This window comes from Tsuneonella sp. CC-YZS046, from assembly GCF_035581365.1.
Lineage (GTDB): Bacteria > Pseudomonadota > Alphaproteobacteria > Sphingomonadales > Sphingomonadaceae > JAWKXU01.
In genome coordinates this window covers 2,598,221-3,051,414 of record NZ_CP141590.1, presented here as the reverse complement: position 1 = coordinate 3,051,414, position 453,194 = coordinate 2,598,221, and the positions used below count along the sequence as shown (strand labels likewise).

Below are 453,194 nucleotides of genomic sequence, written 5' to 3'. Positions count from 1 at the left end.
CGCGGTAATTCACGGTTATCCAATAGGCATAGAGCTTGGCGGCCGCGTAGGGGCTGCGCGGATAGAAGGGAGTGGTTTCGCTTTGCGGAACTTCCTGGACCAGGCCGTAAAGCTCGGACGTGGAGGCCTGATAGAACCGGGTCTGCCGCTCGAGGCCGAGGATGCGGATGGCCTCGAGCAGGCGCAGCGTGCCGAGGCCATCAGCGTTGGCGGTGTATTCAGGAGTCTCAAACGATACCTGAACATGGCTCTGCGCGGCCAGATTGTAGATTTCGGTGGGTTGAACCTCCTGCACGATCCGGATCAGGTTGGTGGCATCGTTGAGATCGCCGTAATGCAGCGAGAATCTCTTTCCGGACTTGTGCGGATCTTCATAGATGTGCTCGATCCGGCCGGTGTTGAAGGACGAGGACCGGCGCTTGATGCCGTGGACCTCATAGCCCTTCTCCAGCAGCAATTCCGCCAGATATGCGCCATCCTGGCCGGTGACCCCGGTGACCAGCGCACATTTGCGCCCCTTATCCGCCGCCATCTTCTGCCCCTAATGATTGCCGCATGTTCAACTGCTTAGCGGTTTTGCCGCTGGCCACAAGGCGGTGAACAGCCCGGACTGGAGCAAACGCACGGACCGGGCCGCGAGGATTATTGCGGAACGGAAAACGTCCCGCTGACCCGGCCGCCCTTGCCCGCGCTCCCGCCGCCCCGGCCGTCCACGCTCGACACCCCGCTATCGAGGTCTATCACCAGCCGCTGCCCGTTCAGATCGTCCGAGCCGCGGCGCAGAGCGACATCGCCCGCCATGGTGATGATGCGGCGGTTGAAATCATAGATGGCGACATTGCCCCGCGCCGTTTCATTGGCGCGGGTGACCAGCACCCCGCCGGTGGCGGTGATGCGCTGGATCTTCAGGGAATCCGCATTGGTATAATCGACGGTTGTGCGCGCGGCGCGCAGGCGCAGATTGTCCTGCGTGATATCGACATTGCCCGACAGCACCACCCGGTCCTGCCGGTCCTGCAGCTCGATCCGGTCGGCGGCGTAGTTGACCGGCGCCTTGCTGTTGTGATTGCCGATCGCCTGGGCCGAAAGCTGGATGCCGCCCAGCGCGGCCAGAGTCACCACGAAACCGGCCGCGCCATAACGGAGCGGAGCGGCGAAACGGCGAAGATCGATCATTGCGGCATCCTCAGCTTGCCCGGCTCCATGCGCAGCCTTGCGTCGCCGACCAGAGTGATGGTTCGGGCGGAAAGATCGGCCTCTATATGGTTGGCCGAGAAAGTGCCAGCGGGCATCGAGCCTTCCACCCGGCCGCTGCCCCCCAGCCTGCGATTCTTCAGGTCGATCGCGACATTGCGCGTCACCATGCGATAGCCGTCGGCGGCGGTGAACTGCACCGGCCCATCCACATTCACCATTTCCTCGCGGAAATTGTAGCGGCCCTTGCCGGCGCTCAGCGTGGCGGGGCCATCCGACAGCAGTATCCGGGCGACGAGATCGTTCATGACGACCACCGGCTCCCTGACCGAGCGCTGGACAGCCTCGCCAGCCGTCAGGGAAAACGGGCGACCCTGGCTGTCCTCGCCGCGATACATCGCATTATCCACCCGCAGCCGGTCCTGCACCACCTGCACTTCGTTGCGATCCAGCAGGAAGCTGATCTCGCCGCGCGGCGAAAGCGGGCTGAGGATCATCAGCGCCGCCAGCACCCCGATCGCGGCGGGCAAGGCCCGGGAAAGGATGCGAATCAGCCGGTCGTGCGAACCGCCCGGGGCCGCAAAGGCCTGGCGGTGATTGCGGATGGTGTCGGCTTCGGCGCTCATGGTTCTGCTGCTGTCGTTGCCTTGCTTACTCGTGGCTGAAGATATCCTTCTCGGCCCAGCCGGCAAGGTCCAGCCGCGCCCGGGCGGGCAGGAAATCGAAACATGCCTGGGCAATCGCCAGGCGCCCTTCGCGTTCCAGCCGTTCGACGAGAATATCGCGCAGCCGATGCAGATAGCGCACGTCGCTGGCGGCATATTCGCGCTGCGCCTCGTTGATTTCCGGCGCGCCCCAATCGCTCGACTGCTGCTGCTTGGAAATATCCGTGCCCAGCAGCTCGCTGACCAGGTTCTTCAGGCCATGCCGGTCGGTATAGGTGCGGGTCAGCTTGCTGGCGATCTTGGTGCAGAACACCGGGGCCGCGACCACGCCGAGATAATGCTCGATCGCCGCCAGATCGAAGCGCGCGAAATGATAGAGCTTGATACGGGCCGGATCGGCCAGAACCGCCTTCAGGTTCGGCGCGTCGAAGCTGCTTCCGCGCTTGAAGCGGATGAGATGCTCGTCCCCCTGCCCGTCGCTGATCTGGACCAGGCACAGCCGGTCGCGCGGAGTTATCAGCCCCATGGTTTCGGTGTCGACAGCGACCGGGCCGGGGGCAAGCACGCCCGCGGGCAGATCTTCTTCGTGAAAATGAACAGTCATATGCTTCTGCCCTTAAGCCCATCCGTGGAATAGCGAAAGCCCCGGCTGGCGATAGTCGCATCTACGCGCTACCAGTTCCCCATGGCGCAGGACAATCTTCCTCCTTCGTGGAGCCCGGTGCTCCAACCCGTGCTGGCGACACAAGAAGCGCGCCGGCTGGGCGGCTGGCTGCGCGCCGAAGAAGCGGCGGGAAAGCGAATCTATCCGCCCCGGGGCCAGCGTCTGGCCGCGCTGGAGCTTACCCCGCTGGACAAGGTCAAGGTGGTGATCCTGGGGCAGGACCCCTATCACGGGCCGGGGCAGGCGCATGGCCTCTCATTTTCCGTGCCCCAGGGGGTGCCGCCGCCGCCGTCCCTCGTTAATATCTACAAGGAGCTGAAAAGCGATCTGGGAATCGGCCCCCCGGACCATGGCGATTTGTCGCATTGGGCGAAGCAGGGGGTGCTCCTGCTCAACAATGCGCTGACGGTGGAAGCGGGGCAGGCCGGATCGCACCAGAACCGGGGCTGGGAAGCCATTACCGATGCGGCGGTCGCTGCGGTCGCGGCGCGGCCGGAGCCGAGCGTGTTCATCCTGTGGGGCAGCCATGCGCAGGCCAAGGCCGCGCGAATCCCGGAGCTGACCGACAGCGACCGCCATCTGGTGATCCGTTCGCCGCATCCCAGCCCGCTTTCGGCCCATCGCGGCTTCTTCGGATCGAAACCTTTCAGCCGCGCCAATGCCTTCCTGGAAGCCAATGGCCGGGGCGCGATCGACTGGTGACGCCGGATTTGCCAAACCGGCCCGGTGGCGATAGCCCGGAGCTGATCCGGAACAATTTGATGCGTGGGGAGATGGCATGACAGGAAAACTCGGCAAGCTGGGCGTTTGGGCCAGCCTCGACCTGATGACGTCGGCCGAGCTGGCCGGTTTCGCCCAAGCAGTTGAACAGGCTGGATTTTCCGCCCTGTGGCATCCCGAGGCCGTGGGCCGCAATTCGCTGGTTTCATCGAGCTGGCTGCTCGCCAACACCACGCGGCTGATCGTCGCCACCGGCATCGCCAATATCTACGCCCGCGATGCGCAGGCGATGGTGGCCGCGCGCAATGGCCTGAACGAGCAATCCGGCGGCCGGTTCATCCTCGGCATGGGGGTTTCCCACGCGCCGCTGGTGGATGATCTGCGCGGGCACGATTACGGCAAGCCGGTGGCCACCATGCGCGCCTATCTCGAAGCAATGGGCAAGGCGGTCTACGAATTGCCGAAACCCTCGGACAAGCCGCTCACCCTGCTGGCCGCCCTCGGGCCGAAAATGCTGGAGCTTTCGCGCGACCTGGCGGATGGCGCGCATCCCTACAATGTCACGCCGGAATTCACCGCCGAGGCGCGCGCCATTCTCGGGCCGAACAAGCTGCTTTGCGTGGAACAGATGGTCGCGCCCGCGCCGGATGCGGAAACCGGCCGCAAGCTCGGCCGGGCGATCCTGAGCATCTATATCGGCCTGCCGAATTACCGGAATACCTGGCTGCGGCAGGGCTTCGACGAATTGGATTTCGAGAATGGCGGGTCCGACCGGCTGATCGACGCCATGGTCGCCTGGGGCGATGACGAAGCGATACGGGATCGGGTGCGCGCCCATTGGGATGCCGGTGCCGACCATGTCTGCATCCAGCTGCTTGGCCAGCATGGCACGCCCGACATCGCCGCGCTGGAACGGATCGCGCAGGGCCTCTAACGCTGCCTTTATGGCACAGAGGACACCCTGACAAAGGGCATCGCGCCTTCCCGGCGGTGCAGGGTCAGCCTCTCGCGCTCCACTTCGATGGTGGCCCCGGTCAGATCGACCCGGCCGAGATCATTCGGCAGCAGAGTGAACCGCAGCATCCGGGTATGCGGCGGCAAGGCGATCCGCCCGGAGAGGATATTGTTCACCGGCTCCCCCAGCTCGATCCATTGCGGCTCCGCCGCAAGCTGCCCTGCCCCCTGCCAGCCGTCATGCTGGGTATAGCCTTCCAGCACCTGCCCGTCGGCCAGGCCGATCCGGAAATCGATGCCGGCGATCCCCCTGCCGTTGGGCCAGTTCACGTCCAGCCGTAGCACGCTCCCTTCCGGCGAGAGTTCGGCCTGCCGGAATTCCGGCGGGACCGGCCTGGGTTCGGTGACCAGCGAAAGCTGGCCGCCGGCCAGGGTCCAGCGGCCTTCCGAGGCTTCGTCCAGCGCCCCGGCGATCAGCCAATAGGCATAGGTTCCATCCCCGCGCAGGACCAGTTCCGACGCCACATCGGGGCCGCCTTGCAGGCGATAGCTGCCGGCGAAATCCGGCGCCGGGGCTTGCGCCCATGCCGGGGAGGAGAGGGACAGCAGCAGAAGGGCGGATGAAAGGAGACGGCGCGCGAGCATCGGCGGATGATTGCCCGCAATCCCCCGCAAACGCCAGAGGCAGGAGCGGCTGCTTACGCTAACCGCCGCACTCCGGATCAGCGCGGCAGTTCGCTCGCGCCCATCAATGCCTCGTCCACCGCCCGCGCGCATTGGCGGCCTTCGCGGATCGCCCATACCACCAGCGACTGGCCCCGGCGCATGTCGCCGCAGGAGAACACCATGTCCTCGCTCGTCCTGTAGTCGATCAGATTGGCATCGACATTGCCGCGATCCGTCATGGCGACGCCGGACTGGTCCAGCATCCCCTGCTTGCGCGGGCCGAGGAAGCCCATCGCCAGCAGGATGAGGTCGGCCTGCAGCGTGAACTCGCTGCCCGGCACTTCTTCCATCCGGCCGTTGTTCCATTCGACGCGCACGCATTCCAGGCCCGTGACCTTGTTGTCGCCGATCACGCGCTTGGTCAGCACCGCCCAGTCGCGCTCCACGCCCTCGTCGTGGCTGGTGGATGTCCGCAGCTTGAGCGGCCAGTCCGGCCAGGTCAGCGCCTTGTCTTCCTTTTCAGGCGGCCTGGGCATGATTTCCAGCTGGGTCACGCTGGCCGCGCCCTGGCGGTTGGAGGTGCCGACGCAGTCCGACCCGGTATCGCCGCCGCCGATCACGATGACATGCTTGCCGGTGGCGCTGAGCGTGCCGTTGGGCGCGGCGCGCGCCTCGTCATCCCCGGCATTGCGCTTGTTCTGCTGGGTCAGGAAGCTCATCGCATAGTGGACGCCCGGCAGCTCCGCGCCGGGGATCTGCAGCGGACGCGGGTTTTCCGCGCCGCCCGACAGCACCACCGCGTCGAAATTCTCCTTCAAGGCCTTGAAGGAAACCTCCACGCCGATTTCGGTCGACGGGCGGAAGGCCACCCCTTCGGCTTCCATCTGCTTCATGCGGCGGTCGATGAGGTGCTTTTCCATCTTGAAGTCGGGAATGCCGTAACGCATCAGCCCGCCCACCCGGTCGTTCTTCTCGAACAGGGTCACGGAATGGCCGGCCCGCGCAAGCTGCTGGGCGCAGGCCATGCCCGCCGGGCCGGAGCCGACCACCGCCACGGACTTGCCGGTGCGCCGGCCGGGCACCTGCGGCTCGATCCAGCCTTCCTTCCAGCCGCGATCGACGATGGCGCATTCGATCGACTTGATGGTCACCGGCTGGTCGATGATGTTCAGCGTGCAGCTCGCCTCGCACGGGGCGGGGCAGATGCGGCCGGTGAATTCCGGGAAATTGTTGGTCGAATGCAGTATTTCCAGCGCATCGCGCCAGTCGCCCTCATAGACCAGATGGTTCCAGTCCGGGATGATGTTGTTCACCGGACAGCCGTTGTGGCAATAGGGAATGCCGCAATTCATGCAGCGCGACGCCTGCTCGCGCAGCGCCGGCTCCGCATGCGGGATCACGAATTCCTTGTAGTGCTTCAGCCGTTCCTTGGGGTCCGCATAGGTGCGATCCTTGCGGTCGACTTCGAGAAAGCCGGTTTCCTTGCCCATTATTCCGTAACCCTTATTCGACCCGAGTCATTCAGCGGCGACGCTGGCGGCTTCGAGGCGCTCCGCCTCGATCTGCCGCAATGCGCGCGAATAATCGCGCGGCATCACCTTGACGAACTTCCCAAGCGTATTGCCCCAATCATCCAGCAGCGCGGCCGCGCGCGCCGAGCCCGTATGCAGCTTGTGCCTTTCGATCAGTATCCTCAGCCGTTCGGCATCGTGGCGCAGCATGTCGCCCATGCCGTAATCGAGCACGCTGGACCCACGCTGTTGCGGGCGGCCCATGCCGTCTTCATTGTCCGGCTCCGCCGAAATCCGTTCCAGATCGACCTGCGCCGGATTGCACAGCTGCTCGAACATGCCGTCTTCGTCATAGACATAGGCGATGCCGCCCGACATGCCCGCGGCGAAATTGCGGCCGGTCCTGCCCAGCACGCATACCACGCCGCCGGTCATATATTCGCAGCCATGGTCGCCCGTGCCTTCCACGACCGCGATCGCGCCGGAATTGCGGACCGCGAAGCGTTCGCCCGCGACGCCGTTGAAATAGGCCTCGCCCGCGATCGCCCCATACAGCACCGTGTTGCCGACGATGATGTTCTCGGACGGATCGCGGCCCAGGCCGTCCGGCTGGCGGACGATCACGCGGCCGCCCGACAGCCCCTTGCCGACATAGTCGTTGGCATCGCCCACCAGATCGAGCGTGACGCCATGCGCCAGCCATGCGCCGAAGCTCTGCCCGGCGACTCCGGTGAAGTTGATCCGGAGCTGTTCCGGCTTCAGCCCGCCATGGCCGTGCCGCTGCGCGATCCGGCCCGACAGCATCGCGCCCACCGTGCGGTTCACATTGCGGATGGTCCGGTCGAGCACCAGCGTTTCGCCATTCTCGATCGCGGGGCGGGCCGCCTCGATCAGCTCGACATCCAGCGCCGCTTCCAGCCCATGGTCCTGGGTCTGCGTCCAGTAGGGCCGCTTGCCTTCCTCCAGCTCCACCACATGGAGCAGGCGGGACAGGTCGATCCCATGCGCCTTCCAGTGATCGACCGCCTTGCGCGCATCGAGCCGGTCGACCCGGCCGACCATTTCCTGCACCGTGCGGAAGCCCATTTCCGCCATGATCCGGCGCAGTTCCTCGGCCACGAAGAAGAAATAGTTGATTACATGCTCGGGCTGGCCAGTGAAGCGCGCGCGCAGCACCGGGTCCTGGGTGGCGACGCCGACCGGGCATGTGTTGAGGTGGCACTTGCGCATCATGATGCAGCCCGCCGCGATCAGCGGGGCGGTGGCGAAGCCGAACTCATCCGCGCCCAGCAGCGCGGCCACGGCGACGTCGCGCCCCGTGCGGATGCCGCCATCGGCCTGCACCGCGATGCGGCTGCGCAGGTCGTTCAGCAGCAGGGTCTGCTGGGTTTCGGCCAGGCCGATCTCCCAGGGGCTGCCGGCATGGGTCAGGCTGGTCAGCGGCGATGCGCCGGTGCCGCCTTCGTAGCCGGAGATGGTCACATGGTCGGCGCGCGCCTTGGAAACGCCCGCGGCGACCGTGCCGACGCCCACTTCGGACACCAGCTTGACCGAGATCCGCGCCACCGGATTGACGTTCTTCAGATCGTGGATCAGTTGGGCCAGATCCTCGATCGAGTAGATATCATGGTGCGGCGGCGGTGAAATCAGGCCCACGCCGGGGGTGGAATGGCGGACCTTGCCGATCACCTTGTCCACCTTGTGGCCCGGCAGCTGGCCGCCCTCGCCGGGCTTGGCGCCCTGGGCCATTTTGATCTGGATATCGTCCGAATTGACGAGATATTCCGCCGTCACGCCGAAGCGGCCCGATGCGACCTGCTTGATCCGCGAGCGCATCGAATCGCCATTGGGCAGCGGGGTGAAGCGATCCACTTCCTCGCCGCCCTCGCCGGTGTTGGAGCGGCCGCCGATCCGGTTCATCGCGATCGCCAGCGTGGTATGCGCTTCCCGGCTGATCGAGCCGAAGCTCATCGCGCCGGTGGCGAAGCGCTTCACGATCTCGCTGGCCGGCTCGACCTCATCCAGCGGGAGCGGCCTGTCGGCCTTCTTCAGCTCCATCAGCCCGCGAATGGTCAGCAGCCGTTCCGACTGCTCGTTGATCGAACGGGCGAATTCCTCGTAATTCTTCGGATCGTTGCCGCGCACCGCGTGCTGGAGACTGGCGATGCTGGCCGGGGTCCAGGCATGGTCTTCGCCGCGGATGCGGTATTGGTAGATCCCGCCCACGTCGAGCATCTTGCGATAGATCGGATTGTCGCCATAGGCGGCGGCATGGCGGCGCACCGTCTCTTCGGCCACCTCCTTGAGGCCGATGCCCTCGATCGTCGTCGCGGTGCCCGTGAAATACTGAGCGATGAACGAGCTGTTGAGCCCGACCGCATCGAAGATCTGCGCGCCGCAATAGGACTGGTAGGTCGATATGCCCATCTTGGACATGACCTTCAGGATGCCCTTGCCGATCGCCTTGATATAGTTCTGCTGGACCTGCTCGGTGCTGAGCGGGAGTTCCTTCTCGACCCGGATCTGCTCCAGGGTCTGGAATGCGACATAGGGATTGATCGCTTCCGCCCCATAGCCGGCCAGCGCGCAGAAGTGATGCACTTCGCGGGCCTCGCCGGTTTCCACCACCAGGCCGGTCTGCATCCGCAGGCCCTGCCGGACGAGGTGATGATGCACCGCCGCGGTCGCCAGCAGGGCGGGCATCGCGATGCGGTCCGGGCCTTGGGCGCGATCGGACAGGATCAGGATGTTCTTGTCGGCCAGCACCGCTTCGGTCGCGGCCACGCACAGGTCGCGCAGGGCGCGCTCCAGCCCGTCGGCGCCAGTGCTGGCATCCCAGCAGATGTCGAGCGTGCCGGTGCGGAACGCCTTGTCGAGAGACTTCTCGGCGCTGCGGATCTTCAGCAGGTTCTCATTGGTGAGAATGGGCTGCGCCACTTCCAGCCGCTTGTGCGCGCCGGCATCGTGCCCCAGCAGATTGGGGCGCGGGCCGATCATCGACAGCAGGCTCATCACCAGCTCCTCGCGGATCGGGTCGATCGGCGGATTGGTGACCTGGGCGAAGTTCTGCTTGAAGTAATCGTAGAGCAGGCGCGGCCGCTGCGACAGCACCGCGATGGGAGTGTCGGTGCCCATCGACCCGATCGGATCGTCGGCATTCACCGCCATCGGCTCGAGAAACTTGGAAACGTCTTCCTGGGTATAGCCGAAGGCCTGCTGGCGATCGAGCAGGCTGGTCCGGTCCACCGGCAGCTCGGCCTCGTTGGTCTCGACCGTTTCCAGGTCTTCCAGCTTGTATTGCGCCTGCTCCAGCCACTTCGCGTAAGGCTCCGCATTGGCGAGTTCGGCCTTCAGCTCCTCATCCTCGATGATGCGGCCCTGCTCCAGGTCGATCAGCAGCATCTTGCCCGGCTGGAGCCGCCACTTGCGGATGATTTCCTCCTCCTTGAACGGCAATACGCCGCTCTCCGAGGCAAGGCAGACGATATCATCCTTCGTCACGCAATACCGCGCGGGCCGCAGCCCGTTCCGGTCGAGCGTGGCGCCGATCTGGCGTCCGTCGGTGAAGGCGACGGCGGCCGGCCCGTCCCAGGGTTCCATCAGGGCGGCGTGATATTCGTAGAAGGCCCTGCGCGCCGGGTCCATCAGCGGATTGCGCGCCCAGGCTTCCGGAATCAGCATCATCATCGCATGGGTCAGGCTGAATCCGCCGGCCACCAGCAGCTCGAACGCATTGTCGAGGCAGGCGGTGTCCGACTGGCCGTGCGGGATCAGCGGCCACATCTTGTCGAGATCCGCGCCCAGCAGCGGCGATTCCATGGTGCGGCGGCGCGCGTTCATCCAGTTCACATTGCCGCGAACCGTGTTGATCTCGCCATTATGGGCGATGAAGCGATAGGGATGCGCCAGCTTCCAGCTGGGGAAGGTATTGGTCGAGAAGCGCTGATGCACCAGGCCGATCGCGCTGACGCAATCCGGATCGCGCAGATCGTCGTAGAAGCTGTCCACCTGATTGGCGAGCAGCAGCCCCTTGTAGACGATGGTCCGGCTGGAAAAGCTGGGCATGTACAGTTCCGCCAGCCCCGGCATGTTCAGCTCGACCGCCTGCTCCTCCAGCGGGTTCTGGGTCTGCTTGCGGATCGCCAGCAGCTTGCGCTCGAAGGCGTCCTGGTCCGCGCAATTCTGGCCGCGCGCGACGAAGCACTGGCGGATCACCGGCATCGCGGCGATCACCGCCTTGCCCAGCCCGTCCAGCGAGGTCGGCACATCGCGCCAGCCGATCACCCTCTGGCCTTCCTTGGCGATCACCTTCTCGAACAGGCTGACGGCATAATCGCGCGAATGCTGGTCGCGCGGCAGGAAGCACATCGCGATCGCATAATCGCCCGGCTGCGGCAGGGTCAGCCCTTCGCCTTCCGCCCACTTGCGATAGAGGGGATCGGGAATCTGCATGAGGATGCCCGCGCCGTCGCCCAGCAGCGGGTCCGCCCCCACCGCGCCGCGATGGTCGATATTCGCCAGTATCTCCAGTGCCTGTTTAACGATCGCATGACTTTTGGTTCCCTTGATATGGGCGACAAAGCCCACACCACAGGCGTCGTGTTCATTGCGCGGATCGTATAAGCCCTGGGACACCGGGTAACCCATCAAAATTCCTATCCTGTCGTTGGCCTGGCCGCTGCACCCCGATGCAGCGCCCTTTCGGCAAAAATGCGCGAATCGCAAGAGCCCTGTATGCGACAGGGCTGTGCGATCTTCCCCAATGACGTCAGGAAGCGGTTTTTGCAACCGCGAAGCGGATTTCCGTGCAAAAACCACGCTTTTCCGCCATTCTGGCAGGGCGGCGGAGTGGCTTGCGGTTCAGGCGGCGCCGCTGATCCGCTGCAGCCGGGCCAGCGCCTCGCGCAAGGCCTTGTCGGCGGCATCCGGCTCCGCGGGCGCCTCCCCGGCAGCGGTGGGGCTTTCCTGCGTGGGCGGCCTGGTATCGCCCGAGGCTTCCGGCTCCTCGCCCTGCGGCGGGCGGCCTGCGCCCATCTTGAGATTCAGCAGCGAGCTGTAGCTTTCCTCCGCGAGGGTGGCGTCCTCATCCTCGTCCGCTTCGCTCTCATTGGCGAAATCCTCGGCCTGATAGGCGGGCAGATCGCCGAAGCCGGCCGGCTCACCATGGTCGCGGATAGAGTGCCCGGGCAACCCGAGATCCGAAAGGGCGAGATCGGTTTCGACCCCATCCTCGTCATCTTCCTCGTCGAACCCGAACGGGCGAAGCGCCGCGGGCATGGGATGCAGCGCGGGAGAATCATCGCCAGCGCCATCCGGCGCGGGGGCGCGATCCGGAGCCGCGGGCCATTGCCGCGCCGGGGCCTTCCTCGCCAAGAGGCTTTCGTCCACCGCAACGGGGCGCTGCTGGCGGATCTGAATGGCATAGGCCAGCCGCTCCACCAGATCGGTCACGCCCAGTTCGGCCAGCGGAGCTTCGCGGATAGCGGGATTGCGGCCGGCCGGAAGGGCGTCATCCTCATCCAGTTCGAGCGCCGCCTCGGCCATTTCCGGCATGGGGGAAGCGGCGGGCGGCAGGGCGGTGTCAGGCTGTTCGCCCGGCTCTTGCCCGGCCTCGATGAATGCCTCATCGGCATCGCCCCATTCGGACCGCTCGAACGGCATGTCCTCTGCGGCGGGCATCTCTTCGGCAATTTCTTCCGGCAGAGCCTGCTCCACCGGCTCGATTTCGTCGCCAGCCGGTTCGGCCCCCGGCTCGGTCCATTGCCGAGCAGCCCCGTCATGCGGCCCCTCGATTGCAGGCAAGTCGATTACCGGCCCCTCGATTACGGGCTGGGCCAAACTGGCAGGCGTGCGGCGGCGGCCTTCCTTTTCAGAAAGCACGTCTTCCCAGCTGACGCCCAATTCCTCGGCAAGCGTGCCCCGAAGTTCAGGGCGGAATTCAGGCAAGCGATCTTCGCCCAACTCTTCCAGCGCGGAAATCGGACGGCGCGCGGGCGCGTCCGGGTGGCAGTCGGCATTGCGCAGCCTTGGCTCCGCGGCGGTGGCCGACTGGCGATTGCGGCGCTGCGCGGCAACGATCCGCCGGGCGAGGGCAAGCCCCCCGACGCCCCCGACGACCGTGGCGGCCAGGGCGATGAGCGCGCGCGCCTTGAAGCCGAGCGGCGGCGCCATGGCCGGTATCAGCGCATCGGCGCCCGTGAGCGTGACGATGCGTTCCGGCAGGGCGGAAGGCAGGACCAGGCTGCCCAGCCCGAACAGAGCGGCAAACCAGATCGCGACCATTGCGGGAAACGCCGGATGGGCGCTGATCGGCGCGGCCTTTCCGGAACCCGTCTTTCCCGTATTCTGCTTCGAACTGGACACTGTTCGCACAACCCCTGTCGCCTTGCCGGCATTGCCCGTATCGCTCGCTACCCGCTCCCGGCGCGCTTCAGGCAGCCGCGCACAATCCCGATTCGGAACCCTTGCCTAGCAAGGCTTGGTAAACGTCTTGATAACGACGCACATTGCGCGCCCAGTCATGCCGCAGAGCCACATGCGCCTTCGCCGCTTCCCGCATCGCCGCCCAGTCATCCCGGTGCGCCAGCAATCCCGCCAGCGCCTCGCCGCAGGCCGCCGGATCGTCGGGAGCGAACAGCGTCCCCGTCACCCCGTCGCTCATGAGTTCGCGGTGTCCGCCCACGTCGGACGCGGCCACCAGCTTGCCCTGGGCCATGGCCTCCAGCGGCTTGAGCGGAGTGACCAGATCGGTCAGCCGGCTCGCCTTGCGGGGATAGGCCATGATGTCGCACAGGGCATAATAGCGTTCGACCTGATCGTGCGGGACCCGGCCGACGAAACGGATGGCATGGCGGGCCAGCGATGCCCCGGCCTGGCGCTCCAGCGCCTCCGCGCGCGGCCCTCCGCCCACCAGCAGCAGGCGGGCGTCGGGCTGGCTTTCGAGCAGCAGCGGCATCGCCTCGATCAGATCGTCGATGCCTTCGTAGTCGTAGAAGCTGCCGATGAAGCCGATCACCGGGCCGCTGCCCAGACCCAGTTCCCGCGCAAGCGCCGGATCGGCGGCGGGCGGCGTGCCGAACAGCTCGAGATCGACGCCATTGGGCATGATGCCGATGCGCCCCGCCGGAAAGCCGCGCGCGATCAGGTCGTCCCGCAATCCATGGCAGATGGTCATCACGCAATCGGCCCCGGCGACGACATGGTTTTCCAGGCTCCGGGTCAGCCGGTATTTGACCGAGCCTTCGCGGCCGGTGCCGTTGCCGACTGCCGCATCCTCCCAGAAGGCGCGGATTTCATAGACGAATGGGATGCCCAGCCGCCGGGCGGCGCGCATTGCCGCCAAGCCGCACAAGGCGGGGGAATGGGCATGCAGTATATCCGGCCGCCACTGCCCGCACAGTGCTTCGATGGCGCCGGCGAGCTGGCCCGCTTCGCGCCATTCGCGCATTCCGGCCGGGCCGCTGGCTTCGCCCGATGTGCGGTGGAAGATCAGCCCGTCGACTTCCTGCATCTCGGGATCGCCCCCGGCACCGCCATGACGCAGCCCCGTGATCCCGCGCACTTCCAGCCCCATCGCCTGCTGCGCCTTCAGGATGGCGCGCGTGCGGAAGGTATAGCCGCTATGCAGCGGCAACGAGTGGTCGAGGACGTGCAGAATGCGAGTCATGGCCATATTGTGCCATCAATTAGCTTAACGCCACGTCAACCGCCTGCTGCTAGGGCAGAGCGGAGAAGAAGTTTCCGGAAACTTGCCGCTTGATCGATCTGTTCTCCCTTGCCCTGACCCACGGCCTGATGATTATCGCCGCCTGGCGGCTGGTGCAGCGCGAGGATCTGGACCTGCCGGGACGCTTGCGGAGCCGGAAAGCGCCGCGCGCGGCAAAGGGCGAGGACGATCATGCTTGACCTTGCCCTGCTCGCTTTCTTCGGCGTCCTGCTGCTGCTGGGGCTGCGCCACCCCTTCATCTGGGTGCTGGCCTATCTCTATGTCGATATCGTGTCCCCGCAGCGCGTGGGGTGGACCTTCGTGCAGTCCCTGCCGATCTCGCTGATCGCATTCGTGGCGGCCTTCTCGGGCTGGCTGCTGATCGACCGCAAGGACGGCGCCCGCTTCACCCTGCGCCAGGGGCTGATGGTAGCGCTGCTGGCCTATTGCGCGATGACCACGCTGACGGCTGACTTTCCGGAAGCGGCGCTCGAAAAATGGAGCTGGGTGTGGAAGGCGCTGGTCTTCGCCATCTTCCTGCCGCTGACCCTCACCACCCGCCTGCGGATCGAAGGGGCCATCCTGTTCATGGTTCTTTCGATCGCCGCGATCATCATCAACGGCGGGCTCAAGACCGTCCTCGGCGGCGGCGGCTATGAAACCCTGACCCTGCTGGTGCGCGAGAACAGCGGCCTTTACGAAGGCTCGATCATTTCCTGCGTGGCGATCTCGGTCATTCCGCTGATTCTCTGGCTGGCCCGGCACGGCACCATCTTCCCGCCCGACAACCGGGTCCGCCTGTTCGCCGCCGCGCTGATCTTCGCCGCCCTGCTGATGCCGGTCGGAACCGCCGCCCGCACCGGCCTGCTCTGTGTCGGCGCATTGGGCGCGCTGATGATGCGCAGCGTGAAGAACCGCTTCCTCTACATGGGGCTGGCCGGATTTCTGGCGATCGCCGCGATACCCTTCCTGCCGCAGAGCTTCACCGAGCGGATGAGCACGATAGAAAATCACCAGGCGGATCAGTCCGCCTCGACCCGGCTCGCGGTCTGGGCCTGGACGTTCGATTACGCCAAGAAGCATCCCCTGGGCGGCGGCTTCAATGCCTATCTGAGCAACAAGCTGACCTTCGAGACGGTCGATGCCAAAACCGACGGCAGCACCACGACCATCAGCACCACGACCATGACCGACGAGGCGCGCGCCTATCATTCCAGCTATTTCGAGATGCTGGGCGAACAGGGCTGGATCGGGCTGGGCCTGTGGCTGTGGCTGCTGCTGCTGGGCATCTGGCAGATGGAAAAGCTGCAGCGCCGCTGGAAAAGCCGGATCGCGGAGGGAGAAACCTGGCAAGCGCCGCTGGCCCTAGCGCTGCAGCAGGGACTTATCGTCTATATGGTTGGCTCGCTGTTCGTCGGAATCGCGTTCCAGCCCTTCATCTTCATGCTGATCGGCCTGCAATGCGCCCTGTGGAGCTATTGCCGGGACCGGGAGCCTGCCCTGCCATCGAAGCGCGCGCGCAGGGCCGCCTCGAAAGCCGCGCCGACCTCCGCCTGAGCGTCCAACGACGCAGTTTCTTGCAACCGCGCCCGTAAACGCGCATCTTCGCTTCTCCACCGGCCGGAGGAGAAGCTTGGATGGAAACGGGCGGGACCTTGGGTATCATCGAAATCCTGGGCATTGCGGGCAGCGTCAGCCTGCTGGCCGGGTGGCGGCTCTATCTCTGCGTGCTGGCCACCGGCATCGCGATGCGGCTGGGCGTCCTGCCGCTTCCGGAACATCTGGCGGCGCTTCAGGTCCTGGCCAATCCCTGGGTCATGGGGGTGGCGGGAATAGCGGCGTTCTGCGAATTCTTCGCCGACAAGATCCTCTGGCTGGATACGGTCTGGGACACGATTCATACCGCCATCCGCCCGCTTGGCGGCGCGTTGCTGGCACTGGCCGTGGTGGACCCTTCGGACCCCGCGATGCAAGTGATCGCATTCATCCTCGGGGGCAGCGGAGCCTTGCTCGCGCATAGCGGCAAGGCCGGGGCGCGGGCGCTGGTCAACACCAGCCCGGAGCCATTCAGCAATGTGGCGGTGTCCACCACGGAAGATGTGGCGACCGCCGGCCTGCTCTATCTCGCCTATGAATATCCCCTGGCCGCCGGGGTCATCGCGCTTGTGCTGCTGGCCGCCGCCATCGGCCTGCTGCTGCTGGCCCGCACGGTGCTGCGCCGGATATTCGGCAGCGCCCAGGGAGAGGGCAAGCCCGGCCAGCCATGATTCGCGGCAAATCGCTTTAGGGCCTGCCCCTAGGCCACCGCTTCCAGCCTGGCGCGGGGGTTGGCCGCGATCCATTCTTCCACCACGGGCGCGATCCGGTTGCGCCATTTGCTGCCGTTGAAGATGCCGTAATGGCCGACATTCCTGGCCAGCAGATATTTCTTGCGCTGCTCGGGCAGGCCGGTGGCGAGATCCAGCGCGGCGCGGGTCTGGCCGATGCCGGAAATATCGTCGCGCTCGCCCTCGATCGCCATCAGCGCGGTGTCGCTGATCGCCCCCAGGTCGACAGGCTTGCCGCGATGCACCAATTCGCCCTTGGGCAGGGAATGATTCTGGAACACATGCTCCACCGTCTGCAGATAGAATTCGGCGGTCATGTCGCAGACGGAGCGGTATTCGTCATAGAAGGCCTTGGTGGCCGCCGCGCTTTCGCCGTCGCCAGTGACGAGATGCTTGAACATCTCGTAATGGCTCATGATGTGGTTGCCGAGGTTCATCGCCATGAAGCTGGTGAGCTGGAGGAAGCCCGGATAGACCTTCCGCCCGACGCCCGGATACTGGATCGGCACGGTCGCGATCAGATTGTTGCGAAACCAGGCCAGCGGACGCTGCATCGCCATGGAGTTCACGGTGGTCGGCGAGGCGCGGGTGTCGATCGGCCCGCCCATCATCGTCAGGCTTGCCGGACGGCAGCGGTTCCGGTCGGCGCCCATCACAGCCGTGGCGGCCAGCGCTGGCACGGAAGGCTGGCACACGGCCACCATATGAGTGCCCGGGCCGATGAATTCGAGAAACTCGATCAGATAGTCGATATAATCGTCCAGATCGAAGGAGCCGGCCGAAAGAGGCACCATCCGCGCATCGGCCCAATCGGTGATATAGACTTCGCACCGCTCCAGCATCCGTTCCACCGTGCCGCGCAGCAGCGTGGCGTAATGGCCGCTCATCGGCGCGACGATCAGCAGCTTCGGCGCATCCGCCGCCAGCCCGGCATGGGTGAAGCGCAGCAACGAGCCGAACGGACGCGCCAGGACTTGGGTTTCCGTCACCTCATGGGCAGCGCCATCGACCTCGACCTGGACAATGCCGAATTCCGGTTTCCCGCGCGATGCCGCGGCATGGGCGAACACATCCAGCGCGGATGCGGCAACCGGCCCCAGCCCGGTATAGCCCAACGGATTGCTGGGATTGGAAAGCATCTGCGCCCCGATCCCGGCCCAGGCGCTCGCTCCCTGCAGGAAGGCGCGCTGCAGTTCATAGGCATGATAGATCACAGTTCGTTCGTTCCCTGTCCGATCATGCCGGCATTGTGACCCCAAACAGGCAATTGTGCAATGCAGCGTGGCCATTCCGTGGCGGATCGGCGTGGATATGCTGAAAAAACGTCGGGAAAAGGCTGTTCCCGAAAGCGCCGCCCGTGCCGCGCGACAGGAGAAGATTGCGGTTCGGGCCACTCCGGCCTAGGGGCGCGGTATGGAGTCAGCGCCAGAACCAAGCTCGAATCGCCGCGGGTTGTTTGCGCGCCGCAATCGCACGCCGGCAGAGCAAGGTCCCCCGCCCGCCCGCGACCTGGGGCCGCTGCTGATGGTATGGCGCGCGGCCAGCGCCTATCCGGGCAAGCTCGCCTGCGCCTTCCTCGCCTTGCTGGTAACGGCCAGCGCGACGCTCGCCATCCCGTCCGGGTTCAAGCTCATCATAGATCGCGGCTTCGGGTCCGGCGGCGGGGCGGGCGATGTGGCCCGCTGGTTCCAGTATCTGCTGCTGATCGTGGTGGTGCTGGCGATCGCCACCGCCTTCCGCTTCTATTTCGTATCGTGGCTGGGCGAACGGGTGGTCGCCGACATCAGGCTTCGCGTGCAGGACAATCTGCTGCGGCTGGCGCCCGGCTTCTTCGAGGAGAACAGCCCCAAGGAAATCTCCTCGCGGATGACGGCCGACACCGCGCTGATCGAGCAGGTGGTGGGGACCACGGTTTCCGTCGCCCTGCGCAATTTCCTGATGGCGATGGGCGGCACCGTCTATCTGTTCGCCCTTGCGCCCCGGCTGGCCGCGGGCCTGCTGATGGCCATTCCGCTGGTGGTGGTGCCGCTGTCCCTGTTCGGCCGCCGCCTGCGCAATGTTTCGCGCACGAGCCAGGACCGGGTGGCCGATGTCGGCGCCATGGTGTCCGAAGTGCTGGGCGCGATGAAAATCGTCCAGGCCTTCAATCAGGAGCGGCGCGAAGGGCAGCGCTTCGAAGCGGCGGTGGAGCGGACCTTCGCCACGGCGAAGCGCCGCATCCTGATCCGCGCGGTGATGACCGGGGCCGTGATCTTCCTGATCTTCGGCGCCATCACCCTGCTGATCTGGCGCGGCGCGATCGGGGTCGCCAGCGGCGAGATCAGCGGCGGCACCATTGCCGCCTTCGTGCTGACCGGCGGGCTGGTCGCGGGGGCGTTCGGCTCCCTGATGGAGGTCTATGGCGACCTCCTGCGCGGCGCGGGCGCGGCCAGCAGGCTGAACGAGCTGCTCAACGAAAAGCCCGAGATCCTGCCGCCGGCGCGGCCGGTGAACCTGCCCGAGCCGCCCCGGGGCGGCATCGCCTTCCAGAATGTCACCTTCCGCTATCCGACCCGGGTGGAAGTGGCGGCGCTCAAGGATTTCTCACTGGCGGTCGAGCCGGGCGAGACGGTGGCCATCGTGGGGCCTTCCGGCGCGGGCAAATCGACGATCTTCCAGCTGGCCGAGCGGTTCTACGATCCGCAGGCAGGCACCATCCGCATGGATGGGGTGCCGCTGACTTCCGCCGATCCGGCCGAGATCCGCCGGCGGATCGCCTTTGTCCCGCAGGAGGGCATCCTGTTTTCCGCCAATGCGCGCGACAATCTGCGCTACGGCAACTGGAACGCTTCCGACGAGGAGATCTGGCAAGCGGCGGCGGCGGCCAATGCCGAACGCTTCCTGCGCGAATTGCCGCAAGGGCTGGATACCCATCTGGGCGAAGGCGGGGCCCGCCTTTCGGGCGGGCAGCGGCAACGCATCGCCATCGCCCGCGCCCTGCTGCGCGCCGCCCCGATCCTGCTGCTGGACGAGGCCACCAGCGCGCTGGATGCCGAAAGCGAACGGCTGGTCCAGGAAGCGCTGGAACGGCTGATGCGCGATCGCACCACTCTGGTCATCGCCCATCGCCTTGCCACCGTCCGCGCGGCGGACCGCATCGTCGTGATGGAGGATGGCCGCATCGTGGAGCAGGGCACCCACACCGATCTCACGGCTGGCGGCGGGCTCTATGCGCGCCTGGCCCGCTTGCAGTTCGAGGACAATGGCATGCAAGCCGCGGCGGGCATGTGAAGTTTCAAGCCAGGTTCAGTTTCGGGTGACCAGAACGCCGCCCGAAAGCGACCAGAATGGAACCGAAAGCGGGGAAAGACGGCCATGAAGAAGACATTCGCTACACTCACCGCATGCGTCGCGCTGATGGCGGGGCTTCCCGCCCATGCGGACGAGGCCAGGCCGTCCGAACCGGCCGCTGCCCCTGCCCCAGCCACGACCGCGACCACGACCGCCCCGCAGATGAGCTTCGGCAGCTGGGGCATCGACCTCACCCAGCTCGATCCCAAAATCGCTCCCGGGGACGATTTCTTCGACCATGTGAATGCGAAGTGGATTGCCGCCAATCCCATCCCGCCGGAACATTCGCGCTATGGCGCATTCACCATGCTGCGCGAAAAGTCGCAGAAGGACATCCAGGCTCTGATCGACGAATTGCGGGCCGCCCCGCCGGCCCCCGGATCGCTGGATGCCCGCCTCGTCGATGCTTATGAATCCTACCTCGATCAAAAGGCGATAGACGCGGCGGGCCTCGCGCCCGCGCAGCCCTATCTGGACGCGATCGGTTCGGCGAAGACCATCAAGGACCTCGCCTCGCTGTTCGGCCAGCCCGGCTATCCTTCCCCGTTCAGCGCGGGGGTGATGGTCGACGACAAGCAGCCGGACCGCTATATCGTGGGCGTGGGGGTCGCCGGGCTGGGGCTGCCGGATCGGGACTATTATCTCAAGACCGACGAGAAATCCCGCGACATCCAGGCCAGATACCGCGATTACCTCACCTTCCTGCTGGGCAAGGCAGGCTATCCCGATCCGGCCGCGACCGCCGCCGCCGTCTACGATCTGGAATACCGCTTCGCCGAACTCGCCTGGGATCGCACCACCGAACGCAATCGCGACCTGACCTACAACAAGGTCAGCCACAGCGAGCTGCGCAAGCTGGCCGGGCCTTTCCCCCTTGCGCCGATGCTGCAGGCTTCCGGCCTTGGCAAGGTCAAGGAATTCGTCGTCTGGCAATTGCCGCCCGATGCGGACGAAGCGAAGGCGCTGGGCCTGAGCGCGGAGGATGTGGCCAGAATCGGCGGCGGCCTGCCCGCGATGTTCCAGTTGCTGGCGAAAACCCCCGTGGATACCGCCAGGGCATGGATGGCCGCGCAGTTCCTGTCCGGCAATGCGGATGTCCTGCCGTCCGATCTCGATAATGCGCGCTTCGCCTTCTACGGCAAGCTGCTGCGCGGGCAGGAGGAGCAGCGCCCGCGCTGGAAGCGCGCGATCGACACGGTCGAAAGCCAGCTGGGCGAGGCGCTGGGCGAAGCCTATGTCGCGCGGCACTTCCCGCCGGCCAGCAAGGCGGCGATGCTGGACCTGATCGGCAATGTCAGGAAGGCGCTGGCCGCCAGCCTGGCCGAAAATGCCTGGATGAGCGCGCCGACCAAGGCCGAAGCGCAGGCCAAGCTGGACCAGTTCACCGCCAAGATCGGCTATCCCGACAAGTTCAAGCAGTATGAAGGGCTGGCCATCGAACGGGGCAAGCCGCTGGAAAATGCGATCGCCGCCGGGAAATGGGCATGGCAGGACGATCTGCGCAAGCTGGGCGGGCCGATCGACCGCAGCGAATGGTATATGCTGCCGCAGACGGTGAATGCCTATTACGACCCGTCCAAGAACGAGATCGTATTCCCCGCCGCCATCCTGCAACCGCCCTTTTTCGGCCCCGATGCCGATCCGGCCGTCAATTACGGCGCGATCGGGGCCGTGATCGGCCATGAGATCGGCCATGGCTTCGACGATCAGGGGGCCAAGTCCGACGGGACCGGCCTGATGCGCGACTGGTGGACGCAGGCGGATCTGGCCGCCTTCACCGCGCTGGGCGACCGGCTGGCCAGGCAATATGACGCCTTCTGCCCGCTGGATGAGGGCAAGACCTGCGTGAACGGGCGCTTCACGCTCGGCGAGAACATGGGCGACCTGGGCGGCCTCAGCCTGGCCTATCGCGCCTATCGCATGTCGTTGGGCGGCAAGGAGGCCCCGGTCATCGACGGGCTGACCGGCGACCAGCGCTTCTTCCTGGCCTGGGCGCAGGTCTGGCGCTCGGCGGACCGGGAGGATACGCTGCGCCAGCGGCTGCTGACCGATCCGCATTCGCCGGAGCGCTATCGCGTCAATGGGGTCGTGCGCAACATGGACGCCTGGTATCGCGCCTTCGACGTCACGCCCGGCGATGCGCTCTTCCTGCCGCCGGAGGAGCGTGTGCATATCTGGTAGAAATGCTGCATCTGCGAAAAAAATGGCGAGGCACGGCGGCAAGGCCTTGACTTGTCCATGCCTTCCTTCATCACCTGAGGCATATGGATCTGACACTCACCGCCATCCTTCTCGGCATCGTGGAAGGATTGACAGAATTCGTGCCGGTTTCCTCGACTGGTCACCTCATCCTCGCAAGCGAGCTGTTCGGCTATGACGCGCATCAATGGGCGCTGTTCAATGTCGTCATCCAGCTTGGCGCGATCCTGGCGGTGGTGGTGCAATACTGGCCGACCTTCTGGAACGTCGGGATGGGGGTCCTCAGGCTGGAGAAAAGAAGCCTGGCCTTCGTGCGCAATATCCTCCTCGCCTTTCTTCCCTCCGCCGTCCTCGGGCTGGCGCTCAAGGATTACATCGACATCCTGCTCGGCAGCCCCGATGTGGTGGCATGGGCGCTTATCGTCGGCGGCATCGCGATTCTCGGCATCGAGAAGATCGCCAAATCCGGCGAATACCGCGATGTGGCGGACCTGCCCATGAAGCAGGTGTTCGGGGTGGGGCTGGCCCAATGCCTGTCGATGGTTCCGGGGGTGAGCCGTTCCGGGGCGACCATCATGGGCGCCCTCGCCATGGGCATCAACCGCAAGACCGCCGCCGAGTTTTCCTTCTTCCTGGCGGTTCCGACCATGATCGGCGCCTCCACGCTGGAACTGCTCGACAAGGGTCACACCCTGAGCGGCGAGGGCCTGGTCGGATGGGATGAAATCGCGATCGGCTTCGTCGTGTCGTTCATCGTCGCGCTGATCGTGATCCGCGCTTTCGTCGCCTATGTCAGCCGTTCCGGATTCGCGCCCTTCGCGTGGTATCGGATCGTGCTGGGCACGGCCGTGGTCGCCTGGTTCGCCCTGCGCTAGAGCGGTTTCCAGGCAAGTGGAATCACTTGCCGACACGGAAAATCACGGAAAACAGGCAAATTCCAGACGGGTTCCGGTTCAGCCGGAAACATGTCCAGGGCCAGGACCGGACCGCCCCCGCAAGGCGAACTGTCGCAAAATCAGGAACCTAAATCCGCCCGGCGCTTTTCCTTCCGCATAGCAAGGAGGAATTTCGCCATGGGTATCATCTTGTTGATCGTGGTGGGCGGCGTGCTGGGGTGGCTCGCCTCGATTATTATGCGGACGGATGCGCAGCAGGGCATCCTCCTCAATATAGTGGTTGGCATCATCGGGGCGCTGCTTGCGGGCTTCCTGATCAATCCATTGATAGGTGGCGGAAATATCCTCGCCGGCGATTACAGCGCGAGTGCGCTGCTGGTGTCTTTCCTGGGATCGGTCGTATTGCTTGCGATCGTGAATATGCTTCGCCGCGGCGCCATGCGCTGAGCGGGGCAAGGGCTGTCTGGCCCTAGCCGGGGCGGCGCCGCGTGGCCCGCCCCTTTTCCTTAGAGGGGATGAACGATGAAGAAGATTTTCAAACTCGTTATGGTTGGCCCGGTCGCGGCCGCGGGCCTGGCGCTGGCCGCTTGCGACAGCCCGCAGGAAAATGCCGCCGAAGAACAGGCGGAAGCGGTGGACAATGCGGCCGAAGCACAGGCCGATGCCATAGATGCGCAGGCCGACAGCATGACCGGCGCGGCCAAGGAAGCGACGGAAGACAAGGCCGACGCCGTGGAAGCGGCGGGCGATGCCAAGGCCGACGCGATCGAGGATCAGGCGGAGAAGGCCGCGCCCTGATAAGCGGCAGGCGGTATTCCAGATCGAGGGCGGCGTCGGAGCGATCCGGCGCCGTCTGCCGTTGCGCCGCTGGCGCAACCGGCCTTATTCCGCTGGGGGCGGCTCCTGCGTTGGCGCGATCTGCTTCAGCAATTCCGGAGAAGGACGGCCCTGCTCGATCATTTCGGCCGCCTCGTCGAGAGCGCGGGCTTCGCCGATCGTCACTCCGCCCGGCCCGGGATCGTTATCCTGCGCCCCGCAAGACGCCAGCAGCGGGCAAAAGGCGGCTATCGCCAATCGTGTGGCCATCGTTCTCATCGGGAAACCTGCCTCGGCGCCATGAACGGATCGGGGGGCCGATGCACCGTGCCCGCCGATCGAGGCAGGCACGGTGCGAGACGGGTTATTCGGCCTTTGCAGCTTCGCCAGCGGCGGCGGCGGCATCGGCAGCGGCGGCAGCAGCGGCTTCGCCAGCGTCAGCGGTGGTCTGGACGGCTTCCTCCGCCTTCTTTTCGGCGGCGGCGGCGGCATCGCTGGCAGCGGTGGCGGCGGCATCGGCCGCCGTATCGGCGGCAGGCGCCCCGACATCGCCGGCCATGGCTTCGTCTGCCGGCATTTCCACATTGTCGGCCGCAGCATCTTCCGACGCATTGTCGGAGCTGCCGCAGGCGGCCAGCGTCAGCGCGGCTGCGGAAACAAAGGCGGCATAGGCAAATTTCTTCATGTTAGCCCTCTTCCGAATTGGACAGAGCGAGAATGCTTTATGCGTCCTCGCGGAGCGCTGGTTTAGCCAAAGTCGGGGGCAGGAGCAATTGCCATCCCAGGATTTGCAGTTGCAAATATAAAGATGTCTTTATATGAGCAATTGCGATGCAGGTCGAATCCATCATACGCGCCCTGGCGGACCCCACCCGTCTGCGGATGATCCGCCTGCTTGCCCGCATGGAACTCGCGGTCGGCGAACTGGCGCAGGTGCTGGGGCAAAGCCAGCCGCGCGTTTCCCGCCATATCCGCATCCTGTGCGATGCCGGCCTGGCCCAGCGCCGGCGTGAAGGCAGCTGGGTCTTCGTGCATAGCGCCCTGCCCAGCCAGCCGGCCGAAGGGCGCGGCCTGCCCGGCGCGGTGGAGCACCTGCTCACCACCGCCGAGCGCGAGGATATTGCCTTCGCGCGGGAATGCGCGGGCGACCGGCGGCGGCTGGCCGCGATCCGCGCTGATCGCGAAGCGGCGGCGGCGGAATATTTCGCGGCCCATGCGGATCAGTGGGACCGGCTCCGCACCCTGCACAGCGAGGATTCGGTGGTCGAGGCGGCCTTGTCGAAAGCGCTGGGGGAAGGCGGGCTGGGCGACCTGCTCGACATCGGCACCGGCACCGGCCGCATGGCGGAACTCTTCGCGCCGCGCGCCCGCCATGTGACCGGCTTCGACAAGAGCCTCGACATGCTGCGCGTGGCCCGCGCCCGGCTCCAGGGGCTTTCGGCCGAACGGTTCGACCTGGTGCAGGGGGATTTTTCCGTGCTGCCCTTCGCGGACGGCAGCTTCGACACGGTGCTGCTCCATCAGGTGCTGCATTATGCGCAGGCGCCCGAGCGCGTGCTGGCCGAAGCGGCGCGGGTGACGCGCCCCGGCGGGCGCATCGCGATCGTCGATTTCGCTGCGCACGACCGGGAAGAGCTGCGGCAGATCCACGCCCATGCCCGGCTCGGCTTCGGGGAGCAGCAGCTCGCCCAGTGGCTGGCCGATGCGGGATTCGCGCCCGACCCCGTCCACTCCCTGCCAGGAGGCGAATTGACCGTAACGATCTGGACCGGCACACGCAGCGGCGCGCGCCCCGCCCGGATCGCCCCCGAAACCGATAAAGATACCGCGAAAGCAATCAGGCAATGACGACCCAGCACCCATCGAACGAAGCATATGCGGTGGCGGACGCGCCGCTATTTGCCGGCCTGCCGGGCGATATCGGCGTCTCCTTCGAATTCTTCCCGCCCAAGACGGAGAAGATGGAGCATTCGCTGTGGGACGCGATCGAAACGCTCGTCCCGCTCGACCCGCGCTTCGTCTCCGTGACCTATGGCGCCGGCGGCTCGACCCGGGAACGGACCCATGCGACGGTCGCCCGGATCGCGCGGGAGACGAATATTCCGGCGGCGGCGCATCTGACCTGCGTGGAAGCCTCGCGCGAGGAGGTGGATCAGGTCGCCCATGCCTATTGGGAAGCCGGAGTGCGGCATATCGTGGCGCTGCGCGGCGATCCGCCGGCCGGGCCGGGGACCCAGTTCCGGCCCCATCCCCAGGGCTATGCCAATGCGGCGGATCTGGTTGCGGGGCTGCAGCGCATCGCGCCCTTCGACATCTCGGTCGCCGCCTATCCGGAATCCCATCCGGATTCTTCCGATGTCGCGGCCGATCTCGACAATCTGAAGCGCAAGCTGGATGCGGGCGCAAGCCGGGCCATCACCCAGTTCTTCTTCGAGCCGGACACTTTCTTCCGCTTTCGCGACGCGGCGGCGGCGGCGGGCATCGACACCGAAATCGTCCCCGGCATCATGCCGATCACCGGCTTCGCCGCGGTGGAGCGGATGAGCAGGCTGTGCGGCACCGCCATTCCGGCCTGGCTGGCCGATCAGTTCGCCGGGCTGGACGAGCGGCCGCAGGCGCGCCAGCTGGTCGCCGCCACCCTGGCCGCGGAGCTTTCCCGTCGGCTCTATGCGGGCGGGGTGCGCCATCTCCATTTCTACACGCTCAACCGGGCCGAGCTGAGCTATGCCATCTGCCATCTGCTGGGCGTGCGGCCGGGCCGGCACGAGCGGAGCATCGCGGCATGAGCGGCGCCGAAGCGGAGCTGCGCGCGCGCGCGGCTGAAAAGATCCTGGTGTTCGACGGCGGCTACGGCACCGCGATCCAGGGCTATGGCCTGAGCGAGGCGGATTATCGCGGCGATCTCGCTCTCGAGAAGGACCAGAAGGGCCATAACGACCTCCTCTGCCTGACCCGGCCCGACGTGATCCGCGAGATCCACGACGCCTATCTGGCCGCCGGCGCGGACATGATCGAGACCAATACCTTCAGCTCCACCCGGATCGCCCTGGCCGATTACGGCTGCGAGCACATGGTCGCCGAGATCAATCTCGCCGCGGCGAAGCTGGCGCGCGAGGCCTGCGATCTGACCGCTTCGCGCGATGGGGTGCGCCGGTTCGTGGCCGGCTCGATCGGGCCGACCAACAAGACCCTGTCGATCTCCCCCGATGTCAACGATCCCGGCTTTCGCGAAGTCGATTTCGACACGCTGAAGGACGCCTATCGCGAGCAATGCGATGCACTGATCGCGGGCGGGGTGGATTTCCTGCTGGTCGAAACCTGCTTCGACACGCTGAACGCCAAGGTCGCCGGGATGGCCGCGCGGGAAGCGGCCGAGGCCGCCGGGCGCGAGGTTCCGCTGATGCTGAGCTTCACCATCACCGACATGAGCGGGCGCAATCTTTCCGGCCATACCATCACCGCCTTCTGGTATAGCCTGCGCCATCTCAAGCCGCTGACCATCGGCGCCAACTGCGCGTTCGGGGCGGACAAGCTGCGCCCCTATCTGGCGGAGCTGGCCAAGGATTCCGACGCGCTGATCCTGGCCTATCCCAATGCGGGCCTGCCCAACGAGCTGGGCCAGTATGACGAATTGCCGGAACGCACCGCCGAGCTGATCCGCCAGTGGGTGGACGATGGGCTGGTCAACATGGTGGGCGGCTGCTGCGGCACCACGCCCGCCCATATCGCCGCCATTGCGCGCGCCGTGGCGGGCGAGCCGCCCCGCCGCATCCCGCAGGTCGAGGTGAAGACCCGCCTCGCCGGTCTCGAACCCTTCACGATTGCCGCCTGATGACCCAAGCCAGCACCGCCCGTTTCGTCAACATCGGCGAACGCACCAATGTCACCGGATCGGCCCGCTTCAAGAAGCTGGTCATGGCGGGCGATTATGCCGCCGCCGTCGAAGTCGCGCGCCAGCAGGTGGAGAACGGCGCGCAGGTGATCGACGTCAACATGGACGAAGGCCTGCTGGACGCGGTCGAGGCCATGACCACCTTCCTCAAGCTGATCGCCGCCGAGCCCGACATCGCGCGGGTTCCGGTGATGATCGACAGCTCCAAGTGGGACGTGATCGAGGCCGGGCTGAAATGCGTGTCGGGCAAGCCGATCGTCAATTCGATCAGCATGAAGGAAGGGGTGGAGCCGTTCCTCGCCCAGGCGCGCAAATGCATGGCCTATGGCGCGGCGGTGGTGGTCATGGCGTTCGACGAGACGGGCCAGGCCGACACCAAGGAACGCAAGGTCGAGATCTGCTCGCGCGCCTATGGGCTGCTGACGGGGATCGGCTTTCCGCCCGAGGACATCATCTTCGACCCGAACGTGTTCGCCGTGGCCACGGGCATTGAAGAGCATAACAATTACGGCGTGGACTTCATCGAGGCGGTGAAGGAAATTCGGCAACGCTGCCCGCATGTCCATTTCTCCGGCGGCCTCAGCAACCTCTCCTTCAGCTTTCGCGGCAACGAGCCGGTGCGCCGCGCGATGCATTCGGTGTTCCTCTATCATGCCATCCCCGCCGGACTGGACATGGCGATCGTCAATGCCGGGCAGCTGGACATCTACGACCAGATCGACCCGGCCCTGCGCGAGGCCTGCGAGGATGTGATCCTCAATCGCGTGCCCGCGCCCGGATCGCCTGCCGCGAAGAACGGGCAGACCCCGACCGAGCGGCTGATCGAGCTGGCCGAAAGCTACAAGGGGCAGGACAAGGCGGAGGACAAGGCGGCCGAGGAGTGGCGCGGCTGGGATGTCGTGCGCCGGCTGGAACATGCGCTGGTCAAGGGCATCGACGCCTATATCGTCGACGATACCGAGGAAGCCCGTGTTCAGATCGCCAGCGCCGGCGGCCGTCCGATCGAAGTGATCGAAGGCCCGCTGATGGGCGGGATGAACACGGTGGGCGACCTGTTCGGCAGCGGCAAGATGTTCCTGCCGCAAGTCGTGAAATCGGCGCGCGTGATGAAGAAGGCGGTCGCCTATCTCTTCCCGTTCATCGAAGCCGAGAAGGTGGAAGGGCAGAAGGCCAAGGGCCGGATCGTGATGGCCACGGTGAAGGGCGACGTCCACGACATCGGCAAGAACATCGTCGGCGTCGTGCTCCAGTGCAATGGCTACGAAGTGATCGATCTCGGCGTCATGGTGCCCTGGGCCAGCATCCTGCAGGCCGCCAACGAGAACGACGCGGACATCATCGGCCTGTCCGGCCTCATCACCCCCTCGCTGGACGAGATGGTGACGGTGGCCGAGGAAATGCAGCGGGCCGAAATGGATATTCCGCTGCTGATCGGCGGGGCCACCACCAGCAAGGTCCACACCGCGCTGCGGATCGAGCCGGCCTATACCGGCCCGGTGATCCATGTGCTCGACGCGTCGCGCGCGGTGGGCGTCGCCAGCCAGCTCCTGTCCGATACCCAGCGGGACGGTTTCGTGACCGCCACCGCACAGGATTATGCGAAGATCCGCGAAGCGCGCGCAGGCAAGGGGCAATCCGCCCTGCTGACGCTGGAGGAAGCGCGCGAAAACGGCTTCCGGGCCGATCCCGCCGCGAAGCCGCCGCCGCCACTGCAGCCGGGGCAGCATGTGTTCGAATCCTGGGATCTCAAGGATCTCAGCGAGCATTTCGACTGGACCCCGTTCTTCCGGGCCTGGGAACTGGCGGGCACCTTCCCGTCCATCCTCGATGACGAGATCGTCGGGGAAAGCGCGCGCAGCCTCTATGAGGATGCGCAGAAGATGCTGCGGACCATCATCGAGGAGAAATGGCTGACCGCGCGCGGCACCTGCGCCTTCTGGCCATGCCATCGCGACGGCGACGACATCATCCTCGACAATGAAGGCGCGGCAGGCGGAACCCGCATCCCCTTCCTGCGCCAGCAGGTGAAGAAGAGCCGGGACCGCGCCAATTTCTGCCTGGCCGATTTCGTGGACCCGGCCGGGGACTGGATCGGCGGCTTCGCGGTGGGCATCCACGGCAGCGAGCCGCATCTGGAGCGGTTCAAGGCCGCGCATGACGACTATTCCGACATTCTGCTGAAGGCATTGGCGGATCGCTTCGCCGAAGCCTTCGCGGAGCGGCTGCACCTGCATGTGCGCACCACGCTATGGGGCTATGCCCCGGGCGAACAGCTCACCAACGAAGCGCTGATTCGCGAGGAATATCGCGGAATCCGCCCCGCTCCGGGCTATCCGGCCTGCCCCGACCACAGCCTCAAGCCGATCCTGTTCGACCTGCTCAAGGCGCAGGACAACGCGGGGATCGTCCTGACCGAAAGCCAGGCGATGCTGCCCACGGCCGCAGTCAGCGGGTTCTACTTCGCCCATCCCGAATCCTCCTATTTCGGGGTGGCGCGAATCGGGCGCGACCAGCTGGAAGATTATGCCCGGCGGCGCGGGATCGATCTGGCGACGGCGGAGCGCTGGCTGCGGCCCAATCTCGACTAAGCGCCGTTTGCGCGCTAGCCTGCATCCGGAACAGCCCTTGAGGAGACTGGCCATGCAGGGAATGGGTGCCGGCGGCGAGAATTGCCCGTTCGATTTCAACTTCGATCCGGCCACCTTCAAGGTGGGCGATACGGTGAGCTATCGGGTGACGGGCGATCTGGCCGACTGGCCTTTCGTCGGCACCTTGCTCGAAGTGCATGACGATCACGTCATCATTGCGGGCGATGCGCTGGACCCGTCGGTGCGCTATCGCGGCACGCGGGAAGCCCGTCCCATTGTGGAGCAGTCCGAAATCAGCTGAAACGGCCTTCGCCCCTGCTTAACCTTGTCGCGTTATAGGGCGCGCATGAAAAACGCTGAAGTCGCCAAGCCCGCTCGCCCCGTGCCGGCCGCCCTGCTTGCAATCGCAGGGCTTGCGCTCTCGCTCGTTCCCGCTGGAGCCCTGTTTGCACAGGCCAGGTCCGGCCCTTACATCGTCACCGAAACCGGCCGCTCCTACGGCAAGCTGCAGGATGCGGTCGATGCGATCGGCGGGAAACGCGGAACCATCGTGATCGCGCCGGGGCGCTATGTCGATTGCGCCGTCCAGCAGGCGGGCGATATCTCCTATTTCGCGAGCCAGCCGGGCACGGTGATCTTCGACGGCGACATCTGCGAGGACAAGGCGGCGCTGGTGCTGCGGGGATACAACGCCAATGTCTCCGGCATCACCTTCCAGAACATGCATTCGAAATATTCCGGCAATGCCGCCGGCATCCGTCAGGAGAAAGGCAACCTGACCGTCACGCAGAGCTGGTTCAGGGACAGCCAGCAGGGCATCCTCGCGGGCGATGACCCGACCAGCCGCATCGTGATCGACAAATCGACCTTCACCAATCTCGGCACCTGCGCCTATTCCGGCGGCTGCGCCCATTCGATCTATATCGGCAATTACGGGCTGCTGCGCGTCACGCGCAGCCGATTCGAGAAGGGCGCGGGCGGGCATTACGCCAAGTCGCGCGCGATCAGGACCGAGATCGCATCCTGCAGCTTCGACGATTCGGAAGGCTCATGGTCCAATTACATGATCGACCTGCCCAACGGTTCGACCGGCCAGATCACCAACAACTGGTTCGTCCAGGGGCCGGATCACGAGAACCATTCCGCCCTGATCGCGGTCGCGGCGGAGAAGCGCGCCAATCCGTCCACCGGCCTCCGGATCGAAGGCAATGACGCGCGGCTGGCCCCGACGGTCGAATGGACCACCACCTTCGTGGCGGACTGGTCCGGCGAGCCTCTGGCGATCGGGCAGAACAGCCTGGGCAAGGGCATCCAGAAATTCGAGCGGCGATAGGATTAGGATATTTCAATGCCAGTTTTTCTGATCGCCGCCGAAATAGGTCTGGAATATCTCGCTCGCGCGTAAGCTGCTCTGGTCTATCCCTGCTTCATCCAATTGCCCAGCCAATCTTTGGAGATGTTGCTTGGCTGTTTCATTATTGAGCGCCGCAGCGACAGCGAACCAAGCAGTTGCTTCCACCATATCGATTGGCCGGCCTTCTCCGACGGCAAACATCACACCAATCTCATTAAATGCGTGTGAATTTCCCATCTTGGCAGCAGTTTCAAAACTGCGGAATGCCGCAGCATAATCCTTGTTCGTTCCCCTACCGCCTGCTTGCATCACTCCTAAGCTGACCCATGCATCGCTGAAATTTTGGGCTGCGGCGCGCAAGAACAGTGCGACTGCTTCTTCTGAGGTTCCCTCCACTCCATCGGACGTGTCGATCATCACACCGAGACGCCATTGGGCATACTGCTCCCCCAATCCGGCAGCTTTTCTATAAAGTGAGGCGGCTGTCGCAGCATCACTGGGAACGTGCACCCCCTTATCATAAAACCAAGCAAGGACATTGATCGCTTTGGGATCATTCTGGTTCGCGGCAGTCAGAACAAGCTGAATGCTTCGGCTTCCCTGCCTTGCTCGATCAGCGCGTTTGCATCATCTTCGATTGTCGCAGCGATCAGAAAAGGCTTGATACAAGAAGCAGTATCTTATTGAGCATACCCGCCCCCATTTTCGGCGAACTTCGCCCTACGGCCTCTTCAAAGTTTATCTATAATAAATGCCCCGCGCGGTCGCGCTTGGTGTCCAGATAGCGCGCATTGTGCGGATTGGGCGGAAGCTGGTGCGGCACTCTTTCCGCGATCTCGACCCCTTCGGCCTGGAGCGCCGCGACCTTGGCCGGGTTGTTGGTCATCAGCCGGATCGAGCGCACCCCCAGCAATTCGAGCATCCGCGCCGCCACCGGGAAATCCCGCGCCTCGTCCGGCAGGCCGAGCCGGCGATTGGCGTCCACCGTGTCGAAGCCCTGGTCCTGCAGGCGATAGGCGCGCAGCTTGTTGATAAGGCCGATGCCGCGCCCTTCCTGCCTGAGATAGAGCAGCACCCCCCAGCCGCCCCGCGCCGCCTCTTCGGCCATGGCCCGCAACGCGGCATCGAGCTGCGGCCCGCAATCGCATTTGAGGCTGCCCAGGATGTCTCCGGTGAGACATTCGGAATGCAGGCGGACCAGCGGCGGACGTTCCGCGATCTGCCGCCCGATCACCAGGGCGACATGCTCGCGCAAGTCATCGGCGCTGCGGAAGGCCACGATCTCCGCGTCTTCCGACGCGGCAATCGGCAGATGAGCGCGGGTGGCGATGGCGAGGCGCGTGCTGTCCTGCCATTCCGCCACATCGGCTGCGGACAGCTGCTGCGCTTCCCCGGTATCGGCCGGGTCGACCATGAAAGCGGGCAGCACCCCCGCGATCCGGGCGATTTCCAGCGCGGCCTCCGCCTGCGCCCGCCAGGGCAGCTCGTCAGCGCGAAACGGCCCCTTCATCGGCGCGGCCAGATCGAGCGCAGGATCGGCGATGGGGCGCGCCGTCTCCAGCGAGAAAGGCTCGGCCCCATGGATCAGGACGGGAGCATGCGGCTCGGCGGCTTCCCGCTGATTGGCCAGCTTGAGCGTGGCGGCGCGCGCCGCCGAAATCAGCATCCGGCTGGACCGCGCCGCGCGGGCGATGGCGGTTTCCACCGGCAGCAGCACCGGCGCGCCGGCGATGGCGAGCGGCCAGCCGTGGCGCAGCGCATCGATGGCCTGCGCCGCACGCCTGGCCGGACTGCTCAAAGATCGAACTCCGTCACCAGCGGAACATGGTCCGACGGCTGCTGCCAGTCGCGGCATGGCTCCAGCACCCGGTGCGCAGTCGCCTGCGCGGCCAGTTCGGGCGAAGCCCACATGTGGTCGAGCCGCCGCCCCCGGTCGCCCACCTTCCAGTCCTTCGCGCGATAGCTCCACCAGCTGTAGTAGCGGCCGGGCGCGGCGATGTGCTCGCGTCCGATGTCAACCCAGCCATGCGCATCCTTGAAGCGCTGCAGCGTGTCCACCTCGACCGGCGTGTGGCTGACGACCTTGAGCAATTGCTTGTGGTTCCACACGTCGCATTCCAGCGGGGCGATGTTGAAATCGCCCACGATCAGGGTGGGCCGGTCGAGCCGGTCGGCCCAGCGGGTCATGCGTTCCAGAAAATCCAGCTTCTGGCCGAATTTGGGATTCTCGGCGCGATCCGGAATGTCTCCCCCGGCCGGGACATAGACATTCTCGAGAATCATGCCCTGGCCCGGGCCGAGCAGTTCCACCCCGACATGGCGCGCTTCGCCATTGTCCTGCCAGTCATGACGGGAGAATTCGCGAATCGGGAGCCGGCTGATCGTGGCGACGCCGTGATAGCCCTTCTGCCCGTGAACGATCTGATGGGTATAGCCCAGATCCTTCAACGCCTCGAACGGGAAGGTCTGCTCGATGGTCTTGATTTCCTGCAGGCACAGCACGTCCGGCTGCTCCTCCTGCAGGAAGCGCGCGACGCTCGGCAGGCGGAGCCGAACCGAATTGATGTTCCAGGATGCGATAGAAACCATGGCGGGGGCTTTAGAGCGATTTCGAAGCAAGTGGAATCACTTGCTGACTCGGAAATCGCGGAAAACAGGCAATTCCAGACTCGCTCCGGCTCGACCTGAACCGGGACGAGTCCAGGTGGCCGGGGCAAGCGCAGCAAGGGCCGCCGCACCCGGCATGGCCGGAAACAAAAAAACCCCCGTCCCGGGGGCAACTGGGACGGGAGTTCATTCGAGCGTTCGTCACGCTTGGCAAGGCGCTCTTGGGGAGAGGCTGGGGCAACAGGGGGGAAACCCGCCTCGTTTCGCCTTGTGGGACTATTTTTAGCGGGCGCTGGCTTTCTATCAAATGAACGGCCGCAAGAGTTTCATCGCAACGGCGCCACGGGCCGTAGGCGGACCGTTTCTCCTCAGCGACGACCGGTTGGGCGAGGGTCCCGATACCTGAATGCCGAGTCGGCCACGGGCACGCCATATTGCTGGTTGGAGAGGCGGATGGTGGTGCGGTTGTTCTGCGAATTGAGCGCCACCCAGCTGGAGAGTTCCCATCCTCCGGGCGCCCCGGCATCCCTGATGAAGATGAGCGTGATCATCCCATATTCCGGCTTCTTCGGATCGCGCACTTCCACGCTGATCACATTGGGATTGCCGGTGGGCTTCAGCGTGCCGAAGCGGGCCACGTCGCGCTTGGGATCGAGCAGCGCGCCCAGCGGGCTGTTCTTGATCGGCCAGCGCTGCACCTGATTGACCTCGTAATCGATCATGGTCAGCGCATTGCCGTCCGCCACGATCAGCAGCGGCACGCCCTTTTCATACTGGAAGCGGATCTTGCCCGGCTGCTTGAGCGTGACCACGCCGGACATCCGCTGGCCCGAACGGTCGGTCTGGATGAAATCGGCCTTGAGAGTGGAAATCGAGCGCAAGGCCGCGACCGCGCTGTCCAGCTCGGTCGCAGCGGCGGCGACAGGCGCGGCAGCCATGAAGGACGCCGCAGGCACGCCGGCCGCAAGTGCGGCTGCAGCAACGGCGCGGATCGGGAGTTTGATCGAAGAAAAGCGTGTGTTCATGCCCAGTCCCTTAATATCGGGGCTTGAACTCACGCTGAACCTGTCCGGTTCCTTACTTGATCTTGGCTTCCTTGAACTCGACATGCTTACGCGCGACCGGGTCGTATTTGCGGAAGCTCATCTTTTCCGTGATGTTGCGCGGGTTCTTCTTCGTCACATAGAAGAAGCCGGTATCGGCGGTGGAGACCAGCTTGATCTTGACGGTTGCGGGCTTCGCCATGACGCTTTCCTAAAATCTCGATGCGGGCTGCGCGGGCCGGAACCGCGCGCGGGCCGAAAATGCGAAAGCGGCGCATGGCTGCGCCGCCCTTTCAGCGGCCGCCATTGGGCCAGGCGACGGGAAAAGTCAAGCGCCGCTACCACTCCACCTTGCCGCGCCCGGCCTTGATCGCGCCCCGCTTCTTCTTGGATTGAAGCCGCGATTCCTTGCCCACCCGGTTGAGGCGGGACTTCTTGCGCAAGGCCGGCTCCTGCCGCGCGGCTTCGAGCATTTCCGCCAGCCGGGCGCGGGCATCCAGCCGATTCGCTTCCTGCGTGCGGTGGCGGCGCGCGGTGATGACGATCTCGCCCTTCGCGCTCATCCTGCTCCCGGCCAGCGCCTTGAGCCGGTGAAACACCGATTGCTCCAGCCGCAGGGCGAAGACATCCAGCCGCAATTGCACGGTGGTGGCCACCTTGTTGACATTCTGGCCGCCCGGACCAGCCCCGGTGATGAACCGTTCCTCCACCAGCGCCATTGCGCGCTCGATCAGGCCGGGGTCGGGATCGGCCATGGCTCAAGCTGCTCTACGCCGAAGGCGAGGAAATCCGCTGGCAGTGGCGCGGTCGCAGCCACCGGCGGCTTGCTGCCGCGATCGAGGGACAGACCGGCGGCGTGGAGCATGGTGCGCCGCGCGCGCGAATCGGGCTGGCCATAGACCGGATCGCCGAGCAGCGGAAAGCCCAGCCCGGCAAGGGCATGAATCCTGATCTGGTGCGTCCGCCCGGTGACGGGCAGGAAGCGCACCACGGAAAAACCATCGCCTGCCGCCAGCCTTGTCCAGTGAGTGATCGCGGGTTTGCCCTTCCTCGCGGCGATCATCCGCCAGCCGCCGCTGGCCGAGCTGATCTTGCTCAGCGCCAGTTCGATGGTGCCTTCAGGCTCCGCTACCTCGCCCGCGACAAGGCCGATATAGCTCTTGGCCACCCTGCGTTCCTCGAAGGCGGCAGCGAAGCGCTTGAGCGCCTTAGGATTGCGCGCGAGCAGCAGGCAGCCCGAAGTATCCGTATCCAGCCGGTGGACCGGCGCGGGGGCGCGCTGGAAGCCGAGCCTGAGCGCATCGAGATGATCGCCCAGCGATGCGCCGCCACTGCGCGGGCGGTCGACCGGCAGGCCTGCGGGCTTGTCGATAATCAGCGCTTCCGCGTCCTCGAACAGAATCGGGATGCCGCTCATGCTACGGCCCCGGCAATCCGGCGCAGCGCCTCGCGCAGTCTGTCCTCGCTCGCGGCGAAGCTGATGCGGAACCCGTTGGCGCCGCCGAAGGCGGAAGCGGCCACGATGGCCACGCCATGCTCGAGCAGATGCATGGCCAGTGCTTCGTCATCACCGAATCGTTCCATCAGGGGGGTGGCGTCGACGAAGCAGTAGAATGCGCCATCCGGCACCGGGCAGGACAGGCCCGGAATGGCATTGACCGCCTCCACCACCAGATCGCGGCGCGCGCGGAAGATTTCCCGCCATTCGGCAAGGAAATCCTGCGGGCCTTCGAACGCGGCCACGGCCGCCGCCTGGCTGATCGAGCAGGGATTGCCGGAGCTGTGCGACTGCAGCCGCTCCATCGCCTTGATGAGCCATTCCGGCCCCGCCGCCACCCCGATACGAAAGCCGGTCATGGCATGGCTTTTCGATACCCCGGAGACGGTGAGGATGCGGTCGGCCAGATCCGGGCACAGCGCGGCCAGCGAGGCATGGCGCGCGCCGGTATAATCGAGCGGCGCGTATATATCGTCGGACAGCACCATCACGCGCGGATGGCGGCGTAGCACCTCCGCCAGCGCCAGCAGCATTTCCGGCGGGTAAACCGCGCCGGTCGGATTGCCGGGGGAGTTCAGCATCAGCCATTGCGTGTGCGGGCCGATGGCGGATTCGAGCTGCCCCGCGCTGAAGCGGAAGCGGTTCGCGGCGCCGGTCCTGATCGGAACCACCTTGCCGCCCGCGAAGCGGACGATCTCGGGATAGCTGACCCACCAGGGGGCGGGCACCAGCACTTCCTCGCCCTGACTGACGGTGGCCAGCAAGGCGTGGAAGATCGCCTGCTTGCCCCCCGCGCTGACCGTGACCTGCGAGGCGGGCACCGCGATCCCCAGATCACGCCTGAAATGCAGCGAAGCGGCTTCCTTCAGGCGGAGCGTGCCGCCCACCGGCGTGTATTTCGTCTGCCCGGCGTCGAGCGCGGCCTTCGCCGCATCCAGCACATGCCGCGGGGTGGCGAAGTCCGGCTCGCCCACGGAAAGGGAAATGATGTCGCGGCCTTCCGCCCGCAGCCGGGCGGCGCGGTCGGTCATGGCGGTGGTGCGCGAGGGCGCGATCCGCTGGAGCGCTTCGCTGATCATGGCTGGACGAGTTCCGCACGGATCAAACCGCGCAGCGCGTTGCCCACCAGGAAACCGCCCGCGAGATCGTCTATCGCCAGAGGCTCCTCGCGCGCCTTGCCGCTGGCGAGCAGCGAACAGCGCAGCACCCCCGGCAGCAGGCCCAGCGAAACCGGCGGGGTCAGCAGCTCGCCGTCCCGTTCCACGAAAATGTTGGTGAAGCTGCCTTCGGTGACCTGCCCGTCATCGCGCGCCAGCAATGCTTCCTGCGCCCCGGTGCTGCGGGCGACTTTCAGCGCCGCCTCGTAGAAGGAGCGGTCGCTCGTCTTGTGGCGCAGCCGCCAGTCCCCGCTGTCGACCGGCAGCGGCAGGATCACGCAGCGCAGCGGCTCGCCCGGCGTGCCGGGCTGCGGGCTTGCCTCCAGCGCGGTGGTCCCGCTGCGCCCCAGCACCAGCCGCACCTTGGCCGGCGAATCGAGCTCGAAGCACAGCGCCTGGATCTGGTTGCGCGTGGCATGGCGATCGAAGGAGAAGCCCAGCTCCGCCGCGCTGGCCTTCATCCGTTCGAGATGCAGCTCGAGCAGAGCGATCCCGCTGTCCGGTTCGAAGAGCATGGTTTCGATCAGATCGAAATCCGCTGCCCTGATTGCCGGCAATGACTGGCGCACGAAACCTCCCTTTATCAGGCACTCGCGCCATTCGGGCATGATCTGGGAATCCGCCACGATCGCCGAACCCACGCCGAGCACCGCGCGCCCGCGCCCATTATCCCCGGGCGCGAGCCGCAGGGTGCGGATTGCCACATTGAAGGCGGCGCGACTAGTTCCCGATGCGCAATCCCGCTCGATCCGTCCGATCGCGCCGCAATAGGGGCCGCGCGCATCGCGCTCCAGGTCGCCGATCAGTTCCATCGCCCTGATCTTGGGCGCCCCGGTGATGGAGCCGCACGGAAACAGCGCGCGCAGCATGTCCGCCGCGCCCTGGCCGGGCCGCAGCCGGGCCTGCACCGTGGACACCATCTGGTGGACCGTCGGATAAGTCTCGACCGTGAAGGGGCGCGTCACCCGCACGCTTCCCGCCTCTGCCACGCGGGAGAGATCGTTGCGCATCAGATCGACGATCATCAGGTTTTCGGCGCGATCCTTTTCGGAACCGGCGAGATCCTCCGCCAGGGCACGATCCTCCGCTTCGCCGCGGCCGCGCGGGCGAGTGCCCTTCATCGGCTTGACCTTGGCCTCGCCATCGGAAAGGGCGAAGAACAATTCGGGCGAAAAGCTCAACAGCCAGTGCGATCCGTCGAAGATCGCCCCGCCATAGCCCGCGGCGGCGGCCGGCCGAAGCGCGGCGTAAAGCGCCAGCGGATCGCCGCGCCACGATCCGGCCAGCGGGAAGGTGAGATTCGCCTGATAGATATCGCCCGCATGGATCGCGTCCTGCAGCCGGGCGAAAGCGCGGCCATAGCCGCCGGGGGAAACCTGCGGCTCCAGCGGCCCGATCCCGCATGGCGCGCCCACTTGCCCCGCCAGCCAGGCCGCGACTTCGCCGGCCGGGATGATCTCGCAGCTTTCGAAATGGCCGAGCCAGACCAGCGGGCCATGGGCGCCCCAGCGCGATTCGGCCAGGGGAGCAAGGCGCGGCTCCAGCGCCAGACCGGCTTCATAGGCGATATAGCCCGCCAGCACGCCGCCATCCCGCGCCACCACGGCATCTGCCCGCTCAAGCGCGCCGCGAACCTCGTCCGGGCGCCGCGCCACGAATATTTCACGAGGGCTGCGATACAGCCGCGCATCGCTGGCACCGTCCGATCGTGCATCGTCGAGCAGGACAAAGGGTTCTCGCGCCACCATTCCAATCGCTCTAACGTCTCGCGCGGCCAAGTCGAGCGCTTGACCGGACGGGTGCGCCTGTTCCACACATCGAAGCGACCGAACGGCTTGGAGGTAGGTGGATGGGTGAGATCTTCATCGGGCTTGGCGCGAATGGCGAAAGGCAGGTTCTCAATCTTGGCCGGGCCAACCGGCATGGGCTGATCGCGGGGGCCACGGGCACCGGCAAGACGGTTACCCTGCAAGGTATTGCGGAAAGCTTTTCGGCCAATGGCGTGCCTGTGTTCCTGGCCGATGTGAAGGGCGATCTTTCCGGCATATCGATGGCCGGCTCTCCCGCGTTCAAGAACGCCGACAAGCTGGAGGCGCGGGCGAAGGAGCTGGGCATGACCGATTATGCCTATGCCGACAATCCCGCGATCTTCTGGGATCTCTACGGCGCGCAGGGCCACCCGATCCGCACCACGATCAGCGAGATGGGGCCGCTGCTGCTGGCGCGCCTGCTCGATCTCAACGATACGCAGGAAGGCGTGCTCAACATCGTCTTCCGCTTTGCGGACGAACAGGGCCTGCTGCTGCTGGACCTGCCCGACCTGCAGGCGATGCTGGCCTATACCGCAGAACATGCATCGGCGCTGACCACCAAATACGGCAATGTCACGAAGCAGAGCATCGGCGCGATCCAGCGCCAGCTGCTGTCGTTCGAAAGCCAGGGCGCGGACAAGTTCTTCGGCGAACCGGCGCTGGAGATCGCGGACTTCCTCAAGGTGGACGAAAAGGGCCGGGGCTACATCAACATCCTCGCCGCCGACCGGCTGATGCAAAGCCCCAAGCTCTACGCCACTTTCCTGCTGTGGCTGCTGGCCGAACTGTTCGAGGTGCTGCCCGAGGTGGGCGATCCGGACAAGCCGAAGCTGGTGTTCTTCTTCGATGAGGCGCACCTGCTGTTCGACGATGCACCCAAGGCGCTGCTGGACAAGGTGGAGCAGGTAGTCCGTCTGATCCGCTCCAAGGGCGTGGGCGTCTATTTCGTCACCCAGAATCCCATCGACATCCCGGAAAATGTCGCCGGGCAGCTCGGCAACCGGGTGCAGCACGCGCTGCGCGCCTTCACCCCGCGCGACAAGAAGGCGATCAAGGCGGCGGCGGACACATTCCGCATCAATCCGGACCTGAATGTCGAAACGGCGATTACCGAGCTGAAAGTGGGCGAGGCGCTGGTTTCCACGCTGATGGAAGACGGGGCGCCCTCTATCGTGCAGCGCGCATTGATCAAGCCGCCGCGTTCCCGCCTCGGCCCGGTCGAGCCGAAGGAGCGGGCGATCATCCAGTCGATCAGCCCGGTCGAAGGGAAATACGACCAGCTCGTCAATCGCGAATTGGCCGAGGAAGTGCTGGCGCAGAAGGCGGCCGATGCCGCCGCGACCGCCGAGGAAGTGGCCGAGAAAGGCTCCGAGGAAGTCGCCCGGCAGGAGCGCAAGAACACCAGCATCTGGGACGGGCTGGGCGGCAAGGTGGCCAAGGCGGCGGCGGGCGCGGCGGCAGCCAGCGCCGGCTCGATCCTGGCCAGCACGCTGCAGGGCAAGAAGAGCCGCGCCAACCCCAAGGCGTCCGCTGCCAGCGCGGCGGCGGGCACGGTGGCCACCGAGGTCGGGAAGGCATTCGGCTTTCCGGGGCTGGGCCGCTTCGCCCGCAACCTCATGGGCGGCCTGATGCGCTAGGGCCGGGGCGCTCTTCTTTCGGGGATCGGTGCGGACGAGGCGGTGATGCGGCTCAGGCCGGCCGGAATGCTCCGGTCAGGCGAGCGAGGTTTGCGCGCCCGTCGCGCTGACGGGCGGCGCCAGATGCGGCGCCTGCAGCCGCGCGACGAGCAGGGCGAGCTGGTCCATGCTGAAGGTCTGATGGAAGGAAAGGCCGTATTGATCGCCCTTGCGCCAGCGGACCTTGGCATCGAGATCGGGCAGCAGACGCGCCGACAGGATGAGCTGCTGCTCGATCGCCAGGCGCTCCCGGCACTCCACATTGGCGCCATATTGCGAAAGATTCAGGATCGTCGCGTCGCTGGTTTCCCCGCCGGCCCTGAGCCGGGCCGGTAGCTGGAGCATGATCCGCAGCGAGCGCTTCGGATAAGGCCCTTCTTCGCGAATGAGGCAGGCGACGTCCTGCTGCTCGAGGAACCGCAGGCCCATCTGGCCATCCTCGGCCCACACCACGGAAACCCCGTAACGCTCGCCGGTCGCCATCTCCAGATATTCCGGCTGTTCGTCAGGAAGCGCGTGAAAGACCTTTATGCGCAGGCCGGTGGCGGAGACATCGCGGATCACGCACAGGAATTCGCCGCAGGGGAATACGATCTTCGCATTGCGGATCAGAAGCGTGAACCGCTGCGCAGCGCGCTGATCGCTGTGGTCTGGCCCGGCCTGCCCGCTTTCGGGCAGCTGTGCAGGACTTCGTTCAGACATACTCGCCTTGCTCCACAACCGGCGCACGGGGGCGCTCACCCCCGCCAACGATTTCGCTTCGGTTCTGCCAATCTGCCGGATTACGGTTAAATTCAGGTTATCGACGCATCCGGGACGGGAATCCTGCATGGCTCTGGCCATCCGGCGCGGGGTCCATTAGGCGGGCGGCAGGAAGGAACGCTCGATGTGCGGCATTGCCGGATGGTACAGGAGAAGCGGGAGGCCGGTGCCGCCCCATATCCTCGAACAGCAGTGCGACCGGATCGTTCATCGCGGCCCGGACGACAGCGGCATCCTGACCGATGGCGATTTCGGCTTCGGCATGCGGCGGCTCAGCATCATCGACATCGCGGGCGGGCACCAGCCGATCCACTCCGCCGACGGGCGCTATGCGATCGTCTTCAATGGCGAGATTTACAACCACCCCGAATTGCGCCGCGAACTGGAGCAGGCGGGTTTCCCCTTCTCCACCCATAGCGATACGGAAACCCTGCTCGCCAGCTTCGTCCATTGGGGCGACGATGCCTGGCTGCGCCTGCAGGGCATGTATGCCGCGGCGATCTGGGACAAGGCGGAACGGAGCCTGACCCTCGCCCGCGATCCGCTGGGCATCAAGCCGCTCTATATCACCGAGCAGCGGGGCGGCCTCGCCTTCGCGTCCGAGATCCGTTCGCTGCTGGTCCTGCCGGAGCATGAATTCGACGTGGACGAACGGGCCGCCCATGATTTCTTCATGTTCGGCCATGTCCAGCGGCCCCGCTCGATCTACCGGCAGGTGCGCACGCTGGAGCCGGGCCAGGTACTGCGCATCGGTCCCGCCGGGGAAGCGCGCATCCGCACGTTCTGGGAACCCCGCTTCCATGCCCACCACGATCTCTCGGAAGCGGAATGGATCGAGGAAACCCGCAGCCGCCTGCAGGACACCGTCCGCAAGCATATGCTGTCGGACGTGCCGGTCGGCGCCTTCCTCTCGGGCGGCGTCGATTCCAGCGCGATCCTGGCGGCGATGGTCCGGGAGACGAGCCAGCCGATCAAGGCCTTCACAGTGGGCTTTCCGGGCACCTCGATCGACGAGACCGCCGCCGCCGGGCGGATCGCGGCGCATCTGGGATGCGAGCATATCGTCCTGCCGCTGGAACCCGCCATGGCAGGCGACCTGCTGCCGGCCGTCCAGTCCGCCTTTGACGAGCCATGCGCGGCCACCGCAGCCGTGCCGATCTGGCATTTGTCGAAGCTGGCCGCGCAGCACGTCAAGGTGGTGCTGGCGGGCGAAGGATCGGACGAGATCTTCGCGGGATACAAGCGGCAGCGCACGGCCCTGCTCGCGGCACGATGGAAGCCCGCGCTCAAGGCGCTCGGCCCGCTGCTGGCGCTGGCCGAAAAGCTGCCGGCCGGTTCGACCCGCTGGAACTACCTGAAACAGAACGCCCGGCGCTTTTCCGATGCCGCCACGCTCGACAACGGCTTCCAGCGCTTCTTCGCCGCCACCCAGATTTCCACGCCGGATGTGCGCGCGCGCCTGTATGAACCGGGCTTCCTCGCCCGGCAGGACGCGCCGGGCCGGTTCAGGCGGCTCGAGCAGGAGTATTTCGGGTCGGCGGATGCGCGCAAGCTCAGCCCGCTGGAGCAATTCATGCTGGCCGATATCGCCGTGCATATGCCCGGCTCCCTGCTGCATCGCTCGGATCGCGGCAGCATGGCCCATTCGCTGGAAGCGCGGGTGCCTTTCCTCTCGCATGATTTCGTGGACTGGACCCTGACCATGCCGACACGGATGAAGCTGCGCGGCAACGTGGGCAAATATGCCCTGCGCAAGGCCATCGAGCCGTGGTTTCCCGAAGGCACCTTCGCCAAGCGCAAGATCGGCTTCCAGCTTCCCTTCGGGGAATGGTTCAGGGGCGACTTCAGCAGCTTCGCCGAAGAAGCGTGGCACGAGAGCGGCGCGGTGCACAGCGGCTATCTGCGGCCGGAAGCGGTGGACGCCCTGTTCGCCGAGCATCGGGCCGGCCTCCGCAATCATGGCCGGATACTCTACGCCATCGCGATGTTCAGCTGCTGGTGGCAGCAGGCGCGAGCCCAGCAGGCGGATACGCCGGACCGGAGGCGGGAAGCTCCCGCGAATTGATCGCCGCTCGCGATGGGCGGTTGGAAGAGGCCAGTGCTTTTGCCCTGGCTACAGCGTAGTATAGATGGATCATGAGCGAGGCGAGCTATCTAGCCGGCCGGTTGCTGCTGGCCATGCCGGGAATGGGCGATCCCCGTTTCCACCATGCGGTGATCGCGATGTGCCTGCACGATGCTCAGGGCGCGCTCGGCATCGGCATAGGCCATACACGCAACGATATCGGTTTCCACGGCCTGCTCGAGCACCTCGGGATAGACCGGGGCAAGGCGCCGGATTGCGCCGTCCATCATGGCGGGCCGGTCGAGCCGGGGCGCGGCTTCATCCTGCATTCGCAGGACTGGGACAGCGAGGAAACGATCAAGGTCGGTTCGCTCTGCTCCTTTTCCGCATCGGTGGAAATCCTGGAGGCGATCACGGCGGGCGAAGGGCCGGCGCAATGGCTGATCGCGCTCGGCTATACCGGCTGGGGTCCGGGCCAGCTCGACGGGGAAATGCAGCGCCATGGCTGGTTCGCCGCCGAAGGGCGGCAGGAAATCCTGTTCCATACGAGGGCGCAAAAGCGCTGGACGCAGACCTGGAAGGCGGAAGGGATCGAGCCGGCCCTGCTCGCAAGCACGACCGGCAGCGCGTGAGCCGCGCCGCCGGCGCCCTCATTCAGGCAATCATGATTCTCTCAGGCAGGATTCTCCCAGGCGGAATCATTTCGGGCAAAGTCATCGCGGGCCAAGCGCATCCACGATGGCCTGCCAGGGGACCAGCTTGAAGTTCTGGGCCTGCGATCCGTTGAACCCGTCCTGCGCGATGAACAGCCCGCCCGGATAATCCGGGCCGAAATCGCCGGCCCTCAAGGCGATGCCGTCCGTCTCCTCGGTCGAGCCGAAGCGCCCCGCCGCCACGCGGAAGCGGCCGGCGGGGGCCATGTCCGGCAGGCGATAGCGGGCGAAGGCATTGTCGCCCTGGCTGGACGCAACCAGCCAGCCGCCGCCATCCCCATCGGTCACGAGCGCCAGGCCTTCGACATCGGCGACCAGCTGGCGGTTGTCGACCGGGGCCACCAGCTCGCCCTTGGCGTCCCCCTCGCGGAACCGCCAGATGCCGACATCCTCTTCGCCGACATAGAGCGTGCCGTCGCGCGGATCGGCGACGCAGCCTTCCGCCTGGGTCGCCAGCTTGCGGGCCAGCACCAGGGTGGAACGCGGCTCGGCGCCGAGATCCAGCGCATATTCGTTGACCGTGCCGTCCTTCAGCACGGAAAAGGCGTGCAGCCGGTCGCCCTTGCGCCACAGGCAGATGCCGTAGCCTTCACCGACGCCCCCATCGACGGTGCCCAGCGGCTGCAGGGCGGGCGTCGCCGGATCGAGCCGGTAGAGCCGCAATTGCGCATGGGCCGGATCGTTGCGGTCGCTGGCGACGACGATGATGCCCGCCGCCACCATATCGACCAGATCGACATTGTTGAGCAGCCCGGCCGGATCGAAGAACCGGCTCTTGCCCGACAGGTCGTAGACATGGAGGCCGGCCTTCTTGTCCGTCGCCACGATCAGGCTCGCCGCCGGGTTTTCCGGATTGCGCCAGATCGCCGGGTCGTCCGCCGCATCCGCGTTGCCGGTTCCGACAGGCTCGGTTTCGCCCGTGGCGAAGACCTCGACCGCCGGATCGCCGGTAATCGGGACGGTGGCGCAGCCCCCGGCCGCAAGCGCGGCAAGCACGGCCGGGGCGAGAAGAGGACTCCGCCGCAGGCGCATCAGAAGTTCGCCATTACGCCGAACTTGGCCGTCCAGCTATATTCTTCGTATTGCAGCAGGCGACGGCTGCCGGCGAAGTTCTGGTAGGCGAAGTAGGGTGCGTCCGTGACGTTGATCCATTCGGCGAACAGGCGCACGCCGTCGGTGATCCGATATTTGGCGCTGAGGTCGAGCTGGAAATGATCGGCGACATAGCGATCTTCTTCCGCCTCGCCGCCCAGCTCGTCCAGATATTTGCTGCGATAGGTTCCGGCCGCGCGCAGCGAGATCGGACCCTTTTCATAGCCCACCACAATGTTGAAGGTGTGCTTGGATGACGCCGCCAGCGGAATCCGCCGCGGATCGGTGACGTCGCCATCGTTCAGCACCGTGCCCTTGGCGTCGGTATAGGTGTAGTTGGCATTGAACAGCAGCCCATCCAGCGGCGCGGGCAGGAAGCTGAAGACCTGATTGTAGGACAGTTCGAAGCCCTTGATCTTGGCCTTGTCGCCATTGATGTAGGTGGTCAGCTCCTCATAATCGACGCCGTAGATCGTCCCCGGCTCCGAGATGTGCTGCTCGACCACGAAATCCTTGATCGACTTCCAGAAGAACCCGCCGGTCAGCGCCGAATTCTGGCCGAAATACCATTCCACCGATGCGTCGAAGTTCCAGGCACTGTAAGGCTTGAGGTTCGGATTGCCGACCACCGCTTCGAGATCCTCGTCCAGCTCGAAACGCGGAGCGAGGTTGGAAAGCTTGGGGCGGACGAGGCTCTTGTATCCCGCCGCGCGCAGAACCAGATTGCGCTGCGGCTCATAACGCAGGGTCAGGCTTGGCAGCCAGTCGGTATAGGAACGGGTGAAGCGATTGGGCGATACGAACACCGTATCCTCATCCAGCTCCACGCCTTCATATTCCTCGCCTTCCTCGACGAATTGGGTCAGTTTCGCGCGGATGTCGTTCTTGGTGCGCTCCATCCGGACACCGCCGATTATCCGCAACTGCGCGCTGTCCCAGCGGCCAAGCAGATAGCCCGCGACGATGTCTTCCTTCACCGCATAGTCGGAAGAATTCGAATTGATCGCGGTGTCGATCGGATTGAGGACGAAATTGCCCTGATTGGCATAGAAGAAGTCGGTCGGGGCATGATGGCTCGGCAACGGCAGAATATCCGTGATACGATAGGTCTGCTTGCCCAGCACGTCGGCCAGGGAATAATCCCCGTCGTAATCGTCATATACGTCCGCCTGGAGATCGTATGACTTCTTGCGCCAGCGAGCCTTGCCGCCCGCCTGAATGGTGAAGCTGCCGCCCGCGGTGGCGAATTCGCGCGAAAGGTCGCCCTTCGCTACATATTCGCGGTCCTTCGAGTTGGAAAGCGTGGTGCGTTCCAGCTCGTTGAAGCCGTATTCCGACGGATCGAGGAACAGGTCCGCGCCGCTGGTGATGGAATAGAGCGGCTTGCGAGAGTTCGAATAATCGAAATCGAGGCCGACGCCATCGTCATTGAACCGGGCGCGAAAACGGGTCGGGTCGATCGATCCGTTCTCGCGTTCGCTCGATTCCGACCACGAGCCGGAATAGGTCGCCTTCCAGGGGCCTGCCTCGGTTTCGCCGCCAACGGTCACCGATTTGATCCGCTGGCGTTCGAAGCGATCCTTCATCCGGCGGCGGACTTCGATCCGGCCGTCCTCATCCACGAAGGATGCGGAAGTGGCGTTGCCCGCTCGCGGATCGATCTCGTCCTCGTCCAGGATGAAGATCACGTCGCCGCGGAATTCCTGATCCTCGAACTGGCTGTAAAGGCCGCGGGCATAGAGCTTGGTGGTGTCGGAAGGGCGCCAGTCGAAGCTCAGCGAGCCGCCGATGCGCTCGCGCGCCACGTCGTAATCGCGATACTGCAACTCGCGGGCGAAGACCGCGCCGTCCACCTCGTCCCAGTCCGCCGCCTCGATATTGTCGCTTTCGAACTTGCGCTTGTAGTAGCTGAAGCCGCCCGCAATGCCGAAATTGTCGCTCAGCTTCTTCGAGAAATCCAGGCTGCCCTTGGGGGTCAGCTCTTCGGAATAATCATTGTAGCTGCCTTCGAGCTTGATCGAGAGCAGATCCTTCTTGCGATCGAAAGCGCTGGTGGTGTTGATCTCGATCGACGCGCCGATGGTGTCTCCATCCATATCCGGGGTCAGCGATTTCTTGACCTCGATCGATTCGATCAACTCGGCCGGGATCACGTCGAGCGCCACGGACCGGACATCGCTTTCCGGTGCGGGAATGCGCGTGCCGTTGATCGAAGCCGCGTTGAGTTCCGGGTCGAGGCCGCGAACCGAAACGAAGCGGCCTTCGCCCTGGTCGTTGAGGATATTGAGGCCAGGCAGGCGGCGCAGCGATTCGGCCACGTTCTGATCGGGAAACTGGCCTACGCCATCGCGCGTCAGCACGCTTTCGACGCCATCGGCCGAGCGCTGGCGCGAGAGGGAACTGGCGAGGTTGGCTTGCTGGCCCAGCACCAGGATCTGGCTGGCGGTTTCGCCGCCCAGCGCGAGATTCGCGGTGACTACGCCACTGACCGGCACCTCGATCGTCTGCTGCACCGTGTCCGCGCTGATATACTGCGCTTCCAGCGTATAGCTGCCGGCTGGAACATCCACGAAGCGAAAGCTGCCGTCGCGAGCGGCGACCGTCACGCGGTTGAGTTCGACGATCCGCAATTGCGCGGAATTGAGCGCCATGGTGCCGGACGAATCCATGACCGAACCGGCGACTTCTCCGGCCAGGGCTGGGGTCGCCAGCATGGAGCCGCCGGCAAGTGCGGCGGCAAGCAGAATGCGGCGGCGGCAGGCACGCGAATAGGTCATGTCGATTTCCCTCGTTTGGCGATTTTACGCGTCTTCGAGGGCGCCCCTGCAGCAAGCATGTGATGGGTTGATGAAAGAGCCGTGACAATTCGGTTACACTGGCAGCGCCGGAAGATCGGGGCTGGAAGATTGGCGGCCAGCCCGGGATTCGCTCGCCCGGCACAGATGGCTGCATCGGTCGCATTCCTGTGGTAAGCTGGCGACAGCTTTCAGAGGTTTGTCATGACTCGTGCCTCTATTTTCCTCGTCGCATTGCTGGTGCTGCTCGGTTCCTGCTCGGACAAAAAGGCCGACGAAGCCGGGGCGGGTGCGAACAGCCCCAGCGTGACTCTGAGCGCGGTCCGCCAGGCCGAGCAGGAGCAACTTGCCGCCATGAGCGCGCGGAACGTGGACGAGGCGATCAGCCGGTATGCGCCGGATGCGACGCTGGTCGTGCCAGGCTCCGACCCGCTGGTCGGCCTTGACGCGATAGGCAAGGCCTTCAAAATCATGCTGAACGATAGCGCATTCGCTTATGACATGACCTCAAGCCAGGCATGGATTTCCGAAAGTGGCGACCTTGCGGTCACAACCGGCGATTTCGCCAACACCTACACCCAGGCCAACGGCCAACCGGCCACGATCGTCGGGAAGAACCAGACCGTCTGGCAGAAAATTGGAACGGCGGATTGGAAAATAGTTTCCGACTTCAACATCCGCGCCACCGGCCCCGATAGCCCCTGACAGCACTGGCCCGCCTGTTGAGCAGGCGCGGCGAAGCCGGCCGGATGCGTCTGAAATCGTCCAGCGCTGGCGAGAGATGGATGCATTGCAATGAAGGATTGGCTTCCTTTTGAATTTGGCTTATGTGCGCCTGCGAAGGCGGGCTTGCCCGCTTTCATGATCGCGCCGGTGCCCGAGAGGGCTTAATTCGGGAACGCGGTGAGGAAAGGCTTTTCGGCCGATCCGAATCCGAGGCTGTCCCTGCAACTGTAAGCGGCGAGCGCGATGCACATCGTTTCCCCCCAACGATAAGGGGCGGGGAAACAGCCACTGGGCCGGTTGCTGAAACATGCGGGCTTGGGAAGGCCGTGCATCAAGCTATGACCCGCGAGCCAGGAGACCTGCCGGCGCATGGTCGCTCTTGCCGCGGTCCAGGGGATGGCCATGGCACGGTAAACCTCCGTCTGAGCGACGAACCAATGCGGCTGGGGCCGCACGGTCATGCGCTGCGTGGGCGATATGCGCCCGCCCGCCTGCGCTGGCCGGCCGTTCGTTCGCCTGGCTGGTGCCCGCACCGGCCTGATCGCGAACGCGCCGGTTCGCCCCCGCCGCCAGTTGCTCTGGCGCCAGGGGGGTTAACCCATGAAGAAAATAATCTATCTCGTCTCATTGTCGGCCATGGCGACCGCCACGCCCGCGCTGGCGGACACGGCCACAGACAGCGCCGCCTCCGCCGGCAATGCCGAACCGGATGGCAGCGACATAGTGGTCACCGCGACCCGTGTTCCGACGGACATCGGCAAGATCGGTTCCTCCATCACGGTGATCACCGCGAAGGAGCTTGAAAACCGGCAGACTCGTTTCGTGCTGGACGCCTTGCAAACGACGCCCGGCCTTTCCGTTGCCCAGTTCGGTGCGCGCGGAACCGATTCCAGCCTGAAATTGCGCGGCCAGAATCCTGAAGGCACATTCGTCCTGATCGATGGCGTCGAGGTTTCCGATCCCAGCCGCAGCCAGACGGCCTTCGATTTCTCCCAGCTTCTCGCCACCAACATCGAACGCATCGAAGTGCTGCGCGGCTCTCAGAGCGTGCTGTACGGCAGCGAAGCGATCGGGGGCGTCATCAATATCGTCTCGAAGCGCGGCTCAGGCCCCCTGACAGGTTCGATATTCGGCGAAGGCGGCAGCTACGGCACCTATCTGCTGGGCGGTCAGATCCGGGGCGGCCTGGCGAATGATCGCTTCGGTTACTCGGTCGACTTGCAATATCTGCACACCGACGGCTTCTCCGCCGCCGACGAAAACCTTCCCGGCAATTCCGAAGGCGAAAAATACAAGAATTTCTCCAGCAGCGGCCGTTTCGACTATCAATTTTCGGACGATTGGTATGCAAAGGCGGTCTATCGCTACGCCGAAGGCACGTTGAATTATGACGCCTGCGGCGGCCCATACTGCGACGACCCCGACGTCGGCGATGACTTCCTCCAATATTCGGGGCGTCTTTCCACCGGCTTCAGCCTGCTGGATGGGGCGCTGCGGGGCGAGTTCGGTGCTTCCTATGCCCGTAACGAGCGGGAAGGCTTCGATAACGGGGCCGATTCCTATTTCTACTACGGCGACCGAACCAAGTTCGACTTCCAGGGCTCCTATGCCATCGACGCCGACAACGTGCTCGTCTTCGGCGCTGAAACCAAGAACGATCGCATGCGGAGCGACGCGGTTTCCGATCGCATTTCCGTGAGGAACAACGGGTTCTACGCGCTTTATCAGCTGGGCCTGTTCGAATCGCTGTATCTGTCGGCGGGTGTTCGCATCGACGACCATGAGACATTCGGGACATTCGATACCTATCGCGGCACGGCTGCCTACAATATCGCCGCCACCGGAACGAAGCTGAAGGGCAGCTATTCGACAGGTTTCAGGGCGCCCAGCCTGTTCGAGCTATATGGCCGCTGCTGCGGCGATCCGCTGTTCGGCAACATCAACCTCAAACCCGAGACCAGCAAGAGCTGGGATCTCGGCATCGAGCAGAAGCTCGCCGACGATACGCTGCAGCTCGAAGTCGTCTATTTCCAGATCGACACCAGGAACAAGATCAACTTCATCGGCTTCGGCGACCCGGAACCCAATTATTTCAACGTTCCAGGAAGGACGCGATCGAAGGGCGTCGAAGCCTCGCTCGCCTGGAATCCGAACGAAGCGCTCAGCGTTCGGGTGGCCTACACCAACAACCAGGTGAGGGCCGCGACAGGTGAACGGCTGCAAAATCGCCCCCGGCACTACATCTCGGGCAATATGAATTACACCTTCCTCAACGAGCGCGCCAATCTGAACCTCACGGCCAGCTATTGGAGCGACACGCTCGACACCGACTTCAGCACATTCCCTTCGCAGATAGTGAAGCTGGACAATCCTGTCGTGATAACGCTCGCCGGGCGGTTGAATCTTTTCGAGAAAACCGAACTTACGGGCCGCATCGAAAATCTCCTCGATGAAAAATACCAAACCGAAGCCGGTTACGGCACGGCGGGGCTGAGTTTCTACGCAGGAATCCGGCAGAGCTTCTGAATGTCTTCGGCAGGGCGGCGCTGAAACTGGCGCCGCCCTGTTTTTTCCAAGGAGAAACATGATGGCCAAGATCGCGAAGATCGAGGAACGGCACGAGGACGGCAGGCTGAAGACCGAAATCTGGGCGCTCCCGCTGGACGAGGATTTCCTCGAAACCCTGTTCCGCGACCTGTTCGAAAACCACTGGGCCGAACTGACCTTCGGCCCGATGATCCAGGGCGGAGCCTATGAGCTGCGTTGCCCGGGACCGCCGAAATCCATCAATGTCGGCGACGGCTATTTCACGGTCCATTGGGGCCGGGGCGGCCATTTCCACCTCTGCATCGGGGAATCCAGGGCGGAGCCGGAAATCGTGGCCCACCGCCGCCCCGGCAAATGCGAGCTGGTGCGCGGAATGGACAAGCATGGCGATCCCGTCACCTGGTCGCTGCGGGTGGAGAACGGCAAGGGGGAATCCACCCTCAGCATCTATTTCCCCAACCCGTTCCTGACCGATGAGGACGGGCTGGCCGATACGCCCGACTGGAGCCGCCTCGCGCTGTGGCACCACACCTTGAAGACCTATGCCGGGCACGATCCCGACGGGCGCGATACGTTGGGCAAGGGCTTCCGGTGATGCGCCGGGCGCTGGCCTTCATGACGGCGGCGGCTTTCGCCGCCGTGCCCGCCTCGGCCGCGCGCCCGCTGCCCCGTGCTGCGTCCTTCGGCCTGTGCGCCGACCAGATGCTGCTGATGCTGGGCGACCGGGCGCAGATCGCGTCCGTGTCCGCCCAGGCCACCGGCCCGCTTTCCTTCTATGCCGGGCGAGCGCGCGGCTTTCCCGCCAATCGCGGAGCGGCCGAGGAGATCATCGCCTCCGGCGCGAAGCTGCTGCTGGTCAGCGATGCGATGGACCAGCGCAGCGCCGAAGCCCTTGCCCGCTTTGGCGTGAAGGTGGTGCAGGTTCCGCTCGCCAATGAATGGGCAGAGGTCGAGCAGATGACGCGCGAGATCGCCCAGGCGCTCGGCCAACGGCCCCGTGGCGAAGCGGTGATCGCCGACATGCGCGCCCGGCTTACCCGCGCGCGCGCGGCCGCGCCCCGCTCCGACTGGCCGACCGTGATCTATTACCGCCCCGACGGCGGCGGGGCCGGGGCGGGCACCTTCGTCGATATTTCGCTCACCGCGGCCGGGTTCCGCAATCTCCAGCGCGAATGGGGACCGCCGCTGTGGGAAGGCGTGCCGGTCGAACGCGTGGTGCTCGATCCGCCCGACATGTTCGCCGTAAGCTATTTCGACACCAGCACGCGCGCGTCGGCGACCCTGCGCCGCAATCCGGTGCTCTGGGGCAAGGCGCGCACGCGGCCGGTGCTCAACGTCCACGGCAAATACTGGAACTGCGGCAGCCCGCTGCTGGTGGAGGCGGTGGAACAGCTCGCCGCCGAACGCCGCCGGCTTCCCGGAAAGAACCGCAAATGACCCAGGGCCCCGGATCAGCCGTTCCCCGCATCGGAACCGCCGCCTTGTGCGGTATCCTCTCGCTTGTTCTCGTCCTGCTGATGCTTGGCTCACTGACGATCGGCTATGTCCCCATCCCGCTGCCGCGCCTCGTCAAGGCCGCTTTCGGGCTGGCCGATCCGGCGAGCGGGATCATCGTGCAGGAACTGCGTATGCCCCGCATGCTGCTCGCCGTGCTGCTGGGCGCCTCGCTGGGCGGCGCGGGCGCGGTGCTGCAGGGGCTGCTGCACAATCCGCTGGCCGAGCCGACCACGCTCGGCATTTCCGGCGCGGCGAGCCTCGGCGCGGTGATCGCGATCTATTTCGGCCTCGCCGGCATCGTGCCGCTGTGGCTGCCGGCCTGCGCGATGATCGGCGCCGGGCTCGCCACCGTGATCCTGCTCTATGTGGCGAAGGACAGCGGCAGCACGCTGACGCTGATCCTCGTCGGCTCGGGGATCAGTGGCATATCGATCGCGCTCACTTCGCTGGCGATGAACCTTTCCACCAATCCCTGGGCAGTCAGCGAGATCGCGATGTGGCTGCTGGGATCGGTGAAGGACCGCACTTTCGCCGAAGTGCGGCTGGCCGCTCCGTTCATCCTGATCGGCCTTGTCATCCTGCTCGCCGCCGCGCCTTCGCTCGACCTGCTGGCGCTGGGCGAGGATGCGGCGCGCAGCCTCGGCCTCAATACGCCAAGGCTGCGGGCGATGGCGATCACCGGCACCAGCCTGGCCGTGGGCGCGGGCGTGGCGGTGACCGGCTCGGTCGGCTTCGTGGGGCTGATGATGCCGCATCTGATCCGCCCGCTGGTGGGCCAGGTGCCCAGCCGGATCGTCCTGCCCAGCATCATCGGCGGCGGCGCGCTGGTGCTGGCGGCGGATATCGTCGTGCGGCTGATCGCGGTCGGCCCCGAACTCCAGCTCGGCGTACTGACCTCGCTGCTCGGCACGCCGTTCTTCCTCTATCTCGTCCTCCATCTGCGGCGGCAATTGGCATGACCCGCCTTTCGCTCGACCATCTCTCGGTTCCGATCGGGCGCCGTCCGGTGCTGCGGGACATCGGCTTCACGGCCGATGGCGGCACGCTGCTGGGGCTGGTCGGCCCCAATGGCGCGGGAAAATCGACCCTGGGGCGGGCCATCGCGGGCCTGCTGCCGCCAAGCGCAGGGATAGTCGCGGTGGACGGCGTGCCGCTCTCCGCCATGGCCCGCCGCGATGCCGCGCGGCTGATCGCCTATCTGCCGCAGGGCGACGCGGTGCATTGGCCGCTTGCCGCGCGTGCGACCGTGGCGCTGGGCCGAGGGCCTTATCTCGGCCGTTTCGGTACCCTCTCCCCGGCGGATGAAGCGGCGATCGAGCGCGCGCTTGCCCGGGCGGACCTGACCTCCATGGCGGACCGGGACGTGCAATCGCTCTCCGGCGGCGAACGCGCCCGCGTGCTGCTGGCTCGCGCGCTGGCGGTCGAAGCGCCGATCCTGATCGCGGACGAGCCGGTCGGCGCGCTCGATCCGCGCCATGCGCTGCGGATCATGGGCCTGCTGCGCGAAGAGGCAGAGCGTGGCGCGCTGGTGATCGCGGTGCTGCACGATCTCGCGCTCGCCTCCCGCTTCTGCGACCGGCTCATTATGCTGCACGAAGGGCGGCTGGTGGCGGACGGACCGCCGCATGACGTGCTCTCGCCGCCGGGCCTCGCGCGGCATTATCGCGTGTCCGGCCATCACGGCGCGCATGAATTGGAGCGTTTCGTGATCCCCTGGCAGGCCCTGCGGGACCACGCATCCCATCCCTCACACAAAGGAGAAGAGGCATGAGCAAAGTCCCGGCAACCGTCATCACCGGCTTCCTCGGCGCGGGCAAGACCACGCTGATCCGCCACCTGCTGCGCAATGCCAAAGGGCGCAGGCTGGCGCTGGTCATCAACGAGTTCGGCGATGTCGGGGTGGACGGCGAGCTGGTGAAAGGCTGCAACGACGAAGCCTGCCCGGAAGGGGACATCGTGGAACTGGCCAATGGCTGCATCTGCTGCACCGTGGCGGACGATTTCCTGCCGACCATGCAGAAGCTGCTCGACCGGCCGAACCCGCCCGAGCACATCATCATCGAGACATCGGGCCTCGCGCTGCCCAAGCCGCTGGTGAAGGCGTTCCAGTGGCCCGACATCCGCACCCGCGCCACGGTGGATGGGGTGGTCGCGCTGATCGACGCCGATGCCGTGGCCGCCGGACGCTTTGCGGCCGACGAGGCGGCGCTGGCGGCGGCGCGGGCGGCCGATCCCAATCTCGATCATGACAGCCCGCTGGAGGAACTGTTCGAGGACCAGCTTGCCTGCGCCGACATGGTCATCCTCAACAAGACCGATCTGGTGGACGAGGGCACGCTGGCCCGGCTCGAAGCCGATCTGGCGAAGGAAACCCGCGAGGGCGTGAAGCTGGTCCGGGCCGATCATGGCGCGATCGATCCCGCCGCGCTGCTGGGCCTGCTCGCCGGGGCGGAAGACGATCTGGAAGCCCGCCCTTCCCACCATGACGCGGAAGACGACGATCACGATCATGACGATTTCGACAGCTTCGTGGTGCGCGGCGGGGAAGTGGGCGAACTCGACGCCTTGCTCGGGCGGCTGGGCGAGTTGATCGCCTCTCACGACATCCTGCGGGTGAAGGGCATGGTCGCGCTGTCGGGCAAGCCCGGCCGCCTCGTCCTGCAAGGGGTAGGGCCGCGCATCCAGCATCATTTCGACCGGGCGTGGAGCGCGCAAGAGCCGCGCCGCACGCAGCTCGTCGTCATCGGCCAGAAAGGGCTGGACCGCGGGGCGATCGAAACGGGGCTGGCGGAAATGCTGGGCTGACATGCACCTGCTGTCGGCTACGCCGGGAACGATATCCAACGGGGACGAGGCGGTGGATCTCGCCCAGTCGCCGGGCGAGATCGTGATCCTGACCGTGGCCGACAGCGAGCTTGCCTGTTTCGCGCGCGCCGCGGCGCAGATGGGCGATGGCGCACCAAGCGTCCGCCTCGCCAATCTCCTCCACCTCCGCCACCCCTATTCGGTCGATCTCTACGTCGAGAAGGTGATTACGCACGCGAAGTTCGTCTGCGTGGTGCTGCTGGGGGGAAAATCCTACTGGCCTTACGGGATAGACGAGATCGCCGCGACCGCGCGGGAACGGGGGATCGCCTTCGCCGCGCTGGAGAACGGGCGGGAGGAAGACCCGGCCCTCGCCCGCGCTTCCACCCTGCCCACGGATATTCTCGCCCGCCTGCGGGATTATGTCAGGCAGGGCGGCGTGCCCAACGCGGTCAGCTTCCTGCGCACCGCCGCCAGCCTGATCGGGCGGGATTGCGGGCGGGCGGACGATCCCCTGCCGGTTGCCGACGCCGGGCTGTATCTGCCCGGCAGGGAACGGCCCACCCTGGCCGATATCCGTGCCGGCTGGCGGCCCCGGCAGCCTGTCGCCCTGCTGGTATTCTACCGCGCATTGCTGGTCGCCGGCACGCTGGACGCGGTGGATGCCATGATGACGGCACTGCAAGCGCGGGGATTCAACGTGGCGGCCGTCCATGTCCGCGCCTTGCGGGAACCCTTCGCGATCGACTGGCTGGGCAGTTCGCTGCGCGAAATCGGGCCGGATATCATCGTCAACGCCACCTCCTTCGCCGCATCGTCCTCCGGCGAGGCGCGCATCCCTTCCGTGCTGGAGCAGGCGGACTGCCCGATCCTGCAGACCGTCTTCGCCGGGATCGAGGAAAGCGCATGGAGCCAGAGCCCGCGCGGCCTTGGCGCGCGCGATCTCGCCATGAACATCGCCCTGCCGGAAGTGGATGGCCGCCTGTTCACGCGCGCGGTTGCCTTCAAGGCCGCCGAGCGGTTCGACCCCCTCACCGAATGCGGCATCGTGGTGCCGCGCGTCCTGGCGGATCGCCTCGCCTTCGTTGCCGACCTCGCCGCGAACTGGGCGCGGCTGCGCCGCACACCTGCCTCCCAACGCCGGATCGCGCTGGTGCTGGCCAATTATCCCAATCGCGACGGGCGGATCGGCAATGGCGTGGGGCTGGATACGCCCGCCAGCGCCGCTGCGATCATCACGGCGCTGCGGGAGGCAGGCTATGACGTGGGCAATGCGCCGCAGGATGGCCCGGCGCTGATGCGGATCATGACCAGCGGAGTTACGAACGATCTGTCCTCGCTGGACCGGCCCCAGGGAGGAGAGGCTTTACTGCCCCTGAGGGAATATCACGCCGCCTTCGCCGAAATCCCCGCAGCCGCCCGTTCCGCGATGCTCGGACGCTGGGGCCAGCCCGAAGACGATCCCTTCGCGCGCGATGGTGCTTTCCGCCTTGCCGTTCATCGCTTCGGCAAGCTCGCCGTCGCGGTCCAGCCCGCGCGAGGCTACAACATCGATCCCAAGGAAAGTTATCACGACCCGGCCCTGCCGCCGCCGCATGGCTACCTGGCCTTCCATATCTGGCTCAACCGGGCTTTCGGCGCGCATGCGGTGGTCCATGTCGGCAAGCACGGCAATCTCGAATGGCTGCCGGGCAAGGCGGTTTCCCTCTCGCGCGAATGCTTTCCCGAGATCTGCGCGGGGCCGGTTCCGCAGCTCTACCCCTTCATCGTCAACGATCCGGGCGAAGGGACCCAGGCCAAGCGCCGCATCGGCGCCTGCATCATCGATCACCTGACCCCGCCGCTGACCCGCGCCGAAAGCTACGGTCCGCTCAAGCAGCTCGAAGCGCTGGTGGACGAATATTACCTCGCCGCCGGGATGGACCCGAGGCGGCTGGAGCATCTGCGCCGCGAGATCCTCGATCTGGCGCGATCGCAGGGGCTGGACCGGGACGCGGGCGCACAAGGCGATGGCGATGATGCTTTGGCGGCGATCGACAATTACCTGTGCGAGCTGAAGGAAATGCAGATCCGCGATGGATTGCATGTCTTCACCCGTTCGCCCGAAGGACGGCTGCGGCGCGACCTGATCGTGGCGCTCGCCCGCGTGCCGCGCGGTTACGATCGACCCGGCGAGGCCTCGCTGCTCCGCGCATTGGCCGGCGATCTCGCCCTCGATTTCGATCCGCTCGACTGCCGCCTGGGCGACCCTTGGGATGGTCCGCGCCCGGCGATGCTGGAAGAGGTCGCGGCCGATTCATGGCGCACCCATGGCGATACGGTGGAGCGGCTGGAATTGCTGGCCGCCAGACTGGTCGAGCGCCACTCGCCGGAAGCGGAAGCGCTTGTCGGGCCGCGCTCCGCCGCGGTCCTTCAGGCCATCGCCGGCGAACTCGCCCCGCGTGTCGACGCCTGCGGCCCGGCCGAGCAAGCCGCGCTGCTGGCCGGCCTCGACGGGCGCTTCGTAATGCCGGGGCCATCCGGCGCTCCCACGCGCGGGCGGCCTGACGTGCTGCCGACCGGGCGCAATTTCTATTCGGTGGACACGCGTTCCGTCCCCACCGCCGTGGCCTGGGATCTGGGCTTCCGCTCTGCGCAGATGCTGGTGGAGGACTATCTCCAGCGCGAAGGCGAATATCCGAAAGCCATGGCGCTGTCCGCCTGGGGCACGGCCAATATGCGCACCGGCGGGGACGACATCGCGCAGGCGCTGGCGCTGATGGGCGTGCGCCCGCGCTGGGAATGGACGTCCGGCCGCGTCACCGGCTTCGAGATCATGCCGCTGGCCGAACTCGGCCGCCCGCGCGTGGACGTGATCTTCCGGGTATCCGGCTTCTTCCGCGACGCCTTTCCCGAACAGATGGACCTGATCGACAGCGCCGCGCGGGCCGTGATGGCGCTGGACGAACCGGCGGAGGACAATCCGGCGGCCGCCCGGCACCGCGCCGAGGTCGAGGAACTGGTCGAGGCAGGAGAGAATGCCGACGTGGCGCGCCGCCGCGCCGGGGCGCGTGTGTTCGGATCGAAGCCCGGCGCCTATGGAGCGGGGCTGCAGGCCATGATCGACGAGCGCCTCTGGCACAGCCGCGCGGACCTGGCCGAGGTCTATCTCGACTGGGGCAGCTACGCCTATGGCGGCGGCACGGAAGGGGATGAGGAACGCGCGCTCTTCACCGCGCGCCTCGCCCGCGCCGACGCCGTGGTCCAGAACCAGGACAATCGCGAGCACGACCTGCTCGACAGCGACGACTACTATCAGTTCGAGGGCGGTATCGCGGCTGCCGTGGAGCATCTCTCCGGCAAGGCTCCGCTATCCTACCACAATGATCACAGCAGGCCGGAGAAGCCGGTCGTCCGCAAGCTGGACGACGAGATCGGCCGGGTCGTCCGCGCCCGCCTCACCAACCCCAAATGGATCGCGGGGGTGATGCGGCACGGATACAAGGGCGCGTTCGAGATTGCCGCCAGTGTCGATTATCTTTTCGCCTTCGCGGCCACCACCCACGCGGTGAAGGACCACCATTTCGACGCTGTCCATGCCGCCTTCATCGAGGACGAGGAGGTGCGCGCCTTCATGGCGCAGGCCAATCCGGCGGCCTTGCGCGAAACCGCCGCGCGGCTGGCCGAGGCGCTGGAACGCGAACTGTGGAAACCGAAGTCGAACAGCGCCGCGTTGCTGCTGGCGCAGATCATGGAGGAGCGATGATGGCCGAACGGACCGACGAGCAGCACAATGCGAAGATGAAGAAGAAGCAGGCCGCCCATGAGAAGATCATGGCGAACAAGACAGTCGAGAAAGGCCTGCTGATCGTCCACACCGGCAAGGGCAAGGGTAAGACCACCGCCGCGCTCGGCATGGTGCTGCGGGCCATCGGCCACGGCCGGAAGGTGGGCGTAGTTCAGTTCGTGAAGGGGGCGATGAGCACGGGCGAGAAGGTGGTGTTCGACGCCTTTCCCAACAATGTCGAGTTCAAACCGATGGGCGAGGGCTTCACCTGGGACACGCAGGATCGCGCGCGCGACATCGCGGTGGCGCAAGCTGCGTGGGAGGAAGTGAAGCGGATGATCGCCGATCCGTCCTACGACATGGTGCTGGCGGATGAACTGAATATCGTGCTGCGCTATGACTACCTGCCGCTGGACGAAGTGCTGGAAGCGGTGAGATCGCGCCCCGGGATGAAGCATGTCATCATCACCGGCCGCAACGCGCCCGAAGCGCTGATCGAGGCGGCCGATCTCGTGACCGAGATGACGCTGGTGAAGCATCCCTTCCGCGCGGGCATCAAGGCGCAGGCCGGGATCGAGTTCTGATCTTGGCCGAAGCCGCCTCAGGATGTCTCGATCTGCTCCGCAAGGCTGCGCGCGGCCTGCACATAGGCGGGGCCGCCGCACACCGTCCACGCCTGCGGCAGGCGAAGGCGCGGAATGTCGCGCAAAGCGGGATGATGCAGCATTTCCGTGCCCTGGTCTGTCACCCGATCGGTCGCGCTCTCCACGATGATGAAATCGGGCCGCGCGGCCACCATCTCCTCCAGCGACATTCGGGAAAGCGCCGGTTTGCCGAGCTTGCCGGCCAGATTGACCAGGCCCGCGCGCCGCATCAGATCATCCACCAGCGTGCCGGTTCCCGTCAGGAAACCGCGCCGTTGGTAATAGGCCGCCACCCGGCCTTGACCCGGCCGCGGCAAGGCGGCCAGCTCCCTTTCCATCCGCGCGACCAGCGCCTCGCCCCGGGCCTGGTGGCCGGTGGCCCCGGCAACCAGACGGACCTGCCGCGCAATGTCCGGGAAATCTTCCGCGCTTTTCATGTCGAGCGTTCTGTAGTTTCGGCCCTTCAGCACCGCCATCACCGCGCTGCGGCGCGCGGGCATGCCCACCAGCAGGTCCGGCTCGATCGCGAGGATCTCCTCCGCCGACTGGTCGAGCACTCGCAATCCGCGCACCTGCCCGGCCGCGGCCGAGATTTCGGGATTTGCCGCATTGTGGGTGAGACCCGCGATCTGCCCGCGATCCGCCACCGCCAGAAGATATTGGTCCGAGCAGAGGTTGAGCGAAACGATACGGCGCGGGCCGCTGCTTTCCCCGCCGGAGCCGCCTGCGCCGCGCGCAAGGGCCGCGAGCAGCAACGCGCCGCAGGCGAGAACGGCCAAGGCCAGCGCGGCGCGGGCAGACAGCAAGGATTTCATCCGTGGCATCGGGCCGCGATCCTTAACAGCACGACCCCGGGACACAAGCGTGACGGGGCAACCGATCCATTGCGAGGTTATCGTGAACAGCACTCCACTCCCTGATGCGCGGCACCCGCTGCTAGTGCCCCTGCTGCTTGTCCTGCTGGCCGTCGCCGCCTGCTCGTCGCTGGCACTGGGGCCGGTGGGGCTGTCGCCCGGCTGCATCCTCGGCGCCCTTGCCGGGCAGGGGGACCGGATAGCGGAAGCGATAGTCATCGACCTGCGCCTGCCCCGCATGGCGATCGGCATTCTGGTCGGAGCGATGCTGGGCCTCGCCGGCGCGGTCCTGCAGGGCTATCTGCGCAATCCGCTGGCCGAGCCATCCGTGCTGGGCGCATCGAATGCAGCGGCGCTGGGCGCGGTCATGGCGCTCTATTTCGGGCTGGCCGAATGGCATGTCGCCATATTGCCGATCCTGTCGATCATCGCCGGGCTGGTGGCGCTGGGCCTGCTGTTCGGCCTTGCCGGACGATCGGAAAGCCCGCTCACCTTGATCCTTGCGGGAATCGCAGTGTCCACCCTGGCCGGCGCGGGCATCAGCCTCGCCCTGAACCTTTCCGCCAACCCCTTCGCCGCCATGGAAATCATGACCTGGCTGCTCGGTTCGATCGAGAACAGGTCGGTCGAGCATATCTGGATCGCCTTGCCCTGCATCGCCGTGGGTTGCGCCTTGCTGCTCACCGGCGGCCATACGCTCGACGCATTGAGCCTGGGAGAAGACGGCGCCAGATCGCTGGGCATCGACCTGGGCAGATCGCGGCTTCGCATCCTCTTCGGCGTCGCCATCGGGGTGGGCGGCGCAGTGGCCGTATCGGGCGCGATCGGCTTCGTCGGCCTGATCGTGCCCCATCTGATACGCCCCTTCACCGACCGCAGCCCCTCCGCCCTGCTGCTGCCTTCCATGCTGGCAGGCGCCGTGCTGCTGACGCTGGCCGATATCGCCGTGCGCATCATTCCTTCCGTGAACGAGCTGAAGCTGGGCGTCGTCACGGCCTTCCTGGGGGTTCCGGTCTTCCTCCTCCACCTGATGCGGGAGCGGCGGCTATGGTGACGATCACCCTGGACGCGGTGGATGTGGCGCTGGGCGGGCGCGGCGTGGTCAAGGGCGCGAGCGCGAGGCTCGATCCGGGCCAGATGATCGGGATCATCGGCCCCAACGGTGCCGGGAAATCCACGCTGGTGCGCGCGATGCTGGGCCTCACGCCCCTGGCGGGCGGCGCGATCCTGATCGACGGCCAGCCGATCGAACGGATCGCCCGGCGCGACATCGCCGCGAAGCTCGCCTATCTGCCGCAGGGCCAGACCCTGCACTGGCCGCTCTCGGTGGAACGGCTGGTGGCGCTGGGCCGCCTTCCCCATCTCGGCCCGCTCTCGCGCATCACCGCGCGGGACATGGCCATCGTGGAACAGGCGATGCTGCGCGCCGACGTGCTGGAGCTGCGCCGCCGCTCCGCAATCGAGCTGTCGGGCGGGGAGCGGGCACGGGTGATGCTGGCCCGGGCGCTGGCCGTCGGGGCGCCCGGCCTGGTGGCGGACGAACCGCTCGCCTCGCTCGATCCCGGCCATCAGATCGACGTGATGGAAATGCTCGCGCGCGAAGCGGCCCACGGCGCGCTGGTGATCGCCGTGCTGCACGACCTGACCATGGCGGCCCGCCATTGCGACAGGCTGCTGCTGATCGACAAGGGAAGGCTGGTGGCGGACGGCGCGCCTGCCCACGTCCTCACGCCCGAACGGCTGGATGCGGTCTATGGCATCAGGGCCCTTGTCCAGGCGGCGGGAAGCGCCCCGGTGATCGTGCCGCTCGAACGGATCGAAAAGAGGGAACCCGCATCATGAGCAAGGCGCTGTTCGAACGCGATGGCTATGCGGTGGTGCCCCTGTTCGACCCCCCCTGATCCGCGAGGCGGAGACCGACATTGCCGAACATGTCGACCGGATGGCGCGGGCGCTCTACCTGCCGTTCGGCAAGAGCTGCCCGGAGGAACCGCTTGCCACCCGGCTCGACCGTATCTGGCAGGAGGATCGCAGCCTGGCCAATCTGCTGCGGATCGCGATCTGCACCGATGCCCATCGCGGGCCGCGCCTGCGAGCGGTCGCCGATGCGCCCGAACTGGCACTAGCCGCCGCGCGACTTGCCGGGAGGCCGCTGGATGGCCGGGTGGTGCGGGTGCGGGCCGGCATCCGCGCCTTTCCCGAACATCTGCACGATTGGCATTCCGACGTGGCGCGCGACGATGGCACGCGTTGCGGCGGCGTGCGGATCACCGCCTGGATACCGCTGAAGGACACCGGGCCCGGGGAAGGCGGGCTGGAGCTTGTCCCGGGCCGGCGCAACGCGCCCTTGCCGCATCGGGAGGACCGGGCCTTCTCGATCGCGGAAGACTCCCTGGCCGGCATGCCGCGCATCCGCCCGGATTGCCCCGCGGGTTCCGTCCTGTTCCTGGATCGCTTCACCCCGCATCGCAGCCTGCCGGTCGAGGGTTCCGCCCGTTTTGCGCTCGTGATCTGGATGAAGGGCGCGCCGACCGCTTGATTGACGCAATCGAGCCCGTGGTCTAACCCTGCGGCTGCGACAGGTTCCCCGGAAACGGGGATTAAAACGGGAACGGGATGAAGAACCCCGGCTGCCCCTGCAACTGTGAGCGGAGAGCCTCGTGCCATACGCCATTGGGATCCTTGCGATCCTGAGAAGGCGGCACGAACCGGCGACGACCCGCGAGCCAGGAGACCTGCCTATCGCCGTCGTCTTTCGCGCGGACAGGGTGTGCCGGGCGGACGGGGGTGAACCCGAATGACGACAAAACCGGACCGCATCGCGCGGGGCTGGTCGCATGCCTTGCACGGCGTCGACCGCTCGGGGCGGAGGCGGTCCTTTGTCGAAGGGTTCTGCGATGTATGCAAGATATGACGGATCATCGAAGCCGGGCGCATCCGCCCTCTGGATCGCGCTGCTGACGGCAGCCAGCACGGCGACCACCTATGTGCTGGCCTGCGCCACGCCATTCCCAGCTTTGGCGGCGCTCGCCGCCTTGCATATGCGGGAACGGGACGGGCTGGCCCTGATGGCGCTCGCCTGGATCGCCAGCCAGATCGTCGGCTTCGGCCTGCTCGGCTATCCCCACAGTTCCACGACCGTCGCCTGGGGGCTGGCGCTGGCGGTCGCGGCGCTCGTTTCAGCGGGCGCGGCCTATCTGCTGCTTCCCCGCCTGCGCCTGCGCTCCATGTGGTCCCGGCTGGCTGCGGCCTATGTCGTGGCGTTTCTCGCGTTCAAGGCCGCGATTGCCCTGTGCGGCCTCGCCCTGGGGGATCTGGCGTCCGCGCTCGATCCGGCCATCGTGCTGGCTCAATTCATGCGCAACGGCGCGATCCTGCTCGGATTGTTCCTGCTCTATCATGGTCTGGTCGCCCTGGGCGTGCCGGCCGCGCGGGGCGGATTGGCCACCGCATGACCTGGCCATCGGACAGCGAAATGGCGCAACTTCGCCACCGGATCGGCGAATTGGAAGCGGAGAACCGGAGATTGCGCGATCTGGTCGCCGCCATGCGCCATGACCGGGCGGAATATCAGGAACTGCTGCGCCGGGAGATCAGGCAATGCTCCGCCGTGTAGACGACCGCCCCGCGATAGTGGCCTGCAGCACCTGCCGCCTTTCGGAAAATGCGCGGGAGGACGGACGGGGGCAGCGTGGCGGGGCGCTGCTCGCGCAGGCTCTGCGCGCCGTGCAGGCTTCCGACGAGCGCTATGCCGGGATCGCCATCCAGGACATGCCATGCCTCTTCGCCTGCGGGGATTTCTGCACCGTGCATCTGCGCGCGCCCGGCAAGATCAGCTATGTACTGGGCCGCTTCGCCCCGGACGAGGAAGCCGCCCGTGCTATCCTCGACTATGCCGCGCATTATGCGGCCAGCGAGTTCGGGCAAGTCCGCTTTGCGGATTGGCCGGAGGGCGTGAAAGGCCATTTCATCACGCGTTCTCCGCCGGAAGGCTTCGTCTCCGAATGAGCTTCGCATCCATCGGCGCGTTCGAAGCCGCCCTTGCAGATCTGACCCTGCCGGACGATGCGGCCATCGCGGTGGCGCGGCATCGCCAAGCGCAGTTGACCAAGCCCGCCGGGTCGCTCGGCCGGCTCGAGCGGATCGCATTGTTCTTCGCGGGCTGGCAGGGGCGCGAACGGCCCGGCATTCGGCACGCCCAGGCCGTGGTCTTCGCCGGCAATCATGGCGTCACACAGCGGGGGGTCAGCGCCTTTCCGGCCTCGGTGACAGCGCAGATGGTGGCGAATTTCCGGGCCGGAGGCGCGGCCATCAACGCCCTTTCCCGCAGCGCGGGCCTCGATCTGAAGGTCGTGGCGCTCGACCTCGACCGCCCGACCGCCGATTTCACCGAACGACCCGCCATGACCGAGGCGGAATGCCTTGCCGCCCTTTCCGCCGGGGCGGATGCCGTCGAGCCGGGGTTGGACCTTCTGGTGCTGGGCGAAATGGGCATCGGCAATTCCACCGCCGCCGCAGCCGTGGCCGCGCGCAGTTTCGGCGGGGACCCCTCGGAATGGGTGGGGCCCGGCACCGGCGTCGACGCGGAGGGGATCGCGCGCAAGGCCGGGGCAGTCACTGCGGCCCTCGCCCTGCATGCAGGCGCTCCGCGCAACCCGTTCGAAACGCTGCGTCGGGTCGGCGGCCGGGAAATCGCCGCCATCTCCGGCGCGATCCTGCGCGCGCGGCAATTACGCATTCCGGTGATGCTGGATGGCTTCATCTGCTGCTCCGGCATCGCGCCGCTGGCCGCCGAAGTTCCGGCGATCACCGATCACTGCCTTGCCGGCCACTGCTCGGCCGAGCCGGGCCACGCCCGGCTGCTCGACCGGCTCGATCTCGAACCGCTGCTCAAGCTCGAGATGCGCCTTGGCGAAGGCAGCGGCGCGGCGCTGGCGGTTCCTGTCGTCCGCGCGGCGCTGGCCGCCCATGGCGAGATGGCCACTTTCGCGGAAGCGGGCGTGTCGGCTTCGCCATGAGCGGCTTCCTTCTCCACCTGATGCGGCATGGCCCGCCGGAAACCCCCGGCCGGTTGATGGGCCGAACCGATGGCGAGCCGACGGCGGAAGGCATCGCGGCCTGTGTCGAGCAGGTCAGCGAGCTTGCCTTCGATGCGATCATCGCATCCGATCTGCGCCGGGCCGCGCTGGCCGCACAGGCAATCGCCGCTGCCCGCAATCTCCCGGTGCGGACCGATCCGCGCTGGCGCGAACTGGATTTCGGCGCGTGGGACGGCTTGCCCACCTCGCAGGTGGAACCCTCCGCCATCGGGCGCTTCTGGGAAGACCCGGATCGGTTCCCTCCTCCCGGGGGCGAGCGCTGGTCGTCGCTCGTCGCGCGGGTTTCCTCCGCGCTGGAGGAAATGCCTGCCTGCCAGACGCTGGTCGTCACCCATGGCGGGGCGATCCGCGCGGCGCTTGCATCCCTGCTGGGCTTCGATCAGCGCCAGCTCTGGGCCTTCGACCTGCCCTGCGGCGCGGTCCTGTCGCTGCGCATCCGGCAGGGCACGCCGCCTTCCGCCCAGATCATGGGCCTGTGGCAATGAAGGGCCTGATCGTCGCCATCCAGTTCCTGACCCGGCTGCCGACGCCGCGTCTCACCGTGTCCGGCGCCGAGTTTGCCGCCTCGATGCGCTGGTTTCCCGCGGTCGGCCTGATCCTGGGCGGATTGATCGCGGGCGCGGCATGGCTGGGAATGCGCATCGATCCATGGGTGGGCGCGCTGATGGCCCTGACGGTCTGGACCGGCGTTACCGGGGCGCTTCACCTCGATGGGCTGGGCGATATCGCCGATGCCGGCGGCGCGGCGCACAAGGATCGCGAAAGGCTGCTGGCGGTGCTGGCCGATCCCCATGTCGGCAGCTTCGGCACGGTGGCCATCACCCTGCAATTGCTGGCCAAGCTGGTGCTGCTCCATGCCCTGCTGGATCGGGGCCTGCTGCCAACCTTGGTGCTGGTGCCCTTCGCGGCCCGCGTCGCACCACTGATCTGGACGATCTCGCTGCCGCCGCTCCATCAGGGGCTGGGCGCTCGTTTTCGCGGCGCGATCCGCCCGTTCGACCTTGCGCCATGGGCCATCGCGCTGGCAATCGCCGCATGGTTCGCGCCCGCAGTGCTGGCGATCCTGCCGTTCATCCTCGCCTGGGGGTGCTGGCTCCGCCACCGCATCGGCGGCATTTCCGGCGACGGCCATGGGGCCGGGATCGAACTGGCCGAAACCGCGCTGCTGTTCGCCCTGATCGCCTGGCATCGCCTGGCATGAGCAGCCCCTGGACATGGCATGGCGGGGGCCTCTCCGCCGCCCGCGCCCATTTCGGCGATGGCCCCCACCCGTGGCTGGACCTCTCCACCGGCATCAATCCCCATGCCTGGCCGGGCGCGAGCGACATGGCCATCGAGTGGCGGCGCTTGCCCGAGGAAGCCGATCTGCGCGCGCTGGAAGAAGCCGCCGCAGCCCATTTCGGAACCGATCCCGACCATGTCTGCGCCTTGCCCGGCACAGAAATCGGGCTGCGCCTGACAGGCGGAATACTGCCCGGGCCGGCGCGCTATATCGCCCCTTCCTATCGCACCCATGGGGAGATATTCGACGAGGCGACGCCGGTTGCGCGCGACAAGCTGGCAATAGCCGGCGATGCAACGGTGATCCTTGCCAATCCGAACAATCCGGACGGCCGCATCACGGAGCGTTCCACATTGATCGCTATGCTGGAACGGCAGGACCGCGCGGCATGGCTGATCCTCGACGAAGCCTTCGCCGATGCCGACCCCGCCCACAGCATGGCGCCTTATATCGCGGATGATCGCCGGATGATCGTCTTTCGATCCTTCGGCAAGTTCTTCGGCCTTGCCGGATTGCGGCTCGGCTTCCTGCTCGGCCCTCGCCCGGTCATCGCGAAAATGCGGCGAAAGCTCGGGGCCTGGCCGGTGTCCGCAGCCACCATCGCCATCGGGACCGCCGCCTACCGTGACCGGGGCTGGATAGACGGGATGCGCGCGCGCCTTTTCGTCGAAGCGCAGGCGCTGGACGCGGCGCTGGCCAACAGCGGCCATGATCCGATCGGGGACTGCCCCCTGTTCCGGCTGATCGAAACCGAGGATGCGCAGGCGCTGTTCGAGCGCCTGGCCCGACAGGCGATCCTGGCCCGCCCCTTCGACTACGAACCGCGTTGGCTGCGCTTCGGCCTGCCGGGCAGCGAGGCGGGGCTGGCGCGGCTTGCCTCCGCGCTCCGGCATGGCTGAGCCGGTCGCCCTCGCCGCGTTGGCGCTGGATGCCGTGCTGGGCTGGCCAGACGCGGTCTATCGCCGCATCGGCCACCCGGTCGGCCTGTTCGCAAGGCTTATCCAGGCCTGCGAGCGAGGCTGGAACCGCAGCCGCTTCAGCAATGCCGCGCGCCGGGGGCTTGGCATTCTGACGGTCGCCCTGCTGATCGCATTCGCGGGCGGGGCCGGATGGGCGCTGACCTGCCTCTTTCACCGCGCGTTCGGCGCATTCGGATGGGTTGCGGTCGCAATGGCGGCATGGCCGGCGCTCGCCCAGCGGAGCCTGTTCGATCACGTCCGGCCAGTCGCCCGGCACCTCGGCCGGGGAAATCCGGAGGAGGCCAGACATGCCGTAGCGATGATCGTGGGTCGCGATACGCGGCATCTGGACGAAGCCAGCATTGCCCGCGCCGCCATCGAAAGCCTGGCCGAAAGCTTCTGCGACGGAGTGGCCGCGCCGCTGTTCTGGCTGCTGGTGGGCGGATTGCCGGGCATCTGGATCTACAAGGCCATCAATACGGCGGACAGCCTGATCGGCCACAAGGAGGAACGCTGGCGCTGCTTCGGCTGGGCCGCCGCGCGCGCGGACGACCTGCTGAATCTCGCTCCGGCGCGGATCGGCGGCGTGCTGATCTGCCTGGCCGGCGGTGGGGGATGGCGCATCATGCTGCGCGATGCCCGCAAGCACGCCTCGCCCAATGCGGGCTGGACGGAAGCAGCGATGGCGGGAGCTTTGCATGTTCGCCTGGCCGGGCCGGTGGCCTATGATGGAATCATGCATGACAAGGAATGGATCGGCGGCGGGGAAGCGGGCGCCACAGCCAGTCATATCGACGGCGCCTTACGCATCTATCTGCGCGCCTGCCTGCTTCTGTGGATCATCGCGGGAGGCATGGCGTGGGCGCTCTGATGCTGCAGGGCACGGGCTCGGACGTCGGCAAGTCCGTGCTGGTGGCGGGCTTGTGCCGCGCCCTCGCCAATCGCGGGCTTTCCGTCCGTCCGTTCAAGCCGCAGAACATGTCGAACAATGCCGCCGTCACCGTCGACGGCGGCGAGATCGGGCGCGCGCAGGCGCTGCAGGCGCTCGCCTGCCGGGCGGAGCTTCATACGGACATGAATCCGGTCCTGCTGAAGCCTCAGGCGGACCGGACATCGCAGCTTGTCGTGCATGGGCAAGTGCGCGGAACGCTGGGCGCCAGCAATTTCCGCGAGGCCCGCCGCGCGCTGCTGCCCGAAGTGCTGGCAAGCTATCGGCGCCTGCAGCGGCAATGCGATATCGTGGTGGTGGAAGGGGCCGGGTCCCCGGCGGAGATCAACCTGCGCGCGGGCGACATCGCCAATATGGGCTTTGCCCGGGCGGCGGCAGTGCCGGTCGTGCTGGTCGGCGATATAGATCGCGGGGGCGTGATCGCCGCGGTGGTCGGCACCCGGGCCGTGCTCGACCCGGCCGATGCGGCCATGATCCGGGGCTTCATCGTCAACAAGTTCAGGGGCGATCCCGCCCTGTTCGAGGATGGCTATCGCCAGATCGAAACCCTGTCGGGGTGGCGCGGCTTCGGCGTGGTTCCGTGGCTGGCCACCGCCGCGCGCCTGCCGAGCGAGGATGCCGTGGTGCTGGAACGCAGGCGCACCTCATCGCCCGGTTCGGTCCGGATCGCCTGCCCGATCCTGCCGCGCATCGCCAATTTCGACGATCTCGATCCGCTCAAGGCGGAAACCCGTGTCGAACTGCTCATGGTGCCGCCGGGGCAACCCATTCCGGCCGATGCCGATCTGATTGTCCTGCCCGGCTCCAAGGCCACCATCGCGGACATGAATGCGGTGCGCGCGCAAGGCTGGGACGTCGACATCCTGGCCCATCACCGCCGGGGCGGAATGATATTGGGCATATGCGGGGGCTACCAGATGCTCGGCAGGCGCATCGCCGATCCGCACGGCATCGAAGGGCCGGCCGGGGCGGTGGACGGGTTTGGCCTGCTCGACGTCGAAACCATCCTCACCGGATCGAAGGCCTTGCGCGAAGTGCATGGAACCGCGCTGCGCGCGCGCTTCGCCGGCTATGAAATGCATCTGGGCGAAACCCACGGCCCGGATCGCGCCCGCCCCCTCGCGGCGCTGGCCGACGGGCGGACGGACGGCGCGACGAGCATGGATGGGCAGGTGATGGGGTTCTATATCCATGGCGCATTGGCCAGCACCGGCCTGCGCGCCGCGCTGCTGCAAAGGCTGGGCAGCGCATCGGATGGCGCCGATCATGCCGCCGCAGTGGACGGCGCGCTAGACCTCATAGCCAACGAACTGGAAAGCCATCTCGACATCGAGGGCCTGCTGAAACTGGCAAGGGAAGGAATTGGCGGATGACGTCGCTTCTGGTGATCGGCGGCGCGCGCTCCGGCAAGAGCCGCTACGCGCAGCGGCGCGCCGAGGAAAGCGGGCTGGCGCCGATATTCATCGCCACCGCCCAGGCCTTCGACGAGGAGATGGAAGCCCGCATCGCCTGTCATCGCTCCGATCGCGGCACGGCATGGCAAACCGTCGAAGCGCCGCTGGACCTGCCCCAAGCCATCGCCGCCCATGCCGCCCCGGACCGCGTGCTGCTGGTCGATTGCCTGACTCTGTGGGTGACCAATCTGCTGCTGGGCGAGCATGACATCGCCGCGGCTGCGGACCGGCTGCTCGATGCGATCAAAGCTGCCCGCGGCCCCACGATATTCGTGAGCAACGAAGTCGGCTGGGGGATCGTGCCGGAGAACGCGCTGGCGCGGCGCTTCCGGGATGAAGCCGGGATCGTCAATCAGCGCGTTGCCCAGGCGGTGCAGGAAGTTCAGCTAGTGGTTGCCGGGCTGGCCGTCACGATGAAATGAAAGGGCCGGAAGCAGCGCTGGTGCGGGCGGCGGGACTCGAACCCGCACGAGCAAGGCTCAGGGGATTTTAAGTCCCCGGCGTCTACCATTCCGCCACGCCCGCATTGTCCGGCGCCGGATGACAGCCGATCCCGCGCAGCTAGCGGGTCCACGGGCGCATCGCAATGGCGCTTCCGGCGCCCGATCCAGGGGGGCGGAAGCCGGAACGGAAAATCATGCCCTCCGGCAAGACTGCCCCAAAGATGCTTCCAACCGGCGCCCGGCCAGTCGCCCGACCTCAATCGGAGTTGAGCCGTTCCCGCATTTCCTTGCCGGCCTTGAAATAAGGCGCGAGCTTTCTCGGAACGTCCACCGCTTCCCCGGTGCGCGGGTTGCGGCCCTTCCGGGCATCGCGCTGGCGGGTGGAGAAGGCGCCGAATCCGCGCAGTTCCACGCGCCCGCCCTCGGCGAGCCGGGCCGATATCTCCTCGAAGAAGATATCGACGACCTGTTCCACTTCTTCCGCGCGCAGTTCGGGATTTTCCCGCGCCAGCGCCTGTACAAGTTCGGACCGTATCATTTTTCTTGCACTCCTGGATGCTTCCGGCCGGCGCGACCCGTTGGATAGCGCATCCCACGCCCCTCATCGACAACTGGCTGCTTATGGCAGCATAGCCTCCGATCTCGAAGCGCAGAGTGCCAGACTGGCGCGCGACTCGCAACGATATGTGCAGAAGAATGCATTTTTCCTGTTGCGCACCTCCTTCGGAAAAGGCTTCACAGGCGAATCCCAGTCGCTACTCTCACCGCGACATGGAGTTTCCCCGGGCGCGGGCCGCGCCTGGCAGCGCCGCGAAAGGAGCCGAATGACCGCAGATCTTGCGCAAGGCGGGGACGCCCGCGGCACCATACTGGGCCACCCCAAGGGGCTGTTCGTCCTCTTCTTCGCGGAAATGTGGGAGCGCTTCTCCTATTACGGGATGCGCGCGCTGCTGATCTTCTACCTGACGCAGCACTGGCTTTTCTCCGACAGCGAATCCGGCGTGATCTACGGCGCTTACACCGCGCTGGTCTATATCACCCCGGTGCTCGGCGGCTATCTGGCCGACCGCTGGCTGGGGCAGCGCAAGGCGGTGCTGTTCGGCGCGGTCCTGCTGACCTTCGGCCATTTCCTGATGGGGTTCGAGGGAGACGGCGGGCAGGGCGCCGCCGCGCTCAACATCTTCTGGCTGGCGCTGGCCTTCATCATCGTCGGCTCGGGCTTCCTCAAGGCCAATATCTCGGTGATCGTCGGCCAGCTCTATCCGCGCACCGATGTGCGGCGCGACGGCGCCTACACGATCTTCTACATGGGCATAAACCTGGGCGCCGCGCTCGGCTCGCTGCTGTGCGGCTATCTCGGGCAGACCTACGGCTGGAGCTACGGCTTCGGCGCGGCGGGCTTCGGCATGCTGCTGGGGCTGATCGTGTTCGTGGCGTTCAAGCCGCTGCTGATGGGGCGCGGCGAACCGCCCGCGCCGCTCTCCCGGGGCAGGGAGTTCTCGCTTTACGCCATCGGCACGCTGGCGGTGGGCGTCATCTGGCTGCTGATCCAGTATCAGGACGTGGTGGGCTGGATATTGCTGGTGGCCGGGGTGATCCTCGTCGGCCATGTCCTGTTCACGGCGGTGGTGCGGCTGCAGCCGGACGAGCGCGACCGCATCTTCGCCGCGATGTTCCTGATCGTCGGCTCCATCCTGTTCTGGGCGCTGTTCGAGCAGGCCGGATCGAGCCTCAACCTCTATACCGACCGCTATGTGGAGCGCGCGGGCGTGCCGGCCAGCATGTTCCAGTCGATCAACGCGATCTACATCGTACTGCTGGGCCCGGTCTTCGCCGGGCTGTGGACCTGGCTCGGCCGCCATGGGCTGGAGCCTTCGACCCCGGCGAAGTTCGGGCTGGCGATGATCCAGCTCGGCGCGGGCTTCCTGGTGCTGGTGGCCGGGGCCGCGCTGGGCGGGGACGGGGCGAAGACGGCCGTCATCTTCATCTTCCTGATCTATCTCCTCCACACCACCGGCGAGCTGTGCCTCTCCCCGGTCGGCCTGTCCGCCATGAACCGGCTGGCTCCGGCCCATATGGCCAGCCTTATCATGGGGACGTGGTTCTTCGCTTCCGCCACCGGCAATTTCGTCGCCGGGCTGATCGCCGCCGCCACCGGCTCGGACAAGGCGAGCAGCGCGGGGGCCGGGCGGCAGGTGGTGCTCGACGTCTACAGCCAGGTCGGCTGGATCGCGCTGGCCGCCGGTATCGGAGTCCTCGCCATTTCGCCACTCATCAAGCGGCTGATGCATCTCGATACGCTGGCCGAGGAGGACGCGGCCCACGGCCTGTTCGGCGAGGAGGAAACCGGCGAACCGCAAGCCGCGGGTGTGCATCCGCCGATAAAGGAGTAGGATAGGCGCCCGGCCGCCGGGAATCTCCGGGAGGAGGATGTGATGGAACCTGCGCTTGCCTCTCTGCTGGCGGCCAGTGCCGCCTTTGTCGGAACGCATTTCCTAATGTCGCACCCGCTGCGCCGGCCGATGGTGGGCCTGCTGGGCGAGAAAGGCTTCCTCGGCCTCTATTCGCTGGTCAGCCTGGCCTGCTTCGCCTGGATGGTGCTGGCCTTCCGCGCCGCGCCCGCCAGCGGCGGCACGGGCAGCGGCACCGCCGGATGGATCGCGGCCAGCGTGCTGACGCTGCTTGCGCTGGTGCTGTTCCTCGGCTCGCTGAAAGGCAATCCGGCCCTGCCCGACCCCACCGGCGCGATCAGCATTCCGCGCGAGCCGGCGGGCGTATTCCGCGTCACCCGGCACCCGATGATGTGGGGCTTCGCGCTGTGGGCGATCGCCCATATCATCCTGTTCTGGAGCGCGCGCACCCATGTGCTGGCCGGGGCGATCCTGATCCTGGCCCTGATCGGCGCCCGGCTGCAGGATCGCAAGAAGCTGAAGCTGCTGGGCGAGCGCTGGGCCTATTGGGAAAGCGAGGGCGATTATAGCGTTTACAAACCACGCAGCGTTGTGACCGCGGCGACGACCAAAACCAAAGCCGCCATGGCAATCAGACCCAGAACCACATTGCCCAATGTGCGGGATGTGCGACGTGAAAATCTGAAAAATCGTGGGTCATCCGCGACGGCGATCAGGAAGGCGGCAGATAGCAGTGTGCCGACAAGCCCACTTGCCATAGGCCAAGTCATTCCGGCTTTTTGACCGGCTTCTGCTTCACCAGCTTCTTCATCCGCTCGTCAAAGTGCTTCTCGTCGTCGTCGCACTCCAGGTCGCGCGCCGCTTCCTTGAACTTGTCGAGCTGGGGTTTCCGGTCGTTCAATTTCCCTCTCCTTCTCGGTTGAAGAGGTTTTCTCCGTCAATCATGGACGGCTTACAGATTTCCAATGGAAGCCCGTCTGCACGGTTGCAAACAATACCGAGCAGATCGCTAGAATCCCAAGTGTGGAGTTGATCGACGTTCCACTGAATCGCAGTCGCAAGATGGATGCCGTCGCTTGGCTTGCTCAATTTGGATTGGGACCGAAGCAGTGTCTTCGCGAGCCGAGCAATGACCAAATCGACTTGTGCAATGTAGACCCAATCTTGATTAAACAGGTCGTCGATTTTGTCGTCATTCTCCGGGGATAGGCCAGTTTTTCCACCCTCGCATTTTACCTTGTAGACTTCGGCAATGCAGAAAGCGCTTGTCCAGATCTCAATCTCACCGTGCTTGGCCTTCTCCCAAACAACTTCGAGTTCTTGCGCCTTGTCCGTTTCCCCGTTCAAGAGACCGAGCCACGCGCAGGCGTCCCAATACACCTTTTTGCGGTCAGTCATCGGAATACCCCCACAACTTATCGAGATGCTCGACTGGGGATTTTCCGCTTAACAGGTCGATTTCGCGTAGCTCTTTCAAATTTACATCTCGCGGCGACACATCTTCCATGTCTACCGCACTGACCCGCGAAATTTGGCCATCCCGGTCGTAATATATTCGACCCTTAACGCGGATACGCTTGTTCGTCCAAGCGTCAGCCCAACTATGCGCGGGCCCCACCTTAGCGGCCAGGTCGTCACTCAAGACGCAAGGAACAAGCGACCCGCTCAATCTATCCTTGATGTAGAGCGCAGGTTTGCCGTGGTAGGTGTCGGTTCGGCCGACATGGGCGTCAATCACCCCAAATTCAGAATGGCTCTTATCTTCAGTTTCAGCAGCGGCCTCGGCGCGTTCAAGAGACTTCAAACTAGCCCTGGCCGAACGTTCAACCAAGATGGTTTGGGGGGCGTCTTCCTCAAGAACAATTGCCGTCTTCCCAACCCCATTGAGGTTGCGACGCAGAAATTGCTTAGCGACGGAGGACTTCTGGCGAAGCCATGGCGACACTGAGCCCCCCTCCCGGAGCGCAGCCATATCGCGCGAGAATCGCTGCTTACCGCGATGAACTAGCGGGCCTGCTACGACTTCGGGGTCATCAGTGTATGCGACAGCAGTCACGGTGGCGGGAGAATTCTTGGATAGGTGTTCTAGCCGCCAGCGAATCTTCTCGCCTCCCGGCTCTTGCGAAATCGCAGCAGTCAGTAGCTCAAACGCATCCTTGAACTGGTCGAGCGTGTCGAACACCGTGAGAGGTCCATCCTCTCCGATGTTGGATTCTACCTGAATCGTGACACGTTCGGTGGTCATGCAGCACTCCGGTTATCAGAAGGGTAGCATGGCCAAAAAGCGTTGTGAATCGACTAATTTTTGGCGGTTTTCCGTGGTTTTCGCGATTTAGTCCGCCACCGGCTGCGATACCTCTTCTCAAGCTTCGATGCGGACACCTTCTGCGCTGTTAGTTGCTGTATAGGTCAACCGCTTGCCGACAATCCCGGTCAGCGCCGCAGTGGCGCGGTCGCTGTCGTTGCAGCCAAGGGCTTCCCGGTTGCTGTAGCGGAAGTCGAACTCCGCAAGGTAGCGATGCAGGTGCTGCTCGCCACAGTGCTGGTAGATGCCGCGCATGCCGCGCTTGAAGATTGAGAAGTAGCCTTCGACCGTGTTGGTATGGATTTCGGGCTGGCCCTTGCGGACATACTCGAAACCGGCATGCAGGACGCGGTTGTGCTCGGCAAACTCCTTGCCGACATTCCAGTAGAGCCGGGCTTCGTCCGTCATCAGGCGCGCTTCCTTGGCGATGTTGGCGCGCAGGATCGGGTGAATGTCCTTGGCGGTCAGGTTGGGGTCGGTGAACGAACGAACCTTGCCGGTCTCACGATCCACCAGCGCCAGCACCTTCATCTTGTGGCCGCCACCCTTCTTGACCGGCTTGCCCTTCTGGTGGCCGATGTAGGTTTCATCGACTTCGACCATGGTACCGTTGCCGCCGAACGGGGCAAGATCGCCAGAGCGCATGGCTTCACGAATACGGTGGGCGAGGAACCACGCCGCCTTGTAGCTGATTTCCAGAACGCGGTGGAGCTGGTGGGCGCTGATGCCCTTCTTGCTCGACATGATAAGGTGAACGGCCTGGAGCATGATATGCAGGGGCAGGCGGGCATGTTCGAACACAGTGCCCACCTTCACGGTGAACTGCTTGCGGCACTCGCCACACTTCTTGAGGCCGTAGCGGACATTGCCAGCGCGCTCGCCCTTACGGGTGTTATGAACAACGCCTTCCAGCTTGTAGACCCGACCGCCGACTACACCGCAATGCGGGCAGACGACGCCATTGGCCCAGACGATGCTTTCCAGATATTCGAAGGCGGCGGCTTCGTCGTGAAAGCGGGGATGAGAGAGAACGGACATGGAATTGCTCCTTGCCCATTTCTCTACCGGAATCGTGTGGGTTTGTAAACGCTATAATCGCCTATTAATGTCAAGATGAGGAACCGATTTAGGCCATCCTGCCAGAACGGCCCATCAGATCGAGAGCAATCCTTCCATCGAATCCAGCTGCTTATGCACTTGTTCCCGCAATTCCGTTCGGGCTGAGCTTGTCGAAGCCCGGCTTTCCTGTTTCCTATTTCAGAAGAAAGAGCGGTCCTTCGACAAGCCTGTCCTGAGCTTGGTCGAAGGGCTCAGGACGAACGGGGGCGGACTGCTACCCGAACACCTCTTCCAGCAGCGCCGCCATCTGCTTCCACGACCGCGCATCGGCCACCGCGTCGTAGCGGAGGAATTCCGGCATCCCGCGCGAATCGGCTTCGGGCGCGGTGAAGCTGTGCAGCACCCCACCGTAGAGATGCATCTGCCAGTCCACCCCGCCTTCGCGCATGAAGGATTCGAAGGCCGCGCGCTGCTCCGGCGGGATGCCCGGATCGTCGGCGCCGAGCAGGGCGAGGACCTTGCCCTTGATCGCCTTGGCATCCTGCGGCGACGTCACTTCCAGCCCGCTGTGGAAACCGATCGCCGCCTTGATGTCAGCGCCGCTCAAGGCAAGCTCGAAGGCCATGGTGCCGCCGAAGCAGAAGCCGATCGCTGCGATCCGGCTGGCGTCCACTTCCGGCCGGGCCGCCAGCGCGGCGAGTGGCTGGCGCACCCGGTCGCGCACCTTGGCCGCTTCGGTGCGCAGCGGCTGCAGCAGCGGCAGGACCTCTTCCAGCGCATCGATCACGGCGCCATTGCCGTGCAGGTCGCAGGCCAAGGCGACATAGCCGAACTCGCTGGCCAGGCGCTCCGCCCGGCCCTTGGCATGATCGCCCAGGCCGAAGGCTTCGGGGAACACCAGCACGCCCGGCCGCGGCCCCGCGCCTTCATTCCAGGCCAGATGCCCGACCATCGAAAGACCGTCCGCTTCGTAATGCAGCTGCTCCGTGCGTACCGCCATATTCATTCTCCCGCTGATGCCTGATGCGATGTGCGGTCGATTAACAAGGCGGGCGCGGATTGAACAGCGGGGAGTGGGAAGCCCGTTAGCGGATTACCCTTGATAGGCTGAAACGCTCGTCCTGAGCCTGTCGAAGGGCGAGCGGGTCTTGGTATCTGTATGCTGCAGTCCCGCCCCTAAGCCCGGGCTTCTTCCACCCCGGCGCTGTTGTGGCGCAGCGCCTTCAGCACCGTATCGACGATCTGCGGCGCGTTGAGCCCGGCCTCGTCATACTGCTTGTCCGGCGCGTCGTGATCCTGGAACAGGTCGGGCAGGCGCATGGTACGGATCTTCAGCCCGGCATCGGTCAGGCCCAGATCGCTCGCCATGGTCAGCACATGCGCGCCCATCCCGCCGATCGCCCCTTCCTCCATCGTCACCACCACTTCATGGCTGGCCAACAGGGCGCGGATCAGATCCTCGTCCAGCGGCTTGGCGAAGCGCAGGTCCGCCACCGTGGTGGCCAGCCCCCGGGCCTCGAGCTGGTCCGCCGCCTTCAAGGCTTCGGCCAGCCGGGTGCCGAGCGACAGCAGCGCGACCTTGCCGCCGCCCTTTTCGTTGCCGCGCACGATCCGGCCCCTGCCGATCTCGAGCCGCTGCGGAACCTCGGGCAGCGGCAGCCCGAGGCCATTGCCGCGCGGATAGCGGAAGGCGATCGGGCCATCGTCATAAAGGGCGGCGGTGTGCGTCATATGCACCAGTTCCGCCTCGTCCGCGGCGGCCATCACCACCATGTTGGGCAGGGTCGCCAGATAGGCGATGTCGAAGCTGCCGGCATGGGTCGCGCCATCCGCGCCGACCAGCCCCGCCCGGTCGATGGCGAAGCGGACCGGCAGGTTCTGGATCGCGACGTCGTGCACGACCTGGTCATAGGCGCGCTGGAGGAAGGTCGAATAGATCGCGCAGAACGGCCGCATGCCCTGCGCCGCGAGGCCGGCGGCGAAGGTGACGGCGTGCTGCTCCGCGATGCCCACGTCGAAGGCACGGTCGGGGAAGGCCTGCTCGAACTTGTCCAGCCCGGTGCCCGAGGGCATCGCCGCGGTGATGGCGCAGATGGTTTCGTCCCGCTCCGCCTCCGCGATCAGGGCCTTGGCGAAGACGCTGGTGTAGCTGGGCGGGCCGGCCGCGCCCTTCACCTGCTCCCCGGTGATGACGTCGAACTTCTGGACGCCGTGATATTTGTCCGCGCTCGCCTCGGCCGGGGCATAACCCTTGCCCTTCTGGGTCACGACATGGACCAGGCAAGGCCCTTCCTCCGCGTCGCGCACATTCTCCAGCACCGGGATCAGCTGGTCGAGATTGTGGCCGTCGATCGGGCCGACATAATAGAAGCCCAGCTCCTCGAACAGGGTGCCGCCCATCGCCATGCCGCGCGCGAATTCGTCCGTCTTCCTGGCGGCGCGATGCAGCGGTTCCGGCAGCTTGCGCGACAGGCGCCGCGCGAGGCCGCGCAGGCCGAGGAACTGGCGCGAGGACACCAGCCGGGCCAGATAGGCCGAAAGCCCGCCCACCGGCGGCGCGATCGACATATCGTTGTCGTTCAGGATCACCGCCAGCCGGTTGCCCGCCTGCTTGGCGTTGTTCATCGCCTCATAGGCCATTCCCGCGCTCATCGCGCCGTCGCCGATCACGGCAATGGCCTTGCCCGGCGCCCCCGCCAGCTTGTTCGCCACCGCGAACCCCAGCGCGGCGGAAATCGAGGTGCTGGAATGGGCCGCGCCGAACGGATCATATTCGCTTTCGCTGCGCTTGGTGAAGCCCGACAGCCCGCCGCCCTGGCGCAGGGTGCGAATCCGGTCGCGCCGGCCGGTGATGATCTTGTGCGGATAGGCCTGATGGCCGACATCCCAGATCAGCCGGTCATGCGGCGTATCGAACACGTAATGGATTGCCACGGTCAGCTCGACCACGCCCAGCCCGGAGCCGAGATGACCCCCGGTCTGGCCCACGGCGGCGATCATCTCGCTGCGCAATTCATCGGCGAGCTGGCGCAGCTGGGCAGGCTCCAATCGCCGGAGATCGGCCGGAGTCTTTACCTTGTCGAGCAGGGGAGTGGCCGGATTGGCAGTCATCAGCGGCGCTTACACGGCAATGGGTTTGCTGTCATCAATTGTGGAACGGCAGGTCAAAGCCCGGCGGATGCGGGCAGCGGCCCGCAGGAATTGCAGATTCCGCGCAGCTCCACCACCGGCCTGACATCGGCGAATCCCACTTTCTGCCCGGCCAGCCGCAAGGCTCCGGTCAGCTGATCGTCGTCCAGATGCACGGCCCGCCCGCAGCTGTCGCAGATCAGGTAGATGCAATCGTGCCGGCAGCCCGGATGGGTGTTGGCGAGATAGGCGTTGGAGCTTTCGATGCGATTGGCCAGATTCGTGCGCACGAACAGGTCGAGAATGCGGTAGACGCTGTTGGCGGCCACGCGCTTGCCGCGCCGCGCGGTCAGCGTTTCGGCGATGTCGTAGGCGGAAGCGGGGCGGGCGCGCTCGGCCAGCGCCTCGAAGATGTCCGCGCGCATGTCCGTCCACTGCTCGCCCGACGCCTCCAGCGCGCTGCGCGCTTCGGAAATCAGCTTCTTTCCGGAATGCTCGTGATGATGGTGATGGCCATTCATGCCGCCAACATAGTGGCAGGGCCGCTCCGGGGCAATCAGCCCGCCCGTAAATTGCGCGCGCCGATACCGGGGCGCTCCCCCGGCAAGCGCGCCCGCATCAGCCGAGCAACCCGCTGGCCTGGCCGACGATCTGCGCGCCGACCATCAACGCACCGGCGAAGAAGCCGATGGCGAAGGGGCGATAAAGGGCGGGTTCGAAAATGCCCATCGGTTCTCTCCGATCTGTCTCTGCTGGTGGCCATCTCTTGCAAGGGAGTCGCTGACGGTTCGCTGAACGGCGAGTGGCGCCCGCGTTCAGGCGCGCACCCCGGCAGCCCACGCAGGCGGATCAATGGCGGAAGTGGCGCATTCCCGTGAACACCATCGCCAGGCCCGCCTCGTCCGCGGCCTGGATCACTTCCTCGTCGCGGATCGAGCCGCCGGGCTGGATCACCGCCGTCGCCCCGGCTTCCACCGCCGCCAGCAAGCCATCGGCAAAGGGGAAGAATGCGTCGGACGCCACCGCGCTGCCCACGGTGCGCGGCTGCGCCCAATCGTATTTCTCCGCCGCTTCGGCCGCCTTGATCGCTGCGATCCGCGCGCTGTCGCGCCGGTTCATCTGGCCCGCGCCGATCCCCGCCGTGATCCCGTCCCTGGCATAGACGATGGCGTTGGATTTCACATGCCTGGCCACCGTCCAGGCGAACAGGCAGTCCTTCAGCTCCTGCTCGGTCGGCGCGCGCTTCGTCACCACCTTCAGCATGTCGCGCGTGACGTGGCCATTGTCGCGATCCTGCACCAGCAGCCCGCCCGCGATCACGACCTGGCTGACGCCGGCGCGGCGCGGATCGGGCAGGCCGTCGGTCAGCAGCAGGCGCAGGTTCTTCTTGCGGGCGAAGGCCGCGCGGGCCGCCTCGTCCGCGCCGGGGGCGACCACCACTTCGGTGAAGATCTCGCAGATCGCCTCGGCGGTGGGGCCATCCAGCGGGACATTGGTGGCGACGATGCCGCCGAAGGCCGACACCGAATCGCAGGCCAGCGCGTCGCTCCACGCTTGGAGCAAGCTGCCGCCCTGGGCCACGCCGCAGGGATTGGCGTGCTTGACGATCACCACCGCCGGGTCGCCGCCAGCGAATTCCGCAGCCAGCTCCAGCGCCGCGTTGGCGTCGTTGTAATTGTTGTAGGACAGCTCCTTGCCCTGCACCTGCTCCGCCTGGGCGACGCCGCTGCCGAACGGCGTTTCCGGCACATAGAGCGCGGCCTGCTGATGCGGGTTCTCGCCATAGCGCAGGGTCGAGACGAGGCGGCTGGCCATGGCGCGGCGGGCCGGGAACTTCTCGCCCTGATCCACCCGGGCGAACCACTGGCTGATCGCCGCGTCATAGGCGGCGGTGGCGGCGAAGGCGCGGGCCGCCATCTTCCTGCGGAAATCGAGGCCGGTCGCCCCGCCGCCGCGCTCCAGCTCCGCCAGCAGCTCGGGATAATCCGCCGGATCGGTCACGATGGTGACGAAGCCGTGGTTCTTGGCGGCGGAGCGAACCATAGAAGGCCCGCCGATATCGATATTCTCGATGATCTCCTCGCGCCCGGCGCCCTTGGCCACGGTCTGCTGGAACGGGTAGAGATTGACCACCACCAGATCGATCGCGCCGATGCCGTGCCGCTCCATCGCCGCGGCATGATCGGGATTGTCGCGCACCGCCAGCAGCCCGCCATGCACCATCGGGTGCAGCGTCTTGACCCGGCCGTCCATCATCTCGGGAAAGCCGGTGAGGTCGGACACGTCCTTCACCTGCAGCCCCGCGTCGCGCAGCGCATTGGCGGTGCCGCCGGTGGAAACCAGCTCCACCCCGCGCGCAGCCAGCGCCTGCCCGAGTTCGACCAAGCCGGTCTTGTCGGACACCGAAAGCAGCGCCCGCCCGATTTTCACATCTGACACCGAAAACTACCCCATTCTTTTCAGCAGCCAGGAGAAATTCCCCCCGCCGCGGGAAACCATCCCGGAAATCACCAATTGCTGGGTCGGATGCGGCCGCCCCTCGCCATCGACCCACAGGCTTTCCTCGATCGAAAGCTCCGCGCTGTCCATGGCGTTCGCCCCGCAGACGAATTGCCAATAGCTGCCGTCCGGCAGGGCCAGCCCGGCGCCCTTGCCGCTTTCGGCCAGGCCCAGCTCCACCCCGGGGGCGACATGGAAGCGAATCGCGAAACCCACCTTGCCCCGCTTGCCCCGGCGGCCCGCCGGGATCAATACATCCTCGCCGCGAAGTTCGGAGCCATCGTCGCGCAGGATCAGGATGCGGCGATGGACCAGGCCATAACGGGCGGCATAGCCGTCATGGCTCGCTTCCAGCCGCGTCGCCCCGCCGCCGTCCAGCTGGAGCAGACGCCGGTCCACCTCGACCTCGCCCACCCCGGTGCCCAGCTTGCCCTTGATCAGCACGGCGGTGGAATTGGCATCGTCCAGCACCAGGGTGGAATGCGCGGCGCTGGCCCGCAGCCCCTGCTCGATCCGCACCGGCACCTGCCCGCCGGCAAAGGACGCGCCCCCGCAATTGACGATCAGCCGATGCGGGCCTTGCGATAGCTCGAACGCCAGGGTCGATGCGCAGCCGGTTTTCGCATGGCGCGCCAGCGGCGGCGGCGCGGCATCGAATTGCAGCAGGCACTTGCCCGCCGAGACGCGCTGATAGCCCCATTGCCGGACCTCGCGCAGCGGGCGGGTGCGCACCCCGCTGGCTTCGATCACCGCGGCGATCCGGCCCTCCGCGACCGCGCCAGCGCCCTGCCAGGAACCCAGGCCGCCATCGCCATGCAGCAGGGCCAGCAGCGGCGGGACGAGGAAGGCTTCCATCGCGGCCAGCGCCTGCGGCGGATCGCGCCGGGTCGCGCGGTAGCAGGCGGCGAGATCGACCAGTAGGGTTATCGCCTCGATCTGGTCGAGCGGGCTGCGCGAGAGCACGCCGCCATCGTCGCCCACCAGTTCGCCCAGCGCGCGCACCAGCCCGGCCTCGCCGAACAGGCGGCGCGCCCGGCCATCGGGCAGCAGCAGCCCGGCGGCCGTGATCGCGCACCAGCCCGCCACTTCCTCGAGGCGGTTGCCCGCGCGGGTGACATTGCGGTCGAGCCAGCGGGCGGTTGTGGCCATGGCCGCCAGCGCCTGCTTGCGCAAATCGCGATCCTTCCCGGAAAGCAGCAGCGGCGCGTGAACCAGCCAGCTCAGCAGCCGGTGGCCGGCATGGCCGATATTCCAGGCTTCCCCCTTGCCGGGCGCGGGGTTGGCGTGAAGCCAGGCCGACAGGACCCGCTCCGCCGTGGGCGCGCATTGTTCGCGCGGACCGCTTGCCGCCAGATCGGCCAGCCAGGTGAAGCCATGCACGGCCCGCGCAAAGGGCGGGGTCAGATGCGCGGCGGGGGAAAAATCCATCTGCGCGATGGGCGCCTTCAACCCGTAGATCAGGAAATGCCCGGCCCGGAGCGCCACCCCGGCCACGCGATCGCCGTGAAGCGGGCCTTCCACCGTTGCCAGCAGCCTGGTCCTGGCGGGCTTGCGGAACGGAGCGGCAAGCGCCGGGCCGGGCACGCCGAGGCGATAGGCGAAGCGCAGCAAGCGTTCGCCCGCCCCGATCGCCGGAGGGGCGAAATCGGCCAGCGCCAAGGCCCGCCCCGGCTCGATCACGCGCTGCGCGGCCGCATCCTCGGCAGGTTCGGGCGCAATCACCAGCGGTTCTTCCTTGGGCGCGTCCAGCGGGATCGCCATGGCGCCTTCCCCGGCCGCGATGCCGGCGCGGCCCCGTTCATCGCCGCGCAGCGCCAGATGGCCCTGGGACGCGGCATCATTCATCCCCCGGCCCCCTTGAGAGCGGCGATATTGGCGGCATATCGTTCAGGCCCGCCCTTGAAGGTCGCCGATCCGGCAACCAGCACATCCGCCCCGGCATCGACGCATTGCCGCGCCGTTTCCGGGTTTATCCCCCCGTCCACTTCCAGGTGGATGGGCTTGCCGAGCCTGTCGATCATTCCCCGGATCGCCTCGATCTTGCGAAGCTGGCTGGCAATGAAGCTCTGCCCGCCGAAGCCGGGATTGACGCTCATCACCAGCACGAGGTCCACATCTTCGAGCAGGTAATCGAGCGCCGTTTCCGGCGTGGCGGGATTGAGCACCACCCCGGCCTTCTTGCCCAGTGCCTTGATCGCCTGGATGGTGCGATGGGAATGCGGCCCGGCTTCGGGATGGATGGTGATGATATCGGCCCCGGCCTGCGCGAATTCCTCCAGATAGAGGTCCACCGGGGCGATCATCAGATGCACGTCGAACGGCTTGCCGGAATGGGGCCGCAGCGCCTTGATAACGGCCGGGCCGATGGTGATGTTGGGCACGAAATGGCCATCCATCACGTCGATATGAATCCAGTCCGCGCCCGCCGCGTCCACAGCGCGCACTTCCTCCCCAAGCCGGGCGAAATCGGCGGAAAGGATCGAGGGCGAGATCAGGGGAAGGGCTGGCATTGCCGATATGGCCTATCCACCAGTGCTTGTAGCCACAAGCACGGAATCTCGCTTTTTCCACACAAGATATCGCAAACCCGCGCGCCAGGGCGCAACTGCGAAACGCTTTGGCGAAGCCGCCCCGATTCGGGGCATCGACGGCGCCGCCAGCCCCTGCCGTTCCGGGCAATCCGGCGGGATCGGAAAGGGGCAGGCCGCGCGCGATGCCGGAACGCCGCCGTCCGGCCGGCGTTCCTTAAGCCTTGCCCACGAATCAATTCAGGGCTTATTCAGCGCTTTACCGGCATCAGGGCAGTGAAGCAGGGACGAATTCCTGTCATGAAAGGGCAGAAAAGCGGAGCTATTTTCCCGGCGCCACGCGCTGCCGAAGGATGAAGATGAAAAAGGGGACCGCAATGCAGTCCAGATCGATAGCCGCCATCGCGATCGCCACCCTCGGCGCCGTGGGAGCCATGCTGGCGCCCGTCACCGCGCCCGCCATGGCGCAGAGCCAGTATCGCCAGCATATCGCCAACGATCTGAGCAAGTGCAGCCCCGGGCAAGGGCCGGCCGTGCGCGTGACGGTGAACGGCATCCGTTCGTCCAGCGGCATGATCCGGGTCCAGAGCTATCGCGGCACGGCGGCGGACTGGCTGCAGAAGGGCCGCTGGATCAACCGGATAGAAACGCCCGCGCGCAGCGGCAGCATGACCTTTTGCGTGCCCGTGCCGGACGCGGGGGTTTACGGCATCGCCGTGCGCCATGACACGGACGGGGACGGAAAGACCAGCATCTCCAGGGATGGCGGCGGCATGTCCAACAATCCGAGCCTCAACATCTTCAATCTCGGCAAGCCGAGCCACACCAAGACCGCCTTCAATGTCGGCAATGGGGTGAAGGCAATCCAGATCGACATGAAATACCGCTAGGGCCTGGCCCCGGCTGAGGGCGTGGGCCGTGGCGGCGCTTGCGGGGACTGGCCCCACGCCACGCCCTACAATCCCGCGCCGGCCCGCCGCTCCGCCACCAGCGCGCGGATGTCGGCGAGGTCCTTCATGCTATCCACATCGACGGCGGCAAGCCCGTCGGCCGCGCTGACCACCGCCGCCGAGATCCCGATCTGCCGCCCGAGCCGGGCGACCGCGCCCTGCATGGTCAGGCGCCCGCGCCAGTAATTCCACAACGTGCCGTAGCCGAGCCGGGCGGCGATCCGCCAGGGCCGCTTGCGGTCCGCCTCCACCCCGGCCCAGCTCTCGATCGCCGCTTCGGCCCGGCTGGTGGCGAGGTGGAACAGGTTGCATCCCGACCATTCGCCATCGGCGAAGCGCAGCCATGTGCGCCGGCTGCCGGGCATCGCCGCTTCCACCGCGGCCCGGCGCGCAAGCAGGATCGCGACATCGGCATCGGGCGGCGTCTTCTCGATGAACTGGCGGACCCAGCGCGGCCGCAGCAAGGCATGATCCGCCGTTGTCACCACCATCGGCGCGCCGAGGCGGGCAAAGGCGCGGGCCACGCTTCCGCTCGGCCCGTCGGCCGGTTCGGTCACGACCGCCCCCAGCCGCTCGGCCAGCGCGATCACCTCCGGGTCGCTCGCGCATACCGCGATCCGCTCCATCCCCGCCGCGGTCAGGGCCGCATGGACCCGGGCGAGCAGCGGCAGCCCTTCCAGCTCGATCAGCGCCTTGTGCGACACGCCTTCCGAGGCGGCGAGCGCATCCGCCTCACCGGCGCGGGAACCGGCGAGAATGAGCGCGCTGCAGGTCATGACGCATTGCGCCGGGCGCGCCACACCCGCCACAACACGCCGGGCGCGGCCAGGACCGGATGGCGTTCGCGCCACGGCGTGAGCTTGACCGGAACGCCAGTGTGCCGCTCCACCTTCCAGGCGGCATAGCGGGCGGCCCCTTCGAACGTGGCCGAGGCGCGCAGCAGGCGGACGAGGTTGTAGGGCTTGCCGAGCCGGCGGCGGCGGCGCCACCAATGCCTGATCGTCCACCGCTCCGCCCCGTCCAGCCGGGGCGCGAGCACGCCGTCCCTCTCCTCGAAGGGGATCGCCGCCGCGACCAGCGCCAGCGGCAGCAGGCCATCGAAATGCGCGCGATTGGCGGCCAGGATGGAATCCTCGCGGCCGGGCTTCTCCACCCGGAACTCCGCCTTGTAAGTGGCCCGGAACAGGGCGCGCCAATAATCCTCCGCCCGGCCCCGCTCCGGCCCGAGGGCGACGGCCAGCCGCGCCGCCGTGACCGCCGCGCAGGCAATCGCCCCCGCGACCTGCCCGCCGGTTTCCGCATCCCGCGACCAGACCAGCGCGCCGGGTTGCACGAAGCGCGCCCAGATCGTCGTATCGAGCAATTCGCCAGCGGCAGCCGCGCGAAAGGTGGCAAGCGTCATGGTCGCGACCTTGGCGCGCAGGACAAGCCCCTCATGCGGCCATTCATGATAGCTGACCCTCGGCCAGATTCCCGTTTCGACGCCGCCCGGCAGCAGCAGGTAGAAATCCAGCACGCCATCGAGCGAACGGGTCCGCAGGTTGGAGCCGTAGAACAGCGCGGCCAGCGCCCCGGCCTCCTGCGCCAGCCGCTCCGCGAACAGGCGGACCGGCTCGGCCACCGCTTGGGCCAGGCCTGCCGCAACCCGGCTCTGCAGGGTCTGGTTCACGGCGCCACGAAGTTGAGCTTGGGGCCAAGCGTCAGGCGATAGCGGCCGGCGGGAAATGCCTCGCCATCGAGGATGAACTTGTCGCCCACATCGAAGATCGCTTCCTGCGCATGGCCGCGATGGACGCCAAGCCTGCCGAGAAGGGCCCCTTCCCAACCCGCCAGCAGCGCTGGCGCGAGGGCGATGACACGCCGCAACGGATAATCGACCAGCAGATATTTCAGGCCATCGGGCTGCTTGCCGAACGGCTTTATGCCCAGCGGAAAATCATTCAGCGTCGAAACAAGGATGGCATAGCGGGTTTCCGGCGGCCCATATTGGCTACGCCGCACTTCGCGCGCTTCTTCATCAAGAAACAGCTTGATCGGGGTGATCCCGCGCCACCCTCTGCTGCCGGTTCCGAACAGGCCCTGGAGTATTCCAGAAACCGCCGTCAATCCCACTGCAAAGCTGTTGAATGCACCGTAACGATGCGCGACCTGGCCTTCGTTGGTCGCCGTGGTGAAGATGCCGGCACCCAGGAAGAATCCGACAAGACTGCCACCATTCACGCCAGCACCGTTCACCACCACCGGGCGGCGATCGACGCCCGGCCCCCGGCGCGCGGCGTCCAGCGCCTCGGCCAGCGACCAGTGGTTGGGCAGGCCGAGATCGACGGCCAAGGCATTGGTCTTGCCCTTGGGCAACACGATCATGCGCGGCCAGTTCTCGCCGAAGCAGGATGCGCCGCAGGTCAGCACATCGCGCACCGTCCCGTCGCCGCCGTCGACCGCCAGCATCGCGATGCCCATGCCCGCCATTTCGACGAGATCCCTGGCCAGCTCCTCCCGCGTGCGCGGGGTGCGGGTGATGACATCGGGCCGTTCCGCCATTTCCGGAGCGTGGCCCTTGTTGCGATGGCTGCGCGGATTGCGGATGACCCCGACAAGGGCGCCCGAGGGGCCGCCGCCCGCGCGCCGCGCCGCCGCCGGAACCGGCCGTTGCGTAGCCATGGGCAACCTCTCGAACTCATAGACCGTGCCATCCATCCCGAACGCCTTATCCCCGCATGGGGTGGAAACATATCCTTTTCTTGCATGGCGTCCCGCCCCGGAACCCTTGCCGGACGAACGGCCATTGCGGTTTCCCGCGCTAGACCCTAGTCCACGCCTTCATGACCGTCAGCCAAGCGAAGCCCGGCAGCGAAAGCGTGGGCAGCAATCCCACCAGGCTCTGGGGCCTTTCCATGGCCGAACGCACCCGCCGCCTGGCCGAAGCGGCGGGATTGCGCGCGGATCGGGCCGCGCCCGTGGTGCTGAGCAATGCCGCCGTGGCGTTCGATCCCGCCTGGTTCCGCCATGTCGCGGCCGAGCCGGGCCTCGTGCTGACCCTGGGCGGCGTTCCGGCCCTGGCCCATGCGCCGGACGAAGCCGATGCCGCCGCGATCCGCGCGGCCATGGCCGAAAGCCGGCCGTTGGCCGCATCCGGTCCGCTCCGGGTGGTCGCTTTCGAAAGCGGGCCGACCATCGAGAACAAGCAACTCAGGAAACGCGAAACCCCGTTCCTGCTGGAATTGACCCCGCAAACCGTGCGGCAGGCCGAGCGGGCCAGCTATTTCGGCGCCTACAAGGGCGTGACCGACGTCCTCACCAAATATCTCTGGCCGGAATGGGCGCTGGTGCTGACCCGGATCGCCGCCAGCGCGGGCATCACTCCCAACATGGTGACGGCGCTCGGCGCGATCCTGTGCGTCGCGGCCACCTTCGCCTTCGCCTGGGGCCATTACTGGCTGGGCATGGCGATGGGCCTCGTCTTCATGGTGCTGGACACGGTGGACGGCAAGCTGGCCCGCTGCACCATCACCTCGAGCTGGTGGGGCAATGTCTTCGACCATGGCATAGATCTCGTCCATCCGCCGTTCTGGTGGTGGTTCTGGGCGACCGGCCTGGCCGCCTGGGGCCTGGCCTATGACAGCCAGACCTTCTGGCTGGTGCAGGCCGCGATCCAGGGCGGCTATGTCGTCCAGCGCCTGATAGAAGGCGCGTTCATGCGGCTTTATGGGGGCATCCATATCCATGTCTGGCGCAGGTTCGACAGCCGGTTCCGCCTGATCACCGCGCGCCGCAACCCCAATATGGTGATATTGTTCGCCTCCATGCTGTTCGCCCGGCCCGACCTGGGCCTGATCGCGGTGGCCTGGTGGACCGCGATCAGCTGCGCCATCCACGCCATCCGGCTGGTTCAGGCGATGATCCTGTCGTCTTCCGGGCGTCCCATCACATCCTGGCTGGCGGAGGGCTGACGCCATGAATGCGACGATCGAGAAATTCGGCTGGCCGGCTTCGCTGGTTCATGAGTTCGAGCACTGGGTGGTGCTGGCCCGCCCCGCGCAGCCGACGCTGGGCAGCCTGGTGCTGGCGGCGAAATCGGACGCGACCGCATTCGGCGACCTGCCGGAAGCGGCCCATGCGGAACTGAAGCGGGCCAGCGCGGCGATCGAGCGCGCGCTAGGCAAGCTGATCGGCTATGAGAAGCTCAATTACCTGATGCTGATGATGGTCGACCCGCATGTCCATTTCCACATCATCCCCCGCTACGAAGGGGTGCGGGAATGGCCCAAAGGCGAGGCAGGCGCGCGGGAATTCGTCGACGTGGGCTGGCCCCGGACACCCGACCTCGGCCATGCCGTCGCGCTCGAACCGGCGGAGCTGGAACGGCTCGCCGCCTGGCTCAAGGGCGGCTTCGCTTAGGTCGTGACCCTAGAACGCCGCCCTAGGCCCAACTGTCGGTAAGCCGGGTCGCAACCTCGATATCGTTGAGGAAGTCGACCTCGGCCCAGCCCAGCCCTTCGATCGACACGGTTCCGACCTTGCCGGTTGCAGCGAGCGTGTCGATCACCTTGAGATACCAGTGCTGCACCCCTTCCGGCGTGCGCATCGCCTTGCGCACCGCCTCGCGGAACATTTCCGCGCCTTCGCCGCGAAAGGCCAGGAAGCCGATGGATTCGGCATTGCTCTGCTCGGCGGTCAGGGTCTTGCCGATGTGCAGCAGCCGGCCTTCGTCCTGGCCGACCCCGCGCGAGACTTTCATATCGTCGCTGTCGTAGCTGTCCTTGACATCCACCGTCACCGCGATCGGCCATTCGCTCCCGGCCTGCACCTTGCGCACGATGTCTTCCGAAACCAGCGTATCGCCGTTGAGGATCAGGAAATCCCCTCGCATCGCCTCGCGCGCGATCCAGCAGGAACCGAGATTGTCGGCCACCTTGTAGAACGGATTGAACCGGGTCGCGATTTCGACCCTGGGGTCGCGGATGGAGGCGATTTCCTCGTCCACCATGTCGGTCATGAAGCCGGTGACGACGTCGATCCGCTTCACCCCGCCCCGGGCCAGCATCTCGATCTGCCAGGCCAGCAGCGAGCGGCCCGAAAATTCGATGAGGCACTTGGGCCGCTCGGCAGTCAGCGGCAGCATGCGCGAGCCCTGGCCCGCGCTCAGCAATATGGCGTGTTCGATCATGGCCTGCGCATTAGGCGCTGTTCCGCCGGGCTGCAATGGCGCGCAAGACACCGCACGGCTTGCAGAAACCCCCCGCCTCGTCCAAATGCGTCGCGATGGCAGCCAAGGCCCGCACGCGACTCATGCCCGAATCCATGCTGGGCCGAATGTTCGCCAACACCGTGTGGCTGTTGGGCGGCAAGGGTTTCGGCGCGGTCTGCAGCCTCGTCTATCTCGCCATCGTCACGCGTTCGCTGGGGCTGAAGGACTTCGGCCACTTCTCGCTGATCTTCGGCACCGCGCAGGCGCTGATCGCCATCGCCGGTTTCCAGACCTGGCGGGTGGTGGTCCGCTACGGGGCGGAGCATGTCCATCAAGGCAACTGGAACGCATTCGGCCGGCTGGGGATGCTGGCCGGCGCGCTCGACGCGATCGGCGCGGTGATCGGCTGCCTTATCGCCTATGTGGTGTTCTTCCATTTCGCCGATACGCTGGACCTCAATCCCGAGCTGATCGACATCGCCTTCTGGTTCAATTGCGCCATGCTGTGGGCGCTGGTCTCCGCCCCGACCGGGGTGGTGCGCGCGCTCGACCGCTTCGACATCGCGGTCTATGTGGAAGCCTGGGTTCCGCTGGGCCGCCTGCTGTCGGCGGTGGCGATCTGGCTGACCGGGCCGACCCTGCTCAAGTTCCTCATCGCCTGGGCGATCATCGATATATTCGAAGCGGTCATGTACTGGGTCGCCGCGCGCTATCTCTGCCCCCAGGCGGTGCGCCTGCGCCATCTGAAGGAGATCGGGCACGCGCTGCGGGACAATCCGGGGATCATCCGCTTCTTCCTGATAACCTATGCGACCGCCACGGTCGAAGCGGTCAAGCGCTATGGCCCGCTCCTCGCGGTCGGCTATTTCGCCGGAACCCGGGCGGCCGGCCTTTATCGCCTCGCCCAGCAATTGAGCCAGGGGCTGAGCAAGCTCTCCACCCTGCTCACCCGCTCGGTCTATGCGGAAATGTCCCGCGCCCGGGTGGCGGCGGCGGCCGACGAGTTCCGCAAGCTGGCGGTGCAGACCAGCCTGATCGCGGGCGGCGGCGGCGCGCTGGTGGTGGTGCTGGCCGTGGCCTGCGGCGCCCAGCTGATGAGCTTCATCGGCGGCGACGCCTTCCGCGCGGGCTATATCGTGATGATCCCCCTGACCATCGAGGCATCCTTCGAGCTGGCCAGCGTGGCCTTCGAGCCGGTGCTGCATGCCACCGGGCGGGCGCGCCTGGCGCTGATCGCGCGGCTCACCGCGCTGGGCGCGCTCGGCATCGCGATGCTCGCGCTGGTGCAGGAAGACGACGCCATCGGCATTGCCTGGGCGGTGGCCATCGGCGGCGCGGTCTATTACGCCATCATGGGCTTGATGGCCTGGCGCACGCTCAACGGGCTGGAGCGCGAACAGGCGGAAGCGGCGGCGCGGGAAGGCCCGGGGCAGGGTCCAGACCCAGCCTGAAACGATCATGGCCTGGGCGCGTCCGCGCCTTACTCCCCGCGAAAACGCGGTTCCCGCTTTTCGAGGAAGGCGTTGACCGCCTCCTCGTGATCCCGGGTGGCATGGCAGGCGGACTGGAACCCGGCCGACATCTCCAGCGTGGCAGGCAGGCTGGCCCGCCATGCCTCCCGCAGCAGGCGCTTGGTCATCCGCACCGCATGGGGCGGGTTGGCGGCGATCATGCTTGCGACCGACAGCGCCTCATCCATCAGGCGCTCCGCGGGCACGACCCGGGAAACCAGCCCGCAGGCCAAAGCCGCCCGCGCATCCAGCCGCTCTCCGGTCAGCGCCATTTCGCTGGCCTTGGCGAAGCCGACCACGCGCGGCAGCAGCCAGGCCCCGCCATCCCCCGGCACCAGCCCGAGCTTGACGAAACTTTCCGCGAACACCGCACGTTCGCTGGCGATGCGCACGTCGCACATGCAGGCAAGATCGCAGCCAGCACCGATCGCCGCGCCGTTCACCGCCGCGATGACCGGAACCTCCAGCGCTTCGAACAGCAGCGGCAGGCGCTGGATGCCCTTCTTGTAGCCGCGCCGTGTCATGGCCGGCGAGCCGGGGTTGAGCGAGCCGCCCGGCTTCATTTCCTCCACATTGCCGCCGGACGAGAAGGATTTGCCCGCCCCGGTCAGGACGATCACCCGCGCCGCCAGTCCGGCGTCGGCCTGCTCCACCGCGGCGACCACCGCGTCCAGCATGGGCGGATCGGAAATCGGATTATGCCGCGCGGGCGCGTTCAGCGTCAGGACGAGGATGCCGTCGTCCGTCAGCTCGCTGAGAACCAGATCCGTCACTTCGCCTCTCCCTGCGGAACCGTGCAGCGCATGACCTGCCGGTCAGCCCTTGAAATTGTCCTTGGCGGCGCGGATCTCGGCGAAGGCTTCGGCCGGGTCCGCCCGATCCGACAGCAGGGGCGCGCGCAGGAAGGGATTGGTGCGCCGCTCCTCCCCGATGGTGGTCGGCACGGTCGGCTCTCCGCGCTCCCTTGCGGCTTCCACGCGCTTCATCCGCTCCGCCAGCGCGGCCGAGGAATCGACCGTCACCGCGAAGCGGCCGTTGGAGAGCGTGTACTCATGCGCGCTGTAGGCCATGGTTTCCTCCGGCAAGGCAGCGAGGCGGGACAGGCTGGCCCACATCTGCCGGGGCGTGCCTTCGAACAGCCGCCCGCAACCGAGCGGGAACAGCGTGTCGCCCACGAAGACCGTCGCCTCGCCGGGCGCATAATAGCAGACGTGGCCCGTGGTATGGCCGCCGGTATCCAGCACCTCGAAGCGGGTTTCGCCCAGCTCCACCGTGTCGCCATCCGCCACGATCCGGTCGACCGGGAAATGGGCGCGCACTTCCTCCGGCCCCACCAGTTCGCAGCCGAAGCGCGCCTTCACCGCTTCATTGCCGCCCGCGTGATCCGGGTGCCAATGGGTGTTGAACACATAGTCGATAGGCCAGCCCAGGCTTTCCGCCTCGCGGATGATCGCCTCCGCCTCCGGCGTGTCGATCGCGGCGACCTTGCCGCTCGCCTCGTCGCGGATCAGATAGCCGTAATTGTCGGACAGGCACGGAAACTGGTGGACTGTCAGCGCCATGGGGCTTCTCCTCGGGCAGGTTGCCGCCATTATCGGCCGCGCGGCCGGAAAAGCCAAGGCCGGCGATTGCGAAAGCGCAACTGAAACCCGGCAAACTTTTGGTGTGATTGACGCTTGCCCGCCCCCTGCCTAGGGGCGTGCAGCATGTCGCTCACCCATCTTCAGAGGCTCGAGGCCGAAAGCATCCATATCATGCGCGAAGTCGTCGCGGAGACGGAGCATCCGGTGATGCTCTATTCCGTGGGCAAGGATTCGGCGGTGATGCTGCATCTGGCGAAGAAGGCGTTCCACCCCGCGCCGCCGCCCTTCCCCCTGCTGCATGTCGACACCACCTGGAAATTCCGCGACATGTATGCCCTGCGCGACAAGGCGGCGAGGGAGGCGGGGATGGATCTGCTGGTCCATCACAACCCCGAAGCGCTGGAGAAGGGGATCAACCCGTTCGACCATGGCCCGCTCCACACCGACATGTGGAAGACGGAAGGGTTGAAGCAGGCGCTGGACAAATACGGTTTCGACGCGGCCTTCGGCGGCGCGCGGCGCGACGAGGAAAAGAGCCGGGCGAAGGAGCGCATCTTCTCCTTTCGCAGCGCCAATCACGGCTGGGACCCGAAGAACCAGCGCCCCGAGCTGTGGAAGCTCTACAATGCGCGCAAGAACAAGGGCGAAAGCATCCGGGTGTTCCCGATCTCCAACTGGACCGAGCTGGACATCTGGCAATATATCCACCTCGAAGGGATCGAGATCGTGCCGCTCTATTTCGCGGCGCCGCGCCCCACGGTGGAGCGGGACGGGCTGCTGCTGATGGTGGACGACGACCGCTTCCCGCTCGAGCCGGGCGAGGAGCCGGTGATGCGCTCCATCCGCTTCCGCACGCTGGGCTGCTATCCCCTGACCGGCGCGGTGGAGAGCGAGGCCGCGACCCTGCCCGAAGTGATCCAGGAAACCCTGCTCACCACCACCTCGGAGCGGCAGGGCCGCGCGATCGACAAGGACGCAGGCGGCGCGGGCATGGAGAAGAAGAAGCAGGAGGGCTATTTCTGATGGCCGACCAGGACATCATCTACCGGCCCGAAGCCCTGATCGCCGAGGATATCGACGCCTATCTGGAAACCCACCAGCACAAGACCATGCTGCGCTTCATCACCTGCGGCAGCGTCGATGACGGCAAATCCACCCTGATCGGGCGGCTGCTCTACGATTCCAAGATGATCTTCGAGGATCAGCTGGCCGCGCTGGAAGTGGACAGCAGGAAGGTGGGCACGCAGGGGCAGGGAATCGACTTCGCCCTGCTGGTGGACGGCCTCGCCGCGGAGCGCGAGCAGGGCATCACCATCGACGTGGCCTATCGCTTCTTCTCGACCGAGAAGCGCAAGTTCATCGTCGCCGATACGCCGGGCCACGAGCAATACACCCGCAACATGGTGACAGGCGCGTCCACCGCCGATCTCGCCGTGATCCTGATCGACGCGCGCAAGGGCGTGCTGACCCAGACCCGCCGCCATTCCTATCTCGCCCATCTGGTGGGCATCCGGCATGTGGTGCTGGCGGTGAACAAGATGGATCTGGTCGGCTACGACCGGCGGATTTTCGACGAGATCGTCGCCGATTACCGCGCCTTCGCGCAGAGGATCGGGATCACCGCCTTCACCGCGATCCCGATTTCCGGCCTGGCCGGCGACAATATCGCCAGCCGGAGCGAGAAAACGCCCTGGCATGACGGGCCGACCCTGATCGAGCATCTCGAAACGGTCGATCTGGGGCTGGACGAGCGCACCGCCGCGCCGTTCCGCCTGCCGGTGCAGTGGGTCAATCGCCCCAATCTCGATTTCCGGGGCTTTGCCGGGCAGATCGCCGCCGGCACGATCCGGCCGGGCGACGCGGTGCGGGTGATCCCTTCAGGCAAGACCAGCACGGTGGCCCGGATCGTGACCCTGGATGGCGATCTGGATCAGGCCGTGGCCGGGCAGTCGATCACCCTGACGCTGGCCGACGAGATCGACTGTTCGCGCGGCGACGTGATCTGCGCGGCGGACGATCCGGCCGAGGCGGCCGACCAGTTCGAGGCGACCGTGGTGTGGATGGCCGAGGAGGAGATGATCCCCGGCCGCAATTACCTGATGAAGATCGGGACGCAGACCGTTTCCGCCACCGTCCATCAGCCGAAATACCGGGTGGACGTGAACACGCTGGAGCATCTGGCCGCCAAGACGCTGGGCCTCAACGACATCGGCATCTGCGAGCTGGCCACCGACAAGCGGATCACCTTCGAGCCTTACATCACCAACAAGGACATGGGCGGCTTCATCCTGATCGACCGGATGACCAATGCCACCGTGGCCGCCGGAACGCTGCATTTCGCGCTGCGCCGCGCGCAGAACGTGCATTGGCAGGCGCTCGACGTCACGCGACAGGCCCATGCCAAGCTCAAGCACCAGACGCCGCATGTCCTGTGGTTCACCGGCCTGTCCGGCTCCGGCAAGTCGACCATCGCCAATCTGGTCGAGAAGAAGCTGCATGCGCTGGGCAAGCACACCTTCCTGCTCGATGGCGACAATGTCCGGCACGGGCTGAACAAGGACCTCGGTTTCACCGAGGCCGACCGGATCGAGAATATCCGCCGGGTGGGCGAAGTGGCCCGGCTGATGACCGATGCCGGGTTGATCGTGCTGACCGCCTTCATCAGCCCGTTCCGGGCCGAACGCGAGATGGTGCGCAACCTGCTGCCGGAAGGCGAATTCGTGGAGATCTTCATCGACACACCGCTGGAAGTGGCGGAAAGCCGGGACGTGAAGGGCCTCTACAGGAAGGCGCGGGCCGGGGAGCTGAAGAACTTTACCGGCATCGACAGCCCCTATGAACGGCCCGAAGCGCCCGAAATCCATATCGATACGACCCGCATCTCGCCCGAGGATGCGGCGGAACTGGTGGTGGATCATATCGTCGGCGCCTGGATGCCGGAGATATGACGGATGCCGAACTGGCGGCGCGGGTGGCCTATGCCGCCGGACGCATCCTGGTGGATGTCCGCCAGAGCGGGCTGCTGGACGACAAGGCGCTGGGCCGGACCGGGGACGAGACGGCCAACCGCTTCATCGTGGACGCGCTGCGCCGGCAGCGGCCGGACGACGGGCTGCTGTCCGAGGAATGCAGGGACACGCCGGAGCGGCTCGGCAAGTCCCGGGTGTGGATCGTCGATCCGCTCGACGGCACCCGCGAATATGGCGAAAAGCGCGCGGACTGGGCGGTCCATGTCGCCCTGGCGATAGACGGCGTGGCGGTGGAAGGCGCGGTCGCCCTGCCGGGGCTGGGCGAAGTGCTGCGGACCGACGTGCCACGCGCCCTGCCGCCCGCAGGCCAGCCGCTGCGCATGGTGGTGAGCCGCACGCGCCCCGCCCGCGAAGCGCTGGCGGTGGCGAAGGCGCTGGGCGCCGGGCTGGTGCCGATGGGCTCGGCCGGAGCCAAGGCCATGGCGATCATTCGCGGCGAAGCCGACGTCTATCTCCATTCCGGCGGCCAGTATGAATGGGATTCGGCCGCGCCGGTCGCCGTGGCCGCCGCGCATGGCCTGCATTGCTCGCGCATCGACGGCAGCCCGCTGGTCTATAATCGGCCCGATGTTTCCATGCCGGACCTGCTGATCTGCCGGAAGGAGCACGCCGCGCAGGTGCTGGAAGAAGTTACCAAGGCGCACGCCGGCCCGGATTGAAGCCCGCCCGTGGCTTTTGCCGGCCCGTCACGCGTGAATGCGCCGGGCTGCCGCAAAATTGTCATAGCCCGCGCGCATGGGGGCGCCATGAAGCACAGCCCCATGACCGCGACCGCCTTGCCACCCGCCACGCGGCGTCATTTCCTGCAGGCCACGGGCACCGCCTTTGCCGCGCTGCTGGCCAGTGGATGCACCGCCGGAGCGGGGCTGGCCACGACGCCCGCGCCATCCTCGCCATACAGCCCGCTGCGAACGGACCCAGCCGGCCTGCTCGACCTGCCGGAAGGGTTTTCCTATCGGGTTCTGTCCCGCCTGGGCGACGCCATGGACGATGGCGGCACCGTGCCCGACAATGCCGACGGCATGGGTTGCCTGGCACTGCCCGGCGGAGAGATCGCGCTGGTGCGCAATCACGAGCTGAAGCCGCACCACGACACGGGCGGCCCCCTGGCCGGCGGCTATGACCGCAAGCCCGATGGCGCCGTCCTGCCCGGCGGCACCACCACCCTCGTGCTCGATCCCGGCACGCTGGAGATCAAGCGCCAGTTCCGTTCGCTGGCCGGCACGATCCGCAATTGCGCCGGGGGCACGACCCCCTGGGGAAGCTGGCTCACCTGCGAGGAAGACCTGACCTTGCCGGGAGCCGCCGCTACGCGCGACCATGGCTGGGTGTTCGAGGTTCCAGCCGATGCGGCGGGGCTGGTGGAAGCGCTGCCCCTGAAGGCGATGGGGCGCTTCAACCACGAAGCGGCGGCGGTCGATCCGGCCACCGGCATCGTCTATATGACCGAGGATCGCGACGAGGGCCTGCTCTATCGCTTCATCCCCGATGCGCCCGGCAGGCTGGCCCGGGGCGGGCGGCTGCAAGCGCTCGCCCTGCCGGGCAAGGGGCTTCCCGACAGCCGCAACTGGTCCGGCAGCCGGATGACGGTGGGCGAATGGCTCGAAGTGGGCTGGATCGATCTCGACGAGGTGGAAAGCCCGCAGGACGATCTGCGCATCCGGGGCGCGGCCAGCGGGGCGACCCTGTTCGCGCGCGGCGAAGGCATCCATATGGGCGAGGGCGAGCTTTATTTCTGCTGCACGTCCGGCGGAGCGAAGAAGCTGGGGCAGGTCTTCCGCCTCAGGCTGCCGCAAGCCGGCCCCGCCAGCCTGCAGCTGTTCTTCGAATCGACCCGGCCCGACCAGTTCAATTTCGGCGACAACCTGACCGTCGCGCCGAGCGGGCACCTGATCGTCTGCGAGGACCAATATACCGATGTCGTCGACAATTACCTTCGCGGCATCACCCCGGCCGGGGCGGCCTATCCGTTCGCCCGCCTGCGCCGCCAGACCGAACTGGCGGGGGTCTGCTTCTCGCCGGACGGGCTGACGCTGTTCGTAAACCTCTACAGCCCGGCGATGACCCTGGCCATTCGCGGACCCTGGGCCGCCTGACTTGCCGGAGCGGGGAGCGCTCGCGATAGTCCGATCCGGTGCTTACCGGCATTGCGCCGCCGCCATAAGAGTTTATGCTTGGGCATCCTGCGGCAATCGGGATTGAGGGCCGGAAACGCCAGCCTATGGGCAGCTTGCCGGAACGATAGCAAGAGCAAGCCATACCAAAAAAGGACGGCCGGGTGTGAGCCAAGCGGCGGAAACAAGCGTGAGAGTTGTCCAGCGCGTGGGCAATGCCATCGGTGTCATGGGATATACGCGCGGTCTGCGGCAGCCATCCCTGCTCGCCCGGTTGCAAAAAAGCGCAGCCGTGCCCGCAAGCATCGTGGAATTGGTGGAGGATTTCGTCACCCGGCGCTTCGGGCCGGTCAAGCCGGTGCCCGACGTGGCCGATGCGGATTTCCGGATCGTCCATGTCGTGCAATGGGTTCGGGCGATATTGGAGGCAAGCGGCCACGTCATCCTCGAAGACAGCCTGATCTTCAAGGACGATGCAGACGATTCCGATATCTGGACGGTGATCCAGCCTTGCGGGAATTTCAACGCCTGCGTCGCCTCCATCGATCTCGCGATGCAACTGCTGTGCGCGGCCGCGCAATCCGGCGAGGCGGAACCGGAGAATCTGGCCGCTTCCCTGGAAAGCCTGGCGGAGAAATACGCCAAGGCGGTCAGGCACGGCGTGCTCCAGGGTTTCAACGCATTCCATTTCCTGGCCGCGGCCCATTCGCTCAATATCCCATGGTTCCGGCTTGCCCCGAACCATATCCAGTTCGGTCATGGCGCCGCGTCGCGCCTGCTCGACAGTTCCTTTACCGATCGCACATCGCAGATCGGGACCAGCATAGCCCGCGAGAAGCAATTGGGTTCGCAGGTTCTGCGCTCGGCCGCCCTTCCGGTCGCCAGCCATAAATTGGCCAGGTCCGCGGACGAGGCGGCGCAGATCGCCAGCCAGCTGGGATACCCGGTGGTGGTCAAGCCGGGCGATCTCGACGGCGGGGTGGGCGTCGCGGCCTACCTGCTCGACGAAAACGCCGTGCGCAAGGCATTCGACCGCGCCAAGGCCCATTCCGGCCTGATCCTGGTCGAAAAGCATTTCATCGGGCGCGATTACCGCATCCAGCTCGTCAATGGCGAAGTCCATGGCATTCTGGAACGCGAGCCGGGCGGCGTGACCGGCGATGGGAAGCACACGATCCGCCAATTGGTGGAGCGCCAGAACCGGGAACGCGCCACCGCGACGGACGACCGCCGCCACCTTCACCCCATCGAATGGGACGAGGATGCGGAGGCGATGCTGGCCCATGCCGGGCTGGAATCGTCCTCGGTTCCGGCAAAGGGCGCGTTCGTCCGGCTCCGGGGCGCAGCGAACGTCGCCAGCGGCGGCATTCCCAGGCCGGTTCCGGTGGAGGCGGCCCATCCGGACAACATCGATCTCGCCAAGCGGGCGGTGCGGACCTTGCGGCTCGATGTGGCGGGAGTGGATCTTCTGATTCCCGACATCGGCGCAAGCTGGCTGTCCTCCGGGGCCATCATCTGCGAGGTGAATGCCCAGCCGCAAATGTTCACGACGATGCACGAGCCGATGCTGCGGAGCCTGTTCAACGGAACCGATGGGCGCATTCCCATTGCCCTCGTGCTCTCGCCCGGCCCGGGCGAAACGGTGAGCACCGCCCTGCATGAACGGATGCGCACCGCTTGGCCGGGCGCCGGGCTGTCCAATTGGGAACAGGCAAGGATCGGCGGAACGGCGATAAGCGGCGAACCGCTCACCCTCTTCCAGGGCGGCCGCGCCCTGATGCAGGACCCCGAGGTGGACGCCATCGTCCTTTCGACCAGTTCCGACGCCGCCGGGAACAGCTGGCCGTTCGACAGGGTGGACCTGATCGTCCTGGCCGGGAATGGAGAAGCGGAAACCGCGGCTACCGAAGAAACCATGCTCCAGCTCGCCCGGTCGGCGCGATGGCTGCAACCCCGGCAGGTCATGGCCGACGGAAGCTCTCCGGCCTGCCTCGCCGCCGCGCGCTACCTCAAGGATCATGCGCCCTGCCGGACGATCGACGGGAAGGGCGCGGCCGGGCCGGCGCGGCGGCTGGCCGAAGCGGCATTCGCCTATCTGACCACCGGCTCTCTTCCGGCCGCATCCGGCCCATCGAAAGCCCGCAAGGCCCGTTCGGCCGCGGAGGCAGCGTGACGGGCGCGCCGCCTGCGCGACGCAACATATTGATAACCGCCGCTCCGATCGGCTTCGGACCTGCCTCCAAGGCATGGCTGATAGCCGAGGAGCTGAGGCGGACGCATTCCGTCACGATCAATATCTCGGGCGACGCCGCCGAGTTTCTGCAAGCCAATGCCCAGCCGGATGTGCCCTTGGTGAACGGCGCCTTCGGCGACGTATTCCATGATCGCGCGTCTCTGGCCGGATTCGATGCATTCATCGCGGTCAACCAGATGGTCGCCATGGCGCGGCTGGCGAGAATCGGCCTGGCCGGCCGCTCCATCCTTGTCGACAGCCTGACCCACTGGCGCAGCAAGGTGGACGAGATTCAGGCCTCCGCCGGGCTGCTCGCGCATCTGGTGCAGGACTATCCCGCCCTTGAAGGCGCGCTGTCGCAAACATTGCCGCCAGAGGTCACGGCGGTGGCGCCGATCATCCATCGCGGCGCGAGGCAGGGCGAAAAGCGCGGCATCGTCATCCACACCGGCGGCATGGCGGTGCCGACCGATGTCGGGGTTCCCTTCCGGGAAGCGGTCATCCTGCTTTTTGGCCTTACGCTCGAGGCGGCCATGGAGAAGCGCGGCGAGGTTTCGTTCCTGGGCAATCCCTATGCCATTCGCCATATCCCCGGAGTGGAGCGGGCCACAATCCTCGGTTCGGTCAGCCCGGTCCAGGCGGCCGAGGCGATCGGCAAGGCGGAACTGCTGATAAGCACGCCCGGAATAGGCGCGGTGTATGAGGCGATCAGCCAGGACACGCCGGTCATCCTGCTTCCGCCCACCAACAGCACCCAGATTTCCCATTACCGGGTCCTGACCGGCCAGGGCATGGCGGGCACGCTGCCCGCTTCCATCCGCGACAAGCTGGCGCAGGTGATGGAACATCTCTCGTGGGAGAAGCACAAGCCCTATCTCATCGAACAGCTCGCCAGGAATGCCCCCGCGGCGCTGGCGGGCCTGAAGCCGCTGCTCGGCGCCTTCCTCGACACGGCGCATGAAGCCCGACGCACCCAGGCGATCCTGGCTGGGCGCAGGATGTTCTCCGCGCTGGCGACCCTGCCCGCGACGCAGGCCATCGAGACAGCGCTGGCGAGCCTGCCCAACGCCGCCCCGCCCGCGCCTGCAACCCCGCGCGCGGTTCCCGATAGCGTGGCGGAGCCGCCGCAATCGCTGGCCCATTTCGTCGCGAGCCTGCCGAAAGTCGAGCTGCATCTCCATCTGGAAGGCGCGCTGTCGCCCGATTTCACCCAGGGCCTTGCCCAGAGGCACAGGATTCCCTTGCCGTTCAAGGACCCGGCCAGCTTCTTCAAGCCGGCCTCCTACGCGGATTTCGCCGCTTTCGCGAACCGCATCCTGTTCAATGCCCATTGCCTGCGCAATCCGCGCGATTTCGAGGATGCGGCCTTCGCGCTGGGCGAGCTGATCCATGCGTCGTGTGTCCGCTATGCCGAAGTGATGTGGACCCCCCAGCTCTATCTCAACCGCGCGATCGGGCTGGACGGAATCCTCGCCGCGCTCGATCGCGGACGGGCGCGGGTGCGCGAAGCATTCGGCATCGAGCTGCGCTGGATCGCCGACCTGGTGCGCAGCTATCCCGGCCCGGCCCCGCAAATCGCGCAATGGGCCTGCCTGCCGCAATCGCGCGCGCGCGGCATGGTGGCGCTGGGCCTGGGCGGCCCGGAGGCGAACCACCCGGCCCGGCCCTTCGCCGCCTGCTTCGAACATGCCGCCCGCAACGGGCTTGGCCGCAATCCCCATGCCGGGGAGAACGATGGGCCGGCCAGCATCGTGGAGACGCTCGATCTGCTCAAGCCGGATCGGATCGCCCACGGCATCAGGGCGGTGGACGATCCATCGCTGATGGCGCGGATAGCGGACCAGGGCGTGGTGCTGGATATCTGCCCAAGCAGCAATATCCGGCTGGGGGTGCGGCCCGATTATGCGCAGCTTCGCCTGGACCGGCTGCGCGCGGCGGGCTGCAGGATCACGCTCAACACCGACGATCCGGCCCTGTTCGACACCGACCTCAACCGGGAATACCGGATCGCGATGCAGCATTGCGGGCTGGATGCCGCCGCCATCGGGGAATGCATCGCGACCGCGGTGGAAGCGGCCCGGCTGGACGGCGAGGCCAAGGACCGGCTGCGCGCGGAGATTCTTCCCGAGGTCGCGCGGCTGGTGCGGGCCTATGCCGGGTCCGCCGGGGAATCCACGCTTCGTCCGGTGTAAGGCAGGGGCCGTCCCGGATATCGCCAAATCCGATGAAATGGCCCGTATCCACTAACAAAGGCTTTACCATAAGCCGCTAGTGTCGGGCCATGTCCCCGAAGCCTGGCAACGTCGCACGGCTGCAGGAAGCAGCATTGGAACTTCTGGCGATCCAGAAGGCGATCGCGTCCGTCAGCGATGATCGCGACCAGGTTCTGCAAGCGGTCGTGGACGGCGCCCTGCGCCTTTTTCCCTTTGCCTGCGGGGCGATCATCGAGATGCGCAGAGACGACCAGCTGGTCTACACCGCGATGAGCGGGCGGGTCGATCATCTGCTGGGCGCATCGATTCCGATAGAGGGCAGCCTGTCGGGCAAATGCATCCGCACTGGCAAGGGATTCATCTGCGAGGACAGCGAAGCCGATCCCCGCATCAATCGCGCGATATGCCGCCGCGTCGGGCTGCGATCCGCCGTGATGGTGCCATTGCCGCTGCAGAACGAGCAGGTGGGGGTGCTGAAGATCTATTCCGATCAGGTCGGCGCGTTCGACCACGCCGACCTGCTGCTGAGCGAACTGCTGGTTTCGCCCATCGCATTCGGATTGGCCAGCGCGGCCCAGGCCGCCTCCGCGCGGGCGCATGACGAAATATCCCGTCGCTTCGAAGCGACGTTCCACCAGGCCGCCGTGGGCATCGCGCACGTCGCGGTCGACGGCCGCTTCATGATGGTGAACGACCGCTTCTGCGAGATTGCCGGCCATCCCCGGGAAACCCTCATTGCCGGGGGCTTCCAGCAGATCACCCATCCGGAGGACCTCGACAGCGATCTGGCGAAGGTGGCCTTGCTTATCAATGGCGCGATCGACCACTATTCCATGGAAAAGCGCTATGTCCGCAAGGACGGCGCGACTAGCTGGGTCAATCTGACGGTGTCCGCGGTGCGGAACGATTGCGGCGAGGCGAGTTTCTTCGTCGCCGTGGTCGAGGATATCTCGCGGCGCAAGCGGGCCGAACTGGTGGCCTCGCGGGACATGCTGACCGGCCTTCCCAATCGCCTGGCCATGCTCGAAGAACTGAAGCTGATGCTGGCGGACCGGCCCGACGGGAAGATGGCGAGCGTGGCGTTCCTCGATCTCGATGCGTTCAAGCAGGTCAACGACCGTCTGGGCCACACCGCCGGCGACCGCTGCCTCGTCACCATATCGCGAACGCTGCAAGCCTCGCTCAGAAGCTCGGATACTCTCTACCGGATCGCCGGAGACGAATTCGTCCTGCTCTCGCCGGATATAGGCGGCGAGGAATTGCGCCTGCTCCTGTCGGGGCTGGAACAGGCGATCGACCGGATATCCGATGCGAACGGGTGGGGCGTCGGCATCAGCATCGGCGCGGTCCTGGTTCCGCCGGGCGGCTCGACCAGCCCGGAAGCCCTGCTGGAAGCGGCCGATCAGCTGATGTATCGCGTCAAGCGCAAGGAATTTCCCGCGCCGGCCATCGCCGTCTTCCCCCGGAAGGAAACCGCCCGGCCCAGCAAGGCGCAGGCGGCCTGAATCGAACGAAATCTGCGGTGCTTCGAGTCAGGCGAACGATGGTTTCGCCCCGCCCTTCGGCCTGCCGCCCGATCGCTAAGCGGTGCGGCGCCGGTTGGCGGATGCGCGCGAACGCGTTAGGGGCCGATGATGCTGCGCCTTTCCGGACTGACCCTGCCGCTCGACCATGACGCGCAAGCCCTGCCCGTGGCCATCTGCGCCCGGCTCGGCATAGAGCCGGACCGGCTGCGCGGCCACGAGATCGTCCGGCGCGGCAATGACGCCCGGCGCAGGAACGCGATCCTGCTGGTCTATACCGTGGATGTCGATCTGGCGGACGAGGCGGAAGTCCTGGCCCGGTTTGCAGGCGATCACGAGGTCAGGCCACGGCCGGACACCGATTACCGTTTCGTGGCGCAAGCCCCGGAAGGCTGGCCTGGCCTGCGCCCGGTGGTGATCGGGGCCGGGCCATGCGGCCTGTTTGCCGGGCTGATCCTGGCCCAGATGGGCTTTCGCCCGATCATCCTCGACCGGGGTAAAGTCGTACGCGAGCGCACTAGGGACACCTGGGGGTTGTGGCGGCGTTCGCAGCTCAATCCGGATTCCAACGTGCAGTTCGGGGAAGGCGGGGCGGGTACATTTTCCGACGGCAAGCTCTATTGCCGGGTCAAGGACCCGCGCTTCCTCGGCCGCAAGGTGCTGGAGGAATTCGTCAAGGCGGGCGCGCCCGATGACATATTGTTCGAGGCGCACCCCCATATCGGCACCTTCCGCCTCGTCACCATGGTCGAAAGCATGCGCCGCACGATCGAGGGACTGGGCGGCGAATATCGCTGGCAGACCCGGGTGGACGAGCTGGAGCTGGAACGCGGGCCGGATGGCCGCCAGCGGCTGCGCGGCCTGCATCTGCACGACGGCAGCTTCCTGGAAGCCGATCACGTCGTCCTCGCGGTGGGGCATAGTGCCCGGCCCACTTTCGAGATGCTGCACCGGCGCGGCGTCCACATCGAAGCCAAGCCCTTCTCCATCGGGGTACGGATCGAACATCCGCAATCATGGATCGACGAGGCGCGCTACGGCAAGTTCGCCGGGCATCCCATCCTCGGCGCAGCGGCCTACAGCCTGACGCACCATGCCTCGAACGGCCGCGCCGTCTACAGCTTCTGCATGTGCCCGGGCGGGCGGGTGGTGGCCGCGACCTCCGAGGAAGGGCATGTGGTGACCAATGGCATGAGCCAGTATTCGCGGGCGGAATTCAACGCCAATTCCGGGCTGGTCGTGGCGATCGATCCGGTGCGGGACTATCCGGGCGGGCCATTGGCCGGGATCGCCTTCCAGCGGCATTGGGAATCGCTGGCCTATCGCGCGGGCGGATCGTCCTATGCGGCCCCGGCCCAGAAGGTCGGGGATTTCCTGGCGGGCCGTCCCTCCACCGGGCTGGGCGCGGTCACTCCGTCCTACAAGCCGGGCGTGACGATGACCGATCTGTCGCAATGCCTGCCGGGCTTCGCCATCGAGGCCATGCGCGAGGCACTGCCGGTGTTCGGGCGGCAGATCGCGCGCTACGATGATCCCGACGTGGTGATGACCGGGGTGGAAACTCGCACCTCCTCGCCGGTGCGGATCACGCGCGGCAAGGATTTCCAGAGCCTCAATGTCGCGCGACTGTTCCCGGCGGGCGAAGGCGCGGGATATGCCGGCGGCATCCTTTCCGCCGCGATCGACGGGATCAAGGTGGCGGAAGCCGTCGCCAAGAGCATCCTGGCCGAGTGACCCGCGACATGACGCAGCGCCATTATGACGCCATCGTCCTTGGCGCGGGCGCCGCCGGAATGATGTGCGCGATGACGGCGGGGGCCGGGGGCAAGCGCGTGCTGCTGGCCGACCATGCCGATGCGCCGGGCAGGAAGATCCTGATCTCCGGCGGCGGGCGCTGCAACTTCACCAACATCCACACCGCCGCCGACCGCTATATCTCGGGCAATCCGCATTTCGCCAAATCCGCGCTGGGCCGCTACAGCCCGCAGGATTTCATCGCGCTGGTCGACCGCCACGGCATCGCCTGGCACGAAAAGACGCTGGGCCAGCTGTTCTGCGACGGGTCCGCCCGCCAGATCGTGGAGATGCTGGCGGGCGAATGCACCGCCGCCGGGGTCACGCTCATGCTCGGCCGGCCGGTGACCGCCATCGGCCACGGCGACGGGCTGTTCCGCGTGACCATCGGCGGCACGGAATGGAGCGCGCCCGGGCTGGTCCTCGCCACGGGCGGGCCTTCCATCCCCAAGCTGGGCGCGACCGGCTTCGCCTATGACACCGCGCGCCGCTTCGGCCTGTCCGTGGTGCAGCCCCGCCCCGCGCTGGTGCCGCTCACGCTGGGCGCGGAGGAAGCGCTGTTCCATTCGCTGTCCGGGGTTTCGGCCGAGGTCGAGGTGCGCTGGAACAAGACCCGCTTTCGCGAGGCCGCGCTGTTCACCCATCGCGGCCTGTCAGGCCCGGCCATCCTCCAGATCTCGTCCTACTGGCAGCACCGCACCGGGATCGGCGTGGATTTCCTGCCCGATGCCGCGCTGGACTGGCTGCTCACGCAGAAGCGGGAGCGCCCGCGCATGCCGCTGCGGCGCGCCCTCGCGGCAAGCCTGCCCGAGCGACTGGCCGAAGCGCTGCTCGAAAAGCTGGATATGCAGGGCGAACTGGGCAACCTGCCGGACAAGGCGCTGCGCGCGATCCAGGCCCGCCTCGCCGACTGGCGCTTCGCCCCCACCGGAACGGAAGGTTTCGCCAAGGCGGAAGTGACGGCGGGCGGCATATCCGTCGCCGGGCTGTCCTCCCGCAGCATGATGGCCGATCATCTGCCCGGCCTCTACGCCATCGGCGAGGCGGTGGACGTCACCGGCTGGCTGGGGGGATATAATTTCCAATGGGCCTGGGCGAGCGGGTGGGCCGCCGGGCAGGCGATTGCCGAGAGCGCTTGAACCGCCGCGACCGCCGATCAGAAATCCAGCTCGAACCGCGATCCGAACACATGCACGCCGTAATCGGTGCGTCCGTCGATCAGCGGAACCGCGCCCTGATAATCGAGATAGCCGTAATTCAGGTTGAACCGCAGATACTGGATCGGGGTCCAGATCAGCGAGGCGAGATAGCCGTTCTGGATACCGCCCCTGATGTCCTTACTGTCGAGATCGAGGTGATCGTAGCGCAGATTGACCTGCAGCGCCCCGATCCCGCCCTTGCCGAGAGGATTGCCCGGGCGGGTATTGCCGAAGAACCCGTTCCCATAGGCCCGGCTGTCGGCGGTCAGGAAATAGCCGATCTCCGCATAGCCGCCCCGGAAGTCCGGCGTCGCGCCGTCGAGCCGGTCGGGCCGGAGCCAGTGCATTTCGGCAGCGGCATGCCAGCGTCCGCTGATCGCCGCCAATTCGACGCCATAGGAAAGCTCCTCCCTGACGGACAGCGCAGCCGTTCCGATCAGCCGGCTGTTGGCAGAATGGACAAAAGGCCGCTGCCGATAGCGCAGCGGCGCATCGCTCAGCCGCCCGAGCTTGCGCCAATGCGCCGAGGCCCCGAAATGGAGCTGGGTGGAACCGAGCCGGGGGGCATAGACCACGCGGCCATCGGTGCTGAAGCTGTTGTTCTCGTCGCCGCCCTCCGGCCCGTCGTTCTGGTTGGAGAGCGCTTCGACATCGTCGGTGAATATCCCGAACTGCCCGAGGAACGGCCCGTTCTGGTATTGGGCGGAAAAACCGAGCCGCCGTTCGAAGTTGAACGCATCGGTGAAGGCGGCGCGCTCCATGAAGCTGCCGGTGGTGTCGCCGGTCAGCTCGTCGAGCGACTGGAACTGGTTGTGGTTGCCCAGCGTCAGCAGCCAGCCGCCGGTCCTGTAAGTGAGGAAGGTATCGACCAGATCGACGCCGTTGTCGGAAAATTCCGCCTCCAGCTTGTATCCGAACCCGCTGCCCAATTCGCCTTCGCCGCCCAGCCGGACTCTCCGGAACTCGCTGGAAAAGCCCAGCCCCTTGTCGTCCAGGCCCGACGGCACGGAGACATAGTTGGCATCGGCCTGGATGCGGCCCTTCACCTTGAAGGACCGATCCCCCTCGGCGATGCGCGGCGATCCCTTCCATTCGATCCGGGGTTCTTCGCGCGGCCGCCCGGCCGCTTGCGGTTCCGCCTGCTCCGTGCTTTCGACCAGGCGCTTTTCCAGATCCTCAACCCGCGATTTCAGGCGCGTGATCTCCTCGCGCAGGGCAATCGCCTCTTCTTCCGTGATCGGGCGCGCCTCCGCCTGCGATGTCACCGCCAGACCGATTGCAAGCGCGCTGGCGATGCCGGCGGAATATGTCTTCATGCGCTCTCCGACAAATCTCGCGCGGTGCGATCACCTCGCCTGCGCGACGCGGATCGGCATCCGGCAACATATATGTCACGAGTTTGTCACTAGAACGCCCGAACCGCGGCGTGCAACAATGTTTTATTACAAATCCGTAGAGTAGCAGCAACGCCAGGCTGTTACCGGCGCCTCCCCGACAGCAGGAGGCACCATGATCCGCCGGAAGTTTCGCGTGAAAGCCGTGTTCATATCCACCGCTCTGGGCCTGCTGGCCACACCCGCCAGCGCCGAGGTGATCCATCGGGCTTCGGTGGTGCATGAAGGACGAACCATTAATCTGAGCTATGAGCCGAAGGTCGAAACCAGCCTGCGGCAGGCCGGGATCGGCCCGCGCACCCCGGCGATCTGCCTGTGGAAGAGCCGGATTGCGATCCACCGCGCCGCCGCCACGCCCGAGGGCGAACCCATTGCCGCGCTGAGCCGCGTCGTGGAAGAGATGCCGCTGCGCAACGGCTCCCGGCGCGGACACTGCAGCACTCTGCAAGCCGGCCAGTCAGCGGAATTTCAAGGCAGCCCGGAAGAGCTGAGAAAGCATCTGACGCAGGCGGCAGGCAGCGATGCCCTTGCCTTGCGGCGCGAACTCCGCGATCTGGCCCTGCTATCGGCAGAAGAGGTGCAGAAACAGTGAGACGTATCCTGGCGATCGCCCTTCCGGCCGCGCTGGCACCGGCACCGGCAATCGCGCAGGAGATGATCGGGCTGGAGGCTTCCGTCCTGACCGACTACCGGGAGCGGGGGCTGAGCTGGAGCGACGGCAAGGCAGCGGCACGCGTGCGAGTGGACGTGCCGCTGCCCGGAACCGGGTTCACGGCGGCGGCCCAAGCGGCCTCCACGCGCGGCAGCGAGCGCCATGGCGGCGCGGAGGCAGCGGTCGATCTGTCGGTCGCCTTCCGGCACGAGGCGGGGCTGACCCGGCTGCACGGCGGCGCCATCGCCCGGCTGTTCCCGGGCGGGGCGGGCAAGCAGAATTATGTCGAGTTCGATCTGGGCGCAGGCCTGGCCCTCGGCCCGGTCGATCTGGCCGTGCTCGGCAGCTATGCGCCGCCCCAGCGGGCGATCGGCGGAAGCAATCTCTACGGCAAGGCCAGCGCGCGCCTCGCCCTGATCGGCACGCCGGTGACGCTGACGGGGCATCTCGGCCACGCCTCCGGCCATGTCGACGACGCGATGCGCGCCGGGCGGCTCCGGCCAGCAGGCGACTATGTCGACTGGAGCCTGGGCGCGGACTATGCGATGGGCAGGCTGGTGTTCAGCCTGACCTATTCCGACACCGACATCAGGCGGAGGGACATCCGCTTTCCCGGCAACGCGGGGCATCACGGGGCCCGGGTGGTGCTGGGCGCTCACCTGGTCCTGTGAAGCGCCTGGCGCGCTTCGCCAGCAACATTTCGTCACAGGCAGGAGCGGATCGGGAAACGCAAGGGTGTCTAGGGCGATGGCGCAGGCCATCGGCAAGCACCGGATGAAAGGGAAGGTATTTGGACAGGAACGGGCTGCTGGCACCAGGCATGATCGCGCCGCGTGTTCCTGCGGCTGCGGCGATACCCCGGATAGCCGCCCGGAATGATTGAATCGAGGAGCATCCTGCCTATCTTATTCCCGTTGACTGGCCCGACCCGCCCATGACCTCGCCTTCCATCCTGCTTGTCGAGGACGATGTCCCGTTGCGCACTCTCACCGCGCGCGCCTTGCGCGAGCATGGCTACCACGTTCGCGCGGTCGCCACCGGCGCGGAAATGTGGGTGGTGCTGGAGAATGAGCCGGTCGATCTCATCGTCCTCGACATCATGCTGCCGGGCACCAGCGGCATCGATCTGCTGCGGCGGATGCGGCGGACGCAGGACACTCCGGTCATCTTCATCAGCGCGCGCGGCAGCGAGGAAGACCGCGTCGTTGGGCTGGAGCTGGGCGCCGACGATTATCTCGGCAAGCCGTTCAGCACGCGCGAACTGATCGCCCGCATCGGGGCCGTGCTGCGGCGCCATGGCGGACAAGGCATCGGAGAAGCCAGGCGGGAAACCGGCGAGCTGCGATTCCAAGGCTGGAAGTTCTCCACGGCCAGGCGGGAGCTGCACTCGCCCAGCGGCGCGATCGTGGATCTGACTGGGGCCGAGTTCGACTTGCTCAACGTTTTCCTCGGCCAGCCGCAGAGAGTAATCGGGCGCGAACGGCTGATCGAGCTGTCCCGGACCAGGCTGGCCGACAGCTCCGACCGCAGCGTGGACGTGCTCGTGAGCCGGCTGAGGCGAAAACTGTCCACGGCGGGAGGCAAAGCGCCGATCAAGACCGTGCGCGGCATCGGATACATGTTTTCGGCCGAGGTGAGCCGCCATTGAGGCTGCTGCGCGGCATCGGGCTGGGGGGGCGGCTTCTCGCCATCGTCCTGGTCGTTGTCGTGATCGACTTCATGGTGAACACCATCCTGTTCGAACGTGTCAGCAGCTTCGCGCTGCGGGAAGACGATGTCGAACGCATTGCCGAACATCTCGTCATCGCCCAGCGCGTGATCGAGGGAACGCCCCCGGCCGACCGCCGCGCCGTCGCCCAGGAACTGAGCACCGAGCGGATCCAGCTCGCTTGGTCGCCCTCCCCCCTGCGCGAGGTCAATCGCGTAGAGCTTGCCACCCTGCGCCAGCAGATGCTCGCGTTCGAGCCGGAACTGAGCGGCTCCGACCTGCGCCTGAATCTCATTCCGCTGTCCAATACCGGCGATATCGGCGGGTCGATCCTGCTCACCGATGCGTCGGTGATAAACTTCCGCATGTCCAGCCGGGGCGCATGGTCGCTCAACCTAGGCAATCTGCTCGCCTTGACACTGCCGTCCCTGCTGTTGCTGCTGCTCGCCTGGCTGCTGTTCAGGGCCACGCTGACGCCGTTGCGAACCCTGGTGCGCGCGACGTCGGAAGTAGGCGCGGGGGACCCGCAACCGCTGGAGGAGGCCGGCCAGGCCGAGGTCCGCCATCTGATCAGGGCGTTCAATGCGATGCAGGAGCGCATCCACCAATTGCTGGCAAGCAGCTCGCAAACGCTGCTGGCGATCGGCCACGACCTGCGCACGCCGCTGGCGCGGCTGCAATTGCGGGTGGAGAATGCCGCTATCGAGCCAGCCGCGCTACACGAGATCATGCGTGACATCGACGAGATGCGCGATCTGCTGCAATCGCTGCAAACCTTCGTGGAATCGGGTGAAGACCGCACCCCGGCGGCGCTGATCGACATTGCCGCCACCGCCCAGACCCTGGTGGACAATGCCCGCGACCAGGGCGGGAACGCAAGCTATGCCGGGCCGCAGAGCCTGGAAATCCTGGCCCGGCCGGTATGGATCCGGCGCGCCTTGTCCAATCTGGTCGAGAACGCGCTGCTTTATGCCGGAAACGCGCGGGTCGAAGTGCGCAAGGATGGCAAGGCCGTGGAAATCGCCGTGGAGGACGACGGGCCGGGCATTCCCGAGGACCGGCTGGTCGAAGTGCTGCGCCCCTTCATCCGGCTCGACAATGCGCGGGCGCGCAATACCGCCGGCATGGGGCTGGGTCTGCCGATCGTCGACCGCGCGGTGAAGACCGAGGGCGGCATTCTCACTCTCGCGAATATTCCCAGCGGCGGGCTGCGCGTGACGATGCGCCTTCCGCGCGCGCTGAGCTAAATCTTTTCGCAACTGCGAGAAACAATTTCTTACAGTCCTGCCGAATTCAGGAAAAGCGCCCGCACTAGAATATCCTCGCGCTGTCCGGCGTCCACGCCGGGCTTTCCCTTGATCTAATGAAAGGTGAGGATCGTGAACGAGTTGATCGGGCGCGTATTCAGTTTCGAAAAGTTCGTCTTCCCCAATAGCGGCGAGCTTTTTGCCAAGCTGTCGAGCCAGGGGCAGGCCCCCAAGGCTCTCATGATATCCTGCGCGGATTCCCGCATCGTGCCGGAGCAAATACTCCAGGCCCAGCCGGGCGAGCTGTTCGTCTGCCGCAATGCGGGGAACATCGTCCCGCCCTTCGCAACGATGAATGGCGGGGTGTCGTCCACGGTCGAATATGCGGTGGTCGCGCTGGGCGTGCGCGACATCATCGTCTGCGGCCATTCCGATTGCGGCGCGATGAAGGCGCTCAGTGATCCTTCCATGCTGGACGGGATGCCGAATGTCGCGGCGTGGCTGCGGCATGGCGCCGCGGCGGCCCATGTCGTCAGCCGGTGCTGCCCTGAACTGTCGGGGCAGGATCGGGTCCGCGCCCTGAGCCTCGAAAACGTGATCGCCCAGCTCGCCCATCTGCGGACCCATCCATCCGTGGCCGCAGCGATCGCGCAGGGCGAGATGGCCCTGCATGGCTGGTTCGTGGACATCAATGCCGGGCAAGTGCTGGGGCTGGACGGAGATTGCGGCCAGTTCGTGCCGATGCGGGACGACCGGCCGCTGCCGGTGGCCCTGTCGGCCCGGCGCCGGTTCGGATCGGATTACGGCGCGGAGGCCGCCGAGTGAATCCCATGGCCGTGCCCAGCAAGCCTTTCGCGCATTTCGCGCGCGATTTCACAGCGTCGATCGTCGTGTTCCTGGTCGCCATGCCGTTGTGCATGGGGATCGCCATCGCTTCCGGCGTTCCCCCGGAAATGGGCCTGGTCACAGGGATCCTCGGCGGTATCGTGGTGGGGTTTCTGGCCGGTTCGCCCCTGCAGGTGAGCGGCCCGGCCGCTGGCCTCGCCGTGATCGTCTTCGAGTTCGTGCGGGATCATGGCCTGTCCGCGCTCGGCCCGATGCTGATCCTTGCCGGGCTGCTCCAGGTCGTCGCGGGCGTCCTGCGGCTCGGCGGCCTGTTCCGCTCGATCTCCCCGGCGGTGGTCCACGGGATGCTGGCCGGGATCGGCGCGCTGATCGTGATCGGCCAGTTCCACATCCTGTTCGACGCCAAGCCACTATCGAACGGCCTGGAAAACATCGCGGCGATGCCCGCACGCATCCTCGGCCTCTCGCCATTCGATCTGCGCGCCACCGAACTGGCGCTGATTATCGGCCTGCTGACCATCGGCGTCATGCTGGCATGGGAAAAGCTGCGCCCATCCTCGCTTTCGCTGGTGCCAGGCGCCCTGATCGGCGTCAGCGCCGCTACGCTGGCCGCCTATGCCTTCGGCTTCGAGATCGCGCGCGTGACAGTGCCGGACTCCATCTCGAGCGCTTTCGCCCTGCCCGGCGACGGCTTCTTCACGCCGCTGCTGGAACCCGGCATATTGCTGGCCGCAGTGGCCGTCGCCTTCATCGCCAGCGCCGAAACTCTGCTTTCGGCAGCGGCGGTGGACCGGATGCACGATGGCGTGCGCACCGATTACAACAAGGAACTGCGCGCGCAGGGCGTCGGCAACCTGCTATGCGGCGCGGCAGGCGGCTTGCCGATGACCGGCGTGATCGTGCGCAGCTCCGCCAATGTGCAGGCCGGTGCGCGCACCAGGCTGTCCACCATATTCCATGGCATATGGATCCTGGGCTTCGTGGCGCTGCTGCCCGGGCTGCTGCGCGAAATACCGATGACCGCATTAGGCGGGGTGCTGGTCGTGACCGGATGGCGGCTTGTGAGCATCGACCATGTGCGCCACCTGCTGCATGTCCATGGGCGGCTTCCCGCCTTGCTTTGGCTGGTCACTTTCGCGCTCGTGATCGCGACCGACCTGTTGACCGGCGTGCTGGCCGGGCTGGCGCTGTCGCTGCTCGAACTGCTCCCCTATCGCCGCAGCCTGAAGCTGGGCGTAGCGGAACAGCACGAGGAAGATGTCACGCATGTCGCGCTGAAAGGCACCGCGACCTTCCTCAGCCTCACGCGCCTCAATTCCGTGCTGGAAAGCCTTCCCCACGACCGTTCGGTCCGGCTGGACCTGGGCGCGCTCAAGGGGATGGATCACACCACCGCCCAGACGCTGAGCGAATGGCTGGCCCGCCGCAAGAAGGGCGGCGCGCATATCGAAATCTCAGGCCCGGACGACATCGTTCGACCCCTAGCGGCCGCGGCCTGAGCGGCATGCAGGCGCGGTGTCCATCCGTCGCGCCTGCTGCCATCCTTTCACAATTTGAAACCGCCCTGAAACCTTTGCCGCTTGAAGCCTGTCCCGGTTTTTCGGCTATAGGGTCGGGATGGAATCCCCCGACTTTTCCCCGAGCCGACGCCGCCTGCTGCAATCCGGAGGCGCGCTGGCCGCCTCGCTGGCATGCGCGCGGGCGTTCCCGGCCTGGGCGCGCAGCGGAACCGCCGGGGCGGGGACGGGGGAAACCCTCTCCGGCGACCGGATAGGACTGACCATCGCCGACAGTCATTTTTCCACCGGGGGGCGCTCGGCCCACGCCGTCACCGTCAACGGAACGCTGCCTGCCCCGCTCATCCGCCTCAGGGAAGGGCGCAATGTGCGGATTGCGGTGACCAACCGGCTGAAGGAGCAAAGCTCGATCCACTGGCATGGGCTGCTGGTGCCGTTCCAGATGGACGGGGTGCCGGGGGTGAGCTTCCCCGGGATCGATCCGGGCGAAACCTTCATCTACGAATTCCCGGTGACCCATGCGGGCACATATTGGTATCACAGCCATTCCGGCATGCAGGAGGCGATCGGCCTTTATGGCCCCATCGTGATCGATCCGGCCGGGGCGGACCCGGTGGCCTATGACCGCGAGCATATTCTGGTGCTCTCGGACTGGAGCCCGATCCATCCGCATGAGCAGCTTCGCAAGCTCAAGCTGATGGGCGGCTATTTCAATTACCGGAAGCAGACCCTGGCCGGGCTGCTGGCGGGGCGGGACCAGTCCCTGAAGGAACGACTGGAATGGGGCGCCATGCGCATGGACGCCACCGATATTTCGGACGTGACCGGCGCGGCCTACAGTTTTCTGGTCAATGGCCATGGCACCGCCGAGAACTGGACCGGGCTGTTCGCGCCGGGCGAGCGGGTCAGGCTGCGGATCATCAATGCGGCGGCGATGACCAATTTCAACTTCCGCATTCCCGGGCTGGCCATGATCGTGGTGGCCGCCGACGGGCTGGAGGTGAAGCCGGTCGAGATCGACGAATTGCAGATCGCCATCGCCGAAACCTACGACGTCATCGTCCGGCCGCAGGCGGCGGATGCCTATGGTGTCATCGCGGAAGCGCTCGACCGCTCCGGGCTGGTGCGCGCGACGCTCGCTCCACGGCTGGGAATGGCCGGGCCGGTGCCGCCCCTGCGCGAGCGGCCGCTGCTGACCATGCGCGACATGGGCATGGATATGTCGCCCGCCGGAGGGGAGCACGACCATGCCGGGCATGGGGCGCAGGCCAGCGCCACCGCCTCACAGGGCCATTCCATGACAATGCGCGACCCGTCTGTCGCCCCGCAAGTGAAGCTCGGCCCCGGGGTCGCCTCCCTCTCCCCCATGCCCGCCGACCGGCTGGGCGACCGGCCGACCGGGCTGGAGCAGGCCGGGCATCGGGTGCTGACCTATGCCGATCTGCAATCGCTTCGGCCCAATCCCGATCCGAGGCCGCCCAGCCGCACGATCGACGTCCATCTGACCGCCAATATGGAACGCTATATGTGGTCCATCGACGGGGAAACGCTTTCCGATGGCGCGCGGCCGATCCCGTTCCGCCTGAACGAGCGCGTGCGGGTGAACCTCATCAACCACACGATGATGCCCCATCCGATCCACCTGCACGGCCATTTCTTCGAGCTGGTGCATGGCGCGCCGGGCCACAGGCCGCGCAAGCATACGGTCAATGTGCTGCCCGGCGGGCGGGTGTCGTTCGACCTGACAGCGGACGGGGAAGGGGACTGGGCCTTCCACTGCCACATGCTGCTGCACATGCATGCGGGCATGATGCGGATCGTCACCGTGCGCCGCCCCGCGGGTGACGCATGAGGCTGGCGGCCCTGCTGGCTGTCGCGATGCTCTCCGCGCCCGCCATGGCGCAGGAGATGGACGGGCGGATGGACCACGGTGCGCATGGCGATCATGGGGCGCAAGGCGGGCAAGCGATGCCGGATATGCCCGCCATGGAAGACGAGGCCGGCGGCGACCCGCATCAGGGCCACGACGCTCACGGCGCTCCCGCTGCCGCCCTGCCCCTACCCGTGCCCGATCACTCCGCTCACCGGGCACCCCAGATCCTGCCCGCCACCCCTGACCTGCCGGGCGACGCCCTGCCGCCGCCGATCCCCGAAGACCACGCGGCGGATCGGTATTTCCCGCGGGAAAGGATGGAGCGGACGCGCGCCGCGCTGCGCGGGGAAGGGCGGTTCGCCACGGCATCGGTGATGATCGACGAGCTGGAATATCGCCCGCGCGGCGGGAAGGACGGCTACGCCTGGGACGGCCGGTTCTGGTATGGCGGGGACATCGACCGGCTGGCGCTGTCGACCGAGGGGGAAGGGCGCTTCGGCGCCGCGCCGGAAAGCGCCGAGCTGCGGGCGGTGTGGCGCCATGCGCTGGACCCCTGGTTCAACCTCGAGCTGGGGGTACGGCATGATTTCCGGCCCGATCCCGAGCGGAGCTATGCCGTGATCGGGATCGAGGGCCTCGCCCCCTACTGGCTCGAGGTGAGCGGGCATGTGTTCGTTTCGGACAAGGGCGATGTCCACCTTCGCGCGGAAGCCGAATACGACCAGCGCATCACCCAGCGGCTGATTTTCCAGCCCAGGGCGGAGATCGACGCCGCCTTGCAGGACGTGCCCGAGCTGGGGATCGGCGCGGGCTTCGAATCCGTCGAGCTGGGCGCGCGGCTGCGCTATGAATTCGCGCGGCAATTCGCGCCCTATGCGGGCATCCACTGGGAGCGCAAGCTGGGCGAAACGGCCCGCCTCGCCCGCGCGCGGGGAGAAGGCGCGTCCAGCCTCGCGGCGGTGGTCGGAATCCGCGCCTGGTTCTGATCCTTGCCGCGCCGGGCAGGCGCGCGCGGTTCGCGAACGGCGCGGCCCCGGCAGGGCAGCGCCCGCCGCCGCCCGCGACGACGACGTCCACGACAATGACGCCCGCGATCAGTCCGCCGCCGCCTGCCGGATGCTCTCGCGGATGATGTCGCGCAGCTCGAACTTCTTGATCTTGGTGCCGGACATCGGCCATTCCCGCACGAAACGGACGTATTTCGGTATCTTGAAATTGGCGATCGCGCCCTTGCAGAAGTCGATCACGTCCTGCTCCGACAATCGCGCGCCGGGCACGGTTTCGATGAAGGCGGCCGGCACCTCGCCATAATAATCGTCCGGGGCCGAGACCACCGCCACCAGATGGACCTCGGGATGGGTCAGGATATGGCCCTCGATCTCCGCCGCCGCGACATTCTCCCCGCCCACCTTCAGCATGTCCTTGATCCGGCTAACGAAGACGAATTCGTTGTCGTCGGTTCGGCTCAGCAGGTCGCCGGTATGGAACCAGCCGTCCTCCTCGATGGCGCTGCGGGTCGCCTCGGGATCGCGGTAATATTCCGACAGGCAGGCAGGCCCGCGCACCAGCAGTTCCCCCGCCCGGCCGTTGGGCAGTTCCTCGCCCGTTGCGGGATCGACGATCTTCGCTTCCATCCCGCTCAGCGGCGGGCCGGCGGTGTGGCAGCGCGATTCCAGCGAATCCTCCGCCCGCCCGATGCAGAGGAAGCCGCCGACCTCGGTGCAGCCGGTGTTGGAGACCTGCGGCACATGCGGCAGCATGGCCTGCATCAGCGCCAGCCGTTCCGGCACCCCGACATTCAGCACCAGCCGCGCGCGGTCGAAATCCTCCGCCCTGAAATCGGGATGGGTCAGCACCTGCATCCAGATCGTCTCGAAGCTGGGGAACAGGATGGTGCATTTCTCGTCCACCATCTGCCGCAGGCTCTCCCCCGCCTCGAAGAACCCGGCGTGATGCAGCGCCGCTCCGGCCGCCTGCGCGGCGAGGAAGGGCGTCCACCCGCCGGTGTGGAACAGCGGCAGCGGGGTCCAGAAGCGGTCGTCCTCGCGCAGTTCCAGCCGCTCGGCCACGGAAAATCCCTGATGCAGCATCGCCCCATGCGTGTGCAGGCAGGCCTTGGGCATGGCGGTGGTGCCGGAGGTGTAGATGATCCGCGCGGGCGCATCCGGCCCGACCGGCCCGAACGGCGCAGCGGCGGGTTCCCGGCCCGAGCGGACGGCGCCCCCCGCCCGCCACTCCTCGCGCGCATCCTCCAGCCGCAGCGCCACCGTCCGTTCATGGGCGGTGCTGGCGTCCACCACCTCTTGCAGCATGGCGCCGTAGAACAGCAGCCTGCAGGCGGAATTGTCGATGGCGTGGTTCAGCTCGCGGGTCTTGAAACGCGCGTTGAGGCAGGCGGCGATGGCGCCAAGCCGCATCGCGCCCAGCGCCAGGGCGAGGTAATCGGCCGAGGCCACCGGCACGAAGATGGCGATCCGATCCCCCGCCCCGACCCCCAGCGAATGGAGATAATCCGCCGCATCCCTGCTCAGCCGCGCCAGCCCGGCATGGGTCACGACCTCGCCCTTGCAGGACACCGCCACGCCGGAGGGCCGCAATCGGGCATTCCAGTCGATCAGCTCGTTGACGGTTCGGGGGCGATCTGCGGGATTGCTCATCGGAAGACTCCAGCGGCTCAGAAGGAACGCGGCAGGCCGAACCGCTCGGCCACCAGGTTGCGCGCCATTTCGTTGTTGATCGGGCTGAACCGCATCAGCCGCGCATCGCGCCAGTAGCGCTGCATGTCGTTGTCGGCCGAATAGCCCATCCCGCCGAAGATCTGGATGCCGAGATCGGCCGCGTTCACCGCATGCTCCGACGCGATGACCTTGCCCATCGTCACCTCCAGGAAAGTGTCCGCCCCCGCATCGGCCAAGCGCGCTGCATTATAGGCGACCAGCTCGGTCTGGTGCAGGGCCATCCGGATATTGGCGAAATGATGCTGGACCGCCTGGAACGCGCCGATCGGCTTGCCGAAGGCTTCGCGCGCCTTCATGTAGGCCAGCGTTTCCTCGGCCACGCCGTCCATGATGCCCAGGCAGGTGCCCATCAGCAACATCCGCTCGTTGGCGAGGGTGGGCAGCAGCATGTACCAGGCGTTGTTCGGCTCGCCCAGCACCAGCTCGTCCGGCACGAAGACGTTCTCCATCGTCATGTCGAAGGTGCCGAGGCCACGCATGCCCAGCGTCTCGAGCGGCTCGAGCGTGACCCCCTCGGACCGGGGCGGCAGCAGGAACAGGCTCACCCCGTGATGCTTGCGCGCGACCTTGTCGTCGGTGCGGACCAGCAGCAGGACATAGTCCGAGACATGGGCCGAGGTGCACCACTTCTTGACGCCATTGACGATCCAGCCGCCGTCGGTTCTGGTGGCGGTGGTCCTGAGCGCGCCCAGCACGTCGGTGCCGCCGCCCGGCTCGGTGAAGCCTATGGTGACCTTCAACTGCCCTTTGGCGATCTTCGGCAGCAATTCCCGCTTCTGGGCGTCCGAGCCGTAGAGGCCGATGGAATTGGCCCCGGCGAAGGAGGTGGAGCCCCAGATCCAGATCATCCCCGCCAGCGAGCGCGACAGCTCCCGCGACTGGATCAGCTGGGTAGTGAGATCGGCGCCCATGCCGCCATATTCCCTGGGCACGCCGGTGGCGTGATAGCCGCCCTCGGCCAGCCGGTCGAACAGATGGTGGGGATAGTTCCCGTCGACCCGCTCCGCCTCGCGCGCGGCTTCCTTGGGAATATTCTCATCCACCCAGGCCCGCAGCCTGTCGCGAAACTCAATCTGCGCGGGGGTGAGCATCCAGTCCATGTCGTTCCCTTCTCCCATCTTCGATCCGGCGCGAGCCGGGCTTATTGCGGCGGCAGGCGCCTGAGCAACGTCTCCTGCGCGGCGCTGGCGACCAGCGCGCCATCCTGCGCGAAGAACAACCCGCGCGTGAGCGCCCGGGCGCCGGCATAAACCGTGCTTTCCTGGACGAAGAGCAGCCAGCGATCCGCCCGCGGCGGGCGGTGGAACCACAGCGTATGGTCCAGCGTCGCGCCAACCCGCCTGCCGTGGCTTTCATCATAGGCCAGGTCCGTGGTCCACGGCATGCTGAGATCGGCGAACCATGTCAGGGCCGCGCAATGCAGCGCCGGATCGGCACCCAGCTCGCCGCGATGGCGCAGCCAGTACGTCTGGCGCGGATAGCTGCCAGCGGAGGTGGAAGCGATGCTTTCCACGCTCCGGATGTCGAAGCAGCGGCGCACAGCGGGATCGGTATTGGGCGGAATGAAATCGCAGGCCGGATAATCCTCGGGCGAGCCGGCGGGCGGCATCGGCGCCTGATGCTCCGGCGCGCTTTCCCCGCCGTGGAAGGAGATCACCGAGCTGAGGCAATGGCGGCCTTCCTGCCGGGTTTCGACCCGCAGCAGCGAGAAGGAGCGCCCGGAGCGCAGGACCCGGACCTCGTGGTCGATCAGGCGGTCGGGCTTAGCCGGGGCAAGAAAGAAGGAATGGATCGATTCCGGCGGGCGGCCCGGCTCCACCGCCCGCGCGGCCATCAGCGCCTGCGCCGCCATCTGCCCGCCGAAGGCCACTCCGTCGCCGCCCAGTATCGCGGTTCCGGTCCAGACCGAATCCGGGCCGGGCGCGACCCGGAGAGCATCCAGCAAGTTCACACCGTAAAGCTGACCGGCCATCAGAAAATCGTTCTCACCCATATTATCCGGTATCGAGGCCGCAACAGGCGCGGGCAGCCGGCCAGGGCTATCCCGCCCCAGCCGCGCGTTTTCGCTTGCGCTGCGAACCAGGCGACCCTAACTTTGCTGGAAGATCAAGTCAAATGGACTAACCATTTTACATTTTATTGGAATAATTGGTTGCAATGCTTGAAAGAATTCACACCGAAAAAGGATGCGAGGCTCTTGCCGGGGCCATCCGCGAACAGATCCTGAGCGGCAAGCTGCAATCGGGCGACATGCTGCCGAACGAGCGGGAACTGGTCGACCAGTCCGGCCTGAGCCGCGGATCGGTTCGCGAGGCGATGCGCATTCTCGAAACCCAGGGCCTGATCGCCACTTCGGTGGGCCGCAACCAGGGGCGCCGGGCGATTTCCCCGAGCCAGAGCGTGGTCCGCAATTCGATCGACCTGTTCATTCGCGGCAGGCGCGTTCCCTTCGCATCGCTGATGGAAACCTTCGAGACGCTGGCGCCCAGCATCTGCGCGCTCGCCGCCGCCAACCGCACCGATGCGGATATTGCGATGCTGCGGCAATGCCAGGAAAATCTCAGGATCACGCTGGGCGCGAAGCGCTTCGTCCAGGCCAATCTGGAATGGCACCTCGCTGTGGGCAGGGCCAGCCACAATCCGCTGCTCAGCGCCATTTACGAGGGTCTCGGCCCCAACCTGACCGACCCGCATGTCGCCGGCTTCACCTCCAAGGAAGTCCGGATCGCGGCGCGGGGCGCGGTGGACCATATCCAGGAATCCATCCTGGCGGGCGATGCCGATGCCGCCCGCCGCCAGATGCTCTCACATGTGCAGGCCTATCGCCGGATGGTGGAGCCGGTCGCGCCGAGGACGGTGGTGCTCAAGCCGGTCGATCCGGCCTGAGCGGGCGCTTCCCGGCGGGGCAGGCGCGCGCCGATGCCGCGCCGCGCCCTGCGCAAATGCCGCCATTCATTGTTTGGGATTTAATTTTCCTGTAAAAACAATGGTTATTACTGCCGATTGGTAAAAACATCAAACCATTTGACTCACCCCGGAAGCCTATTTAAGGCTTGAGGCCGCGCGGGGCGCTCGATCCGGCGGGCCGAACGCGGATGCGCGGGATCGGTATGGATTTGGCCGTATCGGCTGGCCGGATCAAACCGGCCGGATGATCGCCCGGATAATCACTGCGTCCACGGCTGGGAGAATTGCCGCATGACTCGACCTAGACTTCGCTTCGGGGCCTTCGTGCCGCCGCATCACATTCCCGAGGAGCATCCCGCAATCGCTCTCGAGAACGACATGGAGCTGGTCGAATGGCTCGACCGCCTCCATTACGACGAGGTCTGGGTGGGGGAGCATCATTCCGGCGGCTGGGAAATCACCGGCAGCCCGGAATTGTTCATCGCCGCTGTGGCGCACCGGACCCGGACGATCAAATTCGGCACCGGCGTCTCCTCCTTGCCCTATCACAACATCTACACGCTGGCGGATCGCATCCGGCAGCTGGAATATCACACGCGCGGGCGGATCATGTTCGGCGTGGGGCCTGGCTCGCTGCCGTCCGACGCCTATATGCAGGGCATTCCCACGGCGCGGGCGCGCGACCGGATGGAAGAGGCGATCGGCCCGCTCGTGCAGCTGCTGGCCAGCCAGAACGTCACCGAGAAGTCGGACTGGTTCAATCTCCAGAACGCGCATCTCCAACTCCTGCCCTACAAGGAAGCGGGCGTGGAAATCGCCGTCGCCAGCCAGGTTTCGCCCACCGGCGCGCTTGCCGCCGGGCGGTTCGGCCTCAGCATGCTCTCAATCGGGGCGACCTCGACCGGCGGCTTCAACGCGCTGGCCTCTAACTGGGCGATCGCCGAGGAAGCCGCGCAGGAGAACGGCCATGTCCTCGACCGCTCGGGGTGGAGATTGATCGGCCCGGTCCATGTCGCGGAAACGCGGGAAAAGGCGCGCGAAAACGTCCGCTTCGGGCTGCACCGCTGGCTGGAATACATGAACGAGGCGGCCGCCCTGCCGCTCGCGCCGCCGCCGGGGGTGGACCCGGTCGATCACATGATAAGCACCGGCTTCGCGGTGATCGGGACGCCGGACGATTTCGTGGCCCAGATCGAGCGGCTGGAAGCGCAGTCCGGCGGGTTCGGCTGCTTCCTGGTGATGGACCATCACTGGGCGGATCGGCTGGAAACCATGCGCTCCTACGAGCTGATCGCGCGCTATGCCATTCCGAAGATCAACCGGCTCAACGACAACCGCTTCTCCTCGGAGAAGTGGCTCAAGGAAAACCACGCGCTGTTCCGTGGGGAAATGGCGGCCGCCGTGCGGGACAAGATGTCGCAATATGCCGCCAGCAAGAGCGACAGGCATCTCTCGCCCGAGATGGTGGCCCATTTCAACGCGCGGGACAAATCCTGACCCGCGCCATCCCCGGAGCCGGTTTTGCCCGGATCGCATCCACTTCCATCCTCCCGGATGCGGCAGGCGGAGCAAGCGACGGGGGCCATGCTCCGCGCCCGGCAGGTCCTTCCCGCTTTCGCGGAGATGTGCCGGGCCGGAGATGCGCCCAGATGCGCAAGGCAATCCCGCCTTTCACAACCTGCTGAATCGATTATGGGATGCGGAAGTTCAATGGCGTTGTTGAGGCCCGATTATCCATGAAGGCATGGCTGTGTGAACGGTTCGCCGATCCGTTCGAACTGGTGCAGAAAGAGGTTCCGCTTCCTCAGCCCGGCCCGGGGGAAGTCCGGGTCCGCGTGCGCGCGGCGGGCCTCGCCTTCGGGGAAACGCTGGTGCTGGAAGGCGGCTATCAGAAGCTGCCGCCCCTGCCCTACATTCCCAGCAGCGAGCTGTCGGGGATCGTCGACGCCTGCGGCCCCGGCGTCACGCGCCTGCGGGTCGGCGATCGAGTGGCGGCCTTTTCCGTGTCGCTCGCCGGCGGCGGGCTGGCGGAATATTGCGTGCTGCCGGAACGGTTCGTGCATCCGGTCGGTGACGGGATCGACCTGGTGGATGCCGCCGGTTTCCTGATGAACCACTGGACCGCATTCAACGCGCTCGTCCGCCGCGCGCAGCTGCTGGAGGGTGAAACGCTGGTGGTGTTCGGCGCCACCGGCGGGGTCGGCTGCGCGGCGATGGATGTCGGCCGGGCGCTGGGCGCGCGGGTGATCGCGGTGGGCAGCGACACCGGCTATCTCAAGGCCATGGGGGCGGATCTCGCGATCGACTATCGCCAGGCCAGCGTGTCCGAACAGGTGCGCGAATTTACCGGCGGGCGCGGGGCGGACGTCTATTTCGACCCGGTGGGCGGCGACCTGTTCGATCAGGCGATGAAGGCAATCGCGCCGGGCGGGCGGATTCTGGTCGTCGGGTTCACCTCGGGCCGGCCGGCCACGCTGCGCACCAATGTCGCGCTGGTCAAGATGATCTCGGTCATCGGGGTCGAGGCGCGCCTCGCCATCGAGCAGACCGGGGAGCAGGGCTGGGCCGACTTCAATACAATGCTCACATGGGCGAAAATAGGAAAAATCCGCCCGCAAAAAGCCAACCGCTTCCCCTTCGACGATGCGCTGCAGGCCTTCAGGGATCTGCGCAACCGCAAGGTTCGCGGCAAATGCGTGGTGGTGATCGACACCGACTGATCCATTGACGAAGGCATCCTGCGGCTGCGAGGTCCGCGCCGGCCAGCGATCGGTTCGATCGAAAGCAGTCGGGCAGCGACAGCGGCGTCCAGCGCCGGCTTGTCCACCTGGCGCGAAGGGCGAGGCGATCACTGGTGCTGGCGCTGAATACGTCATTGATGGCAGCACTGTTTCCGCGGCTTGAAGAGAGCTTCTATCACTGGGCAGCGTTGAAAGGCAGAAGAAGACCTTGCCGTTCCCGTTCGATAATCTGCGCGCAAAGTCGTATATCGGACGGACACTGGCATGGGAGTGCCCGATTATCCGTAAAGGTTTAACAGCCCCCCGTTGATTCGGATGGCGGGAAGAAAGGGTAAACGTGGTTGAGCACAGCAGGGCGAGACGCGCGGAAATTGGGGCTGCGCGCAGCCAGCGAACCAGGCTCCGGCTGATTGAAGCGGCTGCGCGCGTTATCGGCCTTCAGGGCGAGCACATGCCGGCGATCGAGGACTTCATCAGAGAAGCCGGCGTTTCCAGAGGAACATTCTACAAGCATTTCGCAACTCGCCACGATCTCATGGTCGCGCTTTGGGAAAAGGTCGGTCGCGATCCTTACCGACAGACCTGGATTGCCTATGCCGGGGTCCCTGACCGCGCTGAACGCGTAATGATTGGGGTCAAGCACCAACTCCTTCGGGCAACTCGCAATCCAGCCTGGGGGTGGCTGGTTTTACGCATATGGCTCGAGGAAGGAGAGATGTACGAGGACATCCTGAGACTTGCGCGCGCCGATATCGATGCCGGAAAGAAAGAGGGGCGGTTCACATTCCTGGATTCGGGTTACGCAGCCAATCTCGTATTTGGCGCGCTAATGGGAGCCACCAAAACCATACTCACATCGAATCCTGAAGAGGATTTCATTGTTGAGGCAACTACAATGATCCTGCGCCTGCTTGGCTTGACCATAGAAGAATCGCGGCGGGTCGCGCTGCTTCCATTGCCCGAACTGGTGGCCGGCTCCTTGTCGAACGGTTGAAATTACCATCCCGATTGACCTCTCCTAAAATATACAATAATTGTCACTTTGAGGTTGAGCCGAAAAAATTGGCCAGCCTCCAAGCGGGCATGTCCCGGAAAACATATATGGAGAGGATCATGAAACGGCTGTTCTGCTGTGGTGTTTCATTGTGCGCGCTAACATCGGCTTTTCCTGCGATTGCCCAATCCGGAGATGGTGTTGAAGAAATAATCGTCACCGCCCAAAAGCGTGCCGAGAATGTGCAGGATGTGCCCATTGCCATTGCCGCAATAAGCGGAGAGGCGATGCAGTCACGAGGTGTGACGGAAGTGGCCCAATTGGCCAACTACACCCCAAGCGTGCAGCTTTCCAACTCTTCGCAGATCGTCGGATCGCCCTCATCCTTGTCGGGCTTCATCCGCGGAATCGGACAGGATGACTTTTCCGCCGCGTTCGAGCCGGGTGTGGGGACCTATGTCGATGGCGTCTATCTTGCGCGAACGATAGGCGCGAATGCCAGTCTGCTGGACGTCGAGCGGATAGAGATACTCAAGGACCACAAGGCACCCTGTTCGGCCGCAATACCATCGGTGGAGCGATCAGCGTGGTTACGCGCGAACCCGCATCCACGTTCGGCGCGAGAGGGCAGTTCACTGTCGGCCGCTTCAATCGCGTGGATGCCGCCGTTGCGGTCGACATTCCGCTAATCAAAGACAGGTTGCTGAGCACATTCGCGGTGTCGCGCACCAAACGCGACGGCTGGCAGCGGCGCGCAGCCTTTCCGGGCGTGACGTCATCCGAAACCGAAGCAAATTTCGTGCCCGGAGGTATCGTCCAAGGACTGGGCGCCAAGGATCGACTGGGCGGAGGCCATGAATTCAACGCACGCGGAAAGCTGCTGTGGAAGGGCGACGACATCCGCCTGACCCTGACCGGCGACTATTCGAGGGCGCGCCAAGGAGCCTCCCCCTATCATCTCATCCGAACGGCACAACTCGATCCGAGCGGCAATCCCACGCTGGCGGGATTATACAATATATGTATCGGCACCCCGGCAGCCGCGCTCGATACCATCGGGCTGGGCGCCGTGTGCGGCCCCCGTGTCGGCCCCGGCACGGCCCTTGCCGGGGTCAATGTGGATGCCGATCCGACAAATGATGTGGCGCCCTATGATGATCGCTATGTTTCGGACAGGCTGAACGTGACCTATGGCGCAGGGAACAACTATTCGCGTTTGCGCAATTACGGCTTCGCCGGGACGGTGGATATCGACATCAGTGACGGCATCGCGCTGAAATCGATAACTGCCTATCGCAATCAGAAGTGGGCAATCGGCCTCGACATCGACGGATCGCCCGCAATCATCTTTCAGCCCACGATTACCCAGTCGCAGCATCAATTCTCGCAGGAATTTCAACTCAGCGGATCATCGATCGACGATCGGCTGAAGTGGGTGGTCGGGGCCTATTACTTTGATGAGAGCGCGGATGAGGAGCAGAATCCGATATTCGCGGGCGGCATATTTTCCGTCTACAATCCCATTCGGTTCAAGACGAAATCCTATGCCGCTTTCGCGCATATGAATTTCGCGATCACCGATCAACTGGGGATCACGCTGGGCGGGCGCTATACCAAGGAAAAGAAGCGGTTCTGGCCCAGCCAGATTGACGCGAACCTGTTTCTGCAGAAGCTTCTGGGCCTGCCATCGGTGCTCTACCCCGATCCGGCGGATCTGTCCCAGCTTCAGCCCACCGCGCTGCAAAAGCAGAAGTTCGATGACTTCTCGCCACGGTTGGGATTGGAATTCAAGCCGAACGACGACATCATGATCTACGGCTCCTATTCTCGGGGCTACAAATCCGGCGGCTGGACTACACGCGTGACAGCACCGGTTCTCAGCGCGCCGACTTTCAAGGAAGAGACGGCGGAAACCTTCGAACTGGGCGTTAAGAGTATTCTGTGGAATCGCCGCCTGCAGATTAACGCGGCCGCGTTCACAACGAAATACAAGGATATGCAACTGCTCATCCAGCGCGGCGTTTCACCGACCTTTGAGAACGCCGGGGATGCCCGCATCAAGGGGTTTGAACTGGAAGTGCAGGCGCGCCTCGTCGACGGGCTGAGGCTCAATGGCAGCCTGGGGTATATCGATGCGCATTACACCAGCGTGGACGACCCGACCGGAGTCATCCTCAAAGATAGCGACCTGCCCAAGGTCGCGAAGTGGACGGCCCATGCCGGACCCGAATACCGCCTGGCTTTCGCCAATGATTCTTCCCTCACACTGCGGGCAGACTACTTTTACCGCTCGCGCATGGCCAGTGATTCAGAAAATACTCCTGAACTTTATGGCAAATCCCATAGTACAGTAGACCTGTCCGCGACCTATGCCCTGCCTGATAATAAGTTATCGTTCACGGCAGGCGGCAGGAATGTCTTCAACGAGCGCTTCATCGTAAATGGAACAAATCAGCTGGCCGGGGCAGGCACCTTGTTTGCCACATATAATCGCCCTGCTGAATGGTATGTTTCGGCTCGTTTCGATTTCTGACAGGAGATCGCAATGTCATTTCTACGTGATGCTTGGTATGTGGCTGCCTGGAGCGAGGAAGTCGGCGACAAGGCCAGTTACCAGAAGATCATAGGAGAGCATGTCGTCCTTTTCAGGGACGAGAGCGGCGAGATTATCGCTCTGGGCGATACCTGCCCCCATCGCTTCGCTCCCCTGCATATGGGTAAGGTTGTGGGCAGTCATATCCAATGCCCTTATCACGGCTTGCGGTTTGATCGCGAAGGGCGTTGCGCCCACAATCCTTTTGATCCCAGCGTCAAGCCATCGGCGGCGAAGGTGCCGGCCTATCCCACTGCCGAACGGGACCGCATCGTTTGGATATGGATGGGAGACGCGGACAAGGCTGATGAAAACCAGATTCCAAGCTACGACTGGATCGGTGATACGGAAGGATATTCGTTCACGGCCTTTTCACAGATGACTCAAGCCATCGACTATGAGCTTGTGCTCGATAATCTGATGGACCTGAGCCATGGACAATTCCTGCATCCGACCACGCTTGGCAATGAAGCGTTTGCCGCAGGAACTACGGAAACTACGGCAACAGAACGTCAGGTGCAGTTCAATCGCTGGAATCCGGGTGGCACGGCACCCAAGTTGTTTGTCGTGAGTGGTGTCGCGAAAGAAGGTGACCTTGTCGATTTCTGGAACGATGTTCGCTGGGATGCTCCTGGAAGTTATTATCTGCAGGTCGGCATCACCCCGGTAGGCCAGTCGCGCGAAAATGGCAGATACATGCATAGCGCGCATCTGCTTACGCCCATCGACAACCAGCAGCTGGTTTATCGATATGTCCTCGCCCGCAATTTCGCGATGGACAATCAGGAGATTACAAAAGGCATCGAAGACCTTGTCCGCTACGCTTTCACGCAAGAAGACGAGCCTGTCCTGCGAGCTGTGCAGGAACGTATGGCAGGCAGGGATTTCTGGGACTTAAGACCGGTCGTGCTTAAAACCGACAAGGCCGCCGTGCTGGTACGGCGCACCTTGGAGAGGCTCATAAACGAGGAATGTAAAGCGCCTGAATATATGTGATGAAAGTGGCCAAGTTCCAAGGCAAGGTCCGTTGTTTCATTGTGCCATCAGCCAGCTGAAACATACGGGGAGTTTGGCAAACAGCGCACAGGCCCTTCGATCAATGCGAACTGCTCAATGGGGACCGGCTATATGGCTTGCCCTGAAATCTCTTGGATTCTTGCCATGGCGCTTTGTGAACAGCCGGGAGAAATGGGCGGAATCGCAAAAGCCGAAGCGGTATGCGATCTGGGTTATCGATTCATCGGCCAATAGCGGATTTACCAGGGCTTCGGTTGCGCGGGACAATCGCTCTTCGGTCACGAATGCGGTGAAACTCGTGCCAGCATTTTTCATTATCCTGCGCATGTATCGGGAACTGATCCCGAAAGCCTCGGCGCAGGCTTCCGCACCGAAATCGGCATCGAGCAGATTTTCGCGAATGTGCTTCTCGATCCTGGCCACCAGCTTCTTCTGATAAAGCGTCGTCTGCGAATGCCCTGACGCAGGCTGGAAACACGCGCCGGCCAGATGCAGCGTTGCGCGCAACAGATTGGGCCGCGCATTTTCAGGGGCACTGTCGATAGTATCGTGGATCACTGAAATATGATTGCCCAGGATCGCCCCGAGTTTATCATCGCCCGACAGCCGCCTGCCGGATAGGTTCTGGAGATGGGGGGCGATCTGGTTCACCATCCAGGTGGGGAAAAACGTGCTCAGGCACCGCGTCACCTCGATAGATTCGAAGCTCAGCGGCCTGGACGTGTCCCAAAGGAATATGTCGCCCGACCGCGTCAGCGTGACATCCTCATCCTGAGAGATGTATTCGCCGCCTTCCAGGAAAAACAGCAGAACATAAAAGGCGTCCCGGGAATTCACGATCTGGTTGTCTGAACGATACCCCCGCATCTTTTCGAAGCGCAGGTCGGTAAACACCACTCCATAGTGATCGTGCGCGCGCATTCTGGCCTGATATTCCCCGGGATTCGCGGCCTCGAGTTCCCAATCGAGATGGCGGGCGCACATTGCGTTCCGGAAGGATGTGAAGTCGGAGAAATTCTTGTCGTTTAGCGCCTCCACTCCTTCCGCAGCGGTTGCGTGGACTGTCGAGCAAGCGAAATCCGAACTCTTGATTGCCATCGCAGTATCCCGCCTCTCACGGTGTGGCCCCTTTATCGGCCTTGCCGGTGAGTTTACCGGCTTCTTCCCCAACATCAACCGGCCGGGCGCTGCCCGATCCCAATGAGCAACGGAAATCACTGGGTCCGCTTCATCCAAAGCTTTGTTCCTCTGCATACAAGAATTCGGAACGATTAATCGGGATCTCACTTCCGGGATGCCGGGAACCGCCGTTCGGCCCACCGCGCCGGACCCGAAAGCGAGAGGAACAGGTCAATGTCAGCACTTGCCCAGGGCAAGCAAAAGGCCGTGAAATCGGAGCACATCCACGCATTCGAGCGCGATGGATTGGCGCTGGTGAAACAGGCGCTTTCGCCGCGCGAAATGGACAGGATCGAGCAGGTGTTCGCCGAACGTCTTGCAAACCCGGAAAAATCCGGCGGGACTTTCGAGAGAATGTACACGACCGAAGAGGGCACGGTGATCAATTCGATCGGCAACTCCGTAGACAATCCGCTCTTCACCGGCCTGATCCGAGAAACAGCCATTGCCGACATCGCCAGCGACGTGCTGGGCGGGAAGGACATCTGGTATCAGGGAGAGCAGATTTGGCTGAAGGAAGGCGGCCGCACTCATCGCACCGGATGGCATCAGGACACCTCCTATCTGCCGGTGACGGGCAGCGGCATGGTGGTCCTGTGGATTCCGCTTGATCCCTTGCCCGCCGAGAATGTCCTCGAGATCGTACGCGGATCGCACAAGGGCATCCTCTACAACGGGTCGATCTTCGATCCCAATGACGACACCGTGCCCCTCTACGACGAGGCGGACTTGCCGCGCATGCCGGACATCGAAGCCAATCGCGGCGCATGGGACATCGTGTCATACGACATGCAGCCGGGCGACGTATTGGCCTTTCACCCTCATTGCCTGCATGGTGGAGCGCCCACCATTCCAGGGCAGCGCAGGCGGACCATCAGCTTCCGCTTCTTCGACGGTGATGCCGAATACCGCCCGCTTCCGAAGATCCGGAAGGGCCATGCCAACTCGGAAGACCGGGAAAAGATCAACGAGCAGAACAACACCAGGGGCTTTGGCGGCCTTGAAGCAGGGGAGCCTGCATCGAACAGCCCACTGTTCCGGCAGGTCAGGCCCTGGACGGCCAGGGAAAGCGATCAAAGCTAGGATCGCGTCAAGCACGCGCTCCTTCCCGGGCTCGTCTCAAGTCAATCGCTCTTTGCGGGCTCGATGAAATCGGAAGGAGCCGCCTCAATGGTCATACCAAAAAACTGTTTGCAGATCATTTCATTTAATGATCTACCTTATGCGAAACCATAAAAACGATCTTTCCGTTCGGCGCGTCCGTTCGGATAACCTTGGGAGGGACGTGATGAAGAAAAGCACATCAAATGTGTGTTGGTTGCTGCTTGGAGTTTCGGCAATCCCGACAATAGCGCTTGCGCAGGAGCAGCCTGCCGCAAGCCCCGCAGGCGTTGGCGAAATCATTGTTACGGCCCAGAAACGCGCTGAATCGATCAACAAGGTCGGCATGTCGATCACCGCGCTCAAAGGCGACGATCTGGTCAAGCGCGGGATTACGAGTCCGGATCAACTCATCAAGGTGGTGCCCGGCTTCACCTTCACGGAAGCTGCCCGCGGCACGCCCATATACGCAATTCGCGGCGTCGGCTTTGACGATTCCACTCTGGGATCAAGCTCCACGGTTGCCCTTTATGTCGATGAAGTGCCGCTGTCCTTCCCGGTCGAGGCCCGTTTCGCCACTCTCGATCTCGAGCGGGTGGAAGTGCTGAAGGGACCGCAGGGCATTCTGTTCGGTCAAAACTCGACTGCCGGGGCGATCAACTTCATCGCGGCAAAGCCGACGGATGAAGTGAAAGCGGGCCTTGACGCCAGCTTCGGCCGCTTCAACACGATCGATGTGAGGGGCTTCATTTCCGCCCCTGTGACTGAAACCCTCGGGGTGCGCGTCAGTGCGATGGGGGTGCATTCTTCCGGATGGCAGAAAAGCTATACGCGGGATGACCGCCTTGGCTCGAAGCGCCAGTTCGCAGCGAGGGCGCTGGTCCACTGGGACCCTACGGAAAACCTCTCGATCAAACTCAATCTGAACGGCTGGACCGATAAATCGGATACGCAGGCCGCACAGCTGCTCGAAGTATTCCCGTTGATCCCCGCAACCGTAAATCCCGACTATGACGCCTATCCCCGCTCTCCGCGCAACGCGCGAGCGGCGGACTGGGACGCCGGGCGTTCGCTGCGACGGGATGACAACTTCCTGCAAGGCTCCGCGCGCATTGATTACAGCATCATGCCCGAACTGGTATTCACCTCGATCTCGGCTTTTTCCAGGCTGAACCAGAAATTCGCGCAGGATGTCGATGGCTCTTCGATGCCGGTCTACGCATTTGCGCCCAACGAGGGCCGCGTGCGGTCCTTCAATCAGGAAGTGCGCCTGGCCTATACCGGAGATTCCCTGAAGGTTCTGGTCGGAGCGAATTATTCAAAGGACAAGACCTACGATCAGACCACTTACAACAGTCCCAATGCCTCCGTGTTCTATGCGTTGTTCGGCAACACGGACACGATCTCATTTGCCGACCAGAAGATCAGGACCTACGCGGCATTCGCCAACACGGATTTCACGCTAGGCCAAGTCACTCTCCATGCGGGCATTCGCTACACCAATGACCGGCGGGATTTTCAGGGATGCATCCGCGACGGCGGCAATGGCTCGGGCGCGGACACATTCAATTTCCTGCTTGGACTTACCGGCACTCCCCTCGAGATACAGCCCGGCGAGTGCTTCACCTCGCGCGATCGCGTTCCCCTGCTGGTGGTCGATCGCCTGGCGGAAGACAATATAAGCTGGCGTCTTGGGCTGGACTGGGCGCCGACCGACACCGCGCTCCTCTATGCGAACGTCAGCCGGGGGTACAAATCGGGCAGCTTCCCGAATGTCAATGCGGCCGATGCCAGCCAGATGCTCCCCGCCAAGCAGGAATCCGTGCTGTCCTATGAGGCAGGGTTCAAGGCCGGCCTTCTGGATCGCAAGGTTCAGCTGAATGGGGCGGTCTTCTACTATGATTATTCCGACAAGCAGTTGCGCGGCCGCCAGCCGGATGTTCTGGGAATATTCGGCATTCTCGAATTTCTTCTCAATGTGCCCAAATCGCGGGCATATGGCGCGGAATTTCAGATCCAGGCGGCACCGGTCGAGGGCCTGAACCTGAGCCTCGCCGGGACATATGTGAAGACAAAGGTGAGGAGCGACTTCATCGCGGTCGATCCGGTGGGGAATCCGCTCAATTACAAAGGCCTAGCCTTTCCGCACACGCCGAAATGGAACCTTACCGGGACAGTGGATTACGAACGGCCATTTTCAGACAAACTCAAGGGCTTCGCTGGGTTTGACGTTGCCTACCAGAGCAAGACGATGGCTCTCTTCAACGACCCCGATCTGGTGGATGACGTCCGGCCATCGCCGGAATTGCGCCCCGACGATTTCTTCGATCGCGACTCCTTCAAGGTGAAAGCGTTCACCACGGTCGATGCGCGTTTGGGCATCGCGGATATCGACGATCGCTGGCGAGCGTGGATCTGGGGCAAGAACATTTTCAACACCTATTACTGGTCGAACAGCACCACCAATCTTGAATCGGTCTACAGGCTGGCCGCCATGCCCGCTACATATGGCGCCAGCGTCGCCTTGAGATTCTGAAACGTGAATGATTGTGCTGATCTATATGCGTGAAAGCTGATCGGCCGATAGGAAGGCAGCAAGGTTGGCAGGGCATATCGTCAGATTTGCCCACGGCTCATGAAATAGGGGATTGCATGTTCAAGGCAGTCGTTCTCATCAAGAGAAAAAAGGGCATGTCGATGAAGGATTTCATCGAATATTATGAAAACAACCATGCCCCACTCGCCATAAGCAAAGTCCCTAACCTGAGGCGCTATGTGCGGCACTTCATTCGGCCATATGGGAATGAGGTTTATGCCACGGAAGCCGAAGCCCCCTACGATGTTATCACGGAAATATGGTTCGATAATGAGGAAGAGTTTCACAAGGGAATGTCTTATCTATCCGAACCTGAAACAGCATCTTTGATAGCAGCCGACGAAGAAAACTTGTTCGATCGCTCATCAATTCGCTTCATGACCATGGAAGATCATGAAACGCCGGCGGAGCTTCTCGGGATGAACTGAAATGGCTTTCGGATACGCCGCGCCCTCGTCACTACCGCCATTGGCCAGGCCGGCGGCATGGAAGGCGTCGATTTCCTGAGTGCTGGCCGCGGCAAAGCCGATGGTCACGCCGTTGCTCGACGGCGCTTCGCCATTGCCAGGACGCGCGATGATGAACGCGGGCTTGTCCTTGCCATAGAGTATCCAGCCATTGCCGAATGGCCCCAAATTATTGATGCCGAGCGCGCCAAGTGCATTGTCGTAGAATTTGGCTGATGCTTCAACGTCGTTGGCACCGATGAAAACATGCGAAAACACCCCGTCCCCGGAAATGACTGCCATTGGTAACTCTCCTTCAGTTGGATTCTTCAAAGTCGCGGAAACGATCGAGCAACCGATCTGTCACGCTGGCCGGATAGGCTGGCCGGCGAGTAGCTTGTCCCAGGTATTCAGGCTGATCCCGAGTTGCGTCATCACATGGTCGGGCTTGCGGCAAGCCAAGCGCCCTTCCAGCCGTTTGATGAACCGAGGATCGATCCGACGCATTCCACCTCGCTGACGCCGGCCTGATCCAGCCTGTGCCTTTAGCGGCTCATGCTGGGCCACCATCAGAACACTACGACCGAACGGATGCTCGTCCCCGCGTGCATGAGGTCGAAGCCCTTATTGATCTCCTCGAGACTGAGGACGTGAGTAATCATCGGTTCGATCTCGATCTTGCCGTTCATATACCAGTCGACGATCCTGGGCACGTCGGTACGGCCCTTTGCGCCACCGAAGGCCGACCCCTGCCACACGCGGCCGGTCACAAGCTGGAAGGGGCGCGCGGATATCTCCTTGCCTGCCTCGGCCACGCCGATCACGGTCGAGACGCCCCAACCGCGGTGGCAGACTTCCAGCGCCTGGCGCATGACCTCGGTATTGCCGGTGCAGTCGAACGTATAATCCGCTCCGCCATCGGTGAGCGCCGTAAGGTCGGCGACGACTTCGGCCGTGCTCTTGCCTTCGGGATTATAGAAATGGGTCATGCCGAAGCGGGCGCCCCATTCGGCCTTGCCGTCATTGAGGTCGACGCCGATGATCCGGTCCGCGCCGACCATACGCCGCTTGACGAGGCAAGCGCAGAAATCGCCTATAGCGCCGCTTTCATCCGGCAAATGGCCGGCCATGACCTGCCTGTCGAACTCCTTGAGGACAGTGACAACCGGCGCGTCGAGGTCCATCGGCGCCCGCTCGGCGTCGTAGGCGCGATCATCCCCTGGAATTTCCCGGTCCTGCTCATCGCCTTCAAGCTGCCCTTCGCGCTGCTGGCCGGCAATACGCTGGTGGTGAAGCCCGCGCCCACGACGCCGCTATCCACCCTGCGCCTGGGTGAATTGATGGCCGGGATATTTCCAGCAGGGGTGGTCAACATCGTCACCGACCAGAATGATCTCGGCGGCCGGCTCACGGCGCATCCCGGCATCGCGAAGATCAGCTTTACCGGCTCCACCGAGACGGGCCGCAAGGTGATGGCCAGCGCGGCCGCCTCGATCAAGCGCCTCACGCTGGAACTGGGCGGCAATGACGCCGCGATTGTGCTTCCGGACGCGGATCCGGCCAAGGTGGCGCCGGGCATCTTCGGCAGTGCATTCCTCAACGCGGGGCAGGTGTGCGTTGCAATCAAGCGAGTCTATGCCCATGCCGACATCTATGACGCGCTCTGCGCGGAACTTGCGCGTCTGGCCGAAGAGGCGGTGGTCGATGACGGCCTGAAGCAAGGCGCCCAGATCGGGCCGCTGCAGAACAAGGCGCAATATGAGAAGGTGAGAGCGCTGATCGAAGAGGCGCGCACGAATGGGACCATTATCGCCGGCGGAGAGATACCCGGCCGGCCGGGTTATTTCATTCGGCCGACCATCGTGCGCGATATCGAGGATGGCACGCGGCTGGTCGACGAAGAGCAGTTCGGCCCTGTCCTGCCGGTGATCCGCTATGACGACCCAGAGGATGCGCTGGCGCGCGCCAACTCCTCGGACATGGGGCTGGGCGGCTCCATCTGGTCGACCGACCGCGAGGCGGCGCATGACCTCGCGACGCGCATGGAGGCGGGCACGGTATGGATCAACAAGCATCTCGATTTCGGACCGACCATGCCGTTCGGCGGCGCCAAGCAATCTGGTCTCGGCGTTGAGTTCGCCCAAGAGGGCCTACACGAATTCATGCGGGTCCATGTGATTAATGAGGCGAAAGTGTGATCGACCAGGGTTGAGGAAATGGTAGCCAACATGTTCTAATCATCGGTATCACCCCGGCTTGCACGCAAAAATCTTGAAAGAGAGGTAACGGTCATCCACGGCCAGCAGATATTATAGCCCAGCACTTGAAGGATCTGTTGGGCGATTATCTCCGCACGGTACTCGAACGCGAGGACCGCAATCGCGACTGACATCCGCCGGATGCGCCCGACCATAAGGAGGCCGAGGCGGGAAATCTCCCGGCTGCTTATCTGTTAGGTCCGCGCCTGCCTCATGAAATCCGCATTTTAGCGGCTCCAAAAGGCAGCTTGAATCAATCGTGCGTTATCGCGTCAAGCTTTATCCACAGGGCCCAGTTAAGACAGACCTACAATCTGACTCTAAGCCGGTTGCCATTCCGTCGATGGCTGGGCGTTTTCCAAGCCGCGATCATCGTGCGGTGAACGCCGTGCTGCGTTGCCATCCGGCCAATGTCAGATCACCCTGATCGTCTAAGGCACTTCTGTTTACTGCCAAGCAGACTCTTTGTGTATTATGTGTGCAGTATTCAACAAACATGGTGGCATCGCTCGACATGAAGCGAAACTTTTTGAAGATGGCTAGTCTGAGTGAGGTGGCTTGGTGTGTACTCTCCAAGCATCTGCGAACATGGCAGTGATCTCATCATCCGACATGCCATGTATCGGATGCTCATCACCAGCGAGGCTCGCTCTATATATCTCACTTTCCAAATTCATGATTTTGTCAGCCATCGCCAGCGTTTCATCAAGCTCGCGCTGAGGGATCACCACGACACCGTCATCATCGGCGACAACATAATCTCCCGGAAACACGACCGTACCGCCGATAAGAATCGGGATGTCTACAGCACCGGCATTCAACGGCCGCTTACCCAATGCTGTCAAGGAACGCGCGTAAACTGGCAGACCAACCTTGGTCATCCCCGATAGGTCACGCACCTGACCATCAATAACGACGCCAGCGCCCCCTCGACGCGCAATCTCCGCCGCAAGGTTCTCCCCTAAGGCCGCTCCTTCGCCCGGAGTGGCCGCAAGTAGCACTCCCCCTTCCTCGATCAGACGAGCCGCTGCCCGTACCGCAGCAGATGAGCCATAGTCTTCGATCGCGGTCACTGCCCATCCACAGAATCCGGCATCGCCACAAACACGCTTGATGCCTCGCCCAATACCTCGTTTCCCTAACGCATCCGACAAGGGCGCTACGGGGTAAGACCGGAGGCGTTCAATTGATTTTAGACGATTGGATTGACTCATTTTCGGTTCCACTTCTGGCTTGGCGCCCGGCATCGCGCAGCGGCGGAGCTTCAGAGCGCCCGATTTCCTAAAATTCTTCATTATATCACGATGTTATCATGTGATGTTTCCCTACGGAATATAGGGCAGGACTGGGACTGCTCGGTGACTATCTACGCACAGCAATCGAACGCGAAGATCGCAATCGCGATCGGCTGCGGCAGATGCGCCAGGATCATAAGGAGTCCGAAGCAGGCATCGCCCGGCTGCTGGAATTGGTCGAGAAGGGCCTGATGGACGCCGAAGACGCTTCTATGCGCGAACGGCTGGTCAATCTGCGGTTTCGCCGGGACGAACTTGCGGATCAGATTGTCGAGCTCACCCGCCGTCTCGCCATGGCTGAGCCCGTGATCACACCGGACAAGATCGAGAAGCTGGCGCTGCTCCTGCGCGACAAGCTGCATCACGGCTCGCCCGATCTGCGCCAAGCCTATGCCCGACTGCTGCTCAGCGAGGTTCGCGTGAACGATCGAGAAATCCGTATCAGCGGCTCGAAAGCCGTGCTGGCCCGGAGTGCTGCAGGGGGCGTGGCCAAAACCACGCCCGCAGTTCTCTCTTTTGTTCGAGAATGGCGCACCCGACAGGATTCGAACCTGTGACCTCTGCCTTCGGAGCTAGAATTACAACGCTACGCTAGGCTTTTCAACCCGACACTAGAGCACGCTAAACAACTGTAAATACAGTGTTTTATTGACTCTTGAGGTTCGCTGAGCTACGCTAACGACACCCACAGTTTTCGATCCCGTGGTGAGTTTTTGGTGAGTTTTTCGAGCCCGCTCTAGCGAGGTGCTTATGTCGAAACTTACGAAAACCGTCGTGGACAAGGCCGAGCCACGCGACCGTCAATACACCGTTTGGTGCGGTGAGCTGAAGGGCTTCGGCGTCTTCGTGCTGCCCTCCGGCACTCGGACCTACTTTGTCGATTACCGGAACGCCAACAATGTGCGGCGCCGGATGAAGCTGGGCCGGCACGGTCAGATCACCGCCGAGCAGGCTCGCACGCTGGCGATCCAGGCCCTCGCCGAAGTGGCAAAGGGGAACGATCCGCTCGAAGAACGGAACACCACCCGCAAGGCCATCTCGGTCAAGGAGCTGTGCGAGCTATACATCAAGGAACTCGAAGAGGGCCGCATTCTGGGCAAGGGTGGCCGACCCAAAAAGGCCAGCACCAAGATCACTGATCTCGGCCGGATCAACCGCCACATCATTCCGCTACTGGGGAAGAAGCAAGTCACCCATGTCACCAAGGCGGACGTGACGGCGATGATGAAGGACATCATGGCCGGCAAGACCCGCGTTAGCGAGAAGACGAAGAAGCTGCGTGGCCGCTCGGTCGTTCGTGGGGGCATCGGCGCTGCGAGCCGCACGGTCGGTCTGCTGGGCGGCATCTTCACCTATGCGCGGGACGAGCTGGGCATCATCGAGGTCAATCCCGCGCATGGTGTCCGTAAGCCGAAGGACGCGGTGCGGAAGCGTCGGCTGAACGAGGACGAGTATCGAACCCTCGGCCGCATCCTCGCCAAAGCGGCCGAGGACGAACGCTATACCCGCACTGTCGACATCATCCGGCTGATCGCCATGTCGGGCTGCCGTCGTGGCGAGATCATCGCGGTTCAGAAATCAGAGATCGACACGGTGGGAAGCGCCTTCCGGTTCGAGGACACGAAGGAAGGCCAGTCCGTTCGTCCGATGGGCCTGCCCATCGTCGAGTATTTCGACGAGTGGGACATGGATGGCGACAGCCCCTATGTGTTTCCCGGCGAGAGGAACGCAGATGGGCCGTTTGGCAGCTTCCCGCGTCATTGGGAGAAAATCTTCGCCGGGACGGAGTTGGCGGACATGACCGCCCATGTGCTACGTCATAGCTTCGCCAGTCTGGCGAACGATCTCGGCTTCACCGAAATCACCATCGCGGCGCTTCTCGGCCATGCTACAGGCACGGTCACAAGCCGCTATGTCCATACGCTCGATGCGGCGCTCGTCATGGCTGCGGATACCGTATCGGGATACATCCATGCACTGCTAAGTGGGGCCGAGTTGTCGCACACGCATTATGCGCTTGACCGCAGTTCCCGTAAGGCTGCGTTGGAGCGGTTCCTGACGCCTCGACAGAATGCGTCGACGCCAGCGGAGGAATTGGACCGTCTAGCGGCTTAATCTATAGGAGGTATCCGATTGGAGAAATCATGGCAGATACAAGGACGCTGACCAATCTTACAGTCGATGCTACACCAGACAGCGACGTGGAGAGGCGCCTGGAGATCGCACTGGGTCTCGCGGCTCAATTCGGCAGTTCGCTCACCGCTGTCTGTTCGGCTTGGCCCGATGGCGTTTCCTTTGCCGACGCGATTGCTCATAGCCCCTTCAGTTCGCTCGCCCAGGAGCGCGAACTGCGAAGTGGGATTGCGCGCGTCTCCTCTGCTTTCGACCGCCTTGCGCGGGGAAAGACGGTCGATACTCAATGGTGCGATAGCATCGCCCATCCAAGCGCTGCGATTCTGGACCATGCGTTGCTTGCGGACCTGGTGGTCATGAGCACGGCGCCCACGTCGGACTTCGCACATGCCGATGCGCTGGAAGTGGCGGCCCGTTCCGGCTCCCCGGTTTTAAGGCTCGGGCCGGAAGCACCGACGACATCCTTCAAGAACATATTGATCTGCTGGAGGGATAGCCGGGAGTCTCGATGTGCGCTTCGCGCAGCCGTTCCGATGCTTCAACACGCCACCAGGATCGTTCTTGCGGGGGTCGGAGAAGATGTGTCGTCCGACCGCCTTGCGGAGGTTGGAGACTATCTCTCGCTTTATGGTGTTGAGGCTCAAATCTTGCACTTGTCGGGCAACGAGGCCACTCCTGGCACACTATTGGCCGACCTTTCCCGCCGCGAAGATTTCCATCTGGTCGTTGCGGGCGCCCGAGCCCATGGCCTCTGGAAGGAGAGAATATTTGGCGGAGTGACCCGAGACTTTCTCGCAGTTACTGACATCAATTGGCTGCTGGCCAACTAAGATTAAGTATTGGGCGGGCGGATCGGGCCGCTATCAGGCAACCTATGACGCAACCATGTTTGGACAGGCGCGCTGTTCTGCGCGGCGCAACCCTCGTGGGCTCCGGCCTCGCCCTGGCAGGCTGGTTCCCGGCGTGGGCGCAGCCGGTCTCAGCCGGCATCACATCCGACATGCCCATGCTGAGCGGCGAAGAGATCGCCATCCGCATCGCGCATCAGCCGATCACGATCGACGGCCGCGCCAGCCACGGCATAGCGATGAACGGCACGATTCCTGCGCCGCTCATCCGCCTGCGCGAGGGCCAGAATGTGCGCATCGCCGTCGCCAACGCGCTCGATGAGGACAGTTCGGTTCACTGGCATGGCCTCATCCTGCCGGCTGAGATGGACGGCGTGCCCGGAATCAGCTTCCCCGGTATCCGGCCCGGTGAAACCTTCGTCTATGAGTTCCCGATCGTCCAGTCGGGCACCTATTGGTATCACAGCCATTCGGGGTTGCAGGAGCAACTCGGCCACTATGGGCCGATCATCATCGACCCGGCCCGCGAAGATCCCGTCCGCTATGATCGTGAGCATGTGCTCGTGCTCTCGGACTATAGCGCAACCCATCCGCATGTAATCTTCCGCAAGCTCAAGCAGCAGGAAGGCTATTTCAATCGCCAGCGGCAGACACTCGCCGGTCTCCTCGCCGGGCGCGATCAGACAATGCGCGAGCGCCTCCAATGGGGCGCGATGCGGATGGACCCGACCGACATCGCGGATGTGACTGGCTCGGCCTACACCTATCTCGTCAACGGTCACGGCCCTGCCGACAACTGGACGGGTCTCTTCCGTCCCGGAGAGCGGGTGCGTCTGCGCGTGATCAACGCGGCCGCCATGACGATCTTCAATTTCCGCATTCCCGGTCTCAAGCTGACCATCGTGCAGGCCGACGGGCAGAATGTGCGCCCGGTCACGACCGACGAATTGCAGATCACCGTGGCTGAGACTTACGACATCATCGTCGAGCCGGCGGAGGATCGCGCCTATACGATCGTCGCGGAGGGAAGCGACCGCTCCGGCGTGGCGCGCGCCACGCTGGCCCCCCGCGCTGGCATGAGCGCTGAAATCCCGCCGCTGCGCGAGCGCCCCATCCTCACCATGACCGATATGGGCATGGGCGGCATGGAGCATAGCGCGGCCGGCAACGATCCGCATGTGGGGCATGGCGCACCAAGCCCGGCGGCAGCCCCATCATCGCACGGCTCGCATTCCATGCGCGATTTCTCGAACGCGCCCAATGTCGCGCGCACGCCAGCGGTGCAGTCGATCGCACCAATGCCGATCGACCGGACCGGCGAGCCGGGGATCGGGCTCGACGACGTTGGCCACGACGTCCTGACCTATCGCCACCTGATGGCTCTCGACCGCAACCCCGATGTCAGGGCACCGGGCCGCAGCCTCCAGATTCACCTTACCGGCAATATGGAACGCTATATGTGGGCGTTTGACGGTGTGACATTTAGCGCGCTCACCGCGCCGATCCCGTTCCGCCAGGATGAGCGCGTGCGCATCACCCTGATTAACGACACGATGATGGCGCATCCGATCCACCTGCACGGCCATTTCTTCGAGCTGGTGACGGGACACGGCTCGTATGCGCCGCGCAAGCACACGGTGAACGTCCTACCCGGTGGATCGGCGACGTTCGATGTGACAACCGACGCGCTCGGCGATTGGGCGTTCCATTGCCACCTGCTCTACCACATGCACGCAGGCATGATGCACGTCGTCGCGGTGCGCCCGGAAGGAGCCGGCTGATGCGCGCGCCGATCATCGCGCTAACCGCACTGGGCGCGGCAGTCTCCATACCGGCGGCGGCGCAGACTCACGCAGGTCATGGCGCTACCCAAACCCGCCCGCCGGCCGAGACGCCCGATCGCGTGGTATCTCCGCTTGAAGGGCACGCAAGTCATGAAGCCAGCGATCCGTCACCCGGTGATGATCCGCACGCTGGCCATGCCGACCACCGAGAGGTTGCCACACCGTCCGACCCCCATGCCGATCATCGTGCGCAGGCGGCGGACCCACACGGAGGACACGGCATCAAGCAGGAAGATCATAGCGCACATGGCGGCCAGCCTGCGGATGGAAGCGATGCCCATGCGGGTGGCACGGCGCTACCGGCGGGCAACGCACCGCCGCCGCCCGTTCCAGCCGATTGGTATGCCGATCGCAGCTTCGATCCGGCTGAGATGGCACAGGTTCGCGCGGCGCAGCGGCGCGCGCATGGCGGCGGCACATACAGCCAAGTTATTGTCGACATCGCCGAGTATCGCGCGATGGGGGAAGGCGGTGGTTATGCGTGGAAAGCCGAAGCCTGGTATGGCGGCGACATAAACCGGCTGGTGCTGAAGACGGAAGGCGCCGGTCGCTTTCGCGGCGATCTCGATCATGCTGAGGTCGAAGCGCTCTACAGCCGCGCCATCGACCCTTACTGGAATCTGCAAGCCGGGCTGCGCTACGATTTCGAGCCATCGCGCGCCTATGCAGCGGTCGGTGTCGAAGGTCTCGCGCCTTACTGGTTTGAGCTGGAAGGCGCGGTCTTCCTCTCTGATCGGGGCGACGTGTTCGCGCGCGCGAGCGGCTACCATGATGTGCGCCTTACTCAGCGGCTGATCCTTCAGCCGCGCGCTGAGATCAATCTGTCCGCGCAGGGCGTCCCACGCGATCGCATCGGAGCGGGCCTGTCGAGTGTAGAGCTTGGCGTGCGGCTGCGCTATGAGTTTGCGCGAGAGTTCGCACCCTATGTCGGGGTTCATTGGGAGCGCAGCTTCGGCGACACCGCTGACTTTGCGCGTGCCGACGGCCGGGACGTCAGCAACGCCAGCTTCGTCGCGGGCGTGCGGCTCTGGTTCTGATCCGCTCGATGCCTGGAGAGGTCTGATGGTTGAAGGTCCGCATCCCCCATCGCTGAACCTGCCACCTGACCTCAAGCAGGAGCAAACGCGCATCCTTCGCAACAGCTCGGCCGGCCTGCTCTTCTGCGTGCTGGTTCTGGCGGGCGCCTACTGGCTGCTGCCGTTCTACTTCCGCCTGCCCGGCGACGACATCGGCGACCTCATCACGTTCTGGTCAGGCTCGGCGCTGCTCACCATGTTCTGGGTCCTGGTCGGCTTTTCGATGGTGTCGCGCGGGCGGCGGCATTCGCTCGACGACATTCGCGGCAGCGCCTTCGCGCTGCCAAGCCCCCGCATCGCCATCTACGTCGCCTTCCTTCAGAACACGGTCGAGCAGGCGCTGATGGCGGTGATCGTCCAGATCGCTGTGTTGTTGCTTGCGGGCGCGTGGACCGTTCCGCTCGTCGCCGGCCAAGTGCTGCTCTTCGCCATAGGGCGGGTGACGTTTCTCGCGGGCTACCCGAAAGGAGCCGGCGCACGCGCGTTCGGCCTGGCGGTCACGGCGCTTCCGACGCTGGCCGGGTTCATCGTCGCCCTTGGAGCGTTGGTAGCGAGCGCCATCCCTTGACCCATATAGGCCGTCAGATCGACCGCATCGAGGCGACAGACATGGCAAGTAGATACAGCGGCTTTGGCAAAGCCGCCCCGCAGACGCGAAATGAGATTGGGCGACCAGCCTTCTGGATCGCGCTCTCACTGCGTGAGAGCATGTCGTGAGTGGCACGACAGCCCTTTCGGACGCCATTGCGGTCGAGCGGAAGCGCTATGTCATGGCAGCCCGGCAAAGCGACACCGAGACCGCATGGCGAGCCTTGGAGCGCGCCCATATCCTGTCCCAGCCCATGTTGGGCCAGCATATGCACGTCCATTGGCTGATGCTTTGCTACGCCGTCCGCCTCCGCGACATCCGCGAAATGCTCGGACAGATCGCGCGCTTGGCGCTGGCTCCGATCGGAGCGCTGGCGGGGCGTGTCCCCATGGGCAACACGGGGCGCTCCAACGTCAGTGCCTTTGCCCCGATGCCGATACCTGAAGATTTGCGGCCGCTACTGGCGAAGAAACATGACAATTCGAGCTTTCGTCGCTAGGGTATTGGAATGTTGCGTCGGAGCCTGCTCCTTTTTTGCCTCCTGATGACGTCGCTGATTGCGTCGACGACGGTGCATGCAAGCGAGCTTTCCGTCGCCGCGACGCTCGAATGTTCGGGCGAAATCCATACCGACGGCGATTCGGATCAGTCACCGAGCGACTCCGATAGAGGGATGCCGCACCATCATGGCAGTTGCCATGGGCACGGCCTCTTTGCCCCGGTTTCCGGCCCATCCCACGCCTTGACGGACATGACTTCTTCCAGGTTCTACTTTCCGGCCAGCGACGTGTTCGCGCGGTGGTCCGCCGGGCCTGCGCTACGGCCTCCTATCGCCTGATTGATTCGTAAGCGGCTCGCCGATGCCTCGCCTTGCGAGGCGGCGGGCCTGATTCGTTTCAATCAGGAAAATCAGCATGCACAGAATGTTCGCAGCCTTGCTGGCTGCCGTGTCTTGCGTCTCCGTGGCGCAAGCACAGGATATTGCCACCACGGCTCCCCCTGCGGCCCCGCCGCTTACCCTTGATCAGGCGGTCGCCGCAGCCGGCGGCAGCGCTCCGGCTGCAGATGCGGCTCGCGCCGACATCGCGGCCGCCGAAGCGGGCCGGACGATCGCGGGCCTGCGCCCCAATCCGACCGTCACGACCGAAGTCGAGAATATCGTCGGCACCGGCCCTTACCGCGATTTTCGCGGAGCCGAGACGACAGTCGGGCTTTCGATCCCGATCGAGCTTGGCGGCAAGCGATCGGCACGAATTGCCGTTGCCGATGCCCGGACAATGCGAGCCCTGCTTGCTGCCGCGATCACTGAAGCGGACATTCGCCTTCAAGTCACCGAGCTGTATGTGAACGCCGTGGCCGCCGAACGCCGGCTGGCGACGGCCGTCGACCAGGCACGCATCGCGAACGAAGCGCTGAATGCCGCGCGCGTGCGTGTTCGGGCCGGACGCGCTTCGCCGATCGAGGAGCAGCGCGCGGACGTCACCCGGCTCAATGCCGAGGCTACGGTGGAGAATGCGCGGCGCCTGCTCGACGCCGCCCGTCTCAATCTCGGTCGAAGGATCGGGCAGCCGGTGACGGGAACGCTCGATCTGGCCGCTCTCGACAGCCTGCCCGCCGCTTATGGCCCGCAATTGGCGCCCACTGCGGAAGGCACGTTGGCGCTCGCCGCTGCCGACGCGGACCTCGCGGTTGCCGATGCAGGCGTTCGGCTGGCCAGATCGCAGCGCGTGCCCGATGTCACGGTCGGACCAGGCGTGCGGCGGTTCTCGGAATCGCACGATACCGCCGCCCTGTTCAGCATCTCGGTGCCGATTCCGCTGTTCAACAGCGGCAGGGCCGCCGTGGGACAGGCCAGCGCCGAACGCACCCGCGCCGAGGCACAGCGCCGGATGACCGCGCTCGATGTCGAGCAGGCGATTCTCGATGCGCGGACGGAAGCGGACAACGCCGCGACCAACGCGCGGACTGCCAATGGTCCCGCACTGGCGGCCGCCCAGGAAGCCGCCCGCATCGCACGCATCGGCTATCGCGAAGGCAAGTTCGGACAGCTCGACCTGCTCGATGCCGAACGGACGCTGGCCGAGACCCGGCTGGCCGCGATCGACGCGCTCGTCGCCTATCAGAACGCCAGGGCACGGCTTGAGCGCCTGACCGCTCCCGCGCCCGAACAGGGGAATTGAACATGAAATCCTATCTGAAAGCGGCCCTGCCGCTGACCCTCGCAGCCTTGCTCATGGCAGGCTGCTCCGGCGGCGATGCGCCCCCGGAAGAGACAGAAAATGCCGCTGCCGGTGAAGAAGCTGGCCATGCCGAGGAAGAAGGCGAGATCGACCTTACCGCCGAGCAGATACGCAAGGCCGGGATCGAGCTTGTCCGGGTCGTCCGCAGCGGCGGTGGCGCGCTGACGTTGCCGGCGACGATCGAGGGCGATCCGCAAGGGATGCAGGTCGTCTCCGCCGCGATCGGCGGCCGCGTCGTCTCGCTCACCCGCAACCTCGGCCAATCGGTCGGACGCGGGCAGACGCTGGCGATCATCGAGAGCCGCGAAGCCGCGACGCTCAATGCCGAGATCGAAGCGGCGCGCGCACGGCTGTCGCTTGCGGAATCGAACCTCGCCCGCGAGCAGCGCCTGTTCAACGAGCGCGTCTCGCCCGAGCAGGATCTGATCGCGGCACGCACGGCCGCGACCGAGGCTCGCATTGCCTTGCGCCTTGCCCAGCAGCAGGTCGCGGCGGCCGGCGGCGGCGGGGGTGCGCTCAACCGGATCGCTGTCACCTCGCCTCTGTCGGGGCAGGTCGTGGCGCGTAGCGTGACACTCGGTCAGACAGTCGCGGCGGATGCCGAACTGTTCCGCGTCGCCAACCTCGGGCGGGTCGCGGTCACGCTCGCGCTATCGCCGGCCGATGCCGGCAAGGTGCGACCAGGCTCGCAGATCGAGATTGTCGCGGGCGATCGGCGATCGGTGGCGCGGGTCGATTTCGTCTCGCCGATCCTCGACGAAACGACGCGCCTCGCAACCGTGATCGCCGTCATCGACAATCGCTCGGGCCAGTGGCGCGTGGGTGAGCCGGTGACGGCTTCGATACAATTGCCGGACGGAGGCGCCGGATCGGTGCTGGTTCCGCAAAGCGCGATCCAGACCGTCGAAGGACGCCCGACCGTATTCGTTCGCACCGACCATGGCTTCCAGGCCACGCCGGTCACGCTCGGCGCTCCGAGCGGCGACAATGTGGTCGTGACCTCGGGCCTCACCGGCAATGAACGGATCGCCGGACCGGGCAGCTTCACCCTCAAGGCTGAGCTTGGAAAAGGCGAAGCGGAGCACGGACACTGATCATGATAGACCGCATCGTCACATTCTCCGTCGAGCGTCGCTGGTTCATCCTGCTCATGACGGTCATCGCCATGGTGATCGGAGGCTGGGCAATCTCTCGCCTGCCCATCGACGCCGTTCCCGACATCACCAACAACCAGGTGCAGGTGAACATCACCGCGCCCGCGCTCTCGCCCGAACTGGTCGAGGCGCAGGTCTCTTTTCCCATCGAGACCGCGTTGGCGGGCGTTCCTGGGCTGGAATACACACGCTCGCTGAGCCGCAACGGCTTTGCCCAGGTCACGGCCGTCTTCTCGGAATCGACCGATATCTATTTTGCACGCCAGCAGGTCGCCGAGCGGCTGCGGGTCGCCGAGGAAAGCCTGCCCGATGGTGCGGTTCCCACAATGGGTCCGATCGCGACGGGACTTGGCGAAGTCTTTATGTGGACTGTCCATCTCGAACATCGCGACGAGGACACCCATAAGCCCGGCGAACCCGGCATCCAGCCGGACGGCAGCTACATCACGCCGGAAGGCGAACGGCTCGTTACCGAGGCCGATAAGGCAACCTATCTGCGCACTGCGCAGGACTGGATCGTCGCGCCGCTGCTCAAGAACACACCCGGTCTGGCCGGCGTCGACTCGATCGGCGGCTATGTGAAGCAGTTCCAGGTGATCCCCGATGTGCAGCGGCTGGCGGCGATCGGCATGGATTTGACGGCCCTCGCGCAGGCGCTCGAACAGAACAATGTCGGCGTCGGCGCCGGAGTGGTTGATCGCGGCGGCGAAGGGCTCGCCGTCCGCTCGGACGCGCGCATCCGTAATATCGGGGAACTGGCCAGCACCGTCATCGCCACGCGCGAGGGCGTGCCGATCCGGCTCGATCAGGTGGCGCAGGTCCGCCTCGGCCAAGCCATCCGCTACGGCTCGGCCTCCGAGAATGGCCAGGAGGTCGTTGTCGGCACTGCGATCATGCGGATCGGTGAGAACAGCCGCACCGTGGCCTCGGCTGTCGCGGAGCGGCTGACCGAGATCAACGCCTCGCTGCCGACCGACGTAGTGGTGCAGCCGGTCCTCGACCGCACCGCGCTGGTGAACTCCACGATCAAGACGGTTGCGAAGAACCTCACCGAAGGCGCGCTGCTCGTCATCGTGGTGCTGTTCCTGCTGCTCGGCAATTTCCGGGCGGCGCTGATCGCGGCGCTGGTAATCCCGATCACCATGCTGATGACCAGCTTCGGGATGCTGAGAGGCGGAGTCTCGGCAAACCTCATGAGCCTCGGGGCGCTCGACTTCGGCCTCATCGTCGATGGCGCGGTCATCATCGTCGAAAACGCGCTGCGGCGCATCGCCGAACGGCAGCATCATTACGGCCGCACCCTGGCACTCGAGGAGCGGCTGTCGGTGGTTGCCCAAGCCGCGCGCGAGATGATCCGTCCGACCGTATTCGGCCAGGCGATCATCATCCTCGTATATGTGCCGCTGCTCACGCTCACCGGCGTCGAGGGCAAGACGTTCACGCCCATGGCGCTGACCGTCATCATGGCGCTGGTTTCGGCGTTTGTCCTCTCCCTGACCTTCGTGCCGGCGATGCTGGCTATCTGGCTGTCGAAGCCGGTGGAGGAGAAGGAAGGACGGATCATGTCCTGGCTCAAGCGCAAGTATGAGCCGGGCCTCGACAAGGCGATGAAGCGGCCCTCGCTCACCATGGGCGTTGGTGTCGGCGCCTTTCTGGCGGCGATCCTGACCTTTTCGTTCCTGGGGCAGGAGTTCCTTCCCCAACTCGACGAGGGCGACCTGACCGCGCAGGTTCTGCGCGTTCCGGGAACGTCGGTCGATCAAAGCCAGGCGATGCAATCGCGGATCGAGCGGGAGATCGCCAGGCTGCCGGAAGTGCGCTTCGTTTTCTCGAAGACGGGCACGGCCGAACTCGCAGCAGATCCCATGCCGCCCAACATCTCCGACACCTTCATCATCATGAAGCCAAGGGACGAGTGGCCAAACAGCAGTCTGTCCAAAGCAGAACTGGTCGCGAAGGTTGAGCAGGTTCTGGAAGGATTGCCGGGTGGTGCATTCGAGATCACGCAACCAATCCAGATGCGGTTCAACGAGCTGATCGCCGGCGTGCGCGGCGATGTGGCGGTCAAGGTGTTCGGCGACGACTTCGACGCAATGAATGCCACCGCCAACCAGATCGCGGCGATCCTGCGTCAGACCGAAGGCGCGGTCGACGTTCGAGTAGAGCAGACGGAGGGATTGCCGATGCTCGACATCCGGCCGCGGCGCGACATCATGTCGCGGCTCGGCATCACCGCGCAGGCCGTGCAAGACACGATCTCGGCGGCGATCGGCGGGCGCGATGCCGGCATGATCTTCGAAGGCGACCGGCGGTTTGCCGTCACCATCCGCCTGTCGGATGCGGCCAGGGCCGATCTCCAGACTCTGGCGCAGGTTCCTGTTCCTCTGCCGAATGGCGGGTTCGTGCCGCTCCAGAGCGTTGCAGACATCGGTGTGACCGATGGCCCCAACCAGATCAGCCGCGAGAACGGCAAGCGGCGCGTCGTCGTCCAGGCCAATGTGCGCGGACGCGACGTTGCAGGCGTCGTCGCCGATGCCCAGGAAGTGATCGACAGGGACGTGCGCCTTGCTGCCGGCCAATATCTGGATTGGGGCGGGCAGTTCGAGAATCTCCAGTCAGCCAGCGAAAGGCTGATGCTGGTGGTTCCCGCCTGCTTCGCGCTGATCATGCTGCTGCTCTACGGCGCATTGGGAAGCGTTCGCGACGCCGCGATCGTGTTCACGGGCGTCCCGCTGGCGCTGGTCGGCGGCGTCCTCTCGCTGTTCCTGCGAGGTATGCCGTTCTCGATCTCGGCGGCGGTAGGCTTCATCGCGCTGTCCGGCATCGCGGTCCTCAACGGGCTCGTGATGGTGACGTCTATTCAGGGGCTGATGGAGAGAGGCATGGAGCGGGCAAAGGCCGCCCGTGAAGGCGCCATGATGCGATTGCGGCCGGTGGTGATGACGGCGCTGGTCGCGAGTCTCGGGTTTGTCCCCATGGCCATCGCCACGGGCGCGGGCGCAGAAGTGCAAAAGCCGCTCGCAACGGTGGTGATCGGCGGCCTGATCTCCGCGACACTGCTCACCCTGTTCGTGCTGCCGACGCTTTATGCCCGCTATGGCCGGCGAGAGACGGATGTGCCGCCGAAGGCGGATGCCGCAACGGGTTCAGAGGCGCCCATCTCCGGCCCAACGGACGCCCACACATGAATAAAGGCAATTCGCGCGCAGCCATGGGGCTGCGCGCGTTGCCGAGAAAACCAAGTTGAGGATGTCGCCGCGCTGAATTGAAAGGTCACACAAGCGATGAAGGAAGAAACCACCTTCACCTTGAACATTTCGCCGCTGAGAGTCTGGACCTGCCTTTCGGACTTGCATGCTTTCGCAATCTGGCATCCGAGCTATCGTTTCGAGGATAGCGCCGCGCTTCACAGGGGCATGGGGCTCTCGTTTGCGCTGTTCAAAGGCGAGTATCGGATCAACACCACAGCCACGATCACCCGACACGAAAAGCCACGGGTGATAGGCTGGTCGATCGCCGTCCGCGGCCTTGAGGTGCTGGATGAGCAATATGAATTGGAGGCGTCCGGGCTCGGCACGCAAATTCGCCACACGCTGGAGTTCAACGGATTTCTAGGCCGCCTGCTTGGAAGGTTGCTGCGTAGAGGGTTGCGCCAGACCTTACACCTACAAGACCGGGCGTTTGTGAAGTTCCTCAAGAAGGAAGCGCAGGGCGGCCTTTCCGGCATCAATCGGCATCGTCGCAGAGCACAAAGCGCACGCGCTGCCCGGAAGGCAACCCATGGCTGATACAGCTCAGCCTAGCCCTTCAAAGCGGCGGACGCTTTGGATCGTGCTGATCCTCAACGCCGGTATTTCCGCCGCCTTTTTCATGGTCGGCTTTACCGCCGATTCGAGTGCCCTGATCGCAAACGGCGTCGACAATCTTTCCGATGCCGGCGTTTATCTGCTGAGCCTCATCGCGTTGAGCCAGCGCAAGATCTGGAAAACCCGCGCCGCCATGGTGTCAGGCACGATGCTGCTTGTCTTTGCGGTCGGTATTCTTGTCGATGTCGGCCGCCGCTACATCTATGGCAGCGAGCCGGTGGGCTCGGCCATGATGCTGATGTCTGCCGTTGCCGCCGCCATCAACTATCTGTGCCTGAGGCTGCTTCAGAGGCTTGAACGGCCTGATGTTGCCCTGCGCGCGGCGACCACCTTCAGCTTCAACGATTTCATCTCCAATGGCGGCATCCTTGTCGCTGGAGCCCTCGTGCTCTGGCTGGGAACCAACTGGCCGGACCTCGTGGTCGGGCTCGCCACGGCGCTGATCGCCATCAAGGGTGGGGTCGAAATCCTCAAGGATGCCCGACGGGAAGCTCGCTTGGCGAGTGGATGCTGAACCATGAAAGGACCGGCCCTGCTCCATCCACGAAATCCGCAACTCGATGCGGCGATGTTCCGAGCCGCATATTCCAGGCTCCAGGAAGGAGGACTTTTCCCATGGTAGAACGTCCGTCGAAGCAAGGGCTCCCCTGTCCCATCTGCCAGGTCGATCTCGTCATGAGCGACAGGCAGGGCATCGAAATTGACTACTGCCCGCAATGCCGGGGCGTGTGGCTCGACCGGGGCGAACTCGACAAGATCATTGAACGCAGCGCAGCCAAAACGGCCTCCTATTCGCCGCGCGACGGAGACTTCGAGCGCGGACGGGAAGGCCACAGAGGCGGCTATGGTCACGGCGACCATAAGCGACGCCGCCGGAAGAGCTTTTTTGAAGAGCTTTTCGACTGACATGACATTGATCGACCCCCCACAAGGCAATGCCCCCTTTGCTTGCTTGTGCGAGAAGGGTCCGCGCCGTGAGCGTCTTTCCAAGGCGTTCACGGCGACAGATTGCAGCCGCCCGTATCTGTGCGAGACACCTTATTCGAGGCCGCACAATCGGGGATGCCCGACGCGCGTGTTCCTCTCGGGCATCTTTCTGCTGGCCGTCAGCTCGGGTTGCTCACCTGAGACTGAGGCTGAAAAGACCAGTCGCGCGTCGCGCTTGGTCGGAACGCACATCTTTACGTGCGAGGGCGGGAGGAAAGTAAGCGTTGAGTTTGTCGGGGACGGCCTGACGATCAATCTCGCTACCTTGCCGGATGGCAAAGCCGAGCGCCTGACCGCCCCGGCCGCCGGAGTCACGTATTTCGGCGACTACGCGAACCTCGCGATCTCGGATAACGCGATCGTGATCCTTCGCGCCGAGGCTCCATCGCAAATCTGCCGCCGGGACAGCTCGGAACGGGTCGGGCAACCGCCTCCCTAAAGGCCCGCCGTCGCCCTTCGTGGCGCAAGCGCTGCCATGTCCCGAATCCATCAGAGGAAATCCCATGTCGCAAAAGCTACAGCTCGATATACCGCTCATCCTTCCCGAAATCCCGGACGCCAACGACGCCTGTGTCGAGCGGCTGACAGCCAATCTTGCGGCGCGGCCAGGGATCGAAAAGGCGCATATCGTTCCGGCTGAAGGGGACAAGCCGGCCCTGCTCTGCATCCACTATGATCGCGAAACCCTTACCCTGGGCCGCATCCGCGACATCGCGCAAGCCGCAGGCGCTGCCATCGCCGAGCGATATGGCCATGTGCTGTGGCCGGTCAAAGGAATCCGCCACCAGAGAAAGGCGCGAACCGTCAGCGCGCGATTGCAAGCCCTGCCGGGCGTGCTCGAAGCCGATACCAATGCCGCTGGAATGGTGCGCGTGGAGTTCGATCGGGAACAGGTTTCGGAACGGGAAATCCTCCACGCGCTCGCAAAGCTGGGGGTCAGTCAGACGAGACGGACGCTGGTGTATTCTCCCGAAGATACGCATGCAGGACACGACCATGGCGCCGATGACGCGAAGGCCGCGCATACGAAAGGCGACGGTCACGACCATGATCATGGCGCCTTTCTTGGCCCCAACACTGAGCTGATCTTTGCGCTTACCTGCGGCGCTCTGCTCGGCATCGGCTTCGCCGTCGAGAAGCTCGTCGCGGCGGCGCCGGGCTGGCTCCCGACTGCGCTCTATATCGTCGCCTATTTCTTCGGCGGCTTCTTCACCCTGCGTGAGGCGATCGACAATCTCAGGCTGCGCAAATTCGAGATCGACACGCTCATGCTCGTCGCGGCGGCCGGCGCGGCGGCGCTCGGCGCTTTCGCCGAAGGCGCGCTGTTGTTGTTCCTGTTCAGCCTCGGCCACGCGCTGGAGCACTATGCCATGGGCCGCGCCAAGCGGGCGATCGAGGCGCTGGCCGAACTCGCGCCGCGCACTGCCACCGTCCGGCGGCCGGACGGCACCATGGAGGAAATCTCGGTCGATGACCTGAAGGTCGGCGATACCGTGATCGTGAAACCGGATGCGCGCGTGGCGGCCGACGGCTTTGTGATCAAGGGCACATCCAGCATCAACCAGGCGCCAGTGACCGGCGAGAGCATTCCCGTCGACAAGCAGCCTGTGATGGACGACGCGGCAGCGCGCGCCAATCCCGATCGGGTCGATGCGGCGAACCGGGTCTTTGCCGGCACGATCAACGGCAGCGGGCTCATCGAGATCGAGGTGACGCGCCTGTCGAGCGAAAGCACGCTTGCCAAGGTGGTCAAGATGGTAAGCGAAGCGGAGACGCAGAAGTCACCGACGCAGCGTTTCACCGACCGCTTCGAGCGGATTTTCGTGCCGCTCGTTCTCGTGCTGGCGGTCGTGCTGCTGTTCGCCTGGGTGGTGGTCGACGAACCGTTCCGCGACAGCTTCTACCGCGCCATGGCAGTGCTGGTCGCCGCCAGCCCCTGTGCGCTCGCCATCGCCACCCCGAGCGCGGTCCTCTCTGGCGTCGCGCGCGCTGCGCGGGGCGGCGTCCTCGTCAAGGGAGGTGCGCCGCTCGAACTGCTTGGCTCGCTCGATGCGATCGCTTTCGACAAGACTGGCACGCTCACCAAGGGAGAGCCGCGCATCCAGCAGATCATCCCAGCACCGGGAGTAGCGAAGGAAGAATTGCTGGCGATCGCGGTCGCCGTCGAAAGCCTGAGCGACCACCCTCTGGCGCAGGCTATTGCCCGAGACGGCCGGGACCATAGCGGCGAACACCCCATCCCGCAGGCCGAAAACCTGAAGAGCCTGACGGGTCGCGGCGTCTCGGCTCTTGTCGGTGAGGACGAGGTTCTCATCGGCAAGGCCGAGATGTTCGGCGCCGATGGTATTGCGCCGCTGTCCCCGGCGATGGCCGAGGCAATCGCGCAATTGCGCGAGGGCGGGCAGACCAGCATGGTCGTGCGGCGGGATGATCGCGACCTAGGTGCGATCGGCCTGCTCGACACGCCTCGGGAGACGGCCAAGGCAGCGCTCAAGCGGCTGCACGAGATCGGCATCAAACGCATGATCATGATCTCAGGCGACCATCAGAAGGCAGCCGAGGCGATTGCGCGGGAAGTAGGGCTCGACGAGGCATGGGGCGATCTCATGCCGGAGGACAAGGTCGAGGCGATCAAAAAGCTCCGCGCCGAAACCAAGGTCGCCATGGTCGGCGATGGCGTCAATGATGCACCGGCCATGGCGAGCGCGACGGTGGGGATCGCCATGGGCGCCGCAGGTTCCGACGTTGCCCTTGAGACGGCCGATGTTGCACTCATGGCCGACGATCTCTCGCATTTGCCTTTCGCGGTGGGACTCAGCCGAACCACCCGTTCCGTAATCCGGCAGAATGTGTTCGTCAGCCTCGGCATCGTCGCTTTCCTGGTGCCGGCAACGATCCTCGGACTTGGCATTGGGCCGGCAGTGGCGGTGCATGAAGGATCGACGTTGCTCGTCGTGTTTAATGCCCTGCGATTGTTGGCCTATCGGGATCGAACCCTGAGTGTCGAAGTGATCTCACTCCATTCAACGGCTGAACCGGCGTGATGATAGAGCTGCGCCAGCTTCGATACCTGATTGCTGCGGCACATGCGGGCAGCTTTAGCCGCGCGGCACGCAACCTGAACATTAAACAAGCCACTCTCAGCCGACATATTCTCACCGTTGAGAAAAGGCTTGGTATGGCGCTGTTCGATCGCAGGACACGAGGCGCCACGCTGACGCCGAACGGAAAAACTTACTTGCGCACCGCACAGCGAATAGTCGGAGAGTTCGAGGAACTAAACGCCTGGGTGCGAGCGACGCAGAGCGGCCACGCTGGCAAGCTAGGTATTGGCTTCTATACCTCGTTCTCAGCCGGCAATCTGCGGGCGACTCTAAGCGAGTTTCACGAGCGCTATCCTGACGTGCGTGTGCGCGGCTTTGAACGCGACCGCGACATGCTCCTAGCCGGGATCGAAAGTGGGCTCCTCGACATCGCTATAATGACCGGAGAAACGATCTATTCGGGAATGGCCAGGTGTCCATTTTGGAGCGAGCGCTTGTTAGTTGCGATGCCGGAAGGTCATCCGCTGGCTGTGTATGAGCGCATCCATTGGTCCGATCTTGAAGGTGAGCAGTTTCTACTGACCGAGCGAGATCCCGGCCCGGAAACGCGAAACATGCTCTTGGGGAAGCTCGGGTTGCCCGGCAACTCGTTGGCGATCGACATGGACGACATCGGGCGAGATACAGTGCTGAGCGCCATTGCGCTCGGCGGGCATATCTCGATCGTCGCGGAATCGGCGCTTGGTATCCAAGTGCCAGGAGTGATCTTCCGCGAGATCCACGACGCTAACGGCCATGCCCGCGTGGGATTCTCCGGCTACTGGCGTGAGGATAATGAGAACGCCGTCCTGCGCCGCTTCCTCGATTTCGTGGCGATCCGCTATTCGCTGCCATCCGTGCCTGGACCGCAGCCGCCGTTTCAGCAACCGGGAAAGGAGCCATCATGACGCAAGGAAAGACACTCATCATCGTGCTGGTCACGCTCATCATCGGGTTCGGGGCCGGTTTCGTCCTCCGTCCGGTGATCGTGCCCGTCGAGCGGACGGCGATCGTCACCGGCCCGCGTGCCGCCGCTCCGGCGTCGGCTGAGCCGCGCGGGAAGCAGTATTTCGCGGCGCATCTCGATGAAGCGCGGCAGGTCGTGGCGCAATGCGCGGAAGGAATGGCGCGCGGCGACGAGTGCGCCAACGCCGAGCAGGCCGTGATCGAGGCGGAAGGCCGGGAGCGTTTCAAGAAGTTCATGGGCAACTGACGGCGCGCGGCGCGCGCTCACCTCCCCTGCGCGCGGTGCCGGCGAAAGGCCCTGTCGGTTTCCATGAACCGGGTGAGCATCGGCGCGACCAGCTTGTCAGGCGGGACCGGCGATCCTCCGGTCTCGGCCGCGAGCGCGGCGGCATAGGCGACAAGATCGCGATGCACGACTGCGGGCAGCTCCACGCTGATCTTGACCGGGCGGTCGTCGGCCAGCGGCCCCAACTTCAATTTCGTCATCGTGTCGTTCCGATCGGTTCAAGCACCAGGTCGCGCGTGATGACCACGCGCAACGGATGCCCCGGCCGGACGGTGAGCGTCGGCTGCACGTTGAGCTGTCGCCGAACGATCTGCTGGCCGGTCTGGTTGATGGTGTCCTGGCTTCCCCGCCGCAGCGCGCGAGTGAGGTCGTCCTCGCTATCCGCGCTCAGTTCCACGCCGACGCCGAGCAGCGTCGAGACGGCCGCGGCCTTAAGCAGGTTTCCCCAATGCTGGTTCACGCGATCCTGCAGGCCGGCATATCCGGCCGCATCGGCGCCGGGCTGGCGCTCGAGAACGATCGAGCGGCCGTCCGGCAGGATAAGCCGATCCCAGGCGAGCAGCACGCGGGTCTGTCCGGCGGCGATCTCGCTGTCATATTCGCCGATCAGCCGGGCGCCTTGCGGAATGAGCAGGATGCGGCCCGTGGGGCTGTCATAGACGTTGGCCGTCACCTGGGCAGTTATCTGACCGGGAAGGTCCGAACGGATGCCGGTGATGAGCGCGGCCGGGATGATGCTGCCGGCCTGCACAATGTTGGGCGAGGCCGGCGCGGTCAGGCGCTCGACGCTCACCGTGCGCTGACTCGACGCCTGCGCCATGAAGGCCCGCTTGGCAGCCTGGTCGCCCTGCGCGGCCGAGCCATCTGATTGTCCTGGGGGCTGCGGAGCGACATCATCGGGCGCTGTCATTGCGAGGTTCGGCAGAGACGGCATCGCAGCGGCCCCGGCGCTGCTGCCACCCAAGAACACGCCGCTCATGCGGGCGGCGTCGCGTTCCTGCTGGGCGCGCTGGCGAGCGGCTTCCTCGGCCTGGGCGCGCGGATCGGGCTGGGCGCCGACCGGCGGGACCGGGACATTCTCGCCGCGCTGCTGGGCCGAGACGATCGGGCCGCCGAGGTCGCCGGGAAGTGGCGGGCCGAGTTTCGGCGCCTGACCATAATCCTTCGGCCCCGACGTGATCGTCTCGGACGTGGCGCGGCTGTCGGTGCTGTAGAGTTCCTTGGCCTCCTTCTCGCCGGGCGGCTTGAGCGCGTAGATCAGCGAACCGCCGATGCCGAGGCCGGCGGCGACGCCCATGACGGCCAGCGCCTTGCGCGAGAGCCGCATGACGCGGGGCGGGTCGCCGCGAAGCTGGAAGGCTTGCGGGTCGGAACGCGACGCTTGCGGTGTGGCCGCCTCGGGCGGGGAATTGCCGGCGGGATCGGTCACGGCCGCCCCCTGCGCCCATCGTCACGCACGATGCGGACGCGCTGCTCGCTGCGCCGGTCGCCCAGGCGCAGCTCGGCGGCGGCGAACATCCGGTCCACGACCATGTAGCGGCCCTGCACGCGGTAATTGACCAGCTCGGCATCGCCGGCCGCGCCGGTCACGAACAGGGGCGGCATCTCGCCCTGCGAGATCCCGGCCGGAAACTCGATGAACACCTGCGCGGAATCGTCAAAGGCGCGAACGGGTTTCCACGGCACGCGGTCGCCTTCGATGCGGTAGCGGAAATTGAGCGCGGACACGTTCACGCCGGTCGCCGCCGGCGCGGCGGCTGCGGCCGCCGCGTTGCGGCCTGCCAGCGCGATCAGCGCGTCCTGCGGATAGGCCCACGAGACCGACGCCATGTAGGTCGAAGCCGTGGCGCGCAGTTCGATGTGATAGGTGCGCCGGTCGGTGTTGATGACCAGATTCGTGCTGATGTCGGGCCGGGTCGGCTTCGCGAGGATATGCACGCGCGCCGTCGCCCCGCTGCCGCTCACCGTATCGCCGATGATCCAGCGCACGGTATCGCCGGCCGCGACCGGCCCCGGACCCACGAGCTGCTCGCCTTCCTGCAAGGCGATGTCCGTCACCTGGCCGGGCGCGGCATAGACCTGATAGAGCGCGCCCTGCGTCCAGGGATATTGCTGGATGGCGTTCACATAGCCGTCGCGGGTGGGCTGCACGCGGGCGGCGGCATTGGCCGCGCCGACACGGCGACGCGGATCGGTAGGCTCGGAAGTTGGCGCGCTGTCCGTCACCGGCTTCAATTGGCCGGGGAGCGGCAGCGGCTCAGGAATCGTCACCACCTCGACCGCGCGCGGCGGTTCCGGTGCGGGCGTCGCCGCGATCTCGCGCGGCGGATCGTCATAGGTAATGGCCGGCGGCTTCGCCGATGTGGTGGCGCAGCCGGCAAGCGCGGCGCCGGAGACGAGCAAGGCCGCCGAAGCGGCGCGACGGAAAGGCGTAGGCATCATTGCGACAGCTCCTTTGACCAGTTGAGGGCATTGACGAAGACGCCAAGCGGGTTCTTGCGCAGCGCGTCGGGCGTGCGCGGCGGTTGCACGACGATGGTGAGAATGGCCGACCAGCGTTCGGTGGCGGCGAGGCTCCCGTCCTGATAGCGGCGCTCCGTCCAGGCCACGCGAAAGCTGTCGGGCGACGCGCGGATCACGCTCGACACGTCCACCGCCACCTGCACCCGCCCGACATTGGCGAACGGATCATTGGCGCGGGCGTAGTCGTTGAGCGCCAACGCCCCCTTGTCGGTCGTGAAATCATAGGCGCGCAGCCAGTTCTGGCGAACGATCACCGGATCGGCCGGGATCGCGCGGACCTGCTCGATGAAGCGGGCGAGGTGGAACGCGATCTGCGGATCGGTGGGACGGTAGCCGGCTTCGGCGGGAGCGACGGCCTGGGCCTCGCCCAGCCGATCGACCTGCACCACCCAGGGCACGATATGCCCGCGCGCCGATTGCCACACGATACCGGCGGCAAGACCGCCGGAGAGCGCCAGCGCGCCAAAGAAGGCGAGGCGCCAGTTCCTTGCCTGAACACGCGCGGCGCCAATGCGGTCGTCCCATAGCTGGGCTGCACGCTGATAAGGTGTCGTGGGTTCGGGCGTCTGGCCGTAGCGGATAGTGGGGCGTCGGAACATGGAGGATCAGTCCTTCTCTTTGATGTCGGGACCGCCGCCGCCGCCGTGGCTGTCGCCGGCCTTCATGGTGTGGGCGAGCACGGTCGCGCCGTGGCTGACGGACTGGCGGCGTTTCATCGCGGCGGCCCATGCGGGTTGGGCCGACGTGCCGGCCGGTGCGGAACCGCCAGCGGTTGCGGCCGCCGGGGCGGCGGATGCGGGTCCGCCGGTGATCGTGCCGCCGGTGGCGGTGAACCCGGCGCGAGCGCCCGAGCGGAAATTGGCCTTCATCGCCGCGCCGCCCTTGGCGGCCGCCTTGCGCAAGGGCGAGAGGGCAGCGTTCGCCGCGCTTCCCGCCGCCGCCTGGCCGATCGCGGCCATGCCGCCCGCGACAGCGCCCGCGCCGCTCTTGCCAAACGAACCGAGGCTGTAGGCGCTGGTCGCGCCGCCTGCCATCTGAGCGCCGCCACGCGCAGCGGCGCCGGTCATCCGACCGGCTGCGCCGAGGGCGGACCCGGCCGCCCCGACGCCAAGCCGTGCCGCGGCCGCGCCGCCGACCAGCGCGCCGCCTGCGGCCAGCGCGGTCCCGGCCGCCGCACCCGCGCCGAGCTGCGGGCCGCCCGAGACGATGCCGTTGGCGATGCCGGGACCGAAGATCGATAGGCCCAGGAGCGACAGCGCGGCGAGCGCGATGGCCATGACCTGATTGATGTCGGGCGCAGGGCCGAGGGCTGCGCCGGTGAACTGGCTGAACAGCGTGGTGCCGATGCCGGTGATGACCGCCAGCACCAGCACCTTGATGCCGGTCGAGACGACATGGCCCAGCACACGCTCGGCCATGAAGGCAGTCTTGTTGAAGAACGCGAACGGCAGCAGGACGAAGCCGGCGAGCGTCACCAGCTTGAACTCGATCAGCGTGATGAAGACCTGCACGGCGATGATGAAGAAGGCGAGCACCACGATCACCCAGGCGAGCAGCAGCACGAGGATCAGCGCGAGGTTCGAGAACACGGCCCAAAGGCTGGAGAACTGCCCCGCCGCATCGAGCAGCGGTTTGGCGGCTTCGAGCCCCTTCGCCGCGATCGTGCCGGGCTTCATGAACTCGTCGATCGTCATGGCGCCGCCGCTGGCCTGGAGGCCGAGCCCGGCGAAGCTCTCGAACACGATGGTCGCGAGCAGCGAGAAATTGCCGATGATGAAGGCGAAGGTGCCGATGTAGAGCGTCTTCTTGACGAGGCGTTGCAACACGTCCTCATCCGCGCCCCAGGCCCAGAACAGACCGGCGAGCGTCACGTCGATGGCGATCAGCGTGGTCGAGAGGAACGCGACCTCGCCGCCGAGCAGCCCGAATCCGCTGTCGATGTAGCCGGTGAAGACACCCAGGAAATTGTCGATAACGCCGGTGTCGTTCATGGCCGGACGCCTTCGTCCGGCGCCATGTCGCCGCCCCGCTCCGTCGCGGGCGCGGACTCGTCCTGGCGGAAGAAGCGACGACGATTGGCGGCCCAGGCCGCTTCGCAGGCGCTGTCCGGCATGGTCAGCGAGGCGCAGCGGTCCAGCTCGCGGGCGAGCCTGGCCTGGCCTTCATCCGCCGGCAGGATGAGCGGCGGCGCGGGCACAGGGTCATCGGGCTGGACGGCGGCGACGATCGCTACCGTCATCATCAGCCCGGCCAGCGCCGCCACCCCTGCGATCTTCGCCGTGCGCGACATCGGGCGTCTCAGTTGCCCATGAAGCGGCGGAACCGCTCGCGGCCCTCGGCTTCTTCGGCCGCCTGGCGGGCGGATTGCAGCGCCTGCGCCCGGCCCTGCGCCGCAACGGCGGCGGTGAGGTCCGCGAGCTGCTGCGATTGCAGGGCGAGAAGCTGGTTGCCCGCCTGTGCCGCCTGGAGCGCGCCCGTTGCGGACTGGCTGGCCGAGACCAGGCTGTCCATCGTCGTGCGCGTGCCTTCGATGTTGCCGACGACGCCGGCCTGCACCTGCAGGGCGTCTTGGAACGCGCCGACGCTATCCTCCCAGCGGGCATTGGCGTTGGCGACCATCTGCGCGTGATCGCCGGTCAGCGCCGCGCCCTTGTAGCGGCCGTTGAACGCCTGCTGGATGTCCTGCACGTCGTAGGCGATGCGCTGGGCCTCGGAGAGAAGCTGCTGGGTGCGCTGCACCTGTTGCTGGAGCTGCTGAAGCGAGGAGAACGGCAGCGAGGTGAGGTTGCGGGCCTCGTTGATGAGGCTCGTGGCTCCTTGCTGGATTTGCTGGATCTGATTGTTGATCTGCTGGAGCGACCGCGCGGCCGTCAGCACGTTCTGCGCGTAATTGGTCGGGTCATAGACGATGCCGCCGAACTGCGCGTAGGCTGGCATGGGCGCGATCATCGGCACGACGGCCGCGCTGGCGAGGACGCCGGCCAGGATGGCGCGGCGCAGGGGGAATCCCGTCATAGAGGTAACTCCTGCTGGCTGGGGGGAAGAAGCTCGACGGCCCAGGCGCAGCCGCGATGGCGCAGCCATTCGGCTGCGAACGCGGGTGCCCCGTGGGTTTCGATGATGTCGGCGATGGCGAGCTGGTCGGTCTTCGACGACGCGGCGGTAAAGGTCAGCGCGACCTCACCCAGCCCCAGCTCGAACAGGCGATTGCCGCGCCTGCTTTGACAGTAATAATCCCGCTTGGGCGTTGCCCGGCTGAGGATTTCGATCTGCCGGGCGTTCAAGCCGAACCGCTCGTAGATCGCCGCGATCTGCGGCTCGGCCGCGCGCTCGTTCGGTAGGAAGATGCGCGTCGGGCAGGACTCGATGATGGCCGGCGCGATGCTCGACGTCTCGATGTCGGCGAGGCTCTGCGTCGCGAAGACGACGCTGGCATTGCGCTTGCGCAAGGTCTTCAGCCACTCGCGGAGCTGCGCGGCGAAGTCCGGGCTGTCGAGGACCAGCCAGCCCTCGTCGATGATGATGAGCGTCGGCGAGCCGTCCAGCCGCCCTTCGATCCGGTGGAACAGATAGGAGAGCACCGCGGCGGCCGAGCCGGCGCCGACCAGCCCCTCGGTCTCGAAGGCTTGCATGTCGGCTTCGCCCAGCCGCTCGGCCTCGGCGTCGAGCAGCCGGCCCCACGGCCCGCCGATGCAATAGGGCGCGAGCGCCTGCTTGAGCTGCTGGCTCTGCAACAGGACCGCGAGCCCTGTCAGCGTGCGTTCGGCGGGCGGTGCGCTGGCGAGCGATCCGAGCGCCGACCAGATATGCTCCTTGGCCTGGGGATCGACCGCAACGCCTTCGCTGGCAAGGATCGCCGCCAGCCATTCGGCCGCCCAGGCGCGTTCGGCCGGATCGTCGATATGGGCGAGCGGCTGCAACTGGACGCCACCGTCGCTGTCATCAGACAGCCCGCCGCCGAGATCCTGCCAGTCCCCGCCACAGGCGATGGCGGCGGCGCGGATCGAGCCGCCGAAGTCGAACGCAAAGACCTGGGCGTTCTCGTAGCGGCGGAATTGCATCGCCATCAGTGCGAGCAGCACCGACTTTCCGGCGCCGGTCGGGCCGACGATCAGCGTGTGCCCGACATCGCTGCCATCGGGGTGAAGGGAAAACCGGAACGGGGTCGAGCCTTCGGTCCTGCCGTAGAGCAAGGGGGGTTGTCCGAAGTGCTCGTCCCGTTCCGGCCCCGCCCATACTGCTGATAGGGGGATCAGGTGGGCGAGATTGATGGTGGAGATCGGCGGTTGCCGGACGTTGGCGTAAGTGTGGCCGGGGAGCGAGCCGAGCCACGCTTCCACGGCGTTCATCCCCTCGGGAATGACGGTGAAGTCGCGGCCCTGGATGACCTTCTCGACCAGCCGCAGCTTCTCTGCGGCAACGGCGGGATCGCGGTCCCACACCGTCACCGTGGCGGTGACGTAGGCCATGCCGGCATAATCGGCGCCCAGCTCCTGCAAGGCGGTGTCTGCGTCGGCGGCCTTGTTGGAGGCGTCGCTGTCGAGCAGCGTGGACGCCTCGTTGGTCATCACTTCCTTGAGGATCGCGGCAACCGACTTGCGCTTGGCGAACCATTGCCGTCTGATCCGCGTGAGCAGCTTGGTCGCGTCGGTCTTGTCGAGCATGATCGCGCGGGTCGCCCAGCGATACTCGAAGGCGAGCCGGTTCAGCTCGTCGAGCAGGCCAGGGAACGTGACGCTCGGGAATCCCGTGATCGTCAGCGTGCGGAGATGATGGTCGCCCAGGCGCGGTTCGAGCCCGCCGGTCAGCGGCTCGTCGGCGAGCAGCGCGTCGAGGTGCATCGGCGTCTCGGGGACGCGCACGCGCTGGCGGCGGGTCGAGATCGTGCTGTGCAGGTAGGTCAGCGTCTCGCCGTCATCGAGCCAGCGGACCTCGGGCACGAAGCCTTCGACAAGATTGAGAACGCGGTCGCTGCGATCGGTGAAACCCTTGAGCAACTCCCACGGATCGACGCCGGTGGTGGACCGGCCTTCGTAGAGCCAGCCTTCGGCGCGCGCGGCTTCCTCGGCCGGCGGCATCCAGAGCAGCGTCAGATAATAGGCGCTCTCGAAATGCGCGCCTTCCTCGCGGAACTGTTCGCGCCGCTCCATATCGACCAGCGCCGAGACGGGATCGGGAAAATCGGACTCGGGATAGTCGAGCGCGGGCGTGCGCTGCGCCTCGACAAAGATCGCCCAGCCCGATCCCAGCCGGCGGAGCGCGTTGTTGAGCCGCGCCGTGGTGGCGACCAGCTCGGCCGGCGTGGCGCTGTCGAGATCGGGGCCACGGAACCGCGCGGTCCTCTGAAAGCTGCCGTCCTTGTTGAGAACGACGCCTTCGCCGACCAGCGCGGCCCAAGGCAGGAAGTCGGCCAGGTGGGCGGCGCGATTCCGGTATTCGCGCAGGCTCATCATGGCCGCATCCACGCCGGATAGCGGAGGTGCCGGCGAGCCACGTCCACGAACTGCGGATCGCGGCGCGCGGCCCATACCGAGAGCGCGTGGCCGATGGCCCAGATGGCGAGGCCGGCGATCCAGAGGCGCAGGCCGAGGCCGATCGCGCCTGCCAGCGTGCCGTTGACGATGGCGAGCGCGCGCGGGGCGCCGCCGAGCAGGATCGGCTCGGTCAGCGCCCGATGGACCGGAGCATAGAAGCCGGCGATCGGCTCGACGGGATCGGCCGCGCCCGTCATGCGATCAGCGCCCCGCCGCCGAACGAGAAGAACGACAGGAAGAAGCTCGACGCGGCGAAGGCGATCGACAGGCCGAACACGATCTGGATGAGGCGGCGAAAGCCTCCCGACGTGTCGCCGAAGGCGAGCGTGAGGCCGGTGATAATGATGATGATGACGGCGATGATTTTCGCCACCGGCCCCTCGATGCTTTCGAGGATGCTTTGCAGCGGGGCTTCCCACGGCATAGACGAGCCGCCAGCGTGGGCCGGAACGGCGAAGGTCAGCGCGATCACGCTGGCGGTGGCGGTGAGCATGGCGCGACGCGCGCCATGCCGAAGGGCATGGATCATGGCAGGTCTCCGGGGTGGGGGGTGGTGAGCGGTGCGAGGCGGTAGTCGCCGGTCGCGGGGTCGAGCCCGGCGACGCGGGCCAGCTCGGTCAGCCGGCGCCCGTGCCCGTCGCGGACCAGCACGGCGATCAGGTCGATGGTCTCGGCCAGCAGCGCGCGCGGGACCGTGACGACGGCCTCCTGGATGAGCTGCTCCATGCGGCGCAGCGCGCCGAGCGCGGTCCCGGCGTGAATGGTGCCGATGCCGCCGGGGTGGCCGGTGCCCCAGGCTTTGAGAAGGTCGAGCGCCTCGGCGCCGCGCACCTCGCCGATGGGAATGCGGTCGGGGCGGAGCCGCAGCGAGGATCGGACGAGATCGGACAGCGAGACGACGCCATCCTTGGTCCGCATGGCGACGAGGTTGGGCGCGGCGCATTGCAGCTCGCGCGTGTCTTCGATCAGGACGATGCGGTCGGTGGTCTTCGCCACCTCGGCGAGCAGCGCGTTGACCAGCGTGGTCTTGCCGCTGCCGGTCCCGCCCGCGACGAGGATGTTGGCGCGTGTCTGCACGCCATCGCGCAGCGCCGCCGCCTCGGCCGCCGACATGATCCCGGCGGCCGCATAGTCGTCGAGCGTGAACACCGCGACGGCGGGCTTGCGGATCGCGAAGGCCGGCGCGGCGACGACGGGCGGCAGCAACCCCTCGAACCGCTCGCCGCCTTCCGGCAGCTCGGCCGAGACGCGCGGGGACCGGGCATGGACCTCGACGCCGACATGGTGCGCGACCAGGCGGACGATGCGCTCGCCATCGACGGCGCTCAGCGTCATGCCGGTGTCGCTGATGCCTTCGCCAAGCCGATCGACCCACAGCCGCCCGTCCGGGTTCAGCATCACCTCGATGACAGCGGCATCGTCGAGCCAGGCGGCGATCGACGGGCCGAGCGCCGTGCGCAGCATCCGCGCGCCGCGTGTCTTCGCCTCGGAACGGATGGGATGGACGGTCAAGAAAAAGCCCCTGATGAGGGCCGGGCGAACCGCCGCCCGGCGTCAGGGACACATCAAGAGAGACAGAAAAGACCGTCCTTCAACAAGTAAATGCGGTCGTCGTAGTCTGGCGTAGAGAGACAAGAACTGGCGTAGTCAGCTCATTCTTCTTGGGGTGGAAAGTCCTCGCCGATTTCTTGTCTGACCTTCGGACCCTTCGCGAGTCGGCCGCCGAGCGCCTCCATGAAGGCGTCGTAGCGGTCGCCGCCCTGACGGCGCATCGCGGCCCGCTCGCTCTCGGGCGGCGGCGGGGTGTTCGACAGCCAGAAGCGCACGAACAGCGCGATCATCTCGACGCCGATCCCCGTGTCGCGCTCCAGCCGGGTCATGCGCCGGTCCAGCTTGTCGAGCCGCTTGGCGATGGCGGCCTCGCGCTGCTCATCGGCGTCGGGCGACAGGAAGGACGCGATGGCGGCCTCGGCGATCAGCGAGCGGGATTTGTCCCGCCGGTCGGCATAGGCGGCAAGCGCGCGCATCAGCTCCGGGTCGAGATAGACCGACAGTGGCGTCTTGGTCGTCATAGCTCGATGCCATCCTCGGGATCGAGCGACGCCTGCCGAGCCACGCGCTGCATCTGGCGGCGCACCGTCGCCTGCCGCGCCGCGTCGCTATCGGGGTCTGGCTCGTCCAGCTCGAACTCGTTGGCGGGCGCAGGCCGGGGCGTCGGCGCGATGTCTATATGGCGCTCCAACGCCGGCTCGCGGCGCAGGTCCGCATTGTCGGCATCGTCCTCAGCATCCGCCTTCTTGGTGGCCTTTTTCTTCTTCGGCTTCTTCGGCGCATCATGCTCGATCGGTTCGGGCATCGGCGGCGCCTCGATCGGCGCCAGGCCGCTCCAGTCGTCGGGGCGCGACGGGCCGCCTCCGACATTGCTATCGGGCGGCGACAGCACCCGCTGCGTGAACCGCCGGTCCTTGAAGTAGCGGACCTTCTTCGCCCGGATCGGCGGGATGCCCGCGACCATGACGATCTCGTCGTCGGGCGGAAGCTGCATGATCTCGCCGGGGGTGAGAAGCTGGCGGGCGGTTTCGGAGCGCGATACCATCAGATGGCCGAGCCAGGGCGAGAGGCGGTGCCCGGCGTAATTCTTCATCGCCCGCATCTCGGTCGCGGTGCCGAGCGCGTCCGATATGCGCTTGGCGGTGCGCTCGTCGTTGGTGGCGAACGACACGCGCACATGGCAGTTGTCGAGGATCGCGTTGTTCGGCCCGTAAGCCTTCTCGATCTGATTGAGGCTCTGCGCGATCAGGAAGCTCTGGATGCCGTAGCCGGCCATGAACGCCAGCGCGCTCTCGAAGAAGTCGAGCCGCCCCAGCGCGGGAAACTCGTCGAGCATCAAGAGCAGCCGGTGGCGCGACTGCCGCGCCTTCAAGTCTTCGGTCAGCCGGCGCCCGATCTGGTTGAGGATGAGGCGGATGAGGGGCTTGGTGCGCGAGATGTCGCTGGGCGGCACGACGAGGTAGAGCGTCACCGGCAGCTCGCCCTCGACCAAATCCTTTATGCGCCACTCGCAGGTGCGCGTGACCTGCGCCACGACGGGATCGCGATAGAGCCCAAGGAACGACATCGCGGTCGAGAGCACGCCCGATCGCTCGTTGGCCGATTTGTTGAGCAGCTCGCGCGCGGCCGAGGCAACGACGGGATGGACGCCCGCCTCGCCCAGATGCGGCGTCGTCATCATCGCCCATAGCGTGCTCTCGATCGGGCGGCGGGGGTCGGACAGGAAGGCGGCGACGCCAGCCAGCGTCTTGTCGGCCTCGGCGTAGAGCACATGGAGGATCGTGCCGACCAGCAAGGCATGGGAGGTCTTTTCCCAATGGTTGCGCTTCTCCAGCGAACCCTCCGGGTCCACCAGCACGTCGGCGACGTTCTGCACGTCGCGGACTTCCCAGGCACCCTTGCGGATTTCGAGCAGCGGATTGTAGGCGGCCGATGCGCCGTTGGTCGGATCGAACAGCAGCACCCGCGCGTGCTGCGCGCGAAAGCCGGCGGTGAGCTGCCAGTTCTCGCCCTTGATGTCATGGACGATCGCCGAGCCCGGCCAGGTCAGAAGCGTTGGCACCACCAACCCCACGCCCTTGCCCGATCGCGTCGGCGCGAAGCACAGCACATGCTCGGGACCGTCGTGCCGCAGATAGTCGCGGCCGAGCCGACCGAGCATGACGCCATTCGGCCCGAGCAGCCCGGCGGCGGCGATCTCGCTGCGCGTCGCCCAGCGCGCCGAGCCATAGGTCTCGGCGTTCTTCAGTTCGCGCGCGCGCCAGACCGACATGCCGATGGCAACGACGATCGCGGCGAACCCGCCCGACACGGCGATGAACGCGCCGATCTGGAATATCTCCGGTGCATAGGCGTCGAAGGAGAACCACCACCAGAAGAAAGCCGGCGGCGGATAGACCGGCCAATCGCCGAGCATGAACCACGGCGACCCAAGCTCGGGCTGATAGGCGAGCGCCGCGGCCGTCCATTGCGTCGCGGTCCACAGGGCGGCGAGGACGATCAGGAAGACCGCGAAGACCTGACCCCAAAGGATTTTGGTTGCCGACATGGCATCGAAGTCGATGCGTGCCGAACACCAAATCAAGTGACTGTTATTATGAAGGAAAGTCTAGCGTAGAAAGACAGGGAGTAGCGTATTTTCGGTATCAACTGCCTGAGCGGCTGAAGGTGAGCTGGCCGGCGAAGATGATGATGTTATATCGAAGGCAATGCCAACGAAGTGAGGGGGAACACCGAGCAGTTTGATAGCTTAGATCGCCGGAAGTAGCTCGACTTCCGCAATCGCCTCTATGACGCTGCAGTCAGCCGCACGGCCGCCCGCACAGGATTTCGCGACGCGCGAAAGCTCGTTGCGCAGCCGCGTGAGACGCGCGATGCGTTCGTCGATGCCGTCGAGGTGGCGACGGGCGATCGCGGCGGCTTCGGAGCAATCCTGATCGGGCTGCTCCGAGAGCGCGATCAGCGAGCGGATCTCGTCGATCGAAAATCCCAGGCCGCGGCCATGACGGATGAATGACAGCCGGCGTAAATCGCTCTCGCCATAGGTGCGTCGGCCGCCATCGGTGCGCGCCGCGCGGGGCATGAGCCCGATCTCTTCGTAGAAGCGGATCGTGTTGACCTTGGTGCTGGTCCGGCGGGCAAGGTCGCCAATCATCAGGCGTGAGGCAGCGGTCACGGAAACTCCCAGTTGCTAATGGTTCGCAATTTGCTTGCTCCTACAGTAACTGGAGGTTCTATGCACGCATGATGAGCGAGAGCGAATCAGACGGGTGCGGCTGCACCGGTGACGCCAAACGGGCGGAGCGTGACCCGGCTTATGCCCGCGCCTTGTGGATCGTCGTCATTCTCAACCTCGGCTTCGGACTGCTGGAGATCGTCGGCGGGTTCGTCGCCGACAGCCAGGCTCTGAAAGCCGACGCGCTTGACTTCATCGGCGACGGGTCGATCACTCTGGTCGGGCTTTTAGCCCTCGGCTGGACCGCACATGCACGCGCCCGGATTGCGTTGACGCAAGGACTGTTCCTCGGCGCCCTCGGGGTCGGCGTGATCGCCTTCGCGGCGTGGCGGGCGATGAATGCGGTTGCGCCCGAGGCCGAGCTAATGGGCGGCATCGGCGTCGTGGCCTTGCTGGTCAATGTCGGCGCGGCGTTCGTGCTCGCCCGTTTCCGCGAGGGCGACGCCAATGTCCGCGCCATCTGGCTGTTCAGCCGCAACGATGCGCTTGCCAATGTCGCGGTGATCGTCGCGGCCGGGCTGGTAGCCTGGGCGCAAAGCGCTTGGCCAGATCTCATCGTCGCTGGCGTGATCGCTCTGCTGTTCCTTCACTCAGCATATGAGATTGTGCGCAGCGCGCTGGCCGAACGCCGCACGCAACCGCGTCTCGCTTAAGGTCGCAATGTCTCCTGTCCGTCCCCTTCGCTCCGCGCTCCTGCTCGCCCTGATGCTGTTCGGGCTGGGCGTCCCCGCGCTCGCGCGCGCCGATACCGCCGATACCGGTGCCGTTCAGACGGTATGGCGCCTGCTCGACTATGTCGCGGTCGACTATGCAGGTGCTGTTTCGCATGGCCGGATCGTCAGCGCTGGCGAATATGCCGAGATGACCGAGTTCTCCGCCTCGGTGCGCAGCCGCCTCGCTGCGCTCCCCGCGGACGCTGCCCGCGTGGATCTGGTCCGGCAAGCCGAGGCGCTCCAGCGGCTTGTGGCGGCCAGGGCCGAGCCGGAGGCCGTTGCCAGGGCGGCGCGCGGGCTGGCCGGCGATCTGCTGGCAGCCTATCCGGTGCCGCTCGCGCCGGCCACCGCGCCCGACCCGGCGCGCGGCGCCCAACTCTACGCCAAGAATTGCGCGAGCTGCCATGGGCTGACCGGCGATGCTCATGGCCCGGATGCGGCCAAGCTCGATCCGCCGCCGGTTGCGTTCGCCGATCCGGGCCGCGCGCGTGAACGCAGCCTGTTCGCGCTCTATCAGGTGATCGGGCAGGGTCTTGACGGCACCGCGATGCAGAGCTTCGCCGACCTGCCGGCCCAAGACCGCTGGGCGCTGGCGCTCCACGCCGGCAGCCTCGCGTTCCGCGACGTCAGCGCCGGCGAGCGGCTGTGGAAGAGTGATGCGTCGATTCGCAAGCGCATCCCCGACCTGACCACGCTTGCGACAATGACCCCGGCGACGCTGAGCGCCGCCATCGGCCCGAACAAGGCGGACGCAGTGATCGCCTATCTGCGCGCCAACCCCAAGGCCGTCGTTGCGGTGCCCGCAGGCTCCCTGTCGCTGGCCCGCGAAAAGCTCCACCAGAGCCTTGCGGCCTACCAGGCGGGGGATCGCCGCGCCGCCGAGGAGTTGGCGCTGTCCGCCTATCTCGACGGGTTCGAGCCGCTGGAACCCATGCTGACCGCGCGCGACGCCACCCTGATGGGCCGGATTGAGAGCGCGATGGGCGAACTGCGCGGCGCGATCGGCCGCGGCGCTCCTGCATCCGACCTCGCGACCAAGGTCGATGTGCTCGACAGCCTGTTCACCGATGCCGAGGCTGCCCTGTCGCCCGATGCGGTCAGCGATGTCTCGACGTTCCTCGGTGCGCTCACCATCCTTCTGCGCGAAGGACTTGAAGCCCTGCTCATCGTGGTCGCGATGATCGCATTTCTACGCAAGGCTGAGCGCAGCGATGTCCTGCCCTATGTCCATGCCGGCTGGATCGCGGCGCTGGTCGCGGGCGCGGCAACCTGGGCCGCGGCGACGTTTGTAATCGGCATCAGCGGCGCCAGCCGTGAACTGACCGAAGGGTTCGGTTCGCTGTTTGCTGCGATTGTCCTCTTGTCGGTCGGTATCTGGATGCACGGCAAGTCCCAGGCCGACGAATGGCAGCGCTATATCAAGGCGACGCTGGGCAAAGCGCTGTCGCGTGGCTCAGCTTGGTTCCTGTTCGGACTCGCTTTCATCGTCGTCTATCGCGAGGTGTTCGAGACGATTCTTTTCTATGCTGCGCTCTGGACTCAAGGCAATGGCGGCGTCGTCCTTGCGGGCGCGGCTACTGCGATTGGCCTGCTTGCCGTCATTGGATGGGCGATGCTGCGATACAGCCGCCGCCTCCCGGTTGCGAAATTCTTCGCCTACAGTTCCGCGCTGATGGCCGTGTTGGCCGTTGTGCTGGTCGGTAAGGGCGTGGCCGCTTTGCAGGAAGCTGGGCTAATCGACATTCGCCCGCTTCATGGCTTCCCTCGAATCTCCTTGCTCGGCATCTTCCCCGCGCTCCAGCCTGTCGTCGCCCAGCTTACCATGGGTGCGGTGTTAATCCTCGGTTTTTGGCACAATAGCCGACAGAAGCGCACGCCAGCCGCCGCCGAATAAATGGACGCGCCTTGAGCTTCGCCTGCTGCGCTAGTGTCTGCGGGAGCAGCCCAAACGTCTTGCGATTCAGACTTTGTAGGAACGTTCGAGGCGGCTGTGGGCCGACGGTCGGTGGGCGTGATTTTGAGCGCGGTCGGAAGCTTCCGATCATGATCCGGCGGAATAGGTCTGCTAGCTTGCGAACGGCTGATTTCTTGGCACCAGGCTTGGAAGCGGCTGGCAAGCTTGGTCAATCCTTCCACTAGGGCCGATCGACATTCAGCGTAACCAGATCATGGCGGCGGCGAGGTGTATGAAGCCGGCGAAATGGATGGTGCGCCGATCGTAGCGTGTCGCAAAGCGGCGGAAATGCTTGAGGCGGTTGAAACATCGCTCGATCCGGTTGCGCTGTTTGTAGAGTTGGGTGTCGTGCGGGATGAAGACCTTGCGATGACGCTTGGACGGGATCACGGCTTGCGCCTCCATCTGCGCGATCGTCTCTCGTAAGCCATTGCTGTCATAGGCTTTATCGGCGAGAATGGCCCCGGCTTTCTGACCTTCGAGCAAGGCTGGAGCAGCGGTGATGTCATGAGCCTGCCCAGCCGTTATGGAGAAGCGCAGCGGCCGCCCCAGCGCGTCGGCCAGCATGTGGATTTTGGTCGTCAGCCCTCCTCGGGAACGCCCCAGCGCCTGGTCTTGCGCCCCCCTTTTCCGGTCGCTGCCTGCTGGTGGGCGCGAACGATGGTGCTGTCGATCATCAGATACTGATTGTCGCGATCCCTGGTGAGCGCGGCGAACACCCGCTCCCATACTCCCTTGTCACACCAGCGACTGAAGCGCCGGTGCACGGTCTTCCAGCGGCCATAGCGCTCAGGCAGGTCGCACCAGTGAGCGCCAGAGCGCAAAACCCACAAACATCCGTTCACAAACAACCGGTTATCCGATCCCGTCCGTCCAGGATCACCTGCCTTGCCCGGCAGCAGCAGTGCAATCTTCGCCCACTGCCCATCGCTCAACTCGTATCGCTTGATCCCCATCGTCCGCTCCGCGGTCCAACACAGAGCCCTATGAATCAGCGATCAAACCTTTTAGGAATCCTGAATGTCGATCCGGCCTAAATTCCCAACTCAATTCCCCTTCCAAGCGACCAATCGACACCACCATCACCGCGCATGACGCCGGAGATGTGCTTGCCGATCTGGCGGTCGAGCGAGGGAGACCAGGGCACGAGCTGGAAGCTCAGGCCGTTGTCGATCATGGCAAAGCGGCCCGAGGCGAGCGTGATGCGCTGGCGCACCGTGCCCGCGACATACTCCCCGGCCTTGGACGGCGCGTGCGGCAGGTTGACCTCGGCCGACAGTTCCTTGGCGGCTTCGTCCAGCTCGCGGTGGCTGAGCGTGTCGAGCAGGTTGCGCGCGAAGATGATGCGCTGGCTCTGCCGCCGCGCCAGCCCCTCGTCGGCGAGATGCTCGGCGCGCGCTTCCATCGCGGCCCGCACCTCGGTCCCGAAGCCGCCGCCAAGATCATGGCCGTCGCTCGACAGGTTGCGCCGGTCAAGCCAGGTCGCCCCCGGCGCGCGAACCTGCGCCTCGATGTCCATGTCGGAACGCACGGCCAGCGCCACCCGCTGCCGGCCTTTCCGATCCTCGAAGCGGCGCAGCTCGACGATCGCGCCGGGCCGGCAATCGCCGGTCGCCTCGATGTCGGGAAGCTGGACATGGTGGGTGCGGCCGTCGATCCCGTCCACGATCGCATAGGCTTTGCCGGTCAGCTCGTCATGCAGGCCGCGATCGACGAGCCTGCCGACAACGGGCTGAGCCGGATCGGCGTCGAGGACGTAGCTGCCGGCGCCCCGGTCGATGCCGCGGTCGCTCATCGCCTTGTGCATCCGCTTGATGATGTCGTCGCGCTCGCCCAGCTCGCGCAAGGCGGCCTGGGCGTTATCCGCCAGCGTCCATTGGCCGGGTGCGATCTCGCTGGCGAGGCTGAGCCGCTCCAGCCTGCGCAGCCGTCCCATCCTCAGCACATGGTCGCCGTCGGGCCGGACGCCGGGCTCGGGCGCCATGTCGATCAGCCCGTTGCGCTGCATGGTCCGCGAAAGGTCGCGGTCGATCTCGGTCCAGCGTTCGGCCTCGACCTGCCGCTCCAGCGATTGCCGGATTTCAAGGTCGCTGCGCGGGCCGAGTTCCTGGGTGACGATCTCGCGCGCCTGCGCCCGCATCCCCTCGCGGATATAGTCGCGCGAGATGACGAGGTTCTGCCCGTCCTCGGCGACGCCGCGCACGATGATGTGGACGTGCGGGTTGTCGGTGTTCCAATGCTCGACCGCGCGCCAGTCCAGGTGGGTGCCGAGATCCTTTTCCATCCGCGTCATCAGCTCGCGGGTGAAGCCCTTAAGGTCGCGCATCTGCTCGGCGTCCTCGGGCGAGACGATGAACCGGAAATGGTGGCGGTCGTCCTCGCAACGCGCCGCAAACTCGTTGCGGTCGAGGCCGTCCGCCTCCGCGCCGAACAGCACGCCCTTTTCGCCGTCGCGGGTGACGCCATCGCGTTGCAGGTAATTGAGGTGAGCAGCGAGCGAGGCGCGGCCGCCGTGCCGGACGACGCGCGCCTTTACGACGACCTGGCGCGATCGGTGCCCGAGCCGGTGGGTCGCGCGCACGCTCGCCACGCGGCCCCGGCCGAAGGTCGAGCGGCCCGGCGCGATGATCCGGCCCTGCCGCGAGACATGGCCGCCCGCCCTCTGCGCAGCGGCGAGCGCCTGGTTGATGATCGGCAGCGCCCGCTGGCTGCCCCGCGAGCGGATGCGGCCAGGCCGGATGCGGAAATCGTCGTCGCGGCTCATGGCGCGACAGGCCGCAATGTGCGGCAAACCCTGATGGCGGCAGGCTTTGGCCCTACGCCGCACAGTGCGGGATTTCCGCACACATTGCGCAGCAATGCCCGAAAGCCTTGAGAATCAAGGCCACAACCGAGGCGCAGGGGCTCCGCACATTGCCGCCCTTTATCTTGCCCTCGACCTTCCCCCTTCAGAAAGACAGCACTGCTCCCTTCCGGCGTTGCGAAAGCCTGCGCCGAAACCCGCCAGAGCGCGCGAGAGCCGCTCATGGCGGTGAGCGGCCGGAAAGCGGGACGAACAGGCTGTTGGAAGGCGGGGCAGCATCGGCCATGACAAGCCCGGCGCGGGCGTCGGCCGGTCGTTCCGGCTGCACCTCGGATGCCGTGCGATCGGCGGATAGCGGCGCAGGCGAAACCGCGCCCGGCCGCACCGCGAATAGCGCGGCGCGGCGCCATGCGAACGGATCGGATGGCGGCGCGGTGGCAAGCTGAGTGTCGTCCGAACCACCCGTGATCGACGCCAGCTTTGCGAGATAGGCGCGCGTCTCGGCGGGCAGCGGCCGACCACGCGACAGGTGTTCGTCGTAGCGGCCCGGCCCCGCATTGTAGGAGGCCAGCATCGCCGTCACGTTGCCGTAGCGGTCGTGCATCTCGCGCAGATAGGCCGCGCCCGCCATGATGTTGTCGCGCGGATCGAACGGATCGGACCCGAGGCGATGGCGCGCGCGCAGCCTCGCCCAGGTGCCGGGCATGATCTGCATGAGGCCCATCGCCCCGGCCGTCGAGACAGCGCGAACATCGCCGTTGCTCTCGACGCGCATGACGGCCCATATCCAGCGTTCGGGGATGCCGAAGCGCCGGGCCGCGTCGGTGACATGGGCGGCATAGGGATGGCGCGCGGCCGATCGCTCGGGGGGCGCGTCCTGCGCCAGCGCGGCGACGGGCGCAGCGCCCGGCGTGAGCAGCAGCAGGACCGCGAGCATGGCGGCCGACCCGCCCCCGCTCCGCCGCCAGCCTGCCAGCGTGCTCGCTGCTGTAAAGGGTGCGCGCGATGCGCCGGCCGGGGGCCGCCCTTGACCTTCGCTGCGCGCGTCGGCCGGCCTGCGACCGAGCGGGACGGAGGGATGATGCGGCCTTTCCGCGAACAGAGGGATGATCGGGAAAGGCACCGATCAGCTCCGATCGTCGCGCGGCCGGGGGCGTTTCCACGACAGCCGGAACGTCCGCCCATTGTCATCGGCGCGGAACAGCACCGGCCGGAACGCCGCCGGGAAAAGCGGGCTGTCGATCTCCAGCGCGATATAGTCGCCCGCGCGTTCGCCGACCCGTTTCCACGCGCCGCCGACTTCGGGACCGTCCTCGTCGTCGAGGTGGACACGGTAGTCGGGCGCGTTCTCGGCATCGCTCGGATCGAGCGCGACAAGCACGATCGCCTCGGTGATGCCGAAGTAGCGAGCGCGTCCGGCATAGCCGTTGGCAGTGGATTCAAAGATGTTCACTTGCATGGCCGATCTCCTTGGCTTGGGGGGGGTGAAGGCGATGGGGACGGCGCGCGCAGCCACAGCGGCGTTGCCCGTCCGATGACGGCGGAGGCCGGCAGCGGGCCGAAATAGCGGCCGTCCAGACTGTCGGGATGGGCAGGATTGAGCAGCAGCAGCTCGCCCGGTCGCAGGGTGCGACACCCCTGCCAGACCGGCAGCGGACGGCCCCTGCCGTCACGCGCGCGGGCGATGGCGACGCGCCGGGCATCGACGCTCACGACGGCGCCGGCACGGCAAACCCGCTGCCCGGCCTTCGCCGCGACATGCTTCAGCAGCGGCACGCCCTCGGGCAGATAGCCGCGCACTGAAAGCCAATGCGCCAGCCGTTCGGGCGGCGCGACGGCGACTAGCGCGCCGGGCGGCGGATCGCTGTCGGGATGGATGCGGTAGAGCCCGATCGGCGCGCTGGCGCTCGCGTTCCAGATGACGCGCGGGAGCGGATCGGCGACGGCGACGGCGACGAAGGCCGCGACGAAACCGGAAGCGGCGATGGCTGTCGCCATGACATAGCGGCGGCGCTTCATCCCTCGATCTCCCGGCGCTTGAGCCAGGCGTGATGGCGCTCGATCGTGTAGAGGCGCGGCTGATGGCCGGCGGCGATGCGGTTGTGGACGTGCCGCCAATGGTCGGCCGCCGCATCGCAGGGATCGACGCCGGCCGCCTCCACCGCGTCGATCGCGGCGAGCACCTGTTGGACTTTCAGCCAGCCCTCGATCTTGAGCAGGATGTCGCCACCCGGCCGCACGAACGGCAGCGTCGTGTAGGCTTCGTTGGCGGCGACCGCGCGCACCACGTCGATACGCGAAACGATCGTGCCGAAGTCGTTGGCCGCCCAGCGCACGAACGCGAAGACGGCGCCCGGACGGAAGCTGACGACGCGGGTGCGCCGCGTCAGGATGCGGTCTTGGGCGATGCGGCCGAAGCGTATCCAGTGCTCCAGCTTCTTCTCGATCCAGGTCAGCTCGACATGGGTGAGGCCGTCGCGGGCGAGCGCGCTGAACGCGCCGCCGCCGCGCACGGCGGGGGGCCGGTCGTCGATCATGGGAGGTCTCCGGGGATGGGGGTCGCGATGGGCGCGGGGCGAGGCCGGCGGCTTGTCCGCCGACCGAACGCCAAGCCCGCGAACGGCGCTGCGCTGTCCACAGCCGCGCGCGCCGTTAGCAAGAATCCGAAGGATTCTTTTCTATTAGCACTGTTAGAAGGGAGCCGATTCCGCGAGGATTTCTGCGGGCTTGCGAGGATCGCGCGTTCCCGGAAGTCCGAGTCTCGCGTTCCCGATCGTCCGAATCCGGCTGTTCCCGATAGTCCGAACCTCATGGCCAGTTCTCCACAGGCTTGAGGCCGACGCGGCGCATGGCAGCGTCGAACGGATCGACGGGGACGGGCGTGAAATTCAGCCGGTCGCGGCCGAGCGCATGTTCGAGCGTGAGGACGTAACCGGGGAGCGGTTGGCGCGCGGCGATGGCGCGCAGCTCGAACGCGAACCGGCGCAGCGGCGAGAGCACGCCGGATTTGAAGTAGAGGTGCGGAACGTCAAAGCTCCAGCCGCCCTGCTGGCGCCCGCCATGCTTGCGCACGATGCGGTAGAGCCAGCGTTCGAGGCCGCCGGTCAGGTCGAAATAGGCGCGGTCGATGGTCAGCACGAGCGCGCGGTCGAGCACGCCGGCATAGAACCAGTCGGGCAGGATCAGCTCGATGCCGAGCGCGCGGCCGTTGCCGTCCGCCAACTCGCGCCATTCGTTGATCCATGAGAAGCGATGGCGGCGGCGCTGGTGCTGCTGCCGGATCGACGTGGCGACGGTGGTGGATTGCAGGCGGTCGAGCGCGGCCTTCAGCCGTTCGTAGCTCGCCTTGCCGGTGCCGCGCCGGGTGAACGCCAGTATCTCGTGCGGCGTCGTCACCATCAGGCGCGAGGTCGGCCGTCCGGCGTCGCGCGCCTCGATGAGCTGGCTCGCCGCCCAGATCAGCACGTCGGCGTCCCAAATAGTCGCCATGCCATGCTCGGGCACGGCCTCGACTGAGATCCATGTCGCGCCCATGCGGAAGTCGATGGGCGCGGTGCGGCGGGCCTTGGCGAGCGAGAAGAACGGCCAGGCCATCAAGTCCTGCGCGTCGCGGGCCGCAAGGTCGCCGGGGACCGAGCGGAACAGCTCAAGCTGCGTGCGCTCGGCGCTCGACCGGCCGGAAAGGGAGCGTGCGGTGGGCATCGGCGCTCAGCGGCGCACGCAATCGGTGGGGAGGCGCTTGGCGGGATGGACGACGCCATTGCCCGGATCGGACGTGGACCGGCGCGTGCCGAGCGCGGCCCAGGCGTCGAGGTCGTCGATCGCATAGACGATGCGGCCGCCGAGGCGGCGGAACACCGGGCCGGTGCCGAAGCAGCGATGCTTTTCCAAGGTGCGGGCCGAGAGGCCGAGATGGATCGCCGCATCGGGCGTCTTGAGATAGCGTGGCGTTGTGGCGGCGACAGGCTCGGCCATGATGATCCTCCTGATGATGGCCGGCCCCGGAAAAGAGGGCCGGCGGACAGGAGGGAATGGTGGCGAAATGCCCCCTATGCGGAGAAGGGGACGCGGGAGACCGGGTCGCCAATGTCCCCCTCAGCCGCCGCGCAGCAACCGGATGTAACCGCCATCGCGCAGCTCGACGGCTTCCTTGAGCCAGCGCCTGATGCACTTGCGCTCTGCGCTGTCCGTCCATTCGGTGGGCGTGTAGTGGCGGACCTTGGGGTGGATCAGCGAGGCGGCCAACTCGCGCTGGGTGGCGCCCGCGCGGCGGCCGTCGAGCACTTGCAGCAGGGTGAGGAGATGTTCGCGCCGGAAGGGCGGCGGACGCAGCGCCGGCGGCCCGGCTGCCATGCCGCTGAGGCGGCGGCACAGGCGCTCGGCCGATGCGAGGCGCGCGAAGGGGGCGGGTTCGATCGGCACTATCAAGGCCATCGGGCGGTGACATGATCCGCACACGCACAGATACTCGTCGCCATCTGGATCGGCGAGGATGACATGTAGGAAGTCGCCCATCCTGATCCGGGCGCGAATGTCGCCAAGCGCCGCCAAGTCGAGCGGGCCGGCGCCGATGCCGGCGACCGCGGGCGCGAGGATGATGCTGGCCGGCGAGAGGTCGGGGCGCGCGACCGCCAGCTTGCGGTCGAAGGCCGCGCCGGGGGCGGCGTGGTAGCTGATCCCCCAGTGATCGACCAGGGCCGCGGTCGCGTCGTCGGCGGAGATCGCGCCGCGTTTCACGCGGCCGAGCGCGCGGCGGTAGTCGGAGCGATAGCGGGCATTGCGGCCGAGATAGCCGATGGCGATGTCCGAATATTGCAGCGCGTCGTCCCCGGCCTCGTCCGGGGGCGCGCGCCAGTCCTTCTCAGGCGGCATCGAAACCCTCCCAAGCATGGCCCTCTGCGGAACGCGTTGGAAGATGTTCGCAAGTCCGCCGCCCCGGAGAAGACCTGCCGGGCAGGCGGCCGCATAGCGGATTCAAGTCAGCATTTTGAAGGGATTATACGCACCGCCGCGCGTGTTTCCGGGGCCGCTCTCAGTTCGGCGGCGGGCGCAGATAGTGCCGATAGCCGGTCTCGGTCATCCAGCGCGCGCGGGCGAGATGCGAGTCATAGACGGAGCGGGCGCGATCCGGTTCAGCGGCGGGGTCGATCCCGAAGATGATGCGGACGGCTTCGCGCCAATCGGCATTTTCGTCCGCCGCATCGAGCAGCCGCCAGTAGGTCCGATGATGGCGCTCATCATAGTCGGTCACATGGGACGCATCCGGGGCGCGATCCTCGAAAGCGGCTATCGCCATCGCCTCGTTCCGCTTTCAGCCATAGCCCCCTGCGCCTGCTGATTCATGGAATATACACCATAATGAAGCGAAGTAATTACACCGCATTTGCTATGGTCGTCCGATGCGGCGAGCATAACCGAGCGGGCGTCAACGCCCGTTACTTTCGCGATCCGCTCGTTGAACCACGCACAATCATCACGCCTTCACCGCGATCCGAATCGAGAAACACGATTCCCGCTGCCTCTAGCGACTTGACTACCTGGTGCCGCGTATCGTCGCGCACAGGCAGATCGTTCTCTGATTCCAGACGCTTGAGCGCGGTCAGAGCAACGAGGGCCTTGTCTGCAAGCATCTCTTGCGTCCAACCGAGAAGTGCGCGAGCGGCCCGCACCTGGCGGGAAGTGATCATGCACGATCACCTCCACAACCTTCGGGTCATTCGCTATGAAAACGACTATTATAGTCGTCTTGGGATAATCGCAACGCAGGCCGAAACGCCAACGAAAGAAGGCCCGGCGGCTTGCGCCGCCGGGCCTCTCGCGCCTCGGATCAGAACGGGATGTCGTCGTCGAGGTCGTCGTAGGCGCCGCCGCCCGTCTGAGCGGACTTGCCCCGGCTGAGGAAGTCCACCGTCTCGGCGATGATCTCACAGCCGTAGCGATCGACGCCCTGCTGGTCGGTCCACTTGGTGTAGTGGATGCGGCCGCGAACCAGCACCTTCATCCCCTTCACGCAATGGTCCCGAATGGTCTTGCCGAGGCCGTTGAAGGCGGTGATGCGGTGCCATTCGGTGTCCTGGACGCGGTAGCCGTTGTCGTCCCGAACGACCTTGCCCTCAGAGTAACGGGGGCGCGAGGTGGCGAGGGTGAAGTGGGTGATGAGGGTGCCGCCTGGTGTGGTGCGGGCTTCCGGGTCCTGGCCGATGTTGCCGGCGAGAATGACGATGTTCTGCATTTCAAGTCTCCGTTGCTTCAAGTCCGAGGGACCGTCCCTCCGACAAGACCCGGCCAAGACCGTCGGGAGGCGCTGGCATCGACGCGCAGCGGAGACCTGACCCCCAAGGTCCGAAGTGGTGCGGGCAGGCGCTTCAGCGCCAACACGGTTCGGACGCCGCGGGGGTTGCTTGCGAAAACCGAACGGGCTTAGGGGATCAGTCAGTCGGAGGGGCAGTCCGCTCGGCGAAGCGGCGCGGAGCGCTGTGCGAGAACAGAGGATCTCGCGGCGATGAGGGCGCGATCGACCCGGTAGCCGCACTTGGGCGCTCCCGTTCCCCTTCATCCTCGCCTTCGTCCTGCCGTGCCGGCAGGATCGTTCGACAGGACAGACCGCCGCGTCCGGATTCACCGATCCCGCGTTTCCGCCGAGGACGAGGCAATCCAGTGAGGTGCTGCGAAGGGATTGGGCTGGTCGCCCGCGTCCACGCCCAAGGGACCGGCCGGGACGTCGAAAGCGGCGATGGGACTATCGGCGAGTGGACGCCCAGCGGGGTGTGCGGAAGGGCGGCGGCGATGGCGGGGATCGTCGTCATATCCGATCCGGGGCGCGGGGGGCTGGCGAAGCCGGCCGCCTGGTCTTCGCTGGCTTCGCGACGGGTGATGCGCAAACCTTCCTCGGCTAAGGGAGTCGGGCATGATCCCCATCCGCAGCACCACGACCGAGAAGGGCGAGCGAAAGCGCAAGGTAGGCACGCGCAAGCCAGCGGCCTTTGCCTTGCCGCTGGACGAGCCCGATGCTGTTGCGCAGTATATGGAGAAGACGCGAGGCACGCTCGGCGCGGGCTACCGGCTCGACTGCTGACCGCGCGACGCCTTCGGCGCGCGGTCCAGCGCCGAAGGCGGGTCAAGCGCGTCGATCAACGCGCGAAGGGATCATATTCGTGAATGATGCTGGCGGCGTCTCCGTCGAACTCGCGGGATTCAACGACGCCGAACAGGTGATCGGCGATCCTGACGACGACGATGCAGGTCATCAGCGTCCGGGCGAGGTTCCAGGCATGGGACTGAGCGATTTCCAGGGACATTGATCCGGCTCCTGTCTTGCGGAGCGGGGACCATCCCCGCTCGACAGGCGCCCGAAGTGTCGGGCGGATGGCTGCAATCACCGCACAGGCGCAGCCTGACGGCCGCACGCTCGCGTAGCGGACCCTTTACGGGTTGATGGCGACAGGCCATCCGTCAGACCAAGGATTGCGCCTCAAAGAGCGGGGATGGTGCGCGCAGAGACCGGAGCTGGATGTCCCTGTCACGAAATCGCTCAGTCCCAAGCGCAACGAGAGGGATGCTGGCTGCATTGGCGGTCAGGAACGGCGCAGGGTGGACTCGTGCCGAACAGTGTCAGCGCCGCCGCCGTCCGCTGTTGCCGCGCGCCTCAATCCGGGCCTGCGACCAGCACAGCGCGGAACGCCTCGGGCAGCTTGGGCAATCGCGATCAACCTAGCCGGGGGCCATAGCGAAATCATGCCGAGCAAATCAGGAATGGGAAGGGATGTGGGAAGCCCTCTTCGCTTCGCGCACAGGATCACCGGCAACGGGCGATATACTAGAAGGGTCGGGCTTGCCTACGTCCATGTCGGGCAATCGCCGGCGGCAGGGCTTCCATCGGGTGACAGGTTTGGCGGCGCTTACGCGCCGCCACGCTGCCGGAAGTCCCAGACCTTGATGCCCATCGCCTTGGCCTTGTCGCGGATGTTGTCCTGGATGCCGGTGCCGGGAAAGACGACGAGACCCTTCGGCATCGTTTCAAGCACTTCGTCATTGCGCTTGAACGGCGCGGCCCGCTTGTGCTTGTCCCAATCGGGCTCGAAGGGGACGCTCGGGACGCCGCGATTGTCGGCCCAGAGGACGGAGATGTGCTCACCGCCGGTGCCGGTCGCGCCATGCAGCAACACCATGCCGGGGAACTTCGCCTTGATCCGGTCCAGCGTCGCGAAGATGAAATTGACGTCGTTGAACGCCGGACCCGAGGAGACCGCGATGCGGGTGCCGGGCGGCACGAGCACCTGCTTGTCGGCCCATTTGCGCGCATTGATGAAGTCGCGGCTGGAGATCACCGCCGAGGTGAGCGCCTTGCGGTTGACCTTCGAGCCGGAGCGCGGCGTCCAGGCTTTGCGGATATGGATGCGATAGTGATCGGCACAGGCGTCGCGGAAGAACTCCATCGCGTCGCGGCGCTCGATCATGGTCGCGCCCTCGCGCAGCAGCCGCTCCAGCTCGACCGACTTCACCTCGGAGCCATCCTGTTCGCGCTGGCTGCGCTTCTGGGCGAACTCGTTGTCATCAAGCTCGCGCTCGATCCGTTCACCGGCGCGCTGGAAGACGTTGGTGATGTTCCAGAGCAGGTCTTCAAGGTCGGGTTCGAGCCGCGTGTCGATCAGGCACGAGACCATCGCGTCGAAGATGTCGGCGACTGCGCCCTCGGCTGAGCGGGAGTCGGGGAGCGGGCGCTGGTCGGGCTCGTCCTCGAAGGGCCTGTATCCGTATAGGGCCATCTCCTGAAGCAGGTAGGCGGTGGGGGATTCCTCGTGCCCGGGTTCATGTTCGGGAAGCGGATTGTCGGTTGTCATGGTGACGCCTCTCATCGGTTGACCGCGCCCTTCGCGGCCTTCGCAGGCGTCGAAAGACGGCGGGCGAACCGGGCCTGCACCGCCAACCCCGCCCCTCGCGGGGTGGCGGCCAAGCGCAGCGCTGGACGGCAGGGCGGCGGCTAATTTGTTTCGCGATGCAAAGCGGCCGCTCGTGGCCGCGGCGGAAATTAGCTGCCGAACGCCGTTGCCGGGCCGGGGCGGCTGTCGTCCCGAACGCCTCTCAAGAAGGCAGCAAGGGCGCGGGCCTCTCCGATGATCGCCAGCGTCGCCGCAACCGGCAGGCCGGACCTTTCCGAACCCCGAGCCGAAGCCCCCGCCGCCTTTCCGGCCTCAGCCGGGCATGGCCAGGAAACGGCCCGCATCCTCGGGGATGAGCTGCCCGCCCAGCGCCGCCGCCATCCGCTCGGCTCCGACTAGGCGCAGATCCTCGTTGAAATCGCCGAGCATGGGCGAGAGCGGCACGACCTCGATCCCGGCCCCGGAAGCCCGCTCGGTCAGCCTCGCCAACGCAGCGTCGCCGGCCGGATCGTCGTCGCGGCCGACATAGAGGCGTCGGAGCGCGGGCGGGAACAGGACGGCTCCAAGGTGGGGCGAGGACAGAGCGGCGATCATGGGCATGGCGGGCATGACCTGACGCAGCGACAGGATGGTCTCGATGCCTTCGCCCGCCGCCATCACCGCATCCGGTCTGCCGAAGCGGACGCCGTGCCCGAGAAGGAAACCCATCGCGCGCCGAGGCGTGACCACCGGCGCCTTGGTCGATGCGTCCGGGTCGAGCCAGGTGCGATGAACGCCGGTGATCGCGCCGTCGAGATCGGTGACGGCGGCGATCATGGCAGGCCATACGCGACGTGTTCCGGCCAAGTCCTTCCGCGACGGGGTGTAGTAGCAGCGCGGGTGGAAGCGGAGCGGATCGTCCACCCGCAGGGCCGTGATCGCGCGTCCCCGCAGATAGGCTTGAACGACCGATCCCCGGACAGGCCCGGACGCGGCGAACAGGCGCTTGGCGGCTTGCGGCGAGCCGGTGGGCGCTTGCGGCTCACGCGCATGGCGTGGACCATCGGTGCAAGGCTCGGGATTCGGTAGGCTGAGGAAGCTCCGGGCCTCGTCCAGCGTGTCGCGGAGCTGCGAATGGCCGCGGGCGAGCGCGATGATGTCGAGCAGGTCGCCATGCTCGCCGGTCGCGGCGTCAGTCCATTTGCCGGCAGCGCCCCGGCCATCCTCCGAGCCGGACAATCGCACATAGAGGCTGCGGCCCGGCGTGTTGTGGGCATCGCCAACCAGCCAATAGCGGCCTTCGCGATGCCCCTTCGACAGGTAATGACGGCAAACCGCCTCGGCCCGATCGCCGAGACGGTTCGCCAGTTCGCCTGCCTGATCCGACAGCCGGCCCATCACGCGGCCGCCCGGTCGGCGATGCGCGTCAGCGGCCACCGTTTCATCAGGCGCTCCAGCACCGCGACGCCCGCCGCATCGACGGGGACGAACATGCGCAGCGTCCACGAGATGATCTCGTGGAACAGGCCATAGGCGGTCAGCCGCTCGCGCATGGCGTCGGTGAAGCCGGTCAGCTCGATCCGGTAGGCGTTCATCACGCGCACACGGCGGAGCTGGAGACCTTCAGCCAGGTCGAGCACGGTGCGCCCGTCCATCAGCGCAGCGAAGGCCGCCTGCGGATCGAGACGCGGGCCGTCGTCGTTGGCGGTTGCCGTCGCGACCCAGGCCGGCGAGACCCGGCGGCCGATGATCCGCTCGCCATCATCGGTCTGGAGCCGATAGACGCGGGTGGACTCGTTCGGCAGCCGCTTCCAGATGGGCAGCAAGAGGCCGGTGACGATGTGCATGGTGCTGGTGGCGAACTCCGGCACCTCGGCCAACTCCGCCTCCCACGCGCGGGCGAAGTCCGCCCGGCTCGCTTCGTGCCATTGCGTCTGCGCCATTGCCTCCAGCGGCATCGGCGTCGATTCCATCGGCCGGACCAGCCGCACGCGGCGCTCGACGCTGCCGTCGTCGAGCAACATCCCCTTCGTCGGTATCTGCACGGCGGCGCGGCCGGATTGGGCGTTGACCAGCAGGACCGCACGCGGGTCCGAAAGATGGTCGAGCGCCTTCGCCAGCGTGAGCGGCCGATTGCGGTCCTTGCGTTCGATCGTCAGCAACCTCGTCTCCGCCGTGGTGCCGGGATGAGCATAGATGGTGCTGCGCTCGGCAATCGTGAAGCTTTCGGCCTGGAGCGTCTCCAGCCCCAGCTCGTAGGTTCCCGAAGCGACGGCCCCCTCGATGCGGGCGGTCAGCAAGTCCTCGAACGCCGTGAACAGGACGTTCTGCAAGTCGATGGCGAGCGCCAGCATCCGGTTGAGGAAGGTCGTGATCGGCGGCAACTCGTCCTTGAGGCCGGTGTCGTCGCGCAAGCTGAGACCCGTCGCCTCCTCGAAGGCGAGCAGCGAGCAGCCCTCGACCTTGCCCGCGTAGAGCAGCCGGTAGAGCTGGCGCAGCGCGTCGCGCGCATATTGCGATTCCAGATTGTCTTCCGGCCGGAACAGTCCCTGGCCGCCGGTCTGGCGCTGGCCGCGCGTGATCGCGCCCAGCGTGTCGAGCCGGCGCGCGATGGTCGAGATGAACCGCTTCTGCGCCTTCACATCGGTCGTCACCGGCCGGAACAGCGGCGGCTGCTTCTGATTGGTCCGGTTGGTGCGGCCGAAGCCCTGGATGGCATTGTCGGCCTTCCAGCCCGCCTCCAGCAGATAATGGACGCGCAGCCGTTGGTTCCTCGCGCCGAGGTCGGCGTGATAGCTGCGGCCGGTCCCGCCCGCATCGGAGAAGATGAGGATGCGCTTGGCGTCGCTCTGGAAGGCGTCGGTTTCGCCGACATTGGCCGAGCCCGGCCGGCTCTCGACCACATAGCGGTCGATGCCGTCCGAGCCGCGCCGCCTGACGATCCGGCGCGAACGCCCCGTCACCTCGGCGACCACATCGGTCCCGAAGTGATGGATGATCTGGTCGAGCGCGGCCGGCACCGGCGCCAGCGAGGCCAGGCGCTCGATCAGCCGGTCGCGGCGCTCGGCGGCTTCGCGGGATTCGACGGGATTGCCGTCCGCGTCGGTGACGGGCCGCGAGGACAGGTTGCCCTCGCTGTCCGTGAACGGCTCGTAGAGCTGCACCGGGAAGCTATGTTCGAGATACGATAGGACGTATTCGCGGGGCGTCACGTCCACGCGCACGTCGTCCCATTCCTCGGTCGGGATGTCTGCGAGACGGCGTTCCATCAGCGCCTCGCCGGTCGAGACGATCTGGACGACGGCGCTATGGCCGGCCGCCAGGTCGCGCTCGATGCTGGCGATCATCGAAGGCGTCTGCATCGCCGTGATGAGGTGATTGAAGAACCGCTGCTTGGCGGACTCGAAGGCGCTGCGCGCCGCCGACTTGGCCTGGGCGTTGAGCGTGCCGGTCGCGCCGGTGATGTTCGCGGCCTTCATCGCCGCATCCAGATTGTTGTGAATGATCTGGAAGGCGCCCGCGTAGGCGTCGTAGATGCCGATCTGCGCGGGGGTCAGCGCATGTTCGAGCATCTCGTATTCCACGCCGTCGAAGGACAGCGAGCGGGCCGAATAGAGGCCGAGCGCCTTCAAGTCGCGCGCCAGCACCTCCATCGCCGCAACGCCGCCGTCCTCGATCGCCGCGATGAACTCGCTGCGCGTGGTGAACGGAAAGTCCTCGCCGCCCCACAGGCCGAGCCGTTGGGCGTAGGCGAGATTTTGCACGGTGGTCGCGCCGGTCGCGGAGACATAGACGATGCGCGCATCGGGCAGCGCGTGCTGGAGCCGAAGCCCCGCGCGGCCCTGCTGCGAGGGCGCCTGCTCGCCGCGCTCGCTGGTGCTGCCGGCCGCGTTCGCCATCGCGTGCGCCTCGTCGAACACGATCACGCCGTCGAAGTCGGCGCCGAGCCACTCGACGATCTGCTGCACGCGGCTCGCCTTTTCACCGCGCTCCTGCGACCGCAGCGTGGCGTAGGTGGTGAACAGCACGCCCTCGTCCAGCGTGATCGCCGTGCCCTGCCGGAAGCGGGAAAGCGGCGTCACCAAGAGGCGCTCCTGGCCGAGCGCTTCCCAATCGCGCATGGCGTCCTGGTGCAGGGTCTCGGAACGGCTGATCCAGACCGCGCGGCGGCGGCCTTTCAGCCAGTTGTCGAGGATGATGCCCGCGACCTGGCGGCCCTTGCCCGCGCCGGTGCCGTCACCGAGGAACCAGCCGCGGCGGAAGCGCACGGCCTTCTCAGCGTCATCCGGCGCGGCGGTGACGACATCCCAGGTGTCATCGACGGTCCATGCCCCGGCGAGCTGGCCGCTATGGGCCTCGCCCGCGAGGATCACGGATTCGAGCTGGGCGTCCGACAGGATGCTGTCGGCGACGAGGCTGGCCGGCAGCATCGGCCGATAGCTCGGCTTGGGCGGCGAGACCGAGGCCATCGCCGCCGACTGGACCAGCGGCGTCGGATGCGGCTTCGCGCCGTCGATGCGCAGTGACTGGAGCGCATAGGGCTCGTAGATCGCATCGGTCAGGCGGCCCGCTTCGGCCGGCATCCAGTCGATCGCCTCATAGGCCAGCTCCGCCGCCTCGGGTAGATCGACGCGCGCAGGCGCTGGTGCGGGTGCGGCGCGACGACGGGGCGCGGGCGCAGCGGCCATCGCCCGCATGGCGACCGGCATGGCGGGCGGCGGCATGTCGGGGCCGGACCCGCGCGGCGGCACATGGCCCTGCACCCAGCCGAGCAAGGTCGCGGTGTCGGGCGCGACGCCCGGTGAGGCCGGGAAGCGGCGAGGATCGTCGGCGGGAACGCGCTCGAGAACGGTCAGGCGCGTATCGATGGTCGTGCCGTGCTTGGCATAGACCCGGCCGTCGATCGCCGCCGAGAACAGGATGCGGCCGCGCTCCTGAAGCTGGGCGAAGGCGTCGGCCCAGGCGGGATTGTCGGGCGTGCAGCTCGCGCCGGTGATCGCGACCAGGCGGCCGCCCTCGGCGAGCCGGGCCAGCGCCGAGCCGATATGGCGCAGCGCCGCGTCCTTCATCGTCCGATCGACATGGGCGACGGCCGAGAAAGGCGGGTTCATCACCACCACGCTCGGCGCGATGTCCGGGCGCAGATAGTCGTGGATGTGCGCGGCGTCGTGGCGCGTGATCGCGCAATCGCCGAACAGGCCGCCGAGCATCTCGGCGCGGATCTCGGCCAGTTCGTTGAGAACCAGGCTGGCCCCTCGCGTCTCAGCCTGGACCGCGAGCAGCCCGGTGCCGGCGGAGGGTTCGAGCACCAGCTCGCCCGGCCGGATCGCGGCCGCGACGGTGGCGACGAAGCCCAGCCCGGCCGGCGTCGAGAATTGCTGGAACGCCTGAGAAGTCTCCGACCGGCGCGTATGGGTGGGGAGCAGCGCCGCCACCTTCTCGATCATCGCCAGCGCGGCGACCGGCGAAGCGGATTTGCGGAGGATCGTGCCGCCGTATTTGCGCAGGAACAGAACCTGCGCCGCTTCGCAGGCGTCGTAGGCGGTTTTCCAGTCCCATGCGCCATCGGCGTCAGAACCGCCAAACGCGGTCTCCATCGCGGAGCGCAGGGCGCGTGCGTCGATCGCGCGGCCCCGTTCAAGATCGGGCAGGATCAGCGCGGCGGCGGCAAGGATGGACCGGGCGGTCGCGGCGAAACCGGGCGCGACGGGAAACGGCGCCGCCGAACGGGCAGCGGGTGCAGCAAGAGTCATGGCGAATGTCCTGAGGAGAGCCGGGAAGGAACGGGCCGCCGGACGCTCTCTCTCGATCCGGCCGACCCGCCCGCTTCCGGCCCGCCTCTCACTCTCTCATGATGCGGCGTGTCCGTTCAGACGCTGGAATCCCATGGCATTGCCCGAAATATCTGTTATTCTGGATATATGGAATCTGATTCGACCATTCTTGCCTTGGGCGCGCTCGCGCAGACGACGCGCCTTGATACTTTCCGCCTGCTGGTGCGGCACGAGCCGGATGGGCTGCCGGCCGGCGAGATCGCGCGCCGGCTCGACGTGCCGCAGAACACCATGTCCGCGCATCTCGGCATCCTGTCGCGCGCTGGGCTGGTGAAGTCCGAACGGCAAAGCCGGTCGATCATCTACCGCGCCGACCTCGATACGCTGCGCGCGCTCACTCTCTATCTCGTCAAGGACTGCTGCGCAGGGAAGCCGGAACTGTGCGCGCCGCTCGTCGCCGAACTTCTCCCCTGCTGCTGAAGGAGACCGTTATGTCCACCGATCGCGTGTTCAATGTCCTGTTCCTCTGCACCGGCAATTCGGCGCGCTCGATCCTCGCCGAAAGCGCGCTTAACAAGCTGGGCGAAGGTCGCCTCCGCGGCTTCTCGGCCGGCAGTTTCCCCAAGGGCCAGGTCAATCCGGTCGCACTGCGGCTACTGGAGCGGATCGGCTATCCGACTGAAGGGCTGCGCTCGAAAAGCTGGGAGGAGTTTTCCCGTCTCGATGCGCCGCACATGGATTTCGTGTTCACCGTCTGCGACGACGCAGCCGGTGAGACATGCCCCGTATGGCCCGGTCATCCGATGACCGCCCATTGGGGCATCGAAGATCCAAGCCATGCCGAAGGAACGGAGATCGAGCGCGAGCGCGCCTTCGTGACGGCGCTGCGTTATCTGGAAAACCGGATCAAGCTGTTCCTCGCGCTGCCCATCGAAACCCTCGAAGCCAAGGCGCTCGGCGTGAACCTGCGCGAGATCGGCCATGCCGAAGGCTCGACTGCAAAGCGCGGAGACGCCGCGTGACCGACATCATCATCTATCACAACCCCGAGTGCGGCACCTCGCGCAACGTGCTGGGCCTGATCCGCAACGCCGGCATCGAGCCCACGATCATCGAATATCTGCAAACGCCGCCCTCGCGCGACAAGCTGGTCGCGTTGATGGCGGCCGCCGGCCTTTCTCCGCGCGATGTGCTGCGCATCAAAGGCACGATCTATGAAGGGCTGCGCGACGATGACCCGGTGCTGGGCGACGAAGCCCTGCTCGACGCGATGATGAAGCATCCGATCCTCATCAACCGGCCGCTGGTCGAAACGCCGCTGGGCGTGCGCCTTTGCCGCCCGTCCGAAGTCGTGCTCGATATCCTGCCGAAGCCCCAGCTAGGCGCTTTCGCCAAGGAGGACGGGCACCAAGTCGTCGATGAAACCGGCGTGCGGCTGGTCTGAGGCATGGCGACCGGTCCCGCCAGCACCGCACCGGCCCGTCCCGGCATCTCCTTCTTCGAGCGTTATCTGAGCCTGTGGGTGGCACTCTGCATCGTCGTCGGCATCGCGCTCGGCCATGCGCTGCCCGGCCTGTTCAGCGCGATCGCGTCGGCCGAAGTCGCGCGGGTCAATCTCGTGGTCGCGGTGCTGATCTGGCTGATGATCGTGCCGATGCTGCTCAAGATCGACTTGGGTGCCTTGGGATCGGTGCGCCAGCACTGGAAAGGCGTCGGCGTTACCCTATTCATCAATTGGGCGGTCAAGCCTTTCTCGATGGCGCTGCTGGGCACATTCTTCCTCGGCTGGCTGTTTGCGCCGCTGCTCCCCGAAGGCGAAGGCCCGTCCTATATCGCCGGGCTGATCCTGCTTGCCGCCGCGCCCTGCACGGCGATGGTGTTCGTCTGGTCGAATCTGTGCGACGGCGAGCCCAATTTCACGCTGAGCCAGGTGGCGCTGAACGACCTCATCATGGTGTTCGCCTTCGCGCCGCTGGTCGGCCTGCTGCTCGGCGTCGCTGTGGTGACGGTGCCGTGGGATACGCTGCTGCTGTCAGTTGGCCTCTATATCGTCGTGCCGGTGATCGTCGCGCAAATCCTCCGGCGCGCTGTGCTGGCATCGGGCGGACAGGCTTCACTCGACCGGCTGCTCGCCCATCTCGGTCCGATCTCGCTGGTCGCTTTGCTGTCAACGCTGGTGCTCCTGTTCGGCTTCCAGGGCGAGGCGATCATAGCGCAGCCGCTGGTGATCGCGCTGATCGCCGTGCCGATACTGGTGCAGGTCTATTTCAACGCGGGGCTGGCCTATTGGCTGAGCCGCCGGTTCGGCGTCGCCTGGTGCGTCGCGGCACCGGCCGCGCTGATAGGCGCATCCAATTTTTTCGAGCTGGCCGTGGCGGCGGCAATCAGCCTGTTCGGCCTCAAGTCCGGTGCGGCGCTCGCCACGGTGGTCGGTGTGCTGGTCGAGGTGCCGGTGATGCTCTCGGTCGTGGCGATCGTGAAGCGCACGCGCGGCTGGTATGAGAAGGGGGCGGCCGCTTGACTCGTATCCGAGATCTTCCCGAGCCGGGCCATCTGCCCGCGCTCGATCGTCGCTATGTGCATGAGCAGCCCGCGCTCGGCCTTGGCGCGGGCGATTCGCCGCCGCGCATCCTGCTGCTCTATGGGTCGTTGCGCGAGCGGTCCTTCTCGCGCTTCGCGGTCGAGGAAGCTGCGCGGCTGCTCCAGTTCTTCGGCGCTGAGACGCGCATCTTCGATCCGTTTGATCTGCCGTTGCCCGATCAGGTGAAGGACGACGATCATTCCGCCATCCATGAGTTGCGCAACCATGCTCTGTGGTCCGAAGGCATGGTGTGGTGCAGCCCGGAGCGCCACGGCCAGATCAGCAGCATCATGAAAGCGCAGATCGACCATCTGCCGCTGGAGATGAGGGGGCTGCGCCCGACCCAGGGCCGCACGCTGGCGGTGATGCAGGTGTCAGGCGGTTCGCAGTCGTTCAATGCGGTCAACACCCTGCGCCTGCTCGGGCGCTGGATGCGTATGTTCACCATTCCCAACCAGTCGAGCGTGGCGATGGCCTATAAGGAGTTCGATGAGATGGGGCGTATGAAGCCGTCGAGCTACTATGACCGCATCGTCGATGTAATGGAGGAGTTGGTCCGGTTCACAGTGCTGCTGCGCCCGCACGCCGCGCAGCTTGTCAATCGCTATTCCGAGCGCAAAGCGGCGGGCGTCGTGGTCGATTCGGCCAACGATCTTTCGGCCATCGCTATCCGGCAGAGTCGAAGTTGACGATTGCGAACGGGGTGCGCCTCTACATGCCAGCACAATAAGAACCCGTCCCTGGCCGAGGCGCAGGGACGGGCTATGTGAAGATCAGGCGTCAGGAGCGGTTGGCAGCTCCCAGGTTTCGTGCCGGGTCTCGTCGATCATGAAGCCATGCGGGCCGGAGCGATACTCGGCCTTGGGGACGAGAAACCCGCGATATGGCCGCCAGTCACGTTTCCCGCCGAGCGTCGCGACGCACTTCACGAAACCCGGCGCACTCCCCGACATGCTGGCGGATATGACGATCCAATCCTGCGCATGGGCCTCCTCGAACAGGCGGCGATCGTTCGAGAAGGATTCGCCCGGTGCGAGGGACCGGCCGTGGACGGCTTCCCAGCGGTCGGGGAAGGTGTCGCGCAGCGTCTTCTCGGCGATGCGCCGCTCATAGGCCGTGAACAGCTCGGGAAAGCCGAACGCGACCATCGCCCAATCGCAGTCCTCCTCATACCAGCCAGGTTCGATGCGTAGCGCGGCGGGCATGGCCGCGTTACGGGCTTCATCGAGGTTGAAGCCGCCGTGTCCGGCGGTGTGGTGGAAGACGACGCCCTCGGCATAGACCACGCCGCCCTGCGATCCGCCCCAAGGTGTCCAGAGGTCGGAAGGTTGGTGCTGTCGATCGAGCGCGGTCTTCTCACGCTGATGGTGGGCCTGCTCCTCGACGTGAACCCGGAACTCCGTCTCGCCGTCGATGGCGGAACCGAACCCGTAGAAGTCGTCCCGACGCCACTCGGCGATTGGGCGATTGATGCGCCAAGCCGTTGCGAGGCGGAAACCGTCCCCGACTGGAAGGGCGAGATAGGCATTGTCACCGACCAGCGCCGCCAGATGCTCATCGGCGGTGCGGCCATAGACGGCCTGGATGGGAGCGGCCGCGTTCATACCGCCCTCCCGATCGGTGCGGCGCTGGCTTCATCTTCGCCGACGATCTCGGCGATGGGATCGCAATAGCGGTTCTTCGCCATCCATGCCTCCGCCTCGGCCATGTCGGACGTGAGGCGATGCAGCTCGACCCGGCCGTCACGTCGCGAGAGCGCGCGCACCATGCCGGGTGCAGGACGTTCGACAATCTCGAAGCGTAGATCGGTCGTGGCCGGAAAGCCCCGGTTCACGACCATGACGATCGTTCCGGCCGAGCCATAGTTGGCAAGGTGAAGGGTGAAGGTCGCTGGGAACGGGGAGCCGCCCAGCGTTCGAGCTTCCGTCGTCTGGACGAGGCGGCCGGTATCGTTGCGGTTCTTCCACGCCGACAGCTTGCGCCGAAAGCGTTCGGGCGGTCGCAGCGTGCCGTCGAAAAAGCGCAGCAACGTGCCGAGCGGGACGGCAGCGACGACGGCATGGCCATCGAGAACGGCCGAAGCGGCTGCGGACGGATTGAGAATTGCGGTCATGGGGTATCTCCGGGAGAGCGGGGAAGGAGCGAGCCGTCCGACGCTCTCTCTCAATCCGGCCGGCTCACCCGGCCCCGGCCTTCCTCGGGCTCTGGCCGCCGGCCCCGTCATGGGACCGACGGCGCGCGGTTCAGTCGGTGAGCTTACCGGCAGCGATGTCGGCGATCCATTCGGCGGCCTCGTCGAAATCGGCGTCGCCGTCTTTGACCTGCCGCGCCAGCGCGACGGCGCCCGAGCGGCCGAGCTGCCCGAGGCGCTGAATGGCGGCGAGCAGGACGGGCGCGAGCGTCTCGGCGTCCGCCAGTGCGATGTCGTCGATCTTCATGGGGATTCTCCTATGTCGAGGGTGGAAGCTGCCCGGCCGGAAGTGGCCCGGCGGCCATACGAAAAGGCCCGGCGCTCGGCCGGGCCGTTGGGCGGCATCGTGAAGAAAAAGGGGGCGGAGCGGCCGAAACCACCCCGCCCCGAGCGCGACTATTCCGCCGCGATGGCGTAGGCCGAGTCCTCGCCTTCGCCGTCCTCCCCGAGGAACGCCGGGAGCGCCTCGGCCTCCTCGCCGTCAACCGACGTGTCGGCGATCGGCAGGACGGGTTCGACGTCCGGCATCCGCAGCGGCTCGGGAAGCCAGCCGGAATCGGCCAGCAGCCGCTCGGCTTCGCGGGCCATGTCGCCCTTCTTGAGATGGTCGATCAGCCCGGCCTTCTGCGGCTCCGTGCCCTCGGCGACGGCTTCGAGGATGCGGGGCTTGGTGACGCGGCCGAGATAATTCTCGTAGGTCGGCCGCCAGCCGGTCGCCGCCATGTCGAACCCGATGGCTCGGGCCAGGACATTGGCGTGCTCGATCCGGCGCGCGACGCCATGCGCCGAGACGCGGCCGCCGCCATGCTTGGCGACCGGCTCCCATTGCGCGTTCACCGCATAGGCCGCGCAATGGGCGAACAGCGCCGCCTGGTCGGCGCCGTCGAGCTGTTGGATCGCATCCCAGGCATCCTTGTCGGACTTGGGAAGCCGCGCCTTCCAACCGGCGTGACGCTCCTCCATCGCCTTCACCGCCGCGCTTTCCCGAAGGCCCGGCGCCTGGAACGGGAAAGAGACGCGGCTGACCGACAGCTCCAGGCAGGTCTCCGTGCGCACCTGATAGAAGGTGGTGAGCACCATCGCGTGCAGCACGGCGGCGAAGGCCACCGAGGGGTTCTGCGCGAAGGCGTCCTGCAGGGCGACCGTCCGGGATGCGGTCAGCTCGGCCACCAGCCTGTCCGGCAGCGGCTTGATGACCTCATCGTCGTCATCGTCGCTGTCGGCGGCGACCGGCGTGGAAACGGCCGCGCCATCGGGGTTCGCCACGTCCGTCCGAGCCGCGAGGTCCGCGGGTTCATCGCCGAACGGCTCGACCATCGCGTCGGCCTCGTCGTCGGAGGCTTCGACGATTTCGTCCTCGGGCTCATCCTCCGGCCGCACATAGCCGCGGTCGATATAGAGCGTGCCGTCGGCTTCGAGACCGACGAACACGCCGGCGCGGGCCTGCTCCTCGGGATCGTAGGTGAAGCGGCCGCGCGACAACGTGGCCAGTTCGACGTCGATGGCGGTGACGCGGGCATCGACCTCGGCCGGGACATCGCCTTTGCCAGCCCATTGGTCTTCAAGGGCGTCCGCTTCGGCGCGAAGCTCGGCGATGCGGGCTTCGTCCGCTTCGGTCGGCGGCTCGCGGATGGCGTCGATCTCGCGGCAGTCCCCGCCGTAGCCATAGGGCAGGTCGATCAGCGCCTCGACCCACTTCCAGCCCTCGGCCTTGATCGCCTCCGCGTCGGTGTCGAGCTTTTCGGCGACCAGGCGGTCGAGCAAGGCGGGATCGGACACCCAGCCGCCATCATCGGGCTCGAACAGGTCGCGCGTCGGCGCGGTGCCACCGGCCGCGAGATAGGCGTCGAGCCCGACGAACAGGACACGCCTGTCGGACACCGGCACCATGTCCTCGGTCAGCTTGTCGCGGATGAAGCCGGGCGACTTATTGACGCTGTGGTCGAGCTGCTTCCAGAGCTGCTCCTGGCGCTTGTGGTCCTCGCTGACCGTGAAGGCCATGAGGTGATCGAGCGTCATGTCGCCGGCCGCATAGACATCGTGCAGCTTGGGCGAGACCGAGGCGAGCTTCAGGCGTTGGCTGACGACGGCCGGCGTAACGCGGAAATGTGCGGCGATGGCCTGCTCGCGCTCGCCCTTGTCGTGAAGAAGCTTCATGCCCCGGAACTCGTCGAGAGGGTGAAGCGGTTCGCGATGGCTGTTCTCGGCGAGCGAGTCTTCTTCGGCCAGGATCGGATCGGTGGCGGACTTGACGACGCAAGGCACCGGGACAGTCTTGTCCATGCGCTTGCGCTTCACGAGGATCGCCAGCGCGCAATAACGGCGGCCGCCAGCAGGGATGCCGAACCGGCCGGTCTCCTCGCCGTCGTCGTCGATTTCGGGTCGGACGTTGAGGCCATGCAGCAGGCCGCGCCGTTCGATGTCGTCAGCGAGGTCTTCGATCGTCACGCCGTTCTTCACGCGGCGGACATTGGATTGGGACAGAAACAGCTTGTCGAAGGGAATGTCCCGCGACGGGCTGAGGACGATCTTGGGGGTGGCGGCTTTCGCCATGTCGGTTACTCCATGACGGACCGCCGTGAGACACTCTCTCGGCTATCGAGCCCGTCACGAAACCGAAGGCCACCCTCTCACTCTCTTCAGCCTGTGGCCGCTACACACCGCACATGCCCTCACACTCATTGCCCCACAGATCGAGCTGGCCCCGATCGGCCGGCGTGCTGAGATCGGCCTGGTCGAGCGGCACGGCCGAGCGGTGCAGATAGACCTTGCCCCGGATGCCGCGCAGGCCGGTGCGGATTGCGCGGTCCACCGCGACGGCCTCGTCCCAGGCTTCGGGATCGCGGTCGCGGATCTCGCGCCAGCGCATGTCGGAGTGGAAGGGACAGCCGACGCACGCGCTCTTGGGCGGGATGGGATAGTCGTGCCGTTCGAGCCAGCGCAGGCAGTCATGCCGCGACATGCGCTGCTCGATCAGCGGCCAGCGGTTGACCTGCCACGCCTCGAAGGACGGCTTCATCCGCATCAGCTCGTCGAGCGAGATGCCGATCCATTGCTCGACGACGGGATGGTCGGGCGAGCGGCGGCGGGTCAGGCCGACCAGTTCGCGGACCTTCCGGCGGATGGGGACGATCTTGTAATCCTTGGTGCATTGGCGCCGGATCATGCCGATCTCGACGCGGCGACGTTTCACCGTGCGCGTGAAGGCGGGGATCGAGGCCCAGCGTTCGCCGGTGCCGGCGCGCAGGAGATCGGCGCGAATATCGCCGGCCGAGACGATATGGACCGGGAACGGCAGCACGTTCGGCGACATGAGCCAGGCGAGATGCTCGCGCACGGCGCGCGGCTCCCAGCCGGTGTCCGCAAATATAGCGCAATCGGGCATCGGCCCGATCTCGCCATGCGCGGCCATCAGGGCGAGGGTGGTCGATTGGACGCCCGCGCCGAGGCTGAGGACGCGCAGCCGGACCCAATCGCGGGATGGGTTCTGGCCGAGGGTGATAAGGCCCGCCGGGTCGTAACCGGCGCGGGCGGCGGTCGTGGTGAGTGCCATCGCGTTTCTCCGCGACGGGTCGGCAGGGGCCACTCCCTCTGCCTCGTGAGCCCGTCACGGCGAGCGGGCCAGGCTCTCACTCTCAGCGGGGCGTTGCGGGGGCGGCAGCCGCCCGCTCGAAGGGGTAGCGGGCGACCGCAAGGGCGCCCGCTCAGGGGAAGGCTTTCCCCCCAAACCTTCTCGGCTCTTGAATTATGTTCGCTATTTGTTCCAAATGCGGCTTTGCGAATCAAGGAACGACTGATGAGCGTGATGATCTGCGGCGAGGACCGCACGCGACTGAAGGTGATGGGCGACATCGAGGCCGAGCTGCCGGTTCCGGCCGAGAGCGCGGGACGCTGCTGGATCAGTGTTTCGGACGGCACCTTGATTGAGGCGGCCTATGGCGAAGACGATGCCTGCCGCTTCAAGGTCAGCGAGGAAGGCGCCGGGATCACGCGGATTCAGCGCGATGGCGCAGGCGATGTGCTGCGCCTCGACTGGCGGGTGGAATGGGTGACGGTGGCCGCCGTGGCCGGACGTGTGGGGAGCCGCGAGCCGCTGCCTGAGCTACCGGGCCTGTTCGCATGACGAAGGGATGCGGCCGCGCGGCAAGCGCGTTGCGAAGGCTCTCGGCTGTGGCTAGAAATAAAGTGCCCCGGCGGTATGCGAAGCAGGGACCACCGGGGGATACGGGCTCCATGTAGTCGATCGGGGCGGAAAAATCAAGGGATAAGCCGCCGCGTGCCTACACTGATCGCCGCCCTCTCCGCCGAACGATTCGACACTTACCTCAACTGGACGGGTGGGGATCAGGCGCTTGCCGAGCGGCTCTACACTTACAATGTTCAGCTTTCCGCCGCGCTCTACGGGCCGTTGCACATGCAGGAAATCGCTCTGCGCAACATGGCGGACGGCGCGCTGATCCAGCGCTACGGCCAGACCTGGTTCGACAATCCCGTCGTGCTGACAACGCCCTATCAGACCGGGTGCATCGCCAAGGTGCGTCAGACGCTCCAGCAGGCCAACAAGCCGGCCGTGCGCTCCCAAATCATCGCGGAACTCAATTTCGGCTTCTGGTCGTCGCTGTTCGGCCGCCAAGCGCACCATCTCTGGCAGACGCTGCGGCCGATCTTCCAGGCCAAAGGCGTCCAGCGTGGGATGATCGCGCATGAGCTGCGTGAGCTGCGGCTGCTGCGCAACCGGATCGCTCACTATGAGCCGATCGTCGCTCTGCCGCTCGCGCAGCGCTATGCCAGCATCACGACGCTGACCGGCTGGCTATCGCCGAGCGCGGCGGCGTGGATCGCCAACTATTCGACCTGGCCCGCGCTCTATCCGGCGGTGCCCATCCTCGTGCCCGATCCGACAAACGGTAAGCTGACGGTCGCGCCTGCGGTCGTCCCGTTCCTCCCAAATTGAGCGCCCCGCCCGCACGGGTCGGGCTTGACCCATACGCGCCGCCGGTCAGGCGTCCGTAACCGCCCTATCGGAATGCCGAAGGGAGCCGCGATCCTCGCGCCACACCAGCCGGCGAGGTCTGATGCCGCTGGTGAGTTTCGCCCAGGGCGTTTTCGGCTGAAATCCAAGGGATTGCCGTGGCGTCGCGATCAGAGCTGGTGAGTTTTGCGATCAGCGAGGCTGCGAACGGTAGAGGTCGATTTCCTCTCAATAGTCTGATTTCGTTGGAGATTTTTGGCGCACCCGACAGGATTCGAACCTGTGGCCTTCGCCTTCGGAGAATTAAAACAGGGGCCACGCCACGGCTCCCTAATCTACCTTGATCTACGCTGATACGCGCTAATGCTCTATATTCATTAGCTTTTTCTACAGTTAGGATACGCCGTGGGTACGCTATTCTAACCGGGAGTTCGCTCCCACCTGCTTCCGTGGTGCTTCCGCGGAAGCAGGACCAGATGCCGGAGATTCGTCGCAATGGCAAAGATCAACAAGCGCAATGTGGATGCCGCACCGACCCAGGAAAAGGACTATTTTCTTTGGGACGATGAACTGCCCGGCTTTGGGCTGAGGGTCTTCGCATCAGGAAAGCGCAGCTATCTCGTCCAGTATCGCGCCCTCGGGCGGACGCGCCGGTTCACGATTGGATTGCATGGCGTGTGGACGCCCGAGCTTGCTCGCAAGGAAGCGAAGGTGCTTCTGGGGCGCATCGCGCAGGGCGAGAATCCCGCCGAGGAACGGCAGCTCGACCATAAGGCAATCACGGTCAAGGAGCTTTGCGACCTCTATCTCAAGGATCTGGAGTCCGGTCTGATCCTTGGCAAAGGCGGTCGGCCCAAGCGCCCAGGAACCATCGTTTCCGACAAGGGGCGCATCCTCCGCCATATCGTACCGTTGATCGGGACGCGCCGGGTAAAGGATCTGACCAAGGCCGACGTCACCAAGGTTCTGAAAGATGTGATGGCGGGTAAGACCCGGCGAAACGTGAAGACCAAGAATTTGCGTGGCCGTTCTATCGTCAAGGGCGGGGCCGGTACGGCGAACCGCACGGTCGGTCTGCTCGGTGGTATCCTGACCTATGCGAAGGACGCGGGGATCATCGACGTCAACCCTGCCGCCGGTGTGAAGAAACCGAAAGACCAGGTCCGAACCCGGCGCCTGACCGAAGCCGAATATCGAATCTTCGGCGAGATACTCGAAGAAGCTGGGCGGAATCCCAACTACGCCATGACGGTAGAGATCGCTCGCAATATCGCCCTGACCGGAGCGCGGCGCAGCGAGATCATCGGTCTGGAATGGAGCGAGTTCGATGCGGATAGTAGCTGCCTGCGGCTCAACGACAGCAAGGAGGGCGCGTCGGTTCGCCCGATTGGCCTGTGCGTCGTGGAAAGGCTTGAGAGCCTGCGCCCGGTTGAAGAACAGACTTTCGTGTTCCCAGGAATTCGAAAGCACGATCAGGCATTCGGCGGTTTTCCGCGCCAGTGGAAGGCGATCTTCAAGGGCACCGAGCTGGAATGGATGACGCCCCATGTCCTGCGCCACAGCTTCGCCAGCCTTGGCAATGATCTCGGTTTCACCGAGGCGACAATCTCCGCGATCGTTGGGCACTCGCGCCACAGCGTGACGAGTAAATACATCCACACGCTCGACACCGCGCTCATCATGGCGGCCGATACGATCTCGGGCTACATTCAGGGCTTGCTGCACGGCATGGCGTTCAAGCACACGTCCTACGCGCTCGATCGCCAGTCGCGGCAAGCTGCGCTGTCGCGATTCCTCGGGTTTGACGATGGGGAGAATGCGTTCGGTGCGAATGATGCGGCAGCGGCGCAGATGGCGGCCTGAGGCTCGATTTCTGCAGGCGCAGTATGGACGGCGACACATAGCCAGTCTGGTCGACTGCAATTCGAATTGATCGACCGCGCCGTGGACGGCTATGGCGGTGACGGGGGGATGTTTTGGATAACACGCAACGCTTTGGGTACGGGCTGAAGTTTGAGAATGCCTTCTTGCGGGAGCGGGGTAAGGCGTTTGAAACGCTGTTCGCCCGTATCATGGCCCACGCCCACCCCGGCGATTTCCAGCCAGTTCGCCCCTACGGTCCGCGCGGCGATTTGAAATGTGACGGCTATCGGGCCAGCGATGGAACGGTTTTCCAATGCTACGCGCCGGATGCCATGAGAGTCGATCCACTCCTCGCGAAGATTGACGAAGACTTCAATGGCGCCATTCAGCACTGGGCTGCGAGGATGCAGCGGTGGGAGTTCGTCCACAACGATCAGCGGGGCCTTGCTGCTCAAGCGGTCCAGAAACTGGCCGATTTAGGGACGGCGAACCCGAACGTGGTCCTCGCGGTCTGCGGCGAAGCGGAATTGCGTGCCATCGTGATGAGCTTGGCCCTTCACCAGCTCGAAGATCTTTTCGGAGCTGTCCCGTCAGATCGGACGTTGGAACGACTAGACTTTGCTGCTTTGCGGCCGGTCCTGCTCGCAATTCAACGCAAGGAGCCAGACACCCATCCACCGCTGGCCGCTCCGTCGGCTGCCAAACTCGATTACAATGCGTTGTCGCAGGATGCTGCCGGGCTGCTCCGGCAGGGCCGGCGGCGGGAACAACTGGTCGAGGCGTTCTTCGCGGCATGGCCCGACCCTGATTTTGGAGAAGAGATCGCGCAGGGCTTCCGACTGCGCTATCAGGCGCTCAAGGGTGCCGGCTTGCCGGCAGACGAAATCTTCGGCGAGCTTCAAGCGTTTGCCGGCGGGATGACGGGAGAACCGGCCCGGCAAGGCGCGGTTCTTGCCGTGCTGTCCTATTTTTTTGAGCGTTGCGACATTTTCGAGGATGTGATTCGAGTCGATGTGACATGATACTGCCGACCAAACATATCCGTCCGGATCGGGCGCTTCTCGCGGTTGGCGCCGACGTACTTGGCTGTCTGCGCGAGCCGATGACAGTGTCGCGGTTGTGGGATGAGATCAGGTCGGCGCGGGCCGATCGGGCGGTGTCCGCACCGATCAGCTATGACTGGTTCGTGCTGGCTCTCGATCTGCTGTTCATGGTGAAAGCCGTGCATTTCGATCGCGGCCTGCTCCAGAAGACCGCGTCATGATCCACGGCCTCAGCAGTGATCTTCCGACGTTCAAGAGCCTAACCTTCCGTCCCGGCCTTAATATCCTGCTCGCGGACAAGAGCGCCGGGGCGACTGATCGGCAATCGCGCAACGGAGCGGGCAAGACCAGTCTCGTCGAGCTGATCCACTTTCTGTTCGGGGCGAATGCCGGGAAGGACAGCATCTTTCGATCCAGTGCTTTGGTGGGGCACACATTCGAGGCGAGGGTCGACGTTGGCACCACCCTCGTCGACGTGGCCCGCTCCGGAGCCAAGCCATCGCGCGTCGTGATCCAGGGCGACGCTGCAAGCTGGCCCATCCCGCCGTCGCTGGACGTGAAAACTGGCGACCAGATCATCAGCAACGAGAACTGGCGGAGTGTCCTCGGGGCGTTGATGTTCGGCCTAAACGCCGATTCCGATGGAGACGAGAACGTCCGTTACCGGCCCTCGTTTCGTTCCCTGTTTTCCTATTTCGTGCGCCGACAGAACAGCGATGGTTTCCTGTCGCCAACCCAGCAATCATCCAAGCAGCAAGGATGGGACCAGCAGGTCGCCATCAGCTTCCTGCTGGGCCTGGATGCGGCCGTCCCGCAGCAATTTCAGGAAGTTCGGACGCGCGAGCGCGCGATGGGCGAGTTGCGGAAGGCAGCGAAGGACGGCGGGCTGGGCCGTTATTTTGGTACCGCTGCCGACTTGCGGACGAAAATGACCGTTGCGGAGGCACGCGCCCGGCGTCTGCGGGATCAGGTCAGCACTTTCACCGTCGTTCCCGAGTATACCGAGATGGAAAAGGAGGCCTCGCGGATAACACGCGAGATTTCCACTCTGAACGATGACAATACCGCCGACCGAGAGCTAATCCTTCAGTTGCAGGCTGCGATCGACAGCGAGGCTCCGCCGGCTTCTACCAGCCTCGATCGGCTTTATCGTGAGGCAGGCGTGGTTCTGCCGGGTTCGGTCGGAAAGCGGTTCGAAGAGGTGGAAGAATTCCATCAGGCGATCGTGCAGAACCGCCGCTCACATCTGACTTCGGAAGTACAGGCTGCCGAAGATCGCATCAGCAAGCGGGATCGGACCCGCGAGAGCTTGGACCAGCGACGCCGCGAACTGATGGGCATTTTGCAATCTGGCGGTGCGCTGGAGCACTATGCACTCCTCCAGCAGGAAGCTGGCCGAGCCGAAGCGGATGCCGAGGGTCTGCGGCAGCGGCTGAAGACTGCGGAGGAGATCGAGAGCACCAAGGCCGAACTCGACATCGAGCGCGCCCGGCTGCTCAAGACGCTCCAGGACGATCACCATGAGCGCGAAAGCCTGATTGAAGAGGCCATCCTCGTTTTCGAGGACCTCTCGAACGCTCTCTACGAGAAAGCAGGAAGCCTCACGATCAGCGCAACCACCAACGGCCCCCAAGTCGATGTTCGTATCGACGGGCAGCGCAGTAAGGGCATCACGAACATGCAGATATTCTGCTTTGATCTGATGATTGCCGAACTCGCCGCGCGTCGAGGTATCGGTCCTGGCTTCCTAGTGCATGACAGCCATCTTTTCGACGGTGTTGATGAACGCCAGGTGGCGAAGGCGCTGCAATTGGGCGCGGATCACGCAGCGAGTGTCGGTTTTCAATACATCGTGACGATGAACTCGGACGCGTTGCCAAGGGACGGCTTCCGGGAAGGCTTCGATGTCAGCGCGCATGTCATTGACGTGAAGCTCACCGATGCGACCGATTCCGGCGGATTGTTCGGGATGCGCTTTAATTGAGTTGTTCAGGGTCAAGAGACGCCCACCGCAACACTCGGAAGGGCTATCTTGAGGGTGAGGCATTGAGCTGATCGAACGGCGATCCAACCGCTTTCGGCACTCAGAGATTACGAAACGGCAATCCCCAGCTTCCGCCGGGTGCGGCGCGGTGTTTTTTCCTCGCTGCTTGCTGAAATCAGAGCCTGGTCTTTCGCGATCTGGTTGTGGGCAGGCGCAGCGCCCTTCCGTCTTCCGAGGCCGCCCGCCTTGGCGAGTTCGCTGCGCCTAGCTGAGTAAGCCGGCGCCACCATTGGGTAGTCCGCAGGCAGGTTCCACTTTGCGCGATACTGGTCCGGCGTCATGCCATAGGCGGTCATGAGGTGACGCCGGAGCGTCTTCAGCTTCCTGCCATCCTCCAGGCAGACCAGATGGTCAGACTTGACCGACGCGCGCACCGAGACAGCGGGTTGCGGCGCAGGCTCCGTGGTATCGGGCGCGCCCAGGCCAGCGAGGGCGCCATGAACGGATGCGATCAGCTGCGGAACGTCGGCGGCCGTGACCTGGTTGGCGCCGAGGTGGGCGGCCACGATCTCTGCGGTGAGCGACAGCAATGTGGACTCATCGACGTTGTGGTTGTCGGTCATTGCTGCCTGCCCGTTCATCCGTTGACCTTGTCCTTCAGGGCCTTCGCGGCGGTGAAGCCAACGCGCTTGGAAGCGCGGATCACGATCGTCTCGCCGGTCTGAGGATTGCGGCCTTCACGGGCGGCGCTGTCCTTTGCGCGGAACTTGCCAAAGCCGTTCAAGGAGACCTCGTCGCCCTTCACCAGCGCATCGCCGATAAGGCTGAGGACGGTATCGAGAGATTTCTTCGCATCAGCCTTCGAAATGCCCTGCGATGCTGCAAGGGCGTCAACGATGTCAGCAGCGTCTTATCGTAGCCTGACATATGGAAGTGACTGTAGTGTGCGGCCGAAATCTCGCAAATCCCTACTGTAGCACCATACGTAAATAACCGAACAGGCGATCATCATCGCTCATCGCCACGTTGAAGCGCATATGATCGCGCCAGCCGCCACTGGCGCTGAACACCGCACCCGGTGCAAGGACGATCTGCTTGGCCAACGCAGAGCGGGCGAGAGCGACCGCATCGACGCCATCCGGTAATCGTGCCCACAGAAAAATGCCCGCACCCGGTTCAGCCCAAGGCTCAATACCGAGGTCGCGCAGCCGCTTCGCCACGCGCGGCATGGCGCGGGCAAGGCGGGAGCGGACGGATTCAAGGTGCCTGCGATAACTTCCATCCGTCAGGACCGTGTGGAGCAAGCCTGCCGACAAGGGGCTACCAGCCATGGAGGTCGCGATGCGCAGATCGGCCAGTGCCTCGATCCAGTCGCCGCGCGCGGCAATGTTGCCGCATCTCACGGCTGCGGACAGGGACTTGGAAAAGCTGCCGATCCGGATCACTCTTTCCAGCCCGTCGAAGGCGGCGAGGCGCGGAGCCGGGACATGCTCGAAATCGGCGAAAATATCGTCCTCGACGATGACCATGTCATGGGCTTCGGCGATGCGGAGCAGCCGATGCGCCGCAGGTGCGGAAAGCATCGCACCCGTCGGATTATGGACGGCCGAATTGGTCAGATACAGGCGCGGCCTGTGCGTGACGGCCACCTCCGCGAACGCGGCGAGATCGGGGCCGCTGGGCGTCATCGGCACACCGATTACCTTGGCCCGATGCGCTCGCAGCAAGGCAAGGAAATTGAAGTAGCATGGATCATCGACCAGCACCGTGTCACCGGGCTGGAGAAGGAAGCGGCAGACCAGATCGAGCGCGTGGGTGCCGCTGTCGGTGAGAAGAATTTGGTCGGGCGAGGCCGCCACGCCCTGTTCGGCGAGGCGGCGAGCGAGCAGCGAGCGCAGCGCAGGTGAACCGAACGGCGAGGCATAGCTCGCGAGAGCGCCCGCATCCTTTGTACGCGCCATTGCGCGCATGGCCTTGCGCAGCGCCTCGCCTGCGAGCCAGTCATCCGGCAACCAGCCGCACCCCGGCATCCGTTCCGCGCGCCGTTCCCCCAGCGACTGACGGAGCATCCATAACGGATCGACCTCCCGCTCGGCGGTTTGCGTCAACCGTTCAAGCGTCAGCGGAGCCAGCGGAGCCGCGACATAAAAGCCCGATCCGGGCCGCGAGCGGATCATACCCTCGCTTGCAAGACGCTCATAAGCTTCGACCACGGTCGAGCGCGCGACGCTCATCGTGTCCGCCATCGCGCGGATGGATGGCAGCCGCGCGCCGGGCGTCAGCGTGCGGGCTTCGATCCGGTCGCGAATATGGCGGACGATACGTCCTGTCCGCGTTTCATTGGGGTTTGCCGCCACCGTCCTGCTTTCATGACCAGTACAGTTTGACGATATCGTATCGATCCGTGCCTGTCGATGCCGGTGCCGCCAGTTAGAAAAGCCGTCTGCGCAACAGGAGTTACAGCGTGAACAATCCCTTCCACCTCGTCGACGTGTTCGGCGTCGACCCTTTTACCGGCAACCCAGTCGCCGTGCTGTCCGATGCCGAAGCTCTCTCGACCGAGGAGATGCAGGCCATCACCCGCTGGCTGAACCTGTCGGAGACTACCTTCCTTCTGCCGCCGACCGACCCTGGAGCGGACTACAGGGTGCGCATCTTCACGCTTGCGCATGAACTGACCTTCGCCGGACATCCGACGCTGGGCAGCGCTCATGCTTGGATGGAGGCGGGCGGACAACCGAGGGATCGGAACATGATCGTGCAGGAATGCGGCGCAGGTCTGGTGAAGATCCGGAACGACGGCGAACGCCTTGCCTTCGCTGCGCCGCCCCTGCTGCGCGGCGGCACTCCCACGGAAGCAGACATCGCCCGGGTGGCGGAGGTTTTGCGTATCGAGCGTGGCGCAATCATGGGTGCGACGTGGGCGGATAATGGTCCCGGCTGGATCGCGGTGATGCTGGAATCGGCCGATGCCGTGCTGGCGGTGGAACCGAAAAGGAATCAGAGCCAGCGAATCGATATCGGCATTCTCGGCCCCTATGCGGCAGGCGGTGACGCAGCATTCGAGGTCCGCGCCTTTTTCAGCGACGCCCATGGCGCGCTGATCGAGGACCCGGTGACGGGCAGCCTCAACGCCGCGCTCGGCCAATGGCTGTTCGCGAGCGGCCGCGTGAACGATGCCTACATTGCAGCACAAGGCACGCGGCTGGGAAGGAGCGGTCGCATCCACGTCGAACAGGATGATGCCGGACAGATATGGGTTGCCGGTGCCACCCGTACGCTCTTTAGCGGCCGGAGTGCCAGTTGATGCAAATCGCGGTCCTGACCTTCGACGGCTTCAATGAACTCGATTCCTTCATTGGCGCTGCCATCCTCAACCGTCTCCGGCCGCGAGGCTGGCAGGCCCATATCACTGCCCCGTCAAAACAGGTCACGTCCATGAATGGCGTGACCGTGCAGCGCCAGCGCCCGCTGGAATTTGCCTGTGAGGCGGATGCAGTGTTGATCGGCAGCGGTATTCGGACGCGCGAGATTGCCGAGGACACCGCCTTGCTGGCTCGCCTGCAGCTCTATCCCACCCGTCAGCTGATCGCCGCGCAATGTTCCGGCACGTTGCTGTTGGCCAGGCTCGGTCTGATCGGCGACCTGCCGGCCTGCACCGACCTGACGACGAAGCCGTGTGTCGTGGAGGCGGGCGTCAACGTTATCGACGCGCCGTTCGCCGCTCATGGCAATGTCGCGACAGCGGGCGGCTGCCTTGCCGCGCCTTATCTCGCCGCGTGGATCATCGCGCGCGGCGCGTCGATCGACATCACGCACGAAGCGATGCATTATGTCGCTCCGGTGGGCGAGAAGAGCTTCTATGTCGATCATGCGCTGCGGGTGATCGAACCGGCCATATTGGCGGCAGCGCAGCACGAGACGGCCGGCGTCGGTTCAGGCGCTAGGATGCTCGACCCATTCGGCGCGGAAGAAGCGAGCCGATGGTAAGCCGTCATCCCGGTTCCTGCCACTGCGGCGGGGTCCGCTTCACCCTAGACAGCGATCCGATCGAATTGACGACATGCGATTGCTCATTATGCGTGAAGCGCAACGCATTGATGGTGAAAGTGCCCGAAGTAGCGCTGCATATCGAACAGGGAGAGCAACTGCTCTCGCTCTACGTATGGAACAGCGGCCGCGCGAAACATTATTTCTGCCGGCGTTGCGGCATCTACGTCTTCCACCGCAAGCGCGCGGCGCCCGATCACTTCGGGGTCAACATCTTCTGCCTCGACGGATTCGACGCGACCGCACTTCCCGTCCGGGCCACCGAGGGCGCGGGGATGAACCTTGTCTGTGACGATCCGCGACCTGAATGGCCTGGCCCGCGAGTTCCGGCCATGCGATCAGAAAAGCCCGCTGTATCCCGTCGGTGCTAGACGCGATCATCCTTGCTTCCTTGCATCTACAGGAGCTTCCATGTCCCCGACCGATCTTCTCGTGCCGACATATACGCATATGTTGCAAACGCTCGCAGGATTGCTGGAAAAGGCGCGCCAGCAATCGTCGGAGTCAGAAGCCGAAGCGCTCCTTGCCCAACGCCTCGCGCCCGACATGCTCCCCCTGTCAGCGCAGGTGCGGTTCGCCTGTCTGCAGGCGCAGGAAGCCGTATTCCGCCTCAAAGGTCAACTATTGCCGCAAGCTCTGGAGCAACTCGGACAGGAAGGGCATGCGGCCGGTGAAGAACCAGGATCGATGGTCGAAGCGCAAACCCGCATCGGTGACGCCCTATCGTTTCTCGGCAGCCTTGAGCCAGACGCTTTTGACGGAACCGAGGATAGGCGAGTGATCCTTGAACTGCCGGGCGGTCCAACGTTCGATATGACCGGCCAGGACTATGTCAGGGACTGGGCGCTGCCCCAATTCTACTTCCACGCCGTAACCGCTTATGCGATCCTCAGAAGCCGGGGTATCCAGATCGGCAAGGCCGACTATGTGCCGCATATGTTCAACCATCTTCGTTCCCCGACCGCAGCGTGAGGATTCCGGTTCCCCGGCCGACAATCGGCAAGAGCTTCGATCGATCCCCGGAACATGCGGATCACCTGTTCATCATTACCGGAGGACCGGGATCGGGAAAGACCTCTCTCATCAAAGCTCTTGCTCTGGAGGGTTTCCGGCACACGCCGGAAGCAGGCCGCTCGATCATTCAGGATCAGGTCGCTACTGGCGGCAACGCGCTTCCATGGATCGATCGGCAGGCGTTCGCCGAACTGATGCTGGCCTGGGATCTGAGATCCTATCGCGAAGCAAGCAGGTTTGCCGGGCGCGTGCTGTGTGATCGGGGCATTCCCGATGTGTTAGGATATTTATCCCTGTGCGGACTCGAGGCGCCGCCCCACATTCGCCGGGCTGCTGAGCTTTTCCGGTATAACCGTACCGTATTCATCGCCCCCCATTGGCCGGAGATTTTCATCCATGATGCTGAACGAAAGCAAAGCATGGAGGAAGCGAGAGCAACGCATCAGGTGATGACAGAGACATATGCCGCCCTGGGATATGATCTCGTGCCGCTGCCACTTGCCAGCGTTTCCGAGCGTGTATCGTTCGTTCGCGGGCACATCTCCGCGCGTTGACCTTGCCGGCAGAAGCTTCGGCTGTCGTTGAGTGCATATTGCAATTAATTCGCAATAGTATACATGGAGGCGTTGCAAGGGGTTTCATAACGCTGTGCAAGCGGGCGCACTCAAACCAACATTCTGGTCATGCCATGCGGCGCGAGGGCTGTCGGTGGGTGCGGGTTATCGCGACTTCGCGGAAGAAGCCGAGGCGATCGAGAATTTGCGCCCGGGAATCAAGCTGGCAATATTGCTCAAAGGGTCGATCGAAGTGGGAATCGCGGGTCAGACACAAGCCCGCGAGTCCGGTCCGAGCGTGAACTTGTTTGTCAGCCGTCACGACTGGCAGCTTCACCATCGCTTCGCCAGCCTCAGCTCGCTGCAATATCTGACCCTGCATCTGGACGCAGAGGCTGCCGACGAGTTGCTCGGTGATGCCAATGCTCTTCTGCCGGAGGGCATGGCCCATCATCGAGCGACGTGCCCCGTCGCGATGCAGGCTATTGCGGAGCAAATTCTGAACGCGCCCTATGTGGGCGTGGCCCGGAGGCTACACCTGGCCGGCAAGGCGCTCGAACTGGCAGCGCTGGCGCTCGACACGCTGGCGCGGCCATCCACCAACAGTTCGGTAAGTCTGGCAACGCCGCTCGAAGTCAGGCGGCTGCACGAATTACGCGATCGCCTGAACCGCGACCCCGCCAACATGCCGGGGCTGGATCGCCTGGCCCGCGACTGTGGCATGAACGTACGTCGGATGACGGCCGGGTTCCGGCGCCTCTTCGGTCAAAGCATCGGGGAATATTTGCGTGAGACGCGACTGCGCGAGGCATGGCGGCTGCTCGAATCCGGGCTCAGCGTCACGCTGACGGCGGACCGAGTCGGCTATACGCTGCCGCATTTCACCACGGCCTTCCGCCATCGTTTCGGCATCTTGCCGAGCACCCTTAACCGTTCCGGTCTCGAGGCGCCCGGAATCTGAAATTTCCGTCCGGCGATCGGAAAGACAGATCGCTGCTCTTCTCCTATTCGCTTCGCTATTGCGAGTGATTAGCGAAGATGGGGCAAAGAGTGGATCGGAAGACTATCGTGCGATTGACCGCGGGCGTGGCTTGCCTCGCCATTGGCTGGGCCACCGCCGGAACCGCGCGGGCGGAAGAAACGGACTCGAAAACCGACGAGATCATAGTCACGGCCGCGTTCGCCGAAGGTGCGGGCGTGGGCACCAAGCTGCCTTTGACACTTTCCGAGACCCCGCAGACGATAAGCATCATCGATCGCGACCGGCTCGACGAGCAGCGGCTCATCACGCTCGACGACGTGATGACCAATGCGCCCGGCGTCACCGTTCAGCCGGGCACGCGGCTGCGGACGGCATATTATTCGCGCGGCTTCGTCATCGATACGCTGAACTTCGACGGCATTCCGACCTCGGGCTGGAACGAGGCCGTCAACACCGAGGACATGGCGATTTATGACCGCGTGGAGATTCTGCGCGGCGCGAGCGGCCTTCTTCAGGGGACCGGCAACCCTTCGGGTACGATCAACCTGGTCCGCAAGCGCCCGGGCAGCGATTTCGCGGCGGAAGCGACGCTGAGCGCCGGAAGCTGGAACAATTATCGGGCGGAGGGCGACATCAGCGTTCCGCTGATCGCATCCGGCGATCTGCGCGCTCGCGTTGTCGGCATCTTCGAGGATCGGGACTATTTCTACGATGAAGGCCATCGGCGCAAATATCTCGCCTATGGCACAATCGAATGGAATCTCGCGCCGCGCACGGTGCTGGCCGCGACGATAAAATGGCAGGACGTCGCCGATGACGGCACGCTGATGGGTGTGCCGCGCTATGCGGATGGCGGCGAACTGCCCATCCCCCGCTCGCGCTATCCCGGCGCGCCCTGGTCGAGCCGCAACTGGGACAATATGCAGATGTTCGCCGAGCTACGCCATGAGTTCGGCAGCGACTGGGAAGCCAAGGTCGCCGTGAGCCGCATCTCCGGCGACAGCGACATGACCTATGCCAGCGCCATGGGCGCGGTGGATCGTGCGACCGGCATGGGACCGATCCTTTATGGCGGGGCCTATGATTTCAGGAACCGCGAGACCGATCTTGACGGCTATGTTTCGGGCGGCTTCGACCTGCTCGGACGTCGGCACCAGATTTTGGTCGGGGCCAATTACTGGGACGGCCACACCAGGCAGATTTCCTACAACCTGCCGGGGCTGATGCAGCCCGTCGACCTTTTCTCCGACACGCCCGTCACGACACCGGAGCCGACGACGCAAAGTTGGGGGGGCGAGCAGACGACAGATACCACCCAATATGGCGGCTATGCGGTGCTTCGCCTGAGACTCGCCGATCCCCTGACGCTGATCGCGGGCGGAAGGCTCAGTTGGTGGCGTACGGAGACGGTTCGCCGCGCCACGATCGGCGGACCGCAGACGCCCACCGGCAAATATCGGATCAACCGCGAGTTCACGCCTTATGGCGGTCTCGTCTGGAAGGTGGGCGGCCCCTTTTCGCTCTATGCGAGCTATGCCTCGATCTTCACGCCCCAGAACAACCTGACTTATGAGGGCGAAGTTCTCGATCCGATGACCGGCAGCAATATCGAGGCCGGCATCAAGGGCGAATGGTTCGGCGGAAAGCTCAACGCATCGCTGGCCGCCTTCCGTATCCGGCAGAACAACCGGGCGCAGCTCGATCCCGATCATCCCTGCATGCCCGGATCGGTTTGTGCCTATATCGCCGACGGCAAGGTGGAGAGCAAAGGCTTCGATGCCGAGATCCAGGGTGATCTGGCGGAGGGTTGGTCCATCCAGGCTGGCTATACCTGGGTCGACACCGAATATCTGCGGGACCGTACCGCGTCCGGGAGCCCAAGCGGCAATGAGGGCCTGCCGTTCTCCAGCTTCACGCCAAAGCATATGGTAAAGCTGTGGACGCATTATCGACCGCCCGTGCTCGACGGAAAGCTGGGGCTGGGGGCGGGCGTCAATTGGCAGAGCAGCTTCTACAGCCAGCAGGGCGCCGTCCGCATGACGCAGGGCGGCTATGCCGTGGTCAACCTGCGCGCCGATTATGCCGTCACGCCGCGCATCGACATTGGGCTCAACGCGAACAACCTGTTCGACAAGCGTTATTTCGCGTCGATCGGCGGCACCAGCTGGAACAACTGGTATGGTGAGCCGCGCAGCGTCATGGCCACGCTGCGCGCGCGCTACTGACATGGGCGTCACCCTGTTCGATCCGCTGGGCACGCTCGTCCAGCTCGATGCCGACGGCCGTGCCGATGCCTTGCCGCGTTCGCCGGACGCTTGGCGGCAGGTCAATCGGGCGAAAGCCTCGCGCGTTCTGGGCATGAGCGAACCGAAACGGCCCGAGGACCTTCATCCCGACAACTGGGAAATGCACCCCGACGGCGACGAGATCCTGCATCTCGTCGAAGGCGATATCGATCTGGTCGTCGAGGATGAAAGCGGCGAAATACTGCTGCCGCTCGCGCGCGGACAGAGCTGCGTGGTCGAGCGTGGGACCTGGCACCGCCTCCTGCTGCGCGCCCCCTCGCGGCTGATGTTCCTGACCCCGGCCGGCGGCACGCGCGTGCGTCCGCATGAAGCATGAAAACGCGCATCCTGCTCTGGAAGCTGCACCGATGGATCGGGCTCGCCTGCGCAGTGCCGTTTGCGGTTCTGGCCGTCACGGGACTTGGCCTGCTCATCTGTCATGCGACCGAAACGGCCGCGGGACCACGCCTTGATCGTCCCGTTACCACACTGGCCGGAGTCGACGTGGCGATTTCATCACTGCGGGCGCGCTACGGCGATACCACACTGGGCCTGATCCTCCCCGCGCCCGATCCCCGCCATGCTTGGCAGGCATCGGTGCGCGAGCGGGATGGCGAGAACCTCACCGTCGCCTTCGATCCGCAATCGGGACAGATATTTGCGCCGATGCCTGCCGGAGCGGCGGCGCGGGACATCCTGCTCACCATCCATAACGGCCTTCTGCTGGGGCTGGGCGGAAAGGTTATCGCGCTTCTAACGGCGATCGCGCTCATCATGCTTACCATCAGCGGGTTTGCGATCATGCGCCGCCGCTGGCGGACACTGACGAGTGTGCCCTGGCATAGCGCCTCGCCCCTGGCCGGGCTGCACAAATGGACAGGCTTGGTCGTGATGATCTTCCTGTTTCTCTCCGCGAGCAGCGGCTTCCTGTTGCTCGGGTTCAAGACACTCGGCGAGTTCGGCCGGCCCGGCCGACCAAACGCGGCAATGGCGCGACCGATATCCGACGCCGCCCGGGCGCCGCTACGGCCTATGCTGGAATCCGCGCTGAACGCACATCCGGGTGCCGAGCTTCAGGGCATCATGCCGGGACACGGCGCCGGGCCGGTGGCAGTGATGCTCCTCGTTCGCGATGCCGCTCCCTGGGACAAGTCCGTGACCGTGAGTTTCGACGGCCAGTCCGGCGCGATGGCTCCGGCTCGGCCCGTGCCAGCCTTCATGAAGCTGATGATCGCCGCAAAATCCCTGCACACGGGCCTGTGGGACAGGTCCGTGATGCTTGGCCTCTATCTGCTCGCCGCCACGCTGTGCGTGATCCTTCTCGTAACCGGTCCATGGCTCTGGTGGAGGCGACGCCCAATGAAAAGGCATGCCCGATGAACGCCGCCTCCTATTTCCACAATTATCGGCTTCTCGCGACGGTCGGCGCGCTCTATGTCGCGCAGGGCATCCCGCTGGGGCTCGCCATGGAAACGTTGCCGACGCTGCTGCGGCGGGATGGCGTGTCGTTGACAGGGATAGCCTTCCTGCCGTTGGTCGGCCTGCCCTGGATCGTGAAATTCCTGTGGGCGCCCTTCGTCGACAATCACTGGTCCAGACGGATCGGCAAGCGGCGCAGCTGGATCATTCCGATGCAGGCGACCGTGTTCCTCTGCCTCGCGGCGGTGGCGATACTGGGTATCGGCGAAGCGACCACGCCCATTGCGATCGCACTGTTCGCGCTGGCCTCGCTGGCGTCGGCGACGCAGGACACGGCAACCGACGGTCTTGGCGCCGAGAATTTCGAGGGCGCGATGTTGGTTCGCGCCAATGCGGTGCAGGTCGGCGGCACCATGATCGGGTTCTTCATCGGCGGCGCCGGGTGCCTGATCCTCGCCGGAATGCTGGGCAGGCAAGCGGCATTGGCGGCCATGGCACTGATCGTCCTTTCGGGCCTTGTGCTGATACTCCTGTGGCGGGAGCCGGCACCAGCGGCGCAATCAACCACCAGGCCGGAACACGCCAGTCTGTCACGCTTCGTCCGGCGGCCGGGAGCAGTTTCCGTGCTGGCTATTGCCTTGCTGACGGCCGTAACAGCGAGCTCCGTCTTTGGTTTGTCCAAGCTCTTCCTGATCGATAGAGGCTGGGCGCTGGAAGCCATCGGCCAAATCGGCATGATCGGCGGGGTCGTGACAGTGGTCGTTGGATGCGGCGGAGGGGCGTGGCTCGTGCGCCGGATGGGCATCGCGCGCGTCCTGCTGCTCAGTCTTGGGCTGTCCTGCGCAGGCGCATGCCTCTGGATCATGCAGGCATCAGCCATTCTGCCGGTCGAAAGGCATATCGCTCTTGTCGCCATCCTGCTGGGTTCGGCTGGCAGCGGGGGCGCATCGGTCGCCGCAATGACCCTCGCAATGCGCTTCGCCGCAAGGGCAAGGCAAGCCGGGACCGACATGACAGTCGTACAAAGCAGCCGCGATCTGGGTGAGATCGGAACCTCCGCCACTGTCACCGCCATTGCCGGGGTGGCGGGATATTCCAGCGGGTTTGCTTTCAGCATTGTCGCCGCGATCGCCGCCGTTTTCGTTATATTGTCCTTCAGGCGTAACGACGCGCTTCGGCAGCTTGCCGATGAAGCATCAGATGGGGAAGAGTGGTCACCCCGGCTTAACCCGGATTGACGACGGCAGTGTGATGACCGCAGCCTCGCCGCTCATCTGCTTCTATTCCGCCTCAAAGCGAGGGAAAGGCCGAGAACGGCGAGCGACACTGCGAACACCACGGCAGGCGCGACAGCATGGCCGTAATCCGCATTCACCAAGGTCGTGAGCGTCGCGGCCGCCATGACCACGGCTCCGAGCGCGGCGCCGAACGCGCGGGTGGCGGACCGTATCAGCAATATGCCGGCGGTCAGTTCCAGCGCGGCCGTGACGTAATGGAACCAGTCCGGATAGCCCCAGGCCGCATAGGCGGCGGCATATTCTTCGGAGATGAAGGCGTTGCCATAGGCCCCGAACAGGAAAAACGCCGCCAGCGGCCACGCCAATATCGTCGATAACAGGGGAAGAGCCTTGTTCACTTTGCCGACCTTTCGGAAAGATGTGCGCCGTCGATTGACCAGCCGCCGCCGAGCGCCTTGAACAAATCGACCCGCGCCAGGGACAATTGCCGCAGGGACGCTGCGTGGGAGGCTCGCGCGGCCAGCAGGTCGGACTGGGCAACCAGCACGTCCAGCCAGCCGATCGAACCGGCGCGATAGCGCCTGTCGGCAAGCTCGTAAGCCCGCGCCGATCGGTCCTGCGCCTCGCGCAGCGCGGCCAGCCGACGCTGTTCGGTCGCGACGATGGCGAGGGCCTGTTCGACCTCCTTGAGCGCCGTGATGACCTTCCCGTCGAACGCGGCCAGCGATGCCGCGCCCCGCGCCTCCGCCTGAAGCAGCCGCGCGCGGGCGACCGACATGTTGGGGAACCGCCACGACAGCAGCGGGCCGAGCGAGAAGCTGAAGGAATCGCTTCCCCGCACCACGTCGTTGCGGAAGAAGGTGCCGGAACCGCCAAGGCTGATGACGGGATAGAGGTCGGCGGTCGCCACGCCGATCCTCGCCGTATCGGCCGCAAGCTGGCGCTCGGCCTGCCTGAGATCGGGCCTTCGCCGCAGCAATGCCGCGCCGTCTCCGATGGGAACGGCGGCAGCGGGTTCAGGCGGCACCGCGCAGAGCCGCGCCGTTTCCGGCACATCGTCCGGAGTGGTGCCGAGCAAGGCCGCCAGTTCGAACAAGGCGACCTGCCGCTGTCCTTCGAACGCCGGAAGCGCTGCCTTGGCGGTCGCCTCGGCCGCCGTAGCCCGTTCCACGTCGAGCCGGCTGGCTGATCCGGCGTGCTCCTGCGCCGTCACGAGGCGCAGGCTGTCGGTGCTGGTCTGCAAGGATTGTTGCGCCACGGACAGGGCATAAGCCGCCGCGCAGGCATCCAGATAGGCGCGGGTCGTTTCCGCAGCGACGGCCACGCGCACGGCATCGCGGGCGGCTTGGACCGCTTCGGCATCGGCGCGGGCCGCCTCGATGGCGCGCCCGATCCGGCCGAACAGATCGGCTTCCCACGCCAGCGCGACTCCGGCGTTCTGCGACCATTGCGCGTCGTTGCCGACCGGCGCGCCGACCTGCGTGGAATCGCCATAGCTGACGCCGCCCGATACCTCGGTGGATGGCAGCCGTCCGGCGCGTGCCTCCTGCAGGATCGCGCGCGCTCGGGCGAGATTGGCCGATGCGACGCGCAGGTCCGTGTTGGCCGCGAGGGCCTGCTCGATCAGGCTGTCGAGCGCCGGATCGCGGTAGAGCCGCCACCAATCGTCGGGCAGGTCGCCAGCCCGATCGATGCCGTCGGCCGTCGTGATGAACGGCCCTGCCGACGCAGCGGGGGTCTGCGGGGGGGCATAGGCAGGGCCGGCCGCGCAAGCCGAAGCGAGCAGCGGCAAGAGGATAAGAGAGAGCCGGGACTTACGCATGGGCCAGACCCCCTTCAGCCGGGTATTCGCCGGTTTCGGTCGGCTCCTTCGGGCGGTGATCGCCCGCCAGCAGGGAATAGACTGTGGGCAGCACGAACAGCGTGAACAGCGTTCCCACCAGCAGGCCCATGACGACGACGATGCCGATGGCAAAGCGGCTGTTCGCCCCGGCGCCCCCGGCGAACAGCAGCGGCACGAGGCCGGCGGCCATCGCCGCGGTGGTCATCAGGATCGGCCGCATCCGCACCGCTGCGGCATGGCGGATCGCCTCGACCCGGCTCCAGCCTTCATGCCGCTGCATCTCGTTGGCGAAGGACACCATCAGGATGCCGTGCTTGGAAATCAGCCCGATCAGCGTGACGAGCCCAATCTGGGTGTAGATGTTGAGCGTGGCATAGCCGAGATAGAGCGGCGCCAGCGCCCCGCATATCGCCAGCGGCACAGTGACGAGGATCACCAGCGGATCGCGGAAGCTCTCGAACTGCGCCGCCAGCACGAGGAAGATTACCACCAGCGCGAAGCCGAAGGAGACGGTCAGCCGGTTGCCTTCCTGCACATATTGCCGGCTGTTCGACAGCCAGTCGACGCTCGTGCCCTCGGGCAGCGTCTGGCTTTGCAGGAAGTCCACCGCCTGTCCCATGGTCACGCCCGGCAGCAGCACGGCCGACAGCGTGGCGCTGTTCATCTGGTTGAACTGCGGCAGCCGGTTAGGCTGTGGGCGTATTTCGACGCTGGCGATGGTGGCGAGCGGAACGAGGCTGCCCGACGCCGTTCTCACCTGGAACCGGCCGAGATCGTCGGGCGCGAGCCGGTGGCTCTGCGGAACCTGCGCGATCACGTCATACGAGCGGTCGTGCCAGTTGAACCGGTTCACATAATTCTCGCCGACGAGGATCGCCAGCGTGTCGGCGACTTCGGACATGCTGACGCCCATTTCGCCCGCTTTCGCGCGGTCGATGATGATGTGCGCTTCGGGGCTGTCGAAGGCGAGGTCGCTGTCCACGAAGGCGAACAGTCCGCTGCCCCAGGCGGCGCCCTTGATGGTTTCGAGCGTCTGGTAGATTTGCGGAAAATCGTCCGCCGAGCGGATCACCATCTGCACCGGCAGGCCGCCGCTGCCCGCAGGCAAGGGACTGTCCTGAAAGGCGGTCGCATAGACGCCGGTCACCGCCGCCGTGCGCGCGGTCAGCTCCGCCTGAATGTCGTCGGCCGAACGGTCCCGTTCCGCCCAGTCCTTGAGCACGACGCCGCCGAACCCGCCATTGGCGTTGTTATCGCCGCCCGAGCCGAACCAGCTGCTCCTGAACTCGGGTAGGGTCTGGAAGATGCGCTCGACTTCATCGCTATAGCGCCGCGTGTAATCGAGGTTGGCATATTGCGGCGCCTTGGTCTGCACGAAGACATATCCCATGTCCTCCGGCGGGGCGAGTTCGCGCTGGGCGCCGGTGAACAGCAACACAATCGCGCCGAGCATGGCGACGCCCACGATCAGGACGGCCGCCCGCGCCGCCAGCGTCCGGTCCAGCAGGCGGGAATAGCCGGTAGTGAGGCGGTGCATGCTGCGCTCGATGGCCTGGCTCAGCCTGCCTTCGCCCAGTTTCGAATGGAGCAGTTTGCCGCTCATCATGGGCGACAAAGTCAGCGCGACCACGCCGGAGACGATGACGGAGCCTGCCAGCGTGAAGGCGAATTCGCGGAACAGCGCCCCTGTCAGGCCGCCCATCAGTCCGATCGGGGCATAGACGGCGGCGAGCGTGATCGTCATCGCGATCACCGGCCCGACGATTTCCCGCGCGCCGACCAGGGCGGCGTCGAACGGCTTCAGCCCTTCCTCGATATGCCGGTGGATATTCTCGACGACGACGATCGCGTCATCGACCACCAGCCCGATGGCAAGGACCATCGCCAGCAGCGTCAGCAAGTTGAAGGAGAAACCGAACGCCAGCATCAGCGCCGCCGTGCCCAGCAGCGAAAGCGGAATGGTGACGATGGGGATGATGACGGCGCGCAGAGAGCCGAGGAACAGGAAGATCACGACAACCACGATCAGGACTGCCTCGATCAACGTGCGCTCGACCTCATCGATGGAGGCGTTGACGAAATGGGCGACGTCGAAATCATTGGCAACCTCCACCCCCGGCGGGGCGACGCGCTGGATTTCCGGCAGCAGCGCCTTTACCGCTGCGACGATTTCCAGCGGGTTTCCGTCCGGCGTCGGCGAAATGGCGATGGACACGCCGGGGCGGCCGGAGGCCTGCGCGGCAGCGTCATAATTCTGGCCGCCAAGCTCCACGGTGGCGATATCCCCCAGCCGCACGACGCCGCTGTTGCCGGTCTTCACGACCATGCGGCGAAAGGATTCCACATCCCGCAAGTCGGTGCCGGCGGTGATGTTGATCGCGGTATTCTCGCCCTTCAGCTTTCCGGGGGACGCCTGCACATTGTTGGCGCGCAAGGCGGCCGCGATATCGCCCGCCGTCAGGCCGCGCGCGGCGAGCTTCACCGGATCGACCCACACGCGCATTGCCAGCGGCGCGCCGCCGCTGATCTGGGCGGATGCCACACCGCGGACCGAGGTCAGAAGCGGCTGGGCGACGCGCGTCGCGAAATCCACCAGCTGCGGCGGCGGCAGATCGTCGCTGATGAAGGAGATATACTGGATCGCCGAAGCGCCGTCGGTGATCTTGGTGATGACGGGATCGGTAACGCCCGTGGGCAGGCGGAACTTGACCTGCTGCACCTTGGCGAGGATTTCCGTCATCGCCCGGTCCGCGTCGGCATTGAGCACCAGCTTCGCGCTGATCCGGCTGCTGCCTTGCAGCGATGTCGAGGTTATATACTCGATGCCGCTGGCGGTCGCGATGGCTTGGGCGATGGGCGTGGTGACGAAACCCTGCATCACATCCTGCGTCGCGCCGGGAAACGCCGTGTCGATCGTGATCGTCGCGCTTTCCATCCGGGGATATTGCCGGACCGGAAGGCTGAACGTCGCACTGACGCCCACCAGCAGGATCAGCAGGCTGACCACGATCGCGAGGATGGGGCGACGGATAAAGATGTCGGTGAACGCCATATCAGCGGCCTCCAGCTCGTGCGGGGGCGGTCACGGTCACGTCCGCGCCGGGCTGGATGCGAAGCTGCCCTGCCGTCACCACGACATCGCCGGGCTTCAGGCCCCGTTCGATCACTATGTCATTGCCGATTCGTCGTCCGGTGCGGACCGGAACGAACTCCGCCTTGCCGCCTTTCCGGGCATCCTTGCCGCGAATGACGATCACGCTGTCGCCCTGCGCCGATGTCTGGATAGCCGTCGCCGGAACGACGAGCGCACCTGTTTGGGGCGGCAGCACCAGCGAGGCGGTGACATACATGCCGGGGCGAAGCACCCGGTCGGGGTTGGGCAGGATCGCCTGTACGGCAATATTGCGCGTGTCCTCGCCGATCCGGGGTTCGACCGCGTTCACGCGCGCGGTGAATGTCCGCTGCGGATAGGCATCGCTCGCGACCGTGACCGTGGCGCCCGGCTTGATCATCCCGAGGTTCTGCTGCGGCAGCGCGAATTCCACATAAAGGCGCGACAGGTCGGTCAGCGTGGCGATCGGATCGCCGGGATTGAGATACTGGCCGGGATTGACGCGGCGGATGCCGATCTGTCCGGCAAAGGGCGCGCGCACCTGCTTCTGGATCAGCCGGGCGTCGAGCTGGCGCACCGCCGCAAGCGCCTGATCCCGTTCCGCGCGGCGCTCTTCAAGCTGTTCGCGCGGTTCCGCGCCGCTCGGTGCAAGCTCTTCCGAGCGCACAACCTGCATGCGCGCGAAGGCAGCCCTTGCCCGCGCCGCGTCCCGGTCCGCCCGTTCCGGCCCGTCGAAAAGCTGAACAAGCAAGGCCCCGGCACCGACCTCTGCGCCCGAATCAAACCGGATTACCGAAACGCGACCGGCAACTTCGGCTGACAATTCGACTTCGCGCACGGCCCTGAGAGTGCCGATCGCTTCCAGGGACAGGGGAACGTTCCTTGGCTCCAGTTGCACGGCGGCCACGGGCAGCGGTGCTTGATGCCACTCCTGCGCCTGTCCCGCCTTGAGCATGCGCCAGACGAACAAGCCTCCCAGCACAAGGGCAAGGGCGAAGACCGTTGCAAGGATGGTGCGAATGTGTGGGAGGCGCGCTTTCGTGCGCTCGATCAAGCTCATGTCGGCTCCGGTTTATGTCCGCGAGTTCGGACGGAATGGATGCTTGCGGAACAAGCCGACCTGCCTCATACAACCTCAACATTTGTTGAGGTCAAGGACTATTTATGTCTCCCGCGATGCCGCAGGCGCTGTCCGTTGGCGAAGTGGCGCGCCGCAGCGGCGTTCCCGTTTCGACGGTTCATTTCTACGAGAAGCAGGGTCTGATCGCGGGCTGGCGCACGGAAGGAAACCAGCGCCGTTATCACCGCTCCGTCCTGCGCCGGATCGCCATCATCCGCATTGCCCAGCGTGCCGGCATCCCGCTGGCGATCATCAAGGACGCGCTGGCCGATATGCCGCACGACCATGTTCCAACCGCGCGGGACTGGCGGAATTTCACCGATGCCTGGACCGGCATGCTCAACGAGCGGATCATGTCGCTGACTCAGCTTCGCGACCAGATCGTGAGCTGCATCGGCTGCGGCTGCCTGTCGCTTGAGGAATGTCCGCTACGCAATCCGATGGATGAACTGGGGCGGTCGGGACCGGGGCCGCGGCGACTGAATAATCGCTAGCCTGCGCTACCCTCGAGAGGGTGGGTAAATATTAATGGACAATTTGTGCTTAGAATTTTGCGCCCATCATCATTTCGTCAACGTCAGGCCGCCTCTCAGGTCCCTCTCGGCGGGTGGGCTGGTCGCGCGGACGTGCCTTGCGGCGGGCCTGATCCAACGCTGCGTCGCCATGTTCAAGCAGAAGCTCTTCGACTGCGAGCGACACCGCGTTCTCGAACCGGCGGGAGCGCTGCCAGCGAAGGCCGTGGAGCCACCGCTTCATCATGATCGGATCGAGCCGGAAAGGGGAAGAGTAAGGGTCATGTCCGCGGAAGCGACGTCTCGCTTGCGGCAGGCGCTGGAGCTGATGCCGGCGCATCCAGCTGGACGGCGATGCGGAGCGGCAGCAGCATGTCGCGCGGCGGCGCGGCCGCGAGCTGCTGGCCGACGATCAGCGCCTGCATATCGGCATTGGCCTCCGCATGGGTGAAGGCAGGATAGTCGATGCGTGAGATTTTGCCGTCGCGCTCGATCCAGACCTTGATGACCAGGGGCGCGGTTGCCGCGTCTGGTGCGGGTCGGGTCGCATCGAGATAGGCGCGCAGACCTGTCACCGGCTCGTTGTGCGCCTCGAGCCAACCGGTGATGGAGGTTGTCGCGAACTCGGCGTAGCGCACCCATTCGACCGGCGCGGCCGAAGGCGCGACACTCTGCGCCGCAACAGGCGTGGTCGAGGCGATCCCGGCGCCGACAAGGGCCGCAATCCAGCGTGTGACGCGGGACAAAGGTGAGGATTTGGAGGTAGACCGCATCAGCGCGCTCCCAGAAACATGAGGCCGACAAGCACTGCGGCTGCGACACTCACCATGCGATAGAAATGAAGCTCGAAAGCGCCGACCGGGCGGCTCCGCTTGACCGCCCGGACCCGCGCCCGGCGCTTTTGTTCGGCAACGCAATCAGCACGGATCGCCTGGACCCAGCCCGCTAACCCGCGAACGCCGGCGACCGGACCCTCAGACACCGGCGCCTCCGCCGGCGATGATGCGCGGCCGCCAGTCCCGGCTACCCCGAGGGATGCAGGCGCCGGGGATGGCGTTCATGTAGGAATCGACCATGGCCTCCGCCTCGCGGTAGAGGATTGCGATCGCGCCAAGGGCCAACAGGCTGGTGATGAGAACCCCCAGCATGAAGGCCGCAAGGGCAATCAGGATCGTCCCCATGGTCGCTTCCCTCTTTCCGGCCTATCGCTGCGCTGGCGCCTGGACGGCTGGCTGTTGCTGCGGCAGGCGCTCGCGTTCGAAGCTGATGGTCTGGATGCGGGCATCCAGCGCGCGCACGACGTCCGCTGTCAGATCGTTGGCGAAATTGCCGCCGAGCGCCGCGCCGCGATCGAACAGCAGGCCGCAATTCTTGGCTTGATAGACCTGGGCAATGACCGGCTGCGCTTCGGTCGCGATGCGCTCCAGCGCCTTGGCGCGGGTCGCGTCGATCTCACGGCTGGAATGGGCGGCCTGCGTTTGCAGCGCCTGCCAGTTGCGCGCCAAGGTTTCGCGGCGCTGACGGTTGGCCGCATTGTCGGGCTGACCTTCGAGTGCGCGTGCTTCGGTTTCCAGAGCCGGGCGCTGCCCGTCGATTTCGGCCTGAGCGGCGCGGGTCAGCTCGGCCAGACGCGCAGACGCGGCCTTGCCGACAGCGGCATTGGCGAAGATGGCTTCGCGCGAGAGCAGGCAGACACCGGGCACGACTGGGCCGCCAAGGGGCTGCGCGGCTGGGGCAGCGGCAGGTGCCTGTCCGCCACCGACCGTCTGCGCCCAGGCAGAGGCGCCTGTGAAGGCGGAAGCGAGAATAAGGGCGGAGAGGAGAAGAGGACGGCTGTTCATGATACGACTTTCCTGGACTTGTTGGACTTTGCCGGGGCGTCGGCCTCGGCAGTAGCGGGTTCGTTCGAAGCACCTGACGATGACGGTTCCGCGACGAGACGCAGCGCCTGCCGATCGACCAGCGCGCGGAAGCGGTCGAGCGAGGCCAGGTGATGATGCACGAGCGCAAGCAGGCCTTGCTTGTGCCAGGCAACGACCGTCTCATCATCGAGGCCTGCAAATTTCTGAGCGTCGACGATCAGGAAGTTATTGAGACCCAGCTTGCGGCCATCGGGCAGGGTCGCATCCGCCCGCCGGTCGACCAGCAGATCCTTTTCCTTCAGCGCATCCGTGAACAGCTTGGTCAGTTCCGCTTCCCGGCCGAACGCTGTGCAGAACTCCAGCGCCTGCTGCGTCAACGCGGAGGGCTTGCCGTCCTCGAACAGCGCCGTACCTTCAGTCCCGCCCTGGACGACCCGATCCGAACCGCTGTCGATCGACAGGGCAAAGCCGTCGGGCTCCTCGGTCCTGACGAAGGTGAAGGGATATCGGCGGACATAAGCGGGGATGTAGCAATCGCTCGCCCAGCGGCCGTCCTCGACGAAGAGATTGGTCGGCTCCAGGCCCAGCACGACGATCGGCTGCGCGGTGTCGCCGGCGAATAGGACCGGATAGCTACGTGCCGCCGCAACGATTTCGCTCGCCACGATCGGCAGGAATGGCGTTTCGGCCGCGAAGGACACATCGCCGGCCTTCAGGCGCCAGTCAGCGTGAACGGTCGAATGGAGCGGCTGCAAGGCCTTGTAGAAGAGCGGAAGCATGGGGGCAGCGGTCGAGGCCGCAGCATTGGCGTTGTCTGCCATGATTAAACAATCTCCGAATGAGGTAGTCCGGGACGGCGGCAGTGGACTGCCGCCGTCCCGGTGGGAGCGGGCCGACCATTCGGCCCAAACTGTTCGGCTTACTCGCCGAAGCCGAGGAAGCGGACGTTCAGGATCGTCGGGATCTCGGTCCGAACCTGCGGCCGCGCCCGCTCGGCCAGCTCCGCCGCCTGATTGGCGACGGCGCTGGAGGCCGAGGAGGCCGAGGTGAGCGCGCCGGTATTGACCGCCGCGACCACCGGGATGCCGGCGGCTTCGCCCTGCACCTTGATGTTGGCGGCGTTGAGCACCTGGAGCGCGGCGAGGTTGATGTTCCCCGACACGCGGATGCCCGCTTCGCCCGCATCGATCGTGCCCAAAGGCGCGATCAGGTCGATGTCACCGGCCGGCACCTCGGGAATCGGGTTCAGCGTGGCGATGCCCGCGCCGGACGAGGGCACCTGCGGGGCGAGGCGAACATTGCCATAGGCGTCATATGTGCGAAGTGGCGGGGTATACAGCACCGTGGTGTTCGCCCCGCGTCCGGCGTTGATGTCGCCCTCCTCGGACCAGCCGAGGATGCTGCCGCCATAGGTGGTCATGATGCGTGAGAGACCGAGCAGGAGCGATTGTTCGCTGAAGATGCGGATATCGCCACTGCCCTGCGTCATGACGCCGGCGGTCTTCTGGTCCTCGTCGGTCATCACATTCTGAACGCCGACGACGATCTGGCCGCCGGGCGCCATCATTTCGATGTCGCCGCCGAAGTTGGTGCGAACGCCCGAGCCGCGATACATGATGATATCGCCGCTGCGGTCGATGACATTGCCGTCTGCATCCTTGTCCGGGAACAAGGTAGCGACCGCGAGACGCCCGCGAAGATAGGAACCGAGGCGCGGGCCATCGGCGTCGTTATATTCGCGTCCGCCTTCACGCAGTTCCGAGAAATAGACCTGCCGCAGGAAGATGCGCTGTTGCTCCGGTGAGAGACCGTCGAACCGCTCCTGCACCTGTGTCAGTAAGCCGGACTGCGCTTCATTCAGCGACGCTGCGCCATCGGCATAGCCATAGTCGAACATATCGGTCGAGCGCAGCAGGGCCGAGAGATTGCCCTGGTTGGTCGCCGCATCCTTGAAGCCCAGGGCCGAAAGGCGCTCCCCGAGCTGTGCGGCGGGAAGCTTCACGCCATTCGCGTCGACCAGCCCATTAGCGGAGACGAATTCGGCAAATGAACCCTCAGCGACGTAGCCGTAACGGTCGAACAGCCAGGCGGCGAGTTCGGCGTCATAGACCTTCACCAACTTGCCGACGCTCTCGACAATGCCCTCGTCGGTCACGCCATTCTGTTCGCCCAGAGGACGCGCCGGATCGGCCAGCCGAGACGGATCGAGATAGAAGTCCCGCACCGCATCCCAGTTCACGCCGGTCATGCCCGCTATCAACGCGATCGAGGCGCCATCGGACGTATCATCGGCCCGGATCGGCCCGATCGAGGTGAAGGAACCCCGATCCTCCTGGAGGATGTTGCGCCCCGCTGTGACCTCAAGCGTCCCCGGACCGGCAATGTCGAAGTTGCTGTAGATGATGTCCCGACCGGCCGAAATCACCGAAACATCAGTATCGTTGCTGTGGACGATGAGATTGGATGCGCCCACGGTGCCGCTTGCAACGATGTCACGCCCAGCAGTCATGCGCAGCGGGCCTCCGCCGACATACCAGTCCAACAAGGTGCGCCCACTTCCCGAATTAAAGCTGAGCATTTCACCACTGCCCAGGCCGACGATATCGCCCCCGACAGCATAGATTCGCACAGGAAGTCGATCAGCCCAGTTCGACGACGAGACGGCAGCTGAGTTGGGTCCGAAGGCGAAGAGCGAATATGTATCGTTCCACGTCTTGAGTTCGCCATTGTTGGTTGCGTCGATTGCCGAACCATCGAGCGAGAGGTTCATGGCGCGTTCGCTGTACCGGCCATCTTCGCGTCCGACAAATGCCGGGTTAAATGGTGTCGGCAGGAGCGTGTCGGTGAAAGACACGCTGATTACATGGCGCGACGCGAGGTTTGAGGAACGTGTCAGATCGCCACCATAAATGGACCCTGCTGCCAACAATGAGAGTTCGCCGGAAGGCGAGGGCGAGAGGCGGTCGCGGGTCACGAGATCATTCGTCATGCCTGCCGATGCGCCGAAATAGAGATCTCCGCCCATCGCCGTGACCCGCAGAATCGCCGGCCAGGTGTCGGCAATGTCGGCCGCGGCGATCAGTGTCTGGCTCGTTTCGATCCCATGCTTGCCCGGCGCGATGTCTCCGCCTGCCGACTGTAGATTGATGGCAGTGTGATCGGTCCAGAGGCTGAACCAGCTGTTGCCGCCGCCCCCATAGTTGACCCCATTCACCGTGAAGGGCTGCGTATTGAGACCGATGCTGCGTGTGGCGTCGCCTGCGCCGGCAATCACCTGGTCGCCAAGGGTCCGCACCGTAAAGACTGAATCGCCCGGCACCAGTGTGACACCCGATAGCGCCTCCGCCTTCGTGGTCTCGAACGGATCGGTGCCGCGCGGATCGAGCGGATTAGGAAGAGACATTGAGCGATAGCCGGCCTGTACGGCGCCGATCGAATCGGCATCAACACTGGTCGATCCCCGCAGGTTGACAATGCTGCCACCGAGGCTGGCTTTGGCATTGGCGGCATCACCTTCGACATAAGGATTGAGCGCCCCGCCGATCCTTATGACCATGTCACCGCCCCCGGTGAGCCTCAGCGTGCCGTCCGCTGCCACACGACCGGTCGAACCAACAGCCAGAACAAGGCCTTCGCTACGACTATCACCATAGTTAAATGAAGTGTTTTCACCGCCACGCTTGGCCGTGCGGCCCGCATCTCCGCCAATACGAACTGTCAGATTGCCTCCGCCAAGCGTGCCGAAGCCGGTAAAGCCGGTTATTGCCGGGTTCGCAATGCTGCTGCCATTTGCCGAGGAAACATAGGTGCCGAAGTTGATCCACCATGCCGTCGGGATCTTTTCATCCGTGACGGCGCCACCCGAACCCTGCCGCCACAACCAGTTGCCGGCGACCGCACTCGATTGATAGCTCTGCCCGTTCTCCAGCATGCGGAAACCCAGGATATCACCGACTAGATCGCCGCCGGCCGTGATCGCCAGATTGCCCCCACCGTCAGGATACCAGGCATGATAACTGGCAAGGGTGGCCGAATAATCTGTATCGCCGCCAAGCACCACGCCAGTTGGCAAGGTTCCACGCCGAAGGTCGTAGCCATCGCCCGGATCGGTCGCCGTGCCGGCAGTATAGATTCCATAGAGCGAGGACATGCGGATGTCCCCCGCCGCCGTCAGCGACAGATCGCCCGTACCCGTTCGGATCACGCTGATACCCGGCGCGACATAATCATATCCCGTCCAAACCTTCGGCCCACCGCCTTCCTGAACGAGGCACAAATCAGGGAAGGGAGCGCACCAGGCTGCTTGTTCATCTTCTGACACGGGCTCGCCCGCAGGCATTCCCAGCCAGTTGTCAGGCGCCCAGACAATCTGGTCGCCGCCTGTCTGTTTCACGGCGCACAATGTCGAATCATATTCGCACCATGACGCTTCCTCTTCCGAAACCGGCGTGCCGGGCTCATAGCCTAGCCAGTTGCCGTCCGCCCAGACGAGTATCTCGCCACCGACTTCCTGCATGGCGCACAATGTCGAGTCATACTCGCACCATGATGCCTCCTCTTCCGAAACCGGCGTGCCCGGTTCGTAGCCCAGCCAGTTACCTTCTGCCCATACGAGTATCTCGCTGCCCGTGCTACTGAACGTCGGCGTACCACTATAGTGGGTGTCTGCCAGCCGAATCGTCCCGACCGAGGCCGGATCGAGCGCCTTGCGATCAGCCGAGGCGACATCTGCCCCAGCAACGAGTTGGAAGCTCCAGCTGCTGGTGCCCGAAGCCAGCATCGGGGCCACGGCCCAATTGCGATTGATGAATCCCTGATCGGATGGACGGAGGTTGATACCAAGATCATCGACAAGTTGAACGTCCGTCATTGACGGGATGAGGGCCCCACGTGGCAAAGTGATCCGTTCGTTCGTCACCATTTCGACCGGCAAGGGCGCGCCCTTGGGCCAGATCAAGGCATCCACCGCTGCGCTGCTGGAGAGCGCAGTGCCCGCGCCCAGCTTCATCCCCGGCGTCAACGTCACCATATTGTCGAGCACCATCCCCGCAGAATAAGCCACCGATCCATCGGCATTATAGATGTTGGCGGATAGGGCAGATCCGGCGCCGAGCGTGAGCTGTCCAGTCAGCGCCACGTCGACCGGCAGCACCGTGCCGGCGGGAAGAGTGAGAGCGCCAACGGGCACGTCATAATTCAGCGTCGCTTCCCGCGGGAAAGTCGTTCCCGTATCCAGCACGACACCGTCGATCGGAATGATGATATCCCCACCAAAGGGAGTGAGGCCGCCGACGAGTCCGTTAGGACCTTTGGTTTCCGTGAGCACCCATCCATCGTCATCAGCCGTGGCGGCGGGTGGCGCGAAACCGTCAGTGATGCTGCCTAGGATGTTGAGGTCGCCGGCGGCCCGCAGCACCAGTACGCCCGGCTCGCCGAAACCGCGCAGCGCCGGATCGATCCGGTTGGCTTCCGGTCCGTAACGATAGCCCGACATATCGAGGTCGCCGAGCACCGTCAGCGTTCCTGAAGGATTGACCGCTGCATTGCTCACGATCTCAACACCAGGGCGCAGATGATATTGTCCCAGCCCCGCCAGGCGAGCGGAAAGCGCTGCATTGCCCAACGCCAAATTGATGAAGGTGGTGCTGTCGAGGTCAATCCGGTCGAGATAAGCCTGGGTGACAAGCTGGGGCCGTTCGCCGGAAACGTCCGGCAGATCGGCCAGCGGCGCATCGTCATAAGTGCGGAAGGCATTGACGGCGATCGACTTGGCGCCTTGGATGTCTACCATGCCGCCCACGTCTATTGCGACGTCGTCCGTTGCCGTGCGCTGCGCGTTCAAGTCGAGCGAGCCCCGTGCTGCGCCATCGTTCTGGCCAGGCACATCGGTACCGGCACGCAGGTCAATCCGCGCGCTGTCGCCGAGGACCAGCGTACCCGCCGTGCTGGAGAGATCGACAACCGCGCGGTTGGGGCTATCGATAATCTGACCATAGCTATCTACGCGAAGACCCGTGCCATGGGCATCGAGCGCGCCGTTGACGACGAGATCGCCAATGGCCGCAAGACGGATTGCGCCGACCCCCTGACCGCTGGCATCAATCGTCCCCTCGATGGTAAGGCTGCCACCATCGAGCACAATCTGAACATCTTGCGCCTTCACGCCGTCACCCACGGTGAGGTCACCTTGTCGGATGCGAAAGCGCCTTGCTCCGAAAACCTCGCCTGCGTTAAGCTGGGTGTTTAGCTCTCCGAAATCCGCAAGGGACTGCGCCTGGACCGCCAACTCCGCTCCGTTGTAGGCGATTTCGGAGCCTCCGGCATCGGCCCTGCCCGTAGCGGAACCGAGAATCGTACTCGCCAGATCGACATGTCCGGCACCTGTGCCAAGTGCGGTGACACTTATCGTGCCCGCGCGATTGTTGACGGCGGACAGGTCAATGATCGAACCGGCGCTGGCAGAGATATTGCCGCCCGTGCTTTCCATCAGAAGATCGCCGCCCCAACTATACTGCGTGACGTCAACCATCTCGACCGCTCGACCCGAAAGATCGATGCGAGCCAGGTCGCCGAGCACGAGGTCGCCGCTTGCCGACAGCGTGAGCTTTCCCGATGGCAGGATCACCGCGCTGTCAATCGAAAGGTTGCGACCGTAAATCGCCAGCTGCGCCCCCAGCGCATCGCTGGCGACCTCACCCGCCACGCCCTCCGGCGCCATCACGCTCACGTCGCCGCCTGCCCTCACGGTGAGCATCGATCCGGCTTCCCCGGTCAGCACAGGAGCAGTGACGACAAGGTTGCCGCCCTGATAATCCCAGCCCTTACCGGTCACATAGTCGCCGCGTGTTTCATAGACCGAAAGCATGCTTTTGCCGCTGCTGACAATACGCTCGGCTGCTGTGAGGTTGACTTGCCCGAAGCCGAGCACAAGCCGCTCATCGATACCCGTGGAAGATTGGGTGTTCGCCCCATGACCGAAGAGGATCGAGTTCGCCCGGATATCAAGCATGCCCTTACCCAGCAGACCGGCGACCGGAGCGCCTGCCTCACCGTCCGTGCCGGTCCAGATGAATTCGCCCGCGTGGATCGTCGCGACATCGCTATCGGCGCCATAACCAAAGATAGCAGGCGTGCCGAACACGAGTTGATCGAGCGACGAGGCATCAAGGTCAACCGCGCCATAGACATTGACCGCTCTTGTTGCATTGAGCTCCAGCATCTCGACCGCCGGCGCGTGCGTCGCGTTATTCCCCGCCAGGATCTCGGCAAGGCGGGTCTGGTTGAGTTCCAGCCCATCCGGCAACTGTCCGCTTGCCTCGGCTGCCGCCAGCGCCGCACTCTCTCCCAGATTTACCGAGGATACGCCCAGTACCAGCCTGCGCGTACCATATGCCACCTTCTTCTCGATGGTGAGCACGCGATTGGTCGCAAGAGCGATGGTCCCTTCGGACAGGAGTTGCGTCGTCCGGTCGCAAGCATCGGTCACGCATGCTCCAACATTAACGTAGAGGCCATCGGGAGAATTGGGATTTTCTTCCTGAAGGAACAGATTGAACCACCCGTTGGAGAGGGCCAGCACGCCGAGGCCGCCGAAAATATAGCCGTCGTCGGAATCATAGCTGGATTCACCCATGCCAATGGTGCTGAGAGTGGCCCCTTCCTCGATCGTCAACGTGCCCCCGTCATTACCCATGGACTTTGAACCGGCCATAATAATGTCGGCGGCGGAGATCGCCGCGCCGCTGCGGATGGTTAGCGAACCCTCGCCATTCACAGTGACGTAGCGGCCGCTCTTGCCATACAGGCTGGACAGCGTGGCATTGAGGATGAGGCGCGGCGCTTCGAGCGCACTTAGCGCGCCCGCATCAACCGACGCGGAATCCAGCCCCGCCGATGCTTGCGCGCCGGTCGCCACGACCTCGCCGATGCCACGCACCTGCACCGCGCCAGCGTAGCCTTCGCTATCCTTCGCAGCCGCAAGATTCACGTCGCCCAGCACTCGCAGCGCCAAGCCGTCCGCGCTGTCGGTGCCGCGGGTGAACGCAAGATCCAATGTCCCGCCATCGGAAGTCATCATCGCGCGCGGCATGCCCAGTCGGGCGGCATCGGCCGCGACGAAGGCGTTGTAGCCCATCTCGTTGTAGCCGGAATGCGCGCGTACAGCGTCCGCGGAAGTCAATGTCACCCGTCTAGGCAGGGTATCCCGTATCGCGGTATTGGCGATGCCGAGTGTACCCTGCGTCAGATAAGAGCCGTTGCCGATCGCATTGACACCCGAATAGCCGCTGGTCATTCCCGCACCGATCTCAACACGGAAGGCGCCTGGCAGCAGCGCGTAACTGGATGGCATCAGCGTGTATGTGCCGGCAGCGAGACCGGGTACGCTCTCAAGGATTGTGATCTGTTGCCCAACCACCGGATTCCCATACCCAGCATCGGGCGCGACGGGAGCGTAGGAAGACCTGCTTGAAGGAACTATCGCGTAAACGGCATTGCCACTCGCGCTCGCGCCATAGCCTGGGTTGGCATTGATCAGCGCGGTCTTGAGGATATCCACCGATCCGCCCCGTCCGCTCATGAAGCCGGCGCCGGCAAGATCCCCACCGCCCGAAAGATCGAGCAGCGCTCCGCTTTGCACATCGAGACGAGCGGACTTCACTTCGAGGCCATGACCCCAGTCCGTACCGCTGATGGCGGTGAGTGCAACGGGCGAACCATTGTAGTCATATTCGATGCCGTCGACAGTTCCGCCATAAGGCATCGTCAGTCCGGCGGCACTGATCGAGGTCTCACTGCCTGGAAGCAGGTTGACCAAGGACGTGACTTGTCTGTTGAAGGTCGAACCGATCGTAATCAATCCGAAGGGCGCGCGCACCACGCCGCCCTGATTGATGGTTTCGGCACCCAAGGCTAGCATGCCAAAAGCGGAATAGGGCATTTCGGCAATACTGTCGTCGTAGCGGAGGATCGTTAAACTGCTACCTGCCCGAAAAGCCTCACCCTCTCCCTGATAGCCACTCATGATTCTGCCGCCGACACCCGTTGCCGGATATATTTGCGCTGCTGTGAGGGTAATGTCGCCCGAGGAAGACAGTTCCGTAGTGGCATTGGTCGGCAATCCGCGCCCCGGCGTGCCTGCAAGCATCCGCAGGTCGCCGCGGCTGGTGAGATCGATCTGCGCGAAGCCGCGCCGATCCAATATCTCACCGGTCGATTGATCGGCAGTGCGGGCGCCGAAGCCTACCCGATCGCGCACATCGATCAAATCGGCTACGACCGAGAACAGCGCGTTCGTTGGCGCCTGCGATATGCCGTCGCCCCAGTGAAGCGAAGGCATCTCATAATGCTCAGGACCTATGCGCGTCGTGCCGGCCAGGCGCAGGTAAGGAGTCGCAATGGATACCCGGCTATCCTCTGCGGCGGCGACCGTCAGCGCATATGTGCCCGCATAAAAACGAGCGCTCTGGCCCAACGAGAGTGTGACGCTACCGTCAAACGACAGCGCGCCGTTCACCAACAGCGAGACGTTGTCGAAACCGCCAGCCTCGATCCTGTCGGCTCCGAAATATCCGGTCCCCGCGACAAGGTCACCATGAACTCCATTGACGCCGAAACCTTCAGGAAGCAGGCTTTCGCCCTGCTCCTGCGACAGTATGAATTCACGCGGTCGGAGCAGGTCCGCATACGCTTCCCCCACACGATAGGCCGCCGATTCCAGCGCAAGGCCAAGCGTTCCGCCCGCAGCGCCTTTACCGCCGGCCTCGGCCTTCACAGTGCCGTCCAGATAGAGCCCGACATTGGATTTGGCGACAATCGTACCGCCGTCACTGACAACCTGCGTCGTAATAGAGGGCATACCCATCGTAGAAGGAAGGTCGAGTGTCGCCTGCGTACCGGAGGCATCGAGTAGCGCACCAGTTTCGATGACGATGAACGCATCCGCAGCCTTGGCCGAGCCGGTGTCCTCCCAATCAAGGCCGCCACCGAGGGCGATCGTTCCCCCATCCGCAACAATGCCGTAACGGCGCCCCAGCCTGTCCACGGCGGTAGCAGAGCGGGCGGCGACATCGATCACAGCTTCGCTGCCGATACGAATCAGGCCCGGTTCGGGAGAACCGTAGCCATCAGAAACGGCTGTCGCCAGGCGAGGAACATCCAGCGTAACATTGCCTCCCCAAGCGTAAAGGCCGCCATCGACCGCAATATTTTTGCCTAGCAACGTGATGGATTGGCCAGGATCGACATTTATCGCAGCTTGGCGTCCAATGAGAATTCCGCCAATAGCCTCATCGCTTCCAGCCGGCGCTCCCAGCGTGGCGGAGATAGTCAGGCTTGCTCCCCCCCGCCGGGTCAAAACGCCATCTACCGGATTTTCCAAATAGGTGGGTGGCGTCCAAAGGTCGAGCGCTTCGGACAGCGGCGCGCCGGTAGCCGCATCCGGCGCGAATTCGCCAAAAAGCAACACCGGCATGACTACGGACAGATCCGTGCCATCGGCCACTGTCACGCCCTTGCGTCCGACTAACTCGTAACTAGCGAAACCGGTCTGAAAGATCGCAGTATCGACTTGTGTGCCGCCCTGTTCATCGGCCGCGCCAACAGTGAACGTCTTGCCGGTTTCGAGATGTAGCGTGCCGCCGCCCAGCACGCCGACGCCACGTATTTCCCCGTCGAGCAGGAGCGTGCCATCCGGCGCAACAATAGCATTATAGCCATCCGCAACGAGCGAAACGTCACCGCCGGCTCCGCCCCTTGTATCATTCTGGGCGAGGATCGCTCCACCAGATGAAACATCTATCAGGCTGCCTTCCGCCAGAGCCAGATCATGGGTAGAGGCCAGGGTGACTTTGCCGCCATCGAGATAACCCAGCTTTCCAGTGTCGGAAGCATTGAGGGCGGTATTGACCCACAGGCCGGTGAGATCGAGCGTTACGCCTTCACCGACCGCGATAAGCGAGCCCCCATTCCCATCCAGGAGAACCTGTGCGCTGCTTCCATAGTGATTGCTTGCCCGGTTGGTCGCATTGATCGAGCCACTATGGGCGGTGACGTCCGCATTGAAGTCAATCGTTGGCGCAACCAGCTTTAGCGCCCCGCCATCGGCCAGTGTCAGGGGATTGTCGATGGCGATCACGCCGGTTGTTTCGATGTTGAGACCGCCGAGACCAGCCTGATTGAGCAGGCCTGCGTCGAGCCAGGCGGTGCCGTTCCGCTCTTCAGGCAGTGCGTCCCCCGTCGCGAGATGCTTAGCGATGCTCGCAACATCCGCGATCTTCACCTCCACTGAATAGGGGTTGGTGTTACTCACCAACAGGTCATAGCGCCCTAAAGCCAGCGACCCCGGCTGCGCGCGGGTATGCTGCGCCACATCATAGCCATCGGTGATGCCATCGGCGCGCGCATTGACCTGCCGCTCGCCCTCGATCACCTCGGCGATGATATCGCCTTCCATGATGGCGGTCGGCGTCGAGAGAATGAGCTGGCCCGCGTCGCGCCCGACCGTATAGCCATCACTCCAGCGCCGCACGCTGCGCGCGCCCGATATCGGGTGGGACCAGACCTGGGTGTATTGTTCGCCCCAGCGCGAATGCTCGCGCACGAAGGCATCGCCCCAGGCGACCATCTTCATGCCGGCCGGCGCATTGGCGAGATCATAGAGCTTGCCGTCTGCGCCCAGCACACGGGTCGAAAGCACCCAACCGGCCTGGTAGTCGAGGCTGCCGCCGGATATGTCGAAGGTCGCGCCGCGCTGCGCCACCACCTCATTGGCAGCGAGCGTGATCGTGCCGCCGATCGCCGCCCATTCACCGATGCCATGGGCCATATTGTTCAGATGACCACCCACCTCGAGCAGGCCGCCCTTAGTGTACCAGCGATCGCCTTCATAGCCGCCGGTGCCGTCCGGAAGCAGAACCAGGTCGCGCACATCGATCCAGACGTCGGTGCTACGCAGATTGGCGTTCTCGCGGTTCTCCGGCGAATCCCGCAGCTCATTACCCTGAATGTTCACAAGGATGGAGTTGGACTCCATGTCGAGGGCGATGCCCTGAACGCCCGAGACGTCGATCAGCGCCCCGTCCTCGGCGGTGATGCGTCCAGCCGCCTGCACCGCGACCTGACCACCCTGGGCGCTGGTCTGCGATCGGCCTTCGAACACGACGTCACCGCCGGTGACAATTTCGATGCGCGACTGGTCCAGGCGATCGGCGAGCAGCGAGCGATCGTCAAACCCGCCATTGGTGGTTGTATAGCGATTGGTATTGGCGGTCTCGCTCTGTTCGATCAGCGAGTCCCGCTGGCCGTTGAGCGCGGTATCCTCACTATCCAGCTCCGGCAGGATGATCGTGAGACCTTCGCCGGACCCCACCACCTTGCCGTCGACATCGCTCAGTTCCCAGCCGCTGGCGAGCGTCACCGAGCCCTCGGCGTCGCTCACGCTGTTCAGCAGATGGATCGTGCCGCGCTGGTTGACGCCGGTGGTCGCAACGAGAACGCCTTCCTGCCGGATCGTGCGGCCAGCCAGCGTGATGTCGCCCTGGGCAGCTTCGATCAGGCCGCGGTTGATGACTGTCCCGCTGGTGGACTCGGCATCGATCAGCCCGCGCACCTCATTGCCGCGTGTCGTCGAATATTGGTTCTCCTCGGTGCCGTAGCCCCGACGGATGATGAAATCATCGCCGGCCGACAGCAGGGTCTGGCCCTTTGCCGTGACGATGCTGCCTTCGTTGGTGACCTCGGTTCCCATGAGCATGACATAGCCGCCGCCCTGGGTGGCGCTGGCAGGCGCATGGGTGGTGATCTGCGCTCCGGCCTCGATCGTGATCGCGCCGCCCGCATCGCGGAAGGAGGGCAGATAGTTGGCGCCGGAGAGCTGCGAATAGATGCCGCGATTGGTGTCGAGGAAATCGCTGTCGAGAATATTGGCCGATGAGGCGATCAGATTGCGAACATTGACCACGGACGTGCCGCCGAACAGCACGCCGTTCTGGTTGAGGATCAGCACCGTGCCGGGCGCGGTGAGCGTGCCGTGGATCTGCGAGGGGCTGGCGTCGCGCACGCGGTTGAGCACGACGGCGTCGGCGCCATAGGCCTGGTTGAACACCAGATCGGTTTCACGGCCGATATTGAAGCTGTCCCAGGTGAGGATGGCGCGCTGCTGGTCCTGATCGACCGTGACCGTGGTGCGCCCGTCCTGGCCAGCGCTCTCAACCGGATCATTGGCGCCTTGCCACAGATTGGGATCGATCTCGATGCCGGGCGCCTGCCGAAGCCCGCCCTGGCCGATGCCGTTGGGGATAGTGTTGATGGCGTTCTGCGCGGCGATACGTGCCTGCACCTGCGCGTCGTTCATCTGGGCGCGGGTCTGCGCCGCGCGGCGCATCGCCTCGACTGCCCGCTGGGTGGCGCTGTTGCGCTCGGTCACGCGCTGCGCTTCGGCCTGCGCGACGCGGGCGGCCGCTGCCGCCGGATTGCCGCCGCCACGGCCCTGGCCGATGCGGTTCGATTGCGCCTCGGCGGCGCCGGCGAGCAGAAGGGAGCCGATCGAAGCGCCGATGAGCAGACGCGTGCGAAGCGAGTGGTTGGTGTTCGTCATTGTTTTGGCTCCAGCATCGTTGCGGCAGGCGTGGCGGCCGCATGTTCTTGAATGTCGCGAGAGGTCGGGATGGCCGCGCCGGGCGGGCCGTCACCGAGCAGGAAGGCGGCGAGAAAGAAGGCCAGCACCCATGGGACGGTGCGGCCAAGCTCCTCAGCAAGAATTGCGCGGGTCATCAGCGCGGTCCCCGTGTCGTGGGCGGACGGCTGTTCGGCCGCTCCGGATGGACCGACCGGCCCAGCGCATCACCCATGCGCAGCCGGGTTGCGGCCTGATGGGCGACGCCGACCTGAACATCGGGCGAGCCGGCGCCCGGCGTCGGCGCTTCAAGCCCGGCGCGGCTTTCAGCCTGGGCGGCGCGCGCCGCCTCCTGAAGACGGCCCGTCGCGCAATCGAGATGCCCGGCGCGTGTGCCGGCGATATCGACGATCACACAGGGCTGCGGGCCGGAGCCGCTGATACGCTGCGGCGCGGGCGCGCGCACTTCGGCCGGATCGAGTTCGATCGCCAGCGGGGGCGCCTCGGCGCTCGTCTCGGCCGTCTGGGCAAGCGCGCTGCCGGCGAGAAACAGGGTGGCGAAAGACGCCAGCGCAAGCGAGGCTCGCCCGATGAAGAGCGTGTCGGGCGAGCCCGCCGTCACTGCGCGGCGCAGGAACTGGCGTGAACCAGTGCGCGGGTTCGGGAAAAGGGTGAGCGGGCGCTGACCGATGGCCAGCGCCGCTCCCGCCGCACGGGCCGGCCGTTGGCATAGCCGGTCCATGACGGCCTCCTGCACCGCAACCTGGTCCTGTCCGTCTTTGGGGGAACCGGACCGGATCAGGCGAGTAGCGGCGCCGGAGATCTGGAAAAGGTGCGTCAACGCCCGGTCCCGCCCGTTGAGGGGGCCGGACGGAACCGGACGATTGCGATGGCCGGCGCCGTGGGAGCGGAGCGCAGTCGAGACAATCAGGAGCGTTGACGTGGACATGTCGGCCTCAGAACCGCGTCATGAGGTCGATGAAGCCGCGATCGACGCTGAACGGCGCAGACGCGATTTCTTCAGCCGACAGCCAGCGGAAGCCGAGGATGGTGTTCCTGGCGATCGCGTAATTGCCGCCGATCTGCCAGCCGCGATTGTTGGTGCCGCCGATGTGGAAGTCGCTGTCGGCAAACGCGTCGACCACCGCGTCGCTTTCGAGGCGGCGATAGGCGACCCAGGCGTTCCAGTCGCCGCGCTTCGCCTGCCAGTCGCCGGCGAGATTGAGGTTCATCACCGAACCCACGGTCAGGCGGGCCTGCCAGCCGGTATCGCCGCCGTCGTAGCCACCGTTATAGGTGTCACCATTGGGGCCGAGATTGTTCCAGGCGACGGCGGAGATCACATCACGGTCCCAGCCGAGATTCTTGACGAAATCGCCTTCGAGCCGGACGCCGAAGCGTTCATTGGCGCGGTATTCGGCCTGGGCGCGGATGTGGAGCAGCTCGAACTTGGACGCGAGCCCGAAATACTGATTATCCGGTTCCAGTTCGGGATTGGGCGAGCCGGTATAAAGCGGATCGCGCAGCGCCATCATCGTATTGCCATGCTGCTGGAAGGCCGGACGCAGGGCGTCGGTCGAACAGACCAGCTCGGTCCAGTAGCAGGGCTCGGACAGACGCCCGGCGATATTGTCGAAATGATAATAGCCGCCGGCGAGCTTCACATTGAGCTGTTCGGTCGGGTTGAACTCGACCCCGGCCTGCGCCGCGAACAGATAGCGATCCTCGCTCTTGAACGGCCGCCCGGTGCCGATCTCGCCGCCCGTTTCCGGATCGATGATCGTGGGCGCATTGCGGGTCCCGAAGTTAAGATCGGTGTTGAACACGGGGAAGGCGCCGAGCGTGCCGAACAGACGCACGCCATTCGCAACAGCGCCCTGGCCGGAGATCGCGACGCCGTCGAAGTTCATGTCGTTGTCGAAGACGAGATCCGACGTCCACAGCGGATTGGCGAAGCGGCCGAACTCGAGCGCGACATTCTCGGTCGGCGCGAGGCGGATCGAGGCACGGTCGAGCCAGAGATGATATTTGCCGCTGCCGTCGGCGCCCATCGTCTGGTTGGTCGAGACTGGCGAGCTGCTCGCACCCGTCGCGAGGCGGATATCGGCGGTGATCCAGTCGGTGATCTGGGCCTTGACGCCGAGACGCGCGCGCAGGCGGAAGCGCTGGCGATCCTCCAGCGTGTTCAGGAACGGCGCATCGATATAGCCGGTCGAGCTGGCGTTGACGTTCTGCGGCTGTCCGCCGTTGATCGCGCCATAGTCCCAGAAGATGTCGCCATTGGCGTCGTCATAGCGGCGCGCTTCGCCGCGCACCCGCACATCGCCATAAAGCTGGATGCGGCGCGTCCATTCCGGCGTCTCACCGGGACGTGCCCAGCCTTCGGCCTGCGCCTGGGTGCCAAGCTCGGCGCGGACATGCTGGGCGATCTGCTCGCGCACCACCGGCGAGACATAGGTCACGGTCTGGGTGCCGTCAGCGGCGACACCGGGCTGCGGGAGCGGCGCCGGCGCCTGGGCCCGCGCCTGGACGGTTGCGGCCCGAGCATTGCTGATCATCCGATCGGCCTGTTCGCGGGTGATGATATTCTCGGCCACCATCTGCTCGATGAGCTGACGCGGATCGATGCCCGCATCGTCCTGCGCGAACGCCGGCGAGCCGAGAAGCGCAGCGCCAGCGGACGCCGCCAAAAGCAGAGATTTAAGGCGGCCTGTCTGGCCGGGAACCTTCGTCATTATGTCTATCCCCTTCGAGAGAGTGGTCACTGGGTGCTGCGCGGACATGCGATCAGCCTCCCGAGCGGCTGTTGATTTCGAGGCGCATGACCGGGAGCCCTGCCGGCGGCGGCGGGCAGGTCGTTCCCGAAAGCACCTCACGGATGCGCGCGGCGCGGCGGTCATCAACCCCGCTGACGCGGGCGTCGGCGATCCGCCCATTGGCGGCCATGGTGACGGCAAGCTCGGCCCTATAGCGGCCGCGTGTCAGTTCACGGTCAGCCTGGGCGGCCCGCTGGATGCAGCTCTGCGCCTGCGCGGCATAGGCCCCGAACGGATTGCCGCCGCCGGGGCGGCCACCGATGCGGGTGCCTGATCCGTCTCCGCGCGCCAGCCCGTAATTGCTCGGGCCCGCGCCTTCGCGCGCCGTCAGCGCATTGTCGCCGGGCGCTGGATCATTGCTGGCGTCGGGCGGCGGCGGCGTATCGAGCGGCTGCTCGATCGGCGGCGCGATGGTCGGCTCCGGCGGCTGCTCGACCTGCTGCGGTTCGGGCGGCGGCGGAGGGGGCGGTGGCGGCGGCAGGATCACCTGCGTCGTCCGCATTTCATTGGGACGATCGGAGACGGTCTGCTTGCCCAGGAAATTATAGCCGATCACAAGCGCCAGACCGACGCCGACCACCACCAGCACGCGTCCGAAGGTGATGGGCGATGTCTTGCGGCGGCCCCGGGGCCCATTGGGGCTTCCGGGGGCGATCAATGCGCCTGCGGCCATGATCGCCTCCCTAGGTCGTCAGCCGGACGATCGAGATCGCCGCAAGCGTCAAGAGGATCGCCAGCGCCAGCAGAAACCAGGGCCGCCGATTGCGACGACGAAAGTGGCTTCGGGAGCGTTTGACACGCATGGTCCATCATTCCCTCCGCCTCAGTTCGCGCTCGGCGGGCGCGTGGACGCCATGCCAAGGCTGGGGACGCCGACCTTCGAGCAAAGGTCGAGGACCTGCATGACCTTGTCGTACTGGACGGCGCGGTCACCGCGCAGGATCACCGCCAAGTCCGGCGTCGTGGCGATCGAGGAGCGCAACTGGCTCTCCAGTTCGGCCATCGAGACGGGGATGGCGTCGATCGACACGGTCCCGTCGTTCGATACCGCGATGACCCGGCTCTTCTGCGCCTCGAGCGTCTTGGCCGAGGAGGCGGATGGGAGGTCCACCTTGATCCCCTGGACTGCCGCCGTCGTCATCAGGATGAAGATGATCAGCAGCACCAGCACCACGTCGACGAACGGGGTGATGTTGATTTCATTATACGGCTTCTTGCCGCCACCGACCTGCATACCCATGGCCTGATCTCCTTAAGTTGGGGTCAGGCCGCTTTGGCGGGGACGGGTGCGGGAGCCGGCGTGTCCTGCCAGGTCTCGGCGATGCGCTTCTCCAGCTCGTCCACGAAGATGTCGTGGTCGGCGGTGAGTTCTTCGATCCGGCTGAGCAGATAGTTGTAGCCGAACAGCGCCGGGATCGCGACGGCAAGGCCCGCCACGGTGGCGAGCAGCGCGGCGGCGATACCCGGCGCGATGGCGTTGATGTTGACCTCACCGGCAGCGGCAACGCTCGCGAAGGTGATCATGACGCCCAGCACCGTGCCGAGCAGGCCGATGAAGGGGCCGCCCGAGATGGCGATGGTCAGCAGCACCAGCTTCGAGTTGAGCTTTTGGCTTTCGCGGACGCGTCCGGCGTCGAGGGCCGAGCGGATCGCCGCGATCGACTGGGCGCGGATCGCAAAGCGAGAGCCGGTGGCCTTGCCTTCACGCAGGCGCTCGGTGAGCTCGCGGCGCCCGATATTGTAGAGACGACCGAGCGTGGACTCCGCGGCGGCATTGCCCGGATCGAACGCCGGGAGGCCATCATGATCGCCTGCGCGCCGCGAAAGCTGGCTATAGGCGTCGATAAAGGCCTCGTTCGCGCTGCGGACGCGGCTGATCAGCAAGCCCTTGGTGATCATGATCGCAATGGCGATCGCGAGCATGAAGGCGCAGATGATGATGACGATCCAGGCGTCGAGCGTCAGCGCCGAGAAGAGAATGCCGAAATGGTTGTGGCCGCCGCCGGTCTCGACCTGCTGGGGCGTATCGGTCGTCACCAGACGCGAGGCCTGGCCTTCACTGGCGGCGGCGAGCTGGAACAGGCTCTGCGGCAGAGCCGCGCCGGCCACGCGGAATTCGTCGATCTCGCCGGTGAAGCCCTGACCGATGACGGCGGCGCCGGTCGCAGCCGCGAGCGCGCCCGCCACTTCGCCCGCAGGCTGGCCATTGATGTAGAGGGTCGATTTGGCGCCGTCGTTCACCAGCGCGACATTGGCCCAGCTATCGGCCGCCAGAGCGCCGCCATTGCTGCGCGTCCCATTGGCGTCGATGAACAGCTGGCCGCCTTCCGCGACGAGGCTCACCGCACCCGGCAGGCTGAAGATCGCGCCATCGCCCGAGGGTTTTACCCAGAAGCTGATGGAAAGCGGGCCGGAAGCGAAGGCGGACGCGGGCAGCGTCACCGGGTTCGCGCCATCGAGAATGAGGCTCGATCCGATCAGGCCGCCCGCGTTCCGCGCTTCTCCGCCAGTGGCGTGGGCGCCATTGGCGGTGGCGTCCCGAGGAGCTCCCTCGTTGTCGAAGTGATAGACAAGGCGATAGTCGGCGCTGAAGGTGCCGGCTGCATCCTGCGCAGCCGCCGCGCTTTCATTGCCATAATAGGCATAGATCGCGGACGCCTGACCCGGCTGAAGTCCCTGGACATCAACCCAGACCAGCGCCTGCTCGTCCTGCGGCGACCAGCGCTCGATGTGGAACTTGAGCGGCGTGCGATCGTCGCCAGCGACAAAGCGCAGGTCGGAACCGTCCGCCTTCACATCCTTGAAGCTGAAATTGCCCGAGTGCAGGCGAACCAGCACCGGCGCGCGCGTGACTTCGCCGGTGATGCCGGCGGCGTCGACGTTGAGATTGATCCTGGTGCGATAGCTGTAATCGGCCTCCCACCAGGCATGAGCCGGAGCGGCGAATGCGACAGTCGCGGCCAGCGCGACGCCACCGGCAACCGCACCCTTTTTGAGACGTGCAATAACGGACATGATTAGAATTCCCCCTGGATGCGGAAGCGAACGAAGATGTCGCCGGACTCGGATTCCGAACCCGACCTGAGCGGAACACCGGCGTTGATCGCGCCGGTCAGATGGTTGAAGAGCTTGAGCCGTGCGCCGAGGCCGGCGCTGGAAAGCCAGGTGTTGCGGGTCGCAAGCTGGCTTTCGAGCGGCTGGTGGATGCCGACATAGCCACTGTCGATAAAGGCGTGGAACCGCAGCTCATTGATGAGCTCGCTGCCGAGCATCCGGCCTAAATCCGGCGAGCGCAGTTCGGTCTGATAGGCAAAGCCATAATCACCGATCGCCTCGGACTCATAATAGCCGCGCACGCTCGACATGCCGCCGAGCGAGAAGCCTTCGTTCGAGATCAGCGGATCGGGCGACCATTGGCCGGAGAACCGCGCGTTGAGCTGAAGATCGGGTCCGAACGTCCGCGTGGTCTCCGCGTCGAGCTTCAAGGCGATGAAGCTCTGGCGGGCCATGTAACGCTTGGCGTCGAAGCGCTCCCAGGGATCGCCGAGACCGCGGATGCCGAAGGTGCCCGAAACGGTGATATTGCTGTTCGAGCGATCGCCCGCCCAGTCGCCGCGCCAGCTCGCCATGACCGGGAAATATTCGATCGGGGCGGACGCACGGTCGGAACCGAGGATCACATCCTCCTTAAAGTCCTTCCAGTCGAAACCGAGCGTCAGCGAATGATAAAAGCCCTCGCTGGACCCGAGCGACTGGATCAGCCGGGCGCCGATCATGTTGCCCTTGCCGACGACATTGGTCCCGCCGACCACCGCGATGTCGCTGTCGGAATGGACCCCATAGAGCAGGAGCTGCGTGCCTTGCCCCAACCGCATCAGATAATTGCCGGACAAGACGGTGCCGTCGTCGGTGCGCTCGGGGGCGGTCTGAGCGGACAGACTTAGGGAATCCCCGCGTCCCCACATATTGTCGTAGCGGATTGTCGCGGACGCCCGCAGATCGGTCGTGGCCGATGAACTGAAATTGTTGAGCTCCGCAGAGGCATGGAACGGCGAGCTTTCCTCGACCTTGAGGACGACATCGAGCGTTCCGGGCGCTTCGCCGGCACGTAGTTCCGGCGTGACGCGGCGATTGGGATTGCTGTTGAGCGCGACGACATCGCGCTGGAAGGCGGTCAGGTTGGGCGTCTGGCCCGGCGCGACCGAGGGCGCCATCGCGCGCAGAGCATCGGCGCGTCCCGTGTCGCCTTCGACGAGCAGCTGGCCGATGGCCTGTTGCTGAACAGCCAGTTGCAGAACCCCGCCGTCGACGGATTGTTCAGGCACATAGACAGAGACCGCCACATAGCCGGCATCCTCATAGGCTTTCTGCAAAGCCGCCCGTGCGGCCTCCACATCGGCCTCACTTCGTCCCGGCCCCATGAAGGGCAGGATCGCCCGCTCGACATCGTCAGGCGCAAGGACGGTGTTGCCCTTCACCTGAAACGCCATGATGTCGAACTGAGCGCCTGCATCGGCGGGCGCGCCCGTGGCGTCGCCGGCCACACCGTCCTGGGCGAATGCCGGGGCTGCGATCAGGCCTATGGCGACGGCAAGCGCGACATGGCTCACAGCGCGACGCCGGTGATCTTTTTCAAACCTCAAAACCTGTACCCCCTGCCGGAAGCGCCGCCACGGCTTGGAGCCGAACGGCGATCGGTCGCTGTCGTCCCATGGCTGGCGCACGCAAAGATTCGTGCTGCATTGCAGCGCCAGTTGTCGATGCGCTCTTAAGAAGGGATGCGGGAGAGTCTCAAGACATAACGCATGAACAAATGCGTTTCGTCTCGCCTAGGTCGTTTAGTATGTAAGTTGTGTTACAGGGATCGCTGGTATACGTATTATCGTAATGCCACAGGCGAATCACTTGATAGTAATTTATGTCGAATAATATTGTATTTTTACTTCATTGCAGCAGAAATTGCGCCCTGACTATTCGTCGGGACGCTGAAGAGAATATTGTCTCCCAGGGGCGGGAGGAAGGTTCAGTCGCGCATGGCGCGAAAGGCCCGCGCGCGGGTCTTGCTCGGCGTTTCTCCAAAGTGACGTTGATAGGTCCGGCTCATCACGCCTGGCGCGCCGAAGCCGGCGGCGAGCGCGATGTCGCTGATAGATCGGCTTTCGGTCACGCTTTCGAGGCGGGCTCTCACCCACTCGATGCGGATTTGCTGAACGAGCTGGGTAACGGTGTTTCCAAGGCAGGTTCGGAAGTTCCGGCGCAAGGTGCCAGGCGTCACGCCCACCATCGGCGCCAAATCGTTGATCGTCCAACTGTGCTGCGGGTTGGCGCGGATATGCTCGACGGCCCGCTGCACCGAGCGCGCGACGGGAAAGAGCGTGTCAGCAGCCGCATCCTCGCGCAACCGCTTCACCAGTCCATCAAGCGTGCGCTGCTCGAGCACGCGATCGTCCTGGCCGGGCTCCGCCGCAACCGAAGCGCGCGGCAGTTGGGCGCCCAGATCGTCGAGAGACCAGCCGAACAGATGATCGATCGCCGCGAGACGGCGCGGACTGCCAAGCACGCGCGAGGCGGCCGACTGGATGGCGGCGCGCGGAATATGCAGGAAGAGCGCGCTCGAACCGGCGGCGCAGACAACGGCCGTCCGTGTAATGGCGCCAAGGAGCAGCGCCGAACCAGCGCTGAGCGTCTGCGCTTTCCCCTCCGTCACCACCACGGCCGTCCCGGTGATCGGCATGACGATGTGGACGGTCGCGTCGGTGGAGGAGAGCGCAACAACGCGCTGGCGCGGAAAAGCCCGATAATCGAAGTCGAGCGGACCGAGCTTGAAGCGTTGCCGCAAGACCGCCGGGCGTGCCGCTTCACGGACGGCAACCGCGTGACGATGGGGCGCGACTGCACGCACGGATGGCAAGGCGATCGCCCTGTTATCCGCGTCATGCGTCTCCAATCTGATGGCCATATTCGGGTTCATGGTCATGGTCCTCGACTGGAAGACCAATCTCGCGACATCGAACGAAAGACTTTTTTCGCTTCGAGGCATTTTTCTTCAGCCCGGCATCGCGAAAGAATTCTGCGGCCCGGCCAGCTGTCACGAAGACGCGATAATTTCTGCCTACGGGCTGAGCATTTGAATGACAGTGGGATGACAGACGCACGATGAGTCGGGAGGTCTCGACACGACTGATAGGCTGGCTCGCCTCGCTCTCCATGCACGCTGCCATGGGGGCTGCTCTCTTATGGGCCTGGGATAAGGGCACGCCTGTTCGCGACGTCGCCGGCGGCGATCGCGGTTCGGTACTGATCGTCGAACTCATCCCCCTTGATCCCGCGGACGGACGCGCTCGCGACGACAGGCCCCAGCGCGGCGAGATGGCGGAGGCTCTGTCGCAACCACGCCCCCCGGAGGCGTCCGGCCTGACCGGAGATCCTGACCCGTTGCCGCGCGCTGCCGGGCCTGAGTCAGATGGGATGCGCGCCAGTGCCGAGGCGCAGGGCGACGCACAGGATCTGGCCAATCTCCCGACCGCCGATGTCCTCGCTTATCGCCGGCGACTAGAGGCTCATCTGGCGCGTTACCGCCTCTATCCCGCCGGTGCGCGCGATGCAGGCCGCGAGGGCGTGGTCATGCTGCACTTCACCATGTCGCGTGAGGGGCGAGTGATCGAGGCCTGGGTTGGAGAAAGCTCCGGCGCCACCGACATCGACCGGGAAGCGGTGGCCGCGGTCATGCGCGCGCAGCCCCTCCCGGCTTTCCCGGAAGGCTGGCCCGGCCAGCTCAGCGTCGTCCTCCCGGTGACCTTCAGGCTCGGATGACAAGGGTTGCGCGCATCCCTTTCATTGCAGTCAGGCGAAGCGGACGAGGGCTTCTGCTCGTTGCCGCCATCGTCTTCACGATCTGCATGGCCGGGGCGGCGGCAGCCCAGACAGCGCCGGCGATGCAAGAGCGGCGCTACGATATTCCCGCCCAACCCGTGGCGCAGGCGATTGCCGAGTTTGCGACCGTGAGCGGCGTCAACATCATCTATCGCCAAAGCCTCGCCGGTGCGCGGCAGTCCACACCGCTCAGCGGCGTCTATGCCGCGCCTGCCGCGCTCCGGCATCTGCTGCAAGGCACCGGCCTCTCGGCGCGCTTCACCGGCCCCAACTCCGCGGTGATTTTCGTCGCGGGCCAGCCGCCACCGACCGACCGGGCCGGAAATGCGGTGACGGCCAGCCCGTCCGCGCTCCATCTCGACATGGCGGAAGTTCGCGCGCCGCGCCTGGTCGGTCGCCGCGATCCGAGCGCCTACAACCATTATGCCCAGCGCGTTCAGACGGAAATCTTCGAGCGCCTGAAGCGCGACGGCGCCTATGAGGGGCGTAGTTTTCGCATCGAGATCGCCGTCTCCGTCGATCCGACCGGCCGCATCGATGAGGTGCGCCTGATGCGCGGCAGTTCCGAACCTGATTGGGACGCCCGCGTCCGCCAGATCCTGTTCGGCACGCTTATCAGCAGCCCGCCGCCCGAGGGGCTAAGCCGGTCGATGCGCTTCGAAGTGGAAACCGACCGTTTTGCGGGACGTGAAGCGCGGCCTGGCGGGAGGCGGCGTCAATGAGCGCGACGCGGGCCAGTCTCAAAACAACGCTGGCGCTCCGCTACACCCAAATTCGCGATCGCCTGGCCGCGCGTCTTGGCTCGCAGGACCTGGCCGGCGAAGCGCTGCACGAGACCTGGATCAAGTTCAGCGATCTCAAAGATGACGCGCCCGTCAACGACCCCGACGCCTATATCTATCGCGCGGCGATCAACATGGCCGCGACCCTGTCGGCGAAACAGCGCCGCGTATTGGGCAGCCAGGATATCGAAGACATATTGTCGATCCCCGATGACGCGCCCGGCCCGGAACGGATCGCCCTGGCGCGCAGCGAACTCGCCCATGTCTGGAAAGTGCTGGGTGAACTGACGCCCCGCCAGCGCCACGTCTTCATTGAGAGTTTCACCGGCACGATGAGCCATGAGCAACTCGCCGAGCACTATGGCGTGACGGTGCGGCTGATCCAGATGGACCTGCGCGGCGCCATTTTGCACTGCGCGCGTCGTACCCGGCGAAAAAACCCTTTCGCTGAGCGGGCCGCTCGCGTGTCTACCCGATAGGAGGAGAAAGAATTGAGGATGCAGACCGCGCAATGGCCGCGCCCGTTGGATTCGGATTGCCGATGACGGATCGGGAGATCCGTGAAGATGACGCCGACGACCTGCTCGTCGAAGCGGCCGATTGGCTCGTCTGCCTGACCTCCGGCGCAGCGACGGACGACGATGCCGCCCGGCTTGCGGCATGGCGCGCCACCAGCCCGGCGCACGAGGCCGCCTTTCGTGAGATTGCCGGCGTGCGCAATTACGCCGTCGCGGCGAAGCACAACAAGAAGCCCGCCATGGTGAGCCGCCGCGCTGTTCTGGCCGGCGGCGGCACGGCAGCGCTCGCCGCACTGACGCTGGGCGTCGCCCGACCGCCGCTCGGCCTCTGGCCTTCCTTTGCCGAGCTCACCGCGGACCACCGGACCGCAATCGGGCAGCGATACGCCTTTGCGCCCGTAAACGGCGTCAAGGTGGAGATGAATTCCCGCACCGCCATATCCCTGCTCGACACGACCCGCGACGGTGCAAACGGCATCAGTCTCGTGGTCGGCGAGGCCTTCATCACCGCCGGGGAACGCAGTGCGCCGTTCCGGGTGAAGGCAGGCGCAGTGGAGGCCTCGACACGGCGCGCCAGCTTCAACGTCCAGCGCCTCGATGGCGGCGTTCGCATCGCCTGTGTCGATGGAGAGGTAACATGCCGTGGAGGCGATCAGCCCATCATGCTGCGCGCCAATCAACAGGTGTTCGTCGCAGCCGATGGCGGAACACGTCGCAGCGAGATCGACGGCGCCAAGGCGACGGCCTGGCGGCGCGGCCTGCTGATCTTCGAAGGCGCTTCGCTGGCCGAAGTGGTCGACCAGATCAATCTCTACCGCTCGGGCAAGATCGTGCTCGCCAATACGGCGCTGGGCAGGCTTGAGGTCAATGCGATCTTCCACACCAACCGGATCGAGGAAGCCGTCCCGCAGATCGAGCAACTGCTGAACTTGCGCGCACGCCACCTTGCCGGCGGCGTGGTGGTGATGAGCTGACACATTACCGGCCATCCACGCCTCGACTGGACATGATGATCTGAAAACGAACCATTCGACACAGCAATGATATGTTTTAGTATCTTTGGTTGATTGTCATTCGTCTATATGATACCTATTCGGATCAATTATGAGTCGATCGATCCGCAAAGGCATCAAATGGAAGACGACCTGTTAAAAGAGATCGGCGATCAGCTTCGGCGGGCGCGGCAGGCCGCGCGGCTGACCCAGGAACAAGTCGCTGATCTCGCCGGCATATCACGCCCGCGCTATCGCGACATTGAGACAGGGGCAGCGGCGGCGCGCGCCACGACATTGATCAACATCGCCCGGGCGGTCGGCCTTGAGATGATGCTGGTGCCCCAGGCGGTGGCGCCGGCCGTGGCGGCGCTCTTGCATCCGGAGACAGACGATGATCGCCCAGCCTTCAGCCCGCAACCGGAAGAGCGGTGATGACAGCCTTGCCAACCGCTGAGGCGATAACCTCCCTGGATGTGTTGCTGAAGGACGTGAAGGTCGGCACGATCGTCAGAACGCCCGGTGATTTCAGCGCCTTCAGCCTTGATCCGGCCTATCGCGCGACGGGCGGCGTTCCGGTTCTGAGCCTGTCCCTTCGCTCGGCATCAGGGGATTTGCGTAAAGACCCGCGTCCTGTCTCTGGCGCCTTGCCGGCCTTTTTCGCCAATCTCCTGCCCGAAGACCGTTTGCGCGCAGCGATGGAGAAGCACCACGCCGGCACTGTGCGGGCGGGCAATGATTTTGATCTCCTGGCGGCGCTCGGCGCTGACTTGCCCGGCGCTGTGCGTGTATTGCCCTCTGACGGACAAGCCAGCGTCACCACAACAGCCTCACATGGACCACGCAAGGCTCGTTTCTCATTGGCGGGCGTGCAAATGAAGCTCTCGGTGATGAAAAACGCCGGCAAGGGCGGCGGTCTGACGCTGCCGCTTGGTGATGGCGAAGGACAATATATCGCCAAGTTCCCGTCCACCGCCTTTCCTGGCGTATCGGAAAACGAATTTGCCAATCTCGCGCTTGCCGAAGCAATCGGGATGGACGTACCGGAGCGAGACCTCCTTAGCCGCGACCAGTTCGAGGGGATACCCGAAGAGTTTGATACGCTGGCCGAGGGACAAGTTCTCCTCGTTCGGCGTTTCGATCGCGAAGCCGGTGGGCAGCGTGTCCATATCGAGGATTTTGCGCAGGTTTTCGGTCTCTATCCTGCACGTAAATATGACGGTGCAGCCTTCCACGACATCGCATCGGTGCTGAACGTCGCGATCTCACCCTTCCCCGCGCTGGAATTCGTCCGGAGACTGACTCTCTCGGTTGTGATGGGCAACGGCGACATGCATCTCAAGAACTGGTCGTTAATCTATCCAGGTGCGGGGGACACCCCGGCACTGGCGCCGATCTACGACATGCTTTCAACGGTTCCCTATATTCCCTCAGATAGTCTGGCGCTGTCGCTTGGCAGTGAACGATCGTTCAAGGCACTGGGACCGGCCCGATGGAAGGCCTTCGCCAATCGGGCGAGGCTTCCAGAGCCTGCCGTGCTCAAAGCCGTTGCAGAGACAGTACAGCGCATCGACGCGCATTGGTGGACCTTGCCAGAACGCGACGCCGTTCCCGCAGCGGTGCTGGAGCGGATTGATGCGCATGTAAAAACCATGCTGCCGATCCTCACGGATTGAGCGCCCTTGCGAGCTGACAAGGTTAATTATTTCGTTTCGATGACAGAATCCGTTTCGTTTGCAGCCGCCTCCGCTGGTCTTTCAGTCAGGAGGAAGTGATGTGAGCAACGGATTTCAGGGCCGGACTGACAGACCGCGCCGGACATCCCTCCCTTCCTCCGTCGGGGAGGTCGGTCGTGCCACTGGAAACGAAACAATTGCGCTACGCAGTGCTCGCTGCGGAAACCAGGAGCTTTTCACGGGCGGCGGCGCTGCTGCGGATCAAACAGGCGACGCTCAGCCGCAACGTCCTGCTTCTCGAACACCGCCTGGGCGTAAAATTGTTCGAGCGCCGGACGCGCGGCGCGATCGTGACACCAGAGGGCTTGCCGATCATCGCCACCGCTAGGCGTATATTGACCGACGTCGAGTGTCTCCAAACGCGAGCGCGCGCCATGCGGAATGGCGATGCGGGTGAACTGACCATCGGCTTTTGCAGTTCACTGACCGCAGGCGATCTGCGTTTCGCAATCGTCGAGTTTCAACGCCGGTTTCCCGATGTGCGGCTAAATGGCGTCGAACGGGATCGCGGTTTTCTGCACCATGCGCTTCACGCCGGGATGATCGATCTTGCCGTCGTCACCGGCGACCTTGGCGATCCTGGCGTCAAACGCCGTCCACTCTGGTCCGAGCGGGTGCTCGTCGCCCTGCCTGACGAACATCCGCTAATCGATGCCGAGAGAATCTACTGGCATGATCTGCGTCGCCAGACCTTCGTCCTCGGCACGCAGGATCCTGGCCCTGACCTGATGCGGTTGCTTCAGGCCCGTCTCGCGGAACCGGGCTATCAGCCCGACGTGGAGATCCAGGATGTCAGCCGTGAGAATGTTCTGGCGATGGTGTCCGCAGGCTGGTTTCTGACATTGGTTTCGGAATCGGCGCTGGGCGTCAATCATCCGGGCATCATCTTCCGCGAGGTTCATGAGCCGACTGGCCAGGCCCGGATCGACTATGGCTGTTATTGGCGCACCGACGACACGAGCCCTGCGCTGCGTCGGTTTCTCGGACTCATCCGTGAGCGCTACCCGGATGCCTGATCCGGCGCCCTTCGTCCCACAGACCATGCAAAGGAGTTACCAGATGCACGCAAAGCCATGGGTGATCGCGCTCGTCGCGCTCGTGATCGGTTTCGGTTCGGGGTTCGTCCTGCGCCCGGTGCTGGTGCCGGGCGCCGACACGCCACCGGCAGCAACCGCACCCTTCGCGGTCAGTTCATCAGAACCGAGGGGAACGCAATATTTCGAGGTCAATCTGGACGAGGCCCGCCAGATCATCGCGCAATGCCGCGACGGCATGGTGCGCGGGACAGAATGTGCGAATGCCGACATCGCGGTGGCTCAGGCGGACGGCAAGGCCAATTTCGACGCCTTCATGGGGCGATAACGCGAAGCGGTGATCCGCCGCATCCACCGAAGCGCCTCGGCCAATGCAGAGATCCTCCTGTCGAGAGTAACCAAATTAGCTATATTCTTGGCTAAGGGAGATTCTGATGGCTCCGTTCTCTGTCCACGATGCAAAGACCAACCTATCCAAACTCATCGCCGCCGCGCTCGATGGCCGTGACGTCGTGATCGCACGCGGGGGCCGGCCTGTCGTGCGCCTCGTTCCCGTTGCTCCAATAGGCAAACGTCGATTTGGAGCGCTAAAGGGCAAGATCGCATTGGATCACCGTTTCAACGACCCTTTGCCTGACGACGAGTAGAAGGGGTGGGGTCTGGGGTGAAACGTCTCCTCTATACCCATGCTCTAATCTGGTGGCTTGCGGGGGACGAAGCTCTCAGCCCGGCGGCGCGGGAGGCCATTGCCGATGATGTGAACAGCGTTGCCGTGAGCGCGACTTCGGCAATGGAAGTCGCAACGAAGTTTCGGATCGGGAAGTTGGCCGACGCGGCGCTTCTGGCGCAAGAGTTCGAGACGATCATCGCATCGCAGGGATTTACCGAACTGCCGATTTCCGTTCACCATGCCAGGCTTGCGGGTGAGATGAAGATTGCCCACAAAGATCTTTTTGATCGGTTTCTGATCGCCCAGGCTCAATCGGAGGACATGATCCTCGCGTCGAACGAAGCGTTGTTCGACAGCTTCGCTGCAAAGCGACTCTGGTAGAATTGCGCGTAGTGCGGCGCCGGAGCGCCTTGTCTGTGCTCACTGGCGCTGTCGCGGGTGACTATATGGGGGGTGTTCTTGAGCGGTAGGTCCACGCCTCGAACCTTCGTCATCGACGGAAGCAATATCCACGACATCCCGTCCTTCTATGACGAGATCAACCGCGTGTTCATGGGCGGTGAGGATTGGAAGCTGGGGCCGAGCCTCGATGCGCTCGATGACATGCTCTATGGCGGTTACGGCGCCTTGCAGGGGAGCGGCCCGGTCGTCCTGATCTGGCGGGGCATGGAGAGAAACCGGACCGATCTTGGGGTGGAAGCGACGCGCGCTTATTACCGCGCAAAAATGGACGCCCCTGATCGGTACAACGTCGCCCGCATCAATGACGATCTCGCTGCCTTGGAACGGGGCGAAGGCGCAACATATTTCGAGATCATCTGCGAGATCCTGGCCGGTCATCCCCGCATCGAGGTTCGAGCAGAAAGTTAGACGCGATCAGATCGGGTCAGCGGTCACGATGGCCTAGTTATCTCACGACGCGCTTTCGAAAACCCGCGATCCGTCGCCATGAACCGTTCGAGCATGGGTGCGACCAGCCGCACCGGGCTGACCGGCTGCGCTGCACCCGTCGATTTCGCCAGCACCCGCCCGTAATCCACAAGATCACGGTGGACGGAGGCCGGCAACTCAATGGTGAGCCGGACCGGCTTGTCCTCCGCCAGATCTCCGAGCTTGAGTTTGGTCATCGTGTCTGTCTCCACGGCGCCAGCACGAGGTCACGGCTCACAAGGACCCGGACCGGATAGCCGGGCCGCACTGTGAGTGTGGGCTGGATGTTGAGCTGACGGCGGACAATGTCCTGACCCGCCTGATTGATCGTGTTCTGCCCGCCGTCACGGATGGCGCGGGCGATATCATCATCGGAGTCCGTTCCCAGTTCAGCGCCGATGCTGAGAAGTGTGGAGAGGCCTGCCGCACGCAATATGCCGCCCCAATGCTCGTTGACCTTATCCTCAAGGCCGGCATAGCCGGAAGGATCGCCGGTGGGCTGGCGATCAAGGATGATCGAGCGCCCATCGGGCAGGATGAGACGATTCCAGACTAGCAGGACACGGCGCTGGCCGAAGGCGACCTCGGCATCATAATCGCCGATCAACCGTGATCCCTGCGGAATGAGTAAGGTACGACCTGTCGGACTGTCATAGACACTTTGCGTCACCTGGGCGGTGACTTGCCCCGGAAGATCGGAACGGATGCCGGTGATAAGCGCCGCGGCGATGACGCTGCCAGCCTGGACGATATGGGGAGAGACCGGGTCGACAAGACGGCCGCTATTGAGCGTTCTGCCTTCCGGGCCGCGCTCTACGAAGTCACGTTTCGCGCGCTGCATATTCGGGCCGTCTGCGGGTTCGGGAACGGTAGGCGTCGCCGCTCCGAGGTCGGCCAGATCGAGGCCAGGCATCGATGCAGGCGCTCCGGCCGCCTGAGCTGAGGCGCCGGCCTGGCCACCCAGAAACAGCCGGCTTGCGATGGCGGCTTCCTGCTCCTGCGCGGCGCGCTGGGCCGCCAGTTCCTCTGGCGTCAGTCCCTGCGGGCCGGCGGCGGAGGGATCGCCCGGAATGCCAGTCGGATCGCCCTGCTGGGCGGCGAGTATGGGGCCGCCGAGATCGCCCGGAAGCGGATCACCAAGCTGCGGCACGCCAGGCGGCAATTGGCTGTAATCGCGCGGTCCGGTCGCGACCTGCTCGGTCACGGCGCGGCTATCGGTATTGTAAAGCTCTTCCGGGCCGCTGCGATCACGGCTCTGCAACGCGAAGGTGAGCGCGCCGCCGACGGCAAGCGCCCCGGCGCCGCCCAAGATCGCCATGGCCTTGCGCGAAAGGCGCATGACGCGAGGCGGTTCACCGCGCAGCCTGAACCCCGCGGGATCAGCCAGAGGCGGCCCTTGCAGGGGGCGGTCCTCCTCGGTCGCCTGCTGCGGTGCGTCATCCGATGCGCCATCGACCGGCGCCGCGACGCCAGCCTCATCTTCGCTTTCCGGCCCTTCACCCTTGGCGCGGGGATCATGCTCGCCGGTCATCGCCGGCTCCTGCGCTGGCGAGGAACGTCATCGCGCATAATGCGGACGACCTGCTGGCGCTCGCCGCCCAGCCGCAGTTCGGCCGCGGCGAACAGACGATCGACGACGATATGGCGATCCGCGACCCGATAGTTGACCAGTTCGCCGCCGCCTTCGGGACCGATGACGAACAGAGGCGGCATTTCCCCCTGGGCGACGCCGGCGGGGAATTCGATAAAGACCTGTCGTCCGTCATCGAAGGCGCGAACGGGGCGCCAGGGCGCGTTGTCGCCGTCGATCCGGTAACGGAAGTTCAGCCGGGCAATCTCGACACCCGATGCAATCGGCGCCGATGCCGCCGCGACGCTATTCTGTGTGCGCAGCGCGATCAGACGGTCCTGCGGATAGGTCCAGGAGACCGACGCCATATAGGTCGATGGCGTGGCGCGCAGTTCAAGATGATAGGTCCGCCGGTTCGTATTGATGACGAGATTGGTGGAAAGATCGGACCGTGTCGGTTTTACGAGAATGTGGACGCGTGCCGACGCGCCGGACCCGCTCACTGTGTCGCCGATGATCCATCGGACCGTGTCGCCCGCTGCGACGGGACCGGGCCCGACGAGCTGCTCGCCTTCCTGCAAGGCGATGTCGGTCACCTGTCCGGGCGCGGCATAGACCTGATAAAGCGCGCCGTCGGACCAGGGGTAGACCTGAATGGCGTTGATGAAACCATCGCGCACCGGTTGCATCCGTGCGGCGGCATTGGCCTGATTGACGCGCGCCGAAGGGTCGGACGGCTCCGGCCGAACTACGCCCTCTTCCGCAGGCTTCAACTGACCCGGTAAGGGGAGCGGTTCGGGGACGGTGACGATCTCAACCGGCATGAGCGGTGCGGCCATTTCAACGGCGGCAATGGCGGGCGCGTCGTCATAGCGTATCGCGGGGATCTTTGCCGACGTGCTGGCGCAGGCGGACAGCGTGGATACGGAAATCAGCAAGGCCGAAAGCACGGTGATACGCGATGACCGCTGACGCGGAGGGAATGCGGACATGGTCATTGGCCTAGCTCCTTCGACCAGTTGATGGCGTTGACGTAGACACCGAGCGGATTCTTCCGCAGGCGCTCGGGATCGCGCGGCGGCTGCACGGTGATGGTGAGAATGGCGGACCACCGCTCGGTCGCGGCGAGGCTGCCGTCAGAATAGCGGCGCTCGATCCAGGCGACCCGGAAGCTGTCGGGCGATGCCCGGATGACGCTGGAGATTTCGGTAGCGACCTGAACCCGGCCGATATTGGCGAACGGATCATTCGTGCGCGCATAATCATTGAGCGCCATGGCGCCGCGATCGGTCGTGAAGTCATAGGCGCGCAGCCAGTTCTCGCGCACGATCACCGGATCGGCGGGCACGCCGCGAACCTGCTCGATGAAACGCGCCAGATGGAAGGCGATCTGGGGATCGCTCGGCCGATAGTCGGCGTTGGCGGGCGCGACGGTCTGGGCTTGCCCCAGCTTGTCGACCTCGACGATCCAGGGCGTGATCGTGCCGCGTGCGCCCTGCCAGACAAGGCCGCCGGCGAGACCGGCGGACAACGCCAGGCAGCCGAAGGCGGCGAGCCGCCAGTTGCGGGCCTGGACACGGGCGGAGCCGATCCGCTCATCCCAGACCTGCGCCGCGCGCTGGTACGGCGTTTCCGGCTCCGCAGCTTTGCCGTATCGAATGGAGGGTCGCTTGAACATGAGCGGTCAATCCTTTTGCTTGATGTCGGGCGACATGCCGCCGCCGCCGCGATCCCCGGAGCGCACCGCATGGGTGACGGAGGTGACGCCGCGTTGCAGCGCCTGCTGGCGCTTCATTGACTGCGCCCAGGCGGGCGGTGATCCTCCGCCAGAGGAAGAAGCGGCGGGCGCCGCAGTGGCGGACGCGCCGCTCGAAGCTCCAGCGCCGCCCGAGATCGTGCCGCCTGTTGCGCCGAAGCCGGCACGCGCGCCGGAACGGAAGCTGGATTTGACGCTGTCCCCGGCTTTGGAAGCCGCGCTCTTGATCGGGGCCATCGCCGCCTTCGCCGCTCCGCTTGCGGCAGCTTGCCCTACGGCGGAGAGACCGCCTGCAACCGCGCTTGCCCCGGTTTTGCCAATCGAGCCGACGCTATAGCTGCTGGCGGCCGCGCCAGCCGCGAAGGAACCGCCGCGCGCGGCGGCTGCTCCCGCCTTCATCCCGCCGCCGATCGCGGACGCCGCGCCGGAGGCCGCCATTCGGGCGCCCATGGCGCCGCCCACCGCCATGCCGCCTGCGGCCAGCGCCGTTCCGACGGCAGCGCCAGCGCCCAGCTGGGGTGCGCCTGAGACAAGGCCGGTCGCGATGCCCGGACCGAAGATGGAAAGACCGAGCAGCGCCAGCGCCGCAAGCGCGACCGACATGGCCTGTTCGGCGGTCGGCATCTCCCCGAAGGCGCTCTCGAACTGGGCGAAAAGGCCCGTCCCGATTCCGACGATGACGGCGAGGACCAGCACCTTGATGCCGGAGGCAACGACATTGCCGAGCACCTTTTCAGCGAGGAACGCCGTCTTGTTGAACAGGGCGAACGGCAGCAGCACGAAGCCCGCCAGAGTGGTCAGCTTGAACTCGATCAGCGTGACGAAGAGCTGCACGCTGATGATGAAAAACGCGATGAGGATGATAACCCAGGCGATCAGCAGGATCGCGATCTGGACGAAATTGGTGAAGAGCCCGACCGGGCCAGTCAGTTCTCCCGCCGCTTCGAGCAATGGCTCGCCGGCGTTGAACCCAGCGGCCGCGACGCTTCCCGGCTTCATGAAATCGGCAAGGCTGATCGCAGAGCCGCTGGCTTTGAGGCCAAGCCCGGCGAAACTGTCGAAGACGATGCCGGCAAGCGCGGAGAAATTACCGATGACGAAGGCGAAGAAGCCGACATAAAGCACCTTCTTCACCAGCCGGTGCATTACGTCCTCATCGGCGCCCCAGGCCCAGAACAAACCGGCGAGCGTGATGTCGATGACGATCAGCGTGGTCGAGAGGAACGCGACCTCGCCGCCGAGCAGCCCGAAGCCGCTGTCGATGTAATTGTTGAAGGTGTCGAGGAAGGTGTTGATGACGCCGGTATCATTCATGGCGGTCACCCTCGCGTCCGAGGAAACGGCGGCGGTGCTCCTCCCAGGCCGCGTCACAGCCGGAATCCGGCATGGTGAGCGTGCGGCAACGGGCAAGCTCGTCGCGCAAGGGATCGTACGGCGCGAGATCTGTGGGCGATGGCAGAGGCGCGGCAGGTTTGCGCTCGTCCACCGCTATGGCGATAGCGGTCGCCATCAACAGGCCTCCGGCAAGCGCGACTCCGGCGATCCTGGCGCTGCGGCTCATGTGCGTTTCCCCTTCTCGATTATCGCCCGGTCACTGGCCGCTGCGGCGCATGAAACGGCGAAAATGCTCGCGGCCCTGCTCTTCGGTGGCGGCGTTGCGCGCGGATTCGAGCGCCTGGGCGCGGCCCTGCGCGGCGAGAAGCGCGGTGAGATCGGCGATCTGACGCGATTGCAGGGCAAGAAGCTGGTTGCCGGCCTGGGCCGCCTGAAGCGCGCCGGTCGCCGACTGGCTGGCGCCGACGATGTCCGCCATCGCCGTCTGCGAGCCTTCGATATTGCCGACGACGCCGGCCTGGACGCGGAGCGCATCCTCGAAGCTGCCGACACTGTCCCGCCAGCGCTCGCGGGCATTGGCGATCAGGGTCGCGTCGGACGCGCTCATATCGACATTACGATAGCGCGCGGTAAAGGCGTCCTCGATCGTCTTCACATCATAGGCGATGCGCTGCGCCTCGCTCAGCAACTGGCGGGTCTGCTGAATCTGCGCCTGAAGCTCGCCCAGGCTGCTGAACGGCAGCGAAGCGAGGTTGCGGGCCTCGTTGATGAGCGACGTCGCCTGCTGCTGGATCTGCTGTATCTGATTGTTGATCTGCTGGAGCGAGCGCGCCGCGGTCAGCACATTCTGCGCATAGTTGGTCGGGTCATAGACGATCCCGCCGAAGCCGAGCTGCGCGCTGGCAGGCTCTGGGACGGCTGTTAGACCCAGCATCGCGATGCCGACGATGATGCTGCGGCGCAGTTTATGACGTGTCATAGCGGATTCTCCTCTGTGAAAGCGGGCAGAAGGTCGGCCGCCCAGTTCAGACCGCGATGGCGCAGCCAGGCGTCGGCGAAGCCCTGCTGCCCATGGGCGTCCATCAGTTCGCCGATGGTGATCTGGTCGGTCTTGGAAGAGGCGGCCGCGAAAGCGAGCGCGACATCGCCGAGACCCAGCTCGAACAGCCGGTTGCCGCGTGGGGACTGGCAGTAATAATCCCGCTTGGGCGTCGAACGGGCCAGGATTTCGATCTGCCGGTCATTGAGACCGAAGGCGCGGTAGATGCGGGCGATCTGCGGCTCGAGCGCGCGTTCGTTGGGGAGCAGGATACGCGTCTTGCAGCTTTCGATGATCGCGGGCGCGACGCTGCTGTTCTCGATCTGGGCAAGCGACTGGGTGGCGAAGATGACGCTGGCGTTCTTCTTGCGCAGCGTCACCAGCCATGTGGAGAGCTGGCGGGCGAAGGCGGGCGAGTTCAGCGCCAGCCAGCCTTCGTCGATGATGATGAGCGTGGGGCTCCCATCGAGCCGCCCGGCGATGCGGTGGAAGAGATAGGACAAAACGGCGGGCGCCGCGCCACTGTCCATCAGCCCTTCGGTCTCGAACGCCTGCACCGAGGCGGTGCCGAGCCGTTCCTGTTCGGCATCCAGCAGCCGCCCCCAGGCGCCGCCCACGCACCATGGCGCAAGCGCCTGCTTCAGCTCCTGCGACTGGAGTAGCACGGCGAGCCCGGTGAGCGTTCGCTCGCCGGGCAGAGCGCTGGCGAGGGAGGTCAGGGCCGACCAGATATGGTCCTTGGCCTGCGGATCGACTGTCGCGCCTTCGGATTCGAATATGCCTGCGAGCCATTCGGCGGCCCAGGCGCGCTCGGCCGCATCGTCGATCCGCGCCAGCGGCTGCAACAGGACACTGCTGTCCTCTTCCTTCCCGGCCTCGCTCGCAAAGAGGCTGCCGCCCAGATCCTGCCAGTCGCCGCCCATGCCGAGCGCGGCGGCGCGTATGCTGCCACCGAAGTCAAAGGCGAAGATCTGGCTGCCGGCATAGCGCCGGAACTGGAGCGCCATGGTGGCCAGCAGCACGGATTTGCCCGCGCCGGTCGGGCCGACGACAAGCGTGTGCCCGACGTCGCCGACATGCAGCGACAGGCGGAACGGCGTGCTGCCCTCGGTCCTGGCGAACAGCAGCGGCGGCGCCTTGAAATGCTCGTCGCACGATTGGCCCGCCCAGATCGCCGAGAGCGGGATCATATGGGCGAGGTTCATCGTCGAGAGCGGCGGCTGCCGGACATTGGCATAGACATGGCCGGGCAGCGATCCGAGCCAGGCCTCGATCGCGTTCATGCCTTCGGGGATGCAGGTGAAGTCGCGGCTCTGGACGATCTTCTCGACCAGACGCAATTTCTCGGCGGCGATGCCGGGATCTTCGTCCCATACGGTGACGGTCGCGGTCACATAAGCCTGACCGACATCGTCGGCGCCGAGTTCCTGAAGCGCCGCATCGGCGTCGGCCGCCTTGTTCGACGCATCGCTGTCCATCAGGACCGACGCCTCGTTGGTCATCACTTCCTTGACGATTGCCGCGATGGATTTGCGCTTGGCGAACCATTGCCGCCTGATTTTCGACAGCAGCTTCGTCGCGTCGCCCTTGTCGAGCATGATGGCGCGGGTGGACCAGCGATAGGGAAAAGCGAGCCGGTTCAGCTCATCGAGAATCCCCGGCCAGGTCATTGTCGGAAATCCGATCACGGTGAGGACGCGCAGATGATGCCGGCCCAGCCGGGGCTCGAGACCGCCGGTCAGCGGCTCATCGGCCAGCAGCGTATCGAGATACATCGGGGTTTCGGGCACGCGGACCCGCTGGCGCCGGGTCGAGATCGTCGAGTGGAGATAGGTCAGAGTCTCCGCATCATCGAGCCAGGCGGATTCGGGCACGAACCCGTCGATCAGATTGAGAAGCTGGGCGCAGCGATCCGTGAAGCTCTTGACCAGTTCCCAGGGATCGACCCCGTCTTTGGCCTTGCCTTCGTAGAGCCAGCTTTCGGCGCGGGCCGCGTCCTCGGCGGGCGGCATCCAGAGCAGCGTGAGATAATAGCGGCTCTCGAAATGCGCGCCCGCGTCGACGAACTGGGCGCGGCGTTCCTCGTCGACCAGCGACGAGACCGGGTCGGGGAAGTCCGAAACGGGATAGTCGTCGGACGGGATGCGCTGGGCTTCGACGAAGATCGACCACCCCGATCCCAGGCGCCGGAGTGCATTGTTGAGCCGGTGGGTAACGCCCACCAGTTCAGACGGTGTGGCGGAATCAAGATCGGGGCCACGAAAACGCGCGGTGCGCTGGAATGAGCCGTCCTTGTTGAGGACGACGCCCTCGGCAATCAGAGCGGCCCAGGGCAGGAAGTCGCTGAGCCAGGCAGCGCGTTGGCGATATTCGGCGAGGTTCATCATGGTGTTGCTCCGCCTCAGACACGCAAATGCGCGGGGTATCGGAGATGACGGCGGGCGACGTCGGCGAACTGCGCATCGCGGCGCGCGGCCCAGACGGCGGCAAGATGGCCGACCAGCCAGAACACGCCGCCGGCAATCCACAACTGGAGGCCGAGACCGATCGCGGCCGCCAGCGTGCCATTGGCGATGGCGAGCGTGCGCGGGGCGCCGCCGAGCAGGATGGGCTCGGTCAGCGCCCGGTGGACGGGGGCGTAGAAGCCCGCGACCTCATCTCCGCCGCCCAACATCAGATGACGGCCCCGCCGCCGAAGCTGAAGAAGGAGAGGAAGAAGGAACTGGCGGCGAAGGCTATCGAAAGACCGAACACGATCTGGATCAGCCGCCGAAACCCGCCATTGGTGTCGCCGAACGCCAGGGTCAGGCCGGTCACGATAATGATGATGACCGCCACGATCTTGGCGACCGGCCCTTCGATCGACTGAAGAATCGACTGAAGCGGCGCTTCCCAGGGCATCGAGGAGCCTGACGCCCTGGCCGCGCTCGACATGGCGAGCGCGACCACGAGGCCGATCATCGCCGTGTTGGCGGTGCTGCGGAAACGGGAAAGTGCGTTGGTCATCCGAGTTCTCCTGTCTGATGGATGGGGACGTCTTCCGCCCGGCGGACGGGCTCGAGCGGGCCGGGGAGCTGGCGCAGCGCATATTCACCGGCGGCATTGAGCCCATCGACGCGGGCGAGTTCGGACAGCCGACGACCATGGCCATCGCGCACAAGGACCGCGACGAGATCGATGGTCTCCGCGATCAGCGCCCGCGGCACCGTCACCACCGCTTCCTGGATGAGCTGTTCCATGCGGCGTAGCGCGCCGATCGCGCTGCCGGCGTGGATCGTGCCGACGCCGCCGGGATGGCCCGTGCCCCAGGCCTTGAGGAGATCGAGGGCCTCGGCGCCGCGCACCTCGCCGATCGGAATCCGGTCCGGGCGGAGGCGCAAAGAGGAACGAACGAGATCCGACAGGCTGGCGACGCCGTCCTTGGTCCGCATCGCCACCAGATTGGGGGCGCTGCACTGAAGCTCGCGGGTGTCTTCGATCAGAACGACCCGGTCGCCGGTTTTGGCGATCTCGGCCAGCAGCGCGTTCGTCAGCGTGGTCTTGCCGGTGCCGGTGCCGCCGGCGACCAGGATATTGGCCTTGTCGGCGACTGCGATTTGCAGCGCCGACGCCTGCAACCGCGTCATGATCCCGTCGGCGACATAATCATCGAGGGTGAAGACAGCCACGGCGGGCTTGCGGATCGCGAAGGCCGGCGCTGCGACGACAGGCGGCAACAGCCCCTCGAACCGCTCCCCGCTATCCGGCAGCTCGGCCGAGACGCGCGGGCTCCCTGCATGAACCTCGGCGCCGACATGATGGGCGACCAGCCGAATGATCCGCTCACCGTCAGCCGGTGAAAGCCGTTCGCCGGTATCGGACAGGCCTTCGCCCAGCCGGTCGAGCCATAACCGGCCATCGGGGTTCAGCATGACCTCGACGGTCTTCGGGTCCGCCAGCCAGCCCGCGATCGAAGCGCCCAGCGCCGTGCGAAGCATCCGCGCACCGCGTGCCGAACTCTCCGGTTTAAGGCTGTAGCTTGCCAATGACCGTCCCCTGATTGCGCCTTGGCGCGAGCCGCGCGTGGGCATGGGGACAGTTAGAAGAGACAGAAAAAACGCTATCGCAACAACTATTTGCGTTTAGCGTAGGGCGTCGAAGGAATAGAAAGCCGGGCGTAGGACTTATTCAGTCCTCAAACCCGGTAACGGGACGGCTCGCCTGTGAATCAACGTCCTGCGTGATCTCACGAGCGAGACTCGACCCCGTCTCGACCCGACGGCCAAGCGCTTCGATGAAGGCCTTATAGCGTTCATTGCCGCTGGCCTTCGCGGCCGCCTGCCCGGTGTCGGGCAAGGGCGGGGTTGTGGTGAGCCAGAAGCGAACGAACAGGGCGATCGCCTCATTGGAGATGGTGATGTTCTGCTCGGCTCGCTCCAGTTGCCGCGACAGGCGATCGAGGCGCCGCGCCAGCGCCGCCTCCAGGCGCTCAGGCCCGTCTGGCGACAGGAACGAGAGAAGTGCGGCCTCGATGATGTGCGTCTGCGGCACGCGCTTGCGGGCGGCATAGTCCTCGATCTGATCGACGAGATCGGGCGGCAGACGATAAGTGCGTTTGACGCGCATGGTCTGGGTTCTCCCTGTCAAAGCTCGATGCCGTCGCCGGGATCGAGGCTCGCGATGCGGGCGATGCGGTGCATCCGGCGCTGGGTGGTCGCCTCGTCGCTGGCTGTATCCGGTTCGTCGAAATCGAACTCGTTGACGGGCGCCGGCGCCTCACGCACCACCTCCTCATGGTCGGGAAGCCCCGGCTCACGGCGGATATTGGCATTGGCGTCATCGCTGTCGGCATTCTCAGGCGTGGCGGCCGCACCGCCGGATTGACTTGGAGGCGGACTGTCCGGCTGCGGCGGCGGTTCGATACCCGTCCAGTCGTCTGGACGTGGCGGCCGCTGGTTGCGCCGGGGTTTTGGCGCCGGCAGCAAGCGGCGGGTGAGACGGGGATCGGTAAAATATCGCGCCTTCTTCGCCCGCACCGGCGGCGTGCCCGCCACCATGACGATCTCATCGTCGGGTGGAAGCTGCATGATCTCTCCAGGCGTGAGAAGCTGGCGGGCGGTCTCGGATCGCGACACCATCAGATGACCGAGCCAGGGGCTGAGCCTGTGGCCCGCATAGTTTTTCATCGCCCGCATTTCGGTCGCGGTGCCGAGGGCGTCGGAGACCCGTTTGGCCGTCCGCTCGTCGTTGGTCGCGAACGAAACCCGGACGTGGCAGTTATCCAGGATCGAGTGATTGACGCCATAGGCCTTCTCGATCTGATTGAGCGACTGGGCGATCAGGAAGGATTTCATTCCGTACCCGGCCATGAAGGCGAGCGCGGATTCGAAGAAGTCCAGCCTGCCCAAAGCCGGAAACTCGTCGAGCATCAGCAGCAGGCGCTGCCGCTTGGCAGTGGAGTTCAACTCCTCGGTCAGCCGGCGGCCGATCTGGTTGAGGATGAGGCGGACCAGCGGCTTGGTGCGGTTGATGTCGGACGGCGGCACGACGAGGTAGAGCGAGACTGGATGCGGCCCGTTCACGAGGTCGGCGATGCGCCAGTCGCATTGCCGTGTGACGGCCGCGACGACGGGATCGCGATACAAGCCCAGGAACGACATGGCGGTCGAGAGCACCCCCGACCGTTCATTCTCGCTCTTGTTGAGGAGTTCCCGCGCCGCCGAGGCGACGACCGGGTGGACGCCCGCGTCTCCCAGATGCGGGGTTAGCATCATGGCCCGCAGCGTGGTCTCGATCGGGCGGCCCGGATCGCTGAGGAAGTTGGCGACGCCGGCCAGCGTCTTGTCGGACTCGGCATAGAGCACATGGAGAATGGCGCCCACCAACAGCGCGTGGCTGGTCTTTTCCCAGTGGTTGCGCTTCTCGAGCGACCCTTCGGGATCGACCAATATGTCGGCGATATTCTGAACATCGCGGACTTCCCATTCGCCGCGGCGCACTTCGAGCAAGGGGTTATAGGCCGCGCTCGCGGCATTGGTCGGGTCGAACAGCAGCACCTTGCCGAAACGGCTGCGGAAGCCTGCGGTCAGTCCCCAGTTCTCGCCCTTGATGTCGTGGACGATGCAGCTGCCCGGCCAGGTCAGCAAACTGGGAACAACGAGGCCGACGCCCTTGCCCGAGCGGGTTGGCGCGAAGCACAGCACATGCTCCGGGCCATCGTGGCGAAGATAGTTCGTGCCGAGCTTGCCGAGAATGACGCCATCATCACCCAGCAATCCGGCGGCGCGCGCCTCCGTCTCGGTCGCCCAGCGCGCCGAGCCATAGGTTTCTGCATTCTTCAGTTCACGGGCGCGCCAGACCGACATGCCTATGGCGACGGCAATCGATACGAATCCACCTGAGACGGCGATATAGGCGCCGTGCAGAAATATGTCGGGTGCATAGGCGTCGAACGAAAACCACCACCAGAAGAAAGCGGGCGGCGGATAGATCTGCCAGTCGCCTATGGTGAACCAGGGTGATCCGAGCTGGGGTTGATGGGCGAGCGCGGCGGCCGTCCACTGGGTCGCGCTCCAGACTGATGTGAGAACGATCGCGAAGACTGCGAGGATCTGGCCCCACAATATCTTGGTAGCCGACATAACCCTTCCTTTCCGGCAAATTGCCTAAAGGTCGGGATCCAATGATTGCGATTACAATATCTTAGCGAGAGCGATCGAAGAAATAGAAACGCTATCGTGCAAATACAAATGATAGCGTAGGCGAATTACGCGCGTCTCAGACTCTATTTGCATCGAATTTCGCCATACGGCTGGACCGATCGTCCGCTGAACCTCGGGAATGACGCAGCATCCAACAGCCTCCCGCATGGACCGATGACCCGGTCACCGAACCAATCCAATCTCGGTGAGAAAGACGGCGAGGTCTTGCTCAACAGCCGCGGCGCGATGAACGGCGTCGAGGTCCAGACGTTCGGCAAGTCGGTTGGCTGACATCCCTTTCTGATAGTCATTCCATCGCCGTCGTAACTCGCGAAGCGCCCCTGCGGTGCTTTGCGGATCAAGGCGTTCACATCCGTCGATGTGATGCAGCAACGTGGCTTCATGGCAGGGCCGTTGCCATACAAGATGAATATTCTCGCGGCGGCTTAGCTGGAAGAGACGCTGATCACGTTCCGGGACGGCGCCGAGCCGGTCGGCATCGAGCAGCACAATCTTGCGATCATAGGGTTCGCCACGACTTTTCTGCTTCTGCGCGATCCTGCGAGCAGCCAGTTCAACGATGCCACATGGATCGCCGCCGCCAGGTTGCAGCACAACCAGATCGAGATGGACCGCAAGTTGCTGATCTTCGATCAGACGGGTGAGGAATGCTCCATAGCCGCGTTCGCTCTCTCCCTCGCAGCCGACAAACAATCGCCTGCGCTGCGGGATGCGGCGGCGTTGTGGCCGCCTCATCCGATTTGGGGAACGGCGCCGTAGGTGCCGCCCAGATATTTGCGATAATAATTGTCGTCGCGCCGGACCGACTGGACGTCGCGCAGCGTGTAGACCTCGGTGCGACCGCGCCGGTCCTTGGTGCAGAACAGCACTTCCTCCTTGATGAGTTCCTCCAGCAGGGAGGCGTTATGGCAGGTCATCCAAAGTTGGGCATCATGCGGATTACGTTCCGGATCGTGGAACCAGCGCAGAATCTCAGGCAACACCAGAGGGTGGATAGCGGTGTCCAGTTCGTCGATTACCGCGAGGCCGCCGGTTTCTAACGCTTGAAGAATGATTGGATAGATACGCAGGAACATCCGCGTGCCGTGGCTTTCCAGTACGAGCGGCATCGGACCATCATGGCCTTCATGAGTGAACAGCGCGATTGGACCGTTGGGACCGGATTCGAGTCGCATCGCCTTGATGCCGAGGTCGATCCGCTCGATCTCACGGTTGAGCGCATCGACCAGCGCCGGATTGCTAGCATAGTGGCGCACCATCTGATCCTCCAGTCCATCCTGCTTCTCGATCAGGATATTGGAGATGACGAGTGAAGCCGCCTGCCAGATGGATGTGGCGAAGGGATGCTTGAGCTGGGCAAGCGTCGAGATGACGCTTGCGTTCGGCCGCAGCACCTTCTCCAGTGCCTGCCGGTAGCCGGAAAGGCCAAAGGCGCTCGCCGCCGTCACCTTGCCGTAACGATCGCGCTCGAACAGGCGAACCTTACGCCCGGTGTCCGGCGGCCAATAATACATCGCTTCAGCCAGCACCTCCTGCGCCTGACCTGCCGCGCCGCCCAGCGTCACCTCATACGCGTACCGGCATTGTGGTCCATTCGGATCATCACTCTCGGGATCAGCAAGGCCGGCCAGCGAGACCGACAGGCGCGTCGGCGCAGCCAAGGATGCTTCGTCATTGAAACGTTCGTAAGGCAGACGCGCACCGGGCGCGATGCTGAAGCTGTCGCGTACGAACCAGGCCACAAAAGACAGTGCGCGCAGCACCGTTGATTTGCCCGAAGCGTTTGGACCGAAGATAGCGACCACCTTGGGCGCCCGCTCCTTGGAACCCGCCCAGATTGGTGCCAACCGTTCGGGAGTGTCGGGCGCGTTTCCAGCCGCGCGCAGGTCGATGACCTGCCGCTCGCGGATGGAATAGAAGTTCTCAATGTCCAAGCTGTATAGCATCTGCGCCGCTCCTCGACCCACAAATAGGGCATTTGTCGCCACATTCAACGAAAATTTGTTAAACTAGGCGCCAAATATCCTTTTTCGATCCTGTTTGACGTCAGGAAAGCAGGCCAAGATTTGCTACAGACCCAGGCCCCGCTGTCGGCCAAAGGTCCAATCAACCCCGCCGCCCGGCGTCATTGTCCCGGACACATGCTGCCCCAGATTCTGCTCCAGCGCGGGGCGCCACGGTACGAGTTGGAACCCGAGACCATTGTCGATCATGGCATAGCGGCCGGATGCGAGCGTGACGCGCTCCCGGTAGACTCCGGCGACATGCTCCCCAGGCGCCGACGGCTGCGGCGCGAGGCCCGTCCGGCCCGCAATTTCCGTCTGCGCCCGTTGCAGCTCACGCTCTTTCAGCGTCTTCAACAACGACCGTGCGAATACTACTCGTTGCCCGCGACGTTGGGCGAAACCCTCCCCCTCGAGATAATCGCAGCGCGCTTCCAGCGCCGAGGCCACCTCAGCGCCGAATCCGCCGCCCAGCACAGGTTGTTCGCGGGCGATCAGATTGCGATCGAGCCAGGTGACGCCATCAGCGCTGATCTGTTGGCTCAAGGTCAGATCCGAGCGCGTCGCGAGCGAATGGCGCCGCTGTCCCCTAACGTCATCCCAGGAGCGCAGCTCGACAATTGCGCCTGGCTTCGCGTCCCCGGTCATTTCGAGATCCTCGAACCGGAGATGATGGGTGCGACCATCGATGCCGTCGACCACGGCAAAGGCGCTCCCTTTGAGTTCATCATAAAGCCCGCGATCAACCAGACGGCCCACGATCGGATCGACCGGCGGAGCGAGGTGGATCGCGAAACGCGATACGTCCGGATTCGGCGTGTCCTTACCCATCGCCTTATGCATAGTCTTGATGATATCGCCGCGAACGCCGAGATCGCGCAGCTTGTCTTCCAGACCCGGCTTGATGGTCCAGGCTGCGGGACCGAGCGGATCGACCAGACCCAGGGCTTCGAGCTTCTGCGCGCGGCCTATCAGGAGATGCCGGTTTTGAGCTCCATGACCATTGGCGTCCGGGCGCAGATCGACAATGCCGCCATGACGATCGGCGATATCTCTCAGCGAGCGATCGAGGCTGGTCCAGCGATCGGCCTGAACCTCGCGACCGAGTGCGGCCTGGATCTCGCGCTGTGTGCGCGGCCCCATTTCAAGGGTCACGCGGTCCTCGGCGCGATGGCGGAAGCCCTCGCGGATATAGTCCCGGCTTATGACGAGGTCGCGGCCATCGTCACCGCGACCACGAACCAGCACATGAATATGGGGGTCGTCGGTGTTCCAGTGATCGATCGCCACCCAGTCGAGCGAGGTGCCAAGGTCGCGCTGTGCATCTGCCATCAACTCGCGGGTAAAGGCACGCAGGTCCTCCATCTCTCTGGCGTCCTCCGGTGAGATGATGATCCGAAAATGGTGGCGGTCGTCCTCGCAGCGATCAGCAAAGGCGTTCCCGTCCGCCTGGTCGCCAGTCGCGTCGAACAGTCGGCCCGGCGCCCCGTCGCGAGTGACACCTTCGCGTTCGAGATAGCTGGCGTGCCGGGCAAGCGGCGCTGCACGATATTTGCCCCCTTGGTGCCGGACAATCCGCATCTTGACGACGACGCGTCGATCCGATGACCTGCGCGCGCGACGAGGGGCTGTCACTCGGCCGCGCCCGAAGCGGGAAGCGCCGCCCCCTTTCCGGCGAGGACTGTATGTGCGACCGCCGCGCCCGCCTTTGTTCGCCGCCCGCAGCACCTGGCCGACGAAGGACTTCGCTTGCCGGCCTTTTGTCCCTCCGTCGCGGGGCCGTCCAGGCCTGACCTGGAACTCGTCGTCGGGGCCGCTCATCGGAGGCTGGAACCATCGGCGCAAAAGCCCGCCAGACGCGGATTGACGAGAATTTCGGCAGTTTCACGAAAACATGCTGGCAGGCCGCTCACGGAGCCATACGAAAAACCCCCGACCAACCAACCATCTGGACCGAGCCTGCTGGCGGTCCTTTTATCTTGCGATGCTCCCCTTATTTCCCTGCCTTCCCGGCCTCGTATGCGATAGCGAACGCCGTTGCGCCCCAGACTACGCCTGCCTGCGAGCGGGCGCCTCATGACGGCTGGTGACCGGAAAGAGGGACGAACAGGCTATCCTCGACTTCGGAAGGGGCTGGATCTGGTATCTCTCCGGCATCGCCCCGTGGCGCTACGGATGGCGTCGAAACTGTGCCGGACGTGACGCTGACCGGACGGGAAAAGAGCGGCGCGTGGGTCCAGGCCAGCGCATCGGCGGGCGCGCTGGCGAGCGCGCGAGCGGGCGCTCCGCCGACCATCGGCGCGAGCATGGCGAGATAGGCGCGCGTCTCTCGCGGTAGCGGGCGGCCGGTCGCCAGATGCTCATCATAGCGTCCCGGGCCAGCGTTATAGGCTGCCAGCATTGCAGTCGGATTGCCGTAACGATCGTGCAATTCACGAAGATAGGCGGCGCCCGCGATGATGTTGTCGCGGGGGTCGTAGGGATTGCGGCCGAGACGATAACGCGCGCGAAGTTCCGCCCAGGTGCCGGGCATGATCTGCATCAGCCCCATGGCTCCAGCGTGCGAGAGCGCGGTCACATCGCCCGCGCTCTCGACACGCATGACCGCCCATATCCAGCGCTCCGGGATACCGAAACGACGCGATGCCTCGGCCACATGAGCGGCGATCGGCGTCACCGCGGACGACGACTGCGCCGTGGCGGTTTCGCCGCGCGCGATGGCCGTCGCCGGCGCACTCGCAAGACTTGCGAGCAACGCCAGCGACAGCGCCCGGCGGCGCGATGTGCAGCAGCGCGGGCGCACCGGATCAGCTCCGATCTTCGCGGACACGCGGACGGCTTACCGACAGGCGGAAAGCCGAACCCTCGTCGTCGGTGCGGAAGAGATGCGCGCGCAGAGTCTGGCCCGCGAACAACGGGCTTTCGATCTCCAGCGAGACATAGTCGCCCGCGCGTTCGCCGACATCCTTCCACGCAGCGCCGACTCTGGGGCCATGTTCGTCGTCGAGCAGGACGCGGAAATCCGGCGCTTTTTCTGCATCGCTCGGTTCGGCGGGAACGAGGGCGATAACCTCATCGATGCCGAACAACCGGATGCGGCCCGTATAGCCATCATCGGTGGGTTTGAAGATATTGGGTTGCATTGCCAGTCTCCTTTGCTTGGCGGGGTGGAAGAGATTTCGCGGCACGGCGAACGCTCACATCGGCGTCGCCCGACCGATCACGGTTGCTGCGGGAAGCAGTCCGAAATAGCGGCCGTCGAGGCTGTCCTCGCGGTCGGCGTTGAGGAAGAAAAGCTGGTCGGCTGCGAGCGTTCGGCAGCCCGTCCAGACCGGCAGCGCGCGGCCAAGCCGGTCGGTCGCCTTGGCGACGGCGACGGTCCGGCCATCGATGCTGATGGTGTCGCCAGTCCGGCAAACCGTCTGTCCGGGCAGCGCCGCGACACGCTTGAGGAGCGGCAGGCCGAGCGGCAGATAACCGCCCTCGGCGAGGAACCGCGCGATGTCCGGCGGCGGCTTCACCACGGCAAGCGCGCCGCGCGGGACGGAGTCGCCCGTCCGCACGCGGTAGAACCCGATAGGGACGCTGGGACTGGCGTTCCAGATCAGTCGCGGCGGTGGATCGATCCACATGGAGATCGCGATGAGATTGACCGCGACGACGGCCGCCGCGAGCGTTTTCCACGGATAGGTCATTGCAGGGAGCCTTTGCGGGCGAGCCAGGCGCGGTGGCGCTCCAGCGTGTAGGGACGCGGCGTTTCGCGGGCGGCGAGACGATTGTGGACGTGGCGCCAATGGTCCGGCGCGACGTCGGCGGGATCGATGTCGAGGGCGTCCACCGCGTCGATCGCTTCGAACACGCGCTGGACCTTCGGCCAGCCGGAAACCCGCAGCAGAATGTCGCCGCCGGGATCGACGCCGGGCACGGTCTGATAGGGTTCCCCCGGAAGGACCGCGCGCAGTATGTCGATGCGGGAAACGACCGTGCCGAAGTCGTTGGACGCCCAGCGCACGAAGGCGAATATGCTGCCAGGAGCGAAACCGAGGCGGCGACGGCGCCGGTCGAGCATCTGATCCTCGACAGGGCGTCCGAAGCGTATCCAGCGCTCGATCTTCTTCTCGATCCACAGCAGGTCGACGCGGGTGCGATCATCGCGGGCGGCGATCATGGGGCGCGCTCCTGATCCTCGTCCGGGAAGGCTTCGACCAGCATGGCGCGCAACAGATCGGCCAGCGTCAGCCCGCGCTGGAGCGCCGCCAGCTTGATCCGCTTCCGCAATTCCGGCGTCACGTCGATGGTGAGCCGCGCGGTGTTTGCGCTGCGTGTTGGCGGCGTGGTTCGTTCCCGATCGCCGTCGGACACCCAGGATTCAACACCGCGCGGCCGGGCAATGAAATGCCGAGACGATTTGCCCGGACCGCTCATGGCAGCAAGCTCTCGACCTGCTGCGCTAATTCGGAGATTTCGCGCGCGGCGATGCTGCCCGAGTCCATTTCGGATGCGAGCCGCCCGGTTCGCAGCGCATCTGCGAAGATCACCCGCTGGCCGACATGGGCCGGCAGCAGAGGCGGATCATGGTCAGCAAGATTGTCGGCAGTGGCGCGTCCGATCAGCGTGCGCGCAGGATAGCGGTTGAGAATGAACCGCGCCGCGATCGCGGGTTTGAAGATGCGGGCCTGATCGAGCAGCGTCAGCATCTCGGCCGAAGCCCATCCGTCAAGCGGCGATGGCTGCACCGGCAGGAGGACGAGATCGGCGGCGAGCAGAGCCGAGCGGAGCAATCCCGCGACACGGGGCGGCCCGTCGATCACCACATGGTCGACGCTGCGCGCCAGCTCCGGCGCCTCGTGGTGCAGCGTGTCGCGTGCGAGACCGACGACGCTGAACAGTCGCGGCAAGCCTTGCGACGCGCGCTCCTGGGCCCAGTCCAGCGCCGAACCCTGCGGATCGGCATCGATCAGGAGCACGCGCTTGCCGGTGATGGCCCACTGGCCAGCCAGGTGGAGCGCGAGGGTCGTCTTGCCGACGCCGCCCTTCTGATTGAGGAACGCGACGATCATCGCGCTTCGTCCACAGGGGCGCAGCCCGTTAGCATGAATCCGAAGGATTCAGAGTTAGCAATGTTAAGGGGCGGAATCGTGTAATGATTCCATTGCGTTATAGGTGGTTTTGGTTCCTGATAGTCCGAGGATCGGGTTCCCGATCGTCCGATAGTCGCGGTTCCTGATAGTCCGTGTCTCATGGCAACTTATCCACAGGCGGGTAGCCCATCCGCCGCATGGCGGCGTCGAGCGGATCGATGGGGAGCGGAGTGATGTTCAGCCGGTGACGGCCGAGTTCGAAGGTGAGGGTCAGCCGGTATCCGGGCAGGGGTTGGCGGCGGACGATATCGCGCAGTTCGAAGCTGAACCGCTTGAGCGGCGAGAGGACGCCCGACTTCAGGTGGAGGTGAGCGACGTCGAAGCTCCACCCATGTTCCTGCCGTCCGCCATGCTTGCGGCAGATGCGATAGAGCCAGCGCTCCAGCCCGCCGGTCAGGCTGAAATAGGCGCGGTCGATGGTAAGGACGAGCGCGTGATCCAGCACCCCGGCATAGAACCAGTCGGGAACGATCATCTCGATGCCGAGCGCGCGGCCCTTCCCGTCGAGACGCTCGCGCCATTCGTTGATCCAGGAGAAGCGATGGCGCCGCCGCTGGGTGGTTTGACGGATGCTGGTGGCAATCGTGGTCGACTGAAGCCGGTCGAGCCCGGCGCGCAGCCGCTCATAGCTGGCTTTGCCGGTTCCGCGCCGTGTAAAGGTCAGGATGTCATAGGGCGTGGCGGCGATCAGGCGAGAGGTCGGCAGGCCGGCGTCGTGCGCCTCGACGATCTGGCTCGCGGCCCAGATGAGAATATCAGCATCCCATATGGTGGCCATGCCATGTTCGGGCGTCGCCTCGACCTGAATCGTGACCTCGCCCATGCGAAACTCGATCGGTGCGACCCGCTTGCTCTTGGCGAGCGAGAAGAAGGGCCAGCTCATCAGATCCTGGGCATCGCGCGGTGCGACATCACCGCCGGCCGGGCGGAACAGGTCGAGCTGCCGGGCGGGAGCTTTGCTTAGCGACATGGATTATCGCCCGCGCGTCCCGCTGGCGTGCCGCCTTGTCGTGGCCAGGCCAGGTCCCGGATCGGATGTCGAGCGCCGCATCCCGGCCGCCGCCCAATCGTCGATGTCGGCAACCGTGTAGACGATGCGTCCGCCGAGCTTGTGGTAGATGGGGCCGGTTCCGAAGCAGCGATGCTTTTCCAGGGTGCGCGGCGACAGCCCGAGACGCTTCGCAGCATCGGGGGTTCGCAGAAAGCGCGGCGCAGTGTCTGGGGCGTCAGGCTGCATGATCGGTCTCCGTCGAAGCGCGGGCCACGAGGGCAAGGCGCGTGGTACTGGAGACAAGGCTGGCGTATGCCGCCTATGCCGGGAGAGAGGGCAAAATCAGCCTGCGGGAAATGTCGCACCGGCGTAGAGCGTCACCGGCTCCGGAGCAGATCGAGATATCCGGTCTCGCTGAGCCGAATGGCCTCGTCGCGCAGTCGTTGAACCTGCCGGCGTTCATTGGCCGCGCGCCAGTTGGAACCATGCAGTTCCAGGCCGGGATAAACCGCGGCGTCGGCCAGCTCGCGGGTGCTCAGACCAGCCGCGAGGAGACCCAACAGGTGCAGCAGGAAACTCAGGCGCAGGCGCTGAAATTCCGTTGGCCGGAAAGCGGCGGATTGTTTGCCGCGCGGCGCGCCCTGAAGTCGGCGCCGGAAGCGGTCGGCGACGGCCCGGCGCAATGGATAGTCCCGGTCGGGAGTGAGAGCGATGACCGTGCCTGCGCGCATAGCGGGATCAGACAGCCACAGGCGCAGGCGTCCACCGGGATCGTCGATAACGAGATGGCGACCGCTCTGGTCCGTGTGATCGGCGAGGATCGGGCCGAGATCGGCCGGATCAAACGCAGGCGCGGCGGCACAACCCTGGGGCGGAGGCGCCAGCACGACTGTGCCTGGCGCGACGTCGGGTCGCCATAGCGCGGGCGCGGCTGCGGCCGACACATAAGGGTCGATGGGGAAACACCAACCCCCAGCGCCGGACGAAGTCCGCGCTGAGGGTCTCCTCCCGATGTGCACCGTCCGCGCTCGTCGATGTCATCCGATCATAGTCACGGCGGTAATTCTTGTTGTGCCGCAGGAACTCCTGCGCAAAGTCCGCGTAATCGAAATTGGCGGTTGCCCCGGCGATCGCTTGCGACCGCCAATCGCTGGCAGTTGGCATCGCACCTCTCCCTGTATCCCGCATTCGGGGTCAGGAGAGCGAGCTTGCCTGCGCTCACCCACGCCAGAAGAACCGCCCGAGCGCATGAATTCAACGCCTTGCGGGCGAACCTGCGCGCACGGCGCAGCGAACCCCGGTCGGCGGTCGCGACGGCTCTACCGGGGGCGCCCTTCGAGCAAATGACGATATCCGACTTCGGTCATCCACCTGGCGCGAGCGAGGTGAGTTTCGTAGATGCCCCAGGCGCGCTCGGGATCTGTTGCCGGATCAAGGCCAAATATGACGCGGACAATCTCATGCCAGTGCGCGCCCTCGGCATCCGCTTCGAGCAGGCGCAGATAGGTAACGAAATGCCGTTCGTCATAGGGGTTCACCCGTCTTGTCTGCGGAGGCGCGTCGTCAAATGCAGGAATGGTCATTGCGCGACACCTGGCGCCCAGGAGGCGTTGCGATTGTCCCGAACACGGAGCCCGGTTATGCGACCGATGGGATAAGCGCCTCGCGCGCGGCCCGCAAATCGCGCCCACTGCCAGAACCTTCCGCAAAGGAGACGCGGGTCGTGGAACACCCTGCGCACCGGTCGTCCCGACAATAACGGATGAAGATCAGCTCGACTTGCGGAAGAATTCCATCGGGTCAATGTCGAGGATCGTCGCGATCCGTTCGAGCATATCGACGGTCGCCGCGTGTTCTTCGCGCTCCAGCATTCCAACATAGTTGCGGTTGATCCCTGCACGATCCGCAAGTTCCTCCTGCGACAAGCCTTTGGCATGACGCATGTGACGCAAGTTGGTGGCGACGATCTCCCGCAAGCTCATGCGGGGGACGTCGCCGCTCTGCCTAACCCATGGCCACCTAATATACTAGGGAATCGTATCTACGTAACGGCGTATCTGCGGAAATCCGCCACTACGCATTCAAGGAACGCGGGGCCGACGAGCGGCCCCGCGTCCGTCTCACCGGGCAAAGGGATCGAACTCAAGAACGATGCTTGCCGAATCGCCGTCCCATTCGCTGGCCGGCATCGCGCTGAACAGGCCGCCTTCGGTTCGGAATACGATGATATTGACCATGAGGCTGCGCGCGAGGCTCCAGGCATAGGCGGATACGGTGTTGAGCGACTTGGACATTGCGGGCTCCTGTCTTTCGTCGCGGGGACCATCCCCGCTCGACAGGCTCCCGAAGTGTCGGGCGCATGGCTGCAATCACCGCACGGGCGCAGCCCGAAGGCCGCACGCTGCGCGTAGCGGACCCTTTATGGGTTGATGGCGAAGCCATGGGTCTGACCAAGGATCAGAGCCAATGAGAGCGGCGGTGGCACCTGCGAGGAATTGGAACCGCCGGAGGTTCGTTCAAACCGGGTCCGGCTGGGTGGACACTGCCTCATCCTTCCCGGTCTCGCTTCGGTCCAGGCAGCGATGGTCAGGGTATGGCGGACGTGTCATGCATCTGGACGCAGACCGACACGCAAGGTCGGTTTTCCGCGGGGGCGATCCGGGGCGGCTGGTTCCGGGCGTCGGCAAATAAAGAGGCCCGGCGGATTGCTCCGCCGGGCCGCTCCGTCCCGATCAGAACGGAATGTCGTCATCGAGGTCGTTGTAGTTCCCGGTGTAACCTTCATCCTTCTGCGCGGGCTTGCCGCGGCTCAGGAAGTCAACCGTTTCGGCGATGATCTCGCAGCCATAGCGGTCGTTGCCCTGCTGGTCGGTCCACTGGGTGTAATGGATGCGGCCCCGGACCAGAAGCTTCATCCCCGACGTGCAATGCTCCTGTACCGTCTTGCCGAGGCCGTTGAAGCAGGTGATGCGATGCCACTCGGTGTCCTGGACCCGGCGACCCTGTTCATCGCGGACGATCTTTCCGTCTTTGTAGCGGGGACGCGAGGTGGCGAGGCGAATGGTGGTGATGTTGGTGCCGCCCTGGGTGGTGCGGCTTTCCGGGTCTGCGCCGAGATTGCCGGCGAGAATGACGATGTTCTGCATGATATTGCTCCGTTGCTTCAAGTCCGAGGGACCGTCCCTCCGACGAAGCCCGATCAAAGGCCGTCCGGTGCCGTCCGCATCGCCGCCTTCAGGCGGCGGCCTGACCCCATAGGCGCGGGAGTGGTGCGGGCAGCCGCGCAGCGGCAACTCGGTCCGGCGCCGCCGGGGTTGCTGGCGGAAACGGAACGGACTTAGGGATTCGCCAGTCGGAAGGGACCGCCCCCTCGGTCGAGGCAGGACGGAGATCGATGCGAATAGAACAGCGACAAGGCTGGCTCGCGAACGGGAGCGAACCGGCTTGCAGCCCTACAGGAAACAAACACACCTGCTTTCGGCACTGGCCAAAGGCCCCGGATATCCGGCGAGCGACTTCGCGCTGACCTGGTTCACCGTCAAACCACCGACTTGCGATCAAATCCGTTCAATGGCTGGTAGTCGTTCCGGCGCGCCACGGGAAAGCCGACGCTTCCGGCAGCTTCCGGAGCAAGGTGGGACTAACGAGCCAGCCGGCGCGCGCGCCGCCTGCGATAAGGCGCCGAGCGCATCGATCGAACGGGGTAAGCTGCCCTGGAGCGAACGGGAATGGCCGAGAAGCTATGACAGACCATATCCATTTCTGAATGGAACAGAGGCGGCCCAAGCGGCGCGATCGGCCTTGTCTGCAATTTGGCCGCGCTCAAGGGATCGGTCAGCGACCTGTGGATGAAGGTCGCGTTGCCTTGGGCTTGGGCTGGTGAAGACGCCGCTTCACATTCGGCTTCAAAGCGCCGCGAACATCTTTGTCGGCAATCGCAATATCGAACCACTCAGGGTCGAAATATCCGCCGCACCACCGCTTGGTTTCTCTGTATTCGGGGTCTTTCGGGTCTGCCAGCACCTCTAGAAATTGCTCATATCCTGAAATGCCGCCGACATCCTCGGGCGGCCGAGCGCGTGCGCCATCGATGCAGGTTGCGTGGGTTGGGGGCGTATCGAGAAAGACCATTTCCTCGATTTCGACCTGATGCCGCCAATTGTCGCCGAAGTCGTACAGATAGCTGAAGACAATCCCGGCGCCCTGGAAATCCCTTATCCGCACCGCGCGTTCGTCGAAGACTCGCGCATCCCCCTCGACCGAGCCATCCTCGGCAAGAGCGGCATCGCCATAGCGCAGTCCGCCTATCTCAAACTCGTGGAGATGATAGTTCCACCAATTGAACGCGGCCTGGATCGCCAGGTGAAGCTGTTCGAGGTTCCACGCGCCCGGCACGATGATGCGGCGCCAGATTTCGGGTTCAATCCCGTTGATGGATATCTTGAGCCGCGCGGCATTGGGAGCTTCGAACATCGCGTTTCAAGCCGCCTTCGATAATGCTGACACCTTGATCTCGTCCTCATGGCCCCGTGCCTGGGCGAGATCATAGGCGCCCTGCATCCGCATGAGCGTATCGGCTTTCAGGCCAAATGCCTTCTCGAAGCGGATCGCCATATCGGCAGTCAGGCCGGTGTGCCCGTTCAGGACATTACTCAGATTCTGCCGCGAGACACCGAAGTGCTGCGCCAGCTCCTTCACATTGATACCATGCGGCTCGACCATCTGGCGCTTGAGCCAGGGGCCGGGATGAACATGGATCGAAGGATGAACTTTGATAGCCATCAGTGATAATCCTCCAAATCAAGATCCGCGATCGTGGAGTCGTCCACCATCGTAAATGTCAGCCGCCAATTCTTCGTCACCGTCATGGCGTAGCTGCCTTTGCGGTCCCCTGTCAGGGGATGGAAACCGAAGTTTGGTGGAACAGAGAGTTCATCCAGGCTGGATGACGAAACCAGGAAGGCGATCATATCAATGACGCGTTCCGCCTCGATCACGCCCCTGGCGCTGCCTTTTTCGACCAGTCGTCGCAGCGCCTTGTGCCTGATGCTATCAATTTCCACGTGTCAACAGATAGGCGACACGAAAGTCCGTGTCAATGATTGGTTGACACGGATTGCTGTCGAACGTGGCCGATGGGCGGCGCTTACGCGCCGCCCAGATGACGGAAATCCCAGACCTTGATGCCGAGCGTTTTGGCCTTGTCACGGATGTTCGACTGGATGCCGGTGCCCGGAAACACCACCAGCCCCTTGGGCATGGCGGCCAGCATCTCGTCATTACGCTTGAACGGCGCGGCCTTGCCGAGTTTCCAGTCGGGCTTGATGGGGACGCTCGGCACGCCGCGTTGGTCGGCCCAGAGGACCGAGATATGCTCGCCGCCGCTTTCGGTAGCGCCATGGATCAGAACCATGTCGGGGAACCTGGCCCGGATCTTGTCGAGCGTCGACCAGATCAGCCGCGTATCGTTGAACGCCGGACCGGATGAGACCGCGATACGGACGCCTTTCGGCATAAGCACCTGCTTGTCGGACCATTTGCGGTCGTTGATGAAGTCCTTGCTGGCAATGACCGCCGAGGTCAGCGCCTTGCGATTGACCTTCGAGCCGGACCGGGGAAGCCAGGGCTTCTTGGTGAAGGTGCGGTACTGGTCGGCGGCGGCGTCGCGCAGATATTCGAAGGTGTCACGGCGCTCGATCATCGTCACGCCTTCGGCGATCGTCCGCTCCAGCTCGACCGACTTGACCTCCGAGCCGTCCTGTTCGCGCTGCATCCGCTTCTGCGCGACCTCATTGTCGTCCAGTTCGCGTTCGACCCGCTGGATGCCGTTGTGAAAGACGTTGACCAGTCCCCAGAGGATATCCTCGAGGTCGGGTTCGATGCGCGTGTCAATCAGGGCCGAAACGATGCCATCGAACATATCGGCCACTGCGCCGTCGACGAGGCGGGTTTCGGGTAGCGGCCGCTGATCCGGCTCATCCTCGAAGGGGCGGTAGCCATAGAGCTGCATCTCCTGGAGCAGATAGGCCGTCTGGGATTCGGCGTGTTCGGGTTCGTCAGCGGGAATGTCGTTGCTGTCGTTCATGGGGTGTCGCCTTCGTCTGGGAGCCGCGACCTTCGCGGCCTTCATGGCGACGGAAGGCAGCGGGCCGGGCAGCGCGCACACCGCCAAGCGCCAAGCGTGCGCGCGCCCCTTTCGGGCGCGCGATGGCGGCCGAAGCAAAGCGGAGGACGGACAGACGGGGCTATTTTGCTTCGCGATGCAAAGCGGCCGCTCGCGGCCGCGGCGGAAAATAGCCCCGTCGTCCGTTGTGCTCGCTGGACGCCTGCTGCTCCTGTCGCCCTCTATGAAGGCGTGGGGGCGGCCTCTTCAGCGAAAATGGCGCCTATGGTGCGACACAGCTTCGCCGGTGACGACAATGCCGAACTCCCGCTTCCCGGCCTTCAGCCGGACAGGAGAAGGTGATGCTCGGCATCTTCGTCCCGCAGTTGAGGGGCCAGATGCGCCCGCAGCCGATCCGCCCCCAGGCCGTGCAGGTCCGAATTGAAATCGTCGAGCATCGGCGCCAGCGGGATAGCCTCGATCCCGGCCTCGACAGCCCTGCGGGTCAACAGGCTTTCGGCGGCTGCTCCGGTGGAATCCTCGTCGCGGGCGATATAGAGGCGCCGAAGATCCGGCGGGAACCGGATGGCTGCAAGGTGGGCGCCCGACAATCCGGCGATTGCCGGCAATGCGGGCATGATCGTGCGGAGCGACAGGATCGTCTCGATGCCTTCGCCAGCGACCATCACCGGACCAGCGCGCCCGAAGCGAACGCCGTGGCCGAGCAGATGGCCCATGGCGCGGCGTGGATAGGCGACCGGCGCTTTATCGATCGTCGTGGGATCGAGCCAGGTGCGATGCACGCCCGTGATCGCGCCAGCCAGATTGGTGACGACAGCGATCATCGCCGGCCAGGCCCGACGCGTGCCCGGGCGATCTTTCCGGGATGGTCGATAGTAGCAGCGCGGATGGAAGCGGAGCGGATCACCCGCTTGGAGCGGTCCGATGCTTCGCCCGGCGAGATAGTCCGCGGCAAGAGTGCCGTGAACGGGGAGCGACGCTGCGGCCAGACGCTGCGCCGCCTCCGGCGTGCCGGACGGCGCTTTGGGTTCCCGCCGCGATCCGGCGCCCTCATGCCGAGGCGATGGCTGCGGCAGGCTGAGGAAGCGCCGGGCCTCTTCCAGCGTATCGCGCAGCCGCGCATGGCCTCCCGCGATGGTGATGATGTCGAGCAGATCACCATGGTCGCCGGTCGCCGCATCGGTCCATTTTCCGGCCGCCCCTCCGTCAGGAGAGGCGACCAGGCGGACATAGAGGCTGCGGCCGGGCGTGTTGCGGGCATCGCCCACGAGCCAGTAGCGGCCTTCGCGATGCCCTTTCGACAGGTAGCGGCGACAGACGCTCTCGGCATTGTCGGCGAGACGCAGCGCGATGTCGGTGGCGGAGTTTTTCATCTCACAGTCCTCCGTCACGCCGCATGGCGCTCGCCGACCCGCTGAAGCGGATACCGTTCCAGCAGCCGGGCGAGCACGGTCGGGCCATCGCTTCCGGTCGGGACGAACAGCCGCAGCTTCCAGGAGATGATCTCCGAGATCAGCCCCATCGCCTTCAACCTGTCGCGCATCGTGTCGGTGAAGCCGTCCAGTTCGATGCGGTTCACGCCCATGACGCGCGCCCGGCGAAGCTGAAGCCCTTCCGTCAGCTCGAGGATGGCCTGACCATCCATCAGCGCCGTGAACGCGGCGTCGGCTGCGAGCACCGGGCCATTGTCGTTCGCGGTGGCGGTCGCCGCCCAGGCAGGCGACACGCGGCGCCCGACGATCCGCTCGCCATCATCGGTCTGGAGCCGATAGACGCGGGTGGACTCTTGCGGCAGTCGCTTCCAGATCGGCAGCAGAAGCCCGGCGACGATGTGCATGGTGCTGGTCGCAAACTCCGGCACATCGGCAAGCTCCGCCTGCCATGCCCGCTCGAACTCGCCTCGCTCGGCTTCGCGCCACTGGGTTTCCGCCATGGCGGCAAGCGGCATCGGCGTCGATTCCATCGGCCGGACGAGCCGGATGCGCGCTTCCACGCTCCCGTCGTCCAGTTGCAGCCCGCGCGTCGGAATCTGCACGGCGGCGCGGCCCGACTGCGCGTTGACCAGCAGCCTGGCGCGCCGATCGCGCAGATGGTCGAACGCTTCGTCCAGCGTCACCGGCCGGTTGCGGTCCTTGCGTTCGATGGTCAGCAATCGCGTCTCCGCTCTCGTGCCCGGATGGGTGTAGATGGTGACGCGATCGACGATCTTGAAGCTCTCGGCCTGGAGCGTCTCCAGTCCCAGCTCATATGTGCCCGATGCGATTGCGCCCTCGATGCGGGCGGTCAGCAGATCCTCGAACCGGGTGAACAGGATGTTCTGGAGGTCGATGGTGAGCGCCAGCATCCGGTTGAGGAAGGTGGTGATCGGGGGCAATTCGTCCCGCAGCCCACCCTCGTCGCCGAGCGTCAGGCCGGTCGCGGCTTCGAACTCGGCGAGCGAACAGCCCTCGACCTTTCCGCTGAAAATCAGCCGGTAGAGCTGGCGCAGCGCGTCGCGCGCATACCAGGATTCCAGATTGTCCTCGGGCCGGAACAGCCCCTGGCCCCCGGTCTGGCGCTGCCCGCGGGTGATGGCGCCGAGAGAATCGAGCCGCCGCGCGATGGTCGAGATGAACCGCTTCTGCGCCTTCACATTGGTCGTCACCGGCCTGAACAGGGGCGGCTGTTTCTGGTTGGTGCGGTTCGACCGGCCGAAGCCCTGGATCGCATTGTCGGCCTTCCAGCCCGCTTCGAGCAGATAATGGACGCGCAGACGCTGATTCCGCGCGCCGAGATCGGCATGATAGCTGCGCCCGGTGCCGCCCGCGTCCGAGAAGATCAACACGCGCTTTGCATCGGCCTGGAAGGCGTCGGTCTCGCCGATATTGGCCGACCCCGGCCGGCTTTCGACGACGAAACGGTCGATCCCGTCCGATCCGCGCCGCTTGACGATGCGCCGCGACCGGCCCGTCACCTCGGCGACGACATCCGTCCCGAAATGGTGGAGCACCTGATCCAGCGCGGCCGGCACCGGCGCCAGAGAGGCGAGCCGCTCGATCATCCTATCCCGCCGTTCGATGGCCTCGCGCGATTCGACCGGATTGCCGTCCTTGTCGGTGACGGGCCGGGACGACAGATTGCCCTCGCTGTCGCTGAACGGCTCATAGAGCTGTACCGGGAAGCTGTGTTCGAGGTACGAGAGAACATATTCGCGGGGTGTCACATCCACGCGCACATCATCCCATTCCTCGGTCGGGATATCGGCAAGGCGGCGTTCCTGCAGGGCCTCGCCGGTCGAGACGATCTGGATGATCGCCGCGTGCCCGGCTTCCAGATCGCGCTCGATGCTGGCGATCATCGCCGGAGTCTGCATCGCTGTGATCAGATGATTGAAGAACCTCTGTTTTGCTGACTCAAAGGCGCTGCGCGCGGCCGACTTCGCCTGGCTGTTGAGGTTGCTGCCCGCCGCCCGCATCGCGGCGTCGAGATTGTTATGGATGATCTGGAATGCCCCGGCATAGGCGTCGTAGATCTCGATCTGGGCCGGGGTCAGCGCGTGCTCGAGCATCTCATACTCGACTCCGTCGAAGGAGAGCGACCGCGCCGAATAGAGCCCCAGTGCCTTCATATCGCGGGCCAGAACCTCCATTGCAGCGACCCCACCATTTTCGACCGCGCCGATGAACTCGCCGCGCGTGGCGAACGGGAAATCCTCGCCGCCCCAGAGACCCAGGCGCTGGGCATAGGCGAGGTTCTGCACAGTGGTCGCGCCGGTCGCCGAGACATAGACGATGCGTGCATCGGGCAGCGCGTGCTGGAGCCGCAGCCCCGCACGGCCCTGCTGCGACGGGGCCTGATCGCCGCGGTCGCTCTTGCCCCCGGCGGCATTGGCCATCGCGTGGGATTCGTCGAACACGATCACGCCGTCGAAGTCCGTCCCGAGCCAGTCGACGATTTGCTGAACGCGGCTCGCCTTCTCACCGCGATCCTGCGAGCGTAGCGTGGCGTAGGTCGTAAACAGCACGCCCTCGTCGAGCGTGATCGGCTTGCCCTGACGGAACCGGGACAGCGGCGTCACCAGAAGACGCTCCTGACCGAGCGCCTCCCAGTCACGCATCGCATCCTGGTGCAGGGTCTCAGAGCGACTCACCCAGACTGCGCGGCGGCGTCCTTTCAGCCAGTTGTCGAGGATGATGCCCGCGACCTGACGGCCCTTGCCCGCGCCGGTGCCGTCGCCAAGCATCCAGCCGCGCCGGAAGCGCACGGCGGCTTCGGCATTGTCCGGTGCGGCGGAAATGACGTCCCATGTCTTGTCGACCGTCCAGGCGCCCGCGAGATGCTCGCCATGCGCTTCGCCCGCGAGGATGATGGATTCGAGCTGGGCGTCGGAGAGGATGCCGTCATCGACCAGATGCGCCGGCAGCGAGGGCCGATAGCTCGGCGCTGGCGGCGGCACCGAGGCCATCGACGCCGACTGGACAAGCGGGGTCGGATGCGGCCTGGCGCCGGGGATGCGGATCGACTGGAGCGCATAGGGCTCGTAGATTGCATCGGTCAGATGGCCGTGACCCGGCACAGCTTCGGCGCAGGGCGTATAGGCCAGCTCGACGCCCTCGGTTACGGGCGTCGGCGCGACAGGCCGGGCGGCAGCTGCGCGGCGCACCGGACGGGCGGCGATAGCCTGCACGGCAAGCGGCGTACTTGGCGGCGGCGCATCGGGCGCGGGCGTGCGCGGTGGCACTTGGGCAAGCACCCAGCCGAGCAGCGTCGCCGTGTCGGGCGCAACGCCGGGCGCATCGGGGAACCGGAGCGGGTCGTCGGCGGGCGTCCGGTCGATCACGGTGAGCCGCGTGTCGATCGTGGTGCCGTGCTTGCGATAGACCCGTCCATCGATCGCCGCCGAGAACAGGACGCGGCCGCGTTCCTGGAGCGCGACAAACGCATCGGTGAAGGCGGGATTGTCAGGCGCGCAGGAAGCGCCGGTAATCACCACGAGACGACCGCCGGGCCGCAAGCGCGCCAGCGCCGAGCCGATATGACGTAGCGCCGCATCCTTCATGCGCGCCTCGACATGGGCGATCGCCGAGAAGGGCGGGTTCATCACCACCACGTCCGGCACGGCGGCCGGATCGAGATAGTCGTGAATATGGGCGGCGTCGTGCGCGGTGACGCTGACCTGCGGGAATAGCAGGTCAAGCAGCGCGGCGCGGGTTTCGGCCAGCTCGTTCAGCATCAGGCGCGCGCCTGAGATCTCGGCCTGGATCGCGAGCAGGCCGGTGCCCGCCGAGGGTTCGAGCATCCGCTCGCCGGGCTGGAAGCCAGCGGCGACGCCGGCGACATAGGCGAGGCCCGCGGGTGTCGAGAATTGCTGGAGCGCCTGCGAGGTTTCCGAGCGCCGGGTGTGGGTCGGCATCAGCCCCGCGATCTTCTCGATCAGCGCAAGCCGGGCGTGCGGATCGGCGTATTTGCGGAACAGCGTATTGGCGTATTTACGCAGAAACAGGATCTGCGCGGCCTCGCAGGCGTCATAGGCCATCTTCCAATCCCACAGCCCTTCGGCGTCGGACCCGCCGAACGCTGTTTCCATCGCGCAGCGCAACGCGGGCGCATCGACGGGACGGCCGTTTTCGAGGTGGGGCAGGATGAGCTGCGCGGCGGCAAGCAGCTTCTCGGCGGTGTCGGCGAATTGACGCGCGGCGCCGGACGGCACGGCGGCGAGCGCCGTGGAACGGTTGAAGGTCATCGAGGATGCTCCGGGAGAGGCGGAAGGGTCGAAGCCGGCGGACCCTCTCTCTCAAACCGCCAGGCTCACCCCGTCCCGGCCATCCTCTTCCTCTCCGGTGGTCCGGTGTGGATGCTTGCCGCATCCACCAGCCCCCAGACTGCGGCGTTGCCGTTCTCGCCGAAAAAACCTATAAGTGACCAACTACATGGTCAGGAGCGAGTCATGGATGGAATCAATCTGGCGGACGCCAAAGCTCATTTGAGCGAACTGGTCGATCGCGCTGCTGCTGGCGACACGATCGATATCCTGCGCCGTGGGAAGCCTGTGGCCCGCCTTGAGGCTGCCAAACGGCCGCGCAAGGCGATCGATGCCACCCGGCTGCGCCAACTGACCGATTCCCTGCCGGTCCAAAGCGAAAGCGCGGACAGGTTCACGCGCGCCATGCGCGATGGTGATCGTTACTGATGCTGTATCTCGATACGTCTTTGCTGATCGCGGCGCTGACGAACGAGGCCCGCACGGCGGAGATTCAGGAATGGCTGGCCGGGCAAGACCCGGAGGAACTGATCATCAGCGACTGGGTCGTGACGGAGATGTCATCCGCCTTGTCGATCAAGGTGCGGACAGGCCAGCTCGATTCGGCTCAACGCGCCGAGGTGCTGAGCCAGTTTCAACGGCTTTGCAGCGAAAGCCTGACGATCGTGCCGGTGGCTTCTGCCAATTTTCGGACCGCGGCTTTGTTCTCCGATCAGTTTTCGCTGAATCTGCGTGCCGGTGACGCGCTGCATCTGGCGATCGCGGCGGAGCGGGGTGCAAGGCTTTGCACGCTGGATCGCCGTTTGGCCGAAGGAGGGACCGCGCTCGGCGCGGTGACGTCGCTTCTGTAGAACCTGCCATATGGTCCAACTCTGGACGGCGGACGAAAAAATGGGCGACCCCATGACGGAGCCGCCCAGATAAATCAGACTTCCAGGTGCCGGGCCTCGTCGATTACAAACCCGAAGCGCTCAGCGACATATTCATCGGATGGAACGCGGAAGCGCCGTTCATGACCCTGATCGCGTCGCCCGCCGAGCCGGGCGATGCAATCCGTCATGCCAGGTTTTTCCCTGGATCGGATCGCCGATACGACCACCCAATCGTGCCGGTGCTTCTCGCCAAAGAGTCGCCGGTCATTTTCGACGGATTCACCGGGCGCCAGGAAACGGTCGTGGATCGCCTCCCAACAATTTGGGTAATAGTCGCGCAGGGTCTTCTCAGCGTGACGCCGTTCATAGGCCGTGAAGAGATCGGGAAAGCCAGTCGCGACCTTCGCCCATTCCGCATCTTCCTCATACCAGCCCCCGGCAACCCGTAGGGCCGCGGGCATTCTCGCGTTGCGCGCGCGATCGAGCTTGAAGCCGCCATGGCTCGCCGTGGAATGGAAGACCACCCCATCGGCATAGATCTCACTCGATTGAGATTGGCCCCACGGTGTCGACAGCTTGCCATCGCCACGCTTCCGTTCGAGCCGCAGCAATTCCTCCCGGTGCTGGACCAGCTCGGCGATATGGTCATGAAACCCCACTGCATCCGCGACGACGGCGATTGCGCCATAGAAATCATCGCGCCGCCATTGGCTCATAGGCTTGCTGAGCCGCCAGCGGTTCGCGATCCGCAGGCCGCTCCGACCTGGAATGGCGGCATAGGCGGTGTCGTCGACTAGCGCGGCGAGATCGCCGTCGGCGGTGCGGCCATAGGTGGCCGGAACCGAAGGCGCCGGGTTCATGCCGCCCTCCTGATGGTCGAGACGACGGGCTCGTCCTCGACAAGCTGAAGGACGAGATTGGAATAGCGGTTCCGGGACGCCCAGCTTTCGGCATCCGCCATATTGGCGGCAAGATGCCGTAGCTCGTCCTTGCCGTTCCAACGGGTGAGAACCCGCACCATGCCCGGCTGCGGCAATTCGAGGACTTCAAAGCGAAGGTCGGTCGTAACCATATAGTGACGACGCACGACAAGGACCGGCGTGATGCCGGACATAAAGGTGCCCTCGTGGAGCACGAAGCTTGCCGAGCAGGTCCTGCCGCCCATAACCGCCGACGGCGATTTTTCCACGAGACGGCCGGTACTGTTGCGCGTCTGCCAGTCCCGCAGCTTGCGCGTGTGGCGGGCCGGCGGCCGCGGGGCTCCATCGAAGTAGCGCAGGACGGCCCCGAGTGGCGCTACGGCGTGAACAGCATCGCCATCGAGAATGATGGACGTCGCGCCCGCGACAGAGGCGTTGCCAGTTCTTTCGGTCATGTGAGGTCTCCGGGAGAGCAGCGAGGGAGCGAGCCGCCGACCGCTCTCTCTCAAGCCGGCCGGCTCACCCGCTTCCCCGCCATCCTCTCACTCTGGCTGCCGGCCCGGAGACGGAGTCGACGGCAGACCGAACACTCCCGCAGCGACCCGGCGGCTATGTCAGCCAGCCACTCCACGGCTTCTTCCACGTCTGCGTCATCCTCTTCGACAAGCCGCGCGAGAGCGACAGCGCCGTTGCGGCCCAATTGGCCGAGGCGCTGAAGAGTAGCGAGCAACAAGGGCGCAAGCGCCTCCGGACTGGCGTTTTCGATGTCGGAAATCTTCACGGGTCAATCTCCATTCTATGAGGGGAAACCCGAGCGCAGAGCGCCCAGGCGATGTTCGCCGGCAGCAACCCGCCGGACTGCACCGTTCAGCGGGCAGCGCGGTTGCGCTTGGCGGCGAGCGAGATCGCTCGCGTTGCGGCCTTGAAGGCGGCTTCTCCCTCTTCATGGGAGAGATCGCTGGCCGCCTTCACATCGAGGGATGCCTGACGGATATCGGCGTTGCTCACATCGGCGATCTGGAGACCATCCGGCGCTTCCGTCTCGAAGACCACTTCCACGGTCGCGCGGACATGCTCCTCGCAGAGGCGGAGCAGGACATGCGAGCCGAGACCCGGCTCAACGCCGAGCGGCCCATATTCGGCGATACCGAGCATTTCATCGAGCATGGACTCGGTACTGCGCGCCATGATGTCGTCGGCCGTGATCAGCACGGCCATGCCGCCGAAACCGTCTGGCCGCATTTTCGTGCAGGTCCAGGCCGAAACGATCGATACATAGGGGAGCGCGGGCGTCCGTCGGACGATGCTCTGGAAAAACATCTCCCAACCGGACACCGAGAGGTCGAGTTGAAGATAGGCGTCGTCTTCGCCGAGTTCGGCAAGCTCCGCGCGGACCGCGTTGGCCGCGGCGCTTTCAACGTCTCCGGACAAGGCGAGCGCTGCGCGGACCTCGTCGACGGGATAGGCGGGCATATCGTTGGCGCCCTGTTCGGCATAGAAATAGATGCCGTCTCCTTCGGTGTCGCTGCTGAAGATGCTTGAGAGGATCAGTCGCTCAAGCGGGGTCATCGCGCTCAGCGGAATGGTGGGCTGGACCACCGTGGAGCAGAAATAATCAGCCATATCGGATCTCCAAAAACGCGAAAGCCCGGCGCGTGGCCGGGCTTTCGGGGAAGAAGCATGAGGGTTGGATCAGGAGGCTGGCGGGCCTTCGATCGCGAAAGGGTCCACCAGCTTGTGGATCGGCTGCGCGCGGCCCATCCAGGGCTGCGGGCGGATGCAGCGCACCCAGTCCGCGAAGCTCGGAACGAAGCCGAGATCTTCGAGGACATGTTGTTCGCCGATCAAGCGGACCGGAACGACCCGCCCGCTTGAGACCGTGATGGTCGCGCCGAAAAAGCGTTCGAGCATGAAAATGCCCTCGGCATGATGGCGCAGCGCGCGATGGCGGAAATCAGCCGTGATCGCCTTGGACTCGTCGAACCACTGATGCAGCGGCAGATAATCCTCGGCCGAGCCGCCCCATTTCCGCACGGACGAGAGCGCGTGATGATAGCAATGGCCCATCTCCGCCTCCCTACAGCTCGTAGTAATGGTTTTCAGACCGTTCGATCCGATAGTTGAAATCGAAAACGATGGTCCCGGCGGCGACGTCGAAGGTGAACTCGCCATAACCGCCTTCATTGTTCTCCCAGCCGCCATGCTTGCTTTCGAGGAGGTCGTAGCACATGGCCTCGATCGCATCCGGGAGCGGGACCGACACATGGCGGACCTCCTCGTCGTGAAATTCACAGCGGGCGATCTCGACAGATGTGTCGGGTAGGTCGGCACTGCTTTCACCGGAACGCGCGTCAATCTCTTCGATTTGACCGCTGTCCCCACTGCCATCGAACCGCACGGTGACAAGGGTGATGCCAGATCCTGCCAGAACAGACAGGACGGCAGCCTTATTGGCGGGAAAAATCTCGCTCGCTCGTTTCTCATATTCCGCCTGGCGCGCCAGGAAGGCGGTCATGTCGAACGTGGGAACAAAAGGCGTATTGCTCATTGTCGATCTCCGAAAATGAAAAAAGCCCGGCGCGTGGCCGGGCTGTGAATGGGATTGAGGTGAGACGTCGGTGCGGGACGGGGCAGCGACTGGTCGACCCGTCCCGCACCAGCATTCAGGCGGCGATAGCGTATTCGTCGTCGCCCTCCTGGTCGTTGGCTGCTTCCTGGTCGGCGTAGGTGTCATCCTCATCAAGGAACGCCGGCAGCGCGTCAGCCTCATCCGTCAGCGGCAGCGGTTCCTCGATCACCGGCGTCCGAAGCGGTTCGGGCAGCCAATTCGCATCGGCGAGCAAGCGTTCGGCCTCGCGCGCCATGTCGCCCTTCTTCAGATGGTCGATCAGCCCGGCGGTCTGCTGTCCTTTCGCCTCGGCGACTGCCTCGAGGATACGCGGCTTCGCGACCCGGTTGAGATAGTTCTCGAAAGTCGGACGCCAGCCGGCGCCGATCATGTCGAGCCCCACTGCGCGGGCCAGCACATTGGCATGGTCGATGCGGCGCGCGACGCCATGCGCCGAGACACGGCCGCCGCCATGCTTCGGGACCGGCTCCCATTGCGCATTCACAGAATAGGCCGCGCAATGGGCGAACAGACTGGCCTGTTCGCTGCCGTCGAGTTGCTGGAGCGCGTCCCAGACATCCTTATCGGATTGGGGAAGGCGCTCCTTCCAGCGGGCGTGCCGCTCCTGGATGGATGCAGCCGACGGGCTATTCCGCAGGTCCGCGCCCTGGAACGGCATGGAGACGCGGTGGACAGCCAGCTCCATGCAGCTTTCGGTGCGACCCATGTAGAACACCGACAGCACCATCGCGTGCAGCACGGCGGCGAAGGCCACCGAAGGCGACTGCGCGAAGGCATCCTGAAGCGCCAGCGTGCGGGCCGCGGTCAGTTCGGCGACGAGCCGGTCCGGGAGCGGCTTGATGACCTCGCCGTCATCATCGTCATCGTTCCGGGCCGGCGCGGACGGGGTCGTGCGGGACTCGGTATCGGTCGCTTCCCCGCCGATCTCATCGGATGCGTCATCCGATCCGGCATGGGACGCTTCATCGCCACCTTCGCCGGTTTCGTCAGGCTCCAGCTCATCCTCGGCGCGGACATAGCCACGGTCGATATAGAGCGTGCCGTCTTCCTCCAGACCGATGAACACGCCGGCATTGGCGATCTCGGCAGGATCGAACACCCGGTTGCCCTGGGCGAGAACGCCAAGCTCGGCGTCGATGGCGGAGATACGCAGTTCCACGTCCTCCGGAACATCGGGTTTGCCGTCCCATTCGGCCTCGAGCGCATCGGCTTCGGCCCGCAGGGCGACGATCCGTGCTTCCTGCGCCTCGGTCAGCGGCTGCACCTGGCTGGTGATCGCGCGGCAGTCCTCGTCATAGCCATAGGGCAGATCGACCAGTGCCTCGACCCACTTCCAGCCTTCGGTCATGACCGTGTCGGCTTCCACGTGCAGTTTCTCGTCGACCAAACGATCGAGCAGGGCGGGATCGGAGAGCCAGCCGCCATCGTCGGCTTCGAACAGGTCGCGGATCGGACCCGCGCCGCCGGCGGCGATATAGGCGTCCAGCCCGATGAAGCGGACGCGCTTGTCCGAGACTTCGACCTTGTCCTCAAGCAGCTTGGACTTGATGAACCAGGACGACTTGTTGCTGCTATGCGCGAGTTGCCCCCACAGATCCTCCTGGCGCTGGTGATCGTCGCTGACCGTGAACGCCATGAGCTGATCGAGGGTCATGTCGCCTTCGGCATAGCATTCGTGCAGGTTGGGCGAGACCGACGCGAGCTTGAGGCGCTGGCGCACGACGGCGGGCGTCACGCGGAAGTGGGCGGCGATCGCCTCCTCCTGCTCGCCCTTGTCGAACAGGGTCTTCATCGCCCGGAACTCATCGAGCGGGTGCAGCGGCTCGCGCTCGCTGTTCTCGGCCAGCGAATCCTCTTCGGCCAGGACCGGATCGTTCGCGGCCTTGACCACGCACGGAACCGGCGCGTCTTTCGCGAGCCGCTTGCGCTTCACCAGGATCGCCAGCGCACTGTAGCGGCGGCCACCGGCCGGAATCTCGAACATGCCGGTGTCTTCGCCAGCCTCGTCGAGCACAGGCCGGACGTTGAGGCCGGTGAGCAGGCCGCGGCGTTCGATATCATTGGCCAGATGCTCGATGGTCACGCCATGCTTCACGCGGCGGACGTTCGATTGCGAGAGGACCAGCCTGTCGAACGGAATGTTCCGGGACTGGTTGAGGGTGATCTTCGATGGGGCTTTCGCCATGACACGTCTCCATGACGGGCGGCCGGAAGACCCTCTCCCGACCTCCAACCCGTCGCAAAAACCAAAGCCTTCCTCTCACTCTCTGAGACCTTGCCGTCGGCGCGATAACGCGCGCTGCGCGCACCGCCGAACCCGTCACGGGACCATGCGGACTTACAGAAATCCGTATCGGCGGATTTGATGGTCGAGCATCGTCGCGAGCCACAGCCGCCGGTGCAGCCCGCGCCATCGCATGTCTCCGCGACGGATCGGCCCCGAGCCTCTCTCGCGACGCTCAACCCGTCACGAAGACCCGGCTCTCCTCTCACTCTCGCGGGCGGCGTTGCGGGGGCGGCTGGCCCCGCTCGAAGGGGTAGCGCAAGACCGCCTGTCGGGCTTGCGGTCAGGGGAAGCCTTTCCCCGAAATCCTTCCCGGCCAAACCACGCCAGGAGTAACGATTGCCCTGTACGGAAACGGCGGCATGATGCCGGAGATGTGCAACCTCTACTCTCTGGTCAAAGGTCAGGCGGCGATTCGCGAACTTGCCGAGGTCATGGCCGATCACACGGGCAACCTGCCGGAGATGGCCGGGATCTATCCTGATTACCCGGCGCCCATTGTCCGCAACCAGGAAGGTGGCCGGGAAATGGCAATGGCGCGTTGGGGTATGCCATCTCCGGCCTTCGCGCTCGAAGGCAAATCGGTCGACAAGGGTGTCACCAACATCCGTAATACGAAAAGTCCGCACTGGCGCCGCTGGCTCGGCCCCCAATCACGCTGTCTGGTGCCGTTCACCTCTTTCAGCGAGCCGGACCAGTCACCCGGCGGCGACCGCAAGCCAGTCTGGTTCGCGCTGAACGAGGATCGGCCGCTCGCATTCTTCGCAGGGATCTGGACCCATTGGACCTGTGTACGGAAAAAGGCCGAAGGCGAAATAAGCTGCGACCTGTTCGGCTTCCTGACCACGGAGGCCAAAGCCGAGGTGGGGCGCTATCACCCCAAGGCGATGCCTGTGATCCTGACCCGGAAAGAGGAATGGGATCGCTGGCTTGCCGCCCCCTGGGATGAGGTGGCCAATCTTCAGCGATCCCTACCGGATCAGGCTTTAGCTATCGTCGCGATGGGCGGAAAAGCCGACGGAGCCACCTGTTGAGAAAGGCGCGATTCGGCTAAGACTATCATCCGGTGCGCAGTAGGTCTGCGATGGCTTCGGGCTGCTCGGTTGGTACATGATGCGCGGCGCCTTTCACAATGACATGACGTCCATCGCCAACGGAATTGGCAATCTCCTGACCCAGTTCAAAGGGAGTCGCATTGTCCAGCTCACCGGAGATCACCGCCACGGGCACTTTGATTCCGGTGAGGTGCGGCCTCATATCACCCCGGTCTAAAACAGCCGCATCGAGCGCCAACGCGAGAGATGCGGGATCATGCGAAGCCATCGCCTCGCGTTCAGATGCAGCCTCGACCGGGTGCGCCTCAAGCCAACCGGGGGAGGTCGTCATGCGCTGAACGTCTTTCAGCACTTCGTTTCGTGCTGTCGCATCCAGCAAGGCCAAGCGGCGGGTGCGCCACGCATCGATCCTGTCAGGATATTCGGGACGCGCGCTGCTGTTCACCACAACAAGACGTTCGACGGCATCTGGATATCGAGCCGCTATGCGCAAGGCTATCATGCCGCCTTGGCTGTGGCCGACGATGGTGGCTGGCGCGGCTCCGTTTTCCATGATCCAAAGCACCAGATCATCGGCAATGCCGTCCAGATCGAGCCCTTCGCGCCAGGTGCTGATGCCGTGACCCGGCATATCGAAAGTGACGAACCTGCCGTTCCCGCCCAATCTGTCGATCAGCGGGGTCCAGAACTGGCGGTTCAGGAAAAGCCCGTGCAGGAAAATGATGGTGCGCCCGCTGCCGCTGTCATCCCAACCATAAAGCGATCCATTGATAAGAGCCTGCCGCGCAGGTTTGGCACTGTGGCGCGCCGCCGCGATCAACAGGGAATCCTCGAATATCTGGTAACGTGCGATCAGGCCGTCACGGACCGTAAAGCGGATGGCATAGTCGCTGTCCACGATGGCATCGGTCGGTTGGACGCGGTGCCGGAACCGGCCCAGCGCGATCACATCGGCGTCTTCTGCGATCAGGCGGTCGACGGAAAAAGACAAGGGCCTGAAGCCGGTCGGAAACCGTTCCAGCCAGCAGCGCACCGCATCACGCCCGCGGATGATTCCGACGGTGACGACGGCCGGGTCGCCATCGACGTGCCAGATCGCATCTGGGTGGATGCACTCGAGCGCAGCCTCAATATCACCTGCGCCGAAAGCGGCGAAGTATCGTTCGATCAGGGTGACGTTCTCATCGCTGGCGGCCTGGCCCCGTTCAAGGCGTGATTGATTCATGAGCGATCTCCTTCGTCGCTCATTATCGAGGCGATAGCTCATTTCAGGAATGGAAGTAGATGGAAGACAGTTTTCCAATTATGGATGAGCGATGGATTGGAACGATGTACGCTATTTCGTAGCGACCTATCGCGCCGGCAGCCTGACCGGAGCCGCCAGAATACTTGGCGTCAGCGTCCAGACTGTAGGTCGTCGCATTGATGCGCTTGAGGCCGCCATCGGCTCAACGCTCTTCGTACGGCACTCCGGCGGCTACACGGCGACGCCCGATGCAGAGGCGCTCATGCTGGAAGCCGAGCGGGTGGAGGAAGCAGTTGCCGGCTTTCGTGCACGCGCGAGCGGGAGAGCCGAGACAATCGAGGGGGCCGTGCGTCTGGCGGCTCCGGAGACGATCACGACCCATCTGCTGCTACCAGCCCTGCGACCCATGCTCTCGCAATATCCGGCGCTGCAACTCGAGATCATCACCGGCATCGCTCGGGTAGGCATTGCGCGAGGCGAAGCGGACCTCGCCCTGCGCCTTGTGCCTCCCGATCATGGCGCACTGACGGTTCGCAGGGTTGGAACGATGACGCATGGCCTCTACGCTCGTGCGGGCTCGGTTACGGATCTCGCATCTGCGCGGCTTGTCGGATGGACAAGCGATCATGACCTTCCAGCCTCCCGTTGGCTTCATCGTCTCACCGGACGATCGGCAGACATCCGCTTCAACCATCTTGAATCTCACCGCGCCGCCATTGCTGCCGGGATTGGTGTCGGTATTTTGCCCTGCTTCCTGAATTCAGGTCTTTCTCGTTTACCCTGCTCAATGGTGATGGAGGAACCGCTTTGGCTGGTGGGCCATGCCGCCGCCGAGATGTCGAAGCGGGTGCGTGTCGTTTACGACGAGATTGCCACCATCATTACAGCGCACGCTGCCCACCTCACAGGCCGCGACGAAAACCCCTGATCGCTTCAGGTCCAACCAGAGAGTCAGATTGACTCTCTGAGGCGACGGGAACATTTAGAGAACATTTGGACCATTTCAGATGTTTTCGACTCGACGCCTATGCCCGCCAATTCCCAGCTTTCCGCGCTCCGCGACCAGATCGCCCGCATCGAATCGGGCGGGAAGCGGGCGTGCGGGGTTCTGCCGTTCGGGATCGAGGCGGTGGACCGCAAGGTGCCGGGCGGCGGTCTGGCGCTCGGCGCGCTACACGAGGTGGCCGGCGGCGGTAATGGCGCGGTCCATGGTTCGGCCGCGGCGCTGTTCGCCGCCGGCATTGCTGCACGCACGTCGGGCCAGGTGCTCTGGTGCGTGACCCGGCGCGATCTCTTCGCCCCGTCGCTGGCGCAGGCGGGCCTGCATCCCGACCGGGTGATCTTCGCCGAGGTCGGCGAGGAAAAAGCGGTGCTCGCCTGCATGGAGGAAGGACTACGCCATGGCGGCCTGTCGGCCGTGGTGGGCGAGCTTGCCCGCCTGCCGATGGTCGCCTCGCGCCGCTTGCAGCTCTGCGCGGAAGAATCCGGCACGATCGCGCTCGCGATCCGGCGCTGGCGGCGCATGACAGAGGCAGCCGACTTCGGGCAGCCGACCGCGAGCGTCACCCGCTGGCGTGTTTCCGCGCTCCCTTCCGCGCCTTTGCCGGTGCCCGGCGTCAGCCGGGCACGCTGGCTGGTCGAACTGATCCGCGCGCGCGCGGGCGACTGCGCGGATTTCGAGCTGGAGGCTTGCGATGACGCGGGCCGTCTCGCTCTTCCTGCCGAGTTGGCCCACGGATCGGCTGACACGGACACTCGGCGCATCGGCGCCGTCGCCTGAGACCGCGCTGGCGCTGGTCGGCCGCGAGGGCCGCAAGCGCCTGATCCTCGCCGTCAACGCCGCCGCACGGGCTGAAGGGATTGCGCCGGGCATGGCGGTCGCCAAGGCGCAGGCGCTGGTGGCGGGCCTCGATGTGCGCGATGCCGATCCGGCGGGCGATGATGCCGCGCTGGAACGCCTCGCGATCTGGGCGCTCAAGCGATACTCGCCGATCGTCGCGGCCGACCCGCCTGACGGGCTGCGGCTCGATATGGCCGGCGCTTCGCATTTGCTTGGCGGCGAAGCGGGGTTCGTCGCCGATCTGGCGAAGCGGCTTGCCGAGACCGGCATTGCCGCGCGTATCGCGATCGCGCCCACCTATGGTGCGGCACATGGTCTCGCGCGCTTCGGTCGATCGCTCTCCATCATCGTCGATCCGGGGGATCTCGACGCGCAGCTTGCATCGCTGCCGATCGCGGCCCTGCGGCTCGATACGGCCACGATCGATGCCCTGCGCCGTCTCGGCGTCGATAACATCGGCGAACTCACGGCCATGCCCCGTGCGCCGCTGACCCTGCGCTTTGGCCCCGAGGTCGGCCGCCGCCTTGATCAGGCCTATGGCCGCACTGGCGAACCATTTGAACTGGTCGAAGCGCCCGAGCTGATCCGCGTGCGCCGTGCCTTTGCCGAACCGATCGGCGCGCCCGAGACGCTGGCGCGCTACACCGGCAAGCTCGTGGTCCATCTCTGCGAAGAACTGGAACGGCAGGGTCTCGGCGCGCGGCGGCTCGATCTGCTGTTCACCCGCGTCGATAATCGCATCGAGGCGATCCGCGCCGGCACCGCCAAGCCGCTGCGCGACGTCAAGCGAATGACCCGCCTGCTCTGCGACAAGATCGAGACCGTAGCGCCGGGGTTCGGGATCGAGCTGATGACGCTCACCGCCAGCATCGCCGAGCCGCTCGACTATCGCAGCACGGCGACCAGTCTCATCGATCCAGCGGCGCCCGATCTCTCCGATCTGGTCGATACGCTCGCCAACCGTATGGCGCATGGAAGGCTCTACCGCTGCGCGCCGACCCAGAGCGAGGTGCCCGAACGCAGCGTCGCCCGAATCGAGCCGCTGGCGCCGCCGATCGGCGTCTCCTGGCCGAACGACTGGCCGCGCCCGTCACGTCTGCTCGATCCTCCGGTGCCGGTGGAAGCGATGGCGCTGCTGCCCGATCATCCGCCCGCCAGCTTTACCTGGGGCGGCGTGCGCCGCCGCGTGAAGCGCGCCGACGGTCCTGAACGCATCTTCGGCGAATGGTGGGTGCGCGATGGCGAGCTGTCGGCGGTTCGGGATTATTTCCAGGTCGAGGATGAAGCGGGCGAACGCTTCTGGCTGTTCCGCCGGGGCGACGGCGAAGATCCGCACACCGGCGACCATCGCTGGTATCTGCACGGCATCTTCGCATGAGTGGCTATGCCGAACTGCAATGCGCCTCGCATTTCTCGTTCCTGCGTGGGGCGTCCTCGGCCGAGGAACTGTTCGCCACGGCCGCGTTGCTGGGGATCGAGGCGCTGGCGATCACCGACCGCAACAGCCTCGCCGGGATCGTGCGCGCCCATATTGCCGCGAAAGAGACCGGCGTGCGGCTCATCGTCGGCTGCCGTCTGATCCTCGCCGACGGCACGGACATTCTCGTCTATCCGACCGATCGACCGGCCTATGCGCGGCTCTGCCGGATGCTGTCGGTCGGCAAGGCCCGGGCCGGCAAGGCGAAGTGCGAGTTGCACTGGAACGACCTAGCCGATTGGGGCGAAGGCCTGATCGCCATGCTGGTGCCCGATGCTGCGGACGATATGACCGCCATGCGCCAGCGCCGCCTTGCATCCCTCTTTCCGGGGCGCTGCTACATGGCGCTGACCTTGCGCCGCCGCCCGCGCGATTTCCTGCGGCTGCACGATCTGGTCAATATGGCGGCGCAGGCGGGCGTGCCAACCGTCGCGACCAACGACGTGCTGTTTCACCATCCCGAACGCCGGATACTCCAGGATGTGATGACCTGCATCCGCGAAGGCTGCACCATCGACGATGTCGGGTTCGCGAAGAACCGCCATGCCGATCGCTATCTCAAGCCGCCCGAAGAGATGGCCAGGCTGCTGCGCCTCTGGCCCGAAGCGGTCGCGCGCTCGACCGAACTGGCTAAGCGCTGCCGGTTCAGCCTCGACGAACTCGCCTATCAATATCCGCATGAAGTGGTCGACGACGGACTGACCGCGCAAACAACATTGGCGAAGCGGACCTGGGCTGGCGCGAAGGAGCGCTTTCCCGAAGGTCTGCCCGAAGAGGTCGCCGCAACGCTCCGGCATGAGTTGGGCCTGATCGAGAGCCTCGATTATGCGCCCTATTTTCTGACGGTGGATTCGATCGTCCGCTTCGCGCGGTTGCGGGGCATCCTCTGCCAGGGGCGCGGCAGCGCGGCCAATAGTGCTGTCTGCTATGTGCTCGGCATCACCTCGATCGACCCGTCGCGCAACAACCTGTTGTTCGAGCGGTTCGTCAGCCAGGAGCGGCGCGAGCCACCCGACATCGATGTCGATTTCGAACACCAGCGCCGCGAGGAAGTGATCCAGTGGGTCTATGAGACCTATGGCCGGCACCGCGCCGCCCTCTGCTCGACCGTGATCCGCTACCGCGCCAAGGGCGCGCTGCGCGACGTCGGCAAGGCGATGGGCATGCCCGAGGACATGATCGCGCTGCTGTCCTCGCAGATCTGGGGTTGGTCGACCGAGGGCGCCGAGCCGAAGCACGCCGAGGAACTGAACCTCAACCTGGGCGATCGCCGCCTCCGGCTGACCCTCGATCTCGCCCGCCAGCTCATCGGCACCCCGCGCCATCTCAGCCAGCATCCCGGCGGGTTCGTGCTGACCGAGGACCGGCTTGACGAACTGGTCCCGATCGAGCCGGCTGCGATGGAGGATCGCCAGGTCATCGAATGGGACAAGGATGATGTCGACGCCTTGAAGATGATGAAGGTCGATGTGCTGGCGCTGGGGATGCTCTCGGCCATGCGGCGCGGGTTCGACCTGCTACGCGAGCATAAGGGCATCGATCTCGATCTGGCGTCGATCCCGGCGGAAGACCCGCGTACCTATGCGATGATCCGCAAGGCCGACACGCTCGGCACCTTCCAGATCGAGAGCCGGGCGCAGATGGCCATGCTGCCCCGCATCAAGCCGCGCACCTATTATGATCTGGTCATCCAGGTGGCGATCGTCCGTCCCGGCCCGATCCAGGGCGACATGGTTCATCCCTATCTGCGGCGACGCGAGGGCCAGGAGAAGGTCGATTTTCCGACGCCGGAACTGGAGAAGGTGCTGGGCAAGACGCTCGGCGTTCCGCTATTTCAGGAGCAAGCCATGCAGGTCGCGATGGTCTGCGCGGGGTTCAGCGCGGCCGAGGCCGACCAGCTCCGCCGCGCCATGGCGACGTTCAAGCATACCGGCGGCGTCGTCAATTTTCGCGAGCGGCTGATGAGCGGCATGATCGAGCGCGGCTATACCGAAGAGTTCGCCGAAAAGATCATCGGCCAGCTCGAAGGGTTCGGCAGCTACGGGTTCCCGGAATCCCATGCCGCCAGCTTCGCGCTGATCGCTTATGCCAGCGCCTGGCTCAAATGCTGGCATCCCGACGTCTTCTGCGCCGCGCTACTGAACAGCCAGCCGATGGGCTTCTACGCGCCGGCGCAGATCGTGCGCGACGCGCAGAGCCACGGGGTCGAAGTACGGCCGGTCTGCATCAACGCCTCGCGCTGGGACTGCACACTCGAGCCAACCCGCGATCATCGCTTTGCCGTCCGGCTCGGGTTCAACCGGGTCTCCGGTCTCGCCAATACCCATGCCGCCGCCATTGTCGCGGCCCGTGCCGGGCAGCCGTTCGGCGATATTGACGATCTCTGGCGCCGTGCAGGTGTGCCTGCGGCCGCGCTGGTGAAACTGGCGGAAGCCGATGCGTTCCGCTCGGAGTTCGGTCAGGCGCGGCGCGAGGCGCTGTGGACCATCAAGGCGCTGCGCGATGAGCCGCTGCCGCTGTTCGCCGCGAGCGCGAATGACGATGGCCGCCCGCCGCCGGAGATCTCCGAAGAGGCCGTGAGGCTGAAAGCGATGACGGCGGGGCGCGAGGTGGTGGAGGACTATGCCCATGTCGGCCTGACCCTGCGCCAGCACCCGGTGTCGTTCCTGCGCGCCGATCTGGCGCAGCAGCGGTTTCTCTCCTGCGCAGAGGCCAACAGTCTGCGTGATGGTCGCTCGGTTCGCACCGCCGGGCTGGTGCTGGTCCGTCAGCGCCCGGGCAGCGCGAAGAATGTCACCTTCATCACGATTGAAGATGACACCGGCATCGCCAATCTCGTGGTCTGGCCGGATCTCTATGAAAAGCAGCGCCGGATCGTGTTGACCGCGACGATGCTCGGCATCCAGGGGCTTGTTCAGCGCGAGGGGGACGTGATCCATCTCATCTGCGCCCGCCTGTGTGACCTAACCCAACTGCTTTCGGGGCTGGGTGATCGGGGACGAGAGGGCGTCGCAGCGGATGCAGGCTCAGGGCTTGGCGATCAGCACACGCTGCGGCAAAGATCTCGGAACTTCCACTAATCGCTTCGCAAAATGAATGCTTAGGATCTTGTGGGACTAGATAAATGGGCGTCCGCCGGTCACTGGGACGGTCGCGCCGGTGATGTAGCTCGCCTCGTCGCTCGCCAGCATAACATAAGGCGGAGCCAGTTCGCGGGGCTGTGCCGCACGGCCGAGCGGCGTATTCTCGCCAAAACTCTTCACCGCCTCTGGCGGCATGGTCGACGGGATCAGGGGTGTCCAAACCGGGCCGGGGGCGACGCAGTTCACGCGGATGCCCTTGTCCGCAAGCATTTGCGCCAAGCCCATCGTGAAATTCTGGATCGCGCTCTTGGTGGTTGCATAGGCGAGCAGGCTGGCATTGGGCTGATCGGCGTTGATCGACGTGGTGTTGATGATCACGCCACCCTTCTTCAAATGCGGGACCGCAGCCTTGGAAAGATAGAACATCGCATGGATGTTGACGGCGAAGGTCAACGCCCACTCGTCGTCGGAAATGTCGCCGATATCCTCAAAGCTCGCCTGATAGGCGGCGTTGTTGACGAGGATATCGACACCACCCAACTCCGCGAGCGCCTTTTCGACAATCGCCCCGCAATGCGCGGCGTCGCTGATATCGCCGGGTACCAGAACTGCCTTCCGACCCGTCTCCTCAACCCATTTCTGGGTCTCGCAGGCATCTTCATACTCATTGAGGTAGGAAATGAGGAGATCAGCGCCTTCGCGCGCATAGGCGATCGCAACCGCCCGCCCAATGCCGCTGTCGCCGCCGGTGATGATCGCCCGTTTCCCCGCCAGCCGGCCGGACCCAACATAGCTCTCCTCGCCATGATCGGGCCGTGGGTCCATCGCATCGGTGCTCCCCGGCATCGGCTGCTGCTGCTCTGGATAAGGCGGACGGGGATCGTCGGTCATTGGTCACATCCTTCGTGGTCCAACCTCAGGCGGCGATCAGATGCACGGCGGTTGGCTGGGCCAGCGGCAATCCGGCTGACTGCGCTTGCGCCGTCAACTCCTCCTTGCGTGCAAGCATCTGGTCGCGCAGCGCGACGAGATCGACATCGGTCTTGCGACATTGGGCGAACATGCCTTCGGACGGCATTTCCTCCTCATGGACGTGGTGCTTGATCTCCTCGGAGAGCACCTTGACTTTGGCGTCGTAGAAATCATCCTCGGGGGTGCCGGCTTCGATGTCGTTCACCAGTACCTTGGCGCCGTCATGCTCGACATAGGCTTCGTCGAGCGTGTCGCTCTCGATCTTGCCGCGAAAGGCGGGATAGAAGATTTCCTCTTCGATCAGCGTGTGAATTTTGAGCTCGGTACATATCTCGTGGGCGAGCGTCTGCTTCCTGCTCGATGACGTGGCTTTCTCGAACTGCTCGAACAGGTCCTCGACCTTACGGTGATCGGCCTTGAGCAGGGCAATAGCGTCGGTGAAGGCTTCGCTGGGCATAATATCCTCCTGTGGAGTGCTGCCCGGAAAATGAGCGGATCATGCCATCTGTTCCCTGCAAGCGACTCGCAGTACGACGAAGCGTGAAGAAGCTGATGCGAACATCTTCACACCGTCTTGTCGTCATCTTCCTGTTTAGATGTCTCGTCTTCTTTTTTCGCGATGAAGCTGATCTTGCCGTTGGGCTCGAGAATGGCCCACGCAACCTCGGAGATCCTGGCGATGCCGGCCAGTCGCATCTCGATTTCCACCTCGGCGCGCGTGATGCGATCGCGGCGCATATTGGCCATGATCAGATCACCGTCCTTGACCAGCACGCGGGGCACGCCTTCCAGCAGGCGCTCGGCGCGGGGCGAGAGATAGGTGATCCAGCTTAGCGAAAGTGCCCAGAAGGCGATGGTGCCAATGGCGAGCGCAGCGCCCGTCATGCTGAGATCATTATGGGTAATGCCCTGCTGGACCAGGTCGCCCATGACGACGAGCAGCACCAGTTCGAACGGCGTGACCTGGCTTAGCTCCCGCTTGCCCAGCAGCCGGAGCAACAGATACATGACGAAGAACATCACGCTGGCGCGCAGGATGATATCCATCAGGGCAGCACCTTGATCGTGACCGGCACGGCGGCCAGCCGGCGCTCCCCGTCAAGCGCCACGACCTCGCCGCTCGTGCCCGCGAACAGTGGTGGATTGATCTGGCCGTCGACCTTGAAGCGGAACGTCTCGCCTGGCTTGGCCTCACCGAAGGAAAAGCGATGAAAGCCGCTCCTGTGGCTTTCATCACCTGCGGCCGGGATCATCGTGTTGATGGTCATTTCCCGCCACAGTCCATCCGAGACGGCGATGACGAGATCACCGATCGGGCGGTGCGGCGTGACTTCGACGACTGTCTCGAACGCCATGCCGTTGCGCAGCGTTTCCGGCGATCGTACGCTCAGGGCTAACATGTCGTTTGACGTCTGTCGAACGACGGCCGGTTGGCCGCCAAATAGGCCGGTCAATCCCGCGCCCAGCAACACGGCGAGAAGGAGGAGCGGCCAGGGGTTGGCGCGCCGACTGTTGCTTTCATGCTTCTGTCTGATGCCGTCTGGCGGCTGCGCTGCCATGACCATAGCTCAGGCCGCTCGCTGCGGGCGACCCGCCACAGTCGATAGCATGTCGGCCAGCATCTCGAGCGCGACGCGCAGGCTCTCAATCCGTGTCGCACCGCGCCCGATGTTACCGAAATGGTGGACGAGATGGCGTGTCTCCACCCTATGCGCGGCGCAGGCGAAGTGCACCAGCCCAGGTTCGTCACCGGGTTCGCCGGGGCCGGCAAAGCCGGTGATCGCAATCGCCAGCCCGGCGTCCGACCGGCGCAAGGCGCCTTCGGCCATCGCTCGGGCGATCGGCTCGCTGACCGCGCCGCAATCGTCGATCATCTGACGGCTGAGGCCGAGCAGGTCACATTTCGCCTCCTTGCTGTAGACGACGAACCCGCGGTCGAAGGCATTGCTGGCGCCCTCGATATCGGTAAGCAGCGAAGCGAGCAGCCCGCCGGTGCAGCTTTCCGCGGTCGCGATCCCGATCTTCGCCTTGCTGGCGGTTTCGAGCAGGGACATCGCCGCCTCGATGATGTCGTCAGGTAAAGCCGGTGACAGCGTCTCGGCGTCCGGCGCCGGGGTGGTCTTGTTCTGCGAGGACATCTTCCTTCTCTTTGTTGGCACCATCGTCTGGCGAGAAACCTCTATCCTACCACCACCGTTCCCTTTGGGATGCGGCAGTGGCCTTTCCTCAGCGCGCCAGGGCGTCCCGCGGCAGCTTCAGGACAGTCTCGAAAGCGCCATCGCGCCATTCCTGGACGATCGTCCCCTGAAGTCCCCTGAGCGTCGCATCGAGCAGGCTCGTACCGAAACCCGCCTGAGGACTTTCCGATCGCTGGCCGCCAGCTTCCCGCCAGAATATGGAGACCGTTACGGCATCGGTGGCGATGCTGACGTTGAGCGATCCTTCTGGATTGGAGAGCGCACCATATTTGACCGCATTGGTGGCGAGTTCGTGGAACAGCAGCGCAAGCGACGTCATCGCATGCTGGCCGACTACTGCGTCGCAATCAGTCAGGGCAATGCCGGCATCTCTATAGGGCGCCATCACCGCCGTTAGGATTTCGCCCAGGGTCGTGCAGGCGCCCTCGGCCCTGTCCTCGCTGTGCAGCACCAGCGCCTGCGCGGCAGCGAGCGACGTGATGCGGGCGTTCAATTGCTCTATGAACGTCTGGATATCATCGGCGCGGCGGCTGCCGATGCTGACCAGACCCTGGACGATCGACAACAGGTTCTTGACCCGATGCCGCATCTCGCTCAGCAGCAGCGCCTGCTCATCCGCATGGCGCAGCCGGTCGCTTATATCGCGCGCGATCGTGGAGGCGCCGATGATCGTCCCGTTGGGGTCGCGAAGCGGCGAGATCGTCACTTCGACATGAACAGGTACGGCCTCGCGGGTACACCGGACTGTTTCGAACCGGCCGATGCGTTCGCCCAGCCGCAGACGAGCCACGATATCGGCCTCCTCATGCAGACGTTCCTCAGGGATGATCAGGCTTATCGGCCGTCCGACCGCCTCCTCGCGCGAATAGCCGAACAGCCGCTCGGCACCTGCATTCCAGCTGGTGATGGTGCCGTCCAGCGTCTTGCTGAGGATCGCATCAGTCGTATCCTCGACGATCGCCGCAAGCCAGGCCGCCATATCGGCGGAAAAGTGCGGGTCGGACAGGGAATGCAGACTTGCCGGTGACATGTTCGATCCTTCCTTGCGGCAGCGCATTGAAGGAATAGCAATGGCGTCCGCGAGATGTCCGCGGCTTAGCTCCGACTGTGCGTCGGCCTCGGCCAGTCTGCACGATAGCAGACCCCACCGCCGGCAACAAATCACGTGCCCCACAGTTCGACACTTAGACTCACCGGCTCGCCGGATTTGATGCGGACCGAGCCGTGGCCGTGACAGGCTGTGCGTCCAGCTGGAACGACGCAGCCATGATGCCCGTTTTGCAATTGAGCCCCGCGCACCGAAGAACCCTTTCCGCAGGAGAAGTGCAATGGCCGATTTGCGTGACGATGCACCGATCACGACATCGAAGCGCAGCGACAAGATTGTCGATGCGACCGAGAATCTGCTTGAGGCCAAGGGCGATAGCCTTGTCGGCCGCTCCGTGACGATCAACCGCACACGCGCCGAACTCTACGCCTATTGGCGCGATTTCAGCCGGCTTTCGACTTTCATGGACAGTGTCGAGCGCGTCGATGTCATCGACGATGCGAGAAGCCACTGGGTGGTCAAGGCACCCGGCGGCAAGACGGTTGAGTGGGATGCCGTCATCACCGAGGAGCGGCCTGACGAACTAATCGCCTGGGCATCGGCGGAAGGCGCGGATGTCCCCAACAGCGGACGCATCGACTTCCGGGACGCGGGTGATCGCGGGACGGTGGTCACCGCCACCATCCTTTACGACCCGCCCGCTGGATTCATTGGCAAGGTCATCGCCAAGATGTTCCAGCGCGAGCCGGCGATTCAGGCTCGGCGCGATCTCAGGCGGTTCAAGCAACTCATGGAAACCGGCGAGATCGCTACGGCGGCACGCACACACAAGCAATTGCAAGAGGAGGCCGCCTGATGCGCGCCCTGACATGGCACGGAAAGCACGATGTCCGCGTGGATACCGTGGACGATCCCGAAATCCTGAACCCGCGCGACGCAATCATCAAGGTCACCTCGACTGCGATCTGCGGCTCGGACCTGCATCTCTACGACGGTTATATTCCGACGATGCAGGCGGGCGATATCCTCGGCCACGAGTTCATGGGCGAAGTAGTCGAGACCGGCCCTAGGTCGACGCTCAAGAAAGGCCAGCGCGTGGTTGTGCCATTCACCATCGCCTGCGGCGGCTGTTATCATTGCGGCAAGCATCAATATTCCGCCTGCGACAACGCCAATCCGGCCGACAATCAGGACATCGCCCAGTCGCTCTACGGCCAGCCGATGAGCGGCCTTTTCGGCTACAGCCACATGACCGGCGGTTATGCGGGCGGACAGGCCGAATATGTCCGCGTACCATTCAGCGATGTTGGCCCGATCGTCATCCCCGACGGAATCGAGGACGACAAGGTGCTGTTCCTGTCCGACATCCTGCCCACCGGCTGGCAGGCGGCGGAATTCGCACAGATCGAGCCGGGCGATACGGTTGCGGTCTGGGGCTGCGGCCCGGTCGGCCTGTTCTGCGTCCAGTCCGCCTTCCTGATGGGTGCCGAACGCGTGATCGCCATCGATCACTTCCCGCGCCGGCTCGAACTGGCGGCCAAGTTCGGCGCCGAGACGCTCAACTTCGAAGAGAGCAAAACCTATGAGGCCCTGATGGAGATGACAGGCGGCATCGGCCCGGATGCCTGCATCGATGCCGTCGGGCTGGAGGCACACGGCCTGTTCGTCGACAATGTCTGGGACCAGATCAAGGTCTCGACCTTCACCGGAACCGACCGGACCCACTCGATCCGCCAGGCGATCATCGCCTGCCGCAAGGGCGGCCGCGTCTCGATGCCGGCGGTCTATGGCGGCTTTGTCGACAAGTTCCCGCTGGGCGCCTTCATGGAGAAGGGTTTGACCCTGAAGACCGGCCAGACTCATGTGCAGCATTATCTGCCCGGGCTGCTCACTGCGATCATGGAAGGGAAGATCGATACGACCTTCCTGATCAGCCATCGCATGCCGCTGAGCGAGGCGCCTGAGGGCTATAAGATCTTCCACGATCATCAGAACGACGTGACCAAGGTGGTGCTCAAGCCCGGCCTCGACCGGGTGGCTGCGTAAGGAGAAACTGATATGGCCGACAAATTCGCGATCATCACCGGCGCCTCGACCGGCATCGGCGCCGAGCTTGCGAGGCTGGCGGCTGCGGACGGATATGACCTGCTGCTGGTCGCCGACACGCCCTTTGTCGATCCTCCCATCGGGATCGCCAATGCCCAGACGCTCGAAGTCGATCTCGCGACGCTCGAAGGGGTCGACCGACTGCTCGACGCCGCTGGTGGCCGGCATATCGATCTGCTGTGCGCGAACGCCGGACATGGCCTGGGCGGACCGTTTCTCGACCACGCAGTCAGCGACTGGCGCCATGTCATCGACACCAATGTGACGGGCACCGTTTACCTGTTGCAGAAGATACTCGCGAAGATGGTGGCGCAGGGTGAAGGCAAGGTCCTCGTGACCGGATCGATCGCGGGCTGGATGCCGGGCAGCTTCTCAGCGGTCTATAACGGCACCAAGGCGTTCATCGACAATTTCACCGCCGCGATGCGCAACGAGCTCAAGGAGCATGCCGGGATCACGATCACCACCCTGGAACCTGGCCCGGTCGAGACCGAGTTCTTCCACCGTGCCGGCATGGACGACACCAAGGTTGGTCAGGCGGACAACAAATCAGATCCGGCCGTTGTCGCCAAGGATGGCTGGGATGCCCTGTTGGCTGGCAAGGACAGCGTAATTTCGGGGTGGAAGAACAAGTTGCAGGTGATGGCAGCGGGCGTGCTCCCGCAATCGGTGCCGGCGGAACAGCACCGCAAGATGGCCGAGCCAGGAAGCGGAACCAGTTGAATGGCGCTCGCCGACACCAGAAGCGATCGTCATATCCTGGTTCTCGGCGCAACCGGGCTGATCGGTTCTGCGATCAACGATCGTCTCCTGGAATGCGGTTGGCCAGTGACGGCCGCTGTGCGGAAGGATGGGCCTACGCTTCGTCGACGAAGCTAAGTCGCCGTCGTTCAACCGGCCAATGATCTGAGAAAACAACATCACGTTCCAACCCATCGGCCAATCATAACTCTTCTACGTTATCTTGCGGAACATACCTGGCTGATCTGAAACCATCAGGCGATCTGCTCGTTTTCTGATGGAGAAAGCAGACAGGTTGAGAGGATAGACAATTGGGGGCGATGATCAGCGCCACAAATCCTGATGCACTTGAGCGAGGCGTCCGAGACAGAATAGCTGATGCCGCCTTTCCATGTGTTGGCGCCAAATCGGCATTAGCGAAAGGGACATTGAAAATCCTGCCCTGCTATAGCCTGATCAGTAACTGGGACGACCTACGTATACATCAGATTCTTTTGAAATGGGCAGCCGATTACCGCGCTTCACCGGAGGGACTGAGAAGTCTTGCGGTCGTATTTGAAGGCCCCGTCACTCTCAATGAGGCGGATTTCGAACTGGCGATGTGGGACCGCATTCAATCCTTTGCGGATAAGGACCATTGGTTGGGTCAACCCTATGACCATCGGGTCAGCCCCGACCCGAACGATCCGCATTTTTCTCTGAGCTTTGGCGGAGAGGCATTTTTCGTCGTAGGTCTTCACCCCAATGCATCCCGGCCAGCGCGCAGATTTCCATCGCCAACTCTTATCTTCAACCTGCATGATCAGTTCGAACAATTGCGCGAAGAGGGCAAATATGAGCGGATGCGGGAGAAAATCCTCCAGCGTGACCGTCAGATTGCCGGCGACATCAACCCGATGCTTGCCCGCCATGGAGAGGCGAGCGAAGCACGGCAATATAGTGGCCGGCAGGTTCCGCCCGACTGGCGCTGTCCGTTTCGGGACCCACGGGCATGAGCGCGATTATGGAAATCCCGCCACGCAGCGGAGCCGCCTTCGTACTGCGGACTGGCGAAACGCTGGAAGTCATCGATCCGCAAGGTGAGCAGGTCAGCGACATGCTGGCATTCAGCCATGATGACGTCCGCGAACTCATCTCCAACGGCCGAACCTTCGACTATGAGGAGACGATCAGCCTGACGACCGGAAACCGTCTCTGGTCCAACCGTTCGCGCCCCATGCTTGAAATCGTCGACGACACAGTGGGGCGGCATGATTTCCTGCTGACGCCGTGCAGTGAGGCGACCTTTCGCCATTTCTATCCTGAGAAGCCTGTCCATCGCGGATGCCAAGGCAATCTGGGCGAAGCATTGCAGCCCTATGGTATCAGCGAATGGTCGATCTCGACAGCCTTCAACATCTTCATGAACGTGCCGGTGGATAGCGCGTCCGGGCGGCTCCAGGTTCTGCCGCCAACGAGCAAGCCGGGCGATTACATCCGGTTTAAAGCCCTGATGGACCTGGTTGTCGGGCTCACGGCCTGTTCGGCCTATGCGTCAAACGGCGGCACCTTCAAGCCGATCCACTATCGCATAATGTGAGGCAGCTCACGCTATCCCACGACGCGGCGGGTCAATTCCCGCATCGGGGTGGCGGCGCGTTTAAGCCGCTTGTCGCGATATTTGACGCCGCCGAACAGAAGACGCGTCGAGAGGGCGGCCCATGAGGTTAGTGCCCGTTCCGCAAGCCAGGCGGGTGCCCATAATGCGCTTGAGGAGGGAAAGGCCAATTGCCCGCCCGCCTTCCGGCGACCGGCTTCCGCCGCAGTGATGCCGAGGGCGGCGATCACAACCAAGGCGAAAGGCCCAATTCTTCGCGTCAGCCAGACGCTCAGTGGCAATAACGATAGCTGGGCAGCCAGACGCCCCGGCCTGGCCCACTCATCATAGGCTTGCCGGGTACGTTGCGAGAGAAAATGCTGCGCGGTGGGAGGCCGCCGGTCTACGATCAGATCAAGTGCCAACGCTTCCCGGCCTCCCGCAGCCTTGACGGTGCGGACCATCTCCAGATTCTCGAAAAGAGCGTCCCCGCTATAGCCGCCTGCTTTCAGGAGCGCGGATTTGCGTACGCCCAATGTGCCAGGCCAGTCGCCACCGGTGAGCCGATTGAGAAGACTGCGCGCCGTGTCCCAGCGCGCATGCCAGGGCAAGGGCACAAATCTGTTCTGCGGACGGACCACCTCATAGCCCGTCAGCAGACCGGCCATTTGTCTCAGTTCGGCTGCCCGATATCGAACGTCGTCGTCGGCGATGACGACAGCCTCATGCCTGGCCGCCTGCACCCCGGTGACGACGCCTGCCACTTTGCCGTTGGTCGTCCGGATTGCTGGCCGGATGTGTCGCACATAGTCGCCCCATGCGCGGGCATGACGATCGAAAACCTCTGGCGCCGATCCATCCACGACGACGACATCGTCGAGGATTCGAGACAATTTCCGGAGATACCCGCTAAGTGCGCGAATCTGAGGGCTGCGTGCTGCGATCGGGAGCACGTAACTTGCCGCTATGCGCCGGTTTGTGTTGTCTTTCGTTTGCTTCGACAGGTTGGGCATGAAGCAGGGGATCGCGGCGAGCATGGGCGTCTAGCCCTTCGCGTCCAGATCGACTTCCGCCTCTCGCGTCCAGAAACGCAGCGCACGGCACGCCTCGATAAATGACGTGGCATCCGCCTTCTTGCCCAGCTCGATGCAGGCATCGTCGAGATCTTCGGCCAGGCCGGCTTTCTCGAGCAGCGCCATGACCTCCGCCGAATAGCCGATGAACTTACAATGCGCGAAGGCATCGGTGACGAAGTCCTTGGCCGTCGCATCGCCGGCCAGCAGAGCCGCTCCGTATTCCGACGCGAGTACAGCCACTGCATCATATAGTACCGATGGACCGCCATCGATCTTTTGATCAGCCGCGACCTTCGTCCCGTCAGAAAGCGTTGCCCCGCCGATTTTCGGCGCGACGATCTCATAGACCGCCTTTTCCTTGTTCACCGCGGCAACGAGAGCACTGAACATCTCGGCGTCCGCCCCGTCGGTGATGAGGATGCCAAGCTTGCGCCCTTCGAATCTGTCCGGCCCATTTTTGATGATGCTGAGGGCATTCGAGGGTGGAAGCGTATCGACCACGGCGCTGGCTGCCTTGGCCGGCTTGGGAAGGTCGAGGCCCAGCCCATCGGCGACCGTGGCGGCGAGGTCCTTGTCGATGTGGATCAGATGCGAGACCACACGCGAACGAATATCCTCGCGCTCGCATTTGCTCAGTTCGAACACCAGCGCATCGCCGATATGCTTCTGTTCGATCGGCGTCTGGCTGATGTAGAATTGCCGGGCCTGGCTGTAATGATCGGCAAAACTCTCTGGCCGGATCCGGGCCTTTGGGCCGGTTTCCTCGCCCGCGAAGCTGCGGAACCCACGAACCGGATCCTCGCGCGGGCCGCCTTCAGCGCCCCAGCTGTTGGGCTCGTAATTGGCGCGCCCTTTGGGATTGTGCATCGCCATGTGCCCGTCCTGTTGGAAGTGGGCGAAGGGGCATTTCGGCGCATTGATCGGGATATGCGTGAAATTGGGGCTGCCCAACCGCTTCAACTGCGTATCGAGATAGGAGAAGTTGCGCCCCTGCAGCAGTGGATCGTTTGAGAAATCGATCCCCGGCGGCACATTCTGGGTCATGAAGGCGACCTGCTCGGTCTCGGCGAAGAAATTGTCGACGACGCGGTCAAGTACGAGCCGGCCGATCACCCGGACAGGGATTTCCTCTTCGGGGATGATCTTGGTCGGATCGAGGACGTCGAAGGCGAACTTCTCGGCGAACTCCTCATCGAAGAGCTGAACGCCAAGCTCCCATTCCGGAAAATCCCCGCTCGTGATCGCATCCCACAGGTCGCGGCGATGAAAATCGGGATCAGCCCCGTTGATCTTGACCGCCTCGTTCCAGGCCACCGATTGCAGGCCGAGCTTCGGCTTCCAATGGAATTTGACGAAGGTCGAGTGGTCGTCCTTGTCCAGCAGCCGGAAGGTATGAACTCCAAATCCTTCCATGAAGCGGAACGAGCGCGGGATCGCCCGGTCGGACATGGTCCACATGATCATGTGGAAGCTTTCAGGGGTCAGCGAGATGAAGTCCCAGAAATTGTCATGGGCAGATTGCGCCTGCGGAAACGCCCGGTCGGGCGCGGGCTTCACCGAATGGACAAGGTCAGGAAACTTGATCGCGTCCTGGATGAAGAAGACCGGGATGTTGTTCCCGACGAGGTCCCAATTGCCCTCCCGCGTATAGATCTTGACCGCGAACCCGCGAACGTCGCGTGCCAGATCGAACGAGCCCTTGCTCCCCGCCACTGTCGAGAAGCGCACGAAAGCCGGCGTTTTTTCGCCAACCCGGCTCAAAACATCGGCGCGCGTAACATCGGCGAGGCTGTCGGTGAGTTCAAAGTACCCATGCGCCGCATAGCCGCGCGCGTGAACGACGCGTTCCGGAATGCGCTCATGGTCGAAGTGGAAGATTTTCTCGCGAAAGTGAAAGTCTTCCAGAAGCGCGGGTCCGCGGGCACCGTAACGCAGCGTGTTCTGGTCATCGGCAACAGGACCACCTTGCGCTGTAGTGAGGGTCGCGACATCGCCGCCGGCGATTTGATGGGTTTCGCCGCCGGGGCCTTGATCCTCGCTATAGCTGGGCTTGAAGTCGGCTCCGGCAGGATCCGGTGCACTTGCTTGTGATTCGCCAAGCTTGTTCTTACTCGCGGCCATGACGATCCTCTCCATGTCTAACATGGCCGGAGCTGTCACATCTTTATGTATCAGGAATGCCTTGTTCGCTCCCCGGCCTTATAGGAGCGTTACGCCCTATCAAAGTAATGGTTCCGAAATCAGCACTCCTGCGAGTCGTTCGCGCTCGAATTGGCACGCGGAAGGACGTTTGCAAAATGATGCTTCGCTGCAATTATGTTGGCAATCTGGTTGCTTTGGCGATTTGGTGATCATCCACGCGACGGGCCGCTATTGACGGCCGAACTTCCATTGGGTGGGCGATCGGACTGAAGTCAGGCTGGAGCGAAGCCTGTCGCCTCGCTCCAGCCAGGATTCCGCCACGGGCTCAGGCGGCCGCCAGCTTGCGGTCCTGTGTCTCAAACAGTGCGATCTGATCCTTGATGGCGAGCTTCAGCTTCTTGAGCCGGATGATGCGCGCCTGATCGGGAAGCGGTCTGCGGCTCTCTTCACCGATCTCCTGTTCGAGACGTGCGTGCCTTTGCATCAGTTGCTGCAAGCGGTTTTGCGACATTGCCTACTCCTTCCAAAGTTGACCATGTGAAAGGCGCGAGCGACACTGTTTTCGCGCCCCTAACCAACCTTGGCCCAGGCAGCGAAAAATCAATAGGTAGCGCATTGAAAAAGCGGACTTTGCGAGGAAAGGTATAAGCATGGCCATGAACGCAATCTTGAGGGCGACAGCATTCCTGGCGATCCTGGGGGCTGTCGCGGTGCCGGCGGCTATAGCTTCGGCAGAACCTGCCTTTACCGACTATCCGGCTGCGGAAACATTACAGGGCACGCCTGTTCATCCCGATTATACCGGGGATGCCGCCACCTACCGCACCAGGATCAGGCAGGCCGTCGCGGCAGGCCCCAATGCTGGCGGGCATTACGCGATCGTCCCCATCGGGTGCGGCGGATCATGCACCATCGTCGAAATGGTCGATCTGCGGAATGGTGCGATGCTGGCCTTCCCGATTGGCGGTGAGGACTATTACCAGCTTGCACTCGACTTCAGGCTCGAGAGCCGTCTGATTATGGCAGACTGGAAAGACACCTCGGACGGCGCGTTCAATCAGTGCATCAGGCGCTTCTATGAGATCCGGGACGGCGATTTCGTGGCTTTAGGAGAGACGCGCCGCACCGTAGACGATCACGCCCCTTGTTCGGAATGACTAAGAGGATTCCAGCCATCATTGCCCCGGATGCTTAGCGCGCGTGTGGATATTGCGCCTGGAACCGGACGCGCGATTGGGGCGAGCCTACAACCATGATTTCCGCCGGACCGCAGGCCTCCAGCAGAGCCCGCTTACGATCATCGTCCATCGTTGCGCTGGCTGGTCCGGCCCAGTTCATCTCTTCGCCCAACCGGGCGAGTGTGGCGCCATCGACGCGGTCGCGTAGGACATAATATCCTTCCGTATCGATATCGAGGCCGATCTCGGCATGAAACCAGGCCAGCTTATCGGCTGGCTGCCCTGCCGCGCCCGTAAAGAAACAGCCGTCCCGCAACTCGATCCGACCGCCATGCAATGCCTGTAGCTGCATCCCGGTTCGAGCAGTCGAGGCAGGCCAGACACGCACCTTTCCTTCGGCTGCGGCGCTCACCTCCGGGAGATTGAGCACGGATACGAAGCCCCAGCGGATATGTGGGGGGACTGACCAGCCATTTTCGCGAGTCCAACTGTCGAATTCCTCGGCCGTCAGCCCCGTATCGATGGCATCAACGGGCGCGTCTTGTCCTTGACGCGAGCGCCCATAGCCAAGAAGCGCCTTGCGGCCTTGCAATCGTTCGAGCCAAACCTCGCCTACTGCCTTTGAGTTCGCAGGGGGAGAACGGGACGCCTCGCGGATCAGAGAACTGCCGGGCGCCTTCGTCTCCCGACCGAGCATAGTCCTATAATCAGGGGACGGAGCGCTGGTCTGTGTCGCATAAATGCGCTCGGGAGCACCAGTATCGAGCGGCAGAACGTGGGGCGCCGAGCAGCCGGCACATGCGAAGAGGATGGCGAGGAAAGGGCGCATCACGCAGTGGTAGCATGATCGGCTTGCGTGCGAATGAACCAATTCAGAGCGCAGATCGCAATGTCACATCCCGACGCATTTCCGTCGACTCGGCTCCATCATGTAATGATGGGAGGAACGAGCCGAAGAATTGGGAATTTAAGGAGTCTGTTCGGAGGAGTCGAGAAATGGCGGCGCGCCCTTATTGGAAAGGCCAGATCCGTCTGGCGCTGGTATCGATCCCGGTCGAGATTTACTCAGCGACGAAGAGCGGCGCGAAGATCGCCTTCAACCAGATTCACGAGCCGTCCGGAAAACGCATCAAATATGAGAAGGTCGTGCCCGGCATCGGGCCGGTAGACCTCGACGAGATCGTCAAGGGTTTCGAATATGCCAAGGGCGAATATGTCCTGCTCGACGATGAGGAGATCGAAGGCGTCAAGCTGGAAAGCAAAAAGACTCTTGAGCTGACCCAGTTCGTCGAAGCGCACGACATCGACATGATCTATTTCGAGAAGCCCTATTATATCGTTCCCGCCGACGATCTGGCCGAAGAAGCCTTCATCGTGCTGCGTGAGGCGCTCCGACGGACCCGCAAGGTCGGCCTTGGCCAGCTTGCGATGCGCGGCCGGGAATATGTCGTCAGCATTAAGGCGTGCGGGCGCGGCTTGGTGATGGAGACACTGCGCTATGCCGACGAAGTCAATCGCGCATCGAGCTATTTCCGGGAGATCAGCGACGCCGACCCGGACGAGGAACTGCTCGATCTCGCCACCACACTGATCGACAAGAAGACCGGCAAGTTCGACGCCACCGATTTCCATGATCGCTATGCCGACGCGCTGCGCGAGCTGATCGATCGCAAGAAGAAGGGCAAGACGCTCAACATCGAGGAGGATGACAAGGGCGCCGATCCGCGCGGCTCGAACGTCGTCGATCTGATGGCGGCGCTCAAGAAATCGATCGGCAGCGGCGGCACGGGCAAGAAGGCGCCCGCTACAGCGGCAAGCAAGTCTAGCGGCAAGGCGCCCGCGAAAAAGACAGCCAGCAAGTCGGCGACGAAGCCCGCCCGCAAGCGGGCCTGACCGATGGTTCGTGACGACGGCATGGTCAGTCCGCAAGGGCAAGACGACGATGAAGCCTTTGCCGAAGGCACGATCACCCTGTGGGCCAATCTCCTAACCCTGATCGGCGAGCATCTGTGCGAGACGGGCACGCCGCGCCGCGAGGTTCTGGAGATGCTCACCATGCTCCATGACACCAATGAGGCGACGATCCGCTCGCCTCGTGCCCGCACCAGCGCCTCCCGGCATCTCATGTCGGTCTATCGCGCGCTGGGCGAAGCCTGACTGCGAGGCGGCGCATCATGGCCGTCAGAGACGACGCGTTGCGGGACATGGCGCAGCACCGGGGCTTCAAGCTCCTGAAATCCCGTCGCCGTAAACCCGGTGTGGGCGACTACGGTAAGTTCGGCCTGACCGATGCAACGGGAAAACCTTTGCTCGGGATGGGTGACGAAGGCCTCACGGCCAGCGCCGCAGACGTAGAAGCCTATCTTCGCAAGAGCGCGCTCGGCACATGGAAGCAGTCGGCCGAGACGACGCCCGATCGCCCGCTACAAGCCAAAAAAGCTCGCGCGGCGGAACCGGACGACGAGGAGAGCCCCATCCGCCGCAAGTCAGCCGGGCGCGGCGAAGCCGGCGCAGGCCCGCAACGCCGGAAGGCCGCGCGCCCCCCTCAGGGCAGGCCTGACCTGCGGCTGGTGCCGAAAACGGAATCGCCGCCGAACAAGCCGGAAGCTGTGCCAGAGCCCGAACCGGAGCTGGCGATCCGGCAGGCGAAACCGGGTGACGCCGATGCACTGTCGGCTTTGCTCGGCGGACTTAGCGACGGGTCCGTGAATGCGGAGGACATCGCCGGCAATCTTGCCGCGATCCGCAAGGCGAAGGGCGGCATGGTTGTCGCTGAGAAGGGCGCGATCATCGGATGCTGCGCCTGGGCGGTGGTGCCGACCGTCCAGCGGGGCGAAACGGGCCGGATAACATTGCTGCTGGTCGACAAGGCGCATCGCAGGCGCGGCATTGGGTCATCCCTGTTGGCCGCCGCCGAGGCCGCGCTGAAAAAGGCCGGATGCCGCGAGGTGGAGGTGATGAGCCATATCGCCATCGCCAACAGCCATAATTTCTTCCGGTCACTGAAGTTCGAGCAGGCTAGCTACCGCTTTGTTCGCGCCATCGGAAGCGCGCAGGTGGGGGAACGCGTTCCACGGGGGAAGGATTAGACAAGACGAGAGGACGGGCCTGCGAATGGCGAAAGCTGCGACAGCGAAGGACAAGGCGACTGACCAGAAGCTCGCCCGCTATCATGCAAAGCGGGATTTCGGGCGGACGGCCGAACCTTCCGGCGCCACGGCGTCAACCAGCGGCAATGGATTTGTCGTCCAGAAGCACGCCGCATCGCGACTGCATTTCGATTTCCGCCTCGAACTCGATGGCGTGCTGGTGAGCTGGGCGGTCACGCGTGGTCCAAGCGCCAATCCCGATGACAAGCGGCTCGCGGTCCGAACCGAGGACCATCCGCTCGATTACGCCAGGTTCGAAGGCTCTATCCCCAAAGGCGAATATGGCGGCGGCACGGTGATGCTGTGGGATAACGGCACATGGGATTCGATCCCGGGCAAAGACCCACGCAAGACCCTCGCCGAAGGCCATCTCCATTTCATCCTGCACGGCCGCCGGATGAAGGGTGAATGGGTGATGTTCCGACTGAAGCCGCGCGGCAAGGAAAAGGCCGAGAACTGGATACTCCGCAAGGTCGACGACATCCACGCCGGCGGGTCGGACGATCTGGTCGGCACGCACCTGACCAGCATAGACAGTGGGCGCACGATGGAGGAGATCGCTGCCGGCAAGGCGGCGAAGGGAAAGTCGAGCGGCTCACGCTCCACATCCCGGAAAGCATCGTCTCGCGGTAACAAGCCCCCTTCCGCACCTCCGGCCTTCCGCCCGGTGCAGCTTGCGACGCTGGTCGACCATGTGCCCAGCGGCACCAACTGGCTGCACGAACTCAAATATGACGGCTATCGGACGCTGATCGCTATCGGGGGCGAGGGCGACCGCGCCTATACGCGATCGGGGCTGGACTGGTCGGATCGCTTCGCCGGCCTGATTGCCGACGCCGCCTCTCTCAATGCCGGCAGTGCGCTGATCGACGGCGAGGCCGTGGTGCGGCTTCCCGATGGTCGCACGAGCTTCCAGGCCTTGCAGGGGGCGCTCAAGGATAACCCCGACATCATCGAATATTTCGCCTTCGACCTCCTCGAACTCGACGGCGAAGATCTGACCGGCCTCCCGCTGACGGCGCGCAAGGAGCGGCTGGCAGCGCTGATCGGCGCGGGGACCGAGCGCATTCATTATTCCGATCACATCGTGGGCAGCGGCGAGAAGCTGCTCGACAGTTTCTGCGGCGCGGGCCTCGAAGGCGTGATCTCCAAGCGGGCCGACGCCCGCTATTCCGGCACGCGCAGCGGCACCTGGACGAAGACCAAGTGCATACGCCGCCAGGAATTCGTGATCGTCGGCTGGCTTCCGTCCGACAAGCGGAGAGGATTTCGCTCGCTGCTCCTTGGCGTCAACGAGGACGGCCAGCTGCGGTACGCGGGTAAGGTGGGGACCGGATACACCGACGACGAGATCGAACGCCTGAGCGCAGTCATGGCGCCGCTCGAGCGCAAGACCCCGACGGTCGAGGCGCCGCGCGCCGCTGTGCGAGGCGCCCAGTGGATCGAGCCCAGGCTGGTGGCCGAGGTGGCATACACGGAGGTTACCGGCGACGGGGTGTTGCGCCACCCAAGCTATCTCGGCCTGCGCGAGGATAAGAAGCCAGAGGCCGTGGTGTTGGAAAGCGAGGCTCCGGTCGAGAAGGCGACTGCGCCCGTAGGCAGCGGCGTCAGGATCAGCAACCGCGACCGGGTGATCTTTCCCGAAGGCAAGCTCACCAAAGGTCAGCTCGCCGACTATTATGAAACGGTGGCAGCTATCATGCTGCCCTGGGCGGGCAGCCGCCCGATCAGTCTCGTTCGCTGTCCGCAGGGCCGGGCGAAGAAGTGTTTCTTCCAGAAGCATGACGCGGGCAGCTTCGGGGACGCGGTGAAACAGGTCGCCATTCGCGAGAAGGATGGTCACGACGAACCCTATCTGTTCGTCGACACGCCCGCAGGTCTGCTGACCTGTGTTCAGATGGGGACGATCGAATTCCACGGCTGGGGTGCCCGCATCGAGGACGTCGAGCAGCCCGACAGGCTCGTCTTCGATCTCGATCCCGATGAAGGGCTTGCGTTCAAAGATGTGGTCTCGGCCGCTTTCCACGTTCGCGACGTGCTTGCGGAGATGGGCCTCGCGACCTTCCCGATGGTGACTGGCGGCAAGGGCGTACACATCATCGCGCCGCTCACGCCATCAGCCGAATGGCCTCAGGTGAAGGATTTCGCGCACCGCTTCGCGACTGCACTAGCCCAGGCCGAGCCCGCCCGGTTCACATCGGCGCTTGCCAAGGCGCGGCGTAAGGATCGCATATTTATCGACTATCTGCGCAACCAGCGCGGGGCCACAGCGGTCATGCCCTATAGCGCGAGAACCCGTGAGTTTGCGCCCCTTGCAGTTCCGCTGACATGGGAAGAGCTGCGGGACATCGACGCGCCGTCGCATTGGCATATCGGCGATGGTGAGGAGATGCTGAAACGCGCCGCGTCGAAGAACCTCGCGCGATGGGGCCGTGCCGACCAGGTCCTTCCTGACCTCTGATGAAGATCGCCACCTATAACGTGAACGGGATCAATGGGCGGCTGCCGGTCCTGCTGCGTTGGCTCGACCTGGCCCAACCCGATGTCGTGGTGCTGCAGGAACTGAAGGCTGCTCAGGACCGCTTTCCGGAAGCGGCCATTCGCGACGCCGGTTATGACGCGATCTGGCATGGCCAGAGCCAATGGAACGGAGTGGCGTTGCTGAGCCGCGTCGGCGAAATCCACGAGACGCGGCGCGACTTACCGGGCGATCCGGGTGACACACAGAGCCGGTATATCGAGGCTGCCGTGAACGGCGTCCTTATCGCAGGCCTTTACGCCCCCAACGGCAACCCGCGTCCCGGCCCGAAGTTCGAGTACAAGCTGCGCTGGTTCGAGAGGCTGGAAGCGCATCTGTCGTCGCTTATCAATCTGGATGCGCCCGTGATCGTCGCTGGTGACTTCAACGTGATGCCCACCGAACTCGACGTCTATGCGCCAGAGCGCTGGCGAGAAGACGCGCTCTTCGCGCCTGAAGTCCGGGAGGCCTGGCAGCGGTTGCCGGACCAGGGCTGGGTAGATGCGATCCGCCACCTGCATCCCGACGCGGCAATCTACACTTTCTGGAAGTACTGGCGGCGGTCATTCGAGCGGAACGCAGGACTGAGGATCGATCACTTCCTCCTCAACCCACAAGCTCTGAAGCGCCTTGAACGCGCCGAGGTTGATACCCGTCCACGTAGTTGGGAAAAGACAAGCGACCACGCGCCGGTCGTAATCGACCTCTCGGTTTGACGATCGTCGAAAGCAAGGTCGAGTCGGCCACCAACTTAGAGGGTGCGGGAGGCTAGGCATCGACTGCTTCCGCGAATCCTCCCGCAAATCGGCAGAAAGCCAAGGATTTGGGCTGCAACTTGACGCTGCGTGCTTCCGCGACCCTCTAAGGCCGACTGGGCGATCGCCCTCGTAGAGAGTTTAAGGCGATGATAAATAAGGAAAATTTGGCGCACTCGACAGGATTCGAACCTGTGGCCTCCGCCTTCGGAGGGCGGCGCTCTATCCAGCTGAGCTACGAGTGCATCCGGTCCCCCGTAGTCGGGGCCTAGAAAATCGTCAATCTGTCGACTGCTTCCGTGGTGCTTCCGTGGTGCTTTTGCCTAGAAAATCCGCTTCCGCTAAAATCGACCTAAAACCTTGTTATTACACACTTATTCTTATCGCCCACCACCCTAAAAACAGCTTGACTTCCGCCTTCGGAGGGCGACGCTCTATCCAGCTGAGCTACGGGTGCGGATGGCATGAAGCCGTATGAGTTGGGCCGAGGAAGGTCAATCCGCGATCAGAATCGGCTGTCCGAGCGCGGTGAGTTTTTGGTGAGTTTTTTCGTCCGTCCTTTCTTTGGCCTTCCTAAGTGCCCGTATTTGCTGTATAAAAACCCTACTCTCGCGTTGGACGTGAGCCTTCGGAGGGCAGCGCTCTATCCAGCTGAGCTACGGGTGCGTGAAGCGGCCAGTTAGCAACCTCTTCGGCATCGCGCCAGCGCTTTTCCAAGCATCCCGCTGGATGCGGGCGCACCGCCTCGCGGATTAGCAATTTGGCAATCCGGCGGAGCTAGGATTGCGCAATGAGTTCGATCCCCAGCCGCGATGATTCCTCAACCGCCGCCTTGGGCGGTTTATCAGCGAATCAGGGCCGCGATAGCCGGGTTCGCATCATTCAGCTGAAATGGGTCGCGCTCCAGGATGCAGCGGAAGCGGTCCGTGCATTGGCTGGCCTGGAAGCGAGACATTTGCCCGATGAGATCCGGGATTTTCCGGAATTCATCCAGAGCGCCGGCGGCTGGTGGCTGGACCATGCCGCAAGAGCGGTGGGCGATTTGGCGGCAGTGATGGAGCAAGGACTTGCCGCGCTGCTTTCCGCCAGGACGAAGGGCGCCAATGCATCCATAGCGGCATTGGCCTTATGGCGAGAATTCGAGGCCGCGACAGCCGCAATAGTGCTCCTTGCTCCCCCGCCCGCCGACACGACGGATCGGCCCGCAGGCGACATAGACAATATTGAAGCGGCTTGACCGAGTTCCCTTTATGTTCCATCCGGGGGCATGGCCAGCATGCTGATTCCCCTCGCCTTCGATGCGCAAGCGGTAGCCCGGGGCATTTCCCGGCTGTTCGCCCGTAACGACATCTGGTGCCTCCAGGAAATGCCTTTGCGCAATGGCAGGCGGGCGGACCTGATGGGGATCGACCCCAAAGGCCATATCGTGATCGTGGAAATCAAGGTCAGCCGGGCCGATTTGCTGGGCGACGGAAAATGGCCGGACTATCTCGATTATTGCGATCGCTTCTTCTGGGGCCTTCCTCCGGTACTGGATCACACCTGCCTGGAGGGGGAAGCATTCCGTCCGGATTGCTGCGGCGTGATCGTGGCGGATGGCTATGATGGAGAAATCGTGAGGCCCGCCCCCACCCATCCGCTGGCTTCGGCGCGGCGCAAGGTGGAGGTGGAGCGGCTCGCCCGGACCGCGTTGCGCCGGCAACTGGCGGCGATGGACCCCCAATGCACGGCATGGGCGAGCAGCGAATAAGCCTGCTTGCCGGGCATAATTCGGGCATAAGGCATCTATGCCGCCGATCCAGCCCGGTCCCATCCTGCTTTCCGCCCTGGCAATGAGCTTGATCGTGGCAGCGCGTTACGCACTGACGAGCGGCGCCTTTGCCTGGATAACCGGGAAGGTCCGGCCAGGGCTCTATTCCGGGCTCGAACGCCAGATGCATTCGGAAATAGCATGGTCGCTCCTGTCCGCGGCGATCTACGGCATACCCGCGGGAATCGTCGCCTGGGGCTGGAAGGAGCGAGGCTGGACGTTGATCTACACGCACTGGAGCGATTATCCGCTGTGGTATCTGCCGGTTTCGCTGTTCGCCTATCTCTTCCTTCACGACAGCTGGTTCTACTGGACCCATCGCTGGCTGCATCGCCCCGCCCCGTTTCGGATCGCGCATGCCGTCCACCATGCCAGCCGTCCGCCCACCGCCTGGGCGGCCATGAATTTCCATCCGATCGAGGCTTTGACCGGCGCAGTGGCGATTCCCGCCCTGGTGTTCCTGATTCCCATCCACATCGCCATGCTCGGCGCCGTATTGGCGATCATGACCGTGATGGGCGTCACCAATCACATGGGCTGGGAGATTTTTCCCAGACGGGTGGTTCACTCCCGCCTGGGAGGCTGGATCATCACGGCCAGCCACCATCAACGCCATCATGAGTTGTATCGCTGCAATTACGGCCTTTATTTCCGCTTCTGGGACAGGCTCTGCGGAACCGACCAGGGAATTGCCCGGCCATGATCCTTGTTCTGGCCGCGGCGCTGTGTGCGGCGCTCCATGCCTTGCTGGTCCCACCGGGCGCTGGCGCGCGCCTGCACGCCGCCGGCATGGCAGGCACCGAAGTGACCGTGGCCGTGACCGGATTGAGATCCGCGAAAGGCGTGGTGCGCGCCTGCCTGACCCGGGATTCCCGGGAATTTCCGAAATGCAAGAGCGAACAGGATTATCGCCTCGTCGCGCCAGCATCCCCGAACCCCACGTTCACTTTCTCCGATGTGATGCCGGGCCGCTACGCCATCGCCCTGCTGCATGACGAGAACCGCAACGGCAAGATCGACCGCGCCTTGTTCCTGATGCCGAAGGAAGGTTTCGGCTTTTCGCGGGATGCTCCTGTCAGGATGGGCCCGCCCAAATTCGAGGCGGCCGCCTTCACCGTGGAGCACGAGCCTGTGCATCAGACCATCCATATGCGCTACATGCTCTGAAACCGGCTGAACCTTATATAGCGCGACTTAACGGGATATTTACCACGTCGCGCCAGAAAGCCCTTGAAAGACTAGGAATTGAGGGCTTTCCCGAATGGACACGCTCAGGGGGAATTTCGCGAACGGCGTCGATGATTTCGGCGAGCCGGACTATTACGATCCGGCCGATGACGAGGCCGGGCGCGAGATGCCGCCTTCACCGATCGGGCAGGACGAACGACGCATGCAGGTGCGCGCCTATAATTACTGGGCCAATCTGCTGGAGGATCGCCACTTCCCGTCGGTAGAGGACATCGATCCGCAAAACCTGCCGGATTTCGGCCCCTATAGCGTATTGCTGGATTTCAGCGTCGGCATCGAAAACCCGAACATCGTCTTCCTCGGCGCAAAGCTGGCGAAGGAATGCGGAGCCGAAGGCGATATTGCATCGCTGTCCGACGTTCCCAGCCGGTCGCTACTGTCCCGCATCACCGATCACTACATGCAAATTCTCGCCAACCAGGCCCCGATCGGGTTCGAGGCGGAATTCGTGAACCAGGACGGCCGCACGATTCTTTATCGGGGCATCCTGCTGCCCTTTTCCAGCGACGACGACACCATCGACTTCATCTACGGCGTGATCAACTGGAAGGAACTGGCCGACCAGTTCACCACGGATGAGCTGATGCTGGAAATCGATCAGGCCCTGAACCCGGAGAATGCGATCGCCGGGCGGACCCAGCAGGGAATCGAGCCGCTTACCAGCTGGGCCGACAGCCCGCTGGCAAGCAAGCCGGCGCGCCATCTGCCCGAAGACGCTATCCTGGATCTTTCGCCGGAAATGGAAGCGGACGAAAGCGAGATCGAGGCAACCCTGCCCAAGCCTGGCTTCGGATGGAATCTTTCGACGGCCACCGCCGCTGATCCGTCTCTGGAAGGCGAACTGCCCTCGCTCTGCCTGGATGAAAGCGAGATGGAACTGGGCGACTGGCTCGCTTCCGCGCGGGAAATGGCCCGGGCCGCCCATGGCAATGAGGAACGAACCCGCCAGGCGCTGTATGCCGCGATCGGCCGGGCCTATGATTTTTCGATTGCCGCCGCGCACGCGCCGGAGGAATTCGATGAATTGCTCGCCGATTACGGCCTGACGCGGCAGGCCCGGGCGCCCATGACGCCGGTCGTCAAGCTGGTGTTCGGCGCGGATTACGACAAGACCCGCCTCACCGAATATGCGGCCGCGCTGAATCATGGCCATCGCCTGGGGCTGGCGCAGGGCGAATTGACGGCCTTCCTTTCCGCTTTCGACGGCGGGCTCAAGGGAGTGGTCAAGGCGGAGCGCCTGCTGCGCCGCGAGGAAAGCGGCAAGCCGGCCAGGGACGCAGCGCCCGCGCGGGAAAAGCTGGCCCGCAAGTTGCGCGGAATGGAACCGCGCGGCTTCGACATGCTTCCGCCGCAGGGCCATGAATTCGGCCTCGTCATGATCCGGCGCCTGCCCGAAGGCCATATCGCGATGCTGGGTGAGCTGCCGCAGGATGACGCCATGCTGGCCCGTGCCGCGCGCCAGCTAATCGGCTGACGAAAAAATCCCGTTCGCTTTTCCCGCTGCCGGGAACAGGCTATGGCTTCAGCGCCGGTTAAGGCGAAGGAACGATAGCAATTTGCGAATGTCGATATTGGCCCGCCTGCTTGCGATTTGCGCGATCCTTGCCCTGGCGGTGCAACCGGTCGCCGCCCAATCCATCTTGCGCGATGCGGAAACCGAAGCACTGCTGAAGGATATGGCCGCCCCCCTGGTCAAGGCGGCGGGGCTGGAGCCCGGCAATGTGGACATCGTCCTGATCAACGACCCCTCCATCAATGCCTTCGTGGCGGGCGGGCAGGCGATCTACATCCACAGCGGGCTGATCAATGCCGCCGACAGCGCCGACGAAGTGCAGGGCGTCATCGCCCACGAATTGGGGCATATCACCGGCGGGCATATCATCCGGTTCGACGAAGGCGCGAAGGCGGCAACCAACATCACCATCCTGTCCCTCCTGCTCGGCGTCGCCGCCGCGGCGGCGGGAGGGGGCGAGGCGGCCATGGGTGTGCTGGCGGCAGGGCAGCAGGCCGCGATGGGCAAGTTCCTGGCCTTTACCCGGGTGCAGGAATCCAGCGCGGACGCGGCAGGCGCCCAGTTTCTCTCCACCGCGGGGATTTCCGGGCGCGGTTCGCTGGAATTCTTCAGGAAGCTGCAGAATCTGGAATTCCGCCACGGCTACAGCCAGAGCGACGAGGCCGGTTTCAGCCGCACCCACCCCCTGACCGGGGACCGCATCGTCACCTTGCGCGAAACCTATGAGAAGGACCCGGCCTGGACCCGGCCGGTGGATTCGGACCTCCAGGCCCGGTTCGAACGCGCCAAGGCCAAGCTCTATGGCTATCTGGCGGAACCGGCGCAGACTCTTCAGGCATATCCGCCCACCCGGGCGGACGTATCGGCCCATTATGCGCGGGCTTATGCCTATCACAAGGATGCCCAGGTCGGTAAGGCGCTTGCGGAAAGCGACGCCCTGCTGATGTCGGACCCGAACAATCCCTATTTCCTGGAATTGAAGGGCCAGATTCTGCTCGAATCCGGCCGCCCGGACGAAGCGCTCGCTTCGCTGCGCCGGGCCAACAGCCTGACCGGCAATTCGCCTCTGATCGCTCTCACCTTTGGCCATGCGCTGATCGCCACCGAGGATGCCGATCACTATCCCGAAGCCGAGCGCGTGCTGAAAGCGGCGGTTTCGCGCGACCGGGATAATCCCTTCGCCTGGCACCAGCTCGGCGTGGTATATGCGGCGCGAGGGGACATGGCCCGGGCGAAGCTGGCCAGCGCCGAGCAGCAGATTCTGTACCGGCGATACAACGAGGCCCTGCAAAGCGCGCAGGCCGCCTTTGCCGGGCTGCCGGAGAATTCGCCGGACTGGCTGCGCGCGCAGGATATCACCTTGCAGGCGCGGGAAGCGCTTGAACGGGAGAAAAAGAGCGGTAAGCGCAAATAATGGCCGATGAAAAAACCGCCGCGCTCCGCATCCTGTCCACTGCCGGGATCGCGCTTCTTGCCGCCGCACTGGGCTTTGCCGGGGGCTGGGCCGCATCCTTCACGGGCATGAACCGGGATGCCACCGAGAAGGTGGTTCGGGACTATATCCTCGACAATCCGGAAATCCTGCCCGAAGCCATCGAGCGGTTGCAGGCCCGCGAAAGCGCAAGCCAGCTCGGCGAAATCCGCCAGGCTGTGCTCACGCCGTTTCCGGGCGCGGTGCTGGGCAACCCCGCCGGCAAGGTCGTGCTGGTCGAGTTCAGCGATTATGCCTGCGGATATTGCCGGCACAGCGTGGCGGATATCGATGCGCTGATCGCGGCCAACCCGGATCTGAAAGTGGTCCTGCGCGAACTGCCGATCCTGTCTCCGCAAAGCGCCGATGCCGCGCGCATGGCATTGGCCGCGGCCGAGCAGGGCCGCTTCGAAGCGTTCCACAAGGCGATATTCCAGATCGGCCGGCCCAGCCCCGAAGCGATCGAACAGGCTGCGAAACAGGCCGGACTGGATCTGGAGCGAGCGCGGAAGGTGGCGGCTTCGAAGGAAGTCGAAGCGGAATTGCAGCGCACCCAGGCGATGGCGGCGCGGATGGGCTTCAATGGCACCCCGAGCTGGGTGATCGGCGATCAGGCGTTCTCGGGGGCGGTGGGGCGCGAGGCGCTGGCCAAAGCGATTGCCGCCGCGCGCAAATAGCGTGGTGCGGCTACGTGGCATGATGGTGCCTAACGTTGCCGCCCGGTCGCTCCGCCTGGCGCAATGGCCTTTCTGGCTGCTGATCCTGGCTGCGGCCCCGGCTCATGCCACGCCGGCCGCGGACAGGCTTGAAGTGGGCCTGGCAATGGAAGCGCTGCAGCTCGACGACACCCGCCTGCAGACGGTGGGATGGCGGCTTGCCACCGCCAATGCCGCTTTTTGCGGCGCGGCGTGGCCGGCCGTGGGGCTGCTCCTGCAGGATGTGATGAATTACAACGATCCCGGCTCGATCCGGGCCGCGCTGGGAATTTCGAGCGATATCGCAGTTCAGGCCGTCGCTCCGGATTCGCCCGCCGCCCGCGCCGGCCTCAGGCCCAACGACGAAGTGCTGGCGATCGGTTCATGGTCGATGGCGGATCTGCCATCCGTTCCGGCCGGAGATTATACGCGGCTCAAGACCTTGCACGACCGCATCGATACCTTGCTGGCGGATGGCGGCAAGATCCGGCTGCGCGTGAAGCGGGGGAGCGACGAGGAGCGTGAAGTGGAACTGGCGGGCGTTCCCGCTTGCCCGGGGCGGTTCGAATTGCGGACACAGGGGGGAAAAGCGCAGGCGGATGGCTCGCGCGTTCTCATCGGGCGGCGCTTCGGCGCGGCGAAACGCCCCAGCGATGTGCTGGAAGAAAGCGAATTCGCGGCGGTTGTCGCGCATGAATTCGCCCACAATCTGCTGGGCCACGGCGATTGGCTGGAACGCGAAGGAAGAGGATGGGGCAATATCCGCAGGACCGAACGCGAGGCGGACAGGCTCAGTGTCTGGCTGCTGGCCAATGCCGGCTACGATCCGGCGGGAGCCGTCCGGCTGATGAGAGGGTGGGGCCGCCGCAACGATCTGGGCATCCTGCGCCTGCCGACCCATGAAGGCTGGGACGAGCGGGCCGCCTCGATGGAAAGCGAGATTGCGCCGATGCGGGCCGCGATGGAGCGGAGAGGCGCGGCGGACTGGTCGCGGGATTTCCTCCGGGAATGAAACGCGAAGCTGCGATCCATGCCCGCAAAATATCTGACTTGGTCTGGAAAATCCGCTAGGATATTTGCCCATGGCCGTGTTGCCCTTTAGCCCGACACCATTTTTCGCCAACAAAAACCGCGCCTTCTGGCAATTGCAGATCGCGGGCTGGGGCGGGGCGATGGTGCTGCGCGCGATGACCAGCCTCGCCAATGAAAAGCCGCTTTCCTTTCTGATCCTGGTGTTCATCGCCACCGTCACCGGCTTTTCGATCAGCCTGATCCTTTCCGTGATCTATCGCCAGTTGATCCATCGCAGGCCGCTGGTGACATGGGGGGTGACGGCGATCGCCCTGGCGCTGGCGGTCAGCATGTCCGCATTCATCAACGGCTGGGTTATCAGCCTCTATCAGGCCGGCAGCCAGTCCAACTTTGCCCAGCTGTTCCTAGGCGTGTTCTACATGGACCTTACCTTGCTGGGCGCCTGGTCGGCGCTCTATTACGCGATCAACTTCTTCCTGCGGGTGGAAGAGCAGGCCGACCAGCTGATGAAGCTGGAAGCGCAGGCCACCAGCGCGCAGCTGGCCATGCTGCGTTATCAGCTCAATCCGCACTTCCTGTTCAACACACTGAACTCGATCTCCACCTTGGTGCTGCTGAAGCAGACCGAGCCGGCCAACGCCATGCTTACCCGGCTGTCTTCCTTCCTGCGCCATACCCTGGCCAACCAGGCCGGCACCAAGGTGACGGTGGATGAAGAGGTGGAGACGCTGAAGCTCTATCTGGGGATCGAGCGGATGCGTTTCGAAGACCGCTTGCGGACCGATTTCCGCATCGAGCCGGGGGCGGGACGGGGGTTGCTGCCGTCCCTGCTGCTTCAGCCGCTGGTGGAGAACGCCATCAAATATGCGGTTTCGGCGCAGGAGGAGGGCGCGCAAATTCGCCTCAGCGCTCGGCTCATCGGCCAGAAACTTCGCGTTACCGTCTCCGACACAGGTCCGGGATTGCAAAATGCCGGGGACCGGGCAAGCCTGCCCACCGTCATCGCCGATGACGACACCGCTTCCACCGGGGTGGGATTGGCAAATATCCGCGATCGCCTCGCCCAAGCCTATGGCGACGATCATCGCTTCGAAATCCTTACCCCGCCCGAAGGAGGGTTCACGGTTATTATCGAAATACCCTACGAGCCCGCGAAGGGAGAGGCGGTGGTGGACACCGACGGGAAACTTCCCGCGCCCCAACCCGTTACCATTCTGCCCGAAAAGCATCCCCTGGATTCAAACGCATGACCATCCGCACCATACTTGTCGATGACGAGAAACTAGCAATTCAGGGCCTGGAACTTCGACTCCAGGCCTTTCCCGATGTCGAGATCATCGACACCTGCGCCAATGGCCGGGAAGCGATCCGCAAGATCAAGACCGAAAAACCCGATCTCGTGTTTCTGGATATCCAGATGCCCGGATTCGACGGCTTCTCCGTAGTGAAGGGGGTGATGGAGATCGAACCGCCCCTGTTCGTGTTCGTGACCGCCTATCAGGAACACGCCGTCCGCGCGTTCGAGGCCAACGCCGTGAATTACCTGATGAAGCCGGTGGACGGGGACAGACTGGCCGATACGCTGGACCGGGTCCGCACGCGTCTGGCGGAGAAACGTTCCGCCGAAGAAGCCGAAAAGCTCAAGACCGTGCTGGCCGAAGTCGCACCGGACGCGATCGACCAGATGCCGGAGGACGAGGAAAGCTCCTCCCGCTACGAAAAGCTCATCAATGTGAAAGACCGCGGGCAGATTTTCCGCGTGGACGTCGATTCGATCGAGCATATTGAGGCCGCCGGCGATTACATGTGCATCTACACCGGCGACAATTCGCTGATCCTGCGCGAAACGATGAAGGATCTGGAACGCAGGCTCGATCCGCGCGTGTTCCAGCGCGTGCATCGCTCGACCATCGTCAATCTGGACAAGGTCCGGCAGGTCAAGCCGCACACCAATGGCGAATGCTTCCTGCTGCTGGAAAGCGGAGCGCAGGTGAAGGTTTCACGCAGCTACCGCGATGTTGTTGCGCGTTTCGTGCATTGACGGGGCCTATCGAATTTCGTCATTGCGGGCAGGCGTAGCCAACGCGGCAACAGAGCCTGGCTCTGGCTTGCTTCGCCATGCTCGCAACGACGAGAGGGGAACTTGTGAGCAATTGGCACATCGAAGGTTTCGACCTCGACCGCTTCGTGCGCGCCACATTGGATGAAGATCTGGGTGTCGGCGCCCCGGGCGGGGGGCGGGACGTGACGGCGCAAAGCGTCATTCCGGCAGAAGCGCGCTTTTCCGGGGTAATGGATAGCCGCGACCCCATCGTCGTGGCGGGGCTGCCGGTCGCCGCCGCCTTCTTCCACATGCTCGATCCCGACATGACAATCGAAATTCTGGTTGGCGAGGGCGAGGAAGTATCCGGCGGGACGGACCTGATGCGCCTGTCCGGCAATGCCCGCGCCATGCTCACGGCGGAACGCAGCGCGCTCAACACCGTGCAGCACCTTTCCGGCATTGCCACCACGACCCGCCAGTATGTCGCCGCCATGGGCGATGCCGGGGCCGTGCTGCTGGATACGCGCAAGACCATTCCGGGCCTGCGCCGCCTGGAAAAATACGCCACCCGGATGGGCGGCGCCCGCAATCACCGCATGGGGCTGTGGGACGCCGCGATGATAAAGGACAACCATATCCTGGTGGCGGGCAATGTGGGCGAGGCTGTCCGCCGCGCCCGCGACGCCGGCGTGAAGGACATCATCTGCGAGGTGGACCGGATCGACCAGATCGAACCGGCATTGGAGGCCGGGGCAAGCCACCTGCTGCTGGACAATATGGCGCCGCAAACCCTGCGCGAGGCGGTCGCGCTGGTGGCGGGCCGGGTCCCCTGCGAGGCTTCGGGCGGCGTGAATCTCCAGACCATCGGCGCGATTGCCGCAACCGGGGTGGACTTCGTCTCGGTCGGGCGGCTGACCCAAAGCGCGCCCGCAGCCGATATCGGGCTGGATTTCACGCCTCTGTGAAACGCGCCGCACTGACCCTGCTTGTCTCCGCGCTGTTGCTCGCCTCCGGCACGCACGCATTCGCGCAGGCCTATCAATGCCGTGTTCCGCAAGGGCAGCTATCGGTCCCCAGGATCGCGCCTGACGGCCCTGCGCGCCGCACGCCCGTCACCGGCTATACGCTGGCCCTGAGCTGGTCGCCGGAATTCTGCCGGGGCAGGGAGGCCAGCGGGGCGCACAAGCGGCAATGCAGCGGCAGGGATGGGCGGTTCGGCCTGATAGTGCATGGGTTATGGCCGGAAGGCACGGGCGGGAACTGGCCGCAATGGTGCTCCGCCAGCAGCCCATCGCCCGACACGTTGCGGCCGCACCTCTGCATGATGCCGTCCGAGCGGATGATGGCCCATGAATGGGCCAAGCATGGCAGCTGCATGGTGCGCCGCCCGGAAAACTACTTCAAGGTTTCGGCCATCCTGTGGCGTTCCCTGCGCCTGCCCGATCTCGACCGGCTTTCCCGGCGCAAGGATCTGGATGCCGGCACGCTTCGCAAGAGCTTCACCGCCGCCAATCCCGGCTGGAAGCAGGAACAGGTGGGCCTGCAACTCAATCATAATGGCTGGCTGGAGGAAATCCGGCTTTGCTACGGCAAGGATTTCATGCCCGCGCGCTGCGATGCCCGGCGCTACGGGCCGAAAGACAAAACGCCCGTAAAGATCTGGCGAGGGTTGTGACCGTTCCCGGACCGGCCCCAGGCCCGCTCAGCGCCTTGCGCGAAAGAAATCGCGCAACAGCGCGGCCGCCTCGGCCTCCCCGATGCCTGAATAGACTTCCGGCCGGTGCAGACATTGCGGCTGGGCGAAGATGCGGGCGCCATGCTCCACCGCGCCGCCCTTGGGATCGGCCGCGCCATAATAGAGGCGCGCGATTCGAGCATGGGCGATGGCCCCGGCGCACATCGCGCAGGGTTCCAGCGTAACCCATAGCTCGCAGCCTTCCAGCTTCTCCTGCCCCAGCGCCTCGGCGGCGCGGCGGATGGCCAGCAATTCCGCATGGGCCGTGGGATCGGCCAGCCCGCGCGGCATGTTGTAGGCGCGCGCCAGAATGGCACCGTCACGCACCACAACGGCGCCCACCGGCACTTCACCGGCGCGCACGGCCGCCCGCGCCTCTTCCAGCGCGGCGGCCATCGGTTCCGGAAGCGGCCAGCGAGTCATGCCTGTTCGCTAGTCCCGCAAGGGCCGAGCCGCAATGCCGCCGATTTGCTTGACGATTCGGCCTGCCGCCGCTATGCGCGCCGCTTTCCACGGATAACCGTATCTTCGAGTGAGAATGTAGCATGTCGCGTATCTGCGAACTGACCGGCAAGGGCCGCCAGATCGGCCACAATGTGAGCCACGCCAACAACAAGACCAAGCGGGTCTTCCTGCCCAACCTGCAGAATGTGACGCTGCTTTCCGAAAAGCTCGACCGCAGCTTCCGCTTCCGCGTCTCAACCCAGGGCCTGCGCTCGGTCGAACACAATGGCGGGCTGGACAACTGGCTGCTGAAGACCGCTGACATCAAGCTTTCCCCGCGCGCCCGCAAGGTGAAGCGCGAACTGGTGAAGGCTCAGGCCGCGGCCTGACGGCCACGGGCGGGGCAGAACGGCCCTCCCTCTCCTGCCTGATTCAAGATCGGGCCTGATTCAAGATCGGGGGCGTGCGGCATCGTCGCGCGCCCTTTTCGCGTCTTCCGGTTCCGGGGGCGGCGGGGTCCAGCGCAGCTTCAGCAGCAGGGTGCGTTGCGTCACCGCCGTGTTGTCGTCGGAAATGATCCAGACGATGACCGCCCCAGCCTCATCCGGCACGATCTCCAGGCCTTCGTAATTGTCGACCGGCAACGGCGGCGCGAATCGTGCCACGATCTTTCCCGTCCAGACCCGGCCCGGGCGAATCTCCGCCGGATCGGCCAGCAGCAGGGCGCCCGCAAAACGCGGCGGGATCGGGAACACCACCTTGCGCAGCAGGATCAGCACGCGCCCATCGGGCAGTTGCGCGATGTCGGTGGGGGAGAAGCCCTCAGGCGCGGCGAAACGGAATCGCTCGGGCCGCGAGCCTTCCACCGGATCGCCGGGGAACAGCAACCCCGCCCCGGGCCGCCGGCTCCACCATTCCCCCTGCGCCTCTTCCAGCACGAGGAAACGCCCGTCGGCCAGATGCAGGATCGCCTCCGGCCCGCTATTGGAGGGCCAATGCCGCATCGCCGGGGGCGCAATGGCTTGAAGCGCTCCGGCATCGGGGCCGATCCTCACGATCCGGTTGGTCTGCTCATAGCTCGCCCAGATCGTCCCGCTCGCCGGATCGCGGGTCAGGCCCTCGACATCCACATCGAGCTTGTCCGCCCCTCCACGCGCCACGAAATAGCCCATGCGGGCCTGCGGGTCGCCCAGCGACGGATCGCGGAAGCGCAATTCCCGGCCACGGTCGCTCGCGCTCAGGAAATGCGCGCCGCCATCCAGCGCGACGAGGGTGGAATAGCCGCCGAAGGCATCGCCTGCGCTGCGGAGCTGCCACGCGTCGAGCAGCTTCATCCCCGCGCCGGGCGGCGGCAGGCCGGCGATGGACAGCCGGGCGAAGCTGACATGGCCGTCATTGTCGGGCGGGGGGACCGGGCTGCGCCACCAGCTCAGAGCCAGCAGGACCGCGCAGAACAGGACAAGTGCGATTCGGCGCATGGGCGGCGGCATAGGCGGACGGCGGAAAGGTGGGAACGGAATTTTCCCGATCCCCATGCGAAAAGGGGGCACGGCCAATTGACCGCGCCCCCTTCCGTGCGACCCTCGAAGGGTTCGTTATCGGCTATCAGAAGTCCGCGGTGATGCCCGCGAAGAAGGTCGTGCCCAGTGAATCATACACGGTGGGGAAGGTGTTGGCGGCCGCATAGGCCGTGCCGCCCGCATCCGCGCCCACGATCGGCGGATTCTTGTCGAAGATGTTCTGCACCCCGAGGCGCAGGGTGAACTTGTCGTAGAACTCCATCGACCCGCTCATGTCGAAATAGCTCTTCGCGCCGATCTTCGAGTTGAGGATATCCGTTCCCGCATCCTGCTTGACCGCGCCGATGAAGCGCCACCGGCCGGTGATGGAGAACCTGTCGCCTCCGAAGGTGAGCGAAGCGGTATGCTTCCACTTGGGCATCGGCGCCATGTTGCAGGCGAAGCCGAACTTGCCGGCGCATTCGGTTGCCGGAATAAAGCTGACGCCCTGCTTCTTGAAGCTGTCGACATAGGTGCCGGACAGGTTGAAGCCGATCCTGTTCTCCCCCACCGGGCGGACATAATCGAGCACCACGTCGACCCCGCTGGTCTTGAGGATCGCGGAGTTGAACTGGAACTGCTCGACGCCATAGTCGATGCCGCCGCTGAGCGCGCCGGTCAGCGAATTGCGGACCACCGCCTGGCAATAATCGCTGCTGGCGTCCTTGAGAAACAGGAAGCAGCCGTCGACCACATTCTGCGGCGAAACGCCGAGAACGTCGATCGCGTTCTTGATCTTGATATTGTAGTAATCGACCGAAAGCGACAAGCCCGGAATGCCGCGCGGCGTGGCGACGAAACCAATCGTGATGGTGTCGGATTTTTCCGCGTCCAGATCGGGATTGCCGCCATAGAAAGCGTTGATCTGGCCGGAAACCGGCTGCGCGATGCGGCCGATCTGGCTTGCCGGAGCGCCTGTCGCGATGCACAGGGCAGTCAGCTCGGCATCGCCGACCGGAGTGCTGCCCGCGCAGGGATCGTTGTCCAGATTGTCGATGCCGGACATGATCGGCGCCGATACCTCATAGAGGTTGGGCGCACGCACCGCACGCTGATACATGCCGCGCAGGCGCAGGCCGTCCACCGGGGTCCAGTTGGCGCCGCCCTTCCAGCTGAAGACGCTGCCCACCGTCGAATAATCGGCGTAGCGCGCGCCAAGCTCGATATTCAGCTCCTGGAAGAAGCCCTTGTCCGAGACCAGCGGGATGATCGCTTCCCCGAACACTTCCTTCACATTGTAGGAGAAGCTGGGGAACACCTGGCCCTGGCCGTAACCGATCAGTTCGCCCGAGGCATAAAGGTCGTCGATGGTCGAAGCCGCCTTTTCCTTGCGGTATTCCGCGCCCACGGCGAAGCCCACGGCCTTGTCGGACCAGGGCGAGAAGGCGCCGAGATCGCCACTGAGCGAAGCGCCGGCGATCCATTGCTGGGTCTTGTCCTTCTGCCGCCCGGTGGCGGAGATGAAGCCAAGCGCATCCTCCGAAATCGGATCGGTGGTGAACAGGTTGATCGGAACGCAGCCATTGCCCGGATCGCGGCAGACGATGTTGCCGGAACCGTCGTCCACGGCGTCCAGGGCCTGGGCGACGAGGCCATAGGTGACGTCGTTCAGATAGGCGATGTTGCGCTTGGTCTTGGCGTATTGGCCGAAGACTTCCCAGTTCAGATTGTCGCCAATGTCTCCGCGCAGGCCCATCACCGCCTGCCACGCCTTGTTGTGGTAGGTGGTGGTGCGGCCGCCGCTCTCGACGAGGCGCCGGCGAATGCCGACGGTGGTGGAACCGTCGGGGTTGATCGTGCCGATGCCGTTGAAGAAGAGATCGCGCTGCTGATCCGTCAGATAGGGATTATCGGGATATATATCGAAGGTGTAGCCGAAGGTGCCGCTCGGCGCGCTCTGGCTGTTCACCTTCGAATCGATCAGGCTGGCGCGGCCGAACCATTCGACCCCGTCCACTATCTCGTATTTCGCCAGCACCGTGCCGATCCAGCGTTCCTGCGGGGTAATCAGGTAATTCGGCGGCGCGTAATTATAGGGTTCGTAGAAGGGAACGAGATCGTTGCCCTGCCCGATCTGGTAGTAGGCGTTGTCATTATCCGCGAAGGTGTTGTCGAACACCGTGGGATAGGCGGTGGAACTGCCGCCGGGCGACACGAGATCGTCGGAACTCAACGCGAAGCGCGAATATTTGCGCGCGTCCTGATAGACCACCGAGCGCTCCATATAGCCGACCGAGGCGACGATATTGCCGCGATCGCCCAGCCTGGTGCCCAGCGTGAGGTCGCTGTTATAGACCTCGCCATCGCCCCGGCTGGTCATTTCGAGGGAGCCATCGAAGCGGACCCCTTCATATTCGTCGTCCAGGATGAAGTTGACGACGCCGGTGATGGCGTCCGAGCCATAGACGGCGGAAGCGCCGCCGGTCAGCACGTCCACCCGCTTTATCAGCGCGGTCGGGATGGTGTTGACATCGACCACGCCGTCATAATCGTAGGAAACCATGCGCTTGCCGTTGACCAGCACCAGCGTCCGCAGGTCGCCCAGGCCGCGCAGGTTGAGCGTGGCCGCGCCCGGGCTGCCATTGTTCACCGCCGGGCCGCTTTCCGGAAGGAACTGCGGATTCTGCGCCAGCAGCTTTTCCGCGCTGGGCGAATTGAAGGTCTTGAACGAATCGCCGCTGATCACCGCAACCGGGCTGCTCGCCTCGAGATCGGGCCGCGCGACGCGCGAGCCGGTGACGATGATGAGCTGGCTTGAGCCGGTGCATTCGGCGCTGCCGGGATCGATCGAGCAATCCACGGTAGGGACAGGTTCTTCCTGCGCATGGGCGGGGGAATAAAGAAGGCTGGTTCCGAGAGCCATGGTGGCGGCGGCGGAACAAAAACGTGCAAATGGTGTCATCGCGTGGTCCCATTCCTTGGGAACGAAATCCGGAGTTCTGAGGAGAGAACTCGACGCAACCAAATACCGGACCCAAATACCGGGCCAGGGGGCTTGGCCTACTGACATTAGTGTTTGTTAAACCACGAAAGGAAAGCGCCAAAGCGCTATTACTGACATTTTTGTCAGCACTGTAGCAACTGTGCAACATTGCCGTGATAGGCTAGTTATCCCGCATTTCTGAGGGTTTTTGGAATATGCTTGCCCGTTGCCGGACCCGGCAGGATAAAGATTTCCCGGAAATGTGCAGTCGCAAAATAAAATTGCGAAACGGTGCCGTTACATCGGGTCGGGCAGGAACAGCAGCGGGTCCAGCCGCGCGTCCCGCCATTTGATTCCCCAGTGGAGATGCGGCCCGGTGGCCCGGCCGGTCGCGCCGATCCGGCCGATCGTCTGGCCCTGCTTCACGCGCTCGCCCTCGCGCACCAATATGGCCGAGCAATGGAGAAAGGCGCTGTTCAACCCCGCGCCGTGGTCGACGATCAGCAGATAGCCTTCCAGCGTGAACGGCGTCTGCGCGGCGAGAACCACCACGCCGTCGGCCGGCGCCACGAAGGGCGTGCCGCTGGCGCCGGTGCTGATGTCGAGTCCGCCGTGATAGGCCCCGGGCTCGCCCCGATAGATGCGCTGCAAGCCGAACCGCCCGGAAATCCGCCCTTTGACCGGCCAGATGAAGCGCTGGCGCCAGCCGTCGCTGGCGGCATTCACCGCCCGCCCCGCCTCGATCCGAGCCAGCTCCGGCCTGCGCTTCGCCAGGAAAGCCTCGGTCGGCCCATCGGGACGGCGCGCGGCGTTGATATGTTCGATATTCCAGGAGCGCGGCGCGATGGACAGGGGCTTTTCCATGCGCTGCCCATTGGCGAACTCGGCGGCGAGCATGGCGCTACGCCCCGCGTCCCGATCGAACGCGGCAAAGAAGCTGCGGTCGGGGGCCAGCGGCAGGGGCGCTCCATCCAGCGTCACTCTTGTCGTGCCGGCTGGAGCGATGCCCCGCACCCAGCCGCCTTGCGTAAGCTCTCCGGACAGGCTGAACACCGCGGCGGCCGGCGCGGGCGAAGCCGGGGGAACGGCGGCGCTTTCCGGCGGGCGCGGGGCGGTGCCGGCCGCCGGCGCATCGTCGCCATAGCCCGCGCTGCAGGCACCAAGGATGAGGCTGGCCCCGCCAACGGCAAGACCGCGCATCACGGAACGGGCCTTCACGCCTGGCCCAGCAACCGCCGCGTCGCTATTTCAGGGCTGGCGTAAGCCTCCTGCAGCTCGACGCTCCAATAGCGCAATTCCTCCAGCGGGATGACCTTGCCGCTCACGGCACAGATCACGTGGCTTCCGGTTTTGCGGATACGATACCCGTTGGGTCCGTATTCAAGGCTGGCTACAGCATCGCGCGATGACATCAACATGGCCAAGACCCTAGCAAAGCGTCCGTTTCAAAGCAATTTCGGCTGATCGCCGGTTTCGCCACGGCGCGGCGCGGCGCGGGCGGGCCGCGCGCCGCCGGGCGAAACCTCCAGCGTTCCATCGCGGAACTTCAGCGACAGGATCGGCTCCCTGGCCGCTTCCGCCTTGTCGGTCAGGGTCTGGCCCGATGTATTCATGACCCGCACATAGCCGCGCGCGAGCGGCCGGTCGGGATGCAGCGAGGCCGCCATGCGCGCCAGATTGTCGAGCCGTTCCCGCTGGGTGGCGATCCGGCGCGTCACCAGCTCCGGGGCGAGCCGCACCGCCCCCAGGCGGTCCCGCGCGCGGTCGACCCGTGCCATCAGCAGCGGGGTCGAAAGGCGGGCGCTGTCCGCCATCAGCGCATTGCGCGAAATCTGGGCACGGGCAGCCAGCCCGCGCCGCAGCCGCTCCGTAAGATCGTCAAGTTTCTGAGCCTGAGCGGCCAGCAGCGCCTCGGGCCGGGGCAGGCGCTGGGCCCGCGCCTCCAGCCGTTCCCGCCCCAACTGGACCGGGCGCAGCGCGCAGCGCTGCTTGCGCAGGCCCAGCTCCGCCAGCAACGATTGAAGATCCGCCCGCACCGGCACGGCCATTTCAGCGGCGGCGGTGGGGGTGGGTGCGCGCCGGTCGGCAGCGTGGTCCGCCAGCGTGGTGTCCGTCTCATGCCCGACCGCGGAAATCACCGGAATCGCGCAGTCGGCGATCGCCCGGACCACGATTTCCTCGTTGAAGCTCCACAGATCCTCGATCGAGCCGCCGCCGCGCGCGACGATCACCAGATCCGGGCGCGGCACCGGCCCGCCGGGAGCGAGCGCCGAGAAGCCGCGAATCGCGGCCGCGACCTGCTCCGCCGAGCCCTGCCCCTGCACCAGCACCGGCCAGACCAGCACATGGCTGGGGAAGCGATCCGCCAGCCGGTGGAGAATATCGCGGATCACCGCTCCGGTGGGCGACGTCACCACCCCGATCACGCGCGGCAGATAAGGCAGGGGCCGCTTGCGCTCTGCCGCGAACAGCCCTTCCGCCGCGAGCCGCGCCCGCGTCTTCTCCAGCAGCGCCAGCAGCGCGCCTTCCCCGGCGATCTCCATCCGCTCGATCACGATCTGGTAATTCGAGCGGCCCGGGTAGGTGGTGAGCTTGCCGCTGGCGATCACCTCCAGCCCATCCTCGGGCGCGAAACCCAGCCGCTGGGCATTGCCGCGCCACATCACCCCGTCGATGCGCGCATTCTCGTCCTTGAGACTGCAATAGAGATGGCCGGAGGCGGCGCGTTTCACGCCGGAAAGCTCCCCGCGCAGGCGGACGAAGCCGAAGCGCTCCTCCACCGTCCGCTTCAGCAGCGCGGAAATTTCGCTGATGGAGAGCGGCGCGGCGTTGTCCCCGGCCACGCCCTTCGCTACCAGCCCGCCAGCGCCTTCCGGATCGGGGGCATCGTCATCGAAGGTATCGGGCATGAATATCCTCTTGCTGGGCTCGGGCGGACGCGAACATGCGCTGGCATGGAAGCTGGCGCAATCCCGCCTTTTGCGAAACGGGGCAGGCAGGCTGTATGCTTCGCCCGGCAATCCGGGAATCGCGGCCCATGCCGACCTCGTCGCGCTCGACCTGAGCGACCATGCCGCAGTCGCCGCTTTCTGCGAAAGCCACGCCATCGGGCTGGTGGTGATCGGGCCGGAAGCCCCGCTGGTGGATGGCCTGGCCGATTCGCTGCGGGAAGCGGGCACGCCGGTGTTCGGCCCCTCCAGGGCGGCGGCGCGGCTGGAAGGCAGCAAGGGCTATACCAAGGATCTGTGCGAACGCGCCGGCATCCCGACCGCAGGCTATGTCCGCACCCGCTCGCTCGAGGAAGCGAATGCGGCGCTGGAGCGCTTCGCCGCGCCCTATGTGCTGAAGGCGGACGGCCTCGCGGCGGGCAAGGGCGTGGTCATCGCCGAAAACCGGGCCGAAGCCGGGGAAGCCCTGGCCGACATGTTCGGCGGCCGGTTCGGCGCGGCGGGCGCGGAAGTGGTGATCGAGGAATTCATGGAAGGGGAGGAGGCCAGCTTCTTCGCCCTGACCGACGGGGCAACCATCGTGCCGTTCGGCTCCGCGCAGGACCACAAGCGGGTGGGCGAGGGCGATACCGGACCCAATACCGGCGGCATGGGCGCCTACAGCCCGGCCCCGGTCCTCACTCCGCTGCTGGAAGGCGAGGTGCTGGAACGGATCATCGCCCCCACCGTCAGGACCATGGCCGATGAAGGCACGCCTTACTCGGGCGTGCTCTATGCCGGGCTGATGCTGACCGCGCAGGGTCCGAAGCTGATCGAATATAATTGCCGGTTCGGCGATCCGGAATGCCAGGTGCTGATGATGCGGCTGGATTGCGACCTGGGCGAACTGCTGCTCGCCTGCGCGGAAAACCGCCTGTCCACCTGCCAGCCGCCCCGCTTTTCCGACGATGCGGCGCTGACCGTGGTGATGGCGGCGCAAGGCTATCCCGATACCCCGAAGAAGGGTGGACGGATCGAGGCGCTGGACGCCGCCGAGGCGACCGGCGCGCGGGTGTTCCATGCCGGCACCGCGCTGGACGCGGCCGGCGCCCTTGCCTCGAGCGGGGGGCGGGTGCTGAATGTCACCGCGCGCGGTGCCAGCGTGACCGAGGCGCAGGCCGCCGCCTATCGCGCGGTCGACCTCATCGACTTTCCGGACGGTTTCTGCCGCCGCGACATCGGCTGGCGCGAAGTGGCCCGGGAGAAGGAGCAGGGCTGATTGAGGCAGGCCTTAGACTCGTTCCGGTTCTGGTTGAACCGGAACGAGTCTGGAATTTGCCTGTTTTCCGTGATTTCCGAGTCAGCAAGTGATTCCACTTGCTTCGAAATCACTCTAGCGCGCCGGTCAGGCGATCCGGTAGAAGCGATGCGCATTGTCGCGGAACAGGGCTGACTTCTCAGCGGCGCTGGCCCCCGACACGATCAGCTTGAAGGCGTTCCAGATGGCGGAATAGCCGCAACTTTCCCGGTCCGCCGGATAATTGCTTTCGAACATGCAACGCTCCGGGCCGAATGCCTCGATGCAGGTTTCGATATAGGGCCGCCATGCCTCGGCCAGTTCGGCGGGGGTCGGCGGCGCGTCCCGATGCTCGAAGCCGAAGCCGCATTTCGTCATGCCCAGCCCGCCCAGCTTCACGATGACGTTCCGCCGTTCGGCCAGCCGCCGGATCTGCTCGCGCCAGTCGGCGAACACCTCTTCCCTGCGTCCGGCATAGGGGCCGATCCCCAGCGGACCGCCCAGATGATCGAGCACGATCCCGGTGCCGGGAAAGGCCGTCGCCAGCTCGACCAGATCCGGCAGCTGCGGATGATAAAGCCATGCCTCGAAGGCGAGGCCGAACCCCTCGAGCAGGGCGAAGCCTTCGCGGAACCGGGAGTTCCCCAGCAGATGCGGCGGCGGATTGACGATGCTGTTGCCCACTTCGGGCGAGGCATCCCACGCCACCGAATGACGGATCGAGCGGAGCCGGCCTTCCCCGGCCTCGACCAGCTTCTCCAGCGTTTCCCGGGCATCCGCGCCGAGCAGCAGATCCGCATGGCCCACGATCGCCTGCATCGGGCGGAAGCCGTCGGCACGCGCCTGCGCGGCCAGCGCCGCCACCTCGCGCACCTCGCCCACCGGCATCAGCCGGGCGGGCGCATCCGCATCGTAGAAGGCGCGGCATTCCACGAATACCGACGTCTCGACCCGGTGGCCCCGCCCCGGATCGACATCCGCGACATAATCTTCGAGCAGATAGGGCATTCCCGCCCAGTCCCAGATATGATGATGGGCATCGCAGATCGGCAGGTCCGGCTCGATGATGTCCTCGGCCGGAAATCGCTTGCGGATATCGTACATGCGGCGCTGTTATCACAGCATGGCTATCCGACAATGCGGTTGCGGCGGAAAACCGCCGCAGGGGCGCGGGCGAGCAGAGGGGTTGAACAATGAAAGCGGTATTGGCGGACGATCTCGAGGCGATTGAAAGCTACCGGCTTCGCGATGCCGACCGCCCGCGCATCGGCCCGGACGAAGTGCTCATCCGGGTGGAAGGCTGCGGCGTCGGCTATGTCGACGCGCTGGAAGCGCTCGGGCGCTATCAGGTGAAACCGGCGCTGCCCTTCTCGCCCGGGCATGAAATCGCGGGCGTGGTGGAAGAGGTGGGCCGGGAGGTGTCCGGCCTCTCCGCCGGCACGAGAGTGATCGCCCTCGCCCGCCACGGCTTTGCCGAATATGTCGCCGCGCCCGCTTCCATGGCCTTCCCGATGCCCGCCGCCATGAGCTTTGCCCAAGGGGCGGGCTTCCCGCTGAATTTCCTGACCGTGCTGCACGGCCTGCGCGATCGCGGGCAATTGGCGGCGGGGGAAACCGTCCTCGTCTTCGGCGCGGCGGGCGGTGTCGGCTCGGCCGCGATCCAGGTCGCCCGGGCCATGGGTGCGCGGGTGATCGCCGCCGCCTCCACCGGGGAAAAGCGCGACTATGCACTGGCGAACGGGGCGGATGCCGCGATCGACACCCATCCCGAAGGCTGGCGCGACCGGCTGAAAGCGGCCTGTGGCGGCGCCGGGCCGAATGTCATCTTCGATCCGGTGTGCGGGCCTCTGTTCGAGCCTGCCTTCCGCTCGCTCGCCTGGGGCGGCCGGCATCTGGTCGTCGGTTTCGTGGGCGGGCCGATCCCGGCCCTGCCGGCCCATCTGTCCTTGCTGAAAGGGGCCGCCCTGTGCGGAGTGGACGTGCGGCAATATATGCTGTTCGAGCAGCACCGGCTGCGGGACGATTTCCGCCAATTGCTGGGATGGGCCGCCCATGGCGGGATCGAGCCGCCGGTGGGCGAAATCTTCAAGCTGGAGGAATTTGCCGACGCCTTGAATCTTGCCCTGTCCGGCAAGGCCCGGGGCAAGATCGTGCTGCAGGTGGCCGCCAGCCCGGCCACGGCATAGATCAGCCCAGCCGCACCTTCATCAGCGCCCGCAGATCCGCCTCCGGGCGCGCGCCGAAATGGGAAATCACTTCCCCGGCCGCCACCGCGCCCATCTTCAGGCAGCGGCCCAGTTCCTCGCCCCGCACCAGACCGGCCAGAAATCCGGCGGCGAACAGGTCGCCCGCGCCGGTGGTGTCGACGACATGCTCGACCGGCTCGGCCGCGATCTCGGCCCGCTCCCCGCCGCTGATCGCCACTGCGCCTTCCTCGCTGCGGGTGACGACCAGCACCGGCAGTTTCGGCGCCAGCGCGGCCAGCCCGGCTTCCAGATCGGCTTCGCCGGTCAGCGCGGCCAGTTCCGCCTTGTTGGCGAACAGGATGTCGATCTCCCCCGCATCGATCAGCGCGCGGAAATCGTCGCCATGCCGGTCGATCACGAAGGCGTCGGACAGGGTGAAGGCCACCCTGCGCCCAGCCGCGCGGGCGGCGGCAATCGCTTTGCGCATCGCGGCGCGCGGCTGTTCCGGGTCCCACAGATAACCTTCGAGATAGAGGATGGCGGCGCTGGCGATCAGCCCTTCGTCCAGCGCTTCGGCCGGCAGGAACTGGGACGCACCGAGATAGGTGTTCATGGTCCGCTGGCCGTCAGGGGTGACGAAGATCAGGCAACGCGCGGTGGATGGCGGGCCGGGGCGGGCGGGGGAATCGAAATCGATGCCAACCGCCCGGATGTCGTGAGCGAAAACCTCGCCGAGCTGATCGTCCGCGACCTGGCCGATGAAGGCGCATTGCGCCCCCAGCGCGGACAGGCCGGCCAGCGTATTGGCCGCCGAGCCACCGGAAATCTCCCGGGCCGGGCCCATCGCCTCATACAGCTCATGCGCCCTGTCGGTATCGACCAGCATCATGCCCCCCCGGGCAAGGCCGAGTTCCTCGATCAATTCATCCTCGCAGGGAGACATCACATCGACGATTGCATTGCCGATGGCGAGAACGTCGTATCGAGGAGCGGACATGCGGTTTCCCTTGCAGAGAGCATCTGTTGCGCCCCTTACCCGCTCGATGCCGGAAGGCCAAGGCGGCGGATCGCGGCACGATGCGTTGACTTGGCGGCGCTTGCCCGCCACTTGCGTTCAGGCCATCCCAACGATCGCAGGAAAGGAGCGGGCGATGCGGCGCAAGATCAATCTGTCCCTTTGCCTGCTGCCCCTGCTCGCGGCCTGCGGCGGAAGCGGCGGGCAAGCCCCGGTCAAGAGCGTGAGCGCCCAGCCTGCGCCCGCCCGGGGCGTTCCCGCCACCAAGCCCGCGCCGCCGCCCGCGCCCAGCTGGCGCGCCGCCCGGGTGATGGAAGCGCCCGGCCTGGAAGGGGTGATCGGCGCCGATGTTTCCTCGCTCACCCGGCAATTCGGCCAGGCGCGGCTCGATGTATGGGAAGGCGACGCGCGCAAGCTGCAGTTCAGCGGCCAGGCCTGCGTCCTCGACATCTATCTCTATCCGCCTGCGCCGAAGTCCGAACCCAAGGCCGCCTATGTGGACGCGCGCCGGGCCAGCGACGGGCAGGACGTGGACCGCGCCGCCTGCGTCGCCGCGTTAAAGAAATAAAGGCAGTCCTGCGCTGCCAGCGCAGGCAGGGTTTCAGGCGAGCGCGGACTCGGTTCTCGTCCGCCGGTTGAATATCCGGTCCACTCGCTGGCCATCCCAATGCAGTTCGTAGTGATCCGTCTGTTGCGGGATGCCCACCGCATCGGGCCAGAACGCCCCTATGCACAACCCGCCCGGGCAGCGCACCGAATTGTAGTGAACCCCGTCTGCCCCATCGCCGCGCAATCGGGCGGCAAGGCGCTGCGGCACGCTCCAGTCCGCAGGGTCGTGACAATCGGCGCGGCCTCGCAGATCCACGAACAGGCGGTCCACCGCGCCCACCATCATGCGGAACTGCGAATGCCAGCCCGGCCCTTCGCCCGTGCTGCGCATCAGCCGGGCCTGATGGAAGGCCACTTCGCGCAGCGCCACTTCCTCGCTGTCGCCCGCGCTGTAGACACCATATCCGCCCGCCGTGAAGCGGCCGGGCCGGTCGGCGCTGACATGCACGAAAGGCGCCATCACCAGGCTGGCGCCGGGGCCGGCCACGCGCCGCTCCGCAGGCACCAGATCCAGCCGGCCGATGCTTTCGACCAGCCGGGGATTGGTTTTGCTCTCCACCGAGGCCAGCGCCTCCCAATCCCTCGGGTCGGCAATATCCTCGAACAGGTCGACGGGCGGATGAATGGTGCGGATCAGGCGGAAGGCCCGGTCCCATCGCACATGCACCTCGGGCAGGGCATCGCGGGCGGCATTCACCAGCCGCCCCGCTCCGCATCGAGATAGGCGCGCACCCGTTGCAAGGCGAAGATCGAGCCGCCGAGCATCACGTCGAGCGCGCGCTGCCCGGCGAAGACCGCATTCGGCTTCCTCACCCAGCGATAGGCCTGTTCGACATCGCGATAGAGGTAGCGCAACCCCTTGTGGATGCCGAGCAGCAGCGAAAGCCGGGTGGCAAGGTCGCGGTCGATCCGGCCGATCTCCCCCTTCTTCCAGCGGGCATAGGTGCGCAGCGAAAGCCCGCCCAGGATTTCGCAGGCTTCCTCATCCGTCAGCTCCCAGCGGGCGAACAGGTTCACCACCGCCCGGGCTGCGGCCCGCGCTTCCTCCGGAGTGATCCGGGGATTGTGCGGCTCCGCCTGGGTACGAGGGATTTCCTGCAGCACACGCTTTCTCCTATTGGCAGGATATAGGCGATAAGATGCCATTTGGCAAGACCGCAGCCGTTCTACGCGGATGCCGCCCATGCACACGACATCGAGGCCCGCCGATCAGGACCGGCGGGAGGGGGCGGGGGAAGCTATTTGAACAGCCGAAGGCTGTCGCTCAGACGGTGAAGCTCTCGCCGCAGCCGCAGGTGCCTGTCGCGTTGGGGTTCTGGAACACGAAGCCGGCGCTGAAATCGTCTTCCTGCCAGTCCATGGTCGAGCCGATCAGGTAAAGCACGCTGGCCCCGTCGATGAAGAAGGCGCCGCCCGGCGTCTCGATCCGCTCGTCCATCGGATCGGCTTCGGTCACGTAATCGACCGAATAGGCGAGGCCCGAACAGCCCCGGCGCGGGGTCGACAGCTTGACCCCGATGGCATCGGCGGGGGCCTTCGCCATCAGCTCGGCAATACGCGCTTCGGCCGACGGCGTGAGCAATACGGCGGCCGGCCGCGCACGAGTCTTGGTTTCCGTCGTCATCACAACATCCCCAGTTCGAGCCGCGCCTCGTCGCTCATCTTGGCCGGGTCCCATGGCGGGTCCCACACCAGATTGACCTCGGCCCCGCGCACGCCCGGCACGCTGCCGACGCGCAGTTCCACTTCGCTCGGCATGCTTTCGGCCACCGGGCAATGCGGCGTGGTCAAGGTCATGGTCACCGCGACATCGGCTTCGGAGGTGACCTCCACATTATAGATAAGGCCGAGATCATAGATATTCACGGGAATTTCGGGATCGTAGATCTCGCGCAGCGCAGCGACCACCGCTTCGTAGAGATCGCCGCCCGGTTCGCCCGCAGAAATCCCGGCCGGTTGTTCCTTAAGGAAGCCCTCGAGATAGTCCCGCTTGCGCTCCAGCTTCTCGGCCGGGCTCTCCGCCTCGTCCACCCGCGCGCGAGGGGGCGGCGCGACGCCGTCCACTTCCTCGATCGCGAATGTCTTTCCGGTGTTCTCGCTCATGCTCATCATCCTCTGGCGAAAATCCGCCTGGTGCGTTCGATGCCGCGCAGCAGGGCGTCTATATCGCCTTCATCGCTGTAAATGCCGAAGCTCGCGCGCGCCGTCGCCGGCACGCCCAGATGGTCCATCAGCGGCTGCGCGCAATGGTGGCCGGCGCGGATCGCGACGCCTTCCTCGTCCAATATGGTGCCGAGATCGTGCGGATGCACCCCTTCCATCGCGAAACTGACGATCCCCGCCGAATCCTCCGGGCCGAACAGCCGGATGTCGTTCATCCCGCGCATCGCATCGCGCATCCGCGACACCAGCGCCAGCTCGTGCGCATGAATGGCCGGCAGGCCGATCGCCTCCACGTAGTCGATCGCGGCGTGGAGCGCGATCGCCTCCACGATGGCGGGGGTTCCCGCCTCGAACCGCTGGGGCGGAGGCGCATAGGTCGTTCGCTCGAACGTCACCCGGTCGATCATCGAGCCGCCGCCATGCCAGGGCGGCATCGCTTCCAGGATTTCCCGGCGCGCCCACAAGGCCCCGATCCCGGTCGGGCCATAGAGCTTGTGCGCCGAGAACACGTAGAAATCGCAATCCAGCGCCGCGACATCCACCGCCAGCCGCGGCACGGCCTGACAGCCGTCGATCAGGATCTTCGCGCCGGCCGCATGGGCAAGATCGGCTGCGCGGCGCACATCCAGCGTGGAGCCGAGCACGTTGGACACATGCGCGAGGGCAACCAGCCGGTGCTGCGGCGTCAGCATCCGTTCCGCCGCATCGAGATCGATCCTGCCGTCATCGGTCAGCGGGCAGACGTCGATCGCCACCCCGGTCCGGTCGCGCAGCAATTGCCACGGCACAATGTTGGAATGATGTTCCAGCACCGAAAGCAGGATTCGGTCCCCGGCCTTGAGGTTCGCCTGCCCCCAACTCTGCGCGACCAGATTGATCGCCTCGGTCGCGCCGCGAGTGAACACCACCTCGTCTTCCGCGCCGCCAAGGAATTGCGCGACCCGCCGCCGCGCCGCCTCGAACGCCAGCGTCATATCCGCCGAACGCGCATAGACCCCGCGATGCACGGTTGCATAATCGCGCCCCATCGCCCGCGCCGCCGCATCCAGCACCGTCTGCGGCTTCTGCGCGGTCGCCGCGGAATCGAGATAATGCCAGGCCCCGCCCTCCGGAACGGCCAGCCCCGGGAAATCGGCCTTGCGGCTGAGGGTCGCGGTGTCGTTCACACCGCATCTCCCAATACGGAAAGCGCCTGATCCAGCATGGCTTCGCGGGTCGCTTCGTCGGCAATGCCGGCGAAGGCATCCGCGACGAAGGCGCGGACCAGCAGCTTGCGCGCGATCTCGGGCGGAAGCCCACGCGCCGCCATGTAGAAGCCCGCCGTCTCATCCAGCGCGCCGATCGCCGCGCCATGTGCGCATTTCACGTCGTCGGCGAAGATTTCCAGTTCCGGTTTGGTATTGGCGGTCGCGCCCTTTTCCAGCAGGATCGCCCTGAAATTCTGCGCGGCATCGGTCTGCTGCGCATCGCGCGCAACTTCGATCCGGCCCAGGAAATTGCCGGTCGAACGCCCCCATTGCACCGCCCGCACCGTCTGGTTCGAGGTGGCGCCCGGCGCGGCATGGATCGTGCGGGTAACGAATTCCTGGATATTGTCCCCGCCGCCGATGGTCACGCCGCCGAATTCGAAATGTGCGCCTTCCTCCAGCGTCACCTCGACCTCGACCCGGGAATAGGCAGCCCCGGCATTGGTCACGAACATGGCGAACCGGCCATCCTTGCCGACATGGACGCGCAGCCGGTCCACCCGGCCGCCGGCGGCATTGCCCGGCAGCACGGCGCGGACTTCCTGCGCGGTTTCACCGGCCGGCACCTCGAGCGCGCGCCACTGGGCAAGCGCCACCCCATCCGCCTGCGCCAGGAAAGCGGGGTCGGCATAGCGCCACTCCTCATCCCGGGTGGAGGGGCGGGCCAGGGGAATGATGGCCGCGTCGGTCACGCCGCTACCGCCTCGTAGCCTTCCTGCTCGAGCCGGAGCGCAAGTTCCGGCCCGCCGGACGTGACGATCCGGCCCTTGGCGAGGACATGCACCCGGTCCGGCTTCACATAGTCGAGCAGGCGCTGGTAATGCGTAATCAGCAGCACGCCCCGGTCGGGCTTGCGCATGATCGCATTGATGCCCTCGCCCACCACGCGCAAGGCGTCAATGTCGAGGCCGCTGTCGGTCTCGTCCAGCACCGCGAGTTTGGGATCGAGAATGCCCATCTGGACCATTTCGGCCCGCTTTTTCTCGCCGCCGGAGAAGCCGACGTTCACCGGGCGCTTGAGCATCTCCATGTCGAGCCTGAGCAGCCCGGCCTTCTCGCGCGCGAGCTTGAGGAAATCGCCGCCCGAGAGCGGCTCTTCCCCCCGCGCCTTGCGCTGCGCATTGAGCGCCTCGCGCAGGAACTGGACATTGGAGACGCCCGGGATCTCGACCGGATACTGGAAGCCCAGGAACAGCCCGGCGGCCGCGCGCTCATGCGGCTCCAGCGCCAGCAGGTCCTGCCCGTCGAACGTCACCGAGCCTTCGGTCACCTCATAACCGGGCCGCCCGCCCAGCACATAGGACAGCGTCGACTTGCCCGCGCCGTTGGGCCCCATGATGGCATGGACCTCGCCCGCATTGATGGTGAGCGAAAGGCCCTTGAGGATTTCGGTGCCACCGACCGTGGCGTGGAGATTGTCAATCTTGAGCATCGGAATCCTTCGTGCGCTTGGGGCCAAAGAAAAAGGCCAGCGCAAAAATCATGGGGAAGAAGGTTGCGGCAGCAATCGCGATCCAGCTTGCGGCGTTCATGCTGCACTCCCGCGTCCAGAGGTGGGGCGCTGGAACGGCTTCTCCAGCTCGGCCAGAATGGCCTGCAGCACGCCCTCCGCATCGCCCAGCACCGCTTCATCGGAGAAACGCAGCACGCGAATGCCCACGTCGCCAAGCTTGCGATCCTTCAGCGCATCCAGTTCCGCATTGGCGCCCGGCCCGCTGATCTCAACCACCAGCCAGCGCGCGGGGCAGGCGAAATCGACAATGGCGGAACCCACGATCTGATGCCGCTTGAACTTGAAGCCGCCCAGCTTCTGGTCCTTCAGCCCGGACCACAGCAGCTTTTCCGCTTCGCTCGGATCGCGGCGGCGGGCGCGGGCCATGTCCTTCAGGCGGTCCAGCCGCTTGCCAGTGACGCCCCAATTCGCGCGCGGATCGGATGATCCCGTATTCTCGCCGCTGCGGATGGAAAGGGTCTTGCTCATCCTACCGATCCTTCCAGCGAGATGCCCAGCAGCTTCTGCGCTTCCACCGCGAATTCCATCGGCAATTGCTGCAGCACTTCGCGCGCGAAGCCATTGACGATCAGCGCCACCGCTTCCTCCTGATCCAGCCCGCGCTGCATCGCGTAGAACAGCTGGTCGTCGCTGATCTTGCTGGTGGTGGCCTCATGCTCGATCTGGGCTGAGGGATTCTTCACCTCGATATAGGGCACGGTATGCGCCCCGCAGCTGGAGCCGAGCAGCAGGGAATCGCACTGCGTGAAATTGCGCGCCCCTTCCGCATTCGCGGCGACGCGCACCAACCCGCGATAGGTATTGTTGCTGCGGCCCGCGCTGATCCCCTTGGAAATGATCGTGGAGCGCGAGCGCTTGCCATTGTGGATCATCTTGGTGCCGGTGTCGGCCTGCTGGAAATTGTTGGTGACGGCGACCGAGTAGAACTCGCCCACCGAATCCTCGCCGTTCAGCACGCAGCTGGGATATTTCCAGGTGATCGCGCTGCCGGTCTCGACCTGGGTCCAGCTGATCTTGGAGCGGGCGCCCTGGCACAGCCCGCGCTTGGTCACGAAGTTGTAGATGCCGCCCTTGCCCTGCGCATCCCCCGGATACCAGTTCTGGACGGTCGAATATTTGATTTCCGCATCGTCCAGCGCCACCAGCTCCACCACGGCCGCGTGCAGCTGGTTCTCGTCGCGCTGCGGCGCGGTGCAGCCTTCCAGATAGGAAACATAGCTGCCCTTGTCGGCCACGATCAGCGTGCGTTCGAACTGTCCGGTGTTCTCCGCATTGATGCGGAAATAGGTGGAAAGCTCCATCGGGCAGCGCACCCCTTCGGGGATATAGACGAAGGTGCCGTCGGAAAAGACCGCGCAATTGAGCGCGGCGAAATAATTGTCATGCTGCGGCACGACCTTGCCGAGCCACTTCCTCACCAGCTCCGGATATTCGCGGATCGCCTCGCTGATCGAAAGGAAGATGACGCCGGCCTTCTTCAGCTCCTCGCGGAAGGTGGTCGCCACGCTGACGGAATCGAACACCGCGTCGACCGCGACCTTGCGCGCGCCCTCGACACCGGCCAGCACCTTCTGCTCCTCGATCGGGATGCCGAGCTTTTCGTAAACCTTGAGGATTTCCGGATCGACCTCGTCCAGGCTGCCCAGCTTGGGCTTGGGTTTGGGCGCCGCGTAATAATAGGCGTCCTGATAGTCGATCGGCGGAATATCCAGCTTCGCCCATTCCGGCTCGGCCATGGTCAGCCAGTGGCGATAGGCCTTCAGGCGCCATTCCAGCATCCATTCCGGCTCGCCCTTCTTGGCGCTGATGAAGCGGACCGTATCCTCGCTCAATCCCTTGGGCGCGAATTCCTGCTCGATATTCGAATGGAAGCCCCATTCGTAGGTTTCCAGCCTGCGGGCTGCCTCGCGCGCTTCGCGATCCTTGATTTCTTCCGTCATGCGTGAGCCCCCACGGGCGTTTCCGAAAACCGGGTGAGCGGCACCTGGGCGAGCGCGCCCCGTAGCGCCTCATTCACCAAAGGCCAATGCGGACGAAGGCTGCAGGATTTCTCCAGCCCGCAATCGTGGCGTCCGGCTTCGATACAGGCGGTCAGGGCGATCGGCCCTTCCACCGCTTCGACGATATCGGCAAGGGAAATCGCGGCAGCCGGCCGGGCCAGCTGGAGCCCGCCGCCCGCGCCGCGGACGGAACGCAGCAGGCCAGCCGCGCTCAGCAGGCTGACCAGCTTCTGCACCGTGGGCGCGGGCAGCCCGGTTTCCTCCGCCAATTGCGCGGCGGACACGCGCGTGCCGCCGCAGTGGCGCGCGGCGGCGCTCATCGTTACCACTGCATAATCGGCCATGCTGGAAAGCCGCATGAATCCTGCACTCCGCCTAAATAAGATCGAATCACTCCGATTTCATCTAGGGATGAGGCAGCGGGATTGCAATCGTGACGCTCGCAATGGGAGAAAAGCGCGAAAAAAAAGGCAGCCCCGCCACGCGGACGGGACTGCCTTGAAGGTGAGGAACTCTCTGCGGCACGCCTGCGGCGGCGCGTTGAGCCCTTCGGGTCGCACCTCCCCACTAGCGGAAAACGCAGGCGGCAAATTGTAAGAAGGCGACACGCAACCGGAAGAATCGTCCGATTTCGACGAAACACGCGCATTCCGTCTGTTCCATCGACAGAGCGCGGCGGCTTTGCCATAGATTCAACATGATCTACCGCCTGCTGCGCCCGTTTCTTTTCACGCTCGATGCGGAGCGGGCCCACGGCCTCGCGATCCGCGCCCTGCAGGCCATGCCAGGGGAGGCGCCGGCATCCTTCGGCCACGGGCTCGCCACGCAGGTGGCGGGCATTTCCTTCCCCAATCCGCTGGGCATGGCCGCCGGCTTCGACAAGGACGGCAAGATACCGGACGCGCTGCTCGGCCTCGGCTTCGGTTTCGCCGAGGTGGGTTCCATCACGCCGCTGCCGCAGGCGGGCAATCCCAGGCCGCGCCTGTTCCGCCTGACGAAAGATCGCGCGGTGATAAACCGCATGGGCTTCAACAATGACGGGGCGGAGGCAGCCGCCGCAAGGCTGGCCGCGCGCAATGGCCAAGGCAAGGACAGGGGCGGCGTGCTGGGCATCAACATCGGCGCAAACAAGGATTCGCAGGACCGGATCGCCGATTATGCCACGATGGCGCGAGCGATGGCGCCCTACGCATCCTATCTCGCCGTCAATGTCAGCAGCCCGAACACGCCTGGCCTGCGCGCGCTGCAGGATGAAGCGGCGCTGGCCGCCCTGCTCGATGCCGTGCTGGAAGCGCGCGGCCCCGCCGGGCCGCCGATCTTCCTCAAGGTCGCGCCCGATCTAGAAACCGCCGATATCGACGCAATCGCGCGGATCGCGCTCGACAGGCGGCTGGGCGCGCTGATCGTTTCCAACACCACCATTTCCCGCCCGCCGCTGCGCTCCCACCATGCCGGGGAAGCGGGCGGGCTTTCGGGGGAGCCGTTGCGCGATCTCGCGCAGCGGCGCTTGTCCGATTTCCGCAAGGCCACCGGCGGCGCGATCCCGCTGGTCGGCGTGGGCGGCATCGCCAGCGCCGAACATGCCTGGGCGCGCATCCGCGCCGGGGCCAGCCTGGTGCAGCTCTACAGCGCCATGGTCTATGAAGGCCCGAACCTCGCGAAGCGGATAGTGGCCGGCCTGGAGCGGCTGATGGCGCGCGAAGGCTTTGTATCGATTGCCGAAGCGGTAGGAAGCGAATAGGCCTGCCCCATGCTGAAACGCTTTTTCTCCAGCCTCAGCGCCCTTCTCCTCATCACGGCCTGCGCGACGGCGCCCCAAGCCGCCGAGCCGCAAACCGCCAGCGGCTCCGGCCTCGTCAGCGCGGCCGATCCGCGCGCGGCGGACGCGGGGGCGAGGATGCTGCGCCTTGGCGGCAATGCGACGGACGCGGCAATCGCGACGATGCTGGCGCTGACCGTGGTGGAGCCGCAAAGCTCGGGCATCGGCGGGGGCGGCTTCTTCGTCCGGGGCACGCCGCAGGGCGATGTCGCGACTCTGGACGGGCGCGAGACGGCGCCCGCCGCCGCCAAGCCGGACTGGTTCATGAAGGATGGCAAGCCGCTGCCTTTCGACGCGGCGGTGCTCTCCGGGCTGAGCGTGGGCGTGCCCGGGAACATCGCCCTTGCGGCGGAGGCGCATCGCCGCTTCGGCAAGCTGGGCTGGGCGCAATTGTTCGAGCCGGCCATCGCCCTGGCCGAAGAAGGTTTCCGGATCAGCCCGCGCCTGCATGATTTCCTCATCCGCAACCCGGAGCGGGCGGCGCATGGCGAAAGCGGCAAGCGCCTGTTCTACGACGAGCAGGGCCAGCCGCTGCCGATCGGCACCCTGGTGCTGAACCCGCAGCTTGCCGACAGCCTGCGCGAAATCGCGGTGGACGGGCCACGAGGATTTTACGAGGGCCGCCAGGCGAAGGCATTGGCCAGCGCAGTCGCGGCGGCCACGCCCCATCCGGGCAAGATGCAGCCGTCCGATCTCGCGGCCTATGCCGCCAAAGAGCGCCCCGCCCTGTGCGGCCTCTATCGCGGCTGGCGGATCTGCGGCATGGGGCCGCCCTCTTCCGGCGCCACCACCGTCTTCGCGATCCTCAAGCAGCTGGAAGGATTCGATCTGGCCGGGCTGGGATCGGCTTCCCCCATCGCCTGGCACCTGATCGCGGAATCCCAGCGCCTCGCCTATGCCGATCGCGAACGCTATCTCGCCGATCCGGATTTCGTCCGGGTTCCCGTGGAAGGACTGGCCAAGCCGGACTATCTGGCCGCGCGGGGCGGGCTGATCGACCCGGTCGACGCCATGGCCTCGGTCGAGCCGGGCCGCCCGGACGGCGCCCCGCCGCCAGCGGCCGACGGCGTTGCGCCCGAAGAAGGCGGGACATCCCATTTCGTGGCGGTGGATGGCGGCGGGACCGCCGTCAGCTATACCTCCACCATCGAAGGGGCCTTCGGATCGGGCATCGTGGTGGGCGGCTATTACCTCAACAACGAGCTGACCGATTTCAGCTTCATCCCGGATCGCGGCGGCCAGCCGGTGGCGAATCGCGTGGAAGGGGGCAAGCGGCCGCGCAGCTCCATGGCGCCGACCGTTGCCTATGCCCCCGACGGCAGGCTGGCGGTCGCTGTCGGCGCGGCCGGGGGCGCGACCATTCCGGCCCAGGTCGCGCGCGTGCTGATCGGCCTGATCGACTGGGGGCTGACGGTGGAGCAGGCCCTGGCCCTGCCCGTCATCTTCGCCCCGGGCGACACGGTGTATGTGGAGGCGGGCAGCACGCTGGAGGACATGATGCCGAGCCTGCGGGAGCTGGGGCACAAGGAAGTGCTTGCGCGCGATCTCCCGCTCAAGGCCAATGCCGCCGCATGGACCGCCAGCGGCTGGCAGGGCGCGGCGGACCCGCGCAGCGAGGGTGCTATTGCGAACGAGTAATGCTTGCGGCCTTCATCCGGCCATCTTAAGCCGCCTGATGGGGAGTTAGTGGGGAGACGGGAGTGAGGCTTTCGGATTTTGACGCGGCCACGAACCTCGTCAGCCTGTTTTTTCTGCGCGCGGACAAACTTGGCGACAAACCCTTCCTCTGGGCCAAGCGCGAGGGCCGGTGGCATTCGATTTCGTGGCGGGTGGCGGCAAGCCAGGTCTGCCTCATCGCCGAGAACCTGCGCGCCCTTGGCCTGCGCGACGGGGACCGGATCGCGCTGATATCCGAGAACCGGCCGGAGTGGTGCATCGCCGATCTCGCGATCATGGCGGCCGGCTGCATATCCGTCCCCACCTACACCACCAATACCGAACGCGATCACGTCCATATTCTCGACAATTCGGGCGCGCGCTGTGTGATCGTTTCCAGCGACAAGCTGGCCCGGCCGATCGTTCCGGCCATGATCCGCACCGGCATCGCGGAGCATCTGATCGGAATGGAGCCGCTGCGCCGCTCCCAGGCGGCCTTCGGCTATCACGACTGGGAGGAAATGCTGCGGGGCGATGCCGAGGCGGCGCGCCGGGCGGTGGAAGAGCGCATTTCCCATATCGCCCGGGCCGACAGCGCCTGCATCATCTATACCAGCGGGACCGGCGGCGCCCCGCGCGGCGTGCCGCAGCATCATGGCGCGATCCTGGCCAATGTGGCCGGATGCGCGCATATCTTCGAGGAGGATTTCTCGTGGGAAGAGGATGAGACTTTCCTCTCCTTCCTGCCGCTTTCCCATTCCTACGAGCATACCGGCGGGCAGTTCCTGGCCATCGGCCTGGGCGCGCAGACCTATTACGCGGAAGGCCTGGAAAAGCTCGCCAGCAATATCGAAGAGGCGAAGCCGACCATCATGGTGGTGGTGCCGCGCCTGTTCGAAGTGCTGCGCAGCCGGATCATGAAGCAGATGGAAAAGCAGGGCCGCACGGCGGTCTGGCTGATGGATCAGGCGCTGGCCGTCAATGCCCGCTCCCGCAACGGGCGGCCGCGCCTGCGCGACTGGCCGCTGGACCGGCTGGTGGACCGCCTGCTGCGGCCGAAGATCCGCCAGCGGTTCGGCGGGCGGATCAAGGCGCTGGTTTCCGGCGGCGCGCCGCTCAATCCCGATGTGGGCAATTTCTTCACGGCGATGGGGCTGACCCTGCTGCAGGGCTATGGCCAGACCGAGGCCGCGCCGGTAATCAGCTGCGGGCGGCCCGGCGTCGGGCTGAAGATGGACACGGTCGGCCCGCCCCTGCGCGGGGTGGAAGTGCGGATCGCGGAGGATGGCGAGATCCTGACCCGCGGCGAATGCGTGATGCATGGCTATTGGCAGAATCCCGAACAGACCGCGCTCACCCTTCAGGACGGCTGGCTGCACACCGGCGATATCGGCCATTTCGACGAGAAGGGCCGGCTGGTCATCACCGACCGCAAGAAGGACATGATCGTCAACGACAAGGGCGACAATATCGCCCCGCAGAAGATCGAAGGGATGCTCACCCTGCAGCCGGAAATCGCGCAGGCGATGGTGTCGGGCGACCGGCGGCCCTATGTGGTCGGCCTGCTCGTTCCCGATGCGGAATGGGCGCTGCAATGGGCGCAGGCCAATGACGAGAAGTTCGATCTGGCCGCGCTCCAGCAGCTTCCCGCGTTCCGCAGCGCGATCCGCGCGGCGGTCGACCGGGTGAACCAGGACCTCTCGGTGATCGAAAAGGTGCGGCAGTTCGCCTTCGCGGACGAAGCCTTCTCGATCGAGAACGAGCAGATGACGCCCAGCCTCAAGATCCGCAGGCACAAGCTGCGCGAGAAATATGGCGAGCGGCTGGACGGGCTTTACAAGAGCTGATCGCGGCTAGCGGGGTCCTGATTCAGGCCGCTTCCTTCTCCACATATTCGGGATAGAAGCTGGGCGGCCGATCCGACCAGCCGGATGCGGTGGCGGCGGCTTCGCTCAGCGATTGCAGCAGCATCTTGCGGCGGCAGGGTGGGATATGCGGCAGCGCGGCTGCGCCGCAGAAGGCCGACGGCAGCCAGGGCCGCGCCCAGGCGCCCAGCAGGCGCTCATACAGGAAGCGATAGGCCGAGAAGCTGGACAGCCGCTGCTGCGACAAGTCGAACGCACTCACCCGCAGAAGCTGGCCCATGAAACGGTCCACCCCGTCCAGCGAGCTTTCGTCCGGCTGATGGGCGCGCAGGCCCTTGAGATCCTGATAGGCGACATACTGGCTGCGGATCGAGGCGCTTTCCGCCGAATCGCGCGCCCAGAGCTTGAAGGCATCCTGCCGGCCCAGCCCGACATCGAGGCTGCGCTTGATGTAACGCTGCTCGGCCGCGTCGAAACTGGCGAATTCGCGCAGTTCGGCAATGGTCATCGTGGCGGTGCCGGTCTCACTCATCATCTTGCCCCCTTGCGCCGAACATCGACGGCGCGTCTGGGCAGACCTTCACTGAATATGGTTATCATCCGGTAAAGAGCGGGATCAAATCATTCCGGAGAGGGGGCTGGACGGATCGGCATATTTGCGGGCGGCCATGCGGCCCGCGCGATAGGCATGGCGGCCCGCCTCCACCGCCAGCCTCATGGCCCGCGCCATCCGGATCGGGTCCTTCGCCTCGGCAATGGCGGTGTTCATCAGCACCCCGGTGCAGCCAAGCTCCATCGCCACGGCGGCGTCGCTCGCCGTGCCGACGCCGGCATCGACCAGCACCGGCAGGCGCGTTCCTTCCACGATCAGGCGGATCGTCACCTTGTTCTGGATGCCCAGCCCCGATCCGATCGGCGCGCCCAGCGGCATGATCGCGGCTGCCCCGGCTTCTTCCAGCTGCTTCGCCGCCACCGGATCGTCGACGCAATAGACCATCGGGTGGAAGCCTTCGCGTGCCAGCACTTCGGTGGCGCGCAGCGTCTCGCGCATGTCGGGATAGAGCGTGCGCGCCTCGCCCAGCACTTCCAGCTTGACCAGATCCCAGCCGCCCGCCTCGCGCGCAAGGCGCAGGGTGCGGATCGCCTCGTCCGCGGTGTGGCAGCCGGCGGTGTTGGGCAGATAGGTGATTCGTTGGGGATCTATGAAATCGGTCAGCATCGGCGCGGACGGATCGGACAGATTGACCCGCCGCACCGCGACCGTGACGATCTCCGCCCCGCTGGCCGCAAGCGCTGCGGCGTTCTGCTGGAAGTCGCGATATTTGCCGGTGCCGACGATCAGGCGGGAGCGGAAGCGGCGCCCGGCCACTTCCCAGCTATCGTCCTCGAGGCCGGCATCGTCGCCCCCGCCCACGAAATGCACGATCTCCAGCGCATCCCCGTCGGCCAGCGCGACATCGCCCAGGGTCGACCGGGCGACTATCTCGCCATTGCGCTCCACCGCGACCTTGGCGGGATCGAGGCCCAGTTCGCGCACCAGCGCGGCCAGGGTCTGCCCCGGCTCGGCGCGGCGGGATTCGCCATTGACGGTCAGCTTGAGTGTAGCGGTCATCCCCGCCAGATAGCGCTCAACACGCGTGGCGCAAGTTCAGGAAATGCGCAAAGGCAACCAGGGCAACGCCGCCGATGGTCAGGATCGCCTCGCCGAACCCGTGGCCGACGCCGAGCGCGCCCGCCATCAGCGCGAAGCCGCAAGCGGCGATCAGGAGGGGAATCCGTCGCCCGTGCCGCAAGGCGCCCAGCCCGATAGCGATCACCCCGACCGCGATCGCCAGCGCCAGCCCATAGCGATGGATTTCCGGCGCCAGCAGCCATTCGCCGCCCAGGCCGAGCGCCGCCACCAGCACCAGCCCCGCCACGCAATGCAGCAGGCAAAGGCCCGAAAGGGCGATGCCGAACCGATCCATCCGGCTTCGAATCAAATGCAGGGCGGCGCGCATGGCATCGCCAATATGTGACATTATATCATCATGCAATCGGAAAAACCGCGCACCCTTGCGCTTTGCGTGCGCCCGACGCAGAAGGGCGCCATGGTCGCATCCTCAATCCAGGGCGAGAGCTGGCCCGCAGCCGTCGATGGTCCGGCACAGCCGCGCCCGCTGATCCGCTGGCTGCTGATCGTCGCCGTTCTCGTCACCATCATAGTCGCCGTCGGCGGAATCACCCGGCTCACCGAATCAGGGCTGTCCATCACCGAATGGAAGCCGGTGACGGGCACCATTCCCCCGCTGACCGATGCGCAATGGCAGGCCGAGTTCGAAGCCTACAAGAAGATTCCCGAATATATCGAGATCAACGGGCCGGCGGGAATGACCCTGGCGGATTACAAGTTCATCTATTTCTGGGAATGGTTCCACCGCCTGCTCGGGCGGGTGATCGGGCTGGCCTTCGCGCTGCCGCTGGCATGGTTCTGGGTCAAGGGCCGAATACCCGCAGGATACAAGCCGCGGCTGCTGGCTCTGCTCGCGCTCGGTGCCCTTCAGGGCGTGTTCGGGTGGCTTATGGTCCGCTCAGGCCTGTCCGTGCGCACCGATGTCAGCCATTTCTGGCTCTCGATCCATCTGCTGACCGCGCTGTTCACCCTGGCGGGGCTGGTCTGGACCGCGCTCGACCTCCGCTCGCTCGAGCGGAACCCCACCGCCCGGCCCGCGAGATTGACCTTCACCGGCGCGCTGGTCGGCGTCATCCTGTTCCTGCAACTGCTGCTGGGCGCCTGGGTGGCCGGGCTGAACGCGGGCCTCGCATCGGACACCTGGCCGCTGATGCAGGGCCGCTTCATTCCGGAGATCGACTGGAGCAAGGGCTTCTGGTGGAGCGCCACCCACGATCCCTTCCTGATCCATTTCCTCCATCGCTGGTGGGCCTGGGTGGCGGTCGCGGGGCTGATCGTCCTGGCGCGCATGGCCAGGAAACAAGGCGTCAGGCCGGCTTCCATAGCGATCCACACCGCCTTCGGCACGCAGATCCTGCTCGGCATCGCCACGGTGCTGACCGGCGTCTCGCTATGGCTGGCGGTGCTGCATCAACTGGTCGGAGCCATGCTGGTCTGGGCCACGGCGTGGGGCATCCATGTGATCGGACGCAGGGCATGAGCGAGCCGCAAGGGGCGCTGATCTGGTGCCCCTTCGGCGACCGGGACAGCGCGAGCCAGGTGGTCGGACAATTGCTGGACGAAAGGCTGATCGCCTGCGCCAACATCCTGCCGGACATGCAATCGCTCTATCTCTGGAAGGGCGAGCGCGGCGACAGCCGCGAATGCGGAGTGCTGCTGAAAACCGAAGCCTCCACCCTGGACCGGGCGGTCGAGCGGCTGGCCGAGCTTCATCCCTACGAAGACCCCGCGATCATCGGCTGGCACTGCGATGCGGCCAGCCCGGCGACTCTCGCCTGGCTGGCGCAAGAGACGGGCAACGCCGGATAAACCAACGGAGCGGTATTATTTTACCTCTCTGCGAGCGCCCGGATTCGCTTGACTTTCGAGCGATTCGCGAACAAATGCGCCCACTTCGCGGCCTGTATGCGACGCCCCGCGGCGCCATGGCCCTTCGCAGATACGAGGAATTGACAGCCCATGAAGGCGCTCAGCAAGACCACCCGGTCGATCAAGCCGGCCGAGGTGGAAAAGAAGTGGCACCTGATCGATGCCGACGGCCTGGTGGTAGGCCGCCTCGCGGTGATCGTCGCCAATATCCTGCGCGGCAAGCACAAGCCGAGCTTCACCCCGCATGTCGATTGCGGTGACCATGTCGTGGTCGTCAATGCCGACAAGGTCCGCCTGACCGGCAACAAGCTGAAGCAGAAGACCTATTACAAGCACACCGGCTATGCCGGCGGGATCAAGGCCGTGACAGCCGACAAGGTGCTGGATGGCCGCTTTCCCGAGCGCGTCCTGGAAAAGGCCGTGGAACGCATGATTCCGCGCGGCCCGCTTGGCCGCCAGCAGATGAAGGCGCTGCATCTCTATGCCGGCACCGAGCATCCGCACGCTGGCAACCAGCCCGAAACGCTCGACGTCGCTTCGTTGAACCGCAAGAACAAGGTGGGCGCATAATGGCCGACAACAACACCATTTCCGATCTCGCCGACCTCAAGGACATCACCGGCAACGCGGCGGAAAGCGAAACCGCCGCAATCGCCAGCGCGCCGGTCGCTCCGCGCGTTTCCACCGCTCCACTGCGCGAGCAGGAGCTGGACGCACAGGGCCGCGCCTATGCCACCGGCCGCCGCAAGGATGCGGTCGCCCGCGTCTGGATCAAGCCCGGCACCGGCAAGATCACGGTCAACGGCCGCGATCAGGAAACCTATTTTGCCCGTCCGACCCTGCGGCTCGTCATCAACCAGCCGTTCCAGATCGCGGATCGCGCCGGCCAGTATGACGTTGTCGCCACGGTCAAGGGCGGCGGTCTGTCCGGCCAGGCCGGCGCCGTGAAGCACGGCATCAGCCAGGCTCTCAGCAAGTTCGAGCCCGCGCTGCGCAGCACCGTGAAGGCCGCCGGCTTCCTCACCCGCGACAGCCGCGTGGTCGAGCGCAAGAAGTATGGCCGGGCCAAGGCTCGCCGCAGCTTCCAGTTCTCGAAGCGCTAAGCGGCTTCAATCATACGAGACAAGGGAGGGGTCAGCCAGGCTGGCCCCTTTTTTGCGCCAAACGCCTTCGGAAAGCCGAACCATGCCCTATCGCTTTCTGGCCAGCGCTGCGAGCCGCGCAACGGGTCGGCTCGGCTGGGCGCGCGGCGCGGCGGGCGCGCTGATCGGCATCGGTTTCGCGGCCGCGCTCACCCACCTTCTGCTGCCCGGACACAATTTCGAGGCCCAATGGATGATCGCGTCGGTGGGCGCATCTTCCGTATTGGTGTTCGCCCTGCCCGCCAGTCCGCTTGCCCAGCCCTGGCCGGTCCTGGGCGGCAGCATGTTCTCGGCGCTGGTGGGACTGGGTGTGGGGCAATGGGTTCCGATCCCGGAACTGGCCTGTGCGCTGGCGGTCGGCTTGGCGATAGCGGGCATGAGCGCGACCCGCTGCCTGCATCCGCCCGGCGGAGCCTGCGCCTTGCTGGGCACCCTGGCCGCCCACGGCTGGATCGCCCTGCTGCTTCCGCTCGGCCTCAATCTCCTGGGAATTCTGGCGATCGGCTGGCTCTACAACAATCTGACCGGGCATTCCTGGCCTCACCGGATGCCCAGCGCGCCACCGAAGCCATTGCAAGGCTGGATTCCGAATTACGAAACGGGGGACCTCGACGCGGTGCTGGAAGAATGGGACGAAGTGCTCGACGTCAGCCGCGACGATCTGGACGCCCTGTTCCGTGCGGTGGAGCGCCGCGCGCAGCGGCGCTGGCAGCAGGGACCGCCGATCTGATCAGTGGACCGGCGGGTCGACCGCCGGAACCTGCCCGATCGGGGCGACCGGCTCGCCCGGTTCGCGCGGCGGCATGGCGTCTTCGGGCACCTCGTCGATCTGCATGGCCGGGGTCGGAACATGCTGCAGATTGCGCACTTCGACGGAAAGCGTCTCCCCATCCCAGCGCAGCTCGTTGAAGCTGGGCGGCGTGGAGCGGATGCGCCGGGAAAGAGTGCCGGCGCCGATCATCCTGACCGGGCCTTTCGCAGTTTCCGTGACGATATCGAACGCATCGTGGATATGGCCGCTGAGCACGGCCAGCACATTCCGGCCCGCCAGTGCTTCCAGGGCGCGGGTTCCGCCGATGGTCAGCCGCTTGCCACGCTCGTTGAATTCCGTCAGCGGATGGTGCGCCGTCACCAGAACCTGCTTGCCAGGGGGCAGCGCGTCTATCGCATCCAGCGTATGGCGCAGGGCCTTGTCCGTTACCCAGCCGTTGGACCATGGGAAACGCCATTGCGCGCGCGTGGACGTCTTGAGCGGAACCAGCGCAAGCCCGGGCAGGTCGATTTCCCGTTCGACCAGATTCTGGATCTCGCGGAATCGCTGATAGGGCGTGGTGAAACGCTCGATCAGGTTGAAATAGGGCATGTCGTGATTGCCCACCTCGACCGTCACCGGAGCTTCCAGAGCGCCGATCCATTGGCGGGCGGCCGCGAATTCGCGATGCCGCGCCCGCATGGTGAGATCGCCGGTTATCGCCACCGCGCTGGGCCGCCGCGCCGCCAGCTCGCCGACGACCCAGTCCAGCGCGCGCCGGTCTTCCAGCCCGAAATGAATGTCGCTCAGATGGAACAGGGTGGTCGTTTCAGCCATCGGGCTTGCAAAGCAGGTCGAGTTGGAGCTGGGCAAGAGAAAATTGCTCTTCGCGCCGCCCCGTCCGCCTTTCTCCATCTATCATCAAGGCAATCGGCTCTTCCTTGCCGGATCGGCATGTCACCGCGTCATGCAGCCCGAGATCGTCATGAGGCCCCTCGCGAAAGTCCCGCCGCAGCAGGGCGATGCCCTGTTTCAGATAATCGCCGATATCCTCCGCGCCATAGCCCTGGACCATCATCCCGCCCCGGGCGATGGACAGCCGCACGCCGGCATAGCCCTGCTCGCGCCCCAGCATCGGCTGGCGGATGACCACCATCGGGCCGGCCGCGCTCTGGCTGGCGGCATCGACGGCCGTGGCGAGCGTTTCGACGATATTGCCCTCGCGCAATTCCTCGCGCACATCCGCCCAGGCGGCGCCTGGCCCGGCCAGGATCTCGGCCAGTCCGGTCCCTGTCGAGCAGCGAATGCAATTCGGGCGGCGGGCAACCAGCCCGCCACGGCCGAACAGGGCGATGATCTCGCCCGGCCCGGCATCGCCATACAGCATGCCGCACAGCAGATTGGCGGTGCCGCCCGGCAGCGGCAGCACCGACCCACCCCAGCCTTCAAGCGCGGTGATCGACGCATTCAGCGTGCCGTCCCCGCCATGCACCGCGAGGATACCGACACCCGCATGCTCCAGCGCGCGCCGGTCCGGCATATTCTCATTCCGGCAATCGACTATCCTGCCGGGCTGGGCGCCAGCCTTCTCCAGTTCCGCGACGACTTCCTGAAGGCGAGTCTCGTCATGGCTGCCGCTCGCGCCATTGATCAGGAGCCACAGGCAGGGCTTGCCGTTCATGGCCGGATAGCGCCCGGGCGGCGATCCGGTTCCCCCGCCATGCGGCGGATCACAGCCTTCGGGTGATAATCAGCCACGCCGCAAGGGCATTGAACAGGCTGTAGGCAAGATAGGCGATGCCCCATCCCGAATGTTCGTTGGCCACCAGCAGCAGGGCCGCGAGCAGCACCAGAAACTCGCTCACGAGGCCTATCCGGCCCCCGAGAAGATGCACAAACCACGGCAATTGCCCCAGCAATGGATGACGGCTTTCCAGCACCGCCTTGTGCATCGCGAAATTGCCGACGCCGAGGAGAAAGATGAGCAGGATCGCCATGTGCCGCTCACTCTATGCCCATAAGGCGATTCGCCCCGAATGTTTTGTCACATATCGCCGAAATCGGACACGACTCGCCGCACCGCCAGGGCAGGCGGCGAGTCGGGACTCCTGCCGGCGCCGGTCGAGGATCAGCCGGCGGGAAGCAGATGTTCCCGCGCGATCTTTTCCTGCCACTCCAGCGGAGCGAGGGTGTGGACGTTCCGGCCCTGCGAATCGACCGCCACGGTGACGGGCATGTCCTCGACCGTGAATTCGTAGATGGCTTCCATCCCCAAATCCTCGAAGGCGATCACTTCGGCCTTCTTGATCGCCCGGGCGACCAGATAGGCCGCGCCGCCGACGGCCATCAAATAAGCGGACTGGTGCTTCGCGATGGATTCCGTGGCCGCCGGGCCGCGTTCGGACTTGCCGACGCTAGCCAGCAGCCCCTGGCCCAGCATCATGTCCATGAACTTGTCCATGCGGGTGGCGGTGGTGGGGCCGGCCGGGCCGACCACTTCGTCGCGCACCGGATCGACCGGGCCGACATAATAGATCACGCGGCCGGTGAAATCGACCGGCAGCGGCTCGCCCTTGGCCAGCATGTCCTGGATGCGCTTGTGCGCGGCGTCGCGGCCGGTCAGCATCTTGCCGTTGAGCAGCAGGCGGTCGCCCTTCTGCCAGCCCTGCACTTCTTCGGCGGTCAGCGTATCGAGATTGACGCGCTTGGCCGCCTGGTCAGGCGCCCAGTGGACCTTCGGCCATTCGTCGAGCCTGGGCGTTTCCAGATAGCTCGGGCCGGAGCCATCGAGAGTGAAATGGGCATGGCGGGTCGCCGCGCAATTGGGAATCATCGCCACCGGCTTGCCCGCGGCATGGCAGGGCCAGTCCCTGATCTTGACGTCCAGGATGGTGGAAAGCCCGCCCAGCCCCTGCGCGCCGATGCCCAGCGCATTGACCTTGTCGAAGATCTCGATTCGCAGCGCCTCGATATCGTTTTGCGGGCCGCGCTGCTTCAGCTGACCCATGTCGATCGGGTCCATCAGCGCTTCCTTGGCCAGCTTCACGCAATGTTCGGCCGTGCCGCCGATGCCGATGCCCAGCATGCCGGGCGGGCACCAGCCCGCGCCCATCTGGGGCAGCATCTCCAGCACCCAGTCGACGATATTGTCACTGGGGTTCATCATCCTGAACTTGGACTTGTTCTCGCTGCCGCCGCCCTTGGCCGCGACATCGACCGAGACCTTGCCGCCCGGCACCATCTCCACCGACAGCACGCAGGGCGTATTGTCGCGCGTGTTGCGGCGGGTGAACGCCGGGTCGGCGAGCACCGAAGCGCGCAGCTTGTTCTCGGGGTGGTTGTAGGCCCTGCGCACCCCCTCATCGACCACTTCCTGCAGGCCGAGTTTCGATTCCAGCCGGCAATCCTGGCCCCATTTGACGAAGACATTGACGATGCCGGTGTCCTGGCAAAGCGGGCGATGCCCTTCCGCGCACATCCGGCTGTTGGTGAGGATCTGGGCGATCGCGTCCTTCGCCGCCGGGCCCTGTTCCGCCTCATAGGCCTCGCCCAGCGCGCGGATGTAATCCATCGGATGGTAGTAGGAGATATATTGCAGCGCATCTGCAACGCTTTCGATCAGGTCGTCTTCGCGGATCGTCACCATCTCGGCCATGGACTCGAGGCTCCTTCACTTGGTATTGCCGCCCCATAGTCGCCGCAGGGCTCGGTCGTCAAAGCGCTTGGCGCGAGCGGCCGTCTTGCCTAAAGCGTCGTGCGACATGGCCCCGTTCCCGCATGGAACGCCCCGCGCATGAGGAATTGAAGATGAATGTGGCAGCCGCGCGCGCCGAAATCGACTTCACCGCCGCCCGCAAGGCAATGATCGACAGCCAGCTGCGAGTCAGCGGCGTCAATGAAGAACCCGTGCTGGCCGCGATGGCCAGTGTGCCGCGCGAAGAGCATGTGCCCGAGGCCGCGCGGGATTTCGCCTATATCGACCGCGCGGTGGCGCTGGGCGACGGCCGCTTCCTGGCCGCTCCGCTGTTCTACGGCCGGCTCCTCGGCGAAGCACAGATGGCGCGGGATGACCGGGTGCTGGTGGTGGATGCGGGCAGCGGCTATCTGACCGCCCTGGCCCGGACCCTCGCCGATACGGTCGAATCGGTCGATCCCGCCGAAGCCGTCGCCAAGAGCCGCAAGCGCGGCGATTTCTCCGTCCTGCTGATCGACGGCGCGGTGGAACAGGTGCCCGCATCGCTGGCGGCCAGGCTGGCCGATGGCGCGCGAGTGGTGACCGGCCTGGTCAGCCGCGGCGTGACCCGGTTCGCCTACGGGCGCAAGGCCGGTGGCGAAGTGGCGCTGCTGCCGCTGGCCGAAATGGGCATCCCAATCCTGGCTGAATTCGCCGTTCCAAAAGGCTGGTCCTTCTGATCATGCGCAATCGGGCGACTGCCGCCCAATTGCTGGGCGCCTGCGCACTCGTCTGGGCCGGCCTGGCGCCAGCGCGGGCCGATACCCTGCGCGAGGCGCTGGCAAGCGCCTATAACACCAATCCCACCCTGCAGGGCGCGCGGGCGGACCAGCGCGCGGTGGACGAGAATGTCGTGATCGAACGGGCCGACGGCCTGCCTTCGGCCAGCGGCGGCGGCACCTTTACGGAATATCTCTACAACAGCACGGACAGCCCGCTCAATCCGAAGCGGCAATACAACGCCACCCTGTCCCTCGGCGTGCCGATCTATTCCGGCGGGGCGGTGAAGAACGCGGTTCGCGCCGCGAAGACCCGGGTGAAGGCCGGGCAGGCCGATCTGCGCGCCACCGAATCCGCCATCTTCAGCCAGGTCGTCGCCACCTACATGGATGTCATCCAGAACGAGGCGATCGTCCGGCTCAACGCCAACCAGGTCGATGTGCTGGGCGTCAACCTGCAGGCCACCAGCGACCGTTTCGAGATCGGCGACCTCACCCGCACCGATGTCGCGCAATCCTCCGCGCGGCTGGAACTGGCGAAGGGCGATCTGCGCGGCGCCAGCGCCGATCTGGTGTCGGCGCGGGAACGCTACATCCAGCTGATCGGCCATGCGCCGGGCGAGCTGGCGCCGCCGCCGCCGCTGCCCGGCCTGCCGGAAAGCGCGGAGCAGGCAGTCGCGATCGCACTGGAAAGCAATCCCGACCTTGTCGCGGCGCATGAGCGGTCGCAGGCATCGGCATATGACATCGAGGTGGCCGGATCGACCCGCCTGCCGCAGATCGAAGTCTTTGCCGGCGGCGACTATACCAGGCAGGAGCGGGCGGAGGACATCGCCCTAGGCGATGCATTCCCCAAATCCAGCACCGGGGCGACGGCCGGGGTGCGCGCGACGATTCCGATCTTCCAGGGCGGACGGCCCGCCGCGCTGGAACGCCAGGCGCAAGCGCGCGCCGCTTCGGCGCTGGAGCAGGAAATCGCCACCGAGCGCGACATCATCGCCCAGGTCCGGGCCGCATTCTCGAGCTGGCAGGCGGCCAATGCAATCATCGATTCCACCCAGAGCGCGATCGAGGCGGCCGAACTGAGCCTCGAAGGGGTGCGCGCCGAGAGCACGGTCGGCAACCGGACCATCCTCGATATCCTGAATGCCGAGCAGGAGCTGCTCAATTCGCGGGTCCAGCTCGTGATCGCCCGGCGCAACGCCTATGTGGCGGGATTCACGCTGCTGGCGGCCATGGGCAAGGCCGAGGCGAGGGATCTCAACCTCGATGTCGGCGGGCCGCTCTACGATCCCCAGGACAATTATGAGCGGGTGAAAGGCAATATCTTCGACTGGTCGTTCGACCCCGATCCGGAGGCGCAATCCACGCGAACCGTTGACACGCCGGCGCAGGACGGCTCAATTTCTTCGCAATAATTCCGTTCTATTGTGATATGGCCCGCACGGGGCAAAGCAAGATGGGGCACGCAGCTCATGCGTCAGGAAGGTGAACCGTCGGTCGAGGAGATCCTCGAATCGATCAAGAAGGTTATCGCGCGCGACAACCGCGAAAGCGCGGTCGAGCAGCGCCGCCAGCGGGAGCAGGCCGGGATTCAGCCGGAAGTGATCGAGCAGTCGGGAGAGGATCTGGACGAGATTCTGGACCTGGGCGAAGAAGCCGAGATGATCGAGGACGAACCGTTCGAGCAGCCGGGCGTGACCGAATCGCCGCTGGTGAACGAGGCTGTCGGCAGCTCGATGCGCGAATCGCTCGCCGCGCTGGCCATGCTTTCGGAGCCGAGCGCCCGCCCGCAGATCGTCCGTTCCGGCGAAACCTCGCTGGAAGGGCTGGTGCGCGACATGCTCCGCCCGATGCTGGCGGATTGGCTGGAGCGCAACCTGCCGGGCATGGTCGAGAAGATGGTTGCGGCCGAAATCGCGCGGATCGCCGGAAAGCGGGCCTGAAACGCCCCGGTTTCAGGCAAGGCGCGGCCGGGCCGGCCTCATTCCAGTTCCGGTTCAACCGGAACGAGCTTGGAATTTACCTGTTTTCCGTGATTTCCGGGCGGCAAATGATTCCACTGGCTTCGAAATCACCCTAGACAGCACTGATGACGGATGAAGCGGCGCCCGAGCGCGAAACGCCAGACATCAGGCAGGCCCGCAAGGCCCTCAGGCATATCGGGGGCGAGGCGATCTCGCGGCACATCTTCCTCTGCGCGGAATCCGAGAAGGGAAAATGCTGTTCCCGCAAGGAAGGCGCCGAGGCCTGGAAATATCTCAAGAAGCGGCTCAGCCAGTTGCGGCTGGCCGACAAGGGCGGCGTGGCGCGCACCAAGGCCGATTGCCTGCGTATTTGCGAGGCCGGGCCGATTGCCGTCGTCTGGCCGGACGGCGTCTGGTATCACAGCTGCACGCCCGATGTGCTCGAGCGCATCATCCAGGAACATCTGATCGGTGGATCGCCGGTGGAGGAATACCGGCTGCGCCCGTCCGACTAGGGTGAGGACCTAAAGCGCTCCGGCGAACCGGGCCGTTTCGGCTCAATCCTTCTTGTCGTCCTGCTCGTCTTCAAGCGGATCGATGATCGCATCGTCATGGCCGGTTCCGCTGGAAAGGAACACCAGCCCCATCAGCGCCGACATCAGCAGCATCGCAAAGCCGATGCCCAGCGCGGTCGCGATGTAGAAGTGGATCGAGACAAAGCCATTGTTGCGATAGAGCAAGGCCATCGCGACGATAATCACCGCCACGGTTACGCCCAGCATGAAACGCATCAGCCGCTTGTAGCGCGCCCAGGCGTAAGCGGCATTGCCGGGATCGTCGAGGGGAGAGCGCGGTATCATCGGAAGGTGGTCTGCACCCCTTCCGCCCCTGATGCAAACCCAATTCGCCTTGCTGGCCAATCTGACAGCTTCATGGCATTATCTGTCATCATAAGATGGGAGAATGAGCGTGAAAGTCTCGCATTTGATCGAGCAGCGTGGCGGCGAGGTTCACACTTGCGGTGTCAATACAGGAGTGGCCAAGGCCGCCGGCCTGCTTGCCGAACGCCGCATCGGCGCCTTGCCGGTGATGGAGGCGACCAGGGTCGTCGGCGTCTTTTCGGAACGCGACCTGCTTTACTGCATCGCCAGCGAAGGCGCCGCCGCGCTGGACCGGACCGTGGGAGAAGTGATGACGGCCCCGGCCGTCACCATCGACCCGGAAACGAACGTGCTGGAAGCCCTGAGCCTGATGACTCGCCGCCGTATTCGCCATCTGCCGGTGGTGCGCAATGGCGGCATGGTCGGCCTGGTGTCGATCGGCGATCTCGTCAAGCAAAGGGTGGAACTGGCCGAAGCGGAAGCCCAGGCCATGCGGAACTATATCCAGACCGCCTGAGGGTCCGCCAGCGGCAGCCTTGCGCAAGCAGCATGGCTTGCGGTGAGCGGATGCGCGTCCTACATCCATCCCATGTCTCTATCCCCAGTCACTCTCACCCCTGCCGCCGCGGCGCGCGTCGCCGCCATCGCGGCGAAGCAGGCAAAGCCCGCGATGCTGCGCCTTTCGGTGGAAGGCGGGGGCTGCTCCGGCTTTCAGTACCGGTTCGGCCTGGCCGAAGCGGTGGAAGGCGACGATTCCATCAGCGAAACGGACGGGGTCAAGCTGGTGATCGATCCGATGAGCCTGGAACTGGTGGCCGGCAGCATGGTCGATTTCGTCGAATCCCTTGGCGGCACCTCTTTCCAGGTGACCAATCCCAATGCCGCCGCTGGCTGCGGATGCGGGTCCAGCTTTGCAATCTGAGCATTCGTTCCAGCCTGAGCTTGCGGCTGTTTCGATGGGAGCAGGGCAAGAGCACGCATGAAGGTCGCCAGTTTCAACATCAACGGTATCCGCGCCCGCCTGCCGCGCCTGTTGGAATGGCTGGAGGAAACCCGCCCGGCCATCGCCTGCCTGCAGGAAATCAAATGCCAGGATGACAGTTTCCCCGCCGCCGACCTCGAAAGGATCGGCTATCGCGCGATCTGGCATGGGCAGAAGGGCTTCAACGGCGTGGCCATCCTGGCCGATGGGGAAACCCCGGCGGAAGTGCTGCGCGGCCTGCCGGGCGAGCCGGAGGACGACCATTCCCGCTATCTCGAAGCAGATGTCAAAGGCGTGCGGATCGTATGCATCTACCTGCCGAACGGCAATCCGCAGCCGGGGCCGAAATTCGAATACAAGCTCAGGTGGATGAACCGCCTGCGGGCGCGGATGCGGGAAATCTGGGCGGAAGAAATCCCGGCCATCGTGACCGGCGACTTCAACGTGATCCCGCAGGACAAGGATGTCTGGTCACCGCCCGCCATGGCCAGCGATGCGCTGATGCAGCCCGAAGCCCGCGATGCCTATGCGCAATTGCTCAACGATGGATGGACCGACGCCATCGACACATTCTATCCGATGGGCGGGGCCTGGACCTTCTGGGATTACCAGGCGGGCGCCTGGCAGCATGACCATGGCTTCCGGATCGACCACGCGCTGCTTTCGCCGGAATGCGCTGACCGGCTCACCGCCGCGGGAGTCGACAAGAGCTACCGGGGCCGGGAAAAGGCCAGCGACCACGCGCCGGTGTGGGTCACCTTGCGCAATTGATTGCGCTGCCCGCGATGGCAGGCGGGTTGCGGACCATTGCCCGCGACCCGCCCGTCGATCTCAGCGATAGAATACGTGGTTTTCGACCTGGGCCACGCGCGTCAGGCGCCAGCCCGGCGACACATGCCGCGCATGGAAGAACAGCGCGCCCTTGGCGGGGCTTTCCCAGCTGCCGTCATGCGCGATCTGGGCGATGGCGCGCGCTTCGCGCCAGGCGATCGAGCCGGTCTTGATGGCCGGCATCTGCCCGCCACGGACGAAGGAGAATTGCGAAGGCTGATAGACCACGCCGCAATAGGTGGCCGGAAAACGCCCGGATTTGGCGCGATTCACGATCACGCGGCCCACAGCGAGCTGACCTGCCAGCGGTTCGCCCTTCGATTCGAAATAGATGGCGCCCGCCAGGCAGCGCATGTCCTTGGACATTTCGCCATCCGTGGGGGTCCCGGAAACGAGTTCGGCCAGGGAACCGGCTTCGGAGAGCGGCGGCTCCGCCTTTTCGTCGGCCGGGAGCGGCTGCACCACGGCGCGCGCTTCCATCCTGATGGTTTCCGCCGGGGATTGGGAAACGGCCTCCTCATCGAGAGTCGCTGCCTGAGTCTCCAGCGACTGGTCGATCAGGGTCTGGATCGTTTCCTGTGCGAAAGCACCGGAACCTTCGGTGCTCAAAAGAGTAGCAACAAATGTAGCGGCCACGGCAATAGCACTGGCCTGGTTGGTCTTACGGCTCATCCGGTCCGTCGTTCAAGGCGGTGAACGTGCCCGACACAGGCTGGAAATCCGGCATGCCCTCGCGTGCCTTGGTATGGATTTTCCAACAGCCTGCCGGCCGCCCCCCGTCTGCGTGCTAGCCGCGCCGGCCGAAATGCCGCCGCCGCCGCCTGCGCGGAAGTAGTGGGCGGCCTTTATTCCGCAGTGCAGCAGAGTCAATAACGTTAAGATGTTTATCGGATGAACCGTTCCCCATCAGCGATATCCAACTCCAAAATCCACAGGTCGCTGTCCTGACGCCGCCGCCTTTGCAGATAATCCTGAAAATTTTCTTTATTTTCAATATCTTCTGATTTTACCAGGGACCAGGGCCGTGTGCCGTCCGGATGCGGCATCCGCTCGAACGCCCGGGAACCACGGTCATTCTCGTGGCAAACGACGAGTATCGTTCCGGAATCCCGCTCCCCCTTTGCCAGCACGGTCGCGAACCCGCCGGCATTCTCGACCGCCCGGATCAGGCCGCTAATCTCGATATGAGTGGGAAGCCGGCCCGCCACACGCATTATCCGGGCGTGCTGTATCCGGGCAGGCCCGACAAGGCGATGCGCGAGCGCATGAAAGTGCCGGTGCCGCGGCCGATCTCCTCCCCTTCCTGATCGAGCAGGCGCCCTTCCGCCACCAGCACCCGCCGGCGACCGCTGATCCAGCGCCCTTCGGCCACGAGCGGGCCTTGCTTGATCGGCCGGGAAAAATGGAGATTGAAGCTGGTCGTCAGCAGAAAGCGGTCCGTCACCATGGTGTTGGCCGCATAGAAGGCCGCATCGTCCAGCATCTTGAAATAGATGGTGCCATGCGCGGCCCCGGCAGCATGGAAATGGCGCTCGTCGACCATGAAGCGAATGCGGGCCGACCCTTCGCCAAGGATCTCCAGCCGGGAATCGAACAGATGGTTTATCGGAGCGGAGGCATAGAGATTTTCCAGCGCCCGCCAGTGGAGGGACGCGCCCTCCACCGCGCGATCATGCGGCGTCGCGATCTGTGACATTGTTCAACAGCGCGTAAATGGCTTCTGCGTCATTGGCATGGATTAGCACATCCCGGACGGATTCGTTACGGAACAGGCGGGAAACGGCGGCCAGCGCCTGCAGGTGGACTGCGCCCGCGTTTTCCGGAGACAGCAGGCCGAACACCATTTCAACCGGCATTCCATCGGCGGAATCGAACTCGACCGGGTGATCCAGGCGGAGAAACGCGGCAACGGGCCGGGCGAGGCCCGGAACCCGCGCATGCGGGATGGCGACCCCGCGCCCGAAACCCGTGCTGCCGAGCTTCTCGCGTTCCTCTATCCGCTCGAGCACATCGGCCTGATCTAGCTCATAGACCTGCGCGAAACGGCTCGAAAGTTGCTCGAGAATCGCCTGCTTGCTGTCCGCATGAATGACTGCGACCGCCTTGGGATGAAGCGAATAGATGAAATCCATTGTCCTACCGGGTTGAAAGCTCCGACCAGGGCAAGCCGGAAGATCATTACGTGCAAAGGAGTAAATTGCCGCCGCCCATGCCAAAAGGCAGCGATCAAGCCCGTTACGCGAATGATCGCGGAAGGCCTCAGGAAGGCTCGACCCAGCCGATCGACCCATCGTTGCGGCGGTAGACCATATTATGGCGCCCGGTTCCAGCATTTTTGAAGAACAGCGCATTGGTATTGCGCAAATCCATCATCATCACCGCATCCGAAACGCTCGCTTCGGGAATATCCACCCGGGTTTCGGCAATGATCGGCGGGGCATCGGCGGCTTCCTCGGCTTCCGGCTCGTCGGCGAAGATGCGATATGCCGCGTCTTCCTCCCGCAAGGCGTAAGCGGTCTGTTCATGCCGGCCCTTGAGGCGCCGCTTGTAGCGCCGCAACTGCTTTTCGATCTTCTCGGCCGCCTGATCGAGCGCCGCATGGGCATCGTGCGCAACGGCGTGCCCCTTGAGGATCAGGCCCTGCATGACATGCGTGACGATGTCGCAGCTGAATGCATGGGCCGGCGCCTTGCCGAAAGTGATATTCGAGGAAAGCGCCTGGCTGAAATATTTTCCGATGATCGCATTCAGCCGTTCCGAGGCATGCTCCTGCAGAGCGGCGCCAGTATCCATCTGATGGCCGGACACACGGATATCCATTTTGATGCAATCTCCTGCTTTTTGGCCCGGGACGGAATCAACCCGTCCAGAGCGGGGACTTCAAACTTTCGACGAAGGCGGCATGGCGCGCCAGCTCCTCCGCATCCGCCGCATGGGGACGCGCCGGCCGGAACACCCTTTCGCGGTGAACGGCGGCCGCCGCGGCCACAATCGTGGTTTCCTGAACCGCCGCCAGTTCCAGCCCGATCTGCCGGCCGCCGTTCAGCTCCACATAAAGCTGCGCCAGCAATTCGGCGTCGAGCAGCGCGCCATGCCTGGTGCGGTGGCTCCGATCGATACCATAGCGGGTGCACAACGCATCCAGAGAGAGCTTTGCACCGGGGTGGCGGACCTTGGCGATGGCTATGGTGTCCACCATCCTGCTTCCGCAGACCGGCTCCAACCCGCAAATGCGCAACTCGGCATTGAGGAAGGTGAAATCGAATCCGGCATTGTGCGCCACCAGCGGCGCCTCGCCCAGAAATTCGAGCAGCTCGCCCGCCTTCTCGTGAAAACGCGGCTTGTCGGCCAGGAAGCTGTCGGAAAGCCCGTGCACCGCCTCGGCTTCCGCCGGCATCGGAATATCGGGATTGAAATAGGCGTGGAAGGTTCGGCCCGTCGCCACACGGTTGACCATTTCAATGCACCCTATCTCCACCATCCTGTCACCCTTGGCGGGATCGAGGCCGGTCGTTTCGGTGTCGAAGATGATCTCTCGCATCGTTTGACCTATATTGGTCCGGCACGGCGGCGTGGCAAGTGAAATACGACCTTGAGAGATGCGCTTTACGCGCTCGCCAACCGCTTGCGGACGTCCTCCAGCAGCCGGACCACATCCGCCCTGGTTTCTTCCAGGGATTGCCCGGTATCTATCACGTAATCGGCCCGCGCCCGCTTTTCGGCATCGGGTGTCTGGATTTCCAGTATTTCGGCAAATTTTTCAGGTGTCATGCCCGGCCGGGCCAGCACGCGGCGGCGCTGGATCTCGGATGAGGCGGAAACCACGGCGATCGCGTCGACCCGTTCCCAGCCGCCCTTTTCGAACAGCAGGGGAATATCGAACACCACGATGTCCTGCCCGGCATGTTCCAGCAGGAATTCCTTGCGCAGCGTCTCGACCGCCGGATGCACGATCGACTCGAGCCGCGCGAGCGCATCCTTGTCCCCGAACACCCGCACGCCGAGGGCGGGGCGGTTCACTCCGTCCGGCCCGGTGGTGCCAGGAAACGCCGCCTCGATCGCGGGCAGCAGGCGCCCTCCCGGCCCTTGCAGGCGATGGACGGCCGCATCCGCATCGAACACCGGCACGCCCAGCTCGGCGAACATCAGGGCGACGGTGGACTTGCCCATGCCGATCGACCCGGTGAGGCCCAGGATGAAGGGATGGCTCATGCGCCCAGAATCCCGCGCAGGCGCGCGTCCCCGTCATCGCGCGGCGGCGCTTCTCCGAAAAAGCGGATGAACGCCTCCGCGGCCTGGCCGATCAGCATGTTGAGCCCGTCAAGCGTCCGGAACCCGGCTTCCCTCGCCCGGCGCAGCAAGTCGGTTTCGAGGGGATGGGTGACAATATCATAGACGATGCTTCCCGGCGGCGCATGGCTGAGATCGAAGGAAAGCGGCGGCTGCCCCGCCATGCCCAACGCGCTGGCATTGACGATCAGATCGAAGCATCCTTCCCGGTCGTCGAAGGAGAAATCGGTCGGCTCCCCGAAAAGGGCCAGATCGACGGAGTGATGTTCACCGCCGGGATCAAGCTCTTCCAGCAGGCCCCGCGCCTTGTCGGGATTGCGCCCGGCAAGGACGATCACCACGTTTTCGGCGGCCAGCGCTGTGACTATTGCCCGCGCGGCGCCGCCGGTGCCGATCACCCGCGCCATGCGGAACAGATGGCTCTGCGCCAGCAGGGGGCGCAGCGGCTCGAGAAAGCCCCCCGCATCGGTATTGTAGCCGGACAGCGTCCCGTCGCTTTCCCGGATAATCGTGTTCACCGCGCCGATCTTCCGCGCCAGCGGATCGAGCCGGTCGAGATAGGGGATGACCGCCTGCTTATGCGGCATGGTCACATTGCAGCCCCGCCAGTCGGGATCTTCGCGGCGGGCGGCAAGATAATCGGCGAGGCCTGCGCCGGTGACATGGCAGGCGCGATATTCCGCATCCAGTCCGAGCCGGCCGATCCAATAGCCATGGATCGCGGGCGACTTGGACTGCGCGATCGGATCGCCGATCACTTCGGCATAGGGCCGGCTCATGCCCCGATCTCCCCGAATTCGCGCAATGCCGACAGGACCGGCAGCAACGGCATTCCCAGCACGGTGAAATGATCTCCCTCGATGGTCTCGAACAGCTGGACCCCGCGCGCCTCGATCCGGAACACGCCCACGCAGCCGGCAACCTCGGGCCATTCCACATCGAGGTAATCCCGGATGAAACCTTCCGAAAGCGGCCGCACACGCAGCAGAGCGGTAGCAGAACGGCACCAGAGGATCGCACCATCCCTCGCCAGCGCGGCGGCGCTGTGCAGCTCCATCGTCCGGCCCGAGAAAAAGCGCAGGTGCTCCGCCGCATCTTCCCGCGAGGCCGGCTTGTCGAACCGGCGCCCCTCCACCACGACCAGCGAATCGCTTCCCAGAACGAGCTGGCCCGCCTCGGCAGAGGGGACGGCCAGAGCCTTGGCTTCGGCAAGGGCGCGCGCCACCGCCGGGGGCGGGGCGCCGTTCAATCCCTGCTCCAGCGCGCGCTCATCGATCGAAGCGGCTTCGGCGCGGAACGAAACCCCCGCCGCCTCCAGCATCGCGCGGCGCGACTGGCTTCTGGAAGCAAGCAGGATCATAGCAGGCTGGCGCCTTGCGGATCCTTGCCGGGCGATGCCTGCCTTTCGCTGTAAAGGCGCAGGATCGCCGCAGCCGTTTCCTCGATCGAGCGGCGGGTGACGTCGATCACCGGCCAGCCGTTGTCGGCGAACATGCGGCGGGCCAGCTGCAGTTCCTTGCGGACCCGTTCCTCGTCGACATAATCGGTCTCGGTCGCCTCGTTCAGCGAAAGCAGGCGGTTCCGGCGAACCTGGACCAGCCGGTCGGGCGCGGTGGTGAGGCCCACCACCAGCGGATGCCGCAAGCCGAACAGGCTGGGCGGGGCCGGACTTTCGACCACCAGCGGGATATTCGCCACCTTGAAGCCGCGATTGGCCAGATAGATGCTGGTCGGGGTCTTGGATGTGCGCGAAACGCCCGCCAGCAGAATATCGGCCTCTTCCCAGTCCTCCCAGCCGACTCCGTCGTCATGGGCGATGGTGTAATGGATCGCCGCGACCCGGTCGAAATAGGCTTCGTCCATCATGTGCTGGCGGCCCGGGCGGGTCTGCGCCTTCTGGCCCAGCTGCGCCGCCAGCGCCGCGGTGACGGCGTCCAGCGCCGGAACCATGGGCAGGCCCAGCACCCGGCATTTCTCTTCCAGCCGGGCGCGGATCTCCGGATTGACCAGAGTGAACAGCACAAGCCCCGGATTGTTCGCCAATTCGCCCAGAATCCGGTCGAGATGCTGCTGGGATCGCACCATCGGCCAGAAATGGCGGATGACATCGGCATTCTCGAACTGGGCAAGCGCCGCCTTCGCCACCATCTCGAGCGTTTCTCCGGTGGAATCCGACAGGAGATGAAGATGAAGCCGGGTCATCGGGAAAGCGCACCGCGAGGCTGTGGACAATGGGCGGCATAAACCACGGGATGAACGAGGGGACAAGGGCGGCCGCGGTTTCCATGCCCGTTTCCGGCCGATCGACCGGGAGCTTCTAGACAGGGGGAAAGCTTTCTCTACAGGCTGTGAGTAACGGGCATATCCCCGGCTTGACGCGCATGGCCCGGGATTCGCCCTGCATGGGAACCCTGTTCAGTTGGGGAGAAATCAGGCAGAGGCCCGTTCTACCCGCTATCCACAGGCCAACAGACTCCTTCATCCTCTTTTAAATATAATATTATTTTGATTGGACTACCCGATGCCCGGCATTCTCCTCGATACGCTGCGTGGTGGGAATTTGTTCCCCAGGCCCCTCTGGCTCATGCGCCAGGCAGGCCGCTACCTGCCGGAATACCGCGCCTTGCGGGCGGAAAAGGGCGGTTTCCTCGAGCTGGTCTATGACAGCGAGGCGGCGGCGGAGATCACGCTCCAGCCGATCCGGCGCTTCGGCTTCGACGGGGCGATCCTGTTCTCGGACATCCTGATCGTTCCCTATGCCATGGGGCAGGATCTGGAATTCCTCGCGGGGGAAGGGCCGCGCCTGTCGCCGCGCCTAGTCGATCATGCGCTGGGCGGCCTGCAGGCCGTGCCGGAAAGGCTGCGGCCGATCTATGAGACCGTCGCGAAGGTCAAAGTGGCGCTGGAACCGGGCAGGACCTTGCTGGGCTTCGCGGGAAGCCCGTGGACGGTGGCGACCTACATGGTGGCGGGCGAGGGCAGCCGCGACCAGCACGCCACCCGGCTGATGGCCTATCGCGATCCGGCCGCGTTCGCCGCGATCATCGATGCGGTCATCGAAGTCACGGTCGATTATCTCTCGGGCCAGATCGAAGCCGGGGCGGAAGCGGTGCAGCTGTTCGACAGCTGGGCCGGCAGCCTGGCCCCGGCCGAATTCGAACGCTGGGTGATCGCGCCCAATGCGCGGATCATTGCCGCGCTCAAGGCCCGCCATCCCGATGTCCCGGTGATCGGCTTTCCCAAGGGAGCGGGGGAAAAGCTGGCCGCCTATGCGCGGGAAACGGGCGCGGATGCGATCGGGCTGGACGAGACGATCGATCCTGTCTGGGCTTCCGCCGCCTTGCCCGATGGCTTGCCGGTGCAGGGCAATTTCGATCCGCTGCTGCTGGAATCCGGCAATGCCGGGCTGGAAAAGCGGGCGATCGCGGTGCTGGAGGCTTTCGCCAGCCGGCCGCATGTCTTCAATCTGGGCCACGGGATCGGGCAATATACGCCGATCGCGCATGTCGAGCGGCTGTTGCGCGCAATCAGGGAATGGAAGGGATGACGCGGGCCTCGAAAGCGCCTAAATCGCGCCCATGCAAGAGATCCTGGGCATGATCTATTACTGGCTCAAGGCGGGCCATATCCTGTTCGTGATATTCTGGATGGCGGGGCTGTTCATGCTCCCCCGCTTCTTCATCTACCATCAGGAAAGCGAGCCGGGCAGCCGGGAAGATCTGGCCTGGGCCGAGCGCGAGAAGCGCCTGCTGAAGATCATCCTCAATCCCTCGCTGATCGTGGTCTGGGCACTGGGGCTGGCCCTGGCCTTCTCGATCGGCGCCTTCGCGCAGGGGTGGTTCTACGCCAAGCTGGCGCTGGTTCTCGGCCTGTCCGCCTATCACGGATGGATGGCCGGCTATGCCCGCAAGCTGGCGCGGGGCGAGCGGGCGCTTTCGGACAGGAACCTGCGCCTGCTCAACGAAGTGCCGGGAGTGACCGCGGCCCTGATCGTCATCCTGGTTATCATCAAGCCCTTCTGACTCTTCCGACCCGGGTCCGTTCGAACCTGCCGCGCGATGAATCGCAAGGCGCCTTCGCTTTGCGAATTGACGAGGGGCGGGCCGAAGATTATCTGAAGTCATCCTTTCGGCACGATCGCGCCTCCCTTGCGATCAGGTCCGCTTTCCCCAAGCCCGACAGACCTGCCGGATACCCACTTTCATTCGGAAAAACCGACCGATGCATCTCAAGGAATTGAAAAAGAAAACGCCCGCCGAACTGGTCGAAATGGCCGAGGAGCTGGGTGTCGAGGGCGCGTCCACGATGCGCCGGCAGGATTTGATGTTCGCCATCCTCAAGGAAGTGGCCGAAGATGGCGAGGAAATCCTCGGCATCGGCACGATCGAGGTGTTGCAGGACGGCTTCGGATTCCTCCGCTCGCCCGAGGCGAACTATCTGGCCGGGCCGGACGACATCTATGTTTCGCCCAACCAGGTCCGCAAATGGGGCCTGCGCACGGGCGACACGGTGGAGGGCGAGATTCGCGCCCCGCGCGACGGGGAGCGCTATTTTGCCCTCACGAAGCTCACCAGCGTCAATTTCGACGATCCCGATGCCGTGCGCCACCGCACCAATTTCGACAATCTGACGCCGCTCTATCCGGACGAGAAGCTGGTTCTCGATACGGTCGACCCCACGGTGAAGGACAAGTCGGCCCGGGTGATCGACATCATCGCTCCGCAGGGCAAGGGCCAGCGCGCCCTGATCGTCGCCCCGCCGCGCACCGGCAAGACCGTGCTGCTGCAGAACATCGCCAAGGCGATCACCGACAATCACCCCGAAGTGTTCCTGATCGTGCTGCTGGTGGACGAGCGGCCCGAGGAAGTCACCGACATGCAGCGCAGCGTGAAGGGGGAAGTGATCTCCTCCACCTTCGACGAGCCGGCCAGCCGCCACGTGCAGGTGGCGGAAATGGTGATCGAGAAGGCCAAGCGCCTGGTCGAGCACAAGAAGGACGTGGTCATCCTGCTCGATTCGATCACCCGCCTGGGCCGCGCCTACAACACGGTGGTGCCCAGCTCCGGCAAGGTGCTGACCGGCGGTGTCGACGCCAACGCGCTGCAGCGGCCCAAGCGCTTCTTCGGCGCGGCCCGCAATATCGAGGAAGGCGGCTCGCTCTCCATCATCGCCACCGCCCTGATCGATACCGGCAGCCGCATGGACGAAGTGATCTTCGAGGAATTCAAGGGCACCGGCAATTCGGAAATCGTGCTGGACCGCAAGGTCGCGGACAAGCGCATCTTCCCCGCGCTGGATGTCGGCAAGTCCGGCACCCGCAAGGAGGAATTGCTGGTGGAGAAGGACAAGCTCAGCAAGATGTGGGTGTTGCGCCGCATCCTGATGCAGATGGGCACGATCGATTCGATGGAATTCCTGCTCGACAAGATGAAGGATTCCAAGACGAACGAGGATTTCTTCGCCACGATGAATCAGTAAGGCGCCACGCTTTACTGATTTATATCAAGGGCTTGCGGCTGGATCCCTGCCGCCGGTCGCATTTGTCTTGCCCCACGCTCGCGCTTTGCGACCGACGCAAGCGGTGCGGGGCAAGGCGCTTGCCGCTGCCGCTCAGCCGAGATGTTCTGCGAAGAACGCTTCGGTCCGGCTGTCGGCCAGCTGCGCGCCGGCCTCGTCGCGGCGATTGCCGGAGGCGGCCGCAAAGCCGTGATCCAGCCCTTCGTAATCATGCAATGTGATCCGGGGATGATCGTCCAGCCCGTCATGCATGGCTTTCTGCGCCTCGGCCGGGACGAAGCCGTCGGCCGTCGGGATATGCAGCAGCAGCGGATTGGCGATGGCCTTGGATTCATTCAGCATCTGGTCGATCATCACGCCGTAATAGCCGACGCTGGCGTCGATGTCGGTGCGCGCCGCCGCCATATAGGCCATCTTGCCGCCGAGGCAGAAGCCGACCAGCCCGACCTTTGCGACGCCTGCCTCGCGCCTGATCCAGTGGATCAGCGCCTCGATATCCTTCACGCCCAGATCGGGATCGTATTGGCCGAAATAACCGAGGGCTTCCTGCATTTCCGCTTCGATGTCCGGATTGAGCTCGATGCCCGGAGCAAACCGCCAGAAGATGTCGGGCGCGGCGGCGAGATAGCCCTTCGCCGACCAGTCCTCGCATTTCTTCCGGATACCCTCGTTCACGCCGAATATCTCCGGAATGACGATGATCGCGGCCCTGGGCGGGCCTTGCGGGCGTGTGACATAGGTCGGGATCGCGCCTTGACCGTCTAGTTCGGGAACCTGGACTGTTTCGGGCATTTCGATGTCTCCTCGGATATTCCCCGAGATTAGGCGGGTAAGATAGACTTTGCCAAGGCCGTGTGACAGATTCGTGCCGCGGTTTTGTGCAGGGCCAGGCAGGAGGCGAGTGATGAAGGTGAATATCGAGATCGATTGCACCCCGGACGAGGCGCGTCGCTTCCTGGGCCTGCCGGATGTGACGCCGCTCAACGAACTTTATATCGAGAATGTCAGGAATGCGATGAGCGGGGCGACCAGCCTCGAGCAGTTGCAGGAACTGTCGAAGCAATTCGCGCCGATGGGGCAGATGGGCCTCAAGCTGTTCCAGAATTTCATGGAAGGGGGCGCGGCCTTCGCCGAAGGGGCGGGTGGCAAGCGCGGCGGATAAGCTGGCGGCAATTCCATCGCATAGCAAATGGATACGATCTTCGCCTTGTCGAGCGGCCCGCCGCCGGCCGCCATCGCGGTGGTGCGGATAAGCGGACCTGACGCGAGCGCTGCGCTGTGCAGCCTGACCGGGCGCTTGCCGCCGCCTCGCCGCGCGCAATTGGCGCGGTTGGCGGATCGGGAAGGCATGGTGCTGGATGAGGCGCTGGTGCTGTGGCTGCCCGGGCCGGCGACGGCGACCGGAGAGGACAGCGCGGAGCTGCATCTTCATGGCGGCCGGGCGGTCGTCGCGGCGGTGGAGCGCGCGCTTGCCGCCATTCCGGGCTTGCGGCAGGCAAGGGCCGGGGAATTTACCCGCCGCGCCTTTGCCAATGGGCGGATCGACCTCGCCCAGGCGGAAGGGCTTGCCGATCTCCTTTCCGCCGAAACCGAATTGCAGCGCCGATCCGCCATCAGCATGGCGGGTGGGGCGTTTTCCGGGACGGTGGAGGATTGGCGCCAGCGCCTGCTGGAGCTGGCCGCGCTGGTCGAGGCCGCGCTGGATTTCTCCGACGAGGACGACGTGGCCCCGCTGCCCGCTTCGTTTCCAGGCAAGCTCGGGCAATTGACCGGCGACTTGCGCGACTGGCTCGACCGGCCGGGCGCGGAAAAGCTGAGGGAAGGTTTCAGGGTGGTTCTGGCTGGCCCACCCAACAGTGGAAAGTCCACACTTTTCAATGCTTTGGTGGAAAGCGAGGCGGCAATCACCTCGCCCTTGGCAGGCACGACCCGCGATGTGATCGTGCGGCCCGTGGCACTGGATGGAATACCGTTCTCCTTCGTGGATACCGCCGGGTTGCATGCCGATCCGTCCGACATGGTCGAAGCAATCGGGATCGGCCGGGCGCAGGAGGAATTGGCCGAGGCGGATCTGGTTCTGTGGCTCGGGCCGGAAGGGGAAGGGCCTGACGGCGCATGGGAGATCGAGGCGCAATGCGATCGGGATCACGCGTCCAAGCGCCATCCCCGGCATCGGGTTTCGGCCGTCACGGGAGAAGGGATCGGGGCCTTGCGCGCCGATCTGGTCGCCATCGCCAGCAAGGCCATGCCCAGGCCCGGCGTGGCCGCGCTCAGCGCGCATCAGCGCCATCTGCTGGCCGAGGCATGGGCGATGCTCTCGGGCGCGGCTGGGGAGGGCGATCTCCTGCTGGTAGCTGAATCGCTGCGCTCAGCGCGCCTCGCGTTTGACCGCCTGACTGGCCGGGCGGGGACCGAGGATATGCTGGACACGCTGTTCGGGCGCTTCTGCATCGGCAAATAGGCGCGCCGAGCTTTATGGAATGTTTCACGTGAAACACCGGCGGTAGGGAGGCTTTGACCCGAGTCCCGCCCTCCTATATTGGCGGCCATCATGCATGCGTTCGATATCGTGGTTGTGGGCGGCGGCCATGCCGGCTGCGAGGCCGCGGCGGTAGCCGCGCGCATGGGCGCGCGCGTCGCTCTGGTGAGCTTCGATCTCGCAGCGATCGGGGCGATGAGCTGCAACCCGGCGATCGGCGGCCTGGGCAAGGGCCATCTGGTGCGGGAAGTGGATGCCTTCGACGGGTTGATCGCCCACGCCGCGGATGCCGCCGCGATCCATTACCGCATGCTCAATCGCTCTAAGGGCAGCGCCGTGTGGGGGCCGCGCGTACAGGCCGACCGCGCGCTGTTCAAGGCGGCGATCCAGCGATTGCTGAAGGAGCAGGGCGATCTCGCGCTGGTCGAGGGCGAAGCGGCTGGGCTGCGCATCGCCAACGGCTGCGTGACCGGCCTCGATCTGGCCGATGGCACCGCGCTTGCTTCGCAGGCCGTGGTGCTATGCACCGGCACTTTCCTGGGTGGCACACTGTTTCGCGGGGAGGAAAGGCTGTCCGGCGGGCGGATCGGGGAAGCCTCGGCGCAGAGGCTCGCGGCGCAATTGCGTGAAGCGGAGCTGCCGATGGCCCGGCTCAAGACCGGCACGCCGCCCCGCCTCGACGGGCGCAGCATCGACTGGGCGCGGCTGGTGGAGCAGATTTCCGACCCCGAGCCATGGGTGATGTCGCCGCTGAGCGAAGGGCGGGTGAATCCCCAGCTGTTCTGTGCGATCACGCGCACCAATGCGCGCAGTCACGATGTCATTCGGGCCAATCTCCATCGCTCGCCGTTGTTCACCGGGGCGATCGACGCGCGCGGCCCGCGCTATTGCCCCTCGATCGAGGACAAGATTCATCGCTTCGCCGATCGCGATAGCCATCAGATATTCCTGGAGCCGGAAGGGCTGGGCACGCATCTGGTCTATCCGAATGGAATCAGCACCTCCTTGCCCACCGAGGTCCAGCTCGAAATGCTGCGGACCATGGAAGGTCTGGAGCGCGTGGAGATGGCGGTTCCGGGCTATGCGGTGGAATATGATCACATCGATCCGCGCGCTCTGCGCCCGTCGCTGGAATTGCGCGATATGCCGGGCCTCTATTGCGCGGGCCAGATCAACGGGACGACCGGCTATGAGGAAGCGGCCGCGCAGGGGCTGATCGCCGGGCTGCATGCCGCCGCGAGCGTACTGGGCAAGGCGCCGGCGCCGCTCGACCGCGCCAATGCCTATATGGCGGTGATGATCGACGATCTCACTCTGCATGGGGTGAGTGAGCCTTATCGGATGCTCACCGCGCGCGCGGAATATCGTCTGCGCCTGCGCGCCAACAATGCGACCACCCGGCTGACCGGGCTGGCGATAGGGGCGGGCTGCGTCGGCGCGCGTCGGCAGGAATGGTTTCTGCGCAGGGAAGAGGAACGTGCCCGGTTGGAGGTCGCGTTCGACCGCGAGCTGACCAGCGCCCAACTGTCCGGGGCGGGCCTGCCGGTCCGCCCGGATGCGGGGCGGCTGCCGATCAGGGAATGGCTGCGTTTCGGGGGAGTGGACCTTGCCGGTCTGGCGCCCTGGCTCGATCCGGGCGTGGATAGCGCCAGCGAGATGGCGCTCGAACTGGCCGAGGATGCCGCTTACGCGCCCTATCTGGCGCGGCAGGATGCCGAATTGCGCGATCTCCGGTCGAGCGAGGCGGTGGTGTTGGAGGATGGTTTTCCCTTTGCGGAAGTGCCGGGGCTGTCGCGCGAGATGGTGGAGCGGCTTGTCGCGGCAAAGCCGCAGACGCTGGCCGCCGCCGGTCGCATCCCGGGAATCACGCCTGCCGCCCTGGCTGTGCTGCTGGTCCATGCCCGCCGCCGCTCGGCGGTGGCTGCATGATCGGGGACGAGGAATCCGCGCGTCAATTTGTCGCAAAGCTGTGCGATCAGACGGCGATGGATCGGCTCGATCGGTTGGTGGACATGCTTGCCACGGAAAATGAACGCCAGAACCTGATCGGGCGCGACAGTATTCCGCATATGTGGCGACGGCATATCGCTGACAGCGCGCAGTTGCTGACCCATGTTCCACGTGAAACAACCGGCATCTGGCTGGATCTCGGGACGGGAGCGGGCTTTCCCGGAATGGTGATCGCGGCGATGCGCCCGCAATGGCCAGTGAAACTGGTCGAATCGCGCAAGCGGCGAATCGAATGGCTGAATGAAGTGGCGATGCGGCTCGGGCTTGGATCTTGCGAGGTGGCCGGAATGAGACTGGAGCAGGTGGAGAGCTTCCCTGCATCGGTCATTTCGGCACGCGCTTTCGCGCCGATGCAGCGGCTGATAGATCTTTCCGCGCGTTTTTCCACAAGCGACACGCTTTGGCTGTTGCCCAAGGGACGATCCGCCGCGCATGATCTGGAAACACTGCCGCGTCGATTGCGCGCCATGTTCCACGTGGAACAATCCGTGACGGATGGCGAAGCCGGCATCGTCATCGGACATCTGAGGCAGAAAAACGGAGCAAGGGCATGATCCGGATTGCAATCGCGAACCAGAAAGGCGGGGTGGGGAAGACCACGACTGCGATCAATATCGCTACTGCAATGGCTGCAACGGGGTGGAAAACCTTGCTTATTGATCTCGATCCGCAGGGCAATGCCTCTACGGGGATCGGAATCGAAGCCGCCAGCCGGGTCCGTTCAAGCTACGATCTACTGGTCGATCAGCTCCCCCTTACGGATTGCATCGTGCCCACGGCGATCCCGGGGCTGGATATTGTGCCGGCGACGGTCGATCTGAGCGGGGCGGAGGTGGAGCTGGTTTCTGTCGAGCAGCGCAGCGACCGATTGCGCGATGCGCTGGCAGGTCACAAACTGCACGATATCTGCTTTATCGATTGCCCGCCCTCGCTCGGCCTTCTCACCCTGAATGCTTTGGTGGCTGCTGATACGCTGCTGGTGCCGCTGCAATGCGAATTCTTCGCCCTGGAAGGGTTGAGCCAGCTTCTGCAGACGGTGGAGCGCGTTCAGCAGCGTTTCAACGCCGATCTGGGCATTGTCGGTGTCGCTCTGACCATGTTCGACCGGCGCAATCGGCTTACCGACCAGGTGGCGGAAGATGTCCGTGCGTGCCTGGGCGGTCTGGTGTTCGAATCCGTCATTCCGCGCAACGTCCGCTTGTCGGAAGCGCCCAGCCACGGCCTTCCGGCGCTGGTATACGACCATAATTGCGCGGGCAGCCGCGCTTACATGGCGCTGGCGCGCGAATTGATCGGCAGACTTCCGGAAGAAAGGAAAGCCGCATGAGCGAAAAGAGCGATTCGTCCGCAGGCCTTTCCCCGTCGGCTCCGATCAAGCGCAAGCCTTCCGGGCTTGGCCGGGGGCTGGGCGCCCTGCTTGGCGATATCAAGCGCGAGGAGCCGCTTGTCGCCAGGGGCGGTTCGGACGGTTCCGGCGCGCTTGTCGGGGAAGGTGCCCGGGGCCTTGCGATGCTCTCGATCTCCTCGGTCGAGCCGCATCCGGAGCAGCCACGCCGCCGTTTCGACGAGGATGCGCTCGAGGAGCTGGCCGCTTCCATCACCGCGCGCGGTGTGATCCAGCCTATCATCGTGCGTCCGCTGGGCAATGGCCGCTATCAGCTGGTGGCGGGCGAACGGCGCTGGCGGGCCGCGCAAAAGGCGCGTCTGCATGAGATTCCGGCGCTGGTTCGCGAGTTGGGCGACCGCGATGTGATGGCGCTGGCGCTGATCGAGAATCTCCAGCGGGAGGATCTCAACCCTATCGAAGAAGCGCGGGCTTATCACAGGCTTGCCGAGAATGAAGGGATGAGCCAGGCGGAAATCGCGCAGCTGGTCGACAAGTCCCGCAGCCATGTCGCCAATCTCCAGCGCTTGCTGTCGCTGCCCGATGCGGTGATCGAGCATATCGAAACCGGCCGCTTGTCTATGGGCCATGCCCGGGCGCTGATCGGGCATGAGGACGCGGAAGCGATTGCGCTGGAAGCGATCGCGAAGAATCTGTCGGTGCGCGAGGTCGAGAAAAAGGCGCGCAAGCCGCGCGGGGAAGGGGCGGGGCCACGCCATGCCCGGCCCGCCCGCGCTACCGCCGACAATGCGGATATCGCGGCCGTTCAGAACCATCTGGAGGAATTTCTGGGGCTGGCCGTGCGGATCAATGCCGATGCGGACCCGCGATCAGGCGCGGTGGTGATTCGCTACCGCACACTGGACCAGCTCGATCTCATCTGCCAGCGCCTGACCGGCGGCGGAATCTGATCTTTCGCCCGAGCCGGGCATTGGATGGGGCAAGCGGGAATATGCGAAGGTGCGCCGGCTGATTGGCCCAATGCCGCATATAAATTCAACAATATCAATCAGATATGGCGGAATCCCACCCTTACTGGGTTTTGGAATATTCGATCCGCTTGGTCTTGGTCGGAGCCAGCTTGATCCGCTTGTCCGGGACGGGGCGGGGAATCGCGCGGCGAATGACGGGCGCGGGCTCGACAATCTCCTCCACTACTTGTTCCGGGCATTTCCTGCCCTTGGGGACCATGACCGGAACCATCATAACCGGGCCATAACCGTATCCGTAGCCTTGGGGCTGGCCATAGCCATAGCCCGGCGCGGAACTGCGGCTTGCGAGGTAATCCTCGCACCAATCGAGCGCTTCATTGTCGAGCTTGCTGCGGGACGACCTGTTGGCGACCGTTCCGATCACCGCGCCTGCCACGCCGCCGACTCCGGCCCCGATCAGGGTGCCGGCCCAGCGGTCGCCCTTGTCGTCGATCCGGTTGCCGGCGACGCCGCCGATCAAGGCCCCCAGCAGGCCGCCGATCAGCCCGCCCTTGCCGTCGCGTCTGTCACGCCGATAGCGATCGGCGCACTCGCTTATCCAGTCAGCGCGCGCGCGGTCATAGGCCACCGGATCGGCTCCGCCCGGCGGATAGGGAACCGCGCCATGCGCATAGGGCGCAACGCCGCCCGCCACCGGCCCGCCGGGGTAGGGGGCCGCCGGGGCGGGATATACCGGCACCGGATAGGCCGGGCCGGCAGCACCATAGGGTGCGGGATAGACAGGTCCGCCGGGATAGGCGGGAGCCGGATAGACAGGTCCAGGGTAGGCTTGCGGCAGGACGGGCGCGGGTGCCGCCGGAATCGCGGGCGCCTCTGCCGGAGCTTGCGCTTCGGGGGTCGATTGCGCGAGAGCGGTGCCGGAGCCTGCTGCGAGCAGTGCGCTGGCGATGGCGCTGAGCGAAAGCTGGCGGGCGTTCATCGTGGTCCCCTGTTCCTTAGTCCGGTCGATTCCGGGAATTAACGGAAAATTTAGCATCAGCCGGATCGGCAAACCAAGGACTGCGCGGGAAAATCTCTCCTACTGTCCCGTTTCGGGTCGAGCGGTGCGCCATTGCCTGACGTTCCTCTCGCCCCTAAATGGAAGCCCATGAAAAAGAGCTCCAAGATCGCCATCGGTGCCGCGCTGTCCGTCCTCGTCCTCGCTGGCGCGGGCTGGTGGCTGTTGAGCGGGGACGAGGCGAACGTGCCCTTCGCGGAGGTCACCGGAACCGATCCCAAGCTCGAAGAGGAGTTCGATGCGGAGACCATTCCGACCGTGTCGATCGCCAAGCCGGTGGGGTGGCCGGACGGCGCCGCGCCGAAAGCGGCCTCGGGCCTCGCAGTAACCCGCTTCGCGGAAGGGCTGGAGCATCCGCGCACTCTGCTCACCCTGCCAAATGGCGATGTGGTGGCGGCCCTGACGGGTGCGCCGGCGCAGAGCAATCCCGGCGGAATTGTCGGCTGGGTGATGGGGCGCCTGATGACACGGGCTGGAGCGGGCGCTCCTTCGCCCGACAAGCTGGTGCTGCTGCGCGATGGCGACGGCGATGGAAAGGCGGAGCAGCGGTTCGTCCTGCGCGAGGATCTCCGCTCGCCGTCCGGACTGGCCTATGGCGGCGGGCGGCTGTTCGTCGCCAATCACGATGCGCTGCTGTCCTTCGCGTTCGAGCCGGGCCAGACCGCGATCCAGGGCGAGCCGGAGAAGCTGATGGATCTTCCCGCCGCCGGCAATCACTGGATGCGCAACATCCTGCTCAGCCCCGATGGGAACAATATCTACATTGCCGTGGGCTCGGCTTCCAATATCGGCGAGAACGGCATGGAGGCGGAGCAGGGCCGCGCGGTGATCTGGGAATATGATCTCAAGGGGAAGAGCCGCAGGCAATATGCAGCGGGGCTGCGCAATCCCAACGGCCTTGGCTGGAACCCGGCGACCGGCGAATTGTGGACCACGGTGAACGAGCGCGACATGCTCGGCTCGGATCTCGTGCCCGATTACCTCACCAATGTCCCGGTCGGCGCGCAATATGGCTGGCCCTGGGTCTATTGGCGCAACAAGGTCGACCGGCGGGTCAAGGACCCGATGCCGCTCTACCTCACCGAATATGCCCGCCGCCCGGAATATGCCCTGGGCCCGCATGTCGCAGCGCTGGGGTTGGCGTTCACGCAGGAAGGGCATCGCATGGGCGATGCATTCGCCAATGGCGCGTTCATCGCGCAGCATGGCTCCTGGAACCGCAAGCCGAAATCCGGCTATGACGTCGTGTTCGTGAAGTTCGATGAACGGGGCAACCCCGTCGGCAAGCCGGTGCCGGTGCTGACTGGCTTCCTGACCGGGGAGGGCACCACGCGCGGCCGCCCGACCTGGCTGAGCTGGGACAGGCAGGGGGCCTTGCTGGTCAGCGACGATACCGCCGGGATCATCTGGCGGGTCATGGCCCCCGGGGCGAAGCCGGCGGCCAAGCCGCAGGTCGTGAAGTCGACACCGCTTCCGTCGCAGCGCGAATTGCGCGGCGACCGGGCTGTCGCAACCTTCAAGGACGATTACGTCGAGGAAAATTGAGGGAGCAGCCCGGCACTCGGCAGAGTTTCGCGATTGTCGGGGTGCGTGACGTCACGTACCCCGGTCACAGCGCCTTGCCGGCCCGGCCCGCCAGTTCCGTGATATATTGCCACGCGGTGCGGCCCGATCGCGCCCCGCGCCGCCTTGCCCATTCCAGGGCTTCCGCTTCTTCCCATTCCAGGCCGAATTCCTCGGCATAGCCGGCAATGATCGCGAGATAGGCGGGCTGGTCGCAATTGTGGAAGCCGATGGAAAGGCCGAAGCGGTCCGCCAGCGCCAGCCGGTCGTCCACCACGTCGCGGGGATTGAGCGGATCGTTCTGCTCGCTCGCATCGCGCGCGACGATGGCCCGGCGATTGGACGTGACGGCAAGGCGGATATTGGCCGGGCGCGCTTCGACCCCGCCCTGCAGCCAGCTGCGCAGGTGCCGCGGCGAAAGCGTGTCCTGCTCCTCGAAGCCGAGATCGTCGATGAAGACGAGGAACGACCGCTCTTGCCGGGCCAGATCGGCGAACAGCGCAGACAGCGCGGCCAAGGCTTCGGTGTCCGCCTGCACCAGCGCGATGCTGCCGGGCCTGGCCGCCTGCGCCGCAAGCACCGCCCCCCGGATCAGGGCGGATTTGCCCATCCCGCGCGCGCCCCACAGCAGCATGTCATGCGCCGCATAGCCGCATGCCAGGCGAGTGATATTGCCGGTCACCAGCTCCTTCTGCCGGTCGATCCCGCGCAGCAGCGGCAAGGGTGGCGCATCCAGCCGGTCTATGCCCCGCCCCCCATGCCGATCCCAGACATAGGCCGGGAACGCGGTCCAGTCGGTGGGGGCGGCGGGCGGCGCGAGCCTTTCCAGCGCATCGGCGATGCGGGCGAGAGGGTCGCCCTGATCGGTCATGGCAAGCTCCTTCATGCGGTCAATTGGTCTGTGGAGAGGGAATAGAGCAGTTCCGCGCCGGCGGTGGCGGCGGCTTCCAGCCCGGCGGCTTCCGGCACCACATGCTCGAGGAAATAGCGGGCCGTAACGGGCTTGAGCGCGGCCAGCGCCGGGGCCGCGCCCGCTGCAACGGCGCGGCTCTGCCGCAGCAGCTGCGATCCGGCGACCGCGACCGCGCACATCGTGCAGAACGGCACGCTTCCGGCAAGCCGATCGTCCAGGCTGGCCTCTTCCACCATCCAGCGCCCGATGCGGGCACAGCCGCGCGCCAGTCCGGCCAGGGCAGTGACGTCACCGGCTTCGCGCGCGATCTCGTCCATCAGGCCGGCGAGGACGCCGCCCTGCTCCATGCCGAGCTTGCGGGTGACGAGATCCGCCGCCTGGATGCCGTTGGTGCCTTCGTAGATCGGCGGGATACGCGCATCGCGGTATAGCTGCGCCGCGCCGGTTTCCTCGATATATCCCATGCCGCCATGGATCTGGATGTTGAGGCTGGCGACCTCGATCCCGGTATCGGTGCACCATGCCTTGGCGAGCGGCACCAGCAATTCCGCGCGCTGTGCGGCTGCCGTGTCTGCCAGCCTACCCCGGTCGACCTGGCCTGTTGTGTAATAGAGCAGGGCGCGCGCCCCTTCGGTCAGCGCCCGCATGCGCAACAGCATCCGGCGCACATCGGGATGCTCGACGATTGCCACCGGATGCTTGTCGGCGGAGCCGGCCCGGGGCGACTGGATGCGTTCGCGCGCATAGGCCAGCGCCTGCTGGGCCGCCCGTTCGGCGATCTGCACGCCCTGGCTGGCGACATTGATCCGCGCATTGTTCATCATGGTGAACATCGCGCGCAGCCCTTCGTTCTCGCGGCCGACCAGTTCGCCGATGCACTGGCCGTTGTCGCCATAGCTCATCACGCAGGTGGGCGAGGCGTGGATGCCCAGCTTGTGCTCGATACTGGCGCAAACCAGATCGTTGCGCTCCCCGAGCGATCCGTCTTCCGACACCAGATATTTGGGCACGATGAACAGGGAAATGCCGCGCGAGCCTTCGGGCGCGCCGGGGGTTCGGGCCAGCACGAGATGGACGATGTTCTCCGCCAGCTCATGCTCGCCCCAGGTGATGAAGATCTTCTGTCCGGAAATCCGGTATTTCCCGGCATGTCTTCCCTCGAACTCGTCCGGGCCGACCGGCGTGGCCGTGGTGCGCAAGGCGCCGACATCGCTGCCCGCCTGCGGTTCGGTCAGGTTCATGGTGCCGGACCATTCGCCCGAAATCAGCCTGGGCAGATACAGCGCCTTCTGTTCCTCGCTGCCATGATGCTGCAACGCCTCGATCGCGCCGGTGGTGAGGATCGGCAGCAGCGTGAACGCCAGATTGGCCGCGCCGAGGCTTTCGAGAACCTGGGTGGCGAGGGTGAAGGGCAGGCCCTGCCCGCCGAACTCGGCCGGCGCGGCAATCCCGTTCCAGCCCTGCTCGACATAGGCGGCATAGGCTTGCGCGAACCCGTCCGGCAAGGTCACGACGCCATTGGCAAGCCGCGCCCCTTCGATGTCGCCGATCCGGTTGAGCGGTGCCCATTCGCCTGCCGCGAAGGCGGCGATCCCTTCGGCTATCGCTTCGACCAGATCCGGCGTAGCGGCGGAAAAGCGGTCGTTCCGCGCCAGTTCCCCGATTCCGGCGCAGACCTGCATGGCCAGCAATTGATCCTGGGTCGGTGCCGTGAAATCAGCCATGGGTCCCTCTTGGCGCTTTTGCTTGGCTTTGGCCACGCTCACCTATAGCGGGGGCACCATGTCCGGCAAGGCACCACGGATTCTGGCTGCTGACGCAACAGCCCTTGCACGGGCCGTGCGTCATCTGCGCATGGGCGGGCTGGTCGCGGTTCCCACCGAGACGGTCTATGGGCTTGCCGCGCGCGCGGACGACGATGCTGCGGTGGCGGGTATCTATCGGGCCAAGGGGCGGCCCGATTTCAATCCGCTGATCGTGCATGTCGGCGATCTGGCGCAGGCGGAGCGCCTTGCCGTTTTCGATGCGCGGGCGCGCCTGCTGGCGGAGCGCTTCTGGCCCGGCCCGCTCACTCTGGTGCTGCCGCTGCGAGAGGAGGCTCCGGTTGCCGCGGCGGTCACGGCGGGCTTGCCCACGATAGCGATCAGGATGCCGGCCCATCCGGTGATGCGCGCCCTGCTGGCTGAAACCGGGCTGCCGCTGGCCGCTCCCTCGGCCAATCGCAGCGGTGGGGTCAGCCCGACCAGCGCCGCGCATGTCGCCGCCTCGCTGGGAGAGAGTATCCCTCTGCTTCTGGACGGCGGTCCATGCGAGGCTGGGCTGGAGTCCACCATTGTCGCCCTGCGCGAAGGCGGGTGCTGGCAGATCCTGCGCCCCGGGCCGATTGTGGCGGAGGAACTCGCCGCGATCCTCGGGCCGCCCGAGGAGGTGGGCGATGCCCGGATCGAGGCGCCAGGGCAATTGGCGAGCCATTATGCGCCGGGCAAGCCGGTCCGGCTCGATGCGCAAGAAGCTGCTCCCGACGAATTCATGATCGGGTTCGGGCCGGTTCGCGGGGACATATCCTTGTCCGAAACAGGCGATCTGGGCGAAGCCGCTGCCCGGCTCTATGCCTGCCTGCATAGCGCGGCGGCGTCGGACAAGCCGCACATCGCCATTGCACCGATCCCGGCGGGGGGGATCGGCGACGCCATCAATGATCGGTTGAAACGCGCGGCGGCCTAGCGATTTCGGGAACGCTTGCTGACTTGGAAATCCTTAGTAGCCGCTTCGGCGCAGCGCTTCCATTTCGTCTTCCAGCTGGGCCATCTCGCGGCAAGCCGCATCGTTGCCCCCATGGCAGGCCTGTTCCGCCTTGCGGTGCTGGCGCTCCAGCTTGCCCAGCCGCTCCTCCTGCTTGCGCAGGGCGCGGCCGCGTTTCTCGTCGGCTTCGGACTGGCTGGTCGTGGTCGCATCCACCGCGCCGCCCACGGCCTTTACCGGCAGCGTAACGACGTCAACCGCGGTGCGGGCTATGCAGCCGGTCAGTAAAAGTGAGGCGCCCATCGCGAAGGGGATGCAGGAAACAATGCGCATGATGCGGCAGAATGAAGCATTCTTTCCGCACTGTCACGGAAACTGTTGAGGCGAACGGACAGGCCGAAACGAAAAAGGGCCACCCCGCAGGCGGCCCTTTCTCATTGCAGGAGATGCGCGAGGCTCAGGCGGTCTCGGCATTCTCGTAATATTTCGGAGCATGCTCGTTCAGGATCGCGAGGATCTTCTTGAGCGCGGCCGGCTCGTCGGTCTTCTCCATCGCGGCAAGCTCGCGCGCAAGGCGCGATGAAGCCGCTTCGAAGATCTGACGCTCGGAATAGCTCTGCTCCGGCTGATCGTCGGCGCGGAACAGGTCACGGGTCACTTCTGCGATCGAAACCAGATCGCCCGAATTGATCTTCGCTTCATATTCCTGGGCGCGGCGCGACCACATGGTGCGCTTGACCTTGGGCTTGCCCTTCAGCGTATCGAGCGCTTCGCGCAGGGTCTTGTCAGACGAAAGCTTGCGCATCCCGATCGCTTCGACCTTGTTGACGGGCACCCGCAGGGTCATCCGCTCTTTCTCGAAGCGCAGGACATAGAGTTCGAGCTGCATGCCAGCGATCTCCTGCTGCAGCAGTTCGATCACACGGCCCACGCCGTGCTTGGGGTAAACGACATAATCTCCGACATCGAAAGCGGGAGCCTTGGCTGCCATGTATGGTCCTTTCCTAGGGCAGGTTCTCCACCAGGAGAAGATCGCGATGCGGGGGGCCGTGCCAGCTATCGACGCGACCCTGTCATGCATCAGCGATGTGGCGGAAACCCTTGCCTTGCCAGATGCCAATCCTGCCCGGGGACCGAACGTCCCCGGCACTGAAGTGGTTTATAGCGGATTTCCGTGGAAAAAGCCAGCGCCATGATTCATGCCGCAAATTCGCCAGGGTGCGCTAGGGTCGGCAGGTTTCGTATTTGTGACAGCGGTTTTCCCCGGCCTGGGCCGGGGAAGCCGGGTGCCGTCAATCGCCTTCGCCAGGCTCGGCCGAGAAATATTTCTCGAACTTGCCTTCTTCGCCCTTGTGGTCGTCGGCGTCCGGCGGGCAATCCTTCTTGCTCGTCAGATTGGGCCATTCGGACGAATATTTGGCATTGAGCTCCAGCCATTGTTCCAAGCCGCTTTCCGTGTCGGGCAGGATCGCTTCCGCCGGACATTCGGGTTCGCAAACACCGCAGTCGATGCATTCGCTGGGATTGATCACCAGCATGTTCTCGCCTTCGTAGAAGCAATCGACAGGACAGACTTCGACGCAATCCATATACTTGCAACGGATGCATGCGTCGGTGACTACGTAGGTCATGGCCAGTCTTCCCTTTCAGGCGATGATATTCGAGCCGGTGCTATGGCGAAGTCTCGTCCGCCGTCAAGCACGCGATAGCAATCGCGCGCTTCCTGGGGCGGCCCGCGCCGGGCCGGTATCGCGGTCAGCTGGATGACGAGCACGCCGCTGCGCAGCGGCAGGGTGAGCACGTCGCCGACGGCGATCGGCTGCCCCGTCCGGTCGATCCGCTTGCCGTTGCGCCTGATATGCCCTTCCTCGACCCATTTCTGCGCAAGGCTCCGGGTCTTTGCAAACCGCAGAAACCAGAGCAGCCGGTCGATTCGCATGAGGCCGTGCGCCTTACCGCACCAGATCCGCCAGGGCGGCGAAGGCATTGCCCTGCGGCGGGGCGGGACCGTTCCCGCCCTCGATCTGCTGCTTGCGGCGGCGTGGGCGCCAGCTCCAGCTCTCGGGCGCGGCAGGCCCGTGCGCTCCTTCGGGCAGGGTTTGCGCCCGCCGTTCCAGCCTGAATCCGGCATCGCGCATCAGCGCGTCGAAGCCCGGCTGCGCCAGCCCCATGGAAGTCGCCATCACGCGATCCGGAGCGAAGCGCCCGCCGCGCGTATTGGCGCGGCGCTCATGCGCGGCGCGCAGGATGCGCTCGGCCAGATCGACCCTGATCGCCTGCTTGCCCGCTCTGCGATAGCCGGCGGGAAGATGGTGCGCGGATGCAAGGACCGGCTCCATGTTGCCGGCCAGCGGCCGCCTGTCCAGTCCGAGGCCGGCCAGCAGGCGGCGCGGCGCCGGCTTGAGCAGGGCCGGGACGAAGATGTCCAATGCGCCGATCGTGACGCCAAGCCGCCGCAGCAGCTTGCGTCCTTCCGGGGCAATGTGTTCCAGACCGGCCGCATCGCGGGGCACCGTCCCATGACCGGCGATCACTGCCAGCAGCAGCGCGCGGACCTCGCTTCCGCTGGCCGGAGCCCTGGCGGCCCTTTCCAGTTCCCGCAGAGGAAGCAGGGGCCTGAGCTGCGCTTCCAGCCATAGTTCCAGCGCTTCGACCAGTTCCTTGCGCTGGCCCGGTGGCAGGGCGGCGAGTTCGCGCGACAAATCGAGGGTGGCCTGGCCGCCGTTCCTCCCGGGAAGCACCGCTGCAATCGCCTTGCCGTCCCGCACGATATTCCCGCCTGAAAGCTCCAATGTGCCGAGATCGCGCGCGACGAGCAGGTCCGCCTTTCGCGCCAGCAGATCCGGCAAATGCTTCTCGGCGGCGGCCAGCAGCAGCTTGCGGTCCGCATGATTGGCGGTGGCGTCGACGACGAAGCGGAAGCCTTCGAGATGGCCGATGGCTTCCCCTTCGACGAGCACCTTGTCGCCTTCCGCCAGTTCCACCTTCAGCAGGCGCGGGTCCTTGCCCACGGCCTTCATCAATATCGCGGTCCGCCGGTTGACGAAGCGTTCCGTAAGGCGGGCGTGCAGCGCATCGGACAGGCGGGCTTCGGCGCCCTTGGCGCGGGCCGCCAGCTCTTCCTTCGCCTGCAGCCAGTCCGGCCGCTGCGCGATATAGCTCCAGCTCCGGATCGCGGCGATCCGCCCCTGCAGCGTATCGATATCGCCCTGGCTATTGTCGAGTTCGGCGATCCTGGCCGCGGCGTAATCGGCGCCCAGATAGCCGTTGCGCAGGTCCTGCCACAGCCGGGCGATGAAGCGGGCGTGGGTTTCCGCCCCCTGCTGGCGGAAATCCGGCAGGCAGCAGGTGTCCCAGAAACGCGCGATCAGGGAAGGGCTGTGCAGGCTGCCTGCTATAGCGGGATCTTCGGCGAGGCGCTTGAGCACCGCCAGGTCGATCGCCTCGGGCGCGGGGGCCAGCGCGCCATGCCCGGGGCGGGATTCCAGATCGTCGATCAGCATGTCCAGCCGGTCGAACCGCGGTTCCGCCTCGCGCCAGAACAGCCTGGTGAGCGGCGCGAAGCGATGTTCCTCGATCGCGTGGATCTCTTCCTCGGCGAACTCGATCGGCGGTCCATCGCCTCCGGCCAGCGTTCCGAAGGTGCCGTCCTTCTGGTGGCGGCCGGCCCGGCCTGCGATCTGGGCCATCTCGGCGGGGGTCAGGCGCCGCCTTCTGGTGCCGTCGAACTTGCTGAGCCCGGCGAAGGCGACATGCCCCACGTCGAGGTTCAATCCCATGCCGATGGCGTCGGTGGCGACGATGTAGTCGACCTCGCCCGACTGGAACAGCGCGACCTGCCGGTTGCGCGTCTCCGGGCTGAGCGCGCCCATCACCACCGCCGCGCCGCCCCTGAAGCGGCGCAGCATCTCCGCCGCCGCATAGACCTGCTCCGCCGAGAAGGCGACGATGGCGCTGCGCGGCGGCAGGCGCGAAAGCTTGCAGGGTCCGGCATGGGTGAGCGAGGAAAAGCGCGGGCGGGAAATGATCTCCGCTGTCGGGGTCAGGGCCTTGATCATCGGTTCCAGCGTGGCGGAACCCAGAATCATGGTTTCCTCGCGGCCGCGCGCGTTCAGCAGCCGGTCGGTGAAGATGTGGCCGCGTTCAGGGTCGGCGGCAAGCTGCGCCTCGTCCAGCGCCACGAAGGCATGGCCCCCGCCGTCGCGCGGCATGGCTTCGGCGGTGCAGAGCAGCCAGCGGGCTTGCGGCGGCTCGATCCGTTCCTCGCCGGTGATCAGGGCCACCTGATGATCGCCCTTGATGGCGCGCACCCGGTCATACACCTCGCGGGCCAGCAGCCGCAGGGGAAAGCCGATCGCACCGCTCGAATGCGCGCACAGGCGTTCGATCGCAAGATGCGTCTTGCCGGTATTGGTCGGCCCGAGCACAGCCTTCAAATGGCCATCGCCGGGTCGCGAAGGAGAAAGACCACTCACAGGTGGAATGTGGCAAGCGCGGCCATGCGCCGCAAGCTCTGCCTGACGGCTATCCCCGCTCATCAGGGATTCTTCACATCGCAATTGGACGCAACAACGGCCCGATTGGTCGAAATTAGCGAAAGATTAACTTTGGAATGGCACGGGTTTCTACCAATAGGGCTGCCGGGATCGCAGGCCCCGCCGACGGGATCTGGCGGGCGCCGGAATTGGAGGGCGCGTTGTTCAAGCCGCGCGATATTTCACTGCCCGGGCATGGAACCGGAGACCCGGGCGGGCCGCCTGCGGCCACCGCCCAATTGAGCATCGCGCAGATCGTCCGGGAGCCGCAAAGCTTCAAGCTCAGCCGCAAGCATGGTCTGCGGGACCGGCTGATCGCGGCCAGGCACCGCCTTTATGCACACATTGCCGCGCTGGATTGGGCACCTGACCTGGCCGAGAACATCGGCAGCGCGCGCTGGTTCCGGGGCTTTGGCACCATGCTTGGGCTGGGCGCGGCGGCTGTGGCCTTCTGGCCGGATTTCGCCCCGCTGGAAGCGGCCCCCGCCATGCGGATCGATGCCGGAGCGCGCGATGAATTCCGCAGCCAGATGATCCTTCCGCTTGCGCTGGGGAGCGACAGCGGCCGCCATATGGGTTGGACGAAATCGGTCGTTCCGCTGCAATCGGCGCCCGAACGCCCGCAGATAGAACTGGCGGCGACGCTGGTTCAGGGCGACAGTTTCGGCCGGATGCTGCAACGGGCGGGCGTGGGCGGCGCAGAGGCCGCGCGGGTGACGCAGATGGTGGCCAATGCCGTTCCGTTGCAGGATATCCGCGCGGGCACCAAGGTGGACATCGTGCTGGGCCGCCGTGCCGATGCCGATCAGCCGCGCCCGCTCGATTCCCTCTCGTTCCGCGCCCGCTTCGACCTCGATCTCGCGCTGCAGCGCCGTGATGGGCAATTGGTGTTGGAGCGCCGGCCGATCAGGGTGGATGGCACCCCTCTGCGGGTGCGGGGAACGGTCGGACCGAGCCTTTACCGATCCGCGCGGGCAGCGGGCGTTCCGGCCAGGGCAGTCCAGCAATATCTGCGCGCGCTGACCGACCAGCTCGATAGCGACAGCGGCATGCGCCCCACCGATACCTTCGACATCATCCTTGCCTACAAGCGGGCCGAGACGGGCGAGGCGGAAGCGGGCGATCTGCTGTATGCGGGGCTGGAGCGCAACGGGAAGCCTACCGCGCAGCTCCTGCGCTGGGGCAGCGACGGCCGTTTCTTCGAAGCGTCCGGCGTCGGGGAAACCCGGACCGGCCTGGTGCGCCCGGTCAACGGTTCGGTAAGCTCGAACTATGGAATGCGGCGGCATCCCATATTGGGCTATACCCGGATGCATGCCGGCATGGATTTCAAGGCGAGCTATGGCACGCCGGTTCATGCGGTGGCGGATGGCGTGGTGCAGTTCGCCGGGCGGCATGGCGGGCACGGCAATTTCGTGCGGCTGGGGCATGGCGGCGGGCTTGGCACCGGCTATGCGCATCTCAGCCGCATAGCGGTTGCGCCGGGCGGCAGGGTCCGGCGGGGGCAGGTGATCGGCTATGTCGGCTCCACCGGCCTTTCCACCGGGCCGCATCTCCATTACGAAATGTATCGCAACGGTCGCACCGTGAACCCGGCCAGCGTGAACTTCACCGTCCGGGCGCAGCTAGAGGGCGCCGAGTTGCAGGCCTTTCGGGCAAGATTGGCGGCGCTGAAGCAAGTCGGCCCGGGCGCGGCTCTCGCCAGCCTTGCCCCGAAGGTGGCAGAACCCAGCGAACCCGCCCGCGAAATCGACCGGCTGGCGCAGCCCAAGCCCTGATCCTTGCTGCTTGCAGCCGGGATGATTGCAGGTGCAATCATTTTGCGGCACTTAGCCCCGCATCATGACACCTTCCTTTCCCTCCCTTCGCTTGCGGCGCACCCGGGTCACGGCCTGGAGCCGCGCGCTCCATCGCGAGAACATTCTGACCCCGGCCGATCTGATCTGGCCGGTTTTCGTTACCGGCGGGACGGGGGTGGAGGAACCGATCGGTTCCTTGCCCGGCGTGTCCCGCTGGTCGCTGGACCTGATCGCGAAGCGGGCGAAGGAAGCGGTGGGGCTTGGCATTCCATGTCTTGCGCTGTTCCCCAATACACCGGCCGACAAGCGCAGCGATGATGGCAGGGAAGCGCTTTCGCGCGATAATCTGATGTGCCGCGCGATCCGCGCGATCCGCGATGCTTGCGGCAGCGATATCGGCATTCTGACGGATGTGGCGCTCGATCCCTACACCTCCCACGGTCAGGACGGGCTGGTGGATGGCGCAGGCTATGTCCTGAACGACGCCACGGTGGAGGTGCTGGTCGGCCAGGCGCTCAACCAGGCGGCGGCCGGCGCCGATATCGTCGCGCCCTCCGACATGATGGACGGGCGGATTGGCGCGATCCGGCAGGCGCTCGAAGCGGACGGGCATCACAATGTCCAGATCATGAGCTATGCCGCCAAATATGCCTCCGCCTTCTACGGCCCGTTCCGCGATGCCGTGGGATCGCGCGGGCTGCTGAAGGGCGACAAGAAAGGCTACCAGATGGACCCCGCGAATGGCGAGGAGGCCCTGCGTGAAGTGGCCCTCGACCTGGCCGAAGGGGCGGACAGCGTGATGGTCAAGCCGGGCCTGCCCTATCTCGACATCGTGCGGCGGGTGAAGGAACGCTTCGAGGTGCCCGTGTTCGCCTATCAGGTCAGCGGCGAATACGCGATGATAGAGGCTGCGGCGGCAGTCGGCGCGGGCGAACGCGATGCGCTGGTGATGGAAACGCTGATGGCGTTCAAGCGCGCCGGCTGTTCCGGAGTGCTGACCTATCACGCGCTGCTGGCCGCGCGTCTGCTTGGCAGATGAGCACTGCCGCAGCGCCATCGGCGCGGCGTTATCTGTTCGTCGCCACCATCCTGACCGGCAGTTTCCTGCTTTTCCTGGTCCAGCCGATGGTCGCGCGCATGGCGTTGCCGCGATTGGGTGGCGCGCCGAATGTCTGGAACAGCGCAATGCTGGTCTATCAGGCCTTGCTGCTGGGCGGCTATGCCTATGCCCATGTGCTGGGCAAGCTGCCGCTCCGGCGTCAGGCCGGGATTCATCTCTCCCTGCTGATCCTCGCCATGCTCACCCTGCCGGTCCGCTTGGTGGATCTGCCGCCATCCGCCGCAGGCTGGGAAGTGGTGTGGGTGCCGGCGCTTCTGGCGCTTTCGATCGGGCCGGTATTCTTCCTCGTATCCGCGCAAGCGCCGCTGATGCAGCGCTGGTATACGGCCAGCCCTGCGGCCGGGGAGCCATGGGCGCTTTACGCAGCTTCCAATCTGGGCAGCTTCGCGGGGTTGATCGCCTATCCCCTTCTGGCCGAGCCGCTGCTGCGGCTGGAGGCGCAAAGCCTGGCCTGGAGTCTGGGCTACGGCCTGCTGATCGTACTGGTTGCACTGGCTGCGTGGGCGCGGTGGCGATCGCCGGTGGCGGACGAGCCGGCCACGGAGGAAGCCGTGCCTCCGGTTCCCGTCAGGCGCATTCTGCTGTGGCTGATCCTGGCGGCGGTTCCTTCGGGGCTGATGCTTTCGACGACGACCCATCTCACCACCGATATTTTCGCGATGCCGCTGCTGTGGGTGATCCCGCTCGGCGTCTATCTGCTGAGTTTCGTGGTCGCCTTTTCGGATCGGCGCCAGTTCGCCCGGACCGTGCAACTTACGGCGCCTTCCGTCATGCTGCTGGCGGGTGGCATGGCGATGGTTTCGCACAATTCGGCCACGATGATGCTCGTCATAGCCAGCATCGGACTGCTCTTCGTAGTCGCTGTGGCTCTCCATGCGCGGCTCTACGATCTGCGCCCGCATCCATCGCAGCTGACCCTGTTCTATCTCGCTCTGTCCGGCGGTGGAGCCTTGGGCGGGCTGTTCACCGCGCTGATCGCGCCGACGATCTTCGACTGGGTGTGGGAACATCCCTTGCTGGTGATCGCCGCGGCCTTGCTGATGCCGCTGGTGCCGTTGCTCGATTGGCGAAACATGCATGGGCTCGATCCGGGCATGGCGCGGATTGCATCATATGTGCTGCTCGCGGCCGCCTTGTTGCTGGGCTGGTTTCTGGTCGATTTCACCCCCGAGGAGATGCCCGGCCCGATCCGGCTCTATCTCACGCTTGCCATGGCCTTTGCCGGATTGCTGCTCGTCCCCTCGCGCGTAATGTTCATGGCGGTTCTGCTGGTGCTGATGCTGGCGCAGGGCGGCCTGGAAATTCTGCGGACGACATGGGACGGCGCCCGCATCCGCAGCTATTTCGGCATCTATACGATCCAGGATTATCCGGACACCAGGCTGCGCACGCTGGCGCATGGCACCACCCTGCATGGCCAGCAATCGACCGATCCGGCAAGGGCGCTGACGCCGACCACCTATTACGGCCCTGGCTCGGGCGTGGGGATGGCGCTGGGCCAGGCGCAGGCGATGTATGGTCCCGGCGCCAGGATCGGCGTGGTCGGCCTCGGCACTGGCACCCTCGCCTGCTACCATCGTCCGGGCGAGCATTGGCGCTTCTATGAGATCGATCCCGCCGTGCTGCGGCTTTCCCGTGATCGCATCTTTACCTATCTGGCCGATTGCGCGCCCGATGCGCAGGTCGTGCTGGGCGATGCCAGGCTGGAACTGGGGAAGTCCGCGCCCGGCTCGCTGGACATTATCGCGATCGATGCCTTTTCGTCGGATGCCATCCCGCTGCATTTGCTCACCGATGAAGCATTCCGCGTCTATCTGCGCGCCTTGTCTCCGAAAGGCATGTTGGCCGTGCATATTTCCAACCGCTATATCGAGCTGGAGCCGGTGCTGGGCGCGATTGCCCGGCAGCACCGGCTCGCCGCATTGATCCGCGAGGACCATCCCCATGACCGGACGGTGCTGTCGTCTTCCTCCTGGGTCTTGCTGACGCGAGATCCGGCGCAGTTGAAGCGGCTTGCCATCGCCCGGCCGGATGCGCCATTGGAAAAGCTGGATGCGCCCGCGCCTCGGGCCTGGACCGATGACCATGCATCTATCCTGCCCTATGTCCGCTGGACGCAAATCTGGGGGAAGCCATGAGCTTGCACCGAACCGACATCACCATCCTGCCGATCCACGGGAAAACCCCGCGCATCCATGACAGCGCCTTCATCGCCCCCGGCTGCCGGATCATCGGCGATGTGGAGATCGGGCCGGATGCCAGCATCTGGTACAATTGCGTGATCCGGGCCGATGTGAACCGCATCGTGATCGGCGCGCGCAGCAATATCCAGGACGGCACGGTCGTCCATTGCGACAGCCCCAAGGAAGGAAGGCCGGAAGGGCATCCCACCCTGATCGGGGAAGATGTGCTGATCGGCCATATGGCCATGGTGCATGGCTGCGTGTTGGCCGATCGCGCCTTCGTCGGCCTCGGCTCCATCGTGATGGATGGCTGCACCATCGAAAGCGACGGAATGCTGGCGGCGGGCGCCTTGCTGACGCCCGGCAAGGTGATCGGATCGCGCCAGCTGTGGACCGGGCGGCCCGCCAAATATCTGCGCGATCTGCCGGACAAGGCGCTGGCCGAAATGCAGAAGGGCGTGGCGAGCTATGTGGAGAACGGGCGGTTCCACCGCGCCGCCCTCGAGGCTGCGGGGTGAATGGCGCGGCCCAGGCTCACCCATCCGCCGGCCCATGCCATCCGCGAACTCGCCGATGGGGATGGGCGGCTTGCGGTGCGGGTGACGCCGGGCGCGCGGGTCGAGCAGATCGGGATCGAACAGGGCAGGGTGGAGGTCAAGGTGCGCACCAAGCCCGAAGGCGGAAAGGCGAATGAGGCTGTGCTGGCCCTGCTCGCCGATGCCTTGGGAGTGGCGACGTCACGGCTTCGCTTGTTGCGCGGCGCGACATCGCGCGAAAAGCTGATCCAGCTTCCGCCGGATTAGAGCGATTTCGGAGCAAGTGAGATCACTTGCTGACTCGGAAATCACGGAAAACAGGCGGATTAGCGGTCGGAATCGGACCAGTCGGTGGTTTTCTGATTGCTGTCCCGCAGCCGCAGCGCAAGGCCGATGCCCACGCCGACCCCGATGGCGATGGTGAGATCCGCCAGGACAGTCAGGATCAGGGTGAGCAGCAGCAGGATCCGGTCGGAGACGGGGGCGGACCAGTAGCTGCGCCACTTGTGCGGCTCGCTCATGTTCCACGCCGTTGTCAGCAGCAGCGCGGCGAGCGCGGGAAGCGACAGATAGCCTGCGAGCGGCCCCGCCGCCATCATGATGGCGAGGATGGCAAGGGCATGGATGATTCCCGCGACCGGGGTTTTCCCGCCGGCGCGAACATTGGTGGCGGTCCGCGCGATGGCGCCCGTGGCGGGAAGGCCGCCGAACAGCGCGGAGCCGATATTGGCCCAGCCCTGGGCAAGGACTTCCGCGTTCGGGCGATGGCGCCCCTCGATCAGGCGATCCGCAACGACCGCCGAAAGCAGGGATTCGATTGCCGCCAGGAATGCGATCACCAGCGCGGACGGCAGCAGCTCGGTCAGGCGCGCAAGCGTGATCTTGGGCACGGCTGGCATCGGAAGGCTCCGGGGAAGCTCGCCGTAGCGTGAATCGATATTGTCCACCGGCAGGCCGAAGATGACGACCAGGGCCGAAACCGCGGAGACGGCCACGATCAGCCCCGGCAGCCGGGGAAACATCCGGCGCAGCAAAACGATGAGCGCGAGAGCGACCAGCCCGGCGCCGAGGGCATGGACGTTGAAGGATGCGCGGGCATCCCACAAGGCCGCCAGCTTCGGCAGGAACTCGGCGGGAACGGATGCCACGTTGAGCCCCAGGAAATCCTTGAGCTGGCTGGAGGCGATGATGATGGCGATGCCTATCGTGAAGCCGTTGACTACTGCCTCCGGCACATAGGCGATCAGATTGCCCGCCCGCAGCAGGCCGGCCAGCAGCAGGATCGCGCCCGCCATCAGCGTGGCGAGGACCAGCCCGTCATAGCCATGGGTGGCGATCACGCCATAAACCACTACGATGAAGGCGCCGGTCGGCCCGCCGATCTGGACGCGGCTGCCGCCCAGCACGGATATTATCAAGCCGCCGACGATCGCCGTCAGCAGGCCTTTCTCCGGGCTGGCCCCGGATGCGATGGCGATCGCTATGCTGAGCGGGATCGCAACCAGGGCGACAGTGATGCCCGCGACCAGATCGGCCCGGAACAGGGCCGGGGTATAGGTCGGCAGTATCGTCAGCAGCTTCGGTTTCATGCCTGCTCGCCAATGGAAGAATGCAGCCGTGGCAAGCGTGGCTCGGCTTGCCCCCTCTGCGATGGGATCGCAGTTCGCCGGCAGGACCGGCGCGGCTTCATTCTCAGGTGATGATGTTCAGTCTCGTGCCATGCCCAGAGCGATATCGTCAAGCACCTGGGCCATGGCTTGCCCGACGCGCGGATCTTCGGGCGGGCAATCTTCTATCGCGCGGCGCATGGCGTCGGCCCATTGCCGGGCCGTCCGGGCGTCGACCGGAATGCCGCGATGCGCGCTCATCATGCATTTGCTGGGGTTGGCCTCGAACCAGTCGCGCGGGCCGCCGCTCCAGCCGGTCAGGAATCCGGCCAGGGATTCCCGCATCGGCGCCAGGTCGGCCGCGTGCAGGGCGCGCAATTCGGCATAGGCGGGGTTCTGGTCCATCAAATCGTAGAAGCGATTGACGATGCGTTCGATCGCGCTTCGTCCGCCGAGTGCCTGATATGCGGTTCTTTGGGATGCTGGCTGGCTGGCCATGGCGGGCGGTCTCTCCGGGTCAAGATTTTGCAGCCTGTTCCTGCCCCCGGCATGGGCGCCAGTCCTTGATCCAGCGCAATTTCAATCGCGAATCAGGGCCTTCAGGCTTTCGATGCGGTCCGCCTCGTAGGCTGGCTTGTCCTTGCGGATGCGATGGATGCGGGGAAAGCGCATGGCGAGCCCGGATTTGTGGCGCTTGCTGGGATGGATGGAATCGAACGCGACTTCGAACACCAGGCTCTTGTCGGTTTCCCGCACGGGGCCGAAGCGATTGACGGTATGGGTGCGGACATGCCGGTCGAGCCATTTCAGCTCCTCATCGGTGAAGCCGGAATAGGCCTTGCCCACGGGCAGCAGTTCCGCTCCCTGATCGGGATCGCCATCCCAGCAGCCGAACGTATAGTCGGAATAGAAGCTGGAGCGCTTGCCCGATCCGCGCTGGGCATACATCAGCACGCAATCGACCAGCAGCGGGTCGCGCTTCCATTTATACCACAGCCCGGTCCGGCGCCCCGCCACATAGGGGCTGTCGCGCCGCTTGAGCATCAGCCCTTCGATGGAATCGTCTCGCGCCGCCGCGCGGATCGCCGCCAGCTGTTCGAAGCTGTCCGCCGGTAGCATCTGCGACAGGTCGAAATGGCTGGCGGGCAGGCGTTCGATCAGCCGTTCCAGCAGTATCCGCCGTTCGCTCCAGGGCAGGGGACGCAGATCCTCGCCTTCGAGGATCAGCACGTCGTAGAGCCGGACGAAGGCGGGCGCCTGCTCCAGCATCCTCCTGCTCACCAGCTTGCGGCCCAGCCGCTGCTGCAAGGCGTTGAAGCTGGCCGCGCCGCCTTCCTCGCCGCCCTGATGCGAGCCGCGCACCAGCAGTTCGCCATCGAGCACGGCGGGAATGCGCAAAGCCTCCGCGATTTCCGGGAAGCTGTGCGAAATATCGTCGCCCGAACGCGAGAACACACGGGTTTCGCCGGCGGCATGGACTGTCTGCACGCGAATGCCGTCCCATTTCCACTCCGCGACATAGTCCGTCACGTCGATCGTCGCGCCTTCCAGCGGATGGGCCAGCATGAAGGGCCGGAACAGCGGCAGGTTTTCCGTATCCGGCGGGGGCTGCCCATGCGCCGCCCAGTCGAACAAGGGGGCGTAGGGCGGCTCCAGCCCGTGCCAATATTCCTCCACCTCGTCCAATGGCACTCCAAAGGCCTGGGCGAAGGCCGTCTTGGCGAGGCGGGCGGAAATGCCGATCCGCATCCCGCCGGTCGCGAGCTTGAGCAGGGCATAGCGGCCCGAGGCGTCGAGCCGGTCCAGCAGCGCCGCCAATTCGGCGGCCGCGGTGGAGCGGGTCATGCCCCGCAGATGCTTCACCACTTCCGAAACGCCGGGCGGGTCGGCCCTTGCGCCATCCGGCTCCGGCCACAGCAGGCTGGCGGTCTCGGCCGTGTCGCCGACATAGTCGCGCGACAGGGTCCACAGCACCGGGTCGATCCGGTTCTGCAGCAGCGCGCGGATAGTGGAGGATTTGACCGCGGGAAAATCGAGGCTTCCGGTCAGCGCCGCCAAGGCCCAGCCCCGGTCGGGATCGAGCGTCTGCCGCAGATAGTCGGCGATGAGTTCCAGCTTGGCGTTGCGCGACCGGGTGTAGACCAGAGCGTCGAGCAGGGCGGCGAAGCGCTCCATCAATCGTCCTCGTCCTCATAGCCGACCATGGCCAGCGCCCGGGCGCGGCGCTGGTGCAGCTGGTGCCAGCGCAGCAGCGCTTCCTCGCGGCCATGGGTTATCCAGCTCTCCCGAGGGTCTATCTGCTCGATCGTCCGGGTAAGCTCGTTCCAGTCCGCATGGTCCGAGATAATCAGCGGCAGCTCCACATTGCGCTGCCGGGCGCGCTGGCGCACCCGCATCCAGCCTGACGCCATGGCGGTGACCGGATCGGGCAGGCGGCGGTTCCAGCGGTCATTCAGCGCGCCGGGCGGGCAGATCACGATCTGGCCGCGCAGATCGTCGGCTTTCCCGGCTTCCGCCACCAGCCGCAACGGGCCGAGTTCGATGCCGAAGTCCTCATACAACCGGCACATGCGCTCCATCGCGCCATGCAGCCAGATCGGCTCGGCATAGCCCGCCAGGCGCAATTGCGCGATGACGCGCTGGGCCTTGCCCAGCGCATAGGCCCCGACCAGAACGCAGCGGCCGGGATGGGCGTTGCGGGCAGCCAGCAGCTTGGCGATTTCATCTTCGACCGGCGGGTGGATGAACACCGGCAGGCCGAAGGTCGCTTCGGTGATCAGCAAGTCGCACGGCGCAACTTCGAAGGGCGCGCAAGTCGGGTCCGGACACCGCTTGTAGTCGCCTGTCACGATCACCCGCTCTCCGGCATGTTCGAGCAATATCTGCGCGGAGCCGAGAACATGGCCCGCCGGGATGAACCGCGCGGTGACACCCTTCGCCAACGTGATTTCTTCCCCATATTCCACCGGCACCGCGCCTGCGTCGGTGCCATAGCGCAAGGCCATGATCGCAAGGGTTTCCGGCGTTGCTATGGTTTGCGCATGGCCGCCGCGGGCATGGTCGGCGTGACCGTGGGTAATGAGCGCGCGATCCACCGGGCGCGCCGGATCGATCCAGCAGCCGGCCGGTTCGATCCGGATGCCCCAGGGCTCCGGCCTGATCCATGAAAAAGGCGGACGCATCATGGCAACATAGCGGCGATTGCGCGAAATCGTTCCGCTTCGATCCTGTCTGTTGCGTAGCGCGCAACAGGCGCTAGAGATAGTCGGGCAAGCGTTTTGAGAGGATTGCACCCATGCACGCACGGATCATTCTGGGTGCGGCCATGGCCGCCGCTTTGCTCGCGGGATGCGGGAAGAAGGAAACCGGGCCTGACGAGCAGGCGCGCGCGGTCGTGCCGGCCGTGGCCACGCCGGTTCCGGCGGTCACGGAAGATCCCGCGGCAACGGCGCCTCTCGCTTCGTTCGACGGCAGGGATGCCGATCATGACGGGCGCTTGACCTCGACGGAGCACAGCCAGGCCGCGCAGAAGATCTTTGCGGCGATAGATGCCAACCGGGACGGCACGATCACCGTGCAGGAAATGGACGCGGCGCGCGTATCGCTGGGCCTGCCCACGGAACCGGCTTCGGAAAAGCGGATCGCGGCCGGTGACAGCGATGGGGACAAGAAGCTGACTCTGGCGGAATGGTTCGCCATGTCCAATGCGGAGTTCGCGCGGGCGGACGCGAACGAGGATGGCTGGATCACGCGCGAGGAATGGGACGCCAGGGAAAAGCCGGATTCCGACAGCCCTTGAGGGGACGCCTGTCCTGATGCGATCCGGCCTGCCCCTGCGGACAGGCCGGAACATTCCATTCAATCCTGCTTGCCGCCGCTCTTTTCCGGGGTTGCCGCCCCTCTCCTGCGCTTCGGCTTCTGCTTGACGACCCGGGGCGCTGCCGGAGCCAGCTCGAAATTGAGCTTGTCCTCCTTCACGCTGACATGCACCTCGCCACCCTGGGAGAGCTTGCCGAACAGCAATTCCTCGGCAAGCGGCTGCTTGACCTTCTCCTGGATCAGCCGGGCCATCGGCCGGGCGCCATAGAGCTTGTCATAGCCGCGCTGGGCCAGCCATTTGCGCGCATCGGTATCGAACTGGATATGCACGTTCTGGTCGGCCAGCTGCAGTTCGAGCTGCAGGATGAACTTGTCGACCACGCGGCTGACCGTCTCCTGCCCGAGGTAGGCGAACGGCACGATCGCATCCAGGCGATTGCGGAACTCCGGGGTGAACATCTGCTTCACCGCCTCGTCGCCCGCATCCTCCTTGCTGACATCGCCGAAGCCGATGCCCTGCCGCGCCATGTCGGAAGCGCCCGCATTGGTGGTCATGATAAGCACGACATTGCGGAAATCCACGGTCTTGCCGTGGTGATCCGTCAGCCGGCCGTTATCCATCACCTGCAGCAGGATGTTGAACAGGTCGGGATGCGCCTTCTCGATCTCGTCCAGCAGCAGCACGCAATGCGGCTGCTGGTCCACCGCGTCGGTCAGCAAGCCGCCCTGATCGTAGCCGACATAGCCCGGAGGCGCGCCGATCAGCCGGCTGACGGAGTGGCGCTCCATATATTCCGACATGTCGAAACGCTGCAGCGGAATGCCCATGATGCTGGCGAGCTGCCGGGCGACTTCCGTCTTGCCGACGCCGGTGGGGCCGGAGAACAGGAAGCTGCCGATCGGCTTATCCGGATCGCGCAGCCCGGCCCGGCTCAGCTTCATGGCGCTCGACAGGACGGCGATCGCCTTGTCCTGGCCATAGACCACGCGCTTCAGGTCCCGCTCGAGATGCTCCAGCGCCTTGCGGTCGTCGCTGCTCACCGATTTCGGCGGGATGCGGGCCATGGTGGCGATCACCTTCTCGATCTCGCGCGCGGTGATGGTCTTGCGCCGCCGGCTGGGCGGGACGAGCATCTGCATCGCGCCCACCTCGTCGATCACGTCGATCGCCTTGTCGGGCAGCTTGCGGTCGTTGATGTAGCGGGCGGAAAGCTCCACCGCGGTCTTGATCGCATCCGGTGTGTATTTGACGTTGTGATGCTCCTCGAAGGCGGTCCGCAGGCCCCGCAGGATCTTGATCGTGTCCTCGACCGTCGGCTCGTTGACGTCGATCTTCTGGAACCGGCGCAGCAGCGCGCGATCCTTCTCGAAGTGGTTGCGGAACTCCTTGTAGGTGGTGGAGCCGATGCAGCGGATCGTGCCGCCGGAAAGCGCGGGCTTGAGCAGGTTGGATGCGTCCATCGCCCCGCCGCTGGTGGCGCCGGCGCCGATCACCGTGTGGATCTCGTCGATGAACAGGATCGCATGCGGCATCTTTTCCAGTTCGGACACCACCTGCTTGAGCCGTTCCTCGAAATCGCCGCGATAGCGCGTGCCGGCCAGCAGCGAGCCCATGTCGAGCGAATAGATCACCGCTTCGGCCAGCACATCGGGCACTTCGCCTTCCACGATCTTGCGGGCGAGGCCTTCGGCGATGGCGGTCTTGCCGACGCCGGGATCACCCACATAGAGCGGGTTGTTCTTGGAACGGCGGCAGAGGATCTGGATGGTGCGATCCACTTCCGGCCCGCGCCCGATCAGCGGATCGACCTTGCCGTTCAGCGCCTTCTCGTTGAGGTTAACGCAGAACTGGTCGAGCGCGCTGTCCTTGCCGCCGCTGCCGCTGGACTTGGTTTCGACCTTTTCCTCGTTATGGCTCGGTTCCTCGACCCCGCTTGCCGTGCGGCTTTCCAGTTGCCGTCCGCCCTTGCCGATGCCGTGGCTGATATAGCTCACCGCGTCCAGCCGGCTCATGTCCTGCTGCTGGAGGAAGTATACGGCGTAGCTGTCCCGCTCGGAGAACAGGGCGACCAGGACATTGGCCCCCGTCACCGTATCCTTGCCCGAGGACTGGACATGCAGGATGGCGCGCTGGATCACGCGCTGGAACCCGGCGGTGGGCTGCGGATCGGCCTTGTCCTCGGTTTTCAGGGACTGGTATTCCTGATCGAGATATTGCCTGACCACATCGCCGAGATCGTTCAGATCCACTCCGCAGGCGGTCATCACCTCGGCGGCATCCGTATCCTCGATCAACGCCAGCAAGAGGTGTTCCAGCGTCGCATATTCGTGGCTCCGGTCCGCGGCATTGCTCAGCGCGGCGTGGAGCGTGTTTTCAAGGTTCTGGGCGAAACTGGGCATCTCTTATGCGTCCCTTGCGTGTGAATATCGGCGAATGGCCTGAAAACTGTGGAAAATGAACTTGACCCCGCCAATATGGGGATCGGCCGCCCGATTGCGAGAGGCGGCCCGCCTCAACTCTCGGCCCTTGGCTTGAACAGGGAATCCGCAGTCTGCCGGTGGGCAGCGGCCTTGAGGCGATGGGATTCGACCCTGGCGATTTCCGCTTCCAGCAGGCGAATGCGTGTTTCCAGCTCGTGCTGCGAATAGCTGTCGAGGCTCTCCGCCGAGAGCCGGGTGGCTGCATCGCCACGTAACCGGGGGCGATCATCTTCGTCCATTGCAACGCAGCATCCCGCGCGCGCGCCTTGCTGTCAATGGGGCATCCCGCTACTTCTCGATGGAACGTTGCGGTTGGGGCACACTGGGGAGTGAAAATGGCCGTAAATCCGCCCGCTGCCATGCGGGCCATCACATTCGCTGAGCCAGGCGGACCGGAAGTGCTTCGGGTTTCCGAAGTCGCGGTGCCCCGGCCCGATCCCGGGCAGCTGCTCGTCAAGGTGGCGTTCGCCGGCGTGAACCGGCCCGACGTGATCCAGCGGCAGGGCAATTATCCGCCGCCGCCGGGCGCATCGCCGATCCTTGGGCTGGAGGTGTCGGGCCAGGTAGTGGCGGTGGGCGAGGGGGTGGAGCCTGAACTGCTCAACCAGCAGGTCTGCGCCCTGGTTTCCGGCGGCGGATATGCGGAATATTGCCTCGCCCGGGCGGATCACTGCCTGCCGGTGCCGGAGGGTCTTGCGCCGGACCAGGCGGCAGCCTTGCCCGAGACATTGTTCACCGTGTGGCACAATCTGTTCGAGCGCGGCTGGGCGTGCGAGGGCGAAACGATTCTGGTCCACGGCGGCACCAGCGGCATTGGCACGATGGCGGCGATGCTCGGGCGGCTGTTCGGCCTCACCGTGATCGTCACCTGCGGGTCCGACCAGAAATGCGCCGCCGCAGTGGAGATCGGCGCGGCGCACGCGATCAACTATAGGTCCACGGATTTCGTGGAGGCCGTGCAGGCGATCACGGAGGGCCGGGGGGTTGCGCTGGTGCTCGACATGGTGGCCGGGGATTATGTCGCCCGCAATCTCAAATGCCTGGCCGAGGACGGCCGCCATGTGACGATCGCGGTGCAGGGCGGGGCGAGGGCCGAGATCAACATGGCGCAGGTGATGACGCGGCGCTACAGCCTTACCGGCTCGACGCTGCGCCCGCGCTCGGACGATTTCAAGGCGGTGCTTGCGCAGGAAATCGCGCGCGAAGTGTGGCCGCTGGTGCAGGAAGGCGCCTTGCGGCCGGTGATGGATCAGGTCTTCCCGCTGGAAGAGGCCGCGTCCGCCCATCGCCGGATGGAGGCGGGCGAACATATCGGCAAGATCGTGCTGCGGCCCTGATCCTAGTAGCCGGGATCGCCATAGCGCTGGCTGTCCCAGGAAGGATCGCTGCCGGTGGCCTTGTCCATCGGTTCCGCGAACTGGGCCGCGTCCCGTTCGGGATCGCTCATCGGGGCGTCGGCCCGGCTGAATTCGCCCGATGCGCTTTCCCACGCCATCCGATCGCCCAGGAATTCGGCCAGTATCTCCGGCTTTTCCGACATCGCCAGCACCTTGTCGATCCGGTCGGGGTTCATCGCCAGCGTCAGGGCGCCCAGCATTTCGTCGATCCGCAGAATATGCTCATGCCCCGATCCGCCCGATCTGATGTTCGCCGCCCATTGATCGAGCTTGTCCTGCAGCATGTTTTCGGCGCGGTTTTCGTTCAGAACCTTGTCGATGCCCTGGATTCGCGTCCTGATCGTCGGCAATTCGAGATTCACATGGACCCGGGCCTGGTTCTCGCCCTGCGGCTCGATCCGGAAGGCCAGCGTCCCGTCGCCATTTCCACCGCTTCCGGGGATCGTATAGAGCAGCTCCCCATCCGCCGGATTGCTGCGCCTGATTGCGGGCAAGCCCAGGATCTGGCGCACCATCCCGCCATCCAGCGAGGAAAGCTGGCCATAGACGCGGGCGGCCGGGCGCCCGACATCGAGGGAGAAATCGTCTCCGCCCCCGCAAGCGGCGAGGGCCAGGGTCAAGCCGGCGGCGAGAACGCGACGCATGATTACTTCCCCCTTGCCATTCGGCGCTGCCTGCCTCGTCCCACCGCGCAGGCCGGAGCTGCGTCTGCCACATCGCACTTAAGGAGAGGTTACGGATGGCCCCGCGGAAGCATGTCGCGATGCGCCCGCGATGTAACTGTAATGTCATCGAATTGTGGTTGGCGCGTAACAATCCCCGGCTAGTGATTCGCCCATGGGCGTCGAAAGACTTGTCGATCGTGATCTGGCGGCCAGCAGCGATGCGGCTGCCGTTCCTCTCTCCCGCTTGCGGCCGGCGCGGCCGGAGCCTCCGGTTTCCGGAAGGCGGCGATACCGCACGGTCTGGATCTCGGACGTGCATCTCGGAACCAAGGGGTGCAATGCCGAGCTGCTGATCGATTTCCTCGACAGCGTCGACAGTGAGACCATGTATCTGGTCGGCGACATCATCGACGGATGGCGGCTGAAGAAGAAATTCTACTGGCCCGCGGCGCATAACGACATCGTCTGGCGTATCCTGAAGCGGGCGAAGCGCGGCACGCGCATCGTCTATATTCCCGGCAATCACGACGAGATGTTCCGCCAGTTCTCGGGGCTGAGCTTCGGAGGCGTGGAGATCCGGCGCACGGCCTTCCACACCACCGCCGATGGACGGCGGCTGATGGTGCTGCATGGGGACGAGTTCGACGCCGTGATGCTGGCCCACCGCTGGCTCGCCTGCGTGGGGGATGCGGCCTACACCCTGCTGATGAACCTAAACCGCTGGGTCAACGCGGTGCGCAGCCGGCTGGAGCTGCCCTACTGGTCGCTCAGCAAGATGGCCAAGCACAAGGTCAAGAACGCGGTCGAGTTCATCTCCCGCTACGAGGAAGTGGTGGCCAAGGCCGCTGGCGACAGAGGGGTGGACGGCGTGGTCTGCGGCCATATCCACAATGCCGAAATGCGCCAGTTCGGGGATGTGGCCTATTACAATGACGGCGACTGGGTGGAAGGCTGCACCGCGCTGGTCGAGCATTTCGACGGACGGATGGAAATTCTCCACTGGCCCGAGGAAATCGCGAAGCGCGAAGCCGGCGGCGCGATAGCCGCTCTGGAAGCGGCGGCATAGGCATGGGGCTGCGCATCGCCTTGGTGACCGATGCTTGGGCGCCGCAGGTCAACGGAGTTGTCCGCACCCTGTCCGCGGTGACGCGGGAGCTGCGCTCGCGGGGGCATGACGTCACGGTCATTTCCCCCGACCAGTTCGCGTCGATGCCGTGCCCGAGCTATCCGGAAATCCGCCTGGCGCTGGCCCGGCGCGGCAATATCGGCAAGCGCATTGCCGCGATCGGTGCCGACGCGGTCCATATCGCGACCGAAGGCCCGCTGGGCCTGGCCGCGCGGCGTTACTGCCTGTCGCGCGGCATTTCGTTCACCACGGCCTATCACACCCAGTTCCCGGATTATCTCGCGCGCCGCACGGGCCTGCCGGCCCGCGCTTTCTGGCCCTATATCCGCTGGTTCCACCGGCCATCGGCGGGAATCATGGTGGCGACCGATACGGTCAGGGCGCAATTGCGCAGCCAGGGATTGCCGCAGGTCCGGGCATGGAGCCGGGGTGTCGACCTTGCCGATTTCCATCCGGATATGGAGCCGCCCGCCCTGTTCTGGGAGCTTGAGCGGCCGATCCAGCTCTATGTCGGCCGGGTGTCGGTCGAGAAGAATATCGAAGCCTTCCTGCGCTCGACCCATCCGGGATCGAAAGTGGTGGTCGGCGATGGCCCGGCGCTCGCCCGGCTGAAGCTGCAATTCCCCACGGTCCATTTCCTGGGCAAGCAGCAAGGCGCGGATCTGGCCGCCTGCTATGCCGGAGCGGACGTGTTCGTGTTTCCCAGCAGGACCGACACCTTTGGCCTGGTGATGATCGAGGCGCTGGCTTGCGGCACCCCGGTCGCGGCCTATCCGGTCACGGGGCCGCTCGACATACTGACGCCCAGCTGCGGCGCGATGGACGAGGATCTCGATCGCGCGATCGCCGCCGCGCTGAAGCTGGATCGCGAAAGCTGCATTGCCCATGCGGCCACTTTCAGCTGGGGAGCGAGCACGGCGCAGTTCCTGTCGGCGCTGGCTTGCGAGCCGCAGGTGCTGGCCGCCTGACGTATCGCGCTTGCCGAAAAGGCGGGGATCGCCTACATGGTGGCGTGATCGGCCGCTCCGCATGGGGCGGCCCTTATATTTTCTGGCCCTGTTTTGGCCCTTTTTCGGGCGGAGAGAACCATGTCCCAACCCACACCGCTGATGCCCCATGCCACGGCATCCTGGCTGGTCGACAATACCGCACTCACTTTCGAGCAGATCGCAGAGTTCTGCGGCCTCCATATTCTGGAAGTCCAGGCGATGGCGGACGATCTCGCCAGCTCCAAATACACGGGCCGCGATCCGATCCATTCCGGCGAGCTGACGCATGAGGAGATCGAGCGCGGCCAGAACGATCCGGAATACCGCCTGAAGATGCAGCGCGCCCCGGTTTCCGTCAGCCGCACCAAGGGGCCGCGCTACACCCCGGTTTCCAAGCGGCAGGACAAGCCCGACGGCATCGCCTGGATATTGCGCAATCACCCCGAGATTTCGGATGCCCAGATCGGCAAGCTGATCGGCACCACGCGCAACACGATCACCGCGATCCGGGAACGCAGCCACTGGAACATCCAGAACATCCAGCCCAAGGACCCCGTCACGCTCGGCCTGTGCTCCCAGCGCGAGCTGGATGCGGTCGTCGCCAAGGCGGCGAAGAAGGCTGGCATCAGCGAAGACCGCGCGGCCGACCCCGGCATGACCGGCGACCGGGAAGCCCTGATCGAGGAACTGCGCGCGGAACGCGAAGCCGCCGCCAAGGCTGCGGTGGAAGCCGCGCAGGAGGCGGAGGCCGCCGCTTGGCTGGAAGCGAAGCGCGCCAGCGAATCCACCGCCGAGTAAGCCGCCGGTTCACCTTTTCCGCTTGCCGCGCCGCCTCTGGCGCGGCAGGCTGCGCGCGTGGAGAGAGGTGACGACAGTTCGGTGCAGGGCGGCATAGCGGCGGCGCATTATGCCCATGCATGTGAATGGGATTTGTCCTTCGCGCCGCTCGCTCTCCCCCAGATGTTCGAGCAAGCGGTCGCCAGGCGGCCCGATGCGCCGCTGATAGATTTTCTGGGCCGGACCTACAGCTACGCGGAAATGCTCGATCAGGCCCGTGGCTTTGCCGCCGGATTGCAGCGGCGCGGCATCGCCGGGGGGGATCGGGTGGGCCTGTTCCTGCCCAATGTTCCCGCCTATCTTTCGGCCTATTACGGCGCGATGATGATCGGCGCGGTCGTCGTTAATTTCTCCCCGCTTTATTCCGCTGAGGAGCTGGAGGCCCAGGTGGTGGATTCCGGCACGCGGGTGCTGGTGACCGCCGATGTCGCGGCCCTGTTGCCGACAGCCCTGGAAGTGCTCGACAATTCCCCGCTGGAAAGCCTGATCGTCGCGTCCCTTGGCGATATGCTGCCCTGGCCCAAGCGCCTCGCGCTCAAGCTGCTGGGCCGCGACCAGATCGCGCGCCTGCCCCGCCGGCCGGATGTCTGGAAATGGCGGGATTGCTTGGCCGCCACGGCGCCCGAGCCGGTCCCGGTCGCGCCCGGCGACCTGGCCTTGCTGCAATATACCGGCGGCACCACCGGCACGCCGAAGGGCGCGATGCTGACCCATCAGAATCTTTCCGCCAATGCCCGGCAGGTTCGCGCGGTCGATCCGGATCGCGACAATCGCGATGTCGTCCTGGGCGTGCTGCCGCTGTTCCATGTCTTCGCCAATACCTGCGTGCTCAACCGCACGGTGGCGAATGCCGGGTGCATCGTGATGCTGCCGCGGTTCGATGCCGGGCAGGCGCTGGCCACCATCGCGCGGACCCGCCCGACATCGCTGTTCGGGGTGCCGACGATGTTCCAGGCGCTGCTCGACCATCCCAGATGCGCACGCACCGATTTCTCGTCGCTCAGGGAATGCATATCGGGCGGCGCGCCGCTGTCGCTTCCGCTCAAGTCCCGGTTCGAGCGGGAAACCGGGGTCAAGGTGATCGAAGGCTATGGGTTGACCGAAAGCAGCGGGGTGGTTTCCACCAATCCGCTGCGCGGCGAAAACCGGCCGGGCAGCATCGGCCAGCCCTTGCCCGCGACCCGGATCAGGCTGCTGGACAAGGAAGACCCCGCGCGGGATGCGCCGCCGGGCGAACCGGGCGAGCTGGCCATCCTCGGCCCGCAGATCATGCAGGGCTACTGGAACCGGCCCGACGCCGCCGCGCAGGCCTTCGCCGCGCGCGATGGAGAGCGCTGGCTGCGGACGGGCGACATCGCTACGCTCGATCCCGACGGCTACATCCATATCGTCGACCGCAGCAAGGACATGATCGCGGTGGGCGGCTTCAAGGTGTTCCCCAGCCGGGTCGAGAAAGTCCTGCTGCAGCATCCGGCGGTCAAGGAAGCGCTGGTGATCGGGGTTCCCGATTCCTATCGCGGCGAAAGCCCGATGGGCTTCGTCAGCCTGAAAGACGGCGCCGGCCCGGTGACGGGGGAACAGCTGCGTGCCTGGCTCGATCCGCATGTGGGCAAGCACGAACGCCTGATCGGCGTGGAAATCCGGGACGATCTGCCCAAGACGATGATCGGGAAGCTCGACCGCAAGGCGCTCAAGGCCGAGGTCGCGGCGGGCAAGGTGACGCTGCCAACCGGCCCGCATACTCCCTGAAGCGCGAGCGGTGCCGGTTCGGCCAGAACCGGAACAAGGCTGGAATTAGCCGTTTTGCGTTATTTCCGGGCCGGCAAGCGATGCCACTTGCCGCGAAATCGCTCTAGCGGGCCAGCGAAAGGCGCGGTTCCTCGCCGTTTTCTTCCACGGCGGGCGCGGCGGCAGAGGGCATCGCGGCTTCCGCGCTGGTGCGATGGGCGAAGCGGCCCGTCACTTCCGCGCCCTGTTCGATGGTCAGCGCATCGTAGAATACGTCCCCTTCGATCCGGGCGGTGCGCAGCACCACGAGCTGGCTCGCGCTGATCGAGCCCTGGACCCGGCCCGCCAGCCGCGCGCTTTCCGCGAGGATCGCCCCGGTCACGGCGCTGCTTTCGCCCTGCACCAGCGAAGAGCACGAAATATCGCCCTCGATCCGGCCGTCGACATGGAGATCAGCGGAGGCCTTGATGTCGCCCTTGATGACGACATCCGGGCCGATGACGGAAAATGTGCCGCCCGACATCGCTCTATCGGCCGGGTGCCGCGGTTTCTCCGCGAGCTTCTTCGAGAACATGGGGCGCTGCCTCCAGGAAGGGGCGCGGGTTGACCGCGCGATCGTTGATCCGCACTTCGAAATGCAAATGCGGCCCGGTCGAGCGACCGGTGCTGCCGATTGCGCCAATGACAGCGCCGGCGGCGACCTCCTGCCCCACTTTGGCGCGGAAGGCGGACATGTGGGCATAGCGGGTCATCAGCCCGTTGCCATGGCTGATCTCGATGCAGTTTCCGTAACCGGACTTGCGGCCGGCGAAGCTGACCTTGCCCTTGGCGGCGGCATAGATCGGCGCACCGACCGGGCCGCGGAAATCGAGGCCGGCATGCATCGCGGCGGCGCCGGTGAAAGGATCGCGGCGATAGCCGAAGCCGGAGGAAATCGTCTTGAGGCTGGCCGGCATCACCTGCGGAATGCTTTTCAGCCCGCGCTCCAGCGCTTCCATCCGCGACAGGCTGAACCCGAGCCGCTCGAAACGCGGATCGATCGACCCGTCGCGGCCGGTGGACAGCAATTCGAGCGGACCGCCCTGGGCGTCCTTGGCGGAAGCGAGCATCCGGCGCGGATCAAGGCCGAGCTTGCGGATCGCCAGTTCGGCCCGCTTGGCGCGGCGGTCCGCAAAGCGGGTCAGATTCTCGACGAAGGCCAGCTGGCGGGCTTCGATCCGGGCCAGCGCGGAGGCTTCCGGAATGGCGGCGCTGACCTTGGAGATGGTCTTTTCCGCCTCTCCGCTGCTGTCCGACACGGTTTCTTCGGCCTTGATGTCCGCTGGCAGGCTGTCCACCATCTCCTCGATGAAATCCTGCCTTCGCTGGAGGTCGTCGGCCACGGAATCCAGATCGTCGCGATAGGCCGAGACACGGTTTTCGGCGGTCGTCACCTTGGCTTCGCGCTCGATCAGTTCCAGCCGATCGGCGCGGGACACGAACTGGCTGATCGTCATTCCGGCGATGGTGCCGATCCAGACCAGCAAGGCCAGCGCGACGATGGCCACGCCGATGATCTGCATTCGGGACGTGATCTTGATGAAGCGGACATGGCCCTGCGATCGCATGAAGAACTCGCGATCAGGGAACAGTTCCTGCAGGCGGCGGATAAACGTGCCGCTGGACAACCCATGTTTCAAAGTGAACGACCCCGTTCCCGCCATCTTTTTTGACCGAGGGCGGCTAGCATGCGTTGCGGGGGCCTGCCATTTCGGCGCGGTGGAAAGCGGTTGAGTTCGAGGGAGTCGCGCGATGAACGGTTGGTTAACGTCCCTCTTTCTTAAGATTTAATCGCAAGGAACGGGAACGCAACCGCGCTTGCGGCGTTGTCTGATCCCCGATTCCGGGCGAAAATGGCGGAAATCGTCGAGTCGCGCGGATTCGGCCTGACAATTCCAAGCCAAGCTGCTACCCGCACGCCATGTCCGCAGAACCCGCCACCCTCTCCACCGAATCGCCCGAAGCGCTGGTCGAACGCCTTGCCCATGCCGGGCGCGCCGCGCAGCGCGTGCTGGCGCGGATGGGCGACGCGGCCAAGGCGGCGGCCTTGCGCCAGGCGGCGCAGGCCTTGCGGGATGCCGAGGCGGAAGTGCTGGCGGCCAATGCGCGCGACGTCGCGGCGGGGGAAGCGAATGGGCTCAGCCCGGCCATGCTGGACCGGCTGCGGCTCGATCCGCAGCGCCTCGCCGGGATCGCCGACGCGGTCGAGGCGGTGGCGGCCCTGCCCGATCCGGTCGGCCAGGTGATAGACCGGGCGGAGCGCCCCAATGGCCTGCACCTTTCGCGCGTGCGGGTGCCGATCGGGCTGATCGGGATCATCTATGAAAGCCGCCCGAATGTGACGGCCGACGCCGCCGCGCTGTGCGTGCGCGCGGGCAATGCCGTGCTGCTGCGCGGCGGGAGCGAGGCAGTCAATTCCAACCGCGCGATCGAGGCGGCCTTCGCCAGAGGGCTGGAAGCGGGCGGCATCCCCGCCGCCGCCGTCCAGCTCATCCCGACCCAGGATCGCGCCGTTGTGGGCGCCATGCTGGCCGCGGCCGGGCTGATCGACATGATCGTGCCCCGTGGCGGCAAGGGCCTGGTTGCCCGGGTGCAGGCGGATGCCCGGGTGCCGGTGCTCGCCCATCTGGACGGGATTTGCCACACCTATATCCATCCCGCCGCCGATCCGGCCATGGCGGTCGATGTCTCGCGCAATGCGAAGATGCGCCGCACCGGGATTTGCGGGGCGATGGAAACCTTGCTGCTCGATGCGAATTTCCCCGCTTCGGGCGAGGTCGTCGGCGCCTTGCTCGATGCCGGCTGCGAATTGCGGGGCGACAGCCGTGCCCAGACGATCGATCCGCGCATCCGGCCCGCCGGGGCCAATGACTGGGATACGGAATATCTCGATGCGGTGCTGTCCGTCGCGGTGGTCGATGGGCTGGACGCCGCGCTCGATCATATCGCCCGCCATTCCTCGCACCACACGGATGCGATCATCACGGCGGATGAAGCGGCAGCGGATCGCTTCCTGGCCGAGGTCGACAGCGCGATCGTGATGGTGAACGCCTCCAGCCAGTTCGCCGATGGCGGCGAGTTCGGCCTCGGCGCCGAAATCGGGATCGCCACCGGCCGGCTGCATGCGCGCGGCCCGGTCGCGCTCGAAGGGCTGACGACCTACAAGTGGGTGGTGAGGGGGAGCGGCCAGACCCGCCCCTGATCGGACCAGCGCCACGGCCACCCGCAGCGGGAGATTTCCTATGCGTTACAATCGTTTGGGCAACACCGGCCTGTTCGTTTCCGAATTGTGCCTCGGGGCCATGACCTTCGGCACCAGGCCGGGCCGGTTCGAGGCGATTGCCGGGCTGGATCAGGATGCGTCCACCGCGCTGGTCAGGCAGGCGCTGGATGCGGGCATCAATTTCATCGATACCGCCAATACCTACACGGCCGGCCAGTCCGAGGAATTCGTCGGCGAGGCGCTGCGTGCGCTGGGCGTCGGGCGCTCCGATGTGATCGTGGCGACCAAGGCGGTGGGGCCGATGGGCGAAGGCCCCAACGACACCGGGATGAGCCGCTATCACCTGCTCGGCCAGATCGACGCCAGCCTGGGCAGGCTCGGGCTGGACCATGTCGATCTCTACCAGATCCACGGCTGGGATGCGCAGACTCCGATCGAGGAGGCGCTGCGCGCGCTGGACGACATCGTGCGCTCCGGCCGCGCCCGCTATATCGGCGTATCCAACTGGGCGGCCTGGCAGATCGCGAAGGCGCTGGGCATTTCCGAGCGGCTCGGCCTCGAAAAATTCGTCTCGCTGCAGGCCTATTACACCGTCGCCGCGCGCGATCTCGAGCGGGAGATCGTGCCGATGCTGGAAAGCGAGGGGCTGGGCCTGATGGTCTGGAGCCCGCTGGCCGGCGGCCTGCTGTCGGGCAAATACAGCCGGGTGGACCAGGCGGTGGAGGGCGAAGGGCGCCGGGGGCGGTTCGATTTCCCGCCGGTCGATCTCGACCGCGCCTACGATCTGATCGACATCATGCGGCCGATGGCGCAGGCCCGGGACGTGTCCGTGGCGCAGGTGGCGCTGGCCTGGCTGCTGTATCGGCCGGCCGTTTCCACGGTGATCGTCGGGGCCAAGCGGGCCGACCAGCTCGCGGACAATATCGCCGCCTGCAAGGTGGAATTGAGCGAGGCCGAGCTTGCCCAGCTCGATGCGGCAAGCGCGCTTGCGCCCGAATATCCCGGCTGGATGCTGCGTTTTCAGGGCGAATACCGCTCCGCCACGGTGGCGAAGAGGCGACAGCCCAGGTGACAGCGGCGAGGCTGCGGACCGGCCTGCTGGGCGGAAGTTTCAATCCGGCCCATGGCGGGCACCGGCGCATCACGCGCTTCGCCATGGACGCGCTGGGGCTGGATGAAATGTGGTGGCTGGTTTCGCCGGGCAATCCGCTGAAGCCCAAGGCGGGGATGGCCCCGCTTGCCGCCCGCGTTCGGTCCGCCCGCGCGCAGGCCCGGCGGATGCCGGTGCGGGTCACCGCGATCGAGCGCCGGCTCGGCTCATCCTATACGATCGACACGCTGCGGGCGCTCAGGCGGATCTGGCCCCGGCGGCGGTTCGTCTGGGTGATGGGGGCGGACAATCTCGCCCAGTTCCATCACTGGAAGGATTGGCGCGGCATAGCGCGCATGATGCCGATTGCGGTGATCGCCAGGCCGGGCTATGATGACGATGCCCTCGCGAGCCCCGCGATGGTCTGGTTGCGGCGTTACCGCACGGATGCGGCCAGTTTTCGTAACCGGGGTGAATGGAGCGCACCGGCGCTGATAGAATTGCGTTTCGATCCTGATCCACGTTCGGCCACGGCCATCCGCCGCGCCGATCCCGATTGGGCGTCCCGCATGGCGGGAACACCGCCCCGGGACCAGGTGACGCATCATCCTGTCCAGACCGATAATGGAACGGAGCGTGCATGAGGCGCGAACCGTCTCTCGCGTTATTCCACCCCGCCATCAGGAGCCTGAACAGCTGCGATGAATCATGCGCAGACCATACCGGCCACGGCCGGTTCCACCGCTGGAGAAGCCCACGGAATGACTGAGGCTTTTGCCGGCGCGGCCCCGGAAGCAGGGTCGCTTCACGAACTCGTGCTGTCCTCGCTCGATGAGGATCAGGCGCAGGATGTCATCTCGATCTCCCTGGCCGGCAAATCGGGTATTGCAGACTATATGGTGATCGCGTCCGGCCGGTCCACGCGGCAGGTTGCGGCCATCGCGCAGAAACTGGCGGAGCGGATCAAGCGGTCCGGCCGCCCCGGCCCCCGGGTCGAAGGCCTGCCCGCGGCGGACTGGGTGCTGATCGACGCGGGCGATGTCGTCGTCCACCTGTTCCGCCCCGAAGTGCGCAGCTTCTACAATCTGGAACGGATGTGGGGCTTTGGCGACGGCGCGCCGATAGCGGTGGCCGGGCAGGCCTGATCGCCCGGCTTGCCCCGGGCTCGGGCCGGGGCGACAGCGGCCGGGCGAGAGACACCGGCGTGAACGGAGGGGGGCGTCTTCCCGCTTCCCATCGCCCGCTAATATTGGCATCGGGCGATGCGATGGGGTGCAGGACGACAATCGTGCCATTGGGGCTTTTCGCGCGGCAGGTCCGCGCCGGGTTTTCATGAGGCTGCACGTCATCGCCCGGGGCAAGATCGGCCGCTCGCCCGAGGCCGATCTGGTGCAGCGCTACGCCAGGCGGATAAGCTGGCCGCTCACCCTTACCGAACTGCCCGAAAAGGGCGGCACCATTCCCGAACCGCAAGCTCCGTTCCGCACCGTGCTGCTGGACGAGCGGGGCGGGCAGCTTGGTTCCGTGCAGTTTGCCGAACTGCTGGGGCGCTGGCGCGATGACGGCATCCGCGAAACCCGCTTCCTGATCGGCGCGGCTGATGGCCATGCGGCCGCCGAAAGGGACCGGGCCGACCTGCTGCTCGCCTTCGGGGCGGCGACATGGCCCCATCTGCTGGCGCGGGCGATGCTGCTGGAGCAGCTGTTCCGCGCAACGAGCATCCTTGCGGGCCATCCCTATCATCGGGCAGGATGACGTCATGACGCGCCGTTTCCGTTTTCTCGCCCCGTGCCTCGCGGCGCTTGCGCTGGGATCGGCGGGCGTGGTGTCCGCTCAGCGGGCGGCGAATTATGCCGATGCGGACGAAACGCGCGCTGCCCTCGCCCGGGCGCAGGCGGAGGAGCGGGCAGCGAGCCAGCGGGCGGCGGTTCTCGAACGGCGCGCGGCGCAGACCACGCAGGCGGCCGAGCGGACCGCGCGGGAAGCGGCGGCGCTGGCGGCCCGCATCCAGCATTCGGAGGTGGAGATCGTGGCGGGCGAAGCGCGCCTTGCCCTGATCGAGCGCCAGCGCGCGGTGCTGCGGGTGCGGCTCGCCAACAAGCAGCAGCCGGTCGTGCGCCTCACCGCCGCCTTGCAGAACCTGTCGCGCCGCCCGCTCGCCCTTTCGGTGCTTCAGCCCGGTTCGCTCAAGGACACGGTGCATCTGCGCGCGGTGCTCGCTTCCACCATCCCCCAGGTCGAGCGGCGCACCGCCGACCTGCGCGGAGAGATCGCGCGCAGCCGCGCGCTGCAACGGGAGGCGCGGCTGGCCATCGCGGGCCTGCGCGCCAGCGAGGAGCAATGGACGGCGCGGCGCAAGCAGCTTGCCGCGCTGGAGGCCAGGCAACGCCTCGAATCGCGGGAGGCGAGCGGGGTGGCGGCGCGCGAGGCGGATCGCGCGCTGGCCCTGGCGGAAGATGCGCAGGATCTCGATGCGCTGATCGGGCGGCTCGAGCAGGCAGGGGCGATGCGCAAGAAGCTCGCCGCCCTGCCGGGGCCGATCATCCGCCCGGTCCGGCCTGCCGAATCCCGGGTGATGGCCGATGCTGAAGCCGCGCCTGCCGTCGATGCCGCCGCGCCGCATGATTATCGGCTGCCGGTGATGGGCCGGATATTGGCGGGCTTCGGGGCGGTCTCCCAGTCCGGCCTGCGCAGCGAGGGCATCAGCCTCGCGCCGCGCGGCCTCGCGCAGGTCGTGGCCCCGGCGGGCGGGCGGGTCGCCTTTGCCGGGCCGTATCGCGGCTATGACCGGATCGTCATCATCGAGCATGACGGCGGCTGGACCAGCCTCGTCACCGGCCTGGCCCGGGTCGATGTGACGGTGGGCGAAAGCCTCGTCCCCGGCACGCCGCTGGGCGTGGCCGGGCCGGGGCGGCCGGTGGTGACGCTGGAGCTGCGGCGCGGAACCGTTCCGGTCAATCCGCTGGAATATCTGGGGTAGGAAAAATACCCGCGCCGGGCGCAGCCGGATCGCAAATCCTCATCTGGCGTTCATCGACGGGAAGCGATAGGAGCGTCTCATGAAAATCGCCGCACTCCTGCGTTCCGCCGCGCTTGTCAGCGCCGTCGCGCTGCTCCCGGTCACCACCGCCGGCCTCGCCGCCGTGGAGGGCCGCGCCGCGCCCCAGTTCGGCAAGCTGTTCGCCACCTATCAGCGGATCAAGGCCAGCTATGTCGACGAGGTGGAGGACGAGGTTCTGGTGCGCGGGGCGATCGAAGGGATGCTGGCCGCGCTCGATCCGCATTCCACCTATCTCGACGGCGCTTCGCTGCAGCGCCTGGAGACGATGATCGACGGGAATTATTCCGGCCTCGGTCTGTCGGTGACGACCAGCGACGGCGCGGTCAAGGTGATCTCGCCGATGCGCGGCAGCCCGGCGGAGAAGGCCGGGGTCAAGGCGGGCGATTACATCACCCATCTCGACGGGCAATTGATCTACGGCCTCGAGCTGGACGAGGCGGTCAGCCGGATGCGCGGCGAGGCCGGGACCGACATTCGCCTCACCATCTTCCGCCCCGGCCGGGACGAGCCGTTCGACGTCACCGTGACGCGCGGAGTCATCACGCTGGAGCCGGTCACCTCCGATCTCAAGCCCGGGCGGGTCGGCCTCATCACGGTCAATGAATTCTCGCGCAATGTCGGCAAGAACGTGAACGACGCGATCAAGGAATTGCGCAGGAAGGCGGGCGGCAAGCTCACCGGCATCGTGCTGGACCTGCGCTCCAATCCCGGCGGCTCGCTGGACGAGGCGGTCGCCCTGTCGGACCTGTTCCTGTCGGACGGGGTGATCGTGTCGCAGCGCGGCCGGATCAAGCGGGAAAACGCGGTCTACAATGCGGAAACCGTCTACAAGGGCGATGCGGCCGCGGGCATCCCGATGGTGGTGCTGATCGACGCCGGCTCCGCCTCCGCCTCGGAAATCGTCGCGGGCGCCCTGCAGGATCGCCATCGCGCGCTAGTGATGGGCGAGCGCAGCTTCGGCAAGGGCAGCGTGCAGACCTTGCTGCCGCTCACCCGCGACAGCGCGATCAAGCTCACCACCGCGCGGTATTACACGCCGGGCGGGCGCTCGGTCCAGGAAGGCGGGATCGAGCCGGACATTACCGTGCCGCAGCTTTCGGATCCGGATCGGGTCGCGCGGGCCAAGCTGCGCTATCGCGAATCCGACCTGCGCCGGCATCTGGTGAACGAGGTCAATCTCGACGACCGGGAGCTGGAAGCCGACACCAAGCAGGACCCTCGCTTCGCAGCCACGCCGGAGGAATTGAAGAAGCAGGGCATCGAGGATTTCCAGCTGCATTATGCGCTTGAAACCCTGCGCCGCACCAACGGCGCCCAGCTCACGGCGAAATAGGCGGCGATGACCGGCACCAGCGCCCGCTTGCGCCTGGCGCGTCTCCTCGCGCTCGGCGTCCCGGCCTTCCTGCTCGCCGGGGCCTATCTCGGCCAGTATGGCTTCGGACTTTATCCTTGCGAGATGTGCTGGTGGCAGCGCTATCCCCATTTCGCGGCGATCGGGCTGGCTGTGGTCGCTTTGTGTGCCGTTCAGGTTCGCCTGTGTGTCGCTCTGGCCGCTCTTGCCATCCTTGCATCCGGCCTGATCGGCGGGTTTCATGCCGGGGTGGAATATGGCTGGTGGGAAGGGCTGACCGCCTGCGCCACCCCCGCGCTGGGCGATGGCGATCCGCTGGCGGCGATCATGGATGCGCCGCTCGTCCGCTGCGATGAAGTTCCCTGGAGCCTTTTCGGGATTTCTCTGGCAGGCTGGAACTTCCTGCTTTCCACCACCGCCGCGGCGGCGATCGGGTGGCTGCTGCTGAGGAAGGGCGATGCGCAAATCTGAAACGGACCGGATGATCCGTGTCGACCAAGCCGGGGAGTTCGGCGCCACCCGCATCTACGGGGGGCAGCTCGCCGTGCTCGGCAGCAGCGGCCCCCATGCCGCCGAAATCGCCGCGATGGCGCGGCAGGAGGACGAGCACCTCAGGCGGTTCGATGTGCTGATAGCGCGGCGCGGCGTGCGGCCCACCGCGCTCCGGCCGCTATGGTCCGCCGCCGGCTATGCGCTCGGCGCCGCGACCGCGCTGATCGGGCCGGAAGCGGCGATGGCCTGCACGGCCGCGGTGGAAGAGGAGATAGACCGCCATTACACTCGCCAGCTGGAGCAGCTGGAAGGCGGGGACGATCCCGAATTGTCCACGATGATCGAGGAATTTCGCGCGGAGGAGCAGGCCCACCGCGACGCCGCGCTGGCGGCGGGGGCGGAACGGGCGCCTGCCTATCCGCTGCTGTCGGGCGCGATCCGGCTCGGCTGCCGTCTGGCCATTCGCCTGGCGGAAAGGATTTGATGCAGCGCAAGGCGGGATATTTTTCGCTGCTTCATGCGTAATTCAGCCGAACGGGGGCTATTGTGATAGAAAGGCGGGCGATGCCCGCAATGGAGACAAGACCATGCAACGCCTGATCGCTATCGGATTCCTTGCCGCTTCGGCCGCGCTCGTTCCGGCAACGCCCGCCGTGGCGCAGGATGCCGATTACCGGGTCAACCAGCTTATCATCTATGGCGATGACGAGTGCCCGGAATCGACGGGCAGCGAGATCACGGTCTGCGCCCGCAAGGACGAGAGCGAACGCTTCCGCATTCCCGAAGAGCTTCGCATGAGCGAGGACGTGGCCAACAAGGCATGGACCGAACGGGTGGTGGCCTATGAAACGGTCGGCAATTTCGGCACCAATTCCTGCTCGCCGGTGGGCGATGGCGGGTGGACCGGCTGCTCCCAGAAGCTGATAAACGCGGCCTATGCGGAAAAGAAGCAGGGCTCCGCGCTGCAGTTCGGGCAATTGATCGAACGGGAACGCGAGAAGCGGCTGTCCACACTGGAGGAAGAAGCCGCTGCCGAGCAGTCGCGCGTCGAGGAGATCGAGAAGGAGCATGAGGCGCGCCAGGCGGCCGAACAGCAAGCCGCCCAGGGCGCGGCCGAGCCAGGCACAGGCGCGGATCAATAGGCCATCGCCTCTTAACCATTCCACGCTAGAGGCACGGGTATGACCGACCCGCTGCGCATTCTCACCATCTTCGGCACCCGGCCGGAAGCGATCAAGCTGTTCCCGCTCGTCCATGCACTGGACGCCGATTCGCGCTTCATTTCGCGCGTCTGCGTATCGGGCCAGCATCGCGACATGCTGGATCAGGTGCTGGCGATCGCCGGGCTGGCGCCGGATCACGATCTCGACGTCATGCAGCCGGGCCAGACGCTGGACATGCTGACCGCCAACCTCCTCTCCGGGCTGGGGCAGGTCATGGATGCGGAAAAGCCGGACTGGGTGGTGGTGCAGGGCGATACCGCCACGGCCATGGCGGGGGCGCTGGCGGCCTATTACCGCAAGATCCCGGTGGCGCATGTCGAAGCGGGGCTGCGCAGCGGCAATATTCATCATCCCTGGCCGGAAGAGGTCAATCGCAAGATCATCGGCACGATTGCAAGGCTCCATCTCGCGCCCACGGAAACCTCGGCCGAGGCGCTGCGGCGCGAGAATGTCGCGCCTGAAACGATCCATGTCACCGGCAATACCGTCATCGATGCACTGCACTGGATAACCCGGCGGATCGGGCAGGAACCGGCCCTTGCCGCCGGGCTGGCCGAGCTTGAGGCGCGTTTCAACGGCAAGCGGATCATCGGCGTGACCAGCCACCGGCGGGAGAATTTCGGGGGCGGGCTGGAAGCGATCGCCGCCGCGATCCGGGAGATCGCCCGCCGCGACGATGTGGCCCTGATCTTCCCGGTCCACCCCAACCCCAATGTGCGGGCGGTGATGGACGGCGCCCTGGCGGGCCTGCCCAATGTCGCGATGATCGAGCCGCTGGATTATCCCCACTTCGCCCGCTTGCTCGACATCTGCCACCTGATGCTGAGCGACAGCGGCGGGGTGCAGGAAGAAGCGCCCGCGCTGGGCAAGCCGGTGCTGGTGATGCGGGAGACGACGGAGCGCCCGGAAGGCGTCGCCGCCGGCACCGCGCGCCTGGTCGGCACGGATAGCAGGCGGATCGTCGAGGAAGTGACGCGCCTGCTGGACGACGAGGCCGCCTATGCGGAAATGGCGCGTGCGCATAATCCGTTCGGTGACGGCAGGAGCGTGGGCCGGATCGTGGAATTGCTGGCGATTCGCCCCTGACCGAAAAGGGAGATTCCCTTTCGTTACCGCAATATTTACCCCTTTCCGGCATGGCCGGCCTGACAGCAACGAGGATCATCCATGCGCGGAAGCGAATTGCCTGAAGTCTGTGTCGTCGGCCTTGGCTATATCGGCCTGCCCACCGCCGCGATCATCGCGCGGGCGGGAATGCAGGTGCTGGGCGTGGATGTGGCACAGCCGGTGGTCGATACGATCAACCGGGGCGAGATCCATATCGAGGAAGTCGATCTGGACGGCCTGGTGCATGGCGTGGTGCAGCGCGGCCTGCTGCGCGCATCGACAGCCATCGCCCCCGCCGACGTGTTCGTGATCGCGGTGCCGACGCCGTTCGAAAAGGATGGCCATCACACGCCCGACATCTCCTATGTGCTGTCCGCCGCCCGCGAGGTGGCGAAAGTGCTGAAAAGCGGAGACGTGGTGATCCTCGAATCCACTTCGCCGGTCGGCACTACCGAACGGATGCGCGACATGATCGCGGCGGAACGGCCCGATCTCAAACTGCCGGGGCTTTGCGCCGGAACGCCGGACGTTTCGATCGCCTATTGCCCGGAACGGGTGCTGCCCGGGCGGATTCTGGAAGAGCTGGCCAACAACGACCGCTCCATCGGCGGGATCACGCCGCGCTGCGCGCGCAAGGCGCTGTCCTTCTACAAGCGTTTCGTGCGCGGCGCCTGCGTGACCACCGATGCGCGCTCGGCCGAGATGACCAAGCTGGTCGAAAACGCCTATCGCGACGTCAACATCGCCTTCGCCAACGAGCTTTCGATCATCGCCGATGCGATGGATCTCGATGTGTGGGAAGTGATCCGGCTGGCCAACCGGCATCCGCGCGTCAACATCCTGCAGCCCGGGCCGGGCGTGGGCGGCCACTGCATCGCGGTCGATCCATGGTTCATCGTGCATGGCGCGCCGGAGCAGACCCCGCTGATCCGCACCGCGCGGGGCGTGAACGACGGCAAGATCCACCATGTCATCGCCCGGGCGAGCGCCATGGTCGAAGCCCATCCCGACCGGAAGGTCGCCTGCCTCGGCCTGGCCTTCAAGGCCAATATCGACGATTTTCGCGAAAGCCCCGCCCGGCTGGTCGCCGGCACGCTGGCCCGGCGCTTCGGCGGCCGCATCCATGTGGTGGAACCCTATACCGCGCAATTGCCGCTGGAGTTCACCGATACGGGCGCGAGCCTGGTCGATGTCGATACCGCGCTGGAGGATTGCGATATCCTGATTGTGCTGGTCGATCACGACGTGTTCAAATCGGTGCCGCTGGCGGAGCGGGCGGACAAGATCGTGTATGACACGCGCGGCATCTGGCCGGATCAGCCGGCGCTGGATACCGGCCCCGCCGACGCGCTGCGCCGGGCGGGCTAGAGTGATTCCGAAGCAAGTGGAAACACTTGCCGACTCGGAAATTACGGAAAAACAAGTAAATTCAAGTCTCCTTTCGGTTCGACCAGAAGCGGAACGAGTCTGGACGGACCGCTTTCAGGCGGCCGCCGCGCGGCGCGATCACACCAGCGAAATATCCGGGGCGTCTTCCTGCTTCATTCCGACGAGGTTGTAGCCCGCGTCGACATGGTGGACCTCGCCGGTCACTCCGGCGGACAGGTCGGACAGCAGATACAGCCCCGCTCCGCCCACATCCTCGATGGTGACATTGCGGCGCAGCGGCGCGTTCAGCTCGTTCCATTTGAGGATATAGCGGAAATCGCCGATGCCGCTGGCGGCCAGCGTCTTGATCGGTCCGGCCGAGATCGCGTTCACCCGGATATTCTCCGGCCCGAGATCGTTGGCGAGATATTTGACGCTGGTTTCCAGCGCGGATTTGGCGACGCCCATCACGTTGTAATGGGGAACCACCTTTTCCGCCCCGTAATAGGTCAGGGTCAGGATCGATCCGCCCGATCCCATCATCTCCCGCGCGCGCTTGGTGACGGCGACCAGCGAGTAGGCGGAGATGTTCATGGTCATCAGGAAATTTTCGAGGCTGGTGTCGACATATTTCCCGCGCAGCTCGTTCTTGTCGGAAAAGCCGATCGCATGGACCACGAAATCGAGGCTGTCCCAGCGGGCGCGGATCGCATCGAAGGTCCGGTCGAGCGCCGCCATGTCCGAAACGTCGCAATCGATCAGGAAATCGGAACCGAGGCTTTGCGCCAGCGGCAGCACCCGCTTGGCCAAGGCTTCGCCCTGATAGGAAAAGGCCAGTTCCGCGCCGTGTTCCCGCAGTTTCTGGGCGATTCCCCATGCCAGCGATTTGTCATTGGCAAGGCCCATGATGAGCCCGCGCTTGCCCGCCATCAATCCACTCATTCCGATCCGTTTCCCTCTTTCTGGACGATGGTCCTGCGCGCTCGCGCGCGATTGTCTGCTTGGCCCACCAGGTCCTCCTCGTTCTCCGGCTCGGCGAGAGCGGCGTTGAGCTCCGCGCCGATCACCATCCCTAAGCCGACAAGCCAGAAAAAGAAAAGCGCGATCATCATCCCGGCGAGGCTGCCATAGGTCAGATCGTAGCTGAACACGCTGCGCAGAAGCGGCGGCAGCGCGATCGTGACCCCCACCCACCATAGCGTGACCAGCAGGGCGCCGGGCCATTTCGGGTAGCACCGCTTGCGATAGGCCGCGGGCGTCAGGCTGTAGAACAGCAGGTAGATCGATCCGAACAGGCCGAAGGCGGGCAGCAGCCGGGATAGCGAAAGGCTCGCCAGCCAGTCGTTCAGCTGGGGCAGATATGCGTCGATCACTTCCTGCGCCGCCCCGATCAGGACCTGCGCGATCAGCGAAAGCATCAGCAGGACGACGGCCGCCACGCTGATTCCGCTGGCCAGCAGGCGGCTGCGCAGGAAGCTCTGGCTCGGCTCGGTTCCATAGGCGCGGCGCAGCAGGTCGCGGATCGTTTCGACCAGGCTGCCCACGGTCCACAGCGCGAACAGGCCGCCGGCCCACAGCAGCCAGCCGCTGCGCAGCTCGATCACGTTGCGGGCGACCGGCTCGATCACATTGCCGACCACCGGCGGCAGGGCCAGCACGACGGCGTCGATCGAGGCTGCCCGTTCATGCTCCTCGCCGGCCAGCGAAAAAACCGCCGCCCCCAATATGAAGAAGGGGAAGATCGCCAGCATCGCCATATAGGCCAGATTGCCGGCATGGATGAAGCCATCGTTCCAGGCGCCCAGAAACACCCGCTTCAGCACCACGGCGAATCGCGTTCCCGGCCCGAGTTCCTGCCTCACCCGGCCGAGGCGGGCCTTGAGCCTCGCTTCCCGCCGCCTTGCTTCCGGCGTGTAATCGTGAGCCGGAGGCAGTTCCTCGGGCGTTTCGGATTCGCGGATTTCCTGCTGCGCCATCAGACTCCGAGGCGGCCGCGCAGATTGCGCGAATCCCGCCAGCCTTCGAGCCGCTTCGCCAGGTCCTTGTCATCGGGCGGCAGCTCGACCTGCAGGGTGACGAGCTGGTCGCCCCGGGCGCCGTCCTTGCGCGAGAACCCCTTGCCCTTGAGCCGCAGGGTCTTGCCTGATCCGCTGCCCGGGGCAATGGTCAGCATGACCGCGCCTTCCACGGTCGGAACCTTCACCTTGGCGCCGTTGACCGCCTCGTCCAGCGAGATCGGCAGGTCGAGCCGGATGTCGTCGCCCTCGCGCCGGAAGAAGGCGTGCGGCTGGATTTCGATGGTCACCAGCGCGTCGCCCGCGCCGCCCGGCCCGGATTCGCCCTTGCCCTTGAGGCGCATCTGCGTGCCGTTCTCGACCCCGGCGGGCAGCTTGAGATCGATGGTCTTGCCATCGGCCAGGGTGATCCGCTGATCCTGCCGGGTGGCAGCGTCCGCGAAGGGAACGGTGAGGCGGTATTGGACATTGCCGCCGCGCGGCGGCTGCGGCCGCCCCGCGCCCATTCCGCCGCCAAATCCGGCCGGGCCACGGCGGCCGCCCATGCCGCCCCGCCCGCCGAACAGGCCTTCGAAGATATCTCCGAGATCGACTTCCTCGGCGCCGCCGAACCCGCCGAAGCCCCCGCTGGTGCGGCCATTGCCGGGCCTCGCGCTGCGGAATCCGCCGGAGCCGAAGGGCATGGTGGGGTTGCCGTCGGCGTCGATCTCGCCCCGGTCATACTGGGCGCGCTTGTCCTTGTCGGACAGCAGATCATAGGCGCGGGTCACGTCGGAGAAGCGTTCCGCCGCCTTGGGATTGTCCTTGTTGCGGTCCGGGTGAAGCTCCTTGGCGAGCTTGCGATATGCGGATTTGATATCCTTTTCGCTGGCGCCGCGCGCCACCCCCAGCGTCGAATATGGATCTGCCATGGCACATAGCTAGGTTACGGACCTGCTCTTCGCAAGCGCAGGGGTTTCCTACGGCGATACAGCGGGCTAGGCAGGCATATCATGCGCTTTTCTCCGGCCTTTATCGACCGTTCCGCCCGGCGCGTTTCGCGCGCTGTTCCGGGCGGTTGCGCGGGTCTGGTTTTTTCGATCAGGACAGTGTCAACTCTGTCAACCTCTCATACAGGAAACAGCGATGCAGGCTGAACAGGCGGCTGACGCCATCCCCCATGACGATCCCTTCGCCATCTTCGCGGCCTGGTTCGCCGAGGCGCGGGAAAGCGAGCCGAACGATTCGAATGCGATGGCTCTGGCCACCGCCACGCCTGACGGCCTTCCTTCGGTGCGGATGGTGCTGCTCAAGGGCCATGGGCCGGATGGCTTCGTGTTCTATACCAATTCCCGCAGCCGGAAGGGGCGCGAACTCGCGGCCAATCCCAACGCCGCGCTGCTGTTCCACTGGAAGTCGCTGCGCCGGCAGGTGCGGATCGAAGGCACGCTGGCTCCGGTGAGTGCGGCGGAGGCCGATGCCTATTTCGCCAGCCGCCATCGCGATTCGCAATTGGGCGCGGTCGCGTCCGACCAGTCCGCTCCGCTCGATGCGCGCGAGACTTTCCTCGACCGCTACGAAGCGGCGCGGCAGCGTTTCGAGGGGCGCGATGTCGAACGTCCGTCGCATTGGACCGGCTTTCGGCTCGCGCCGGAGCGGATCGAGTTCTGGCTGGACCGGCCCCATCGCCTGCATGAGCGCAGGCAGTTCTTCCGCGAAGGCGGCGGCTGGAACAGCATGCTGCTGTATCCGTGAGATCCATGGCCGACCATGGGCGGCTGAACCGGAGCGCGGCCTTCGCCAGCATAGCTGTGGCGGTATTTCTCGTCCTGCTGAAAGCCTGGGCCGCCTGGTCCACCGGCTCCGCCGCGATGCTGGGCAGCCTGGCGGATACGGCGCTGGATCTGGTCGCCAGCCTGACCACCCTTGCCGGCGTATGGATCGCGGCGATGCCCGCCGATGAGGACCATCGCTTCGGGCATGGCAAGGCGGAAGCCCTGGCCGCGATGATCCAGATCGTGCTGATCGCCCTGTCGGCGTTCGGGATCGCGGTTCGCGCCATCGGCCAGTTCGTGGAGGGCGCGCGCCCGGAAGCGGCCGAAAGCGGCATAGCGGTGTCGCTGGTGGCAATGGTGGCGACGCTCGGATTGCTGGCCTGGCAGCGCCATGTCATTCGCCGCACCGGCAGCCTCGCCATCGCCACCGATCATCTCCACTACAAGTCCGACCTGCTGCTCAATCTCGCGGTGATCGCGGCGCTGGCGCTCGATCAATATGGCGGCATTGCGGGGGCGGACCCGGTGTTCGGCCTGCTCATCGCACTCTGGCTGGCCTGGGGGGCGTGGGGGGCGTCGCGGCGGGTCGTCGACAATCTGATGGACCGGGAATGGCCTGAAGAGAAGAAACAGCGGCTGCTGGCGGCGCTGGCCCGGCACCCCGAATTGCGCGGGGTCCACGATCTGCGCACGCGCACGTCCGGCCAGCGCGATTTCGCGCAGTTCCATGTCTGGGTGGACGGCAATCTCCCCTTGCGGGAAGCGCACCGGATCATGGAAGAGATCGAGGCGAAGCTGAAAGCCGAATTTCCCGATGTGGAGATCATCATTCATCCCGATCCGGAAGGGCATGTCGATCCCGGTCCAGGGCCATCCAACATCCTGCCGCGCGGGTCCGGAAGGCCTGAGACATGACCGGCTCGATACCCTACTGGCATGTCGATGCCTTCGCCGACCGCCCCTTCTCGGGCAATCAGGCGGCGGTCATGCTGCTCGACCGATGGCCGCATGACGAATTGCTGCAAGCCATTGCCGAAGAGAACAACTTCGCCGAAACCGCCTTTCTGGTCGCCGATGCCGGCGATGCGGCGGACTGGGAGCTGCGGTGGTTCACCCCCGCCTGCGAAGTGCGCCTGTGCGGCCATGCCACGCTGGCGGCGGGGCATGTGCTGCTCCAGAGCGACCGGGAGGCGAGCGAGGTGCGCTTCCGCACGGGACGCGCCGGAGTCCTCGACGTGCGGCGCCTGGCGCAAGGGTATGAATTAAAATTGCCCGCTATCGCCACGCAGCCTGCGTCATGGCCCGAGGCGGAGAAACTGCTGGGCGCTACGCCGCTGGAGTGCTGGAGCAATCCCGATGGCTACACGATCTTCCTGTTCGAGGACGAAGCCGCGGTGCGCGGGCTGCGGCCCGATCTGCCGGGCCTTGCCGCGCTGGGCGAGCATCAGTTCATCTGCACCGCCGAAGGGAGTGAAAGCGACGTGGTGAGCCGCGTGTTCGTGCCCGGCGCGGGCGTGCCGGAAGACAGCGTGACCGGCTCCGCCCATGCCGCGCTCACGCCGTTCTGGGCGGCCCGGCTGGGGCGCATGGCTTTCTCGGCCTGTCAGGCATCGGCGCGGGGCGGCCGTCTCGCGTGCCGGCTGGAAGGGGATGGCGTGTGGCTGGGCGGACAATGCTTCACGGTGATGGAAGCGCGTTTCCGGCTGGGGGAGGGTTAGCTCGCCGGGTAAAGCACGGAGATCTCGGCCAGCCGCGCCACCAGCGCCGCCCGCTCTTCCTCCCGGGTCTTGCCCAGCCTTACGATGGTGAGCCGCTGCCCGGGCGATACGATCACATATTGCCCGAGATGCCCGATCGCCGCGAACGCGCTGGCCGGGCCTTGTTCGGCGAACAGGACGCTGCGATCCGTGCCGGATGGACGGTTGAGCCAGAGATGCGCGCCGTAATCCGGGGCGCGAGGGGATGGCTTGCGCATGAAGTCGATCCACCCTCGCGGCAGGATCTGCGAGCCTTTCACGCTGCCGCCGTGGCGGAGAAATTCGCCCAGCTGCGCCCAGTCCCGCGCATTGGCGGAGATCATCGCGCCGCCGATCATGGTTCCCGCGGCGTCGTATTCCGCCATCATGGAGTGCAGCCCGAGCGGGCCGAACAGCCGGGCGGAGAGGAATTCCGACATGGCCTTCTGGCGCCGGGCCGGATCTTCACTCTGCGTCAGCACGCGGGTGGCGATGTCGGCCAGGATGATGCTGGTGGCGGTCGAATATTCGAACTTGCGCCCCGGCTCCGCCTCGAGCGGCTCGGCCTCCGCTTCGGCCGCCATGTCGTCCCGCCCGTCGAGGAACAGCAGCCGCGCGGTTTCGGCGCGATAGGGCGGATCGGTCTGTTCCGTATGGCGCAGCCCCGAGCGCATCTGCAGCAATTGCTTCAGGGTGATCTCGCCGCGCGGGTCGCCTGTCCGGCGCCAGTGCGAGATCGGCGGCGATTCATCGAGATGCAGCCGCCCGTCCGATACCAGCATCCCGATGACCAGGGCGGTGACCGTCTTCGACATCGACCAGCCGAGGAAACGGGTCTTGGGACCATAGCCCTCGCGATAGCGCTCCGCCGCGATTTCGCCCCTGTGCATCACGATCACCGCGTCGGTTTCGCCGATGCCGTCCGCGGTGAACAGGGCATCCACCGCGCGGGCGAGAGGGGCGCGGGGCGCGCCGGGATTGGCCGAGACGGCTGCCAGGGCGGTTTCGCTCACCGGCGGTTCGGCCGAGCCGCCCGCCTGACCGCAGGCCGCAAGAGCCAGCAGGGCGATTGGCGCCAGCAGCAGGGCTGGCCGCAAGGCAACCGAGAGGATATGGGGGGCGGGCCGTTTCATCGCGGCGCATCTCTTCCGTATGCAGGGTTCGATGGCAACCGCAAAGAAACGCTCCCGCCGCAGATTGTCGCCGCCGGCACTTGCGGTCGTCGGCCTGGCGCTGTGCGCCGGGGTGGTCGCCTTTGCCTATCGCGAGTCGATCGGGGGCTATTCCACGATCGGGGCGGCCTATGGCGCGCGAATCGGCTGCACCTGCCGCTATGTCTCCGGCCTGCCGTTGCGCGAGTGCCGGGCCGCGATCGATGTCGAGGATGGGCCGGGGATGCTGTTCCTCAGCGAAGACGAGGACAACCAGAGCGTGACCGCGCGCGTGCCGATGCTGGCGCGGCAAACGGCCTATTACCGCGAAGGATGGGGCTGCGTGCTGGAGCCTTGGGACGACTGATTGACTGGACGGCAGGAGCCGAAGCCGCGCTCCGCTTTCAGCTATGCGCCGCCTCGGTGCCGGCAATCCAGCCGCCGCCGACCACCCGGTCGCCCTGATAGAGCACCGCCGCCTGACCGGGCGCGACGCCGTATTCCGGCTGGTCGAAGCGGATGTCCACGGCGGCCCCTTCGCCCAAGTGGCCATGCAGCGTGACGGGAACGGGCCTTGCCAGCGACCGGACCTTGGCGGTCAGGCGCGGGGCGGGATCGGATGGGTCGAGCGGGCCGATCCGGTTCGTTTCGATGATTCGCGCCGATCCGACCGCCAGCAAGGCCCTGGTGCCGACCAGCACTCGCGCCTTCTCCGCATCGAGCGCGACGACGTAGAGCGGTTCCGCCTGCCCGCCGATCTCCAGCCCGCGCCGCTGCCCCACGGTATAATGGATGATGCCCTTGTGCTCGCCCAACACCTCGCCGGTCGCGGCATGGACGATCGGCCCCGGCAGCGCGCCTTCGGGGCGGATGCCGCGCACGATCCTGGCATAGTCGCCATCCGGCACGAAGCAGATGTCCTGGCTGTCGGGCTTGGCGGCCACGCGCAGCCCGGCGTCGGCCGCCAGCGCGCGCACGTCCTGCTTGGGCAGCCCGCCCAGCGGGAAGCGCAGGAAGCCGAGCTGGTCTTCCGTGGTGCCGTAAAGAAAATAGCTCTGGTCGCGGGCGGGATCGAGCGCGCGGTGCAGCTCCGGCCCGGCCGGGCCGTTCACCCGGCGCACGTAATGGCCGGTCGCCAGGCAATCGGCGCCCAGTTCCCGCGCCATGCGCAGCAGGTCGGTGAATTTCGGCCCCATGTTGCAGCGGATGCAGGGAATCGGGGTGCGGCCGGACAGATAATCGTCGGCGAAGCGCTCCACGACCTCTTCACGGAAGGCGGATTCGTGATCGAACACGTAATGGGCGATTCCGAGCCGGTCGGCCACGGCGCGCGCATCGCGGATGTCGTCGCCGGCGCAGCACGCGCCCTTGCGCCCCGTGGCCGCGCCGTAATCGTAAAGCTGCAGGGTGATGCCGATCACTTCCGCGCCGCTGGCGGCGGCGAGCGCTGCGACCACCGAGGAATCCACGCCGCCCGACATGGCCACGACGATCCGCGACCGTGCCGCCGGGCGGGGCAGGTCGAACAGGCCGATGGGATCGGCGGGAAGCGCGGTTGTGGCCAGAGCGGGCATGATGGCCGCCCATACACTGGTCCGCGCATCCTCGCAAAGCCCACGGCGCTAACCCTAACCGAAGGTAAAGGCGGGCTTTACCTGTTCTTGACCATATTCGGTCTAAGCGGAGGCGATGTTCGAGGACAAAATGAACTCTCGCCGCCTTGCCGGCGCGCGCCAACGGACAGAGGAAGGCGAAAGCCTGCGTCTGCTGTCATGGGAGGAATTGCGCGCCCGCCTCGCCGCCGCGCGCGATCTGCGCAAGGTCATGGGCCTGCGCCAAAACGGCCCGGATGCCAGCTTTGCCGCCGATGCCGCGCTCCATCTGAAAGAATTCGAAGAGTCCATACCCGGCGTTAACCCAAATGCTTTAGGCAATAGCAAAGCCTCTCGAGGCAGAGCGAAAGGCACTGCGCAGCAAGATAGTTCCGACGACCGAGGACAGGATGATTGAAAACCAGAAGATCAGGCCGGCTCAGGTGATCGGCCCGCTTGGCGAGCCGCTGACGATCGACAGCCTGCCGTCGCCCGATACGCGGCGCTGGGTCGTCCGGCGCAAGGCCGAGGTGGTGGCCGCGGTCAATGGCGGCTTGCTGACGATCGACGAAGTGCTGGAACGCTACAGCCTTTCGCTGGAAGAATTCGCATCCTGGCAGCGGGCGGTCGACCGTTCGGGAATGCAGGGCCTGCGGGTCACTCGAATCCAGCATTATCGCGATCTCTACGAGCGGCAGCTGAAATACTGACAGCCCATCCTTGGGGATGCGTGAAGGGGCCGGCATTGCCGGCCCTTTTTGCATGGTCGGGGGGCTGGACGGGGGTCGATGGACAGGCCCTGCGCCTTGCTATAGGTTCCCTGTGCGGCTTGCCCTCGGCAGAAATGGCGGGGCGGCCGGAACGACAAGCGCATATAAGCATTGCAGGTGGAGTCTTTTTCATAAGCTCAAACAGGAGGAATGGCCGATGGGTTGGATTATCGCGTTAGTTGTGGGTGGCATTGCCGGATGGCTTGCCAGCCTGGTCATGAACCGGGACGCCTCCATGGGCATCTTCTGGAACATTGTGGTGGGCTGTGTCGGCTCGGTGATCGGCAACGCCCTTGCGGGTCCGCTCTTCGGCATTCGCGGCAGTGTGCAGGAATTCTCGCTGACCGGATTGATCATTGCCGTGATCGGGGCGGTCGTCCTCCTGGCCATCGTCAATCTGATCCAGCGGGGCCGCGTCCGCTAGAGTGATTTCGACGCAAGTGGAATCACTTGCCGGCCCGGAAATCACGGAAAGCAGGTAAATTCCAGGCTCGTTCCGGTTCAACCGGAATAGGAGCGGGCCTGGCGGCGTTTTCCTGCCGTGTTCTGACGGGGGGCGTGGCCGGCCGGTCGCGTCCCCCGTTGCGGCTTGCGGGCTGGGAATGCGTCTGCTTTCCGGGGTGCGGTTCCCTATCGCGTTGCCACTCGCAGCCGCAGCATATAAGGCGGGGAAATGCCGGATAGTCCGGCCCGATATGGTGTTTGGCACCTAGATGACCGGACGATGAATTACGAGGCTCCTATCGAGACAGACCAGGGCGGAAAGCTCTCCCAAGGGGGATATGCCGCCGCAGGCCGCCGCCGCAGGCTGCTGATCGCGGCCGGCATCGCGCTTGCGGTGCTGATCGTGGCCGCGTTCCTGCTGAAAGGCGGCGGCAGCGGCACCGAGGATTCGGGAACTTCGGAATTGCCGGTGGTCAGCGTGGTCACGGCGACGGCAAGCTCGATCGACGGCAATATCGAAGCCACCGGCACGCTTGCCGCCCGGCGCGAACTGCCGGTCGGTTCGGTGGGCGAGGGCGGGCGCGTGGTATCGGTGCCGGTCGATGCGGGCCAATGGGTCCGCCAGGGCCAGGTGCTCGCGGTGATCGACAGGTCGGTGCAATCGCAGCAGATCGCGGCGCAGGCCGCGCAGGTCGATATTGCCAGGGCCGATGCCGCGCTGGCCCAGGCCAACCTCGATCGCGGGCTGAAGCTCACCGATCGAGGGTTTATCAGCAAGGCGGATGTCGACCGCTTGCGCGCCACGCGGGATGCCGCCGATGCCCGGGTGAAGCAGGCGCAGGCGCAGCTCGGGGAATTGCGGGCGCTGAGCGCGCGGCTGAATATCACGGCTCCCGACGCCGGCCTGCTGCTTACCAGGAATGTCGAGCCGGGGCAGGTCGTCGGCGGCGGCTCCGGCATATTGTTCAGCATTGCCCGCGGGGGAGAACTGGAGCTGCTTGCCGGGGTGAGCGAGGAGGATCTCGCCAAGCTTTCCGTCGGCGCCGCCGCGCTGGTGACGCCTATCGGCACGGAGAAGAGCTTCGCCGGGCAGATCTGGCAGCTTTCCCCGACCATCGAGCAACAGACCCGGCAGGGCACGGCGCGGATCGCCTTGTCCTACGCCCCGGAACTGCGGCCCGGCGGGTTCGCTTCCGCGAGCATCCGCAGCGGCACCGTGATTGCGCCCTTCCTGCCCGAATCCGCGATCCAGTCCGACGAGAAGGGCAGCTTCGTGCTGATCGTGGGCAAGGATGACAAGGTCATCCGCCGCCCGGTCAAGACCGGCCTGGTCACGGAGAACGGGATTGCGATCGTGCAGGGCCTGACCGGCGGCGAGCGCGTGGTCCTGCGCGCGGGCGGGTTCCTTTCGGAAGGCGACAGGGTCAAGCCTCGCCTCGTCAAGTCCGGGGGCGGCTAGGCGAGCACGCCATGGGTTTGCGCAACATCTCCGCCTGGTCGATTCGCAATCCGGTCGTTCCGATCATCCTGTTCATAGGCCTGATGATCGCCGGGATCGTGTCGTTCAGCCGGATGGATGTGAACGACATGCCGGATATAGACTTTCCGGCCGTGACCGTGACCGTGGTGCAGCCGGGCGCGGCCCCTTCCGAAATCACCACCCAGATCACAGAAAAGGTGGAAGCCGCGGTCCGCTCGATCAGCGGGGTCGATGAAATCCAGTCGACAGCCAGCGAAGGCAACTCTCTCACCATTGTGCAGTTCGTGATCGGAACCGATCCGAACGACGCGGTGAACGAGGTCAAGAACGCGGTCGACCAGATCCGCAGCGATCTGCCCGAAGGCATTCTCGAGCCGCAGATCACCAAGGTCGAAGCGGGCGGCGGCCCGATCGGCTATTTCGCGGTCAGCGCCGACGACATGACCATGGAGCAGTTGAGCTGGTTCGTGGACGATACCATCGCGCGCCGCTTGCTGGGGATCACCGGAATGGCGGCGGTCAGCCGCGGCGGCGGGGTCGATCGCGAGATCAGGGTGATGGTCGATCCGGCCCGGATGCAGTCGCTCGGGGTGACGGCGGCGCAGGTGAACGATGTCCTGCGCCAGGTGAATGTGGATGCGGCCGGCGGCCGCGCCGAGATCGCCGGCTCCCGCCAGTCCGTGCGCGTGCTGGGCAATGCCGCCGATGCCTATAATCTCTCGAACACCAGGATCAGCCTGGGCAACGGGCGCACCATCAAGCTGAGCGATGTCGCGCAAGTGTCCGACAGCTATTCCGAACAGACCTCCATCGCCAAGCTGAAGGGCCGCCAGGTGGTCACATTCAGCCTGCAGCGCGCCAAGGGCGCGTCCGACGTCACGGTCTACGACGCCGCGATGGAGGAGATGGCCAAGATAAAGGCCGAGAATCCGGGGGTCAGTTTCACCTCGCTGTTCACCACCGTCAATTACACCAAGGGGCAATATGCCAGCTCGCTGGAAGCGATGGTGGAAGGCGCGATCCTGGCGGTGATCGTGGTGTTCTTCTTCCTGCGGGACTGGCGGGCCACCATCATTTCCGCGATCGCCATCCCACTCTCCGCCATCCCGACCTTCTGGTTCATGGATCTGATGGGGTTCTCGCTCAATTCGCTCTCCCTTCTGGCCCTCAGCCTGGTGGCGGGGGTGCTGGTGGACGACGCCATCGTCGAGATCGAGAATATCGTGCGCCATATGCGCATGGGCAAAAGCGCCTATCAGGCGGCCATCGACGCGGCGGACGAAATCGGCCTGGCGGTGGTGGCCACCACCTTCTCCATCGTGGCGGTGTTCCTGCCGGTGGGGCTGATGCCGGGCATTTCCGGGCAGTTCTTCAAGAATTTCGGCCTGAGCGTGGTCGCGGCGGTGCTGATGAGCCTTGCCGTCGCGCGCATGGTCACGCCGATGGTCGCGGCCTATTTCCTGAAAGCCCAGGGCGAGGCGAGCCACGGCGAGGGCCGCATGATGGATCGCTACATGCAGATCCTGCGCTGGTCGCTCGACCAGTCCCGCGCCGAGGCTTATCGCGCGCGCACAGCCGACCGGCCGGGCCTGCTCCGCTCGCTTGGCGCCCGGTTGCGCGACCACCGGGTCTGGATGCTGGGGGTCGGCGTCGGGGCGCTGGTCCTTACCGGCCTGCTGATGGGGCTGATCCCGCAGCAGTTCCAGCCCAATGCCGACCAGGATTGGAGCCAGGCCAAGATCGAGATGGTGCCGGGCACCACGCTCGAACAGACCGAGGCCGTGAGCGATGAAGTGATCGCGGTGCTGGAGAAACAGCCGGAAGTCGCGCGGGTGATCGGGGTGGTGAGGGAAGCGGGGGCGGATCTCTACATCACCCTTTCCGAGAAGCGGGACGCCAAGAGCTACGAATTCGAGCGGCGGCTGACTCCCCAGCTGCAGGACATCGCCGATGCGCGGGTGAGCTTCGTGTCGCAGTCGGACGGTGTCGGCAGCGGGCGGGACATCACGGTGATGCTCACCGGCTCCGATTCGGAGCTTCTGGAGAAAACCGCGCATACCCTGGTCGGGCAGATGCGCGGCATCCGGGAACTGGTCGCCCCGCGCCTCGACGCCGATCTCAAGCGGCCGGAGCTGGTGATCGTGCCAAGGTTCGATCTGGCCGCGCAGCTTGGGGTGACCACCGCCGCGCTCAGCCAGACGATCCGCATCGCCACCATGGGCGAGATCGACCAGGCGGCGGCGAAATTCTCGCTGAGCGACCGGCAAGTGCCGATCCGGGTGATTCTCCCCAAATATGCCCGGCGCGACATCGCCACGATAAAAAACCTGCCCGTGCCGACCGCCAGCGGCGCATCGGTGCCGCTCAAGCGCGTGGCCGAAATCCGCTTCGGCGCGGGGCCGACCCAGATCCAGCGCTACAATCAGGCGCGGCGCGTCATCATCGGCGCGGATCTGGCCGATGGCGCGGTCGCCGGGCCGGCCGAAAAGAAGATCCAGCAGTTGCCGATCATGCGCAACCTTCCCCCGGGGGTCGGCACCGCGCCAGTGGGCGAGGCGAAGTGGCAGGGCGAGATGATCCAGAATTTCATCAATGCCGTCATCAGCGGCATCTTCCTCGTCTTCGCGGTGCTGGTGCTGCTCTACAAGCGCTTCGTGTCGCCGCTGGTCAACATGACCTCGCTGCTGCTCGCGCCGCTGGGGGGCCTTATAGCGATCGCCCTGATCGGGCAGCCGATCTCGATCTCGGTTTATATCGGCATATTGATGCTGCTGGGGATCGTGGCGAAGAACTCCATCCTGCTGATCGACTTCGCGATCGAGGAAATGGAAAAGGGCGTGCCGAAGCTGGAAGCGATCCTCGACGCCGGGCACAAGCGCGCGCAGCCCATCGTCATGACGACGGTGGCGATGACGGCGGGCATGGTTCCCACCGCGATTTCGCTTTCCGGCGACGGATCGTGGCGCGCGCCGATGGGCACCACGGTGATCGGCGGCCTGATCCTGTCCACCATGCTCACTCTGCTGATCGTGCCGGCCGGGTTCAGCCTCGCCGACGGGTTCGAGAAGCGGATCGGCCCCGGATTGCGCCGCCGTTTCCTGACCTATCGCCCCGGCGACGCCGAGCCGCGCGCACCCGCGCAGCCTGCCGAATAGCGCGGATGTCGGGCCGAATTTCCCTTCCGGCCTTTCCCGCGAACGACCGCGCCCGCCATATGCGGATGGTCGCCACCGGGCTGCTGCTGGCGATGGCCGCGCTGTTCCTGGTGGCAAGGCGCTATGAGGGCGTGCATCCGGCCTGGGGCTATGCGCTGGCCTTTGCCGAGGCGGCCATGGTCGGCGGCCTGGCGGACTGGTTCGCCGTCACCGCCCTGTTCCGCCGCCCGCTCGGCCTGCCGATCCCGCACACCGCGATCATACCGGAGAACAAGGATCGCATCGCCGATACGATGGCGGCGTTCCTGCGCGACAATTTCCTGACGCCTGCGGTGGTGGCGCGGCGATTGCGGGCGATGAACCTGGCGCTCGCGGCCGGGAATTTCCTGTCCGCTCCCACCGGCGGCGGGCAATCCCGGATTCGCGCGGGCGCGGCGGAGCTGTTCGCCGAAGTGCTCGAATCGCTCGATCCCGAACGGCTCGGCGGGCAGGTGAAGGCCGGATTGCGGGGCCAGCTCGACCGGCTGGAAATCGCGCCGCTGCTGGGCCAGATGCTGGAGGCCGCGATCGCGGACAAGCGGCATCTGCCCTTGCTGGAGAGCATCCTGCGCTGGGCCGGCGCCACGCTGGAAGCCAATGAGGAGCTGGTCCGCGGCATGATCCACCAGCGCGCCCATGCCCTGCTGCGGCTGACCGGGCTGGACGAGCGGCTGGCCAATGCCGTGCTGGACGGGCTCTACAAGCTGATCGCGGAATGCATCGTCGATCCCGATCATCCCCTGCGCCGCAAGGTGGAGGAAGGGCTGGAGCGATTCGCGCATGATCTGGGGCACGATCCGGCGATGCAGGCCAGGGTGGAGCGGATGAAGCATGAATTGCTCGACAATCCGGCCCTCGCCCGCTGGTGGGAAGGGGTGTGGGAGCGGATCAGGCGCGCGTTGATCGACCTTGCGCGCGATCCCGATGCCGCGCTGGCGGGGCAATTCGGCGATGCGCTGTCGGAACTGGGGCAGGCTCTGCGCGACGATCCGGCCCTGCAGCTCCAGATCAACCGCTTCGCCCGGCGCACGGCGGTGGGCGTGGCCACCCGCTACGGCGGGCAGATCGTGACGCTGGTCTCGGACACGGTGAAGCGCTGGGATGCGCGGACCGTGACCGGGCGGATCGAAAGCGCGGTAGGCCGCGACCTGCAGTTCATCCGGGTCAACGGCACGCTGGTCGGCGGGCTGGTCGGCGTGACGATCCACACGGTGGACGGATGGCTGTGACTGTGCGGTTTGGATTCCTACCGGGGCGGAATGTTAAATCGGACCGTATTCTGATAGTAGGACTGCACCGGCTCCAGCTTCTCGTTCAGGGCTGGCTCGAAATGCGCGTGCTTCTTCATCTCGCGGCAGACAGTATCCTGGAAGACCTTGTCGCCGATACCGTTCTGGATGTGGCAATCCGTTACCTCGCCATTGGCACTGACATTCAGTCTGAAATGGACAATTGCGCGTTCGCCTATCATCAGCTTGAGATAGGGGTAATCATTTGAATCGATCCACTTGCCTGGAGAGGTAATGGGTGATGGTCTACGGGCGAGCTTGGCTTGCTCTTCCGGGTCCAAGCCCCATCCGGCGACGAGATTCATTGTGCATTTCCGCATAGCGGCGAATGGCTCGCCCATCGAACCAAGCTCGAAAACGATGTCACGTGCACCGCTTTTGCTGATGATAAACTCCGTGACGGCTTTTTCTTGCTCTTCGGTTATCAGGAGACGTTGCCGCCATTTTTCGTAGTCAGCCGAAGCTGTGTCTTTCTTGGGAAAGGCAGCAATCCTTAGCGCACTGGTGAAAACCAGGCTGGGCTTTCCGTTCGATCCCTTTCCCATATAATAATCGGGATATTGCTCAGCCTCGTTCGGCCCGAAGCGCACCGTGAGCTTGAACCCTTCGCTCGACTGGCGAATCGGCTTACCCAAAAGCCAAAGTGAGAATTGGTCGGTAGGCCCAAAGCGCTCCAGCGAAAGCAGGCTTTCTTGATCTGCTTCGCCGAACTTTCTGACCAGCCTGCAGCTATCCTTGGCGTAGTCGAGTATCCATTGCGAATTAGGCGCCAATCTGAGTGGCGGCTTCTTGGCCATCGCGGGCTGGCTTGCAAAAAGCAAGGCGTAGACACTCGCTAAAACGATGTTCCTCAAGAGCTTTTTCCTCCCTCGGGCATGCAGGCCAACTTTACGCAGGGACGGCCGCAAACAAAAAACCCGGCCATGTCGGACCGGGTTTTTCGTTGCATTGATGCAGTGAAGCCAAAATCAAAGCTTGCCGACGAGTTCCGGCACGGCGTTGAACAGGTCCGCCACCAGGCCGATATCGGCAACCTGGAAGATCGGCGCGTCCTCGTCCTTGTTGATGGCGATGATGGTCTTGGAGTCCTTCATGCCGGCCAGATGCTGGATCGCGCCGGAGATGCCCACGGCGATATAGACTTCGGGGGCGACGATCTTGCCGGTCTGGCCAACCTGGAAATCGTTGGGCACATAGCCCGCGTCCACCGCCGCGCGACTGGCGCCCACGCCCGCGCCGAGCTTGTCGGCAAGCGGGAAGATGACCTGCTCGAAAGTAGCCGAATCCTTCAGCGCGCGGCCGCCCGACACGATGATCTTGGCGCTGGTCAGTTCCGGACGTTCCGACTTCGCCAGTTCCGAACCGACGAAGCTGGACAGGCCGGCATCGCCCGGACCGGAAACCGCCTCGACCGTGCCGGAGCCGCCGCTGTTGGCGGCTTTTTCGAAGGCGGTGCCGCGCACGGTGATGACCAGCTTCGGATCGCTCGATTCGACGGTGGCGATGGCGTTGCCGGCATAGATCGGCCGGGTGAAGGTCTTCTCGCCCTCGACCGAGAGGATGTCGGAGATCTGCATGACGTCGAGCAGCGCGGCGACGCGCGGCGCGATGTTCTTGCCGGTGGTGGTGGCGGGCGCGAGGAAGGCGTCGTGATCGCCCATCAGCTGCGCGATCAGCGGCGCGACGTTCTCGGCCAGTGCGTGGCCATAGGCAGCATCGTCGGCCAGATGCACCTTGGCGACGCCAGCGATCTTCGCGGCTTCATCCGCCACGGCGGCGCAGCCTGCGCCCGCGACCAGCAGATGCACTTCACCCAGCTTGCC

The 453,194-nt window shown here is 65.2% G+C and carries 441 protein-coding genes, 2 tRNA genes, 2 pseudogenes and 2 riboswitches (2 of these 447 running past the window's edge); of the genes and pseudogenes, 223 read left to right on the top strand and 222 right to left on the bottom strand.

Features of this window, described 5'->3' with window-relative positions:
• The 4 genes from gmd to U8326_RS14950 all read right to left on the bottom strand — a co-directional run.
• Positions 1-532: the 5' portion of a GDP-mannose 4,6-dehydratase gene (gene gmd, locus U8326_RS14965; RefSeq protein WP_324741223.1), read on the bottom strand. Its footprint begins 545 nt before the window's first position; only the first 532 of its 1,077 coding nucleotides appear in the window; its start codon is at positions 530-532; its stop codon lies off the left edge, out of view.
• A 110-nt stretch (positions 533-642) separates the two neighbouring features.
• Positions 643-1,176 (bottom strand): LptA/OstA family protein, encoded by a 534-nt coding sequence (locus U8326_RS14960; protein ID WP_324741221.1) that lies wholly within the window; start codon positions 1,174-1,176, stop codon positions 643-645.
• Positions 1,173-1,820, bottom strand: a complete 648-nt coding sequence (gene lptC, locus U8326_RS14955) for an LPS export ABC transporter periplasmic protein LptC (RefSeq protein ID WP_324741219.1) — start codon at positions 1,818-1,820, stop codon at positions 1,173-1,175. The genes U8326_RS14960 and lptC overlap by 4 nt, the downstream gene beginning before the upstream one ends.
• A gap of 25 nt (positions 1,821-1,845) precedes the next feature.
• Positions 1,846-2,463 (bottom strand): ribonuclease D, encoded by a 618-nt coding sequence (locus tag U8326_RS14950; protein ID WP_324741217.1) that lies wholly within the window; start codon positions 2,461-2,463, stop codon positions 1,846-1,848.
• A gap of 81 nt (positions 2,464-2,544) precedes the next feature.
• Here U8326_RS14950 and ung point away from each other — a divergent pair, with 81 nt between their 5' ends.
• Together ung and U8326_RS14940 are read left to right on the top strand one after the other, a co-directional pair.
• Entirely contained in the window at positions 2,545-3,225 is a 681-nt protein-coding gene (gene ung / locus U8326_RS14945; protein WP_324741215.1) for a uracil-DNA glycosylase, read from the top strand.
• A 76-nt stretch (positions 3,226-3,301) separates the two neighbouring features.
• The gene (locus U8326_RS14940) at positions 3,302-4,177 is read left to right on the top strand and encodes a TIGR03620 family F420-dependent LLM class oxidoreductase (protein ID WP_324741213.1); all 876 of its coding nucleotides are present in this window, start codon (positions 3,302-3,304) and stop codon (positions 4,175-4,177) included.
• Positions 4,178-4,185: 8 nt separating this feature from the next.
• On the opposite strand, the gene U8326_RS14935 is transcribed toward U8326_RS14940, so the two are convergent.
• From U8326_RS14935 to U8326_RS14915, 5 genes are all read right to left on the bottom strand, one after another.
• Complete coding sequence (locus tag U8326_RS14935) at positions 4,186-4,842, bottom strand: hypothetical protein (protein WP_324741211.1); 657 nt, start codon at positions 4,840-4,842, stop codon at positions 4,186-4,188.
• Positions 4,843-4,919: 77 nt separating this feature from the next.
• Positions 4,920-6,353, bottom strand: coding sequence for a glutamate synthase subunit beta (locus tag U8326_RS14930; protein WP_324741209.1), 1,434 nt, complete (start codon positions 6,351-6,353; stop codon positions 4,920-4,922).
• A 27-nt stretch (positions 6,354-6,380) separates the two neighbouring features.
• A complete protein-coding gene (gene gltB / locus U8326_RS14925) occupies positions 6,381-11,021 on the bottom strand; it encodes a glutamate synthase large subunit (protein ID WP_324741207.1) in 4,641 nt (1,546 codons plus the stop codon).
• 213 nt (positions 11,022-11,234) lie between these two features.
• A complete protein-coding gene (locus U8326_RS14920; RefSeq protein WP_324741205.1) occupies positions 11,235-12,737 on the bottom strand; it encodes a hypothetical protein in 1,503 nt (500 codons plus the stop codon).
• 67 nt (positions 12,738-12,804) lie between these two features.
• Positions 12,805-14,040 carry a TIGR04063 family PEP-CTERM/XrtA system glycosyltransferase gene (locus U8326_RS14915; RefSeq protein ID WP_324741203.1) on the bottom strand — a complete coding sequence of 412 codons (1,236 nt, stop codon included), beginning with the start codon at positions 14,038-14,040 and terminating at the stop codon, positions 12,805-12,807.
• Positions 14,041-14,129: 89 nt separating this feature from the next.
• Between U8326_RS14915 and U8326_RS14910 the strand changes: the two genes are divergently transcribed.
• From U8326_RS14910 to U8326_RS14900, 3 genes are all read left to right on the top strand, one after another.
• Positions 14,130-14,279 (top strand): hypothetical protein, encoded by a 150-nt coding sequence (locus tag U8326_RS14910; protein ID WP_324741201.1) that lies wholly within the window; start codon positions 14,130-14,132, stop codon positions 14,277-14,279.
• A complete protein-coding gene (locus U8326_RS14905) occupies positions 14,272-15,636 on the top strand; it encodes a putative O-glycosylation ligase, exosortase A system-associated (protein ID WP_324741199.1) in 1,365 nt (454 codons plus the stop codon). The genes U8326_RS14910 and U8326_RS14905 overlap by 8 nt, the downstream gene beginning before the upstream one ends.
• 98 nt (positions 15,637-15,734) lie before the next feature.
• A complete protein-coding gene (locus U8326_RS14900) occupies positions 15,735-16,346 on the top strand; it encodes a DUF4126 domain-containing protein (RefSeq protein ID WP_324743633.1) in 612 nt (203 codons plus the stop codon).
• A gap of 29 nt (positions 16,347-16,375) precedes the next feature.
• Here U8326_RS14900 and U8326_RS14895 read toward each other — a convergent pair whose 3' ends face one another.
• The gene (locus U8326_RS14895) at positions 16,376-17,620 is read right to left on the bottom strand and encodes a polyhydroxyalkanoate depolymerase (RefSeq protein WP_324741197.1); all 1,245 of its coding nucleotides are present in this window, start codon (positions 17,618-17,620) and stop codon (positions 16,376-16,378) included.
• A gap of 199 nt (positions 17,621-17,819) precedes the next feature.
• Here U8326_RS14895 and U8326_RS14890 point away from each other — a divergent pair, with 199 nt between their 5' ends.
• The 5 genes from U8326_RS14890 to U8326_RS14870 all read left to right on the top strand — a co-directional run bounded on the left by U8326_RS14890 (position 17,820) and on the right by U8326_RS14870 (position 23,629).
• Positions 17,820-19,676, top strand: coding sequence for an ABC transporter transmembrane domain-containing protein (locus U8326_RS14890; protein WP_416385492.1), 1,857 nt, complete (start codon positions 17,820-17,822; stop codon positions 19,674-19,676).
• A gap of 84 nt (positions 19,677-19,760) precedes the next feature.
• Positions 19,761-21,917, top strand: a complete 2,157-nt coding sequence (locus tag U8326_RS14885) for a M13 family metallopeptidase (protein ID WP_324741194.1) — start codon at positions 19,761-19,763, stop codon at positions 21,915-21,917.
• Between the two features lie 83 nt (positions 21,918-22,000).
• Positions 22,001-22,810, top strand: a complete 810-nt coding sequence (locus tag U8326_RS14880) for an undecaprenyl-diphosphate phosphatase (protein ID WP_324741192.1) — start codon at positions 22,001-22,003, stop codon at positions 22,808-22,810.
• A gap of 198 nt (positions 22,811-23,008) precedes the next feature.
• Positions 23,009-23,278, top strand: a complete 270-nt coding sequence (locus tag U8326_RS14875; protein WP_324741190.1) for a GlsB/YeaQ/YmgE family stress response membrane protein — start codon at positions 23,009-23,011, stop codon at positions 23,276-23,278.
• Between the two features lie 75 nt (positions 23,279-23,353).
• A complete protein-coding gene (locus U8326_RS14870) occupies positions 23,354-23,629 on the top strand; it encodes a hypothetical protein (protein WP_324741188.1) in 276 nt (91 codons plus the stop codon).
• Positions 23,630-23,713: 84 nt separating this feature from the next.
• Here U8326_RS14870 and U8326_RS14865 read toward each other — a convergent pair whose 3' ends face one another.
• Both U8326_RS14865 and U8326_RS14860 read right to left on the bottom strand, forming a co-directional pair.
• Positions 23,714-23,926 carry a hypothetical protein gene (locus U8326_RS14865; protein ID WP_324741186.1) on the bottom strand — a complete coding sequence of 71 codons (213 nt, stop codon included), beginning with the start codon at positions 23,924-23,926 and terminating at the stop codon, positions 23,714-23,716.
• 85 nt (positions 23,927-24,011) lie between these two features.
• The gene (locus tag U8326_RS14860; RefSeq protein WP_324741184.1) at positions 24,012-24,332 is read right to left on the bottom strand and encodes a hypothetical protein; all 321 of its coding nucleotides are present in this window, start codon (positions 24,330-24,332) and stop codon (positions 24,012-24,014) included.
• Positions 24,333-24,478: 146 nt separating this feature from the next.
• On the opposite strand from U8326_RS14860, the gene U8326_RS14855 reads away from it, so the two are divergent.
• From U8326_RS14855 to U8326_RS14830, 6 genes are read left to right on the top strand one after another with little or no spacing between them, the layout of a single operon-like run.
• Positions 24,479-25,495: a metalloregulator ArsR/SmtB family transcription factor gene (locus U8326_RS14855; protein ID WP_324741182.1), complete on the top strand. Its 1,017-nt coding sequence runs from the start codon at positions 24,479-24,481 to the stop codon at positions 25,493-25,495.
• A complete protein-coding gene (gene metF / locus U8326_RS14850; protein ID WP_324741180.1) occupies positions 25,492-26,433 on the top strand; it encodes a methylenetetrahydrofolate reductase [NAD(P)H] in 942 nt (313 codons plus the stop codon). Before U8326_RS14855 ends, metF begins: the two co-directional genes overlap by 4 nt.
• Positions 26,430-27,479, top strand: coding sequence for a homocysteine S-methyltransferase family protein (locus tag U8326_RS14845; RefSeq protein ID WP_324741178.1), 1,050 nt, complete (start codon positions 26,430-26,432; stop codon positions 27,477-27,479). The genes metF and U8326_RS14845 overlap by 4 nt, the downstream gene beginning before the upstream one ends.
• Positions 27,479-30,127, top strand: coding sequence for a methionine synthase (gene metH / locus U8326_RS14840; protein WP_324741176.1), 2,649 nt, complete (start codon positions 27,479-27,481; stop codon positions 30,125-30,127). Before U8326_RS14845 ends, metH begins: the two co-directional genes overlap by 1 nt.
• Before the next feature lie 52 nt (positions 30,128-30,179).
• Positions 30,180-30,428: a hypothetical protein gene (locus U8326_RS14835; RefSeq protein ID WP_324741174.1), complete on the top strand. Its 249-nt coding sequence runs from the start codon at positions 30,180-30,182 to the stop codon at positions 30,426-30,428.
• 45 nt (positions 30,429-30,473) lie between these two features.
• Positions 30,474-31,460: a right-handed parallel beta-helix repeat-containing protein gene (locus U8326_RS14830; protein ID WP_324741172.1), complete on the top strand. Its 987-nt coding sequence runs from the start codon at positions 30,474-30,476 to the stop codon at positions 31,458-31,460.
• A 12-nt stretch (positions 31,461-31,472) separates the two neighbouring features.
• On the opposite strand, the gene U8326_RS14825 is transcribed toward U8326_RS14830, so the two are convergent.
• The 9 genes from U8326_RS14825 to pabB all read right to left on the bottom strand — a co-directional run bounded on the left by U8326_RS14825 (position 31,473) and on the right by pabB (position 39,534).
• Positions 31,473-32,024 carry a tetratricopeptide repeat protein gene (locus U8326_RS14825; RefSeq protein ID WP_416385537.1) on the bottom strand — a complete coding sequence of 184 codons (552 nt, stop codon included), beginning with the start codon at positions 32,022-32,024 and terminating at the stop codon, positions 31,473-31,475.
• 199 nt (positions 32,025-32,223) lie between these two features.
• Positions 32,224-33,336 carry a GTP cyclohydrolase II gene (gene ribA, locus U8326_RS14820; RefSeq protein WP_416385491.1) on the bottom strand — a complete coding sequence of 371 codons (1,113 nt, stop codon included), beginning with the start codon at positions 33,334-33,336 and terminating at the stop codon, positions 32,224-32,226.
• On the bottom strand, positions 33,276-34,070 hold the full coding sequence (locus tag U8326_RS14815; RefSeq protein ID WP_324741168.1) for an exodeoxyribonuclease III: 795 nt from the start codon (positions 34,068-34,070) through the stop codon (positions 33,276-33,278). Before U8326_RS14815 ends, ribA begins: the two co-directional genes overlap by 61 nt.
• Before the next feature lie 386 nt (positions 34,071-34,456).
• Positions 34,457-35,113 carry a LolA family protein gene (locus U8326_RS14810; RefSeq protein WP_416385490.1) on the bottom strand — a complete coding sequence of 219 codons (657 nt, stop codon included), beginning with the start codon at positions 35,111-35,113 and terminating at the stop codon, positions 34,457-34,459.
• Positions 35,114-35,165: 52 nt separating this feature from the next.
• Complete coding sequence (rpmG, locus tag U8326_RS14805; protein WP_244381850.1) at positions 35,166-35,333, bottom strand: 50S ribosomal protein L33; 168 nt, start codon at positions 35,331-35,333, stop codon at positions 35,166-35,168.
• Positions 35,334-35,469: 136 nt separating this feature from the next.
• Entirely contained in the window at positions 35,470-35,886 is a 417-nt protein-coding gene (gene arfB, locus U8326_RS14800; protein ID WP_324741162.1) for an alternative ribosome rescue aminoacyl-tRNA hydrolase ArfB, read from the bottom strand.
• On the bottom strand, positions 35,862-36,548 hold the full coding sequence (locus U8326_RS14795; RefSeq protein WP_324741160.1) for an RNA pseudouridine synthase: 687 nt from the start codon (positions 36,546-36,548) through the stop codon (positions 35,862-35,864). The genes arfB and U8326_RS14795 overlap by 25 nt, the downstream gene beginning before the upstream one ends.
• The gene (locus tag U8326_RS14790; RefSeq protein ID WP_324741158.1) at positions 36,545-37,708 is read right to left on the bottom strand and encodes a pyridoxal phosphate-dependent aminotransferase; all 1,164 of its coding nucleotides are present in this window, start codon (positions 37,706-37,708) and stop codon (positions 36,545-36,547) included. Before U8326_RS14790 ends, U8326_RS14795 begins: the two co-directional genes overlap by 4 nt.
• A complete protein-coding gene (pabB, locus tag U8326_RS14785) occupies positions 37,705-39,534 on the bottom strand; it encodes an aminodeoxychorismate synthase component I (RefSeq protein WP_324741156.1) in 1,830 nt (609 codons plus the stop codon). Before pabB ends, U8326_RS14790 begins: the two co-directional genes overlap by 4 nt.
• Positions 39,535-39,635: 101 nt before the next feature.
• Here pabB and U8326_RS14780 point away from each other — a divergent pair, with 101 nt between their 5' ends.
• Positions 39,636-41,234, top strand: a complete 1,599-nt coding sequence (locus U8326_RS14780; protein WP_324741154.1) for a helicase HerA-like domain-containing protein — start codon at positions 39,636-39,638, stop codon at positions 41,232-41,234.
• Positions 41,235-41,309: 75 nt separating this feature from the next.
• Here the strand turns inward: U8326_RS14780 and U8326_RS14775 are convergent, their stop codons facing one another.
• Positions 41,310-41,975 (bottom strand): PilZ domain-containing protein, encoded by a 666-nt coding sequence (locus U8326_RS14775; RefSeq protein WP_324741152.1) that lies wholly within the window; start codon positions 41,973-41,975, stop codon positions 41,310-41,312.
• A 184-nt stretch (positions 41,976-42,159) separates the two neighbouring features.
• Here U8326_RS14775 and asnB point away from each other — a divergent pair, with 184 nt between their 5' ends.
• Entirely contained in the window at positions 42,160-44,100 is a 1,941-nt protein-coding gene (gene asnB, locus U8326_RS14770) for an asparagine synthase (glutamine-hydrolyzing) (protein ID WP_324741151.1), read from the top strand.
• Positions 44,101-44,171: 71 nt separating this feature from the next.
• Entirely contained in the window at positions 44,172-44,732 is a 561-nt protein-coding gene (locus U8326_RS14765) for a YqgE/AlgH family protein (RefSeq protein WP_324741150.1), read from the top strand.
• 81 nt (positions 44,733-44,813) lie between these two features.
• Here the strand turns inward: U8326_RS14765 and U8326_RS14760 are convergent, their stop codons facing one another.
• Together U8326_RS14760 and U8326_RS14755 are read right to left on the bottom strand one after the other, a co-directional pair.
• The gene (locus tag U8326_RS14760) at positions 44,814-45,845 is read right to left on the bottom strand and encodes a phytase (protein WP_324741149.1); all 1,032 of its coding nucleotides are present in this window, start codon (positions 45,843-45,845) and stop codon (positions 44,814-44,816) included.
• Positions 45,845-48,682 (bottom strand): TonB-dependent receptor, encoded by a 2,838-nt coding sequence (locus U8326_RS14755; protein ID WP_416385489.1) that lies wholly within the window; start codon positions 48,680-48,682, stop codon positions 45,845-45,847. The genes U8326_RS14760 and U8326_RS14755 overlap by 1 nt, the downstream gene beginning before the upstream one ends.
• A 222-nt stretch (positions 48,683-48,904) precedes the next feature.
• Between U8326_RS14755 and U8326_RS14750 the strand changes: the two genes are divergently transcribed.
• From U8326_RS14750 to cobO, 9 genes are all read left to right on the top strand, one after another.
• Complete coding sequence (locus U8326_RS14750; RefSeq protein ID WP_324741148.1) at positions 48,905-49,405, top strand: YybH family protein; 501 nt, start codon at positions 48,905-48,907, stop codon at positions 49,403-49,405.
• A gap of 149 nt (positions 49,406-49,554) precedes the next feature.
• Positions 49,555-49,808, top strand: a riboswitch (cobalamin riboswitch).
• A gap of 218 nt (positions 49,809-50,026) precedes the next feature.
• Complete coding sequence (locus U8326_RS14745) at positions 50,027-51,952, top strand: TonB-dependent receptor plug domain-containing protein (protein ID WP_324741147.1); 1,926 nt, start codon at positions 50,027-50,029, stop codon at positions 51,950-51,952.
• Positions 51,953-52,010: 58 nt separating this feature from the next.
• Entirely contained in the window at positions 52,011-52,568 is a 558-nt protein-coding gene (locus U8326_RS14740) for a DUF7676 family protein (protein ID WP_324741146.1), read from the top strand.
• Positions 52,568-53,410: an ABC transporter substrate-binding protein gene (locus U8326_RS14735; RefSeq protein WP_324741144.1), complete on the top strand. Its 843-nt coding sequence runs from the start codon at positions 52,568-52,570 to the stop codon at positions 53,408-53,410. The genes U8326_RS14740 and U8326_RS14735 overlap by 1 nt, the downstream gene beginning before the upstream one ends.
• Entirely contained in the window at positions 53,407-54,429 is a 1,023-nt protein-coding gene (locus tag U8326_RS14730) for an iron ABC transporter permease (RefSeq protein WP_324741142.1), read from the top strand. Before U8326_RS14735 ends, U8326_RS14730 begins: the two co-directional genes overlap by 4 nt.
• Positions 54,426-55,241, top strand: coding sequence for an ABC transporter ATP-binding protein (locus U8326_RS14725; RefSeq protein ID WP_324741140.1), 816 nt, complete (start codon positions 54,426-54,428; stop codon positions 55,239-55,241). The genes U8326_RS14730 and U8326_RS14725 overlap by 4 nt, the downstream gene beginning before the upstream one ends.
• The gene (cobW, locus tag U8326_RS14720; protein ID WP_324741138.1) at positions 55,238-56,275 is read left to right on the top strand and encodes a cobalamin biosynthesis protein CobW; all 1,038 of its coding nucleotides are present in this window, start codon (positions 55,238-55,240) and stop codon (positions 56,273-56,275) included. The genes U8326_RS14725 and cobW overlap by 4 nt, the downstream gene beginning before the upstream one ends.
• A 1-nt stretch (position 56,276) precedes the next feature.
• The gene (gene cobN / locus U8326_RS14715; protein ID WP_324741135.1) at positions 56,277-60,020 is read left to right on the top strand and encodes a cobaltochelatase subunit CobN; all 3,744 of its coding nucleotides are present in this window, start codon (positions 56,277-56,279) and stop codon (positions 60,018-60,020) included.
• A complete protein-coding gene (cobO, locus tag U8326_RS14710) occupies positions 60,020-60,625 on the top strand; it encodes a cob(I)yrinic acid a,c-diamide adenosyltransferase (RefSeq protein ID WP_324743629.1) in 606 nt (201 codons plus the stop codon). The genes cobN and cobO overlap by 1 nt, the downstream gene beginning before the upstream one ends.
• 17 nt (positions 60,626-60,642) lie before the next feature.
• Here cobO and U8326_RS14705 read toward each other — a convergent pair whose 3' ends face one another.
• Positions 60,643-61,509: an ABC transporter substrate-binding protein gene (locus U8326_RS14705; RefSeq protein WP_324741133.1), complete on the bottom strand. Its 867-nt coding sequence runs from the start codon at positions 61,507-61,509 to the stop codon at positions 60,643-60,645.
• Positions 61,510-61,618: 109 nt separating this feature from the next.
• Here U8326_RS14705 and U8326_RS14700 point away from each other — a divergent pair, with 109 nt between their 5' ends.
• From U8326_RS14700 to cobU, 13 genes are all read left to right on the top strand, one after another.
• Positions 61,619-62,593, top strand: coding sequence for an iron ABC transporter permease (locus U8326_RS14700; RefSeq protein ID WP_324743628.1), 975 nt, complete (start codon positions 61,619-61,621; stop codon positions 62,591-62,593).
• A complete protein-coding gene (locus U8326_RS14695; RefSeq protein ID WP_324741131.1) occupies positions 62,587-63,381 on the top strand; it encodes an ABC transporter ATP-binding protein in 795 nt (264 codons plus the stop codon). The genes U8326_RS14700 and U8326_RS14695 overlap by 7 nt, the downstream gene beginning before the upstream one ends.
• Positions 63,382-63,481: 100 nt before the next feature.
• Positions 63,482-64,078: a phytanoyl-CoA dioxygenase family protein gene (locus U8326_RS14690; RefSeq protein WP_324741129.1), complete on the top strand. Its 597-nt coding sequence runs from the start codon at positions 63,482-63,484 to the stop codon at positions 64,076-64,078.
• A 24-nt stretch (positions 64,079-64,102) separates the two neighbouring features.
• Positions 64,103-64,297: riboswitch (cobalamin riboswitch) on the top strand.
• Positions 64,298-64,436: 139 nt separating this feature from the next.
• A complete protein-coding gene (locus U8326_RS14685) occupies positions 64,437-64,994 on the top strand; it encodes a hypothetical protein (protein WP_324741127.1) in 558 nt (185 codons plus the stop codon).
• Positions 64,991-65,155, top strand: coding sequence for a hypothetical protein (locus tag U8326_RS14680; RefSeq protein WP_324741125.1), 165 nt, complete (start codon positions 64,991-64,993; stop codon positions 65,153-65,155). The genes U8326_RS14685 and U8326_RS14680 overlap by 4 nt, the downstream gene beginning before the upstream one ends.
• Positions 65,140-65,547, top strand: coding sequence for a DUF1636 domain-containing protein (locus U8326_RS14675; RefSeq protein ID WP_324741123.1), 408 nt, complete (start codon positions 65,140-65,142; stop codon positions 65,545-65,547). The genes U8326_RS14680 and U8326_RS14675 overlap by 16 nt, the downstream gene beginning before the upstream one ends.
• Positions 65,544-66,557 carry a nicotinate-nucleotide--dimethylbenzimidazole phosphoribosyltransferase gene (gene cobT, locus U8326_RS14670; protein ID WP_324741121.1) on the top strand — a complete coding sequence of 338 codons (1,014 nt, stop codon included), beginning with the start codon at positions 65,544-65,546 and terminating at the stop codon, positions 66,555-66,557. The genes U8326_RS14675 and cobT overlap by 4 nt, the downstream gene beginning before the upstream one ends.
• Positions 66,554-67,123 (top strand): histidine phosphatase family protein, encoded by a 570-nt coding sequence (locus tag U8326_RS14665; RefSeq protein ID WP_324741119.1) that lies wholly within the window; start codon positions 66,554-66,556, stop codon positions 67,121-67,123. Before cobT ends, U8326_RS14665 begins: the two co-directional genes overlap by 4 nt.
• Positions 67,120-67,839: an adenosylcobinamide-GDP ribazoletransferase gene (locus U8326_RS14660; RefSeq protein WP_324741117.1), complete on the top strand. Its 720-nt coding sequence runs from the start codon at positions 67,120-67,122 to the stop codon at positions 67,837-67,839. The genes U8326_RS14665 and U8326_RS14660 overlap by 4 nt, the downstream gene beginning before the upstream one ends.
• Positions 67,836-68,819 (top strand): aminotransferase class I/II-fold pyridoxal phosphate-dependent enzyme, encoded by a 984-nt coding sequence (locus U8326_RS14655; protein ID WP_324741116.1) that lies wholly within the window; start codon positions 67,836-67,838, stop codon positions 68,817-68,819. The genes U8326_RS14660 and U8326_RS14655 overlap by 4 nt, the downstream gene beginning before the upstream one ends.
• The gene (gene cbiB, locus U8326_RS14650; RefSeq protein WP_324741114.1) at positions 68,812-69,750 is read left to right on the top strand and encodes an adenosylcobinamide-phosphate synthase CbiB; all 939 of its coding nucleotides are present in this window, start codon (positions 68,812-68,814) and stop codon (positions 69,748-69,750) included. The genes U8326_RS14655 and cbiB overlap by 8 nt, the downstream gene beginning before the upstream one ends.
• Positions 69,738-71,201, top strand: a complete 1,464-nt coding sequence (locus U8326_RS14645; protein WP_324741113.1) for a cobyric acid synthase — start codon at positions 69,738-69,740, stop codon at positions 71,199-71,201. Before cbiB ends, U8326_RS14645 begins: the two co-directional genes overlap by 13 nt.
• Positions 71,198-71,704 (top strand): bifunctional adenosylcobinamide kinase/adenosylcobinamide-phosphate guanylyltransferase, encoded by a 507-nt coding sequence (gene cobU / locus U8326_RS14640; RefSeq protein WP_324741111.1) that lies wholly within the window; start codon positions 71,198-71,200, stop codon positions 71,702-71,704. Before U8326_RS14645 ends, cobU begins: the two co-directional genes overlap by 4 nt.
• An 18-nt stretch (positions 71,705-71,722) precedes the next feature.
• On the opposite strand, the gene U8326_RS14635 is transcribed toward cobU, so the two are convergent.
• Together U8326_RS14635 and U8326_RS14630 are read right to left on the bottom strand one after the other, a co-directional pair.
• A tRNA-Leu gene (locus U8326_RS14635) sits at positions 71,723-71,807 on the bottom strand.
• Positions 71,808-71,981: 174 nt separating this feature from the next.
• Complete coding sequence (locus U8326_RS14630) at positions 71,982-72,263, bottom strand: integration host factor subunit beta (protein ID WP_324741109.1); 282 nt, start codon at positions 72,261-72,263, stop codon at positions 71,982-71,984.
• A 286-nt stretch (positions 72,264-72,549) separates the two neighbouring features.
• Between U8326_RS14630 and U8326_RS14625 the strand changes: the two genes are divergently transcribed.
• Together U8326_RS14625 and U8326_RS14620 are read left to right on the top strand one after the other, a co-directional pair.
• Positions 72,550-74,118 (top strand): peptide MFS transporter, encoded by a 1,569-nt coding sequence (locus tag U8326_RS14625; RefSeq protein WP_324741107.1) that lies wholly within the window; start codon positions 72,550-72,552, stop codon positions 74,116-74,118.
• 42 nt (positions 74,119-74,160) lie between these two features.
• Positions 74,161-74,919 carry an NnrU family protein gene (locus tag U8326_RS14620; protein WP_324741105.1) on the top strand — a complete coding sequence of 253 codons (759 nt, stop codon included), beginning with the start codon at positions 74,161-74,163 and terminating at the stop codon, positions 74,917-74,919.
• Here U8326_RS14620 and U8326_RS14615 read toward each other — a convergent pair.
• From U8326_RS14615 to rpe, 10 genes are all read right to left on the bottom strand, one after another.
• On the bottom strand, positions 74,903-75,037 hold the full coding sequence (locus U8326_RS14615; protein ID WP_324741103.1) for a hypothetical protein: 135 nt from the start codon (positions 75,035-75,037) through the stop codon (positions 74,903-74,905). The genes U8326_RS14620 and U8326_RS14615 overlap by 17 nt on opposite strands.
• Positions 75,034-75,534, bottom strand: a complete 501-nt coding sequence (locus tag U8326_RS14610; protein WP_324741101.1) for a type II toxin-antitoxin system VapC family toxin — start codon at positions 75,532-75,534, stop codon at positions 75,034-75,036. The genes U8326_RS14615 and U8326_RS14610 overlap by 4 nt, the downstream gene beginning before the upstream one ends.
• A complete protein-coding gene (locus U8326_RS14605) occupies positions 75,527-76,381 on the bottom strand; it encodes a hypothetical protein (RefSeq protein WP_324741099.1) in 855 nt (284 codons plus the stop codon). Before U8326_RS14605 ends, U8326_RS14610 begins: the two co-directional genes overlap by 8 nt.
• A gap of 117 nt (positions 76,382-76,498) precedes the next feature.
• Complete coding sequence (locus U8326_RS14600) at positions 76,499-77,479, bottom strand: IS1595 family transposase (RefSeq protein ID WP_324741097.1); 981 nt, start codon at positions 77,477-77,479, stop codon at positions 76,499-76,501.
• A gap of 295 nt (positions 77,480-77,774) precedes the next feature.
• On the bottom strand, positions 77,775-78,500 hold the full coding sequence (locus tag U8326_RS14595; RefSeq protein ID WP_324741095.1) for a dienelactone hydrolase family protein: 726 nt from the start codon (positions 78,498-78,500) through the stop codon (positions 77,775-77,777).
• A gap of 176 nt (positions 78,501-78,676) precedes the next feature.
• Positions 78,677-80,611 carry a 1-deoxy-D-xylulose-5-phosphate synthase gene (dxs, locus tag U8326_RS14590; protein ID WP_324741094.1) on the bottom strand — a complete coding sequence of 645 codons (1,935 nt, stop codon included), beginning with the start codon at positions 80,609-80,611 and terminating at the stop codon, positions 78,677-78,679.
• A 53-nt stretch (positions 80,612-80,664) separates the two neighbouring features.
• Positions 80,665-81,150, bottom strand: a complete 486-nt coding sequence (locus tag U8326_RS14585; RefSeq protein WP_324741093.1) for a Fur family transcriptional regulator — start codon at positions 81,148-81,150, stop codon at positions 80,665-80,667.
• 328 nt (positions 81,151-81,478) lie between these two features.
• The gene (gene purH, locus U8326_RS14580; RefSeq protein WP_324741092.1) at positions 81,479-83,068 is read right to left on the bottom strand and encodes a bifunctional phosphoribosylaminoimidazolecarboxamide formyltransferase/IMP cyclohydrolase; all 1,590 of its coding nucleotides are present in this window, start codon (positions 83,066-83,068) and stop codon (positions 81,479-81,481) included.
• A 6-nt stretch (positions 83,069-83,074) separates the two neighbouring features.
• Positions 83,075-84,889, bottom strand: coding sequence for a heparinase II/III family protein (locus U8326_RS14575; RefSeq protein ID WP_416385536.1), 1,815 nt, complete (start codon positions 84,887-84,889; stop codon positions 83,075-83,077).
• A gap of 80 nt (positions 84,890-84,969) precedes the next feature.
• Positions 84,970-85,638, bottom strand: coding sequence for a ribulose-phosphate 3-epimerase (gene rpe, locus U8326_RS14570; protein ID WP_324741090.1), 669 nt, complete (start codon positions 85,636-85,638; stop codon positions 84,970-84,972).
• A 395-nt stretch (positions 85,639-86,033) separates the two neighbouring features.
• Here rpe and U8326_RS14565 point away from each other — a divergent pair, with 395 nt between their 5' ends.
• Positions 86,034-86,546, top strand: coding sequence for a DUF2141 domain-containing protein (locus tag U8326_RS14565; protein ID WP_324741089.1), 513 nt, complete (start codon positions 86,034-86,036; stop codon positions 86,544-86,546).
• A gap of 65 nt (positions 86,547-86,611) precedes the next feature.
• Here U8326_RS14565 and U8326_RS14560 read toward each other — a convergent pair whose 3' ends face one another.
• The 3 genes from U8326_RS14560 to U8326_RS14550 are packed head-to-tail and all read right to left on the bottom strand — an operon-like array spanning position 86,612 to position 89,303.
• Positions 86,612-87,382 (bottom strand): nucleotidyltransferase family protein, encoded by a 771-nt coding sequence (locus tag U8326_RS14560; RefSeq protein WP_324741088.1) that lies wholly within the window; start codon positions 87,380-87,382, stop codon positions 86,612-86,614.
• The gene (locus tag U8326_RS14555; RefSeq protein WP_324741086.1) at positions 87,379-88,275 is read right to left on the bottom strand and encodes a hypothetical protein; all 897 of its coding nucleotides are present in this window, start codon (positions 88,273-88,275) and stop codon (positions 87,379-87,381) included. Before U8326_RS14555 ends, U8326_RS14560 begins: the two co-directional genes overlap by 4 nt.
• The gene (locus tag U8326_RS14550; protein ID WP_324741084.1) at positions 88,272-89,303 is read right to left on the bottom strand and encodes a diacylglycerol/lipid kinase family protein; all 1,032 of its coding nucleotides are present in this window, start codon (positions 89,301-89,303) and stop codon (positions 88,272-88,274) included. The genes U8326_RS14555 and U8326_RS14550 overlap by 4 nt, the downstream gene beginning before the upstream one ends.
• Before the next feature lie 125 nt (positions 89,304-89,428).
• Between U8326_RS14550 and U8326_RS14545 the strand changes: the two genes are divergently transcribed.
• On the top strand, positions 89,429-90,556 hold the full coding sequence (locus U8326_RS14545) for a CDP-alcohol phosphatidyltransferase family protein (RefSeq protein WP_324741083.1): 1,128 nt from the start codon (positions 89,429-89,431) through the stop codon (positions 90,554-90,556).
• Positions 90,557-90,560: 4 nt separating this feature from the next.
• The gene (locus tag U8326_RS14540; protein WP_324741082.1) at positions 90,561-91,004 is read left to right on the top strand and encodes an HIT family protein; all 444 of its coding nucleotides are present in this window, start codon (positions 90,561-90,563) and stop codon (positions 91,002-91,004) included.
• A gap of 22 nt (positions 91,005-91,026) precedes the next feature.
• Here the strand turns inward: U8326_RS14540 and U8326_RS14535 are convergent, their stop codons facing one another.
• Complete coding sequence (locus U8326_RS14535; RefSeq protein WP_324741081.1) at positions 91,027-91,773, bottom strand: phosphocholine cytidylyltransferase family protein; 747 nt, start codon at positions 91,771-91,773, stop codon at positions 91,027-91,029.
• Between the two features lie 95 nt (positions 91,774-91,868).
• Here U8326_RS14535 and U8326_RS14530 point away from each other — a divergent pair, with 95 nt between their 5' ends.
• Complete coding sequence (locus U8326_RS14530) at positions 91,869-93,245, top strand: lipopolysaccharide biosynthesis protein (RefSeq protein ID WP_324741079.1); 1,377 nt, start codon at positions 91,869-91,871, stop codon at positions 93,243-93,245.
• Between the two features lie 29 nt (positions 93,246-93,274).
• Here the strand turns inward: U8326_RS14530 and U8326_RS14525 are convergent, their stop codons facing one another.
• Positions 93,275-94,078, bottom strand: coding sequence for a crotonase/enoyl-CoA hydratase family protein (locus U8326_RS14525; protein WP_324741077.1), 804 nt, complete (start codon positions 94,076-94,078; stop codon positions 93,275-93,277).
• Positions 94,079-94,120: 42 nt separating this feature from the next.
• Entirely contained in the window at positions 94,121-94,867 is a 747-nt protein-coding gene (gene gloB / locus U8326_RS14520) for a hydroxyacylglutathione hydrolase (protein ID WP_324741074.1), read from the bottom strand.
• 144 nt (positions 94,868-95,011) lie between these two features.
• Here gloB and cysD point away from each other — a divergent pair, with 144 nt between their 5' ends.
• The 9 genes from cysD (at position 95,012) to U8326_RS14475 (ending at position 108,933) form a co-directional block, all read left to right on the top strand.
• Positions 95,012-95,911, top strand: a complete 900-nt coding sequence (gene cysD, locus U8326_RS14515; RefSeq protein ID WP_324741072.1) for a sulfate adenylyltransferase subunit CysD — start codon at positions 95,012-95,014, stop codon at positions 95,909-95,911.
• On the top strand, positions 95,911-97,836 hold the full coding sequence (gene cysN, locus U8326_RS14510) for a sulfate adenylyltransferase subunit CysN (RefSeq protein WP_324741071.1): 1,926 nt from the start codon (positions 95,911-95,913) through the stop codon (positions 97,834-97,836). Before cysD ends, cysN begins: the two co-directional genes overlap by 1 nt.
• Complete coding sequence (locus U8326_RS14505; RefSeq protein ID WP_324741070.1) at positions 97,833-98,576, top strand: 3'(2'),5'-bisphosphate nucleotidase CysQ; 744 nt, start codon at positions 97,833-97,835, stop codon at positions 98,574-98,576. Before cysN ends, U8326_RS14505 begins: the two co-directional genes overlap by 4 nt.
• Before the next feature lie 87 nt (positions 98,577-98,663).
• The gene (locus U8326_RS14500) at positions 98,664-100,013 is read left to right on the top strand and encodes an alkaline phosphatase PhoX (protein WP_324741069.1); all 1,350 of its coding nucleotides are present in this window, start codon (positions 98,664-98,666) and stop codon (positions 100,011-100,013) included.
• 310 nt (positions 100,014-100,323) lie between these two features.
• Complete coding sequence (locus tag U8326_RS14495; protein ID WP_324741068.1) at positions 100,324-102,204, top strand: hypothetical protein; 1,881 nt, start codon at positions 100,324-100,326, stop codon at positions 102,202-102,204.
• A complete protein-coding gene (add, locus tag U8326_RS14490) occupies positions 102,201-104,456 on the top strand; it encodes an adenosine deaminase (RefSeq protein ID WP_324741066.1) in 2,256 nt (751 codons plus the stop codon). Before U8326_RS14495 ends, add begins: the two co-directional genes overlap by 4 nt.
• An 89-nt stretch (positions 104,457-104,545) precedes the next feature.
• Positions 104,546-105,982: a diguanylate cyclase domain-containing protein gene (locus U8326_RS14485; protein ID WP_324741063.1), complete on the top strand. Its 1,437-nt coding sequence runs from the start codon at positions 104,546-104,548 to the stop codon at positions 105,980-105,982.
• Between the two features lie 129 nt (positions 105,983-106,111).
• Positions 106,112-107,734 carry an NAD(P)/FAD-dependent oxidoreductase gene (locus U8326_RS14480; protein ID WP_324743627.1) on the top strand — a complete coding sequence of 541 codons (1,623 nt, stop codon included), beginning with the start codon at positions 106,112-106,114 and terminating at the stop codon, positions 107,732-107,734.
• An 8-nt stretch (positions 107,735-107,742) separates the two neighbouring features.
• Positions 107,743-108,933 carry an NAD(P)/FAD-dependent oxidoreductase gene (locus tag U8326_RS14475; protein WP_324743626.1) on the top strand — a complete coding sequence of 397 codons (1,191 nt, stop codon included), beginning with the start codon at positions 107,743-107,745 and terminating at the stop codon, positions 108,931-108,933.
• 17 nt (positions 108,934-108,950) lie between these two features.
• Here the strand turns inward: U8326_RS14475 and U8326_RS14470 are convergent, their stop codons facing one another.
• Positions 108,951-110,309 carry an OprO/OprP family phosphate-selective porin gene (locus tag U8326_RS14470; protein ID WP_324741061.1) on the bottom strand — a complete coding sequence of 453 codons (1,359 nt, stop codon included), beginning with the start codon at positions 110,307-110,309 and terminating at the stop codon, positions 108,951-108,953.
• Positions 110,310-110,502: 193 nt separating this feature from the next.
• Between U8326_RS14470 and U8326_RS14465 the strand changes: the two genes are divergently transcribed.
• The 8 genes from U8326_RS14465 (at position 110,503) to U8326_RS14430 (ending at position 119,216) form a co-directional block, all read left to right on the top strand.
• Positions 110,503-110,979, top strand: coding sequence for a hypothetical protein (locus U8326_RS14465; RefSeq protein ID WP_324741058.1), 477 nt, complete (start codon positions 110,503-110,505; stop codon positions 110,977-110,979).
• Complete coding sequence (locus U8326_RS14460) at positions 110,976-111,710, top strand: TorF family putative porin (protein ID WP_324741056.1); 735 nt, start codon at positions 110,976-110,978, stop codon at positions 111,708-111,710. Before U8326_RS14465 ends, U8326_RS14460 begins: the two co-directional genes overlap by 4 nt.
• A gap of 263 nt (positions 111,711-111,973) precedes the next feature.
• Complete coding sequence (locus U8326_RS14455; protein ID WP_324741054.1) at positions 111,974-112,687, top strand: response regulator transcription factor; 714 nt, start codon at positions 111,974-111,976, stop codon at positions 112,685-112,687.
• The gene (locus U8326_RS14450) at positions 112,684-113,994 is read left to right on the top strand and encodes an ATP-binding protein (protein WP_324741053.1); all 1,311 of its coding nucleotides are present in this window, start codon (positions 112,684-112,686) and stop codon (positions 113,992-113,994) included. The genes U8326_RS14455 and U8326_RS14450 overlap by 4 nt, the downstream gene beginning before the upstream one ends.
• A 132-nt stretch (positions 113,995-114,126) precedes the next feature.
• Complete coding sequence (locus U8326_RS14445; protein ID WP_324741052.1) at positions 114,127-114,819, top strand: carbonic anhydrase; 693 nt, start codon at positions 114,127-114,129, stop codon at positions 114,817-114,819.
• 5 nt (positions 114,820-114,824) lie between these two features.
• Entirely contained in the window at positions 114,825-116,339 is a 1,515-nt protein-coding gene (locus U8326_RS14440; protein WP_324743625.1) for a SulP family inorganic anion transporter, read from the top strand.
• Positions 116,340-116,457: 118 nt separating this feature from the next.
• A complete protein-coding gene (locus tag U8326_RS14435; RefSeq protein WP_324741051.1) occupies positions 116,458-118,209 on the top strand; it encodes a copper resistance system multicopper oxidase in 1,752 nt (583 codons plus the stop codon).
• Positions 118,206-119,216, top strand: a complete 1,011-nt coding sequence (locus U8326_RS14430) for a copper resistance protein B (protein ID WP_324741049.1) — start codon at positions 118,206-118,208, stop codon at positions 119,214-119,216. Before U8326_RS14435 ends, U8326_RS14430 begins: the two co-directional genes overlap by 4 nt.
• Before the next feature lie 108 nt (positions 119,217-119,324).
• Here U8326_RS14430 and U8326_RS14425 read toward each other — a convergent pair whose 3' ends face one another.
• Genes U8326_RS14425 through U8326_RS14415 form a run of 3 tightly spaced genes read right to left on the bottom strand, consistent with a single transcriptional unit; the run spans position 119,325 to position 122,961 of the window.
• Positions 119,325-120,887, bottom strand: coding sequence for a class I adenylate-forming enzyme family protein (locus tag U8326_RS14425; protein WP_324741048.1), 1,563 nt, complete (start codon positions 120,885-120,887; stop codon positions 119,325-119,327).
• Between the two features lie 17 nt (positions 120,888-120,904).
• Positions 120,905-122,068, bottom strand: a complete 1,164-nt coding sequence (locus U8326_RS14420) for an acyl-CoA dehydrogenase family protein (protein ID WP_324741047.1) — start codon at positions 122,066-122,068, stop codon at positions 120,905-120,907.
• A gap of 41 nt (positions 122,069-122,109) precedes the next feature.
• Positions 122,110-122,961 (bottom strand): acyl-CoA thioesterase, encoded by an 852-nt coding sequence (locus tag U8326_RS14415; RefSeq protein WP_324741046.1) that lies wholly within the window; start codon positions 122,959-122,961, stop codon positions 122,110-122,112.
• Positions 122,962-123,125: 164 nt separating this feature from the next.
• On the opposite strand from U8326_RS14415, the gene U8326_RS14410 reads away from it, so the two are divergent.
• The 7 genes from U8326_RS14410 to U8326_RS14380 all read left to right on the top strand — a co-directional run bounded on the left by U8326_RS14410 (position 123,126) and on the right by U8326_RS14380 (position 131,199).
• Complete coding sequence (locus tag U8326_RS14410; protein ID WP_324741045.1) at positions 123,126-123,854, top strand: FadR/GntR family transcriptional regulator; 729 nt, start codon at positions 123,126-123,128, stop codon at positions 123,852-123,854.
• Between the two features lie 312 nt (positions 123,855-124,166).
• A complete protein-coding gene (locus U8326_RS14405; protein ID WP_324741044.1) occupies positions 124,167-125,372 on the top strand; it encodes an LLM class flavin-dependent oxidoreductase in 1,206 nt (401 codons plus the stop codon).
• Between the two features lie 239 nt (positions 125,373-125,611).
• A complete protein-coding gene (locus U8326_RS14400) occupies positions 125,612-126,595 on the top strand; it encodes an NADPH:quinone oxidoreductase family protein (RefSeq protein WP_324741043.1) in 984 nt (327 codons plus the stop codon).
• A 358-nt stretch (positions 126,596-126,953) separates the two neighbouring features.
• The gene (locus U8326_RS14395) at positions 126,954-127,610 is read left to right on the top strand and encodes a TetR/AcrR family transcriptional regulator (protein WP_324741042.1); all 657 of its coding nucleotides are present in this window, start codon (positions 126,954-126,956) and stop codon (positions 127,608-127,610) included.
• 119 nt (positions 127,611-127,729) lie between these two features.
• Positions 127,730-128,299, top strand: a complete 570-nt coding sequence (locus U8326_RS14390) for a TonB-dependent receptor plug domain-containing protein (RefSeq protein WP_324741041.1) — start codon at positions 127,730-127,732, stop codon at positions 128,297-128,299.
• Positions 128,266-130,143 (top strand): TonB-dependent receptor, encoded by a 1,878-nt coding sequence (locus U8326_RS14385; RefSeq protein ID WP_324741040.1) that lies wholly within the window; start codon positions 128,266-128,268, stop codon positions 130,141-130,143. Before U8326_RS14390 ends, U8326_RS14385 begins: the two co-directional genes overlap by 34 nt.
• 12 nt (positions 130,144-130,155) lie before the next feature.
• Positions 130,156-131,199: an aromatic ring-hydroxylating dioxygenase subunit alpha gene (locus tag U8326_RS14380; protein ID WP_324741039.1), complete on the top strand. Its 1,044-nt coding sequence runs from the start codon at positions 130,156-130,158 to the stop codon at positions 131,197-131,199.
• A 114-nt stretch (positions 131,200-131,313) separates the two neighbouring features.
• Here the strand turns inward: U8326_RS14380 and U8326_RS14375 are convergent, their stop codons facing one another.
• Positions 131,314-132,456, bottom strand: coding sequence for a helix-turn-helix domain-containing protein (locus tag U8326_RS14375; RefSeq protein WP_324741038.1), 1,143 nt, complete (start codon positions 132,454-132,456; stop codon positions 131,314-131,316).
• 117 nt (positions 132,457-132,573) lie between these two features.
• Between U8326_RS14375 and U8326_RS14370 the strand changes: the two genes are divergently transcribed.
• The 3 genes from U8326_RS14370 to U8326_RS14360 all read left to right on the top strand — a co-directional run bounded on the left by U8326_RS14370 (position 132,574) and on the right by U8326_RS14360 (position 136,524).
• Positions 132,574-133,482: a phytanoyl-CoA dioxygenase family protein gene (locus U8326_RS14370; protein ID WP_324741037.1), complete on the top strand. Its 909-nt coding sequence runs from the start codon at positions 132,574-132,576 to the stop codon at positions 133,480-133,482.
• A 235-nt stretch (positions 133,483-133,717) separates the two neighbouring features.
• The gene (locus tag U8326_RS14365; RefSeq protein ID WP_324741036.1) at positions 133,718-136,036 is read left to right on the top strand and encodes a TonB-dependent receptor; all 2,319 of its coding nucleotides are present in this window, start codon (positions 133,718-133,720) and stop codon (positions 136,034-136,036) included.
• Positions 136,037-136,065: 29 nt separating this feature from the next.
• Complete coding sequence (locus tag U8326_RS14360; protein WP_324741035.1) at positions 136,066-136,524, top strand: EthD domain-containing protein; 459 nt, start codon at positions 136,066-136,068, stop codon at positions 136,522-136,524.
• Here U8326_RS14360 and U8326_RS14355 read toward each other — a convergent pair.
• Both U8326_RS14355 and U8326_RS14350 read right to left on the bottom strand, forming a co-directional pair.
• On the bottom strand, positions 136,462-136,845 hold the full coding sequence (locus U8326_RS14355; protein WP_324741034.1) for a VOC family protein: 384 nt from the start codon (positions 136,843-136,845) through the stop codon (positions 136,462-136,464). The genes U8326_RS14360 and U8326_RS14355 overlap by 63 nt on opposite strands.
• Positions 136,846-137,111: 266 nt before the next feature.
• A pseudogene (locus U8326_RS14350) lies at positions 137,112-137,606 on the bottom strand (zinc-binding dehydrogenase); the annotation flags it as partial.
• A 54-nt stretch (positions 137,607-137,660) separates the two neighbouring features.
• Between U8326_RS14350 and U8326_RS14345 the strand changes: the two are divergent.
• Positions 137,661-138,740 (top strand): aldehyde dehydrogenase family protein, encoded by a 1,080-nt coding sequence (locus tag U8326_RS14345; protein WP_324741033.1) that lies wholly within the window; start codon positions 137,661-137,663, stop codon positions 138,738-138,740.
• 599 nt (positions 138,741-139,339) lie between these two features.
• Here U8326_RS14345 and U8326_RS14340 read toward each other — a convergent pair.
• Complete coding sequence (locus U8326_RS14340) at positions 139,340-140,014, bottom strand: RraA family protein (RefSeq protein WP_324743624.1); 675 nt, start codon at positions 140,012-140,014, stop codon at positions 139,340-139,342.
• Between the two features lie 203 nt (positions 140,015-140,217).
• Between U8326_RS14340 and U8326_RS14335 the strand changes: the two genes are divergently transcribed.
• The 17 genes from U8326_RS14335 to U8326_RS14255 all read left to right on the top strand — a co-directional run bounded on the left by U8326_RS14335 (position 140,218) and on the right by U8326_RS14255 (position 159,128).
• Positions 140,218-140,652 carry a hypothetical protein gene (locus U8326_RS14335; RefSeq protein ID WP_324741032.1) on the top strand — a complete coding sequence of 145 codons (435 nt, stop codon included), beginning with the start codon at positions 140,218-140,220 and terminating at the stop codon, positions 140,650-140,652.
• Positions 140,653-140,845: 193 nt separating this feature from the next.
• The gene (locus tag U8326_RS14330; RefSeq protein ID WP_324741031.1) at positions 140,846-142,210 is read left to right on the top strand and encodes a site-specific integrase; all 1,365 of its coding nucleotides are present in this window, start codon (positions 140,846-140,848) and stop codon (positions 142,208-142,210) included.
• A 29-nt stretch (positions 142,211-142,239) separates the two neighbouring features.
• Complete coding sequence (locus U8326_RS14325) at positions 142,240-143,058, top strand: universal stress protein (protein ID WP_324741030.1); 819 nt, start codon at positions 142,240-142,242, stop codon at positions 143,056-143,058.
• Positions 143,059-143,102: 44 nt separating this feature from the next.
• Complete coding sequence (locus U8326_RS14320; RefSeq protein ID WP_324741029.1) at positions 143,103-144,857, top strand: copper resistance system multicopper oxidase; 1,755 nt, start codon at positions 143,103-143,105, stop codon at positions 144,855-144,857.
• Positions 144,857-145,957 (top strand): copper resistance protein B, encoded by a 1,101-nt coding sequence (locus U8326_RS14315; RefSeq protein WP_324741028.1) that lies wholly within the window; start codon positions 144,857-144,859, stop codon positions 145,955-145,957. The genes U8326_RS14320 and U8326_RS14315 overlap by 1 nt, the downstream gene beginning before the upstream one ends.
• A 25-nt stretch (positions 145,958-145,982) precedes the next feature.
• Positions 145,983-146,564: an MAPEG family protein gene (locus U8326_RS14310; protein WP_324741027.1), complete on the top strand. Its 582-nt coding sequence runs from the start codon at positions 145,983-145,985 to the stop codon at positions 146,562-146,564.
• Positions 146,565-146,709: 145 nt separating this feature from the next.
• Complete coding sequence (locus U8326_RS14305; RefSeq protein WP_324741026.1) at positions 146,710-147,084, top strand: DUF3703 domain-containing protein; 375 nt, start codon at positions 146,710-146,712, stop codon at positions 147,082-147,084.
• 415 nt (positions 147,085-147,499) lie between these two features.
• On the top strand, positions 147,500-148,765 hold the full coding sequence (locus U8326_RS14300; RefSeq protein WP_324741025.1) for a TolC family protein: 1,266 nt from the start codon (positions 147,500-147,502) through the stop codon (positions 148,763-148,765).
• Between the two features lie 2 nt (positions 148,766-148,767).
• Positions 148,768-149,919, top strand: coding sequence for an efflux RND transporter periplasmic adaptor subunit (locus U8326_RS14295; RefSeq protein WP_324741023.1), 1,152 nt, complete (start codon positions 148,768-148,770; stop codon positions 149,917-149,919).
• A 2-nt stretch (positions 149,920-149,921) separates the two neighbouring features.
• On the top strand, positions 149,922-153,167 hold the full coding sequence (locus U8326_RS14290; RefSeq protein ID WP_324741021.1) for a CusA/CzcA family heavy metal efflux RND transporter: 3,246 nt from the start codon (positions 149,922-149,924) through the stop codon (positions 153,165-153,167).
• A 96-nt stretch (positions 153,168-153,263) separates the two neighbouring features.
• A complete protein-coding gene (locus U8326_RS14285) occupies positions 153,264-153,767 on the top strand; it encodes an SRPBCC family protein (protein ID WP_324741019.1) in 504 nt (167 codons plus the stop codon).
• Positions 153,760-154,359 carry a cation transporter gene (locus U8326_RS14280; RefSeq protein WP_324741018.1) on the top strand — a complete coding sequence of 200 codons (600 nt, stop codon included), beginning with the start codon at positions 153,760-153,762 and terminating at the stop codon, positions 154,357-154,359. Before U8326_RS14285 ends, U8326_RS14280 begins: the two co-directional genes overlap by 8 nt.
• Before the next feature lie 101 nt (positions 154,360-154,460).
• A complete protein-coding gene (locus U8326_RS14275; RefSeq protein ID WP_324741017.1) occupies positions 154,461-154,751 on the top strand; it encodes a zf-TFIIB domain-containing protein in 291 nt (96 codons plus the stop codon).
• A 1-nt stretch (position 154,752) separates the two neighbouring features.
• Positions 154,753-155,271 carry a hypothetical protein gene (locus U8326_RS14270; protein ID WP_324741016.1) on the top strand — a complete coding sequence of 173 codons (519 nt, stop codon included), beginning with the start codon at positions 154,753-154,755 and terminating at the stop codon, positions 155,269-155,271.
• Positions 155,272-155,335: 64 nt separating this feature from the next.
• On the top strand, positions 155,336-157,876 hold the full coding sequence (locus U8326_RS14265) for a heavy metal translocating P-type ATPase (RefSeq protein ID WP_324741015.1): 2,541 nt from the start codon (positions 155,336-155,338) through the stop codon (positions 157,874-157,876).
• On the top strand, positions 157,876-158,823 hold the full coding sequence (locus tag U8326_RS14260) for a LysR family transcriptional regulator (RefSeq protein ID WP_324743623.1): 948 nt from the start codon (positions 157,876-157,878) through the stop codon (positions 158,821-158,823). Before U8326_RS14265 ends, U8326_RS14260 begins: the two co-directional genes overlap by 1 nt.
• On the top strand, positions 158,820-159,128 hold the full coding sequence (locus U8326_RS14255; protein ID WP_324741014.1) for a hypothetical protein: 309 nt from the start codon (positions 158,820-158,822) through the stop codon (positions 159,126-159,128). The genes U8326_RS14260 and U8326_RS14255 overlap by 4 nt, the downstream gene beginning before the upstream one ends.
• A 17-nt stretch (positions 159,129-159,145) precedes the next feature.
• Here the strand turns inward: U8326_RS14255 and U8326_RS14250 are convergent, their stop codons facing one another.
• The 14 genes from U8326_RS14250 to U8326_RS14185 all read right to left on the bottom strand — a co-directional run bounded on the left by U8326_RS14250 (position 159,146) and on the right by U8326_RS14185 (position 171,929).
• Complete coding sequence (locus tag U8326_RS14250) at positions 159,146-159,367, bottom strand: DUF2274 domain-containing protein (protein WP_324741011.1); 222 nt, start codon at positions 159,365-159,367, stop codon at positions 159,146-159,148.
• Positions 159,364-160,596, bottom strand: a complete 1,233-nt coding sequence (locus U8326_RS14245) for a TrbI/VirB10 family protein (RefSeq protein ID WP_324741009.1) — start codon at positions 160,594-160,596, stop codon at positions 159,364-159,366. Before U8326_RS14245 ends, U8326_RS14250 begins: the two co-directional genes overlap by 4 nt.
• A complete protein-coding gene (gene trbG / locus U8326_RS14240) occupies positions 160,593-161,609 on the bottom strand; it encodes a P-type conjugative transfer protein TrbG (protein WP_324741007.1) in 1,017 nt (338 codons plus the stop codon). Before trbG (U8326_RS14240) ends, U8326_RS14245 begins: the two co-directional genes overlap by 4 nt.
• Positions 161,606-162,289 (bottom strand): conjugal transfer protein TrbF, encoded by a 684-nt coding sequence (gene trbF, locus U8326_RS14235; RefSeq protein ID WP_324741005.1) that lies wholly within the window; start codon positions 162,287-162,289, stop codon positions 161,606-161,608. Before trbF (U8326_RS14235) ends, trbG (U8326_RS14240) begins: the two co-directional genes overlap by 4 nt.
• A 6-nt stretch (positions 162,290-162,295) precedes the next feature.
• A complete protein-coding gene (trbL, locus tag U8326_RS14230) occupies positions 162,296-163,681 on the bottom strand; it encodes a P-type conjugative transfer protein TrbL (protein WP_324741004.1) in 1,386 nt (461 codons plus the stop codon).
• Complete coding sequence (gene trbK-alt / locus U8326_RS14225; protein ID WP_324741002.1) at positions 163,678-163,980, bottom strand: putative entry exclusion protein TrbK-alt; 303 nt, start codon at positions 163,978-163,980, stop codon at positions 163,678-163,680. The genes trbL (U8326_RS14230) and trbK-alt (U8326_RS14225) overlap by 4 nt, the downstream gene beginning before the upstream one ends.
• 8 nt (positions 163,981-163,988) lie before the next feature.
• Positions 163,989-164,705: a P-type conjugative transfer protein TrbJ gene (trbJ, locus tag U8326_RS14220; protein WP_324741001.1), complete on the bottom strand. Its 717-nt coding sequence runs from the start codon at positions 164,703-164,705 to the stop codon at positions 163,989-163,991.
• Positions 164,702-167,143 (bottom strand): conjugal transfer protein TrbE, encoded by a 2,442-nt coding sequence (gene trbE / locus U8326_RS14215; RefSeq protein ID WP_324741000.1) that lies wholly within the window; start codon positions 167,141-167,143, stop codon positions 164,702-164,704. The genes trbJ (U8326_RS14220) and trbE (U8326_RS14215) overlap by 4 nt, the downstream gene beginning before the upstream one ends.
• A complete protein-coding gene (locus tag U8326_RS14210) occupies positions 167,140-167,421 on the bottom strand; it encodes a VirB3 family type IV secretion system protein (protein ID WP_010127353.1) in 282 nt (93 codons plus the stop codon). Before U8326_RS14210 ends, trbE (U8326_RS14215) begins: the two co-directional genes overlap by 4 nt.
• Positions 167,418-167,753, bottom strand: a complete 336-nt coding sequence (locus U8326_RS14205) for a TrbC/VirB2 family protein (protein ID WP_062062644.1) — start codon at positions 167,751-167,753, stop codon at positions 167,418-167,420. Before U8326_RS14205 ends, U8326_RS14210 begins: the two co-directional genes overlap by 4 nt.
• On the bottom strand, positions 167,750-168,736 hold the full coding sequence (gene trbB, locus U8326_RS14200; RefSeq protein WP_324740998.1) for a P-type conjugative transfer ATPase TrbB: 987 nt from the start codon (positions 168,734-168,736) through the stop codon (positions 167,750-167,752). The genes U8326_RS14205 and trbB (U8326_RS14200) overlap by 4 nt, the downstream gene beginning before the upstream one ends.
• Before the next feature lie 140 nt (positions 168,737-168,876).
• The gene (locus U8326_RS14195) at positions 168,877-169,296 is read right to left on the bottom strand and encodes a CopG family ribbon-helix-helix protein (protein ID WP_324740997.1); all 420 of its coding nucleotides are present in this window, start codon (positions 169,294-169,296) and stop codon (positions 168,877-168,879) included.
• Entirely contained in the window at positions 169,293-171,323 is a 2,031-nt protein-coding gene (locus U8326_RS14190) for a conjugal transfer protein TraG (RefSeq protein WP_324740996.1), read from the bottom strand. Before U8326_RS14190 ends, U8326_RS14195 begins: the two co-directional genes overlap by 4 nt.
• A 201-nt stretch (positions 171,324-171,524) precedes the next feature.
• On the bottom strand, positions 171,525-171,929 hold the full coding sequence (locus tag U8326_RS14185; protein WP_324743622.1) for a MerR family transcriptional regulator: 405 nt from the start codon (positions 171,927-171,929) through the stop codon (positions 171,525-171,527).
• A gap of 92 nt (positions 171,930-172,021) precedes the next feature.
• Here U8326_RS14185 and U8326_RS14180 point away from each other — a divergent pair, with 92 nt between their 5' ends.
• A complete protein-coding gene (locus U8326_RS14180; protein ID WP_416385535.1) occupies positions 172,022-172,663 on the top strand; it encodes a cation transporter in 642 nt (213 codons plus the stop codon).
• A gap of 7 nt (positions 172,664-172,670) precedes the next feature.
• On the top strand, positions 172,671-174,617 hold the full coding sequence (locus U8326_RS14175; protein WP_324743621.1) for a cytochrome c/FTR1 family iron permease: 1,947 nt from the start codon (positions 172,671-172,673) through the stop codon (positions 174,615-174,617).
• A gap of 258 nt (positions 174,618-174,875) precedes the next feature.
• Here U8326_RS14175 and U8326_RS14170 read toward each other — a convergent pair.
• The 12 genes and pseudogenes from U8326_RS14170 to U8326_RS14115 form a co-directional block, all read right to left on the bottom strand.
• Positions 174,876-175,633: pseudogene (locus tag U8326_RS14170) on the bottom strand (IS5 family transposase).
• Positions 175,634-175,710: 77 nt separating this feature from the next.
• Entirely contained in the window at positions 175,711-177,441 is a 1,731-nt protein-coding gene (locus U8326_RS14165) for a relaxase/mobilization nuclease domain-containing protein (RefSeq protein WP_324740994.1), read from the bottom strand.
• 259 nt (positions 177,442-177,700) lie between these two features.
• Positions 177,701-178,603, bottom strand: coding sequence for a lytic transglycosylase domain-containing protein (locus U8326_RS14160; protein WP_324740992.1), 903 nt, complete (start codon positions 178,601-178,603; stop codon positions 177,701-177,703).
• 3 nt (positions 178,604-178,606) lie between these two features.
• Positions 178,607-178,939: a DUF736 domain-containing protein gene (locus tag U8326_RS14155; protein WP_324740991.1), complete on the bottom strand. Its 333-nt coding sequence runs from the start codon at positions 178,937-178,939 to the stop codon at positions 178,607-178,609.
• The gene (locus tag U8326_RS14150) at positions 178,930-179,499 is read right to left on the bottom strand and encodes a S26 family signal peptidase (RefSeq protein ID WP_324740989.1); all 570 of its coding nucleotides are present in this window, start codon (positions 179,497-179,499) and stop codon (positions 178,930-178,932) included. Before U8326_RS14150 ends, U8326_RS14155 begins: the two co-directional genes overlap by 10 nt.
• Positions 179,496-180,017, bottom strand: coding sequence for a DUF2840 domain-containing protein (locus U8326_RS14145; RefSeq protein ID WP_324740988.1), 522 nt, complete (start codon positions 180,015-180,017; stop codon positions 179,496-179,498). Before U8326_RS14145 ends, U8326_RS14150 begins: the two co-directional genes overlap by 4 nt.
• A 271-nt stretch (positions 180,018-180,288) precedes the next feature.
• The gene (locus tag U8326_RS14140) at positions 180,289-181,182 is read right to left on the bottom strand and encodes a replication initiator protein A (protein ID WP_324740987.1); all 894 of its coding nucleotides are present in this window, start codon (positions 181,180-181,182) and stop codon (positions 180,289-180,291) included.
• Positions 181,183-181,188: 6 nt separating this feature from the next.
• The gene (locus U8326_RS14135) at positions 181,189-181,455 is read right to left on the bottom strand and encodes a helix-turn-helix transcriptional regulator (RefSeq protein WP_324740986.1); all 267 of its coding nucleotides are present in this window, start codon (positions 181,453-181,455) and stop codon (positions 181,189-181,191) included.
• Positions 181,456-181,575: 120 nt separating this feature from the next.
• Complete coding sequence (locus U8326_RS14130) at positions 181,576-182,370, bottom strand: DUF2285 domain-containing protein (protein WP_324740984.1); 795 nt, start codon at positions 182,368-182,370, stop codon at positions 181,576-181,578.
• Between the two features lie 142 nt (positions 182,371-182,512).
• The gene (locus tag U8326_RS14125; RefSeq protein ID WP_324740983.1) at positions 182,513-182,776 is read right to left on the bottom strand and encodes a DNA -binding domain-containing protein; all 264 of its coding nucleotides are present in this window, start codon (positions 182,774-182,776) and stop codon (positions 182,513-182,515) included.
• Between the two features lie 139 nt (positions 182,777-182,915).
• Positions 182,916-183,167: a helix-turn-helix transcriptional regulator gene (locus tag U8326_RS14120; RefSeq protein WP_324740981.1), complete on the bottom strand. Its 252-nt coding sequence runs from the start codon at positions 183,165-183,167 to the stop codon at positions 182,916-182,918.
• A 140-nt stretch (positions 183,168-183,307) separates the two neighbouring features.
• Positions 183,308-183,712: a single-stranded DNA-binding protein gene (locus tag U8326_RS14115; protein ID WP_324740980.1), complete on the bottom strand. Its 405-nt coding sequence runs from the start codon at positions 183,710-183,712 to the stop codon at positions 183,308-183,310.
• A gap of 675 nt (positions 183,713-184,387) precedes the next feature.
• Between U8326_RS14115 and U8326_RS14110 the strand changes: the two genes are divergently transcribed.
• The gene (locus U8326_RS14110; RefSeq protein WP_324740979.1) at positions 184,388-184,555 is read left to right on the top strand and encodes a hypothetical protein; all 168 of its coding nucleotides are present in this window, start codon (positions 184,388-184,390) and stop codon (positions 184,553-184,555) included.
• Positions 184,556-184,610: 55 nt separating this feature from the next.
• Here the strand turns inward: U8326_RS14110 and U8326_RS14105 are convergent, their stop codons facing one another.
• The 4 genes from U8326_RS14105 to U8326_RS14090 all read right to left on the bottom strand — a co-directional run bounded on the left by U8326_RS14105 (position 184,611) and on the right by U8326_RS14090 (position 192,091).
• Positions 184,611-184,778 (bottom strand): hypothetical protein, encoded by a 168-nt coding sequence (locus U8326_RS14105; protein WP_324740978.1) that lies wholly within the window; start codon positions 184,776-184,778, stop codon positions 184,611-184,613.
• 600 nt (positions 184,779-185,378) lie between these two features.
• Positions 185,379-186,320, bottom strand: coding sequence for a DUF2493 domain-containing protein (locus U8326_RS14100; protein ID WP_324740976.1), 942 nt, complete (start codon positions 186,318-186,320; stop codon positions 185,379-185,381).
• Positions 186,321-186,671: 351 nt separating this feature from the next.
• Positions 186,672-187,736 carry a toprim domain-containing protein gene (locus tag U8326_RS14095; RefSeq protein WP_416385488.1) on the bottom strand — a complete coding sequence of 355 codons (1,065 nt, stop codon included), beginning with the start codon at positions 187,734-187,736 and terminating at the stop codon, positions 186,672-186,674.
• A complete protein-coding gene (locus U8326_RS14090) occupies positions 187,736-192,091 on the bottom strand; it encodes a strawberry notch-like NTP hydrolase domain-containing protein (protein ID WP_324740975.1) in 4,356 nt (1,451 codons plus the stop codon). Before U8326_RS14090 ends, U8326_RS14095 begins: the two co-directional genes overlap by 1 nt.
• 168 nt (positions 192,092-192,259) lie before the next feature.
• Between U8326_RS14090 and U8326_RS14085 the strand changes: the two genes are divergently transcribed.
• The 5 genes from U8326_RS14085 to arsH are packed head-to-tail and all read left to right on the top strand — an operon-like array spanning position 192,260 to position 195,382.
• On the top strand, positions 192,260-192,592 hold the full coding sequence (locus U8326_RS14085) for an ArsR/SmtB family transcription factor (RefSeq protein ID WP_324740974.1): 333 nt from the start codon (positions 192,260-192,262) through the stop codon (positions 192,590-192,592).
• An 11-nt stretch (positions 192,593-192,603) separates the two neighbouring features.
• On the top strand, positions 192,604-193,134 hold the full coding sequence (locus U8326_RS14080) for an arsenate reductase ArsC (protein ID WP_324740973.1): 531 nt from the start codon (positions 192,604-192,606) through the stop codon (positions 193,132-193,134).
• A complete protein-coding gene (gene arsC / locus U8326_RS14075; protein WP_324740971.1) occupies positions 193,131-193,556 on the top strand; it encodes an arsenate reductase (glutaredoxin) in 426 nt (141 codons plus the stop codon). Before U8326_RS14080 ends, arsC begins: the two co-directional genes overlap by 4 nt.
• 3 nt (positions 193,557-193,559) lie before the next feature.
• Positions 193,560-194,633: an ACR3 family arsenite efflux transporter gene (gene arsB / locus U8326_RS14070; RefSeq protein ID WP_324740970.1), complete on the top strand. Its 1,074-nt coding sequence runs from the start codon at positions 193,560-193,562 to the stop codon at positions 194,631-194,633.
• A complete protein-coding gene (gene arsH, locus U8326_RS14065; protein ID WP_324740969.1) occupies positions 194,630-195,382 on the top strand; it encodes an arsenical resistance protein ArsH in 753 nt (250 codons plus the stop codon). The genes arsB and arsH overlap by 4 nt, the downstream gene beginning before the upstream one ends.
• An 84-nt stretch (positions 195,383-195,466) precedes the next feature.
• On the opposite strand, the gene U8326_RS14060 is transcribed toward arsH, so the two are convergent.
• From U8326_RS14060 to U8326_RS14050, 3 genes are all read right to left on the bottom strand, one after another.
• A complete protein-coding gene (locus U8326_RS14060) occupies positions 195,467-196,297 on the bottom strand; it encodes a DUF7007 domain-containing protein (protein ID WP_324740968.1) in 831 nt (276 codons plus the stop codon).
• Positions 196,294-196,806 (bottom strand): hypothetical protein, encoded by a 513-nt coding sequence (locus U8326_RS14055; RefSeq protein WP_324740967.1) that lies wholly within the window; start codon positions 196,804-196,806, stop codon positions 196,294-196,296. The genes U8326_RS14060 and U8326_RS14055 overlap by 4 nt, the downstream gene beginning before the upstream one ends.
• A gap of 130 nt (positions 196,807-196,936) precedes the next feature.
• Positions 196,937-197,131, bottom strand: coding sequence for a hypothetical protein (locus U8326_RS14050; RefSeq protein WP_324740966.1), 195 nt, complete (start codon positions 197,129-197,131; stop codon positions 196,937-196,939).
• A gap of 12 nt (positions 197,132-197,143) precedes the next feature.
• Between U8326_RS14050 and U8326_RS14045 the strand changes: the two genes are divergently transcribed.
• Complete coding sequence (locus tag U8326_RS14045) at positions 197,144-197,302, top strand: hypothetical protein (RefSeq protein WP_324740965.1); 159 nt, start codon at positions 197,144-197,146, stop codon at positions 197,300-197,302.
• On the opposite strand, the gene U8326_RS14040 is transcribed toward U8326_RS14045, so the two are convergent.
• Both U8326_RS14040 and U8326_RS14035 read right to left on the bottom strand, forming a co-directional pair.
• The gene (locus U8326_RS14040) at positions 197,281-199,437 is read right to left on the bottom strand and encodes a ParB/RepB/Spo0J family partition protein (RefSeq protein ID WP_324740964.1); all 2,157 of its coding nucleotides are present in this window, start codon (positions 199,435-199,437) and stop codon (positions 197,281-197,283) included. The genes U8326_RS14045 and U8326_RS14040 overlap by 22 nt on opposite strands.
• A 100-nt stretch (positions 199,438-199,537) precedes the next feature.
• Complete coding sequence (locus tag U8326_RS14035; RefSeq protein ID WP_324740963.1) at positions 199,538-200,437, bottom strand: hypothetical protein; 900 nt, start codon at positions 200,435-200,437, stop codon at positions 199,538-199,540.
• Positions 200,438-200,680: 243 nt separating this feature from the next.
• On the opposite strand from U8326_RS14035, the gene U8326_RS14030 reads away from it, so the two are divergent.
• The 6 genes from U8326_RS14030 (at position 200,681) to U8326_RS14005 (ending at position 206,746) form a co-directional block, all read left to right on the top strand.
• Positions 200,681-201,007 carry a hypothetical protein gene (locus U8326_RS14030; RefSeq protein ID WP_324740962.1) on the top strand — a complete coding sequence of 109 codons (327 nt, stop codon included), beginning with the start codon at positions 200,681-200,683 and terminating at the stop codon, positions 201,005-201,007.
• Between the two features lie 153 nt (positions 201,008-201,160).
• Positions 201,161-201,838 (top strand): hypothetical protein, encoded by a 678-nt coding sequence (locus U8326_RS14025; RefSeq protein WP_324740961.1) that lies wholly within the window; start codon positions 201,161-201,163, stop codon positions 201,836-201,838.
• 537 nt (positions 201,839-202,375) lie between these two features.
• Positions 202,376-203,719, top strand: a complete 1,344-nt coding sequence (locus tag U8326_RS14020) for a tyrosine-type recombinase/integrase (RefSeq protein ID WP_324740960.1) — start codon at positions 202,376-202,378, stop codon at positions 203,717-203,719.
• 113 nt (positions 203,720-203,832) lie between these two features.
• Entirely contained in the window at positions 203,833-204,741 is a 909-nt protein-coding gene (locus U8326_RS14015) for an ABC-three component system protein (RefSeq protein WP_015460379.1), read from the top strand.
• Complete coding sequence (locus U8326_RS14010) at positions 204,738-204,983, top strand: ABC-three component system middle component 6 (protein WP_015460380.1); 246 nt, start codon at positions 204,738-204,740, stop codon at positions 204,981-204,983. The genes U8326_RS14015 and U8326_RS14010 overlap by 4 nt, the downstream gene beginning before the upstream one ends.
• Entirely contained in the window at positions 204,980-206,746 is a 1,767-nt protein-coding gene (locus tag U8326_RS14005) for an ABC-three component system protein (protein WP_070933746.1), read from the top strand. Before U8326_RS14010 ends, U8326_RS14005 begins: the two co-directional genes overlap by 4 nt.
• A gap of 107 nt (positions 206,747-206,853) precedes the next feature.
• On the opposite strand, the gene U8326_RS14000 is transcribed toward U8326_RS14005, so the two are convergent.
• The 3 genes from U8326_RS14000 to U8326_RS13990 form a co-directional block, all read right to left on the bottom strand.
• Positions 206,854-207,369 carry a MucR family transcriptional regulator gene (locus U8326_RS14000; protein WP_084653071.1) on the bottom strand — a complete coding sequence of 172 codons (516 nt, stop codon included), beginning with the start codon at positions 207,367-207,369 and terminating at the stop codon, positions 206,854-206,856.
• A gap of 14 nt (positions 207,370-207,383) precedes the next feature.
• Positions 207,384-207,644 carry an HU family DNA-binding protein gene (locus U8326_RS13995; RefSeq protein ID WP_070933747.1) on the bottom strand — a complete coding sequence of 87 codons (261 nt, stop codon included), beginning with the start codon at positions 207,642-207,644 and terminating at the stop codon, positions 207,384-207,386.
• A 70-nt stretch (positions 207,645-207,714) separates the two neighbouring features.
• Positions 207,715-209,103 carry a PLP-dependent aminotransferase family protein gene (locus U8326_RS13990; protein WP_070933748.1) on the bottom strand — a complete coding sequence of 463 codons (1,389 nt, stop codon included), beginning with the start codon at positions 209,101-209,103 and terminating at the stop codon, positions 207,715-207,717.
• Between the two features lie 107 nt (positions 209,104-209,210).
• On the opposite strand from U8326_RS13990, the gene U8326_RS13985 reads away from it, so the two are divergent.
• The 10 genes from U8326_RS13985 (at position 209,211) to U8326_RS13940 (ending at position 218,288) form a co-directional block, all read left to right on the top strand.
• A complete protein-coding gene (locus tag U8326_RS13985; RefSeq protein ID WP_070933749.1) occupies positions 209,211-210,053 on the top strand; it encodes a PhzF family phenazine biosynthesis protein in 843 nt (280 codons plus the stop codon).
• Positions 210,053-210,736 carry a DJ-1/PfpI family protein gene (locus tag U8326_RS13980; RefSeq protein WP_084653073.1) on the top strand — a complete coding sequence of 228 codons (684 nt, stop codon included), beginning with the start codon at positions 210,053-210,055 and terminating at the stop codon, positions 210,734-210,736. The genes U8326_RS13985 and U8326_RS13980 overlap by 1 nt, the downstream gene beginning before the upstream one ends.
• Entirely contained in the window at positions 210,730-211,167 is a 438-nt protein-coding gene (locus U8326_RS13975) for a GFA family protein (RefSeq protein WP_084653076.1), read from the top strand. The genes U8326_RS13980 and U8326_RS13975 overlap by 7 nt, the downstream gene beginning before the upstream one ends.
• 40 nt (positions 211,168-211,207) lie before the next feature.
• Complete coding sequence (locus U8326_RS13970; RefSeq protein ID WP_324740958.1) at positions 211,208-211,768, top strand: DUF1993 domain-containing protein; 561 nt, start codon at positions 211,208-211,210, stop codon at positions 211,766-211,768.
• Between the two features lie 2 nt (positions 211,769-211,770).
• The gene (locus U8326_RS13965) at positions 211,771-212,364 is read left to right on the top strand and encodes an AAA family ATPase (RefSeq protein WP_416385534.1); all 594 of its coding nucleotides are present in this window, start codon (positions 211,771-211,773) and stop codon (positions 212,362-212,364) included.
• A gap of 154 nt (positions 212,365-212,518) precedes the next feature.
• Positions 212,519-213,325 (top strand): AraC family transcriptional regulator, encoded by an 807-nt coding sequence (locus U8326_RS13960; protein WP_324740955.1) that lies wholly within the window; start codon positions 212,519-212,521, stop codon positions 213,323-213,325.
• 89 nt (positions 213,326-213,414) lie between these two features.
• The gene (locus tag U8326_RS13955; RefSeq protein WP_324740954.1) at positions 213,415-215,571 is read left to right on the top strand and encodes a TonB-dependent siderophore receptor; all 2,157 of its coding nucleotides are present in this window, start codon (positions 213,415-213,417) and stop codon (positions 215,569-215,571) included.
• Position 215,572: 1 nt separating this feature from the next.
• Positions 215,573-215,968 (top strand): cupin domain-containing protein, encoded by a 396-nt coding sequence (locus U8326_RS13950; RefSeq protein ID WP_324740952.1) that lies wholly within the window; start codon positions 215,573-215,575, stop codon positions 215,966-215,968.
• Positions 215,965-217,011 (top strand): PepSY-associated TM helix domain-containing protein, encoded by a 1,047-nt coding sequence (locus U8326_RS13945; protein ID WP_324740951.1) that lies wholly within the window; start codon positions 215,965-215,967, stop codon positions 217,009-217,011. Before U8326_RS13950 ends, U8326_RS13945 begins: the two co-directional genes overlap by 4 nt.
• Positions 217,008-218,288 carry a RhtX/FptX family siderophore transporter gene (locus U8326_RS13940; RefSeq protein WP_015460383.1) on the top strand — a complete coding sequence of 427 codons (1,281 nt, stop codon included), beginning with the start codon at positions 217,008-217,010 and terminating at the stop codon, positions 218,286-218,288. The genes U8326_RS13945 and U8326_RS13940 overlap by 4 nt, the downstream gene beginning before the upstream one ends.
• Positions 218,289-218,320: 32 nt before the next feature.
• Here U8326_RS13940 and U8326_RS13935 read toward each other — a convergent pair whose 3' ends face one another.
• From U8326_RS13935 to U8326_RS13920, 4 genes are read right to left on the bottom strand one after another with little or no spacing between them, the layout of a single operon-like run.
• Positions 218,321-218,686 carry a DoxX family protein gene (locus tag U8326_RS13935; protein ID WP_015460382.1) on the bottom strand — a complete coding sequence of 122 codons (366 nt, stop codon included), beginning with the start codon at positions 218,684-218,686 and terminating at the stop codon, positions 218,321-218,323.
• Positions 218,683-220,110, bottom strand: a complete 1,428-nt coding sequence (locus U8326_RS13930) for an efflux transporter outer membrane subunit (RefSeq protein ID WP_188083568.1) — start codon at positions 220,108-220,110, stop codon at positions 218,683-218,685. Before U8326_RS13930 ends, U8326_RS13935 begins: the two co-directional genes overlap by 4 nt.
• A complete protein-coding gene (locus tag U8326_RS13925) occupies positions 220,103-223,183 on the bottom strand; it encodes an efflux RND transporter permease subunit (RefSeq protein WP_188083569.1) in 3,081 nt (1,026 codons plus the stop codon). Before U8326_RS13925 ends, U8326_RS13930 begins: the two co-directional genes overlap by 8 nt.
• Position 223,184: 1 nt before the next feature.
• Positions 223,185-224,303: an efflux RND transporter periplasmic adaptor subunit gene (locus tag U8326_RS13920; protein WP_070933756.1), complete on the bottom strand. Its 1,119-nt coding sequence runs from the start codon at positions 224,301-224,303 to the stop codon at positions 223,185-223,187.
• A gap of 104 nt (positions 224,304-224,407) precedes the next feature.
• On the opposite strand from U8326_RS13920, the gene soxR reads away from it, so the two are divergent.
• Positions 224,408-224,857, top strand: a complete 450-nt coding sequence (soxR, locus tag U8326_RS13915) for a redox-sensitive transcriptional activator SoxR (protein ID WP_015460392.1) — start codon at positions 224,408-224,410, stop codon at positions 224,855-224,857.
• Positions 224,858-225,156: 299 nt separating this feature from the next.
• Here the strand turns inward: soxR and U8326_RS13910 are convergent, their stop codons facing one another.
• The 13 genes from U8326_RS13910 to U8326_RS13850 form a co-directional block, all read right to left on the bottom strand.
• Positions 225,157-225,648 carry a hypothetical protein gene (locus tag U8326_RS13910; RefSeq protein WP_015460394.1) on the bottom strand — a complete coding sequence of 164 codons (492 nt, stop codon included), beginning with the start codon at positions 225,646-225,648 and terminating at the stop codon, positions 225,157-225,159.
• 201 nt (positions 225,649-225,849) lie between these two features.
• Entirely contained in the window at positions 225,850-226,056 is a 207-nt protein-coding gene (locus U8326_RS13905) for a hypothetical protein (protein ID WP_015460395.1), read from the bottom strand.
• A gap of 21 nt (positions 226,057-226,077) precedes the next feature.
• Positions 226,078-226,716 (bottom strand): OmpH family outer membrane protein, encoded by a 639-nt coding sequence (locus U8326_RS13900; protein WP_015460396.1) that lies wholly within the window; start codon positions 226,714-226,716, stop codon positions 226,078-226,080.
• The gene (locus tag U8326_RS13895) at positions 226,713-227,558 is read right to left on the bottom strand and encodes a SapC family protein (RefSeq protein WP_015460397.1); all 846 of its coding nucleotides are present in this window, start codon (positions 227,556-227,558) and stop codon (positions 226,713-226,715) included. Before U8326_RS13895 ends, U8326_RS13900 begins: the two co-directional genes overlap by 4 nt.
• Positions 227,559-227,656: 98 nt before the next feature.
• Entirely contained in the window at positions 227,657-240,331 is a 12,675-nt protein-coding gene (locus tag U8326_RS13890) for a filamentous haemagglutinin family protein (protein WP_324740946.1), read from the bottom strand.
• Complete coding sequence (locus U8326_RS13885; RefSeq protein WP_070933758.1) at positions 240,328-240,507, bottom strand: hypothetical protein; 180 nt, start codon at positions 240,505-240,507, stop codon at positions 240,328-240,330. Before U8326_RS13885 ends, U8326_RS13890 begins: the two co-directional genes overlap by 4 nt.
• Entirely contained in the window at positions 240,507-241,091 is a 585-nt protein-coding gene (locus U8326_RS13880; RefSeq protein WP_144062083.1) for a hypothetical protein, read from the bottom strand. Before U8326_RS13880 ends, U8326_RS13885 begins: the two co-directional genes overlap by 1 nt.
• 214 nt (positions 241,092-241,305) lie before the next feature.
• Entirely contained in the window at positions 241,306-243,084 is a 1,779-nt protein-coding gene (locus U8326_RS13875) for a putative porin (RefSeq protein WP_015460400.1), read from the bottom strand.
• A gap of 52 nt (positions 243,085-243,136) precedes the next feature.
• Positions 243,137-243,838, bottom strand: a complete 702-nt coding sequence (locus tag U8326_RS13870; RefSeq protein ID WP_015460401.1) for a cell envelope integrity protein TolA — start codon at positions 243,836-243,838, stop codon at positions 243,137-243,139.
• 150 nt (positions 243,839-243,988) lie between these two features.
• Positions 243,989-244,405, bottom strand: coding sequence for an ExbD/TolR family protein (locus U8326_RS13865; protein ID WP_015460402.1), 417 nt, complete (start codon positions 244,403-244,405; stop codon positions 243,989-243,991).
• A gap of 23 nt (positions 244,406-244,428) precedes the next feature.
• The gene (locus tag U8326_RS13860; protein ID WP_015460403.1) at positions 244,429-246,180 is read right to left on the bottom strand and encodes a DUF2341 domain-containing protein; all 1,752 of its coding nucleotides are present in this window, start codon (positions 246,178-246,180) and stop codon (positions 244,429-244,431) included.
• Positions 246,181-246,182: 2 nt separating this feature from the next.
• Positions 246,183-247,775 (bottom strand): ShlB/FhaC/HecB family hemolysin secretion/activation protein, encoded by a 1,593-nt coding sequence (locus U8326_RS13855; protein WP_015460404.1) that lies wholly within the window; start codon positions 247,773-247,775, stop codon positions 246,183-246,185.
• 413 nt (positions 247,776-248,188) lie between these two features.
• Positions 248,189-249,142: an AraC family transcriptional regulator gene (locus tag U8326_RS13850; RefSeq protein ID WP_324740943.1), complete on the bottom strand. Its 954-nt coding sequence runs from the start codon at positions 249,140-249,142 to the stop codon at positions 248,189-248,191.
• A gap of 230 nt (positions 249,143-249,372) precedes the next feature.
• Here U8326_RS13850 and U8326_RS13845 point away from each other — a divergent pair, with 230 nt between their 5' ends.
• The 11 genes from U8326_RS13845 (at position 249,373) to U8326_RS13795 (ending at position 256,640) form a co-directional block, all read left to right on the top strand.
• Positions 249,373-249,978, top strand: a complete 606-nt coding sequence (locus U8326_RS13845; RefSeq protein WP_324740942.1) for an energy transducer TonB — start codon at positions 249,373-249,375, stop codon at positions 249,976-249,978.
• Positions 249,979-250,100: 122 nt separating this feature from the next.
• On the top strand, positions 250,101-250,760 hold the full coding sequence (locus U8326_RS13840; RefSeq protein ID WP_051128761.1) for a secretin and TonB N-terminal domain-containing protein: 660 nt from the start codon (positions 250,101-250,103) through the stop codon (positions 250,758-250,760).
• The gene (locus U8326_RS13835; protein WP_015460408.1) at positions 250,757-251,299 is read left to right on the top strand and encodes an RNA polymerase sigma factor; all 543 of its coding nucleotides are present in this window, start codon (positions 250,757-250,759) and stop codon (positions 251,297-251,299) included. The genes U8326_RS13840 and U8326_RS13835 overlap by 4 nt, the downstream gene beginning before the upstream one ends.
• Before the next feature lie 32 nt (positions 251,300-251,331).
• On the top strand, positions 251,332-252,312 hold the full coding sequence (locus U8326_RS13830; RefSeq protein ID WP_317152295.1) for a FecR family protein: 981 nt from the start codon (positions 251,332-251,334) through the stop codon (positions 252,310-252,312).
• 159 nt (positions 252,313-252,471) lie between these two features.
• Positions 252,472-252,765 carry a helix-turn-helix transcriptional regulator gene (locus U8326_RS13825; protein WP_324740941.1) on the top strand — a complete coding sequence of 98 codons (294 nt, stop codon included), beginning with the start codon at positions 252,472-252,474 and terminating at the stop codon, positions 252,763-252,765.
• A complete protein-coding gene (locus U8326_RS13820) occupies positions 252,765-254,006 on the top strand; it encodes a type II toxin-antitoxin system HipA family toxin (RefSeq protein WP_324740940.1) in 1,242 nt (413 codons plus the stop codon). Before U8326_RS13825 ends, U8326_RS13820 begins: the two co-directional genes overlap by 1 nt.
• A 176-nt stretch (positions 254,007-254,182) precedes the next feature.
• Positions 254,183-255,082 carry a LysR family transcriptional regulator gene (locus U8326_RS13815; protein ID WP_317152297.1) on the top strand — a complete coding sequence of 300 codons (900 nt, stop codon included), beginning with the start codon at positions 254,183-254,185 and terminating at the stop codon, positions 255,080-255,082.
• A 43-nt stretch (positions 255,083-255,125) separates the two neighbouring features.
• Positions 255,126-255,428, top strand: a complete 303-nt coding sequence (locus tag U8326_RS13810) for a hypothetical protein (RefSeq protein WP_317152298.1) — start codon at positions 255,126-255,128, stop codon at positions 255,426-255,428.
• 106 nt (positions 255,429-255,534) lie between these two features.
• On the top strand, positions 255,535-255,747 hold the full coding sequence (locus U8326_RS13805) for a type II toxin-antitoxin system Phd/YefM family antitoxin (RefSeq protein ID WP_317152299.1): 213 nt from the start codon (positions 255,535-255,537) through the stop codon (positions 255,745-255,747).
• Positions 255,748-255,764: 17 nt separating this feature from the next.
• Entirely contained in the window at positions 255,765-256,151 is a 387-nt protein-coding gene (locus U8326_RS13800; protein WP_324740939.1) for a type II toxin-antitoxin system VapC family toxin, read from the top strand.
• A 78-nt stretch (positions 256,152-256,229) separates the two neighbouring features.
• Positions 256,230-256,640 carry a barstar family protein gene (locus U8326_RS13795; protein ID WP_324740938.1) on the top strand — a complete coding sequence of 137 codons (411 nt, stop codon included), beginning with the start codon at positions 256,230-256,232 and terminating at the stop codon, positions 256,638-256,640.
• 23 nt (positions 256,641-256,663) lie between these two features.
• On the opposite strand, the gene U8326_RS13790 is transcribed toward U8326_RS13795, so the two are convergent.
• The 36 genes from U8326_RS13790 to U8326_RS13615 form a co-directional block, all read right to left on the bottom strand.
• Positions 256,664-256,897 (bottom strand): DUF2274 domain-containing protein, encoded by a 234-nt coding sequence (locus tag U8326_RS13790; protein ID WP_317152301.1) that lies wholly within the window; start codon positions 256,895-256,897, stop codon positions 256,664-256,666.
• On the bottom strand, positions 256,894-258,231 hold the full coding sequence (locus U8326_RS13785) for a TrbI/VirB10 family protein (protein WP_317152302.1): 1,338 nt from the start codon (positions 258,229-258,231) through the stop codon (positions 256,894-256,896). The genes U8326_RS13790 and U8326_RS13785 overlap by 4 nt, the downstream gene beginning before the upstream one ends.
• Entirely contained in the window at positions 258,228-259,262 is a 1,035-nt protein-coding gene (gene trbG, locus U8326_RS13780; protein ID WP_324743619.1) for a P-type conjugative transfer protein TrbG, read from the bottom strand. The genes U8326_RS13785 and trbG (U8326_RS13780) overlap by 4 nt, the downstream gene beginning before the upstream one ends.
• 2 nt (positions 259,263-259,264) lie before the next feature.
• Positions 259,265-259,948 (bottom strand): conjugal transfer protein TrbF, encoded by a 684-nt coding sequence (gene trbF / locus U8326_RS13775; protein ID WP_317152303.1) that lies wholly within the window; start codon positions 259,946-259,948, stop codon positions 259,265-259,267.
• A gap of 6 nt (positions 259,949-259,954) precedes the next feature.
• Positions 259,955-261,340 (bottom strand): P-type conjugative transfer protein TrbL, encoded by a 1,386-nt coding sequence (gene trbL, locus U8326_RS13770; protein WP_324740937.1) that lies wholly within the window; start codon positions 261,338-261,340, stop codon positions 259,955-259,957.
• Positions 261,333-261,587, bottom strand: coding sequence for a putative entry exclusion protein TrbK-alt (trbK-alt, locus tag U8326_RS13765; RefSeq protein WP_015460428.1), 255 nt, complete (start codon positions 261,585-261,587; stop codon positions 261,333-261,335). The genes trbL (U8326_RS13770) and trbK-alt (U8326_RS13765) overlap by 8 nt, the downstream gene beginning before the upstream one ends.
• Before the next feature lie 30 nt (positions 261,588-261,617).
• Positions 261,618-262,340, bottom strand: coding sequence for a P-type conjugative transfer protein TrbJ (gene trbJ / locus U8326_RS13760; RefSeq protein ID WP_039577925.1), 723 nt, complete (start codon positions 262,338-262,340; stop codon positions 261,618-261,620).
• Positions 262,337-264,787 (bottom strand): conjugal transfer protein TrbE, encoded by a 2,451-nt coding sequence (gene trbE, locus U8326_RS13755; RefSeq protein WP_324740936.1) that lies wholly within the window; start codon positions 264,785-264,787, stop codon positions 262,337-262,339. Before trbE (U8326_RS13755) ends, trbJ (U8326_RS13760) begins: the two co-directional genes overlap by 4 nt.
• 14 nt (positions 264,788-264,801) lie before the next feature.
• A complete protein-coding gene (locus tag U8326_RS13750) occupies positions 264,802-265,074 on the bottom strand; it encodes a VirB3 family type IV secretion system protein (protein WP_039577919.1) in 273 nt (90 codons plus the stop codon).
• Positions 265,074-265,406: a TrbC/VirB2 family protein gene (locus tag U8326_RS13745; RefSeq protein ID WP_039577915.1), complete on the bottom strand. Its 333-nt coding sequence runs from the start codon at positions 265,404-265,406 to the stop codon at positions 265,074-265,076. The genes U8326_RS13750 and U8326_RS13745 overlap by 1 nt, the downstream gene beginning before the upstream one ends.
• Positions 265,403-266,377, bottom strand: a complete 975-nt coding sequence (gene trbB / locus U8326_RS13740; RefSeq protein WP_052208609.1) for a P-type conjugative transfer ATPase TrbB — start codon at positions 266,375-266,377, stop codon at positions 265,403-265,405. Before trbB (U8326_RS13740) ends, U8326_RS13745 begins: the two co-directional genes overlap by 4 nt.
• Before the next feature lie 190 nt (positions 266,378-266,567).
• Positions 266,568-267,005: a hypothetical protein gene (locus U8326_RS13735; protein WP_039577909.1), complete on the bottom strand. Its 438-nt coding sequence runs from the start codon at positions 267,003-267,005 to the stop codon at positions 266,568-266,570.
• A gap of 17 nt (positions 267,006-267,022) precedes the next feature.
• Positions 267,023-269,020, bottom strand: a complete 1,998-nt coding sequence (locus U8326_RS13730) for a conjugal transfer protein TraG (RefSeq protein ID WP_039577906.1) — start codon at positions 269,018-269,020, stop codon at positions 267,023-267,025.
• 243 nt (positions 269,021-269,263) lie between these two features.
• Entirely contained in the window at positions 269,264-269,836 is a 573-nt protein-coding gene (locus U8326_RS13725) for an RloB domain-containing protein (RefSeq protein ID WP_039577904.1), read from the bottom strand.
• Positions 269,833-271,047, bottom strand: coding sequence for an AAA family ATPase (locus tag U8326_RS13720; protein WP_324740934.1), 1,215 nt, complete (start codon positions 271,045-271,047; stop codon positions 269,833-269,835). The genes U8326_RS13725 and U8326_RS13720 overlap by 4 nt, the downstream gene beginning before the upstream one ends.
• A 123-nt stretch (positions 271,048-271,170) precedes the next feature.
• Positions 271,171-272,925, bottom strand: coding sequence for a relaxase/mobilization nuclease domain-containing protein (locus U8326_RS13715; protein WP_039577898.1), 1,755 nt, complete (start codon positions 272,923-272,925; stop codon positions 271,171-271,173).
• 253 nt (positions 272,926-273,178) lie between these two features.
• Positions 273,179-273,907, bottom strand: a complete 729-nt coding sequence (locus U8326_RS13710) for a lytic transglycosylase domain-containing protein (protein WP_053059295.1) — start codon at positions 273,905-273,907, stop codon at positions 273,179-273,181.
• Positions 273,908-273,911: 4 nt separating this feature from the next.
• A complete protein-coding gene (locus U8326_RS13705) occupies positions 273,912-274,247 on the bottom strand; it encodes a DUF736 domain-containing protein (RefSeq protein ID WP_039577893.1) in 336 nt (111 codons plus the stop codon).
• A 54-nt stretch (positions 274,248-274,301) separates the two neighbouring features.
• Positions 274,302-274,799: a S26 family signal peptidase gene (locus tag U8326_RS13700; protein WP_047822298.1), complete on the bottom strand. Its 498-nt coding sequence runs from the start codon at positions 274,797-274,799 to the stop codon at positions 274,302-274,304.
• Positions 274,796-275,272, bottom strand: coding sequence for a DUF2840 domain-containing protein (locus U8326_RS13695; RefSeq protein ID WP_047822300.1), 477 nt, complete (start codon positions 275,270-275,272; stop codon positions 274,796-274,798). The genes U8326_RS13700 and U8326_RS13695 overlap by 4 nt, the downstream gene beginning before the upstream one ends.
• Positions 275,269-275,466, bottom strand: coding sequence for a hypothetical protein (locus U8326_RS13690; RefSeq protein WP_053059296.1), 198 nt, complete (start codon positions 275,464-275,466; stop codon positions 275,269-275,271). Before U8326_RS13690 ends, U8326_RS13695 begins: the two co-directional genes overlap by 4 nt.
• Positions 275,467-275,525: 59 nt before the next feature.
• Positions 275,526-276,164, bottom strand: coding sequence for a ParA family partition ATPase (parA, locus tag U8326_RS13685; protein WP_047822304.1), 639 nt, complete (start codon positions 276,162-276,164; stop codon positions 275,526-275,528).
• 178 nt (positions 276,165-276,342) lie between these two features.
• A complete protein-coding gene (locus U8326_RS13680) occupies positions 276,343-277,215 on the bottom strand; it encodes a replication initiator protein A (protein ID WP_047822306.1) in 873 nt (290 codons plus the stop codon).
• Positions 277,216-277,218: 3 nt separating this feature from the next.
• Positions 277,219-277,482, bottom strand: a complete 264-nt coding sequence (locus tag U8326_RS13675) for a helix-turn-helix transcriptional regulator (RefSeq protein ID WP_047822308.1) — start codon at positions 277,480-277,482, stop codon at positions 277,219-277,221.
• A gap of 131 nt (positions 277,483-277,613) precedes the next feature.
• The gene (locus U8326_RS16445; RefSeq protein ID WP_047824283.1) at positions 277,614-278,123 is read right to left on the bottom strand and encodes a DNA -binding domain-containing protein; all 510 of its coding nucleotides are present in this window, start codon (positions 278,121-278,123) and stop codon (positions 277,614-277,616) included.
• A complete protein-coding gene (locus tag U8326_RS13665) occupies positions 278,077-278,400 on the bottom strand; it encodes a transcriptional regulator domain-containing protein (RefSeq protein WP_221403499.1) in 324 nt (107 codons plus the stop codon). The genes U8326_RS16445 and U8326_RS13665 overlap by 47 nt, the downstream gene beginning before the upstream one ends.
• Before the next feature lie 155 nt (positions 278,401-278,555).
• Positions 278,556-278,819, bottom strand: a complete 264-nt coding sequence (locus tag U8326_RS13660; protein WP_047822310.1) for a DNA -binding domain-containing protein — start codon at positions 278,817-278,819, stop codon at positions 278,556-278,558.
• Between the two features lie 186 nt (positions 278,820-279,005).
• Positions 279,006-279,218 carry a helix-turn-helix domain-containing protein gene (locus U8326_RS13655; RefSeq protein WP_039577869.1) on the bottom strand — a complete coding sequence of 71 codons (213 nt, stop codon included), beginning with the start codon at positions 279,216-279,218 and terminating at the stop codon, positions 279,006-279,008.
• 138 nt (positions 279,219-279,356) lie between these two features.
• On the bottom strand, positions 279,357-279,530 hold the full coding sequence (locus tag U8326_RS13650) for a hypothetical protein (protein ID WP_167702736.1): 174 nt from the start codon (positions 279,528-279,530) through the stop codon (positions 279,357-279,359).
• A 438-nt stretch (positions 279,531-279,968) separates the two neighbouring features.
• Positions 279,969-280,382: a single-stranded DNA-binding protein gene (locus tag U8326_RS13645; RefSeq protein ID WP_039581728.1), complete on the bottom strand. Its 414-nt coding sequence runs from the start codon at positions 280,380-280,382 to the stop codon at positions 279,969-279,971.
• A gap of 688 nt (positions 280,383-281,070) precedes the next feature.
• Positions 281,071-281,709, bottom strand: a complete 639-nt coding sequence (locus U8326_RS13640) for a plasmid pRiA4b ORF-3 family protein (RefSeq protein WP_039577866.1) — start codon at positions 281,707-281,709, stop codon at positions 281,071-281,073.
• Between the two features lie 6 nt (positions 281,710-281,715).
• Positions 281,716-282,018 (bottom strand): HigA family addiction module antitoxin, encoded by a 303-nt coding sequence (locus tag U8326_RS13635; RefSeq protein ID WP_039577865.1) that lies wholly within the window; start codon positions 282,016-282,018, stop codon positions 281,716-281,718.
• Entirely contained in the window at positions 282,018-282,299 is a 282-nt protein-coding gene (locus U8326_RS13630) for a type II toxin-antitoxin system RelE/ParE family toxin (RefSeq protein WP_039577863.1), read from the bottom strand. The genes U8326_RS13635 and U8326_RS13630 overlap by 1 nt, the downstream gene beginning before the upstream one ends.
• Before the next feature lie 83 nt (positions 282,300-282,382).
• Positions 282,383-283,321, bottom strand: a complete 939-nt coding sequence (locus U8326_RS13625) for a DUF2493 domain-containing protein (RefSeq protein WP_039577860.1) — start codon at positions 283,319-283,321, stop codon at positions 282,383-282,385.
• A 359-nt stretch (positions 283,322-283,680) separates the two neighbouring features.
• Positions 283,681-284,733 (bottom strand): DUF7146 domain-containing protein, encoded by a 1,053-nt coding sequence (locus U8326_RS13620; protein WP_324740929.1) that lies wholly within the window; start codon positions 284,731-284,733, stop codon positions 283,681-283,683.
• Between the two features lie 14 nt (positions 284,734-284,747).
• Positions 284,748-289,082: a strawberry notch-like NTP hydrolase domain-containing protein gene (locus U8326_RS13615; protein ID WP_324740928.1), complete on the bottom strand. Its 4,335-nt coding sequence runs from the start codon at positions 289,080-289,082 to the stop codon at positions 284,748-284,750.
• A 111-nt stretch (positions 289,083-289,193) separates the two neighbouring features.
• Between U8326_RS13615 and U8326_RS13610 the strand changes: the two genes are divergently transcribed.
• Both U8326_RS13610 and U8326_RS13605 read left to right on the top strand, forming a co-directional pair.
• Entirely contained in the window at positions 289,194-289,529 is a 336-nt protein-coding gene (locus U8326_RS13610) for a type II toxin-antitoxin system Phd/YefM family antitoxin (protein ID WP_245626686.1), read from the top strand.
• Positions 289,529-289,951 carry a type II toxin-antitoxin system VapC family toxin gene (locus U8326_RS13605; RefSeq protein ID WP_047822315.1) on the top strand — a complete coding sequence of 141 codons (423 nt, stop codon included), beginning with the start codon at positions 289,529-289,531 and terminating at the stop codon, positions 289,949-289,951. The genes U8326_RS13610 and U8326_RS13605 overlap by 1 nt, the downstream gene beginning before the upstream one ends.
• Positions 289,952-290,025: 74 nt before the next feature.
• Here U8326_RS13605 and U8326_RS13600 read toward each other — a convergent pair whose 3' ends face one another.
• From U8326_RS13600 to U8326_RS13570, 7 genes are all read right to left on the bottom strand, one after another.
• Positions 290,026-290,832: a DUF7007 domain-containing protein gene (locus U8326_RS13600; RefSeq protein ID WP_324740927.1), complete on the bottom strand. Its 807-nt coding sequence runs from the start codon at positions 290,830-290,832 to the stop codon at positions 290,026-290,028.
• Positions 290,829-291,347, bottom strand: a complete 519-nt coding sequence (locus tag U8326_RS13595) for a hypothetical protein (protein WP_324740926.1) — start codon at positions 291,345-291,347, stop codon at positions 290,829-290,831. Before U8326_RS13595 ends, U8326_RS13600 begins: the two co-directional genes overlap by 4 nt.
• Positions 291,348-291,397: 50 nt before the next feature.
• On the bottom strand, positions 291,398-291,673 hold the full coding sequence (locus tag U8326_RS13590; RefSeq protein WP_324740925.1) for a hypothetical protein: 276 nt from the start codon (positions 291,671-291,673) through the stop codon (positions 291,398-291,400).
• An 86-nt stretch (positions 291,674-291,759) separates the two neighbouring features.
• Complete coding sequence (locus U8326_RS13585) at positions 291,760-292,515, bottom strand: hypothetical protein (RefSeq protein WP_324740923.1); 756 nt, start codon at positions 292,513-292,515, stop codon at positions 291,760-291,762.
• Between the two features lie 69 nt (positions 292,516-292,584).
• Positions 292,585-292,959, bottom strand: coding sequence for a DUF6915 family protein (locus U8326_RS13580; protein ID WP_324740922.1), 375 nt, complete (start codon positions 292,957-292,959; stop codon positions 292,585-292,587).
• A 10-nt stretch (positions 292,960-292,969) separates the two neighbouring features.
• Positions 292,970-293,440, bottom strand: a complete 471-nt coding sequence (locus tag U8326_RS13575; protein ID WP_324740921.1) for a DUF6878 family protein — start codon at positions 293,438-293,440, stop codon at positions 292,970-292,972.
• A gap of 115 nt (positions 293,441-293,555) precedes the next feature.
• Complete coding sequence (locus U8326_RS13570) at positions 293,556-295,706, bottom strand: ParB N-terminal domain-containing protein (RefSeq protein WP_324740920.1); 2,151 nt, start codon at positions 295,704-295,706, stop codon at positions 293,556-293,558.
• A gap of 461 nt (positions 295,707-296,167) precedes the next feature.
• Between U8326_RS13570 and U8326_RS13565 the strand changes: the two genes are divergently transcribed.
• A complete protein-coding gene (locus U8326_RS13565) occupies positions 296,168-296,839 on the top strand; it encodes an SOS response-associated peptidase (protein WP_324740919.1) in 672 nt (223 codons plus the stop codon).
• A 25-nt stretch (positions 296,840-296,864) separates the two neighbouring features.
• Here the strand turns inward: U8326_RS13565 and U8326_RS13560 are convergent, their stop codons facing one another.
• Positions 296,865-298,127, bottom strand: a complete 1,263-nt coding sequence (locus U8326_RS13560) for an alpha/beta fold hydrolase (protein ID WP_324740918.1) — start codon at positions 298,125-298,127, stop codon at positions 296,865-296,867.
• Positions 298,128-298,176: 49 nt separating this feature from the next.
• On the opposite strand from U8326_RS13560, the gene U8326_RS13555 reads away from it, so the two are divergent.
• From U8326_RS13555 to U8326_RS13540, 4 genes are all read left to right on the top strand, one after another.
• On the top strand, positions 298,177-299,034 hold the full coding sequence (locus U8326_RS13555; RefSeq protein ID WP_324740917.1) for a LysR family transcriptional regulator: 858 nt from the start codon (positions 298,177-298,179) through the stop codon (positions 299,032-299,034).
• A gap of 99 nt (positions 299,035-299,133) precedes the next feature.
• Positions 299,134-299,886 (top strand): damage-inducible protein, encoded by a 753-nt coding sequence (locus tag U8326_RS13550; protein ID WP_324740916.1) that lies wholly within the window; start codon positions 299,134-299,136, stop codon positions 299,884-299,886.
• Positions 299,801-301,324, top strand: coding sequence for a DNA polymerase Y family protein (locus U8326_RS13545; protein WP_324740915.1), 1,524 nt, complete (start codon positions 299,801-299,803; stop codon positions 301,322-301,324). The genes U8326_RS13550 and U8326_RS13545 overlap by 86 nt, the downstream gene beginning before the upstream one ends.
• Positions 301,321-304,503 carry an error-prone DNA polymerase gene (locus U8326_RS13540; RefSeq protein ID WP_324740913.1) on the top strand — a complete coding sequence of 1,061 codons (3,183 nt, stop codon included), beginning with the start codon at positions 301,321-301,323 and terminating at the stop codon, positions 304,501-304,503. Before U8326_RS13545 ends, U8326_RS13540 begins: the two co-directional genes overlap by 4 nt.
• A 36-nt stretch (positions 304,504-304,539) precedes the next feature.
• Here U8326_RS13540 and U8326_RS13535 read toward each other — a convergent pair whose 3' ends face one another.
• The 6 genes from U8326_RS13535 to U8326_RS13510 all read right to left on the bottom strand — a co-directional run bounded on the left by U8326_RS13535 (position 304,540) and on the right by U8326_RS13510 (position 308,706).
• Complete coding sequence (locus tag U8326_RS13535) at positions 304,540-305,397, bottom strand: SDR family oxidoreductase (protein WP_324740911.1); 858 nt, start codon at positions 305,395-305,397, stop codon at positions 304,540-304,542.
• 25 nt (positions 305,398-305,422) lie between these two features.
• A complete protein-coding gene (locus U8326_RS13530) occupies positions 305,423-305,935 on the bottom strand; it encodes a hemerythrin domain-containing protein (protein WP_324740909.1) in 513 nt (170 codons plus the stop codon).
• A 107-nt stretch (positions 305,936-306,042) separates the two neighbouring features.
• Complete coding sequence (locus U8326_RS13525) at positions 306,043-306,525, bottom strand: DUF421 domain-containing protein (protein ID WP_324740908.1); 483 nt, start codon at positions 306,523-306,525, stop codon at positions 306,043-306,045.
• The gene (locus U8326_RS13520) at positions 306,525-307,037 is read right to left on the bottom strand and encodes a hypothetical protein (protein ID WP_324740907.1); all 513 of its coding nucleotides are present in this window, start codon (positions 307,035-307,037) and stop codon (positions 306,525-306,527) included. Before U8326_RS13520 ends, U8326_RS13525 begins: the two co-directional genes overlap by 1 nt.
• Positions 307,038-307,046: 9 nt before the next feature.
• Positions 307,047-307,616 (bottom strand): CinA family protein, encoded by a 570-nt coding sequence (locus tag U8326_RS13515; RefSeq protein ID WP_324740906.1) that lies wholly within the window; start codon positions 307,614-307,616, stop codon positions 307,047-307,049.
• Between the two features lie 88 nt (positions 307,617-307,704).
• Entirely contained in the window at positions 307,705-308,706 is a 1,002-nt protein-coding gene (locus tag U8326_RS13510; RefSeq protein ID WP_324740905.1) for a PAS domain S-box protein, read from the bottom strand.
• Positions 308,707-309,004: 298 nt separating this feature from the next.
• On the opposite strand from U8326_RS13510, the gene U8326_RS13505 reads away from it, so the two are divergent.
• From U8326_RS13505 to U8326_RS13485, 6 genes are all read left to right on the top strand, one after another.
• Positions 309,005-309,580, top strand: coding sequence for an SRPBCC family protein (locus tag U8326_RS13505; RefSeq protein ID WP_324740904.1), 576 nt, complete (start codon positions 309,005-309,007; stop codon positions 309,578-309,580).
• Positions 309,580-310,770, top strand: coding sequence for a zinc-dependent alcohol dehydrogenase (locus tag U8326_RS13500; RefSeq protein ID WP_324740903.1), 1,191 nt, complete (start codon positions 309,580-309,582; stop codon positions 310,768-310,770). Before U8326_RS13505 ends, U8326_RS13500 begins: the two co-directional genes overlap by 1 nt.
• Before the next feature lie 12 nt (positions 310,771-310,782).
• Positions 310,783-311,553 (top strand): SDR family NAD(P)-dependent oxidoreductase, encoded by a 771-nt coding sequence (locus U8326_RS13495; RefSeq protein ID WP_324740902.1) that lies wholly within the window; start codon positions 310,783-310,785, stop codon positions 311,551-311,553.
• A complete protein-coding gene (locus U8326_RS16440; RefSeq protein ID WP_416385487.1) occupies positions 311,554-311,709 on the top strand; it encodes an NAD-dependent epimerase/dehydratase family protein in 156 nt (51 codons plus the stop codon).
• A 182-nt stretch (positions 311,710-311,891) separates the two neighbouring features.
• The gene (gene gntA, locus U8326_RS13490) at positions 311,892-312,566 is read left to right on the top strand and encodes a guanitoxin biosynthesis heme-dependent pre-guanitoxin N-hydroxylase GntA (protein ID WP_324743618.1); all 675 of its coding nucleotides are present in this window, start codon (positions 311,892-311,894) and stop codon (positions 312,564-312,566) included.
• Positions 312,563-313,150: an urea carboxylase-associated family protein gene (locus U8326_RS13485; RefSeq protein WP_324740901.1), complete on the top strand. Its 588-nt coding sequence runs from the start codon at positions 312,563-312,565 to the stop codon at positions 313,148-313,150. The genes gntA and U8326_RS13485 overlap by 4 nt, the downstream gene beginning before the upstream one ends.
• A gap of 11 nt (positions 313,151-313,161) precedes the next feature.
• Here the strand turns inward: U8326_RS13485 and U8326_RS13480 are convergent, their stop codons facing one another.
• The 3 genes from U8326_RS13480 to U8326_RS13470 all read right to left on the bottom strand — a co-directional run bounded on the left by U8326_RS13480 (position 313,162) and on the right by U8326_RS13470 (position 316,876).
• A complete protein-coding gene (locus U8326_RS13480) occupies positions 313,162-314,184 on the bottom strand; it encodes a glycosyltransferase family 2 protein (RefSeq protein ID WP_324740900.1) in 1,023 nt (340 codons plus the stop codon).
• 6 nt (positions 314,185-314,190) lie between these two features.
• Positions 314,191-316,359 carry a catalase gene (locus tag U8326_RS13475; RefSeq protein WP_416385486.1) on the bottom strand — a complete coding sequence of 723 codons (2,169 nt, stop codon included), beginning with the start codon at positions 316,357-316,359 and terminating at the stop codon, positions 314,191-314,193.
• Positions 316,360-316,690: 331 nt separating this feature from the next.
• Positions 316,691-316,876 carry a YdcH family protein gene (locus tag U8326_RS13470; protein WP_324740899.1) on the bottom strand — a complete coding sequence of 62 codons (186 nt, stop codon included), beginning with the start codon at positions 316,874-316,876 and terminating at the stop codon, positions 316,691-316,693.
• Positions 316,877-317,015: 139 nt separating this feature from the next.
• Between U8326_RS13470 and U8326_RS13465 the strand changes: the two genes are divergently transcribed.
• Positions 317,016-317,522, top strand: a complete 507-nt coding sequence (locus U8326_RS13465) for a hypothetical protein (protein ID WP_324740898.1) — start codon at positions 317,016-317,018, stop codon at positions 317,520-317,522.
• Positions 317,523-317,556: 34 nt separating this feature from the next.
• Here U8326_RS13465 and U8326_RS13460 read toward each other — a convergent pair whose 3' ends face one another.
• Positions 317,557-318,135 (bottom strand): hypothetical protein, encoded by a 579-nt coding sequence (locus U8326_RS13460; RefSeq protein ID WP_324740897.1) that lies wholly within the window; start codon positions 318,133-318,135, stop codon positions 317,557-317,559.
• A 404-nt stretch (positions 318,136-318,539) separates the two neighbouring features.
• Between U8326_RS13460 and U8326_RS13455 the strand changes: the two genes are divergently transcribed.
• Genes U8326_RS13455 through xth (U8326_RS13435) form a run of 5 tightly spaced genes read left to right on the top strand, consistent with a single transcriptional unit; the run spans position 318,540 to position 323,926 of the window.
• On the top strand, positions 318,540-319,436 hold the full coding sequence (locus U8326_RS13455; RefSeq protein ID WP_324740896.1) for a Ku protein: 897 nt from the start codon (positions 318,540-318,542) through the stop codon (positions 319,434-319,436).
• Between the two features lie 3 nt (positions 319,437-319,439).
• Complete coding sequence (locus tag U8326_RS13450) at positions 319,440-319,700, top strand: hypothetical protein (RefSeq protein WP_324740895.1); 261 nt, start codon at positions 319,440-319,442, stop codon at positions 319,698-319,700.
• 17 nt (positions 319,701-319,717) lie between these two features.
• Positions 319,718-320,632, top strand: coding sequence for a GNAT family N-acetyltransferase (locus tag U8326_RS13445; protein ID WP_324740894.1), 915 nt, complete (start codon positions 319,718-319,720; stop codon positions 320,630-320,632).
• Positions 320,633-320,657: 25 nt separating this feature from the next.
• Entirely contained in the window at positions 320,658-323,153 is a 2,496-nt protein-coding gene (gene ligD, locus U8326_RS13440; RefSeq protein ID WP_324740893.1) for a DNA ligase D, read from the top strand.
• Positions 323,153-323,926, top strand: a complete 774-nt coding sequence (gene xth, locus U8326_RS13435; protein ID WP_324740892.1) for an exodeoxyribonuclease III — start codon at positions 323,153-323,155, stop codon at positions 323,924-323,926. Before ligD ends, xth (U8326_RS13435) begins: the two co-directional genes overlap by 1 nt.
• A gap of 207 nt (positions 323,927-324,133) precedes the next feature.
• Here the strand turns inward: xth (U8326_RS13435) and U8326_RS13430 are convergent.
• A tRNA-Arg gene (locus U8326_RS13430) sits at positions 324,134-324,210 on the bottom strand.
• Positions 324,211-324,755: 545 nt separating this feature from the next.
• Between U8326_RS13430 and U8326_RS13425 the strand changes: the two genes are divergently transcribed.
• The 12 genes from U8326_RS13425 (at position 324,756) to U8326_RS13370 (ending at position 335,453) form a co-directional block, all read left to right on the top strand.
• On the top strand, positions 324,756-325,202 hold the full coding sequence (locus U8326_RS13425) for a hypothetical protein (protein ID WP_324740891.1): 447 nt from the start codon (positions 324,756-324,758) through the stop codon (positions 325,200-325,202).
• Between the two features lie 30 nt (positions 325,203-325,232).
• Positions 325,233-325,715: an MmcB family DNA repair protein gene (locus U8326_RS13420; RefSeq protein WP_324740890.1), complete on the top strand. Its 483-nt coding sequence runs from the start codon at positions 325,233-325,235 to the stop codon at positions 325,713-325,715.
• 82 nt (positions 325,716-325,797) lie between these two features.
• Entirely contained in the window at positions 325,798-326,478 is a 681-nt protein-coding gene (locus tag U8326_RS13415; RefSeq protein ID WP_324740888.1) for a sterol desaturase family protein, read from the top strand.
• Positions 326,475-326,942 carry a DUF2141 domain-containing protein gene (locus U8326_RS13410; RefSeq protein ID WP_324740887.1) on the top strand — a complete coding sequence of 156 codons (468 nt, stop codon included), beginning with the start codon at positions 326,475-326,477 and terminating at the stop codon, positions 326,940-326,942. Before U8326_RS13415 ends, U8326_RS13410 begins: the two co-directional genes overlap by 4 nt.
• A gap of 94 nt (positions 326,943-327,036) precedes the next feature.
• Positions 327,037-328,497, top strand: coding sequence for a PAS domain-containing protein (locus tag U8326_RS13405; RefSeq protein WP_324740885.1), 1,461 nt, complete (start codon positions 327,037-327,039; stop codon positions 328,495-328,497).
• Positions 328,498-328,585: 88 nt separating this feature from the next.
• Complete coding sequence (locus U8326_RS13400) at positions 328,586-329,950, top strand: M48 family metalloprotease (protein WP_324740884.1); 1,365 nt, start codon at positions 328,586-328,588, stop codon at positions 329,948-329,950.
• Positions 329,950-330,684: a DsbA family protein gene (locus tag U8326_RS13395; protein ID WP_324740883.1), complete on the top strand. Its 735-nt coding sequence runs from the start codon at positions 329,950-329,952 to the stop codon at positions 330,682-330,684. The genes U8326_RS13400 and U8326_RS13395 overlap by 1 nt, the downstream gene beginning before the upstream one ends.
• 19 nt (positions 330,685-330,703) lie before the next feature.
• Positions 330,704-331,714, top strand: a complete 1,011-nt coding sequence (locus tag U8326_RS13390) for a PDZ domain-containing protein (RefSeq protein WP_324740882.1) — start codon at positions 330,704-330,706, stop codon at positions 331,712-331,714.
• 70 nt (positions 331,715-331,784) lie between these two features.
• Positions 331,785-332,984 carry a sensor histidine kinase gene (locus U8326_RS13385; protein WP_324740881.1) on the top strand — a complete coding sequence of 400 codons (1,200 nt, stop codon included), beginning with the start codon at positions 331,785-331,787 and terminating at the stop codon, positions 332,982-332,984.
• Entirely contained in the window at positions 332,981-333,775 is a 795-nt protein-coding gene (locus U8326_RS13380; protein ID WP_324740880.1) for a LytTR family DNA-binding domain-containing protein, read from the top strand. The genes U8326_RS13385 and U8326_RS13380 overlap by 4 nt, the downstream gene beginning before the upstream one ends.
• Positions 333,776-333,879: 104 nt before the next feature.
• Positions 333,880-334,743 (top strand): carboxylating nicotinate-nucleotide diphosphorylase, encoded by an 864-nt coding sequence (gene nadC, locus U8326_RS13375; protein WP_324740879.1) that lies wholly within the window; start codon positions 333,880-333,882, stop codon positions 334,741-334,743.
• Positions 334,740-335,453 (top strand): ribonuclease T2 family protein, encoded by a 714-nt coding sequence (locus tag U8326_RS13370; RefSeq protein WP_324740878.1) that lies wholly within the window; start codon positions 334,740-334,742, stop codon positions 335,451-335,453. The genes nadC and U8326_RS13370 overlap by 4 nt, the downstream gene beginning before the upstream one ends.
• A gap of 27 nt (positions 335,454-335,480) precedes the next feature.
• On the opposite strand, the gene U8326_RS13365 is transcribed toward U8326_RS13370, so the two are convergent.
• On the bottom strand, positions 335,481-335,936 hold the full coding sequence (locus U8326_RS13365) for a nucleoside deaminase (RefSeq protein ID WP_324740877.1): 456 nt from the start codon (positions 335,934-335,936) through the stop codon (positions 335,481-335,483).
• 122 nt (positions 335,937-336,058) lie between these two features.
• Between U8326_RS13365 and rpmB the strand changes: the two genes are divergently transcribed.
• On the top strand, positions 336,059-336,346 hold the full coding sequence (rpmB, locus tag U8326_RS13360; RefSeq protein WP_324740876.1) for a 50S ribosomal protein L28: 288 nt from the start codon (positions 336,059-336,061) through the stop codon (positions 336,344-336,346).
• Positions 336,347-336,406: 60 nt separating this feature from the next.
• Here rpmB and U8326_RS13355 read toward each other — a convergent pair whose 3' ends face one another.
• From U8326_RS13355 to xseA, 5 genes are all read right to left on the bottom strand, one after another.
• Complete coding sequence (locus tag U8326_RS13355) at positions 336,407-337,435, bottom strand: esterase-like activity of phytase family protein (protein WP_324740875.1); 1,029 nt, start codon at positions 337,433-337,435, stop codon at positions 336,407-336,409.
• A gap of 127 nt (positions 337,436-337,562) precedes the next feature.
• Positions 337,563-340,418, bottom strand: coding sequence for a TonB-dependent receptor domain-containing protein (locus U8326_RS13350; RefSeq protein WP_324740874.1), 2,856 nt, complete (start codon positions 340,416-340,418; stop codon positions 337,563-337,565).
• A 318-nt stretch (positions 340,419-340,736) separates the two neighbouring features.
• Entirely contained in the window at positions 340,737-341,639 is a 903-nt protein-coding gene (locus U8326_RS13345; protein WP_416385533.1) for a M23 family metallopeptidase, read from the bottom strand.
• Positions 341,640-341,653: 14 nt separating this feature from the next.
• Positions 341,654-341,857: a DUF2093 domain-containing protein gene (locus tag U8326_RS13340; RefSeq protein ID WP_324740871.1), complete on the bottom strand. Its 204-nt coding sequence runs from the start codon at positions 341,855-341,857 to the stop codon at positions 341,654-341,656.
• Between the two features lie 27 nt (positions 341,858-341,884).
• Complete coding sequence (gene xseA, locus U8326_RS13335; protein WP_324740870.1) at positions 341,885-343,348, bottom strand: exodeoxyribonuclease VII large subunit; 1,464 nt, start codon at positions 343,346-343,348, stop codon at positions 341,885-341,887.
• Between xseA and purD the strand changes: the two genes are divergently transcribed.
• Positions 343,347-344,645 (top strand): phosphoribosylamine--glycine ligase, encoded by a 1,299-nt coding sequence (purD, locus tag U8326_RS13330; protein WP_324740869.1) that lies wholly within the window; start codon positions 343,347-343,349, stop codon positions 344,643-344,645. The genes xseA and purD overlap by 2 nt on opposite strands.
• Positions 344,646-344,771: 126 nt before the next feature.
• On the opposite strand, the gene U8326_RS13325 is transcribed toward purD, so the two are convergent.
• A complete protein-coding gene (locus U8326_RS13325) occupies positions 344,772-345,767 on the bottom strand; it encodes an amidohydrolase family protein (protein WP_324740868.1) in 996 nt (331 codons plus the stop codon).
• 89 nt (positions 345,768-345,856) lie between these two features.
• Here U8326_RS13325 and U8326_RS13320 point away from each other — a divergent pair, with 89 nt between their 5' ends.
• Entirely contained in the window at positions 345,857-346,849 is a 993-nt protein-coding gene (locus U8326_RS13320) for an NADPH:quinone oxidoreductase family protein (protein ID WP_324740866.1), read from the top strand.
• Position 346,850: 1 nt separating this feature from the next.
• Here the strand turns inward: U8326_RS13320 and U8326_RS13315 are convergent, their stop codons facing one another.
• Positions 346,851-347,846 carry an adenosine kinase gene (locus tag U8326_RS13315; protein ID WP_324740864.1) on the bottom strand — a complete coding sequence of 332 codons (996 nt, stop codon included), beginning with the start codon at positions 347,844-347,846 and terminating at the stop codon, positions 346,851-346,853.
• Positions 347,847-348,000: 154 nt separating this feature from the next.
• On the opposite strand from U8326_RS13315, the gene U8326_RS13310 reads away from it, so the two are divergent.
• Positions 348,001-348,432, top strand: coding sequence for a hypothetical protein (locus U8326_RS13310; RefSeq protein ID WP_324740863.1), 432 nt, complete (start codon positions 348,001-348,003; stop codon positions 348,430-348,432).
• Positions 348,433-348,465: 33 nt separating this feature from the next.
• Here the strand turns inward: U8326_RS13310 and U8326_RS13305 are convergent, their stop codons facing one another.
• The 10 genes from U8326_RS13305 to U8326_RS13260 all read right to left on the bottom strand — a co-directional run bounded on the left by U8326_RS13305 (position 348,466) and on the right by U8326_RS13260 (position 355,755).
• The gene (locus U8326_RS13305) at positions 348,466-349,170 is read right to left on the bottom strand and encodes an RES family NAD+ phosphorylase (RefSeq protein ID WP_324740862.1); all 705 of its coding nucleotides are present in this window, start codon (positions 349,168-349,170) and stop codon (positions 348,466-348,468) included.
• Positions 349,167-349,577, bottom strand: a complete 411-nt coding sequence (locus U8326_RS13300; RefSeq protein WP_324740861.1) for an MbcA/ParS/Xre antitoxin family protein — start codon at positions 349,575-349,577, stop codon at positions 349,167-349,169. Before U8326_RS13300 ends, U8326_RS13305 begins: the two co-directional genes overlap by 4 nt.
• A gap of 160 nt (positions 349,578-349,737) precedes the next feature.
• Entirely contained in the window at positions 349,738-350,097 is a 360-nt protein-coding gene (locus U8326_RS13295; RefSeq protein WP_324740859.1) for an iron-sulfur cluster assembly accessory protein, read from the bottom strand.
• On the bottom strand, positions 350,097-350,576 hold the full coding sequence (locus U8326_RS13290) for an SUF system Fe-S cluster assembly protein (RefSeq protein ID WP_324740858.1): 480 nt from the start codon (positions 350,574-350,576) through the stop codon (positions 350,097-350,099). Before U8326_RS13290 ends, U8326_RS13295 begins: the two co-directional genes overlap by 1 nt.
• A gap of 5 nt (positions 350,577-350,581) precedes the next feature.
• The gene (locus U8326_RS13285) at positions 350,582-351,802 is read right to left on the bottom strand and encodes a cysteine desulfurase (RefSeq protein ID WP_324740856.1); all 1,221 of its coding nucleotides are present in this window, start codon (positions 351,800-351,802) and stop codon (positions 350,582-350,584) included.
• On the bottom strand, positions 351,799-352,575 hold the full coding sequence (locus U8326_RS13280) for a SufD family Fe-S cluster assembly protein (protein WP_324740855.1): 777 nt from the start codon (positions 352,573-352,575) through the stop codon (positions 351,799-351,801). The genes U8326_RS13285 and U8326_RS13280 overlap by 4 nt, the downstream gene beginning before the upstream one ends.
• Entirely contained in the window at positions 352,572-353,315 is a 744-nt protein-coding gene (gene sufC / locus U8326_RS13275) for a Fe-S cluster assembly ATPase SufC (RefSeq protein WP_324740854.1), read from the bottom strand. Before sufC ends, U8326_RS13280 begins: the two co-directional genes overlap by 4 nt.
• A gap of 96 nt (positions 353,316-353,411) precedes the next feature.
• Complete coding sequence (locus U8326_RS13270; RefSeq protein WP_324740853.1) at positions 353,412-353,864, bottom strand: endonuclease domain-containing protein; 453 nt, start codon at positions 353,862-353,864, stop codon at positions 353,412-353,414.
• Positions 353,861-355,336: a Fe-S cluster assembly protein SufB gene (gene sufB / locus U8326_RS13265; RefSeq protein ID WP_324740852.1), complete on the bottom strand. Its 1,476-nt coding sequence runs from the start codon at positions 355,334-355,336 to the stop codon at positions 353,861-353,863. The genes U8326_RS13270 and sufB overlap by 4 nt, the downstream gene beginning before the upstream one ends.
• On the bottom strand, positions 355,333-355,755 hold the full coding sequence (locus tag U8326_RS13260; RefSeq protein WP_324740851.1) for an SUF system Fe-S cluster assembly regulator: 423 nt from the start codon (positions 355,753-355,755) through the stop codon (positions 355,333-355,335). The genes sufB and U8326_RS13260 overlap by 4 nt, the downstream gene beginning before the upstream one ends.
• 338 nt (positions 355,756-356,093) lie before the next feature.
• Between U8326_RS13260 and U8326_RS13255 the strand changes: the two genes are divergently transcribed.
• The 3 genes from U8326_RS13255 (at position 356,094) to U8326_RS13245 (ending at position 360,718) form a co-directional block, all read left to right on the top strand.
• Positions 356,094-357,137 carry a quinone-dependent dihydroorotate dehydrogenase gene (locus U8326_RS13255; RefSeq protein ID WP_324740850.1) on the top strand — a complete coding sequence of 348 codons (1,044 nt, stop codon included), beginning with the start codon at positions 356,094-356,096 and terminating at the stop codon, positions 357,135-357,137.
• A gap of 9 nt (positions 357,138-357,146) precedes the next feature.
• Positions 357,147-358,853, top strand: coding sequence for a gamma-glutamyltransferase (gene ggt, locus U8326_RS13250; protein WP_324740849.1), 1,707 nt, complete (start codon positions 357,147-357,149; stop codon positions 358,851-358,853).
• A gap of 62 nt (positions 358,854-358,915) precedes the next feature.
• Positions 358,916-360,718: a long-chain fatty acid--CoA ligase gene (locus U8326_RS13245; protein ID WP_324740848.1), complete on the top strand. Its 1,803-nt coding sequence runs from the start codon at positions 358,916-358,918 to the stop codon at positions 360,716-360,718.
• Positions 360,719-360,740: 22 nt separating this feature from the next.
• Here the strand turns inward: U8326_RS13245 and U8326_RS13240 are convergent, their stop codons facing one another.
• The 3 genes from U8326_RS13240 to U8326_RS13230 all read right to left on the bottom strand — a co-directional run bounded on the left by U8326_RS13240 (position 360,741) and on the right by U8326_RS13230 (position 362,736).
• The gene (locus tag U8326_RS13240; protein WP_324743616.1) at positions 360,741-361,268 is read right to left on the bottom strand and encodes a hypothetical protein; all 528 of its coding nucleotides are present in this window, start codon (positions 361,266-361,268) and stop codon (positions 360,741-360,743) included.
• Positions 361,269-361,352: 84 nt separating this feature from the next.
• Positions 361,353-362,348 carry a sulfur carrier protein ThiS gene (gene thiS / locus U8326_RS13235; RefSeq protein WP_324740847.1) on the bottom strand — a complete coding sequence of 332 codons (996 nt, stop codon included), beginning with the start codon at positions 362,346-362,348 and terminating at the stop codon, positions 361,353-361,355.
• 16 nt (positions 362,349-362,364) lie between these two features.
• Complete coding sequence (locus tag U8326_RS13230) at positions 362,365-362,736, bottom strand: MerC domain-containing protein (RefSeq protein WP_324740846.1); 372 nt, start codon at positions 362,734-362,736, stop codon at positions 362,365-362,367.
• A gap of 90 nt (positions 362,737-362,826) precedes the next feature.
• Here U8326_RS13230 and U8326_RS13225 point away from each other — a divergent pair, with 90 nt between their 5' ends.
• From U8326_RS13225 to U8326_RS13205, 5 genes are all read left to right on the top strand, one after another.
• On the top strand, positions 362,827-363,888 hold the full coding sequence (locus U8326_RS13225; RefSeq protein ID WP_324740845.1) for a COX15/CtaA family protein: 1,062 nt from the start codon (positions 362,827-362,829) through the stop codon (positions 363,886-363,888).
• Positions 363,885-364,217: a divalent-cation tolerance protein CutA gene (cutA, locus tag U8326_RS13220; RefSeq protein WP_324740844.1), complete on the top strand. Its 333-nt coding sequence runs from the start codon at positions 363,885-363,887 to the stop codon at positions 364,215-364,217. Before U8326_RS13225 ends, cutA begins: the two co-directional genes overlap by 4 nt.
• A 150-nt stretch (positions 364,218-364,367) precedes the next feature.
• Entirely contained in the window at positions 364,368-364,847 is a 480-nt protein-coding gene (gene rplM, locus U8326_RS13215) for a 50S ribosomal protein L13 (RefSeq protein ID WP_324740843.1), read from the top strand.
• Positions 364,847-365,380, top strand: a complete 534-nt coding sequence (gene rpsI / locus U8326_RS13210) for a 30S ribosomal protein S9 (RefSeq protein ID WP_324740842.1) — start codon at positions 364,847-364,849, stop codon at positions 365,378-365,380. The genes rplM and rpsI overlap by 1 nt, the downstream gene beginning before the upstream one ends.
• A gap of 82 nt (positions 365,381-365,462) precedes the next feature.
• Positions 365,463-366,149 carry an HPP family protein gene (locus tag U8326_RS13205; RefSeq protein ID WP_324740841.1) on the top strand — a complete coding sequence of 229 codons (687 nt, stop codon included), beginning with the start codon at positions 365,463-365,465 and terminating at the stop codon, positions 366,147-366,149.
• Here the strand turns inward: U8326_RS13205 and U8326_RS13200 are convergent, their stop codons facing one another.
• The 4 genes from U8326_RS13200 to U8326_RS13185 form a co-directional block, all read right to left on the bottom strand.
• The gene (locus tag U8326_RS13200; RefSeq protein ID WP_324740840.1) at positions 366,150-367,007 is read right to left on the bottom strand and encodes a metallophosphoesterase; all 858 of its coding nucleotides are present in this window, start codon (positions 367,005-367,007) and stop codon (positions 366,150-366,152) included. It lies immediately after the preceding gene.
• Positions 367,000-367,851, bottom strand: a complete 852-nt coding sequence (locus U8326_RS13195; protein WP_324740839.1) for a diacylglycerol kinase family protein — start codon at positions 367,849-367,851, stop codon at positions 367,000-367,002. Before U8326_RS13195 ends, U8326_RS13200 begins: the two co-directional genes overlap by 8 nt.
• A 49-nt stretch (positions 367,852-367,900) precedes the next feature.
• Positions 367,901-368,167 carry a hypothetical protein gene (locus tag U8326_RS13190; protein WP_324740838.1) on the bottom strand — a complete coding sequence of 89 codons (267 nt, stop codon included), beginning with the start codon at positions 368,165-368,167 and terminating at the stop codon, positions 367,901-367,903.
• A gap of 131 nt (positions 368,168-368,298) precedes the next feature.
• Positions 368,299-369,825 (bottom strand): fumarate hydratase, encoded by a 1,527-nt coding sequence (locus U8326_RS13185; protein WP_324740837.1) that lies wholly within the window; start codon positions 369,823-369,825, stop codon positions 368,299-368,301.
• 122 nt (positions 369,826-369,947) lie between these two features.
• Here U8326_RS13185 and U8326_RS13180 point away from each other — a divergent pair, with 122 nt between their 5' ends.
• From U8326_RS13180 to U8326_RS13165, 4 genes are all read left to right on the top strand, one after another.
• On the top strand, positions 369,948-370,583 hold the full coding sequence (locus U8326_RS13180) for a protein-L-isoaspartate O-methyltransferase (RefSeq protein ID WP_324740836.1): 636 nt from the start codon (positions 369,948-369,950) through the stop codon (positions 370,581-370,583).
• 2 nt (positions 370,584-370,585) lie between these two features.
• The gene (locus tag U8326_RS13175; RefSeq protein WP_324740835.1) at positions 370,586-372,040 is read left to right on the top strand and encodes a TolC family outer membrane protein; all 1,455 of its coding nucleotides are present in this window, start codon (positions 370,586-370,588) and stop codon (positions 372,038-372,040) included.
• 57 nt (positions 372,041-372,097) lie between these two features.
• The gene (locus tag U8326_RS13170; protein WP_324740834.1) at positions 372,098-372,568 is read left to right on the top strand and encodes a DUF2497 domain-containing protein; all 471 of its coding nucleotides are present in this window, start codon (positions 372,098-372,100) and stop codon (positions 372,566-372,568) included.
• 146 nt (positions 372,569-372,714) lie between these two features.
• The gene (locus U8326_RS13165; RefSeq protein WP_324740833.1) at positions 372,715-373,104 is read left to right on the top strand and encodes a (2Fe-2S) ferredoxin domain-containing protein; all 390 of its coding nucleotides are present in this window, start codon (positions 372,715-372,717) and stop codon (positions 373,102-373,104) included.
• Between the two features lie 42 nt (positions 373,105-373,146).
• Here U8326_RS13165 and U8326_RS13160 read toward each other — a convergent pair whose 3' ends face one another.
• A complete protein-coding gene (locus tag U8326_RS13160; protein ID WP_324740832.1) occupies positions 373,147-373,449 on the bottom strand; it encodes a hypothetical protein in 303 nt (100 codons plus the stop codon).
• A 109-nt stretch (positions 373,450-373,558) separates the two neighbouring features.
• On the opposite strand from U8326_RS13160, the gene U8326_RS13155 reads away from it, so the two are divergent.
• The 3 genes from U8326_RS13155 (at position 373,559) to xth (U8326_RS13145) (ending at position 375,223) form a co-directional block, all read left to right on the top strand.
• On the top strand, positions 373,559-373,987 hold the full coding sequence (locus U8326_RS13155) for a CBS domain-containing protein (protein WP_324740831.1): 429 nt from the start codon (positions 373,559-373,561) through the stop codon (positions 373,985-373,987).
• A 72-nt stretch (positions 373,988-374,059) separates the two neighbouring features.
• Positions 374,060-374,392: an iron-sulfur cluster insertion protein ErpA gene (erpA, locus tag U8326_RS13150; protein ID WP_324740830.1), complete on the top strand. Its 333-nt coding sequence runs from the start codon at positions 374,060-374,062 to the stop codon at positions 374,390-374,392.
• 57 nt (positions 374,393-374,449) lie between these two features.
• The gene (gene xth / locus U8326_RS13145; protein WP_324740829.1) at positions 374,450-375,223 is read left to right on the top strand and encodes an exodeoxyribonuclease III; all 774 of its coding nucleotides are present in this window, start codon (positions 374,450-374,452) and stop codon (positions 375,221-375,223) included.
• Between the two features lie 60 nt (positions 375,224-375,283).
• Here xth (U8326_RS13145) and U8326_RS13140 read toward each other — a convergent pair whose 3' ends face one another.
• The 10 genes from U8326_RS13140 to U8326_RS13095 form a co-directional block, all read right to left on the bottom strand.
• Positions 375,284-375,892: a cell wall hydrolase gene (locus U8326_RS13140; protein ID WP_324740828.1), complete on the bottom strand. Its 609-nt coding sequence runs from the start codon at positions 375,890-375,892 to the stop codon at positions 375,284-375,286.
• 275 nt (positions 375,893-376,167) lie between these two features.
• Complete coding sequence (locus U8326_RS13135) at positions 376,168-376,497, bottom strand: DUF1491 family protein (RefSeq protein ID WP_324740827.1); 330 nt, start codon at positions 376,495-376,497, stop codon at positions 376,168-376,170.
• Positions 376,497-376,979, bottom strand: a complete 483-nt coding sequence (locus tag U8326_RS13130) for a PaaI family thioesterase (protein ID WP_324740826.1) — start codon at positions 376,977-376,979, stop codon at positions 376,497-376,499. The genes U8326_RS13135 and U8326_RS13130 overlap by 1 nt, the downstream gene beginning before the upstream one ends.
• Positions 376,954-377,415, bottom strand: coding sequence for a PTS sugar transporter subunit IIA (locus tag U8326_RS13125; protein WP_324740825.1), 462 nt, complete (start codon positions 377,413-377,415; stop codon positions 376,954-376,956). Before U8326_RS13125 ends, U8326_RS13130 begins: the two co-directional genes overlap by 26 nt.
• 127 nt (positions 377,416-377,542) lie before the next feature.
• The gene (gene hpf / locus U8326_RS13120) at positions 377,543-378,103 is read right to left on the bottom strand and encodes a ribosome hibernation-promoting factor, HPF/YfiA family (RefSeq protein ID WP_324740824.1); all 561 of its coding nucleotides are present in this window, start codon (positions 378,101-378,103) and stop codon (positions 377,543-377,545) included.
• Positions 378,104-378,140: 37 nt separating this feature from the next.
• Positions 378,141-378,824: a DNA polymerase III subunit epsilon gene (gene dnaQ, locus U8326_RS13115; RefSeq protein WP_324740823.1), complete on the bottom strand. Its 684-nt coding sequence runs from the start codon at positions 378,822-378,824 to the stop codon at positions 378,141-378,143.
• A 65-nt stretch (positions 378,825-378,889) separates the two neighbouring features.
• On the bottom strand, positions 378,890-379,495 hold the full coding sequence (gene coaE, locus U8326_RS13110) for a dephospho-CoA kinase (RefSeq protein ID WP_324740822.1): 606 nt from the start codon (positions 379,493-379,495) through the stop codon (positions 378,890-378,892).
• Entirely contained in the window at positions 379,492-380,352 is an 861-nt protein-coding gene (locus U8326_RS13105) for a shikimate dehydrogenase (protein WP_324740821.1), read from the bottom strand. Before U8326_RS13105 ends, coaE begins: the two co-directional genes overlap by 4 nt.
• Complete coding sequence (locus U8326_RS13100; protein WP_324740820.1) at positions 380,349-380,933, bottom strand: Maf family protein; 585 nt, start codon at positions 380,931-380,933, stop codon at positions 380,349-380,351. The genes U8326_RS13105 and U8326_RS13100 overlap by 4 nt, the downstream gene beginning before the upstream one ends.
• Positions 380,930-381,775 carry a pyruvate, water dikinase regulatory protein gene (locus U8326_RS13095; RefSeq protein ID WP_324740819.1) on the bottom strand — a complete coding sequence of 282 codons (846 nt, stop codon included), beginning with the start codon at positions 381,773-381,775 and terminating at the stop codon, positions 380,930-380,932. The genes U8326_RS13100 and U8326_RS13095 overlap by 4 nt, the downstream gene beginning before the upstream one ends.
• Positions 381,776-382,094: 319 nt before the next feature.
• On the opposite strand from U8326_RS13095, the gene hemE reads away from it, so the two are divergent.
• From hemE to rho, 3 genes are all read left to right on the top strand, one after another.
• Positions 382,095-383,120 carry a uroporphyrinogen decarboxylase gene (gene hemE / locus U8326_RS13090; protein WP_324740818.1) on the top strand — a complete coding sequence of 342 codons (1,026 nt, stop codon included), beginning with the start codon at positions 382,095-382,097 and terminating at the stop codon, positions 383,118-383,120.
• A 31-nt stretch (positions 383,121-383,151) separates the two neighbouring features.
• Positions 383,152-383,595 (top strand): CopD family protein, encoded by a 444-nt coding sequence (locus U8326_RS13085; RefSeq protein WP_324740817.1) that lies wholly within the window; start codon positions 383,152-383,154, stop codon positions 383,593-383,595.
• Between the two features lie 199 nt (positions 383,596-383,794).
• Complete coding sequence (rho, locus tag U8326_RS13080; RefSeq protein ID WP_324740816.1) at positions 383,795-385,051, top strand: transcription termination factor Rho; 1,257 nt, start codon at positions 383,795-383,797, stop codon at positions 385,049-385,051.
• Between the two features lie 132 nt (positions 385,052-385,183).
• On the opposite strand, the gene U8326_RS13075 is transcribed toward rho, so the two are convergent.
• On the bottom strand, positions 385,184-385,882 hold the full coding sequence (locus U8326_RS13075; protein WP_324740815.1) for a dienelactone hydrolase family protein: 699 nt from the start codon (positions 385,880-385,882) through the stop codon (positions 385,184-385,186).
• A gap of 112 nt (positions 385,883-385,994) precedes the next feature.
• Between U8326_RS13075 and U8326_RS13070 the strand changes: the two genes are divergently transcribed.
• The 6 genes from U8326_RS13070 (at position 385,995) to U8326_RS13045 (ending at position 391,874) form a co-directional block, all read left to right on the top strand.
• A complete protein-coding gene (locus U8326_RS13070; protein WP_324740814.1) occupies positions 385,995-386,252 on the top strand; it encodes a DUF6489 family protein in 258 nt (85 codons plus the stop codon).
• A 27-nt stretch (positions 386,253-386,279) separates the two neighbouring features.
• Positions 386,280-387,551: a tRNA uridine-5-carboxymethylaminomethyl(34) synthesis GTPase MnmE gene (gene mnmE / locus U8326_RS13065; RefSeq protein WP_324740812.1), complete on the top strand. Its 1,272-nt coding sequence runs from the start codon at positions 386,280-386,282 to the stop codon at positions 387,549-387,551.
• A gap of 90 nt (positions 387,552-387,641) precedes the next feature.
• A complete protein-coding gene (gene mnmG / locus U8326_RS13060) occupies positions 387,642-389,498 on the top strand; it encodes a tRNA uridine-5-carboxymethylaminomethyl(34) synthesis enzyme MnmG (protein WP_324740811.1) in 1,857 nt (618 codons plus the stop codon).
• Entirely contained in the window at positions 389,495-390,133 is a 639-nt protein-coding gene (gene rsmG / locus U8326_RS13055) for a 16S rRNA (guanine(527)-N(7))-methyltransferase RsmG (protein ID WP_324740809.1), read from the top strand. The genes mnmG and rsmG overlap by 4 nt, the downstream gene beginning before the upstream one ends.
• Positions 390,130-390,906, top strand: coding sequence for an AAA family ATPase (locus tag U8326_RS13050; protein WP_324740808.1), 777 nt, complete (start codon positions 390,130-390,132; stop codon positions 390,904-390,906). Before rsmG ends, U8326_RS13050 begins: the two co-directional genes overlap by 4 nt.
• On the top strand, positions 390,903-391,874 hold the full coding sequence (locus U8326_RS13045) for a ParB/RepB/Spo0J family partition protein (RefSeq protein WP_324740807.1): 972 nt from the start codon (positions 390,903-390,905) through the stop codon (positions 391,872-391,874). Before U8326_RS13050 ends, U8326_RS13045 begins: the two co-directional genes overlap by 4 nt.
• Before the next feature lie 121 nt (positions 391,875-391,995).
• Here the strand turns inward: U8326_RS13045 and U8326_RS13040 are convergent, their stop codons facing one another.
• Positions 391,996-392,874 carry a YMGG-like glycine zipper-containing protein gene (locus tag U8326_RS13040; RefSeq protein ID WP_324740806.1) on the bottom strand — a complete coding sequence of 293 codons (879 nt, stop codon included), beginning with the start codon at positions 392,872-392,874 and terminating at the stop codon, positions 391,996-391,998.
• 168 nt (positions 392,875-393,042) lie between these two features.
• Between U8326_RS13040 and U8326_RS13035 the strand changes: the two genes are divergently transcribed.
• Entirely contained in the window at positions 393,043-394,497 is a 1,455-nt protein-coding gene (locus U8326_RS13035) for a sorbosone dehydrogenase family protein (RefSeq protein ID WP_324740804.1), read from the top strand.
• 64 nt (positions 394,498-394,561) lie between these two features.
• Here the strand turns inward: U8326_RS13035 and U8326_RS13030 are convergent, their stop codons facing one another.
• Together U8326_RS13030 and U8326_RS13025 are read right to left on the bottom strand one after the other, a co-directional pair.
• Positions 394,562-395,401 (bottom strand): DUF815 domain-containing protein, encoded by an 840-nt coding sequence (locus U8326_RS13030; protein ID WP_416385485.1) that lies wholly within the window; start codon positions 395,399-395,401, stop codon positions 394,562-394,564.
• Positions 395,398-397,152, bottom strand: a complete 1,755-nt coding sequence (locus U8326_RS13025; protein WP_324740802.1) for an acyl-CoA dehydrogenase family protein — start codon at positions 397,150-397,152, stop codon at positions 395,398-395,400. The genes U8326_RS13030 and U8326_RS13025 overlap by 4 nt, the downstream gene beginning before the upstream one ends.
• A 58-nt stretch (positions 397,153-397,210) precedes the next feature.
• Between U8326_RS13025 and U8326_RS13020 the strand changes: the two genes are divergently transcribed.
• Positions 397,211-398,152: an L-threonylcarbamoyladenylate synthase gene (locus tag U8326_RS13020; protein WP_324740800.1), complete on the top strand. Its 942-nt coding sequence runs from the start codon at positions 397,211-397,213 to the stop codon at positions 398,150-398,152.
• 33 nt (positions 398,153-398,185) lie between these two features.
• Here U8326_RS13020 and U8326_RS13015 read toward each other — a convergent pair whose 3' ends face one another.
• The 5 genes from U8326_RS13015 to U8326_RS12995 form a co-directional block, all read right to left on the bottom strand.
• On the bottom strand, positions 398,186-398,503 hold the full coding sequence (locus tag U8326_RS13015) for a hypothetical protein (protein WP_324740799.1): 318 nt from the start codon (positions 398,501-398,503) through the stop codon (positions 398,186-398,188).
• Positions 398,504-398,627: 124 nt separating this feature from the next.
• Positions 398,628-399,161: a CarD family transcriptional regulator gene (locus tag U8326_RS13010; protein ID WP_324740797.1), complete on the bottom strand. Its 534-nt coding sequence runs from the start codon at positions 399,159-399,161 to the stop codon at positions 398,628-398,630.
• Positions 399,162-399,462: 301 nt separating this feature from the next.
• Positions 399,463-399,801: a ferredoxin FdxA gene (fdxA, locus tag U8326_RS13005; RefSeq protein ID WP_324740796.1), complete on the bottom strand. Its 339-nt coding sequence runs from the start codon at positions 399,799-399,801 to the stop codon at positions 399,463-399,465.
• Positions 399,798-400,109: an RNA-binding S4 domain-containing protein gene (locus tag U8326_RS13000; RefSeq protein ID WP_324740795.1), complete on the bottom strand. Its 312-nt coding sequence runs from the start codon at positions 400,107-400,109 to the stop codon at positions 399,798-399,800. The genes fdxA and U8326_RS13000 overlap by 4 nt, the downstream gene beginning before the upstream one ends.
• Positions 400,110-400,122: 13 nt before the next feature.
• Positions 400,123-402,645, bottom strand: a complete 2,523-nt coding sequence (locus U8326_RS12995; protein ID WP_324740794.1) for a helicase-related protein — start codon at positions 402,643-402,645, stop codon at positions 400,123-400,125.
• Positions 402,646-402,782: 137 nt separating this feature from the next.
• Here U8326_RS12995 and U8326_RS12990 point away from each other — a divergent pair, with 137 nt between their 5' ends.
• The 5 genes from U8326_RS12990 to U8326_RS12970 all read left to right on the top strand — a co-directional run bounded on the left by U8326_RS12990 (position 402,783) and on the right by U8326_RS12970 (position 408,610).
• Entirely contained in the window at positions 402,783-404,483 is a 1,701-nt protein-coding gene (locus U8326_RS12990; protein ID WP_324740792.1) for a peptidoglycan DD-metalloendopeptidase family protein, read from the top strand.
• 64 nt (positions 404,484-404,547) lie between these two features.
• Positions 404,548-405,543 carry a porphobilinogen synthase gene (hemB, locus tag U8326_RS12985; protein ID WP_416385484.1) on the top strand — a complete coding sequence of 332 codons (996 nt, stop codon included), beginning with the start codon at positions 404,548-404,550 and terminating at the stop codon, positions 405,541-405,543.
• Entirely contained in the window at positions 405,540-407,762 is a 2,223-nt protein-coding gene (locus U8326_RS12980; protein WP_324740791.1) for a fused MFS/spermidine synthase, read from the top strand. Before hemB ends, U8326_RS12980 begins: the two co-directional genes overlap by 4 nt.
• The gene (locus tag U8326_RS12975) at positions 407,759-408,325 is read left to right on the top strand and encodes a gamma carbonic anhydrase family protein (RefSeq protein ID WP_324740790.1); all 567 of its coding nucleotides are present in this window, start codon (positions 407,759-407,761) and stop codon (positions 408,323-408,325) included. The genes U8326_RS12980 and U8326_RS12975 overlap by 4 nt, the downstream gene beginning before the upstream one ends.
• Entirely contained in the window at positions 408,326-408,610 is a 285-nt protein-coding gene (locus U8326_RS12970) for a DUF167 domain-containing protein (RefSeq protein ID WP_324740789.1), read from the top strand.
• Positions 408,611-408,669: 59 nt separating this feature from the next.
• Here the strand turns inward: U8326_RS12970 and U8326_RS12965 are convergent, their stop codons facing one another.
• The 4 genes from U8326_RS12965 to U8326_RS12950 all read right to left on the bottom strand — a co-directional run bounded on the left by U8326_RS12965 (position 408,670) and on the right by U8326_RS12950 (position 413,135).
• Positions 408,670-409,932 (bottom strand): SulP family inorganic anion transporter, encoded by a 1,263-nt coding sequence (locus U8326_RS12965; protein WP_324740788.1) that lies wholly within the window; start codon positions 409,930-409,932, stop codon positions 408,670-408,672.
• 117 nt (positions 409,933-410,049) lie between these two features.
• Positions 410,050-410,448, bottom strand: coding sequence for a group II truncated hemoglobin (locus U8326_RS12960; protein WP_324740786.1), 399 nt, complete (start codon positions 410,446-410,448; stop codon positions 410,050-410,052).
• Between the two features lie 81 nt (positions 410,449-410,529).
• Complete coding sequence (locus U8326_RS12955) at positions 410,530-412,125, bottom strand: cisplatin damage response ATP-dependent DNA ligase (protein ID WP_324740785.1); 1,596 nt, start codon at positions 412,123-412,125, stop codon at positions 410,530-410,532.
• Positions 412,125-413,135 (bottom strand): ligase-associated DNA damage response exonuclease, encoded by a 1,011-nt coding sequence (locus U8326_RS12950; RefSeq protein WP_324740784.1) that lies wholly within the window; start codon positions 413,133-413,135, stop codon positions 412,125-412,127. The genes U8326_RS12955 and U8326_RS12950 overlap by 1 nt, the downstream gene beginning before the upstream one ends.
• A 110-nt stretch (positions 413,136-413,245) precedes the next feature.
• Here U8326_RS12950 and U8326_RS12945 point away from each other — a divergent pair, with 110 nt between their 5' ends.
• Complete coding sequence (locus U8326_RS12945; RefSeq protein ID WP_324740783.1) at positions 413,246-413,749, top strand: EF-hand domain-containing protein; 504 nt, start codon at positions 413,246-413,248, stop codon at positions 413,747-413,749.
• Between the two features lie 59 nt (positions 413,750-413,808).
• Here U8326_RS12945 and clpA read toward each other — a convergent pair whose 3' ends face one another.
• Both clpA and U8326_RS12935 read right to left on the bottom strand, forming a co-directional pair.
• On the bottom strand, positions 413,809-416,169 hold the full coding sequence (gene clpA, locus U8326_RS12940; protein WP_324740781.1) for an ATP-dependent Clp protease ATP-binding subunit ClpA: 2,361 nt from the start codon (positions 416,167-416,169) through the stop codon (positions 413,809-413,811).
• A 113-nt stretch (positions 416,170-416,282) separates the two neighbouring features.
• The gene (locus U8326_RS12935) at positions 416,283-416,489 is read right to left on the bottom strand and encodes a DUF1192 domain-containing protein (protein ID WP_324740780.1); all 207 of its coding nucleotides are present in this window, start codon (positions 416,487-416,489) and stop codon (positions 416,283-416,285) included.
• A 96-nt stretch (positions 416,490-416,585) separates the two neighbouring features.
• On the opposite strand from U8326_RS12935, the gene U8326_RS12930 reads away from it, so the two are divergent.
• Complete coding sequence (locus U8326_RS12930; protein WP_324740779.1) at positions 416,586-417,587, top strand: NAD(P)H-quinone oxidoreductase; 1,002 nt, start codon at positions 416,586-416,588, stop codon at positions 417,585-417,587.
• A 2-nt stretch (positions 417,588-417,589) separates the two neighbouring features.
• Here the strand turns inward: U8326_RS12930 and U8326_RS12925 are convergent, their stop codons facing one another.
• Positions 417,590-418,291 (bottom strand): hypothetical protein, encoded by a 702-nt coding sequence (locus U8326_RS12925; RefSeq protein WP_324740778.1) that lies wholly within the window; start codon positions 418,289-418,291, stop codon positions 417,590-417,592.
• Between the two features lie 193 nt (positions 418,292-418,484).
• Here U8326_RS12925 and U8326_RS12920 point away from each other — a divergent pair, with 193 nt between their 5' ends.
• The 4 genes from U8326_RS12920 (at position 418,485) to U8326_RS12905 (ending at position 423,013) form a co-directional block, all read left to right on the top strand.
• Entirely contained in the window at positions 418,485-419,378 is an 894-nt protein-coding gene (locus tag U8326_RS12920) for a UDP-2,3-diacylglucosamine diphosphatase (protein WP_324740777.1), read from the top strand.
• Positions 419,379-419,386: 8 nt separating this feature from the next.
• The gene (locus tag U8326_RS12915; RefSeq protein WP_324743612.1) at positions 419,387-420,406 is read left to right on the top strand and encodes a glycosyltransferase family 1 protein; all 1,020 of its coding nucleotides are present in this window, start codon (positions 419,387-419,389) and stop codon (positions 420,404-420,406) included.
• 120 nt (positions 420,407-420,526) lie between these two features.
• Complete coding sequence (locus U8326_RS12910; RefSeq protein ID WP_324740776.1) at positions 420,527-421,225, top strand: DUF1013 domain-containing protein; 699 nt, start codon at positions 420,527-420,529, stop codon at positions 421,223-421,225.
• A 162-nt stretch (positions 421,226-421,387) separates the two neighbouring features.
• A complete protein-coding gene (locus tag U8326_RS12905) occupies positions 421,388-423,013 on the top strand; it encodes a long-chain fatty acid--CoA ligase (protein ID WP_324743611.1) in 1,626 nt (541 codons plus the stop codon).
• A 103-nt stretch (positions 423,014-423,116) separates the two neighbouring features.
• Here the strand turns inward: U8326_RS12905 and U8326_RS12900 are convergent, their stop codons facing one another.
• Together U8326_RS12900 and U8326_RS12895 are read right to left on the bottom strand one after the other, a co-directional pair.
• Positions 423,117-423,515 carry a polymer-forming cytoskeletal protein gene (locus U8326_RS12900; RefSeq protein ID WP_324740775.1) on the bottom strand — a complete coding sequence of 133 codons (399 nt, stop codon included), beginning with the start codon at positions 423,513-423,515 and terminating at the stop codon, positions 423,117-423,119.
• 4 nt (positions 423,516-423,519) lie between these two features.
• A complete protein-coding gene (locus U8326_RS12895) occupies positions 423,520-424,599 on the bottom strand; it encodes a M23 family metallopeptidase (RefSeq protein ID WP_416385532.1) in 1,080 nt (359 codons plus the stop codon).
• Between the two features lie 353 nt (positions 424,600-424,952).
• Between U8326_RS12895 and U8326_RS12890 the strand changes: the two genes are divergently transcribed.
• From U8326_RS12890 to wecC, 12 genes are all read left to right on the top strand, one after another.
• The gene (locus U8326_RS12890; protein WP_324740773.1) at positions 424,953-426,233 is read left to right on the top strand and encodes a glutamate-5-semialdehyde dehydrogenase; all 1,281 of its coding nucleotides are present in this window, start codon (positions 424,953-424,955) and stop codon (positions 426,231-426,233) included.
• Positions 426,234-426,273: 40 nt separating this feature from the next.
• Positions 426,274-427,326, top strand: coding sequence for an aldo/keto reductase (locus U8326_RS12885; RefSeq protein ID WP_324740771.1), 1,053 nt, complete (start codon positions 426,274-426,276; stop codon positions 427,324-427,326).
• The gene (locus U8326_RS12880) at positions 427,323-427,988 is read left to right on the top strand and encodes a nicotinate-nucleotide adenylyltransferase (protein ID WP_324740770.1); all 666 of its coding nucleotides are present in this window, start codon (positions 427,323-427,325) and stop codon (positions 427,986-427,988) included. The genes U8326_RS12885 and U8326_RS12880 overlap by 4 nt, the downstream gene beginning before the upstream one ends.
• Positions 427,989-428,105: 117 nt before the next feature.
• Positions 428,106-428,489, top strand: a complete 384-nt coding sequence (rsfS, locus tag U8326_RS12875) for a ribosome silencing factor (RefSeq protein ID WP_324740769.1) — start codon at positions 428,106-428,108, stop codon at positions 428,487-428,489.
• Between the two features lie 187 nt (positions 428,490-428,676).
• On the top strand, positions 428,677-429,099 hold the full coding sequence (locus tag U8326_RS12870; RefSeq protein WP_324740768.1) for a 23S rRNA (pseudouridine(1915)-N(3))-methyltransferase RlmH: 423 nt from the start codon (positions 428,677-428,679) through the stop codon (positions 429,097-429,099).
• Between the two features lie 4 nt (positions 429,100-429,103).
• Positions 429,104-430,324 (top strand): murein hydrolase activator EnvC family protein, encoded by a 1,221-nt coding sequence (locus U8326_RS12865; RefSeq protein ID WP_324740767.1) that lies wholly within the window; start codon positions 429,104-429,106, stop codon positions 430,322-430,324.
• Between the two features lie 79 nt (positions 430,325-430,403).
• Positions 430,404-431,738: a S41 family peptidase gene (locus tag U8326_RS12860; RefSeq protein ID WP_324740766.1), complete on the top strand. Its 1,335-nt coding sequence runs from the start codon at positions 430,404-430,406 to the stop codon at positions 431,736-431,738.
• 6 nt (positions 431,739-431,744) lie between these two features.
• Complete coding sequence (locus tag U8326_RS12855; RefSeq protein ID WP_324740765.1) at positions 431,745-432,227, top strand: disulfide bond formation protein B; 483 nt, start codon at positions 431,745-431,747, stop codon at positions 432,225-432,227.
• Complete coding sequence (locus U8326_RS12850; protein WP_324740764.1) at positions 432,214-432,732, top strand: demethoxyubiquinone hydroxylase family protein; 519 nt, start codon at positions 432,214-432,216, stop codon at positions 432,730-432,732. The genes U8326_RS12855 and U8326_RS12850 overlap by 14 nt, the downstream gene beginning before the upstream one ends.
• Positions 432,733-432,835: 103 nt before the next feature.
• Positions 432,836-433,390, top strand: a complete 555-nt coding sequence (locus tag U8326_RS12845) for a hypothetical protein (RefSeq protein WP_324740763.1) — start codon at positions 432,836-432,838, stop codon at positions 433,388-433,390.
• Between the two features lie 39 nt (positions 433,391-433,429).
• Positions 433,430-434,557 (top strand): non-hydrolyzing UDP-N-acetylglucosamine 2-epimerase, encoded by a 1,128-nt coding sequence (wecB, locus tag U8326_RS12840; protein WP_324740762.1) that lies wholly within the window; start codon positions 433,430-433,432, stop codon positions 434,555-434,557.
• An 81-nt stretch (positions 434,558-434,638) separates the two neighbouring features.
• Complete coding sequence (gene wecC, locus U8326_RS12835) at positions 434,639-435,946, top strand: UDP-N-acetyl-D-mannosamine dehydrogenase (RefSeq protein ID WP_324740761.1); 1,308 nt, start codon at positions 434,639-434,641, stop codon at positions 435,944-435,946.
• A 138-nt stretch (positions 435,947-436,084) separates the two neighbouring features.
• On the opposite strand, the gene fabI is transcribed toward wecC, so the two are convergent.
• From fabI to U8326_RS12820, 3 genes are read right to left on the bottom strand one after another with little or no spacing between them, the layout of a single operon-like run.
• The gene (gene fabI, locus U8326_RS12830) at positions 436,085-436,888 is read right to left on the bottom strand and encodes an enoyl-ACP reductase FabI (protein ID WP_324740760.1); all 804 of its coding nucleotides are present in this window, start codon (positions 436,886-436,888) and stop codon (positions 436,085-436,087) included.
• Positions 436,885-437,922, bottom strand: coding sequence for a YihY/virulence factor BrkB family protein (locus U8326_RS12825; RefSeq protein ID WP_324740759.1), 1,038 nt, complete (start codon positions 437,920-437,922; stop codon positions 436,885-436,887). Before U8326_RS12825 ends, fabI begins: the two co-directional genes overlap by 4 nt.
• On the bottom strand, positions 437,922-438,872 hold the full coding sequence (locus U8326_RS12820) for a DnaJ C-terminal domain-containing protein (protein ID WP_324740758.1): 951 nt from the start codon (positions 438,870-438,872) through the stop codon (positions 437,922-437,924). Before U8326_RS12820 ends, U8326_RS12825 begins: the two co-directional genes overlap by 1 nt.
• Before the next feature lie 214 nt (positions 438,873-439,086).
• Between U8326_RS12820 and pdxH the strand changes: the two genes are divergently transcribed.
• Genes pdxH through U8326_RS12805 form a run of 3 tightly spaced genes read left to right on the top strand, consistent with a single transcriptional unit; the run spans position 439,087 to position 441,433 of the window.
• Positions 439,087-439,695, top strand: coding sequence for a pyridoxamine 5'-phosphate oxidase (pdxH, locus tag U8326_RS12815; RefSeq protein WP_324740757.1), 609 nt, complete (start codon positions 439,087-439,089; stop codon positions 439,693-439,695).
• A gap of 5 nt (positions 439,696-439,700) precedes the next feature.
• Positions 439,701-440,630: a cation diffusion facilitator family transporter gene (locus tag U8326_RS12810; RefSeq protein WP_324743610.1), complete on the top strand. Its 930-nt coding sequence runs from the start codon at positions 439,701-439,703 to the stop codon at positions 440,628-440,630.
• Positions 440,627-441,433, top strand: coding sequence for a PhzF family phenazine biosynthesis protein (locus tag U8326_RS12805; protein ID WP_324740756.1), 807 nt, complete (start codon positions 440,627-440,629; stop codon positions 441,431-441,433). The genes U8326_RS12810 and U8326_RS12805 overlap by 4 nt, the downstream gene beginning before the upstream one ends.
• On the opposite strand, the gene U8326_RS12800 is transcribed toward U8326_RS12805, so the two are convergent.
• The gene (locus tag U8326_RS12800; RefSeq protein WP_324740755.1) at positions 441,430-442,584 is read right to left on the bottom strand and encodes a serine hydrolase; all 1,155 of its coding nucleotides are present in this window, start codon (positions 442,582-442,584) and stop codon (positions 441,430-441,432) included. The genes U8326_RS12805 and U8326_RS12800 overlap by 4 nt on opposite strands.
• Positions 442,585-442,648: 64 nt before the next feature.
• Between U8326_RS12800 and U8326_RS12795 the strand changes: the two genes are divergently transcribed.
• Entirely contained in the window at positions 442,649-442,969 is a 321-nt protein-coding gene (locus U8326_RS12795; protein WP_324740753.1) for a hypothetical protein, read from the top strand.
• A gap of 37 nt (positions 442,970-443,006) precedes the next feature.
• Here the strand turns inward: U8326_RS12795 and mnmA are convergent, their stop codons facing one another.
• A complete protein-coding gene (mnmA, locus tag U8326_RS12790; protein WP_324740752.1) occupies positions 443,007-444,176 on the bottom strand; it encodes a tRNA 2-thiouridine(34) synthase MnmA in 1,170 nt (389 codons plus the stop codon).
• 115 nt (positions 444,177-444,291) lie between these two features.
• On the opposite strand from mnmA, the gene U8326_RS12785 reads away from it, so the two are divergent.
• The 6 genes from U8326_RS12785 (at position 444,292) to U8326_RS12760 (ending at position 451,311) form a co-directional block, all read left to right on the top strand.
• Entirely contained in the window at positions 444,292-444,612 is a 321-nt protein-coding gene (locus tag U8326_RS12785; protein WP_324740750.1) for a hypothetical protein, read from the top strand.
• A complete protein-coding gene (locus U8326_RS12780) occupies positions 444,605-444,904 on the top strand; it encodes a DUF1153 domain-containing protein (RefSeq protein ID WP_324740749.1) in 300 nt (99 codons plus the stop codon). The genes U8326_RS12785 and U8326_RS12780 overlap by 8 nt, the downstream gene beginning before the upstream one ends.
• A 217-nt stretch (positions 444,905-445,121) precedes the next feature.
• Complete coding sequence (locus U8326_RS12775) at positions 445,122-445,388, top strand: GlsB/YeaQ/YmgE family stress response membrane protein (RefSeq protein ID WP_324740748.1); 267 nt, start codon at positions 445,122-445,124, stop codon at positions 445,386-445,388.
• Between the two features lie 300 nt (positions 445,389-445,688).
• Positions 445,689-446,867: an efflux RND transporter periplasmic adaptor subunit gene (locus tag U8326_RS12770; RefSeq protein WP_324740747.1), complete on the top strand. Its 1,179-nt coding sequence runs from the start codon at positions 445,689-445,691 to the stop codon at positions 446,865-446,867.
• Positions 446,868-446,878: 11 nt separating this feature from the next.
• A complete protein-coding gene (locus U8326_RS12765; protein WP_324740746.1) occupies positions 446,879-450,043 on the top strand; it encodes an efflux RND transporter permease subunit in 3,165 nt (1,054 codons plus the stop codon).
• 59 nt (positions 450,044-450,102) lie between these two features.
• Positions 450,103-451,311 (top strand): DUF445 domain-containing protein, encoded by a 1,209-nt coding sequence (locus U8326_RS12760; RefSeq protein ID WP_324743609.1) that lies wholly within the window; start codon positions 450,103-450,105, stop codon positions 451,309-451,311.
• Positions 451,312-451,328: 17 nt separating this feature from the next.
• Here the strand turns inward: U8326_RS12760 and U8326_RS12755 are convergent, their stop codons facing one another.
• Positions 451,329-452,225 (bottom strand): energy transducer TonB, encoded by an 897-nt coding sequence (locus tag U8326_RS12755; protein WP_324740745.1) that lies wholly within the window; start codon positions 452,223-452,225, stop codon positions 451,329-451,331.
• A gap of 114 nt (positions 452,226-452,339) precedes the next feature.
• A protein-coding gene (locus U8326_RS12750; RefSeq protein ID WP_324740744.1) for an electron transfer flavoprotein subunit alpha/FixB family protein crosses the window boundary here: on the bottom strand, positions 452,340-453,194 show its 3' portion. It continues 75 nt past the right edge of the window; the window shows 855 of its 930 coding nt (coding positions 76-930); its start codon lies off the right edge, out of view — the gene reads right to left on this strand; its stop codon occupies positions 452,340-452,342.

Coding starts and splice junctions, on each gene's coding strand:
- trbL (WP_324740937.1), bottom strand. CDS start 261,340: ATGAATGATACCGGCGTCATCAACACCTTCCTCGACACCTTCAACAAT.
- U8326_RS14760 (WP_324741149.1), bottom strand. CDS start 45,845: ATGCGCCTGCGGCGGAGTCCTCTTCTCGCCCCGGCCGTGCTTGCCGCG.
- U8326_RS13010 (WP_324740797.1), bottom strand. CDS start 399,161: ATGGCAGCCAAGGCTCCCGCTTTCGATGTCGGAGATTATGTCGTTTAC.
- U8326_RS14255 (WP_324741014.1), top strand. CDS start 158,820: ATGACGCAAGGAAAGACACTCATCATCGTGCTGGTCACGCTCATCATC.
- gltB (WP_324741207.1), bottom strand. CDS start 11,021: ATGGGTTACCCGGTGTCCCAGGGCTTATACGATCCGCGCAATGAACAC.
- U8326_RS14475 (WP_324743626.1), top strand. CDS start 107,743: ATGACGCAGCGCCATTATGACGCCATCGTCCTTGGCGCGGGCGCCGCC.
- rsfS (WP_324740769.1), top strand. CDS start 428,106: ATGACTGAGGCTTTTGCCGGCGCGGCCCCGGAAGCAGGGTCGCTTCAC.
- U8326_RS12765 (WP_324740746.1), top strand. CDS start 446,879: ATGGGTTTGCGCAACATCTCCGCCTGGTCGATTCGCAATCCGGTCGTT.
- U8326_RS14875 (WP_324741190.1), top strand. CDS start 23,009: ATGGGTATCATCTTGTTGATCGTGGTGGGCGGCGTGCTGGGGTGGCTC.
- U8326_RS12870 (WP_324740768.1), top strand. CDS start 428,677: ATGAGGCTGCACGTCATCGCCCGGGGCAAGATCGGCCGCTCGCCCGAG.
- U8326_RS14565 (WP_324741089.1), top strand. CDS start 86,034: ATGCAGTCCAGATCGATAGCCGCCATCGCGATCGCCACCCTCGGCGCC.
- U8326_RS13130 (WP_324740826.1), bottom strand. CDS start 376,979: ATGTCACAGATCGCGACGCCGCATGATCGCGCGGTGGAGGGCGCGTCC.
- U8326_RS14125 (WP_324740983.1), bottom strand. CDS start 182,776: ATGGCGATAGCCGCTTTCGAGGATCGCGCCCCGGATGCGTCCCATGTG.
- U8326_RS13970 (WP_324740958.1), top strand. CDS start 211,208: ATGTCCCCGACCGATCTTCTCGTGCCGACATATACGCATATGTTGCAA.
- U8326_RS12780 (WP_324740749.1), top strand. CDS start 444,605: ATGATTGAAAACCAGAAGATCAGGCCGGCTCAGGTGATCGGCCCGCTT.
- U8326_RS13650 (WP_167702736.1), bottom strand. CDS start 279,530: ATGTCCAAGTCGCTCAACACCGTATCCGCCTATGCCTGGAGCCTCGCG.
- wecB (WP_324740762.1), top strand. CDS start 433,430: ATGACCGACCCGCTGCGCATTCTCACCATCTTCGGCACCCGGCCGGAA.
- U8326_RS13025 (WP_324740802.1), bottom strand. CDS start 397,152: ATGGCTGATTTCACGGCACCGACCCAGGATCAATTGCTGGCCATGCAG.
- U8326_RS14660 (WP_324741117.1), top strand. CDS start 67,120: ATGAAGGGCCTGATCGTCGCCATCCAGTTCCTGACCCGGCTGCCGACG.
- trbJ (WP_039577925.1), bottom strand. CDS start 262,340: ATGACACGTCATAAACTGCGCCGCAGCATCATCGTCGGCATCGCGATG.
- U8326_RS13785 (WP_317152302.1), bottom strand. CDS start 258,231: ATGACCGGCGAGCATGATCCCCGCGCCAAGGGTGAAGGGCCGGAAAGC.
- U8326_RS14730 (WP_324741142.1), top strand. CDS start 53,407: ATGACCCAGGGCCCCGGATCAGCCGTTCCCCGCATCGGAACCGCCGCC.
- U8326_RS14835 (WP_324741174.1), top strand. CDS start 30,180: ATGCAGGGAATGGGTGCCGGCGGCGAGAATTGCCCGTTCGATTTCAAC.
- U8326_RS14150 (WP_324740989.1), bottom strand. CDS start 179,499: ATGAAGCGCCGCCGCTATGTCATGGCGACAGCCATCGCCGCTTCCGGT.
- clpA (WP_324740781.1), bottom strand. CDS start 416,169: ATGCCCAGTTTCGCCCAGAACCTTGAAAACACGCTCCACGCCGCGCTG.
- U8326_RS12925 (WP_324740778.1), bottom strand. CDS start 418,291: ATGCGTCGCGTTCTCGCCGCCGGCTTGACCCTGGCCCTCGCCGCTTGC.
- U8326_RS13050 (WP_324740808.1), top strand. CDS start 390,130: ATGATCCGGATTGCAATCGCGAACCAGAAAGGCGGGGTGGGGAAGACC.
- U8326_RS13545 (WP_324740915.1), top strand. CDS start 299,801: ATGACGCGGGCCGTCTCGCTCTTCCTGCCGAGTTGGCCCACGGATCGG.
- U8326_RS13395 (WP_324740883.1), top strand. CDS start 329,950: ATGGCCGATGAAAAAACCGCCGCGCTCCGCATCCTGTCCACTGCCGGG.
- U8326_RS12955 (WP_324740785.1), bottom strand. CDS start 412,125: ATGGAGCGCTTCGCCGCCCTGCTCGACGCTCTGGTCTACACCCGGTCG.
- U8326_RS13525 (WP_324740908.1), bottom strand. CDS start 306,525: ATGGATATCATCCTGCGCGCCAGCGTGATGTTCTTCGTCATGTATCTG.
- U8326_RS14755 (WP_416385489.1), bottom strand. CDS start 48,682: ATGACCTATTCGCGTGCCTGCCGCCGCCGCATTCTGCTTGCCGCCGCA.
- fabI (WP_324740760.1), bottom strand. CDS start 436,888: ATGAGTGGATTGATGGCGGGCAAGCGCGGGCTCATCATGGGCCTTGCC.
- U8326_RS12970 (WP_324740789.1), top strand. CDS start 408,326: ATGGCGCGGCCCAGGCTCACCCATCCGCCGGCCCATGCCATCCGCGAA.
- U8326_RS13345 (WP_416385533.1), bottom strand. CDS start 341,639: ATGCGCGGTCTTGCCGTTGGCGGGGCCAGCCTCATCCTTGGTGCCTGC.
- U8326_RS13255 (WP_324740850.1), top strand. CDS start 356,094: ATGATCTACCGCCTGCTGCGCCCGTTTCTTTTCACGCTCGATGCGGAG.
- U8326_RS14790 (WP_324741158.1), bottom strand. CDS start 37,708: ATGATCAGCGAAGCGCTCCAGCGGATCGCGCCCTCGCGCACCACCGCC.
- trbE (WP_324741000.1), bottom strand. CDS start 167,143: ATGATGAGCCTGCGCGAATACCGGAATCGCGCCGCCCACCTGGCCGAC.
- U8326_RS14675 (WP_324741123.1), top strand. CDS start 65,140: ATGCTCCGCCGTGTAGACGACCGCCCCGCGATAGTGGCCTGCAGCACC.
- U8326_RS13910 (WP_015460394.1), bottom strand. CDS start 225,648: ATGCGGTCTACCTCCAAATCCTCACCTTTGTCCCGCGTCACACGCTGG.
- cobT (WP_324741121.1), top strand. CDS start 65,544: ATGAGCTTCGCATCCATCGGCGCGTTCGAAGCCGCCCTTGCAGATCTG.
- U8326_RS13880 (WP_144062083.1), bottom strand. CDS start 241,091: ATGGACCGGCTATGCCAACGGCCGGCCCGTGCGGCGGGAGCGGCGCTG.
- U8326_RS13170 (WP_324740834.1), top strand. CDS start 372,098: ATGCGTCAGGAAGGTGAACCGTCGGTCGAGGAGATCCTCGAATCGATC.
- U8326_RS14940 (WP_324741213.1), top strand. CDS start 3,302: ATGACAGGAAAACTCGGCAAGCTGGGCGTTTGGGCCAGCCTCGACCTG.
- U8326_RS13040 (WP_324740806.1), bottom strand. CDS start 392,874: ATGAACGCCCGCCAGCTTTCGCTCAGCGCCATCGCCAGCGCACTGCTC.
- U8326_RS12930 (WP_324740779.1), top strand. CDS start 416,586: ATGGCCGTAAATCCGCCCGCTGCCATGCGGGCCATCACATTCGCTGAG.
- U8326_RS13020 (WP_324740800.1), top strand. CDS start 397,211: ATGTCCGGCAAGGCACCACGGATTCTGGCTGCTGACGCAACAGCCCTT.
- U8326_RS13895 (WP_015460397.1), bottom strand. CDS start 227,558: ATGGCAGACAACGCCAATGCTGCGGCCTCGACCGCTGCCCCCATGCTT.
- U8326_RS14130 (WP_324740984.1), bottom strand. CDS start 182,370: ATGCTTGGGAGGGTTTCGATGCCGCCTGAGAAGGACTGGCGCGCGCCC.
- U8326_RS14155 (WP_324740991.1), bottom strand. CDS start 178,939: ATGCAAGTGAACATCTTTGAATCCACTGCCAACGGCTATGCCGGACGC.
- U8326_RS13350 (WP_324740874.1), bottom strand. CDS start 340,418: ATGACACCATTTGCACGTTTTTGTTCCGCCGCCGCCACCATGGCTCTC.
- U8326_RS13610 (WP_245626686.1), top strand. CDS start 289,194: ATGCTTGCCGCATCCACCAGCCCCCAGACTGCGGCGTTGCCGTTCTCG.
- U8326_RS12810 (WP_324743610.1), top strand. CDS start 439,701: ATGGCCGACCATGGGCGGCTGAACCGGAGCGCGGCCTTCGCCAGCATA.
- U8326_RS13000 (WP_324740795.1), bottom strand. CDS start 400,109: ATGCGAATCGACCGGCTGCTCTGGTTTCTGCGGTTTGCAAAGACCCGG.
- U8326_RS13035 (WP_324740804.1), top strand. CDS start 393,043: ATGAAAAAGAGCTCCAAGATCGCCATCGGTGCCGCGCTGTCCGTCCTC.
- U8326_RS14905 (WP_324741199.1), top strand. CDS start 14,272: ATGCTTGACCTTGCCCTGCTCGCTTTCTTCGGCGTCCTGCTGCTGCTG.
- U8326_RS13745 (WP_039577915.1), bottom strand. CDS start 265,406: ATGACCAACGCACTTTCCCGTTTCCGCAGCACCGCCAACACGGCGATG.
- U8326_RS14655 (WP_324741116.1), top strand. CDS start 67,836: ATGAGCAGCCCCTGGACATGGCATGGCGGGGGCCTCTCCGCCGCCCGC.
- U8326_RS14410 (WP_324741045.1), top strand. CDS start 123,126: ATGCTTGAAAGAATTCACACCGAAAAAGGATGCGAGGCTCTTGCCGGG.
- U8326_RS12935 (WP_324740780.1), bottom strand. CDS start 416,489: ATGGACGAAGATGATCGCCCCCGGTTACGTGGCGATGCAGCCACCCGG.
- U8326_RS14540 (WP_324741082.1), top strand. CDS start 90,561: ATGAATGCGACGATCGAGAAATTCGGCTGGCCGGCTTCGCTGGTTCAT.
- U8326_RS13830 (WP_317152295.1), top strand. CDS start 251,332: ATGGCCGCGCCCGTTGGATTCGGATTGCCGATGACGGATCGGGAGATC.
- U8326_RS14060 (WP_324740968.1), bottom strand. CDS start 196,297: ATGAACGCGGCCGCTCCCATCCAGGCCGTCTATGGCCGCACCGCCGAT.
- U8326_RS13085 (WP_324740817.1), top strand. CDS start 383,152: ATGCAAGAGATCCTGGGCATGATCTATTACTGGCTCAAGGCGGGCCAT.
- U8326_RS14610 (WP_324741101.1), bottom strand. CDS start 75,534: ATGACTGACCGCAAAAAGGTGTATTGGGACGCCTGCGCGTGGCTCGGT.
- U8326_RS13030 (WP_416385485.1), bottom strand. CDS start 395,401: ATGAAGGAGCTTGCCATGACCGATCAGGGCGACCCTCTCGCCCGCATC.
- U8326_RS14735 (WP_324741144.1), top strand. CDS start 52,568: ATGCGCCGGGCGCTGGCCTTCATGACGGCGGCGGCTTTCGCCGCCGTG.
- U8326_RS13580 (WP_324740922.1), bottom strand. CDS start 292,959: ATGGGCCATTGCTATCATCACGCGCTCTCGTCCGTGCGGAAATGGGGC.
- U8326_RS12760 (WP_324743609.1), top strand. CDS start 450,103: ATGCGGATGGTCGCCACCGGGCTGCTGCTGGCGATGGCCGCGCTGTTC.
- U8326_RS13510 (WP_324740905.1), bottom strand. CDS start 308,706: ATGTCACCGGCAAGTCTGCATTCCCTGTCCGACCCGCACTTTTCCGCC.
- U8326_RS14480 (WP_324743627.1), top strand. CDS start 106,112: ATGCTGCGCCTTTCCGGACTGACCCTGCCGCTCGACCATGACGCGCAA.
- U8326_RS13625 (WP_039577860.1), bottom strand. CDS start 283,321: ATGAACGACAGCAACGACATTCCCGCTGACGAACCCGAACACGCCGAA.
- U8326_RS14455 (WP_324741054.1), top strand. CDS start 111,974: ATGACCTCGCCTTCCATCCTGCTTGTCGAGGACGATGTCCCGTTGCGC.
- U8326_RS14915 (WP_324741203.1), bottom strand. CDS start 14,040: ATGACTCGCATTCTGCACGTCCTCGACCACTCGTTGCCGCTGCATAGC.
- U8326_RS14370 (WP_324741037.1), top strand. CDS start 132,574: ATGTCAGCACTTGCCCAGGGCAAGCAAAAGGCCGTGAAATCGGAGCAC.
- U8326_RS12785 (WP_324740750.1), top strand. CDS start 444,292: ATGTTCGAGGACAAAATGAACTCTCGCCGCCTTGCCGGCGCGCGCCAA.
- U8326_RS13885 (WP_070933758.1), bottom strand. CDS start 240,507: ATGACCCGCGCAATTCTTGCTGAGGAGCTTGGCCGCACCGTCCCATGG.
- trbF (WP_324741005.1), bottom strand. CDS start 162,289: ATGTTCCGACGCCCCACTATCCGCTACGGCCAGACGCCCGAACCCACG.
- cobU (WP_324741111.1), top strand. CDS start 71,198: ATGACGTCGCTTCTGGTGATCGGCGGCGCGCGCTCCGGCAAGAGCCGC.
- U8326_RS14135 (WP_324740986.1), bottom strand. CDS start 181,455: ATGGCCGAGCCTGTCGCCGCCACAACGCCACGCTATCTCAAGACGCCC.
- U8326_RS14690 (WP_324741129.1), top strand. CDS start 63,482: ATGGCGCGGGCGCTCTACCTGCCGTTCGGCAAGAGCTGCCCGGAGGAA.
- U8326_RS13715 (WP_039577898.1), bottom strand. CDS start 272,925: ATGAGCGGCCCCGACGACGAGTTCCAGGTCAGGCCTGGACGGCCCCGC.
- U8326_RS14280 (WP_324741018.1), top strand. CDS start 153,760: ATGGCTGATACAGCTCAGCCTAGCCCTTCAAAGCGGCGGACGCTTTGG.
- U8326_RS14270 (WP_324741016.1), top strand. CDS start 154,753: ATGACATTGATCGACCCCCCACAAGGCAATGCCCCCTTTGCTTGCTTG.
- U8326_RS13700 (WP_047822298.1), bottom strand. CDS start 274,799: ATGACCTATCCGTGGAAAACGCTCGCGGCGGCCGTCGTCGCGGTCAAT.
- U8326_RS13175 (WP_324740835.1), top strand. CDS start 370,586: ATGCGCAATCGGGCGACTGCCGCCCAATTGCTGGGCGCCTGCGCACTC.
- U8326_RS14405 (WP_324741044.1), top strand. CDS start 124,167: ATGACTCGACCTAGACTTCGCTTCGGGGCCTTCGTGCCGCCGCATCAC.
- U8326_RS14285 (WP_324741019.1), top strand. CDS start 153,264: ATGAAGGAAGAAACCACCTTCACCTTGAACATTTCGCCGCTGAGAGTC.
- erpA (WP_324740830.1), top strand. CDS start 374,060: ATGTCTCTATCCCCAGTCACTCTCACCCCTGCCGCCGCGGCGCGCGTC.
- U8326_RS13340 (WP_324740871.1), bottom strand. CDS start 341,857: ATGTTGATGTCATCGCGCGATGCTGTAGCCAGCCTTGAATACGGACCC.
- U8326_RS12890 (WP_324740773.1), top strand. CDS start 424,953: ATGTCCGCAGAACCCGCCACCCTCTCCACCGAATCGCCCGAAGCGCTG.
- U8326_RS14810 (WP_416385490.1), bottom strand. CDS start 35,113: ATGAACACACGCTTTTCTTCGATCAAACTCCCGATCCGCGCCGTTGCT.
- U8326_RS13315 (WP_324740864.1), bottom strand. CDS start 347,846: ATGTCCGCTCCTCGATACGACGTTCTCGCCATCGGCAATGCAATCGTC.
- rsmG (WP_324740809.1), top strand. CDS start 389,495: ATGATCGGGGACGAGGAATCCGCGCGTCAATTTGTCGCAAAGCTGTGC.
- U8326_RS14030 (WP_324740962.1), top strand. CDS start 200,681: ATGAGCGTGATGATCTGCGGCGAGGACCGCACGCGACTGAAGGTGATG.
- dxs (WP_324741094.1), bottom strand. CDS start 80,611: ATGACTGCCAATCCGGCCACTCCCCTGCTCGACAAGGTAAAGACTCCG.
- U8326_RS13665 (WP_221403499.1), bottom strand. CDS start 278,400: ATGCCAACTGCCAGCGATTGGCGGTCGCAAGCGATCGCCGGGGCAACC.
- U8326_RS13135 (WP_324740827.1), bottom strand. CDS start 376,497: ATGCGTGTGGCGGGCCGGCTTCCCACTCATATCGAGATTAGCGGCCTG.
- U8326_RS12945 (WP_324740783.1), top strand. CDS start 413,246: ATGCACGCACGGATCATTCTGGGTGCGGCCATGGCCGCCGCTTTGCTC.
- U8326_RS13860 (WP_015460403.1), bottom strand. CDS start 246,180: ATGTCCGTTATTGCACGTCTCAAAAAGGGTGCGGTTGCCGGTGGCGTC.
- U8326_RS13560 (WP_324740918.1), bottom strand. CDS start 298,127: ATGAGCTATCGCCTCGATAATGAGCGACGAAGGAGATCGCTCATGAAT.
- U8326_RS13425 (WP_324740891.1), top strand. CDS start 324,756: ATGAGTTCGATCCCCAGCCGCGATGATTCCTCAACCGCCGCCTTGGGC.
- U8326_RS13585 (WP_324740923.1), bottom strand. CDS start 292,515: ATGGCTGATTATTTCTGCTCCACGGTGGTCCAGCCCACCATTCCGCTG.
- U8326_RS13165 (WP_324740833.1), top strand. CDS start 372,715: ATGACGGATGAAGCGGCGCCCGAGCGCGAAACGCCAGACATCAGGCAG.
- U8326_RS13705 (WP_039577893.1), bottom strand. CDS start 274,247: ATGCAACCCAATATCTTCAAACCCACCGATGATGGCTATACGGGCCGC.
- rplM (WP_324740843.1), top strand. CDS start 364,368: ATGAAGGCGCTCAGCAAGACCACCCGGTCGATCAAGCCGGCCGAGGTG.
- U8326_RS14400 (WP_324741043.1), top strand. CDS start 125,612: ATGAAGGCATGGCTGTGTGAACGGTTCGCCGATCCGTTCGAACTGGTG.
- rpsI (WP_324740842.1), top strand. CDS start 364,847: ATGGCCGACAACAACACCATTTCCGATCTCGCCGACCTCAAGGACATC.
- cysN (WP_324741071.1), top strand. CDS start 95,911: ATGGCCGACCAGGACATCATCTACCGGCCCGAAGCCCTGATCGCCGAG.
- sufC (WP_324740854.1), bottom strand. CDS start 353,315: ATGCTCAAGATTGACAATCTCCACGCCACGGTCGGTGGCACCGAAATC.
- U8326_RS13125 (WP_324740825.1), bottom strand. CDS start 377,415: ATGGATTTCATCTATTCGCTTCATCCCAAGGCGGTCGCAGTCATTCAT.
- U8326_RS13160 (WP_324740832.1), bottom strand. CDS start 373,449: ATGATACCGCGCTCTCCCCTCGACGATCCCGGCAATGCCGCTTACGCC.
- cutA (WP_324740844.1), top strand. CDS start 363,885: ATGAGCGAGCCGCAAGGGGCGCTGATCTGGTGCCCCTTCGGCGACCGG.
- fdxA (WP_324740796.1), bottom strand. CDS start 399,801: ATGACCTACGTAGTCACCGACGCATGCATCCGTTGCAAGTATATGGAT.
- U8326_RS13380 (WP_324740880.1), top strand. CDS start 332,981: ATGACCATCCGCACCATACTTGTCGATGACGAGAAACTAGCAATTCAG.
- U8326_RS13470 (WP_324740899.1), bottom strand. CDS start 316,876: ATGTCGCAAAACCGCTTGCAGCAACTGATGCAAAGGCACGCACGTCTC.
- U8326_RS12950 (WP_324740784.1), bottom strand. CDS start 413,135: ATGATGCGTCCGCCTTTTTCATGGATCAGGCCGGAGCCCTGGGGCATC.
- U8326_RS14340 (WP_324743624.1), bottom strand. CDS start 140,014: ATGAGTCAATCCAATCGTCTAAAATCAATTGAACGCCTCCGGTCTTAC.
- U8326_RS14500 (WP_324741069.1), top strand. CDS start 98,664: ATGAAGCACAGCCCCATGACCGCGACCGCCTTGCCACCCGCCACGCGG.
- U8326_RS14705 (WP_324741133.1), bottom strand. CDS start 61,509: ATGCCACGGATGAAATCCTTGCTGTCTGCCCGCGCCGCGCTGGCCTTG.
- U8326_RS13980 (WP_084653073.1), top strand. CDS start 210,053: ATGCAAATCGCGGTCCTGACCTTCGACGGCTTCAATGAACTCGATTCC.
- U8326_RS13485 (WP_324740901.1), top strand. CDS start 312,563: ATGAGCGCGATTATGGAAATCCCGCCACGCAGCGGAGCCGCCTTCGTA.
- U8326_RS14420 (WP_324741047.1), bottom strand. CDS start 122,068: ATGGACTGGATGCTCACCCCCGCGCAGATTGAGTTTCGCGACAGGCTG.
- ggt (WP_324740849.1), top strand. CDS start 357,147: ATGCTGAAACGCTTTTTCTCCAGCCTCAGCGCCCTTCTCCTCATCACG.
- U8326_RS14930 (WP_324741209.1), bottom strand. CDS start 6,353: ATGGGCAAGGAAACCGGCTTTCTCGAAGTCGACCGCAAGGATCGCACC.
- U8326_RS13735 (WP_039577909.1), bottom strand. CDS start 267,005: ATGCGCGTCAAACGCACTTATCGTCTGCCGCCCGATCTCGTCGATCAG.
- trbK-alt (WP_324741002.1), bottom strand. CDS start 163,980: ATGTCGCGCACGGCGAAGATCGCAGGGGTGGCGGCGCTGGCCGGGCTG.
- U8326_RS14165 (WP_324740994.1), bottom strand. CDS start 177,441: ATGAGCCGCGACGACGATTTCCGCATCCGGCCTGGCCGCATCCGCTCG.
- U8326_RS13200 (WP_324740840.1), bottom strand. CDS start 367,007: ATGGCTGAAACGACCACCCTGTTCCATCTGAGCGACATTCATTTCGGG.
- U8326_RS13505 (WP_324740904.1), top strand. CDS start 309,005: ATGGCCGATTTGCGTGACGATGCACCGATCACGACATCGAAGCGCAGC.
- U8326_RS14095 (WP_416385488.1), bottom strand. CDS start 187,736: ATGGGCCGGCTGTCGGATCAGGCAGGCGAACTGGCGAACCGTCTCGGC.
- U8326_RS13015 (WP_324740799.1), bottom strand. CDS start 398,503: ATGCGCATTGTTTCCTGCATCCCCTTCGCGATGGGCGCCTCACTTTTA.
- wecC (WP_324740761.1), top strand. CDS start 434,639: ATGCGCGGAAGCGAATTGCCTGAAGTCTGTGTCGTCGGCCTTGGCTAT.
- U8326_RS12965 (WP_324740788.1), bottom strand. CDS start 409,932: ATGAAACCGAAGCTGCTGACGATACTGCCGACCTATACCCCGGCCCTG.
- U8326_RS13105 (WP_324740821.1), bottom strand. CDS start 380,352: ATGAGCCGGCCCTATGCCGAAGTGATCGGCGATCCGATCGCGCAGTCC.
- asnB (WP_324741151.1), top strand. CDS start 42,160: ATGTGCGGCATTGCCGGATGGTACAGGAGAAGCGGGAGGCCGGTGCCG.
- ligD (WP_324740893.1), top strand. CDS start 320,658: ATGGCGAAAGCTGCGACAGCGAAGGACAAGGCGACTGACCAGAAGCTC.
- U8326_RS12960 (WP_324740786.1), bottom strand. CDS start 410,448: ATGGCCAGCCAGCCAGCATCCCAAAGAACCGCATATCAGGCACTCGGC.
- hpf (WP_324740824.1), bottom strand. CDS start 378,103: ATGGATATCCGTGTGTCCGGCCATCAGATGGATACTGGCGCCGCTCTG.
- U8326_RS13820 (WP_324740940.1), top strand. CDS start 252,765: ATGACAGCCTTGCCAACCGCTGAGGCGATAACCTCCCTGGATGTGTTG.
- cbiB (WP_324741114.1), top strand. CDS start 68,812: ATGGCTGAGCCGGTCGCCCTCGCCGCGTTGGCGCTGGATGCCGTGCTG.
- U8326_RS13550 (WP_324740916.1), top strand. CDS start 299,134: ATGCCCGCCAATTCCCAGCTTTCCGCGCTCCGCGACCAGATCGCCCGC.
- U8326_RS14440 (WP_324743625.1), top strand. CDS start 114,825: ATGGCCGTGCCCAGCAAGCCTTTCGCGCATTTCGCGCGCGATTTCACA.
- U8326_RS14000 (WP_084653071.1), bottom strand. CDS start 207,369: ATGACCGACAACCACAACGTCGATGAGTCCACATTGCTGTCGCTCACC.
- U8326_RS14775 (WP_324741152.1), bottom strand. CDS start 41,975: ATGTCTGAACGAAGTCCTGCACAGCTGCCCGAAAGCGGGCAGGCCGGG.
- U8326_RS13465 (WP_324740898.1), top strand. CDS start 317,016: ATGGCCATGAACGCAATCTTGAGGGCGACAGCATTCCTGGCGATCCTG.
- U8326_RS13535 (WP_324740911.1), bottom strand. CDS start 305,397: ATGACCGACGATCCCCGTCCGCCTTATCCAGAGCAGCAGCAGCCGATG.
- U8326_RS13835 (WP_015460408.1), top strand. CDS start 250,757: ATGAGCGCGACGCGGGCCAGTCTCAAAACAACGCTGGCGCTCCGCTAC.
- U8326_RS12855 (WP_324740765.1), top strand. CDS start 431,745: ATGACCGGCACCAGCGCCCGCTTGCGCCTGGCGCGTCTCCTCGCGCTC.
- U8326_RS14530 (WP_324741079.1), top strand. CDS start 91,869: ATGGCAGCCAAGGCCCGCACGCGACTCATGCCCGAATCCATGCTGGGC.
- U8326_RS14105 (WP_324740978.1), bottom strand. CDS start 184,778: ATGTCCCTGGAAATCGCTCAGTCCCATGCCTGGAACCTCGCCCGGACG.
- U8326_RS14040 (WP_324740964.1), bottom strand. CDS start 199,437: ATGGCGAAAGCCGCCACCCCCAAGATCGTCCTCAGCCCGTCGCGGGAC.
- hemB (WP_416385484.1), top strand. CDS start 404,548: ATGACACCTTCCTTTCCCTCCCTTCGCTTGCGGCGCACCCGGGTCACG.
- U8326_RS14855 (WP_324741182.1), top strand. CDS start 24,479: ATGCAGGTCGAATCCATCATACGCGCCCTGGCGGACCCCACCCGTCTG.
- cobO (WP_324743629.1), top strand. CDS start 60,020: ATGGCCGAACGGACCGACGAGCAGCACAATGCGAAGATGAAGAAGAAG.
- U8326_RS13365 (WP_324740877.1), bottom strand. CDS start 335,936: ATGACTCGCTGGCCGCTTCCGGAACCGATGGCCGCCGCGCTGGAAGAG.
- U8326_RS13355 (WP_324740875.1), bottom strand. CDS start 337,435: ATGCGCCGAATCGCACTTGTCCTGTTCTGCGCGGTCCTGCTGGCTCTG.
- U8326_RS14120 (WP_324740981.1), bottom strand. CDS start 183,167: ATGATCACTTCCCGCCAGGTGCGGGCCGCTCGCGCACTTCTCGGTTGG.
- U8326_RS12990 (WP_324740792.1), top strand. CDS start 402,783: ATGGCACGGGTTTCTACCAATAGGGCTGCCGGGATCGCAGGCCCCGCC.
- dnaQ (WP_324740823.1), bottom strand. CDS start 378,824: ATGCGAGAGATCATCTTCGACACCGAAACGACCGGCCTCGATCCCGCC.
- U8326_RS13515 (WP_324740906.1), bottom strand. CDS start 307,616: ATGTCCTCGCAGAACAAGACCACCCCGGCGCCGGACGCCGAGACGCTG.
- U8326_RS13680 (WP_047822306.1), bottom strand. CDS start 277,215: ATGTCGCTAAGCAAAGCTCCCGCCCGGCAGCTCGACCTGTTCCGCCCG.
- U8326_RS13635 (WP_039577865.1), bottom strand. CDS start 282,018: ATGGCTATCAAAGTTCATCCTTCGATCCATGTTCATCCCGGCCCCTGG.
- U8326_RS14380 (WP_324741039.1), top strand. CDS start 130,156: ATGTCATTTCTACGTGATGCTTGGTATGTGGCTGCCTGGAGCGAGGAA.
- lptC (WP_324741219.1), bottom strand. CDS start 1,820: ATGAGCGCCGAAGCCGACACCATCCGCAATCACCGCCAGGCCTTTGCG.
- U8326_RS14100 (WP_324740976.1), bottom strand. CDS start 186,320: ATGACAACCGACAATCCGCTTCCCGAACATGAACCCGGGCACGAGGAA.
- U8326_RS14865 (WP_324741186.1), bottom strand. CDS start 23,926: ATGAGAACGATGGCCACACGATTGGCGATAGCCGCCTTTTGCCCGCTG.
- U8326_RS14010 (WP_015460380.1), top strand. CDS start 204,738: ATGATACTGCCGACCAAACATATCCGTCCGGATCGGGCGCTTCTCGCG.
- gloB (WP_324741074.1), bottom strand. CDS start 94,867: ATGGCGCTGACAGTCCACCAGTTTCCGTGCCTGTCCGACAATTACGGC.
- trbG (WP_324743619.1), bottom strand. CDS start 259,262: ATGTCCGCATTCCCTCCGCGTCAGCGGTCATCGCGTATCACCGTGCTT.
- U8326_RS14290 (WP_324741021.1), top strand. CDS start 149,922: ATGATAGACCGCATCGTCACATTCTCCGTCGAGCGTCGCTGGTTCATC.
- U8326_RS14425 (WP_324741048.1), bottom strand. CDS start 120,887: ATGAGCAATCCCGCAGATCGCCCCCGAACCGTCAACGAGCTGATCGAC.
- U8326_RS13390 (WP_324740882.1), top strand. CDS start 330,704: ATGATGGTGCCTAACGTTGCCGCCCGGTCGCTCCGCCTGGCGCAATGG.
- trbG (WP_324741007.1), bottom strand. CDS start 161,609: ATGATGCCTACGCCTTTCCGTCGCGCCGCTTCGGCGGCCTTGCTCGTC.
- xseA (WP_324740870.1), bottom strand. CDS start 343,348: ATGCCCGATACCTTCGATGACGATGCCCCCGATCCGGAAGGCGCTGGC.
- U8326_RS13810 (WP_317152298.1), top strand. CDS start 255,126: ATGCACGCAAAGCCATGGGTGATCGCGCTCGTCGCGCTCGTGATCGGT.
- U8326_RS13205 (WP_324740841.1), top strand. CDS start 365,463: ATGCCCTATCGCTTTCTGGCCAGCGCTGCGAGCCGCGCAACGGGTCGG.
- ung (WP_324741215.1), top strand. CDS start 2,545: ATGGCGCAGGACAATCTTCCTCCTTCGTGGAGCCCGGTGCTCCAACCC.
- U8326_RS12770 (WP_324740747.1), top strand. CDS start 445,689: ATGAATTACGAGGCTCCTATCGAGACAGACCAGGGCGGAAAGCTCTCC.
- rpe (WP_324741090.1), bottom strand. CDS start 85,638: ATGCCAGCCCTTCCCCTGATCTCGCCCTCGATCCTTTCCGCCGATTTC.
- thiS (WP_324740847.1), bottom strand. CDS start 362,348: ATGACCGCTACACTCAAGCTGACCGTCAATGGCGAATCCCGCCGCGCC.
- U8326_RS13540 (WP_324740913.1), top strand. CDS start 301,321: ATGAGTGGCTATGCCGAACTGCAATGCGCCTCGCATTTCTCGTTCCTG.
- U8326_RS13695 (WP_047822300.1), bottom strand. CDS start 275,272: ATGATCGCCGCCCGCGATGATCGCACCCGCGTCGACCTGCTGTGGATC.
- U8326_RS13805 (WP_317152299.1), top strand. CDS start 255,535: ATGGCTCCGTTCTCTGTCCACGATGCAAAGACCAACCTATCCAAACTC.
- U8326_RS13730 (WP_039577906.1), bottom strand. CDS start 269,020: ATGTCGGCTACCAAGATATTGTGGGGCCAGATCCTCGCAGTCTTCGCG.
- U8326_RS13575 (WP_324740921.1), bottom strand. CDS start 293,440: ATGAGCAATACGCCTTTTGTTCCCACGTTCGACATGACCGCCTTCCTG.
- U8326_RS14005 (WP_070933746.1), top strand. CDS start 204,980: ATGATCCACGGCCTCAGCAGTGATCTTCCGACGTTCAAGAGCCTAACC.
- U8326_RS14605 (WP_324741099.1), bottom strand. CDS start 76,381: ATGACCACCGAACGTGTCACGATTCAGGTAGAATCCAACATCGGAGAG.
- U8326_RS14085 (WP_324740974.1), top strand. CDS start 192,260: ATGGAATCTGATTCGACCATTCTTGCCTTGGGCGCGCTCGCGCAGACG.
- U8326_RS13195 (WP_324740839.1), bottom strand. CDS start 367,851: ATGAACGGCAAGCCCTGCCTGTGGCTCCTGATCAATGGCGCGAGCGGC.
- U8326_RS14870 (WP_324741188.1), top strand. CDS start 23,354: ATGAAGAAGATTTTCAAACTCGTTATGGTTGGCCCGGTCGCGGCCGCG.
- U8326_RS14745 (WP_324741147.1), top strand. CDS start 50,027: ATGAAGAAAATAATCTATCTCGTCTCATTGTCGGCCATGGCGACCGCC.
- U8326_RS13450 (WP_324740895.1), top strand. CDS start 319,440: ATGGTTCGTGACGACGGCATGGTCAGTCCGCAAGGGCAAGACGACGAT.
- cysD (WP_324741072.1), top strand. CDS start 95,012: ATGTCGCTCACCCATCTTCAGAGGCTCGAGGCCGAAAGCATCCATATC.
- U8326_RS14205 (WP_062062644.1), bottom strand. CDS start 167,753: ATGATCCATGCCCTTCGGCATGGCGCGCGTCGCGCCATGCTCACCGCC.
- U8326_RS14310 (WP_324741027.1), top strand. CDS start 145,983: ATGGTTGAAGGTCCGCATCCCCCATCGCTGAACCTGCCACCTGACCTC.
- U8326_RS13190 (WP_324740838.1), bottom strand. CDS start 368,167: ATGGCGATCCTGCTCATCTTTCTCCTCGGCGTCGGCAATTTCGCGATG.
- U8326_RS13645 (WP_039581728.1), bottom strand. CDS start 280,382: ATGCAGAACATCGTCATTCTCGCCGGCAATCTCGGCGCAGACCCGGAA.
- U8326_RS13875 (WP_015460400.1), bottom strand. CDS start 243,084: ATGACGAAGGTTCCCGGCCAGACAGGCCGCCTTAAATCTCTGCTTTTG.
- U8326_RS14685 (WP_324741127.1), top strand. CDS start 64,437: ATGTATGCAAGATATGACGGATCATCGAAGCCGGGCGCATCCGCCCTC.
- U8326_RS14585 (WP_324741093.1), bottom strand. CDS start 81,150: ATGAATGGCCATCACCATCATCACGAGCATTCCGGAAAGAAGCTGATT.
- U8326_RS13595 (WP_324740926.1), bottom strand. CDS start 291,347: ATGACCGAAAGAACTGGCAACGCCTCTGTCGCGGGCGCGACGTCCATC.
- U8326_RS13555 (WP_324740917.1), top strand. CDS start 298,177: ATGGATTGGAACGATGTACGCTATTTCGTAGCGACCTATCGCGCCGGC.
- U8326_RS14045 (WP_324740965.1), top strand. CDS start 197,144: ATGTCGAGGGTGGAAGCTGCCCGGCCGGAAGTGGCCCGGCGGCCATAC.
- U8326_RS14830 (WP_324741172.1), top strand. CDS start 30,474: ATGAAAAACGCTGAAGTCGCCAAGCCCGCTCGCCCCGTGCCGGCCGCC.
- U8326_RS14050 (WP_324740966.1), bottom strand. CDS start 197,131: ATGAAGATCGACGACATCGCACTGGCGGACGCCGAGACGCTCGCGCCC.
- U8326_RS13520 (WP_324740907.1), bottom strand. CDS start 307,037: ATGGCAGCGCAGCCGCCAGACGGCATCAGACAGAAGCATGAAAGCAAC.
- U8326_RS14845 (WP_324741178.1), top strand. CDS start 26,430: ATGAGCGGCGCCGAAGCGGAGCTGCGCGCGCGCGCGGCTGAAAAGATC.
- pdxH (WP_324740757.1), top strand. CDS start 439,087: ATGCAGGCTGAACAGGCGGCTGACGCCATCCCCCATGACGATCCCTTC.
- U8326_RS12975 (WP_324740790.1), top strand. CDS start 407,759: ATGAGCTTGCACCGAACCGACATCACCATCCTGCCGATCCACGGGAAA.
- U8326_RS14300 (WP_324741025.1), top strand. CDS start 147,500: ATGCACAGAATGTTCGCAGCCTTGCTGGCTGCCGTGTCTTGCGTCTCC.
- U8326_RS14195 (WP_324740997.1), bottom strand. CDS start 169,296: ATGACGACCAAGACGCCACTGTCGGTCTATCTCGACCCGGAGCTGATG.
- U8326_RS13565 (WP_324740919.1), top strand. CDS start 296,168: ATGATGCCGGAGATGTGCAACCTCTACTCTCTGGTCAAAGGTCAGGCG.
- U8326_RS13890 (WP_324740946.1), bottom strand. CDS start 240,331: ATGACGAACACCAACCACTCGCTTCGCACGCGTCTGCTCATCGGCGCT.
- U8326_RS14330 (WP_324741031.1), top strand. CDS start 140,846: ATGTCGAAACTTACGAAAACCGTCGTGGACAAGGCCGAGCCACGCGAC.
- U8326_RS14560 (WP_324741088.1), bottom strand. CDS start 87,382: ATGACCTGCAGCGCGCTCATTCTCGCCGGTTCCCGCGCCGGTGAGGCG.
- sufB (WP_324740852.1), bottom strand. CDS start 355,336: ATGACGGAAGAAATCAAGGATCGCGAAGCGCGCGAGGCAGCCCGCAGG.
- U8326_RS14780 (WP_324741154.1), top strand. CDS start 39,636: ATGGGTGAGATCTTCATCGGGCTTGGCGCGAATGGCGAAAGGCAGGTT.
- U8326_RS14390 (WP_324741041.1), top strand. CDS start 127,730: ATGAAACGGCTGTTCTGCTGTGGTGTTTCATTGTGCGCGCTAACATCG.
- U8326_RS12825 (WP_324740759.1), bottom strand. CDS start 437,922: ATGGCGCAGCAGGAAATCCGCGAATCCGAAACGCCCGAGGAACTGCCT.
- U8326_RS13100 (WP_324740820.1), bottom strand. CDS start 380,933: ATGATCCTGCTTGCTTCCAGAAGCCAGTCGCGCCGCGCGATGCTGGAG.
- U8326_RS14430 (WP_324741049.1), top strand. CDS start 118,206: ATGAGGCTGGCGGCCCTGCTGGCTGTCGCGATGCTCTCCGCGCCCGCC.
- U8326_RS13405 (WP_324740885.1), top strand. CDS start 327,037: ATGGACACGCTCAGGGGGAATTTCGCGAACGGCGTCGATGATTTCGGC.
- U8326_RS14815 (WP_324741168.1), bottom strand. CDS start 34,070: ATGGTTTCTATCGCATCCTGGAACATCAATTCGGTTCGGCTCCGCCTG.
- trbJ (WP_324741001.1), bottom strand. CDS start 164,705: ATGACGGGATTCCCCCTGCGCCGCGCCATCCTGGCCGGCGTCCTCGCC.
- U8326_RS13230 (WP_324740846.1), bottom strand. CDS start 362,736: ATGCGCGCCGCCCTGCATTTGATTCGAAGCCGGATGGATCGGTTCGGC.
- U8326_RS13825 (WP_324740941.1), top strand. CDS start 252,472: ATGGAAGACGACCTGTTAAAAGAGATCGGCGATCAGCTTCGGCGGGCG.
- U8326_RS14725 (WP_324741140.1), top strand. CDS start 54,426: ATGACCCGCCTTTCGCTCGACCATCTCTCGGTTCCGATCGGGCGCCGT.
- U8326_RS14415 (WP_324741046.1), bottom strand. CDS start 122,961: ATGGGTGAGAACGATTTTCTGATGGCCGGTCAGCTTTACGGTGTGAAC.
- U8326_RS14185 (WP_324743622.1), bottom strand. CDS start 171,929: ATGATTGGCGACCTTGCCCGCCGGACCAGCACCAAGGTCAACACGATC.
- U8326_RS14935 (WP_324741211.1), bottom strand. CDS start 4,842: ATGCTCGCGCGCCGTCTCCTTTCATCCGCCCTTCTGCTGCTGTCCCTC.
- cobW (WP_324741138.1), top strand. CDS start 55,238: ATGAGCAAAGTCCCGGCAACCGTCATCACCGGCTTCCTCGGCGCGGGC.
- U8326_RS13900 (WP_015460396.1), bottom strand. CDS start 226,716: ATGAACAGCCGTCCTCTTCTCCTCTCCGCCCTTATTCTCGCTTCCGCC.
- U8326_RS13570 (WP_324740920.1), bottom strand. CDS start 295,706: ATGGCGAAAGCCCCATCGAAGATCACCCTCAACCAGTCCCGGAACATT.
- U8326_RS14435 (WP_324741051.1), top strand. CDS start 116,458: ATGGAATCCCCCGACTTTTCCCCGAGCCGACGCCGCCTGCTGCAATCC.
- U8326_RS14740 (WP_324741146.1), top strand. CDS start 52,011: ATGATGGCCAAGATCGCGAAGATCGAGGAACGGCACGAGGACGGCAGG.
- U8326_RS13655 (WP_039577869.1), bottom strand. CDS start 279,218: ATGAGCTTGCGGGAGATCGTCGCCACCAACTTGCGTCACATGCGTCAT.
- rho (WP_324740816.1), top strand. CDS start 383,795: ATGCATCTCAAGGAATTGAAAAAGAAAACGCCCGCCGAACTGGTCGAA.
- U8326_RS14335 (WP_324741032.1), top strand. CDS start 140,218: ATGCGCCAGGATCATAAGGAGTCCGAAGCAGGCATCGCCCGGCTGCTG.
- U8326_RS14250 (WP_324741011.1), bottom strand. CDS start 159,367: ATGACGAAATTGAAGTTGGGGCCGCTGGCCGACGACCGCCCGGTCAAG.
- xth (WP_324740829.1), top strand. CDS start 374,450: ATGAAGGTCGCCAGTTTCAACATCAACGGTATCCGCGCCCGCCTGCCG.
- U8326_RS13725 (WP_039577904.1), bottom strand. CDS start 269,836: ATGAGGCGGCCACAACGCCGCCGCATCCCGCAGCGCAGGCGATTGTTT.
- arfB (WP_324741162.1), bottom strand. CDS start 35,886: ATGGCCGATCCCGACCCCGGCCTGATCGAGCGCGCAATGGCGCTGGTG.
- U8326_RS13720 (WP_324740934.1), bottom strand. CDS start 271,047: ATGCTATACAGCTTGGACATTGAGAACTTCTATTCCATCCGCGAGCGG.
- U8326_RS13455 (WP_324740896.1), top strand. CDS start 318,540: ATGGCGGCGCGCCCTTATTGGAAAGGCCAGATCCGTCTGGCGCTGGTA.
- U8326_RS14090 (WP_324740975.1), bottom strand. CDS start 192,091: ATGACTCTTGCTGCACCCGCTGCCCGTTCGGCGGCGCCGTTTCCCGTC.
- U8326_RS14055 (WP_324740967.1), bottom strand. CDS start 196,806: ATGACCGCAATTCTCAATCCGTCCGCAGCCGCTTCGGCCGTTCTCGAT.
- U8326_RS13095 (WP_324740819.1), bottom strand. CDS start 381,775: ATGACCCGGCTTCATCTTCATCTCCTGTCGGATTCCACCGGAGAAACG.
- U8326_RS13675 (WP_047822308.1), bottom strand. CDS start 277,482: ATGCAGCCTGACGCCCCAGACACTGCGCCGCGCTTTCTGCGAACCCCC.
- U8326_RS14880 (WP_324741192.1), top strand. CDS start 22,001: ATGGATCTGACACTCACCGCCATCCTTCTCGGCATCGTGGAAGGATTG.
- U8326_RS14680 (WP_324741125.1), top strand. CDS start 64,991: ATGACCTGGCCATCGGACAGCGAAATGGCGCAACTTCGCCACCGGATC.
- U8326_RS13840 (WP_051128761.1), top strand. CDS start 250,101: ATGCAAGAGCGGCGCTACGATATTCCCGCCCAACCCGTGGCGCAGGCG.
- U8326_RS14210 (WP_010127353.1), bottom strand. CDS start 167,421: ATGACGGGCGCGGCCGATCCCGTCGAGCCGATCGCCGGCTTCTATGCT.
- trbF (WP_317152303.1), bottom strand. CDS start 259,948: ATGTTCAAGCGACCCTCCATTCGATACGGCAAAGCTGCGGAGCCGGAA.
- U8326_RS14035 (WP_324740963.1), bottom strand. CDS start 200,437: ATGGCACTCACCACGACCGCCGCCCGCGCCGGTTACGACCCGGCGGGC.
- U8326_RS12860 (WP_324740766.1), top strand. CDS start 430,404: ATGAAAATCGCCGCACTCCTGCGTTCCGCCGCGCTTGTCAGCGCCGTC.
- U8326_RS13605 (WP_047822315.1), top strand. CDS start 289,529: ATGCTGTATCTCGATACGTCTTTGCTGATCGCGGCGCTGACGAACGAG.
- U8326_RS13185 (WP_324740837.1), bottom strand. CDS start 369,825: ATGGCCGAGATGGTGACGATCCGCGAAGACGACCTGATCGAAAGCGTT.
- U8326_RS14620 (WP_324741105.1), top strand. CDS start 74,161: ATGGAACCTGCGCTTGCCTCTCTGCTGGCGGCCAGTGCCGCCTTTGTC.
- U8326_RS12905 (WP_324743611.1), top strand. CDS start 421,388: ATGTTCGAGCAAGCGGTCGCCAGGCGGCCCGATGCGCCGCTGATAGAT.
- U8326_RS14190 (WP_324740996.1), bottom strand. CDS start 171,323: ATGTCGGCAACCAAAATCCTTTGGGGTCAGGTCTTCGCGGTCTTCCTG.
- U8326_RS14345 (WP_324741033.1), top strand. CDS start 137,661: ATGGCCGGCCATGACCTGCCTGTCGAACTCCTTGAGGACAGTGACAAC.
- U8326_RS13310 (WP_324740863.1), top strand. CDS start 348,001: ATGCGGCGCAAGATCAATCTGTCCCTTTGCCTGCTGCCCCTGCTCGCG.
- U8326_RS12865 (WP_324740767.1), top strand. CDS start 429,104: ATGACGCGCCGTTTCCGTTTTCTCGCCCCGTGCCTCGCGGCGCTTGCG.
- U8326_RS12850 (WP_324740764.1), top strand. CDS start 432,214: ATGCGCAAATCTGAAACGGACCGGATGATCCGTGTCGACCAAGCCGGG.
- U8326_RS14355 (WP_324741034.1), bottom strand. CDS start 136,845: ATGGCAGTCATTTCCGGGGACGGGGTGTTTTCGCATGTTTTCATCGGT.
- trbB (WP_052208609.1), bottom strand. CDS start 266,377: ATGCTTCGCACGGCGCTGGGCGCTTCGATCGCGGGCTGGCTGGCGGAC.
- U8326_RS13850 (WP_324740943.1), bottom strand. CDS start 249,142: ATGACCATGAACCCGAATATGGCCATCAGATTGGAGACGCATGACGCG.
- U8326_RS13320 (WP_324740866.1), top strand. CDS start 345,857: ATGAAAGCGGTATTGGCGGACGATCTCGAGGCGATTGAAAGCTACCGG.
- U8326_RS13225 (WP_324740845.1), top strand. CDS start 362,827: ATGGTCGCATCCTCAATCCAGGGCGAGAGCTGGCCCGCAGCCGTCGAT.
- U8326_RS14890 (WP_416385492.1), top strand. CDS start 17,820: ATGGAGTCAGCGCCAGAACCAAGCTCGAATCGCCGCGGGTTGTTTGCG.
- U8326_RS14750 (WP_324741148.1), top strand. CDS start 48,905: ATGACTCGTGCCTCTATTTTCCTCGTCGCATTGCTGGTGCTGCTCGGT.
- U8326_RS14275 (WP_324741017.1), top strand. CDS start 154,461: ATGGTAGAACGTCCGTCGAAGCAAGGGCTCCCCTGTCCCATCTGCCAG.
- U8326_RS13385 (WP_324740881.1), top strand. CDS start 331,785: ATGGCCGTGTTGCCCTTTAGCCCGACACCATTTTTCGCCAACAAAAAC.
- U8326_RS14295 (WP_324741023.1), top strand. CDS start 148,768: ATGAAATCCTATCTGAAAGCGGCCCTGCCGCTGACCCTCGCAGCCTTG.
- U8326_RS14180 (WP_416385535.1), top strand. CDS start 172,022: ATGAGCGAGAGCGAATCAGACGGGTGCGGCTGCACCGGTGACGCCAAA.
- U8326_RS14595 (WP_324741095.1), bottom strand. CDS start 78,500: ATGGCGGTACGCACGGAGCAGCTGCATTACGAAGCGGACGGTCTTTCG.
- U8326_RS13075 (WP_324740815.1), bottom strand. CDS start 385,882: ATGCCCGAAACAGTCCAGGTTCCCGAACTAGACGGTCAAGGCGCGATC.
- U8326_RS12845 (WP_324740763.1), top strand. CDS start 432,836: ATGCAACGCCTGATCGCTATCGGATTCCTTGCCGCTTCGGCCGCGCTC.
- U8326_RS14545 (WP_324741083.1), top strand. CDS start 89,429: ATGACCGTCAGCCAAGCGAAGCCCGGCAGCGAAAGCGTGGGCAGCAAT.
- U8326_RS14485 (WP_324741063.1), top strand. CDS start 104,546: ATGTCCCCGAAGCCTGGCAACGTCGCACGGCTGCAGGAAGCAGCATTG.
- cobN (WP_324741135.1), top strand. CDS start 56,277: ATGCACCTGCTGTCGGCTACGCCGGGAACGATATCCAACGGGGACGAG.
- gntA (WP_324743618.1), top strand. CDS start 311,892: ATGATCAGCGCCACAAATCCTGATGCACTTGAGCGAGGCGTCCGAGAC.
- U8326_RS12980 (WP_324740791.1), top strand. CDS start 405,540: ATGAGCACTGCCGCAGCGCCATCGGCGCGGCGTTATCTGTTCGTCGCC.
- U8326_RS13865 (WP_015460402.1), bottom strand. CDS start 244,405: ATGGGTATGCAGGTCGGTGGCGGCAAGAAGCCGTATAATGAAATCAAC.
- U8326_RS13870 (WP_015460401.1), bottom strand. CDS start 243,838: ATGGCCGCAGGCGCATTGATCGCCCCCGGAAGCCCCAATGGGCCCCGG.
- U8326_RS13945 (WP_324740951.1), top strand. CDS start 215,965: ATGAAAACGCGCATCCTGCTCTGGAAGCTGCACCGATGGATCGGGCTC.
- U8326_RS13325 (WP_324740868.1), bottom strand. CDS start 345,767: ATGTACGATATCCGCAAGCGATTTCCGGCCGAGGACATCATCGAGCCG.
- U8326_RS12805 (WP_324740756.1), top strand. CDS start 440,627: ATGACCGGCTCGATACCCTACTGGCATGTCGATGCCTTCGCCGACCGC.
- U8326_RS13260 (WP_324740851.1), bottom strand. CDS start 355,755: ATGCGGCTTTCCAGCATGGCCGATTATGCAGTGGTAACGATGAGCGCC.
- U8326_RS13410 (WP_324740887.1), top strand. CDS start 326,475: ATGATCCTTGTTCTGGCCGCGGCGCTGTGTGCGGCGCTCCATGCCTTG.
- purD (WP_324740869.1), top strand. CDS start 343,347: ATGAATATCCTCTTGCTGGGCTCGGGCGGACGCGAACATGCGCTGGCA.
- U8326_RS14765 (WP_324741150.1), top strand. CDS start 44,172: ATGAGCGAGGCGAGCTATCTAGCCGGCCGGTTGCTGCTGGCCATGCCG.
- U8326_RS13400 (WP_324740884.1), top strand. CDS start 328,586: ATGTCGATATTGGCCCGCCTGCTTGCGATTTGCGCGATCCTTGCCCTG.
- U8326_RS13950 (WP_324740952.1), top strand. CDS start 215,573: ATGGGCGTCACCCTGTTCGATCCGCTGGGCACGCTCGTCCAGCTCGAT.
- trbK-alt (WP_015460428.1), bottom strand. CDS start 261,587: ATGAGCCGCAGCGCCAGGATCGCCGGAGTCGCGCTTGCCGGAGGCCTG.
- U8326_RS14315 (WP_324741028.1), top strand. CDS start 144,857: ATGCGCGCGCCGATCATCGCGCTAACCGCACTGGGCGCGGCAGTCTCC.
- U8326_RS13295 (WP_324740859.1), bottom strand. CDS start 350,097: ATGACGACGGAAACCAAGACTCGTGCGCGGCCGGCCGCCGTATTGCTC.
- U8326_RS14470 (WP_324741061.1), bottom strand. CDS start 110,309: ATGAAGACATATTCCGCCGGCATCGCCAGCGCGCTTGCAATCGGTCTG.
- U8326_RS14265 (WP_324741015.1), top strand. CDS start 155,336: ATGTCGCAAAAGCTACAGCTCGATATACCGCTCATCCTTCCCGAAATC.
- U8326_RS13290 (WP_324740858.1), bottom strand. CDS start 350,576: ATGAGCGAGAACACCGGAAAGACATTCGCGATCGAGGAAGTGGACGGC.
- U8326_RS13420 (WP_324740890.1), top strand. CDS start 325,233: ATGGCCAGCATGCTGATTCCCCTCGCCTTCGATGCGCAAGCGGTAGCC.
- coaE (WP_324740822.1), bottom strand. CDS start 379,495: ATGAGCCATCCCTTCATCCTGGGCCTCACCGGGTCGATCGGCATGGGC.
- U8326_RS14505 (WP_324741070.1), top strand. CDS start 97,833: ATGACGGATGCCGAACTGGCGGCGCGGGTGGCCTATGCCGCCGGACGC.
- U8326_RS14175 (WP_324743621.1), top strand. CDS start 172,671: ATGTCTCCTGTCCGTCCCCTTCGCTCCGCGCTCCTGCTCGCCCTGATG.
- U8326_RS14080 (WP_324740973.1), top strand. CDS start 192,604: ATGTCCACCGATCGCGTGTTCAATGTCCTGTTCCTCTGCACCGGCAAT.
- U8326_RS14885 (WP_324741194.1), top strand. CDS start 19,761: ATGAAGAAGACATTCGCTACACTCACCGCATGCGTCGCGCTGATGGCG.
- parA (WP_047822304.1), bottom strand. CDS start 276,164: ATGATCGTCGCGTTCCTCAATCAGAAGGGCGGCGTCGGCAAGACGACC.
- U8326_RS13475 (WP_416385486.1), bottom strand. CDS start 316,359: ATGGAGAGGATCGTCATGGCCGCGAGTAAGAACAAGCTTGGCGAATCA.
- U8326_RS12910 (WP_324740776.1), top strand. CDS start 420,527: ATGTCCCAACCCACACCGCTGATGCCCCATGCCACGGCATCCTGGCTG.
- U8326_RS12895 (WP_416385532.1), bottom strand. CDS start 424,599: ATGCGATCGCAGGGCCATGTCCGCTTCATCAAGATCACGTCCCGAATG.
- rpmG (WP_244381850.1), bottom strand. CDS start 35,333: ATGGCGAAGCCCGCAACCGTCAAGATCAAGCTGGTCTCCACCGCCGAT.
- U8326_RS13845 (WP_324740942.1), top strand. CDS start 249,373: ATGCACGCTGCCATGGGGGCTGCTCTCTTATGGGCCTGGGATAAGGGC.
- U8326_RS14950 (WP_324741217.1), bottom strand. CDS start 2,463: ATGACTGTTCATTTTCACGAAGAAGATCTGCCCGCGGGCGTGCTTGCC.
- U8326_RS14465 (WP_324741058.1), top strand. CDS start 110,503: ATGATCCGCCGGAAGTTTCGCGTGAAAGCCGTGTTCATATCCACCGCT.
- U8326_RS14860 (WP_324741184.1), bottom strand. CDS start 24,332: ATGAAGAAATTTGCCTATGCCGCCTTTGTTTCCGCAGCCGCGCTGACG.
- U8326_RS13930 (WP_188083568.1), bottom strand. CDS start 220,110: ATGCGTAAGTCCCGGCTCTCTCTTATCCTCTTGCCGCTGCTCGCTTCG.
- ribA (WP_416385491.1), bottom strand. CDS start 33,336: ATGCCGCGACTGGCAGCAGCCGTCGGACCATGTTCCGCTGGTGACGGA.
- U8326_RS14115 (WP_324740980.1), bottom strand. CDS start 183,712: ATGCAGAACATCGTCATTCTCGCCGGCAACATCGGCCAGGACCCGGAA.
- mnmE (WP_324740812.1), top strand. CDS start 386,280: ATGGATACGATCTTCGCCTTGTCGAGCGGCCCGCCGCCGGCCGCCATC.
- U8326_RS14600 (WP_324741097.1), bottom strand. CDS start 77,479: ATGTCCGTTCTCTCTCATCCCCGCTTTCACGACGAAGCCGCCGCCTTC.
- U8326_RS13180 (WP_324740836.1), top strand. CDS start 369,948: ATGGAACGCCCCGCGCATGAGGAATTGAAGATGAATGTGGCAGCCGCG.
- U8326_RS13240 (WP_324743616.1), bottom strand. CDS start 361,268: ATGAGTGAGACCGGCACCGCCACGATGACCATTGCCGAACTGCGCGAA.
- U8326_RS14325 (WP_324741030.1), top strand. CDS start 142,240: ATGGCAGATACAAGGACGCTGACCAATCTTACAGTCGATGCTACACCA.
- U8326_RS14535 (WP_324741081.1), bottom strand. CDS start 91,773: ATGATCGAACACGCCATATTGCTGAGCGCGGGCCAGGGCTCGCGCATG.
- U8326_RS14695 (WP_324741131.1), top strand. CDS start 62,587: ATGGTGACGATCACCCTGGACGCGGTGGATGTGGCGCTGGGCGGGCGC.
- U8326_RS13600 (WP_324740927.1), bottom strand. CDS start 290,832: ATGAACCCGGCGCCTTCGGTTCCGGCCACCTATGGCCGCACCGCCGAC.
- trbL (WP_324741004.1), bottom strand. CDS start 163,681: ATGAACGACACCGGCGTTATCGACAATTTCCTGGGTGTCTTCACCGGC.
- U8326_RS14795 (WP_324741160.1), bottom strand. CDS start 36,548: ATGAGCGGCATCCCGATTCTGTTCGAGGACGCGGAAGCGCTGATTATC.
- U8326_RS13790 (WP_317152301.1), bottom strand. CDS start 256,897: ATGACCAAACTCAAGCTCGGAGATCTGGCGGAGGACAAGCCGGTCCGG.
- U8326_RS16440 (WP_416385487.1), top strand. CDS start 311,554: ATGGCGCTCGCCGACACCAGAAGCGATCGTCATATCCTGGTTCTCGGC.
- U8326_RS12800 (WP_324740755.1), bottom strand. CDS start 442,584: ATGAAACGGCCCGCCCCCCATATCCTCTCGGTTGCCTTGCGGCCAGCC.
- U8326_RS13750 (WP_039577919.1), bottom strand. CDS start 265,074: ATGTTGGGCGGCGGAGATGAGGTCGCGGGCTTCTACGCCCCCGTCCAC.
- trbE (WP_324740936.1), bottom strand. CDS start 264,787: ATGATGAACCTCGCCGAATATCGCCAACGCGCTGCCTGGCTCAGCGAC.
- hemE (WP_324740818.1), top strand. CDS start 382,095: ATGCCCGGCATTCTCCTCGATACGCTGCGTGGTGGGAATTTGTTCCCC.
- U8326_RS13480 (WP_324740900.1), bottom strand. CDS start 314,184: ATGCTCGCCGCGATCCCCTGCTTCATGCCCAACCTGTCGAAGCAAACG.
- rpmB (WP_324740876.1), top strand. CDS start 336,059: ATGTCGCGTATCTGCGAACTGACCGGCAAGGGCCGCCAGATCGGCCAC.
- U8326_RS12885 (WP_324740771.1), top strand. CDS start 426,274: ATGCGTTACAATCGTTTGGGCAACACCGGCCTGTTCGTTTCCGAATTG.
- U8326_RS14550 (WP_324741084.1), bottom strand. CDS start 89,303: ATGGATGGCACGGTCTATGAGTTCGAGAGGTTGCCCATGGCTACGCAA.
- U8326_RS13940 (WP_015460383.1), top strand. CDS start 217,008: ATGAACGCCGCCTCCTATTTCCACAATTATCGGCTTCTCGCGACGGTC.
- metF (WP_324741180.1), top strand. CDS start 25,492: ATGACGACCCAGCACCCATCGAACGAAGCATATGCGGTGGCGGACGCG.
- U8326_RS14140 (WP_324740987.1), bottom strand. CDS start 181,182: ATGCCCACCGCACGCTCCCTTTCCGGCCGGTCGAGCGCCGAGCGCACG.
- U8326_RS13070 (WP_324740814.1), top strand. CDS start 385,995: ATGAAGGTGAATATCGAGATCGATTGCACCCCGGACGAGGCGCGTCGC.
- metH (WP_324741176.1), top strand. CDS start 27,479: ATGACCCAAGCCAGCACCGCCCGTTTCGTCAACATCGGCGAACGCACC.
- U8326_RS13615 (WP_324740928.1), bottom strand. CDS start 289,082: ATGACCTTCAACCGTTCCACGGCGCTCGCCGCCGTGCCGTCCGGCGCC.
- U8326_RS14575 (WP_416385536.1), bottom strand. CDS start 84,889: ATGGCGATCCCGCTGGACGCGCCCAAGGAAGAACCGCTGGTGATTGCG.
- U8326_RS13415 (WP_324740888.1), top strand. CDS start 325,798: ATGAGCTTGATCGTGGCAGCGCGTTACGCACTGACGAGCGGCGCCTTT.
- U8326_RS14960 (WP_324741221.1), bottom strand. CDS start 1,176: ATGATCGATCTTCGCCGTTTCGCCGCTCCGCTCCGTTATGGCGCGGCC.
- U8326_RS13530 (WP_324740909.1), bottom strand. CDS start 305,935: ATGCCCAGCGAAGCCTTCACCGACGCTATTGCCCTGCTCAAGGCCGAT.
- xth (WP_324740892.1), top strand. CDS start 323,153: ATGAAGATCGCCACCTATAACGTGAACGGGATCAATGGGCGGCTGCCG.
- U8326_RS14110 (WP_324740979.1), top strand. CDS start 184,388: ATGATCCCCATCCGCAGCACCACGACCGAGAAGGGCGAGCGAAAGCGC.
- soxR (WP_015460392.1), top strand. CDS start 224,408: ATGTCTCCCGCGATGCCGCAGGCGCTGTCCGTTGGCGAAGTGGCGCGC.
- U8326_RS14625 (WP_324741107.1), top strand. CDS start 72,550: ATGACCGCAGATCTTGCGCAAGGCGGGGACGCCCGCGGCACCATACTG.
- U8326_RS14320 (WP_324741029.1), top strand. CDS start 143,103: ATGACGCAACCATGTTTGGACAGGCGCGCTGTTCTGCGCGGCGCAACC.
- mnmG (WP_324740811.1), top strand. CDS start 387,642: ATGCATGCGTTCGATATCGTGGTTGTGGGCGGCGGCCATGCCGGCTGC.
- pabB (WP_324741156.1), bottom strand. CDS start 39,534: ATGGTGGCGCGAGAACCCTTTGTCCTGCTCGACGATGCACGATCGGAC.
- U8326_RS13660 (WP_047822310.1), bottom strand. CDS start 278,819: ATGACCATTCCTGCATTTGACGACGCGCCTCCGCAGACAAGACGGGTG.
- U8326_RS12920 (WP_324740777.1), top strand. CDS start 418,485: ATGGGCGTCGAAAGACTTGTCGATCGTGATCTGGCGGCCAGCAGCGAT.
- U8326_RS12900 (WP_324740775.1), bottom strand. CDS start 423,515: ATGTCGGGCGGCACATTTTCCGTCATCGGCCCGGATGTCGTCATCAAG.
- U8326_RS14260 (WP_324743623.1), top strand. CDS start 157,876: ATGATAGAGCTGCGCCAGCTTCGATACCTGATTGCTGCGGCACATGCG.
- U8326_RS13925 (WP_188083569.1), bottom strand. CDS start 223,183: ATGGCGTTCACCGACATCTTTATCCGTCGCCCCATCCTCGCGATCGTG.
- mnmA (WP_324740752.1), bottom strand. CDS start 444,176: ATGCCCGCTCTGGCCACAACCGCGCTTCCCGCCGATCCCATCGGCCTG.
- U8326_RS13975 (WP_084653076.1), top strand. CDS start 210,730: ATGGTAAGCCGTCATCCCGGTTCCTGCCACTGCGGCGGGGTCCGCTTC.
- U8326_RS13500 (WP_324740903.1), top strand. CDS start 309,580: ATGCGCGCCCTGACATGGCACGGAAAGCACGATGTCCGCGTGGATACC.
- U8326_RS13640 (WP_039577866.1), bottom strand. CDS start 281,709: ATGTTCGAAGCTCCCAATGCCGCGCGGCTCAAGATATCCATCAACGGG.
- U8326_RS13270 (WP_324740853.1), bottom strand. CDS start 353,864: ATGAGCAAGACCCTTTCCATCCGCAGCGGCGAGAATACGGGATCATCC.
- U8326_RS14665 (WP_324741119.1), top strand. CDS start 66,554: ATGAGCGGCTTCCTTCTCCACCTGATGCGGCATGGCCCGCCGGAAACC.
- U8326_RS13905 (WP_015460395.1), bottom strand. CDS start 226,056: ATGGGGACGATCCTGATTGCCCTTGCGGCCTTCATGCTGGGGGTTCTC.
- arsB (WP_324740970.1), top strand. CDS start 193,560: ATGGCGACCGGTCCCGCCAGCACCGCACCGGCCCGTCCCGGCATCTCC.
- U8326_RS13620 (WP_324740929.1), bottom strand. CDS start 284,733: ATGAAAAACTCCGCCACCGACATCGCGCTGCGTCTCGCCGACAATGCC.
- U8326_RS14145 (WP_324740988.1), bottom strand. CDS start 180,017: ATGATCGACGACCGGCCCCCCGCCGTGCGCGGCGGCGGCGCGTTCAGC.
- U8326_RS13495 (WP_324740902.1), top strand. CDS start 310,783: ATGGCCGACAAATTCGCGATCATCACCGGCGCCTCGACCGGCATCGGC.
- U8326_RS13445 (WP_324740894.1), top strand. CDS start 319,718: ATGGCCGTCAGAGACGACGCGTTGCGGGACATGGCGCAGCACCGGGGC.
- U8326_RS12775 (WP_324740748.1), top strand. CDS start 445,122: ATGGGTTGGATTATCGCGTTAGTTGTGGGTGGCATTGCCGGATGGCTT.
- U8326_RS13045 (WP_324740807.1), top strand. CDS start 390,903: ATGAGCGAAAAGAGCGATTCGTCCGCAGGCCTTTCCCCGTCGGCTCCG.
- U8326_RS13920 (WP_070933756.1), bottom strand. CDS start 224,303: ATGAGCTTGATCGAGCGCACGAAAGCGCGCCTCCCACACATTCGCACC.
- U8326_RS14630 (WP_324741109.1), bottom strand. CDS start 72,263: ATGATACGGTCCGAACTTGTACAGGCGCTGGCGCGGGAAAATCCCGAA.
- U8326_RS12820 (WP_324740758.1), bottom strand. CDS start 438,872: ATGGCAGATCCATATTCGACGCTGGGGGTGGCGCGCGGCGCCAGCGAA.